This window comes from Mesorhizobium sp. AR02 (assembly GCF_024746835.1).
GTDB lineage: Bacteria > Pseudomonadota > Alphaproteobacteria > Rhizobiales > Rhizobiaceae > Mesorhizobium.
On sequence record NZ_CP080531.1, the window covers coordinates 6,309,576 to 6,755,443 of the forward strand.

At 62.2% G+C, this 445,868-nt stretch carries 427 protein-coding genes, 3 tRNA genes, 5 pseudogenes and 1 riboswitch (2 of these 436 cut by a window edge); of the genes and pseudogenes, 238 read left to right on the forward strand and 197 right to left on the reverse strand.

The genetic code is table 11. The features are described from left to right. On the reverse strand, positions 1 to 150 hold the beginning of the coding sequence (locus DBIPINDM_RS34770; protein WP_258583449.1) for an FUSC family protein. The gene continues 1,917 nt to the left of window position 1, outside the view; 150 of the gene's 2,067 nt are visible here — the first part of the coding sequence; it begins with the start codon at positions 148 to 150; its stop codon lies beyond the left edge, outside the window. 44 nt (positions 151 to 194) lie between these two features. Further along, on the reverse strand, positions 195 to 2,252 hold the full coding sequence (parE, locus tag DBIPINDM_RS34775; RefSeq protein ID WP_258583450.1) for a DNA topoisomerase IV subunit B: 2,058 nt from the start codon (positions 2,250 to 2,252) through the stop codon (positions 195 to 197). Between the two features lie 237 nt (positions 2,253 to 2,489). On the opposite strand from parE, the gene cpaB reads away from it, so the two are divergent. The 11 genes from cpaB (at position 2,490) to DBIPINDM_RS34830 (ending at position 13,046) form a co-directional block, all read left to right on the forward strand. Further along, positions 2,490 to 3,416, forward strand: coding sequence for a Flp pilus assembly protein CpaB (gene cpaB, locus DBIPINDM_RS34780; protein WP_258583451.1), 927 nt, complete (start codon positions 2,490 to 2,492; stop codon positions 3,414 to 3,416). A 30-nt stretch (positions 3,417 to 3,446) separates the two neighbouring features. After that, a complete protein-coding gene (locus DBIPINDM_RS34785) occupies positions 3,447 to 4,898 on the forward strand; it encodes a type II and III secretion system protein family protein (protein WP_258583452.1) in 1,452 nt (483 codons plus the stop codon). 4 nt (positions 4,899 to 4,902) lie between these two features. Further along, positions 4,903 to 5,172 (forward strand): hypothetical protein, encoded by a 270-nt coding sequence (locus DBIPINDM_RS34790; protein ID WP_258583453.1) that lies wholly within the window; start codon positions 4,903 to 4,905, stop codon positions 5,170 to 5,172. A gap of 49 nt (positions 5,173 to 5,221) precedes the next feature. Continuing rightward, positions 5,222 to 6,436: an AAA family ATPase gene (locus tag DBIPINDM_RS34795; RefSeq protein WP_258583454.1), complete on the forward strand. Its 1,215-nt coding sequence runs from the start codon at positions 5,222 to 5,224 to the stop codon at positions 6,434 to 6,436. Further along, positions 6,433 to 7,854: a CpaF family protein gene (locus tag DBIPINDM_RS34800; protein ID WP_258583455.1), complete on the forward strand. Its 1,422-nt coding sequence runs from the start codon at positions 6,433 to 6,435 to the stop codon at positions 7,852 to 7,854. The genes DBIPINDM_RS34795 and DBIPINDM_RS34800 overlap by 4 nt, the downstream gene beginning before the upstream one ends. 5 nt (positions 7,855 to 7,859) lie before the next feature. Beyond that, on the forward strand, positions 7,860 to 8,825 hold the full coding sequence (locus tag DBIPINDM_RS34805) for a type II secretion system F family protein (RefSeq protein WP_258583456.1): 966 nt from the start codon (positions 7,860 to 7,862) through the stop codon (positions 8,823 to 8,825). Position 8,826: 1 nt separating this feature from the next. Next, the gene (locus DBIPINDM_RS34810) at positions 8,827 to 9,792 is read left to right on the forward strand and encodes a type II secretion system F family protein (protein WP_258583457.1); all 966 of its coding nucleotides are present in this window, start codon (positions 8,827 to 8,829) and stop codon (positions 9,790 to 9,792) included. Positions 9,793 to 9,820: 28 nt separating this feature from the next. Then, positions 9,821 to 10,120 carry a hypothetical protein gene (locus DBIPINDM_RS34815; protein ID WP_258583459.1) on the forward strand — a complete coding sequence of 100 codons (300 nt, stop codon included), beginning with the start codon at positions 9,821 to 9,823 and terminating at the stop codon, positions 10,118 to 10,120. Between the two features lie 120 nt (positions 10,121 to 10,240). After that, complete coding sequence (locus DBIPINDM_RS34820) at positions 10,241 to 11,068, forward strand: hypothetical protein (protein WP_258583460.1); 828 nt, start codon at positions 10,241 to 10,243, stop codon at positions 11,066 to 11,068. A gap of 159 nt (positions 11,069 to 11,227) precedes the next feature. Beyond that, positions 11,228 to 11,701: a hypothetical protein gene (locus DBIPINDM_RS34825; RefSeq protein WP_258583461.1), complete on the forward strand. Its 474-nt coding sequence runs from the start codon at positions 11,228 to 11,230 to the stop codon at positions 11,699 to 11,701. A 169-nt stretch (positions 11,702 to 11,870) separates the two neighbouring features. After that, positions 11,871 to 13,046, forward strand: a complete 1,176-nt coding sequence (locus tag DBIPINDM_RS34830) for a GGDEF domain-containing protein (protein WP_258583462.1) — start codon at positions 11,871 to 11,873, stop codon at positions 13,044 to 13,046. On the opposite strand, the gene gcvP is transcribed toward DBIPINDM_RS34830, so the two are convergent. Genes gcvP through gcvT form a run of 3 tightly spaced genes read right to left on the reverse strand, consistent with a single transcriptional unit; the run spans position 13,047 to position 17,349 of the window. Then, positions 13,047 to 15,857, reverse strand: a complete 2,811-nt coding sequence (gcvP, locus tag DBIPINDM_RS34835) for an aminomethyl-transferring glycine dehydrogenase (RefSeq protein ID WP_258583463.1) — start codon at positions 15,855 to 15,857, stop codon at positions 13,047 to 13,049. 17 nt (positions 15,858 to 15,874) lie between these two features. Then, entirely contained in the window at positions 15,875 to 16,243 is a 369-nt protein-coding gene (gcvH, locus tag DBIPINDM_RS34840) for a glycine cleavage system protein GcvH (RefSeq protein ID WP_115139583.1), read from the reverse strand. Positions 16,244 to 16,248: 5 nt separating this feature from the next. After that, a complete protein-coding gene (gene gcvT, locus DBIPINDM_RS34845; RefSeq protein WP_258583465.1) occupies positions 16,249 to 17,349 on the reverse strand; it encodes a glycine cleavage system aminomethyltransferase GcvT in 1,101 nt (366 codons plus the stop codon). A 149-nt stretch (positions 17,350 to 17,498) separates the two neighbouring features. Continuing rightward, positions 17,499 to 17,585, reverse strand: a riboswitch (glycine riboswitch). A 254-nt stretch (positions 17,586 to 17,839) separates the two neighbouring features. Here gcvT and DBIPINDM_RS34850 point away from each other — a divergent pair. Together DBIPINDM_RS34850 and DBIPINDM_RS34855 are read left to right on the forward strand one after the other, a co-directional pair. Then, complete coding sequence (locus DBIPINDM_RS34850; protein ID WP_258583466.1) at positions 17,840 to 18,841, forward strand: hypothetical protein; 1,002 nt, start codon at positions 17,840 to 17,842, stop codon at positions 18,839 to 18,841. A gap of 160 nt (positions 18,842 to 19,001) precedes the next feature. After that, a complete protein-coding gene (locus DBIPINDM_RS34855; RefSeq protein WP_258583467.1) occupies positions 19,002 to 19,430 on the forward strand; it encodes a hypothetical protein in 429 nt (142 codons plus the stop codon). 208 nt (positions 19,431 to 19,638) lie between these two features. On the opposite strand, the gene DBIPINDM_RS34860 is transcribed toward DBIPINDM_RS34855, so the two are convergent. From DBIPINDM_RS34860 to DBIPINDM_RS34885, 6 genes are all read right to left on the reverse strand, one after another. Then, a complete protein-coding gene (locus tag DBIPINDM_RS34860; RefSeq protein WP_258583468.1) occupies positions 19,639 to 20,430 on the reverse strand; it encodes a molybdopterin-binding protein in 792 nt (263 codons plus the stop codon). 1 nt (position 20,431) lies between these two features. Then, positions 20,432 to 21,313: a cytochrome b/b6 domain-containing protein gene (locus DBIPINDM_RS34865; protein WP_258583469.1), complete on the reverse strand. Its 882-nt coding sequence runs from the start codon at positions 21,311 to 21,313 to the stop codon at positions 20,432 to 20,434. 97 nt (positions 21,314 to 21,410) lie between these two features. Continuing rightward, positions 21,411 to 22,088, reverse strand: a complete 678-nt coding sequence (locus DBIPINDM_RS34870; RefSeq protein ID WP_258583470.1) for a DUF1345 domain-containing protein — start codon at positions 22,086 to 22,088, stop codon at positions 21,411 to 21,413. Positions 22,089 to 22,118: 30 nt separating this feature from the next. Beyond that, positions 22,119 to 22,586 (reverse strand): YaiI/YqxD family protein, encoded by a 468-nt coding sequence (locus DBIPINDM_RS34875; protein WP_258583471.1) that lies wholly within the window; start codon positions 22,584 to 22,586, stop codon positions 22,119 to 22,121. Between the two features lie 63 nt (positions 22,587 to 22,649). Continuing rightward, positions 22,650 to 23,219 (reverse strand): S-(hydroxymethyl)glutathione synthase, encoded by a 570-nt coding sequence (gene gfa, locus DBIPINDM_RS34880; protein WP_258583473.1) that lies wholly within the window; start codon positions 23,217 to 23,219, stop codon positions 22,650 to 22,652. Between the two features lie 68 nt (positions 23,220 to 23,287). Next, positions 23,288 to 24,415 (reverse strand): S-(hydroxymethyl)glutathione dehydrogenase/class III alcohol dehydrogenase, encoded by a 1,128-nt coding sequence (locus DBIPINDM_RS34885; protein WP_258583475.1) that lies wholly within the window; start codon positions 24,413 to 24,415, stop codon positions 23,288 to 23,290. 199 nt (positions 24,416 to 24,614) lie between these two features. On the opposite strand from DBIPINDM_RS34885, the gene DBIPINDM_RS34890 reads away from it, so the two are divergent. The 5 genes from DBIPINDM_RS34890 to DBIPINDM_RS34910 all read left to right on the forward strand — a co-directional run bounded on the left by DBIPINDM_RS34890 (position 24,615) and on the right by DBIPINDM_RS34910 (position 32,185). Then, entirely contained in the window at positions 24,615 to 26,627 is a 2,013-nt protein-coding gene (locus DBIPINDM_RS34890; protein ID WP_258583477.1) for an acetyl-CoA carboxylase biotin carboxylase subunit, read from the forward strand. Positions 26,628 to 26,733: 106 nt separating this feature from the next. Continuing rightward, positions 26,734 to 30,261, forward strand: coding sequence for a DNA polymerase III subunit alpha (gene dnaE, locus DBIPINDM_RS34895; protein WP_258583479.1), 3,528 nt, complete (start codon positions 26,734 to 26,736; stop codon positions 30,259 to 30,261). 40 nt (positions 30,262 to 30,301) lie between these two features. Then, complete coding sequence (locus DBIPINDM_RS34900; protein ID WP_258583481.1) at positions 30,302 to 30,523, forward strand: hypothetical protein; 222 nt, start codon at positions 30,302 to 30,304, stop codon at positions 30,521 to 30,523. A 17-nt stretch (positions 30,524 to 30,540) separates the two neighbouring features. Further along, positions 30,541 to 31,296 (forward strand): methyltransferase, encoded by a 756-nt coding sequence (locus tag DBIPINDM_RS34905; RefSeq protein ID WP_258583483.1) that lies wholly within the window; start codon positions 30,541 to 30,543, stop codon positions 31,294 to 31,296. An 85-nt stretch (positions 31,297 to 31,381) separates the two neighbouring features. Further along, positions 31,382 to 32,185, forward strand: coding sequence for a potassium channel family protein (locus DBIPINDM_RS34910; RefSeq protein WP_258583485.1), 804 nt, complete (start codon positions 31,382 to 31,384; stop codon positions 32,183 to 32,185). Positions 32,186 to 32,188: 3 nt separating this feature from the next. On the opposite strand, the gene DBIPINDM_RS34915 is transcribed toward DBIPINDM_RS34910, so the two are convergent. Continuing rightward, complete coding sequence (locus DBIPINDM_RS34915; protein WP_258583487.1) at positions 32,189 to 33,070, reverse strand: DMT family transporter; 882 nt, start codon at positions 33,068 to 33,070, stop codon at positions 32,189 to 32,191. Positions 33,071 to 33,265: 195 nt separating this feature from the next. Here DBIPINDM_RS34915 and DBIPINDM_RS34920 point away from each other — a divergent pair, with 195 nt between their 5' ends. Further along, positions 33,266 to 33,769: a hypothetical protein gene (locus DBIPINDM_RS34920; RefSeq protein ID WP_258583489.1), complete on the forward strand. Its 504-nt coding sequence runs from the start codon at positions 33,266 to 33,268 to the stop codon at positions 33,767 to 33,769. A 3-nt stretch (positions 33,770 to 33,772) separates the two neighbouring features. Here DBIPINDM_RS34920 and DBIPINDM_RS34925 read toward each other — a convergent pair whose 3' ends face one another. Further along, positions 33,773 to 35,101, reverse strand: a complete 1,329-nt coding sequence (locus DBIPINDM_RS34925; RefSeq protein WP_258583491.1) for a DNA polymerase IV — start codon at positions 35,099 to 35,101, stop codon at positions 33,773 to 33,775. Between the two features lie 66 nt (positions 35,102 to 35,167). On the opposite strand from DBIPINDM_RS34925, the pseudogene DBIPINDM_RS34930 reads away from it, so the two are divergent. Together DBIPINDM_RS34930 and DBIPINDM_RS34935 are read left to right on the forward strand one after the other, a co-directional pair. Further along, positions 35,168 to 35,755 (forward strand): annotated as a pseudogene (locus tag DBIPINDM_RS34930) (GNAT family N-acetyltransferase). 93 nt (positions 35,756 to 35,848) lie between these two features. Beyond that, the gene (locus tag DBIPINDM_RS34935) at positions 35,849 to 37,411 is read left to right on the forward strand and encodes a hypothetical protein (protein WP_258589421.1); all 1,563 of its coding nucleotides are present in this window, start codon (positions 35,849 to 35,851) and stop codon (positions 37,409 to 37,411) included. A gap of 9 nt (positions 37,412 to 37,420) precedes the next feature. On the opposite strand, the gene DBIPINDM_RS34940 is transcribed toward DBIPINDM_RS34935, so the two are convergent. Together DBIPINDM_RS34940 and DBIPINDM_RS34945 are read right to left on the reverse strand one after the other, a co-directional pair. Further along, positions 37,421 to 38,074, reverse strand: a complete 654-nt coding sequence (locus DBIPINDM_RS34940; RefSeq protein WP_258583492.1) for a DUF2608 domain-containing protein — start codon at positions 38,072 to 38,074, stop codon at positions 37,421 to 37,423. Next, positions 38,071 to 38,370: a DUF3572 domain-containing protein gene (locus DBIPINDM_RS34945; protein ID WP_258583493.1), complete on the reverse strand. Its 300-nt coding sequence runs from the start codon at positions 38,368 to 38,370 to the stop codon at positions 38,071 to 38,073. Before DBIPINDM_RS34945 ends, DBIPINDM_RS34940 begins: the two co-directional genes overlap by 4 nt. A gap of 247 nt (positions 38,371 to 38,617) precedes the next feature. Between DBIPINDM_RS34945 and DBIPINDM_RS34950 the strand changes: the two genes are divergently transcribed. The 3 genes from DBIPINDM_RS34950 to DBIPINDM_RS34960 all read left to right on the forward strand — a co-directional run bounded on the left by DBIPINDM_RS34950 (position 38,618) and on the right by DBIPINDM_RS34960 (position 42,422). Next, a complete protein-coding gene (locus DBIPINDM_RS34950) occupies positions 38,618 to 38,989 on the forward strand; it encodes a response regulator (protein WP_006334976.1) in 372 nt (123 codons plus the stop codon). A gap of 33 nt (positions 38,990 to 39,022) precedes the next feature. Next, positions 39,023 to 40,396: a PleD family two-component system response regulator gene (locus DBIPINDM_RS34955; protein WP_258583494.1), complete on the forward strand. Its 1,374-nt coding sequence runs from the start codon at positions 39,023 to 39,025 to the stop codon at positions 40,394 to 40,396. Between the two features lie 535 nt (positions 40,397 to 40,931). After that, positions 40,932 to 42,422 carry an FAD-dependent monooxygenase gene (locus DBIPINDM_RS34960; RefSeq protein WP_258583495.1) on the forward strand — a complete coding sequence of 497 codons (1,491 nt, stop codon included), beginning with the start codon at positions 40,932 to 40,934 and terminating at the stop codon, positions 42,420 to 42,422. Positions 42,423 to 42,463: 41 nt separating this feature from the next. Here DBIPINDM_RS34960 and DBIPINDM_RS34965 read toward each other — a convergent pair whose 3' ends face one another. Continuing rightward, positions 42,464 to 43,411 (reverse strand): GlxA family transcriptional regulator, encoded by a 948-nt coding sequence (locus DBIPINDM_RS34965; protein ID WP_258583496.1) that lies wholly within the window; start codon positions 43,409 to 43,411, stop codon positions 42,464 to 42,466. 88 nt (positions 43,412 to 43,499) lie between these two features. Here DBIPINDM_RS34965 and DBIPINDM_RS34970 point away from each other — a divergent pair, with 88 nt between their 5' ends. The 7 genes from DBIPINDM_RS34970 (at position 43,500) to DBIPINDM_RS35000 (ending at position 50,585) form a co-directional block, all read left to right on the forward strand. After that, complete coding sequence (locus DBIPINDM_RS34970; protein WP_258583497.1) at positions 43,500 to 44,207, forward strand: DJ-1/PfpI family protein; 708 nt, start codon at positions 43,500 to 43,502, stop codon at positions 44,205 to 44,207. Between the two features lie 130 nt (positions 44,208 to 44,337). Then, positions 44,338 to 45,072, forward strand: a complete 735-nt coding sequence (locus DBIPINDM_RS34975) for a FadR/GntR family transcriptional regulator (RefSeq protein ID WP_258583498.1) — start codon at positions 44,338 to 44,340, stop codon at positions 45,070 to 45,072. Next, positions 45,069 to 46,256 (forward strand): PLP-dependent transferase, encoded by a 1,188-nt coding sequence (locus DBIPINDM_RS34980; protein ID WP_258583499.1) that lies wholly within the window; start codon positions 45,069 to 45,071, stop codon positions 46,254 to 46,256. The genes DBIPINDM_RS34975 and DBIPINDM_RS34980 overlap by 4 nt, the downstream gene beginning before the upstream one ends. Before the next feature lie 29 nt (positions 46,257 to 46,285). Further along, positions 46,286 to 47,563 carry an ABC transporter substrate-binding protein gene (locus DBIPINDM_RS34985; RefSeq protein ID WP_258583500.1) on the forward strand — a complete coding sequence of 426 codons (1,278 nt, stop codon included), beginning with the start codon at positions 46,286 to 46,288 and terminating at the stop codon, positions 47,561 to 47,563. A 178-nt stretch (positions 47,564 to 47,741) separates the two neighbouring features. Further along, complete coding sequence (locus DBIPINDM_RS34990) at positions 47,742 to 48,665, forward strand: carbohydrate ABC transporter permease (RefSeq protein ID WP_258583501.1); 924 nt, start codon at positions 47,742 to 47,744, stop codon at positions 48,663 to 48,665. Then, positions 48,665 to 49,513, forward strand: coding sequence for a carbohydrate ABC transporter permease (locus DBIPINDM_RS34995; RefSeq protein WP_258583502.1), 849 nt, complete (start codon positions 48,665 to 48,667; stop codon positions 49,511 to 49,513). Before DBIPINDM_RS34990 ends, DBIPINDM_RS34995 begins: the two co-directional genes overlap by 1 nt. A 4-nt stretch (positions 49,514 to 49,517) precedes the next feature. Further along, entirely contained in the window at positions 49,518 to 50,585 is a 1,068-nt protein-coding gene (locus DBIPINDM_RS35000) for an ABC transporter ATP-binding protein (protein ID WP_258583503.1), read from the forward strand. A gap of 104 nt (positions 50,586 to 50,689) precedes the next feature. On the opposite strand, the gene rpmG is transcribed toward DBIPINDM_RS35000, so the two are convergent. The 8 genes from rpmG to DBIPINDM_RS35040 all read right to left on the reverse strand — a co-directional run bounded on the left by rpmG (position 50,690) and on the right by DBIPINDM_RS35040 (position 59,769). Continuing rightward, a complete protein-coding gene (gene rpmG / locus DBIPINDM_RS35005; RefSeq protein WP_006201775.1) occupies positions 50,690 to 50,857 on the reverse strand; it encodes a 50S ribosomal protein L33 in 168 nt (55 codons plus the stop codon). Between the two features lie 154 nt (positions 50,858 to 51,011). Further along, a complete protein-coding gene (locus DBIPINDM_RS35010) occupies positions 51,012 to 51,470 on the reverse strand; it encodes a hypothetical protein (RefSeq protein WP_258583504.1) in 459 nt (152 codons plus the stop codon). Between the two features lie 91 nt (positions 51,471 to 51,561). Beyond that, entirely contained in the window at positions 51,562 to 52,740 is a 1,179-nt protein-coding gene (locus tag DBIPINDM_RS35015; protein WP_258583505.1) for an MFS transporter, read from the reverse strand. A gap of 78 nt (positions 52,741 to 52,818) precedes the next feature. After that, positions 52,819 to 53,559 (reverse strand): NUDIX hydrolase, encoded by a 741-nt coding sequence (locus DBIPINDM_RS35020; protein WP_258583507.1) that lies wholly within the window; start codon positions 53,557 to 53,559, stop codon positions 52,819 to 52,821. Positions 53,560 to 53,632: 73 nt separating this feature from the next. After that, the gene (locus tag DBIPINDM_RS35025; protein ID WP_258583508.1) at positions 53,633 to 54,085 is read right to left on the reverse strand and encodes a DUF983 domain-containing protein; all 453 of its coding nucleotides are present in this window, start codon (positions 54,083 to 54,085) and stop codon (positions 53,633 to 53,635) included. Further along, positions 54,085 to 56,391 (reverse strand): ribonuclease R, encoded by a 2,307-nt coding sequence (gene rnr / locus DBIPINDM_RS35030; RefSeq protein ID WP_258583509.1) that lies wholly within the window; start codon positions 56,389 to 56,391, stop codon positions 54,085 to 54,087. Before rnr ends, DBIPINDM_RS35025 begins: the two co-directional genes overlap by 1 nt. Before the next feature lie 6 nt (positions 56,392 to 56,397). Continuing rightward, positions 56,398 to 59,019 carry a type I DNA topoisomerase gene (gene topA, locus DBIPINDM_RS35035; protein WP_258583510.1) on the reverse strand — a complete coding sequence of 874 codons (2,622 nt, stop codon included), beginning with the start codon at positions 59,017 to 59,019 and terminating at the stop codon, positions 56,398 to 56,400. Between the two features lie 372 nt (positions 59,020 to 59,391). Further along, positions 59,392 to 59,769, reverse strand: coding sequence for a hypothetical protein (locus DBIPINDM_RS35040; protein WP_258583512.1), 378 nt, complete (start codon positions 59,767 to 59,769; stop codon positions 59,392 to 59,394). Between the two features lie 179 nt (positions 59,770 to 59,948). Here DBIPINDM_RS35040 and DBIPINDM_RS35045 point away from each other — a divergent pair, with 179 nt between their 5' ends. The 4 genes from DBIPINDM_RS35045 to DBIPINDM_RS35060 all read left to right on the forward strand — a co-directional run bounded on the left by DBIPINDM_RS35045 (position 59,949) and on the right by DBIPINDM_RS35060 (position 65,102). Further along, positions 59,949 to 60,695, forward strand: coding sequence for a cytochrome c biogenesis CcdA family protein (locus DBIPINDM_RS35045; protein WP_258583513.1), 747 nt, complete (start codon positions 59,949 to 59,951; stop codon positions 60,693 to 60,695). 159 nt (positions 60,696 to 60,854) lie between these two features. Further along, on the forward strand, positions 60,855 to 62,231 hold the full coding sequence (glmU, locus tag DBIPINDM_RS35050; RefSeq protein ID WP_258583514.1) for a bifunctional UDP-N-acetylglucosamine diphosphorylase/glucosamine-1-phosphate N-acetyltransferase GlmU: 1,377 nt from the start codon (positions 60,855 to 60,857) through the stop codon (positions 62,229 to 62,231). Positions 62,232 to 62,432: 201 nt separating this feature from the next. After that, positions 62,433 to 64,256 (forward strand): glutamine--fructose-6-phosphate transaminase (isomerizing), encoded by a 1,824-nt coding sequence (glmS, locus tag DBIPINDM_RS35055; protein WP_258583515.1) that lies wholly within the window; start codon positions 62,433 to 62,435, stop codon positions 64,254 to 64,256. A gap of 93 nt (positions 64,257 to 64,349) precedes the next feature. Continuing rightward, positions 64,350 to 65,102 (forward strand): DUF502 domain-containing protein, encoded by a 753-nt coding sequence (locus tag DBIPINDM_RS35060; protein WP_258583516.1) that lies wholly within the window; start codon positions 64,350 to 64,352, stop codon positions 65,100 to 65,102. On the opposite strand, the gene recG is transcribed toward DBIPINDM_RS35060, so the two are convergent. Further along, positions 65,054 to 67,162: an ATP-dependent DNA helicase RecG gene (recG, locus tag DBIPINDM_RS35065; protein WP_258583517.1), complete on the reverse strand. Its 2,109-nt coding sequence runs from the start codon at positions 67,160 to 67,162 to the stop codon at positions 65,054 to 65,056. The two genes, DBIPINDM_RS35060 and recG, sit on opposite strands and share 49 nt — an antisense overlap. 92 nt (positions 67,163 to 67,254) lie before the next feature. On the opposite strand from recG, the gene DBIPINDM_RS35070 reads away from it, so the two are divergent. The 4 genes from DBIPINDM_RS35070 to DBIPINDM_RS35085 all read left to right on the forward strand — a co-directional run bounded on the left by DBIPINDM_RS35070 (position 67,255) and on the right by DBIPINDM_RS35085 (position 73,531). After that, the gene (locus DBIPINDM_RS35070; protein WP_258583518.1) at positions 67,255 to 67,542 is read left to right on the forward strand and encodes a succinate dehydrogenase assembly factor 2; all 288 of its coding nucleotides are present in this window, start codon (positions 67,255 to 67,257) and stop codon (positions 67,540 to 67,542) included. A gap of 72 nt (positions 67,543 to 67,614) precedes the next feature. Beyond that, complete coding sequence (gene mfd / locus DBIPINDM_RS35075; protein ID WP_258583519.1) at positions 67,615 to 71,112, forward strand: transcription-repair coupling factor; 3,498 nt, start codon at positions 67,615 to 67,617, stop codon at positions 71,110 to 71,112. A gap of 280 nt (positions 71,113 to 71,392) precedes the next feature. Then, positions 71,393 to 72,766, forward strand: a complete 1,374-nt coding sequence (locus DBIPINDM_RS35080; protein WP_258583520.1) for a class II 3-deoxy-7-phosphoheptulonate synthase — start codon at positions 71,393 to 71,395, stop codon at positions 72,764 to 72,766. Between the two features lie 195 nt (positions 72,767 to 72,961). Further along, positions 72,962 to 73,531 carry a DUF4337 domain-containing protein gene (locus tag DBIPINDM_RS35085; protein ID WP_258583523.1) on the forward strand — a complete coding sequence of 190 codons (570 nt, stop codon included), beginning with the start codon at positions 72,962 to 72,964 and terminating at the stop codon, positions 73,529 to 73,531. Positions 73,532 to 73,628: 97 nt separating this feature from the next. Here the strand turns inward: DBIPINDM_RS35085 and DBIPINDM_RS35090 are convergent, their stop codons facing one another. Further along, complete coding sequence (locus DBIPINDM_RS35090; protein ID WP_258583524.1) at positions 73,629 to 74,699, reverse strand: sensor domain-containing diguanylate cyclase; 1,071 nt, start codon at positions 74,697 to 74,699, stop codon at positions 73,629 to 73,631. 413 nt (positions 74,700 to 75,112) lie between these two features. Here DBIPINDM_RS35090 and DBIPINDM_RS35095 point away from each other — a divergent pair, with 413 nt between their 5' ends. Continuing rightward, on the forward strand, positions 75,113 to 75,535 hold the full coding sequence (locus DBIPINDM_RS35095; RefSeq protein ID WP_258583525.1) for a GFA family protein: 423 nt from the start codon (positions 75,113 to 75,115) through the stop codon (positions 75,533 to 75,535). Between the two features lie 78 nt (positions 75,536 to 75,613). Further along, positions 75,614 to 75,973, forward strand: coding sequence for a diacylglycerol kinase (locus tag DBIPINDM_RS35100; RefSeq protein ID WP_258583526.1), 360 nt, complete (start codon positions 75,614 to 75,616; stop codon positions 75,971 to 75,973). A gap of 28 nt (positions 75,974 to 76,001) precedes the next feature. On the opposite strand, the gene DBIPINDM_RS35105 is transcribed toward DBIPINDM_RS35100, so the two are convergent. Further along, positions 76,002 to 76,589, reverse strand: a complete 588-nt coding sequence (locus DBIPINDM_RS35105; RefSeq protein WP_258583527.1) for a DedA family protein — start codon at positions 76,587 to 76,589, stop codon at positions 76,002 to 76,004. After that, positions 76,586 to 77,149 (reverse strand): DUF1003 domain-containing protein, encoded by a 564-nt coding sequence (locus DBIPINDM_RS35110; protein WP_258583528.1) that lies wholly within the window; start codon positions 77,147 to 77,149, stop codon positions 76,586 to 76,588. The genes DBIPINDM_RS35105 and DBIPINDM_RS35110 overlap by 4 nt, the downstream gene beginning before the upstream one ends. A gap of 86 nt (positions 77,150 to 77,235) precedes the next feature. Here DBIPINDM_RS35110 and DBIPINDM_RS35115 point away from each other — a divergent pair, with 86 nt between their 5' ends. The 5 genes from DBIPINDM_RS35115 to DBIPINDM_RS35135 all read left to right on the forward strand — a co-directional run bounded on the left by DBIPINDM_RS35115 (position 77,236) and on the right by DBIPINDM_RS35135 (position 84,950). Continuing rightward, a complete protein-coding gene (locus DBIPINDM_RS35115; protein ID WP_258583529.1) occupies positions 77,236 to 77,952 on the forward strand; it encodes a DNA-3-methyladenine glycosylase I in 717 nt (238 codons plus the stop codon). A gap of 90 nt (positions 77,953 to 78,042) precedes the next feature. Further along, entirely contained in the window at positions 78,043 to 79,719 is a 1,677-nt protein-coding gene (locus tag DBIPINDM_RS35120; RefSeq protein ID WP_258583530.1) for an NAD+ synthase, read from the forward strand. A gap of 372 nt (positions 79,720 to 80,091) precedes the next feature. Next, positions 80,092 to 81,897 carry an ABC transporter ATP-binding protein gene (locus DBIPINDM_RS35125; protein WP_258583531.1) on the forward strand — a complete coding sequence of 602 codons (1,806 nt, stop codon included), beginning with the start codon at positions 80,092 to 80,094 and terminating at the stop codon, positions 81,895 to 81,897. A 349-nt stretch (positions 81,898 to 82,246) separates the two neighbouring features. Continuing rightward, positions 82,247 to 83,428, forward strand: a complete 1,182-nt coding sequence (locus DBIPINDM_RS35130) for a hypothetical protein (protein ID WP_258583532.1) — start codon at positions 82,247 to 82,249, stop codon at positions 83,426 to 83,428. Between the two features lie 148 nt (positions 83,429 to 83,576). Next, the gene (locus DBIPINDM_RS35135; protein WP_258583533.1) at positions 83,577 to 84,950 is read left to right on the forward strand and encodes a glutamate--tRNA ligase; all 1,374 of its coding nucleotides are present in this window, start codon (positions 83,577 to 83,579) and stop codon (positions 84,948 to 84,950) included. Here DBIPINDM_RS35135 and DBIPINDM_RS35140 read toward each other — a convergent pair. From DBIPINDM_RS35140 to DBIPINDM_RS35155, 4 genes are all read right to left on the reverse strand, one after another. After that, positions 84,868 to 86,073, reverse strand: a complete 1,206-nt coding sequence (locus DBIPINDM_RS35140) for a DUF2865 domain-containing protein (protein ID WP_258583534.1) — start codon at positions 86,071 to 86,073, stop codon at positions 84,868 to 84,870. The two genes, DBIPINDM_RS35135 and DBIPINDM_RS35140, sit on opposite strands and share 83 nt — an antisense overlap. A 186-nt stretch (positions 86,074 to 86,259) precedes the next feature. After that, complete coding sequence (locus DBIPINDM_RS35145) at positions 86,260 to 86,940, reverse strand: outer membrane protein (protein ID WP_258583535.1); 681 nt, start codon at positions 86,938 to 86,940, stop codon at positions 86,260 to 86,262. 192 nt (positions 86,941 to 87,132) lie between these two features. Continuing rightward, complete coding sequence (locus DBIPINDM_RS35150; RefSeq protein WP_258583536.1) at positions 87,133 to 89,457, reverse strand: NADP-dependent malic enzyme; 2,325 nt, start codon at positions 89,455 to 89,457, stop codon at positions 87,133 to 87,135. A gap of 176 nt (positions 89,458 to 89,633) precedes the next feature. Beyond that, positions 89,634 to 90,413, reverse strand: a complete 780-nt coding sequence (locus tag DBIPINDM_RS35155) for an SDR family oxidoreductase (RefSeq protein ID WP_258583537.1) — start codon at positions 90,411 to 90,413, stop codon at positions 89,634 to 89,636. Between the two features lie 119 nt (positions 90,414 to 90,532). Here DBIPINDM_RS35155 and DBIPINDM_RS35160 point away from each other — a divergent pair, with 119 nt between their 5' ends. Together DBIPINDM_RS35160 and DBIPINDM_RS35165 are read left to right on the forward strand one after the other, a co-directional pair. Then, the gene (locus DBIPINDM_RS35160; protein WP_258583538.1) at positions 90,533 to 91,348 is read left to right on the forward strand and encodes a UDP-2,3-diacylglucosamine diphosphatase; all 816 of its coding nucleotides are present in this window, start codon (positions 90,533 to 90,535) and stop codon (positions 91,346 to 91,348) included. 125 nt (positions 91,349 to 91,473) lie between these two features. Continuing rightward, positions 91,474 to 92,739, forward strand: a complete 1,266-nt coding sequence (locus DBIPINDM_RS35165; protein ID WP_258583540.1) for an MFS transporter — start codon at positions 91,474 to 91,476, stop codon at positions 92,737 to 92,739. On the opposite strand, the gene dgcA is transcribed toward DBIPINDM_RS35165, so the two are convergent. Continuing rightward, positions 92,659 to 93,642, reverse strand: coding sequence for an N-acetyl-D-Glu racemase DgcA (gene dgcA, locus DBIPINDM_RS35170; protein ID WP_258583541.1), 984 nt, complete (start codon positions 93,640 to 93,642; stop codon positions 92,659 to 92,661). The genes DBIPINDM_RS35165 and dgcA overlap by 81 nt on opposite strands. Positions 93,643 to 93,718: 76 nt before the next feature. Here dgcA and DBIPINDM_RS35175 point away from each other — a divergent pair, with 76 nt between their 5' ends. From DBIPINDM_RS35175 to DBIPINDM_RS35190, 4 genes are read left to right on the forward strand one after another with little or no spacing between them, the layout of a single operon-like run. Then, positions 93,719 to 94,906, forward strand: a complete 1,188-nt coding sequence (locus DBIPINDM_RS35175; RefSeq protein WP_258583542.1) for an ABC transporter permease — start codon at positions 93,719 to 93,721, stop codon at positions 94,904 to 94,906. 3 nt (positions 94,907 to 94,909) lie between these two features. Then, positions 94,910 to 95,719: an ABC transporter ATP-binding protein gene (locus DBIPINDM_RS35180; RefSeq protein WP_258583543.1), complete on the forward strand. Its 810-nt coding sequence runs from the start codon at positions 94,910 to 94,912 to the stop codon at positions 95,717 to 95,719. Between the two features lie 14 nt (positions 95,720 to 95,733). After that, positions 95,734 to 97,107, forward strand: coding sequence for an MCE family protein (locus DBIPINDM_RS35185; protein WP_258583544.1), 1,374 nt, complete (start codon positions 95,734 to 95,736; stop codon positions 97,105 to 97,107). A gap of 37 nt (positions 97,108 to 97,144) precedes the next feature. Further along, on the forward strand, positions 97,145 to 97,795 hold the full coding sequence (locus DBIPINDM_RS35190; protein ID WP_258583545.1) for an ABC-type transport auxiliary lipoprotein family protein: 651 nt from the start codon (positions 97,145 to 97,147) through the stop codon (positions 97,793 to 97,795). Between the two features lie 73 nt (positions 97,796 to 97,868). On the opposite strand, the gene DBIPINDM_RS35195 is transcribed toward DBIPINDM_RS35190, so the two are convergent. Together DBIPINDM_RS35195 and DBIPINDM_RS35200 are read right to left on the reverse strand one after the other, a co-directional pair. Then, complete coding sequence (locus DBIPINDM_RS35195) at positions 97,869 to 98,483, reverse strand: 3'-5' exonuclease (RefSeq protein WP_258583546.1); 615 nt, start codon at positions 98,481 to 98,483, stop codon at positions 97,869 to 97,871. 135 nt (positions 98,484 to 98,618) lie between these two features. Then, the gene (locus DBIPINDM_RS35200) at positions 98,619 to 105,020 is read right to left on the reverse strand and encodes a kinesin (RefSeq protein WP_258583547.1); all 6,402 of its coding nucleotides are present in this window, start codon (positions 105,018 to 105,020) and stop codon (positions 98,619 to 98,621) included. Positions 105,021 to 105,292: 272 nt separating this feature from the next. Between DBIPINDM_RS35200 and DBIPINDM_RS35205 the strand changes: the two genes are divergently transcribed. The 3 genes from DBIPINDM_RS35205 to DBIPINDM_RS35215 all read left to right on the forward strand — a co-directional run bounded on the left by DBIPINDM_RS35205 (position 105,293) and on the right by DBIPINDM_RS35215 (position 107,402). After that, the gene (locus tag DBIPINDM_RS35205) at positions 105,293 to 105,661 is read left to right on the forward strand and encodes an Hpt domain-containing protein (protein ID WP_258583548.1); all 369 of its coding nucleotides are present in this window, start codon (positions 105,293 to 105,295) and stop codon (positions 105,659 to 105,661) included. 99 nt (positions 105,662 to 105,760) lie between these two features. Continuing rightward, positions 105,761 to 106,081 (forward strand): 2Fe-2S iron-sulfur cluster-binding protein, encoded by a 321-nt coding sequence (locus tag DBIPINDM_RS35210; RefSeq protein ID WP_027051994.1) that lies wholly within the window; start codon positions 105,761 to 105,763, stop codon positions 106,079 to 106,081. A gap of 289 nt (positions 106,082 to 106,370) precedes the next feature. Then, positions 106,371 to 107,402 (forward strand): NAD(P)/FAD-dependent oxidoreductase, encoded by a 1,032-nt coding sequence (locus DBIPINDM_RS35215; RefSeq protein WP_258583549.1) that lies wholly within the window; start codon positions 106,371 to 106,373, stop codon positions 107,400 to 107,402. A 9-nt stretch (positions 107,403 to 107,411) separates the two neighbouring features. On the opposite strand, the gene DBIPINDM_RS35220 is transcribed toward DBIPINDM_RS35215, so the two are convergent. Both DBIPINDM_RS35220 and DBIPINDM_RS35225 read right to left on the reverse strand, forming a co-directional pair. Next, complete coding sequence (locus DBIPINDM_RS35220; protein WP_258583551.1) at positions 107,412 to 108,893, reverse strand: MDR family MFS transporter; 1,482 nt, start codon at positions 108,891 to 108,893, stop codon at positions 107,412 to 107,414. Positions 108,894 to 109,124: 231 nt separating this feature from the next. Further along, the gene (locus DBIPINDM_RS35225) at positions 109,125 to 109,748 is read right to left on the reverse strand and encodes a DUF922 domain-containing Zn-dependent protease (protein ID WP_258583552.1); all 624 of its coding nucleotides are present in this window, start codon (positions 109,746 to 109,748) and stop codon (positions 109,125 to 109,127) included. A gap of 115 nt (positions 109,749 to 109,863) precedes the next feature. Between DBIPINDM_RS35225 and folP the strand changes: the two genes are divergently transcribed. From folP to folK, 3 genes are read left to right on the forward strand one after another with little or no spacing between them, the layout of a single operon-like run. Then, positions 109,864 to 110,715 (forward strand): dihydropteroate synthase, encoded by an 852-nt coding sequence (gene folP / locus DBIPINDM_RS35230; RefSeq protein ID WP_258583553.1) that lies wholly within the window; start codon positions 109,864 to 109,866, stop codon positions 110,713 to 110,715. Positions 110,716 to 110,718: 3 nt separating this feature from the next. Next, a complete protein-coding gene (gene folB, locus DBIPINDM_RS35235) occupies positions 110,719 to 111,078 on the forward strand; it encodes a dihydroneopterin aldolase (protein ID WP_172228641.1) in 360 nt (119 codons plus the stop codon). Next, entirely contained in the window at positions 111,062 to 111,574 is a 513-nt protein-coding gene (gene folK, locus DBIPINDM_RS35240; protein WP_258583555.1) for a 2-amino-4-hydroxy-6-hydroxymethyldihydropteridine diphosphokinase, read from the forward strand. The genes folB and folK overlap by 17 nt, the downstream gene beginning before the upstream one ends. A gap of 159 nt (positions 111,575 to 111,733) precedes the next feature. Here the strand turns inward: folK and DBIPINDM_RS35245 are convergent, their stop codons facing one another. Then, positions 111,734 to 112,279 (reverse strand): DUF924 family protein, encoded by a 546-nt coding sequence (locus DBIPINDM_RS35245; RefSeq protein ID WP_258583556.1) that lies wholly within the window; start codon positions 112,277 to 112,279, stop codon positions 111,734 to 111,736. A 15-nt stretch (positions 112,280 to 112,294) separates the two neighbouring features. Beyond that, complete coding sequence (locus DBIPINDM_RS35250) at positions 112,295 to 114,130, reverse strand: monovalent cation:proton antiporter-2 (CPA2) family protein (RefSeq protein ID WP_258583557.1); 1,836 nt, start codon at positions 114,128 to 114,130, stop codon at positions 112,295 to 112,297. A 160-nt stretch (positions 114,131 to 114,290) separates the two neighbouring features. On the opposite strand from DBIPINDM_RS35250, the gene DBIPINDM_RS35255 reads away from it, so the two are divergent. The 3 genes from DBIPINDM_RS35255 to DBIPINDM_RS35265 all read left to right on the forward strand — a co-directional run bounded on the left by DBIPINDM_RS35255 (position 114,291) and on the right by DBIPINDM_RS35265 (position 116,994). After that, positions 114,291 to 115,280 (forward strand): AraC family transcriptional regulator, encoded by a 990-nt coding sequence (locus DBIPINDM_RS35255; RefSeq protein WP_258589422.1) that lies wholly within the window; start codon positions 114,291 to 114,293, stop codon positions 115,278 to 115,280. Positions 115,281 to 115,339: 59 nt separating this feature from the next. Further along, the gene (locus DBIPINDM_RS35260) at positions 115,340 to 116,548 is read left to right on the forward strand and encodes an MFS transporter (RefSeq protein WP_258583558.1); all 1,209 of its coding nucleotides are present in this window, start codon (positions 115,340 to 115,342) and stop codon (positions 116,546 to 116,548) included. A 179-nt stretch (positions 116,549 to 116,727) separates the two neighbouring features. After that, positions 116,728 to 116,994 (forward strand): hypothetical protein, encoded by a 267-nt coding sequence (locus DBIPINDM_RS35265; RefSeq protein WP_095200069.1) that lies wholly within the window; start codon positions 116,728 to 116,730, stop codon positions 116,992 to 116,994. Positions 116,995 to 117,081: 87 nt separating this feature from the next. On the opposite strand, the gene DBIPINDM_RS35270 is transcribed toward DBIPINDM_RS35265, so the two are convergent. The 4 genes from DBIPINDM_RS35270 to DBIPINDM_RS35285 all read right to left on the reverse strand — a co-directional run bounded on the left by DBIPINDM_RS35270 (position 117,082) and on the right by DBIPINDM_RS35285 (position 120,894). Then, the gene (locus DBIPINDM_RS35270; RefSeq protein ID WP_258583559.1) at positions 117,082 to 117,633 is read right to left on the reverse strand and encodes a hypothetical protein; all 552 of its coding nucleotides are present in this window, start codon (positions 117,631 to 117,633) and stop codon (positions 117,082 to 117,084) included. A 123-nt stretch (positions 117,634 to 117,756) separates the two neighbouring features. Beyond that, positions 117,757 to 118,842, reverse strand: a complete 1,086-nt coding sequence (locus tag DBIPINDM_RS35275; RefSeq protein ID WP_258583560.1) for a YcjF family protein — start codon at positions 118,840 to 118,842, stop codon at positions 117,757 to 117,759. Then, on the reverse strand, positions 118,839 to 120,314 hold the full coding sequence (locus DBIPINDM_RS35280) for a YcjX family protein (RefSeq protein WP_258583561.1): 1,476 nt from the start codon (positions 120,312 to 120,314) through the stop codon (positions 118,839 to 118,841). The genes DBIPINDM_RS35275 and DBIPINDM_RS35280 overlap by 4 nt, the downstream gene beginning before the upstream one ends. A 76-nt stretch (positions 120,315 to 120,390) precedes the next feature. Next, a complete protein-coding gene (locus DBIPINDM_RS35285) occupies positions 120,391 to 120,894 on the reverse strand; it encodes a SixA phosphatase family protein (RefSeq protein WP_258583563.1) in 504 nt (167 codons plus the stop codon). Between the two features lie 276 nt (positions 120,895 to 121,170). Here DBIPINDM_RS35285 and dksA point away from each other — a divergent pair, with 276 nt between their 5' ends. Then, a complete protein-coding gene (gene dksA, locus DBIPINDM_RS35290) occupies positions 121,171 to 121,587 on the forward strand; it encodes an RNA polymerase-binding protein DksA (protein WP_006202025.1) in 417 nt (138 codons plus the stop codon). 162 nt (positions 121,588 to 121,749) lie between these two features. Here the strand turns inward: dksA and DBIPINDM_RS35295 are convergent, their stop codons facing one another. After that, entirely contained in the window at positions 121,750 to 122,508 is a 759-nt protein-coding gene (locus DBIPINDM_RS35295; RefSeq protein ID WP_258583564.1) for a flagellar biosynthetic protein FliO, read from the reverse strand. A gap of 318 nt (positions 122,509 to 122,826) precedes the next feature. Between DBIPINDM_RS35295 and cckA the strand changes: the two genes are divergently transcribed. After that, positions 122,827 to 125,403: a cell cycle histidine kinase CckA gene (cckA, locus tag DBIPINDM_RS35300; protein WP_258583565.1), complete on the forward strand. Its 2,577-nt coding sequence runs from the start codon at positions 122,827 to 122,829 to the stop codon at positions 125,401 to 125,403. Between the two features lie 9 nt (positions 125,404 to 125,412). Here cckA and DBIPINDM_RS35305 read toward each other — a convergent pair whose 3' ends face one another. Further along, a complete protein-coding gene (locus DBIPINDM_RS35305; protein ID WP_258583566.1) occupies positions 125,413 to 125,718 on the reverse strand; it encodes a ribbon-helix-helix domain-containing protein in 306 nt (101 codons plus the stop codon). Positions 125,719 to 125,946: 228 nt separating this feature from the next. Here DBIPINDM_RS35305 and DBIPINDM_RS35310 point away from each other — a divergent pair, with 228 nt between their 5' ends. The 3 genes from DBIPINDM_RS35310 to DBIPINDM_RS35320 all read left to right on the forward strand — a co-directional run bounded on the left by DBIPINDM_RS35310 (position 125,947) and on the right by DBIPINDM_RS35320 (position 128,576). Continuing rightward, complete coding sequence (locus tag DBIPINDM_RS35310; protein WP_258583567.1) at positions 125,947 to 126,342, forward strand: VOC family protein; 396 nt, start codon at positions 125,947 to 125,949, stop codon at positions 126,340 to 126,342. A gap of 83 nt (positions 126,343 to 126,425) precedes the next feature. Then, complete coding sequence (locus DBIPINDM_RS35315) at positions 126,426 to 126,956, forward strand: gluconate 2-dehydrogenase subunit 3 family protein (protein ID WP_258583568.1); 531 nt, start codon at positions 126,426 to 126,428, stop codon at positions 126,954 to 126,956. A 48-nt stretch (positions 126,957 to 127,004) separates the two neighbouring features. Next, positions 127,005 to 128,576 carry a GMC family oxidoreductase gene (locus DBIPINDM_RS35320; protein WP_258583569.1) on the forward strand — a complete coding sequence of 524 codons (1,572 nt, stop codon included), beginning with the start codon at positions 127,005 to 127,007 and terminating at the stop codon, positions 128,574 to 128,576. A 64-nt stretch (positions 128,577 to 128,640) separates the two neighbouring features. Here the strand turns inward: DBIPINDM_RS35320 and DBIPINDM_RS35325 are convergent, their stop codons facing one another. Together DBIPINDM_RS35325 and DBIPINDM_RS35330 are read right to left on the reverse strand one after the other, a co-directional pair. Next, positions 128,641 to 130,554 (reverse strand): PhoX family protein, encoded by a 1,914-nt coding sequence (locus DBIPINDM_RS35325; RefSeq protein WP_258583570.1) that lies wholly within the window; start codon positions 130,552 to 130,554, stop codon positions 128,641 to 128,643. A 132-nt stretch (positions 130,555 to 130,686) separates the two neighbouring features. Further along, positions 130,687 to 131,094, reverse strand: coding sequence for a hypothetical protein (locus tag DBIPINDM_RS35330; RefSeq protein ID WP_258583571.1), 408 nt, complete (start codon positions 131,092 to 131,094; stop codon positions 130,687 to 130,689). Between the two features lie 343 nt (positions 131,095 to 131,437). Between DBIPINDM_RS35330 and urtA the strand changes: the two genes are divergently transcribed. The 6 genes from urtA (at position 131,438) to DBIPINDM_RS35360 (ending at position 137,637) form a co-directional block, all read left to right on the forward strand. Further along, a complete protein-coding gene (urtA, locus tag DBIPINDM_RS35335; protein WP_258583572.1) occupies positions 131,438 to 132,718 on the forward strand; it encodes an urea ABC transporter substrate-binding protein in 1,281 nt (426 codons plus the stop codon). A 106-nt stretch (positions 132,719 to 132,824) separates the two neighbouring features. Next, on the forward strand, positions 132,825 to 134,441 hold the full coding sequence (urtB, locus tag DBIPINDM_RS35340; RefSeq protein ID WP_258583573.1) for an urea ABC transporter permease subunit UrtB: 1,617 nt from the start codon (positions 132,825 to 132,827) through the stop codon (positions 134,439 to 134,441). Further along, a complete protein-coding gene (gene urtC, locus DBIPINDM_RS35345; RefSeq protein ID WP_258583574.1) occupies positions 134,438 to 135,673 on the forward strand; it encodes an urea ABC transporter permease subunit UrtC in 1,236 nt (411 codons plus the stop codon). The genes urtB and urtC overlap by 4 nt, the downstream gene beginning before the upstream one ends. A 6-nt stretch (positions 135,674 to 135,679) precedes the next feature. Then, positions 135,680 to 136,426: an urea ABC transporter ATP-binding protein UrtD gene (gene urtD, locus DBIPINDM_RS35350; protein WP_095200084.1), complete on the forward strand. Its 747-nt coding sequence runs from the start codon at positions 135,680 to 135,682 to the stop codon at positions 136,424 to 136,426. 71 nt (positions 136,427 to 136,497) lie between these two features. Then, on the forward strand, positions 136,498 to 137,193 hold the full coding sequence (gene urtE / locus DBIPINDM_RS35355) for an urea ABC transporter ATP-binding subunit UrtE (RefSeq protein WP_258583575.1): 696 nt from the start codon (positions 136,498 to 136,500) through the stop codon (positions 137,191 to 137,193). Between the two features lie 267 nt (positions 137,194 to 137,460). Next, positions 137,461 to 137,637, forward strand: coding sequence for a hypothetical protein (locus tag DBIPINDM_RS35360; RefSeq protein ID WP_013531844.1), 177 nt, complete (start codon positions 137,461 to 137,463; stop codon positions 137,635 to 137,637). A gap of 153 nt (positions 137,638 to 137,790) precedes the next feature. Here DBIPINDM_RS35360 and DBIPINDM_RS35365 read toward each other — a convergent pair whose 3' ends face one another. The 10 genes from DBIPINDM_RS35365 to DBIPINDM_RS35410 form a co-directional block, all read right to left on the reverse strand. After that, complete coding sequence (locus DBIPINDM_RS35365) at positions 137,791 to 138,939, reverse strand: sensor domain-containing diguanylate cyclase (protein ID WP_258583576.1); 1,149 nt, start codon at positions 138,937 to 138,939, stop codon at positions 137,791 to 137,793. 182 nt (positions 138,940 to 139,121) lie between these two features. Next, positions 139,122 to 139,928 (reverse strand): DUF72 domain-containing protein, encoded by an 807-nt coding sequence (locus DBIPINDM_RS35370; protein ID WP_258583578.1) that lies wholly within the window; start codon positions 139,926 to 139,928, stop codon positions 139,122 to 139,124. A gap of 72 nt (positions 139,929 to 140,000) precedes the next feature. Continuing rightward, entirely contained in the window at positions 140,001 to 140,615 is a 615-nt protein-coding gene (locus DBIPINDM_RS35375; protein WP_258583579.1) for a hypothetical protein, read from the reverse strand. Beyond that, positions 140,616 to 141,062, reverse strand: coding sequence for a GNAT family N-acetyltransferase (locus tag DBIPINDM_RS35380; RefSeq protein ID WP_258583580.1), 447 nt, complete (start codon positions 141,060 to 141,062; stop codon positions 140,616 to 140,618). After that, on the reverse strand, positions 141,059 to 141,469 hold the full coding sequence (locus tag DBIPINDM_RS35385) for a DUF302 domain-containing protein (RefSeq protein WP_258583582.1): 411 nt from the start codon (positions 141,467 to 141,469) through the stop codon (positions 141,059 to 141,061). Before DBIPINDM_RS35385 ends, DBIPINDM_RS35380 begins: the two co-directional genes overlap by 4 nt. Then, a complete protein-coding gene (uvrA, locus tag DBIPINDM_RS35390) occupies positions 141,469 to 144,390 on the reverse strand; it encodes an excinuclease ABC subunit UvrA (RefSeq protein WP_258583583.1) in 2,922 nt (973 codons plus the stop codon). The genes DBIPINDM_RS35385 and uvrA overlap by 1 nt, the downstream gene beginning before the upstream one ends. A gap of 699 nt (positions 144,391 to 145,089) precedes the next feature. Beyond that, positions 145,090 to 145,389 carry a hypothetical protein gene (locus DBIPINDM_RS35395; protein ID WP_258583584.1) on the reverse strand — a complete coding sequence of 100 codons (300 nt, stop codon included), beginning with the start codon at positions 145,387 to 145,389 and terminating at the stop codon, positions 145,090 to 145,092. 88 nt (positions 145,390 to 145,477) lie between these two features. After that, a complete protein-coding gene (locus DBIPINDM_RS35400; RefSeq protein ID WP_258583585.1) occupies positions 145,478 to 146,083 on the reverse strand; it encodes an ATP-dependent Clp protease proteolytic subunit in 606 nt (201 codons plus the stop codon). Positions 146,084 to 146,105: 22 nt separating this feature from the next. Next, a complete protein-coding gene (locus DBIPINDM_RS35405) occupies positions 146,106 to 146,582 on the reverse strand; it encodes an SRPBCC family protein (RefSeq protein ID WP_258583586.1) in 477 nt (158 codons plus the stop codon). Between the two features lie 32 nt (positions 146,583 to 146,614). Continuing rightward, positions 146,615 to 146,929 (reverse strand): ArsR/SmtB family transcription factor, encoded by a 315-nt coding sequence (locus DBIPINDM_RS35410; RefSeq protein WP_258583587.1) that lies wholly within the window; start codon positions 146,927 to 146,929, stop codon positions 146,615 to 146,617. Between the two features lie 224 nt (positions 146,930 to 147,153). Between DBIPINDM_RS35410 and DBIPINDM_RS35415 the strand changes: the two genes are divergently transcribed. Beyond that, positions 147,154 to 147,675, forward strand: a complete 522-nt coding sequence (locus DBIPINDM_RS35415; RefSeq protein ID WP_258583588.1) for a single-stranded DNA-binding protein — start codon at positions 147,154 to 147,156, stop codon at positions 147,673 to 147,675. A 131-nt stretch (positions 147,676 to 147,806) separates the two neighbouring features. Then, entirely contained in the window at positions 147,807 to 148,232 is a 426-nt protein-coding gene (locus tag DBIPINDM_RS35420) for an OsmC family protein (RefSeq protein WP_258583589.1), read from the forward strand. Positions 148,233 to 148,338: 106 nt separating this feature from the next. Here the strand turns inward: DBIPINDM_RS35420 and DBIPINDM_RS35425 are convergent, their stop codons facing one another. The 3 genes from DBIPINDM_RS35425 to DBIPINDM_RS35435 all read right to left on the reverse strand — a co-directional run bounded on the left by DBIPINDM_RS35425 (position 148,339) and on the right by DBIPINDM_RS35435 (position 150,114). Beyond that, complete coding sequence (locus DBIPINDM_RS35425; protein ID WP_023670949.1) at positions 148,339 to 148,968, reverse strand: MarC family protein; 630 nt, start codon at positions 148,966 to 148,968, stop codon at positions 148,339 to 148,341. Positions 148,969 to 149,173: 205 nt separating this feature from the next. Next, entirely contained in the window at positions 149,174 to 149,551 is a 378-nt protein-coding gene (locus DBIPINDM_RS35430; RefSeq protein ID WP_258583590.1) for a VOC family protein, read from the reverse strand. Between the two features lie 32 nt (positions 149,552 to 149,583). After that, positions 149,584 to 150,114, reverse strand: a complete 531-nt coding sequence (locus tag DBIPINDM_RS35435) for a hypothetical protein (protein WP_258583591.1) — start codon at positions 150,112 to 150,114, stop codon at positions 149,584 to 149,586. Between the two features lie 85 nt (positions 150,115 to 150,199). Between DBIPINDM_RS35435 and DBIPINDM_RS35440 the strand changes: the two genes are divergently transcribed. Beyond that, positions 150,200 to 151,093 carry a helix-turn-helix transcriptional regulator gene (locus DBIPINDM_RS35440; RefSeq protein ID WP_258583592.1) on the forward strand — a complete coding sequence of 298 codons (894 nt, stop codon included), beginning with the start codon at positions 150,200 to 150,202 and terminating at the stop codon, positions 151,091 to 151,093. On the opposite strand, the gene DBIPINDM_RS35445 is transcribed toward DBIPINDM_RS35440, so the two are convergent. Both DBIPINDM_RS35445 and DBIPINDM_RS35450 read right to left on the reverse strand, forming a co-directional pair. Continuing rightward, positions 151,057 to 151,680: a ParB-like protein gene (locus tag DBIPINDM_RS35445; protein ID WP_258583593.1), complete on the reverse strand. Its 624-nt coding sequence runs from the start codon at positions 151,678 to 151,680 to the stop codon at positions 151,057 to 151,059. The two genes, DBIPINDM_RS35440 and DBIPINDM_RS35445, sit on opposite strands and share 37 nt — an antisense overlap. After that, positions 151,677 to 153,413, reverse strand: coding sequence for a SulP family inorganic anion transporter (locus DBIPINDM_RS35450; RefSeq protein WP_258583594.1), 1,737 nt, complete (start codon positions 153,411 to 153,413; stop codon positions 151,677 to 151,679). Before DBIPINDM_RS35450 ends, DBIPINDM_RS35445 begins: the two co-directional genes overlap by 4 nt. A 175-nt stretch (positions 153,414 to 153,588) precedes the next feature. Between DBIPINDM_RS35450 and gyrA the strand changes: the two genes are divergently transcribed. Then, a complete protein-coding gene (gyrA, locus tag DBIPINDM_RS35455) occupies positions 153,589 to 156,393 on the forward strand; it encodes a DNA gyrase subunit A (protein ID WP_258583595.1) in 2,805 nt (934 codons plus the stop codon). A 69-nt stretch (positions 156,394 to 156,462) separates the two neighbouring features. On the opposite strand, the gene DBIPINDM_RS35460 is transcribed toward gyrA, so the two are convergent. Further along, positions 156,463 to 156,615 (reverse strand): hypothetical protein, encoded by a 153-nt coding sequence (locus DBIPINDM_RS35460; RefSeq protein WP_013895297.1) that lies wholly within the window; start codon positions 156,613 to 156,615, stop codon positions 156,463 to 156,465. A 195-nt stretch (positions 156,616 to 156,810) separates the two neighbouring features. On the opposite strand from DBIPINDM_RS35460, the gene coaD reads away from it, so the two are divergent. The 7 genes from coaD (at position 156,811) to tgt (ending at position 161,391) form a co-directional block, all read left to right on the forward strand. After that, complete coding sequence (coaD, locus tag DBIPINDM_RS35465) at positions 156,811 to 157,311, forward strand: pantetheine-phosphate adenylyltransferase (RefSeq protein ID WP_258583597.1); 501 nt, start codon at positions 156,811 to 156,813, stop codon at positions 157,309 to 157,311. Between the two features lie 111 nt (positions 157,312 to 157,422). Then, positions 157,423 to 157,917 carry a peptidylprolyl isomerase gene (locus DBIPINDM_RS35470; protein ID WP_244277616.1) on the forward strand — a complete coding sequence of 165 codons (495 nt, stop codon included), beginning with the start codon at positions 157,423 to 157,425 and terminating at the stop codon, positions 157,915 to 157,917. A gap of 29 nt (positions 157,918 to 157,946) precedes the next feature. Then, positions 157,947 to 158,459, forward strand: a complete 513-nt coding sequence (locus DBIPINDM_RS35475) for a peptidylprolyl isomerase (RefSeq protein WP_027029099.1) — start codon at positions 157,947 to 157,949, stop codon at positions 158,457 to 158,459. A gap of 12 nt (positions 158,460 to 158,471) precedes the next feature. Next, positions 158,472 to 158,921: a DMT family transporter gene (locus DBIPINDM_RS35480; RefSeq protein WP_258583598.1), complete on the forward strand. Its 450-nt coding sequence runs from the start codon at positions 158,472 to 158,474 to the stop codon at positions 158,919 to 158,921. After that, entirely contained in the window at positions 158,921 to 160,009 is a 1,089-nt protein-coding gene (queA, locus tag DBIPINDM_RS35485; RefSeq protein WP_258583599.1) for a tRNA preQ1(34) S-adenosylmethionine ribosyltransferase-isomerase QueA, read from the forward strand. The genes DBIPINDM_RS35480 and queA overlap by 1 nt, the downstream gene beginning before the upstream one ends. Then, positions 159,999 to 160,268, forward strand: a complete 270-nt coding sequence (locus DBIPINDM_RS35490) for a hypothetical protein (RefSeq protein WP_258583600.1) — start codon at positions 159,999 to 160,001, stop codon at positions 160,266 to 160,268. The genes queA and DBIPINDM_RS35490 overlap by 11 nt, the downstream gene beginning before the upstream one ends. Then, the gene (gene tgt / locus DBIPINDM_RS35495) at positions 160,261 to 161,391 is read left to right on the forward strand and encodes a tRNA guanosine(34) transglycosylase Tgt (RefSeq protein ID WP_258583601.1); all 1,131 of its coding nucleotides are present in this window, start codon (positions 160,261 to 160,263) and stop codon (positions 161,389 to 161,391) included. The genes DBIPINDM_RS35490 and tgt overlap by 8 nt, the downstream gene beginning before the upstream one ends. Before the next feature lie 83 nt (positions 161,392 to 161,474). Here tgt and DBIPINDM_RS35500 read toward each other — a convergent pair whose 3' ends face one another. Beyond that, entirely contained in the window at positions 161,475 to 161,888 is a 414-nt protein-coding gene (locus tag DBIPINDM_RS35500) for a DUF4864 domain-containing protein (RefSeq protein WP_258583602.1), read from the reverse strand. A 205-nt stretch (positions 161,889 to 162,093) separates the two neighbouring features. On the opposite strand from DBIPINDM_RS35500, the gene DBIPINDM_RS35505 reads away from it, so the two are divergent. From DBIPINDM_RS35505 to DBIPINDM_RS35555, 11 genes are all read left to right on the forward strand, one after another. Then, positions 162,094 to 162,705, forward strand: a complete 612-nt coding sequence (locus DBIPINDM_RS35505) for a DsbA family protein (protein ID WP_258583603.1) — start codon at positions 162,094 to 162,096, stop codon at positions 162,703 to 162,705. Between the two features lie 81 nt (positions 162,706 to 162,786). Beyond that, positions 162,787 to 163,023 carry an Lrp/AsnC family transcriptional regulator gene (locus DBIPINDM_RS35510; RefSeq protein ID WP_010909609.1) on the forward strand — a complete coding sequence of 79 codons (237 nt, stop codon included), beginning with the start codon at positions 162,787 to 162,789 and terminating at the stop codon, positions 163,021 to 163,023. Positions 163,024 to 163,194: 171 nt separating this feature from the next. Then, positions 163,195 to 164,607: a circularly permuted type 2 ATP-grasp protein gene (locus tag DBIPINDM_RS35515; RefSeq protein ID WP_258583604.1), complete on the forward strand. Its 1,413-nt coding sequence runs from the start codon at positions 163,195 to 163,197 to the stop codon at positions 164,605 to 164,607. 134 nt (positions 164,608 to 164,741) lie between these two features. Next, positions 164,742 to 165,683: an alpha-E domain-containing protein gene (locus DBIPINDM_RS35520; RefSeq protein ID WP_258583605.1), complete on the forward strand. Its 942-nt coding sequence runs from the start codon at positions 164,742 to 164,744 to the stop codon at positions 165,681 to 165,683. 1 nt (position 165,684) lies between these two features. Next, a complete protein-coding gene (locus DBIPINDM_RS35525; RefSeq protein ID WP_258583607.1) occupies positions 165,685 to 166,479 on the forward strand; it encodes a transglutaminase family protein in 795 nt (264 codons plus the stop codon). A 30-nt stretch (positions 166,480 to 166,509) separates the two neighbouring features. Next, a complete protein-coding gene (locus tag DBIPINDM_RS35530) occupies positions 166,510 to 167,241 on the forward strand; it encodes a peptidase (protein ID WP_258583608.1) in 732 nt (243 codons plus the stop codon). Positions 167,242 to 167,355: 114 nt separating this feature from the next. Beyond that, positions 167,356 to 168,768 (forward strand): pyridoxal phosphate-dependent decarboxylase family protein, encoded by a 1,413-nt coding sequence (locus DBIPINDM_RS35535; protein WP_258583609.1) that lies wholly within the window; start codon positions 167,356 to 167,358, stop codon positions 168,766 to 168,768. Between the two features lie 127 nt (positions 168,769 to 168,895). Then, positions 168,896 to 169,663 carry a DeoR/GlpR family DNA-binding transcription regulator gene (locus DBIPINDM_RS35540; RefSeq protein ID WP_258583610.1) on the forward strand — a complete coding sequence of 256 codons (768 nt, stop codon included), beginning with the start codon at positions 168,896 to 168,898 and terminating at the stop codon, positions 169,661 to 169,663. A 126-nt stretch (positions 169,664 to 169,789) separates the two neighbouring features. Further along, positions 169,790 to 171,316, forward strand: a complete 1,527-nt coding sequence (gene glpD, locus DBIPINDM_RS35545; protein WP_258583611.1) for a glycerol-3-phosphate dehydrogenase — start codon at positions 169,790 to 169,792, stop codon at positions 171,314 to 171,316. A gap of 220 nt (positions 171,317 to 171,536) precedes the next feature. Then, a complete protein-coding gene (gene glpK / locus DBIPINDM_RS35550) occupies positions 171,537 to 173,030 on the forward strand; it encodes a glycerol kinase GlpK (RefSeq protein ID WP_258583612.1) in 1,494 nt (497 codons plus the stop codon). A gap of 27 nt (positions 173,031 to 173,057) precedes the next feature. Further along, positions 173,058 to 173,543, forward strand: coding sequence for a DUF6882 domain-containing protein (locus tag DBIPINDM_RS35555; RefSeq protein WP_258589423.1), 486 nt, complete (start codon positions 173,058 to 173,060; stop codon positions 173,541 to 173,543). Positions 173,544 to 173,639: 96 nt separating this feature from the next. Here the strand turns inward: DBIPINDM_RS35555 and DBIPINDM_RS35560 are convergent, their stop codons facing one another. Further along, entirely contained in the window at positions 173,640 to 174,146 is a 507-nt protein-coding gene (locus DBIPINDM_RS35560) for a BA14K family protein (RefSeq protein WP_258583613.1), read from the reverse strand. Here DBIPINDM_RS35560 and DBIPINDM_RS35565 point away from each other — a divergent pair. The 9 genes from DBIPINDM_RS35565 to DBIPINDM_RS35605 all read left to right on the forward strand — a co-directional run bounded on the left by DBIPINDM_RS35565 (position 174,139) and on the right by DBIPINDM_RS35605 (position 182,868). Beyond that, a complete protein-coding gene (locus DBIPINDM_RS35565) occupies positions 174,139 to 174,396 on the forward strand; it encodes a hypothetical protein (RefSeq protein ID WP_258583614.1) in 258 nt (85 codons plus the stop codon). The two genes, DBIPINDM_RS35560 and DBIPINDM_RS35565, sit on opposite strands and share 8 nt — an antisense overlap. Before the next feature lie 53 nt (positions 174,397 to 174,449). Beyond that, positions 174,450 to 174,525: transfer RNA gene (locus tag DBIPINDM_RS35570), tRNA-Lys, on the forward strand. Between the two features lie 115 nt (positions 174,526 to 174,640). Beyond that, positions 174,641 to 175,621, forward strand: coding sequence for a DUF4238 domain-containing protein (locus tag DBIPINDM_RS35575; RefSeq protein WP_258583615.1), 981 nt, complete (start codon positions 174,641 to 174,643; stop codon positions 175,619 to 175,621). Positions 175,622 to 175,653: 32 nt separating this feature from the next. Then, positions 175,654 to 176,235, forward strand: coding sequence for a hypothetical protein (locus DBIPINDM_RS35580; protein WP_258583616.1), 582 nt, complete (start codon positions 175,654 to 175,656; stop codon positions 176,233 to 176,235). A 452-nt stretch (positions 176,236 to 176,687) separates the two neighbouring features. Then, the gene (locus DBIPINDM_RS35585; protein ID WP_258589424.1) at positions 176,688 to 177,752 is read left to right on the forward strand and encodes a glycosyltransferase family 4 protein; all 1,065 of its coding nucleotides are present in this window, start codon (positions 176,688 to 176,690) and stop codon (positions 177,750 to 177,752) included. Between the two features lie 41 nt (positions 177,753 to 177,793). Next, positions 177,794 to 179,956 (forward strand): amylo-alpha-1,6-glucosidase, encoded by a 2,163-nt coding sequence (locus DBIPINDM_RS35590; RefSeq protein WP_258589425.1) that lies wholly within the window; start codon positions 177,794 to 177,796, stop codon positions 179,954 to 179,956. Positions 179,957 to 180,057: 101 nt separating this feature from the next. Next, on the forward strand, positions 180,058 to 181,827 hold the full coding sequence (locus DBIPINDM_RS35595; protein WP_258583617.1) for an alpha,alpha-trehalose-phosphate synthase (UDP-forming): 1,770 nt from the start codon (positions 180,058 to 180,060) through the stop codon (positions 181,825 to 181,827). Next, positions 181,827 to 182,609 (forward strand): trehalose-phosphatase, encoded by a 783-nt coding sequence (otsB, locus tag DBIPINDM_RS35600; protein WP_258583618.1) that lies wholly within the window; start codon positions 181,827 to 181,829, stop codon positions 182,607 to 182,609. The genes DBIPINDM_RS35595 and otsB overlap by 1 nt, the downstream gene beginning before the upstream one ends. A gap of 46 nt (positions 182,610 to 182,655) precedes the next feature. Continuing rightward, positions 182,656 to 182,868: a hypothetical protein gene (locus DBIPINDM_RS35605; RefSeq protein ID WP_258583619.1), complete on the forward strand. Its 213-nt coding sequence runs from the start codon at positions 182,656 to 182,658 to the stop codon at positions 182,866 to 182,868. 9 nt (positions 182,869 to 182,877) lie between these two features. On the opposite strand, the gene dprA is transcribed toward DBIPINDM_RS35605, so the two are convergent. The 5 genes from dprA to DBIPINDM_RS35630 all read right to left on the reverse strand — a co-directional run bounded on the left by dprA (position 182,878) and on the right by DBIPINDM_RS35630 (position 187,695). After that, positions 182,878 to 184,011, reverse strand: coding sequence for a DNA-processing protein DprA (gene dprA / locus DBIPINDM_RS35610; protein WP_258583620.1), 1,134 nt, complete (start codon positions 184,009 to 184,011; stop codon positions 182,878 to 182,880). Continuing rightward, the gene (gene plsY, locus DBIPINDM_RS35615) at positions 184,008 to 184,595 is read right to left on the reverse strand and encodes a glycerol-3-phosphate 1-O-acyltransferase PlsY (protein ID WP_258583622.1); all 588 of its coding nucleotides are present in this window, start codon (positions 184,593 to 184,595) and stop codon (positions 184,008 to 184,010) included. The genes dprA and plsY overlap by 4 nt, the downstream gene beginning before the upstream one ends. Positions 184,596 to 184,638: 43 nt before the next feature. Further along, positions 184,639 to 185,361, reverse strand: a complete 723-nt coding sequence (locus tag DBIPINDM_RS35620) for a class I SAM-dependent methyltransferase (RefSeq protein WP_258583623.1) — start codon at positions 185,359 to 185,361, stop codon at positions 184,639 to 184,641. A gap of 85 nt (positions 185,362 to 185,446) precedes the next feature. Next, the gene (locus DBIPINDM_RS35625; RefSeq protein ID WP_258583624.1) at positions 185,447 to 186,733 is read right to left on the reverse strand and encodes a dihydroorotase; all 1,287 of its coding nucleotides are present in this window, start codon (positions 186,731 to 186,733) and stop codon (positions 185,447 to 185,449) included. After that, on the reverse strand, positions 186,730 to 187,695 hold the full coding sequence (locus tag DBIPINDM_RS35630) for an aspartate carbamoyltransferase catalytic subunit (RefSeq protein WP_258583625.1): 966 nt from the start codon (positions 187,693 to 187,695) through the stop codon (positions 186,730 to 186,732). The genes DBIPINDM_RS35625 and DBIPINDM_RS35630 overlap by 4 nt, the downstream gene beginning before the upstream one ends. A gap of 178 nt (positions 187,696 to 187,873) precedes the next feature. On the opposite strand from DBIPINDM_RS35630, the gene DBIPINDM_RS35635 reads away from it, so the two are divergent. The 3 genes from DBIPINDM_RS35635 to DBIPINDM_RS35645 all read left to right on the forward strand — a co-directional run bounded on the left by DBIPINDM_RS35635 (position 187,874) and on the right by DBIPINDM_RS35645 (position 190,529). Next, positions 187,874 to 189,502, forward strand: a complete 1,629-nt coding sequence (locus DBIPINDM_RS35635; RefSeq protein ID WP_258583626.1) for a DNA alkylation response protein — start codon at positions 187,874 to 187,876, stop codon at positions 189,500 to 189,502. 137 nt (positions 189,503 to 189,639) lie between these two features. Next, positions 189,640 to 190,188, forward strand: coding sequence for a hypothetical protein (locus DBIPINDM_RS35640; protein WP_258583627.1), 549 nt, complete (start codon positions 189,640 to 189,642; stop codon positions 190,186 to 190,188). Then, the gene (locus tag DBIPINDM_RS35645) at positions 190,188 to 190,529 is read left to right on the forward strand and encodes a DUF6105 family protein (protein WP_258583628.1); all 342 of its coding nucleotides are present in this window, start codon (positions 190,188 to 190,190) and stop codon (positions 190,527 to 190,529) included. The genes DBIPINDM_RS35640 and DBIPINDM_RS35645 overlap by 1 nt, the downstream gene beginning before the upstream one ends. Here DBIPINDM_RS35645 and ruvX read toward each other — a convergent pair. Continuing rightward, positions 190,447 to 190,953 carry a Holliday junction resolvase RuvX gene (ruvX, locus tag DBIPINDM_RS35650; RefSeq protein ID WP_258583629.1) on the reverse strand — a complete coding sequence of 169 codons (507 nt, stop codon included), beginning with the start codon at positions 190,951 to 190,953 and terminating at the stop codon, positions 190,447 to 190,449. The two genes, DBIPINDM_RS35645 and ruvX, sit on opposite strands and share 83 nt — an antisense overlap. A gap of 123 nt (positions 190,954 to 191,076) precedes the next feature. Here ruvX and DBIPINDM_RS35655 point away from each other — a divergent pair, with 123 nt between their 5' ends. The 7 genes from DBIPINDM_RS35655 (at position 191,077) to DBIPINDM_RS35685 (ending at position 196,402) form a co-directional block, all read left to right on the forward strand. Continuing rightward, positions 191,077 to 191,784, forward strand: coding sequence for a metal-dependent hydrolase (locus tag DBIPINDM_RS35655; protein ID WP_258583631.1), 708 nt, complete (start codon positions 191,077 to 191,079; stop codon positions 191,782 to 191,784). A gap of 24 nt (positions 191,785 to 191,808) precedes the next feature. Next, a complete protein-coding gene (locus DBIPINDM_RS35660) occupies positions 191,809 to 192,225 on the forward strand; it encodes a hypothetical protein (RefSeq protein ID WP_258583633.1) in 417 nt (138 codons plus the stop codon). After that, complete coding sequence (locus tag DBIPINDM_RS35665; RefSeq protein WP_258583635.1) at positions 192,222 to 193,079, forward strand: radical SAM protein; 858 nt, start codon at positions 192,222 to 192,224, stop codon at positions 193,077 to 193,079. Before DBIPINDM_RS35660 ends, DBIPINDM_RS35665 begins: the two co-directional genes overlap by 4 nt. Before the next feature lie 80 nt (positions 193,080 to 193,159). Continuing rightward, on the forward strand, positions 193,160 to 193,447 hold the full coding sequence (gene gatC, locus DBIPINDM_RS35670) for an Asp-tRNA(Asn)/Glu-tRNA(Gln) amidotransferase subunit GatC (protein ID WP_027029060.1): 288 nt from the start codon (positions 193,160 to 193,162) through the stop codon (positions 193,445 to 193,447). A gap of 7 nt (positions 193,448 to 193,454) precedes the next feature. Beyond that, positions 193,455 to 193,910 (forward strand): GNAT family N-acetyltransferase, encoded by a 456-nt coding sequence (locus tag DBIPINDM_RS35675; protein ID WP_258583636.1) that lies wholly within the window; start codon positions 193,455 to 193,457, stop codon positions 193,908 to 193,910. Next, positions 193,910 to 195,475 carry an amidase gene (locus tag DBIPINDM_RS35680; RefSeq protein WP_258583637.1) on the forward strand — a complete coding sequence of 522 codons (1,566 nt, stop codon included), beginning with the start codon at positions 193,910 to 193,912 and terminating at the stop codon, positions 195,473 to 195,475. The genes DBIPINDM_RS35675 and DBIPINDM_RS35680 overlap by 1 nt, the downstream gene beginning before the upstream one ends. A 129-nt stretch (positions 195,476 to 195,604) precedes the next feature. Next, positions 195,605 to 196,402, forward strand: a complete 798-nt coding sequence (locus tag DBIPINDM_RS35685; protein WP_258583638.1) for a YdcF family protein — start codon at positions 195,605 to 195,607, stop codon at positions 196,400 to 196,402. Here the strand turns inward: DBIPINDM_RS35685 and DBIPINDM_RS35690 are convergent. Next, positions 196,375 to 197,094 (reverse strand): DUF599 domain-containing protein, encoded by a 720-nt coding sequence (locus DBIPINDM_RS35690; RefSeq protein WP_258583639.1) that lies wholly within the window; start codon positions 197,092 to 197,094, stop codon positions 196,375 to 196,377. The genes DBIPINDM_RS35685 and DBIPINDM_RS35690 overlap by 28 nt on opposite strands. A 171-nt stretch (positions 197,095 to 197,265) precedes the next feature. On the opposite strand from DBIPINDM_RS35690, the gene DBIPINDM_RS35695 reads away from it, so the two are divergent. The 3 genes from DBIPINDM_RS35695 to DBIPINDM_RS35705 all read left to right on the forward strand — a co-directional run bounded on the left by DBIPINDM_RS35695 (position 197,266) and on the right by DBIPINDM_RS35705 (position 200,156). Continuing rightward, the gene (locus tag DBIPINDM_RS35695; RefSeq protein WP_258583640.1) at positions 197,266 to 198,669 is read left to right on the forward strand and encodes an L-serine ammonia-lyase; all 1,404 of its coding nucleotides are present in this window, start codon (positions 197,266 to 197,268) and stop codon (positions 198,667 to 198,669) included. A 72-nt stretch (positions 198,670 to 198,741) separates the two neighbouring features. Beyond that, positions 198,742 to 199,179, forward strand: a complete 438-nt coding sequence (locus DBIPINDM_RS35700) for a DUF1489 family protein (protein WP_258583641.1) — start codon at positions 198,742 to 198,744, stop codon at positions 199,177 to 199,179. A 275-nt stretch (positions 199,180 to 199,454) separates the two neighbouring features. After that, a complete protein-coding gene (locus DBIPINDM_RS35705) occupies positions 199,455 to 200,156 on the forward strand; it encodes a DnaJ domain-containing protein (protein ID WP_258583642.1) in 702 nt (233 codons plus the stop codon). A gap of 46 nt (positions 200,157 to 200,202) precedes the next feature. On the opposite strand, the gene DBIPINDM_RS35710 is transcribed toward DBIPINDM_RS35705, so the two are convergent. Then, positions 200,203 to 201,630, reverse strand: coding sequence for a D-alanyl-D-alanine carboxypeptidase (locus tag DBIPINDM_RS35710; RefSeq protein WP_258583645.1), 1,428 nt, complete (start codon positions 201,628 to 201,630; stop codon positions 200,203 to 200,205). Positions 201,631 to 201,915: 285 nt separating this feature from the next. Between DBIPINDM_RS35710 and DBIPINDM_RS35715 the strand changes: the two genes are divergently transcribed. The 4 genes and pseudogenes from DBIPINDM_RS35715 to DBIPINDM_RS35730 all read left to right on the forward strand — a co-directional run bounded on the left by DBIPINDM_RS35715 (position 201,916) and on the right by DBIPINDM_RS35730 (position 206,011). Continuing rightward, positions 201,916 to 202,245, forward strand: coding sequence for a phasin family protein (locus DBIPINDM_RS35715; protein WP_095200145.1), 330 nt, complete (start codon positions 201,916 to 201,918; stop codon positions 202,243 to 202,245). A 276-nt stretch (positions 202,246 to 202,521) separates the two neighbouring features. Further along, the gene (gene clpS / locus DBIPINDM_RS35720) at positions 202,522 to 202,851 is read left to right on the forward strand and encodes an ATP-dependent Clp protease adapter ClpS (RefSeq protein ID WP_027051901.1); all 330 of its coding nucleotides are present in this window, start codon (positions 202,522 to 202,524) and stop codon (positions 202,849 to 202,851) included. A 6-nt stretch (positions 202,852 to 202,857) separates the two neighbouring features. Next, positions 202,858 to 205,326: an ATP-dependent Clp protease ATP-binding subunit ClpA gene (gene clpA, locus DBIPINDM_RS35725; RefSeq protein ID WP_258583646.1), complete on the forward strand. Its 2,469-nt coding sequence runs from the start codon at positions 202,858 to 202,860 to the stop codon at positions 205,324 to 205,326. Between the two features lie 62 nt (positions 205,327 to 205,388). Next, positions 205,389 to 206,011, forward strand: a pseudogene (locus tag DBIPINDM_RS35730) (chloramphenicol phosphotransferase CPT family protein). 29 nt (positions 206,012 to 206,040) lie between these two features. Here the strand turns inward: DBIPINDM_RS35730 and DBIPINDM_RS35735 are convergent. From DBIPINDM_RS35735 to DBIPINDM_RS35750, 4 genes are all read right to left on the reverse strand, one after another. Beyond that, positions 206,041 to 206,472, reverse strand: coding sequence for an HIT family protein (locus DBIPINDM_RS35735; RefSeq protein ID WP_258583647.1), 432 nt, complete (start codon positions 206,470 to 206,472; stop codon positions 206,041 to 206,043). A gap of 106 nt (positions 206,473 to 206,578) precedes the next feature. Beyond that, positions 206,579 to 207,793, reverse strand: coding sequence for a GNAT family N-acetyltransferase (locus DBIPINDM_RS35740; RefSeq protein ID WP_258583648.1), 1,215 nt, complete (start codon positions 207,791 to 207,793; stop codon positions 206,579 to 206,581). Positions 207,794 to 207,848: 55 nt separating this feature from the next. Further along, a complete protein-coding gene (locus DBIPINDM_RS35745) occupies positions 207,849 to 208,577 on the reverse strand; it encodes a glycerophosphodiester phosphodiesterase (RefSeq protein WP_258583649.1) in 729 nt (242 codons plus the stop codon). A gap of 13 nt (positions 208,578 to 208,590) precedes the next feature. After that, positions 208,591 to 209,055, reverse strand: coding sequence for a RidA family protein (locus DBIPINDM_RS35750; protein ID WP_258583650.1), 465 nt, complete (start codon positions 209,053 to 209,055; stop codon positions 208,591 to 208,593). Positions 209,056 to 209,193: 138 nt separating this feature from the next. On the opposite strand from DBIPINDM_RS35750, the gene DBIPINDM_RS35755 reads away from it, so the two are divergent. The 5 genes from DBIPINDM_RS35755 (at position 209,194) to tsf (ending at position 212,938) form a co-directional block, all read left to right on the forward strand. Beyond that, complete coding sequence (locus DBIPINDM_RS35755) at positions 209,194 to 210,024, forward strand: cell envelope integrity EipB family protein (RefSeq protein WP_258583651.1); 831 nt, start codon at positions 209,194 to 209,196, stop codon at positions 210,022 to 210,024. 36 nt (positions 210,025 to 210,060) lie between these two features. Then, entirely contained in the window at positions 210,061 to 210,339 is a 279-nt protein-coding gene (locus tag DBIPINDM_RS35760) for a DUF4031 domain-containing protein (RefSeq protein WP_027044556.1), read from the forward strand. Further along, complete coding sequence (locus DBIPINDM_RS35765) at positions 210,336 to 210,947, forward strand: LysE family translocator (RefSeq protein ID WP_258583652.1); 612 nt, start codon at positions 210,336 to 210,338, stop codon at positions 210,945 to 210,947. Before DBIPINDM_RS35760 ends, DBIPINDM_RS35765 begins: the two co-directional genes overlap by 4 nt. 177 nt (positions 210,948 to 211,124) lie before the next feature. Next, entirely contained in the window at positions 211,125 to 211,907 is a 783-nt protein-coding gene (gene rpsB, locus DBIPINDM_RS35770; RefSeq protein WP_258583653.1) for a 30S ribosomal protein S2, read from the forward strand. Between the two features lie 110 nt (positions 211,908 to 212,017). Beyond that, a complete protein-coding gene (gene tsf / locus DBIPINDM_RS35775; protein WP_258583654.1) occupies positions 212,018 to 212,938 on the forward strand; it encodes a translation elongation factor Ts in 921 nt (306 codons plus the stop codon). 13 nt (positions 212,939 to 212,951) lie between these two features. Here the strand turns inward: tsf and DBIPINDM_RS35780 are convergent, their stop codons facing one another. After that, entirely contained in the window at positions 212,952 to 213,887 is a 936-nt protein-coding gene (locus tag DBIPINDM_RS35780; protein WP_258583655.1) for a LysR substrate-binding domain-containing protein, read from the reverse strand. 116 nt (positions 213,888 to 214,003) lie between these two features. On the opposite strand from DBIPINDM_RS35780, the gene DBIPINDM_RS35785 reads away from it, so the two are divergent. From DBIPINDM_RS35785 to lpxB, 13 genes are all read left to right on the forward strand, one after another. Then, positions 214,004 to 214,531: a nuclear transport factor 2 family protein gene (locus tag DBIPINDM_RS35785; RefSeq protein WP_258583656.1), complete on the forward strand. Its 528-nt coding sequence runs from the start codon at positions 214,004 to 214,006 to the stop codon at positions 214,529 to 214,531. 37 nt (positions 214,532 to 214,568) lie between these two features. Further along, the gene (locus tag DBIPINDM_RS35790) at positions 214,569 to 215,678 is read left to right on the forward strand and encodes an aldo/keto reductase (RefSeq protein ID WP_258583657.1); all 1,110 of its coding nucleotides are present in this window, start codon (positions 214,569 to 214,571) and stop codon (positions 215,676 to 215,678) included. Between the two features lie 142 nt (positions 215,679 to 215,820). Then, positions 215,821 to 216,543 carry a UMP kinase gene (gene pyrH / locus DBIPINDM_RS35795; protein ID WP_214471165.1) on the forward strand — a complete coding sequence of 241 codons (723 nt, stop codon included), beginning with the start codon at positions 215,821 to 215,823 and terminating at the stop codon, positions 216,541 to 216,543. 109 nt (positions 216,544 to 216,652) lie between these two features. Continuing rightward, a complete protein-coding gene (frr, locus tag DBIPINDM_RS35800; protein ID WP_095200157.1) occupies positions 216,653 to 217,207 on the forward strand; it encodes a ribosome recycling factor in 555 nt (184 codons plus the stop codon). Between the two features lie 32 nt (positions 217,208 to 217,239). Continuing rightward, positions 217,240 to 217,974, forward strand: a complete 735-nt coding sequence (locus DBIPINDM_RS35805; protein WP_258583658.1) for an isoprenyl transferase — start codon at positions 217,240 to 217,242, stop codon at positions 217,972 to 217,974. Continuing rightward, positions 217,971 to 218,786 carry a phosphatidate cytidylyltransferase gene (locus tag DBIPINDM_RS35810; RefSeq protein WP_258583659.1) on the forward strand — a complete coding sequence of 272 codons (816 nt, stop codon included), beginning with the start codon at positions 217,971 to 217,973 and terminating at the stop codon, positions 218,784 to 218,786. Before DBIPINDM_RS35805 ends, DBIPINDM_RS35810 begins: the two co-directional genes overlap by 4 nt. 97 nt (positions 218,787 to 218,883) lie before the next feature. Then, positions 218,884 to 220,026, forward strand: a complete 1,143-nt coding sequence (gene rseP / locus DBIPINDM_RS35815; protein ID WP_258583660.1) for an RIP metalloprotease RseP — start codon at positions 218,884 to 218,886, stop codon at positions 220,024 to 220,026. A gap of 217 nt (positions 220,027 to 220,243) precedes the next feature. Then, entirely contained in the window at positions 220,244 to 222,610 is a 2,367-nt protein-coding gene (gene bamA / locus DBIPINDM_RS35820; protein ID WP_258583661.1) for an outer membrane protein assembly factor BamA, read from the forward strand. A gap of 73 nt (positions 222,611 to 222,683) precedes the next feature. After that, a complete protein-coding gene (lpxD, locus tag DBIPINDM_RS35825) occupies positions 222,684 to 223,739 on the forward strand; it encodes a UDP-3-O-(3-hydroxymyristoyl)glucosamine N-acyltransferase (RefSeq protein ID WP_258583662.1) in 1,056 nt (351 codons plus the stop codon). After that, entirely contained in the window at positions 223,732 to 224,199 is a 468-nt protein-coding gene (gene fabZ, locus DBIPINDM_RS35830) for a 3-hydroxyacyl-ACP dehydratase FabZ (protein WP_258583665.1), read from the forward strand. The genes lpxD and fabZ overlap by 8 nt, the downstream gene beginning before the upstream one ends. 13 nt (positions 224,200 to 224,212) lie before the next feature. Beyond that, complete coding sequence (lpxA, locus tag DBIPINDM_RS35835) at positions 224,213 to 225,046, forward strand: acyl-ACP--UDP-N-acetylglucosamine O-acyltransferase (RefSeq protein ID WP_258583666.1); 834 nt, start codon at positions 224,213 to 224,215, stop codon at positions 225,044 to 225,046. Then, a complete protein-coding gene (locus tag DBIPINDM_RS35840; RefSeq protein ID WP_258583668.1) occupies positions 225,018 to 225,929 on the forward strand; it encodes an LpxI family protein in 912 nt (303 codons plus the stop codon). Before lpxA ends, DBIPINDM_RS35840 begins: the two co-directional genes overlap by 29 nt. Beyond that, positions 225,922 to 227,100 carry a lipid-A-disaccharide synthase gene (gene lpxB, locus DBIPINDM_RS35845; protein WP_258583669.1) on the forward strand — a complete coding sequence of 393 codons (1,179 nt, stop codon included), beginning with the start codon at positions 225,922 to 225,924 and terminating at the stop codon, positions 227,098 to 227,100. Before DBIPINDM_RS35840 ends, lpxB begins: the two co-directional genes overlap by 8 nt. A 69-nt stretch (positions 227,101 to 227,169) precedes the next feature. Here the strand turns inward: lpxB and gltA are convergent, their stop codons facing one another. Together gltA and gltX are read right to left on the reverse strand one after the other, a co-directional pair. Further along, complete coding sequence (gltA, locus tag DBIPINDM_RS35850; RefSeq protein WP_258583670.1) at positions 227,170 to 228,498, reverse strand: citrate synthase; 1,329 nt, start codon at positions 228,496 to 228,498, stop codon at positions 227,170 to 227,172. Positions 228,499 to 228,681: 183 nt separating this feature from the next. Then, the gene (gltX, locus tag DBIPINDM_RS35855) at positions 228,682 to 230,106 is read right to left on the reverse strand and encodes a glutamate--tRNA ligase (protein WP_258583671.1); all 1,425 of its coding nucleotides are present in this window, start codon (positions 230,104 to 230,106) and stop codon (positions 228,682 to 228,684) included. A gap of 102 nt (positions 230,107 to 230,208) precedes the next feature. On the opposite strand from gltX, the gene DBIPINDM_RS35860 reads away from it, so the two are divergent. After that, the gene (locus DBIPINDM_RS35860; RefSeq protein WP_258583673.1) at positions 230,209 to 232,665 is read left to right on the forward strand and encodes a ComEC/Rec2 family competence protein; all 2,457 of its coding nucleotides are present in this window, start codon (positions 230,209 to 230,211) and stop codon (positions 232,663 to 232,665) included. On the opposite strand, the gene lexA is transcribed toward DBIPINDM_RS35860, so the two are convergent. Together lexA and DBIPINDM_RS35870 are read right to left on the reverse strand one after the other, a co-directional pair. Then, positions 232,659 to 233,396 carry a transcriptional repressor LexA gene (gene lexA, locus DBIPINDM_RS35865; RefSeq protein ID WP_258583675.1) on the reverse strand — a complete coding sequence of 246 codons (738 nt, stop codon included), beginning with the start codon at positions 233,394 to 233,396 and terminating at the stop codon, positions 232,659 to 232,661. The two genes, DBIPINDM_RS35860 and lexA, sit on opposite strands and share 7 nt — an antisense overlap. Before the next feature lie 378 nt (positions 233,397 to 233,774). Next, a complete protein-coding gene (locus tag DBIPINDM_RS35870; protein WP_258583677.1) occupies positions 233,775 to 234,542 on the reverse strand; it encodes a GntR family transcriptional regulator in 768 nt (255 codons plus the stop codon). 152 nt (positions 234,543 to 234,694) lie between these two features. On the opposite strand from DBIPINDM_RS35870, the gene DBIPINDM_RS35875 reads away from it, so the two are divergent. From DBIPINDM_RS35875 to kynU, 4 genes are read left to right on the forward strand one after another with little or no spacing between them, the layout of a single operon-like run. Beyond that, complete coding sequence (locus tag DBIPINDM_RS35875) at positions 234,695 to 235,681, forward strand: ABC transporter substrate-binding protein (protein WP_258583679.1); 987 nt, start codon at positions 234,695 to 234,697, stop codon at positions 235,679 to 235,681. A 58-nt stretch (positions 235,682 to 235,739) separates the two neighbouring features. Next, entirely contained in the window at positions 235,740 to 236,519 is a 780-nt protein-coding gene (locus DBIPINDM_RS35880) for an ABC transporter ATP-binding protein (protein WP_258583680.1), read from the forward strand. A gap of 5 nt (positions 236,520 to 236,524) precedes the next feature. Continuing rightward, positions 236,525 to 237,448, forward strand: a complete 924-nt coding sequence (locus DBIPINDM_RS35885; protein ID WP_258583681.1) for an ABC transporter permease — start codon at positions 236,525 to 236,527, stop codon at positions 237,446 to 237,448. Positions 237,449 to 237,482: 34 nt separating this feature from the next. Then, positions 237,483 to 238,730 (forward strand): kynureninase, encoded by a 1,248-nt coding sequence (kynU, locus tag DBIPINDM_RS35890; protein ID WP_258583682.1) that lies wholly within the window; start codon positions 237,483 to 237,485, stop codon positions 238,728 to 238,730. A 4-nt stretch (positions 238,731 to 238,734) separates the two neighbouring features. Here kynU and kynA read toward each other — a convergent pair whose 3' ends face one another. Next, positions 238,735 to 239,571, reverse strand: coding sequence for a tryptophan 2,3-dioxygenase (gene kynA / locus DBIPINDM_RS35895; RefSeq protein WP_258583683.1), 837 nt, complete (start codon positions 239,569 to 239,571; stop codon positions 238,735 to 238,737). Then, positions 239,568 to 241,193 (reverse strand): AMP-binding protein, encoded by a 1,626-nt coding sequence (locus DBIPINDM_RS35900; protein WP_258583684.1) that lies wholly within the window; start codon positions 241,191 to 241,193, stop codon positions 239,568 to 239,570. The genes kynA and DBIPINDM_RS35900 overlap by 4 nt, the downstream gene beginning before the upstream one ends. Positions 241,194 to 241,498: 305 nt before the next feature. On the opposite strand from DBIPINDM_RS35900, the gene DBIPINDM_RS35905 reads away from it, so the two are divergent. Beyond that, positions 241,499 to 242,329 (forward strand): alpha/beta hydrolase, encoded by an 831-nt coding sequence (locus DBIPINDM_RS35905; RefSeq protein WP_258583685.1) that lies wholly within the window; start codon positions 241,499 to 241,501, stop codon positions 242,327 to 242,329. 45 nt (positions 242,330 to 242,374) lie between these two features. Here the strand turns inward: DBIPINDM_RS35905 and glp are convergent, their stop codons facing one another. The 5 genes from glp to DBIPINDM_RS35930 are packed head-to-tail and all read right to left on the reverse strand — an operon-like array spanning position 242,375 to position 247,780. Next, positions 242,375 to 243,580, reverse strand: coding sequence for a gephyrin-like molybdotransferase Glp (glp, locus tag DBIPINDM_RS35910; protein ID WP_258583686.1), 1,206 nt, complete (start codon positions 243,578 to 243,580; stop codon positions 242,375 to 242,377). Next, entirely contained in the window at positions 243,580 to 244,062 is a 483-nt protein-coding gene (moaC, locus tag DBIPINDM_RS35915) for a cyclic pyranopterin monophosphate synthase MoaC (protein WP_258583687.1), read from the reverse strand. The genes glp and moaC overlap by 1 nt, the downstream gene beginning before the upstream one ends. Before the next feature lie 2 nt (positions 244,063 to 244,064). After that, the gene (gene trpC / locus DBIPINDM_RS35920) at positions 244,065 to 244,877 is read right to left on the reverse strand and encodes an indole-3-glycerol phosphate synthase TrpC (RefSeq protein ID WP_258583688.1); all 813 of its coding nucleotides are present in this window, start codon (positions 244,875 to 244,877) and stop codon (positions 244,065 to 244,067) included. A gap of 3 nt (positions 244,878 to 244,880) precedes the next feature. Next, positions 244,881 to 245,891: an anthranilate phosphoribosyltransferase gene (trpD, locus tag DBIPINDM_RS35925; protein ID WP_258583689.1), complete on the reverse strand. Its 1,011-nt coding sequence runs from the start codon at positions 245,889 to 245,891 to the stop codon at positions 244,881 to 244,883. After that, entirely contained in the window at positions 245,888 to 247,780 is a 1,893-nt protein-coding gene (locus DBIPINDM_RS35930) for a SurA N-terminal domain-containing protein (protein ID WP_258583690.1), read from the reverse strand. Before DBIPINDM_RS35930 ends, trpD begins: the two co-directional genes overlap by 4 nt. Before the next feature lie 143 nt (positions 247,781 to 247,923). Between DBIPINDM_RS35930 and tpiA the strand changes: the two genes are divergently transcribed. From tpiA to DBIPINDM_RS35960, 6 genes and pseudogenes are all read left to right on the forward strand, one after another. Then, positions 247,924 to 248,694 carry a triose-phosphate isomerase gene (gene tpiA, locus DBIPINDM_RS35935; protein ID WP_258583691.1) on the forward strand — a complete coding sequence of 257 codons (771 nt, stop codon included), beginning with the start codon at positions 247,924 to 247,926 and terminating at the stop codon, positions 248,692 to 248,694. Positions 248,695 to 248,861: 167 nt separating this feature from the next. Then, a complete protein-coding gene (gene secG / locus DBIPINDM_RS35940; RefSeq protein WP_019858168.1) occupies positions 248,862 to 249,338 on the forward strand; it encodes a preprotein translocase subunit SecG in 477 nt (158 codons plus the stop codon). Positions 249,339 to 249,549: 211 nt separating this feature from the next. After that, positions 249,550 to 250,677 carry a L,D-transpeptidase gene (locus DBIPINDM_RS35945; RefSeq protein WP_258583692.1) on the forward strand — a complete coding sequence of 376 codons (1,128 nt, stop codon included), beginning with the start codon at positions 249,550 to 249,552 and terminating at the stop codon, positions 250,675 to 250,677. Positions 250,678 to 250,894: 217 nt separating this feature from the next. Next, positions 250,895 to 252,532, forward strand: coding sequence for a CTP synthase (locus tag DBIPINDM_RS35950; RefSeq protein WP_081709448.1), 1,638 nt, complete (start codon positions 250,895 to 250,897; stop codon positions 252,530 to 252,532). A gap of 23 nt (positions 252,533 to 252,555) precedes the next feature. Next, positions 252,556 to 253,095, forward strand: a complete 540-nt coding sequence (locus DBIPINDM_RS35955; protein ID WP_258583694.1) for a DUF1697 domain-containing protein — start codon at positions 252,556 to 252,558, stop codon at positions 253,093 to 253,095. 115 nt (positions 253,096 to 253,210) lie between these two features. Further along, positions 253,211 to 254,409: pseudogene (locus DBIPINDM_RS35960) on the forward strand (IS256 family transposase). Positions 254,410 to 254,519: 110 nt separating this feature from the next. Here DBIPINDM_RS35960 and DBIPINDM_RS35965 read toward each other — a convergent pair. Both DBIPINDM_RS35965 and DBIPINDM_RS35970 read right to left on the reverse strand, forming a co-directional pair. After that, positions 254,520 to 255,977 carry an NCS1 family nucleobase:cation symporter-1 gene (locus tag DBIPINDM_RS35965; RefSeq protein WP_258583695.1) on the reverse strand — a complete coding sequence of 486 codons (1,458 nt, stop codon included), beginning with the start codon at positions 255,975 to 255,977 and terminating at the stop codon, positions 254,520 to 254,522. 208 nt (positions 255,978 to 256,185) lie between these two features. Then, positions 256,186 to 257,088: a LysR substrate-binding domain-containing protein gene (locus DBIPINDM_RS35970; RefSeq protein ID WP_258583697.1), complete on the reverse strand. Its 903-nt coding sequence runs from the start codon at positions 257,086 to 257,088 to the stop codon at positions 256,186 to 256,188. Positions 257,089 to 257,348: 260 nt separating this feature from the next. On the opposite strand from DBIPINDM_RS35970, the gene DBIPINDM_RS35975 reads away from it, so the two are divergent. The 8 genes from DBIPINDM_RS35975 (at position 257,349) to DBIPINDM_RS36010 (ending at position 265,877) form a co-directional block, all read left to right on the forward strand. Then, positions 257,349 to 258,863, forward strand: a complete 1,515-nt coding sequence (locus tag DBIPINDM_RS35975) for a leucyl aminopeptidase (RefSeq protein WP_258583700.1) — start codon at positions 257,349 to 257,351, stop codon at positions 258,861 to 258,863. Positions 258,864 to 258,917: 54 nt separating this feature from the next. Beyond that, positions 258,918 to 259,820, forward strand: coding sequence for a proline iminopeptidase-family hydrolase (locus DBIPINDM_RS35980; protein WP_258583702.1), 903 nt, complete (start codon positions 258,918 to 258,920; stop codon positions 259,818 to 259,820). Between the two features lie 18 nt (positions 259,821 to 259,838). Continuing rightward, the gene (locus tag DBIPINDM_RS35985; RefSeq protein ID WP_258583703.1) at positions 259,839 to 261,500 is read left to right on the forward strand and encodes an ABC transporter substrate-binding protein; all 1,662 of its coding nucleotides are present in this window, start codon (positions 259,839 to 259,841) and stop codon (positions 261,498 to 261,500) included. A 22-nt stretch (positions 261,501 to 261,522) separates the two neighbouring features. Next, on the forward strand, positions 261,523 to 262,539 hold the full coding sequence (locus tag DBIPINDM_RS35990; protein WP_258583704.1) for an ABC transporter permease: 1,017 nt from the start codon (positions 261,523 to 261,525) through the stop codon (positions 262,537 to 262,539). Beyond that, on the forward strand, positions 262,539 to 263,510 hold the full coding sequence (locus tag DBIPINDM_RS35995; RefSeq protein WP_064988653.1) for an ABC transporter permease: 972 nt from the start codon (positions 262,539 to 262,541) through the stop codon (positions 263,508 to 263,510). Before DBIPINDM_RS35990 ends, DBIPINDM_RS35995 begins: the two co-directional genes overlap by 1 nt. After that, the gene (locus DBIPINDM_RS36000; protein ID WP_258583705.1) at positions 263,507 to 264,466 is read left to right on the forward strand and encodes an ABC transporter ATP-binding protein; all 960 of its coding nucleotides are present in this window, start codon (positions 263,507 to 263,509) and stop codon (positions 264,464 to 264,466) included. Before DBIPINDM_RS35995 ends, DBIPINDM_RS36000 begins: the two co-directional genes overlap by 4 nt. An 8-nt stretch (positions 264,467 to 264,474) precedes the next feature. Beyond that, positions 264,475 to 265,455 carry an ABC transporter ATP-binding protein gene (locus tag DBIPINDM_RS36005; protein WP_258583706.1) on the forward strand — a complete coding sequence of 327 codons (981 nt, stop codon included), beginning with the start codon at positions 264,475 to 264,477 and terminating at the stop codon, positions 265,453 to 265,455. Positions 265,456 to 265,574: 119 nt separating this feature from the next. After that, complete coding sequence (locus DBIPINDM_RS36010; RefSeq protein WP_027051844.1) at positions 265,575 to 265,877, forward strand: DUF982 domain-containing protein; 303 nt, start codon at positions 265,575 to 265,577, stop codon at positions 265,875 to 265,877. Between the two features lie 125 nt (positions 265,878 to 266,002). Here the strand turns inward: DBIPINDM_RS36010 and DBIPINDM_RS36015 are convergent, their stop codons facing one another. Then, positions 266,003 to 266,368: a YybH family protein gene (locus DBIPINDM_RS36015; RefSeq protein ID WP_258583707.1), complete on the reverse strand. Its 366-nt coding sequence runs from the start codon at positions 266,366 to 266,368 to the stop codon at positions 266,003 to 266,005. A gap of 140 nt (positions 266,369 to 266,508) precedes the next feature. Between DBIPINDM_RS36015 and DBIPINDM_RS36020 the strand changes: the two genes are divergently transcribed. The 6 genes from DBIPINDM_RS36020 to DBIPINDM_RS36065 all read left to right on the forward strand — a co-directional run bounded on the left by DBIPINDM_RS36020 (position 266,509) and on the right by DBIPINDM_RS36065 (position 280,537). After that, complete coding sequence (locus tag DBIPINDM_RS36020) at positions 266,509 to 266,862, forward strand: hypothetical protein (protein WP_258583708.1); 354 nt, start codon at positions 266,509 to 266,511, stop codon at positions 266,860 to 266,862. Positions 266,863 to 267,260: 398 nt separating this feature from the next. After that, entirely contained in the window at positions 267,261 to 267,746 is a 486-nt protein-coding gene (locus tag DBIPINDM_RS36025) for a hypothetical protein (protein ID WP_258583709.1), read from the forward strand. A 475-nt stretch (positions 267,747 to 268,221) separates the two neighbouring features. Further along, positions 268,222 to 275,979, forward strand: a complete 7,758-nt coding sequence (locus DBIPINDM_RS43280; RefSeq protein ID WP_263013271.1) for a calcium-binding protein — start codon at positions 268,222 to 268,224, stop codon at positions 275,977 to 275,979. A 28-nt stretch (positions 275,980 to 276,007) separates the two neighbouring features. Further along, positions 276,008 to 277,753: a type I secretion system permease/ATPase gene (locus tag DBIPINDM_RS36055; protein ID WP_258589427.1), complete on the forward strand. Its 1,746-nt coding sequence runs from the start codon at positions 276,008 to 276,010 to the stop codon at positions 277,751 to 277,753. Further along, positions 277,753 to 279,057, forward strand: a complete 1,305-nt coding sequence (locus DBIPINDM_RS36060) for an HlyD family type I secretion periplasmic adaptor subunit (RefSeq protein ID WP_258583710.1) — start codon at positions 277,753 to 277,755, stop codon at positions 279,055 to 279,057. Before DBIPINDM_RS36055 ends, DBIPINDM_RS36060 begins: the two co-directional genes overlap by 1 nt. 1 nt (position 279,058) lies before the next feature. Then, positions 279,059 to 280,537, forward strand: coding sequence for a hypothetical protein (locus tag DBIPINDM_RS36065; RefSeq protein ID WP_258583711.1), 1,479 nt, complete (start codon positions 279,059 to 279,061; stop codon positions 280,535 to 280,537). Between the two features lie 77 nt (positions 280,538 to 280,614). Here the strand turns inward: DBIPINDM_RS36065 and DBIPINDM_RS36070 are convergent, their stop codons facing one another. The 3 genes from DBIPINDM_RS36070 to DBIPINDM_RS36080 all read right to left on the reverse strand — a co-directional run bounded on the left by DBIPINDM_RS36070 (position 280,615) and on the right by DBIPINDM_RS36080 (position 284,052). Then, positions 280,615 to 281,385, reverse strand: a complete 771-nt coding sequence (locus DBIPINDM_RS36070) for an SDR family NAD(P)-dependent oxidoreductase (protein WP_258583712.1) — start codon at positions 281,383 to 281,385, stop codon at positions 280,615 to 280,617. 57 nt (positions 281,386 to 281,442) lie between these two features. After that, a complete protein-coding gene (locus tag DBIPINDM_RS36075; RefSeq protein WP_258583713.1) occupies positions 281,443 to 282,645 on the reverse strand; it encodes an arabinose transporter in 1,203 nt (400 codons plus the stop codon). 69 nt (positions 282,646 to 282,714) lie between these two features. Beyond that, positions 282,715 to 284,052, reverse strand: a complete 1,338-nt coding sequence (locus DBIPINDM_RS36080) for an amidohydrolase family protein (RefSeq protein WP_258583714.1) — start codon at positions 284,050 to 284,052, stop codon at positions 282,715 to 282,717. A 122-nt stretch (positions 284,053 to 284,174) separates the two neighbouring features. Here DBIPINDM_RS36080 and DBIPINDM_RS36085 point away from each other — a divergent pair, with 122 nt between their 5' ends. Continuing rightward, entirely contained in the window at positions 284,175 to 285,080 is a 906-nt protein-coding gene (locus DBIPINDM_RS36085) for a LysR family transcriptional regulator (protein ID WP_258583715.1), read from the forward strand. Positions 285,081 to 285,384: 304 nt separating this feature from the next. Continuing rightward, positions 285,385 to 287,430: pseudogene (locus DBIPINDM_RS36090) on the forward strand (SPFH domain-containing protein). 314 nt (positions 287,431 to 287,744) lie between these two features. Here the strand turns inward: DBIPINDM_RS36090 and DBIPINDM_RS36095 are convergent. Both DBIPINDM_RS36095 and rocF read right to left on the reverse strand, forming a co-directional pair. Next, positions 287,745 to 288,800, reverse strand: coding sequence for an ornithine cyclodeaminase (locus DBIPINDM_RS36095; protein ID WP_258583716.1), 1,056 nt, complete (start codon positions 288,798 to 288,800; stop codon positions 287,745 to 287,747). Between the two features lie 2 nt (positions 288,801 to 288,802). Further along, a complete protein-coding gene (gene rocF / locus DBIPINDM_RS36100; protein WP_258583717.1) occupies positions 288,803 to 289,735 on the reverse strand; it encodes an arginase in 933 nt (310 codons plus the stop codon). A 137-nt stretch (positions 289,736 to 289,872) separates the two neighbouring features. On the opposite strand from rocF, the gene DBIPINDM_RS36105 reads away from it, so the two are divergent. Next, positions 289,873 to 290,313 (forward strand): Lrp/AsnC family transcriptional regulator, encoded by a 441-nt coding sequence (locus DBIPINDM_RS36105; protein ID WP_091582685.1) that lies wholly within the window; start codon positions 289,873 to 289,875, stop codon positions 290,311 to 290,313. Positions 290,314 to 291,010: 697 nt separating this feature from the next. Here the strand turns inward: DBIPINDM_RS36105 and DBIPINDM_RS36110 are convergent. Then, positions 291,011 to 292,333: a calcium-binding protein gene (locus DBIPINDM_RS36110; protein WP_258583719.1), complete on the reverse strand. Its 1,323-nt coding sequence runs from the start codon at positions 292,331 to 292,333 to the stop codon at positions 291,011 to 291,013. Positions 292,334 to 292,982: 649 nt separating this feature from the next. After that, on the reverse strand, positions 292,983 to 293,897 hold the full coding sequence (locus DBIPINDM_RS36115) for a LysR family transcriptional regulator (protein ID WP_258583720.1): 915 nt from the start codon (positions 293,895 to 293,897) through the stop codon (positions 292,983 to 292,985). A gap of 145 nt (positions 293,898 to 294,042) precedes the next feature. Between DBIPINDM_RS36115 and DBIPINDM_RS36120 the strand changes: the two genes are divergently transcribed. From DBIPINDM_RS36120 to DBIPINDM_RS36135, 4 genes are all read left to right on the forward strand, one after another. Further along, positions 294,043 to 294,681, forward strand: coding sequence for an FMN-dependent NADH-azoreductase (locus tag DBIPINDM_RS36120; protein WP_258583721.1), 639 nt, complete (start codon positions 294,043 to 294,045; stop codon positions 294,679 to 294,681). Positions 294,682 to 294,698: 17 nt separating this feature from the next. Next, positions 294,699 to 295,691, forward strand: a complete 993-nt coding sequence (locus DBIPINDM_RS36125; protein ID WP_258583723.1) for a haloalkane dehalogenase — start codon at positions 294,699 to 294,701, stop codon at positions 295,689 to 295,691. An 86-nt stretch (positions 295,692 to 295,777) separates the two neighbouring features. Beyond that, positions 295,778 to 296,377, forward strand: a complete 600-nt coding sequence (locus tag DBIPINDM_RS36130) for a cytochrome b (protein WP_258583724.1) — start codon at positions 295,778 to 295,780, stop codon at positions 296,375 to 296,377. Continuing rightward, positions 296,374 to 296,910: a hypothetical protein gene (locus DBIPINDM_RS36135; protein ID WP_258583725.1), complete on the forward strand. Its 537-nt coding sequence runs from the start codon at positions 296,374 to 296,376 to the stop codon at positions 296,908 to 296,910. The genes DBIPINDM_RS36130 and DBIPINDM_RS36135 overlap by 4 nt, the downstream gene beginning before the upstream one ends. A 147-nt stretch (positions 296,911 to 297,057) precedes the next feature. Here the strand turns inward: DBIPINDM_RS36135 and DBIPINDM_RS36140 are convergent, their stop codons facing one another. Next, positions 297,058 to 297,273: a helix-turn-helix transcriptional regulator gene (locus DBIPINDM_RS36140; RefSeq protein WP_258583726.1), complete on the reverse strand. Its 216-nt coding sequence runs from the start codon at positions 297,271 to 297,273 to the stop codon at positions 297,058 to 297,060. Between the two features lie 635 nt (positions 297,274 to 297,908). Between DBIPINDM_RS36140 and DBIPINDM_RS36145 the strand changes: the two genes are divergently transcribed. Both DBIPINDM_RS36145 and DBIPINDM_RS36150 read left to right on the forward strand, forming a co-directional pair. After that, positions 297,909 to 298,814 carry a tyrosine-type recombinase/integrase gene (locus DBIPINDM_RS36145; RefSeq protein WP_258582557.1) on the forward strand — a complete coding sequence of 302 codons (906 nt, stop codon included), beginning with the start codon at positions 297,909 to 297,911 and terminating at the stop codon, positions 298,812 to 298,814. Between the two features lie 3 nt (positions 298,815 to 298,817). Beyond that, a complete protein-coding gene (locus DBIPINDM_RS36150; RefSeq protein ID WP_258582558.1) occupies positions 298,818 to 300,011 on the forward strand; it encodes an IS91 family transposase in 1,194 nt (397 codons plus the stop codon). Positions 300,012 to 301,587: 1,576 nt separating this feature from the next. On the opposite strand, the gene DBIPINDM_RS36155 is transcribed toward DBIPINDM_RS36150, so the two are convergent. Both DBIPINDM_RS36155 and DBIPINDM_RS36160 read right to left on the reverse strand, forming a co-directional pair. After that, positions 301,588 to 301,965 (reverse strand): Rid family detoxifying hydrolase, encoded by a 378-nt coding sequence (locus DBIPINDM_RS36155; RefSeq protein ID WP_258583727.1) that lies wholly within the window; start codon positions 301,963 to 301,965, stop codon positions 301,588 to 301,590. A gap of 233 nt (positions 301,966 to 302,198) precedes the next feature. Then, positions 302,199 to 302,597, reverse strand: coding sequence for a tautomerase family protein (locus DBIPINDM_RS36160; RefSeq protein ID WP_258583729.1), 399 nt, complete (start codon positions 302,595 to 302,597; stop codon positions 302,199 to 302,201). Positions 302,598 to 302,775: 178 nt separating this feature from the next. On the opposite strand from DBIPINDM_RS36160, the gene DBIPINDM_RS36165 reads away from it, so the two are divergent. From DBIPINDM_RS36165 to dusA, 3 genes are all read left to right on the forward strand, one after another. Continuing rightward, positions 302,776 to 303,348 carry a TetR/AcrR family transcriptional regulator gene (locus DBIPINDM_RS36165; RefSeq protein ID WP_258583730.1) on the forward strand — a complete coding sequence of 191 codons (573 nt, stop codon included), beginning with the start codon at positions 302,776 to 302,778 and terminating at the stop codon, positions 303,346 to 303,348. A 452-nt stretch (positions 303,349 to 303,800) separates the two neighbouring features. After that, entirely contained in the window at positions 303,801 to 304,232 is a 432-nt protein-coding gene (locus DBIPINDM_RS36170; protein ID WP_258583731.1) for a hypothetical protein, read from the forward strand. A gap of 28 nt (positions 304,233 to 304,260) precedes the next feature. Further along, positions 304,261 to 305,259, forward strand: a complete 999-nt coding sequence (gene dusA / locus DBIPINDM_RS36175) for a tRNA dihydrouridine(20/20a) synthase DusA (protein WP_258583732.1) — start codon at positions 304,261 to 304,263, stop codon at positions 305,257 to 305,259. Between the two features lie 2 nt (positions 305,260 to 305,261). Here the strand turns inward: dusA and DBIPINDM_RS36180 are convergent, their stop codons facing one another. Then, complete coding sequence (locus DBIPINDM_RS36180; protein ID WP_258583733.1) at positions 305,262 to 305,969, reverse strand: TIGR02281 family clan AA aspartic protease; 708 nt, start codon at positions 305,967 to 305,969, stop codon at positions 305,262 to 305,264. Between the two features lie 111 nt (positions 305,970 to 306,080). Continuing rightward, entirely contained in the window at positions 306,081 to 306,311 is a 231-nt protein-coding gene (locus DBIPINDM_RS36185) for a DUF1289 domain-containing protein (protein ID WP_258583734.1), read from the reverse strand. 197 nt (positions 306,312 to 306,508) lie between these two features. On the opposite strand from DBIPINDM_RS36185, the gene DBIPINDM_RS36190 reads away from it, so the two are divergent. Beyond that, positions 306,509 to 307,507 carry a nicotinate-nucleotide--dimethylbenzimidazole phosphoribosyltransferase gene (locus tag DBIPINDM_RS36190; RefSeq protein WP_258583735.1) on the forward strand — a complete coding sequence of 333 codons (999 nt, stop codon included), beginning with the start codon at positions 306,509 to 306,511 and terminating at the stop codon, positions 307,505 to 307,507. A gap of 32 nt (positions 307,508 to 307,539) precedes the next feature. Here the strand turns inward: DBIPINDM_RS36190 and DBIPINDM_RS36195 are convergent, their stop codons facing one another. Continuing rightward, on the reverse strand, positions 307,540 to 309,060 hold the full coding sequence (locus tag DBIPINDM_RS36195; protein ID WP_258583736.1) for a sensor histidine kinase: 1,521 nt from the start codon (positions 309,058 to 309,060) through the stop codon (positions 307,540 to 307,542). Positions 309,061 to 309,136: 76 nt separating this feature from the next. Between DBIPINDM_RS36195 and DBIPINDM_RS36200 the strand changes: the two genes are divergently transcribed. The 4 genes from DBIPINDM_RS36200 to DBIPINDM_RS36215 all read left to right on the forward strand — a co-directional run bounded on the left by DBIPINDM_RS36200 (position 309,137) and on the right by DBIPINDM_RS36215 (position 311,616). Further along, the gene (locus DBIPINDM_RS36200) at positions 309,137 to 309,757 is read left to right on the forward strand and encodes a thermonuclease family protein (protein WP_258583737.1); all 621 of its coding nucleotides are present in this window, start codon (positions 309,137 to 309,139) and stop codon (positions 309,755 to 309,757) included. A gap of 33 nt (positions 309,758 to 309,790) precedes the next feature. Beyond that, positions 309,791 to 310,402, forward strand: a complete 612-nt coding sequence (locus DBIPINDM_RS36205) for a glutathione S-transferase (RefSeq protein WP_258583738.1) — start codon at positions 309,791 to 309,793, stop codon at positions 310,400 to 310,402. Continuing rightward, positions 310,342 to 311,016, forward strand: coding sequence for a uracil-DNA glycosylase family protein (locus tag DBIPINDM_RS36210; RefSeq protein WP_258583739.1), 675 nt, complete (start codon positions 310,342 to 310,344; stop codon positions 311,014 to 311,016). Before DBIPINDM_RS36205 ends, DBIPINDM_RS36210 begins: the two co-directional genes overlap by 61 nt. Positions 311,017 to 311,124: 108 nt before the next feature. Further along, entirely contained in the window at positions 311,125 to 311,616 is a 492-nt protein-coding gene (locus tag DBIPINDM_RS36215) for an Lrp/AsnC family transcriptional regulator (RefSeq protein ID WP_006205209.1), read from the forward strand. Positions 311,617 to 311,622: 6 nt separating this feature from the next. Here DBIPINDM_RS36215 and DBIPINDM_RS36220 read toward each other — a convergent pair whose 3' ends face one another. Continuing rightward, complete coding sequence (locus tag DBIPINDM_RS36220; RefSeq protein WP_258583740.1) at positions 311,623 to 312,192, reverse strand: DUF3299 domain-containing protein; 570 nt, start codon at positions 312,190 to 312,192, stop codon at positions 311,623 to 311,625. A 99-nt stretch (positions 312,193 to 312,291) separates the two neighbouring features. Beyond that, the gene (locus DBIPINDM_RS36225) at positions 312,292 to 312,471 is read right to left on the reverse strand and encodes a hypothetical protein (RefSeq protein ID WP_258583741.1); all 180 of its coding nucleotides are present in this window, start codon (positions 312,469 to 312,471) and stop codon (positions 312,292 to 312,294) included. A gap of 63 nt (positions 312,472 to 312,534) precedes the next feature. Here DBIPINDM_RS36225 and DBIPINDM_RS36230 point away from each other — a divergent pair, with 63 nt between their 5' ends. Next, positions 312,535 to 313,890 carry a hypothetical protein gene (locus DBIPINDM_RS36230; protein ID WP_258583742.1) on the forward strand — a complete coding sequence of 452 codons (1,356 nt, stop codon included), beginning with the start codon at positions 312,535 to 312,537 and terminating at the stop codon, positions 313,888 to 313,890. Positions 313,891 to 313,939: 49 nt separating this feature from the next. Here DBIPINDM_RS36230 and DBIPINDM_RS36235 read toward each other — a convergent pair whose 3' ends face one another. The 12 genes from DBIPINDM_RS36235 to moaA all read right to left on the reverse strand — a co-directional run bounded on the left by DBIPINDM_RS36235 (position 313,940) and on the right by moaA (position 323,003). Beyond that, the gene (locus DBIPINDM_RS36235) at positions 313,940 to 314,518 is read right to left on the reverse strand and encodes a GNAT family N-acetyltransferase (protein WP_258583743.1); all 579 of its coding nucleotides are present in this window, start codon (positions 314,516 to 314,518) and stop codon (positions 313,940 to 313,942) included. Further along, entirely contained in the window at positions 314,478 to 315,182 is a 705-nt protein-coding gene (locus DBIPINDM_RS36240) for a DNA alkylation repair protein (RefSeq protein ID WP_258589428.1), read from the reverse strand. The genes DBIPINDM_RS36235 and DBIPINDM_RS36240 overlap by 41 nt, the downstream gene beginning before the upstream one ends. Positions 315,183 to 315,188: 6 nt before the next feature. Then, the gene (locus tag DBIPINDM_RS36245; RefSeq protein ID WP_258583744.1) at positions 315,189 to 316,058 is read right to left on the reverse strand and encodes an NAD(P)-dependent oxidoreductase; all 870 of its coding nucleotides are present in this window, start codon (positions 316,056 to 316,058) and stop codon (positions 315,189 to 315,191) included. Between the two features lie 106 nt (positions 316,059 to 316,164). After that, the gene (locus tag DBIPINDM_RS36250; RefSeq protein ID WP_258583745.1) at positions 316,165 to 316,986 is read right to left on the reverse strand and encodes an ABC transporter permease; all 822 of its coding nucleotides are present in this window, start codon (positions 316,984 to 316,986) and stop codon (positions 316,165 to 316,167) included. Then, on the reverse strand, positions 316,983 to 317,702 hold the full coding sequence (locus DBIPINDM_RS36255) for an ABC transporter permease (protein ID WP_258583746.1): 720 nt from the start codon (positions 317,700 to 317,702) through the stop codon (positions 316,983 to 316,985). The genes DBIPINDM_RS36250 and DBIPINDM_RS36255 overlap by 4 nt, the downstream gene beginning before the upstream one ends. Positions 317,703 to 317,782: 80 nt before the next feature. Continuing rightward, positions 317,783 to 318,568, reverse strand: a complete 786-nt coding sequence (locus tag DBIPINDM_RS36260; protein ID WP_202354404.1) for an ABC transporter substrate-binding protein — start codon at positions 318,566 to 318,568, stop codon at positions 317,783 to 317,785. 159 nt (positions 318,569 to 318,727) lie between these two features. Further along, entirely contained in the window at positions 318,728 to 319,231 is a 504-nt protein-coding gene (mobB, locus tag DBIPINDM_RS36265) for a molybdopterin-guanine dinucleotide biosynthesis protein B (protein ID WP_258583747.1), read from the reverse strand. Beyond that, positions 319,228 to 319,854 carry a molybdenum cofactor guanylyltransferase MobA gene (gene mobA, locus DBIPINDM_RS36270; RefSeq protein WP_258583748.1) on the reverse strand — a complete coding sequence of 209 codons (627 nt, stop codon included), beginning with the start codon at positions 319,852 to 319,854 and terminating at the stop codon, positions 319,228 to 319,230. Before mobA ends, mobB begins: the two co-directional genes overlap by 4 nt. A 43-nt stretch (positions 319,855 to 319,897) precedes the next feature. Further along, a complete protein-coding gene (locus DBIPINDM_RS36275) occupies positions 319,898 to 320,818 on the reverse strand; it encodes a DMT family transporter (RefSeq protein ID WP_258583749.1) in 921 nt (306 codons plus the stop codon). Between the two features lie 182 nt (positions 320,819 to 321,000). Continuing rightward, positions 321,001 to 321,360 carry a hypothetical protein gene (locus DBIPINDM_RS36280; RefSeq protein ID WP_096445990.1) on the reverse strand — a complete coding sequence of 120 codons (360 nt, stop codon included), beginning with the start codon at positions 321,358 to 321,360 and terminating at the stop codon, positions 321,001 to 321,003. Positions 321,361 to 321,479: 119 nt separating this feature from the next. Next, positions 321,480 to 321,953, reverse strand: coding sequence for a hypothetical protein (locus DBIPINDM_RS36285; RefSeq protein WP_258583750.1), 474 nt, complete (start codon positions 321,951 to 321,953; stop codon positions 321,480 to 321,482). A 54-nt stretch (positions 321,954 to 322,007) separates the two neighbouring features. Beyond that, positions 322,008 to 323,003, reverse strand: coding sequence for a GTP 3',8-cyclase MoaA (moaA, locus tag DBIPINDM_RS36290; RefSeq protein ID WP_258583751.1), 996 nt, complete (start codon positions 323,001 to 323,003; stop codon positions 322,008 to 322,010). A 194-nt stretch (positions 323,004 to 323,197) separates the two neighbouring features. Here moaA and DBIPINDM_RS36295 point away from each other — a divergent pair, with 194 nt between their 5' ends. The 3 genes from DBIPINDM_RS36295 (at position 323,198) to DBIPINDM_RS36305 (ending at position 326,314) form a co-directional block, all read left to right on the forward strand. Then, positions 323,198 to 323,551 (forward strand): DUF971 domain-containing protein, encoded by a 354-nt coding sequence (locus DBIPINDM_RS36295; RefSeq protein ID WP_258583752.1) that lies wholly within the window; start codon positions 323,198 to 323,200, stop codon positions 323,549 to 323,551. A gap of 283 nt (positions 323,552 to 323,834) precedes the next feature. Continuing rightward, complete coding sequence (locus DBIPINDM_RS36300; RefSeq protein ID WP_258583753.1) at positions 323,835 to 325,460, forward strand: S53 family peptidase; 1,626 nt, start codon at positions 323,835 to 323,837, stop codon at positions 325,458 to 325,460. Positions 325,461 to 325,702: 242 nt separating this feature from the next. Further along, positions 325,703 to 326,314: a pyridoxamine 5'-phosphate oxidase family protein gene (locus DBIPINDM_RS36305; protein ID WP_258583754.1), complete on the forward strand. Its 612-nt coding sequence runs from the start codon at positions 325,703 to 325,705 to the stop codon at positions 326,312 to 326,314. A 24-nt stretch (positions 326,315 to 326,338) separates the two neighbouring features. On the opposite strand, the gene DBIPINDM_RS36310 is transcribed toward DBIPINDM_RS36305, so the two are convergent. After that, a complete protein-coding gene (locus DBIPINDM_RS36310) occupies positions 326,339 to 326,791 on the reverse strand; it encodes a MarR family winged helix-turn-helix transcriptional regulator (RefSeq protein ID WP_019858112.1) in 453 nt (150 codons plus the stop codon). A 47-nt stretch (positions 326,792 to 326,838) separates the two neighbouring features. Here DBIPINDM_RS36310 and DBIPINDM_RS36315 point away from each other — a divergent pair, with 47 nt between their 5' ends. After that, positions 326,839 to 327,750, forward strand: coding sequence for an alpha/beta hydrolase (locus DBIPINDM_RS36315; RefSeq protein ID WP_258583755.1), 912 nt, complete (start codon positions 326,839 to 326,841; stop codon positions 327,748 to 327,750). A gap of 12 nt (positions 327,751 to 327,762) precedes the next feature. On the opposite strand, the gene DBIPINDM_RS36320 is transcribed toward DBIPINDM_RS36315, so the two are convergent. Together DBIPINDM_RS36320 and DBIPINDM_RS36325 are read right to left on the reverse strand one after the other, a co-directional pair. Then, positions 327,763 to 328,158 (reverse strand): rhodanese-like domain-containing protein, encoded by a 396-nt coding sequence (locus tag DBIPINDM_RS36320; RefSeq protein ID WP_258583756.1) that lies wholly within the window; start codon positions 328,156 to 328,158, stop codon positions 327,763 to 327,765. A gap of 145 nt (positions 328,159 to 328,303) precedes the next feature. Continuing rightward, the gene (locus DBIPINDM_RS36325) at positions 328,304 to 328,918 is read right to left on the reverse strand and encodes a TetR/AcrR family transcriptional regulator (RefSeq protein WP_258583757.1); all 615 of its coding nucleotides are present in this window, start codon (positions 328,916 to 328,918) and stop codon (positions 328,304 to 328,306) included. A gap of 100 nt (positions 328,919 to 329,018) precedes the next feature. On the opposite strand from DBIPINDM_RS36325, the gene DBIPINDM_RS36330 reads away from it, so the two are divergent. Then, positions 329,019 to 329,765, forward strand: a complete 747-nt coding sequence (locus DBIPINDM_RS36330) for a 3-oxoacyl-ACP reductase family protein (RefSeq protein WP_258583758.1) — start codon at positions 329,019 to 329,021, stop codon at positions 329,763 to 329,765. Between the two features lie 210 nt (positions 329,766 to 329,975). Beyond that, positions 329,976 to 331,865, forward strand: coding sequence for a L,D-transpeptidase family protein (locus DBIPINDM_RS36335; protein ID WP_258583759.1), 1,890 nt, complete (start codon positions 329,976 to 329,978; stop codon positions 331,863 to 331,865). A gap of 3 nt (positions 331,866 to 331,868) precedes the next feature. On the opposite strand, the gene DBIPINDM_RS36340 is transcribed toward DBIPINDM_RS36335, so the two are convergent. From DBIPINDM_RS36340 to DBIPINDM_RS36350, 3 genes are all read right to left on the reverse strand, one after another. Beyond that, entirely contained in the window at positions 331,869 to 332,351 is a 483-nt protein-coding gene (locus DBIPINDM_RS36340) for a hypothetical protein (protein ID WP_258583760.1), read from the reverse strand. A gap of 113 nt (positions 332,352 to 332,464) precedes the next feature. Further along, on the reverse strand, positions 332,465 to 333,205 hold the full coding sequence (locus DBIPINDM_RS36345; RefSeq protein ID WP_258583761.1) for a lysozyme inhibitor LprI family protein: 741 nt from the start codon (positions 333,203 to 333,205) through the stop codon (positions 332,465 to 332,467). A gap of 151 nt (positions 333,206 to 333,356) precedes the next feature. Continuing rightward, positions 333,357 to 333,614, reverse strand: a complete 258-nt coding sequence (locus tag DBIPINDM_RS36350) for a PepSY domain-containing protein (RefSeq protein ID WP_258583763.1) — start codon at positions 333,612 to 333,614, stop codon at positions 333,357 to 333,359. 185 nt (positions 333,615 to 333,799) lie between these two features. Here DBIPINDM_RS36350 and DBIPINDM_RS36355 point away from each other — a divergent pair, with 185 nt between their 5' ends. After that, entirely contained in the window at positions 333,800 to 334,072 is a 273-nt protein-coding gene (locus DBIPINDM_RS36355) for a hypothetical protein (protein ID WP_258583764.1), read from the forward strand. Between the two features lie 37 nt (positions 334,073 to 334,109). On the opposite strand, the gene DBIPINDM_RS36360 is transcribed toward DBIPINDM_RS36355, so the two are convergent. Then, positions 334,110 to 334,184 (reverse strand) — tRNA-Val (locus tag DBIPINDM_RS36360). 138 nt (positions 334,185 to 334,322) lie between these two features. Further along, entirely contained in the window at positions 334,323 to 335,006 is a 684-nt protein-coding gene (locus DBIPINDM_RS36365; protein WP_258583765.1) for a phosphoglycolate phosphatase, read from the reverse strand. Positions 335,007 to 335,233: 227 nt separating this feature from the next. On the opposite strand from DBIPINDM_RS36365, the gene rpiA reads away from it, so the two are divergent. From rpiA to DBIPINDM_RS36385, 4 genes are all read left to right on the forward strand, one after another. After that, on the forward strand, positions 335,234 to 335,965 hold the full coding sequence (gene rpiA, locus DBIPINDM_RS36370; RefSeq protein ID WP_258583766.1) for a ribose-5-phosphate isomerase RpiA: 732 nt from the start codon (positions 335,234 to 335,236) through the stop codon (positions 335,963 to 335,965). Next, positions 335,952 to 336,578 (forward strand): DUF2059 domain-containing protein, encoded by a 627-nt coding sequence (locus DBIPINDM_RS36375; protein WP_258583767.1) that lies wholly within the window; start codon positions 335,952 to 335,954, stop codon positions 336,576 to 336,578. The genes rpiA and DBIPINDM_RS36375 overlap by 14 nt, the downstream gene beginning before the upstream one ends. Positions 336,579 to 336,700: 122 nt before the next feature. Then, positions 336,701 to 338,089, forward strand: a complete 1,389-nt coding sequence (gor, locus tag DBIPINDM_RS36380) for a glutathione-disulfide reductase (RefSeq protein WP_258583768.1) — start codon at positions 336,701 to 336,703, stop codon at positions 338,087 to 338,089. Between the two features lie 43 nt (positions 338,090 to 338,132). Continuing rightward, a complete protein-coding gene (locus DBIPINDM_RS36385; protein ID WP_258583769.1) occupies positions 338,133 to 339,296 on the forward strand; it encodes a serine hydrolase domain-containing protein in 1,164 nt (387 codons plus the stop codon). 136 nt (positions 339,297 to 339,432) lie between these two features. Here the strand turns inward: DBIPINDM_RS36385 and mgtE are convergent, their stop codons facing one another. The 3 genes from mgtE to DBIPINDM_RS36400 all read right to left on the reverse strand — a co-directional run bounded on the left by mgtE (position 339,433) and on the right by DBIPINDM_RS36400 (position 343,830). Beyond that, complete coding sequence (mgtE, locus tag DBIPINDM_RS36390; protein WP_258583770.1) at positions 339,433 to 340,797, reverse strand: magnesium transporter; 1,365 nt, start codon at positions 340,795 to 340,797, stop codon at positions 339,433 to 339,435. 271 nt (positions 340,798 to 341,068) lie between these two features. After that, positions 341,069 to 342,961 (reverse strand): ABC transporter ATP-binding protein/permease, encoded by a 1,893-nt coding sequence (locus DBIPINDM_RS36395; RefSeq protein ID WP_258583771.1) that lies wholly within the window; start codon positions 342,959 to 342,961, stop codon positions 341,069 to 341,071. Positions 342,962 to 343,335: 374 nt separating this feature from the next. Then, positions 343,336 to 343,830, reverse strand: a complete 495-nt coding sequence (locus DBIPINDM_RS36400; protein WP_258583772.1) for a DUF6252 family protein — start codon at positions 343,828 to 343,830, stop codon at positions 343,336 to 343,338. A gap of 197 nt (positions 343,831 to 344,027) precedes the next feature. On the opposite strand from DBIPINDM_RS36400, the gene DBIPINDM_RS36405 reads away from it, so the two are divergent. Beyond that, positions 344,028 to 344,462, forward strand: coding sequence for a hypothetical protein (locus DBIPINDM_RS36405; protein ID WP_258583773.1), 435 nt, complete (start codon positions 344,028 to 344,030; stop codon positions 344,460 to 344,462). Positions 344,463 to 344,498: 36 nt separating this feature from the next. Here DBIPINDM_RS36405 and DBIPINDM_RS36410 read toward each other — a convergent pair whose 3' ends face one another. Both DBIPINDM_RS36410 and DBIPINDM_RS36415 read right to left on the reverse strand, forming a co-directional pair. Then, positions 344,499 to 345,179: a DsbA family oxidoreductase gene (locus DBIPINDM_RS36410; protein WP_258583774.1), complete on the reverse strand. Its 681-nt coding sequence runs from the start codon at positions 345,177 to 345,179 to the stop codon at positions 344,499 to 344,501. A 16-nt stretch (positions 345,180 to 345,195) separates the two neighbouring features. Further along, positions 345,196 to 347,016 (reverse strand): extracellular solute-binding protein, encoded by a 1,821-nt coding sequence (locus DBIPINDM_RS36415; RefSeq protein ID WP_258583775.1) that lies wholly within the window; start codon positions 347,014 to 347,016, stop codon positions 345,196 to 345,198. A 232-nt stretch (positions 347,017 to 347,248) separates the two neighbouring features. Between DBIPINDM_RS36415 and DBIPINDM_RS36420 the strand changes: the two genes are divergently transcribed. Further along, positions 347,249 to 347,878, forward strand: a complete 630-nt coding sequence (locus tag DBIPINDM_RS36420; RefSeq protein ID WP_258583776.1) for an invasion associated locus B family protein — start codon at positions 347,249 to 347,251, stop codon at positions 347,876 to 347,878. A gap of 109 nt (positions 347,879 to 347,987) precedes the next feature. Here the strand turns inward: DBIPINDM_RS36420 and hspQ are convergent, their stop codons facing one another. Continuing rightward, positions 347,988 to 348,311, reverse strand: a complete 324-nt coding sequence (hspQ, locus tag DBIPINDM_RS36425; RefSeq protein WP_027027770.1) for a heat shock protein HspQ — start codon at positions 348,309 to 348,311, stop codon at positions 347,988 to 347,990. A 149-nt stretch (positions 348,312 to 348,460) separates the two neighbouring features. Next, the gene (locus DBIPINDM_RS36430; RefSeq protein ID WP_258583777.1) at positions 348,461 to 349,675 is read right to left on the reverse strand and encodes a UbiH/UbiF family hydroxylase; all 1,215 of its coding nucleotides are present in this window, start codon (positions 349,673 to 349,675) and stop codon (positions 348,461 to 348,463) included. A gap of 112 nt (positions 349,676 to 349,787) precedes the next feature. Here DBIPINDM_RS36430 and DBIPINDM_RS36435 point away from each other — a divergent pair, with 112 nt between their 5' ends. The 8 genes from DBIPINDM_RS36435 to DBIPINDM_RS36470 all read left to right on the forward strand — a co-directional run bounded on the left by DBIPINDM_RS36435 (position 349,788) and on the right by DBIPINDM_RS36470 (position 358,017). After that, on the forward strand, positions 349,788 to 350,675 hold the full coding sequence (locus DBIPINDM_RS36435) for a DUF2182 domain-containing protein (RefSeq protein ID WP_258583778.1): 888 nt from the start codon (positions 349,788 to 349,790) through the stop codon (positions 350,673 to 350,675). 14 nt (positions 350,676 to 350,689) lie between these two features. Beyond that, a complete protein-coding gene (locus DBIPINDM_RS36440) occupies positions 350,690 to 351,304 on the forward strand; it encodes a DUF1326 domain-containing protein (protein ID WP_258583780.1) in 615 nt (204 codons plus the stop codon). Further along, positions 351,301 to 352,134 (forward strand): phosphatidylcholine synthase, encoded by an 834-nt coding sequence (pcsA, locus tag DBIPINDM_RS36445; RefSeq protein WP_318036919.1) that lies wholly within the window; start codon positions 351,301 to 351,303, stop codon positions 352,132 to 352,134. The genes DBIPINDM_RS36440 and pcsA overlap by 4 nt, the downstream gene beginning before the upstream one ends. Before the next feature lie 27 nt (positions 352,135 to 352,161). Next, on the forward strand, positions 352,162 to 353,139 hold the full coding sequence (locus tag DBIPINDM_RS36450) for a quinone oxidoreductase family protein (RefSeq protein ID WP_258583781.1): 978 nt from the start codon (positions 352,162 to 352,164) through the stop codon (positions 353,137 to 353,139). Between the two features lie 146 nt (positions 353,140 to 353,285). Further along, a complete protein-coding gene (locus DBIPINDM_RS36455; protein ID WP_258583782.1) occupies positions 353,286 to 354,851 on the forward strand; it encodes an ABC transporter ATP-binding protein in 1,566 nt (521 codons plus the stop codon). Then, positions 354,848 to 355,978, forward strand: coding sequence for an ABC transporter permease (locus DBIPINDM_RS36460; protein ID WP_258583783.1), 1,131 nt, complete (start codon positions 354,848 to 354,850; stop codon positions 355,976 to 355,978). Before DBIPINDM_RS36455 ends, DBIPINDM_RS36460 begins: the two co-directional genes overlap by 4 nt. Further along, positions 355,978 to 356,898: an ABC transporter permease gene (locus DBIPINDM_RS36465; protein ID WP_258583784.1), complete on the forward strand. Its 921-nt coding sequence runs from the start codon at positions 355,978 to 355,980 to the stop codon at positions 356,896 to 356,898. Before DBIPINDM_RS36460 ends, DBIPINDM_RS36465 begins: the two co-directional genes overlap by 1 nt. 51 nt (positions 356,899 to 356,949) lie before the next feature. Beyond that, positions 356,950 to 358,017, forward strand: coding sequence for a BMP family ABC transporter substrate-binding protein (locus DBIPINDM_RS36470; protein ID WP_069092151.1), 1,068 nt, complete (start codon positions 356,950 to 356,952; stop codon positions 358,015 to 358,017). Positions 358,018 to 358,094: 77 nt separating this feature from the next. Here DBIPINDM_RS36470 and rimO read toward each other — a convergent pair whose 3' ends face one another. From rimO to DBIPINDM_RS36500, 6 genes are all read right to left on the reverse strand, one after another. Next, a complete protein-coding gene (gene rimO, locus DBIPINDM_RS36475; RefSeq protein ID WP_258583785.1) occupies positions 358,095 to 359,408 on the reverse strand; it encodes a 30S ribosomal protein S12 methylthiotransferase RimO in 1,314 nt (437 codons plus the stop codon). A gap of 166 nt (positions 359,409 to 359,574) precedes the next feature. Continuing rightward, entirely contained in the window at positions 359,575 to 360,261 is a 687-nt protein-coding gene (locus DBIPINDM_RS36480; protein ID WP_258583786.1) for a TerC family protein, read from the reverse strand. Positions 360,262 to 360,445: 184 nt separating this feature from the next. Beyond that, a complete protein-coding gene (locus tag DBIPINDM_RS36485; protein ID WP_258583787.1) occupies positions 360,446 to 360,853 on the reverse strand; it encodes a DUF930 domain-containing protein in 408 nt (135 codons plus the stop codon). Positions 360,854 to 360,909: 56 nt separating this feature from the next. Continuing rightward, complete coding sequence (locus DBIPINDM_RS36490) at positions 360,910 to 361,608, reverse strand: DUF2161 domain-containing phosphodiesterase (protein ID WP_258583788.1); 699 nt, start codon at positions 361,606 to 361,608, stop codon at positions 360,910 to 360,912. Between the two features lie 69 nt (positions 361,609 to 361,677). After that, a complete protein-coding gene (locus DBIPINDM_RS36495; RefSeq protein WP_258589430.1) occupies positions 361,678 to 362,484 on the reverse strand; it encodes an alpha/beta fold hydrolase in 807 nt (268 codons plus the stop codon). A 142-nt stretch (positions 362,485 to 362,626) separates the two neighbouring features. Next, positions 362,627 to 363,424, reverse strand: a complete 798-nt coding sequence (locus DBIPINDM_RS36500) for a sterol desaturase family protein (protein WP_258583789.1) — start codon at positions 363,422 to 363,424, stop codon at positions 362,627 to 362,629. A 338-nt stretch (positions 363,425 to 363,762) separates the two neighbouring features. On the opposite strand from DBIPINDM_RS36500, the gene DBIPINDM_RS36505 reads away from it, so the two are divergent. Then, the gene (locus DBIPINDM_RS36505) at positions 363,763 to 363,996 is read left to right on the forward strand and encodes a hypothetical protein (RefSeq protein ID WP_010909424.1); all 234 of its coding nucleotides are present in this window, start codon (positions 363,763 to 363,765) and stop codon (positions 363,994 to 363,996) included. A gap of 765 nt (positions 363,997 to 364,761) precedes the next feature. Here DBIPINDM_RS36505 and DBIPINDM_RS36510 read toward each other — a convergent pair. Continuing rightward, a tRNA-Ser gene (locus DBIPINDM_RS36510) sits at positions 364,762 to 364,851 on the reverse strand. 182 nt (positions 364,852 to 365,033) lie between these two features. Between DBIPINDM_RS36510 and DBIPINDM_RS36515 the strand changes: the two genes are divergently transcribed. The 3 genes and pseudogenes from DBIPINDM_RS36515 to DBIPINDM_RS36525 all read left to right on the forward strand — a co-directional run bounded on the left by DBIPINDM_RS36515 (position 365,034) and on the right by DBIPINDM_RS36525 (position 366,808). Then, positions 365,034 to 365,273 (forward strand): hypothetical protein, encoded by a 240-nt coding sequence (locus DBIPINDM_RS36515; RefSeq protein ID WP_258583790.1) that lies wholly within the window; start codon positions 365,034 to 365,036, stop codon positions 365,271 to 365,273. Positions 365,274 to 365,949: 676 nt separating this feature from the next. Then, on the forward strand, positions 365,950 to 366,171 hold the full coding sequence (locus DBIPINDM_RS36520) for a hypothetical protein (protein ID WP_258583791.1): 222 nt from the start codon (positions 365,950 to 365,952) through the stop codon (positions 366,169 to 366,171). 389 nt (positions 366,172 to 366,560) lie between these two features. Then, positions 366,561 to 366,808: pseudogene (locus DBIPINDM_RS36525) on the forward strand (hypothetical protein). A 6-nt stretch (positions 366,809 to 366,814) separates the two neighbouring features. On the opposite strand, the gene DBIPINDM_RS36530 reads toward DBIPINDM_RS36525, so the two are convergent. Beyond that, on the reverse strand, positions 366,815 to 366,997 hold the full coding sequence (locus tag DBIPINDM_RS36530) for a hypothetical protein (RefSeq protein WP_258583792.1): 183 nt from the start codon (positions 366,995 to 366,997) through the stop codon (positions 366,815 to 366,817). A 247-nt stretch (positions 366,998 to 367,244) separates the two neighbouring features. Further along, complete coding sequence (locus DBIPINDM_RS36535; RefSeq protein ID WP_258583793.1) at positions 367,245 to 367,433, reverse strand: hypothetical protein; 189 nt, start codon at positions 367,431 to 367,433, stop codon at positions 367,245 to 367,247. Positions 367,434 to 368,402: 969 nt separating this feature from the next. Between DBIPINDM_RS36535 and DBIPINDM_RS36540 the strand changes: the two genes are divergently transcribed. Further along, a complete protein-coding gene (locus DBIPINDM_RS36540; RefSeq protein WP_258583794.1) occupies positions 368,403 to 368,654 on the forward strand; it encodes a hypothetical protein in 252 nt (83 codons plus the stop codon). Between the two features lie 346 nt (positions 368,655 to 369,000). After that, the gene (locus DBIPINDM_RS36545; RefSeq protein ID WP_258583795.1) at positions 369,001 to 369,192 is read left to right on the forward strand and encodes a DUF1059 domain-containing protein; all 192 of its coding nucleotides are present in this window, start codon (positions 369,001 to 369,003) and stop codon (positions 369,190 to 369,192) included. Between the two features lie 891 nt (positions 369,193 to 370,083). Here the strand turns inward: DBIPINDM_RS36545 and DBIPINDM_RS36550 are convergent. Then, positions 370,084 to 370,287, reverse strand: a complete 204-nt coding sequence (locus tag DBIPINDM_RS36550) for a hypothetical protein (protein ID WP_095199884.1) — start codon at positions 370,285 to 370,287, stop codon at positions 370,084 to 370,086. Between the two features lie 318 nt (positions 370,288 to 370,605). Between DBIPINDM_RS36550 and DBIPINDM_RS36555 the strand changes: the two genes are divergently transcribed. Continuing rightward, entirely contained in the window at positions 370,606 to 370,863 is a 258-nt protein-coding gene (locus tag DBIPINDM_RS36555; RefSeq protein WP_258583796.1) for a hypothetical protein, read from the forward strand. A gap of 147 nt (positions 370,864 to 371,010) precedes the next feature. Then, a complete protein-coding gene (locus DBIPINDM_RS36560; protein WP_258583797.1) occupies positions 371,011 to 371,307 on the forward strand; it encodes a hypothetical protein in 297 nt (98 codons plus the stop codon). A 123-nt stretch (positions 371,308 to 371,430) separates the two neighbouring features. Here the strand turns inward: DBIPINDM_RS36560 and DBIPINDM_RS36565 are convergent, their stop codons facing one another. The 3 genes from DBIPINDM_RS36565 to DBIPINDM_RS36575 all read right to left on the reverse strand — a co-directional run bounded on the left by DBIPINDM_RS36565 (position 371,431) and on the right by DBIPINDM_RS36575 (position 372,690). After that, on the reverse strand, positions 371,431 to 371,721 hold the full coding sequence (locus DBIPINDM_RS36565) for a hypothetical protein (RefSeq protein WP_258583798.1): 291 nt from the start codon (positions 371,719 to 371,721) through the stop codon (positions 371,431 to 371,433). Between the two features lie 427 nt (positions 371,722 to 372,148). Next, complete coding sequence (locus DBIPINDM_RS36570; RefSeq protein WP_258583799.1) at positions 372,149 to 372,313, reverse strand: hypothetical protein; 165 nt, start codon at positions 372,311 to 372,313, stop codon at positions 372,149 to 372,151. Positions 372,314 to 372,408: 95 nt separating this feature from the next. Then, a complete protein-coding gene (locus DBIPINDM_RS36575; RefSeq protein ID WP_258583800.1) occupies positions 372,409 to 372,690 on the reverse strand; it encodes a hypothetical protein in 282 nt (93 codons plus the stop codon). A 276-nt stretch (positions 372,691 to 372,966) separates the two neighbouring features. Between DBIPINDM_RS36575 and DBIPINDM_RS36580 the strand changes: the two genes are divergently transcribed. The 7 genes from DBIPINDM_RS36580 to DBIPINDM_RS36610 all read left to right on the forward strand — a co-directional run bounded on the left by DBIPINDM_RS36580 (position 372,967) and on the right by DBIPINDM_RS36610 (position 380,558). Continuing rightward, positions 372,967 to 374,190, forward strand: a complete 1,224-nt coding sequence (locus tag DBIPINDM_RS36580; RefSeq protein ID WP_258583801.1) for a septal ring lytic transglycosylase RlpA family protein — start codon at positions 372,967 to 372,969, stop codon at positions 374,188 to 374,190. A gap of 83 nt (positions 374,191 to 374,273) precedes the next feature. After that, on the forward strand, positions 374,274 to 375,440 hold the full coding sequence (locus tag DBIPINDM_RS36585) for a D-alanyl-D-alanine carboxypeptidase family protein (RefSeq protein ID WP_258583802.1): 1,167 nt from the start codon (positions 374,274 to 374,276) through the stop codon (positions 375,438 to 375,440). A gap of 82 nt (positions 375,441 to 375,522) precedes the next feature. After that, complete coding sequence (gene tmk / locus DBIPINDM_RS36590; RefSeq protein WP_258583803.1) at positions 375,523 to 376,197, forward strand: dTMP kinase; 675 nt, start codon at positions 375,523 to 375,525, stop codon at positions 376,195 to 376,197. Continuing rightward, the gene (locus DBIPINDM_RS36595; protein WP_258583804.1) at positions 376,194 to 377,249 is read left to right on the forward strand and encodes a DNA polymerase III subunit delta'; all 1,056 of its coding nucleotides are present in this window, start codon (positions 376,194 to 376,196) and stop codon (positions 377,247 to 377,249) included. The genes tmk and DBIPINDM_RS36595 overlap by 4 nt, the downstream gene beginning before the upstream one ends. 139 nt (positions 377,250 to 377,388) lie before the next feature. Beyond that, positions 377,389 to 378,942: a methionine--tRNA ligase gene (metG, locus tag DBIPINDM_RS36600; protein WP_258583808.1), complete on the forward strand. Its 1,554-nt coding sequence runs from the start codon at positions 377,389 to 377,391 to the stop codon at positions 378,940 to 378,942. Continuing rightward, complete coding sequence (locus DBIPINDM_RS36605) at positions 378,942 to 379,736, forward strand: TatD family hydrolase (protein ID WP_258583809.1); 795 nt, start codon at positions 378,942 to 378,944, stop codon at positions 379,734 to 379,736. Before metG ends, DBIPINDM_RS36605 begins: the two co-directional genes overlap by 1 nt. Positions 379,737 to 379,739: 3 nt before the next feature. After that, positions 379,740 to 380,558, forward strand: coding sequence for an MBL fold metallo-hydrolase (locus DBIPINDM_RS36610; RefSeq protein ID WP_258583810.1), 819 nt, complete (start codon positions 379,740 to 379,742; stop codon positions 380,556 to 380,558). Positions 380,559 to 380,571: 13 nt separating this feature from the next. Here the strand turns inward: DBIPINDM_RS36610 and DBIPINDM_RS36615 are convergent, their stop codons facing one another. The 5 genes from DBIPINDM_RS36615 to DBIPINDM_RS36625 all read right to left on the reverse strand — a co-directional run bounded on the left by DBIPINDM_RS36615 (position 380,572) and on the right by DBIPINDM_RS36625 (position 382,840). After that, a complete protein-coding gene (locus DBIPINDM_RS36615) occupies positions 380,572 to 380,709 on the reverse strand; it encodes a hypothetical protein (protein WP_258583812.1) in 138 nt (45 codons plus the stop codon). Between the two features lie 15 nt (positions 380,710 to 380,724). After that, on the reverse strand, positions 380,725 to 381,306 hold the full coding sequence (locus DBIPINDM_RS36620; RefSeq protein ID WP_258583813.1) for a GNAT family N-acetyltransferase: 582 nt from the start codon (positions 381,304 to 381,306) through the stop codon (positions 380,725 to 380,727). A gap of 184 nt (positions 381,307 to 381,490) precedes the next feature. After that, positions 381,491 to 381,688, reverse strand: coding sequence for a DUF3658 domain-containing protein (locus DBIPINDM_RS43735; protein ID WP_416361733.1), 198 nt, complete (start codon positions 381,686 to 381,688; stop codon positions 381,491 to 381,493). Then, a complete protein-coding gene (locus tag DBIPINDM_RS43740; RefSeq protein WP_416361734.1) occupies positions 381,685 to 382,269 on the reverse strand; it encodes a DUF1835 domain-containing protein in 585 nt (194 codons plus the stop codon). The genes DBIPINDM_RS43735 and DBIPINDM_RS43740 overlap by 4 nt, the downstream gene beginning before the upstream one ends. A 10-nt stretch (positions 382,270 to 382,279) precedes the next feature. Beyond that, entirely contained in the window at positions 382,280 to 382,840 is a 561-nt protein-coding gene (locus tag DBIPINDM_RS36625; RefSeq protein ID WP_258583814.1) for a lysozyme inhibitor LprI family protein, read from the reverse strand. Between the two features lie 214 nt (positions 382,841 to 383,054). Between DBIPINDM_RS36625 and DBIPINDM_RS36630 the strand changes: the two genes are divergently transcribed. Then, positions 383,055 to 383,966 carry an agmatinase gene (locus DBIPINDM_RS36630; RefSeq protein WP_258583815.1) on the forward strand — a complete coding sequence of 304 codons (912 nt, stop codon included), beginning with the start codon at positions 383,055 to 383,057 and terminating at the stop codon, positions 383,964 to 383,966. A gap of 7 nt (positions 383,967 to 383,973) precedes the next feature. Here DBIPINDM_RS36630 and DBIPINDM_RS36635 read toward each other — a convergent pair whose 3' ends face one another. The 6 genes from DBIPINDM_RS36635 to DBIPINDM_RS36660 form a co-directional block, all read right to left on the reverse strand. After that, positions 383,974 to 384,798, reverse strand: coding sequence for a pyrroline-5-carboxylate reductase (locus DBIPINDM_RS36635; RefSeq protein WP_258583817.1), 825 nt, complete (start codon positions 384,796 to 384,798; stop codon positions 383,974 to 383,976). Continuing rightward, a complete protein-coding gene (locus DBIPINDM_RS36640; RefSeq protein ID WP_258583818.1) occupies positions 384,795 to 385,676 on the reverse strand; it encodes an aldose 1-epimerase family protein in 882 nt (293 codons plus the stop codon). The genes DBIPINDM_RS36635 and DBIPINDM_RS36640 overlap by 4 nt, the downstream gene beginning before the upstream one ends. A 170-nt stretch (positions 385,677 to 385,846) precedes the next feature. Beyond that, the gene (locus tag DBIPINDM_RS36645; RefSeq protein WP_258583819.1) at positions 385,847 to 386,563 is read right to left on the reverse strand and encodes a Bax inhibitor-1/YccA family protein; all 717 of its coding nucleotides are present in this window, start codon (positions 386,561 to 386,563) and stop codon (positions 385,847 to 385,849) included. A gap of 23 nt (positions 386,564 to 386,586) precedes the next feature. Beyond that, positions 386,587 to 387,360, reverse strand: a complete 774-nt coding sequence (locus DBIPINDM_RS36650) for an anti-sigma factor family protein (RefSeq protein ID WP_258583820.1) — start codon at positions 387,358 to 387,360, stop codon at positions 386,587 to 386,589. Then, positions 387,357 to 387,890: a sigma-70 family RNA polymerase sigma factor gene (locus DBIPINDM_RS36655; RefSeq protein WP_416361800.1), complete on the reverse strand. Its 534-nt coding sequence runs from the start codon at positions 387,888 to 387,890 to the stop codon at positions 387,357 to 387,359. Before DBIPINDM_RS36655 ends, DBIPINDM_RS36650 begins: the two co-directional genes overlap by 4 nt. Before the next feature lie 107 nt (positions 387,891 to 387,997). Continuing rightward, a complete protein-coding gene (locus DBIPINDM_RS36660; RefSeq protein ID WP_258583824.1) occupies positions 387,998 to 388,591 on the reverse strand; it encodes a histidine phosphatase family protein in 594 nt (197 codons plus the stop codon). Between the two features lie 180 nt (positions 388,592 to 388,771). Between DBIPINDM_RS36660 and DBIPINDM_RS36665 the strand changes: the two genes are divergently transcribed. Together DBIPINDM_RS36665 and mazG are read left to right on the forward strand one after the other, a co-directional pair. Beyond that, on the forward strand, positions 388,772 to 389,956 hold the full coding sequence (locus DBIPINDM_RS36665) for an aromatic amino acid transaminase (protein ID WP_258583825.1): 1,185 nt from the start codon (positions 388,772 to 388,774) through the stop codon (positions 389,954 to 389,956). Positions 389,957 to 390,036: 80 nt separating this feature from the next. Then, the gene (mazG, locus tag DBIPINDM_RS36670; RefSeq protein ID WP_258583829.1) at positions 390,037 to 390,861 is read left to right on the forward strand and encodes a nucleoside triphosphate pyrophosphohydrolase; all 825 of its coding nucleotides are present in this window, start codon (positions 390,037 to 390,039) and stop codon (positions 390,859 to 390,861) included. 55 nt (positions 390,862 to 390,916) lie between these two features. Here mazG and hflX read toward each other — a convergent pair whose 3' ends face one another. The 8 genes from hflX to dusB all read right to left on the reverse strand — a co-directional run bounded on the left by hflX (position 390,917) and on the right by dusB (position 401,050). Continuing rightward, positions 390,917 to 392,308, reverse strand: coding sequence for a GTPase HflX (hflX, locus tag DBIPINDM_RS36675; RefSeq protein ID WP_258583831.1), 1,392 nt, complete (start codon positions 392,306 to 392,308; stop codon positions 390,917 to 390,919). Further along, positions 392,309 to 392,554, reverse strand: coding sequence for an RNA chaperone Hfq (gene hfq / locus DBIPINDM_RS36680; protein WP_006202172.1), 246 nt, complete (start codon positions 392,552 to 392,554; stop codon positions 392,309 to 392,311). A gap of 145 nt (positions 392,555 to 392,699) precedes the next feature. Then, positions 392,700 to 393,563 carry a D-amino-acid transaminase gene (locus DBIPINDM_RS36685; protein ID WP_258583833.1) on the reverse strand — a complete coding sequence of 288 codons (864 nt, stop codon included), beginning with the start codon at positions 393,561 to 393,563 and terminating at the stop codon, positions 392,700 to 392,702. 97 nt (positions 393,564 to 393,660) lie between these two features. Next, the gene (locus tag DBIPINDM_RS36690; RefSeq protein ID WP_010909346.1) at positions 393,661 to 395,022 is read right to left on the reverse strand and encodes a sigma-54-dependent transcriptional regulator; all 1,362 of its coding nucleotides are present in this window, start codon (positions 395,020 to 395,022) and stop codon (positions 393,661 to 393,663) included. Beyond that, complete coding sequence (locus DBIPINDM_RS36695; RefSeq protein ID WP_258583834.1) at positions 395,012 to 397,297, reverse strand: sensor histidine kinase NtrY-like; 2,286 nt, start codon at positions 397,295 to 397,297, stop codon at positions 395,012 to 395,014. The genes DBIPINDM_RS36690 and DBIPINDM_RS36695 overlap by 11 nt, the downstream gene beginning before the upstream one ends. A gap of 128 nt (positions 397,298 to 397,425) precedes the next feature. After that, positions 397,426 to 398,886 carry a nitrogen regulation protein NR(I) gene (gene ntrC / locus DBIPINDM_RS36700; RefSeq protein WP_027045043.1) on the reverse strand — a complete coding sequence of 487 codons (1,461 nt, stop codon included), beginning with the start codon at positions 398,884 to 398,886 and terminating at the stop codon, positions 397,426 to 397,428. Beyond that, positions 398,883 to 400,025 carry a two-component system sensor histidine kinase NtrB gene (locus DBIPINDM_RS36705; RefSeq protein WP_258583835.1) on the reverse strand — a complete coding sequence of 381 codons (1,143 nt, stop codon included), beginning with the start codon at positions 400,023 to 400,025 and terminating at the stop codon, positions 398,883 to 398,885. The genes ntrC and DBIPINDM_RS36705 overlap by 4 nt, the downstream gene beginning before the upstream one ends. Continuing rightward, entirely contained in the window at positions 400,022 to 401,050 is a 1,029-nt protein-coding gene (dusB, locus tag DBIPINDM_RS36710; RefSeq protein ID WP_258583836.1) for a tRNA dihydrouridine synthase DusB, read from the reverse strand. The genes DBIPINDM_RS36705 and dusB overlap by 4 nt, the downstream gene beginning before the upstream one ends. Before the next feature lie 230 nt (positions 401,051 to 401,280). Between dusB and DBIPINDM_RS36715 the strand changes: the two genes are divergently transcribed. Continuing rightward, a complete protein-coding gene (locus DBIPINDM_RS36715) occupies positions 401,281 to 402,504 on the forward strand; it encodes a bifunctional 2-C-methyl-D-erythritol 4-phosphate cytidylyltransferase/2-C-methyl-D-erythritol 2,4-cyclodiphosphate synthase (RefSeq protein WP_258583838.1) in 1,224 nt (407 codons plus the stop codon). Continuing rightward, complete coding sequence (locus DBIPINDM_RS36720) at positions 402,501 to 402,983, forward strand: CinA family protein (RefSeq protein ID WP_258583840.1); 483 nt, start codon at positions 402,501 to 402,503, stop codon at positions 402,981 to 402,983. Before DBIPINDM_RS36715 ends, DBIPINDM_RS36720 begins: the two co-directional genes overlap by 4 nt. 23 nt (positions 402,984 to 403,006) lie before the next feature. Here the strand turns inward: DBIPINDM_RS36720 and DBIPINDM_RS36725 are convergent, their stop codons facing one another. The 11 genes from DBIPINDM_RS36725 to eno form a co-directional block, all read right to left on the reverse strand. Beyond that, the gene (locus DBIPINDM_RS36725; RefSeq protein ID WP_258583841.1) at positions 403,007 to 403,462 is read right to left on the reverse strand and encodes a type II toxin-antitoxin system RatA family toxin; all 456 of its coding nucleotides are present in this window, start codon (positions 403,460 to 403,462) and stop codon (positions 403,007 to 403,009) included. 7 nt (positions 403,463 to 403,469) lie between these two features. Beyond that, complete coding sequence (gene lipA, locus DBIPINDM_RS36730) at positions 403,470 to 404,435, reverse strand: lipoyl synthase (protein ID WP_258583842.1); 966 nt, start codon at positions 404,433 to 404,435, stop codon at positions 403,470 to 403,472. A 136-nt stretch (positions 404,436 to 404,571) separates the two neighbouring features. Next, positions 404,572 to 404,829 carry a GlsB/YeaQ/YmgE family stress response membrane protein gene (locus DBIPINDM_RS36735; protein ID WP_258583843.1) on the reverse strand — a complete coding sequence of 86 codons (258 nt, stop codon included), beginning with the start codon at positions 404,827 to 404,829 and terminating at the stop codon, positions 404,572 to 404,574. Between the two features lie 99 nt (positions 404,830 to 404,928). Beyond that, positions 404,929 to 406,374: a dihydrolipoyl dehydrogenase gene (lpdA, locus tag DBIPINDM_RS36740; RefSeq protein ID WP_258583844.1), complete on the reverse strand. Its 1,446-nt coding sequence runs from the start codon at positions 406,372 to 406,374 to the stop codon at positions 404,929 to 404,931. Positions 406,375 to 406,389: 15 nt separating this feature from the next. Then, entirely contained in the window at positions 406,390 to 407,028 is a 639-nt protein-coding gene (locus DBIPINDM_RS36745; protein WP_258583845.1) for an SGNH/GDSL hydrolase family protein, read from the reverse strand. Positions 407,029 to 407,032: 4 nt separating this feature from the next. Then, complete coding sequence (locus tag DBIPINDM_RS36750; RefSeq protein WP_258583846.1) at positions 407,033 to 407,446, reverse strand: hypothetical protein; 414 nt, start codon at positions 407,444 to 407,446, stop codon at positions 407,033 to 407,035. A 14-nt stretch (positions 407,447 to 407,460) separates the two neighbouring features. After that, positions 407,461 to 408,834: a pyruvate dehydrogenase complex dihydrolipoamide acetyltransferase gene (locus DBIPINDM_RS36755; RefSeq protein WP_258583847.1), complete on the reverse strand. Its 1,374-nt coding sequence runs from the start codon at positions 408,832 to 408,834 to the stop codon at positions 407,461 to 407,463. A gap of 18 nt (positions 408,835 to 408,852) precedes the next feature. Beyond that, positions 408,853 to 410,244, reverse strand: a complete 1,392-nt coding sequence (locus DBIPINDM_RS36760; RefSeq protein WP_258583848.1) for a pyruvate dehydrogenase complex E1 component subunit beta — start codon at positions 410,242 to 410,244, stop codon at positions 408,853 to 408,855. 15 nt (positions 410,245 to 410,259) lie between these two features. Next, positions 410,260 to 411,297, reverse strand: a complete 1,038-nt coding sequence (pdhA, locus tag DBIPINDM_RS36765; RefSeq protein WP_258583849.1) for a pyruvate dehydrogenase (acetyl-transferring) E1 component subunit alpha — start codon at positions 411,295 to 411,297, stop codon at positions 410,260 to 410,262. Positions 411,298 to 411,490: 193 nt separating this feature from the next. Beyond that, positions 411,491 to 411,814 (reverse strand): FtsB family cell division protein, encoded by a 324-nt coding sequence (locus tag DBIPINDM_RS36770; protein ID WP_044550389.1) that lies wholly within the window; start codon positions 411,812 to 411,814, stop codon positions 411,491 to 411,493. 158 nt (positions 411,815 to 411,972) lie between these two features. Next, positions 411,973 to 413,247, reverse strand: a complete 1,275-nt coding sequence (gene eno, locus DBIPINDM_RS36775; RefSeq protein ID WP_258583850.1) for a phosphopyruvate hydratase — start codon at positions 413,245 to 413,247, stop codon at positions 411,973 to 411,975. Positions 413,248 to 413,446: 199 nt separating this feature from the next. Between eno and DBIPINDM_RS36780 the strand changes: the two genes are divergently transcribed. Next, positions 413,447 to 413,572: a hypothetical protein gene (locus DBIPINDM_RS36780; protein ID WP_258583851.1), complete on the forward strand. Its 126-nt coding sequence runs from the start codon at positions 413,447 to 413,449 to the stop codon at positions 413,570 to 413,572. A gap of 149 nt (positions 413,573 to 413,721) precedes the next feature. Here DBIPINDM_RS36780 and DBIPINDM_RS36785 read toward each other — a convergent pair whose 3' ends face one another. The 7 genes from DBIPINDM_RS36785 to DBIPINDM_RS36815 form a co-directional block, all read right to left on the reverse strand. Next, positions 413,722 to 415,089 (reverse strand): IS1182 family transposase, encoded by a 1,368-nt coding sequence (locus DBIPINDM_RS36785; RefSeq protein WP_258581702.1) that lies wholly within the window; start codon positions 415,087 to 415,089, stop codon positions 413,722 to 413,724. Between the two features lie 98 nt (positions 415,090 to 415,187). Beyond that, positions 415,188 to 415,553: a PRC-barrel domain-containing protein gene (locus tag DBIPINDM_RS36790; protein ID WP_258583852.1), complete on the reverse strand. Its 366-nt coding sequence runs from the start codon at positions 415,551 to 415,553 to the stop codon at positions 415,188 to 415,190. Between the two features lie 83 nt (positions 415,554 to 415,636). Beyond that, complete coding sequence (locus DBIPINDM_RS36795) at positions 415,637 to 415,840, reverse strand: dodecin family protein (RefSeq protein ID WP_027045027.1); 204 nt, start codon at positions 415,838 to 415,840, stop codon at positions 415,637 to 415,639. 85 nt (positions 415,841 to 415,925) lie between these two features. After that, positions 415,926 to 416,786: a 3-deoxy-8-phosphooctulonate synthase gene (gene kdsA / locus DBIPINDM_RS36800; RefSeq protein ID WP_258583853.1), complete on the reverse strand. Its 861-nt coding sequence runs from the start codon at positions 416,784 to 416,786 to the stop codon at positions 415,926 to 415,928. Next, positions 416,783 to 417,673, reverse strand: coding sequence for a VOC family protein (locus DBIPINDM_RS36805; protein ID WP_258583854.1), 891 nt, complete (start codon positions 417,671 to 417,673; stop codon positions 416,783 to 416,785). Before DBIPINDM_RS36805 ends, kdsA begins: the two co-directional genes overlap by 4 nt. Before the next feature lie 94 nt (positions 417,674 to 417,767). Continuing rightward, the gene (locus DBIPINDM_RS36810) at positions 417,768 to 418,058 is read right to left on the reverse strand and encodes a Dabb family protein (RefSeq protein ID WP_258583855.1); all 291 of its coding nucleotides are present in this window, start codon (positions 418,056 to 418,058) and stop codon (positions 417,768 to 417,770) included. 169 nt (positions 418,059 to 418,227) lie between these two features. Then, positions 418,228 to 418,362 carry a hypothetical protein gene (locus DBIPINDM_RS36815; protein ID WP_258583856.1) on the reverse strand — a complete coding sequence of 45 codons (135 nt, stop codon included), beginning with the start codon at positions 418,360 to 418,362 and terminating at the stop codon, positions 418,228 to 418,230. A 132-nt stretch (positions 418,363 to 418,494) separates the two neighbouring features. On the opposite strand from DBIPINDM_RS36815, the gene DBIPINDM_RS43465 reads away from it, so the two are divergent. From DBIPINDM_RS43465 to DBIPINDM_RS36825, 3 genes are all read left to right on the forward strand, one after another. Then, the gene (locus DBIPINDM_RS43465; protein WP_323806058.1) at positions 418,495 to 418,593 is read left to right on the forward strand and encodes a hypothetical protein; all 99 of its coding nucleotides are present in this window, start codon (positions 418,495 to 418,497) and stop codon (positions 418,591 to 418,593) included. Between the two features lie 99 nt (positions 418,594 to 418,692). After that, positions 418,693 to 419,949, forward strand: coding sequence for an SAM-dependent methyltransferase (locus DBIPINDM_RS36820; protein WP_258583857.1), 1,257 nt, complete (start codon positions 418,693 to 418,695; stop codon positions 419,947 to 419,949). Between the two features lie 210 nt (positions 419,950 to 420,159). After that, the gene (locus tag DBIPINDM_RS36825; RefSeq protein WP_258583858.1) at positions 420,160 to 420,474 is read left to right on the forward strand and encodes a hypothetical protein; all 315 of its coding nucleotides are present in this window, start codon (positions 420,160 to 420,162) and stop codon (positions 420,472 to 420,474) included. A gap of 72 nt (positions 420,475 to 420,546) precedes the next feature. Here DBIPINDM_RS36825 and DBIPINDM_RS36830 read toward each other — a convergent pair whose 3' ends face one another. Together DBIPINDM_RS36830 and DBIPINDM_RS36835 are read right to left on the reverse strand one after the other, a co-directional pair. Continuing rightward, entirely contained in the window at positions 420,547 to 422,526 is a 1,980-nt protein-coding gene (locus tag DBIPINDM_RS36830; protein WP_258583859.1) for a bifunctional 2',3'-cyclic-nucleotide 2'-phosphodiesterase/3'-nucleotidase, read from the reverse strand. Between the two features lie 147 nt (positions 422,527 to 422,673). Further along, positions 422,674 to 423,939, reverse strand: a complete 1,266-nt coding sequence (locus tag DBIPINDM_RS36835) for an NAD(P)/FAD-dependent oxidoreductase (RefSeq protein WP_258583860.1) — start codon at positions 423,937 to 423,939, stop codon at positions 422,674 to 422,676. 164 nt (positions 423,940 to 424,103) lie between these two features. On the opposite strand from DBIPINDM_RS36835, the gene DBIPINDM_RS36840 reads away from it, so the two are divergent. Together DBIPINDM_RS36840 and DBIPINDM_RS36845 are read left to right on the forward strand one after the other, a co-directional pair. Beyond that, positions 424,104 to 424,754, forward strand: a complete 651-nt coding sequence (locus DBIPINDM_RS36840; protein ID WP_258583861.1) for a 5-formyltetrahydrofolate cyclo-ligase — start codon at positions 424,104 to 424,106, stop codon at positions 424,752 to 424,754. Between the two features lie 313 nt (positions 424,755 to 425,067). Further along, a complete protein-coding gene (locus DBIPINDM_RS36845) occupies positions 425,068 to 425,481 on the forward strand; it encodes a hypothetical protein (RefSeq protein ID WP_258583863.1) in 414 nt (137 codons plus the stop codon). On the opposite strand, the gene DBIPINDM_RS36850 is transcribed toward DBIPINDM_RS36845, so the two are convergent. Then, positions 425,478 to 425,951, reverse strand: coding sequence for an Lrp/AsnC family transcriptional regulator (locus DBIPINDM_RS36850; RefSeq protein WP_010909317.1), 474 nt, complete (start codon positions 425,949 to 425,951; stop codon positions 425,478 to 425,480). The two genes, DBIPINDM_RS36845 and DBIPINDM_RS36850, sit on opposite strands and share 4 nt — an antisense overlap. Before the next feature lie 157 nt (positions 425,952 to 426,108). Here DBIPINDM_RS36850 and ald point away from each other — a divergent pair, with 157 nt between their 5' ends. Then, entirely contained in the window at positions 426,109 to 427,224 is a 1,116-nt protein-coding gene (ald, locus tag DBIPINDM_RS36855) for an alanine dehydrogenase (RefSeq protein WP_010909316.1), read from the forward strand. Positions 427,225 to 427,440: 216 nt separating this feature from the next. Here the strand turns inward: ald and DBIPINDM_RS36860 are convergent, their stop codons facing one another. From DBIPINDM_RS36860 to sseA, 4 genes are all read right to left on the reverse strand, one after another. Then, entirely contained in the window at positions 427,441 to 427,908 is a 468-nt protein-coding gene (locus DBIPINDM_RS36860; RefSeq protein WP_258583864.1) for a DUF1203 domain-containing protein, read from the reverse strand. A gap of 170 nt (positions 427,909 to 428,078) precedes the next feature. After that, positions 428,079 to 428,636, reverse strand: coding sequence for an OmpA family protein (locus DBIPINDM_RS36865; RefSeq protein WP_258583865.1), 558 nt, complete (start codon positions 428,634 to 428,636; stop codon positions 428,079 to 428,081). Positions 428,637 to 428,754: 118 nt separating this feature from the next. Then, entirely contained in the window at positions 428,755 to 429,318 is a 564-nt protein-coding gene (locus DBIPINDM_RS36870) for a GNAT family N-acetyltransferase (RefSeq protein WP_258589431.1), read from the reverse strand. 5 nt (positions 429,319 to 429,323) lie between these two features. Beyond that, positions 429,324 to 430,184, reverse strand: a complete 861-nt coding sequence (sseA, locus tag DBIPINDM_RS36875) for a 3-mercaptopyruvate sulfurtransferase (RefSeq protein WP_258583866.1) — start codon at positions 430,182 to 430,184, stop codon at positions 429,324 to 429,326. A 196-nt stretch (positions 430,185 to 430,380) separates the two neighbouring features. Here sseA and DBIPINDM_RS36880 point away from each other — a divergent pair, with 196 nt between their 5' ends. The 3 genes from DBIPINDM_RS36880 to DBIPINDM_RS36890 are packed head-to-tail and all read left to right on the forward strand — an operon-like array spanning position 430,381 to position 432,500. Next, positions 430,381 to 430,812, forward strand: a complete 432-nt coding sequence (locus tag DBIPINDM_RS36880; protein ID WP_258583867.1) for a hypothetical protein — start codon at positions 430,381 to 430,383, stop codon at positions 430,810 to 430,812. Further along, complete coding sequence (locus tag DBIPINDM_RS36885; RefSeq protein ID WP_258583868.1) at positions 430,812 to 431,678, forward strand: alpha/beta hydrolase; 867 nt, start codon at positions 430,812 to 430,814, stop codon at positions 431,676 to 431,678. Before DBIPINDM_RS36880 ends, DBIPINDM_RS36885 begins: the two co-directional genes overlap by 1 nt. Before the next feature lie 33 nt (positions 431,679 to 431,711). Continuing rightward, entirely contained in the window at positions 431,712 to 432,500 is a 789-nt protein-coding gene (locus DBIPINDM_RS36890) for a Stf0 sulfotransferase family protein (protein ID WP_258583869.1), read from the forward strand. Positions 432,501 to 432,509: 9 nt separating this feature from the next. Here DBIPINDM_RS36890 and DBIPINDM_RS36895 read toward each other — a convergent pair whose 3' ends face one another. After that, positions 432,510 to 433,919: a cytochrome P450 gene (locus DBIPINDM_RS36895; RefSeq protein ID WP_258583870.1), complete on the reverse strand. Its 1,410-nt coding sequence runs from the start codon at positions 433,917 to 433,919 to the stop codon at positions 432,510 to 432,512. 11 nt (positions 433,920 to 433,930) lie between these two features. On the opposite strand from DBIPINDM_RS36895, the gene DBIPINDM_RS36900 reads away from it, so the two are divergent. Then, positions 433,931 to 434,830 carry an Lpg1974 family pore-forming outer membrane protein gene (locus DBIPINDM_RS36900; RefSeq protein ID WP_258583871.1) on the forward strand — a complete coding sequence of 300 codons (900 nt, stop codon included), beginning with the start codon at positions 433,931 to 433,933 and terminating at the stop codon, positions 434,828 to 434,830. A gap of 72 nt (positions 434,831 to 434,902) precedes the next feature. Beyond that, on the forward strand, positions 434,903 to 435,703 hold the full coding sequence (locus DBIPINDM_RS36905; RefSeq protein WP_258583872.1) for an alpha/beta fold hydrolase: 801 nt from the start codon (positions 434,903 to 434,905) through the stop codon (positions 435,701 to 435,703). 51 nt (positions 435,704 to 435,754) lie between these two features. Here the strand turns inward: DBIPINDM_RS36905 and DBIPINDM_RS36910 are convergent, their stop codons facing one another. Both DBIPINDM_RS36910 and DBIPINDM_RS36915 read right to left on the reverse strand, forming a co-directional pair. Next, positions 435,755 to 436,498: an alanyl-tRNA editing protein gene (locus DBIPINDM_RS36910; protein WP_258583873.1), complete on the reverse strand. Its 744-nt coding sequence runs from the start codon at positions 436,496 to 436,498 to the stop codon at positions 435,755 to 435,757. Further along, the gene (locus DBIPINDM_RS36915; protein WP_258583875.1) at positions 436,498 to 437,532 is read right to left on the reverse strand and encodes a cysteine synthase A; all 1,035 of its coding nucleotides are present in this window, start codon (positions 437,530 to 437,532) and stop codon (positions 436,498 to 436,500) included. Before DBIPINDM_RS36915 ends, DBIPINDM_RS36910 begins: the two co-directional genes overlap by 1 nt. Positions 437,533 to 437,759: 227 nt before the next feature. Here DBIPINDM_RS36915 and DBIPINDM_RS36920 point away from each other — a divergent pair, with 227 nt between their 5' ends. After that, positions 437,760 to 438,581: an SDR family oxidoreductase gene (locus DBIPINDM_RS36920; RefSeq protein WP_258583876.1), complete on the forward strand. Its 822-nt coding sequence runs from the start codon at positions 437,760 to 437,762 to the stop codon at positions 438,579 to 438,581. Positions 438,582 to 438,674: 93 nt separating this feature from the next. Continuing rightward, positions 438,675 to 439,649, forward strand: a complete 975-nt coding sequence (locus DBIPINDM_RS36925; protein ID WP_258583877.1) for an alpha/beta hydrolase — start codon at positions 438,675 to 438,677, stop codon at positions 439,647 to 439,649. 108 nt (positions 439,650 to 439,757) lie between these two features. Here the strand turns inward: DBIPINDM_RS36925 and DBIPINDM_RS36930 are convergent, their stop codons facing one another. Then, complete coding sequence (locus DBIPINDM_RS36930; protein ID WP_258583878.1) at positions 439,758 to 441,179, reverse strand: DEAD/DEAH box helicase; 1,422 nt, start codon at positions 441,177 to 441,179, stop codon at positions 439,758 to 439,760. A 411-nt stretch (positions 441,180 to 441,590) separates the two neighbouring features. Here DBIPINDM_RS36930 and DBIPINDM_RS36935 point away from each other — a divergent pair, with 411 nt between their 5' ends. Beyond that, complete coding sequence (locus DBIPINDM_RS36935) at positions 441,591 to 443,123, forward strand: acyl-CoA carboxylase subunit beta (protein ID WP_258583880.1); 1,533 nt, start codon at positions 441,591 to 441,593, stop codon at positions 443,121 to 443,123. Between the two features lie 35 nt (positions 443,124 to 443,158). Here DBIPINDM_RS36935 and DBIPINDM_RS36940 read toward each other — a convergent pair whose 3' ends face one another. Both DBIPINDM_RS36940 and DBIPINDM_RS36945 read right to left on the reverse strand, forming a co-directional pair. Next, positions 443,159 to 445,162 (reverse strand): hypothetical protein, encoded by a 2,004-nt coding sequence (locus DBIPINDM_RS36940; RefSeq protein ID WP_258583881.1) that lies wholly within the window; start codon positions 445,160 to 445,162, stop codon positions 443,159 to 443,161. Beyond that, a protein-coding gene (locus DBIPINDM_RS36945; RefSeq protein ID WP_258583882.1) for an NAD(P)H-hydrate dehydratase crosses the window boundary here: on the reverse strand, positions 445,163 to 445,868 show its 3' portion. It continues 824 nt past the right edge of the window; 706 of the gene's 1,530 nt are visible here — the last part of the coding sequence; its start codon lies beyond the right edge, outside the window; its stop codon occupies positions 445,163 to 445,165. It abuts the gene before it with no gap.

Consider the following 445,868-nt stretch of genomic DNA (forward strand, 5'->3'; position numbering starts at 1 on the left):
CGGATGGTCGAGCTTCAGCGCGTAGGCAGCCAGCAGCGCGATCAGACCGGCCGAAACGGTGCGCAGGGCGAAAATCCAGTCGGAGCGCGTCGGTTGCGTCAGTCCGGCCAAGCTCGTTTCGAAATAGGCTCTCAGCTGTGCGCCGGTCACATGCTCGTCTCCGCAAGTTGAGCCTGTTATGGACCGGCAGACGGCTAGATATCCAGCACTTCCGTTTCGGCGAATTCGGCGCGTTCCTGGATGAAGCGGAAGCGGGCTTCCGGCTTGGTGCCCATCAGCGCATCGACCGCATCCTTGGTCGCGGCCTCGGCATCGATCACATCGATGCGAAGCAGCGTGCGCTTCCTCGGATCCATGGTCGTCTCCTTGAGCTGCGCTGCCATCATCTCGCCCAGACCCTTGAAACGGCCAAGCTCGACCTTGCCGCGCCCGGTGAATTCGGTGCGCAGGAGCTCGTCCTTGTGCGCGTCGTCGCGGGCGTAGGCGACCTTGCCGCCTTGCCTGATCGAGTAAAGCGGCGGCACCGCCAGATAGAGATGGCCGCCGCGCACCAGCGCCGGCATTTCCTGGTAGAAGAAGGTGATCAGCAGCGAAGCGATGTGGGCACCGTCGACGTCGGCGTCAGTCATGATGATCACGCGGTCGTAGCGCAGATCCTCGTCGCGGTATTTAGACCGCGTGCCGCAGCCAAGCGCCTGGATCAGGTCCGATATCTGCTGGTTGGCGGCCAGCTTGTCATTGCCGGCGCTGGCGACGTTGAGGATTTTTCCGCGCAGCGGCAACACGGCCTGGCTGGCGCGGTCGCGCGCCTGCTTGGCCGAGCCGCCGGCCGAGTCACCTTCGACGATGAACAGTTCAGCACCGGCAGCGGCATTTTGCGTGCAGTCGGCGAGCTTGCCCGGCAGCCGCAGCTTGCGCACCGCACTCTTGCGCGACACTTCCTTTTCCTGGCGCCGGCGCACCCGCTCGTCGGCGCGCGCGATCACCCAGTCGAGCAGCTTCGAAGCCTCCTGCGGATTGTCGGCCAGCCAATGGTCGAACGGATCGCGGATCGCGGTCTCGACAATTCGGATAGCCTCGATCGTTGCCAGCCTGTCCTTGGTCTGGCCGACAAATTCCGGCTCGCGGATGAACACCGACAGCATGCCCGCCGCCGAGATCATGACGTCTTCCGAGGTAACGACCGAGGCGCGCTTGTTGCCAACCAGATCGGCATAGGCGCGCAAGCCCCGGGTCAGCACGTTGCGGAAGCCGGCCTCGTGGGTGCCGCCTTCACCCGTCGGGATGGTGTTGCAGTAGGAATTGATGAAGCCGTCGCCGCCGAACCAGGTCACCGCCCATTCGAGCGAGCCGTGGCCGCCCTGCTTCTCGCTCTTGCCGGCGAAGATTTCCCGCGTCACCTGGAAGTCGTCGCCGAGCGATGCCTTGAGATAGTCCTTGAGGCCGCCGGGAAAATGGAATTCCGCCTTGGCCGGCGTCGGATCCTTTTCCTTGAACAGCGAGGGATCGCAGGTCCAGCGGATTTCGACGCCGCCGAACAGATAGGCCTTCGAACGCGTCATGCGGTAGAGGCGCGCCGGCTCGAAGGCGCAGCCCTTGCCAAAAATCTGCTCGTCGGGATGGAAGCGGGTCTTGGTGCCGCGGCGGTTGTGCACCTCGCCGAGGTGCTCCAGGCCGCTTACCGGAATGCCGCGCGAGAATCTTTGGCGGTAAAGCTGGCGGCCTCGCGCCACTTCGACCTCGAGATGGTCCGACAGCGCATTGACGACGGAGACGCCGACGCCGTGCAGGCCGCCCGAGGTCTCATAAACCTTGGAGTCGAATTTGCCGCCCGAATGCAGCGTCGTCATGATGACTTCCAGCGCCGGCTTCTTGTATTTCGGATGCGGATCGACAGGGATGCCGCGACCATTGTCGGTAACGGTCAGAAACCCGTCGGCCGAAAGCTCGACATCGATGAAGGTGGCGTGGCCGGCGACAGCCTCGTCCATCGAATTGTCGATGACCTCGGCGAACAGATGGTGCATCGCCTTGTCGTCGGTGCCGCCAATATACATGCCCGGCCGGCGGCGCACCGGCTCCAGGCCTTCGAGCACCTCGATGTCGGCGGCACTGTAGCCCTCGCTGCCATCCTTGGTCGCGGCCGGGCGCTTGGCTGCTGCCTGCACCAGCGGATCCGCCGGGCGCGCGGGTGTGCGAACAGGCTGTGGCTGCTTGTCCATATTGCCGAAGAGATCGTTGTTGTCGTCCATGCCTGCCATCGGGTTCGATGCTGCGAATCACCCGTCGATACTGCCACGCTTTGCGGCGCCAAGCGACGGAGGTTCCTGTTACGTTCGGGGATTTGACCCGTCTTATCCTAAAACCATTCGATAACCAAGCGGGCGGAAATAGGTCCGATACCACCGTTCCGCATTCCTGATTCTTTAACAAAGCGGCCTAGCGTGAGCCCAACATAACAAGAAACGACGGGCATCAGGGGTTTCGGCGTGAGGGGCAAGGCCATAACGATGATCGGCATCGCTGCCGTTTTCGGCGCGATCTCGATTTTTGCCGCGGATTTCTGGGTCAAGAGCCAGGCCAGGCCCGATGCCGAGGAGAAGACGGCGTCGATCGCCGCTCCGGCCCCGCCCAGGATCGAGTTCAAGACCATCGTGGTGGCGAACGCGCCGTTGCGCTACGGCATGGAACTCGACCGCGCCAAGTTGACCGAAATCCCGTGGCCGCAGGATTCCCTGCCGCAGGGCGCCTTTGCCACCATCGATGGCTTGCTCGGCGAGGGCGGCCGCGTCGTTCTCTCGCCGATCGAGGTCAACGAACCGGTGCTGCTGACCAAGCTGTCGGGGCCGAACGGCCGCGCGACGCTCTCCAACATGATGACGCCAGGAATGCGGGCGGTCACCATCCGCACCGACGAGATCGCCGGTGTCGGCGGCTTCGTCACGCCGGGAGACCGCGTCGATGTCGTGCTGACGCGCGATGCCGGCGAAATCCAGGAAGTCGCCAAGAACGCGCAAGGCGCCGCCGGTTCGACCATCACCTCCGAGATCGTCGTCGCCGATGCCAAGGTGCTGAGCGTCGGGCAGGGCGCCGACGAGCGCCAGACGACGCCGCAGGTGACCAATTCCGTGACCATCGAGGTGACGACCGAAGGCGCGCAGAAAGTGGCGCTTGCCCGCACCGTCGGCACGCTGTCGCTGTCGCTGCGCTCCGCCAGTGAAGGCGGCGACGGCAAGAACGGCGTCACCACCATCTCTTCCTTCGGCGGATCGGTGGCGGCCAAGGCTCAGGCCGCGGCCGGCTCGCTGTTCGATGCGATGACCAAGGAGCCGGAGAAGCCGAAATTCAAGACGGTTATCGTGACCCGCGGCACGAAGGCCGAGGAATATCAGGTTCCTGCGCGGGACCAGAAGTAAAGACCGGTGGGGACCGGACGGGACAGGGCAATGTTGATGCGTACCCTATATGGAATGACGGGCCGGTCGCGCTTTGTGCGCACCCTGGCGATCGCGGTTGCTCTGGCTGCGAGCGGCATGCTCGCTATGCCCGGGGCGGCCAAGGCGGACAATGAAATCGTCTATGTCTCGGCGACCAAGAATGCGTCGATCAAGGTCGCCAAGGGCAAGCCCAAGACGATCGTTACGAGTGCTGCCTTCTACCAGATCGTCATCGGCGATCCGGAGATCGCCAACGTCAACCCGCTGACCGACAAATCCTTCTATGTGCTGGGCAACAATCTCGGCACCACCGGCATTGCGCTGTTCGACGAGAAAAAACAGCTTGTCGGCACCGTCGACATCGAGGTGACGCTCGACACGGATCAGCTGGCCAGCACCATCCGTGCCAGCGTGCCGGACGCCAAGATCAAGGTCGGCTCGGCCAATGGCCGTGTGGTGTTGTCGGGCGAGGCCGATGACGCGGTCGCCGCCGAAAAGGCAAACAAGATCGCCACCCGCTTTTCCGGCAACGAGGAGGTGATCAATTCGGTCAACATCTCATCGTCGCAGCAGGTCCAGCTCAATGTGCGCTTTGTCGAGATCAACCGCCAGGCGGGGCAGGATCTGGGTGCAAAATACAGCGCCAATTTCGCCTACGGCATTGGTGGGCGCAGTGTCGTGCTGAACCCGGATGGGGCGTCGGTGCCGACGGCGGGTACTGGCGAGATCATCGGCAGCTTGCTGTCGAACGGCGTGTCCGTCGATATCGCCGTCAAAGCGCTGGAGGAGCGCGGCCTTGCCCGCATGCTGGCCGAGCCCAACCTGATCGCGCGCTCCGGAGAGACGGCGAGCTTCCTCGCCGGCGGCGAATTCCCGATCCCGGTTTCGGAGGACAATGGCAAGATCTCCGTCACCTACAAGAAATACGGCGTCAGCCTGGACTTCACGCCGACCGTGCTCAAGGACGGGCTGGTCAGCCTCGACATCGCGCCGGAAGTCTCTTCGATCGATGCGTCGGCGTCCTACAACATCGGCAACATTTCGGTGCCGGGCTTCACTGTCCGCCGCGCCAAGACCTCGGTCGACCTGAAGAACGGCCAGAGCTTCATGATCGCAGGGCTGCTGCAGTCGCAAAACGACATCACCACGTCGCGCATTCCCGGCCTCGGCAAGATGCCGGTGCTCGGGTCGCTGTTCTCGTCGAAATCCTACCAGCGGCGCGAGACCGACCTGGTCATCCTCGTCACGCCCTATCTGGTCAAGCCGGTCGATCCGTCGAAGAAAATGGTCGAGCCGACCGATGGTTCGCAACCGGCCAGCAATGTCGACTATTTCCTCAACAACACCGAGGAAGTGAAGGCATCGGACACCGGCCGCGCGCTGGCACTAGCAGATGGCAGCGCCGCACGGGTTGCTCCCGCCACCACGGTCGGGCACTTCCTCGACCTGCCGAAGGACTGAAATCATGCGTCTGGTCCTGAGATCGAGCATCACCCTGCTTCTTGCCGGTCTGGCCGGCGGCTGCACCAGCGACGATTACACACGCAGCGAAGGGGTGACGACCGGCGCCGGCAACGCCCAGGCCGCCAACACCGTCATGCAGATGGTCGATCCGTGGAAGTACGGCGTCCAGAACACCAGGCTTCTCGTTCCTGCCAAGCGTGGCAATGCCGGACCGGTCACACCCGATCAGGCGGCGGGCGCGAAGGCATCGCAGACAAACACAAGCGACTGATTCAACAGGGCAACTGATCCACAAGCGATCGACCTCACAGGCGGCGAGCATGGCAAACGGCATCAAGACCAGGAAGATCCTGCTCGTATCGACGGACAGAACCTTCGTGCAGGACACGCGGACCGCATTCGCCGCCTCCGAGATCATCCAGCTCTCGACGGTGGAAAAGAATGTCACCGAATTGCGCGGCGAGGTCCAGGAGACCGACTTCGGCGCCATTATCGTCGACATGGACGCGGCGAGACTGGAGGAGGTCGAGTCGCTGCAGCGCATCATGCGCCGGCTGGAGGGCAAGGCGCCGGTGGTCGTGGTCACCCAGGAGTTCAACGCCGCCGCCGTGCGCATCCTGGTGCAGCTCAAGGTCGCGGACTTCCTGGTCAAGCCGATCACCACGGCCGATCTGGTGCGCTCGGTGGTGCGAGCGCTGCAAGGGCCGGGGCGTGAGGAAAACACCGAGTCGCAGATCTACACCTTCATGCCGGCCGCCGGCGGCGTCGGCACCACGACACTGGCGCTGCAGACCGCCTTCCAGCTGCATCACTCTGTGACGCGCGGCGCTTCGACCTGCGTGGTCGACCTCAATTTCCAGCAGGGCGCCTGTGCCGAATATCTCGACCTCGAGCCGCGCTTCGACATCACCGAGATCGAGAACCAGCCCGAACGCCTCGACCGGCAATTGCTCGACGTGATGCTGTCCAAGCATGCCAGCGGCCTTTGCGTGCTGGCGGCACCGACGCATCCGGCGGAGATGCGCTCGTTCAAGACCGATGTCGTGGTGCGCATGCTGGACCTCGTCTCGGCCTATTTCGACAATGTCGTCATCGACATGCCGCGCACCTGGTTTCCCTGGACGGAGACTGTGCTGCTTGGCTCAAACAAGCTCTATATCGTCGCCGAAATGACGGTGCCGTGCCTGCGCCACACGCAGAGGCTGATCCAGGCGGTCTACGAGACCGCCGGCAAGGAAGTGAAGCCGAACGTCATCGTCAACCGTTTCGAGCAGAAGATGTTCGACAACGGCATCAAGCAGGCGGACGTCCAGGAGATCCTCGGCGAGCATTTCGTCGGCGGCATTTCCAACAACTACCGGCTGGTGCGCGAGGCGGTCGATCGCGGCGTGCCGCTGCACGAGATCGACCCGAACGCCAATGTCATCAACGATTTGAAGAAGATCATCCTTCCGGAAGAGGCGGTCGCGACCGGGGTCAAATCGAAGTCCCTGTTCAGCTTCGGCAAGGGTCTGCTGAAGAGGAAGGCCGGATGACCAGTCGTTTTTCCACCCTGCAGAACCGCGATGCGCGCCCGATCCGTCCGGCTGATACAACGCCGGTGGCGCATCATGCGGTCGTTATCCCGACCAACCGAAAGGCTTTGGCGGCAAAGCCAGATGTCGCGCCGGCAAAGAGCGCCAACAAGGTGCTCGATGCGCGCGTGCGCATCCACCGGATGCTGCTTGAAGAAATCAATCTCGTTGCGCTGGAGCGTTTGCCTAAGGAGGAGATGCGCCGGCAAGTCCATGATTTCGTTTCGGAAAAAACCCGCCAGGAGCGGATGGCGATCAACACCGTCGAACTCGAAGCGCTGGTCGACGATATCGTCGACGAGATGGTCGGTCTCGGTCCGCTCGAGCCGCTGCTCAAGGATCCCGACATCAACGATATCCTGATCAACGGCCACCAGAACTGCTTCATCGAAAAGAAGGGCAAGCTGCAGAAGGTCCATATCCCGTTCAAGGATGAGGCCCATCTGCTCAGAATCGTCAACAAGATCGTCGCCGCGGTCGGCCGCCGGGTCGACGAATCGCAGCCGATGGTCGATGCGCGCATGCTGGACGGCTCGCGCTTCAACGCGGCCATCCGGCCGGTGGCCGTCGACGGGCCGCTGGTGTCGATCCGCAAATTCTCCAAGAACAAGCTTGGCCTGCACAAACTGGTCGAATTCGGCGCCATCACCCAGAATATGGCCGAAGTGCTGGCGGCCGCAGTCCACGCCCGCAAGACGACGATCATCTCGGGCGGCACCGGCACCGGCAAGACGACGATGCTCAACGCGCTGTCGGCCTTCATTCCCGAAGACGAGCGCTTGATCACCATCGAGGACGCGGCCGAACTTCAGCTGCAGCAGCCGCATGTCGCGCGCATGGAAACGCGCCCCGCCAACATCGAGGGCCATGGCGAACTGAAGCAGCGCGATCTCGTCAAGAACGCGCTGCGCATGCGTCCCGACCGCGTCATCCTCGGTGAGTGCCGCGGCGAGGAGGCTTTCGACATGCTGCAGGCGATGAACACCGGCCATGAAGGGTCGATGGCGACCATCCACGCCAACACGCCGCGCGACGCCATTTCGCGCCTCGAACAGATGCTGGGCATGACCGGCATGCCGATGACGGTGCAGTCGATCCGCAGCCAGATCGCCAGCGCCATCGACATCATCGTCCAGCTGACCCGGCTTTCCGACGGCAAGCGCAAAGTGACAAGCGTGGCCGAGGTGACCGGCATGGAAGGCGACGTCATCCAGATGCAGGAGATCTTCCGCTTCGTGCGCACCGGCATGGACGCCGACGGCGGCATACTCGGCTATTTCGAGGCGACCGGCATCCGGCCGCGCTTCCTCGAGGATCTGCGCGCCATGGGCATCGAGTTTCCCGGACGCTATTTCGAACCCGGCCGGCCGCAGGAGTAAGCCTGGTGTTCGACGGGTTGAGCGCAATCTATGTCGTCTATGCCGGAGCAGCACTCACCGGCATAATGATCGCCGAGGCCTGCTATCTCCTCTACGCCGGCCGCAGCGACAAGCGTACCGCCATCAACCGACGCATGAAGCTGCAGGAAAACAAGATCAGCCAGGAGCAGGTGCTGATCCAGCTGCGCAAGGAGCGCGGCCTCGACGCAGGCACCTCGCTGTTCTCGCCGGACCGGTTCCGCGCGCTGCGCACGCAATCGGGCATGATCATGCCGCTGTCGAAATTCCTGATGATCACCTCGGGCGTGGCGATGGCCATGACCCTGGTCGCCATCTGGTATGGCTTGCCGCTGCTGATGGGGCTTCTGTTGTTCGTCGTGCTGCTGCCGCTGGTGCCGGTGATGGTGATGCGCTTCAAGCGCAAGCGCCGGCTCAAGCGCTTCGGCATGCAACTGCCCGAGGCATTGGAGCTGATCACACGCGGCCTCAAAGCCGGTCACCCGGTGCCGGTGGCCATCGCCATGGTGTCGCGCGAAATGCCTGATCCGATCGGCACCGAATTCGGTGTCGTCGCCGATGAGGTGACCTATGGTTCCGATCTGGTCTCGGCGTTGAACTCGCTGTTTGACAGGGTCGGTCATGAGGATCTGCCGCTGTTCATCACCGCCGTCTCGATCCAATCCAGTTCGGGCGGCAATCTGCGTGAGATTCTCGACGGCCTGGCGCTGACGATCCGCGAGCGCGGCAAGCTGCGCCGCAAGGTGCGCGCCATCTCGACCGAAGGCCGCATGTCGGCCTACATCCTGACGGCGATCCCGGCGCTGCTGTTTGCCGCCATCATGGCGCTGATGCCGGGCTTCTACCGCGATGTCTGGGACGAGCCGAAAACCTGGTACCTGATCGGCGGGTCGGTGACCTGGCTGATGCTGGGCAATCTGATGATGTTCAAAATGTCGAATTTCAGGTTCTGACATGCAGGGCTTCATCGAATTCCTCGCCTCGCTTGCGCCGACCTCCCTGACGCCGGTGGCCATCCTGCTTCTGGCCCTGGGCTCCATCGCGGTCGCCTGGCCGATGGTGGCGGCGAAGGGCGACCGCAACGACGTGAAGCGCCGGCTCAAGGTCGACCATGGTGCAGTGGCCGCGAAAGCCGAGCCGCTGCAGAAGAAGAACGCCAACGTCGTGCGCGAGAAGGCGGTGAAGCGGGCGCAGGAATTCTACGCCAAGAGCGATCCGGAAAATGTCGCCCGGTTGCGCATGAAGCTGATCCAGGCCGGCTATATGGAGCCGCGTGCCGTCGGCACGTTCTTCATCATCCGCTTCTCGGCGCTGGTCGGCGCCGCGATCGGCGCCTTTGTCCTCAACCAGTGGCTGGCCAGTGCCGAAGCGACGATGACCAGCCGCTGGGCGTTCGTCATCCTGTCGGGCGTGGCCGGCTACTTCCTGCCCGGTCTGGTGCTGACCCAGAAGGTGCGGGAGAAGATGCGCGAATACCGCAACGGCTTTCCCGACTTCATGGATCTGATGATCGTCTGCTCGGACGCCGGCATGAGCATGGAGGCCGGCATCGAGCGCGTTTCGAAGGAACTCGCCAAGACCTATCCAGCGCTCAGCCAGAACCTGCAGCTGGTGTCGCTGGAACTGCGGGCCGGGCGCAGCCTCGACGATGCGCTGAAGGCGCTCGCCGACCGCCTCAGCCTGGACGAGGTCCGTTCCTTCGCCACGCTGCTGCAGCAGTCGAAGGAACTCGGCACGAGCCTGTCGGGCGCGCTGCGCGTCTTCTCCGACGAAATGCGCCACAAGCGCATGTCGCTGGCTGAGGAAAAGGCGCACGCCCTGCCGGCCAAGATGTCGATACCGGTGACGGTGTGCATCCTGCCGGTGGTGCTGATGATCGCGATCATCCCGATCATCGTCAAAATGACGGGTCACCACTAGCGGTGCCGATTGGCAACGCAGGTACTAGATGAACGTATTAATTCCCCTAGTGTCGTTGCTTGGCCCGATTTATTTTGGGGTTCAAGGCTCATCCATTGTCGCTGTTGTAGTTTGGGCGGTAATTTGGACGGCACTTCGCTTTCTAGCTACTTGGAAATCAGTCTACGCGACGCTACAGTATGGCGATGGTGATGGTTCTGTGACTTGGTTAAATCGCCATCCTTATTTTGCGATTCTTGCCGCTTTTGTTACAACACTTATTGGATTCATAGCTGTTCACGTAGCCGTTTACTGGATCGTGTGGTGGTCGATTCAATATTCGAACTGAATGTCATCTCCATGTGAGGAGTCTCACTGGCATTTGTCAGCAAATGCGATTCGACAAATCCAGAGCAGGGGCCGACAACCCATCCTCCTGCTCGAACGCGGCCCTGCGACGTGAGAACCCATGCGAATACTGTTTCTTGCCCTCGGCCTCGTCGCCGCCGCCCTGTGGCCCGCCTGGGCCATGGCCGACGATTGCGGCGATGCTGCCGCGCTGTTGCGGCAGGCCTATCCCAAGGTTCAGAAAAGCGCCGACGGCGGCTCCTTTACGCTCGAACCGCATACCAGCATTGCGCTCGCGGACCCGCAGGACGGTACGCCGGGGTTGGTCTGCAAGGTCTGGCCTGCCCATAACGATCTGCTGCTGGTCGCAGTGCCGCTGGTCGACAGCGCCAAGTCCAGCGACGGCGAGCATTTTGGCGATATCGAGCTTCTGGTCGTCGACAGAAAGACCCTGCAGGTACGCCAGCGCCTGCTCCAGCCCGGGTTGATGAATGACGATGCCATCGCCATCCGCGGCATCGAATTCGATACCGGCCGCTATGGGCTGGCGCCCGGTGTCACCGCCTTCGGCCTGCGCATCGACATGGCAAACCATTCGCAGCCCAATCCCTTCAATGAAACCGACCTGCGGCTCTACGCCATCGCCGGCAATGCACTGCACGCGGTGCTCGACGGCCTTGTCGTGGCCGGCTATGGCGGCGAAGGCGACGCCAATTGCGCGGGATCCTTTCATTCCAGCCGGGTCAGCCTGGCGATGAGCCCGACGATCCATCGCGGCTATCATGACATCATCGCGGTCGAGCGGAAGGATACCGACGAGCCAGCTCCCGACAAGGATGGCGAGTGTCAGTCGCATCCCGGCAAGTCGGCGAGCCGGACCTACCGGCTGCGCTATGACGGCAGCCGCTATCCGGTTCCGGCCGCGCTCAAGGTCCTGGACACGCCTTGAGAGCGCCGCTTGCGTCTGTTTGAGGCGTTGCGGCCCGGTGGTTAATGGCCGGTATTCCCGAAACCAAATCTTAGATGCATTTCGGCACCGAAGCTTAACCGCTGTGCTGTAGTGTCTTTCCTGAAGAACGACCCGACAAATCGGGCGACGGGGCAGGGCATGCGTCAGACAAAATTTGCGGCGGTCGCTACGGTGGCGGCCGTCTTGATGATCTCCGGGTGCACGACGAACAACAACGTCGACACGACCAAGACGACCGCGATCCAGCCGTCGGCGAAGGATGTCGGCACGTCCGACCTGGCGCAAGGCAAGGCGCAGTTTCGCGACGCCAATTATGGTCTCGCCGAACAGCATTTCCGCAAGGCCGTCGAGCTCAAGGCCGACAATGCGGAGGCCTGGATGGGGCTCGCCGCTTCCTATGACGAGCTCGGCCGCTTCGACTTTGCCGACCGCGCCTACGGCCAGTTGCTGAAGGTCGCCGGCCGCAAACCGCAGATCGTCAACAATATGGGCTATTCGCAACTGTTGCGCGGCAACAAGAAGAAGGCCAGGGCGCTGCTGCTCGAGGCGAAGGCCGGCATGGCCGACCCCACGGTCGTCAACGCCAATCTCGCCTTGCTGAACAAGGGTTGATGTGCGTCCTCGCACCGGTCTTGGGCGCGGTTGCGGGACAGGCAGTGTCGACCTTTTGTAAACCCTATCCGCAGCTTGGGTCGAAAGATCGGCTGAAAACCATGTCCGAGGGCTGCCGCTGACCTAGAATGCGGCGCAACCGCCGACGCTCGAGAGGCCCCCGCCCGATATGCTGGATTTCAGTTCGCTTCTACTCGCAGCCGCGCTGTCGGGTACCTGTCTTGCCGTCACCATGTTTGCGATCTGGTTCACCGCGCCGCGGGCGCGTTTCGTGCTGACGGTGGCGTGCGGCATTCTCGTGCTTGTCGCGCATGTGATCCTGTTCTGGCGCTACACCAAGGAGCCTGATCCGCTGCTTTGCCAGATCGCGCTGGCGCTGCTCAGCCTGGGCTTCCTGATCATCTGCATTTCGGCCATGCAGTATCTCGGCGTGCCGGACTACAGGCGTGCGGTTGTGCCGACATTTGCCGCCATGGCTGTCTGCGCGGCGGTGACCTTCGTCGGCCTTGACGGTATCGGCTTCGTCGTCACCTACACGACGGTCACCGTGCTGCTGTCGACGATCGGGGCCATGTTCTGGGTCAATGGCAGCCACGATCGCCGGATCCTGCTGGTGGTTTCGTTCCTGAGTGGTACCTGTGCGGTGTCGTTTGCCCTTTGCGGCGTGGTTCTGATGGCAAAGGGGCAATGGACGCTCGGCGCCGCGCCCGACAACTGGGCCGAACGTCTGAATTCCGTCGTTGCGGTGGCCTGCATGACCGGTCTCGGCGCCTTGACGCTGTCGCTGCACCATCTGCAGGCGCAGATCGAGCTGAAGGCCGAGACGATGACCGATCCATTGACCGGGCTGATGAATCGTCGCGGGTTGACGTCGCACTATGGCGAGCGGCCCTTCGGTCCTTTCATGGCGGTCGTCATGTTCGACCTCGATCACTTCAAGAGGACGAACGACGTCTACGGTCACCCGGTCGGAGACCAGGTTCTGTGCCGCTTCGCCGCCGTCATCAGGAAGTATGCCAGGACAGGCGTCGACGCCTTTCGCCTGGGTGGCGAGGAGTTCGCCATCGTCATGTCGCGGATGACGGAAGAGCGGGCCCATGATCTCGCCAGCAAGATCGGCGTTGCCTTCGGCACCGAAATCGTTGCCACCCCGCTCGGTCCGTTGCGCAGCACGGTCAGCGGCGGCATCGGCTTTGGCGGCGCCGACGGCAGCAGCCTCGACGAGATGCTGGCCGAGGCGGACGCAGCACTCTACGCGGCCAAGCGCGCCGGCCGAAATTGCGTCATCAGCCGTAAAAGGATGGGCAAGGCCGAACCGGTCAGGCCGGCCTTGCGCTCGGCGTAGTTACTCCGCCGCTCCCAGATAATCCGACAGCGGCGGGCAGGAGCAGACCAGGTTGCGGTCGCCGGCGACATTGTCGATGCGCGATACCGGCGGCCAGTATTTTGCTGCCGTGTCGGCGTCGCCGGCGGGATAGGCCGCTTCCAGGCGCGAGTAAGGATGGGTCCATTGGCCGGCCAGCGCCTCGGCGGCGGTGTGCGGTGCGTTGACCAGCGGATTGTCCGTCAAAGGCCACTCGCCCCTGGCGACTTTCGCCGCTTCACCCGCAATGGCGATCATCGCCTCGCAGAACCGGTCGAGCTCGCGCTTAGGCTCGGACTCGGTCGGCTCGACCATCAGCGTGCCGGCGACCGGAAACGACATGGTCGGCGCGTGGAAGCCGTAGTCGATCAGGCGCTTGGCGATATCATCGACGCTGATGCCGGCGCTCTCCTTGAGCACGCGGGTGTCGAGGATGCATTCATGCGCGATGCGATCGTGCCGGCCCTTGTAGAGCAGCGGGAAGTGCGGCGCGAGCCGTGTCGCCACGTAGTTGGCCGAGATGATGGCCGTCTCCGTCGCCTGTTTCAGGCCGGCGGCGCCCATCATCCGGATATACATCCAGGTGATCGGCAGGATGGAAGCGCTGCCGAACGGTGCGGCCGACACGGCATGCGCCGAGCCCTCGGTGACATGACCCGGCAGGTAAGGCTTCAGATGCGCCTTGACGCCGATTGGACCGACGCCTGGACCACCGCCGCCATGCGGGATGCAGAAGGTCTTGTGCAGGTTCATGTGGCAGACATCGGCACCGATGTCGGCGGGGCGGGCCAGCGCGACCAGCGCGTTGAGATTGGCGCCGTCGAAATAGACCTGGCCGCCATGCTCGTGGATGAGGGCGCAGAGGTGGCGGGCGCCTTCTTCGTAGACGCCGTGCGTCGAGGGATAGGTGAACATCAGCGCCGCGAGATTTTTGGAATGCTCGTTGGCCTTGGCCCGCATATCGTCCATGTCGATGTTGCCGTCCTCCAGGCAGCGCACGACGACAACGCTCATGCCAGCCATCGCCGCACTCGCCGGATTGGTGCCATGCGCGGAGGAGGGGATCAGGCAGACGGTGCGATGGCCCTCGCCGCGCGAGCGGTGATAGGCGCGGATGGCGAGCAGGCCGGCATATTCGCCCTGGCTGCCGGCATTGGGCTGCAGGCTGACCGCGTCGAAGCCGGTGATTTCCGACAGCCAGCCTTCCAGCTCGCCGATCATGGCACGATAGCCGGCCGAGTGCGCTGATGGCGCGAACGGATGCAGATTGGCGATGCTTGGCCAGCTCACCGGCATCATTTCGGCCGCGGCGTTGAGCTTCATCGTGCAGGATCCCAGCGGGATCATTGAGCGGTCGAGCGCCAGATCCTTGTCGGCCAGCCGGCGCAGCAAGCGCATCATGTCGGTTTCCGACTTGTTTTCGTTGAAGACCGGCTGCGTCAGAAACTCCTTTCCACGCGGCTTGCCGGGAACGGTGCTGTCGGCTGAAGCGGCAGCCTTGGCGCCGAACAGGGCCGCGATCGCATCGAGATCGGCATCGGTCGAGGTCTCGTCGAAGGCGATGCCGACATGGTCGGCGTCGATGACGCGCAGCAGCCGGCCGGTCTTTTCGGCGGCGGCGGCGATCTGCGCGGCGTTGCCTTTGGCCTCCACCGTCACCGTGTCGAAGCGGCTGGCGCCGAGCACCGAAACGCCTGCCGCCTTGAGACCGCTTGCCAGACGGTTGGCGAGCGCGTGGATGCGCCCGGCGATCGCTTGCAGACCGGCTGGGCCGTGCCAGATGGCATAGGCCGTCGCCATATTGGCGAGCAGCGCCTGCGCGGTGCAGATGTTGGAGGTCGCCTTGTCGCGGCGGATATGCTGTTCGCGCGTCTGCAAGGCCAGGCGGTATCCCGGCCGGCCCTTGCTGTCTGTGGACTGGCCGACCAGGCGGCCGGGCATCAGCCGGGTCAGCCTGTCGGCGACGGCGCAATAGGCAGCATGGGGGCCGCCAAAGCCCATCGGAACGCCAAAGCGCTGCATCGGTCCGACGGCAATGTCGGCGCCGAGTTTCGCCGGCGCATCGGTCAGCGTCAGGCCAAGCGGATCGGCGATGAAGACGACCAGCGCGCCTGCGGCGCGTGCCTTGTCGATCGCTGCCTTGTGGTCGCCATAGACGCCAAAAGTGTCAGGCCAGGAGACGAGCAAAGCGGCGGTGTTGTCATCGATCGTTTCGCCGTCGATCTCGATGCCGAGCGGTTCGGCGCGGGTGCGCACCACATCCAGCGTCTGCGGGTGCGGCGCGCCGGCGAACGCCACCTTGGTGCGCTTGTCGCGGTGGTGGCGAAGCGTAATGCCGACCGCTTCGGCGACAGCGGTTGCTTCATCGAGCAGCGAGGCCGATGCCACCGGCAGGCCGGTCAGTTCGGTGACCAAGGTCTGGAAATTGAACAGCATTTCGAGCCGGCCTTGGCTGATCTCGGCCTGATAGGGCGTATAGGCGGTGTACCAGGCCGGATTCTCGAACAGATTGCGCTGGATGACCGGCGGCACGTGGACGCCGTGATAGCCGGCGCCGATGAAGCTCTTCAGCACCGTGTTCTTCGCCATGGTCGCCGACAATTCGGCCAGTGCTTCGGCTTCGCTGGCCGGCGCGGGCAGAGTCAGCGGCGTGTCGAGGCGGATCGATCTCGGCACGGCCTGGCTGATCAGCGTCTCGACCGAGGGGACGCCGATCACGGCAAGCATGGCTCTGACATCGTTGACGCCAGGACCGATATGGCGGGCCGAGAAGGGGGTAAGTGCTGTGCTCATCGTTTTAAGTCCTGTTATCAGGCGATATGGGCTTTGTAGGCGGCCTCATCCATGAGGCCGGCGAGCTGGCTTTCGTCGGCAAGCTTCATCTTCCACAGCCAGCCGGCGCCGGTTGCCGCCGAGTTGACCAGCGATGGGTCGGATGACAGCGTGCCGTTGGCCTCGGTGATCTCGCCATCGACCGGCGCATACACATCCGAGGCCGCCTTGACGGATTCGACCACGACGGCGGTATCGCCCTTGGCCAGCTTCTTTCCCGTTTCCGGCAGTTCCACGAAGACGAGATCGCCGAGCTGCTCCTGCGCGTAGTCGGTGATGCCGACCGTGGCGATGCCGCCTTCGACGCGGAGCCATTCGTGATCTGAGGTGAAATAGGTCGTTGCCATGGAATTCATCCTTTGCGGTAGCGATGAGGGGTGAAGGGCAGGGAACTGATATCGACGGGGATTTTTGTACCGCGCACATCGGCGAAAACCCTTGTGCCGGGCTTTGCCAGCGCTGTTGCGACATAGCCCATGGCAACCGGATGACCGGCCGAGGGGCCAAAGCCGCCCGATGTGACATGGCCGGCGGGATTGCCGTCGGCATCGAACAAAGCAGCACCGGCGCGCACCGGCTGGCGGCCTTCCGGCTTCAGCCCGACGCGCTTTTGCGCCGGGCCGCGTTCGACGGCGGCGCGCAAGGCATCGGCGCCGATGAAGGCGCCGGAAGCGCGGATTTCCTTGGGGATTGCCCACATCAGCGCGGCGGCGGCCGGGTCCGTCTCCGGCGTGATGTCCTGGCCATGCAGGCAAAGCCCTGCCTCCAGCCGCAAGCTGTCGCGCGCGGCAAGGCCGATCCACAGCACGCGCTCATCCTCGAGTAGCTTTGTGACCAAATCCCGCGCGGCGGCCTCCGGCAGGCCGATCTCGAAACCGTCCTCGCCGGTATAGCCCGACCGGCTCATGAACCAGTTTTTCCGTGGCTCGACCCCGTGCATGAACAGCAGCGAGCCGGTCTCGATGCCCGCGCGGGAGAGAGCTGCCCAGGCTTCGGGTCCCTGGATGGCCAGGAAGACGCGGTCGAGCGGCTCAACCTTCACATCGAAATCGGCGGCCAGCGCGCGCAAATGCTTTTCGTCGGCGACGGCGTTGCCGGCATTGGCGACCACCATGAACCTGGTATCGCCGAGGCGGGTGACGATCAGGTCGTCCAAGATGCCGCCGGCTTCATTGAGGAAAAAGGACAGTTTCGACTGCGAGATTTCGAGCGCGCCGGCATCCAGCGGGCAGGCGCGGTTGAGCAAGGGAATCGCGCCTGGTCCGCTGACCTCGAACAGTTTCATGTGCGAGATGTCGAACAGGCCGGCATGTTCGCGGGTATGCAGATGTTCCTTCATGACGCCGGCCGGATAGGTCAGCGGCATCGACCAGCCGGCAAAGGCGCCGAAGCGCGCACCGGCGGCTGTGTGGATATCTTCGAGGGGAAGGTGTTTTGAGTCGTCGCCCGTCATGTCGTCTCCAGAGTCGCACGCAATCGGCCGCGAATGGCGACCAGTCCGTGCCCCTCTGTCTGAAGCCTGAGAGACTCGCGCAGCCGGAACTCTGTCAGCGGCGCTTACACCTTCGGCGCGGGGGCAAGCCCCGACTTTCCAGAGTGTCTTTCCCGTCTACGGTTCTTTTGCCTGAGAGATTTCGGGCGATTTCCCCTTCGGCGGCAGCTCTCGCTGCTCTCTCCCGCAAACAGGTAGGACTCAAAACCTCAAGTCCTCGACGCGCCATCCATAGCCCGTCGGCGACACCTTGTCACCTCCCAGCGACATCTAAAGCGCGTCGCGCTTTAGACCTTTGTTTTGATGCATGCCGTTCTCCCAAAACCGCTGCACACTTTTGGGCGACATGCATTGGCCGACAAGTCTTCGCTAACCACGCCGTTTGCCGGTTTTTCAAGACACTCCTGATATAGCGGGCCGATGTAACGCTTTGGGGCGGACGGGGACGACAATGGGCGAATTAATCATGAGCGCGCCGGTGGCGGGGCTGACCTCGAAGAATCGCATTGCCCCGGAAGATGTGGTGATGCTGCGCCGCGACGTGTTCGCCGACGGCGTGGTGACCCGAGGCGAGGCCGAGGCGCTGTTCGCGCTCGACCAGACGGCGCGGGACAAATGCGCGGAGTGGGCGCCGTTCTTCGTCGAGGCGGTGACCGACTACATCGTCCATCAGGAAAAGCCGTCGGGCTATATCTCGCAGGACAACGCCGACTGGCTGGTCCGCATCATCTCGCGCGACGGCATGGTCGACAGCCGAACCGAACTCGAATTGCTGGTCCACGTGCTGGAAGAAGCACGATCGTCGCCGGGCAAGCTTTGCGTCTATGCGCTGGAGCAGGTCGCTCATGCCGTCATCGACGGCAAGGGGCCGCTGATGCTGGGCGGCGCGCTGGTGCCCGGGCTGATCGCCAAGGCGGAAGTTGAGCTGCTGCGTCGCATCCTCCACGCCCATGGCGGCGACGGCAACATCGCCATCACCCGCGGCGAGGCCGAGGTGCTGTTCAAGATCAATGAACAGACCGCGCAGGCCAAGAACGATCCGTCCTGGAACGACCTGTTCGTCAAGGCGATCGCCAATTTCGTCATGTGCTCGGCCGGCTATGAAGCCCCGACCCGCGATGTGGCGCTGCGCCAGGAAAGCTTCCTCGAACATGCCGATCCGGACATCGGCGGCTTCTTCAGCCGCATGGTCTCCGGTGGCCTTGCCGGCATCATCGAGGCCTACCGGTCCCCGGATGACATCGAGGCCGAGTGGGAAGCCAAGAACAGGGCGGCCGAGGCCTTGGCCCGCCGCGCCGAAACGATCGATGCCGGCGAAGCCAAATGGCTGGTCGGACATATCGGCGTGGACAGGCCTCTCTACGAAAACGAGCGCGCGCTGCTGACCCTGATCAAGCATGCCTCGCCGGAGATCCATCCGGCGCTGAGGCCACTGCTCGACAAGGTGGCCTGAAAGAACAAGCGTCCGCAGCGTCGCTTCCTCCGTGACGTTGTAGTGTTGCCATACAAGGGACGGCAGGCCGGAAAGCACCCTATCTGTTTCGATAGGGTTCGTCGGCCATGAAACTCCTCTAGTGTTGGGTGGGGACGTCCACTCTCTGGGGAGTACAAACATGACCATGCTTCGTAAGATGCTTGCTCTTGCCTTTGCCGCCGGCCTTGGCTCGACAACGCTGGCCTTCGCCGGCGGGATGACGCCGCAACAACAGGCTGACGCGCGCACCAAGGTCGAAACAGCCGTGGCGCTGGCCAACATCGCCAAGGCCGACAAGGACGGCGAGGCGATGCTCGTCGCCGCCAGGATGCTGGCCGAGGCCGGTCCGGTGGCCGAGCAGGGCGCCAAGGTGAAGGACGGAAAGCCGACGCTCATGGACACCGGCAAGATGGCCAAGATGGCCAAGGAAATGGGCGCCGACGCCAAGAAGGCCGATGCCGTCGCCAGCATGGCGACGTCGAACGGCGAAACGGCGCGTAGCGACGGCTACTGGTACTACAGCTGTGATTCCTACAACAACTGTCAGTGGATCTACGCCGGCTATTGAGCGGGGCCGGGGGGCTCAAACATAGCACGGCATTGGCGATCGGCCCGTGGCTCCCACGGGCCGATCATCATTTTGTGGCGAGGCTAGAGCTGTTCACCGTTTCGCCGAAACGGCGACCCGCTCTAAGTCCTTGTTTTGACGCAATTCCCTAGGGAAAGCGCTACGCGCTTTTCCCGGGAAAACCGTTCACACTTTTCCTGGAATTGCTCTAGATGCCGCCATACCAGTCGTAGCCATTGTCTTCCCAATAGCCGCCGCGACCGCCGCCGACATTGGCGAAGCCGTCGACTAATTCGATCTTGTAGAGATATTTCGGCATCTTGTAGCCGAGCTGGCGCTCGACGCGGACGCGCAGCGGTGCGCCGTTTTCGACCGGTAGCGGCTTGCCGTTCAGGCCATAGGCCAGGATCGTCTGCGGATGGCGGGCGTCGATCAGGTCGATCGTGCCGTAATATTTGATGTCGCCGGACAGGCTGCGGTCGATCGTGTCGAGGCAATGGAACATGACATAGCGCGCCTGCGGCTTGACCACGGCCTGGTCGAGCACCAGCGACAGCGGCGTGCCGGTCCATTTGGCGATGCAGCTCCAGCCTTCGACGCAGTCGTGGCGGGTGATCTGGGTGCGGCTCGGCATGTTCATGATCTGCTCGCGGCTGAGCGACAAAGGCTTCTCGACGAGGCCGGAGACCTCCAGCCGCCAGTCGGCAAAATTGTTGGCGAGCAGGGCCTTGTAGTCGTCATCGTCGGGCGCGGTGACGCCATTCGGCCGCTGCGGCTGGCGGATATCGGCTTCGGTGAATTCCGGCGCCAGCGCGTCACGGCCAGCAAGCAGGCGTTGCGCGCGATATGTCAGGCCATTGGCGTTTTCGAGGAAACTGCGCAGGCCGCTGCCGATGCTCAACTGGCTGTCGAAGGCGTCGCAGCCCGACAGCATGATGCCGGAGGCGCCGAGGCTGGCGGCAGTCAGGAATTTCCGGCGGCTGATCTGGAACTTCGCCATGTCAGGCACTCCTCTCGCTCGTCTTGTCGTCATGCGCGGGAGGATCGGTGCGGTACCAGCCGGTGATGATCGAGCGCAATTCGTTGATCGGGCCGGCGGCCAGGATCATCAGGATGTGGATGATGAAGAAGCCAACCAGCAGCAGCATGACGGTGAAATGGATGGTTCGCGCCGTCTGCCGGCCGCCGAGCAGCTCGTTGAGGAAGGGCAGCACCGAATTCATGCTGGGGGACATGGCGAGGCCGGTGATGATCATCAGCGGCAACAGCACGAACAGCACGCCGCCATAAGCCATCTTCTGCAGCGTGTTGTATTCGCGTGTGTGGTGGAATTTCAGCCTGGCGTGGTCGATGATGTCCTGCGGCAGCCGCTTGAGGTCGTCGAGGCGCGGCGCGAGATCGCGCCTGATATGGCCGTTGATCAGGCTGGCGACCAGCCAGACGATCAAGGTCGTCGTCAGGATCCAGGCAAAGAAGAAATGCACGACGCGGGCGGTGCCGAGATCATAGTAGGACGGGATGGTCGCCCAGGACGGGAAACCGCGCGCCGTCTCGTTGCCGGGCGGACCTGACCAGCCAAGCACGCCGGTCGTGTCGAAGCGGTGCCCGAAGATTTCGGTGTAACCGCGTGGACCGGCACTCGTGTTTTCGGCACCGATTTCGAAAATGGTGTTGTTGTAGCCGAAGCCGGATTGCTTGCCGATGTAGAGTTGCGGTCGGGCGTTGAAGATCTGCAGGCCGGATAGCAGCATGAAGAACAGCGAGATGGCCCAGATCCAGTGCGTCAGCCGCGTCCAGCGCGACTGCCGGTAGATCAGCGTCTTGTCGTTCGAAGCGGGAACGCCCGGTCCAATTTCGGATTGGCTTCTGGCAACCGATTCCATCTTGTCTCGTCTCCCGGCCTCGCGGCGCGACCTGCGCGTTCATTGTCCTCCTGATACGTCGCGATCCAAACCGATGTTTCACCCGATCACGGATTTATTATGGACCGCCCAGGCTGACGGCGAGATTGACCGCCGCGGCGACGATGATCGTGTTGAAGAAGAACGACAGGATCGAATGGACGAGCACGACACAACGCATATGCGTGGTCGAGATGTTGGTGTCGGCGGTCTGCGCCGTCATGCCGATGACTGCCGAGAAGTAGAGGAAATCCCAGCCTTCCGGCCGTTTGTCGCCTGGGAACAACAATCCGCCAACCGGGATTTTCTTCTTGGTCTCAGTGTCGACTGCATCGCCGTCCATCCAGTAGACATGGGCATAATGGAGCGCCGCCATGGCATGGATGGTGAACCAGCCGAGCGGGATCGACAGCAGCGCGAAGCCAAGTTCAACCGGATGCCCTCTGCCTTTCTGATTGATCAGCAGGAACAAGGAGACAACGGTAACGCCGACGACAACAAGCGTCACCGCGAAGATGACCAGCACCGGCAGGTCGGTGGCGCGCGCATTCTTGCTGAGATACTTACCGGTGAACGTTGGCATCTGGCTGACGACAAGAATGACGTAGGCGGCGAAAAATGCATTGGCGCCGATCGAGTAGGCGAGCGGGGCGTGCAGCAGCAATGTCACAACAAACGCCACAGCGCCGAAGCAGGCCGACATTGCGAACAGCATGTGGCGCTGCATGGGGTTCTTGACCGGGGTTTCGGCGGCCATGGCGGTCTCCACCTGGATGGCGCTCGGTTTCTAGCTGGGTGTGGCGGATTTCAGGGCGCGCCGCAAGATGCGGTCGAGTTCGCCGAGGAACCGCGAGCGGTCCTGCGGTGCGAAGCTGGCATTGTAGCCCTTGCTTTCGCCGGTTTCGCGCAGATGCTGTTTGAGGTCGCGCATGGCGACGGCCATGCCGATGGTTTCCGGCGTGAACGGGCGCCCGGTGGGCCCGAGTACATGCGCGCCGAGCGCCACCGCGCGGGCGGCGAGCGGGATGTCCGCGGTGATCACGATGTCGTTGGCGCGTGCATTGTCGACGATCCAGTCGTCGGCGGCGTCGGCGCCCTTGGAGACCACGACATTGCGGATCATCGGGTCGCGCGATGGCCGCAAGCCGCCATTGGAGACGTAGGTGACGACGACACCGAGGCGCTCGGCGACTTTTTCGACCTCGGCCTTGACCGGGCAGGCGTCGGCGTCGACGTAGATGGCAGGTGCGGGCATTGTCTCTCCGAAACGGACAGGGGCCGGAAGCGTGTCCGGCCCCTGCCTGAAATCTTATGGCGTTCAGGCCGGCAGGGCGCCGGACTTCTTCGCCGTCCAGGTGGCGATATAATCCATCAGGCCAGGGTTGAGGCAGTCATAGGGCTCCAGCCCGATTGTCTTCAACTGCGCACGGATGCCGTCCATCCGCTTGGGGTCGACGCCGGATTCGATGATCGACGAGACAAAGGCAGTGAAGCCCGGCGGCGACCAGCCATCCTCGACGAAACGCTCGGGGTGGATGAAGGTCAGGCCCTTGAACGGATGGTCGCGCTCGACCGGACCGTGCATGTGGACGCCGCAGCCGGTGCAGGCGTGACGCTGGATCAATGCGCTGGCGTCGACCACCTTGAGCTTGTCGCCGTTCTCGGTGACGGTGACATCGCCGGTGCCGGCGACGGCAACCACCGAGAATACAGCACCTTCCGGCTTCCAGCATTTGGTGCAGCCGCAGGCGTGGTTGTGAGCGATCTGGCCCTTGACCTTCACCTTGACGGGCTTGCTGGTGCAGGCGCAGACCAGCGTGCCGCCGGCAAAGCTTGAGCTCTCCTTAGGCAGGCCATTGTCGATCTTCGGATGCAGTTTCTCCGCCATTCTTTTCTCCTCCCAGTTGTGAACCACAGAGGTCGCTGGCCGGTCGGTCGGCGGCGTGTGGCTTTGCTTCAGTAAACGACGACGCTTCGGATCGACTTGCCCTCATGCATGAGATCAAAGCCCTTGTTGATGTCGTCCAGCTTCAGTGTGTGGGTGATCATCGGGTCGATCTGGATCTTGCCGTCCATGTACCAGTCGACGATCTTCGGCACGTCGGTGCGGCCGCGTGCGCCGCCAAAGGCGGTGCCCATCCAGGTGCGACCGGTGACCAGCTGGAACGGCCGGGTCGAAATCTCCTGGCCGGCACCGGCGACGCCGATGACGACCGACTTGCCCCAGCCGCGATGCGAGGCTTCCAGCGCCTGGCGCATCACCTTGGTGCTGCCGGTGCAGTCGAACGTGTAGTCGGCGCCGCCGATCTGGTCGGCGCCGCGCTTGGTCATGTTGACGAGGTGAGGGACGATGTCGCCGTCGATCTCCTTCGGATTGACGAAATGCGTCATGCCGAATTTCTCGCCCCACGCCTTCTTGTCGTTGTTGAGGTCGACGCCGATGATCATGTCGGCGCCGGCAAGCTTCAGGCCCTGGATGACGTTGAGGCCAATGCCGCCGAGGCCGAAGACGACCGCCGTGGCACCTTGCTCGACCTTGGCGGTGTTGATGACAGCGCCAATGCCGGTGGTGACGCCACAGCCGATGTAGCAGATCTTGTCGAAGGGGGCGTCGGGATTGACCTTGGCCAGCGCGATCTCGGGCAGCACGGTGAAGTTGGAAAAGGTCGAGCAGCCCATATAGTGAAAGATCTTGTCCTTGCCGATCGAGAAGCGCGACGAGCCGTCGGGCATCAGGCCCTGTCCCTGCGTGGCGCGGATCGCCGTGCAAAGATTGGTTTTTCTGGACAGGCAGGACGAGCACTGCCGGCATTCCGGCGTGTAGAGCGGGATGACGTGGTCGCCCTTCTTGACCGAGGTGACGCCCTTGCCGACATCGACCACCACGCCGGCGCCCTCATGGCCGAGAATGGCCGGAAACAGGCCTTCGGGATCAGCGCCGGAGAGGGTGAACTCGTCGGTATGGCAGATGCCGGTCGCCTTGATCTCGACCAGCACCTCGCCATCGCGCGGACCGTCGAGGTCGACCTCCATGATCTCCAACGGCTTTCCGGCGGCGACAGCGACAGCGGCGCGGGTTTTCATCAGGCGTCCTCCAATGCGAATTTTTTTCCAAGGTTTCAGGTTTTATCGACACGATCAACTGGAAGCTGGTGCCGAGACTGGGCCACAGCGATGAATTGGAATCGCAAATCGATTGAAAGGCAGTGATTTGCATGGTCGGCTTGACCCCGCAAGCACAGGCCATAAAAGGAACGACCGACCGGAGGGGAATGACCTCAGCATGTTCACGAAAATCCTGATCGCCAATCGTGGCGAGATCGCCTGTCGCGTCATCAAGACGGCGCGCAAGATGGGGATTGCCACGGTCGCGGTCTATTCCGATGCCGATCGCGATGCCGTGCATGTCGAGATGGCCGACGAGGCGGTGCATATCGGGCCTTCGCCCGCCGCGCAGAGTTATTTGCTGCCCGAGAAGATCATCGCCGCCTGCAAGGAAACCGGGGCTCAGGCCGTGCATCCCGGTTATGGCTTCCTGTCCGAGCGCGCCGCCTTCTGCGAGGCCCTGGAAGCGGAAGGCATCGTCTTCATCGGCCCGAAGCCCAAGGCGATCAAAGCGATGGGCGACAAAATCGAATCGAAAAAATTCGCCAACGCCGCCAAGGTTTCCACCGTGCCCGGCTGGCTTGGCGTCATTGAGAATGCCGACCATGCCGAAAAGATCGCCGGCGAGATCGGCTATCCCGTCATGATCAAGGCCTCGGCCGGCGGCGGCGGCAAGGGCATGCGCATCGCCTGGAACCAGTCGGAAGTGCGCGACGGTTTCGACCGGGCGCGCTCGGAAGCCAAGAGTTCGTTCGGCGACGACCGCGTGTTCATAGAAAAGTTCGTGGTCGATCCACGACACATCGAAATCCAGGTGCTGGCCGACGCGCATGGCAATGCGCTCTATCTCGGCGAGCGCGAATGCTCGATCCAGCGCCGCAACCAGAAGGTGGCGGAAGAGGCGCCGTCGCCATTTCTCGATGCCAAGACGCGCAAGGCGATGGGCGAGCAGTCGGTGGCATTGGCCAAGGCCGTCGACTACCAGAGCGCCGGCACCGTCGAATTCATCGTCGATAGCGAAAAAAACTTCTATTTCCTTGAAATGAATACACGATTGCAGGTCGAGCATCCGGTGACCGAGCTCGTCACCGGCATCGATCTGGTCGAACAGATGATCCGCATCGCCGCCGGCGAAAGGCTCGCTTTGAAGCAAAGCGACATCAAGCTGAATGGCTGGGCGGTGGAAAGCCGGCTTTATGCCGAGGACCCGTACCGCAATTTCCTGCCGTCGATCGGCCGGCTGACGCGCTACCGGCCACCGGAGGAGGGGCAATTCGGCGATGTCGTCATCCGCAACGACACCGGCGTCACCGAAGGCTCCGAGATTTCGATGTTCTACGACCCGATGCTCGCCAAGCTATGCACCTGGGCTCCGACACGGCTCAAGGCAATCGATGCCATGTCGGAAGCGCTCGACAGTTTTGTCGTCGACGGCATCGAGCACAACATCCCGTTCCTGGCGGCGCTGATGCAGCATCCGCGCTGGCGGGAAGGGGCGATATCAACCGGATTCATCGCCGAGGAATATCCCGACGGCTTCGCGCCGATCGTACCCAACAGCGAGGAAAAGGCCGTGCTGGCCTCGATAACCACAGCGGTGGAGCTGCTGCGCCGCGACCGGCTTGACCGGCTGGGTGGTAGGCTGGCGCCGCATTCGGGAGCGCTCAAGCGCGACTGGGTGGTGAAGCTCGGCGACGACTATCTCCAGGCATCCATCCTCGAAGGCATGATTTCCATTCCGATGGAGATCGACCTGTCGATCGAGGGCGGCAAGGCACTGACCGTTTCTTCAGACTGGCGGCCGGGCGACCTGATCTGGCGCGGCACGGTGGGCAAGCGCTCCGTCGTCGCCCAGATCCGGCCTGTCGCCAACGGTCTTCGCATCGCCTGGAAAGGCATGTCGGTGACCGCGCGCGCCATGCTGCCGCGCATCGCCGATCTCGAAAAACTGATGCCGGAGAAGGTGGCGCCCGACACGTCGAAACTGCTGCTTTGCCCGATGCCTGGCCTTGTCGTGTCGATCGCCGTTGCCGAGGGCCAGGAGGTCAAGGCCGGCGAGACACTGGCCGTGGTCGAGGCGATGAAGATGGAAAATGTGCTGCGCGCCGAACGCGACCTCGTCGTGTCGAAACTCAACGCCAAGCCGGGCGATAGTCTCGCCGTTGATGCGGTGATCATGGAATTCGCCTGACCAGGCTGGAAGCCTGTGGTTGGCGATCGTTTGTGCTGGACTGGTATCGCCCGGTCCCGGACAATACATCTCCATCGACTCAAGACCTTCGGCAGCGCGAGAAACCATGGCGGATGACAGACTTCCACGCGATCCCCTGAAGCGCGAAGCCGCGATTGCGGCCGCGCGGCCGGAGGTGCCGGCGCGGCCCTTCGTTCATCTGCGCGTGCATTCGGCCTATTCGCTGCTCGAGGGCGCGCTGCAGCTTGGCAAGATCGTCGGCCACGCCGTGAAGGATGAAGCACCGGCCATCGCCGTCACCGACACCAACAATCTGTTCGGTGCGTTGGAGTTCGCACAGAAGGCGGTCAAGGACGGCATCCAGCCGATCATCGGCTGCCAGATCGCGCTCGCCTTTTCCGGCGAAAACAGCGACGGCCAGCGCGACCGCCGGCGGCAAGGCCCGGAGATGCGGCCGGTCGTGCTGCTCGCGGCGACCGAAGCCGGCTATTCCAACCTGGTCAGGCTGGTCAGCCGCGTTTACCTCGAAACCCCGCCCGGTGAAGCGGTCCACCTGACAACCGAGATGCTGGAGGGAAAGGCCGATGGGCTGATCTGCCTCAGCGGCGGGCCGCGCGGCCCGATCGGCAACGCTTTGAAGGAGGATCGCCGCGATCTGGCCGAGGTGCGGCTTTTGACGCTCAAGGCACTGTTCGGCGACCGGCTCTATGTCGAACTGGACCGGGTCGCGGGCTACGACCGGGTCATCGAACATCAGACGATCGATCTCGCCTACGCGCACGAACTTCCGCTGGTTGCCACCAACGAGGCATTTTTCTCATCGCGCGACGATTATGAAGCGCACGATGCGCTGATTGCCATCGCCGAGGGCTCCGTCGTCGCCGTCGACACCCGCCGCCGGCTGTCGCCGGACAATTTCCTGCGCAGCCAGGCCGATATGGCAAAGTTGTTCGCCGACCTGCCGGAAGCGATCGACAACACGGTCGAGATCGCACTGCGTTGCTCCTACTATCCAAAGACCCGCAGCCCGATCCTGCCGCGCTTCACCGGCGGCGATGCCTCCGACAAGGACGCGGCCGAAAAGGCCGAGGCCGCGGAACTGGCCCGCCAGGCGCGCGAGGGGCTCGACGCGCGGCTCGCCCTGCACGGACCGACCCCGGGCTACACGGTCGAGCAATATCGTGAGCGGCTCGAATTCGAGCTCGGCATCATCGAGAAGATGAAATTTCCGGGCTACTTCCTGATCGTTGCCGACTTCATCAAATGGGCCAAGGCGCAAGGCATTCCGGTCGGACCGGGCCGTGGTTCGGGCGCCGGATCGCTGGTCGCCTATTCGACGACCATCACCGATATCGATCCGCTGCGTTTCTCGCTTCTGTTCGAGCGCTTCCTCAACCCCGACCGCGTGTCGATGCCCGACTTCGACATCGACTTCTGCCAGGATCGCCGCGAAGAGGTGATCCGCTACGTCCAGCAGAAATACGGCCGCGACCAGGTCGGCCAGATCATCACCTTCGGTACGCTGCAGGCCCGCGCCGTGCTGCGCGACGTCGGCCGCGTGCTGCAGATGCCCTATGGCCAGGTCGACAAGCTGTCGAAGATGGTGCCGCAGAACCCGGCCAATCCGGTCAAGCTCGCCGACGCCATCGCCAACGAGCCGCGCTTTGCCGAAGAGGCCGAGAAGGAGCCGATCGTCCAGACACTGCTCGACATGGCGCAGAAGCTGGAAGGCCTCTATCGCCACGCCTCGACGCACGCCGCCGGTATCGTCATCGGCGACCGGCCTTTGTCGGAGCTGGTACCGATGTACCGCGATCCGCGCTCGGACATGCCGGTCACCCAGTTCAACATGAAATATGTCGAGCAGGCGGGGCTGGTGAAGTTCGACTTCCTCGGCCTGAAGACGTTGACCGTGCTGGAGACGGCGGTGAAGCTGATCCGCCGGCGCGGCATCGACATTGATCTGGCGACGATCCCGCTCGACGACCCCGAAACCTACGCCATGCTGTCGCGCGGCGAAGTGGTCGGCGTGTTCCAGGTGGAAAGTGCCGGCATGCGCAAGGCGCTGATCGGCATGCGGCCCGACTGCATCGAGGATATCATCGCGCTGGTCGCGCTTTACCGGCCGGGCCCGATGGAGAACATCCCGACCTACAACGCCAGAAAGCATGGCGAGGAGGAGATGGCCTCGATCCACCCCAAGATCGACCATCTGGTGAAGGAGACGCAAGGCGTCATCGTATACCAGGAACAGGTGATGCAGATCGCGCAGGAGCTGTCCGGCTATTCGCTCGGCGAGGCCGACCTTCTGCGCCGCGCGATGGGCAAGAAGATCCGCGCCGAGATGGACAAGCAGCGCGAGCGCTTCGTCTCGGGTGCTGTCGAGCGCGGCGTCAGCAAGCCGCAAGCCGACTTCATTTTCGACCTGCTGGCCAAGTTCGCCGACTATGGTTTCAACAAGTCGCATGCCGCGGCTTACGCCGTGGTCTCGTACCAGACCGCCTATCTCAAGGCGCATTATCCGGTCGAGTTCCTGGCGGCGTCGATGACGCTCGACATGGGCAACACCGACAAGCTGGCCGACTTCCGCCAGGATGCGTTGCGCCTCGGCATCGAGGTTCTGGCGCCGTCGGTGATGACGAGTTTTCGGCCTTTCGAGGTCGGCGAGAACCGCATCTATTACTCGATGGCCGCGCTCAAGGGCGTCGGCGACGCGGCGGTCGAGCATATCGTTGCCGTGCGTGGCGAAAAGCCGTTCAAGAATCTCGCCGATTTCTGCGAACGGGTCGATCCCAAGATCGTCGGCAAGCGTGTCTTCGAAAGCCTGATCATGGCCGGCGCGCTTGACTGTTTCGGCCACGACCGCGCCCAGATGCTTGCCGGCGTCGAACGGATGATGGGCCTGGCTTCACTCGCCCAGCAGAATGCCGTTTCCGGCCAGGCCGATATTTTCGGCGCCTCGCTGGGCGCCCAGTCGCAGGCGCTCAATCTGCCGGCGACGGATCCTTGGCTTGCCGCCGACCGGCTGCACCGCGAATTCCAGGTCGTCGGCTTCTATCTCTCGGCTCACCCGCTCGACGAATACAAGGCCGCGCTGCAGAAAATGCGGGTGCAGAACTGGGCGGAGTTCTCGGCCGCCGTCAAGCGCGGCGCTTCTGCCGGCCGCCTGGCCGGCACGGTGACCAGCAAGCAGGAGCGCAAGACGCGCACCGGCAACAAGATGGGTGTGGTGGCCTTTTCCGACACCTCCGGCCAGTACGAGGCGGTGCTGTTTTCAGAAGCATTGGCCCAGTACCGTGACCTCCTGGAAGCTGGCCGCTCCGTCGTCATCACTGTCGCGGCGGAGGACAGGCCCGAGGGCGTCAATTTGCGCATCAACTCCGTGCAATCGCTGGAAGACGAGGCAAGCCGCATCCAGAAGGCACTGCGCATTTTCGTCAGGAACGATGGGCCTGCCTCGATCATCCAATCCCAGCTCACCCAACGCGGTGAAAGTCAGGTGAGCATTATCGTTCTCAAGGAAGAGGCGCAGGGCGAGGTCGAGATCGCCTTGCAGGGTGGCTACCGCGTCTCGCCACAGATCGCCTCGGCGATGCGCGCGGTGCCCGGGGTGGTCGAAGTGGAATTGGTGTAGCAGAGGCGATCTAGTCTGACGCCTGTGCCTGGAGGGGGCCATGGATGCGCGGACAGCGGCTTTCGAACTGATACGGATGGTCAACGAGTACCGGGTGTCGCAGGCGATCTCGGTCGCGGCGATGCTCGGCATCGCCGACCATATCAAGGACGGCGATCGCTCAGCCGCCGAGCTCGCGGGCCTGACCGACACTACCGTCTGCTGCGCGCACTCGCAGCCGTCGGCATATTCCATGAGGGGAAGGACGGACGGTTTTCACTGACGCCGCTTGGCGGAGCCTTGCGTTCCGATGCCGAACATTCGGCGGCGTCCTGGGCGACCTTTGTCGGGCGGCCCTACTACCGGCAGGCATGGAGCGAATTGCTCCACAGCGTCCAGACTGGCGAGAACGCGTTCCGCAAGGCCCATGGCAAGGGCGTCTGGGACTATCGGATCGGCCATCCCGAGGAGTCCGCCATCTTCGATCGCGCGATGGGGGCGTTCTCGCGCGGTGTGGCGGCGGATATTCTGGCGGCATATGACTTTTCGCCGTTTACAGAGATTATGGATGTCGGCGGCGGACGGGGTTTCCTGCTTGCCGAAATCCTTGCCGCGACCCCCGGCAGCCGAGGCATGCTTTTCGACCAGCCGCATGTTGTGGCGACGGCTGGCGAACTCATGGATGCGGCTGATGTTGCCGACCGCTGCAAGATCGTCGGGGGCGATTTCCTCGCAGCCGTGCCCGAAGGGGCGGATGCAATACTGTTGAAATGGATCCTTCACGATTGGGACGACGACACCAATGTCGCGATCCTGAGGAACTGCCGCCGGGCGATCCGCGCGGACGGCAGATTGTTGGTGCTCGAGGCCGTGCTGTCACCGCCCAATGAGGGCGCCGATGCCAAATTCTTCGATCTCAACATGCTGGTGGTGCCGGACGGCCAGGAGCGGACGGCCGAAGAATACAGCTCGTTGCTGGCGAAGGCCGACTTCGAGGTAACGGACATCATCGCGGCCGGGCCGCACATCAGCATCGTCGAGGCGAGGCCACGGTGACCACAAGGGTGGTTGTCCGGAGGCGTGGGCTGCCGATCTGGCGCAGCACTGGACGGTCGTCACGGCGAAGGCTATCGCAGTTGCCATGACGGCAGCAGGCAAGGACGGCTCGCGGAACGGTTCAGCTCTGGCGCGGCTGCGCGACACGCTGCGCAGGCTCTATCATGGGCGCACGCCGGCCGCCTTCCGGTTTCAGGTGGTGGCGATCGTCATCGATCTGGCCATCATCGCCTTCTTCATCGCGACACCCGTCATCCAGCAATCGGCCTCGTTCCTGTGGCTGGACTATGCGGTGGCGGCCCTTGTCGGCGCCGATCTGATCGCCAGGCTGCTGGCCTCCAACGACATGCTGCGCCTGATGAAGCAGCCGACCTTCTGGGTGGATGTCTTCATCCTGTTGACGCTGCTGATGCCGACGGCGCTCGCCAATCTCGGTTTTCTGCGCATCCTGCGGCTGTGGTCGCTGTCGCGCAGCGGTTCGATCTGGCGGCATTTCGAGATGCGTGGCTTGCGGCCCTGGCGCGAGGCGAGCCACGCGGTCATCAACCTGTTGACGTTTCTTTTCGTCATCACCGGCTTCGTCTACACCTTCTTCTTTCGGACCGGTGCAGGGCTCGAAAACTATATCGACGCGCTTTACTTCACCGTCGCGACGGTAACGACAACCGGCTTCGGCGATATCGTGCTGCCGGGAATGGCCGGCAAGCTGACCGCGATCGTCACCATGATCATCGGCATATCGCTGTTCGTCAGGCTGGCGCAGGCGATCTTCCGGCCGGTCAAGATGTTCTTTCCCTGTCCGCAATGCGGGTTGCAGCGGCATGAACCGGACGCGGTGCATTGCAAGGCCTGCGGGCATGTTCTCAACATACCGGACGAAGGCATCTGACTGCTACGATGCCGCCACTTCAGCCGCTTGCACAGGCTTGCGCTGCAAATTGAGCAGATTGCCCATCAGGATCAGCAGCGCGCCACCGGCGGTGAAGGCGTCGATCTGCTCCTGATAGAGCAGCCAACCGACCAGCGCCGACAAGGGTACGCGCAGGAAATCCATTGGTGAGATGACGGTCGCGTCGGCATAGGTGAGCGCGCGGGCCATGCAGAAATGCGACGACATGCCGGTGAAGGCGATGAGCAGAATCCAGGGCCACAGCTCGAGCGACGGGGTGCGCCATACGTAGAGCGCGGGAATCAGGCCGACCGCGGACTGGATGATCAGCATCCAGAAGATGATGCGCACGACGCTGTCGGTGCGCGTCAGCGATTTGACCAGGACCAGCGACACGCCGAAACAGACCGCGGCGCCCAGCACGACGAGATGTCCCGGATCAATCGAGCCAACGCCCGGGCGCACGATGACCACGACGCCAATCAGGCCGAGCACGACTGCCGCCAGTTTTGGGCGGCTCAGCCTCTCGCCCAGAAAAGTCACCGCCAGGATCGCCGTCCAGATCGGCGTGGTGAATTCGATCGAGATCAGCACCGCCAGCGGGATCAGGGTCAAGGCGTAGAGCCATGCCGCCTGGCCGCTATAGTGGACGACGTTGCGGGCGATATGGGCGAGGGGACGCTGCGTGCGCATCGCCGCAAAGCCGCCGCTCGTCAGCACCAGCGGCAAGAGAATGAAGAAGCCGATCACCGAGCGCAGTTCCAGAACCTGGAAGACGTTGAGTTCCGCCGTGGTGGCGCGACCGGCGATCGACATCCCCAGGAACGAGGCGATCGAAAGCGCCATCCAGAAGGCCGCCTTGGGGATTGAAGGTGTGGCTGACATCCGCGTTATGTCGCAAGCCGGGGCCTTCATCGCAACCATTAAACGGCGCATTCGACTGGGCCAGCGAGGAATGACCAGAGGTTGCACAACCGTCATACTGCCGGTGGAACCTGTCGTGGCGGGAAGCGTTGAAACTCGGGATTTGCTGAGCATCATCGGAACATTGCGTTTTCGATGCCAACAAGGAGAGCTTCGATGAGATCATTCGCGCGATTTGCGCTTGCTGGCTGTCTGTTGGTCGCGGCCCGCGCGGCGCATGCCGACGAGAGCAAATTTCTCCAGTCACTTCAGGGGAATTTCGCCGGGAAGGGCACCGTCAAGGTCGACACGGATGCGCCGACTGTGAGCGTATCTTGCACCTTCAAATCGAACGCAACGTCGACTTCCTTGTCGCTGAACGGTACGTGCCGCGGACTTGTCCTGGTTACGCGCGACATCAGCGCGGATTTGAAGTCCAGCGGGGCGAAGTACACGGGTACCTATATCGGATCCCGCACCGGGCCCGCGCAACTCACCGGAAGCCGCTCGGGCAATGCGATCAATCTCATCATCCATTGGGCCAAAGTGATCAACGGTGAACGTAGCGCGAAGTTGACGGTCGAGAAGACAGGCGGCGGCATGCGGCTGACCGTTGTCGACCGCGATCCGAAAACCGGCAAGGGCGTGGTGACAAGCCTGATTGATCTTCTGCGCACCTGAACGTCAATCTTCAAGCGGTTCCGGCGGGTGGGCATCGCGACCCCGGCCGAACGTATAGCCGGTTTCCACCGCCTTGCGGCCGAACTTGTCGCGCAGCGCATCGATGGCGCCTTCGGCCATGGCGCGTTTGCGCGACTGCACGTCGACCAGATCCGGCGGGTCCGCCTTGTCGTCATCCGAGAGGTGGCTGACGCCGATGCCGAGCAATCGAAATTTCGTTCCGTCCGTTTCCTTGCGAAGAAGCTCCACCCCGGTCTGAAAGATGCGATCCGCGAGCCTGGTCGGGTCGCCGAGCTGGCGGTTGCGCGTGCGCAGCTTGAAATCCTGGGTCTTCAGCTTCAGCACCACGGTGCGTCCGGCAATGCCCGACTTTTTCAGCCGCGCCGAGACTTTTTCCGAAAGGCCTCTCAGCACCGCGACCAGCTCATCCAGCGATGCGATGTCGGTATCGAAGGTGGTTTCGGCCGATACGCTCTTGGCGTCCTGGTCGGGGTCGACGCGGCGGACGTCCTCACCGCGCGAAAGCCGGTAGAGCCGGTCGCCCATCGTGCCGTAACGTCGCATCAGGTCGCCACGCTCCATCTTCTGAAGCTGGCCGATGGTGCGGATGCCATCACGTTCCAGCGTGGCGTTGAACGCCTTGCCGACGCCCCAGATCATGGTCACCGGCTGCACCGCCAGGAAGCCGACCGCCTCGGTCTCGCCGATGACCGAAAAACCGCGCGGCTTGCGGAAGTCCGAAGCGATCTTGGCGAGGAATTTGCAATAGGAGAGGCCAGCTGAAACCGTGATGCCGATCTCCTTCTCGACGGCCAGCGCAAAGCGCGCCAGCACCACGGCCGGCGGCAGGCCGTGCAGCCGTTCGGTGCCGGCGAGGTCGAGAAACGCCTCGTCGATCGACAGCGGCTCGACCAGCGGCGTCAGCGCCTGCATCATGGCGCGCACCTCGCGGCCGACGCGCACATATTTTTCCATGTTGGGCGGGATCACGACCGCCTCGGGGCACGCCTCGAGCGCCTTGAACATCGGCATGGCCGAGCGCACGCCCCGGATGCGGGCGATGTAACATGCTGTGGAGACAACCCCGCGCTTGCCGCCGCCGATGATCAGCGGCTTGTCCTTGAGCGCCGGATTGTCGCGCTTTTCGATCGCGGCGTAGAAGGCGTCGCAGTCGATATGGGCCAGATGCAGCCGGTAAAGCTCGGGATGGCGCGCAAGGCGAGGGCTGCCGCAGCGCTCACAGCGGCGCGTTTCACTGCGCTGAAAGGTCAGGCAGTCACGGCAAAAACCGTGATCGGGATTGTTGACAGGGGCCGCCATCGCTGCGAACATAAAGAGAACAGAGGCAATGGTACGACAGCGCAAGGCCAGCGACAAGCTTGGCCTGGGGAGAACCGCATGAGCACGACCATAGTGCCGCTGGCGCCTGAGCTTTGGCCTGATTTCGAGGATCTTTTCGGCAAGCAGGGTGCCTGTTACGGCTGCTGGTGCACGCATTTCCGGCTGGCGCCGGCGGCGCGGCGTGAGAGCAGCCGCGAACGCAACAAGGACCACATCAAGGCGCGCATCGAAGCCGGCCCGCCGCCCGGCCTGCTGGCCTTTGAGGACGGCTAGGCGGTTGGCTGGATGCAGATCGGGCCGCGCGCCGACGTGCCCGAATGGAACAACAAGGGCAGGGGCTCGGCGCCGATCGATGCCTCCGACGCTTCCGATCCGGCCGTGTGGGCGATCTCCTGCTTTTTCATCCGCGCCAAAGCACGCGGCCGGGGCATCACACACCGCCTCGTCGAGGGGGGCATCGATTTCGCCCGCAGCAACGGTGCACGGCTTGTCGAGGCCTGCCCGATCGACCTGTCGCGCGATTCGCGCTCGATCGGTCTGTTCGTCGGCTCGTCGGGGGTGTTCGAGAAGGCCGGGTTCGAGAGGCTCGTCGAGCGCAAGGCGGGCCGGCCGCTGATGCGGCTGGTGCTCAAGCCGGCTGCCTGACTGTCATCATCTTGCAGTTGTGATGGTATTTCCCTACCAGAAGTACGAAACGTTTTTTGCCTTTCGACCAAACGGAGAATTGCCGTGAACCGTATGTTGCCAATTGCCTTTACCGCGCTGCTGTTCTGCGCGCCCGCTTTCGGCCAGACCGTCGACAGCCAGGGGGCGAAGCAATTGTCCGATGACCTGTCCCGCTATGTCGGCAAGCAGGCGCTCGACAAGGGCATTCTGAAGGTTTCGGTCGAAGGCGACGCCTACAAGATCGCGTTCGATCTCCAGGCGCTTGCGGCGACCTTTCCCGCGGAGGGAAAGGTGAAACTCGACTTCGCGCCCTACGCTTTGCTGGTCAAGCCGCGCAGCAATGGGACCTGGGATGTCTCGATGGATTTTTCGCAAAGCGGATCCTTCGAGTTCAACGGGCCCGAGGGGCTGCAAAGCACGCAGTTTTCGATCAAGGACGGCAAGGGTTCCGGCGTCTACGATCCCAATCTGGCGGCCTTCATCAGCGGCGCCAGTTCGTTGGCCGGCATGACGATGGCATCGAAGGATGCCAAGCAGCAGATGGAAGCCAGCACTGGTGCCGGCACCGCGACCATTGCCGCCACCAAGGCCGCCAATGGCGGCGTCGACTTCACGATGTCGCAAAAAATTTCGAATTTCGTCGAGGCGATCAAATTCAATGATCCCGAGAGCGGGCTGAATTTCCCGGTCACCATCAAGTCGCCGGAATTGTCGGTGGAAGCCAGCGGCAAGGGGGTGCAGACCAGGCCGCTGCTCGACCTCCTGGCATTTGCCGTGGCCAATGAGGACGAGAAGACGCTGAAGGCAAATCAGGCACAGCTGAAGTCGCTTCTGCTCGCCGCGCTTCCGGTGTGGGAGCGCATCGACGGCACCTATGGCTTCAAGGATTTCGCGGTCGACAGCCCGATCGGCACTTTCGGGGCGACGCAGCTCAGCACCGCGTTCGGCAGCGACGGCGTTTCCCAGAACGGCAAGATCACCTATGGCATCAAGGCGTCGGGGCTGACCGTGCCGCAGCAGCTTTTGCCGAGCTGGAGCGTGGCGCTGCTGCCCACCGATATCGACCTCAATTTCGGCGGCGCCAATATCGATCTCGACAGCATGGCGAAGAAGGCGATCGAAGCCTTTGATCTCAATAAGAAGCCGCCGCTGTCGCCCGAGTTCGGCGACCAGCTCAAAGCCGACTTCCTGGCCAAGGCGCCGAAGGTCGTGATCGGCCACAGCACCGTGAAGAACAAGGATATGGAGATCGCGCTGGAAGGCGAGATGACAAGCTTCGGTGAGAAGCCCGACGCCAATCTTACGGTCGATGTCGCCGGCTTCGACAAGATCATGGCGCATCTGCAGGACGCAGCGAAGGCGGAGCCGGAACTGGGACAGTACGTGCCCGTCGCTCTCATGGCCAAGGGTTTTGCCAAGACGCTGCCGGACGGCCGTCTGGAATGGGCTGTCAGCACCAAGGCCGACGGCTCGGTCACCGTCAACGGCGTCATGCTGAAGCCCGCCGATCCGGCGGTGGACGACAGCGTCCACGATGGTGACGGTGCGGACGATAGCAGTGGTGGCGATAATGGCGGTGGCGCCAATAGTGGCGGCAGCGATAATGGCGGGGCCGGTGCGAAACTGAATCCTTGAGGATTTAACCTACAGCCCCAGCGCGCCCGCGATCTTCGGCGCGGCTTCATGCCAGTCCTGGACGACGATGACGTCGTCCGGGACCGGTGGCAGGAATGCGCGTAGCGAATTGTCGGCCATCAGGTGGAAAAGACTGGCGTCGGCGACCGATTCCCGCACCGACGCCAGATTGTGCGGCTGATCGTCGACGAAGACCACCGGCCGGCCACCCTTGCCGCGCAGCCTGGCCACCGCCGGTCCCTTGGCCATCTCGGTGGTCAGCAGCGGATAGTTCAGACCCAGGGCATCGAGATGGGCGCGGCGTACGGCACGATGCCTGTGCGGCATGGCCGTCAGCAATATGATTTCCGCGCGGTCACCGAGCCCTACCAAGGCTTCCGCGGCGCCGTCGGCGATGCTCTGCCAATCGGCTTGCGCGTCGAAGAAATCGCCCAGGAGTGTCGTGACTTCGGGCTGTTCGATCAGCCGACCGCTGGCCGTTTCGGCAATGTTGCCGGTCAGCCGGAAGGACGCCAGTGTCAGACCGTAGCCGCGCGACTTGAGGAAATGCGGGAAGGGGCGGATGAATTCGAGCACGACGTCGTCGACGTCGAGCACCAGCAGCGGCCGATCGTCGTCGGCCAGTTCCTCTATCTGGCGTGCGGTCTCTGGATCGTCGCTCATATGGAATGCTCATGGTTGTCGTCGCCGAGCGGCAGGGCACGCAACGCCTTGCCGACGGCGGCCGGCGGTGTGCCAGTCTCCTCGGCAAAGCGCATCAGGGTCGGCTCGTGGGCGAGAATGAACTGCAGGACGCCGGCCAGAAAGCCAGGCTCGCCGGCGGCCCTGCGGATCGAATGCGCCTCTATTCCGGTGATCGCCAGAAAACGCGGCAACAGCTCCGGATCAGAGGCGACGAAGCCCAGCGCCTTCACGGCAAGGGTTTCCGCCTCTTCGCGCATTGACGCCGCGTTTGCCATCACTACCTTCGGTATGTGGAATGAGTCTCTTCCGCAGTAATGGCAAGAATTGCTTGCGGCAAGCCTTTACAGCGCGGCGCGCCGTTTGGACGCGCAGGCACGCGAGGTGGAATTCGCGCTGCTTTGCAGCCCGAAGGTTTCCGTTTCGTCAATCATATTGCCGTATAGTGAAGCAGGGTTTGGTGCGTTCAACCAGGGGCGCATGACGGCCACCTTCGAGCGGAGGGACGGCCGGGACGGGATGTCGATGCCTAAGAAGGTCATGATCGTCGAGGACAATGAGCTGAATATGAAGCTCTTTCGGGACCTCATCGAAGCAAGCGGCTACGAGACGGTGCGCACCCGCAATGGTCTGGAGGCGCTCGATCTGGCGCGTCAGCACCGGCCCGATCTCATCCTGATGGACATCCAGCTGCCCGAAGTGTCGGGGCTAGAAGTGACCAAATGGCTGAAGGAAGACGACGATCTGCACGTCATTCCGGTCATCGCCGTGACCGCCTTCGCCATGAAGGGCGACGAGGAACGCATCCGCCAGGGCGGCTGCGAAGCCTATATTTCGAAGCCGATCTCGGTGCCGCGTTTCATCGAAACCATCAAATCCTATCTGGGCGATGCCTGATGCACCCTTCCAGCCGAGCCGGAGCCTTGTGAAATGACCGCGCGGATTCTCGTCGTCGACGACATCCCTGCCAATGTGAGGTTGCTGGAGGTCCGGCTGCTGGCCGAATATTTCGAGGTGCTGACCGCCACCAATGGGCCCGACGCGATCGAGACCTGCGAGAACGGCAAGGTCGATGTCGTGCTGCTCGACGTGATGATGCCCGATATGGACGGGTTCGAGGTCTGCCGCAGGCTGAAGAGCGATCCGGCGACGTCGCATATCCCGGTGGTCATGATCACCGCGCTTGACCAGGTGTCCGACCGCGTGCGCGGGCTCGAGGCCGGCGCGGACGATTTCCTGACCAAGCCGGTCAACGACCTGCAACTGATGACGCGGGTCAAGAGCCTGGTCCGGTTGAAGTCTCTCACCGACGAGCTCAGGCTGCGTGCCTCGACGACACGCAACATCGGCATCGAAGAGCTGCTCAGCCGCAATTTCGCGTCCGAGGACACGATCCCGAAAGTGCTTTTGATCGACGAGCGCAAATCGTCGGTCGAGCGCATCCAGAAAATGTTGCGCGACCGCGCCGATCTTGACGTGAACAGCGATCCGCATGCCGGGTTCTTCCAGGCAGCCGAGACATCCTATGAATGCGTGATGATCTCGACGGCCTTCGCCGATTTCGATCCGCTGAGGCTTTGCTCGCAATTGCGCTCGCTCGACCGCACCCGTTTCGTGCCGATCATCCTTTTGGCGGAAGAGGGCGAGGAGGAGCGCATCATCCGCGGCCTCGAACTTGGCATCAACGACTATCTGATGCGGCCGATCGACCAGCAGGAGCTGACGGCGCGGCTGCGCACCCAGGTGCGGCGCAAGCGCTACAACGACCAATTGCGCGCAAGTGTGACCCAGACCATCGAGATGGCGGTTACCGACGGCCTGACCGGGCTGCACAACCGCCGCTATCTCGACAGCCATCTGCAGACACTGTTCGACCGCGCCGTGGCGCGGCGCCGGCCGCTGTCGGTGATGATCACCGATCTCGACCGCTTCAAGTCGATCAATGACGCACACGGGCATGATGGCGGCGACGAGGTACTGCGGGAATTCGCCCGGCGGCTGCGCAAGAATGTCAGGGGTATCGACCTTGCCTGCCGGTTCGGCGGCGAGGAGTTCGTCGTGGTCATGCCGGACACCGACGGCGCCGTGGCCGAGAAAGTGGCCGAACGCATCCGCGCCGAAATCGCGCAAAAGCCGTTCGCCATCGGCGCCGACGGCAAGACGATCGAGGTCACCGTCAGCGTCGGCGTGTCGTCGGTGCTGAAGGGCATGGATACGGTGGCGGCGCTTATGAAGCGCGCCGATCTCGCGCTCTATGAAGCCAAGAGCGGCGGCCGCAACCGCGTCGTTGCCAAGGCGGCGTGAGCGTCCGCGCCTGATTGTCCGGTCAATCCAACAAGGTTAGCTATTTACCTTAATCCAAGCGATTCGCGAGCCTTGGTTAAGAAACTGTTGATTTTCATAAGCTCTTGCGCAAATGTGCAGGCCAAGACGAAGCCGGCACGAGGGTAGATAGCCGGCTCGATCCCTAGAAATACCCCATGATGCTCAGGTCCGCCGCATCTCCTGGGTCCGTGGGGTCGGCCGGCCGGCGCTGGCACATAGTGGCCTCCTCGTACCGCTGCCAAACGCCGACCGGCCCCCTTTGTTTCAAGCCTCCGCAAAAGCCCCGAAAGGGGCTTTTTTCATGCGCGGAAAATTTGAGAAACGCTTCCTGAATCAAGGGTGACTTCAATGGCGGCGGCGCGACTGCGAACTGCCGTTTTTTGGCTGTCGTCCATCCGGGGCAAGGAGAGTACCTCTCTCCATTTCATACATATGGCGCACAAGGGCCTTGCGGCAAGACCCGCCTGTTCCCGTAAAACCGCGGCCCAAGCCAGCGGAAACGGGAGTGACGGGAATGGGTATTGTGTCGCCAGCAGACGGTCGGGATCATGCGGTGGTGATCGCAGGAGGCGGTCCGACCGGGCTGATGCTGGCAGGCGAACTCGCCTTGGCGGGCATCGACGTCGCCATCGTCGAGCGGCGCCCGGACCAGCAGCTGATCGGCTTGCGCGCGGGTGGCCTGCACGCGCGTACCATCGAGGTGCTCGATCAGCGCGGAATTGCCGACCGGTTTCTCTCGCAGGGGCAGCGCTTCCCGACCGTCGGCTTCCATATGATCCGTTTGGACATCAGCGACTTTCCCGGTCGGCACAACTGTCTGCTGGCGCTGCGGCAAAACCATATCGAGCGGATATTGGCCGACTGGATCAGCGAGTTGGAGGTACCGATCTATCGCGGACAGCAGGTCACGGGTTTCGCGCAGGATGCTGACGGTGTCGACCTGGATTTGTCCGGTGGCCAACGTTTGAGGGCGAAATACCTGGTCGGCTGCGACGGAGGACGCAGCACGATCCGCAAGGTGGCGGGCATCGAGTTCGCGGGACAGGATCCGACGATGAGCTGGATGATCGCCGAGGTCGAGATGTCTCGGGAACCGGCCTTGGGCTTTCGCAGCGACGCCTACGGAATTCATGCGATAGGCAAGATCGAGGAAAGCGACCGGGTGGGTGTCGTGCTGACCGAGAGGCAACTGACCATCGGCGGCGCACCGACGCTGCGCGATCTCCGTGAGGCGCTCGTCGCGGTCTACGGTACCGATTTCGGGGTCCACAGCCCAACCTGGCTCTCCCGGTTCACTGACATGACACGCCAGGCTGCCGCTTACCGCGACAGACGCGTCCTGCTGGCCGGCGACGCCGCGCATATCCATCCTCCGATGGGCGGGCAGGGGCTCAACATTGGCGTGCAGGACGCGGTCAATCTGGGATGGAAGCTGGCCCAGGTGATCAAGCGGATATCGCCGGACAGCCTGCTCGATAGCTACCACGCCGAGCGCCACCCGGTCGCCGCCCGCGTGTTGCGCAACGCAATGGCGCAGGTCGCGCTTCGGCGCATGGATGCCAGCACCAAGGCATTGAACGACATCTTTACCGAGTTGCTTGGCATGGAAGAGCCGCGAAAACGGATCGCCGCGGAGATGTCGGGTCTGGGTATCCATTACGATCTTGGCGTGGGACATCCACTGCTTGGGCGGCGAATGCCCGACCTCGACCTGGCCACGGCCAGCGGTCCGGTGCGGGTCTTCAGCTTGCTGCACGACGCCCGGCCGGTGCTTGTCAACCTCGGTGAACCAGGCAGGCTGGACGTTACGCCCTGGGCGGACCGGGTTCGGCAGATCGACGCTTTGTATGCCGGTGCCTGGGAGCTTCCGGCCCTCGGGACGGTCGCTGCGCCTGACGCCGTCTTGATCCGGCCGGATGGATATGTGGCTTGGGTTGGGCTTGGAATCCGACAGGGACTGGCTGACGCGCTGACCACCTGGTTCGGGCCGCCCGCCGCGCGTTAGCGACACGCTTCAGACTAGGAATGGTGCCGCAGGCCGCCGCGTCAGAAGCGTTCACGATAATCGCGCGGGTTTGTGCCGAGGACGCGTAGAAAGCCGCGCCGCATCGTCTCTTCCGATCCGAAGCCGCAGCGGCGGGCCGTCTGGTTGACGGCCTGGCCCCGTTCCAGCATCCGTCGCGCCGCCTCGATCCGGATCTCCTCGATCGCGCGCGCAGGTGTGCGGCCCGTTGCCTCCCGATAGTGCCTGGAGAAACTGCGCGGGCTCATATTGGCGCGCTCGGCCAGGTTCGGCAGCGAAAGGTCGCCGTCCAGATTGTCCTGGATCCAGCCATGCAGCCGGTCGAAGCGTTCGTCGCCTTGCTGCAGCTTGAGCGTCTGGCTGAACTGCGCCTGGCCACCGGGTCGTTTCAGGAAGACCACCAGCTCGCGCGCCACCGCAAGCGCCACGCGCCGACCAAGGTCGGCCTCGACGAAGGAAAGGGCGAGATCTATGCCCGCCGTCACACCTGCCGACGTCCAGACATTGCCGTCACGGATGAAGATCGGGTCGGGTTCGAGGCGGACCGCCGGAAAGCGTCGTGCGAACTCGGCGCAGCGTCCCCAGTGGGTAACCGCACGCCGGCCGTCGAGCAGGCCTGCTGTTGCCAGCAGCATGGCGCCGCTGCAGACGGAGGCCGTTCGCTTGGCGTCGCGCGAGCGGCCGGTCACCCAATCGATCAGCTCAGGATCCTCGCAGGCCGCGTTGACGCCCCATCCGCCAGGCACGATCAGCGTGTCGATCTCCAGCCCGTGCGCCGGCAGCGCCGCTGCCTCCAGCACGAGACCGGCCGATGTCCTGATCTGCGGCGAGGCGGCGACGACGGCGACCTCGTAGGGAGCCGGTTCGCCGGCCTGCGTCCTGAAATCGTTGGCGCTGGCGAAAACCTGAAGCGGCCCGCTAACGTCGAGGAGCTGGATATCGGGATAGGCAAGAATTTCGATACGGCGCATGGCGATTTGGCTTGAAACGAGGGGTGATTGGCAATCGTGCCAAAGCATGATGCCTTAGATTGGCTGAAGTCAACCTATGGAGAGTTCCATGACCCTTCGTTTCGGCATCCTCGTATTCCCCAATGTTCAGCAGCTCGATCTCACCGGCCCCTACGAAGTCCTGGCGTCGGCCAAGGACGCCGAGGTGGAATTGATCTGGAAGGATCGCAACCCGGTGATGTCGTCGACGCACCTCTCCCTCACGCCGACGGCGACCTTCGACGATTGCCGGCCTCTCGATGTGCTGTGCATTCCAGGTGGGGGCGGGGTCAACGCGCTGCTGGAGGACCAGACAGTCCTCGATTTCGTGTGGGAGCGCTCGGCGCAGGCACGCTACATAACCTCGGTGTGCAGCGGTGCCCTGGTGCTCGGCGCGGCCGGGCTGCTGAAGGGCAAGCGGGCGACGACGCACTGGTATGCGCATGATTTCCTTGAAGAGTTCGGAGCAATCCCTGTCGATGAGCGTATCGTGGAGGACGGTAGACTGATTACCGCCGGCGGCGTTACCTCAGGGATCGATTTCGGCCTGGCGCTGGTTGCAAGGCTGCTCGGACAGGCTGAAGCCGAGATCGTCCAGCTCTCGCTCGAATATGCTCCGGCTCCTCCTTTCCGGTCGGGTACGCCCGCCGAGGCTTCGCCTGCCGTGCTGGCGCAGGCAAAAGAGCGCCTCTCTGGTTCGAGACGGGTTCGCAAGGAGATGTTCGCGCGCTGGCGCGCCACTCGCGCAGCCGCCACGCCGGCGCGAAGCCACGCTTGAACTGACGGGCCGAACGGCGCCATGGCGCGCCGTTCGGCCCGTCCTCGTTTCGGCTGTTGACACATCTCTCCGTCCGTGCAGAATTGGTTGGACCATTGGACCACTTGCACATCGCTTTCGGGGAGGATTTGTGGACCAGAACAGCCTGCCACCCATTCAGACGACGGCGCGCGATGACGCCGTGCTGAAGGCGTTGGTGGGCTTTGTTCGTGCTGAAGCCCTGCAGCCGGGCGAGCGGCTGCCGACCGAGCGTATTCTGGCCGAACGGCTGAAGGTCAGCCGCAACACGGTGCGCGAGGCGCTGACGCGGTGGGAAGGGCTTGGTCTGGTCGAGCGCCGGCAAGGCAGCGGCACTTATCTCAAGGCGGCTGTGTCGCCTGATATGTTGCACATGCCGCTGACGCTGGCCGGCGGCAACGACTTCACCAGCCTGATGCATACACTTGAGATCCGTCGTGCACTGGAAGCTGAAGCGGCCGCCCTTTGCGCCGAACGCGCCAGCCCGGCCGACATTGCCGAGATCGAGCGCAAGCTCGACATCATGGAGCAGGCGTTCCGCACCCGCGACGGCATGTCGTCGGAAGAGGACTGGGAGTTCCACCAGGCGATCTACCGGGTCTCCGGCAATCCGCTGTTCGAGCAGATCATCGCCGCCATGCACGAGCTGTTCCACCGCTTCTGGGAACATCCGCTGGGCGTGCGCGATTTCGGCCACGCCAGTTTTCCCTACCACCGCACCATCTACCAATGCATCGCCGCACGCGACCCGCAAGGCGCCCGTGCCGAGGCGCTCAAGCTGATCGCCACCGTCGAGGACGATCTCAAGCGCGGTGCGGCCAAACTCAAACTTTCGAGCCAGACATGAACGAGCATCCGACCGGTTTCGATCACGATTATCTTGCCGAGGCAGCGACGCTGCTGGCGCATGACGAACCGTTTCCTGGCGGCGCGGTGGTGCCGCCGATCTACCAGACCTCGCTGTTCACCTTCGCCAACTATGCCGAAATGGCCGATACCTTTGCCGGCAAACGAAAGCAGCCGATCTATTCGCGCGGCGACAATCCAACGGTGATGGAGTTCGAGGCGCGCGTCGCCGCACTCGAGGGCGCCGAGGCCGCGCGCGGCTTTTCCAGTGGCATGGCGGCGATCAGCGCCACGGTGCTTGCCTTCGTCGGCGCCGGCGAGCGCATCGTGGCCGTGCGCAACTGCTACGGCGATGCCTACCGGCTGTTCGAGCGGCTTTTGCCGCGGCTCAACATCAAGGTCGACTATGTCGACGGTTCCGACCCGGATGCGGTGGCGGCGGCACTTCCCGGCGCCAAGCTGCTCTATCTGGAAAGCCCGACCTCGATGATGTTCGAGCTGCAGGATCTGCCGCATTTGACCCGGCTGGCCAAGGAGCAGGGCATTATCACCACGATCGACAATTCCTGGGCCTCACCGGTGTTCCAGAAGCCGATCTCGCATGGCGTCGATCTCGTGCTGCACTCGGCCTCGAAATATCTCGGCGGCCACAGCGATACTGTCGCCGGCGTGGTGGCGGGTTCGGCCGCGCACATCAAGCACATCAACGAGCAGACCTATTCCTATCTCGGCGGCAAGCTGTCACCGTTCGAAGCCTGGCTGCTGCTGCGCGGGCTGCGCACGCTGCCGTTGCGCCTGCCGCACCACATGAAGAGCGGGCTCGCCATTGCCGAGCGGCTGAAGGCACATGCCAATGTCGAGCGGGTCAACCATCCCGTCTATTCGAACCATCCGGGCAAGGCGACGCTGGCCGGCTATGCCGGGCTGTTCTCCTTCGAGGTGACGGACGATATCGACATCCCCGTCTTCGTCGACGCGCTGAAGTATTTCCGCATCGGCGTCAGCTGGGGCGGGCATGAAAGCCTGGTCGTGCCGGCCAAGGCGTCGCTGGAGCAGACGCCGGGACTGAATTCGATGGCGCGCTTCGGCGTCAGCCCCCGAACCATCCGCTTCAATGTCGGATTGGAAAATGTCGAAGACCTCTGGGCCGACGTCGCCCAGGCCTTCGAAAAAGCCAGAAAATAACAAGCGGGTTCAAAATGGGAGTCTTGAACATGAAAAAACTGACCGTCATGCTTGCCACCGTTGCGGGGCTGGCGATTTCCGCCGGAAGCGCGATGGCTGATTCGACCCTGAAAATGGTCGAAGTCATCACCAGCCCGCCGCGCACCGAGTTCCTGAAAAAACAGATCGCCGAGTTCGAGGCCGCCAATCCCGGCGTCAAGGTCGAGCTGGTCTCGCTGCCCTGGGGCCAGGCCTTCGAAAAGTTCCTGACCATGGTTCAGGCCGGCGACACGCCCGACGTGGTCGAGATGCCGGAACGCTGGATGGGCCTCTATGCCAACAATGCCCAGCTCGAGGACCTTGGCCCGTATATGGCCAAATGGGATGACGCCAAGACGCTCGGCGACCGCGCCAAGCAGTTCGGCTCGACGGTCAACAACACCCAGTTCATGATCCCTTACGGCTACTATGTGAACGCGCTGTTCTGGAACAAGAAGCTGTTCAAGCAAGCCGGCCTCGACGGCCCGCCGGCCACGCTCGACGAGTTCGTCGCCGACTCCAAGAAGATCTCCGCCATTCCGGGCAAATATGGCTACTGCCTGCGCGGCGGCCCGGGCGCCTTCAACGGCATGCACATGTTCATGAACATCGCCGCCGGAAAGGGTGGCTATTTCAACGAGGACGGCACCTCGACCATCAATGACGAGGGCTCGGTGAAAGGCCTGCAGATGCTGGCCGACATGTACAAGGACGGCCTTGCGCCGAAGGATGCGGTGAGCTGGGGCTTCAATGAGACCGTGACCGGTTTCTATTCCGGCACCTGCGCCATGCTCAACCAGGATCCGGACGCACTGCTCGGCATCGCCGACAAGATGAGCGCCGACGACTTCGCCGTGGCGCCGCTTCCCGTTGGTCCGAGCGGCAAGTCCTATCCGACGCTGGGCTATGCCGGTTGGGCGATGTTCGCCAACTCGCAGCACAAGGACGATGCCTGGAAGCTGATGGCAACGCTGCTGTCACCCAAGGACAATCTGGAATGGGCGAAGGAAGTCGGTGTCGTCCCGATCCACAACGGCGCCGACCAGGATCCCCATTTCAAGACCGAGCAGTTCAAGGGCTGGTTCACGGAGCTCAGCGACACCTCCAAATATGAAATGGTGACGCCACCGACGCATCTGGAAAACCTCGGCAATTTCGTCGACCAGGTGGCGATCAAGAACTTTCAGGAAGTGCTGCTTGGCCAGAAGACGGCCAAGGAGGCGGCCGACGCATGGGCTACGTTCCTGACCAAGGAACAGCAGGACTGGCTGGCGAAGAACAAGAAGTAGTTTTTCTTCCCTTCTCCCCGTTCACGGGGAGAAGGTGGCCCGAAAGGGCCGGATGAGGGGCGGCGCCAGCACCCCCAAGGCCCGCGCTGCCCCTCATCTGCCTGCCGGCATCTTCTCCCCGTAAAACGGGGAGAAGGACGCTGTCCCCGACGCCGCTCCAGGGAGCCGATCCTCAGCAATGACCTATGCCGTGTCCGAAATACGATCCGCCGGCAAGCCGCGCCGCAAGCGGCTGTCGCATGCCGCTATCGAGCCATGGCTCTATGTCAGCCCGGCGATCATCCTGCTGGTCGTGGTGCTTTTGGTGCCGCTGGTCATCGGCATCAGCTACTCCTTCCGCAAGTTCTCGGCCTTCAAGTCGGAATATGTCGGGCTCGGCCAGTACCAGGCGATGCTGTCGGATCAGGTGCTGGGGCAGGCGCTGGTCAACACGCTGTGGTGGACCGTCGCCAGCCTGTTCTTCCAGTTCTTCCTCGGCCTCGGCCTGGCACTGCTGCTCGACAAGCCGTTCTGGGGCCGCAAGGCGGTGCAGGCGCTGGTGTTCCTGCCCTGGGCGGTGCCGTCCTTCCTGTCCGGCCTGACCTGGGCCTGGCTGTTCAACCCGATCGTCGGGCCGCTGCCGCACTGGTTGTTCGCGCTGGGGCTGAAGGCGGAACCGACCAACGTGCTCTCCGATCCTGCCACGGCGATGTGGGGACCGATCATCGCCAATGTCTGGTTCGGCATTCCGTTCTTCGCCATCACGCTTCTGGCGGCGCTGAAGTCGATCCCATCGGAACTGCATGAGGCAGCGGCGATCGACGGCGCTTCGCCCTGGCAGCGCTTCACCAAGGTGACGCTGCCATTCCTGGCGCCGACCATCGCCATAACGGTGATGCTGCGCACCATCTGGATCGCCACTTTCGCCGACCTGATCTTCGTCATGACCGAGGGCGGACCGGCCGGCTCGACCAATACGGTGCCGGTCTATATCTATGTCAGCGCCTTCAAGTCGCTGGACAAGGGCTATGCCTCTGCGGTCGCCGTGTTGCTGCTCGTCCTGCTCATCGCCTACGCGATTGCGCTGATCGCCATCCGCCGCTCCCTGGTGAGGCACGTCTGATGATCGCAGGACGTTCAACCTCGCAACGGGTCTTCGGCGGCATCGGCCTCTACGCGGCCATCGCGGCCTATGTGATCTTCGCCCTGTTCCCGATCTACTGGACGCTGAAGATCTCGGTCACGCCGGAGCGGCTGCTCTATTCCGAAGGCATCACCTTCTGGCCGTCGCACATGACGCTGCAGAATTTCGTCACCGTGCTCGAGGCCACCGATTTCCCGCGCTATTTCCTCAACAGCGTCATCGTTTCGGTGTCGACCGCCGCATTGGTGACGGTCATCGCCACGCTCGCCGGCTACGCCATGTCGCGCTTCACCTTTCGCGGCAAGGCGGCGCTGGCGCTGATGTTGCTTCTGACCCAGACCTTCCCGCTGGTGATGGTCATTCCGCCGATCTACCGCGTCATGGGGCAGATCGGCCTGATCAACAGCCTGACCGGGCTGATCATCATCTACACCGCCTTCAACACTGCCTTCGCGACCTTCCTGATGCAGTCCTTCTTCGACGGCATCCCGAAGGACCTGGAAGAAGCGGCGATGATCGACGGCTGCACGCGTGCGCAGGCGATGCGCAAGGTGATCGTGCCGCTGACGCTGCCCGGTATGGGCGCGACCCTGGGTTTCGTCTTCACCGCGGCCTGGAGCGAGCTTCTGTTTGCCCTGATGCTGATTTCCAGCGACGACCAGAAGACTTTTGCTGTCGGCCTGCTGACCTTCATCGGCAAGTTCGCCGTCGACTGGGGACAGATGATGGCGGCGTCGATCCTGGCGCTGATCCCGGTCTGCATCTTCTTCGCCTTCCTGCAACGCTATCTCGTCACCGGCCTGACCGCCGGCGCCGTCAAAGGGTAGATCGATGGCTTCTGTAACGCTCGATAAGGTTCGCAAAGACTATGGCGCCGTCCGCGTCCTGCACGCGGTCGACCTTGAAATCGCCGATGGCGAGTTCGTCGTCCTGGTCGGGCCGTCAGGCTGCGGGAAATCAACACTGCTACGCATGATCGCGGGGCTGGAGGAAGCTTCAGGCGGCGAGATCCGCATCGGCGAGCGGCTGGTCAACGACGTGGCACCGAAGGACCGCGACATCGCCATGGTGTTCCAGTCCTATGCGCTCTATCCGCATATGGACGTGTCGAAGAACATGGGCTTCAGCCTGCTGTTGAAGAAGGCGGAGAAGACGACGATCGACGCCAGGGTGGACGGTGCGGCCAAGCGGCTGGGCTTGGACACGTTCCTGCAGCGCCTGCCGCGGCAACTGTCCGGCGGCCAGCGCCAGCGCGTCGCCATGGGCCGCGCCATCGTGCGCGATCCAAAAGTCTTCCTGTTCGACGAGCCGCTGTCGAACCTCGACGCCAAGCTGCGTGTGCATATGCGCGCCGAGATCAAGGCGTTGCACCAGCAACTGAAGACTACCTCGGTCTACGTCACCCACGACCAGATCGAGGCGATGACCATGGCCGACCGGATCGTCGTCATGCATGACGGGCTGATCCAGCAGGTCGGTGCGCCGCTCGATCTCTATGATCGCCCGGCCAACATGTTCGTCGCCGGCTTCATCGGCTCGCCGGGCATGAATTTCCTGCCGGCGACGGTTCGCAAGGGCGGCAAGGCGGACGCCGTGCTGGCCGACGGCCAGACGCTGCGGCTGCCGGATGGCCTGCCGCTCGGAGATGGCGACGCCATCACCGTCGGCCTGCGGCCCGAGCATATCAGGCTGGCCGATGACGGTGCACTGCAGGGCGAGGTGGGGGTGGTGGAGCCGCTTGGCCTGTCGACACAGTTCTATGTCAAGCTGGCCAATCAGCAGCTCTGCGTCTTTGCCATGGGCCGCGCCGGCGTGAAGCCCGGCGATACCGTGCGGCTGGCAGCCGATCCGGCGTCGCTGCATCTGTTCGATCCGAAGAGCGGCGATCGCGTCGGTTGAGGGAAATTCAGCCGGGGCTGAGGCACTAGGACCGCAGCCTCTGCCTTGCAAACAAAAACGCCGCCCGATGGGCGGCGTTTTTGTTTGCCGGGGGAAAACCCAGATTACTTGATCTTGGTTTCCTTGAATTCGACGTGCTTCTTGGCGACCGGATCGTACTTGCGGAACGACAGCTTGTCGGTCTTGGTACGGCTGTTCTTGCTGGTCACGTAGAAGAAACCGGTGTCGGCGGTCGACAGAAGCTTGATCTTAATGTTTGCGGCTTTGGCCATGATCTCAGTCCGTTATGTTCGTGGGGTTTTGGCCGCTGAAGCACGGGAAAACACCCGGACGCGGGAAACTTGGCGCGACACATAAAGAACGTGCCTGGAAAGTCAAGCCCGGCGAACCTGATGTGGCCCGCCCGGCTTGCCTATTGCGCGTAAATCAGGCGTTTTCCGCCTCTGATACCGCAATCTTCTTCCAGTCTCCGGTCGTGTTCCACCAGCGATTCGGATTGGCGCGGTCGTCCAGCCCCTTGGCGCGGCTGGCGAGGATCGGCTGGATGCGGATCACCGGCTCCTGATAGGAATGGGCCTGGAAAATCGCCTCGACGACACGGCTGGCCAATGCCTGGTCGTCAGGGAGTTCGAATGACACCTCGACTGTGCCCGGGCGGCGGCGCAATTCGGTTTCGGCACCGGCCGCGGCCCCTTCAAGCGGCCTGTAACGCTCGACGCCATGCGCTGACTGATAGGCGTTGCGGTCATATTTGCCCATGGCCAGCGGGGCGATCGCAACCACCGCGTCCATGATGCGGTCGACATCCGCCGCCGGGGCCTGGAAGGTCACAAGCAGCAGAAGCGTCATGCGCAGGGATGTGGTTTCAAAGCCGCTGTCGATCATGGGAGTGTCCTCAACTTCCGATGTTTTGGGACACTCTTTTAACCCAGCGCTCCTGACACGGTTCTGTCAGCAGTGGGCGCTTATCAAAGGGTCAAAGCAGAATCTTGCGGACGAGCCTGATGCCGACCAGCGCCATGTAGGCGCCGAAGAACAGGCCGAGCGACCAGCCGAAACCGGATGGCCCGAAAGCATCCATGCCGATGCCGATCGCCTGCGGCCCAAGCACCATGCCGACGCCGTAGCACAGCACGAAGGCGGCGTTGGCGGATGCCAGTTCATGGCCGGAGAGCTGCGAGCCGAGATGGGCAAGGCCAATCGTGTACATGGCAGCGACCACGCCGCCCCAGACGAACAGAAGGGCGGCCATCAGGTGCCAATTCTGGGCGAAGAAGGGCATGAACACGGTGCCGGCAAGGCCAACGGTGGCGCAGGCGAGCAGCAGATAGCGGCGATCCGAGACGCGGTCGCTGATCATGCCGATCGGGATCTGCAGCAGCACGTTGCCGAGACCGATCATGGTGAGCAGCAAAGCCGCGTCGGCTTCGGAATAGCCGATGCGATTGCCGTAGATAGGAAACAGTGCGAAGCCGCCGGTTTCGACAGCACCGAAGACCAGCACCGCGGCGGTGGCCGACGGCACCAGCCAGATGTAGCGCAGGAAATTGCTGGTTTCGCCGTCGGAGGCGATGCTGGGGCTTTCGTTGCGCGCGGCCAGCACCGGTATCGCGGCCAGCGTCACCAGTGCGATGATGACGCCGAACGGCCTGAAGCCGGAGCTGCCAAGATGGGCGAACAACCACGGTCCTGCGGCAAAACCGAGCGACAGGACGGTGGCGTAGATGCCAAGGACAAGGCCACGTCGATGCGGCGGCGCCGACGTGCTGATCCAGAATTCCGACAGGATGAACAGCACCGTCAACGCGATATGCAGCACGATGCGCAGCGGGAACCACATCCAGAAGTCGGGCGCGAAATGGAAGCCGACGAAGGCGAGCGCACCGGCGGCAATCATGCCGATCATCGTCCAGGCGACGCCAAAGCGCATGGCGAGCGGCGTCGCCAGCGGCGCGCCGGCGATCGAGGCCAGGCCGGCGACGGCCGTATTGAGGCCGATCATCGAGGCCGAATGGCCACGCGTTTCCAGGATGACGCTGAGCAGCGGCATGCCGAGGCCAATGGCGATGCCAACGACGCTGATCGACGAGATCGCCGCCACCATCGGCAGCCAGTGTACGCGTTCGTCGCCCTGTGGTTGGGTATCGACCGTCATGGGATGCTGAATACTCTGTCTCTTTGATCTTACGCAATTCCGGGCGGAAAACCGCGTCACACTTTTCCTGGAATTGCTCTACAGAAGTTCGCGGGTGAAGCGGTTGCGGACAAGCCGGTAGAAGGGGACGGGACCGCCTGGACGCAACAGCGGATCATGGGCAAGGCGCTTTTCCAGCTCGTCCAGGATCATTCGGGTGATGTCGGGTATGTCGGCTTCCCTGGCCTTGGCAAGCGGCAGCCAGACCAGTTCCTCGAGTTCGTTGGTCGGGCCGCCGCCCGGCAGCTCGACGGCGACATCGTTGCGCCAGGCGCCGAAGAAACGCGTGTCGAAGCGGCGCACCCGGTTGGGCGGGGTGATGGCGCGCGCGATGAAACGCAGCGTTTCGAGTGAAGGCCTTACGCCGTGCTCGACAAAGCCTTGCCAGTCACGCTTGTCGGTGGCAAAGGCGGCCTTCTGGCCGATCAGCAGCCCGGCTTCCTCATAGGTCTCGCGAATTGCGGACAAGGCGACAGCACGGGCTCGCGCAGCACTGGTGCGGCCGGGACCGGCAAGCAGCTTTGCTTCCTCGTCGCGATGCAATGCGGTGGCCGTCGGGATGCGGCTGTCCGCCGGATCGGTGCGGCCACCGGGAAACACGAATTTTCCAGGCATGAAGGCGTGGCCGGCGTGACGGCGGCCCATCAGCACCAGCACCTCATCGCCCTTGCGGTCGAGCAGGATCAGGGTCGCGGCGTCACGCGGGCGCAGGGGCCTGCCGCTATGCGCGGCAAGACCCTTGTCGAGCTTGTCGACATCCGCCTTGGTCATTGCTTCCATGCGCTGGACCTAGCGGAAACTTCTTGCAAACGAAAGTGGCCTTTCACGGTCGGTATGTTGCGCCAGTGGCGCTTCAGGCGCCGTGGCGGGACTCCGCCCCATCCTTTTCGCCACCGAATCCGTGCATATAGAACGCCCATTGCAGTCCGATGACGGCGCCTTTGACAGGCTGCAGCAGCGCAACCGACAAAATAATGGTCAAGGGCACCCAGATGGCGATGTGCTGCCAGGTGGAGAGCGTCGAGGTCGCCTCGACACCCATGAAGGCGCCGAGAACGATGTGGCCGACGATGACGATGACCAGATAGGCCGGCAGGTCGTCGGCGCGATGGTGATGAATTTCCTCGCCGCAGACACTGCAGGTTTCGACGGTTTTGGTGAAGCCGCGGAACAGCTTGCCTTCACCGCAATTCGGGCAGCGGCCCAAGAGGCCGCGCTTCATCGCCGTCCATAGCGGGCGGGCAACCCGGCCCGAGTGATGTTCGCCGCCAAAAACCTGTTCTTGTATCCCTAATTCTTTTGGCATCATCGTCTCCTGCCGCGCGAACCCGGTCGCGATTGCGACGCACGGGCGCGGCCCTTAGCCTTGTGAAACGACCTGGTAGAGCCTGGCAGGGGCTTCGGGTCGGTCAACATCTCGAAGCGCATCGCGCCGGCCATTGGTGCCACCTCGACGAGCCGGACCTCGACGCGGTCCGCGAGCTGGTAGCCTTTGCCCGACCGTTCTCCGAACAGGGAGCGGGCCGTTTCGTCGTATATATAGTAATCGCCGCCCAGAGTTGACACCGGGATGAAGCCATCTGCGCCAAACTGCGGCAATTGGACAAATAGTCCTGATTTGGTGACACCGGAAATGCGGGCGTCGAACCGGTCGTCGATGCGCTCGGCGAGATAGGCCGCGATCAGCCGGTCGACTGTGTCACGCTCGGCCGCCATGGCGCGCCGTTCGGTGCCGGAGATCAGCACCGCAACGTCTTCGAGCCGCGCTTCCTCATCTTGCGTCAACCCTCCCGGACCGAGGCCGAGTGTGGCAATAAGCCCGCGATGCACGATCAGGTCGGCATAGCGGCGGATCGGCGAGGTGAAATGGGCGTACCGCTTCAGGTTGAGGCCGAAATGGCCGATATTCCCAGGTGAATATTCAGCCTGGCTCTGCGAGCGCAGCACCACCTCGTTGACCAGTGCCTCATTGTCGGCGCCGCGCACGCGCTCGAGAATGCCGTTGAACTGGCTGGGCCGCATCTGCGCGCCGCGCGCCAGCGACAGGCCAAGCGTCTGCAGGAATTCGCGCAACGATTCCTGCTTGGCGAGCGACGGCGCGTCGTGGACGCGGTAGACCAGCGCCTGCTTCTTCGCCTCCAGCGTCTCGGCCGCGGCGACATTGGCCTGGATCATGAATTCTTCGATGAGCTTGTGGGCGTCGAGCCGGTCCGGCACGATGACGCGATCGACCGTGCCGTCCGGCTTGAGCAGGATCTTGCGCTCCGGCAGGTCGAGTTCGAGCGGCTGGCGGCCGTCGCGGCCGCGCTTGAGGATCGCATAGGCATCCCAGAGCGGCTTCAGCACCGTGTCGAGGATCGGGCCGGTCTTGTCGTCCGGCACACCGTCGATGGCCGCCTGCGCTTGCGGATAGGCGAGCTTCGCCGCGGATTTCATCATCACGCGGTGGAAGGAGTGCCTGATCTTGTGGCCATCGGCGGAGAAGGTCATGCGCACGGCCAGTGCCGGGCGATCCTGGCCTTCGCGCAGCGAACAGAGATCGTTGGAGATGCGCTCGGGCAGCATCGGCACGACGCGATCCGGGAAATAGACCGAATTGCCGCGCTTCAAGGCTTCGCGATCGAGGGCCGTGCCGTAGCGGACATAGGCGGCGACATCGGCGATCGCGACAGTGGCGATCACACCACCCGGGTTCTTTTCGTCGAGATCGGGCGTCGCGAAGACTGCGTCGTCATGGTCCTTGGCGTCGGCCGGATCGATCGTGACCAGCGGCAGGTCGCGCCAGTCCTCGCGGTGAGCAAGCGTCGCCGGCTTGACGGCTTCGGATTCGGCGATGACGTCGGCCGGGAAGATGTGCGGAATGTCGTGCGCGTGGATGGCGATCATCGAGACCGCCTTTTCGCTGGTCAGCGAACCCAGCACGTTGAGCACCTTGGCACGGGGCAGCCCGTAGCGGGAGGCTCGCGCCGGCTCGACCTCGACCAGGTCGCCGTTCTTGGCGCCGTTCTGGAATTCCTTGTCGACGATCAGCTCCGGCTGGCGCCGCTCGACAGGCTCGATGCGAAAGGTGCCGTCCTGAAGCACGCGGAAGACGCCGAGAACGGCATCGGTGCGCTTCTCGAAAATCTTCATCACCCGGCCGGTATAGGCAGGGCCGGACGGATCATCGGTCGGGAAGGTCTTGGCCAGAACGCGATCGCCGATCCCCGGCGCCGGTCCGTTGCCGCTGCGCGATACGCGGATCGAGACCACAGGCGGTTCGCCCGTACCGACCGACTCCGCCGGATGCGCCAGCAAGATGCCATCGCCGTCACGGCCAAAAATGTCGAGCACGGCGACATGGGGCAGGGCGCCGACACGAGCCAGCCGCTTGCGCTCCTTGGTGAGCACGCCTTCATCCTGCAGGTCGCGCAGAATGTCCTTCAGCCAGATGCGGTCGTCACCGCGCAGCGCGAACGCCTTTGCGATGTCGCGCTTTCCGGCACGATCGGGATTTTCGGCGATGTAGCGCAGGATTTCGTCGCGCGAGGGCTTATAGTCATCCTTGACCTTGGCCCTGGTGTCGGCGGTGCGCGGATCGCCGTGGCTTCGTCCGGTGATCCTGCGCGCCACGCCGTCTTACCCTTTTTTCTTCGCCGCCGGCTTCTTGGCGGCTGTTTTCTTCGCTGCAGGCGCCTTGGCTGCTGCTGCCTTGCGGAACGGCTTCTTGCCGCCGCCGCCCTTGGCTTCCTTCTCGGCGATCAGCGCCAACGCATCCTCGATGGTCACCGATTGCGGATCCTTGCCCTTGGGCAGGGTGGCGTTGACCTTGCCGAAATTGACGTAAGGTCCGTATTTGCCGTCGCGCACGACGATCTTGCCGCCGCCGTCGGGATGGTCGCCGAGTTCCTTGAGAGCAGCGGCAGTGCCGCCGTTGCGGCCGCCCTTGCCCTTCGACTGCTTCTCGGCAATCACCGTGACGGCGCGGTTGAGGCCGATCGAGAACACATCCTCGATGCTGTCGAGATTGGCGTAGGTGCCATCATGCAGCACGAACGGACCATAGCGGCCGAGCCCGGCCGAGATCATCTTGGCCGTTTCCGGATGCTTGCCGATATCGCGCGGCAGCGCCAGCAGCGCCAGCGCCTTCTCATGGTCGATCGAGTCGGGCGTCCAGCCCTTGGGCAGGCTCGAGCGTTTGGCTTCCTTGCCATCGCCGCGCTGGAGGTAGGGGCCGAAGCGGCCTGAGCGCAGGGTGATTTCCTCCGCCGTGTAAGGATCCTTGCCGAGCACCTTGGTGCCGTCATCGCCGCCGCCATTCTCGCCATTCGGATTGGCGGCGTCGCCGAGCTGGCGGGTGAAGGAGCACTCGGGATAGTTCGAGCAGCCGACGAAAGCACCGAACTTGCCGAGCTTCAGCGACAGATTGCCGGTGCCGCATTTCGGGCAGATGCGCGGGTTCGAACCGTCTTCGCGCGTGGGGAACACCAGCGGCGCCAATTCTTCGTTCAGCGCATCGAGCACGTCGGTGACGCGCAGTTCCTTGATGTCGGCGACGGCGCCGGAAAAATCCTTCCAGAAATCGCGCAGCACGTCCTTCCAGGCGAGCTTGCCGTCCGAAATCTCGTCGAGCTTTTCCTCGAGCGATGCGGTGAAGTCGTATTCGACATAGCGCTCGAAGAAGCTTTCCAGGAAGGCCGACAGCAGGCGGCCCTTGGCCTGCGGCACCAGCCGGCGCTTGTCGATCGTGACGTAATCACGGTCTTCGAGCGTCTTCAGGATCGCGGTGTAGGTCGAGGGGCGGCCGATGCCGAGCTCTTCCAGCTTCTTGATCAGCGTCGCCTCGGAGTAGCGCGGCGGCGGCTCGGTCGTGTGCTGGGTGGCGTTGATCGCCTGGCGGGCAAGCTGCTCGCCGGCGCGGATCTCCGGCAGGCGACGGTTTTCCTCGTCTTCCGCGTCGTCGTCCTTCTGGTCGGTGTAGGCGGCGATGAAACCGTCGAAGCGAACGACCGAACCCACAGCGCGAAGCTCGGCGGTGCGGGCGCCGTTCACCGCCTCGATCTCGACAGTGGTGCGCTCGATCTCGGCCGGCTGCATCTGGCTGGCAATGGCGCGCTTCCAGATCAGCTCATAGAGCCGCATCTGGTCGGAATCGAGATATTGCCGGACCGATGCCGGGGTGCGCATGAAATCCGTCGGGCGGATGGCTTCGTGCGCTTCCTGGGCGTTCTTGGCCTTGGCGGTGTATTGGCGCGGCTTTTCCGGCAGGTACTTTGGGCCGAATTCCTTGGCGATGGCGTCGCGGGCAGCGTCGATCGCCTCCGGCGCCATCTGCACGCCGTCGGTTCGCATATAGGTGATCAGGCCGGTGGTCTCGCCGCCGATCTCCATGCCTTCATAGAGCCGCTGCGCCACTTGCATGGTGCGGGTGGCCGAAAAACCGAGACCCGATGAGGCCGCCTGCTGCAGCGTCGAGGTGGTGAAGGGCGGGCCGGGGTTGCGCTTGGTCGGTTTGGCTTCGACGGATAGCGCCTTGAAGGTCGCGCCTTCAAGCATTCCCTTGATGTCGTCGGCTTGCGCCTTGTTGGCAATGTCGAGCTTTTGCAGCTTCTTGCGCTCGAAGGCGGTCAGCCGCGCTTCGAAAGTCTCGTTGCGCGGCGTGCCCAGCAGGGCGGCGATCTGCCAATATTCCTCGCGGATGAAGCGCTCGATCTCGGATTCGCGGTCGCAGACCAGGCGCAGCGCCACCGACTGGACGCGGCCGGCCGAGCGGGCGCCCGGCAGTTTGCGCCACAGCACCGGCGACAGCGTGAAGCCGACGAGATAGTCGAGCGCCCGGCGGGCGAGATAGGCATCGACCAGCGGCGCATCGATCTGGCGCGGATTGGCCATGGCTTCCAGCACCGACGATTTGGTGATGGCGTTGAAAACGACGCGGCTGACGGTCTTGTCCTTCAATGCGCGCTTCTGCTTCAGCACCTCCAGCACGTGCCAGGAGATGGCTTCGCCTTCGCGATCCGGGTCGGTGGCAAGGATCAGGCCATCGGCATCCTTGACCGCCTTGGCGATGTCGGCGAGCCGTTTGCCCGAAGCGGTGTCGACCGCCCAGGACATGGCAAAATCCTCATCCGGGCGCACCGATCCGTCCTTGGCCGGCAAATCGCGGACATGGCCGAACGAGGCCAGAACCTTATAGTTCCTGCCGAGATATTTGTTGATTGTCTTCGCCTTGGCCGGCGATTCGACGACGACGACGTCCATGAGGTCTCATATCAGCTGTGGTGCGGCAGAAGAATTCCGCTGCGCGCGACGAAATCTCGTTCTATTTGCCGCTCACATGGCCGCGCTTTTGCATCCGGTCAAGGGGAAGCGCCCAAATTGCCGGGCTGTCCGCAGCAATACACTCTTAGAGTGTATGGAGAAAATCACAGAATTTGGCTCGGAGAAGATGACGGTCCCGAGCCGGCTGAAATGGCTCGGTTTCATGTTTGCATCGAGTCGAGGAAGAATCCGCCGCAATGCCGCACCGAGGCGTGGGCGCTACGGTTCACAAACAAGCTGGCCGCCGGATCGAGGAAGGATGTCCGGCGACCAGTCCATATCCCGCCAGCGAGCGGATATGGCACTGAGGGTTCAGTCAGCTTTGGCGGTATGCCAGACGCCGGCGACGCCATCGCCGCTCACATCTCCGGCTTTCTTGTCCTTGATGAATGTGTAAAGCGGCTTTCCGTCATAGGCCCACATCTTGGTGCCGTCGGTACGGTCGACGATTGTCCATCCTTCGGAAGTCTTCGCGCCGGCCTCGGCCTTCAGCGGTGGCCAGTTGGCGGCGCATTTGTCGTAGCAGTTCGACTTGCCTTTCTCGTCCTTGTCGTAGGTATAAAGCGTCATGCCCTTGGCATCGGTGTAGATTTTGGTGCCTCCGACATCGGCTTCCTTCCACGCTTCGGCAGCGAAGGATGCCGCAGTGCTGAGCAGAAGCGCGGTCAGCCCTATGGTTATGGTTTTCATGGAAATCTCCCTGGCTGATAGTGGAGGCGCGCGGGAAATCGCGGCCTCTTTACATCAACGTCCAACGCAGCTGCTTTCGTCCCCGACGCTCACATGCGGCCATCACTTTCCACACAATGGTGATTGGCAGAGATACTTGACCGTCGCTATATCGTCGCCAAAACAGTCGGAGTTTTTGAATGGCACTGGACATCGGCTATGTCAGCGCGGTCGGGGCGGGGGCGATCTCGTTCCTGTCGCCTTGCGTGCTGCCGCTGGTGCCGCCCTATCTCTGCTATATGGCCGGCGTGTCGGTCGACGATTTTCGCGGCAATGCGGGTGTGACAGCCCGGGAAGGTACGCGCGGTGCGCTGCTTTATTCCTCGATCGCCTTCGTGCTCGGCTTCTCGACCGTGTTCGTCGCGCTCGGCGCCGGCGCCTCGACCATCGGTCGGCTGCTGCGCGTCTGGCAAGAGCCGCTGGCGATGGGCGCCGGCGTGCTGATCATCCTGATGGGGCTGAATTTCCTCGGCATCCTGCGCATTCCGCTGTTGTCGCGCGAGGCGCGCTTTCAGTCACAGGGCAAGCCGGCCAGTGCCGTCGCCGCCTATGTCATGGGGCTCGCCTTCGCCTTTGGCTGGACACCCTGCATCGGCCCGGTGCTGGGGCCGATCCTGACGCTGGCCGGCGGCCGCGAAACCGCGGGCGAGGGCGCGCTGCTGCTCGCCGCCTATTCGCTTGGGCTTGGTATTCCCTTCCTGATCGCCGCCCTGTTTTCCGGCGCCTTCATGCGCTTCCTCGGCAAATTCCGCGTCCATCTCGGCCGCGTCGAAAAGGCGATCGGCGCGCTGCTGGTCGTCGCCGGCGTGTTTTTCCTCACCGGCGGCGTGCAGACGGTATCCTATTGGCTGCTGGAGAATTTCCCGGTGCTGGGGCGGCTGGGGTAAGTCCCCCACTGCTTTTGCTGTAAAGGATCTGGCAGTGGATCTACTGATTAAAAGTCAGTTGCTCTCCACCACCTCACCGGAATTTAACCGCATTGGTGCAGCATGGCGCCACTGCTATCCTGTCTTGATTCCCAACCCTTTTCCTATGGTTGTTCGCCTATGAGCCAGAGATCCTGCCTGTCCGTCATCCTCGCCGCCGGTGAAGGTACGCGCATGAAGAGCGCGCTGCCGAAGGTGCTGCACCTGATCGCGGGGCTGCCGATGGTCGCCCATGTCGTGAAGGCGGCCGACGCCGCCGGTGCCAGCAGCGATGCGATCGTGATCGGCCACGGCGCGGAAGAGATGCGCAAGGCGGTGGCGAAGTTCGCACCCAAGGCCGAGGCTTTCGTGCAAGAAGAGCGCCTGGGTACGGCGCATGCGGTTCTTGCCGCACGTGAAGCGATATCAAGGGGTTATGACGACATCCTGGTGATGTTCGGCGACACGCCGCTGATCGATGCGGAAGCGCTGAACTTGGCTCGGCTGAAACTCGCCGAAGGTGCGGCCGTCGTGGTGATCGGCTTCCGTCCGCCCGTTGCAAACGGCTACGGCCGGCTGGTCGAAAAAGGCGGCAAGCTGATCGCCATCCGCGAGGAAAAGGACTGCTCCGAAGCGGAGAAGAAGATCAACTTCTGCAATGCCGGCATGATGGCGGTGGCCGGCGCCCACGCGCTGAAGTTGCTCGACGCGGTCGGTAACAAGAATGCCAAGGGTGAGTATTATCTCACCGACATCGTCGAGATCGCGGGCGCGCAAGGTCTCGATGTCGTCGCCACCGAAGCCAGTTTCGAGAATGCACTCGGCATCAACAACCGCGCCGAACTGGCGCAGGCCGAAGGCATCTGGCAGGCACGCCGCCGGCAGGAGGCGATGCTGTCGGGCGTGACGCTGATCGCGCCGGAGACCGTGTATTTCTCGCACGACACCGAGATCGGCGCCGACACGCTGGTCGAACCCAATGTCTGGTTCGGCCCGGGGGTAAAAATTGCTGGCGGCGCCAAGATCCATGCCTTCAGCCATATCGAAGGGGCAACCATTGCTGCGAACTGCGATGTGGGCCCGTTTGCGCGGCTGCGGCCAGGCGCCGATCTCCGGGACAAAGCAAAAGTCGGCAATTTCTGCGAGGTCAAGCAGGCTGTCATCGAGGAGGGCGCCAAGGTCAACCATCTGACCTATATCGGCGATGCCCGCGTCGGCGCGGGCGCCAATATCGGCGCCGGCACCATCACCTGCAACTATGACGGCTATTCGAAATTCTTTACCGACATCGGCGAGGGCGCCTTTGTCGGCTCGAATTCCTCGCTGGTGGCGCCTGTCACGATCGGCAAGGGCGGCTACATCGCTTCCGGCAGCGTCATCACCGAAAGCGTTCCCGACGATGCGCTGGCCTTCGGCCGCGCCCGCCAGAAGACCATCCCCGGCAAGGGCAAGGAATTGCGCGAGCGTTTTGCCTCGGCCGCGGCGGCGAAGAAGAAGGCTGCTGGCGCCGACCACTAACGGTCAGCTGGCAGGTTTGCTTCCTTCCCAAAGCAATCGAAAAACCGAACGATTGCAGTAACGGGATTGCAAGAGCGGTCTGGCATGGTGCATGCCTGCGCAACCGTCCGTTACACCGGACGAAATGCAATGTGACTTTCACGGCAGGCCGGCCATTCCTAAATAGCGCTGGTTTTGCATGGGGAATCGGGGACTGTCTGCATGTGCGGTATCGTTGGAATCATCGGCCATTCGCAGGTTGCGCCGCTCATCGTCGACGCCCTGAAACGGCTCGAATATCGCGGCTATGACTCGGCCGGCGTCGCCACCATCGAGCGTGGTCAGCTCGCCCGCCGGCGCGCCGAAGGCAAGCTGATCAACCTCGAGCGCCGTCTCAGGGACGAGCCGCTCGACGGCACGATCGGTATCGGCCACACGCGCTGGGCAACCCATGGCGTGCCCAACGAGATCAATGCGCATCCGCATTTTTCCGACGGTGTCGCCATCGTCCATAACGGCATCATCGAGAATTTTTCCGAGCTGCGCGACGAGTTGATCCGTGACGGTTATGCCTTCTCGTCGCAGACCGACACCGAGGTTGTCGCCCATCTGGTGGCGCACGAACTCGCCAAGGGGCTGAAGCCGGTCGAGGCCGCGCACCAGGCGCTGAAGCGGCTGGAAGGCGCCTTTGCGCTGGCGATCATGTTCAAGGGCGACGAGAACCTGATCGTCGGCGCCCGCAACGGTCCGCCGCTTGCCGTCGGCCATGGCGATGGCGAGATGTTCTTGGGCTCCGATGCCATCGCGCTCGCGCCGTTCACCAATTCGATCACCTATCTCGAAGACGGCGACTGGGCTGTGGTGCGCCGCGACAGCGTCGCCATCTTCGACATCGACGGCAAAAAGGTCGAGCGCAAGCGGCAGCAGTCGCTGTCGACCAGCTTCATGGTCGACAAGGGCAACCGGCGCCATTTCATGGAGAAGGAAATCCATGAGCAGCCCGAGGTGATCTCGCACACGCTGGCGCATTATGTGGATTTCGTCTCCGGCGTCTCGAAGCCGCTCGATCTGCCGTTCGATTTCGCCAAGATCGGCCGGCTGGCGATCTCGGCCTGCGGCACTGCCTATCTCGCCGGCCTGATCGGCAAATACTGGTTCGAGCGCTATGCGCGGCTGCCGGTCGACATCGATGTCGCCTCGGAGTTCCGCTATCGCGAAATGCCGCTGTCGGCCAACGATGCCGCTTTCTTCATCTCGCAGTCGGGTGAGACCGCCGACACGCTGGCCTCGCTGCGCTACTGCCGCAAGGCCGGCATGAAGATCGGCGCCGTCGTCAATGTGCGGGAATCGACCATGGCGCGCGAATCCGACGTCGTGCTGCCGACGCTGGCCGGGCCGGAGATCGGCGTCGCCTCGACCAAGGCTTTTACCTGCCAGCTATCCGTCCTGGCGTCTCTCGCCGTGCGCGCCGGCGTGGCGCGCGGCACGATTTCGAAGGAGCAGGAAAAGACCCTGGTGCGCGCGCTTTCGGAAGCGCCGCGCTATGCCAACCAGGTGCTCAAGCTCGAAGAGCAGATCGAGCGCATCGCGCGCGAACTGTCGCGCTACAAGGACGTGCTCTATCTCGGCCGCGACACCAATTTCCCGCTGGCCATGGAAGGCGCGCTGAAACTCAAGGAAATCTCCTATATCCACGCCGAAGGCTATGCGGCGGGCGAGTTGAAACATGGGCCGATCGCGCTGATCGACGAGAACATGCCGGTCATCGTGATCGCGCCGCATGACCGCATCTTCGAGAAAACCGTGTCGAACATGCAGGAAGTGGCGGCGCGTGGCGGCAAGATCATCCTGATCACCGACAGCAAGGGCGCAGCGCACTCAAGCGTGAAGACGATGGAGACGATCATCCTGCCGGATGTGCCGGAAATCATCTCGCCGATCATCTACGCGCTGCCGATCCAGATGCTGGCCTATTTCGCCGCCGTGTTCATGGGCACCGACGTCGACCAGCCGCGCAATCTGGCGAAGTCGGTGACGGTGGAGTAGGCGCTTTTTAAACAGGCGCCTTTAAAAACTTCGCAGTTCCAAACCGGGCTACGGTTCACTAATGTTGCGCTGCAACCCGCGCCCCGGTGAACCATGTCCGATGCTCCCAAGACCTCCGGCATGACCCGGCTGAGGAACTATTTCCTCACGGGCTTCATCGTCTGCGCGCCTTTGGCGATCACCGCCTATATCGCCTGGTCGTTCATCGGCTGGGTCGATTCCTGGGTAAAGCCCTATATTCCGGCGCGTTACAGCCCCGACACCTATCTGCCATTTCCGGTCCCGGGATTCGGGCTGATCGTTGCACTGATCCTGATCACGCTGATCGGTTTTCTCACCGCCAACATTGTCGGCCGCGCCATTGTCGGTTTCGGTGAGCGCCTGCTTGGCCGCATGCCGCTGGTGCGCGGCATCTATGGCTCGCTGAAGCAGATTTTCGAGACCGTGCTGTCGAACAAGGGCGACATGTTCCGCCAGGTCGGGCTGGTCGAATATCCGCGCAAGGGCGTGTGGTCGCTGGTCTTCGTCGCCGGCGGGAAGGAAACCGAGATCAATGAGAAGCTCGATCAGGAAGGCGATCCGCTGATCGCCGTGTTCATGCCTTGCACGCCGAACCCGACGACCGGCTTCCTGATGTATGTGCTGAAGTCGGACATTGTGCTGCTCGACATGACGATCGAGGATGGCGCCAAGCTGATCGTGTCGGCCGGGCTGGTGGCGCCCGAAGTGAAGAGCAAGATGGTGACGCTGAATGGCGAGCCGATCAACGGAACGGTGGCCAATCCGCCGCTAGGATCTCATCCGGCGCGCAAAAGCCGTACGGCCTCGTCGCGGCCGAACAAATAGAGCAGCAGGCGCAGCGCCTCGCCGCGGTCGGATTGCAGCTCCGGGTCGCGCGACAGGATCAGCCTGGCATCGTCGCGGGCGGCCTCCAGCAGGTCGGCATGCGCCTCGATGCGCGCCACCTGGAAACCCGGTGTACCCGACTGGCGGGTGCCCAGAAGTTCGCCTTCGCCGCGCAATTTCAGATCCTCCTCGGCGATCAGGAAACCGTCCTCGGTCTCTCGCATCACCGACAGCCGGCGTTTTGCCGTCTCGCCGAGCGGGTCCTTGTAGAGCAGCACGCAGGAGGATGGCTTGTCGCCGCGCCCGACCCGGCCGCGCAGCTGGTGCAGTTGCGCAAGGCCAAAGCGCTCGGCATGTTCGATGACCATGACGGTGGCGTCCGGCACATCGACGCCGACCTCGATGACCGTGGTGGCGATCAGGATGCGCGTCTCGCCCTCTTTGAAGGCGCGCATCGCCTCATCCTTCTCGGCGCCCTTCATGCGGCCGTGGACGAGGCCGATGCGGTCGCCGAACAGCGGCTTCAGCGAAGCGAAGCGATCCTCGGCCGACATCAGCTTGATCTCTTCGGATTCCTCGACCAGCGGACAGATCCAGTAGACTTTCTGGCCCCCGGCGACTGCGTCCTCCATGCGGCCAACCAGTTCGTCGAGCCTCTCTAGCGGCAAGGTGACGGTGCGGATCGGCTGGCGGCCGGCCGGCTTCTCCGTCAACTTGGAGACATCCATGTCGCCGAAGGCGGTTAGCACCAGCGTGCGCGGGATCGGTGTCGCGGTCATCACCAGCATGTCTGGCGCGTCGCCCTTGGCGGTGATGGCAAGCCGCTGGTGGACGCCAAAACGATGCTGCTCGTCGATGACGGCCAGGACCAGATCGTGGAAAGTGACCGTCTCCTGGAACAGCGCGTGGGTGCCGACGACGATGTCGATCTCGCCGCTTGCGAGGCCGGCGAGCGTTTCGGTGCGCTCGCGGCCCTTTTCGCGGCCGGTCAGAATGGCAATGCGCAGCCCGACCTTGGCGGCGAGCGGAGCAATCGTCGCCAGATGCTGGCGGGCCAGGATTTCGGTCGGCGCCATCAGCGCCGCCTGGCCGCCGGCCTCGACCGCGCGTGCCATGGCAAGCAACGCGACCACCGTCTTGCCGGAGCCGACATCGCCCTGCAGCAGCCGCAGCATGCGCTCGGGGTCGGCAAGGTCAGCATTGATTTCAGCCAGCGCGAATTCCTGGCTTGATGTCAGTGAATAGGGAAGGGCGGCACGCAGTTTCTCGACGATGCGGCCGTCGCCGACCAGCGGGCGGCCGGACAGGCGGCGGATCTTTGACCGGACCAGCGCCAGCGAGACCTGGCCCGCCAGCAATTCGTCATAGGCAAGACGCCGCCAGGCCGCGCCATCGATGGAAACATCGATAGGGTCGGCCGGATTGTGGATGCGGGCGAGCGCGTCGGCAAAGGCCGGGAAAGTGTGCCGGCGCATGAAGGCGCCATCCTGCCATTCCGGCAATTCGGGCAAGCGCGCCAGCGCCTGACCGATCGCCCGGCGCAGCACCTTGCCCGAAAGCCCGGCGGTGAGCGGATAGACCGGTTCGACCAGCGGCAGGTTTTCCGCCTCGCTGGCCAGCGCGATATGGTCGGGGTGGACCATGGTCGGGCGGCCGTTGAACCATTCCATGCGGCCCGAGACCACGACATGCTCGCCGACAGGCATTGCCTTTTCGAGATAGGCGGCATGCGCATGGAAAAAGGTCAGGCCGATTTCGCCGGTATCGTCATGAGCGTAGACCCGGTAGGGCACCGACCGGTTGCCACGCGGCGGCGGCTGGTGGCGGTCGATGCGCACGTCGAGCGTTACGATCTGGCCTTCCGCGGAACCTGCAATGCCCGGCCGGCTGCGGCGGTCGATGACGGTATGCGGCAGCACGAACAGAAGATCGCCGGCACGTGCGGCGCGATCGCCGAGATCGGCGGCAACAACCTTCTCGATCAGCGCGCCAACCTTCGGCCCGACGCCGGCAAGCGAAGTGATCGGAACAAACAGCGGATCGAGGATGGAAGGACGCATGATGTCAGCTTATGTCGCGACGGCCGCAGCGCAAGGCTGACAGCCCCTTCTATCCACGCTATATGCGCCGCAGCAAGTGAGGATGCGGCACAATGACTGGAACGAAACGATCAAGCGAGGGGCTGGACGCCCGCCGCCGCAAGCTCTTGTTCCGTTCCTGGCATCGCGGCATGCGCGAGATGGATTTGATCCTCGGCACCTTCGCCGATACCGAGATCGGTGCCTTGACGGCTAAGGAAATCGACCAATATGAAGGGCTTCTCGATATTCCCGACACCGAATTCCTGCCGCTGATCACTGGCGAACGCCCGGTGCCGGCGGATATCGATTGTGCCGTCCTGCAAAAGATCCTGGCGTCCCGCCGGACCATGACATTCTGAACACAAGCAATTCCAGGAAAAGTGCGAAGCGGTTTTCCGTCCGGAATTGCGACAAAACAAGACCGTGATTTGATGAGCCTCATTCCCACCATTGGCCTGCCGAAAGGCCGCGCCGGCCAGTTCATCGTCGACGGGGTCGCCGATGGCTACGAGGCGTTTGCGCTGGTGCAGGCCGCCCTCGAAATCGCACCCGACAAGCCGGTGCTGTTCGTGGCGCGCGACGGACAGCGCCTGCCGGCGATCATCGAGGCGCTGGCCTTCGCCGCACCCGGCCTGCCGGTGCTGGAACTGCCGGCCTGGGACTGTCTGCCCTACGATCGCGTTTCGCCCGGTTCGGACGCCGCAGCCAAGCGCCTCGACGCGCTGACCGCCATGATCGCGCTGGCGAAGAAACCGCATCGCGCCGTCATCCTCACCACCGCCAATGCGTTGCTGCAGCGCATTCCGCCGGCCGACCTGGTCGAGGCGCAGACTTTCCACGCCAGGCCCGGCAACCAGATCGACATGAACGCGCTGGTGTCGCGGCTGGAAACATCGGGGTTCGAACGCGTGCCGACCGTGCGCGGCGTCGGTGAATTCGCGGTGCGCGGCGGCATTCTGGACCTCTTCGCCCCCGGCTGGACCGAGGCGCTGAGGCTCGACTTCTTCGGCGATACACTGGAATCGATCCGGGTCTTCGATGCCGCCACCCAGCGCACCACCGGCCAGCGCAAGTCGATGGCGCTGCAGGCGATGAGCGAAGTAGCGCTGACGCCCGAAACCATCAGCCGCTTCCGCCGCTCCTATATCGAGGCCTTTGGCGCACCCCAGCGCGACGACGGGCTCTATGCAGCGGTCAGCGAAGGCCGGCGCTTCGCCGGCATGGAGCACTGGCTGCCGTTCTTCTATGAGCGGCTGGAGACCGTATTCGACTATCTCCCTGACACGCCGGTCATCTTCGATCACTTGGCGCATGAGGCGCTGGCCGAGCGCCACACGCTGATCCTCGACCACTATGAAGCGCGCAAAAAGCAGGCCGATGCCGCATTGAAGGATGCCGTGCCCTACAAGCCGGTGGCACCGGACCTGCTTTACCTCTCGCCGGAAAACCTGATCGCCTCGCTCGGGCCAAGGGAAGCGATCGACTTCACGCCCTTTGATGCGCCCGATGCCGGCGCGAAAAAGGTCTATCACGCCGGCTCGCGCCATGGCCGCAGCTTCGTCGAGGAGCGCGCCGACCCCAACGCCAACGTCTTCGACGTCGTCGTCAGGCACCTTGCCGACGAGCGCGCGGCGCGCCGGCGTGTCGTGGTCGCGGGCTGGACCGAAGGCTCGCTTGACAGGCTTGGGCAGATTCTGGCCGAGCATCATCTCGGCAATCTCAAGCAGGTGGAAACACTTGCGGAAGCCGAACAGCTCGAGCCGGGGCAGGCGGCATTGGCCGTATTGCCGCTCGAATCCGGCTTCGAGACCGAAAAACTGGTCGTCGTCGCCGAACAGGATATTCTGGGCGACCGGCTGATCCGGCGTTCGAAGCGCAAGAAGCGCGCTTCCGACTTCATTGCCGAAGCCTCGGCCTTGTCGGCCGGCGATATCGTCGTCCATGCCGACCATGGCATTGGTCGCTTCATCGGCCTGCGCACCATCGAAGCCGTTGGTGCGCCGCATGATTGCCTGGAAATCCACTATGCCGGCGATGACCGGCTGTTCCTGCCGGTGGAAAATATCGAGCTCCTGTCGCGCTACGGCTCCGATTCCGCCGAGGCGACGCTGGACAAGCTTGGCGGCGGCGCCTGGCAGTCGCGCAAGGCAAAGCTGAAGCGGCGCCTGCTCGACATGGCCGGTCAGCTGATCCGCATCGCCGCCGAGCGGCAGATGCGCGCCGCGCCGGCGCTGGTGCCGGCCGAAGGCCTCTATGACGAATTCTCAGCCCGTTTCCCCTATGAGGAGACCGACGACCAGCAGACGGCGATCGACTCGGTCAGGGATGACCTTGGCGCCGGCAAGCCGATGGACCGGCTGATCTGCGGCGATGTCGGCTTCGGCAAGACCGAAGTGGCGCTGCGCGCCGCCTTCATCGCGGCGATGGAAGGGTTCCAGGTCGCCGTGGTGGTGCCGACGACGCTGCTATCGCGTCAGCATTTCAAGACGTTTTCGCAGCGTTTTTCCGGCCTGCCGATCCGTGTCGCCCAGGCCTCGCGGCTGGTGGGCGCCAAGGAACTGACGGAAACCAAAAAGGGCATCGCCGAGGGCCAGGTCGACATCGTCATCGGCACCCATGCGCTGCTCGGCTCCGCCATCTCGTTCAAGAATCTCGGCCTGCTGATCATCGACGAGGAGCAGCATTTTGGCGTCAAGCACAAGGAACGGCTGAAGGATCTGAAGACCGACGTCCACGTGCTGACGCTGTCGGCAACGCCGATCCCGCGTACCTTGCAGCTGGCGCTGACGGGCGTGCGCGAACTGTCGCTGATCGCCACGCCGCCGGTCGACCGCATGGCGGTGCGCACCTTCATTTCGCCCTTCGATCCGCTGGTCATTCGCGAGACGCTGCTTCGCGAGCGCTATCGCGGCGGGCATTCCTTCTATGTCGTTCCACGCATCAGCGATCTCGCTGAAATCCATGATTTCCTGAAGGAAACTGTCCCCGAATTGAAGGTGGCGGTGGCTCATGGCCAGATGCCACCGGGCGAACTCGACGACATCATGAACGCCTTCTATGACGGCCAGTACGATGTGCTTCTGTCGACGACCATCGTCGAATCCGGCCTCGACATTCCGACCGCCAACACGCTGATCATCCATCGCGCCGACATGTTCGGCCTGTCGCAGCTCTACCAGCTGCGCGGCCGCGTCGGGCGTTCGAAGGTGCGCGCCTATGCGCTGTTCACGCTGCCGGCCAACCGCAAGCTCACCGACACCGCCGAGCGCCGGCTGAAAGTGCTGCAGTCGCTCGACACGCTGGGTGCCGGCTTCCAGCTCGCCAGCCACGATCTCGATATCCGTGGCGCCGGCAATCTTCTCGGCGAGGAGCAGTCGGGCCATATCAAGGAGGTCGGCTTCGAGCTCTACCAGCAGATGCTGGAGGAGGCGGTGGCCGAGGTGAAGGATTCCGGCGAGGTCCAGGATGGCGGCTGGTCGCCGCAGATCGCCGTCGGCACGGCGGTGATGATCCCGGAAAGCTATGTGCCGGACCTGCAGCTCAGACTGGCGCTCTACCGCCGTCTCGGCGACCTCGAAAACACCGAGGAGATCGATGCTTTCGGCGCGGAACTGATCGATCGGTTCGGGCCGCTGCCGGACGAGGTGAAGCATCTCCTGAAGATCGTCTTCATCAAGGCGCTTTGCCGCAAGGCCAATGTCGAGAAGCTCGACGCCGGGCCGAAGGGCGTCGTCATCCATTTCCGCAAGCGCGAATTCTCCAACCCGGTCGGGCTGGTCAAGTTCATCGGCGAGCAGGGCTCTCTGGCCAAGATCCGGCCGGACCACAGCGTTGTCTTCGTGCGCGATTGGCCGACGCCGGACAAGCGCCTGGCGGGTTCGGCGGTGGTGATGACACAGCTGGCAAGGCTGGTGGAGAAGGCGGCCTGAGGTGCATTGATATTCAGGTGATGCCGGCCTGCAAATGGCTGATACCTGCGCTTCCGGTGCTCACGGACCCAAATGTCCGCTGCGCTCCGGTTCTCGGTATCAGCCATTTTCGGCTCGCCCTGACCTGAATCTCAACGCACTCAGCACCGCTTGTGCATTCGCCAGCACTGAAATTCCGGTCTAGAATAGGAAATCGGCTTCGTGTATGGAGCCGCCACCCCATATAGGGGCGGGAAAAGGCGGGCGAGGGTGCTCGCCGGAAAGAACGTTGGGTGCAGCGATGACGAAATGGTCGCCGAATTCGTGGAGAACAAAGCCGATCAAGCAGGTTCCTGCCTATCCGGACCTTGCCGCGCTCAAGAACACGGAAGCCCAGCTCGCCACCTTCCCGCCGCTGGTTTTTGCCGGTGAAGCGCGCAAGCTGAAGAAGCAGCTCGCGGCTGTGGCAAATGGCGACGCCTTCCTGCTCCAGGGCGGCGATTGCGCCGAGAGCTTTGCCGAGCACGGCGCGGACAATATCCGCGACTTTTTCCGCGTCTTCCTGCAGATGTCGGTCGTGCTGACCTTTGCCGGCGCGCAGCCGGTGGTGAAGGTCGGCCGCGTCGCCGGCCAGTTCGCCAAGCCGCGCTCGTCCGACAACGAGACCAAGGGCGATGTGACTTTGCCGAGCTATCGCGGTGACATCATCAACGGCATCGAATTCGACCAGAAGTCGCGCATTCCCGATCCCGCGCGCCAGGAAATGGCCTATCGCCAGTCGGCGGCGACGCTCAACCTTCTGCGCGCGTTCGCGCAGGGCGGCTATGCCAGCCTGGAGAACGTGCATCGCTGGATGCTCGGCTTCGTCTCCGACAGCCCGCAAGGCGAAAAATACGAGTCACTCGCCAACCGCATCACCGAGACGATGGACTTCATGAAGGCCGTCGGCATCACCTCGGAAACCAATTACGCGCTGCGCGAGACCGATTTCTACACCAGCCATGAAGCGCTGCTGCTCGGCTATGAGGAGGCGCTGACCCGTGTCGATTCGACCTCGGGCGACTGGTACGCCACCTCGGGCCACATGATCTGGATCGGCGACCGCACCCGGCAGCCCGACCACGCCCATGTCGAATATTGCCGCGGCATCAAGAACCCGCTCGGCCTGAAATGCGGCCCGTCGCTGACGCCGGACGGCCTGCTGGAGCTTATCGACCTGCTCAACCCCGAGAACGAGCCCGGCCGGCTGACGCTGATCGCGCGCTTTGGTTCGGACAAGGTCGCCGATCACCTGCCGAAGCTGGTGCGCGCGGTGCAGAAGGAAGGCCGCAGCGTGGTCTGGTCGTCGGACCCGATGCATGGCAACACCATCGAGGCCGCCGGCTACAAGACGCGGCCGTTCGACCGCATCCTGAAGGAGGTGCAGACCTTCTTCGAGGTGCACCGCGCCGAAGGCACGCATCCCGGCGGCATCCATGTCGAGATGACCGGCAAGAACGTCACCGAGTGCACCGGAGGTGCGCGCGCCATCACGGCCGAGGAATTGCAGGACCGCTACCACACCCATTGCGACCCGCGCCTCAACGCCGACCAGGCGATCGAACTGGCCTTCCTGGTGTCGGATCTCTTGAAGAAAAGCCATCCGGTGCAGCAAAAGCAGGCCGTCAACGGCTGATCCTGCCGACCTCAATCGACCAACACGTGAAGGCGCCTGAGAAATCCGGCGCCTTTTTCTTGTTCCGGGACGATGTTGTCCAGGCGGTCGTCACGTCAAACCTTACGAAAATTTATACTGACGCGACCTCTGCAAAACCAAGATTGGGGTGAAGGTTCGCGGTCGACCCAATCAACGCTGGCCAGGATTCGACGAATGGCAATGGAAGACGCTACCCAGGAGCACCTTGAGAATGCCGAGCATGCCGAACATGCCGCGCGTGAGGGCAATGCCTTTCTGACCACGGTCTCCGTCACCATAGCGGTGCTGGCGGTTCTCGCCGCGACGGTCGGCAGCTTCGAGTCCCTCGAAACCGCGGAGGCGATCAACGACAAGAGCGAGGCGGCCTATCTCCAAAACAAGGCCAGCGATCAGTGGAGTTTCTTCCAGGCAAAGAGCATCAAGAAGAACAGCTATGAGATAGCGGCGGCGATGGGCGGCCCCGGAACCGACCAATTCCAGGCCGCTGCGAAGCGCAATGAAGCCGATGGCGCGGAGATCCAGGCCAAGGCGACCGAATTTGAAAAGCAGGTCGATGAAAAGCTGCGCGATAGCGACGTGCGCGAACATCGTCACCATGTCCTGACGTTTGCGGTGACGCTGCTGCACATCTCGATCGCCGTCGCGACACTCTCCATCATCACCCGTGGCAAACGCTGGCCGTGGATAGGCTCGCTGGCGCTGGGCGCCCTGGGCGTGATCGCCGCCGGCTTCGCCTATGTTTGATTGGGCCGACGTCTATGTCTGATGGACCCGACACCCCAGCCGGGCATCGCCATCCAATTGGAAAGACGCGTGCACTGCCGGTGGACGGCGACCGGCGTCAGTCCTTCTTGTAGAGCAGCCAGCTCTTGCCGGCGCGGCCGGCCATCGTCGAATGCTTGGTGACACGGTTGCGCCCGCTGACCTTCGACCGGTAGAGCGCCCGGTCGGCCTTGGTGTAGAGGTCCTCCGGGCCTTCGGCCTCGGATGCCATGCAGATGCCCATCGAGACCGTCACGGTGCCGTAGTTCATGCCTGTCTGGCTGCTGATGAACGGCGTCTGCTCGATCAGGGCGCGAATGCGCTCGGCGATCTCGTAGGTGGCGTCTTCGCTGGCGCCCTCGATGATCAGCGCGAATTCCTCGCCGCCGGTGCGGGCTACGAACATGTCACCGCGAATGCTGGTCTGGAAAATCTCGGCAACGATCTGGATGATCTTGTCGCCGACAGGATGGCCGTAGCGGTCGTTGATATCCTTGAACCGATCGATGTCGGCAAGGATCAAGGCATTGAACAGGATACCCTTGTTGCTGGTGTATATCCGGGTGATTTCCTTGTCGAAGGCGCGCCGGTTCCAGATCTGGGTCAACGGATCCGTGTTGGCCAGCCGCTTGTATTCCTCGAGCTTCGACTTGACGCTCTCGAGTTCGGCCGTCTTGTCGCTAAGCGTCGAGGCGACCTGCCGGCCGTGATCGATGGTCGAATTGGTGGCAACCGACATGGCGTTGGCGATCTTATGCAGAAGATCCTGGGAGAGAAGGCTGCGGCTGCTCAGGCCACTCGATGTCTCGTCGAGAATCCTGCCATATTTCTCAATGTGGCTGCGCTCGCTTCGCAACAGCGAAGCGACGTCCTCGAGCTCCCTGGCGATGACGTCTCGGGCATGCTCGACGATACTGGGACCGTGATTCTGGGCGAAGAAAGCGCGCCCGATCTTATCCAGCTCGTCCTGTGTCGGCCGACTGCTCAGAGCAAGGACGGCGAGACTGAGCTCGCGGTTGGTGCCGCTCAATGCCTCGTAGAAGATCTCGTAGTTGCGCGGCAGGCCAAGCACGCCAAGCTGGCGCATGGTCGCGACAACCGTGGCTGCGATATCGGTGCTTCGTTCGGTTGGGGCGGCTGCCGGCTGCATGTCTGATTCACTCTTCCCCTCGGATCCCGACTCGGAATTTGCGGATTCCATCGATCGCCGACCTGGCGAGCGCGACCCGATAGTCCAGAACATCTTGCGAAGAGACGCGTCCCCACCCGCGATCTCGCTTGGCGTGACCATAATTGCGGCAGCGCTAAAGTTTCCTTAATTCGCACGACTTCCACAGGTTTTTCTCTACCTGTGGCTGTAGAAGCATAAATTTTTGCACCATCGTCGCGGACAACACCCAGTTTGGCGGCTTTGAATTCGAAATCCGCGTGGCGCACTGCTGAAAATGAAACTGAGTTTCGAATTCACGACGCCAGTGGATGTCGTATTTGCTTGCGCGTAACCACCGCAAAGCTGGAATCCTGGCAGCGATGCTGGACGAGGTTTCTTCAAGGGGTGCCAAAATGAGCGACAGTCACCAGGGATCATGCCTGTGCGGAGCGGTTCGCTTCCGGACACGCGGAGCATTGCGCGGCGTCATCTATTGCCATTGTTCGCAGTGCAGGAAACAGAGCGGGCATTTCTATGCCGCGACCAATGTCGCAGACGCCGATATCGCCATCGAGGGCGGGGAAAACATCACCTGGTACGAGGCATCGTCGTTCGCCAAACGTGGGTTTTGCAAGACATGCGGATCGTTGCTGTTCTGGAAACCGCATGACGACGCCTATGTCTCGGTCCTGGCGGGATCGTTCGACGCCCCGACAAGCCTTCAGGGTCAATGTCATATCTTCGTTAGCGACAAGGGCGACTATTATTCGATCGACGACGCGCTGCCGCAATTCGAAAGGTCAACGCCATCGATCAAGGTGCTGCCAGGCGAATGAATTTTGGACGAGACGCCTTATTCCCTTGATCGGGCCGTTGCTTTATCTCGTGCCGGTAATTCGGAAAGAGGTCTGGGCATGCAGCGGCTGATCGACGCTTTTATCAATTCAGTGCGGGCGTTTCGCAAGCTGGCCGCCAGCGAGAAGGCATTCCAGCAGGAGCTGATGCTCCTTGCGCTTGCCTTGCCGGCCGGGTGGTTCGTTTCGGTGTCGTGGCGTGGCTATGCGCTGCTGATCGGGGCGGTGCTGCTCCTGATCATGGTCGAGGTGCTGAACACCGGCATCGAGGCGGCCTGCGATGCCTTTAGCCGCGAGTTCAATGTCGACATCCAGCTGGCCAAGGATTGCGGTTCGCTGGCGGTGCTGATTTCGGTGGTCATCGTCGCCGGGGTCTGGGGCATCGCGCTCATCGAGCGGATCACCGGCTTTCCTATCTGACCTTCCGCGCGACCATGGGGCGGCGGCATCACTGCTCCCGGTTGCGCTCCCGCTTGGCGATGTGGCGGGCGGCAAGCCAGGCAAGCACGGCCACGGTGAGGCCGATGCCAAGCCCGATCAGCAGCCGTTCGTGGCGCAGCAACGCCTGGCCGACGAAGTGCTCGGCACCCAACCCGAAAACGTAGCCGATTAAGCTGAACAGCACCGCCCAGATCACCGATGAGATGGCGTTGAGGATGACGAAGCGCGGCGCCGCTATGGTCGATAGGCCTGCGGCGACGCCGCCGACCAGGCGCATGCCATAGACATAGCGGTTCGACAGCACGAAGATATTGGGATGGGTGTTGAGCAGCCGGTAGGCGCGGCGGAAGCCGGGCCGCCGACGCAGCCTGACGACATGGCGGTTATCGGCGAAACTTCTTCCCAGGATGAAGAAGAAGGTGTCGCCGACGAAGGCGCCGAGCGATGCGGCGACAAAGGCATGCCACAGCACGAAAACATGCTGGTGGGCGAAGAAGCCGCCGAGGATGGCGGCACTTTCCCCCTCGGCGACACAGCCGAGAAAGACGGCAAGCAGCCCATACTGTTCGATGAAATGATGGATCGCTTCGGTCATGAAGCCGACTGCTGCTGCGCCAGCCTGTCGTCGATCCGCTTGACCACTTCCGCCAGCCGCACGATCTCCTCGCGCATGCCGATGATCTGGCTGTGGCGCAGTTCATCCAGCTTTTCGTGAAGCGCCATGATCTCGATCTCGGCCTTCAGATTGACCTCGTAGTCGTGGGCGGCATCGATGCGGTCGCGTTCGGTCTGGCGGTTCTGCGCCATCATGATCACCGGCGCCTGCAAGGCGGCGACCATCGACAGCACCAGATTGAGGAAGATGAACGGGTAGGGGTCGAAGGCATCGCGCGTCAAAAGCCAGACGTTGCCAACGGTCCACAGGACCAGGAAGGCGAGGAAGGCCAGGATGAACGACCATGAGCCGCCGATGCGGGCGATCGTATCGGCAAGGCGGTCGCCGAAGGTCTGGTGGAAAGCGACCGCCTTGTTGGTGTCCCTGGAGATCGTGGTGCGTTCGAGCGTCGATTGCAGCACCCGGCTTTCGAGCACACTCAGGCCATCCGGCCGTCGCTTGAGCCAGCGGTTCGCCAGCTCGTCGATTGTCTTGTTCATGGCCGTCTCCGTCGTCAGTGGAGATAGACGTAGAGGCTGCCGGGCTTCGCGGGAAGTGTTACATTCAAGCCAATAGCGAGGGACCCATGGCCGATTTCCAGAAAATTCGCCTGCGCGCGGCAAAACGCAAGGGCGGCGAAGCGGAGCTTTCAACGCTGCTGGGGCCGGTGCCCGACAATGCCGCCGTCGCTGACATCCCGGACGACCGCATTCTCTCGACCATGGCCGAGCGGATCTTCGCCGCCGGTTTTGTCTGGCGCGTCATCGAACAGAAATGGCCCGGTTTCGAGGAGGCGTTTCTGCGCTTCGAGCCGAAGCGGCTGTTGTTCCAGCCTGACGATTTCTGGCACGATCTGGCTTCCGACCAGCGCATTGTGCGCAACCCGCAGAAAATCAAATCCGTGCGCGACAACGCCGCTTTCGTCGAACGCGTCTCCAAGGAACATGGCGGCTTCGGCGAATTCCTCGCCAACTGGCCAGCCGACGACCAGGTCGGGCTGATGGCCTATCTCGGCAAGCATGGCAGCCGGCTGGGCGGCAACACCGGCCAGTATTTCCTGCGCTGGCTGGGCTGGGATGCCTTCGTCATTTCGGCCGACATGGCGGCAGCCCTTCGCGACGCCGGCCTCGACATCGCCGAAAGCCCGACCTCGAAGAAGGACCTCGACAAGATCCAGGCCCAGATCAATCAATGGGTGGCGGACACGGGCCTGCCGCGCCGGCACATTTCGCGCGTCCTGGCGATGTCGATCGGCGAGAACCATTCTCCGCAGTCGTTGCGCGAGTATATGGGCGACGACTGATCGTCGACCATATACACGGATAACATCCGTTCGAATTGGTCCAAACGAACGCCATTGCTCGGGCAATTCCGCCGCGCTAAGTCAGCAGGCATGACCAAGAAGCCCGACATACTGCGCATCGCAATCGCCCAGCTCAACCCGACCGTCGGCGATGTCGCCGGTAACCTCGCCAAGGCGCGCGAGGCGAGGGCGGATGCCGCGCGGCAGGGCGCCGATCTGGTGCTTTACACCGAGCTTTTCCTTGCCGGTTACCCGCCTGAAGATCTGGTGCTGAAGCCGGCCTTCCTGAAGGCCTGCGAAAAGGCGGCGCAAGAGTTTGCCGCTGATACTGCCGATGGCGGCCCCGGCGTCATCATCGGCACGCCGCTGAAGCGCAAGAGCGGCACGCACAATTCGATCATCGTCGCCGATGGCGGCAAGATCATCGCCGAACGCTACAAGCTCGACCTGCCGAACTATGGCGAGTTCGACGAAAAGCGTGTGTTCCAGGCTGGGCCGGAGATCCAGGGCCCTGTCAATTTCCGTGGCGTGCGCATCGGCATTCCGATTTGCGAGGACATCTGGGGCGATGTCGGTATCTGCGAATCGCTGGCCGAAAGCGGGGCGGAAATCCTGCTGGTGCCGAATGGCTCGCCTTACTATCGCGCCAAAATCGATGTCCGCCACCAGGTGGTAATCCGCCAGGTGATCGAGTGTGGGCTGCCGATCACCTATGCCAATCAGCTTGGCGGCCAGGATGAGTTGATCTTCGACGGCGCTTCGTTTGCCATCGGCGCTGACAAGACATTGGCTTTCCAGATGAGCCAGTTCGAGGAAGCGGTCGACGTCATCACATGGAAGCGCGGGGAGGACGGCTGGGTCTGTTCGGAAGGGCCGATGTCGAAGATCCCGGAGCGGGAAGAGGCCGATTATCGCGCTTGCATGCTGGGCCTGCGCGACTACGTCAACAAGAATGGCTTCAAGAACGTCGTGCTTGGCCTGTCCGGCGGTATTGATTCGGCGATCTGCGCTGCCCTTGCCGTCGATGCGCTCGGCGAGGAGCGGCTGCGGGCGGTGATGATGCCGTACCGCTATACGTCGAAGGATTCGCTCAAGGACGCCGAGGACTGCGCCCGCGCGCTCGGCTGCCGCTATGACATCGTGCCGATCTTCGAGCCGGTCGAAGGCTTTTTGCATACGCTGACGCAGCTTTTCGAAGGCACCAAGGAAGGCATCACCGAGGAAAATCTGCAGAGCCGCGCGCGCGGCACCATCCTGATGGCGATGTCCAACAAGTTCGGCTCGATGGTGGTTACGACAGGCAACAAGAGCGAGATGTCGGTCGGCTATGCCACGCTCTATGGCGACATGAATGGCGGCTTCAATCCGATCAAGGATCTCTACAAGATGCAGGTCTACGCGCTGTCGCGCTGGCGCAACAACCACGTGCCGCCGGGCGCGCTCGGTCCCTCGGGTGAGGTCATCCCGAAGAACATCATCGACAAGGCGCCGTCGGCGGAACTGCGCGAGAACCAGACGGATCAGGATTCGCTGCCGCCCTATCCGGTGCTGGACGACATCCTCGAATGCCTCGTCGAAAACGAGATGGGCGTCGACGACATCGTCGCGCGCGGCCATGACCGGGCGACGGTGACGCGCATCGAGCATCTGCTCTACATCGCCGAATACAAGCGCCGGCAGGCGGCGCCGGGCGTGAAGATCACCCGGAAGAACTTTGGCCGCGACCGCCGCTATCCCATCACCAACCGTTTCAGGGATCGTGGGTAAGCGCAGTTCGCCCTTTGTTGCAAAATAACATCAGTGCTTGGACCAGATAGGCTTTTTGGCGTGAGCTTGTCTTGGCGGTCAGTCAGGCCGTCACTATAAAGACCGTTCCGCGATTCATTTGCGGGAGGTCCGAATGGCAGTATTTGAAATGCGAGGCCGCGAAGCCTAGGTCTCTACCGGCGCTCCGCGAAGGTCGATCCTTCGCATCGGAGCCGGTTTGAGCACAGGCTTATGCCGATGCCGGTCGCCGCCCGATTACGGGCGTGACGCCAAAATATGCCACTCCGCTTCTGGGCAATCATCAGCCCCTTGCGCGGCTTCTTCAATTTTCGACCTTACTGGGATCGGGCTCGTTTGCGCCCGAATGACATCATGGCTCGTTTCAAGATCGATTTGCGCGCGAGCGCCTTTCGCAGCGTTCTTGGTTTCACGCTCACCCATTGGCGGCGCCAGCCCTGGCGGCTTTCGCTGATCATGGGTGGTTTCCTGCTGTCGACGCTGGCCGACGTCCTGACGCCGCTCTATTCCGGCCGGCTGGTCGACGCCGTCGCCAGCAGTGCCGGCGCGGACGCGATTGCCTGGAATGCCGCGATGACGGCGTTCTCCATCCTGATGGCGCTGGCGCTGACGGGCGTCGTGCTGCGCAACCTGGCGTTCATGGGTATCGTCGAACTGACGCTGAAGATGATGGCCGACATCGCCGCCGATGCCTTCCATCGCGTCCAGCGCTTTTCCACCGACTGGCATGCCAACTCGTTTGCCGGGTCGACCGTGCGCAAGGTGACGCGCGGCATGTGGGCGCTCGACCTGCTCAACGACACCATCCTGATCGCGCTGTTGCCGTCGGTGGTCATGCTCGTCGGCTCGACACTGCTGCTTGGCTGGTTCTGGCCGCTGATGGGTGCGGTCGTTGCCGTCGGCTCGGTGCTGTTCATCATGGTGACGGCGATGCTGTCGCTTGGCTATGTCGCGCCGGCGGCGAGGCTCGCCAACACCTGGGACACGCGCCTCGGCGGTTCGCTCGCCGACGCGGTGAGCTGCAACGCCGTGGTCAAGGGCTTTGGCGCCGAGGAGCGCGAGGAGGGCCGCCTCGCCAGGGTGGTCGCCAAATGGCGGGCGCGCACGCGACGCACCTGGGTGCGCGGCACCATCAACGGCACCACGCAAGGGGCGCTGCTGCTGGTCATGCGCGCCGCGGTCATCGGCCTGGCGCTGCTGCTGTGGTCGTGGGGGCAGGCGAGCGCCGGCGACGTCGCCTTCGTGCTGACTTCGTTCTTCGTGCTGCAGGGCTATCTCAGGGACATCGGCACGCATATCCGCAATTTGCAGCGTTCGATCAACGACATGGAGGAACTGGTCGATTTCCAGTCCGAACCGCTCGGCATCGAGGACCGGCCCGGCGCCAAGCCGATCCGGATCACGCAAGGGGACATCAGCTTTGACACCGTCACGTTTCACTATGGCAGTCACCGGTCGCCGCTCTATCGCGACTTTTCGGTCGATATCGCGCCGGGGGAGCGTGTCGGGCTCGTCGGCCACTCCGGGTCGGGCAAGACAACCTTCGTCAAGCTCATCCAGCGGCTCTATGACGTGAATGCGGGCAAGATCCTGATCGACGGCCAGGATATCTCAGAGGTGGCGCAGGCGTCGCTGCGCGGGCAGATCGCCATCGTCCAGCAAGAGCCGATCCTGTTCCATCGGTCGCTGGCCGAGAACATCGCCTATGCCAGGCCGAGCGCGACGCAGGAGGAGATCGAGCATGCGGCGAAGCTGGCAAGCGCACACGACTTCATCACCAGCCTGCCGAAGGGCTACGGCACGCTGGTCGGTGAACGCGGTGTCAAACTGTCGGGCGGTGAGCGGCAACGCGTGGCGATCGCGCGCGCTTTCCTGGCCGATGCGCGCATCCTGATCCTGGACGAGGCGACATCGAGCCTCGATTCGGAATCGGAGGTGCTGATCCAGCAGGCGATGGAACGGCTGATGGTCGGCCGCACCACGCTGGTCATCGCGCACCGGCTGTCGACGGTGCGGGCGCTCGACAGGCTGCTGGTCTTCGATCGCGGCAAGATCGTCGAGGAGGGCTCGCATGACGATCTGATCCGGCTGAAGGGCGGCATCTACCGCCGCCTGTTCGAGCGCCAGGCGCTCGAGCTGACCAAGGGGCTTGTCGTCTGACCTCAGGTGGCCTCCGGTTTCGGCCGGAGGCCACCTTTATCAGGCGCTATCAGGTCGGGCGGTGCGGAGACGAACCTCTCGTGAACGCATCGGCGAGGCATGTCCGAAATCCCTGTCACTCAGCGTTTGCCGGCCGAGCGAAGCCGTGACGCCAGGCGGTATCCAATTCTTTTCCATATGCTGAGTTTTGAGATGTTTTGTTTAAGATGTCGATCGAGATACGTTGTTTCAACCATTGATTGATAGACGTTTTCTTCAAGCAACCCAGAGACGGTCGACGCATATGCTGGGATCCGATTGATCAGCGCAGGATTTCGCCCTGCGGCAGACGACCTCCATAGGTTTCACGATGCGTCTTGTTTCCGAAAATACCGGTGTGGAAAAGGTGGCTGCGCCATCGGTGCAGGCAACTCACCACGGCTCGGTTCGGCCGCTCGCTGCCGAAGATCTCGAGCGCGTCGCCGCACTCTTCCTGACGAAGTTTCGCCGGCGGCGGCGTCACCTCCTCGATCGCGCGATCGAAGAGACGGCCGAGTATATGAGAAGGATCTATCTTGACCCTGTCGGCCAGCCCAGCGCGAGCAACGCTCTTGTCCAGATCAACCCGCAGGGCGATCTGGGTGGCTTCCTCGGTGTCCTGAAAGCCCGCTACGAGCTCAACGGAACGGTATTGAACGCGGCGATTATCGGTCCGCTCATGGCCGACACCGGCACCGATCACGGCTCGGCCGGACCGCAATTGCTGCGCGCCGTGCATCAAGGCGAATTCGATCTGCATCTGACCGATTCGGCCAACCGGGTATCGCTGGCTTTCGCGCGTCCGATGAAGTACCAGCTCCTGCCGGTGCATTGTCTGGGATGGACCCGTATTTTCCGCCCGGCCGCGGTGGCCTCCGCCGTGATGCGCGGTAAATGGCCGGGCCTGTCTCGCTTTGTATTCGATCCTTGCGCCAAGGCATTCGATCCTTTTACGAGAAAAAGGTTCGAGCCGCCTGTCCAGCATTCCTCGTCACACCGGGTTCATCGCCAGCCGATGGATGCCGCGCAATTTGCGGAGCGGTTGCCGACCCTCGTGTCCGATTACTCGCTTCGGCCGCGTTGGCAGGATGAAGAGCTGCCACGGCTGCTTGCGCTGGCGGGCGAGAAGCGGGCCGATGGCCCCCTTCATTTCGGCGGGACCTACGACGAAGCTGGTAAAATGCTCGGTTGCTACGCTTTCTACGGTCAGGCCGGCGGCATCGCGAACCTGTTGCAGATCCAGGCCTCCGGATCTCACTGGGGCGCAACGCTGGATAGCCTGATCGCGGACGCGTGGAATATGGGCTGCGCAGGCATCATCGGGCAGACGCAGAGCAGATTCATGCCCCAACTCTTCAGCTACAAGAATGTCTTCTTCCGCTATGCCGGGGGGACGATGGTGCGCTCGCGCATCCCCGAGGTAACGCAAGCGGTCCGCGCCGGCGACATCTTCATCGGTGGGTTGATGGGCGACCGCTGGACCCGCCTCAGCTCCGACGACTTCGGCCACTGATCGCCTTCAACGATCGGATCTGATCGGACAAGGGCCATGCGCCTCACTTGGCCCTTAGTCTTTTCATTGCCCGCGTCATGTTCTATGTGTGCCGACCGGCGCGGGGGCGCGTCTTGTCAATCACAAAAGCATCCGGTACGCCCCGCTCATGACAGTTACCGTTCGTTTCGCCCCGTCACCGACCGGCCGCATCCATATCGGCAATGCGCGCACCGCTCTGTTCAACTGGCTGTTTGCGCTCAACAACAAGGGCCGCTTCATCCAGCGCTTCGATGACACCGACATAGCCCGCTCGAAGCAGGAGTTCGCCGACGCCATCCTCTACGATCTGCACTGGCTGGGCATTTTTCCCGATGCCACCGAGTATCAGTCGCGACGCTTCGAGGCCCATGACACGGCGGTCGAGCGGCTGAAGGCGGCGGGCGTTCTCTACGCCTGCTACGAAACCCCGGAAGAACTCGATCTCAGGCGAAAAGTGCGCCGTACGCGCGGCCTGCCGCCGGTCTATGGCCGCGAGGCGCTGGCGCTGACGCCAGAGCAGGTGGCCGAATACCAGGCTGACGGGCGCCGGCCGCACTGGCGCTTCCTGTTGCCCAATTTCACCGGCGATGCGCAGCAGCCGGAGCGCACCGAGGTCCACTGGAACGATCTGGTGCGCGGCGAGGAAACGGTCGATCTGGCGTCGCTGTCCGACCCGGTCCTGGTGCGAGAGGACGGCACCTATCTCTACACGCTGCCGTCTGTCGTCGATGACATCGAGATGGGCGTCAGCCATGTCATCCGCGGTGACGACCATGTCACCAACACCGGCGTGCAGATTGCCTTGTTCAAGGCGCTGGGCGCCGAGCCGCCCGTCTTCGGCCACCACAATCTTTTGACCACCGTCTCGGGCGAGGGGCTGTCGAAGCGCACCGGCGCGCTCTCCATCGAAAGCCTGCGCGAGGATGGCATCGAGCCGATGGCCGTCGCTTCACTGGCCGTGCTGGTCGGCACCTCGGAGAATGTCGCGGCCGCGCATGATTTGACCGAACTCGCCGGCCATTTCGACCCCGCCGCGACCTCAAAATCATCGGCCAAGTTCGATCCGGACGAACTGTTCGTGCTCAACCGCGTGCTGCTGCACCATATGCCGTTCGACGAGGCACGGGACAGGCTGATGGTGCTGGGCATCTCCGGCGAACAGGCCGAGCCGTTCTGGCTGGCGGTGCGCGGCAATCTCGACCGGCTTGCCGATGCAGTGGGCTGGTGGCGCATCCTGCGCGAGGGGCCGCAGGACAGACCGGAGTTCTCCGATGATGATCGTGAGTTCCTCGGACATGCGTTCGATCTGCTGCCTGAAGAGCCTTGGACCGGCACGGTCTGGAAGGATTGGACCGGCAAGATCAGGGAAGCGACCGGGCGCAAGGGCAAGGCGCTGTTCATGCCGCTGAGGCTTGCGCTTACTGGACTGCCTTCGGGGCCGGAGCTTGCAGATTTATTGCCGCTGATGGGTCGGGAAGGAACGTTGGCCCGACGACCCTGACCTTTCGCTGCTCCGGCGGCAGTGCGGACACGGGCGACGTCACCGGCTTGGCGGAAAGCCGCTTGATGGCCTCGCGGTCGAGCCCGCCTTCCATATTGGCCAGCGTTTCCGGGTCGGCGCCCGGATCGGGCTTGGAGACCGGCACGGGAACGAACGGTGCCGCATTCGTTTCGGGCTGCGACTGCGATGGGGTCGGCGGGTTACCGCCAATGATCTGGAAGTTCTGTGCGGCGTTGCAGCCGCAAGCCGGCGGCCGCGACATGTTGGATTGCTTGTAGAGATAGGCGGTCGGCAATTCGCTGTAAGGCTTGCCGGTAACCGACGACGTCATCGAGGCCGAATCGTCGTCCATGCCGCGCGAATAGAAGACCTGCATCTCGGTGCCGGGGCAGCTCGATTCGCAATTCTTCTGGTCGCGCTCGAAGTCGCCGACCGAGGCTGCGTTCGACATCGGAAAGAAATAGCCGTCGCAAGTGCGCACGCAGGTGGTGTGGAACTCGCCGCCGGTGCTCGGAAAGTCCGGAATGCCGGGCAGGTTCAGGACGCGGCGGACATTGCGTTCCTCGCCGGGGTCCTCCGGCTGGTCAAGCGTGTCGCTCGGCTGGCTGTCGTTGCCGAAAAGCTGGTCGAACAGGTTTGCGTTGCCGTCTTCTTCGCCACGGTCTGCTTCCTGCAGTGGTGCGCGGCGTGGCGCAACCGTGTCGTCGCGGCAGCCATTGGCATCGAGCGCCGCCAGGATGCGGCCACGGTCGCGGCGTGAGCCGCTGCCGGCGAGCAGGGCACGCTTGGCCTGCAGACTGTCGAGATTGGCGTTCATGCGGTCGATCGTGGCGTTGAGCCCGGCGCATTGGTTGATGTTGCGGGAGAACAGCGAAAACCCGCAACCGGCACTGTTCGCCTGGCCGCGGGCCTTTGAGATCTGTTCGCGCTGCCGGTCGATCGCGGCATCGTATTTCCGGACCATTGCCGGGCCACCGCCACCGCCGCGCGAGGCTGCGGCAAGATCGGCCTCCAACTGACGGCAGACGCGCGAGGCGGCCTGTGGCTCGGTGATGGTGGTGCCGGCCAGCAGGAGGCCAAGCAGCATGGCAGCATGCGCCCGCTTGAACCCTCCGCTTGTCATCCGCCTCAATCCCGCTTGCCTGTGGTCGCCAAGCTACCCCGTTCGCGGTTAATCGTCTATTTCGGATGCGGTTCGGCGGTTGGCCGAAAGTCGCCACCATCGGATTGATGCCTTAAATCGTGGCAACGCTCAGGGTTTGATCATTCAAGCGACAGCGGATCAGGACCGGCCTGCCGCAGCCGATCGTCAGAACTTGTAGTTCATGCCGATCTTGACCGCGTTGAACGTGTTGTCGAACGTGGTGTTGGAGTTCGGGGCATAGTCGATGGTCTGGTCCCGCAAGTCGACATACTGATATTCGAACTTCGCCGACCAATGGTCCGAGATCGCTTGCTCGAGTCCGGCGCCAACGGTCCAGCCGACCTTGGTGTTCTTCTCGGAAAAGCTGTCCAGGGGACCGTCGAGATACCGGTTTTCGACGCTTCCGAATGCCAGCCCACCGGTGCCGTAGATCAGGGTGCGATCGAACGCATAGCCTGCCCTGGCGCGCAGCGTTCCAAACCAGTCGACCTTGGTGTCGTAAGTATCGCCTCCGCCGACATGAATCTCGTCGGAGTGGCCCTTGATGTCGGCTCCGGAAAAATCGGCCTCGACACCGAGAACAGTGGAGTTGATCTGGTAGTTGTAGCCGAGCTGAACGCCGCCCAGAAAACCATCGGTATCATAGTTCTGCGAACCCCGGATTGTCGGGGTGTTCGGCAAATTGTAAGCCGCATCGGTCCTGCCGAAACCGTAACCAATCTGCCCGCCGACATAGACGCCGGACCAGTCGTGAACGGTTGCGGGCTCGGCACTGATGGCGTCCGCGGCCAGAGCTTGTCCGCCGATCAGCGGCAGCAATGCGGATGCAAGCAACAGGCTTTTCACGACGTCCTCGCCGTCACATCAGATGCGCAACCATATCAGCTCGGCACTCCCTGCGAAATCCGCGTCCTGCCAACGCCGAATTTCCGCAATCGCAAGTTGCTGACGGGCAACACCTCGGTTTTGGAACGAGATGATTGCCTGGCAAATTAGGCAAGCTGCCCTGCAGGGCAAGCCGAACCCGCAGGAGCCGTCCTAGTCCAGATTGGCGATCGCCTGCGCCTTGTGCGCGGCCTCGACCACGGCCAGGGCCGTCATGTTGACGACACCGCGCGAGGTGACCGAGGGCGTCAGTATGTGCGCCGGCATGTCGGTGCCGAGCAGGATCGGTCCGACATGCAGCGCATCCATCATGGCGCGCAGCGCCGTCAGCGTGATGTTGGCCGAATCGAGGTTCGGGAACACCAGCAAATTGGCTTCGCCCTTCAGGCGCGAATGCGGATAGACGCGCTGGCGCAGATGCTCCGACAGCGCGGAATCGGCATGCATTTCGCCGTCGCACTGCAGTTCAGGTGCGATGCGCGCCAGGATCGCTGCCGCCTGCCGCATCTTGAGCGCGCTTGGCGAATCGCGCGAGCCGAAATCCGAATGCGACAGAAGGGCCGCCTTCGGCTCGATGCCGAAGCGCTGGATTTCCTCGGCCGCCAGCACGGTCATCTCGGCGATCTCCTCGGCTGTCGGGTCGACGGAGACGTGGGTGTCGGTGAGAAAGATGATGCCGCGCTGCGAGATCAGCATCGACAGCGTCGACAAATCATAATCCTTGATGCCAGCGCGCGGCCCGATGATCAGCGTGACGTTGCGCAGATGCCGCTCGAAGCGCCCTTCGAGGCCGCAGACCATGGCGTCGGCATCGCCGCGCTTCAAAGCAAGTGCCGCGATCACCGTGTTGTCGGTGCGCACCATGGTGCGCGCTGCCTCCGTCGTCACGCCGCGCCGGCCGGCGAGTTCGATCAGCAGGTCGACATAGTGGCGGTAGCGCGGATCGTCCTCCGGGTTGATCAGGCCGAAATCGACGCCCGGCTTGATGCGCAGCCCATAGCGTTTCAGCCTGACCTCGATGACATGCGGACGGCCGATCAGGATCGGCTCGGCAATGCCTTCCTCGAGCACCACCTGGGCGGCGCGCAGCACGCGCTCATCCTCGCCATCGGCGTAGATGACGCGCTTGGCGCTCGATGCCTTGGCGGACGAGAACACCGGCTTCATCACCAGGCCGGAGCGGAAGACGAAACGGTTGAGCTTGTCGATATAGGCGGCGAAGTCGGTGATCGGCCGCGTGGCCACACCGGTGTCGCAGGCTGCCTTGGCAACGGCCGGCGCGATGCGCAGGATGAGCCTGGGATCGAAGGGCGAGGGGATCAGGAATTCGGGTCCGAAGATCGGCGTCTCGCCCGAATAGGCGCGTGCGGCGACGTCCGAAGGCTCTTCGCGGGCAAGGGCGGCGATGGCCCGCACAGCCGCCATCTTCATCTCTTCGTTGATGGCGCTGGCGCCGCAATCGAGCGCGCCACGGAAGATGTAGGGAAAGCACAGGACATTGTTGACCTGATTGGGAAAATCGGACCGGCCGGTGCAGATCATGGCATCGGGGCGCGCCGCGCGCGCCTCTTCCGGCATGATCTCCGGATTGGGGTTGGCCAGTGCCAGGATCAGCGGTTTTGGCGCCATATACTGCAGCAGTTCCGGCTTCAGCACGCCTGCGGCGGAGAGGCCGAGGAACACGTCGGCGCCGGGGATGACATCGGCCAGCGTGCGCGCCTCGGTGTCCTTGACATAGGGGTCTTTCCAGCGATCCATCTCATCGACGCGGCCTTTGTAAGCAACGCCGAAGCGGTCGGTGACCCAGATGTTTTCGACGCGTACGCCAAGCGAGACCAGAAGGTTGAGGCAAGCCAAGGCGGCCGCACCCGCGCCGGACGTGACGACCTTGATATCCGATATGGTCTTGCCGGCGAATTCCAGACCGTTGAGCACGGCGGCGGCGACGATGATGGCGGTGCCATGCTGGTCGTCGTGGAAAACCGGTATCTTCATGCGCGCCTTGAGCTGTTCCTCGACCTCGAAACACTCCGGCGCCTTGATGTCCTCGAGGTTGATGCCGCCGAAGGTCGGCTCCAGCGCCGAGATCGTCTCGACCATGCGTTCGATCCCGGGGGCGTCGATCTCGATGTCGAAGACGTCGATGCCGGCGAACTTCTTGAACAGGACCGCCTTGCCTTCCATGACCGGCTTGGAGGCCAACGGGCCGATATTGCCGAGGCCGAGCACGGCCGAGCCATTGGAGACGACACCGACGAGGTTTGCGCGCGCCGTATAGTCGGCGGCGGTTGCCGGATTGTCGCGGATTTCGAGGCAAGGGGCGGCCACGCCGGGCGAATAGGCAAGCGCTAGGTCGCGCTGGTTGCCGAGCGGCTTTGTCGCCTGGATCTCGAGCTTTCCCGGCGTCGGGTGCTTGTGGAAGTAAAGGGCGGCTTCGTCGAGGTCCGAACGTGCCGTTTTCTTGTTCTCACCTTCCATGCGGCCGCTCCCTCGAAACCTGCTTCGAGAGTCCTTTTAGCATGCGGCCAAGGTTTTTCGCGACGCTAATTGACGCGCCGACAGCTTTAAGCCGCGGCGCGTCGAAAATCATTGGATGTCAGATGCTTACGGCTGTTTCATGCCAAATGAGTCCTGCCGTTTCGCCGGCCTTTCGGTCAGAAGGCGCTGACGTAGAGACCGCCGTCGACCGGTATGTTCTGCCCGGTCAGGTAGCCGGCATGAACCGAGCAGAGGAAGGCGCAGATCTGGCCGAATTCCTCTGGCGTACCGAGCCGCTTGGCCGGCACATCGGCACTGATGCGGGTCTTGCGTGCCGTGGCCGCGGCGGGGTCCTCGACGGTGCCGGCCTCGTGCGGGCCGCGCAGGCGATCGGTGTCGAGCTTGCCCGGCAAGAGACTGTTGATGGTGACGTTGCGGTCGATCACCGTTCGCGCCACGCCGGCGAGGAACGAGGTCAGGCCGGCGCGCGCGCCGGACGACAGATCGAGGCCGGGGATGGGGACATAAACCGACAGCGAGGTGATGTTGACGATGCGGCCGAAGCCGCGCTTGGCCATGCCGTCGAGAACGGCCTGCACCAGTTCGATCGGCGTCACCATGTTCTGGGTGACGCCTTCAAGGATTTTCGCGCGGTCGAGTTCGCGGAAATCGCGCAGCGGCGGGCCGCCATTGTTGTTGACCAGGATGTCGGGTTCCGGACAGGCGGCGAGCAGCGCCTTCTGCACCTCGGGCTTCGAAACGTCGCCGACGACTTCCGTCACCGTGACGCCATAGCGCCCGCGCAGCTCCGCGGCGGTTTTGGCCACCAGTTCGGCATTGCGGCCGTTGACGACGATATCGCAACCGGCCTCGGCCAGCGCCATGGCGCAGCCTTTTCCAAGGCCCTTGCTCGAAGCGCAGACGATGGCCTTCTTTCCGCTGATACCGAGATCCATGACGATTTCTCCTGTGATTTGGCCGGCAAGCTAGTCCTTAGGCTGGACCAATCGCAACCGTCATACGGTTGTTGCATGAATCGGGGCATAGGCTGCGCGAAAGCAAGGGTGAAATCGCGATGTCAGGCCAAGAGCCCCGCACTTTCCGCAGCATGTTCATTTCCGATGTCCATCTCGGCTCGAAGGCGGCGAAGGCCGAATTCCTGATCGATTTCCTGCGCTACCACGACGCCGACATCATCTATCTGGTCGGTGATATCGTCGATGGCTGGCGGCTGCGGCGGAGCTGGCACTGGCCGCAAAGCCATAATGACGTGGTGCAGAAATTGCTGCGCAAGGCGCGCAAGGGCGCCAACATCACCTATATCGCCGGCAATCACGACGAATTCGCCCGCCAGTTCCAGGGCGTGCATTTCGGCGGCATCGTCGTCGCCGACCGCGCCATCCATGAGACGGCCGACGGCAAACGCCTGCTTGTCATCCATGGCGACCAGTTCGACACCGTCGTCCACAACCAGCGCTGGCTCGCCTATCTCGGCGATCATGCCTATGACGCGGCGATGATCGTCAACCGCGTGGTGACTCGGCTGCGGCAATTGCTCGGCCTGCCTTACTGGTCGTTCTCGTCCTGGGCCAAGGTCAAGGTCAAGAAGGCGGTCAACTTCATCGGCTCATTCCAGACCGTGCTGACCGAGGAAGCCCGCCGCTCGCATGTCGACGGCGTCATCTGCGGCCATATCCACCACGCGGCGATCGAGAATTTCGATGACGTGCGCTACATCAACACCGGGGACTGGGTGGAAAGCTGTACGGCCGTGGTCGAGCACTTCGATGGCCGGATGGAAATCCTGACCTGGGCGCAGGTGCTGCCGGAATCGCTGGACGAACCGTTCATCCCCATGCTCATCGAAGACCGAGTAGGGCAGGCGGCCTGACACGAAGGTCGCGACGACTTTAAGCGTCAATCGATTAGTCCAGCCGGTTTCGTCTGGTTTTCCGCCATGTTAAGGGATCGATCTACGTCGCCAGCCGATAGAGCGCGGCGTAATTGGATCGATTCATGTCCCTGCCGCCGCTTTCGCCAGAACAGCTCGTCAAGCCGCGCCATTTCGAACTGCGCATGAGTCTGATTTTCGCGACATTGTTTGTGTCGCAAGGCACGCATCTGCCCTATTTTCCGCTCTGGCTGCAGGCGAAAGGTTTCGGCGCCGAACAGATCGCCGTGATCCTTGCCGCGCCGATGTTCCTGCGCGTTGTGACGACGCCCATGCTGACGGCGCTTGCCGACCGGGCGAAGGACCGCGCCAACGTCTATATCGCGCTGGTCGCGGCAACGATGGTCATTTCGGCCGGCTATTTCCTGCCGGCAACCTACGCGATCGTGCTGGCCGTATCGCTGCTTTTGACGATCGTCTGGACACCGCATTCGCCAATGGCCGATTCGCTGGCCTTGTCCGGGGTGCGCCGCTTCGGCTCGAACTACACCGCCATGCGCAAATGGGGCTCGATCTCCTATCTCTGCGCCAATGTCGTGGGTGGCTTTATCCTGGCGGGGGCCGGGGCCAAAGCCGTGCCGGTGATCATATTCGTGGCGCTCGCCGCAGCGCTTGCCGCTGCCCTGTTCGCACCGCGCATGGGGCGGCCACGCAAGGCCTCGCCGCTGTCGGCGGCGGAAATCCAGCATGCGGCGCCGAGCCTGTTCAATGCCTATTTCCTCTACTTCACCTTCGGCGTCGGCATCATTACCGCCAGCCACGCCTTTCTGTACGGTTTCGTTTCCATCTACTGGAAATCGATCGGCATCGGCGATTCCGTCGTCGGCCTTCTATGGGCATGGGGTGTCGTGTCCGAAGTCTGCATGTTTTTGTTTTTCAATCGCATTTTCGCCTCCGTGTCCGTCGTCAGGGTGATGGTGATCGCCGGCATCGGGTCGATCGTGCGCTGGATCATCTTTCCACTGGTGTGGCCGCTCGGCCTTGGCATCCCAGGATTCTTCGCCGTGCAGTCGCTGCATTCGGTGTCTGTCGCAATGGTGCTCATCGGCCTGCAGAAAATGATCGCTGAGACCGTGTCCGAAGAGCGCACGGGTGCCGCGCAAGGCATCGCCTATTTCTTCAACGGCTTCTTCATGGCCGCCGTTACGCTTGCTTCCGGCCCGCTCTATGACCGTCTCGGCGTCGATGGTTTCCTGGTGATGATCCCGATCGCGATCGTCGGCCTCGTGCTGATCGGGCTTGCCGCGCGCTCAGCCCCAAAGCGCCCGGTCCGGAGGGGAGACAAGCGAGCCCTGGTAGACGAGGCCGGGCACACGGTCGCGGGCAAGTAGCAGCGGACCGTCAAGGTCGACGAAATCTGCGTCCTGGGCGAGCAGGACCGCCGGGGCCATCGCCAGCGATGTGCCGACCATGCAACCGACCATGACGCCAAAACCCAGCTCGCGGGCGCGGTCACGCAGCACAAGCGCCGCCGTGAGGCCCCCCGACTTGTCGAGCTTGATGTTGACGGCATCGTAAAGGCCGACCAGCGCTTCCAGGTTCTTCGCCTCATGCACGCTTTCGTCGGCACAGATCGGCACCGGATGCGCGATGTGGCGCAGGATTTCGTCCTGGCCAGCGGGCAGCGGCTGTTCGATGAGCGCAATGCCTTGCTCCGCAGCGAAAGCGAGGTTTGCGACGATGTTGTCGTCGGTCCAGCCCTCATTGGCATCAAGAATGATTCGGCTCTGAGGCGCGGCCTGTCTCACCGCCTGGATTCGGGCGATGTCGTTGTCGCCGCCGATCTTGACCTTCAGCAGCGGACGGTCCGCATTGGCACGGGCCTGTGCCGCCATCGCCTCGGGTTCACCGAGCGACAGTGTGTAGGCGGTTTCGAGCCGACGCAGCGGGGCCGGCCAGATTGCGTTCGCCACCGGGTTGCCGCTGATCTTGGCGTCAAGGTCCCAGAGGGCACAATCGACGGCGTTACGTGCGGCTCCCGCCGGCATTGCGTCGAGCAGGGCGATCCGGTCGATGCCGCCGGCGAGCTGGTCGCGCATTGCCTCGATTGCGGCGTGCACGCCGTCCATGGTCTCGCCATAGCGCTTGTAGGGAACACACTCGCCGCGGCCGACATGCCCGTTTCCGCCGATCGTGCAGGTGATGACCTCGGCCTCAGTCTTGGAGCCGCGCGAAATGGTGAAGGTGCCGGCGATGGGAAAACGCTCGGCCTCAACCGAAATGACACGCGCCATATTTTTCTGCTCCGGCTATGCGACAAGCGTGGTCGGCAAATCGACAGGTCAGACCCGTCAGGCTAAACAGGACGCCATGTTGACCATCGGCAAGCGCGACGCAAGCGGTACGACCGCCTCGGAGGCTGACCACCAACCACACGTGGCGGTCGGCGAGGAGGGCGGCGTTCTCGGCTGCGCGTTCTCCGGAATCTGGACGACACGGACCGTGGCGCTGATCGACGCCGACATGCGCAAAATCGAGAAACGAAGCGGTTTCAAGACCTTGGCGCTTGATCTTTCGAAAATCGAGAAGATCGACACCGCCGGTGCCTGGTTGATCGACCGGCTGGTCAGCGCCTTCGAGAAGAAGAATGTCGAGGTCCGGCTGCAAGGCCAAAGCGAGATCGCTTCCATCCTGCTCGATGCGGTCAGCGAAGCCGTCCGGCGCGAGCCCGAATCCGCACCGGCACGACCACCCAACATCGTCATTCGCGCCCTGGAGGCGGTTGGCCGGCGCGTCTATGAGATGCGCGATGATTTCCTCGCGTCGATGAATATTTTGGGCGCTACCATCCGTGGCGCGCAGATGAAGCTCGGCCGTGGCCATGCCGTCAACCCGGCGGCGATCTTCAACCAGATCGATCGCATGGGCGTCGGCGCCATCCCGGTGGTGGTGCTGATGTCGGCGATCGTCGGCGCCATCGTTGCCCAGCAGGGCGCCTACCAGCTCAGCTATTTCGGTGCCGACCTCCTTGTCGTCGATCTGGTCGGCGTGCTGATCCTGCGCGAACTCGGCGTGCTGATGACGGCAATCATGATCGCCGGCCGCTCCGGCAGCGCGATCACCGCCGAGATCGGCTCGATGAAGATGCGCGAGGAGGTCGACGCGCTGAAGGTTATCGGCCTCAACCCGATCGGCGTTCTGGTGTTTCCGCGGCTGGTCGCGCTTGTCATCGCGCTGCCTTGCCTGACCATCATCGCCAATTTCGCGGCGCTTGGCGGCGGTATGGCCGCCGCCTGGCTCTATTCCGGCATTACACCAGCGGCGTTTATTGACCGGCTTCGTATCGCCATCGACCTCAGCACCATTTTTGCCGGCCTGATCAAGGCGCCTTTCATGGCCATGATCATCGGCACGATCGCCTCGGTCGAAGGCATGAAGGTCGGCGGCAGCGCCGAATCGCTCGGCCAGCACGTGACCGCCTCGGTGGTGAAGTCGATCTTCGTCGTCATCATCCTGGATGGGCTTTTCGCCATCTTCTACGCAGCGATCGCGTTCTGACAGATGGCGAAGGGCAATGGCATCAAAATGACGGAAGTGGACGAGAACGAAATCGTCCTTTCGGTGCGCGACGTCACCGTTGCTATCGACGGAAAGCTGATCCTCGACAAACTTTCGCTCGATATCAGACGCGGCGAGATCCTGGGCTTTGTCGGCGCCTCGGGCGCTGGCAAATCGGTGCTTTTACGTACCATCCTTGGCCTGCTGCGCAAGCAATCCGGAACGATCAAGTTGTTCGGCGTCGATGTCGATAAGGCGAGCGACATGGAACGCCTTCGCGTCGACATGCGGCTTGGCGTGCTGTTCCAGCATGGCGCGCTGTTTTCGGCCCTGACCGTGCAGGAAAACGTCCAGGTGCCGATGCGCGAATATCTCGACCTGCCGAAAAAGTTGATGGATGAGCTGGCGTTGCTCAAGATCGAACTGGTCGGCCTGCCGCCTGATGCGGCGCAGAAATTTCCCTCCGAGCTGTCGGGCGGCATGATCAAGCGCGCCGCACTAGCGCGCGCCCTGGCGCTCGATCCGGACATCGTCTTTCTCGACGAACCGACGTCCGGCCTCGATCCGATCAGCGCGGCGGAGTTCGACGAACTGGTGGTCAAGCTGCGCGATACGATGGACCTGACCGTCTATATGGTGACGCACGACCTCGATACGCTGTTTACCGCTTGCGACCACGTGGCAGTGCTGGGCAAGAAGAAAGTATTGGTCGAGGGCACTATCGACGACATGCTGAAGAGCGAGGAACCGTGGGTGAAATCCTATTTCCGCGGAAAACGCGCCCGGCAACTTGATCTTGCGGCGCGCGCATAGCCATAAGTGGGACGATGGAAACCAGAGCCAACTACGTCATTGTCGGCATTTTCACGCTGGTTGCGATCCTGGCGGCGTTCGCCTTCGTCTATTGGACTGCCGCGATCGGCGACAGGGGCGAGACCACGTTGCTGCGCGTGCGCATTCCGGGTTCGGCTTCCGGCCTCGGCCCAGGCAGTCTGGTGCTGTTCAACGGCGTCAAGGTCGGTGTGGTCAAACGCGTCTATCTCGACCTCGACAATCCGACGGTCGCCATCGCCGACACCCAAGTCGACCGGCTGACACCGATCACCAAGTCGACGCAGGCCGATCTCGGCCTTGCCAACCTCACCGGCCAGGCGAATATCGAACTCAAGGGTGCCGATCCTAAGGAAGTCAAACTTCTCGACCAGGCCGAGAAGGAAGGCAAGGTGGCCGAGATTGTCGCCAACCCCTCGGCCGTGACCAACCTGCTGCAGACGGCGCAGAACATCTTCACACGTGCCGACAAGGTGCTGACCGAACTCGAGGGCTTCACCAAGGATGTTCGCGGGCCGCTGACGCAGACTGTCCAGAACGTGCAGACATTCTCCGACGCGCTGGCCAAGAATTCCGACGGCATCGACAAGTTCCTGTCCAGCGTCAGCGCGCTGTCCGACGAACTGAAGGGCGTGTCCGGCAAGCTCGACGGCACGCTGAAGGCGGCGGAAGGCCTGCTCAATGCCGTCGACAGGGACAAGATCAAGAGCATCGTCGCCAATGTCGATACGGTGACCGCGAACCTCAAGCAAACATCGCAACAACTCGACGGCGTGATCAAGAATGTCGACACCGCGGTCGGATCCGTCAATGATTTCGCCAAGCAGACGCAAGGCACGCTGGCCAAGGTCGACGGCGTGCTGGACGGTGTCGACCCGGCGCAGGTGCGTGCGGCTCTGGCCAACATCCAGAAGGCCAGCGAAAACGCCAACAAGGCCGCCGCCGACATCGCCGTGGTGACCGAAAAGTTCGCCAACCGCGCCGACGATATCGATCAGACGATCAAGGACGCCAAGCAACTGGCGCAGCGGCTCAACGACGCCTCGGTGCGTGTCGACGGCATCCTCGCCAAGGTCGATACCTTGCTCGGGTCGGGGCAGGCCGATGGCGTGATGGCCGACGCCAGGGATACGCTGAAGTCGTTCAAGCAGGTCGCCGATACGTTGAATGCGCGGCTTGGCGTCATCACCGACAATCTGGCGCGCTTCTCGGGCCAGGGCCTGTCGAACGTCGAGGCGCTCGTACAGGACAGCCGCCGCTCGATCAGCCGCATCGAGGAGGCGGTCACGGATCTCAGCCGCAATCCGCAACGCATTCTTTCGGGTGGCGACGGCGAGGTTCGGCAATTCGATGGCAGGGCGCGGCGTTGACTTCGGCTTCGGCGCGCCCCAAGAACATGAGCTGCGGATGCGGGTTGATCTTACGATCCGGGGACAACGGGGATCGCGCGTGAAGTCGGTGTGGGTGAGGACGGGTGGATTGACACCGGCTGCGGCGCTGCTTGCGCTATCGCTTGCCGGCTGTGCGGTACTGGGCGGCAAGCCTGCGCCGCTCGACACATTCGAGCTTTCGGCGCCGTCGGTTGACGCCCATGGCCACAGCCGCAAACAAATCCTGATCGCCCAGCCTTCGGCGCTCAAGGCGCTGGACAGCCAGAACATCGTCATCAAGCCTTCCGACCGCTCGATCCAGTATCTGAAGGGCGCGCAATGGGCCGACCGCCTGCCGCTGATCGTGCAGGCGCGGCTGGCCGAGACCTTCCAGCGCTCGGGCAGCTTTGCCGGTGTCGGCAAGCCGGGCGAGGGCCTGGCGATCGATTACCAGGTGATCGTCGAGATCCGGTCCTTCGAGGTGCGCGTCGAAGGTGGCGAACACGCCGAGGTCGACCTGTTCGTGCGCATCCTCAACGACCGCAACGGCGAGGTGCGCGCATCCAAGAGCTTTACGGCTTCCGCGCCCGTTTCGGGCAGTGGCAACCCTGCCTATGTCAGCGCGCTCGACAGCGCGTTTGGGGATGCCGCCAAGCAGATCGTTCGCTGGACCGATTCGGTGATCTGAGCTTCAGCGCACTGGAATCCCGCCAGACTCTTTCAAGCTAGTGTTCTTTGACGTAATTCCGGACGGAATTGCCTTAAAGGCGATCGAAGACATCAGGCCGCAGCTTTCCGGTCTTCAACAGGTGCTGCAGGGTGTAGGTTACGGACAGCGCGTCGTCGAGTGCGTCATGTCCCTGCCACGGCGAGTGTTCGACGCCATAATAGTCCGCAAGCTTGTTGCTCGGCGTCCTCGCCAAATTCTCGATAGGCATCCCGGCCGCGATCAGCAGCTTTACGGCGTTGTCAAACCGGGTGGCCGGGATGGAAGGCTGAATGCCTGCGACATAGCAGCTGATGGCGATCATGTTCAGTTCGTCTTTGCCCCAGGACCAGAATCGCGCCCCGTCGGAAAAACGATTGATGTCGGCAAGGGCGTCTCCCAGCGCGACCCCCTCGGTCTCGATGTTGTCTTCGGTGATGCCGGTCAGTTTGGTGAAGAACGAGTCGAGTGCGTATCTCTGGCCAAACCGGTCGATCGGCCTGATATAGGCCTTGTGTGTGCCGAGCAGCGGAAAGCCGTCTTCAAGCCCAAGCCTGACCGCGCCAATCTGCGTGATGACCGGGTCTGGATCGTGGGCCGCGCACCAGAACCGACGTTGCGACCCCTCAAGGCAGAGAAACTCGCAGTCGAATATGATTGCCGTCTTCACGGTCGGCAGCCTTTGTTCCGAAGGTCAGGGCAGCGGCTCTCGAGCGCGTCCGGCTCGCACCGCCCGGTGTGGGATGGTTTCAATGTGCGGAGAGGTTTGGAGCAGGCGGGGCGACGGCCCCGCCTGCTTTCTGGCTTAGTGCAGACGGCCGCTGGCATGGGCCAGCATGGTGTAGACCTTGCCGGTGTCCGAGGTCAGGTAGGTCTGCGCCATGATGTTGTCGCGGTCGTTGCGCGAGACGTCCTTGAGCAGCTTCTCGAAGTCGTCGCAGTAACGGTCGACGGCGGCGCGGAACTCGGCCTCGCCCTGATACTTGCGGCGGATCTCGTCGAACGTCTGCTGACCCTTCAGCGTGTAGAGCCGGCGCGTGAACACGTCCCGCTCGCCGCGCCGATAGCGATTCCACAACTCGATCGAAGCGTCGTGGTCGATGGCCCGTGCGATGTCGACGGAGAGCGAGTTCAGCGATTCCACGACATGCAGCGGCGAGCGCTGGGCAGGGGCCGCGCGCGGTGCTTCAGCGGGCGCCGAAGGTGGTGCTGCCGGCCTGAGATCCGCATCGTTCGACGCCGCGGTCAGCAGATCGCGCACCCAGCCGCCTTGCGGGGTGCGGGTGTTGGCGTCAGGACGCTGTTGGCGCGGTGCCGCCTCGGCCGGGCGCTCGAGGTCGAGCGTGCCACGCAGAGCGGTACCACCCAGCGGCGCCTGAGGCGTGCGAAGCTCCGGCTGTGGTGCTGGCGCACGACGCGGTGGCTCGGCGGGACGTGCTGCCGGCGCTTGCGGTGCCGGGCGCAGATTGCGTGGCTCAGCGGTATCGCCGCCACCGCGACCGGACTTCGCAACGATGTCCGAAAGTTCCTTCAGGGCGTTGATCTGCTCGGAAACGGCGCGGCGGATGGCAGAGGTCGATTCCTTTGCCTCTTCTGGCATCTCGATGACGCCTTTCTTGAGTTCGGCGCGGGTGAGGTCGAGTTCGCTCTTGATCGAGCTCGCGGTGCGCCGCATCTCATCGGTGGCATCGGCGAAGCGCTTGGTCGCCGAATCGACGACGTCGGTGATGGCGTTGCGGATCTTGTCGGCCGACTCCATCGTCTTGCCTTCGGCGTTCTGCAGCGTCTGGCCGACGAGGTTTTCGAACGAGCGCATGACCCTTTCGAGATCTTCCGACTTCTTGACCAGGCCGACGGCGAGGTCTTCGAGCGACGACTGCCTTTCCAGCGTGTGCTCGAGGTTGCTCTGGGCCGAGCTCAACAGGTCCGAGGCGCTGGCCAGCAGACGGCTGTGTTCATCGAACTTGGTGGCGATCGAGGCCACTTCGCGCAAGGTCGACGATGACAGTTCCGTCAGCCTTGTGGTGTTCGAATCGACCAGACGCGCCGAGCTGGCGAAGGTCTGCGCCGCCTTTTCGGTGGTCGCCGCGAAGCTCTGCGTGCTGCCGCTCAGGCGTTCGTCGACCTGGCCGAGGTTGACCGCGGCCTGCTCGATCAGCTGACCGAGCTGCGAGCTGGACTTGGTCATGCGGCCGATGAGATCGGCAACGCTGTCGGACAGCGACGAGCGGGCGCCTTCGACCGCCGACAAGGTCTCGGCGGTGCGGCTGGCGAGCGCGTTGACCAGGGCAGCATTCTCGCTGCGCAGCTTCTCGGTGGCGCGTTCGGTGACTTCTTCCATGCTCTTTTGCAGTTCCGAGCCGCCCTGGGCGAAGCGCTCGACCAAAGGCCGCGCGGTTTCGTCGAGGATCTTCGACATTTCGGCCGACCGCGCCGCGAGCATGGTGTTGAGTTCGCGGGTGTTGGCGCCGATCGTCTTGGCGGCATCGTTGGTGCTCTGGCCGATATGCTGGCCAACCGCGGTGAAGGTCTCGGCGATCACATTGGCACGCGAAACGAGCTGCGCCTCGGCGGTCGACACCTGCTCGTTGAGCCTCTGGCCCATTGTTTCCGCGGTGTAGGCGAGCCGGTTCTCGACGCTGGCGATCTGCTCTTCGACACGGGCGGCAGCGGCCGCGGCGCTCGATGCAAGACGCTCGTCGGCGCCGGCGAGCGCCTGCTCGATTTCGCGGGCGTGCACGGCCATCTCCTGGCCGGTCTGGCGCGCACGGTCGGCGACCCTCTGCTCGGTGCTGGCGAAAGCACCGACGATGGTCTGCGCGTGTTCGCCGATCGTCGACGTGCTGTCGGCGATGCGCGAGACCAGGCGCTGGTCGGCATCGTCGAAGATGCGGCCGATTTCCGAAGCACGGTTGGACAGCGCGTCCGAGCCTTCCGCGATGCGCGAAACCAGTTGCTGGTCGGCGGCATCGAAGATGCGGCCGAGGTCCGACGCGCGGGCGGCCAGCGCCTCGGCCGATTCACCGATGCGCACGCCGAGCCGCTGGTCGGCACTTTCGAAGTTGCGCAGGATGTCGCCGGCGCGGGCGGCCAGCGACTGTGCCGTCTCGACGGCGCGGGCAACCAGTTTCTGGTCGGCCGCGTCAAAGGCACCTGCAATCTCGTTTGCACGGGCGGCCAGATGATCCGCGGTATCCTGAGCCCGGGAGGCCAACTGGTCGGTGGTTGCCTGGGCGCGGGCGGCGAGCTTCTGGTCCGCCAGGTCGAAGGTGCCGGCGATCTCGCCGGCGCGGGCGGCCAGCTGATCGGCGGCCTCATGGGCACGGGCCAGCAGCGAGCTGGAAGTGTCGTCGGCACGGGCAAGCAAGGCGTTCGATGTATCTTCCGCACGGGCGTGGAGGCGACGATCGGCCTCCTCGAAGGTGCGGGCGATGTCTTCGGCCCGCGCCAGCAGGGCAGCGGACGTCTGCTCGGCGCGCTCGGCGATCTTGCGATCGGCGTCACTGAAGGCCGCACCGGCCTGCTCATGCAGCGTGCTGGTGACCTCCAGGACCTTTTCGCGCAAGGCGCCGGCGACGAAGACCGCGCTCTTCTCGAGCACGCTGCGGACATTGTCGACGCCGGTCGAGAGCGCGCGCTCCATGGTGCCGGCGCGTTCCTCGATGATGCCGGTCTGGCGGCTGAACGCCTGCTCGATCTTGTTCACATCGGCGGCGATCGCGGCCGAAATGTCGGTGCTCCTGGCCGCGATCTGGTCGATGTGGCCGGACAGCGAGCGGTCGACGTCCTTGCGGGTCTCGGAGAGCTTGCCGAGATCGTCTTCCAGCGCGCGGGAGAGCATGTTGCGGCCTTCGGCCAGCTTGCCGACATGGCCGGCGATGATGTCGTCGATATCGCCGCGGCTTTCGGTCAGCTTCTGCAGATCGGCTTCGAGGGCGCGCTTGAGAATGTCGCGGCCTTCGGCCAGCTTCTCGACCTGACCGGCGACCAGGCCGTCAATGCTGGAGCGGCTTTCGGCCAGCTTGGCGAGATCGGCTTCGAGGGCGCGTTTGAGAACGTCGCGGCCTTCGGCCAGTTTTTCCACCTGGCCAGCGACCAGGCCATCGATGCTGGAGCGGCTTTCGGCCAGCTTGGCAAGATCGTCCTCCAGCGCTCTCGACAGGGTCGAGCGCTCCTGGACAAGTCTGTCGGCGTGGCTGTTGACCAGGCCGCTGACGCTTTCGAGATCGGTTTCCAGTGCTTTCGACAGCGTCGAACGGTCCTGGACGAGGCGCTCAGCATGGCTGTTGACCAGGCTGTTGACGCTTTCGAGGTCGACTTCCAGCGCCTTCGACAGGGTCGAGCGATCCTGGACGAGCCGCTCGGAATGGCTGTTGACGAGGCTGTTGACGCTGTCGAGATCGGCTTCGAGCGCCCGGGCGAACTGCGCGCGGTCGTCGACCAGCTTCTGCGACTGGTCGGCAACGGTGTTCTTGATCGTGTTGAGGTCGGCCTCCAGGGCGCGCCGCAGGATGTCGCGGCCTTCCGACAGCTTCTCGACCTGACCGGCGACCAGACCGTCAATGCTGGAGCGGCTGTCGGCCAGCTTGGCGAGGTCATCCTCAAGAGCCTTCGACAAGGTCGAACGATCCTGAACCAGCCTGTTCATGTGGTCGGCGATGACGCTGTTCACATTCTGCAAGTCGGCTTCCAGGACCCGCGAAAGCTGTCCGCGATCCTCCGCCAGCCTTTCCGACTGGCTCGATATGACGCCCTTGATGGTGTTGAGGTCTGATTCCAGCGCACGCTTGAGAATGTCGCGGCCCTCGGCCAGCTTCTCGACCTGGCCGGCGACGAGGCCGTCGATGCTCGAGCGGCTTTCGGCCAGCTTGGCAAGGTCGGCTTCGAGTGTCTGCGACAGCAGGCTGCGGTCATTGGCAAGCCGTCCCGAATGATCGTCGAGCAGGCCCCTGATGCCCGAGAGGTCGTTCTCGAGCGAACGGCCGAGCTGGCTGCGGTCTTCGGCCAGCTTTGTCGAATGCGCCTCGATCAGGCTCTTGATGCCGGCGATATCGTTTTCCAAGGCCCTGGCGAGCACCGCACGGCCCTCGGCGATCTTCTCGACCTGGCCGGCAACCAGGCCATCGATGCTGGCGCGGCTGTCGGACAGTTTGCCGAGATCTGCTTCCAGGGCGCGCGACAGTATGTTGCGGCCTTCGGCGAGTTTCCCAACGTGACCGGCGACCATTTCATCAATGATCGTGCGAGCTTGCACGAGTTTCCCGGAGTCTTCGTTGAGAGCCAGCGAGAGCCGGTTGCGGCCTTCTTCGAGCCTTTCGAGGTGGCTGCCGAGCGACGCGTCGATGGCCGCGCGCGATTCGTTGACCTTGCGCAGATCCTCTTCGAGGGCGCGCGCGATCAGGTTGCGGCCTTCGGCCAGCTTCTGCACCTGGTTGGTCACCGCGGCATCGATGCCGGCGCGGCCTTCGGCGAATTTCTCCAGATCCGCCTGCATGGCGGCGGCCATGCGCTCGCGGCTTTCGGACAGCTTGCGGCTGTGGTTCTCGACGGCTTCCTCGATGCCGACGCGGGCGTCGGCAAGCCGCTGGATGTCGCTGTCGAAGGAACGCGAGACGACATGACGCGCCGCTTCCATGCGCCCGGCAAAGTCGCTGGCGCGAGCCTCCAGCATGCTCGATGTCGAGGTGACGATGTCGGCCATGTCGGCGCCGATCTGGGTCTTGCCCTGATCGATCATCGCGGCCAGCGTATCCTTGCTCTCGGCGAAGGTGTGGGCGATTTCGCGGGCGCGCTCGACCAGCGTCTCGTTGATCTGCCGGGCGCGGGCCTCGAGCGCGGCGTTAAGCTTCTGCGTGCCGGTATCCAGCGCTTCCGCGCGGGTCTGGAACTCGCTGATCAGCGCTTGGCCGCGTTCGGCCAGCGTGCGCTCGATGCCGTTGAGGCTGGCTTCGAATTCCGAATTGAGGGTGCGCGCGGCGCCGCCAAGCAGCGACACCATGCCGGTGGTGCGATCGTCGAGCAGATCGGTCAGCGACCGGGTCAGGCCGTCCGTCGTGTCCGTCAGCTTGGCAATGCGTGTGTCGAGCAGGCTGGCGAAGGCCTCGCCAGAGGTCGACAGCCTGTCGGTGATGTTATCAAGCCGGCCTTCCACCGAATCGAAGATCGACATCGAGCTTTCATTGATGCGGTCGATCAGCGTGTCGCCGGAATTGGTGATCGTCATCGACAGCTTGGTCGAGGCGTTGAGGATCGAGTCGCGGATGATGTCGCTGGCAGCGCCGATTTCGTCCCGGAGCGTCTCATGCGCACCCGAAATCGAGGCGCGGACCCGTTCCGCATGGGTGACGACCGCCTCGCGCTCGCTGCCGAGCCCGTCGACGAGCGAACGGATGCGGGTTTCGTTTTCCGAATAGGAGCGCTCGATCTGGTTGACTTCGCTGTGGACCAGCGTTTCCAGTTCCACGGCGCGGGCAAGCGTGCGCTCGATGCCTTCGCCCATGGCCGCCACCTCGCGGCGAACGGCCTGGCCGATCATCATGACGCGATCCTGCGCCATGTTTTCCGGCTCGGTCAGGCGGAAGGCCACTTCCGTCATCGACTGGGCGGCAATGCGCATGTCCTGGGCGCGGCGAATCATCGCCGCGAAGGCCCAGAACAGGATGATCGGTACGATCGCCGCGACGGCGAGGCCAATCAGCTCGGGACGGGCCAGGAACTGGTCAAGGGTGCGGATCCGCCAGATGCTCGGCCCGAACAGCAGGTTGGCCAGCCCGCCGGCGCCCGCGATCCAGGCGAGCGAGACAAAGGCAATGATCCAATAGACGGTGTTGGAGGCACGCCTGTTGAGGCTGTGCAGGAGTGTCTTGTAATCCTTCTGACGATCGTCATTGGCCGGCGCAAAGCCCGTCGGCTGCGTGCCATTGCCGTTGCGTGTCTCAACGGGGCGCAGTTCGGCGGGCTTGGCCTTCGCGGCCTGATTGGCAACGGGAGCCTGATTGGCGGCGGGTGCCGGCTTCTGGTTGCGCCCCTCGCGTGCCAGTTCGTCTGCGGCCTGGGATATCTGCGCTTCCAGATCTTCCATCGAAGCCGCGATGTCGAGATCGCCGCTGCCGACATCACTGCTGAGGTCGAGATCGAGCGCCTTTTCCAGTTCCCTGGCCACGTCGCTGTCGAGAGTTCTCGTCGTCGTCGTTGGTTTCTTTGCCATGCCTTCGCTACCCTGTACTAGCTGCCGCGGGCTTATAATTGTCGTTGTCGTACCCCCGCGCAGGAGGCTGAAAATGGACCCTCGTATCGTAATGACACAGGGGGGTAAAGAAAACATGCATTCCGCGAGATACGTAAAACTTTAAATATAAGGTTAACGGAAGCGTGATTTGGGCGCCGCTTTCGCAACATTTTTCCCGGCCACTCATTAACCCGTTGTCCATTGGATTCGCCTAGTTTTTCAGGCGACCGAAGAAAACGGAGTTCGAGTTCATGCGTGGCGAAAGCGGCATTGCCTTCTCAATGCCCGGGGGCGACGTATCGGGAACCAGGCAGTCCCGACCGGTCGATTTGGCACACCTTGCCCGGCAGACGATGGGCGACCGCGCCCTTGAGCAGGAGGTGCTGGCGCTGTTTGTACAGCAGGCGCTGTCGGTGCGCGACAAAATAGTCGATGCCGATCTCAAGGACCGACTGCTCCTGGCGCATGGGTTGAAAGGGTCGGCTCGCGGCGTCGGCGCCTTCGCCATCGCCGATTGTGCCACCGAGATCGAGCGGCAGCCGGAAGACAACCAGACACTCAAGCGGCTTGGCAAGCTGATCGACGAAGTGCGCGATTTTATCGCCGCCATCAATCGCTGACCCGGTTTGTGGAAAAACGTCACGGAACGGCGCTTTCGCGCGGCAGTTGACTTGTCTGCCGGAGTGATTATCTCGGCGGAAACTCCCTTCAGGTGACAAATGACCAAGCTGACCTTCATCGCCCATGACGGCACACATTTCGACGTGGATGCCGAAAACGGCTCGACGGTCATGGAAAACGCCATCCGCAACGCCGTGCCGGGGATCGAGGCGGAGTGCGGCGGCGCCTGCGCCTGCGCCACCTGCCACGTCTATGTCGATGACGCCTGGACGGCGGAAGTCGGCGAGCCGGAAGCGATGGAAGAGGACATGCTGGACTTTGCCTACGACGTGCAGCCGAACTCGCGGCTGTCCTGCCAGATCAAGGTGCGCGACGCGCTCGATGGCCTGGTGGTGCGGGTGCCTGAGCGCCAGGGCTAAGGCGTGTTGATATTCAGGTGATGCCGGCCTGCAAACGACTGATACCTGCGCTTCCGGCCTTCGCCGAAGCACTCATGTGTGGTGTGGCTGTTAAGGCTACGCCCGGCGTAGGCCGGTGCTCACGCGAAAAGTACGCTCCGCTCCGGTTCTCGGTATCAGCCATTTTCGGCTCGGCCTGACCTGAATCTCAACACGCCTTCGGCCCACGTTCCAATTTCTTTGACACTGGCTGCTTGGCAGCAGGCCACGGCTCATGCAGTCTCGCCCCATTCCCAAGGGGACACATCGCATGACCGAAACAATCAAGACGGACGTTCTCATCGTCGGGGCAGGGCCGGTCGGCCTGTTCGCCGTGTTCGAACTCGGCCTGTTCGACATGAAGTGCCACCTGATCGATATCCTCGACCGGCCCGGCGGCCAATGCGCGGAACTCTATCCGGAAAAGCCGATCTACGACATTCCCGGCTGGCCTTCGATCTCGGCGCAGGGGCTGGTCGACAAGCTGCTCGAGCAGATCCATCCGTTCAAACCTGACTTCACCTATAACCGCATGGTCTCCAGCCTCGAAAAGCTGGAAGATGGCAGCTTTCGCGTTACCACCGACGAGAACGAGGTGTTCGAGGCCAAGGTGGTGGTCATCGCCGCCGGCGGCGGCTCGTTTCAGCCGAAACGTCCGCCGATCCCGGGCATCGAGCCCTATGAAGGCAAGAGCGTCTTCTATTCGGTGCGCCGGATGGAGGATTTTCGCGGCCACGACCTCGTCATCGTCGGTGGCGGTGACTCGGCGCTCGACTGGACGTTGAACCTGCAGCCGGTGGCAAAGAGCGTGACGCTGGTCCATCGGCGCCCTGAATTCCGCGCCGCGCCCGACAGCGTCAACAAGATGTATGCCATGCAGGAGATGAAGCAGCTGGAATTCAGGGTCGGCCAGGTGACCGGGCTGACCGGCGCCGACGGCCAGCTGTCATCGGCCACCATCAAGGGTGGTCCGGACGGTGATATCGAAGTGCCATGCACGCGCATGCTGCCCTTCTTCGGCCTGACCATGAAGCTCGGGCCGATCGCGGAATGGGGGCTCAATCTCCATGAGAACCTGATCCCGGTCGACACCGAGAAGTTCCAGTCGTCGGTGCCCGGCATTTTCGCGGTCGGTGACATCAACTCGTATCCGGGCAAGCTGAAACTGATCCTGTCGGGCTTCCATGAAGTGGCGCTGATGGCGCAGGCGGCCAAGCGCATCATCAGCCCCGGTGAACGCATCGTGTTCCAGTACACGACCTCGTCGACAAGCCTGCAGAAGAAGCTCGGCGTGGTGGGGTAAAAAGCGCTTCTATTCCGCGAGAACGGGCGCGACCGTCTCGTCGCGGCCACGCAGCGCCTTTTCCGGCATCAGCGTCATTGCGACAAGCCCCAGCACCAGGGTGATGCCGGCGGTGATGAAGATCATCACGAACGGCAACGCTGATGTCAGCTGAATGTGTGTCTGCGAGCCCTCGGCGGAGAGCGGCAGGCCATAGCCGAGCGCGACGGCGCCCAGCAAGGCGACGCCCAGCGCGCCACCCAGCGTCCGCAGGAAGGTCAGCACGCCGGTCGCAACCCCGAGATGGGCTCGGTCGACGGCGTTCTGGACAGAGACGGTCGCGACCGGGAATGTCGTTCCGCCGCCCAAGCCGATCAGGGTGGTCAGGATCTCGACCTCGAGCAGCGAGGCGTGGCCGGCAATGGCACTGAGCACGCCGATGCTGACAATGGCCAACGTGATGCCGATCATGGCGATACGCTTGTAGTGCACGAAGCGGGGGATCAGGCGGCCGCTGGAGGCGGCACCGGCGACCGTGCCGAGCAGAAGGCCGAGCATGGCCATTCCCGATTCGCTGACGGAAAGGCCGAGGACGGTTTGCAGATAGACCGGCAGGTAGACCGAAGCGCCGATATTCGCCGCCTGCAGCAGGAACATCGACATCGCACCGGCGAGCACGATCGGGTTGCTCAACACTTCAAGCGAGATCAACGGTTCAGCGGCCCTCAGCAGCCTCAGTGCGAACAGGACCCAGAACACGGCCGAACAGGCCACCAGCCCGAGGATTTCGCGCGAAAGCCACGGATAGGTGCTGCCGCCCCAGTTGAGCGCCAGAAGCAGAAGTGCCGTGGCGATAACCAGAAGCACGGCGCCCAATCCGTCGATGCGGTGATGTTTGGCTGCAATCGGCAGCTTCTTCAGCGGCTTGTTGATGATCGCCATGGCCAGGAGCCCAAGCGGAATGTTGATCCAGAAGATCAGCGACCAGTGCAGATGTTCGGCAAAGGTGCCGCCGAGCAGCGGTCCCGCAATGCTGGCGACGGCCCATGTGCCGGAGACCCAGGCCGCATAGCGTGCGCGTTCGCGCGGCGGCACGAGGTCACCGATGACGGTTTGCGCCAGCGCAAACAGACCGCCGCCGCCGGCACCCTGGATCGCGCGCCCTATCACCAGCACGAACATGTTGGGGGCCATGGCGCTGACCAGCGATCCGACGAGGAAGATGAGGATCGCCGCGTAAACGGTCGGGCGGCGGCCATAGACATCTGAAATCTTGCCGTAGAGCGGTGCCACGGCGGTCGCGGTCAGGAGATAGGCGGTGACCATCCAGGGCAGATACTCGGCGTGGCCGAGTGCGCGCGCGATGGTCGGCATCGCGGGCGCGATGATGGTCTGGTCGAGCGCTGCCAGCAGCATCGACAGGAGGACGCCGCCGATGATGGCGTTCTTCTCGCTTTCGGTCAGCGGTGTGGCGGCAGCCGCCATGGCCTGCTTGTCGGCAGCCTGGTCCATAGTCTTTGTCCATGTGCTTTGCGCGCTGTCCGGGTCACCGATTGGGCTTGCCTTGTGTGTCCGCCGCGCGATCGGTCGTGGTGCCCGTGCCTCGAGGGTTGTGCCCTGCCAACCCGTGATATGTCGTTTCGTATAGGCCGATTTCGGCTGCCGTTCGAAAATTTTTCAAAGCTGGCATTACGCTTCGGCCCGGTTGGCTTGCATCGGCGCCATTGCGTGCGCCGACGAAATTCAGGCCGGTGGCGGCAACTGGCCGTTCTCGATGCGCTGGATGCGATAGCGCATGAGCCGCAGGATACGGCTTTCGAAATTGACGCTTTCGACGCGATCGAATTGCACCTGGGCGCGGTCGTGCTTGGCGAGGATGGCGGCGGTGATCTCGGCCACCTTGGCCTTGGCCGTACCGCAATCCTTCTGCGGATAGGTCGCCTTCAGCGCGTCTTCCAGTTCGCGCGCATGGTTCTTGGCGATCTCGACATGGCGTTCTTCGTGGCGCTTGATGTCGGCGGCCAGCGTATCCCAGAACAGCTTCACATCGGGGTCCGCCTTGCGCGGGCGGCGCCATTCCGGAAGGATCACCTTGACCTTGACGGTCACGGCCGCGTCGGCGATCCGGCAGGAGCCAGCCTGCCTTGCGTAGCTGATACGGGTGGTGAAGGCCATCTGGGTGGCGCCGGGGTGGCGCGAGCCCGTGCTTTTGACCTGCGGTCCATGTGTGGAGAGCTGCTTCTCAATGTCTTCGAGCGTGCTGCCGCCAATGGAAAAATAGCTGTATGTTTTCACCAGATTGGCCGCGCCCGCCGGGACGGCGGTCACGGCAAGCAGCAGCGCGCAAAGCAGGGATCGTTTCATCATATTGCCTCTTTACCCACCTTGCTTTACGGCCGTTGCCGACGCAACGGAATTGATCCTTTGCGGATCACACATCGTTGATGAGCCCTTGGTTGATGAGCCCCATGGTTGATGAACAATGACGGCGAGGCGATGGCAGCTGGCGCATGGACGCCATCTCGACCTTGGCGGCAAGGCCGTCGTTGTCGGCATCCTCAACGTCACCCCCGACAGTTTTTCCGACGGCGGCCTGTTTGATGCGCCCGAAGCGGCGCTGAACCAGGCGCGCCGCATGATCGGGGAAGGGGCTGGCATCATCGACGTCGGCGGAGAATCGACCCGGCCGGGCGCCGCCACTATTTCGGCCAGCGAGGAACAGGCGCGTATCCTGCCCGTGATCGAGGCGCTGGCGAGCGCCAATGAGGTGCTGATTTCGGTCGACACCTATCGTGCCGAAACCGCGCGGCTGGCGGTGGCTGCCGGCGCGCATATCGTCAACGATGTCTGGGGCCTGCAGCGCGAGCCCGACATTGCGCGGGTTGCGGCCGAAACCGGCGCCGGTCTCATCATCATGCATACCGGGCGAGAGCGCGAGAAACTGCCCGACGTGATCGCCGACCAGTTTGCGTTCCTGGAAAAATCGTTGGAGATCGCGCGTCGCAACGGCATTGCGGACGGTCGCATCGTGCTGGATCCCGGTTTCGGTTTCGCCAAAGAGACGGCGCAGGAAAATCTCGATCTGATGGCGCGGTTTTCCGAGCTTCATGCGCTCGGCTTTCCGCTGATGGCAGGCACCTCGCGAAAACGCTTCATCGGCACCGTCACCGGCCGCGATGCGGCCGACCGCGCTGCCGGGACGGCGGCGACCAGCGTCATTCTCAGGCTCAAGGGCGCGCATCTGTTTCGCGTCCATGATGTCGCAATCAACGTGGACGCGCTGGCCGTGGCGGATGCTATGCTGGCTCTTGAAAACGACCGACTGGGACGCTGAGCCATGTATGTCATCCGCTTGAAGAACTGTGCCTTCTTTGCCCGGCATGGCGTGCTCGACGAGGAGGAGGCGCTCGGCCAGCGTTTCTATGTCGACGCGGTGCTGTCGGTCGAACCCGGGCGCGCGCTTGTCGACGACGCCATCGGGGAAACCGTCAATTACGGCATTGCCTTCACGGTGATCGAAAAGATCATCACCGGCGAGCGGCGCTTCCTGATCGAGGCCCTGGCAATGGAGGTGGCAAAGGCGCTGACGGAGCGGTTTCCCCAGATCAGGAGGGCTGAAATCACCGTGCGCAAGCCGAACGCGCCGGTGCCCGGCGTGCTCGATTATGTCGAGGTGACCGTTGTCTGGCCCGAATAACACCGTCTACCTCAGCCTTGGCGGCAATCTGGGCGATCCGGCAGCCTCGATGGCGGCGGCGCTGCGCATTCTCGACGCCGATGGGGATACGCGTGTCGCTGCCGTCTCCTCGCTCTACCGCACGCCGCCCTGGGGCAAACTCGACCAGCCGGATTTCCTCAACGCGGCCGCCGAATTGTCGACCCGGCTCTCGCCGCGGGCGCTGCTCGACCTCTGCCTCGATGCGGAGCGGAAGTTGAAGCGTGTGCGCGAGGAGCGCTGGGGGCCGCGCCTGATCGATATCGACATTCTGGTGTTCGGTGACCGCGTCATCCACGAGACCGGGCTGGAAGTGCCGCATCCGCGCATGCTGGAGCGCGCCTTCGTGCTGGCGCCGCTTGCCGAAATCGCGCCGGATCTTGCCGTCGGAGGACGAAGCGTGTCCGAGCGATTGGCTGCGGTCGATGCATCAGGCATCGAACGCCTGCCGTCCGGCCGGGATTGGTGGCTGACCTGAGCACTCCGTTAGAGCAGTTCACCGTTTCGCGGAAACGGCGACCCGCTCTAACTCGTTGTTTTGACGCAATTCCCAAGGGAAAGCGCTATGCGCTTTCCCGGGAAAACTGCTCACACTTTTCCTGAAATTGCTCTGGGTGGTCGCCGGGCGGCGTAGCGGTCAGCCGGAGAACCCGCCGCCATCCAGAAATGCCTGTTCCTGCGGTGTCGTCTCGCGGCCAAGCATCTTGTTCCGGTGCGGAAAGCGGCCGAAGCGCTGGATGATGTCGCGATGCTCCTCGGCGTATTTGACATAGTCCGGCGCATTGGCTGTGGTGAGCGCCACCGATCTTTCCTGATCGGCGAGCAGTTCCGAATGTTCGAACGGCAGGTAGAGGAAGACGCGGAGTTCCGGTTCGAGCATCAAGTCCTGGCCGGCCGTGATCGCTTTTTCAGCGAAATGCTTCGCCAGTGGGTCGGTCGCGCACATATGGCCGGTGCCGCGAAAGCAATTGCGCGGAAACTGGTCGAGCAGGATCATCAGCGCCAGCGAGCCTTCGGCATGGCCTGACCAGTCGTCGCATTCGCGTCCCGCGGCGGCATAGTGCAGGTCGAGAAAGCGGTCACGGAAATCGGCATCGAAAGCGTCGTTTTTCTCGAACCATGCATCCTCGCCGGCGTCACGCCAGAATTTGGTGACCGACAGGGCCCTGCTGTCCAATTCCATGCATGATTCCTTAGTTCAATCGGCAGTTTCGGATTTGTGTAGAACGCCGGCCGTCTCCTCATTGAGGGCCTTGCCAGGGCGGCGCGGCGTGGAGAGCGGTGTCGGAATAGGCGTACCGATATTGCCGCGCAAGAAGCGTTGGCCGGCGCGTATGCCTTCGGCGAGCTGGGTTTCGAAACGGTCGGTGTCGCGGCGCCTGACGTCCTCGATCGTTTCAGCGACGTCTTCAGGATCGACGCCAAGCGATTCCAGGGCCGAGCCACCGAAAACCAGCGCCGATTCGAAGGTCTCGCGCAGCTGATAGTCGACGCCGGTGCGGATGAGTTGCAGCGCCGTGCCGCGATCGAAGGCGCGCGCCAGCACAGTCAGCAAGGGAAACTCAGCCTTGACGAGTTCGGCGATGCGAACGGCGGCATCGGCCTTGTCGACGCAGATCAGCACGGCGCGCGCCTGGCCAGCGCCCGCGGCGCGCAGGATGTCGAGTCGTGTGCCATCGCCATAATAGACCTTGAAGCCGAAATCGGCCGCCGCCTGGATCATCTCGACATCGTTGTCGATGATCGACACGTCGATGCCGCGCAGCAGCAGCGGCTGGCTGGCGATCTGGCCGAAGCGGCCGAAACCGATGACCAACACACTGCCGGTCAGGCCGTCGGCGACATCGACCCCGTCGAGCGACTGCTCGTCGCGCGGGGTGACATACCGCAAGGCGATGATCGCCAGCGGCGTCAGCACCATCGAGATGATGACGATTGCCGTGAGCGTCGCATTGGCCTGGCTGTCGATGATGCCGACGGCAGCCGCGGCGGAGTAGAGGACGAAGGCGAATTCGCCGCCCTGCGCCATGAAGACAGCGCGTTCCAGCGCTTCGCGATGGCCGGTCTTTAGGATGCGGGCGACGATGTAGATGCCAAACGCCTTCATCACCATGTAGGCGACGACATAGATGGCGATCAACTTCCAGTTCGCGACCACCACATGCAGGTCGAGCGACATGCCGACCGCAAGGAAGAACAGGCCGAGCAGGATGCCGCGGAACGGCTCGATGTCGGCTTCGAGCTGGTGGCGGAAGGTCGATTCGGACAGAAGAACGCCGGCCAGGAACGCGCCCATCGCCATCGACAGGCCGCTGAGCTGCATGGCGAGTGCCGATCCCAGCACGACCAGAAGTGCCGCGGCCGTCATCACCTCACGGGCACGGGCATCCGCCAGGATGCGGAAGAAGGGGTTGAGCAGATAGCGGCCGGCCAGCACCAGTCCCACGATCGCGGCAAGGCCGATGCCGACCTCGGTCAGCCTTTCCGACAGGCTGGTGTCGGCGCCGCCTGGCGCCAGGAACGCGATCAGGGCCAGCAGCGGCACGATGGCCAGATCTTCCAGCAGCAGGATGGAGACGATGCGCTGGCCTTTCGGCGAGGCGATTTCGCCGCGTTCCTCGAGAAGCTGCATGACGATCGCCGTCGAGGTCAGCACGAAACCGGCGCCGGCGACGAAGGATTGCGAGACCGGGAAGCCTCCGGCCACACCGACACCGGTCAGCAGAACCGCACAGACGCCTACCTGCAGCGCGCCGAGCCCGAAGATTTCGCGGCGCAGGCCCCAAAGCCGCGATGGCTGCATTTCCAGTCCGATGATGAACAGGAACATGACGACGCCGAGTTCGGCGACATGGAGGATGGCCCCTGATTCGGAAAAGATACGAAGGCCAAATGGGCCGATCACCACGCCGGCGGCGAGATAGCCAAGGATCGAGCCGAGGCCCATGCGTTTGAAGATCGGGACGGCGACGACGCCCGCGGCAAGCAGCGCCACCACCTGAATGAGATCGCTGCCCGACGCTTCCGCTGCCATGCCTCTTGTCCCTATGTCCGACAGCACTCCTTGCATGCAGTTGGAGCGGGAGGCAAGGGCGGGGAGCCTGCCAGGACGGGTAGGTGCCGCTGAAGCGTTTCCCCTGGTGGAACAACCGTCTCCGCTTGCCTGCCGGACGATTGGTATCTATATTGGTCGGATGACTGTCCATTCGTCCCGGCCGTCTCCGCCGCCCCATATTCCGATGGACGCGCTCAGCGAAGTCCTACAAGACTTTCGCTTGAGTGGTGTCAATTATGGCCGCTGCGAGCTCCGACATCCTTGGAGCATAGAGTTTCCGCAACAATCGCTGCTTCGTTTTCACTTTGTCGGTCAGGGTCCTTGCTGGATCCACACCGAAGCGCAAGGCTGGCAGGAGTTGCGCGATGGCGATCTGGCGCTGCTGCCGCAAGGCATCGCCCATCGGCTGGCCAGCGCGCCGGACGTTGCAGGCGGCTCGCTCGATGATTGCCGGGTAACCAAGTTGGGGAGCAACGTCTGCGAAGTCGTACGGGAAGGCACGGGCGCGACAAGCACCCTTTTCTGCGGCTCAATGGCCTTAGGCGCCTGTGCGTTAAACCCATTGATCACGCTGATGCCGCCTATCATCAAGGGTTGCGACGTGGCCGGCAATGACCCGGTGGTTGGTCCGTTACTGGCGGCCATGACCGCGGAGGCCGCGCAACCGCAGATGGGCAGCGCCACTATCTTGTCGCGTATGGCGGACTTGCTGACAGCCCGGCTCATTCGCTGCTGGGTCAATTGTACGGGAGCTTCGACCACCGGTTGGCTCGCTGCCATCCGCGATCCCCATATTGGCCGCGCTCTGGCAGCCATGCACAGAGACCCCGGCCATAACTGGACGCTCGAAAGCCTCGCCAGCCTAGCAGGCCAATCGCGCTCGATTTTCGCCGAGCGCTTCAGCGCTGTATTGGGAGAGGGTGCTGCACGCTATCTCGCCCGTTTGCGCATGCAGCTTGCCCGCGAGTTGTTGGGGCAAAACGGCTTGTCGGTGGCCGAGGTTGCTACCCGCTTGGGCTATGATTCCGAGGCATCCTTCGCTCGCGCCTTCAAGCGCATCACCAATGTCTCGCCAGGCGTTGTGCGCCGCACAATTCCCGGACGAATAGACATGGATTTCGGATTTTGAGATACATTTCATCCGAAAAGACTCGTTTATGAAGATCTCCAAACTTTGGAGATCTTTCCGTGACTGACACAACATTACAGCTTGAAGACGCGGCGATAGACGTTGATGCCGCTGCGCCGGCCGCGTGGAGCGCAACCACTTGGTTCGCGGTCATTTCATTGGCGGCCACCAGCTTTGCCCTGGTCTCAGCCGAATTTCTGCCGGCAGGTCTGTTGACGCCAATGGCGCGCGATCTCGGCATCAGCGAGGGAACGGCCGAACAGGTCGTCACCGCCACCGCTTCTGTCGGCGCCGTGACGGCCATGTTGAGCAATGTTCTCATCGGCCGATTGAACCGCAAGACGGTGCTGGTTGGCCTCATGGCGCTAGCGGTCGCTTCCAATATTCTTGCGGCGCTGGCGCCCAATTTCTGGCTGCTGTTGCTAGGCCGGGCCGGGCTGGGAATCGCTCTCAGCGCTTTCTGGGCGCTTTCGGTCGCCGTCGTCGCGAGGCTGGTTGGCGCCAATGCGACAGGTCGGGGCATGGCTATCGTCACCCTCGGCGTCTCGCTCGCCACCATTGCCGCACCGTCGATGGGTGCGCTGATCAGCGACTGGCTGGGATGGCGCAGCGCCATGGCCATGACAGCGGGGCTGGCCGTGGTTGCCATGTTGCTGCAGTTGCTTAGCCTGCCGTCTTTGCCTGCAACGGCAAGCAACAGTCTTGCAGACGTCCTTCGGCTGACACGGCGGCGTGGCATTCAACTTGGTATGCTTGCTATTCTTTTACTGATGACGGGGCATTTTGCCGGCTCGGTCTATGTGCGTCCCTTTCTCGAACATGTGACGCTCCTTGCAACCGGGCCAATTGCCCTGGCGTTGCTCGGATTTGGCATCGCCGCAGTGATCGGCAATATTGCCGGTGGCCGCATGGCCGACGCCAATATCCACGTGGCTCTCGTGGTTACCGCCGCATTGATGGCGTTTGCGGCGCTGGCATTGGTGCTTTGGGGCGTGCACATTGGCGTTGCCTTTGGCTTCGCTACGCTGTGGGGTTTCGCCTTCGGCATGGCGCCAGTGGTGCTGCCGACAAATTTGTCTCGCGCAGCGCCGGACGCGCTGGAAGCAGCGGGCAGCCTGATGGTCGCCTCTTTTCAGGTCGCCATCACCATCGGCGCGGTTGTCGGCGGCTATGCTGTGGACACCTATGGTCCTACAGCGCCTTTGACCGTGACTGCTATCCTTGCCGCATCGACAGCCGTCTTGGCGCTGCTACAGCCGCGCAACTAAACTTTGCCGCCGCTGACACAGTAGCCCGAATCCGGTCCGGACAATATTGCAGGCGCGTTACACAAGTTTACGCCATGCGCGCGTTGCTTGTTGCCACAATCGAGGGCTAAGGACGCTCGGCTTCGGCCATTGGAGGGTGAGCGACGATCAAGTCGCGCCCTTTTGAGGAGATGACTGACATGAAGAAGTTTTTGCTTGTTGCCGTCGGCCTGGCGGTGCTTGCCGGTTCGGCCTGTTCGAAGGCGCCTGAATGCACGGCCGAGATCGCGACCAAGAAGGCGCAGGACATGGCTGCCGCGCTGCAGGAAGCGATCACCAAGGATCCGTCCAAGGCGGCTGACCTGACCGCCAAGGTCCAGGCAGTGACAACCAAGTACCAGGGCGCCACGACACTCGCCGACGCCTGCAAGGCGTATGACGAGGTGACGGCCGCCATCAAAGGCTAAACGCCTAATTCGACTGGTTCAAGGGGGCGGTGGCGATGGGCTGCCGCCTCTTTGTTTTTGAGGGATGTGTTAGGGCGCGATACGCGCTCAGTTCGGCGCGATGGAGCCGACTTCGACGGCATCGACGCGCTTCAGGCTCATGCCGATGACCGGTACCAGCTGATCCTGGACACGTACGGCAACCGTCACGGTCATCGAATTGTCGTCGGGAATGCGGGCTTGCATGACGCCGCGCAACTGGTTGCGGTTGATGGTGAAGACCACCTTGCGGGCATCGACAACGTTGCCGCCGATGATATCGAGGCCGGCCCCGGCAGCGCCGCCCATGAAGGAACCCTTGTAATCGCGGCCCTTGCGCTCGATCTTGGCCGACATCGGCTGGGTGAACATGCCGACCCGGCAGCCGCCGTCCAGCGTCATGCCCATCTTGCCGTCCGGCGTGGAGCCGGTGAAGCTGCAGTTGAATTTCGTGCCCTTGTACTTGCCGGCGACGATTTCGCCCGGGCCGACCCATTTGCCTTCGGCCGACTGGAAGAACTGCTTGTCCGGCTCTGTAGCGGAAGCCCCCGAGGCGACACCGACGACTGCGGTGATCGCGACGGCCAGGGGCAAGATGCTGGACAGAATTACGCTTTTCATCGACGACACCCGGCAACAAAGATGCTGTTTGGAACCGGTTTGACCATGAAGAAGATTGGTTAATGCTTCGTCACTGCGGGGCCTCGAAACCGCGATCCGTTCGCCGTCCCGAAGAGTAAAACGCTATTTGCCGGGGCCGGGCGTCTCGGTGTCCTTCTTGGTGGCAAACGATGTCAGTGCCGAGAGGAAATCGCCCAGTCCCGGGCGCTTTGCCGCACTGAAGGGCAGGGGGCGCGCCGTTTCCATCGCCGCGATGCCGATGCGCGCCGTCATCATGCCGTTGACGACGCCCTCGCCAAGCTTGGCCGAAAGCCGTGCCGCCAGCCCATGGCCGACGATCTGCTGGACGAAACTGTCGCCGACGGCGATGGAACCGGTGACCGCCAGATGCGCCAGCACGCTGCGCGCCAGGCGGAAGAAACCCAGCGTTCCCGGCCGTCCGCCATAGAGTTCGGAGAGGCGGCGAATGAGGCGTCCGGCCTCGAACACGACATAGGCGACATCGACGAGCGCGCGCGGGCTGACCGCCGTGACCAGCGAGACGCGTTTGGCGGCTTCGAGAATCATCACCTTTGCCCTGGCATCGAGGGGGCCAAGAATTTCCGCTTCGGCCAGACGCACCAGATTGCCGCCGTCGATGATTTCACCGCGCAGTTCGGCCAGTGCGCGCCGGCCGGCCGCGGTTTCGGGCTTGGCCGCGACGAAAGCCGAAAGCTCGTCGACCACCGATCGTGCCGCCTTGGGATCGTCGCGCGCGATGGCATCGAGCGCGCGTTTCTGCAGTTTTTCGACTTCGGCAAGACGGGCGATGGCCAGGAATTCGCGAATCAGGATCACCAGAAGCGCCAGCAGCGCGATAACGGCCATGCCGGCGGCCAGCCAGCCCAGCCATTCGGCGCGGGCGAAGAGGTCGCGGATCAGCTGGTCGGTCCACAGGCCGACTGCCAGCGAAACCAGGACGCCTATGGCGCCAAAGAAGATGCTGCCGAACAGCGAGCGTTTCCTGGGGGCGACCGCCGGCGGCGGTTCGGCGGCAATGATGTCCGGCTCGTCGAAGACGTCGACGTCAGCCGGTATGACCAACGCGACATCGGTCTTCATCACGCGGGGTTTGCGCGAGAGTTCGGCCTGGCGCGCCTTCGGCGCCTCTTGCGTTGGCGCGGCTTCCGGCTCGATGCGGAATGCCGCCGGCTTGCGGGGCGCGGTCATGCCAGATGGTCTCCGATCAGGAACTGCAGGGCACGGTCGAGCCGGATATGCGGCAAAGACAGCGTGACGCCTTCGGCCGTGCGTTCGAGTTTTGGCGGACGGAACCGGACGAAACGGATTGCCGGGTCCGTGGAGTCCTGCCTGTGGTCGGGACCCAAAGTATCGAATACAGCATCAATCTTCTCCGGTAAGTCACCGGGAAATATGGCTGTTTCCGTCTTTCCATCAAACGTTTCGCCGTTGATCCTCTCTCCGGCGATCGGCGTGCCGATGATGACAGGCAAGGTTTCGCGGCCCTGCTTGACCATGCCCTCGCGGGTCGCCCGCACCGCCGCCATGGCGACCACGTCGACATCGGCGCCGGTGAAATTCGCCCGCGCCACGGCGCGATCTGCCAGTCGCCGAACGATGGCCTGCAACCGGTCATGGCTTTCGTGGTGCAGGTGATCGGCCTTGGTCGCGGCGACCAGGATGCGATCGATGCGCCGGGAAAACAGATCGGTGAGGAAGCTGCCCCGACCGGGGCGGAAACAGCTGAGAATCTCGGTCACGGCGCGCTCCAGGTCAGCCATGGCGCCGGGGCCGGCGTTCAGCGCCTGCATGGCATCGATGAGCACGATCTGGCGGTCGAGACGGGTGATGTGTTCGCGGAAGAAAGGCTTCACGACATGCGTCTTGTAGGCCTCGTAGCGCCTCTCCATCATGGCGTGCAGCGATCCCGGGCGCGGACGCCTGTCGAGGCCGGCCAGCGGCGCGAAGGTCAGCGCAGGCGAACCTTCGAGGTCGCCAGGCATCAGGAAACGGCCGGGCGGCAGGGTCGAAAGCGCGCGCTCGTCGAGCTTGCAGGCCTTGAGATAGGCGGCGAAGCTTTCGGCCAGGCGGCGTGCCGTCATCTCGTCGGCGTCGGCATTCGGGTCGATCTCGGCCGAAATCGCTTGCCAGGCCCGCGAAAGATCCTCGCGCACCGGCAAAGTGGCCATCTCGATGGCCTCGCGTGAAAAATCGGCGAAGGATTTGCCGAGCAGTGGCAGGTCGAGCAGCCATTCGCCGGGATAGTCGACGATGTCGACCGACAGTTTGCCGGATGAGAACATGCGGCTCCAGCCGGAGGCCGATTCGTATTCGATGGTCAGCCGCAGTTCCGAAATGGCGCGCGTCGAATCGGGCCAGACGCGGTCGTTGACCAATGCGGCGATGTGATCCTCGTACTGGAAGCGCGGCACGGCGTCGTCAGGCTGCTCTTCGAGGAAGGCGCGCGCGATGCGTCCGGATTTCTGCGCCTCGAACAGCGGCAGCCGTCCGCCATGGATCAGATTGTGGACCAGCGCGGAGATGAACACCGTCTTGCCGGCGCGCGAAAGGCCTGTAACGCCCAATCGCAGCGACGGTGAAAAAAGCCCGGTGGCGCGTCCCGACAGCGTATCGAGAGCAATCCTTGCCTCGTCGGTGAAGGTGGTCAGCGATGATGCCAAAATGTGATCTCTCGGGCTTCGGTCCGTCCGATATAGGCGTTGGAACCCGGCTTTGAAATGGTGCCGGAAATCGATGCTAGAGATCGGCCGGTGTCAGGAACGCTTCGAGATAACCCGCGTCCTGGCCCGCCTTCGTCAGATCATCCAGGAAACGCACGACCGCCAGGCCCGAAGTCGGAAACCCATGATTGAGCATGGCCCGCGCCGCCTCGTCGCCGTCGCCTGAGACAGCCATGGCAAGATCCTCCGTCATCGGGTTGTGGCCGATGACCAGCAGTGAACCCGGCCCGCCATGCTCCCGGATAAGACGGAGATAGCCGGCCGCGTCTTCGCTGTAGAGCGTGTCGAAAAACAGCACCTTGCCAGTGTCGGTCTGGCCGGCCAGCCCTTCGAGCGTTTCCTTGGCGCGCCTGGCGTTGGAGCACAATGTCAGGTCGGGGACATAGCCACGTGATCGCATGGCAGCGCCAATGATCTCGGCATCGGCGCGGCCGGATGCATCGAGCGGACGATCGAAATCGCGCATGCCGGGCAGCGCCCAGCCGGCCTTGGCGTGCCGCAACAGATAGAGCCTGCTCACCCAACCTCCAATGATGCCGAAGCCGAAGCCGCATCGCGATTAGCCACGAGAAGGGTGTTGCGCACAATGGTCCGTGTTCTTGCGTGCAAGGAATTGCGCATAACACCACGTGGCAAAGGGTTGCGGCGCTTTCGCCATCGAATCAGCAGCATTTCGCTCAAGCAAGTGCCGCTGGGGCACTTTAACAATTGCGTGAGCCGGTGGCCGATTGCGCTTGTGCAGGCGTCGGGCGGCGAATATATAGGCGCCAAATTTGGGGCAGTTTGGGTGAGTCGAATGAACGACATCGTTACCGCCGATTACGTACCCTCCGAAGACGAGCCGTTCATGAACGAACGGCAGAAATCCTACTTCCGCCTAAAGCTCGTCACCTGGAAAAATGACATATTGCGCGAAGCGCGCGAAACTCTCGAAATCCTGCAGCAGGAAAACGCCAACCATCCCGACCTCGCCGACCGCGCCTCTTCGGAAACAGACCGCGCCATCGAGCTCAGGGCCCGCGACCGTCAGCGGAAACTAATTTCAAAGATCGATTCGGCGCTGCAGCGCATCGATGAAGGCACTTACGGCTATTGCGAGGAAACCGGCGAGCCGATCGCGCTGAAGCGGCTCGACGCGCGTCCGATCGCCACCTTGTCGATCGAAGCGCAGGAACGGCACGAGCGCCGCGAAAAGGTCTATCGCGACGACTGACGTAGTGATTCTGAGCTGCCTGTCAGGGCAGTTTCGATGGAGTTGCAATAAAAATGGCCGGTTTTTTCCGGCCATTTTTATTGGTGCGTGGCAAATCCATTGCAGCAAGCGGAAGCAAACCTCGGCCAGATCGCCGGCCGGGCGGGGCGCCTCAGGCGCCAATCATCGCTTCTGGCTTGAAAGTTCGCCCAGAAGCTTGGTCATTTCATCGTCGAGCGACTGCGGCGCCTTGGCTGCCGGTTTGCCCACCGGGCCGCCGGAGCGGGGCTGGTCGAGCGAAACCTCAAGGTCCTTCATGAGCGCGTCGTCGATGCTGTCCTGCCTAGGCGGCGGTGGTGGCGCGTGCCTGACGGCATTGGCGTTGGCGGAGCCGTAGGCAGGCAGCGGCGTAACATTGGTCGATTGATAGGTTTGCGCTACCGGTTTCGGTGCGGGCACCGGGGCCGGTGGTGGCGCTGCCGGGCGCGGGCGGGCAGGCGGCGCTGCCGCGGTCACCGGTTGGGGCAGCGGTGCCGGTCGTGCCGGTGCGGGAACCGGCTGAGGCGGCCGCGGCTTTGCCGCTGGGGCCGCGGTGGCCGGGACAGGCTGCAGGCCGCCATCTCCCGTCAGCGCCGGACGGCGCGGGGCGGCAAGACGGATGTCGCGCTCGACGACGACGTCGGTCGGGCCGCCGATCAGAAGCAGATGCTCGATGTCGTCGCGGCGCACGAGCACCAGCCGGCGATGGCTGTCGACGGCGGTGGCGTCCATGACGGCGAGCCGGGTCTTGCGGTTCCGGCCACCGGCGACAAACGTGCCAAAGGTCAGGTTGCGCACGAGCCTGATGATGACGAGCACGATGACCAGCAGGATCAGCGCCGCGAAGGTCCACAGGAGTGCCGCCGCATAACCAGGGCCCGCCACGCTATCCAGCCACTGCATTGGTTTCCCCTGATCGGTTTTGGAAAGTGACGCGACACTAGACCGTTGGGACTAGCTACCGCAAGTTGCCTTTCACGCATCGTGAACAGCTTGAAACACGGCCGGCATCATTTTTATCTGACATTTGCCGCCCGGGCCTTTTCCGGACTAGGAGAATATGATTCAACCGGCTAAAGCGCGTCGCGCTGAAGCGGATTCATGCGACGCGCTTTAGGTCCTTGTTTTCATGCATGCCGTTTTCCCAAAACCGAAGTCACTTTTGGGCGACATGCATTAGGGGCGGGTGTCGGAACATCGGACTTCACGAGCAGGGGGCATATGGCCAAGGAAGCGCGCGGCGATTTCTATCCGGTACCGATCGTCGACCAGAATACGCGACCGGGTGCGGTCACCCGGCTCATCATCTTCATCGTCGTTCTGACGGGCGCCGCGATCGTTTTCGGCCTGTTCCGCGAGCGCCTCGGCGACCCGTTCCTGCTCGGCATGCTGGGCGTGCTGGCGATGATCGGCGTCGGCTTCCTGTTCGCGACGGCGATCGGCTTCGTACAGGTGACGCCGCGTTCGACCGGCGATGAACTGTCCAAGGCGTTCGTCGATTCGATGGGGCAAGGCCTGCTGGTGACGGACACCAAGGGCCGCGTCGTCTACGCCAACCGGGCCTATGCCGACATGACCGGAGCCTCCTCGGCCGCCGACCTGAAGACGGTCGAAGGGCTGCTTTCGGATGTTCCCGAGGCCTCGGTGACCATTTACCGGCTGGCCTCCGGCCTGCGTGACGGCCAGCCGGGCGACGGCGAGTTTCGGCTGGCGCAGTCGATCCGGCCCGGCGCCGAACCGGGCGCCCGCTGGTACAGGGCGCGTGCCCGCACGTTCAGCGTTCCGGGCCAGCGATTGCCGATGCTGGCTTGGCAACTCGCCGACATTTCGCAGGAACGGGCCGAGCAGGAGCGTTTCTTCCTCGATTTGCAGAAGGCCATCGATCATCTCGACCACGCCCCGGCCGGCTTCTTTTCCGCCGATCAGGACGGCCGTGTCACCTACATCAACGCCACGCTGGCGGAGTGGCTGGGCATCGATCTCGCCAGTTTCACTCCTGGCGCCGTGACCTTGCCGGATATCGTTGCCGGCGACGGCATGGCGCTGGTGCGCTCGGTCAAGGCCGACCCCGGCACGACACGTAACGCGGTCATCGATCTCGACCTGACGACGATGACGGGAGAGGCGCTGCCGGTGCGCTTCATGCATCGCGTTTCGGCCAGCCGCGAAGGTGTCGGCGGCCCGACGCGCACGATCGTGCTCAACCGCACGCAGGGCGAGGATGCCTCGGCCGATCTGCGCGCTTCGGAAGTGCGCTTCACCCGCTTCTTCAATTCGACGCCAATGGCGATCGCGGGTGTCGATGCCAGCGGGCGCATCCTGCGCACCAACGCGCCGTTCCTGTCGCTGTTTTCCTCGGTCGTCGACCGGGACGCCGTGGATCGCCGCGTGCGGCTCGATACGGTGATCCATGAACGCGAGCGGCCGGCCTTTGCCGCCGCATTCGAGAAAGCTCGGCAGCGGCAGGCCGACATCGAGCCGATCGACACCGTGCTGCCCGGCAACGAAGAGCGGCACATCCGATTCTACGTCAATGCCGTCGCCGACGGCACCGGCGGCGAGGGTGCCGAGGAATCGGCCATCGTCTACGCCGTCGACACAACCGAGCAGAAGGCGCTCGAAGGGCAGATGGCGCAAAGCCAGAAGATGCAGGCGGTCGGGCAACTCGCCGGTGGCATCGCCCACGATTTCAACAATGTGCTGACCGCCATCATCATGGCGTCGGACCTGCTTTTGACCAATCACCGGCCGTCGGACCCATCCTTCCCTGACATCATGAACATCAAGCAGAATGCCAACCGGGCGGCCTCGCTGGTCAGGCAGTTGCTGGCCTTCTCGCGCAAGCAGACGCTGCGGCCGGAAGTGCTGAACCTGACCGATGTGCTCGCCGATCTCAGGATGCTGCTTGCCCGCCTGGTCGGCAACGACATCAAGCTGAAGATCGACCACGGCCGCGACCTGTGGCCGGTCAAGGTCGATATCGGCCAGTTCGAGCAGGTGGTGGTCAATCTGGCGGTCAACGCGCGCGACGCGATGCCCGCCGGCGGCGATCTTACCGTGCGCACCCGCAACGTCACCGCCGAGGAGTGCAAGACCTTCCCGTATCGCGAACTTACCGCGGCCGACTATGTCGTGGTCGAAGTCGAGGACACCGGCAGCGGCATAGCGCCTGACGTGCTGAAGAAGATCTTCGAGCCCTTCTTCACCACGAAGGAGGTCGGCAAGGGCACGGGCCTTGGCCTGTCCATGGTCTACGGCATCATCAAGCAGACCGGCGGCTTCATTTTCTGCGATTCCGAAGTCGGCAAGGGATCGACCTTCCGCATCTTCCTGCCACGTCACATCGCGGAAGCGAAGAAGGCGGACGAACCCGGGGAAGCGCCGAGCGCAGCGCCGGTCAAACCAATCGATAACACCAAGGACCTGTCCGGGTCAGCCACGGTGCTGCTGGTCGAGGACGAGGATGCCGTGCGCATGGGCGGCATGCGGGCCCTGATTTCGCGCGGCTATACGGTGCACGAGGCATCCTCCGGCGTCGAGGCGCTGGAAGTGTTCGAAGCCCTGGGTGGTAAGGTCGATATCGTCGTTTCCGACGTGGTGATGCCGGAAATGGACGGGCCGACCCTGCTTGGCGAATTGCGCAAGCGCCAGCCGGACATCAAGTTCGTCTTCGTGTCCGGCTATGCCGAGGACGCATTCGCCAGGAACCTGCCGGCCGACGCGCATTTCGGTTTCTTGCCGAAGCCGTTCTCGCTCAAGCAACTGGCGACGATCGTCAAGGATGTGCTTGAGTCTTAGAAATACTGGCTAGGCGGCTTCCCGCTTCAGCGTCACCTGCTCGTCGATGCTGGGCCTGTGGCCCCGCAGATAGAGCGCGCAGGTGGTGCGCAGCATGGAGGCGAAATTGGGGATCTCGCCGTTGATCTCGATGGCTTCGTCATAGAGTTTCGAGATGAATTTCGGCGTCGTCAGGTTCTGGCTTTCGGCGATTTCGTCGAGCAAGGCCCAGAACGTCGCCTCGAGCTGGATGCTGGTCGAATGTCCATCAATGCGGATCGACCGGTTGATCTGGCGATAGCCTTCCGGATCCTGTGCGGCAAACACTCTGCACATCGTTACCTCCCGTTTTTGTTGATCTTGGGCGTCGACGGAGCCATCGGCGCCTTTTGAACACTGCCTGCGATTTCATCTTCGACCGGACGGTCGACAACGGCAATCGGACTTTCGTCCTTAATGTATGTCCCCGGTTTCCGATCCTATGCGTGGTAATCGGCTGCCACCACCTTATCTCGACCGGCGCGCATAATCACCTTCGAAAGCACGAACGCTGCGGAGTCTGATTTGGCGAAGGCGATCCACACCATGATCCGGGTTCTCGACGAGGCCCAGTCCATCCATTTCTACACCAGGGCGTTCGGCCTGGAGTTTGCCCAACGGCTGGATTTCGAGACGTTCACGCTGATCTACCTCAGCAATGCCGATACGCCTTTCGAAGTCGAGTTGACCGTCAATAAGGGCCGGCAGGAGCCCTACGCGCTTGGCGATGGCTATGGCCACCTCGCTGTCTCGGTCGCCGATCTCGACAGCGAACATGATCGCCTCGGCGCGCTTGGCCTGAACCCGAAGAAGATCGTCGAGTTCAACCGCGACGGTTCGCTGATCGCCCGCTTTTTCTTCATCGAGGACCCCGACGGTTACAAGATCGAGGTCCTGCAGCGTGGAGGGCGCTTCCAATAGGGGGATTATTCGGTCGTGCCCATCGGCGCGGACGCCAGCAACGGCACTCCTAGGGGTGCAAATAGCAAGCAGGGAGGAACAAAATGGTCACGATCTATGACGGGAAGCCTGGACTTTCACGTCGTGAACTTCTCAAGCGCGGCAGCATCGGCGCGTTGCTCGTCATCTCCGGCAGCGCGGTCATCAGCCCGGAGCACGCCTGGGGGCTGGAAACCTCGGCGTTGAAGGCGGAGACGATGGCGACGCTGATCCAGGTGGCGCGCGACATCTATCCGCACGACCAGGTGCCGGACAAATATTACGCCATCGCCGTCAAGGGCCATGACGAGATGGCCGCCAAGGATCCTGCTCACAAGGAGCTGATCGAGAAGGGCATTGCCGAACTCGACAAGAAGGCCGGCAAGGGTGGTTATCGCGGGCTCGGCTGGGAAGAGCAGCGTGTGGCGCTGCTCACCGAGATCGAGAAGACGCCTTTCTTCCAGGCGGTTCGCGGCGGCCTCGTTGTCAGCCTCTACAACCAGAAGGAGGTGTGGCCGATCTTCGGCTACGAGGGCGAGTCCTACTCGAAGGGCGGCTACATCGCGCGCGGTTTCAACGACATCGAGTGGCTCTGAGCCCGATCGTTCCGATAATCCGCAAACAGGAATTCATGGGAGGAAACCATGGCAGCTTCATTTGATCTGAAAAACGACGACGTTGTCGTCATCATCGGCTCCGGTGCCGGCGGCGGCACGCTTGGCAACGAACTGGCACAGAAGGGCATCGATGTCGTCATCCTCGAGGCGGGCGCCCGCCACGAGTATGAGGACTTCATCAATGACGAGTGGGACTCGTTCACCCAGCTCGCCTGGAAGGACAAGCGCACCACCTCCGGCGACTGGCGGGTGGCCAAGGATTTCCCGAACCTGCCGGCCTGGATCGTCAAATCGGTCGGTGGTTCGACCACGCACTGGGACGGCGCCTCGCTGCGCTTCCAGGAGCATGAGTTCAAGACGGCGTCGACCTACGGCAAAGTGGAAGGCGCGAACCTGCTCGACTGGCCGATCACGCTGGCCGAGATGGAGCCTTACTACGCCAAGGCGGAAGCCAAGATGGGCGTCACCGGCACCAATGGCTGGCCGCGCCTGCCGGGCAACAACAATTTCAAGGTGTTGAAGGCCGGCGCCGACAAGCTCGGCTACAAGGAATGCCATACCGGCAACATGGCGATCAATTCGGTCGAGCGCGACGATCGCAACTCCTGTCAGCAGACCGGCTTCTGCTTCCAGGGCTGCAAATGGGGCGCCAAATGGTCGACGCTCTATACCGAAATCCCGAAGGGCGAGGCGACAGGGCACCTCGAAGTCCGGCCGAATGCCATGGTGATCAAGATCAACCACGACGCCAGCGGCAAGGTGACCGGCGTCGTCTACGCCGACAAGGACGGCAAGCTACAAGAGCAGAAGGCTCGCATCGTCGCCGTGGCCGGCAATTCGATCGAGAGTCCGCGCCTGCTGCTCAATTCGCAATCGAGCAAATTCCCGCACGGGCTTGCCAATTCGTCAGGGCAGGTGGGCAAGAACTACATGCGCCACACCACCGGCTCGGTCTATGCCATCTTCGACAAGCCGGTGCATATGTATCGCGGCACCACCATGGCCGGCATCATCCGCGACGAGGCGCACCATGATCCATCGCGCGGTTTCGTCGGCGGCTACGAGTTCGAGACGCTGTCGCTCGGCCTGCCATTCATGGCGGCCTTCCTCAATCCCGGCGGCTGGGGACGCTCCTTCACCACGGCGCTCGACCACTACGACCACATGGCCGGCCTGTGGATCGTCGGCGAGGATATGCCGCGCGAGGAGAACCGCATTACGCTGCATGCCGACGAGAAGGACGAGCACGGCATGCCCATCGCCGACGTGCATTTCGACGACCACCCGAACGACACGGCGATGCGCAACCATGCCTACAAGCAGGCGTCAGCACTTTACGATGCGGTCGGTGCCACACGCACCTTCCCGACGCCGCCCTATCCCTCGACCCACAATCTCGGCACCAACCGGATGAGCGAGAAGGCGGAAGACGGCGTCGTCAACAAGCATGGCCAGGCGCACGATATCAAGAACCTGTTCGTGTCGGACGGAAGCCAGTTCACGACAGGTGCCGCAGAAAACCCGACCCTGACCATCGTGTCGCTGGCGATCCGCCAGGCCGATTATATCGCCGCCCAGATGTCGGCGAAAACCATCTGACCTCCCCGACTGCCTGCTGGCGCGGAACCTGACATGGTTCCGTGCCTTTTTTGTCTGTTGGACGTTACGCCCCGACCGGCTGGCCGTCCTTGCGGCGGATGGCGACGACCGATGGCCGCGGCGGCTGGCCGTCCTTGAAATCGGGCCACAGCGACTGTGCCTTGTCGAGCGTTTCGGCATCCTCGGAGGGATGCTGGACGGAAAGGAACAGCGTCGTGCCATCCGGGGTGAAGCAAGGGCCGGTCGCTTCCGCGCCATGCGGGCAGGTGAACAGCAGCTTTGGCAGGCCGCGCGCGGGGCCTTCCGTGTCGACGCCATAGACGCCGTCCGGCAGGTCGAAATCATTGGCGCCATCGGTCGCCACCCAGAGCCGGCCGGCCAGGTCGAAGGTGATGTTGTCGGGGCAGACAAACCAGCCATTGTCCGACGTGTCGGGATGGAAGGTTGCGCCGACTTTCGCGTCCTTGGGATTGCCGCAGAGCACGAACAGGTCCCAGGCATATTTGTCGGCGGTGTGATCGGCCTCGGTGCCGCGTCCGCCAGGCGGAATCAGCTCGACGATGTGGCCCCAGAGGTTTTCCGGCCGCGTGTTGGCCGGATTGACCTTGGATTCGTCGCGCTTCTTGTTCTTGGTCATGACGGCGTAGACGCGGCCGGTGACCGGATTGGTCTCTATGTCCTCCGGCCGGTCCATCGGGGTCGCGCCGATGGCATCCGCCGTCAGCCGTGTCTTCAACAGCACCTCGGCCTGGTCGGCAAAGCCGTTCTCGGGTGTGAGCTTGCCCTGGCCGTGAACCAGCGGCAGCCAGGTCATCGAGCCATCGGCGTCGTAACGGGCGACCGAGAGCACGCCATCGTCCAGGAGGCCGTTGCTGGAGGCCGGGTTCGCCTTGTCGTAGGCCTTGTTCGAGACGTAGCGGTACATGTATTCGAAATAGTCGTCGTCGCCCATGTAGACGACGATGCGGCCGTCCTTGTTGAGGACAACGGTGGAGGCCTCGTGCGACATGCGGCCAAGGGCCGTGCGCTTCACCGGCTTCGATTGGGGATCATAAGGGTCGATCTCGACCACCCAGTCGAAGCGGTTCGGCTCGTTCGGCTCCTTGTCGATGTTGAAGCGGTCGTGGAAACGGCCACGGCCGTAGATGTCGGAACCATCGAAGCCGTAGCGGTCGAGAATGTCCGCGGTCGGCGCCTTCTTCGGGTCACCGCCGAACAGGTCGGAAACACCTTCCTCGCAAGTCAGCACGGTGCCCCATGGCGTAAAACCGCCGCTGCAATTGTAGCTGGTGCCGAGCACTTTTGTGCCGGTCGCATCCGCCGAGGTCTTCATCAAGGCATGGCCGGCCACCGGTCCGGAAACCGTCATTTCGGTGTTGGCCGTAATGCGGCGGTTGAGCGGGCTGTCCTCGACGGTTTGCCACTTGCCGTCCTTGAGCATGATCTCGACGATCGAATGGCCCATCGCCGCCAGGCCGAGATCGACCTGTTCCTTGTTCATCGCCTTGCCGGCATCGTCCTCGGTCATGCCTGGGAACATCACATTGGGCGAGATGTACTCGTTGTTGACGCAAAGCAGGCCATGGTCGGAGTTCACCGAACCCTTTGGCAGCGGCAGGAAGGCGATGTAATCGCAGTTATAGCCGAAGCGCTTTTCCTGTTCGGCGGCTGGAACCGTGTTGCCGTCGAAATCCGGCAGGCCGGCGACAAGCGGATCGCCCCAGCGTGCGACAACAGTTGTTTCATAACCTTCCGCGGCGGCGTGGGTCTTGTCATAGACGCGCTTCAGTTCGGGAAAGCCGAGTGTGGAAAGTGCTGCAGCCGCATGCGTCTCGCCGGCAAACAACGAGCCGACAAAGCTGCCGCCGGCGATCAGGGCGCCGGATGCAAGGCTGCCTTTCAGGAGCGTCCGGCGCGAGACGCGCTCGGCGATGATTTCGCGAATGACAGGGGAGGATGAAGACGGGAAGTTGGCCATGTGTCTGCCTCTCGATGTGGATGGGTGACGGCGCACCGCTGCCTATCCAGCTTCGGCAACATCCAGATGACATGAGAAGGCGGACACGGCTTGCCGGCCGCACGGAGGCGGCGCCATCGCCAGAGGGAAGGCCTACTGATTGCTGCCCTTGGTGCAGGTCGAGGCGGTGAAGGCGCCGTCGGGCTGCTTCATGATGATGTCGAAGGAGGGCGGGTTCTGGCCATCCAGTGTCGCCTGGGTCATCGACAGCGAGTTGCCGCCGGCGGTGTAGCCACCAAGCGGTCCCAGCCAGGAGATCACGCCGTTTGCATCCATCTGGTAGTTATAGCCCTGTTGGACGGTCCCGAAGGTGACAGGGCCGGTGTAGACATTTCCCTTGATGGTGATGTCGCCAAGGTTGAGGAACATGCCGAGCAGGTAGACTTCACAGTGATAGGTGCCGTCAGGCATCTTGCCGTCACTGAAGTCGGCCCGTGCGGCCCCGGTCGCTGTCGCCAGAAACACTATGCCGATAGAAATGCGTGAAATCAGGGATGTCATGACGTTGCTCGGTTGAGGCGCGAGCTTGCCCTATTTTTGCGCTGTGCCGCAACATTTGTCGTCCGCGACCCGCGCGCAAAGGCCAAAATCTAGGCACTTGGTGAAATTGGGCGAAAATTAGGCAGATGCCTTGTGCGCTGCGCAAATTTCCCTCAACCAATTTTTAACCGGCTCTCTTTTGTTTGTTCAATCTAATATAATAACAGGCTGATAATGTTTGGCTATTTGCCGCTTTTCAGCATTCCCGCAGCGGTTGGCATGCGGGTTGCATTGCATTGTTGCGGTGCAATCAACGAGCTTGGGAGTCTTCCGTATGAGGGGTAATTTCTCGACAATAACAAAAATGTTTTCGGCAAGCGTGGTCGCCGCCGGCTTGCTGATGTCCGCACCCGCCAGGGCGGCTGAGGACACGATCAAGGTCGGCATCCTGCATTCGCTGTCGGGGACCATGGCGATTTCGGAGACGACGCTGAAGGACGCCATGCTGATGCTTATCGAGCAACAGAACGCCAAGGGCGGCCTGCTCGGCAAGAAGCTGGAGGCCGTGGTTGTCGATCCGGCTTCCAACTGGCCGCTGTTCGCCGAAAAGGCACGCGAGCTGATTTCGAAGGACAAGGTCGCGGCGGTGTTCGGCTGCTGGACCTCGGTGTCGCGCAAATCGGTGCTGCCGGTGTTCTCCGAACTCGACAACATCCTGTTCTATCCCGTCCAGTATGAGGGCGAGGAAAGCGAGCGCAACGTGTTCTACACCGGTGCGGCTCCGAACCAGCAGGCGATCCCTGCCGTCGACTATCTGATGAGCAAGGACGGCGGCTCGGTGAAGCGTTGGGTGCTGGAAGGCACCGACTACGTCTATCCGCGCACCACCAACAAGATCCTGGAAGCCTACCTGAAGTCCAAGGGCGTCGCAGCCGAGGACATCATGACCAACTACACGCCGTTCGGCTTCTCCGACTGGCAGACCGAAGTCTCGGCGATCAAGAAGTTCGGTTCTGCCGGCAAGAAGACCGCCGTCGTCTCGACCGTCAACGGTGACGCCAATGTGCCGTTCTACAAGGAACTCGGCAACCAGGGCATCAAGGCCGAGGACATCCCGGTCATGGCATTCTCGGTCGGCGAGGAAGAGCTGGCCGGTCTCGACACCAAGCCGCTGGTCGGCCATCTCGCCGCCTGGAACTATTTCGAGAGCGTCAACACGCCTGAGAACAAGAAGTTCATCGCCGACTGGCACAAGTTCATCAAGAACAACAAGCGCACCACCAACGACCCGATGGAAGCACACTATATCGGCTTCAATATGTGGGTGAAGGCGGTCGAGAAGGCCGGCACCACCGATCCGGACAAGGTCATCGATGCCATGATCGGCGTTTCGGTGCCGAACCTGACCGGCGGCTATTCGACGATGATGCCGAACCACCACATCACCAAGCCGGTGCTGATCGGTGAAATCCAGGCCAATGGCCAGTTCGAAACGGTTTCGAAGACACCGGGCCTGGTGATGGGCGACGAATGGTCCGACTACCTGCCCGACTCCAAGGACCTGATTTCCGATTGGCGCGCGCCGCTCAGCTGCGGCAACTTCAACGTCAAAACCGGCAAGTGCGGCGGCAAGGGCACGAACTGATCCTCCCGGGCTAGACCGTCCGGTCCATGCCCAAGACCGCGCGCGTCCGGATGGTTTCCTCCACTGTCCGGACGCCCACTCAACCTTCAAGGGTCACCAAGAGCCGATGAAGATTTTGCATGCGATGGGCCTGGCGCTTTTGTTCCTGCTGACGACGCTGTCGTCTTCGGGCGCTGCGGAAGCCGATCTGCGTGCCATTATCGCCAAGTTCGCGACAGTAACGGACTTTTCCGAGACGGGAGCCGTCGTTCACGAATTGACAGCCACAGGGGATCCCGCTGTCGAACGGGCGCTTGCTGCATTGGCTGACGGCAATCTCTACATTCGCACGGCTGACTCGATGGTGTTTGTCGGCAAGGAGGGCGATGAAGGCGTCCAGCTTTTTGACCCGCTGAGCGGCGAGGCAGCGGGCGAGGCCTCCGAAGACGACATAACCAAAATCACTGTCAACAACACCTTGCGCCGCGCCATTCGCGATGCATTGGGCACGTTGACGCTTGGGTCCAAGGATCCGACGGTCCGCATCGCCGCCGCCGACACTATGTTCAAGACACCTGATGCCGCCAATATCGAGCCGCTCGACGCAGCGATCGCCAGTGAAACCGTGGCGAGCGTCAAGGCTCTGCTGGAGCAGGCGCGTGCCGCGTCCATACTGGTTTCAGACAAGCCCGATGCAGACAAGCTCGCGGCAATCGCCCTGATCGGTGCGCGTGGCGACCGCAACGCGGTTTCGCTGCTCACCTCCGTCGAGGCCAACGCCTCTGGAGCAGTCAAGGAAGCGGCGACGGCTGCGATCGCCAACATCAATTCGACGCTGGCCTTCTGGGATGCCGGCCAGAACATCTGGTACGGCATTTCGCTGGGCTCGGTGCTGCTGCTCGCCGCGATCGGGCTTGCCATCACCTTCGGCGTCATGGGCGTCATCAACATGGCGCATGGCGAGATGGTCATGCTTGGCGCCTACACGACCTTCGTCGTCCAGCAGGTGATCCGCACCTCCTTTCCCGGCCTGTTCGACTGGTCTCTGGTCATCGCGCTGCCGCTAGCCTTCCTGGTCGCAGCACTTGTCGGCCTGGTCATCGAGCGCGGCGTTATACGCTTCCTCTATGGCCGTCCGCTGGAGACGCTGCTGGCGACCTGGGGCGTTTCGCTGATCCTGCAGCAGGCGGTGCGTTCGATCTTCGGGCCGACCAACCAGGAGGTCGGCAACCCCTCCTGGATGTCGGGTTCGTTCGACGTCGGGCAGCTGGCCATCACCTGGAACCGTCTGTGGATCCTGGTTTTCGCGCTCACGGTCTTCGGTGTGTTGCTTTACGTGATGAAGCGCACGCCCTGGGGCTTGCAGATGCGTGCCGTCACCGCCAACCGGCGCATAGCCGCTTCGATGGGCATCAGGACACCGTGGGTCGACGCGCTGACATTCGCGCTCGGATCTGGCATTGCCGGTATCGCCGGCGTCGCGCTCAGCCAGATCGACAATGTCTCGCCCAATCTCGGCCGCGGCTACATCATCGACAGTTTCATGGTCGTCGTCTTCGGCGGCGTCGGCAATCTCTGGGGCACGCTGGTCGGCGCCTTTTCGCTCGGCATCGTCAACAAGGTCCTCGAACCCTATGCCGGCGCCGTGCTCGGCAAGATCGTCGTGCTGGTGCTGATCATCCTGTTCATCCAGAAGCGCCCGCGCGGCCTGTTCGCGCTCAAGGGCAGGGCGGTGGAAGCATGATCACGGGACGTTTCTTCGCCGCAGGCGCTGACCGCCGCATCGCCATCACCATCTTCATCCTGCTGGCTGCGGCCATTGTCGTGCCGCTGCTCAACCTGGCGGTGTCGCCGACCAGCGCCTTCTACGTCCCGGCCTATATCGTGGCGCTGACCGGCAAATATCTCTGCTATGCGCTGCTGGCGCTCGCGCTCGACCTGGTCTGGGGCTATTGCGGCATCCTCTCGCTCGGCCACGGCGCCTTCTTCGCGCTCGGCGGCTATGCGATGGGCATGTATCTGATGCGCCAGATCGGCTCACGCGGCGTCTATGGCAACCCGATCCTGCCGGATTTCATGGTCTTCCTGAACTACAAGGAATTGCCGTGGTTCTGGTATGGTTTCGACCATTTCTGGTTCGCCGCGCTCATGGTGCTGGCAGTGCCCGGCCTGCTCGCCTTCGTCTTCGGCTGGTTTGCCTTCCGCAGCCGCGTCACCGGCGTCTATCTCTCCATCATCACCCAGGCGATGACCTATGCGCTGCTGCTGGCCTTCTTCCGCAACGATATGGGTTTCGGCGGCAATAACGGCCTGACCGATTTCAAGGATATTCTGGGCTTCAACGTGCAGGCCGACGCGACGCGTTCGGCGCTGTTCGCGGCCAGCGCGGTGATGCTGGCGTTCGCCGTGTTCATCACCTGGGCGATCGTCGGCTCCAAATACGGCAAGCTGCTGATGGCCGTGCGCGACGCCGAGAGCCGCACGCGCTTCCTCGGCTGGCGGGCGGAGAACGTAAAGCTGTTCGCCTTCACCGTATCGGCCGTCATGGCCGGCATTGCCGGAGCGCTCTACGTGCCGCAGGTCGGCATCATCAATCCCGGCGAGTTCGAACCGTCCAATTCGATCGAGGTGGTGATCTGGGCGGCCGTCGGCGGGCGCGGCACCATTGTCGGTCCGATCATCGGCGCGCTGCTCGTCAATGCCGGAAAATCCTGGTTCACCGGCGTGCTGCCGGAACTCTGGCTGTTTGCGCTGGGCGGCCTGTTCGTTGCCGTCACGCTGCTCCTGCCGAAGGGCATTATCGGCATGTGGGATAGCTGGCGCGGCAATGCGAAGGCGTTGCGCGCAGCCTCCATTGCTGAAGAAGCCGGCACCGAGGTTGGAGGGGCGACCGCGACTTCGAAGCCCGCTCGCTCGCCAGCGAGAAATCCAGGCGAATGGTCCTGGTCCGACCCCGAGCCGCAGGCGGCGGAGTAGGCGACCATGAGCAAATCGAACACCATCCTCTATCTCGACGGCGTCTCGGTCTCCTTCGACGGCTTTCGCGCCATCAACAATCTGTCGCTGGTGCTCGACAAGGGTGAGATGCGCGCCATCATCGGCCCCAACGGCGCCGGCAAGACGACGATGATGGACATCGTCACCGGCAAGACGCGGCCCGACGAGGGCGAAGTGTTCTTCGACGGCCAGGTGGATCTCACCAGGCATGACGAGGCCGAGATCGCCATGATGGGCATCGGCCGCAAATTCCAGAAGCCGACGGTCTTCGAGAGCCACACGATCGAAGAAAACCTGATGCTGGCGCTGAAGGGCCCGCGTTCGATCTTCCCGGCGCTTTTTCATCGCCGCTCGGCGGCCGAGGCGCGGCAGATCGACGACATTCTCGGCATCATCCGGCTGGGTGACAAGCGCCATGAGCTGGCGGCCAATCTCAGCCACGGCCAGAAACAGTGGCTGGAGATCGGCATGCTGTTGGCACAGGATCCAAAGCTGCTTTTGGTGGACGAGCCGGTGGCCGGCATGACCGATGCCGAGACCGAGGAGACCGCGCGACTGCTCAAGGACATTGCGCGCGACCATTCGGTTATCGTCGTCGAGCACGACATGCATTTCGTGCGCGAACTCGGCGTCAAGGTAACCTGTCTGCATGAGGGCTCGGTGCTGTCGGAAGGCACACTCGATTTTGTCTCGGCCGACGAGCGCGTTGTCGAAGTCTATCTGGGGAGATGAGCATGGTCTGGCGAGTTCAATTCCATCGCTTCGATCTTTCGGTTCTCCGGTTCTGGAAAAGGCGCTGAGACATGCTCGAAGTTTCAAACGCCACGCTCCATTACGGCGCCGCCCAGGCGCTGCGCGGCGTTTCGCTGAAGGCGGGCGCCGGCAAGATTACTTGCGTGCTCGGCCGCAACGGCGTCGGCAAGACCAGTTTGATGAGATCGATCGTCGGCCACCACCGGCTGACGAGCGGAAGCGTTGCCTTCGAGGGGAAGGCGCTCGACCGGAGCGCGGCGTATGACCGCGCCCGGTCGGGCATCGCATTCGTACCGCAGGGCAGGGAGATCTTTCCCCTGCTCACTGTGCGCGAAAACCTGGAATCGGGTTTTGCACCTTTGAAGCGTGCCGACCGCAACGTGCCGGCGCATGTCTTCGAGCTGTTTCCGGTGCTGAAGCAGATGCTCGGCCGCCGTGGCGGCGATCTTTCCGGCGGTCAGCAGCAGCAACTTGCCATCGGCAGGGCGCTGGTGATGCGGCCGAAGCTGCTGGTGCTGGATGAGCCCACCGAAGGCATACAGCCGTCGATCATCAAGGATATCGGTCGCGCCATCCGTTACCTGCGCGACCAGGCCGGCATCGCGGTGCTGCTGGTCGAACAATATCTCGACTTCTGCCGCGAGCTTGCCGATGAGGTCAACATCATGGACCGCGGCCAGATCGTCCACACAGGCCCGGCGGAAGATTTAGACCGGGCTGAAGTACGCAAGTTCCTTACCGTCTAGAATCGAAGCTGGACTTCGGCAGACGATCCAAAGTCCCTGGCAAGTCCAATATTTCTTCCATCCAGCGATCTGCATCTCTGGCGCGCCAGAGACTGCATGCTAGTCTTTTGTTGGCTTTGTGAGTCGGCCGCTTCCGTATCAGTCTGGTTATCGCAGATCGAGGGCGCGCCGAAGGCCGGGCAAGTTCCACGCAAGCAAGGCTTCCTAGCTTCCCTCCTGCGATCTCTGTCGTTCAACGCGTTTGGGCACACAGGCTAAGGGACAGCCATGGAACGTTACGTCGAGGACTACCAGAAGCGGCGGCTTACCGAACGCGTCGACATCATCGCCGCCATAAACATCCTGCGATCACAGGGCTGCGACTACGACGATTTGATCGAGGAGATCACCAAGGTGTTCTACGTCGACCTCGATACCTTCAACGAAATCGTCATGGCGGCATAGAGCCGCTTTCGCCTAAAGCGCGTCGCGCTGAAACGGATTCAGGTGACGCGCTTTAGGTCTTTGATTTGATGCATGTCATACTTCCAAAACCGAGGTCACTTTTGGGCGACATGCATTGTCCAGCAATCACAGGCTCGGCATTGATACGCGCGGTCAACTCGCGCGCCGGAATGGCGAGGCGGTGACGCGGTTGCGGCCGCCGCGCTTGGCGTCATAGAGCGCCTTGTCGGCGGCGCTGAGCACCTTGTCGAAGCTGAGCCCCTCTTTGCTGCCAAACGCGAAACCGGCGCTGACCGTGCATCTCAAGGATCCCGTTTCGGTTTCTATCAGGCGCGTCGCGAAAGCGGTCCGGATGCGCTCTGCCGCTTGCTCAACCGTCTCCGGCAGAGTGCGTTTCAACACCAGTGCGAATTCCTCGCCGCCCATGCGCGCGGCGACGTCGGTCTGGCGAAGATTGCCGGCGAGTTCCCCGGCGAACACCTTCAGCACCTCGTCGCCCGCCGCGTGGCCGAACTCGTCGTTGATGGCTTTGAAATTGTCGAGGTCGAAGACGATCACAGCGGTAAAGGCGCCGACCGGGACATTGCCATGCAGGTCAAACAGCGCGCGCCGGTTGAGCAGGCCGGTCAAGGGATCGGTGAGAGCGTTGCGGCGGTGGTGCCTGGCCAGACGCCCCTGGTTGAGCGCAAGCGACAGGGCGCCAATACCCGTCATGCTGGCGATGACGACGATGAGGCTCAGTTCCTCCGCCCAGTTGCTGGGCGCATGTCCGAGAACCAGCTTGCCGTCCCATGCCAGGACCGCCGCGCACAGCATGAAGGAAACGGCGGTGGCCGAATAGAGCGTGGTGATGCCGATCGTCAAGGCAGGGGCTTCGTCGCGGCCCCTCCAGTATTCGAACGCCGTCGCGAACAGCAGCAGGGCGGCGAACAGGTTCTCGAACATGAAGCCGAGGCCGTCATAGCCCAGAGCCATGGCAGGCAGCGCCACCACCAGCGAGGCACAGCCCCACAGTGCCCGCGGCAGCGGCGAGCCGCCGGTTCTGAACTGGTAGGCCGCGCCCAACATGGTCGAGAAACCGAGCAGCAGGAGGGCAAGGGTGGCGATGCCGAGCAGGCGCCCGGGCATGTCGATATAGGCGTCATAGACAAAGATATCGCCGACCACGAACACCAGGCTGATCGCCCATGTCAGCAGGAATTTTTCCGTGCGGGCGGTCAGCCACATGCCGAACAATGTCAGGCTCAGGCAAGCTGCGGAGAAACCGACAGCCAGCAGAAGTGAAGTGTAGTCGAGCGACATGCCCCTCTTTCCCTGCCGGCGGCGGCTCCAGCTCTGCGGCTTGGCGTCGCCGCATTCATGCAGCAAGGAAGTGTCGATAAGGTTACGATCATGGCGAAGATGCCACGAATAGGCGCTTTGCTACGCGCAAAACGCATAGATGATGCGCTTACAGCATGTAGCCAAACAACAACGGATGGTTGTCAGTCAGCTACGCGCTTCATCAGCGCCATCGCCCCGAACGGTGCGCGCACCTTGCCCTCGGTGATGAAGTAGACGAAGACGTCGCGTGGCTGCACAGGCGCGTCTGTGGCGGGATCGGCACGCCGCAAATCGGTCGGCTGCTTGCCCTCAGCCCAGGTTTTTACTCGCGCCGCCCATTCGTCGAGACCCTTTGGCGTGTAGCAATCGGGATTGTCGTCCGAGCCGGTCTGCAGCCGTGCATAGACGAAGTCACCGGTGACATCGGCGATATCAGGATATTTGGCATGGTCGGCATAGACGATCGCCGCCTTGTATTTGCGGGCAAGTGCTGCGAATTCCGGCACGATGAAACTGTCGTTGCGGACTTCGAGCGCATGGCGCAGCGCGACGCCATCCTGTTTCTCCGGCAACAGTTTGAGGAAGGCTTCGAAATCGTCCGGGTCGAACTTTTTCGTCGGCGCGAACTGCCACAGGATCGGGCCGAGCTTCTCGCCAAGTGCTGCAACGCCGGAGCCCAGAAAGCGCATCATCGATTCACCGGCATCGCCCAGCACACGGCGGTTGGTGACGAAGCGGTTGCCTTTCAGCGCATAGACGAAACCGTCCGGCGCTTCGCTTGCCCATTTGACGAAGGTCGGCTCCTTGAAGCTGGAGTAGTAGGTGCCGTTGACCTCGATGCTCGGCACCTGCCGGCTGGCATATTGCAGCTGCTTGGCCTTGGAGAGTTTCTCGGGATAGAAGGACGTATCCCAGGGCTCGAACGTCCAGCCGCCCATGCCGGAGCGGATTGTTCCCGATTTGCTCATGGACTTCTCCTCCAATGTGTTTTGTCGCGAGGGACTTGGTTTGGTAAATCGATCGGCAACCGGCAATCTCGGTCAAGTGGGCGGTGACCAATCCGGGGAAAAGATTGTCGGAGTGCCAGAGGGGTAAAGGTCCTTCCGCGGCCGCATGACGCGAAACTGATTTCCGTCCTCGACGATGTCGTAGAGAGCCTTGATCGGCTGATAGCGTGCGCGGCGATAGTCGTGCAACATCACGATCGTCTCGGCATGACAAAGCAGCGTCGCCATGAACGCGCATTCCATGCGGCGCCGGCCGTCGATGAAGATGAAATCGAATTTGCGCTTCAGGCTCAGCGGCCAGGTCGAATAATTGAGTTCTGGATCGCGGTCGCCAAACTTGGAACCCTGGAGGTCCAGGCAGATCGGATGGAAACCACTCCACTGCGGCAGCTGCGGCAGCAGTTGATCGAGGAAAGGCTGGCTGTCGTCGATCGAAAAGAGATTGTCGATGGCCAGTCGGTCCCTCAGCTCAAGGATCGCCAGCGTCGTGTGGCCCATGCCCCATTCCAGATAGGCGCGCGTGCCAGGCTTCACATGCTGCAGCAGGATGCGCTGGAATTCGGACAAATAGTCGGCGCCGTAAGCATGAGACGAGCGGACCACGCCACCCAAGGTCAGTTTGTTTTCCCAGGAGCTTCCGGCCTGCATTCACATCGCCTTCGCCATGTCGATGAGCACCCATCCTGGCCGGTAGGGATTGGGCCGGCGACCCGTTTCGCGATAGCCGTAAGCGAGATAGAGCGCGATGTTCCGCTCCATTTTTGCATTGGTGTAGAGCCGTATCTCCGGCAGGCCCCACAAACGCGTCTGTTGATCCCCATGTTTGAGCAGCTTTATGCCAAAACCCTTGCCCTGGAAGGCGGGCGACACCGCGACGGAGAAGATCATCGCGTGATCCTCATGCCGCTCCAGTGTCAGCACTCCGGCAAGTTCTCCGCCGCTCTCCAGCAGCCACACTTCGCCGCCTGCGATGCGCGGCGCATAGTCCTCGGTCACCGGGATCGGCGGCGCGTCGAGTATGGCGTTGTAGGGAGCGTAGGCCGCTTCCGTCAGCGCGACGATCGCGGCAAGATCCTCGGAGCGGGCAAGCCTCATGATTGATCCATTCCAGCAGCAGCGGCGATCACCTTTTCCATGCTGGCGGCAATCGCCGCGACAGCCTCGCTGCTGGCCTCGCCCAGGCCATGGCGCTCAGCGATCCAGTGCGGATCGTCGTAGGACAGCCAAACTTGGCCTTGCTCATCTTCCCAGCCCAGCGCCTTGACCGGCAGGTCGATGCCGGCAAGCTGACTGTCCTGCATCAGCGGTGTGCCACCTCTGGGGTTGCCGAAGATCAGCAATTCGGTAGGCCGTAGCGACGCGCCGACGTCTCGCGCCCCGGCTGCGTGATCGATGCGTGCGAAGACAAGCAGGCCAGCGCGCTTAACCACCTCAGCCAGGCGGTCGATGGTTTCGGTCACGCCAAAGCGGCTTTCGACCGTGATGAGACCATCCCCAGCCATCACTCCGCCGCTTCGCGCTTGCCTCCAGGACGCCGTTCCAGCAATTCCTTGAGGAACTGTCCGGTGTAGCTGCGCTTTTCGCGCACGATGGCTTCCGGCGTGCCCTGGGCGACAAGTTCGCCGCCGCCGTCACCACCTTCGGGGCCGAGATCGAGCACCCAGTCGGCGGTCTTGATCACTTCGAGATTGTGCTCGATGACCACCACCGTGTTGCCCTGGTCGACCAGTTCGTGCAGCACTTCCAACAGCTTGGCGACGTCGTGGAAATGCAGGCCGGTGGTTGGCTCATCGAGGATGTAGAGCGTCTTGCCGGTCGCCTTGCGCGACAGTTCCTTGGCGAGTTTTATCCGCTGCGCTTCGCCGCCGGACAGTGTCGTTGCCTGCTGGCCGATATGGATATAGCCGAGGCCGACCTGCTTCAGCGTGTCGAGCTTGTCGCGCACGCCGGGCACGGCGGCGAAGAAATCGACGCCTTCCTCGACTGTCATGTCGAGCACGTCGGCGATCGACTTGCCCTTGAACTGCACGTCGAGCGTCTCTCTGTTGTAGCGCTTGCCGTGGCAGACGTCGCAGGTGACGTAGACGTCGGGCAGGAAGTGCATTTCGATCTTGATGACGCCGTCGCCTTGGCAGGCCTCGCAGCGGCCGCCCTTGACGTTGAACGAGAAGCGTCCCGGCTGATAGCCGCGCGCCTTGGCCTCGGGCAGGCCGGCGAACCAGTCGCGGATCGGCGTGAAGGCGCCGGTATAGGTGGCAGGGTTCGAACGCGGCGTGCGGCCGATCGGCGACTGGTCGATGTCGATGACCTTGTCGAGGAATTCGAGGCCCTCGATGCGGTCATGCTCGGCCGGATGTTCGCGCGACCCCATGATGCGGCGCGAGGCCGCCTTGAACAGCGTCTCGATCAGGAAGGTCGACTTGCCGCCGCCCGACACGCCGGTGACGGCGGTGAAGGTGCCGAGCGGGATTTCGGCGGTGACGTTCTTCAGATTGTTGCCGCGCGCGCCGACGATCTTCAGGCGCCGGTTCTTTTTCGCCTCACGCCGAACGCCAGGGGTGGCGACCTCAAGCGCGCCCGACAGATATTTGCCGGTGATCGAATTGGGATTGGCCATCACCTGCTGCGGCGTGCCCTGGGCAATGATCTCGCCGCCATGGATGCCGGCGGCGGGGCCCATGTCGACGACATAGTCGGCATGCAGGATGGCGTCCTCGTCATGCTCGACGACGATCACCGTGTTGCCGATGTCGCGCAGGTGCTTCAGCGTGTCGAGCAGGCGCGCATTGTCGCGCTGATGCAGGCCGATCGACGGCTCGTCCAGCACATAAAGCACGCCGGTCAGGCCCGAGCCGATCTGCGACGCCAGCCGGATGCGCTGGCTCTCGCCGCCCGAGAGCGTGCCGGAATTGCGCGACAGCGTCAGGTAGTCGAGACCGACATCGTTGAGGAAGCGGAGGCGCTCGCGGATTTCCTTCAGCACCCTGACCGCGATCTCGTTCTGCTTGTCGTTGAGCGAGGCGGGCAGGTCGGTGAACCAGCGGTCGGCGTTGCGGATCGACTGTTCGGTGACCTCGCCGATATGCTTGCCGGCGATCTTCACCGCCAGCGCTTCAGGCTTCAGCCGATAGCCCTTGCAGACCGGGCAAGGCGTGGCTGACATGAAGCGCTCGATTTCCTCGCGCATCCAGGCGGATTCGGTTTCCTTCCAGCGCCGCTCGAGATTGGGGATGACGCCTTCGAAGGTCTTGGTCGTCTTGTAGGAGCGCAGCCCGTCATCATACTGGAAGGTGACTTCGCGCTCGCCGGTGCCGCGTAGGATCGCGTCCTGGGCCTCGGTGCTCAAATCCTTGAACTTGTCGCCAAGCTTGAAATTGTAGGCCTTGCCCAATGCCTCGAGCGTCTGCACGTAATAGGGCGAGGTCGATTTCGCCCATGGGCTGACGGCGCCGTCGCGCAGCGACACGTTCTCGTCGGGCACGACGAGGTTGGGGTCGATGGCGCGCTGGCTGCCGAGACCGTCGCAGGTCGGGCAGGCGCCGAACGGGTTGTTGAACGAGAACAGCCGCGGCTCGATTTCGGGAATGGTGAAGCCGGAGACCGGGCAAGCAAACTTTTCCGAGAACAGGACGCGCTCATGCGTCTCGTTCTTCGACTTGTTGACCGAATCCTCGCCGGTCTGGCTGGAATCGAGCGGCTTGTCGGCGAACTCGGCCACCGCCAGCCCCTCGGCGAGCTTCAGCGCCGTTTCAATGGAGTCGGCAAGACGCGTGGCAAGATCGCCGCGCACGACGATGCGGTCGACGACGACATCGATGTCGTGCTTGTACTTCTTGTCCAGCGCCGGAACGTCTGCGATCTCATAGAAGACACCGTCGACCTTGACGCGCTGAAAACCCTTTTTCTGCAATTCCAGCAGTTCCTTGCGGTACTCGCCCTTGCGGCCGCGCACGATCGGCGCCAGCAGGAACAGGCGGGTGCCTTCCTCGAGTGCCAGCACGCGATCGACCATCTGGCTGACCGTCTGGCTCTCGATCGGCAGACCGGTGGCCGGCGAATAGGGGACACCGACACGCGCGAACAGCAGGCGCATATAGTCGTAGATCTCGGTGACGGTGCCGACCGTCGAGCGCGGGTTCTTCGAGGTGGTCTTCTGCTCGATGGAGATGGCAGGCGACAGGCCGTCGATCTGGTCGACATCAGGCTTCTGCATCATTTCGAGGAATTGCCGGGCATAGGCCGACAGGCTCTCGACATAGCGGCGCTGTCCCTCGGCGTAGATGGTGTCGAAGGCGAGCGACGATTTGCCGGAGCCGGACAGGCCGGTCATGACGATCAGGCTGTCACGCGGCAGGTCGAGATCGACGTTCTTCAGATTGTGTTCGCGCGCCCCGCGAATGGAAAGGAATTTATGGTCGGCCATCGCCGGTCGCCGCCTCAGATCTGGAATTCGTGGGATTGGCGGGATTTTCCCGGCCATCCCCTATGTAGGTGTTTTTGCCGCCACGTCGAGAGACGCCACAATTCTCGACCAAAGTCGTTTAACCGTCTTTCGCGCGAAGGGGCAAGCGGAAAGAACAAAGGCCGAACACGCTCCTGACAAAGCTGTGCAAAAAGCTGACCTGGACGTAACCTCCCGGCGATCACATTTTTCCGTAACCGGCTATTGAAGGTTGACGCGGCCGGTTCAGGGGAGCAGTCTCCGACAGTCCGCGAAGCCGGCCGTCTTTCGATGGCCTCGCCGCCCCAAGGCGGCCTGCGAGACGCCGCAGGCATTTGCGATTTGCGCTTCGCGACGACAATGTCGCAACGGACACAGGAGTGGAGCATGACGCCACCGGACAGTCCCCAAGGGCTCCACATCTCGTTGGAGCCGCGGCAGGCATAAGTGCCAGGGTTAGCGTTTGCGCCACCCGACAAACCGTGACTTGCCGTATCCCCCAAAAATCAGAGACTGCTAGTCGGATCGTCGGCTGACGCCGCGAAGCATCCGAAATCAAACGCCGGCAGTACACTCCCGGCAAAAAATGGATTTGAGATCCAGAAAAGCCCCGTCCGTTTGCCTAGGCACGGCGGGGCTGTTCTTTTGGGGAATGGCTGAGCTGTCCGCGGCGGAGGCAGCTTACCTCCGAGGCTTGAATCCGCCCGTGGCGACATCGACCGTGATGCTGCCGGAAATCCTGACATCGGTATCGCCGATCTTGAACGTGCCGTTGCCGTTGCTGGGAAATGCGTCGTCGGGCTCCGGCACAGGGGCGGGCTTGGCGATGCGATAATCGCCGCTTACGCCGGGCAGGGCGCTTTTCTGCGCCTGCGCTGAACTGTCGTCGGCAAGTGCCATGCCGCTCACAAGGCTGGCAAAAGCAAGCACCGCGGCGGCGATGACGCGATGCGACGTCCTGGGCGAATGAGTGTCGGTCATTCCAGGATTATAGTGACACGCCGCCGACGCGGCCAGACCGGCATCGTCAAATCTTCGACAGCGGGCAGGATTCCGATCCGGCCCTGGCTTATGCCGCCTTTTTGCGCGTGTCGAAGACGTGGTCGACAATGCCCCATGCCTGCGCCTCGCGGGCGGTCATGAAATGGTCGCGGTCGAGCGTGCGTTCGACTTCTTCATAGCTGCGGCCGCAATGCTGGGCATAGAGTTCGGCCATATGCCGTTTGGTCTTGCCGATCCGCTCGGCATGGCGCTGGATATCGGAAGCCTGGCCCTGGAAGCCGCCCAGCGGCTGATGCAGCAGGATGGTGGCGTTTGGCAGCGCGATGCGACGCCCCGGCGTGCCGGCCATCAGCAGGAACGACCCCATCGACGCGGCAAAGCCCATGCACACGGTCGACACCGGGCAGCTGATATATTGCATCGTGTCGTAGATGGCGAAACCGCTGGTCACCACGCCGCCCGGCGAGTTGATGTAAAGCGATATCTCCTTGTCGGGATTGTCTGACTCCAATGACAAAAGCTGTGCGCAGACGAGCGCCGAGACGTCGTCGTTGATCTCGCCATTGATGAAGATGATGCGCTCGCGCAGCAGCCGCGAGAAAATGTCGAAGGCGCGTTCGCCGCGGCTCGATTGCTCGATCACCATCGGCACCAGACTGGCAATACCGCTCATTTTTCGTCTCCGATTTCCGTATTTATGCCGCGCGCAGCAGAAGGTGCGGCGTGTTCGCGGCGATGGGCTTTCCGGCTCCGCGCAACCCGAGCGAGAGTCGGTAGCCGGCGCCGGCCAGGGCGACGGCGGGCATCGCTTTGCGGGCAAAACCGTCATGGACAATGCGCAGATGCGTGCCGCCGGAAACGGTGCGGGCGAGTGTGAAGGTGACGACACTGTCGAGCGGATCCTGCAGCGTGGCATCGCGTGGCTGTTCGCGCCAGGAATAGCGCAGCAGGTGTTCCGGCTCGGCTTCGAGGATTTCGCATTCGATCGCGGCCTCAGTCCCGGCGAAGGCAAAACGATTGCCGATTTCAGGCGTGATGTCGTTCGGCATCATCCAGGCTGCGAGCAGTTCCGGCACGGTCAGCGCCCGCCACACCTTTTCCGGCGGCTCGGCAAGGTCGTATTCGAACTCCAGCGCATCAGGGGTGGCTTGGCCTTGGGTTTTGGCGTTCATTGATCCCACGTCCTTCATTGATCCCACGCTCTTCACTGATCCATGTCCTTCAAAACCGTCTTCAGCCTTTCGATGCGCTCCGGCCAGAAGGTCCGGTAGCGTTCGATCCAGGAGAGCAGCGGGGCAAGCCCCTGCGGGTCGGCACGGTAGTAGGCGTTGCGGCCGGCCCGGCGCTCGACCACCAGGCCGGCGCCACGCAGCACCGCCAGATGCTGCGACACCGCCGGCTGCGATACTGTCAGGCCGCTGCGCAATTCCGACACGCTCATCTCGCTTGCGGCGAGACGCTCGAAGACGGCACGGCGCGTCGGGTCGGCCAAGGCGCGGAAAATCTCTGCTTCGATCATGACAAAAGCATAAGTTGATACTTATCGATTTGGCAAGCGCTGTTTTGAAACCCATATGATGGACTCGGGCATTGCTGCCATTCCTTGACAATCAGCAGCAGTGCATATAGGAACGAAAAGGGAACAAAAACCTTGTGGGAAAAGCCAGCCTTAGCAGGCGGCTGACGTCGGCAGCCTGTAAGGTGCTGCGACAAAAATTTGTTTCGGATGAGCGGAGAAATATCATGGCGGGTAGCGTCAACAAGGTCATTCTGGTCGGCAATCTCGGCGCGGACCCTGAAATCCGCCGCCTGAACTCGGGCGAGCCGGTCGTCAACATCCGCATCGCCACGTCGGAAAGCTGGCGCGACAAGAATTCGGGCGAGCGCAAGGAAAAGACCGAGTGGCACAACGTCGTCATCTTCAATGAGGGCATCGCCAAGGTGGCCGAGCAGTATCTGAAGAAGGGCATGAAGGTCTATGTCGAGGGTCAGTTGCAGACCCGCAAATGGCAGGACCAGACCGGCGCCGACAAGTACACGACGGAAGTCGTGCTGCAGAAATTCCGCGGCGAGCTGCAGATGCTCGACGCGCGCGGCCAGGGTGAGGGCGGCCAGGTCGGCGGCTATTCCGGTGGCGGCAGCAGCCGCGGTTCCGATTTCGGCCAGTCCAGCCCGACCGAAAGCTTCAACCGTGGCGGCGGTGCTCCCAGGGGCGGCGGTGGCGGCGGTTCGTCGCGCGAACTGGACGACGAAATCCCGTTCTGATCGAAAGCAACACCCAGCGGCTGATGTCGCGCGATCGATATACCCCGAGAGTCCTGCATGGGCTTTCGGGGTTTTGCATTGTCGAATTGGCCTGACGGCAGGCGCGATCAAAGGACTGAAAGGACAGGACGATGAAGGCACGGGTAAAATGGGTCGAAGAGCGCACCTTCGTCGGCGAGTCCGGCAGCGGTCATAAGGTGGTGTTGGGAACCGCGTTCGGCCCGGAAGGCAAGACCCCGGGCCCGAGCCCGATGGAACTGGTGCTGATCGGCACCGGCGGCTGTTCGGCCTATGATGTGGTGCATATCCTCGAAAAAGGACGCGAGGCGGTCGAGGACTGCGTGGTCGAACTCGACGCCGACCGGGCCGAGACCGAGCCAAAGGTGTTTACGCGCATCCATATGCATTTCATCGTCAAGGGCAGGGCGCTCTCGCCCGACAAGGTCAAGCGGGCGATCGACCTGTCGATCGAAAAATACTGCTCGGCCTCCGCCATGATGGCCAAGACGGCCACGATCACGCATGATTTTGAAGTGGTAGACACGGCGGCGAAGTAGGGCAGTAGGGCAGTAGGGCAGTAGGGCAGTAGGGCAGTAGGGCAGTAGGGCAGTAGGGCAGTAGGGCAGTAGGGCAGTAGGGCAGTAGGGCAGTAGGGACTGCCGTTCACCCGGCCATCAATGCCTTGATGCCATCCGCCACGAACTGCACAGCGAGTGCGGCCAGGATGACGCCGAGCAGGCGGGTCAGGATCGAGCGGCCGGTCTGACCGAGGATGCGGTCGATGCGCTCCGACAGCACGAACACCAGATAGGTGATGGCGAGGCAGACGAAGATGATGCCGACGAGTGCGGCCTGTGCCGCAAAACCCTGAAACGAGCCGGAAAGCAGCACTGTCGCCGAAATCGCGCCGGGACCTGCAATCAGCGGAATCGCCAGCGGGAAGGCGGCGATGTTGTGGATCATGTCCTTGGTGATGGCGACGTCGCCGATCTTCTCCTTGCGGTCCTGGCGGCGCTCGAAGACCATTTCGAAGGCGATGAAGAACAGCAAAAAGCCGCCGGCGACGCGGAAGGCCGGCAGCGTGATGCCGAACACCGACAGGATCGAGGCGCCAGCCACCGCGAACAGCGCCATCACCAGGAAGCCGATGATCGAGGCACGCACCGAGACCTGCTGGCGCTCCTCGCGGTTCATGCCGCGTGTCACGGCGAGGAACAATGGCGCCAGGCCGGGGGGATCGATGGTCACGAGAATGGTGACGAAGGCATTGAACAGGCTGTCGAAACTCGGCATCGCTGACCCCTCCCACCGGGCCGAGCCCGCATTAGAGCGGTCCGGCGTTTCACGGAAACGCCGGACCGCTCTATCTCCTTGTTTTGACGCAATTCCGGACGGAAAACCGTTTCACACTTTTCCTGGAATTGCTTTGGGACATTGGTAGAGCAAAGCCCGGTCGGTGGGAACTGTCAGGACAGGGAAACTGCAGAGCTCGACTGGGTTAGCCGGCAGCGCCGCAATAGGCCTCGAGACGATAGCCATCCGGGTCCACGACAAAGGCAGCGTAATAGTTTTCGCCATAGTCGGCGCGCAGGCCCGGCTTGCCATTGTCGCTGCCGCCTTCGCGCAAGGCTGCGGCATGGAAGGCATCGACACTGTCCCGCATCGAGGCGGCGAAGCAGAAATGCAGGCCGGATTTTTCGTCCGCCGGCACCGGCCGCACCGCCTCATTGACCCATAGCGCGACGCTTTGCGCGCCATAGCCGAGCGAACCCGGTGACTGGCTGAGGCAGGCATAACCGAGCGGCTGCAGCGCGGCGTCATAGAAGCGCTTCGAGGCGTCGGCGTCGCGGACGCCGATCGAGATATGATCGAACATGGTTTTCTCCATTGTTACAGAGGGTTGCTGCATCACGCTGTTGTCGCTCGCCGCGCCAGGAACTCGACTTCGAGCCGCCATGTCGCGCCATTGTCGTGCGAGCGCTCGCCGAGCCAGCGGAAAGAATTTTCGGTGATCCGCGAAAAACTCCAGCGCACCGAAGAGCCGGTGCCGTCTGCGCCGACCTGCACGATGGTGTCGCCCTCGGCGCGGCCGAGCTGGCGGCTGAAGTACTGGTTGCGCGGATCGCTCCAGAAAATGTGCCAGGCGTCCGCGCCGGGATCATAGACCCGCAGCGTCGTTCCGTAGAAAGTCCATTTGCCCAGGGAAGGCTGGTCACCTGCGTTCCGCGCGGGTAGGATCCACACGTCCTGGATGGCGCGGCCTTCCAGCACCCAGCCGAAATGCACCTCGCCACGCCCGGTCAGCACGGTGCCATCCTCAAGGTGGCGCGAGGCGTCGAAAGTCCAAGCGCCGACGAAGCGGCCGTAAAGGTTCAGTTTTTCAGCAAGCCCGCCGATCGGTCCGGGACTGTGCAAGGCTTCGGCAAAGGGGTCGAACATGGCGGCGATCTCTTTCTGTCAGGAGACCGGGAGGAGTAGGCGCTGACGGGGTTCTGGGCTTGGGAAAAATTGCTATATTTCGGCTATGACAGCGACGACCCGCACTCTCGCATCTGGATCCGGCTGGCACGTGGCGGATGTGATCTGCACGGCCGGTGCGGGCGACCGGCCGTTCGAGGAGGCCCACCAGGATTTCTGCATTGCTGCGGTGACCAGCGGCACGTTCCGTTACCGCGCGCAGCAAGGTACGGTGATGCTGGCGCCGGGCGCGCTCCTGCTCGGCAATTCCGGCACCTGCTACGAATGCGGGCACGAGCATGGCAGCGGCGACCGTTGCCTCTCGTTTCATTTTGGACCGGCCTACATGGAACGGATTGTCGCCGGCGTGCCGGGCGCCAGGACGCTCACCTTCGAGGCGCCGCGCCTGCCGCCCTTGCCGGCCCTGGCGTCGCTGCTGGCAGAAGCGGAAGCCGCGCGCGAAATGGCTGACAAGGATGCTTTCGAGGAACTTTCCCTGCGCATTGCGGGTGCGGCCATGGCCACGGTTTGCGGCGCTGCGCCTGCCAGGCGCGCGCCGAGCCGTCGCGATCAGAAGCGTGTGGCGGAAGCGGTGCGGCGGATCGAACTGGATGCCGACGGGCCGGTTTCGCTGTCGGCACTGGCGGATGAGACGGCGACCAGCCCCTATCATTTCCTGCGCATTTTCCGGCAGGTCGCCGGCATGACGCCCTACCAGTTCCTGCTCAAGACCCGGTTGCACCGGGCAGCGGTGCGGTTGCGCCTGTCGGACGATGCGATCTCGGCGATCGCGTTCGAGGCTGGCTTCAACGATCTGTCGACGTTCAACCGCCGGTTTCGACGCGTCATGGGCGAGACGCCAGGCGATTATCGCGCTCGCCGATCAAGTGGCCTCGGCATGCGTGTGCCTCGACAGAGACAGGCTCAATCCGAGGTCGGTCCGCACCAGCCCGGCAGATAGTCCGCGTTCTTGCCCTTGGCGAGCGTCAGTGCCTCTTTCATCGCCTTGTCGAAGTTCTTCGCAATCGCATTGCGGTCGATGCGCCGGCGCAGAAAATCCGCCCAGATGAATTCGCTGAACGGCGTCGTGTCCTTGGCAAAGCCGCCCATCCGGCGCAGTTCGCCCGCCATGCTCCGGTAAGGATCATCGATCAGCTCGCCGATTGTCTTCGGAATTGCCGAGTAATCGCGGCGCCGGCCGTTCTCATCGAACGGGTGCATCCAGCCTCTGTTATCGAGCACGAAAAGAAACGCGTCCTTGTCGAGCGCGGACAGGTCGCTGATCACGGTCACAAGCACGTCCTTGACACCTTCGTCGAGCAGGGCGCGAGCGAGGTGATGGTGATCGGTGACGTAGTTGCGATTTTTGGGACCCAATACGACCGGCACCATGTGTTTGCCGAGAAAAGCGCCGGTCTTCTTCCTGGCGTCCTGCTCCCGGATCATCTGGCGCTTCAACGCAACTTCTCTCATGCCGACCGTTATCTGCGTCGGCCTCAGTTGCTCGACGGGAACCGGCGTGACAATGGGTTCTCGGGGGTCAATCATGGCACTCCATCCTGTTCTTGCTGCTGCTGTTTCCCGGGACCAAGTGATTTAATCGCGGCATCGACACTGTGAAAGATCCGCTGCGGGCCGATGAGGTCGGCAATGCCGAACCGCGCCAGAGCCGCCTGTGCACGCAGCGATTCCAGCCGCGCTATGGCAAAGACTGCGCCTGCCTTGCGGCAATGAAGGATGGTGTCGATCAGGGCCTGCGCGGCGGTGTAATCGATTTCGACGATGTTGCTGGCCTCCAGCACGACCAGTTTCACGGTTTCGTTCCTGGCGTCGATGAGATCGCAAAGCCCGCGCTTGAAGCGGTCGGCATTGACGAAGGACAACGGCGCCTGAAAGGCCGCCACCAGCACGCCTGGGAGTTGTTCGCCGGCTGTTGGCTTGCCCGGCGGCCACCACACAGAAGTGCCTGGTACCTGTTCGAGCTCGATCGGCAGCGTGCGGGTCGCGCTCCAGATCCCGTGCAGCAGCGACAGGCCGATGCCCACCGCCACGCCGGTCTCGATCGGCAGCACGACGATTGCCGCCATGGTGACCAGGATCAACATGAATTCGACAGGCGCCTGCTGGTAGACACTGGCGAATACCTTCCAGCGCAGAATGTGCTGGGCAACGAACATCAGAACACCGGCAAGGGCGGCCTGCGGAACATTGGCGAGCAGACCGCCGCCAAAGGCGCCGAGCGCCAGCACGATGGCCGCGGCAATGAGACCGGACAGTTGCGAGCGGCCGCCCGACTGGGAGACGATTGCGGTGCGCGGCGGGCTGGCATTGACGGCAAAGGCGCCCAACAGTCCGGCCGCAATGCTGCCGGCGCCAACGCCGACGAAGTCGCGGTTGACATCGGGGTCGCCCTGTTGCGGCACGAAGGAGCGCGAGGTCGCCGCCGTCTGAACCATGACGACGATCGAAATCAGCAACGCCAGCGGAACCAGCGCCTGCACGTCATCGAGGCCGGCCTCCGGCAGGTAGGCTCGCGGCAGGCCGTTTGGCAAGGCGCCGAGCACTTCGACGCCGCGATCCCTGAGGCCGAAGACGACGACAGCAAGCGTGGCAAGCACCATGCCGATCAAGGCGCCGGGGATGCGGGCGCTGATCCATTCCGAACAGAACACGATCGCGAACACGCCGAGGCCGAGCCCGAGGCTCCAGGGGTTGGTCAGGTGGAGACTGCCGGCGATCTCACTGATACGTCGCAAGGTTTCGCCGCTTTCGGAAGGCAGGCCAAGCAGTCCGGGCATTTGCGAAACAATGATGTGGACGGCAATGCCGGCCAGGAAGCCTGTCGTAACCGGAACCGATAAGAGATCGGCGATCCAGCCGAGGCGAAAGACGCCGCTGAGCGTCACGATCAGCCCGACCATCAATGCCAGCATGGCCGCCAGCGCCAGATAATGCGGCGAGCCGGATGTGGCAAGCAGCGCCAAGCTGCCGGCGAACAGCGGCGTGATGGTCGAATCCGCACCGGCCGAGAGATGGCGATTGGCACCAAACAGGGCGAACGCCACCGAACCGGCAACAAAAGCGAAGAAGCCGACCTCCGGAGCAAAGCCGCCGAGTCGGGCCGTTGCCATCTGCTCGGGAATGGCGATCGCCGCCAGTGTCAGACCGGCGATCAGGTCACCATTGAGATCCCGGGGCTGCCAGCCGCTCAACGCCCGCAAGGGCAGCCACGAGCGCCAATTCACGATGCTCGCGGCTTTTGCCTGGGGAATTTGGTCCATTGCCGGCTTTTGCCTTGGTGGCGGCGAAAAGCGTGATGGCCATATCGTCGCAATCAGCGGTATCCTTTTGAAATTACCACCAAAAATGACACTGGAAAAGTGCCGCGAACATTGGAGTTTCGGCCGTGCTTCCTATATAAGCGGTCAGTGATTCCTGATTAGATTGTGATCCGATTTGACCGACCAAAAGACACCGCGCGGCGCCGACGGCGGCCCCACCGGCATCGAGCCGATCTCCATCATCGAGGAGATGCAGAGCTCCTATCTCTCTTACGCCATGAGCGTGATCGTCAGCCGTGCGCTGCCGGACGTGCGCGATGGCCTGAAGCCGGTGCATCGCCGCATTCTCTATGCGGCGCATGAGAGCGGCTACCACTGGAACCGCAAATATGTGAAGTCGGCGCGCCCGGTCGCCGACGTGATGGGTAAATACCATCCGCATGGCGACGCCTCGATCTATGACGCCTTGGTGCGCATGGCGCAGGACTGGTCGCTGCGCGTGCCGCTGATCGACGGGCAGGGCAATTTCGGCTCGATCGACGGCGATCCGCCGGCGGCGATGCGCTACACCGAGTCGCGGCTGACCAAGGTCGCGCATGAGCTTTTGGAGGATATCGACAAGGATACGGTCGATTTCCAGGACACTTATGATGCCTCGGACACCGAACCCAAGGTTCTGCCGGCGCGCTTCCCCAATCTGCTGGTCAATGGCTCCGGCGGCATCGCCGTCGGCATGGCCACCAACATCCCGCCGCACAATCTGGGCGAAGTCTGCAACGGCGCCATTGCCGTCATCGACAATCCGGCGATCGACCTGCCGGCGCTGATGGAGATCATTCCGGGTCCGGATTTCCCGACCGGCGGCATCGTGCTTGGCCGCTCCGGCATCTACAGCGCCTATTCGACCGGCCGTGGCTCGATCGTCATGCGCGGCAAGGTCAACATCGAACAGCGCGGCAATGACCGTGAATCGATCATCATCACCGAGGTTCCCTACCAGGTGAACAAGGCCTCGATGATCGAGAAGATGGCCGAACTGGTGCGCGACAAGCGCATCGAAGGCATTTCCGACATCCGCGACGAAAGCGATCGTCAGGGTTATCGCGTCGTCATCGAACTGAAGCGCGATGCCGTCGCCGACGTCATCCTCAACCAGCTTTACCGCTTCACGCCGCTGCAGACTTCTTTTGGCGCCAATATGGTGGCGCTGAATGGCGGCAAGCCGGAAGTGATGAACCTGACCGACATGCTGAAGGCGTTCGTCTCCTTCCGCGAAGAGGTGATCACAAGGCGGACGAAATTCCTGCTGCGCAAGGCGCGCGACCGCGCCCATGTGCTGGTGGGTCTCGCCATCGCCGTCGCCAATATCGATGAGGTGATCAAGCTGATCCGCACCGCGCCCGACCCGCAGACGGCGCGCGAGCAGTTGATGGAGCGGCGCTGGCCGTCCGGCGATGTCGAATCGCTGATCCTTTTGATCGACGATCCGCGCCACCGCATCAACGAGGACGGCACCTACAACCTGTCCGAGGAACAGGCGCGCGCCATCCTCGAACTGCGCCTGCAGCGCCTCACCGCGCTCGGCCGCGACGAAATCGCCGACGAGTTGAACACGATCGGCGACGAGATCAAGGACTACCTCGACATCCTGTCGTCGCGCGCGCGCGTCCAGCAGATCGTCAAGGACGAACTCGCCGCCGTGCGCGACGAATTCGGCACCCCACGCCGCACCGAACTCACCGACGGCGGCGCGGACATGGAAGACGAGGACCTGATCCAGCGCGAGGACATGGTCGTGACGGTGAGCCATTCCGGCTACATCAAGCGCGTGCCGCTGTCGCTCTACCGGGCGCAGCGCCGCGGTGGCAAGGGCCGCTCCGGCATGTCGACCAAGGAAGAGGATTTCGTCACCCGGCTGTTCGTGGCCAATACCCACACGCCGGTGCTGTTCTTCTCCTCGCGCGGCATCGTCTACAAGGAAAAGGTCTGGCGGCTGCCGATCGGCAATCCGCAGTCACGCGGCAAGGCGCTGATCAACATGCTGCCGCTGGAGCAGGGCGAGCGCATCACCACCATCATGCCGCTGCCCGAGGACGAGACCAGCTGGGGCGAGCTCGACGTGATGTTCGCCACCACGCGCGGCACGGTGCGCCGCAACAAGCTGTCCGACTTCGTCCAGGTCAACCGCAATGGCAAAATCGCCATGAAGCTGGAGGAGGAGGGCGACGAGATCCTCGGCGTCGAGACCTGCACCGACAATGACGACGTGCTTTTGACCGCCAGTTCCGGCCAGTGCATCCGCTTCTCCGTCGGCGACGTGCGCGTCTTCCAGAGTCGCAACTCGGTCGGCGTGCGCGGCATCACCATGGCCGAGACCGACCGCATCATCTCGATGTCGGTGATCGAGAATGTCGACGCGCCGCCGGCCGAACGCGCCGCCTATCTCAAGCGAGCCGCAGCCGAACGGCGGGCTGCCGCCGGCATCGCCGCCGGTGAAGAGGAAGAGATCGCGCTGACCAACGAAGAAGTCGGTGAGGAGACGGAGCTTTCCGACGAGCGCTACGAGTTCCTCAAGGCACATGAGCAGTACGTGCTGACGGTGACCGAATATGGCTACGGCAAGCGCTCTTCGTCCTATGATTTCCGCCTGACCGGACGCGGTGGCAAGGGTATTCGCGCCACCGATGTGTCGAAGACGGCCGAGATCGGTCAACTGGTGGCGACCTTCCCGGTCGGCAATGACGACCAGATCATGCTAGTGTCGGACGGTGGCACGGTTATCCGGGTTCCGGTCAACGGCATCCGTTTCGCCAGCCGCGCCACCAAGGGCGTGACCATCTTCAATACGGCTGAGGGTGAAAAGGTGGTTTCGGTCGAGCGGATTTCTGAGCCGCAAGCTGACGAGGAAAGCGAAGAGATCGTCGAGGGCGGTACCGAGTCTGCTCCCGAGACTGATTCTGGTCCGAATAGCGCTGAGTAAGTCCTGGACCAGGTTTTGACATAGCAACGCCGGCCCATTGGCCGGCGCGGCAGCAAGTCTGGACTGACTTTAGTAGTGACGATACGGCTTGCGAGGGCCGAAGCCTTCGAACCGCTTGGTGGTTGCCCTGACGCGGACGCGCTGTGCCTCCTGATGCAGCCCGAATACTGTGGCGATCAGCATGGCGACGGTCATTGCGGTGGCGAGCATGTAGATCAGCATGTGCGTGTTCTCCTGCGCCTTACAACGGATATATGGGATTTTGGTTTCATCTTATTAAGGTGCAACCTAGTGAACGCTGCGTGAAGGCTTCGTGATCAGCGTGTTCATCTGTCGTTCATGTGCTGGAAAAGGTTCACGGCCTTCGCGCCAATCGGATTTGCCTTTGCGAGAGAGGCTCGCTAGAAGCACCCTGCCATGACTGAACGCACCGCCCTTTATGCCGGCTCCTTCGACCCGCTGACCAACGGCCATCTCGATGTGCTGAAGGCATCGCTGGCGGTTGCCGATATCGTCTATGCCGCGATCGGCATTCATCCGGGCAAGAAGCCGCTGTTTTCGTTCGAGGAGCGGGTGAAGCTGATCGAGGTCGCGACCAAGGCCGAATTCGGCCGCGATGGCGCCCGCATAAAGGTCGTTGCCTTCGATGGACTGGTCATCGATGCCGCCAGGAGGCAAGGCGCCTCGATCGTGATCCGCGGCCTGCGCGATGGCACCGATCTCGATTACGAAATGCAGATGGCCGGCATGAACGAGACCATGGCGCCAGAGCTGCAGACGGTTTTTCTGCCCGCCAGCCCTTCGGTGCGCACCATTACCGCCACACTTGTGCGCCAGATAGCCTCGATGGGAGGCGACATCCGCCCCTTCGTGCCGGCCGCTGTTGCCGGTGCGCTCACCGCCAAATTCGCGAAATAGAAATTTCGGAGACCTTTTATGCAGCTGAAAAAGCTTGCCTCGTTCCTCGTCGTGCTTGCCGGTCTCGTGACCGCATCGGTCTCGGCCTATGCCGCTGATCCGGAAAACACCATGATCATCACGTTGAAGGACGGTGACGTCACCATCGCTCTGCGGCCCGATCTGGCGCCCAAGCATGTCGCTCAGATCAAGAAGCTCGTGCGTGACCATGCCTATGACAATGTCGCTTTCCACCGTGTCATCGACGGTTTCATGGCGCAGACCGGCGACGTCAAGTTCGGCAACATGAAGAAGGGTTTCAACGCCCAGGCCGTCGGCACCGGCGGTTCCGACCTGCCCGACCTGCCGGCCGAATTCTCGCAGACCGAGCACTACAAGCGCGGCGTGGTCGGCATGGCCCGCTCGCAGGATCCGAACTCCGCCAATTCGCAATTCTTCATCATGTTCGCGCCGGCGCCGCCGCTCGATGGCCAGTACACCATCGTCGGCAATGTCGTCAGCGGCATGGAGCTGGTTGACAAGATCAAGAAGGGTGACGAGGCGGACAACGGTACGGTCTCCGACCCTGACCGGATGATCAAAGTGCGCATCGCCGCCGACAAATAATTCTGTTTTTGAGAAAAAGGATATCTGACATGGCTGAGATCAAGGACCGCGAGAACGCGCTCATCCTGGAAACGACCAAGGGCAAGGTCGTCATCGAACTTTTCCCCGATTTGGCCCCCGGCCATGTCGCCCGCATCAAGGAACTGGCCAGGGAAGGCGCCTATGACGGCGTGGTCTTCCATCGCGTCATCGACGGCTTCATGGCGCAGACCGGCGACGTCAAGTTCGGCAATTCGAGCAAGCCCACATTTGCCCCGTCCCGCGCGGGCATGGGCGGCTCTGAAAAGCCGGACCTGAAGGCTGAATTCTCCAATGCCAACCATGGCCGCGGCACCTGCTCGATGGCCCGTTCGCAGAACCCGAACTCGGCCAATTCGCAGTTCTTCATCTGCTTCGACGATGCCGCCTTCCTCAACCGCCAGTACACGGTCTGGGGCCAGGTCATCGAAGGCATGGACAATGTCGACAAGATCAAGCGCGGCGAGCCGGTGGTCGACCCCGACAAGATCGTGTCGCTGAAGGTCGCGGCAGACGTCAAGTAAGGCGAAACGACAATGATGGGCGTCGTCTGGTCGCTTCTCGGCATCCTGTCCGGCGCCTTCATTGCCATTCAGGCCCCGATCAATTCGCAGCTGGCGCGCGGCCTGGGACTTCCGGTCGCGGCGGCTGCGTTTTCGTTCCTGTCGGGCGCGGTCGTGCTTGGTATCATCTCCGTTGCAGTGGTGAAGCTGCAAGGCATCACCCTCGACTGGAAGGCGCCGGCGCCCTGGCTGTTCGTTGCCGGCGGCATGCTCGGCGGCTTCTATGTCACGCTCTCCACAATCCTGACGCCACGCATCGGTGCTACCGCGCTGATGGCGTTCCTGGTGGCTGGCCAATTGCTGGCCGGCATGCTCATCGACCGCATCGGCTTCCTCGGCGTCGCGGTTCGTGAAATCTCGCTCGGCCGCGTTGCCGGTGCGGTGCTGCTCTTGGCCGGAGCGCTGCTCGTCCGGCTCGACTGATGCGCGTCGATCTCTTTGACTTCGACCTGCCGGAGGAGCGTATCGCGCTTCGCCCGGCAGAGCCGCGCGACAGTGCCAAGATGCTGGTGGTCAAACCGGGCGAGGCACTCGACGACCGCAGGGTTGACGACCTGCCGTCCCTGCTCCGAGCCGGCGACGTGCTGGTCTTCAACGACACCAAGGTCATTCCGGCGCAGCTGAAAGGCATCCGGCGGCGCGGCGAAGCACAGGCGCAGGTCGAAGCGACGCTGCACATGCGCGTGGCACCAGACCGTTGGTTGGCCTTCATGCGACCAGGCAAGCGCATCGCCGCCGGCGACCGCATCCATTTCGGCCATGACGGCAATTCCTGCTTCCTCGGCCAGCTCGACGCCACCGTGATCGAGAAGGGCGAGGGCGGCGAGGCGCTGCTTGGCTTCGACCTGTCGGGGCCTTTCCTCGACGAAGCACTGCACGCCGTCGGGCACATTCCGCTGCCCCCCTATATCGCCTCGAAGCGTGATGATGACGAGCGCGACCGGGCCGACTACCAGACCATCTATGCCAGAGAGGAAGGAGCGGTTGCCGCACCCACCGCTGGCCTGCATTTCACACCGGAGCTTTTTGCGGCTCTCGACGCCAGGGGTGTCGAACGCCACTTCGTCACCTTGCATGTCGGCGCCGGCACGTTCCTGCCGGTCAAGGCGGACGACACCGCCGACCACAAGATGCATGCCGAGATCGGCTCGGTCAGCGCGGCGACTGCCGATGCCTTGAATGCAGCGAAGGCGAGGGGCGGGCGCGTCATTGCTGTCGGCACGACGTCATTGCGCCTGCTGGAGAGTGCCGCGCGCGAGGACGGTACAGTGCCTGCGTGGTCCGGCCCGACCGATATCTTCATCACGCCCGGCTACCGCTTTCGCACCGCCGATATGCTGATGACCAATTTCCATCTGCCGCGCTCGACCCTGTTCATGCTGGTTTCGGCCTTCAGCGGCCTCGACACGATGCGTGCCGCCTATGCGCATGCCATTGCGAACCGGTACAGGTTCTACTCCTATGGAGACGCAAGCCTGCTGTATCGAGCGGAGATGAGCGATGGACGATGATCTGCAGACCCTTGACCGTGAAAGCCTGATTGCGGAAGTGAAAAAGCTGCGCGCCGGTATTCGCGCGCATCGCGACATGTCGGGCCATGATCTCTGCTGGCATCACCCCGATTTGTGGGACCTGCTGCCGGAAAAGATCGAGCCATCGATCGCCGTGCCGCCCTGGCCCAAATTCATGCGCGGCTGCGTGCAATACCGCCAGTCGCTCGACAGACAGGCGTCTGACGCGCCGATCCACGACAAGGAATTCAATGGCTAAGCCGTTCAGCTTCAAGGTCCTCGCCACCGACGGCAAGGCGCGGCGCGGTGTGATCGACATGCCGCGCGGTGAAATCCGCACGCCCGCCTTCATGCCGGTCGGCACCGGCGGCACCGTCAAGACGATGTATATGGACCAGGTGCGCGGTGTCGGTGCCGACATCATCTTGGGCAACACCTATCACCTGATGCTGCGTCCAGGCGCCGAGCGTGTGGCGCGGCTTGGCGGTTTGCACGAATTCGCCCGCTGGCCGCATCCGATCCTGACCGACAGCGGCGGGTTTCAGGTGATGTCGCTGTCGAAGCTCAGGAAATTGACCGAGAAGGGCGTCACCTTCCGCTCGCATATCGATGGCGCCGCCTACGAGATGTCACCAGAGCGTTCGATCGAGATCCAGGGTCTGCTCGATTCCGACATCCAGATGCAGCTCGACGAATGCACGGCGCTGCCGGCCGAGTTGAAGGAAATCGAGCGCGCGATGGAGCTGTCGCTGCGCTGGGCCGAGCGCTGCAAGACGGCGTTTGGCGACCAGCCGGGCAAGGCGATGTTCGGCATCGTGCAGGGCGGCGACAACGCGGCTCTGAGGGTGCGTTCGGCGCAGGCGTTGAGCGCGATGGAGCTGAAGGGCTATGCGGTCGGCGGGCTGGCCGTCGGCGAGCCGCAAGCGGTCATGCTCGAAATGCTCGACATCACCTGTCCCGTACTGCCTGACAACAAGCCGCGCTATCTCATGGGTGTCGGCACGCCCGACGATATCCTGAAATCGGTGGCGCGCGGCATCGACATGTTCGACTGCGTGATGCCGACGCGGGCCGGCCGGCATGGCCTTGCCTACACCAGGCGCGGCAAGGTCAATCTGCGCAACGCCCGCCACGCCGACGATCCGCGCCCGCTCGACGAGGAAAGCGACTGCCCGGCAGCACGGGATTATTCGCGCGCCTATCTGCACCATCTCGTGCGCTCGCAGGAGGCGCTGGGCGCCATGCTCCTGACCTGGAACAATCTTTCTTACTACCAGAAGCTGATGCAGGACATTCGCGCTGCTATCGAGACCGGCAGCTTCGACGCGCGTGGGGGTGAAATCACCGAAGGCTGGGCGAGGGGCGATATCCCCTTCCTGTAGAGCATGATCCCGAAAAGTGGAAACCGGTTTTCTCGGACAAACGGTTTCCGTTTGTCCAGAGATCATGCTCAAACAAAAAGTACTCAGGTGCTGAGCGAGTTCGACGCCCGCAGGCTGCATCCGGTGATCTGGAATGTGCCGTCGGGCTGCTGCTGCAGCGTATAGACAGCCTCATAATCCTTGCCGTCGGGGCCGACGATCAGCACCTGCTGGACAATCGAGCCCGGGCCAATCTGCTCGACCTTGCCGAAGGCATAGGACTGTGGCTTGCGCACCGGCGGGTAGCCATTGGTCACCATGTTCATGAAGGCATCGACGGTTGGGAACACCTGCTTCACATTCGGGGCGGCGAAGCTGTAGGCCTTGGCGCCGTCATCGGCGAGGAGGGCCTTCAACTGGCCGTCAATGACAGCCTGGCCGGCCTTGACCTCGGCATCGCCGGCAAACGCCGACGACGCCAGCATGACGAACGCGAATGCGAAAAAGGCGCGGCGCATGGCCTGTCTCCACTGTCCCTCGAAAGGTGCCGCCGGAAAAGCTGTTCCAGGACACATTCTAACATACGCGTGACGGCGCTCCACGGTTTCAGCGGCCGAGAATATTCGTCTCGCCGAGGCGGATTCCTATGCTTAAGCTTCCTTTAAGGCGGGGCGCTCATCGTGAATCCTGGGGGAGAGAGCGAGCAAACCCATGGGACGAATGATGTTCGCGCAGCCTGTCAACCGGCGCCTTTTGTTGAAAGGTGCTGCCAGCCTTGCCGCTCTGGCACCGCTGCCGGCCTGGGCGACGATCGCGCCGACGGTCACGGAAGTGGCCTTCGATCCAGCGATACCGGCACTTGGCAATCCCCAAGGCGATGTGACCATTGCCGAATTCGTCGATTACCAGTGTCCGGTCTGCAAGCTGGTCTTTGTCGAATTGAAGAAGCTGATGGCCGAGGACCATGGCATCCGGCTGGTGATGAAGGACTGGCCGATCTTCGGTGATGTCTCGCGCGACGCGGCGCGGATGGCGTTGTCGGCCGGCCCATATTATTCCGCCGCCGTCGATGCGCTGATGGCCAATGAACGTGGGCTTTCCGAGCATCGCACCGACGATATTCTCGGCGCGATCGGGGTCGATGTTGCCGGTGCGCGCGCCGGTCTCGCTGCCCGCCAGCCGGAGATCGATGCTTTGCTGTCGCGCAACGATGCCCAGGCAACGGCCTTCAGGCTGCAGGGAACGCCGGCGCTGGTGATTGGCGGCAGGCTGTTCAAGCGCGGCATGCCGGTTGCGGAGCTGCGCGAGGCCGTGGCCAGGGCCCGCGCCGGCTAAGTGCAGATTCCAGCGCTTGAAAGGCCGCCTCCAGTCTGCCAGAAGGGCCGCTTGGACTTGGACGTTTAGCGGGACGAAGCCATGAAGGCGTTTTTCGTGCAGATCAAATGCGAGCTCGGCAAATCCTATGAGGTTGCCAGTGCGCTTGCCGACGCCGAGATTGCATCGGAAATCTACTCCACCGCCGGCAATTACGACCTGCTCGCCAAATTCTATGTCGATGACGAGGAAGACGTCGGCCATTTCGTCAACGAGAAGGTGCAGATTCTCCCCGGAATCAAAGACACCTTCACGGTCGTCACCTTCCGCGCCTTCTAGCCGCTGAACCCACTTGCCCGGGCACGAGGCAAAGCCTGATCAAGGTCATATTTCGGCTGCCTCAATTTTAGGCAGGCGCAACATACTGATCGTCCGGATCTCCCAAATCACCGATTGCGCTTGATTTTCTCCGGCGACGTCAGTGAAATGGCGTCACAGGGGAGTATGCGATTGGCAGCGTTCGATGAAATGCTTCCGGAAGTCTCCGGATTGAGAAGACCGTATTCGGCTTATGATCGCTGGCTGAAGGAGCAGGATCCGGCCAGGCTTACCGAGAAGATGCAGGACGCCGAACGCGTCTTCCGCAAGACCGGCATCACCTTCGCCGTCTATGGCGAGCAGGAGGCGTCCGAACGGCTGATCCCATTCGACATCGTTCCACGCATCATTTCAGGCAATGAGTGGCGGCGCCTGACGCAAGGCATCGAGCAGCGCGTGCAGGCGCTGAATGCCTTCCTCGACGATATCTACCACCGCCAGGAAATCCTGCGTGCCGGCCGCGTTCCGAGGGACCTGATCGCCAAGAACGAGGCTTTCCTGCCGGAGATGATCGGGGTGCGGCCGCCGGCCGGCGTCTATACCCACATCATCGGCGTCGATATCGTGCGCATCAGCGAGGACGAGTTCTACGTGCTGGAGGACAATGCGCGCACGCCGTCCGGTGTCTCCTACATGCTGGAGAACCGCGAGACGATGATGCAACTGTTCCCCGAGCTGTTCCAGAAGATCAAGGTGCGGCCGGTCGAGAACTACCCGCAATTGCTGCGCCAGTCGCTGGCGGCGGTTCGGCCGCAGAGCACCAAGGGCGCGCCGACCATCGCCGTGCTGACGCCCGGCAGTTTCAATTCCGCCTATTTCGAGCACGCCTTCCTTGCCGACCAGATGGGCGTGCAACTGGTCGAGGGGCAGGATCTGCGGGTCGTCGACGGCCATGTCGCGATGCGCACGACCGAAGGCTACAAGCAGATCGACGTGCTCTACCGCCGGGTGGATGATTCCTTCCTCGACCCGCTGACCTTCCGGCCGGATTCAGCCCTTGGCATACCCGGCATCATGGATGTCTACCGGGCCGGCAACATCACCATCGCCAATGCGCCGGGCACCGGCATCGCCGACGACAAGGCGATCTATTCCTATATGCCCGAGATCGTCGAATTCTACACCGGCCGCAAGGCAATCCTCGGCAACATCCCGACCTGGCGCTGTTCGGAGCCGGACAGCCTGAAATACGTGCTCGAGCACATCCACGAACTGGTGATCAAGGAAGTGCATGGCTCCGGCGGCTACGGCATGCTGGTCGGCCCGGCGGCGACCAAGAAGGAATGCGAGGCCTTCGCCAAGAAGCTGGCGGCGAAGCCTTCGAACTACATCGCCCAGCCGACACTTGCGCTGTCGACCTGTCCGATCCTGACCGAAAAGGGACTGGCGCCGCGCCATGTCGATCTCAGGCCTTATGTGCTGGTCTCCGACCGCATCCAGATCGTGCCTGGTGGCCTGACGCGCGTCGCGCTGAAGGAAGGTTCTCTGGTTGTGAACTCGTCGCAGGGCGGCGGGACGAAGGATACGTGGGTGTTGGATGATTGAGAATGAGTGAGTAGGGAGTAGTGAGTAGTGAGTAGTAGCTGCAGAGGGGAGGCGCATGCCATATTCCATTGAAATTCAACTATTTACTGCTGACTACTCACTATTCCCTACTCACTAGCCCAAAGGGCCTTCCCATGCTTCTCGGCCGCACCGCCAACGGGCTCTACTGGATGAACCGCTATATCGAGCGGGCCGAAAACATGGCGCGGCTGGTCGATGCCGGGCTTCGCATGGCGCTGACCCGCACCCAGAGTGCATCGGAAGAGTGGAATTCGGTGCTGCTCAGCGCCGGCTCCGATGTCGCCTTCAAGCAGAAGTATTCGGACTATACGGCGGCTGATGTCGCCGATTTCCTGCTGCGTGACACCTCGAACCCGTCGAGCACGATGTCGTCGATCGAGACGGCCCGCAACAATGCCCGCATGGTGCGCACCGCGCTGACGCGCGAGACCTGGGAAAGCATCAACGAAGCCTGGATGTCACTCAAGCGGATGCTGGCGAGGCCGATCGACGAGCGCGACCTGCCAAGCGTGCTTGATGCGATCAAGCGCGAGACGGCGCTGATCCGCGGCTCGTTCTACGGCACCATGCTGCGCAACGAGATCTTCGACTTCTCGCAGCTCGGCACCTATGTCGAGCGCGCCGACAACACGGCGCGCATCCTCGACGTGAAGTACTATGTGCTGTTGCCGTCGATCTCGTGGGTCGGCTCGACGCTCGACAACTATCAGTGGGAATCGATCCTGCGCTCGGTGTCGGCGCATCGCTCCTATCGCTGGGTCTATGATGCCGACTACAAGCCGACCAACATTGCAGACTACCTGATCCTCAATGTCCGCATGCCGCGTTCGCTGACCTTCTGCTACCGCTTCCTGTCCGAACACCTGAAATTCCTGAGCGACGATTACGGTGAGCGTCATGCCTGCCACGCAACGGCGGAAAAAACGCAGGCGATGCTGAGGGCCGGTTCGATCAAGGATATATTCGACGCGGGCCTGCACGAATTCCTGGCCAACTTCATTCGCGACAACACCAAGCTCGGCGACGAGATCGCGCAAGATTACCGGTTCAATTGATATGCGGCTCAAGATCACCCACCGGACCGAATACCGATACGATGCGCCGGTGCAGTATCTGCTGCAGCGGCTGCGGCTGCTTCCGGTCAGTGGATCGACGCAGACCGTCTTGTCCTGGGCGCTGACGATCGAAGGCGCGCGCGAAGAGGTTCGATTTGTCGACCATTTCGGCAACGATACAAGGCTTTTGAGCGTCGAGGGCGAACGCGATTTCATCACGGTGGAAGCGGCTGGTGAAGTGGTGACACGCGACACCGCGGGCGTTTCCGGACCGCACCAGGGCTTTACGCCGTTGTGGCTTTACAGCCATGAAACGCCGCTGACGACGATTGGCGGCGGGATTCGGGAACTCGCCGGTTCAGTCGGTAACGGAACCGATATCGAACGGCTTCACAGGCTGATGGCTGTGATAGGCGAGCGTGTCATCTACACACCCGGCACCACCAATGCGACGACGCCGGCCGAGGAGGCCTTGGCGCTGAAAACCGGTGTCTGCCAGGATCACACCCACATCTTTGCCGCTGCGGCGCGCTGCATGGGCTTTCCAGCCCGTTACGTCAGCGGCTATCTGATGCTGGATGCGACGGTGGAGCAGGCGGCAAGCCATGCCTGGGCGGAAGCACATGTTTCTGGTCTGGGCTGGGTTGCCTTCGATGCGGCAAACGGCATTTCGCCTGACGAGCGCTATGTGAAGGTGGCAACTGGCCGGGACTATCGCGATGCTACGCCGGTGTCGGGAATTCGACTGGGACAGGCGGAAGAACAGCTTGCGGTCACCGTCACGGTAGAGCAGTAATCCGTCAAGATTGCCGCTAGAAGAGATTCCATGACCTATTGCGTCGGCCTCAAGATCGATCGCGGGCTCGTGTTCATGTCGGACACGCGCACCAATGCCGGCATGGATTCGATCTCGACCTTCAAGAAGATGCATGTCTGGGAACAGCCGGGCGAGCGCGTCATCGTCCTGATGTCGGCCGGCAACCTGGCGACGACGCAGGCCGTAGTCAGCCTGCTCGACGAGCGCACCAAGACAGTGACAGACCGCCACGAGAAGCTGCTCGAAACGCCATCCATGTATCAGACGGTGCGGCTGGTCGGCGATACGGTGAAAGAGGTGATCGCGCAGGCGTCACCCGCCGGCGAGAAGGCCGATTCCTATTTCAACGCCTCCTTCATCCTCGGCGGCCAGATCAAGGGCAGTCCGCCGCGGCTTTTCATGATCTATCCCGAGGGCAATTTCATCGAATCGACCGACGACACGCCGTTCTTTCAGATCGGCGAGACCAAATACGGTAAGCCGATCATCATCCGTGCCTATGAGCGGACCATGAGCCTGGCCGAGACGGTGAAGCTGCTGCTAGTGTCGTTCGATTCGACGCTGAAGTCGAACCTGTCGGTCGGCCTGCCGCTCGACCTGTTGTTCATGGAAAAAGACACTTTCAAGGTCGGCCTGAAGAAGCGGATCGGCCAGGACGACCAGTACTACCGCACGATCTCCGATGGCTGGTCGAATGCGCTGAAGGCGGCTTTTGCCAGTCTGCCGGATTTCCCGGGGTAGTCTGCGGCTCGCCGCCAGCTGGCAGTTGCAAATATTTCACATGTTAATTAATGTCTGATCTTGAAGAGCCGGCGGCAACGACTGGCGGCGAAAGGTCATGTCGGGAGGGGCAGGATGAACAACAACGATTTCCGGCAATGGTCGCAGCGTGCCGCCGACTGGGGCGCCGACTATCGCGAGACGTTGCGCGAGCGGCCAGTTCGGCCGCTGGTCGCGCCGGGCGACATATTCAGGAGCATAGAAGCGTCGCCGCCCGAAGACGCGGAACCGATGGACAGGATCTTCGCCGACTTCGAGGAGAAGATCGTTCCGGGGATGACGCATTGGCAGCATCCGCGCTTCTTCGCCTACTTCCCGGCCAATGCGGCGCCGGTTTCGGTGGTGGCCGAGTATCTCGTCTCCGCAATGGCCGCGCAATGCATGCTTTGGCAGACGTCGCCGGCGGCGACCGAACTCGAAACGCGCACGGTCGACTGGATGCGGCAGGCACTCGGCCTGCCGGAGGGATTTTCCGGCGTCATCCAGGATTCGGCGTCGTCTGCGACGCTGGCCGCTGTGCTGACGATGCGCGAACGGGCGCTGGACTGGCAAGGCAACAGACAAGGCCTGGCCGGGCAGGGGCAGTTGCGCATCTATTCCTCGGACCAGGTGCACACTTCGATCGACCGGGCGATCTGGGTGTCGGGCATCGGCGAGGACAATCTGGTGCGCATTCCCGTCAGCGGCCGCTTTCGCGCCATGGACACCGCTGCCTTGGAAGCAGCCATCGTGGCCGACCGGCAAGCCGGCCTGCTGCCGGCGGGCATCATCGCTTGCGTCGGTGGCACCAGCACGGGCGGCACGGACGACATTGCGGCGGTCGCCGCGGTCGCCAAGCGGCATGGGCTCTACCTCCATGTCGACGCGGCCTGGGCCGGGTCGGCGATGATCTGCCCGGAGTACCGGCATTTCTGGACCGGTGTCGAAGGCGCCGATTCGATCGTCTTCAATCCGCACAAATGGCTCGGCGCACAGTTCGACTGCTCGATCCAGTTCCTGCGCGACCCTGAAAGCCACGTCAGGACGCTGGCGATCAAGCCGGACTATCTGAAAACCCACGGTCATGATGGCATCATCAATTATTCCGAATGGTCGGTGCCGCTCGGCCGCCGGTTCCGCGCTCTAAAACTATGGTTCCTGCTGCGCGCCCACGGACTGGAAAACCTGCGGGCGATGATCCGCAACCATGTGGCGTGGAGCGAGGGCCTTGCCGTGCGGCTGGCGAAGGAGCCCGATTTCGAGATCGTCAGCGAACCGATGCTGTCGCTGTTTTCGTTCCGGCACAAGGCGGCCTCAAGCGCCGATGCTGACGAGCACAATCTGCGGCTGGTCAATGCGATCAACGACGACGGCCGCATCTACCTGACGCAGACGAGGGTCGACGGGCAGGTGGCAATAAGATTCCAGGTCGGCCAGTTCGAAGCGACCGCAAGCGATGTCGATGCGGCTTTTGCCGTCATCACCGAAATCGCGCGCGGCATGGTCTGATTCAGCCTTGATGGTGTTGCGTTCCGGCTTTGCCTTTGCAATCAGGTAATTTCTGTTAGCCGGCTTATGCCTTTTCATTGCTTTCGTTTTCGACTATAGACAAGAAAAACGAAAACGGGAGCTTACAATGTATCTGTCGCCGCGCCATGCCGAGATCATCCAGATGGCCAAGGATCATGGCCGCGTGCTGGTCGACGATCTGGCCACGCATTTCAACGTGACGCCGCAGACCATTCGCAAGGATCTCAACGATCTCTGCGACCAGCGGCTGCTTTCGCGCATCCATGGCGGGGCCCTGTTCCCTTCTGGGATCGAGAACATGGAGTATGAGGCCAGGCGCAAGATCGCGGCGGACGAGAAGGAAGCGATCGGCCGTGCCGCGGCCAGACTGATCCCCGACAACGCCTCGCTGTTCATCAACATCGGCACCACGACGGAAGCGGTCAGCAAGGCGTTGCTCGATCACAACGGCCTAATGGTCATCACCAATAATATCAATGTTGCCAACAGGATGCGCATATATCCCTCGATCGAGGTGGTGATCGCCGGCGGGGTCGTGCGCGGTTCGGATGGCGGTGTCGTCGGCGAGGCGGCGGTCGATTTCATCAGGCAATTCAAGGTCGACTACGCCGTCATCGGCGCCTCTGCCATCGACCATGACGGCGCCTTGCTCGATTTCGATTTTCGTGAGGTGAAGGTGGCGCAGGCGATCATCGCCAATGCCAGGCACGTCATCCTGGTTTCCGACCAGACCAAATTCGAACGCACCGCGCCGGTGCGCATCGGCCATCTGTCGCAGGTCAACACCTTCATCACCGACCGTTGCGACATCGCGTCGGTGCGCAAGATCTGCCTTGAGGCCGAAGTTCAGCTGATCGAAACGTCGCTTGGATGAGGCTCCTTCACGGTCATCTCACGGACTTGTGATATTTCGTTTGACATTCGTTATCAGTTCGAAATAATTCCGCCACGGTTTCGCAAAAGACCAAAATGGTGCAATGCGAAATCGTGGAGGAGTTAAGTGGACACATCTTCAGTCCGGGACATTTTCGTCATAGGGGGCGGTATCAATGGCTGCGGCATTGCCCGCGATGCCGTTGGGCGCGGGTTTTCGGTTTTTCTGGCCGAGATGAACGATCTCGCCAGCGGAACCTCCTCCGGTTCGACCAAGCTGATTCATGGCGGCCTGCGCTACCTTGAATTCTACGAGTTTCGCCTGGTGCGCGAGGCGCTGATGGAGCGCGAGGTTCTGTGGAAGAACGCGCCGCACATCATCTGGCCGATGCGCTTCGTGCTGCCCTATGCCAAGGGCCTGCGTCCGGCCTGGCTGATCAGGCTTGGCTTGTTCCTCTACGACCATATTGGCGGGCGCAAATTGCTGCCTGCGACCAGGACGCTCGACATGGCAAGCGATCCGGCGGGCAAGCCTTTGAAGCCCTTGTTCAAAAAGGCGTTCGAATATTCCGACGGCTGGGTCAACGATGCGCGGCTGGTGGCGCTCAACGCTCGCGATGCCGCCGACCGCGGTGCAACGATCCGGACCCGCACCAAGGTGGTCGGCGCGCGCCGTGAAAACGGCCTTTGGACAATCAAGATCGAGAACCTGCAGAGCGGTGAGACCGAAGAGGTCAAGGCCCGGCTGCTGGTCAATGCCGCCGGACCATGGGTCGATCACGTGCTTTCCGGCGTCGTCGGGCTCAACGATGTTCACAATGTCCGTCTGGTGCAGGGCAGCCACATCGTCATCGCCAAGAAGTTCGACGATCCGCGCGCCTATTTCTTCCAGAACAGGGACGGCCGCATCATCTTCGCCATTCCCTACGAGGAAGAGTTCACGCTGATCGGCACCACCGACCAGGATTATCCCGGCGATCCGCACGATGTGAAGATCAGCGACACCGAGATCGACTATCTCTGTGCCGCCGCCAGCGAATATTTCGCGCAACCGGTCAAGCGTTCCGACATCGTCTGGACCTATTCAGCCGTGCGCCCGCTCTATGATGACGGCGCCTCCAAGGCGCAGGAAGCGACGCGCGACTACGTGCTGAAGGCCGATGGCGGCGAGGGCGCCGCCCCGATCGTCAACGCCTTCGGCGGCAAGATCACCACCTATCGCCGGCTGTCGGAATCGATGCTGGAGAAGATCGAGGGTTTTCTCGGCAAGCGTGGCAAGCCGTGGACGTCGGACGCGCCGCTGCCGGGCGGCGATTTTCCGGCGACCGGTTTCGACGCGCAGGTGGCAAAGCTGAAGGCTGCCTATCCATTCCTCGATGCGCGTCTCGCCCGCCGACTGACCCGGCTTTACGGGACGCGGGCACAGGTGCTCTTGGGCCTCGCCAAATCGAAGGCCGATCTCGGCCGCGATTTCGGCGGCGATCTCTACGAAGCCGAAGTGCGCTATCTCGTTGAAAATGAATGGGCTGTCACATCAGAAGACGTGCTGTGGCGGCGGACCAAGCGCGGCCTGCATCTCAGCCGCGAGCAGGTCGCAGCACTCGATGAATTCATGCACGGCATAAGCCGGCGGCATGTCGCGGCCGCCGAATGAAGAGGGTTTTGAGCTGATGCAGAAAGCCTGGGAGGAGGCGTCATGCTTGAACTGAGGAACGTCACCAAGAACGAGAAGGAAAAGCCGCAGACCGTCAACTACGACGAACTGGCCAAGAGCTGGCGGAAGTAACTGTCTATGCGGGCGTTCGCGCCCGTGTGAAATTGGGGGAGGCGGCGCGTTGCCGTCTCCCTCTTTGTATCAAGATGGAGGATGCTGAATGAGCGGTTTTGTGCTGGCAATCGACCAGGGAACGACGTCGACCCGGGCGATCCTGTTCGACGGCCAGATGAGAGTCGCCGGCAGCGGACAGAAGGAGTTCACCCAGCACTATCCGGCCTCCGGCTGGGTAGAGCACGACCCGGAAGAGATCTGGGCAAGCGTCGTGACGACTGTGAAGGCCGCGCTGAAGACTGCCGGCCGCGAAGCGTCCGACGTTGCGGCCATTGGCATCACCAACCAGCGTGAGACCGTCGTCATCTGGGACAAGGCGACGGGCAAGCCGATCCACAACGCTATCGTCTGGCAAGACCGCCGCACCGCGCCGCTCTGCCAGAAACTGAAGGAGCAGGGGCTGGAGAAGAAGTTCACGCGCAAGACAGGGCTGCTGCTTGATCCCTATTTCTCCGGCACCAAGATCGCCTGGATGCTCGACAAGGTGAAGGGCGCGAGGAAACGCGCCGAGAAAAGCGAGTTGCTGGCCGGCACCGTCGACAGTTTTCTGATCTGGCGGCTGACCGGCGGCAAAGTCCACGCCACCGATGCCACCAATGCGTCGCGCACGCTGGTCTACAACATCGCGGAAAACGCCTGGGACGACGAGCTTTTGGCCATTCTCAACATCCCGGCAAAAATGCTGCCGGAGGTCAAAGACTGCGCCGATGATTATGGAGTGACCGAGAAAAATCTGTTTGGCGCCGAGATAAAAATCCTCGGTGTCGCGGGCGACCAGCATGCCGCGACCATCGGCCAGGCCTGCTTTGAACCCGGCATGATGAAATCTACCTACGGCACCGGCTGCTTCGCGCTGCTCAACACCGGCAGCGATCTGGTGCGTTCGAAGAACCGGCTCTTGACCACCATCGCCTATCGGCTGAACGGCAAGACCACCTATGCGTTGGAAGGTTCGATCTTCATCGCAGGGGCTGCCGTGCAATGGCTGCGCGACGGCATCAAGGTGATCGGCAAGGCCGAGCAGAGCGGCAAACTGGCTGCCGAGGCCGACCCGACGCAAAACGTCTATCTGGTACCGGCCTTTGTCGGATTGGGCGCACCGCATTGGGACGCCGAAGCGCGCGGCGCCATCTTCGGACTGACCCGCAATTCCGGTCCGGCGGAGTTCGCGCGTGCCGCACTCGAAGCCGTCGCTTACCAGACCCGCGACCTGCTCGACGCCATGCGCAAGGACTGGAAGGGCACTTCGGCCAAAACGGTTCTCCGGGTCGATGGCGGCATGGTGGCGTCGGACTGGACCATGCAGCGCCTGGCCGACATTCTCGATGCGCCGGTCGACCGTCCGACCATCCTCGAGACGACCGCGCTGGGTGCGGCCTGGCTCGCCGGCTCGAAAGCCGGCGTGTGGCCGAAGGCGAAGGAGTTCGCCAAGAGCTGGGCGCTCGAGCGGCGGTTCAAGCCGGAGATGGATATGTCCACACGATCCGCCAAGTTGGCAGGCTGGCGCGATGCTGTGCGCAGGACCTTGAGCGTGCCATAACGGTCGCCACAGGAGGAAGATTTGACGGTGGGGGACATGCAGCCGGACTGGTATCCTGCTTGGCGCGACCAGGCTTTTGAACAGCTAACAGCCAAGAATGCTCGTTTGGAGAAGGAGTTCCGCCTCGGCCATTGGCCGCGCTATGACTACGACCTGACGACCGGCAGGCTTCTGTTCTCAGACCAAGGTGCCGTCAAAGTCGTTACCGAGATTCAGATTGCAGGCTCGACAAGCGCCAAAGCTGGTAACTGGCTTTGGGCCTGGTCAAATTCAAACTTACCCAGCGAACTTCTCGCCGACGCAAAACGGGTTCGTTCCTTCGGTGAGGAGAACGATATCGCCGAACTTCAACAGGCCTATGTGACCGACACGAAAGATGATCTGGAAACGCTGGGCTGGGAACTGACGGCAGCGATGGTGCGGATTTGCGACTCACTCGGGGCTTACCGCTCTCCGCGCGGGGAAGGGGGCGGTCTTTATCTGATCCTCAAAAGCGCAAACTGGGCCAACTGACACCGCTGATCGGGATGCTGAAAGTCCCACGCAAAAGACCCGCGCCGTTTCCGACGCGGGTCTTGTACCTACCAACTACTGATACTTATCCCTGGATCAGTAAGGCGAACGGCATTCCTGACGCGGGCCGTAGTTCGGCTGGAACGTGTTGTCCGAAGAGCGGTAACTGCGATAGTGGTCATAGCACCACTGCACGTGCGAGTTGCCTTCGTAGACGCGGTTGTTCTCGTTGTTGATGATCGCACCGGTGATCAAGGCACCAGTCGCGAATGCCGCGAGCGGGAACCAATAGTCGCCGTGACGGCGATAACCACGATGGTATTCGCTATAGCCGCGATGGCCGTTCCAATAGCCGCCGCCGTCATTGTTTCGCGCAAAGTTGCGATTGCCGTTGAAATTGCGGTTGCTGAAATTGCGATTGCCATTCAAATGGCGGTTGCGATGCCCCCACCACTCAGGGCGAGTCTCTCCGACATTCAGGATATCTGACGAACTCGCCGATGCCTGGGGCACAAGGATCTGGGCAGCATTGGCCGGCATGGCCGCTGCAGCGAATGAAACTGACAAGGTGGTCGCCAGTATACCCGATACGATCTTGTTCATTGTCTTCTCCTTCGAAAGGGTGATTGACGTCCCTTGTGGCGAGACAACGGGCAGTGCACATGATGGTTCCTCGCAAAACACCAAGTTGCTGATTCGTAATGTTTCTCCGGCCTGTCACCCGCACTACAAAGTGCTCAGCCAATGGCTCTGCCAAGCTTATATCTCCCTTCATCGAAGTGGCCGCTTGGGCAAGTGGACGACGCTGGAAAAGCTTGGCTCTCTGATCCGTTTTTTCCGGTTGACCGGTTGAGCCACTCTCCCTATGTTCCGCGCAATTTCGAGGGCCGCCTTTCGCGCCCGCGGGAGCGCGTAGCTCAGCCGGTAGAGCAACTGACTTTTAATCAGTAGGTCATGGGTTCGAATCCCATCGCGCTCACCAAAAACAAAATAAAATCAACTGTTTGCAAGAGGTCGGACGGCAGGCGTAATAGGCCCATTTCCATGTCCGCGTAGTGTCCGCAAAATAGAGGTGCCTCGAAAGCTAGGGGATCAGTTTGCCGCGGTTCGCAAATAAGAGCCACCACTTCATCCCGAAAGCGTATCTGTCGGCATGGACTGACCCCGCTACGCCGGCGGACCAAATGCCCTATGTGTGGCTATTCCCGCGCACGGGAGGAGACGGCCGCCGAAAATCGCCTAAAAACATGTTCCAGGAAACGGATATGTATACGGTGGCCATGCCGGACGGCAGCCGAGATTTGTCATTCGAACATGGGTTGAGCCAACTTGAGAGTGGCATGGCACGGCTGCGCGAAGACTTTGTCGAGCAGCGGAAACTCCTTCCGAACATTTTACGGATGAAGCTCTCTGTGTTTATCGCCGCGATGCATTCTCGGACTCCGCGATTTCGGGATCATCAGCGTCAGCAGTGGCAGAAGATCCTGTCTACCGGCGACGAAATCACGAAACAGATGGCAACCAAAACGCCGGCCGAAAGAGCACGGATCGCTCGACTAAGCCTTCCCCCTAGCGGCCCTACGATGTCGATGGAAGACGTGCAGCGCATCGTCGACTATCCGATCCAATCAATCGCGCCGGCAGTGATCGAATCGGAATTTCCATTCTTAATGCAGATGAGACTTACCGTTTTCTGCAGCGACCCATCAGGCCAAGGCTTTATCACCTCGGACGCGCCTGTGGTTTGGTATGACCCCGAGGCCTACAAACGGCCTCCGATGTATCGAGGCGCCGCGCTGATGTACGAAAGCTTGGAGATCACGATGCCGCTCTCGCCGCGCAGAATGCTTTTTATTGCCCATGACAAGCCAATGTCGAAGGGCGTTAAGCCGATTATTGCCCATGACAAGCCAATGTCGAAGGGCGTTAAGCCGATCTCCTACACCGATGTCTCAGAAGATGTTGTCGTCGCGTTGAACCGACGCACCGCGCGATTTGCCGATCAGGAGATAGTCGTCAGCAAAGATTTTTTTGATGGCCGCTGGACGCCCGGAAAGCCAAGGGTCGACATATCCTGACCAATGAAAGCCCGATCAAAGGATTCAGACCCATGGCCCAGGTGAGAGTGAAACTGAAGGCTCGTCGCCAAATCAATATCCATAATGATCTCGGCGGTGCGGCGTTCTATTTCAAGAAAAAGGTCGACCATCGAATCGAGACGGATGATCGCGAGGGCATTTCCTTCGAGATTATGGCGGGGCTGACATTCCTCGCTTTTGAGGCTGAGGCTAAGTTTAATTTCCTCGGATACAAACTGATCAAGGGATGGAATGAACGGGAGCAAGCTTCGAAGAAAGTTGAAGCTGTTTGTGGCGCTCTCGGGGTAAAGCCGGACCACGCAGCGAGGCCATATTCGAGCCTATCGAGGCTTCGAACTTTCCGAAACACCTTGGCGCATGGGAAGCCTGACGAACACACCTTCGATCAAGAGGTCGTAGCTACCGTCGAGGAGCTAGAGGCCATGGGCATCCTGCATGCCGAATGGGAAAGTCACATTGATCAGACATTTTTGAGCGAAGCGTACGACGACCTGGATCAAATCTGGAAAGACCTTTTGGAGAAATCCGGGTTGACCATATTCGATACACTCACGCACGGTAGCAGCCATATGAGTTTTATAGAGCACGTTTGAGGCTTTTCAGGCAGCGGCGCGACAGAACAATATTCCGCAACGATGTCATATCTGATCAATTGTCAGTTGAGGCGAAGCTTGAGTGGCGTAAAAAAGCGTGGTCTTTCAATTGCTTAAAGAGATCGTGCGGTCCGCCCCGCTAGACGTGTCCGCGTTGCGTCCGGATTTCGCGGCGGATTCAGAATATTTGCCGCCCAGCCTCTGATCAGACCAGTCACCCGAAGCTCGCCGGTTCCGGCGGGCATCCTTGGGTTCCTGCACATCCTTGGGTTCGTGCACTTGGGGCCTCCTTGGCTGCCGTGAGTGCAATTCGGCGGCCCAAAGGAAATAGGGCGGCTCGATCGAACATCAAACGCTCTTCGACCATTCGACGCATCTGCCAATGAGGCAGGAACGATCCTGCGGCTGAAGCATTTCGCTCCATGACCAGTTCATCGAGGGAAGGCCGGGCCATGAAGATTGCCCATGTCGCACCATTGTACGAATCCGTGCCGCCAAGGCTCTATGGCGGCACCGAGCGCATTATTTCTTACCTTACCGAGGCCCTCGTCGACCTCGGCCACGACGTGACGCTGTTCGCCAGTGGCGACACCAAGACCTCCGCCAGGCTCGTGCCATGCCGCGAGCGGGCGCTTCGTCTCGATCCGCGTCCGCTCAAGTCCGAGATCGCGGCGCATCTGTCGATGTTAGATGAGGTGAGGAAGCAGGCCGACGATTTTGACGTCATTCACTTCCATCTCAGCCATTTCCTGCATTTCCCGTTTTTCCGCGATATGCCGCAGCGCACGGTGACGACGCCACATGGCAGACTGGACTACGCGGACCTCGCACAAGCCTATGACCGGTTCCCGCGGTTCCCGATGATTTCGATATCGCGCAGCCAGCGAGCGCGATTCGGATCCGCGAACTGGCTGGCGACGATCCATCACGGGCTGCCGGTCGATCTCTACGAACCCGACTTCGAGGCAGGCTCGGATGGTGGCTATCTTGCCTTTCTCGGCAGGATGTCGCGCGACAAGCGGCCGGACCGGGCGATCGAGATTGCTCGCCGCACCGGCCTGAAGCTCAAGCTCGCGGCCAAGATCGGCGACGACGATCGCGCCTATTTCGAGGAAATCGTCCAACCCATGATCGATGGCCACCAGATCGAATATGTCGGCGAGATCAATGAGCAGCAGAAAGCGGCGTTTCTCGGAAACGCCGTCGCCCTGCTTTTCCCGATCGATTGGCCGGAGCCGTTCGGCCTTGCCGTGATCGAGGCGATGGCGTGCGGGACGCCGGTCATGGCCTGGAGTTGCGGCGCCATGCCGGAGATCGTCGACCACGGCGTGACCGGTTTCGTCGTCGAGACCATAGAGGATGCCGTTGCCTCCATGCCGGCTCTCCTGCAACTCGACAGACGGCGTGTCAGGGCGGTGTTCGAGCGGCGCTTTTCAGCCCGCAGGATGGGTCAGGATTACGCCGCCGCCTATGCAGAGTTGGTCGACGACGCCGGCAATCACATAAAGGCCTCGTAGCGGTGTGCCCACTGGAATGAACAGGGACAGGCCTATTGACCATCAGCCCACTTGACGAGCGCACGCTCGATCCGGCCATAGCACTGGCGTCTCTCGATGAGACGGCGCCGCGGGAACCGCACAGGCTGTTCGCCCTCAAGCATGGCGACTGCTTTGTCGTTGCCGACGCTTATGGCGATATACGCGGCGTCGGTGACGGGTTCTTTCGCGACGACACGCGCGTGCTTTCTGAATTTCGCCTCACTGTCGGCGGGCGGTCGACGTCGTTGCTTGGCGCGTCGCTGAGCCAGGACAACGTCCTCTTCACCGCCAATTTGACCAATCTGCCGATTGAAAGCGCTGCTGGCCGCCAGATTCCGCAAGGCGCCATCCATATCGAGCGCGTCAGGCTGCTGTGGGAGGAAAGGCTGTATGAGCGCATAACACTCTCCAATTACAGTCGGGAACATTCGACGATCCTGCTGTCGCTGCGCTTTGGCGCCGATTTCCGCGACATGTTCGAAGTCCGGGGCTCGACCCGCTCGAAGCGTGGAACCGCCCATACGGCCGAGATCACAGGGAACGCGGTCGTGCTCCGCTACGAAGGCCTGGACAAGGTGGTGCGCACATCGGCGATATCGTTTTCGCAGACGCCCGACCAGCTGACCTCCGAGCGGGCGGATTTCGTCATCGCCGTCACCAAGCGCAGCAGCCAGACGCTTTACGTGGAGGTGGGCAACGAGACAGACGATCGCCCCGAAAGCCATCGGTTTCGCGCTGCCGCCGCCCGTGCTCGTTTCGGCATGCGCGCCAAACGCCGGCATGGCGCGACGCTGCACAGTTCGGGCCGCGTTTTCAACGACTGGATGGCGCGGGCTCGCGCCGATGTCGCGCTGCTCACGACGGAATTGCCAACCGGGCCGTATCCCTATGCCGGCATTCCGTGGTTTTCCACGGCCTTTGGCCGGGATGGCGTGATTTCAGCCTTGCAGATGCTCTGGCTCAATCCTGGGCTGGCGCGGGGCGTCCTGGCGTTTCTCGCCCAGCACCAGGCGACCGAGACCTCGCCTTTCAGCGATTCCGAACCCGGCAAGATCATGCACGAAACCCGCAAGGGCGAGATGGTGGCGCTCAGCGAGTTGCCGTTCGGCCGCTACTATGGCGGTGTCGACACGACGCCGCTCTATATTCATCTTGCCTGCGCCTATGCGGACCGCACGGGGGACATAGCCTTCATCGATACGCTGTGGCCATCGCTGTGCGCCGCGGCCGAGTGGATCGAAACGGCGAGCCGTTCGACGGGTTTCCTCACCTACCAGCGCGCGGCAGAATCCGGCCTTGCCAACCAGGGATGGAAGGACAGTTTCGATTCCGTCTTTCACGCCGATGGCCGCATTCCGAAGGGGCCGATCGCGCTGGTCGAGGTGCAGGGCTACGCCTTCGCGGCGTTCCAGGGGTTGGCGAAACTGGCACGGCTGCGCGGCGAAACGGAGCGGGCGGAGAGTTGGGAAGTACGCGCGGACACACTTCGCCAAAAAGTCGAGCGCCATTTCTGGATCGAGGACCTCAGCTACTATGCGCTGGCACTGGACGGCGATGGTCAGCCCTGCAAGGTGCGCACATCCAATGCCGGTCACCTGCTTTACGTCGGCCTTCCCAGCCCGGATCGCGCGCGCATGGTCGCCGACCAGCTGCTGTCGGCCTCGTTCCATTCCGGCTGGGGACTGCGGACGCTGGCGGACGACGCGATCTTCTTCAATCCGATGTCCTATCACAACGGGTCCATCTGGCCGCACGACACAGCGATCTGCGCGGCCGGGCTGGCGCGATACGGCAGCCGCGACAGCGTGGTGCGGCTGATGAGCGGAACTTTCGAATCCGCCGTTCATTTCAACATGCGTCTGCCAGAACTCTTTTGCGGCTTCACGCGCGCAGCCGGCGAAGCGCCGATTGCCTATCCGGTGGCCTGCCTGCCACAAGCCTGGTCCGCCGGCTCGGCCTTCATGCTCATGCAATCGTGTCTCGGCCTTCAGATCGATGGCTGGACAGGCGAGATCCATGTGACCCGGCCGCGCCTGCCGATCGGCATCGACAGCCTCGTCGTCCGCCATCTTTCGGTAGGGCAGGCGGCGGTGGATCTGACATTCCAGCGCGTGGGAGATCGTGTCGGCGCCTTCCTTGCGGAACCGCATGAAGGGCTGGTGCCTCTGGTGGTCAGAAGCTGAAAAATCGGAACCATCACGCCACCGTGAGCGTTGGGCCATAAGACTATGGGTGCCGGAGCTCCAGCCCCTGCTGTATCCCATTGAAAGGTAAATCGATTTCAATGCCCGACAACAGTTCGTACCTGGTCGTTCCCCCATTCGCACTATGGCTCTTCACCCTTGCAGCTGTCGGCGTCTTGATCATCGCGCTGGTGACGATGATGTTGCGGGCGCGCAAGGGCGGCAGGCTGGCCGCTGCAGAGGTCGAATCCGTTCGCGGCCCGTTGCCGGAATTCGAGAAGAATGGGCAGTCGGCCGTTGCCGCGCTGGTGCAGTGGTCGTCCGAAACGCTGCGTCATATCCTGGCAACGGAACTCCCCGATGCCCAGGTGATCGTCGTCTCAAATCGTGAGCCGTACATCCACAACCGCGAGGGCGACGACATCCAGCTGGTCGTACCCGCCAGCGGGCTCGTCTCCGCCCTGGAGCCGATCACGCGCGCCTGTGCGGGCACGTGGATCGCCTATGGCGGCGGCTCGGCCGACGCGCTTGTCGTCGACAAGAACGACCGGATCGAGGTGCCGCCGGACAATCCTTCCTACACGCTGCGCCGCGTCTGGCTGAGTGAGGAGGAACAGCAAGGTTATTATCTCGGCTTTGCCAATGAAGGCCTCTGGCCGCTGTGCCATATCGCTTTCACCCGGCCGATATTCCGCGCCTCCGACTGGGAGGCCTACGAAGCGGTCAACCGCAAATTCGCCGACACCGTTGTTGCTGAAGCCCGCAACGAGCGGCCGATCGTGCTGGTCCAGGATTACCATTTCGCGCTGTTGCCGCGCATGATCCGGGAGCGCCTGCCAGAGGCGATCATCATCACCTTCTGGCACATTCCGTGGCCGAATTCGGAAGTGTTCAGCATCTGCCCGTGGCGTGAGAAGATTCTCGAGGGCCTGCTCGGCAGTTCGATCGTCGGCTTTCACACCCAGTTCCATTGCAACAACTTCATCGACAGTGTCGACCGTTTCCTGGAAAGCAGGATCGAGCGCGAGGATTCGGCCATTTCCCATGGCGGCGAGATCAGCCTGGTTCACGCCTATCCGATTTCAATCGAATGGTCGCCACCGCATCTGGACAAGCTGCCGGACGCAGCGCAATGCCGCCGGCAGGTTCGCGAGAAATTCGGCCTGGCCGAGGATGTCAGGCTGTGCGTAGGTGTTGAACGTCTCGACTACACCAAGGGCATCCTCGATCGCTTCAATGCGCTCGATGAACTGCTGACGCTTCATCCGGAATGGATCGGCAAGGTGGCGTTACTGCAGATCGCGGCGCCCAGCCGCGGCACTCTGCCTGCCTATCAACAACTGTACGAGGAGTGCCTGCGCCATGCCGAGGATCTCAACCAGCGTTATGGCCGCGAAGGCTACACGCCTGTCCTGATGGTGACGGAACATCACTCGCAGCTGCAGGTCTACGAAATCTACCGCGCCGCCGACGTCTGCATGGTCACCAGCCTGCATGACGGCATGAACCTGGTTGCCAAGGAGTTTGTCGCGGCGCGCGAGGATGAACAGGGTGTGCTGCTGCTCAGCATGTTCGCCGGCGCCTCGAAGGAGCTGCTGGAAGCACTGATCGTCAATCCCTATGACGCGGCGATGATGGGCGACGCCTTGCTGCAGGCCTTGACCATGTCGCAGGAGGAGCAACGCCAGCGCATGCGACGCATGCGCGAGATCGTGCGCGAAAACAATGTCTATCGGTGGGCGGGCAGCATGCTTCTCGATGCTGCGCGTTTGCGCAAGCGTGATGCAGTCGATCGTGCCGTGGGTGCTGCTCCAGCGGCCCCAGCCAATGTGATATCGCTGCTTGATCGCAGACGCGTGGCGGCGCTGTGATGTCGATATTGCCAAACCTGCCGGAACCCCTCGTCCCGCAAGGGCCATGGAGCCTGTTCCTCGATATCGATGGCACGCTTCTCGAACATGCCGCGCACCCCGATGCGGTGGTTGTCAGTGAGGAGTTGCGCATGCTGTTGACACGGCTTGAATCGCAATTGGACGGAGCATTGGCGTTCATCACGGGACGGTCGATCGCCGCTGTCGACCATCTCTTCCAGCCTCTCAGATTGCGCGCCGCGGGGCTCTATGGCCTCGAGCACAGGCTGGCACGCGATGGTCCGGTCGAAGCCGCCGTCGAACCGGCTGACATTGCAGCGCTTGCCAACGAAATCGCGACGGAACTGGACAATGCGGATGTCTATATCGAACGCAAGGGACCAATCCTGGCCATTCATACACGCGCGGCACCGCATTTGCTGCAGCGGGCGACGCAGCTGGTCGAACAGGCACTGGACAAATTACCCGCGGGATATCGGGTCTTGGCCGGGAATGCCGGTGTGGAATTGATGCCGCTGGAGGCGGCGAAGGGAGCAGCTATCCGACGCTTCATGCAGATTCCGGATTTCGGGGGACGCCGACCGGTGTTCCTCGGTGACGATACTTCAGACGAGAACGGGTTCGAGGTCGTCAACGAATTGGACGGCGTCTCGGTTCGCATAAAGCCGTACGGATCGACAGCGGCACCTTTTGCGCTGGCCGGCGTGGATGCGGCCTTGGCCTGGCTGGACGGGATGAACAAACGCGAGACCGCGGCCACGCTGGCCGCAATGGCCAAATGAACCGGATTGCACCCAAGCCACTTCTCGCGCATGGAAGGAGTTTGCAATGACCCAACTGACCAGCTTCATCCGGGAAATCATGCCTGCCTGGCTGCGGCGGCACTCTGAGCCGCAAAGCGTTGATGACAAGACGGCAGCTGAGCCGTTGCGTCCCGAAGACGCCGATGCAATCTGGCGCAAGGCTGTCGAGAACGATTTGTTTGGAGCCAACACAACGGATTATGCCGAGACCGGGGGGAAGGGCTGCAATCGCCATTGACGATTGCTCTCAGCCGTCCCCGAAAACCAGCGAGACATTACCGCCGGCATGGCGTTCGAGCCGGCCGGCGAGGTCGAGTTCCAAAAGCACCATGAAGACCTGGGCCGGGTGCAGGCCGGTGTGGCGGATGATTTCGTCGACCGACACCGGCGTCGGTCCGAGCGCCTCGACGACCTTGGCGCGGTCGCTCTCGCCGGGTGGCGGGGTGGCTGAAAAATCCGGTGGGTCGTCGAATGGCGGCACGTCAGGCGCCCGCATGCCGGTCAGCGGCGCGATCGCCCTGGAAACATCCGATGCCTCGGTAACCAGCGTGGCGCCGTCCTTGAGCAGGCCGTTGGTGCCGGCCGCGCGTGGGTCGAGCGGGGATCCCGGCACGGCGAACACCAGCCGCCCCATTTCACCGGCAAGCCTGGCGCTGATCAGCGAGCCCGAACGTTGTGCCGCCTCGACCACCACCAGCCCAAGGGCAGCACCCGCGACAAGGCGGTTGCGGCGTGGAAAATCCTGGGCGCGCGGCTGCCAGCCGAACGGCATTTCCGAAATGATGGCGCCGCGCTCGGCAATTTCCGCGCACAGGCCGGCATTCTCGGGCGGGTAGGGCAGGTCGAGGCCTCCAGCCAGCACGCCGATCGTGCCGGTCGAAAGACTGCCCTGATGCGCTGCCGTGTCGATGCCGCGCGCCAGGCCGGAGACGATGCCATAGCCGTCGCCGCCAAGATCGGCCGCCAGCATGCGCGCCATCTTGATGCCGGCCAGCGATGCGTTGCGGGCGCCGACGATGGCAACACCCGGCAGCCGAAAGACAGCGGCATTGCCCTTCACCGCCAGCAGCGGCGGCGGATTGTCCATGCTTCTCAGCAGCGGCGGATAGTCGGGCTCGCCGATACCAACGAAACGCGCGCCAGCCCGGCGGGCCGCCTCGAGTTCGGCCTCGGCTTCGGCGATTGAGGGAATGCGGGCGATCCGGCTGGCGCCACCCGAAATCATCAGTTCCGGCAGGATTTCCAGCGCCACCTCGGCGGAGCCGAAGCGGTTGATCAGGTCGCGAAAGGAAGCGGGGCCGACATTCTGGGTGCGGATCAGTCGCAGCCAGCTCAGCCGCTGCCGGTCGCTGAGGCGCGGCCCGGCGGCCGGCTCGCTCACCCCTTGGCTCCGATCTTGCCCTCGGTGCCGGCAAGCAGCCGCGAAATATTCGCCCTATGCTTGATGAAGACGATGATGCTCATCACCACGAACAGGGCGGCAATCTGCGGTGTGCTCATGAAATAGAGAGCAATCGGCACAACAACGGCCGCGGTCAGCGCTGCCAGCGAGGAGAAGCGAAACAGGAACGCCATCACCAGCCAGACAATGGCGAAGATCAGCGCCACCTGCCAGGCAAGGCCGATCAGCACGCCGAGATAAGTCGCGACGCCCTTGCCGCCCTTGAAGCCAAGCCAAACCGGGAAGAGGTGGCCGAGAAAGGCTCCGAGGCCGGCCCAGATAGCCGTTTCTGGTGCGAAATGGCCAGCAATCAGAACGGCGGCGGTGCCCTTCAGCGCGTCGAGCAGCAGCGTCGCCGCGGCAAGTCCCTTGTTGCCGGTGCGCAGCACGTTGGTGGCGCCGATATTGCCCGAGCCGATCTTGCGCACGTCACCAAGGCCGGCGGCTCGGGTCAGCAGCAGCCCGAAGGGAATCGAGCCGAGCAGATAGCCGAAGACAAGTGCTGGGATGATGCCGTAATTCATTGTTTCCCCCCATATTTTCTTATGTCATCGCCTTGGCTTGCGTTCAAGCCAAGGCGCAGACGAACGAGTCACCGATCGGGGGTCCTTCGCCTGGCGCTCTTTGGACGATTCGCCAGCCGCAGCCTTCCACCAGACAGGTAAGGAAATCGGGGTTGTAAAAGCACATGCCGCCGTTCTTGTCCGGGCTCCTGTCTTCGAACTCGGCGATCCCGGTATCCAGGAAGCAAGTGAAAAGGAGGCGGCCCTGGGTTGCGGTGTGGCGGCGCAGGAGGCTGAAGATGAATGCTGCATCATCGGGGTTCTGGTGGGTGATCACAGAAAATAGCGAGACGACGTCAAAGGCGTGCAAGGGCAGCGGGAGTTCCGTCTCATTGGAGAGTGGGCGCCCTTTCGGGTTATAGAGCGGGTGGTGCGCGTCCAGAAGGACATAGGAGAAACGGGGATCGCGTACGGTGGAGCGCAGGAAGTCGATCATCTCCGCGAAGCAGTCGACACCGGTGTAGGATCGGATCGGAATCCTGCGATTTAGGATAGCCTGGGTGAACCGGACGCCGCAGCCGAAGTCGAGCAGCCGGCTGGCTGCGAGGGTCTTCAATCCGATCTGTTGCCGCATCCTCTCCAGCAGCCAGGCACCGCTATCCTCCGGCGGCATCAGGGAACTCACCTTCTGGGAATTCCGGTTGAACTTCTGTGTGACGATGATCTTCGGCGCGGGACGAAGGCTATGCCAGATCGACTGCAGCCAGGAAGGATGATGCGATCTCATGGCAAAGGCTCTTGGAGGAGTCGGTGGATGACAGTTCACTGTACCGCGAAACCAGAGTACTGCGAAGATTGGCTGGTCGGCAGGGTTAAGCTGAAAATACTGTGCGGCCGGCCACCAGCGTTTGCAAGACCTTGCCTTGCAGGCGTGCGCCTTCGAAGCAGGTGTTCTTCGAGCGCGAGCGAATGCCGCTTTCACTGACGATCCAGGGTTCATCGAGATCGACAAGCGCAAGGTCGGCGACGGCACCCGGCTTCAATGTTCCGCCGGGCAGGCCGAACAGTTTTGCCGGCGCGGTGGACAAGGTCTCGACCAGCCGCAGCAACGGCACGTCGCCATTGTGGTAAAGCCGCAAGGCAGCACCAAGCAACGTCTCCAGCCCAATGGCACCGGCGGCCGCGTCAGCGAAGGGCAGGCGCTTGGTGTCGACATCCTGCGGATCGTGCGAGGAGACGATGATGTCGACCGTGCCGTCCCTGACCGCCTCGATCATCGCCAGCCGGTCTTCCTCAGCGCGCAGCGGCGGCGTCAGACGGAAGAAGGTGCGGTATTCGCCGACATCGTTTTCATTGAGCGACAGATTGTGGATCGACACGCCAGAAGTGACGGCAGCACCATCGGCTTTCGCGCGCGTCATGGCGTTTGCCGCCATCGCCGTCGAGATTTTTGCCGCATGGTAGGAGCCGCGCGTCAGCCGCGCCAAGGCAAGGTCGCGCTCCAGCGGGATCGATTCGGCTTCACGCGGAATGCCGGAGAGGCCGAGCCAGCTGGCGTACAGGCCTTCGTTCATGACGCCTGACGAACCGAGGTCGGCATCCTGCGTCTCATGCACGATGGTGGCGCCGAAATCGCGGGCATAAGTCAGGGCACGGCGCATCACCAGCGCGCTTGATATGGTGTGGCGGCCATCGGTGAAGGCGACAGCACCTGCCTCGCGCAACAGGCCGAACTCGGTCATCTCGCGGCCGTCGAGGCCCTTGGTGATCGCCGCCGCCGGGAAGATATTGACGATCGCGGTGTCCTTGGCGGTGCGCAGCACGAACTCGACCAGTGCCACATTGTCGATCACCGGGTCGGTATCGGGCATCATGACGACAGAGCTGACGCCGCCGGCCGCTGCCGCGACACTCGCGGAAGCGATGGTTTCGCGATGCTCGCCGCCCGGCTCGCCGATGAAGACACGGCCGTCGATCAGACCGGGAATGATCGCCTTGCCGGCGCAATCAATTGTTATGGCGCCCTCGGGGGTGCCCTGGTTCAACGCCGCCTTGCCCGCGGCAACGATCTTGCGGCCCTCGACAATGACGGAGCCGACTTCGTCGATGCCGCGCGAGGGGTCGACAATGCGGGCGCGTTCAAAGACCGTAGTGCTCATGCGCCGCGGCCCTCTTGATTACGACGGGGATCGAGCAGCGCTTCCATCACCGCCATGCGCACGGCGACACCCATCTCCACCTGTTCCTGGATGACGCTTTGCGGACCGTCGGCGATTTCCGAGGCGATCTCGACGCCGCGGTTCATCGGGCCGGGATGCATGACCATTGCGTCGTCCTTGGCCGCCTTCAGCTTCTCGGCGTCGAGGCCGAAATAGCGGAAATATTCGCGCACCGAAGGCACGAAGGCGCCTTCCATCCGCTCGCGCTGCAGGCGCAGCATCATCACCACGTCGGCGTCCTTGAGGCCCTCGGCCATCGACCGTGTGACGATGACGCCCATCTTCTCGATACCGGAGGGCAGAAGCGTCGAAGGCGCGACGACCCGAACCTGCGCGCCAAGTGCGTTGAGCAGCATGATGTTGGAGCGGGCCACGCGCGAATGCAGGATGTCGCCGCAGATCGCGACGATCAGCTTCGACAGCGGACCCTTGGCGCGGCGGATGGTCAGCGCATCGAGCAGTGCCTGTGTCGGATGCTCATGCGCGCCGTCGCCGGCATTGACCACCGAGCAGCCGACCTTTTGGGCCAGAAGGGCGGCGGCACCCGCCGACTGATGGCGGATGATCAATATATCGGGCCGCATGGCGTTCAGCGTCATCGCGGTGTCGATGAGCGTCTCGCCCTTCTTCACCGAGGAACTCGCCACCGACATGTTCATTACGTCGGCGCCGAGCCGCTTTCCGGCCAGCTCGAACGAGGACTGCGTCCGGGTCGAGGCCTCATAGAAGAGGTTGATCTGGGTACGGCCGCGCAGCGTCGAGGTCTTCTTCTCGGACTGCCGCGAAATCGCGACGGCCCGATCCGCCCTGTCGAGCAAAAGCTCGATGTCGGCGGGCGAAAGGTCGCTGATGCCCAGAAGATGGCGGTGAGGGTAGAGTGGCAGGGACGAAGCGTCGGTCATCTCAAGGGGCTGCTATAGGGTGCGGATTTTGCGCCTGCAAGCACCAGCTTTGGATTGGCGCCGTTCTCCCCGGTATTTTCGTCGCGCGCGCGGCAACGCTTGGCTATATCTAGCCGATGGCTTCGGATTCGTGGCTTTCGCACGATAGGGACCTTTTCTACCGATTGAAGGATTGGGCGTGACCGACGACGTAACGAACCAGCCGCCGCCGCTGACGGGTGGCAACGCCTGGCGGGGGGATCCGTTGCTGATCCAGCTTGCCGAGCGCTTTTCCGACCCGGTGCGCAAGGATCTCGACGGTCTCGGCCGTTTCGTCCTGACGCAGGAAGCGCAGGAACTGGCGCGTCTCGCCAATGTCGAGACGCCGAAACTCAGGACGCATGATCGCCAGGGACGGCGCATCGACCTGGTCGAATTCCATCCCGCCTACCACGCCTTGATGCGTCGCTCGGTGGCCAACGGGCTGCATTCTTCGGTCTGGGAAAATGGCGACGCCGAGATCGGCCGCCGGCATCAGGTGCGCGCCGCGCGTTTCTACCTGACCGCCGAGCTCGAGACCGGGCATCTCTGCCCGATCACCATGACCAGTGCCTCGCTGGCGGCACTGATGGCCAGTCCAAAACTGTTCCGCGAATGGGCGCCGCGCGTGACGACCCGCAAATACGACCAGAGCCAGAAGCCGCCGGTCGAGAAGACCGGGCTGACGCTCGGCATGGGCATGACCGAGAAGCAGGGCGGCACGGATGTGCGCGCCAATGTGACCAGGGCCGAACGCGCCGGCAGCGGCTTCTATCGCCTGACCGGGCACAAATGGTTCATGTCGGCGCCGATGTCGGACGCCTTCCTGGTGTTGGCGCAAGCGCCGGAGGGACTGTCCTGCTTCCTCGTGCCACGCGTTCTCGGTGACGGGTCGGGCAATGGCTTTCGCTTCCAGCGCCTGAAGGACAAGCTCGGCAACCGCTCCAACGCGTCTTCCGAGGTCGAATTCGTCAACGCCATCGGCGAGATGGTTGGCGAACCTGGCGCCGGCGTGAAGACGATCATGGACATGGTGACCTTGACCCGGCTCGACTGCGCGGTGGCGTCGTCGGCGATCATGCGGGCAGGGCTGGCGGAAGCGGTTCATCATGCCCGCCATCGCCAGGTGTTTGGCTCGACCTTGATCGAGCAGCCGCTGATGCAGCGCGTGCTGGCCGATATGGCGTTGGATGTTGCCGCCGCCACCGCTCTGTCGTTCCGGCTGGCGCGGTCCTTCGACGAAGCGGCGAGCGATCGCGGCGAGGCGGCGTTTGCACGTGCCATGACGCCGGTCGTCAAATATTGGGTGTGCAAGATCGCACCGCCGCTGCTCTACGAAGCGATGGAATGCCTCGGCGGCAATGGCTATGTCGAGGAGGCGCCGCTCGCCCGTTATTACCGCGAAGCTCCTGTCAACGCGATCTGGGAAGGGTCGGGCAATGTCATGGCGCTCGACGTGCTGCGTGTGCTCGGCCGCGCGCCTGGCCTGTTCGAAGAGGTGCTGGCCGGTATCGACCGTGACCTCGGCGCCGGCGGGCGCGGAACGATCGGTGTGCTGAAGGCGGCGATGCAGGTGGCTTCGACCGATGAGGGCTCGGCACGCCTGCTGACCGAACAGCTGGCGTTGTCAGCCGCCGCAGCGGAACTGCGCCGGCTGGGGGCAGGGCGGATTGCCGATGCCTTCGTCGAAACCCGCCTGGCCGGCCAGTGGCGCAACACCTATGGCATGCTCGATGCGCGCCACGACGCGCGCATGATCATCGACACGCTCTATCCGCCGGTGAACTGAGCCGAGAACGGGTGTATCGAACGTATCCAAGAGGACCGTGGTGCGCCCTGTGGATCGCCGTTAACCTTAACAAATGGTTTCCGTTGCGGCCGCGAGCGGCAAAGCCCACTGTCATTCCTGCCGAAGCAGGAACCACGATGCGACACGTACTGACCTCCTTTCTGTCTGTGCACTGGGCAATTGTCTTCGCCCTGCTGGCGCTGATCTGCATCGATGGAGACCGCGGTGTGGCGGCAGCCCTTGGCGTGCTCGGTGTGACCATCGAGAGCGCCCGGCTCGTCAATCTGGAGAACATCGTCGTGGTCGCGCCGCTGGCCACCGCCCTGCTGGTCGTGTCGGTGCTGTTCTTCTGGGCCTTTGTCGATTGCTTGATCAACGATGGTACCAGCCCGGGCGCCGACAGCGTCGTTCGCATCGCCTTCATTTCCGCTTCCGGTGTCCTGTCGATGATCCTGATCGGTGGCGCCGCGCAGGGCATCAACGGGCTCTTCATGGTCGTCGCGGTGCAGTTGGCCGCACTTCTGGCCTCCTATGTCGCGATGCTTGCCGAGCGGCGCTCGGCGGCTGCCTCGGATGACGCCGATTTTCGCGCCACGGCGCACAGCATGGCGAAGGCAGCGGCCCATAATTCGCTGCTCTCCCTGATATCGGGCCGGACCGGCCCGAACGGGAAGGGAGGTCGCTGATGCGCTACATCTTCGCATTTTGGGCGGCTCCGATGGCGCTGTTCTGGGGCTGGTTCTACCTGTCGCTCAACGACATGAATTTCGGCTATGTGATGCTGACCCGGCAGCTGCACGATTTCGTGTTTCAGCTTTATGGCCAGATGCTCGGCATCGATCCGGCCATCATCCCGGGCATGGTGGCCAAGGCCTGCATCTTCGACGGGTTTCTGCTGATGGCGATATGGGCATTTCGCCGCCGCCGCGAAATCTGGGACTGGGTCAGACGGCGTCAGTCGGGTCCGATTCCGTTCGATCGGCTGAATCGAGTGACTGAAGCCGGTCCAAAACTCCCTGCAGAATAAAGGCCGCGGCCGCCGAATCGATCTTGCCGGCGCGTTTGGCGCGCGAGAAATCCATTTCGATCAGCGTCCTTTCGGCCGCCACCGTCGACAGCCGCTCATCCCAGAACACGAAGGGCAGGTCGCTCAACTGTGCCATGTTGCGCACGAAGGCACGCGATTTCTGCGCGCGCGGACCTTCCGACCCATCCATGTTGATCGGCAGTCCGATCACCACGGCGCCGACATTCTCCTTCTCCAGCAAGGCCAGAAGCACGGCGGCATCGAGTGAGAATTTCCGCCGCATGATGACCGGGCGTGGGTGAGCAAAGGAGAATCCCCGATCGGAAACCGCGACGCCGATCGTCTTGTCGCCGAGATCGAGCCCGGCCAGTGTCTTGCCGCCGGCAAGCCGAGCCGGCAATTCCTCGATCGTGATAATACTCAACGGCCGTCCTTCGCCTTTCACCACCACGTGTTTTGTCAAACGCGCAACGGACACGGTAACCCTTTGATCTCGGGACCATCGGCGTTCTATCCTCTGGCCCGACAAAAATCGAGGAATGCATTCATGAAACTGACCTGGTACGGCCATTCGGCCTTCCGTATCGAAACCGGCGACTCCAAGATCCTCATCGACCCGTATCTGATCGGCAATCCGTCCTGGACGGGTGGCTGGGAAGGGCCGGCCGAAGGGATCACGCATGTTCTGCTGACGCACGGACACAACGACCACATCAGCGGCGCGCTGGAAGTGCTCGGCAAGAGCGGCGCCCAGCTGGTCGCCAATTTCGAGATCTGCATGTATCTGGTCGGCAAGGGCGCCGACGGCAACAAGATCAATCCCAGCAACATCGGCGGCACGGTCGATTGCGGCGGCTTCACCACCACTTTCGTCCAGGCGCTGCACTCCTCCTCGTTTGGCAAAGAGGGCGGCAAAAACGTCTATCTCGGCAATCCGGGCGGGCTGGTCCTGCATTTCCCGGAAGACCGGACGCTCTACCATATGGGCGATACCGACATCTTTTCCGACATGGCGCTGATCAACGAATTGCATGAGCCGAAGATCGGCATCGTGCCGATCGGCGACCGTTTCACCATGGGTGGCGCGGTGGCGGCACTTGCCTGCCGCCGCTTCTTCAAGTTCGACACGGTCGTCCCTTGCCACTTCGGCACGTTTCCGATGATCGATCCGACGCCTGAGAAATTCGAGGCCGGTCTGGAAGGGTCCGGTGTTAAGGTCGCATTGCCTAGGATCGGCGAGACGATTACGATCTAGAGGCAGATAAAGCGGAACAAATCCATGGCGTTGGGGCGATCTCTTTGCGTGTCCATGTTTGTCGCGGCATCGCCCGCGCTCGCCGCGGATGATTTCATCGAAGGCGTCTACCTTCAGTCCGAGGAGCTTTGTGCACAGGCCAAAAAGGATACGCTGCAGACGCTGATCGACGCCGGCAACATCGTGTTGTCGGCGCACGGCCTGCAAGGCGTCGAATATAGCTGTGAGTTCGTTCAGGTCAGCAAGGCGACACGCTCGCCGAGCTGGGCGGTGACGGCCATCTGCCAGGAGCCAGGCTATGTCTTTCCCGATGTGCTCTCGGTGACGCAAATGAACCCGACGCAGGTTGATCTCGTATCGGTCCGGCCGATTGATGACGAAAGCGAGGCGAGCGGCAACAGCGGCAGCTACCATCTATGCGAGGGCGTTGCCTTGCCATGACGATGCTGAACCGTGTCAGGTCGCTTTTTCGCCGTGAGCGGCTGGTGTTCCCGAAACTGGAACTGCATGTCGCGCATGGCTGCAATCTGTCTTGCGACAGCTGTTCGCACTACTCCAATCACGGCCATTCCGGCACCGTCTCGCTCGAGGAGGCGGACCGCTGGATGGGGCTGTGGAGCCGGCGCATAGACGTTGTCTGGTTCTCCATCCTGGGCGGAGAACCCACCATCCATCCGGAGCTGCCGTCCTTCGTCGGACTGGTCCGTCGGCACTGGCCGAGTGCCCGCATAGAGATCGTCAGCAACGGCTTTTTCCTGCACCGTCACCCGACATTGCCGGCGATTCTCGCCGCCGATGGCAACACCCAATTGAGTGTCTCGGTTCATCACGCCTCCGAGGAGTACCAGGAAAGGTTGAAACCGGTCTTCGCTCTCCTGGAGGCGTGGCGCCGCGAACACGGGATATATGTTCAGATCCGCCCATCAGACAAGAATTGGACCCGTCGCTACGAAGGCTTCGGCGACGCCATGTTGCCTTTCGAGGATGGCGACCCCCGCGCCAGTTGGGAAATCTGTCCGGCTCGCGAATGCAAGCAACTCCACGCCGGACAGATCTGGAAGTGCGCGCCTCTCGCCTATCTGCCGATGCAGAAGGCAAAATACCGCCTCTCCGACAAGTGGGATCCCTATCTGGCATATCGACCGCTTGAACCGGGCTGTTCCAATGCGGAATTGCGAGCCTTCGCCGCGCTGGAAGACGAGGACGCATGCGGCATGTGTTCGTCAAAGAGGCGATTGTTCGAGTTGCCCAACCCGCTGCGCCGCCCCAAGGACCGGGTCAGCACGGCAGCCTAGTGCGATGCCTGGCATGATGCATGTTGCGCAGTGCGCGCCGCGCCGCTATAGCCCGAACTGGTTTTCCCGAGGCAAAATGTATGTCCGTTGATGTCAAGACAGTGAAGCGCGTCGCGCGTCTCGCCCGCATTGCGGTGAGCGAAGAAGATGCCGAACGCATGACCGGCGAGCTGAACGCCATACTGGGCTTTGTCGAGCAGCTGAACGAGGTCGATGTGTCCGGCGTCGAGCCGATGACCTCGGTGACGCCGATGGAGATGAAGAAGCGCAGGGATGTCGTCACCGACGGCAACAAGGCGGCCGACATCGTCGCCAATGCGCCGGCGACCGAAGAGAATTTCTTCCTCGTGCCGAAGGTCGTGGAGTAAGGCGCCGATGGCAATCGAGATCGCCATCGAGACGCCGTTGCAGGACGACGTGCGCGGCCTGGTCAAGGAACTCAACGAGACCTTGCTCGAATTGACGCCGCCGGAGCACTGCTATCACCTGACGGTCGAGCAGATGGCCGGCCAGGACACGGCGGTTTTCATCGCCCGCGACAACGGCATCGCCATCGGTTGTGGCGCGCTGAAGCGCCATGACGATGCCATTGGCGAGGTCAAGCGCATGTATACGCGGCCTTCGCATCGCGGCCAGAAAATCGGCGCGAGGATCGTTGAGCGCGTCGAAGCGCTGGCCAGGCAGGAAGGACTGAAGCGGTTGGTGCTGGAGACGGGTGATCGTCATCCCGCCGCCTGGACCGTCTACGAACGTGCCGGGTTCTCGCGCTGCGGCCCGGTGCTGGATTATCCCGATTCCGAGTGGTCGGTGTTTTACGAAAAGAGCCTTTGATGAGCGACCTGACCCGACTGACGATTTCGCAGGCCCGTGCCAAGCTGCGCGGCAAGGAAATCACCGCGACCGAGATCACCGAGGCCTATCTCACGGCGATTGATCGCGCCAATCCGGCGCTGAATGCCTATGTCGCGGTGACCGGCGACAAGGCGCTGGATATGGCCAAGGCCTCCGACGCCAGGCTGGTCAAGGGCGAGGGCGGTGCGCTCGAAGGCATTCCGCTGGGGATCAAGGACCTGTTCGGCACCGAAGGCGTCCACACCCAGGCCTGCAGCCATGTGCTCGACGGCTTCAAGCCGCGCTACGAATCGACCGTCACCGCCAATCTGTGGGCCGACGGCGCGGTCATGCTCGGCAAGCTCAACATGGATGAGTTCGCCATGGGCTCGTCCAACGAAACGTCCTACTACGGCCCGGTCATCAATCCATGGCGGCGTTCGCGCCTCGACACGGTGGTGATGCCGACGACGCATCAGGGCGACGGCGGCTTCGTCTCGGCCGGTGGCACGAAAACCCAGCGCAGCCTGGACAATGCACAGCTGGTGCCGGGCGGTTCGTCCGGCGGATCGGCGACCGCCGTCTCGGCCTTTTTGTGCGCCGGCGCAACAGCGACGGATACTGGCGGCTCGATCCGCCAGCCGGCCGCCTTTACCGGCACGGTCGGCATCAAGCCGACCTATGGCCGCTGTTCGCGTTGGGGCATCGTCGCCTTCGCCTCGTCGCTCGACCAGGCCGGACCGATTGCCCGCGACGTGCGCGACGCGGCGATCCTGCTCAAATCCATGGCCTCGGTCGATCCGAAGGATACGACCTCGGTCGACCGGCCGGTGCCGGACTATGAGGCGGCGATCGGCAAGCCGATCAAGGGCATGAAGGTCGGCATTCCCAAGGAATACCGTGTCGACGGCATGCCCGAGGAGATCGAGGCGCTGTGGCAGAAGGGCATTGCCTGGCTCAGGGATGCCGGCGCCGAGATCGTCGATATCTCCTTGCCGCATACGAAATACGCGCTGCCGGCCTATTACATCGTGGCGCCCGCCGAAGCCTCGTCCAACCTGGCGCGCTATGACGGCGTCCGCTACGGCTTGCGCGTGCCCGGCAAGGACATTGTCGAGATGTATGAGAAGACCCGCGCCGCCGGTTTCGGCCGCGAGGTCAAGCGCCGCATCATGATCGGCACCTATGTGCTGTCGGCCGGCTATTACGACGCCTACTATCTGCAGGCGCAGAAGGTTCGCAATTTGATCAAGCGCGACTTCGAGAACGTCTTCGCTGCCGGCGTCGACGTTATCCTGACCCCGGCAACGCCGTCCGCCGCCTTCGGCATCGCAGACGAGGACATGGCCGCCGATCCGGTCAAGATGTACCTCAACGACATTTTCACGGTCACCGTGAACATGGCCGGCCTGCCGGGCATCGCCGTGCCCGCCGGCCTCGACCCGAAAGGGCTGCCGCTCGGCCTGCAGCTCATCGGCCGGCCGTTCGAGGAAGAGACGCTGTTCCAGACCGCCGCCGTCATCGAGCAGGCGGCCGGCACATTTCAGCCGGAGAAGTGGTGGTAAGGGTATCGCTCGTCTAGCGCATGACCCCGAAAATCGGAATCGATTTTCGGAAGGGGTCATACGCAAAATCAATGGGTTACAGCGCCCTTTGCGCGCCCAGGCATGCGCGGCACTGTAATGGGGTGAGCGATGTTCTTCTATCTGTCCAAGGTCTTCTGGTTCTTCATCCAGCCGCTCAACCTGATGATCTTCCTGCTTCTGGCGGGGCTGATTGCCGGGCTGATCGGCCGGCGGCGGCTGGCCGTCACCGGCAGCGTGCTGGCGTTTGTGATCCTGGCGCTCTCGGCCTGGACGTCGCTTGGCGCGATGATGCTCAACCCGCTCGAGGAGCGTTTTCCACGGCCGCCGCTGCCGCAAAAGGTCGACGGCATCGTCGTGCTCGGCGGCGGGTTCGAGGGCGCCATCAACTTCGCGCGTGGCGGATATGAATTGAGCAGCAGCGGCGACCGCATGGTCGAGACCGCAATTCTCGCCCGGCGCTTCCCGCAGGCCAAGGTGGTTGTGTCAGGCGGAGACGGCTCGTTTATCCTTGATCGCGAGGGCGACGCCGACACCGCGTCCCGCCTGCTCGTTCCGCTCGGTGTATCGGCCGATCGTCTTGTCCTTGAGGACAAGTCACGCAACACGTACGAAAATGCAGTCTTCAGCCGCAAACTTGTCGAACCGAAGCCAGGCGAGACCTGGCTGCTGGTGACCTCCGCCTTCCACATGCCACGAGCCAAGGCGCTGTTCGACAAGGCTGGTTTTCCGACCGTGCCATGGCCAGTCGACTATCACACTTCGGGCAAGGAAGGTGTCGGTTTGTTTCGCGACAATGCGATCGATTCTGTGCAAAACACCACCATAGCGCTCCGCGAATGGATCGGGCTTTTCGCCTACTGGCTTTCCGGCCGCATCGATCAGCCGTTTCCGTCGCCTGGCGGCTGACCGATGACGGCGCGCCGCGCCGCCGAGAAGAACTGGCGTCGAACCAGCACGGCCAGCAGCAGCAGCGTCGACAGCACGAACACCAGGGGATCGACGAACCAGCCGAGATAGCCGATCGAGAAGAACACGCCGCGCAGGCCGGAGTTGAAATGCTTGCCGGCCAGCATGTTCATTTGCGTCGCACGCCATACAGCCGTTTTCGTGACCGGATTGCGCGAGGCTTCGCCATGCGGGATCGGCACGGCGCCGATCAGGATCGAGCAATAGTTGAACAGCCGGTAGGCCCAGCCGAATTTGAAGAAGGAGAAGGCGAGGATCAGCACCAGTCCCAGCACCTTGATCTGAAAGGCCGGGCGCGACGGCGCGCCGCCGAGCGGCAGGTTGCTTAGCACTTCAAGCACCCGGTCGGACGCCCCGAGCAAGGCAAAACAGCCGCCGAGCGCGATCAGCGAACTGGAGGCGAAGAAGGCGGTGCCCTGCTGCAGCCCGCTCATGATGGCAGTGTCGACGATGCGGATCTCGCGCTCGGCCATGGTGCGCATCCAGGCTTCGCGCTGCGCATTCATGGCCGTCGTCAGCGACATGCGGCTGACCAGCCTGCCGTCGGAAGCGAGCGTGTGCAGCAGCCACGCGATCAGGAAGAGCGCCAACGCCCCGAGATCGGCCGTAGACAGATAGGAGGAATCACCCATGGGCTGAATTTACCACATCCAGCGCGGTCGCTTCGATGCCGGCCCCCCGAGCGACAGCAATGTCGCTGCCGGAGCAAACAAGGTCGGCAGGTGCTGCGCCGCGATTGCCAAAAGAGCGGAAACATCCGGAGAATTCCTATATGTAGTTCTCGACCTGACCCAGGAGACAGCGTGTTCCTTTCGGTTTTCGACCTGTTCAAGATCGGCATCGGCCCCTCGAGCTCACACACGATGGGGCCGATGACGGCGGCTGCCCGTTTCCTCGACGAAATCCTCAATGGTGACTGGCCGCGCCCGGCCGGCGTCAAGGTCGACGGGCTGGGCGCTAGCTTGCACGGTTCGCTCGCTTATACCGGAATCGGCCACGGCAGTGATCGCGCCGTCGTGCTCGGCCTTGCCGGCCTGACGCCGCAGACCGTCGACCCCGACGAGGCTGATGGGATTGCCGGCCGCATCGCTGCCGAAAAGCGCATTTCGCCTCCCGGCCATCCATCCTATCGCTTCGACCCGGCCACCGATCTGGTGCTCGACCGCAAGACGCCGCTCACGGGTCACGCCAACGGCATGGCGTTCTATGCCTACGACGCCGGCGGCCGTCTGCTGCTCAAGCGCATCTACTATTCGATCGGCGGCGGCTTCGTGGTTTCGGAAGAAGAACTGCAGCGGATGAAGGCCAAGGGGTCGGTGACGACCGAAGGCAAGAAAGTGCCGTATCCATTCAAGAACGCCGTCGAGATGCTGAAGATGGCGGGCAAGAGCGGTCTTTCCATTGCCGAGATGAAGCGCGTCAACGAGGAAACGCAGATGTCGCGCGAGGAGCTCGACGCCGGCCTCGACGCCATCTGGGTTGCGATGAAGGGCTGCATCGACCGCGGCCTATCGCAGGACGGCATCATGCCGGGCGGGCTGAAGGTGCGGCGCCGTGCCCGGCAACTCCACGACAAGCTGCAAGAGCAGTGGCAGCAGAACCGGCCGAATCCGCTGCTCGCCAATGACTGGCTGTCGATCTATGCCATGGCGGTCAACGAGGAGAATGCCGCCGGCGGCCGCGTCGTCACCGCGCCGACCAATGGCGCTGCCGGCACCCTGCCGGCGGTGCTGCGCTACTGGCTGCATTTCCATCCCGAGGCCGACCAGCCGAGCATCCGCGACTTCCTGCTGACGGCGGCTGCCGTCGGCGGTATCATCAAGACCAATGCCTCGATCTCGGGCGCCGAGGTCGGCTGCCAGGGTGAGGTCGGCTCCGCCTCGGCAATGGCCGCGGCCGGCCTGTGCGCCGTCATGGGCGGTACGCCCGAGCAGGTCGAGAATGCCGCCGAGATCGCGCTCGAACACCATCTCGGCATGACCTGCGATCCGGTCGGCGGGCTGGTCCAGGTGCCGTGCATCGAGCGCAATGCACTCGGCGCGGTCAAGGCGGTGACGGCCGCGTCTCTGGCGATCAAGGGCGACGGCGTCCACTTCGTGCCGCTCGACGCGGCGATCGAGACCATGCGCCAGACCGGTCTCGACATGAACGAGAAGTACAAGGAGACCAGCCTTGGCGGGCTCGCCGTCAATGTCGTGGAGTGCTGAGGGTCTAAACCAGCACTGTGGAGAAGTCCGTCAGGCCGTTGACGTCTCGGCGCTCCGGACTAACCTTAGCGAATGGCTCTCAATCTCCTAAAACTGTGCGTCGGCTGCGACAGCGTCGAGGATCTCGAGGAATGGATCGAGTTCCGTCTCGACGAACGGCGCCGCGCCGGTGAACCGGCCGAACACTGGCACACCACCCGCATGGTGCCGACGCGCGGCGCCGAGATCACCGATGGCGGTTCGCTCTACTGGGTGATCAAGGGCAACGTGCAATGCCGGCAGTTGATCACCGAAATCCGGCCCTTCACCGACGACGAGGGCATCGGCCGCTGCCATCTGATGCTCGATCCGCAAGTCGTGCGCACCGACTGGCAGCCGCGCCGGGCCTTTCAGGGCTGGCGCTACCTGAAACCGTCGGACGCGCCGGTCGATCTCGGCAAGGGCAAGGCGGGACTGGTCGAGATGCCGCCCAAACTCAGGCGCGAGCTTGCCGATCTCGGCTTGCTGTAGGCCATCGCGCGGAAGCGTTGCCTGTTCCGGCGCGGGCTTTCTGGCCCTCCATCTTGCTTCTCACTGGACTTGCAAGCGGCTCGACAACGCCACATCTTGAAATTCATGCGCAATGAAAAGCTGTCGACGTCGACAAGGACAGCGGGGTTGGAGAGCCATCCCGCTTGGCGATTCTCTTCCTGTCCGGGCGAAGGCCATCATTCCGGCGCAGAAAAAGTGTTTGATGACATCACGCGGCTGTCCAAGTGCACAGGGTATCTGCGGGGCGGTGGGAAATGTTAGGCGCAATTATCGTTCTGGTCGCATTGCTGCTGGTGCTCCTGGGCGTGGCCTCGGCCTTCCTTCGGGCCGATCCAGCCCGGCTGGCAAGCGGGACGAGAACGCTGGGACCGATCCTGCTGGCGCTGGTGGGTGGCGCCGTGCTTCTGGTTGGTCGAAGCGGAATCGGCGGCGTCATCCTGTTCGTGGCAATCGGCTGGTATGCCGCCACGCGCAAGAACCGGCCTGATGTCGGGCAGGCGCCGGGAAAACGCTCAACGGTGCGGACGGCAGCGCTCGAGATGGAACTCGATCACAATACGGGCGGCCTCGAAGGGCTGGTTCTGGCCGGCCGCCATGACGGCAAGATGCTTGGCGCGATGGGCCTTGCGGAGTTGCAGCATCTCTACCGCGAACTCTCCGGCGATGCGGAGAGCCGCCAGCTGCTAGAGACGTATCTTGACGGCAGATTTCCCGTCTGGCGCAAAAACACTGAGACGAACGGTGGCGAAGGGCTGGGTGTTGCGCCAGGTCCGGGCGCCATGACTAAGGAGGAGGCCTACAAGGTCCTTGGTCTTGAAGCGGGGGCCGCCGCGGCGGATGTCCGCAAGGCGCACCGCCGCCTGATGCAGCGCCTGCACCCCGATATCGGCGGTACGTCTTTCCTGGCGGCGCGAATCAACGAAGCCAAGGACGTCTTGCTCTCCAATCACAACTAGTCTCCTTCGACGCAGAAAATTTCCGGGAGATTGCTTCCACGCCGTCCTACTGCTGGACGGCGTAGCACTCGATTTTCTTCTTCTTCAAAGCGGTACAGGCCTTCCAGGCGGCGTCCTTCGAACCAAAGCCGCCGAAGCGGGCGCGGTAATAGGTGACGCCATCCTTGTCGAAGGCGACGGTGAAGCCGGAAGCATCCGCCAGCACCTTCGGCGCCTGCTTGGTGGTCTTGTCGAGGAATGCCTGGGCTTCCGATTGCGTCGGCGACGAGGCGACCTGGATGGCCCAGCCCGACGGCACCGACGCGGTGTTGACCGGATCGACGGCCGGCGGCGTCGGCTCGGCATAGGCAGCCACGACCTGTGCGGTGGCGACCTTCGGCGCAGCGACGATGACGGTCTTCACCTTCTTTGCCGGGACAACCAGCTTGGGTGCTTCGGCCTCGGCACTCTCTTCATCATCACCCTGCGCAACAGTCGCGTCTTCGGCAACGGCCGTGTCGTCTGCGCTGGCCACCGCCACCGGCTTGTCGTCGGGGGTCGGCGCGTCGTGCTTGGGCAGGAGAACCTTGGCAAGCGCCTTGATCGGATTGCTGCTGCTGTCAGCCCTGGCAACCAGATCGCCACCGCCGCGGGTCGAGGCCCTCGGCATGTAGGTGTTGATCAGGTTCGCCATCTGGTTGTCGCGGCTGCCGCCCGAGGTGCCGCCCATGACAACGGCGACGAGCCGGCGGTTGCCGTCATTAACCGACGAGACGAGATTGAAGCCGGAGGCGCGGGTGTAACCGGTCTTGATGCCGTCGACGCCCTTGATGCGTCCGAGCAGACGGTTATGGCCGTTGATGCGCTGGCGGCCGTAGAGAAAGGAGCGCTGCGAGAAGTAGCCGTAGTACTGGGGAAAATGCTCCCGCAGCGCGATGCCGAGCGTGGCCATGTCTCGCGCCGTGGTGAACTGGCCGGGGTCGGGCAGGCCGTTGGCGTTGCGGAAGACGGTGCCGTTCATGCCGAGCGCCCGCGCCTTGGCGGTCATCATGCGGGCAAAAGTGGGTTCATCGCCGCCAAGCATTTCACCGAGCGCGGTGGCCGAGTCGTTGGCCGACTTGGTGACGATCGACAGGATCGCGGTCTCGACCGAAACCGAACCGCCCGGCTTCACGCCGAGTTTCGTTGGCGCCTCGGCGGAGGCATGGGCCGAAAACACGACCTGCGAATTCCTGCTGATCTTGCCCTTCGCCATCGCTTCGAAGGTCAGATAAAGCGTCATCATCTTGGTCAGCGACGCCGGATAGCGCCTGCCGTTGGCATCCGCGGAGTACAGCACCTTGCCGGTCTTGGCGTCCACGACAATGGCCGCCGGCCGCGCTGCCAGCGACGAGGCAACGTCAGCGCAAACGAAGGTCAACGCCAAGGTGAAGACCATGATCGCTTTGAGGGGGGAGGTGGATTTGGAAACGATGCCCAACAACGCCTGACGCACTGATATTTCCCTTGAATTCTTCGTTGCGTTGGAGGCGGCAAAGGGTCCTGCCTCACTTCCAGCCAAGCTAGCGGGGCAGCGTTACCAATCCGTTTATGGTAACCGCCGCGTTCACCATTTTCTTCGGGCTTGAAACGCACTTTATTTGATTTTTAGCCATTGCCTGCGCAGGCGGGCTCCGCACGCCGGCGAAATATTGACTTTTGTGCAGCGCACAATATATTCTAGTGCATTGCACAAGGGCGCCCCGAAGAAGGACGCCTCAACCGTCAAGGGAATCGTGAAATGACCCAGACCTATGAGGACTTCAGCAAATACGGCAAGGAATTCGCCGACACCGGATTGAAGAGCTTCGCCTCGCTGTCCAAGGGCGCTCAGGCGATCGCCACCGAGGCCGGTGAGTACACCAAGAAGAGCTTTGAAGCCGGCAGCGCCGCCGTCGAGAAGCTGTTTTCGGCCAAGTCGCTGGACAAGGCGATCGAGATCCAGTCCGACTACGCCAAGCAGTCCTACGAGGCGTTCGTCGCCGAGGCCACCAAGATCGGCGACCTCTATGCCGAACTCGCCAAGGAAGCCTACAAGCCGTTCGAATCGATCGTTGCCAAGGCGAAGTAATTTCCCCCGACAGATCCAGATCCGGCCCCTTGGGTCCGGGACAAAACCCGGTTGCGGAAGCGCGGCCGGGTTTTTTCATGTCAATTTCCCATCTGGAACCGCGTAGCGCTTCACGATTGCGAAAATCAGCCAAGTTTGGGCACCTAGCCATATTGTCAGCTAACCAGAAGGGCTTAAAATCGTCCATCGAACACCTACATGTCGAACTCGCATGAGGATTCGAAGAGGCAGGATTACGTGACGATCGGTTTGACTGCCACGAGACAAGTGGCGCGGATGCAAAACGGCAGCGGCGACGGCAATGAGGCCGGCCGCGGGACGGCCGTGATCACGCGCACCAAAACCAAGACCAAGAAGCCCAGCCTTTACCGGGTCCTCATCCTCAACGACGACTACACTCCGATGGAGTTCGTGGTTCACGTGCTGGAGCGTTTTTTCCAGAAGGACCGCGAAGCCGCCACACGCATCATGCTTCATGTTCACAATCATGGAGTGGGCGAGTGCGGGGTCTATACATTCGAGGTGGCCGAGACCAAAGTGTCTCAGGTCATGGATTTCGCCCGACAGAATCAGCATCCGCTGCAATGCGTGATGGAGAAGAAGTGAGGTAACATGCCGGCTTTCTCCCAAGGCCTGGAAAAGGCGCTTCACCAGGCGCTGACGCTCGCCAATGAGCGGCACCATGAATACGCAACCCTTGAACATTTGTTGCTCGCGTTGATCGACGACACCGAGGCGGCCGCCGTCATGCGCGCCTGCAACGTCGATCTCGATGAGCTCAAGCACACTGTTCTCACCTATATCGACACCGAGCTCGACAACCTGGTCACCGGCTACGATGAGGATTCCAAGCCGACTGCCGGCTTCCAGCGCGTCATCCAGCGCGCGGTGATCCATGTGCAGTCGTCTGGCCGTGAAGAAGTTTCGGGCGCCAACGTCCTCGTCGCCATCTTCGCCGAGCGCGAAAGCCACGCCGCCTATTTCCTGCAGGAACAGCAGATGACCCGCTACGACGCGGTCAACTACATCTCGCACGGCATTGCCAAGCGTCCCGGCGCATCGGAGACGCGCTCGCCGCGCGGCGCCGATGACGAGCAGGGCGGCCAGAACGGCGCCGAGCCGCAGGAGGAAGGCGGCAAGAAGAAGCAGCAGCAGGACGCGCTGACCGCTTACTGCGTCAACCTCAACAACAAGGCCAAGGCCGGCAAGATCGATCCGCTGATCGGCCGTGAGTCGGAGATCAACCGCACCATCCAGGTGCTGTGCCGCCGCTCCAAGAACAACCCGCTCTATGTCGGTGACCCCGGCGTCGGCAAGACGGCGATCGCCGAAGGGCTGGCCAAGCGCATCGTCGAAGGCGACGTTCCCGAAGTGCTGCACAACGCCACCGTCTTCGCGCTCGACATGGGCACGTTGCTGGCCGGCACGCGCTACCGCGGCGATTTCGAGGAACGGCTGAAGCAGGTCGTCAAGGAACTCGAGGATTATCCGGGTGCGGTGCTGTTCATCGACGAGATCCACACCGTGATTGGTGCGGGTGCCACGTCAGGCGGCGCCATGGATGCGTCGAACCTGTTGAAGCCGGCTTTGTCGTCGGGTGCGATCCGCTGCATCGGCTCGACCACCTACAAGGAATTCCGCCAGTTCTTCGAGAAGGACCGCGCTCTGGTGCGGCGCTTCCAGAAGATCGACGTCAACGAGCCGACCATCGAGGACGCCATCGAGATCATGAAGGGCCTCAAGCCCTACTATGAGGAATTCCACAAGGTGAAGTTCACCAACGAGGCGATCAAGGCTTCGGTGGAATTGTCGGCGCGCTATATCAACGACCGCAAGCTGCCGGACAAGGCGATCGACGTGATCGACGAGACCGGCGCCTCGCAGATGCTGGTGCCGGAAGCCAAGCGCAAGAAGACCATTGGTATCAAGGAGATCGAAGCAACGATCGCCACCATGGCGCGCATTCCGCCGAAGACTGTTTCGGCCGATGACGAGAAGGTGCTGCAAGGCCTCGACATCGAGCTGAAGCGCGTCGTCTATGGCCAGGACACCGCCATCACCGCGCTGACCTCGGCGATCAAGCTGGCACGTGCCGGCCTGCGCGAACCGGAAAAGCCGATTGGCTCGTATTTGTTCTCGGGTCCGACCGGCGTCGGCAAGACCGAAGTCGCCAAGCAACTCGCCGCCTCACTCGGTGTCGAGCTGATCCGCTTCGACATGTCGGAATATATGGAACGCCACACCGTTTCGCGGCTTATCGGCGCACCTCCCGGCTATGTCGGCTTCGACCAGGGCGGCCTGTTGACCGACGGTGTCGACCAGCATCCGCACTGCGTGCTGTTGCTGGACGAGGTCGAGAAGGCGCATCCGGACCTGTTCAACATCCTGTTGCAGGTGATGGATCACGGCAAGCTGACCGATCACAACGGCAAGCAGATCGACTTCCGCAATGTCATCCTGATCATGACCACCAATGCGGGCGCATCCGATGCGCAGCGCGCGGCGATCGGTTTCGGTTCGACCAAGCGCGAAGGCGACGATGTCGAGGCGATCAACCGGCTGTTCACGCCGGAATTCCGCAACCGTCTCGATGCGATCATCCCGTTCGGCTCGCTGCCGGTGCCGGTCATCCATCAGGTGGTGCAGAAGTTCGTCATGCAGCTCGAGGCGCAGCTCTCCGAGCGTGGCGTCACCTTCGACCTGTCGCCGGATGCGATCGCCTGGCTCGCCGACAAGGGCTATGACGAGCGCATGGGCGCGCGGCCGCTCGGTCGTGTGATCCAGGAGCACATCAAGAAGCCGCTGGCGGATGAGGTGCTGTTCGGCAAGCTCAAGAAGGGCGGCACGGTGCGCGTCACCGTCGAGAAGAAGGAAACCGGCGAGACCGGTCTGAAGCTCGAATCGCTGGCCGACGAGGCACCGGTGAAGCCGAAGAAGGAAGAGCCGGAAGACGCGCCGAAGCCGCCCAAGGCCGTGGCCAAGAAGCCTGTCGCAAAGAAGCTCGTGGCGCAGAAGCCGGAGCCCAAGGGCAAGGATGGCGGCAAGCGCAGCCTGGTCCCGCAACTGCCCCGCAAGGGCTGATCGGCACTCACTCGAAAAAGCCCCGGCAACGGGGCTTTTTCATTTTGAGCAATAGGGTGGCTATGCCAGGCCAGATCATCATCCTCAACGGCGCACCGCGGTCAGGAAAATCGAGCATCGCCCGAGCCATCCAGGAAAGCTTCGATGGCGCGTGGATGAATCTGGGCGTCGACAGTTATGAGAAAATCACACCGCCGCGACTTCGCCCGGGAACAGGGTTGCGTCCTGGCGGCGAACGCCCTGACCTCGAAGGTTTCGTGCCGCATTTGTACGCCGCCCTTACGAATCGATCGCGGCGCATAGCCGGCTGGGGCTGAATGTGGTGACGGATGTCGGCCATCACGATGCCTATTCGAAGCCGCTCAACTGTCTGGTCGATTGCGCACGCCGTCTTGCCGGCCTGCCGGTGCTGTTTGTCGGCGTTCGCTGTCCGATTGAAATCATCATGGAAAGGCGAGCCGCCGGCGAGGCGGGCAGGGATTATGTCACCGGCTCTTCGGACGATCCCGTGCCTCTGCCGGTGCGTCTGTGGCAGGAAGCGGTGCACCGGCCGGGCGTTTACGATCTCGAGGTCGACACCTCGGTCCTCAGCCCTGAACAGTGCGCGGATGCGATACGCCAGCGGCTGATGCGAAGTGGCGCCCAGCCGAGCGCGATCGAACGGCTGGCGCAAGCCGCCAACTAGAATATTCCTCCTGCGCAACGAGGTGCGGGTCAGCTTCCGAGCGCTGCGCGTATTTTTTCGGCGTTCCCGGCCAACACTTCGGGCTTCTCCATTCCGCCCGTATGCGGTTTCAGCGGGATGCCTTCGAAGCGGGGGATGACATGGACGTGCAGGTGATAGACGGTCTGCCCGGAGGCTGGCTCGTTGAACTGCAGGATGGTGACGCCGTCGGCATTGAGCGCCTTCTTGACTGCGAGCGCCACTTTCTGGACGACCGTGAAAAGCGGGCCGAAAGTCGACGGGTTGGCGTCGAGCAGATTGCGCGACGGGGCCTTTGGCGCCACCAGCGTATGGCCCGGTCCCTGCGGCATCACATCCATGAAGGCCACGACGGCGTCGTCTTCGTAAACGCGGTGCGAAGGGATTTCTCCACGCAGGATCTTGGCGAAGATGTTGTCGGTGTCATAGGCGGTTTCAGCCATGGCGAACACTCCGGATTGTGCCTCGCCGTCTCGTGTAGCGAAGCTCTCCCGGAGCGGCAAGACGATGTGGCGGGCGATCAGGCGAGATCGACCATGCCAAAACCTGCTATTCCTCGAGATCCTTGCGGAACGGGGTATGCTCTTCCAGATATTCGCCCATCCGCTCGACCTCGCGCCGCTCGCGCTTGAGATAGTCGGCCACCGCATTGCGCAGGCCGGGGTGCGAAATGTAGTGGGCGGAATGCATGATCACTGGCCGGTAGCCGCGCGCCAGCTTGTGCTCTCCCTGCGCACCGGCCTCGACCACCTTCAGCTTGCGTTCGATGGCGAAGTCGATGGCCTGGTGATAGCAGACCTCGAAATGCAGGAAGGGGTGATCCTCGATGCAGCCCCAGTTGCGGCCATAGAGCGCGTCGGAGCCGATGAAATTGATGGCGCCGGCCACGTAGCGTCCGTTGCGCCTGGCCATCACCAGCAGGATATCGTCCGCCATGCGTTCGCCGATCAGCGAGAAGAACTGGCGGTTCAGGTAGGGGCGGCCCCATTTGCGGCTGCCGGTGTCCATGTAGAAGGCGTAGAAATCATCCCAGGCCTTCTCGGTCAGGTCCTTGCCGGTCAGCCAGTCGATGGTGATGCCTGGGGCAAGCGCTTCGCGCCGCTCCTTCTTCATCGCCTTGCGCTTGCGCGAGGCAAGCGTGGCGAGGAAGTCGTCATAGGTCGAAAAGCCTTCGTTGAAGAAGTGGAATTGCTGGTCGGTGCGATGCAGGAAGCCAGCGGCCTCCAGCGTCGCGACGTCGCTTTCCTGCGCGAAGGTGACATGCGCCGAGGATACGCCGAGCTTGTCCGTCACCATTTTGAGGCCGGCGGCAAGCCCGGCCTTCACCGCATCCGGATCCTCGCCTTTGGTGACCAGGAGGCGAGGGCCGGTGACCGGCGTGAACGGCACAGCACTTTGCAGTTTCGGGTAATAGCGGCCGCCGGCGCGCTCGAAGGCATCCGACCAGCCGTGATCGAACACATATTCGCCCTGGCTGTGCGATTTGAGATAGCAGGGGACGGCGCCTAGAAGCCTGCCGTCGGCGGTCTCCAGCCGCAGGTGATGTCCCTGCCAGCCGGTGCGCCGCACGGCGCAGCCGGAATCTTCCAGTGCGCTCAAAAAAGCGAATGAAACGAGTGGGTTATAGCCATTTTCCGCGTCGCCGCGCGTGGTGCCGGCAAAGCCGTTCCATTCATCGCAGGTGAATGCGCCGATGCCCGCGGCGATGCGGATCGAATAGTCCGCATTTGCAGTTTGCCCGTCGCCATCGTCGCCCTGATCCATGAGGCTTATTTAAGCTCCATCCGGGCCGCTACAAGTCACGTTTCAGACACCCCGCTCAGGCGACTTTGACCAGATCGGGTTCGAACCCTTCGAATGTCATCTGATCGGCATATTTGAAGGTCAGGTCAATCGCGGGTTGGTCATGCACAGTCCAGGTGATGACAGGCATTTTGAGCTTTTCACGCACGAAACTGACGAACGGGTTCGGCAGGTCGCCGGCGGCGTAGGAGGTGAAGGAGAGTTCGTGCGCCAGCATGGAAAAATGCGCTTCGATCAGCTTGAGGTCCTTGCCGTAGGCGGTCAAGCCAGCGGGAATGCCGGGCGCATGTTTCGGGAAGTCGCGGATCAGCCAGTGATCGAACGACATGATCGCCGCCTTGCCCTTGTAGCGCTTGAGCATCTTGCCGACGCGCGCCACCAGGCCTTCGTCACGGCCGGGAATCCCTTTCAGTTCGACGACCATGGGCACGCGGCCATCGACGAGGTCGAGAGCCTCCTGCAGCGTCGGCAAGTGATCCGATGTGCCGCCAACCTTGAGTGCGGTCAGTTCGGCCGCGCTGCGCTGCCAGACGAAGCCGTCCTGTCCGGTCAGCCTTTTCAGGTCGTCATCATGGATGATGATGGGAACGCCGTCCGACGACAGATGCACGTCGCATTCGATGGCGTAGCCCCGTTCGGCCGCCGCCGTGAAGGCGGACAGCGTGTTTTCCCAGCGCGTCTTGTTCATGTCGTGGAAGCCGCGATGGGCAACGGGCCGGGCAGTCAGCCAGGAGAGGTCGGTCATGTCAGGCCTTCGCTCATTCGACTTCGAAGATCGCTTCGATTTCAACTGCGGCATTAAGCGGCAGGGAGGCGGTGCCGACGGCGGAGCGGGCATGCTTGCCACGCTCGCCAAGGGCTGCGACCAGGAAATCGGAGGCGCCGTTGGCAACCAGATGCTGTTCGACAAAGTCCGTAGCCGAGGCGACGAAGACGGTGATCTTCACCAGGCGGCGGATTTTCTCGAGGTCGCCGAGTGCTGCCTTGGCCTGCGCCAGAATGTTGATCGCGCAGTATTTTGCCGCGTCCTTGCCGCTGGCTGTGTCGACGTCGCGGCCGAGCAGGCCGCTCGCCTGCAGCTTGCCGTCCTTGAGCGGCAATTGCCCGGCGGTGAACAGCAGATTGCCTGACCTGCAATAGGGCACGTAGTTGGCGGCAGGTGCGGCGGCGGCAGGAAGCGTCACGCCGAGATCACTTAGCCGCTTTTCGATTGTTTCACTCATTGCTTTTCCCTATTGCTGGAAGGCGCCGCGCTGGCGGGGCCGAAATTGCTATTTTTGCCTCGCTTCCGCCACGACTTTTTTTAAGCTGGACCATCTTTCCCTGCGGCCTGCCATCAGCCGCGACGATCGGAGTACCTCATGCGCGCAGCGCGCCTTGCATTCCACGCCGTCCTGTTGTCGGCGGTGTTGCCGATAGTCCCCGCTTTCGCCGTGCCGGCGCTGCAGGCGCATCGCGCCGTCTATGACCTCACCCTCAACAAAGCCTCCGACCGCTCCGGCATAACAGGCATATCCGGTCGTATGGTCTATGAATTCAACGGTTCGGCCTGCGAAGGCTATACGGTGAAATTCCGTTTCGTGACCCAGATCGTCACCAACGACAATACGAGACTGACCGACCAGCAGACGACGACTTTCGAGGACGCCGAAGGCAAGACCTTTTCCTTCGTGACCAAATCCTTTGTCGACCAGAACCTCGACAAGGAGGTCAAGGGCATCGCCACCAAAGACACGAAAGGGCTGAAGGTCGATATCGACAAGCCCGAGAAGAACAGCCTGGAGCTTGCCGCCACCCAGTTTCCGACCCAGCATCTGGTCGAGCTGATCGGCAAGGCCGAGAAGGGCGAGAATTTCTACCAGACAAACCTGTTCGACGGCTCGGAGGACGCCAACAAGGTGATGACGACCACCGTCGTCGTCGGCAAGAAGACCGAAGCCGACAAGGCCGATCCCGAGGCTCCGGCGCTGGCGAAGCTCGCCACCGACAAATACTGGCCGGTCGACATCGCCTATTTCGACGACAGCGCCCAGAATGGCGAAGAAGTGCCGGAATACCGGATCAGCTTCAAGCTGCATGAGAACGGCATCACCCGCGATCTCGTCATGGACTATGGCGACTTCTCGATGACCGGCAAGCTGGTCAATCTGTCGCTGTTCGACCAGACAAAGCCTTGCCCGGTATCGAAATAGCCGGGTTGCGCAATTGAGCTGGCCGCGGCGGGCTTGATGGCAGTCTACGTCGATGCGGCGATCTGGAAGTGGGCCGGCCATCGCTGGTGCCACCTGATGGCCGACGACACCGACGAGTTGCATCGCTTCGCCGCCGCGCTTGGCGTCAAGCGTTCATCCTACCAGGGACCGCCCAAGACATCCGCTCCGCATTATGACATAACCGGCTTCGAGCGCGACCGCGCGGTGCGGCTCGGCGCCATCGAATGCAGCCGCGAGGAGATCGTCGCGATCTTCCGGCGCGTGCGGGTGCCCAATGGAAAGGCCAAGCGATGACACCAACGGCATTTCTGGCCTATTGCGCCGCCGTCACACTCGCTGCCGCCACGCCGGGGCCCGCGATGTTCGCGGTCATCACCAATGGCGTGTCGCGCGGTTTCCTTCGCGCCTTCATGGCCGGCCTTGGGGTTGCCGCCGGCGACGCGGTGCTGGTCACTCTGGCGCTGCTCGGGCTGGTGGCGCTGGCCCAGACGTTCGAATGGATCTTTCTGCTGCTGAAATATGCCGGCGCCCCCTATCTGATCTTTCTCGGCATCAGGATGTGGCGCGCCTCGGCCACGCAATCGAATGAGCTGCGGACGGCTGAGGCGAGATTGTCCCGGTCCTTCTTCCTTGGCGCGTCCATTGCTTTGGGAAACCCGAAGGCGATCCTGTTCCATGCCTCGATCATGCCGCTGATCCTCAACCTCGATACGCTGACCTTTGTCGATGGCCTGCTGGTGGTGGCCGCCGTCATCAGCGTCAATATCCTCACAATGGGTGTCTATGCCGCCCTTGCGGGCCGGGCTTCGGGCTGGTTCCGGACGCCGAAGCGCATGCGGCTGATGAACAGGTTTGCCGGCAGCGCCATGATCGGCACCGGAGCGCTGATTGCCGCACGCTGAGCGGTAAAACGCTGCCGCGCTTGCGTTTGTCGCACTTCCCCTCTATATGCGCGCTCATTCCACACACGGACTTTGGTGTCTGCCCGGGAGAAATCCGGCTGAAACCTCCGGTGGCGTTCGAGGACTTCGTCCAAAAATGCCTGTGTCCGTGGAGGCTAACCGGAAAGGAAAATAAGAATGGCTCTGCCTGATTTCAGCATGCGCCAGCTTTTGGAAGCTGGCATTCACTTCGGCCACCAGACCCACCGCTGGAACCCGAAGATGGCGCCCTACATCTATGGCGCCCGCAACAACATCCACATCATCGACCTCTCGCAGACGGTGCCTTTGCTGCACCAGGCGCTGAAGCAGGTGTCCGACACCGTTGCCAAGGGCGGCCGCGTGCTGTTCGTCGGCACCAAGCGCCAGGCGTCCGACATCGTCGCCGATGCGGCACAGCGTTCGGCTCAGTACTATGTCAATTCGCGTTGGCTCGGCGGCATGCTGACCAACTGGAAGACGATCTCGAATTCGATCCAGCGCCTGCGCAAGCTCGACGAGATGCTGGCCGGTGAGGCCCAGGGCCTCACCAAGAAGGAGCGCCTGAACCTCGATCGCGAGCGCGAGAAACTGGACAAGGCGCTGGGCGGCATCAAGGACATGGGCTCGACGCCCGACCTGATGTTCGTGATCGACACCAACAAGGAAGCGATCGCCATCCTCGAGGCCAAGCGCCTCGGCATCCCGGTCGTCGCCATCATCGATTCGAACTGCGACCCGGACAAGATCGACTTCCCGATCCCCGGCAATGACGACGCGGCCCGCGCCATCCAGCTCTATTGCGACCTGGTCGCCAAGGCTGCGATCGACGGCATCGCCCGTCAGCAGGGCGCGCTCGGCGTCGATATCGGCGCTTCGGTCGAAGCTCCGGTCGAGCCTGCGCTCGATCCGGCTCCGGCTTCGGAAGCCCCCGAGGCTTGATAATCGAAGGCCGGTTTGCGGCCTTCATCTTTCTCATATTTTGGCCCGCTAAACAGACGCACTGTCGAGATTCGATGGTGCGTCGGTGCATTTAAAACAAAGAGGCGACAATGAGCATTTCGGCTGCACAGGTCAAAGAACTCCGCGACTTGACCGGCGCGGGCATGATGGACTGCAAGGCGGCGTTGAACGAGACCAACGGCAACATGGAAGAGGCCGTCGACTGGCTGCGCAAGAAGGGCATCTCCAAGGCTGACAAGAAGGCCGGCCGCACTGCCGCCGAAGGCCTGATTGGCGTCGATGCCGGCGTCCGCGAGGCTGCCATTGTCGAGGTTAACTCCGAGACTGACTTTGTCGCCCGCAACGAGCAGTTTCAGGAGCTCGTCCGCAACATTGCCAAGGTGGCGCTCGCCTATGGCACGACCGAAGCGGTGGCTGCCGCCAAATATCCCGGTTCGGACAAGTCTGTTACCGAGGTGATCAAGGACGCTGTCGGCACCATCGGCGAGAACATCAGCTTCCGCCGCTCGGCGAAGCTCACGGTGCCGCATGGCGCCGTGGCGACCTATGTCCATAATTCGGTCGCCGACAACCTCGGCAAGCTCGGCGTGCTGGTCGCGATCGAGACCACGGGCAATGAACATGCCGCCAACGCCTTTGCCCGCCAGGTCGCCATGCATGTCGCCGCCACCAACCCGCTGGCGCTGACGGCGGAGCAGATCGATCCGGCAGCGGTCGAGCGCGAGAAGGCGATCTTCTCCGATCAGGCGCGCCAGTCAGGCAAGCCGGAAGCGATCATCGAAAAGATGGTCGAGGGCCGCCTGCGCAAGTTCTATGAAGAAGTCGTGCTGCTCAAGCAGGCCTTCGTGCTCAATCCCGACATCACCGTCGAGAAGGCGCTAAAGGATGCCGAAAAGGAGATCGGCGCGCCGGCCAAGATCACCGTCTATCTGCGCTTCGCGCTCGGCGAAGGCATCGAAAAGGAGGCGACCGATTTCGCGGCGGAAGTCGCGGCGGCGGTCAAGAAGTAAGCTTCCTACTGCCTTATTCCGACAATTTTTTTCGGCCGGATGTTCGCAGGGATGTCCGGCCGATTTCTTGTGCGGTGTCGATAAAGGCCCGCAGTTTCGGCGCCATCGCCGCCCGGCGTGGAAAGTAGAGGAACAGGCCAGGTTCCTCGATTGCCGATTGCGGCAGGACCTGCACGAGCCGGCCGGCTGCAAGGTCCGCACGTGCCAGCGGCTCGAACATGTGGGCGAGGCCTACTCCGGCAAGCGCCAGGTCAATCGCGGCGAGTGAATCCGTGACGATGACCGTGCCCTTCGTCTCCACAACGACATCCTTGCCGTCTTCGGTCAGATCCCAGCGATGGAGCGCACCGGAGCGGACCAACCGGTAACCGATGCAATTGTGGTTGGCGAGATCGGCCACGCTGCGCGGACGGCCATGCCGGCCGATATAGGTGGGAGAGGCGACGATGACCGCCTTGAACGGCAGCGTCAGCCGGACAGTGACCATGTCTTGCGCAATCATTTCGCCCAGCCGGATGCCGGCATCGAAACCCTCGCCGACAATGTCGATCAGCCCCTGGTCCGTAAGCAATTCAATTGTCACATCCGGATAGCGTTCCGCCATCGCGGCGACCATGGGCGTCACGGCCAGAGGAATGGCGATGTTGGGAACGTTGAGCCTGAGCAGGCCCGAAGGCCGGCCCTTGATGGCGCGGATGCGGTCCATCCGCTTGGCAATGTCCTGAAGGGCAGGGGTCGCCGTCTCCACCAGCGCCTTGCCGGCTTCCGTCAGCGAAACGCTGCGCGTCGTGCGCGCAAACAGCGGCTGACCAATGCGCTCTTCGACAAGGCGCACCGCATGGCTGACGGCGGACGGACTCATACCGAGTTCGGCTGCGGCAAGCGCAAAGCCGCCGCGCCGGGCAACGGCAATGACGACAGGCAGATGGGTGAGCAGATCCCGGTCCATTCATGCATGATATCGCATAGTCTTTGCGAACAATGCAATCTTATCGATGCCAAGGCAGCGGTCCACATTGTCGCCAACACATCGGCAATCGGCTGATGGCATCAAGGAGAAGAGACATGAACGCGTTGAAACACGTGACATTCGCGGCAGGCATGGCGCTGGCGCCGATCGATGCCGGCGGGGCGGAGCCATCCGGCTGGCAAGCGCTCGCGGACGAACGCGCGGTCATCCGTATTGCCGATGCCATCGACCGCGCCGTCGACGCCCAGGACTGGAAACTGGCGCGCAGCTATTTCGCGGATCGGGTTACCGCCGATTTCAGCAGCCTGTCCGGGCAGCCCGCGGCCAACATCGCCTCCGACGATCTGATCGGCGCCTGGGCCGGTAACCTCAAGGACAGTAAGACAAGCTTGCATCTGCGCACAAATCACCAGGTCGTCATCGAGGCGGACGCGGCGACTGTCTTGTCGAACGGCTATGCCTGGAACCGGATGGAAGGCAATGGCGACCCGCTTTGGGAAGTCTGGGGCACCTATGAGCATCACCTGACACGCTCCGCCGCCGGCTGGAAGGTCGACGGCTTCGCGTTCCGCATGACGCACGAGCGCGGCAACCTTTGGGTCAAGGCAACCCCTGGCCAATGATGCGGCAGCATTCATTATCAAGCATTGGAAGACGATCATGACCATGACCTATTACACTCTCGGCAACAGCGGCCTCAGGGTCAGCCGGCTGGCGCTGGGCACGATGACTTTCGGCAAGGAATGGGGCTGGGGAGCCGACAGGGATACAGCCCGCGCGATGTTCGACGCCTATGTCGAGGCAGGCGGCAATTTCTTCGACACGGCGGACCTCTACACCGGGGGCACCGCCGAAGCCTGGCTTGGCGAATTCATCGCCGAGCGGGGCTTACGCGACACCGCGGTGATCGCCAGCAAATTCACCATGAACATGCAGCCCGGCAATCCGAATGCCGGCGGCAATGGCCGCAAGAACATCATGCGGGCGATAGACGCGTCACTGAAGCGGTTAGGCACCGACTATATCGATCTCTATCTCATGCATGTGTGGGATGGGCTGACGCCGGCCGAAGAGGTCATGCGCACGCTGGATGACCTGGTGCGGATGGGCAAGGTGCGCCATGTCGGCCTGTCCGATGTGCCGGCCTGGTATGCGGGGCGGGCACAGGCGATCGCCGAGCTGCGCGGATATGAGCCGGTTTCGGCCTTGCAACTCGAATACTCGCTGGCCGAACGCGCGATCGAGAACGAGTTCGTGCCGTTCGGCACGCGCCACGGCGCCGGCATCATGGTGTGGAGCCCGCTCGCCAGCGGGCTGCTCAGTGGCAAGTATCGGCCGGCCGAGGCCGGAAATGCGGGTCGGCTCGACGGTTTTCGCAATTCGACGCATCCGGGCTTCCAGAAATTCACGGACCGCAACTGGGCCATCGTGGCCGAACTCGAGAAGGTCGCATCCGAGCTCGGCCGCAGCATGCCGCAGGTCGCGCTCAACTGGGTGGCGACGCAGCCGGGGATCGCCACCGTCATCCTCGGTGCAACGACGCTCAGCCAGATCAAGGATAATCTTGGCGCGCTGGACTTCGAGATTCCGGCGGGGCTCCACGAGCGGCTGGATTCGGTCAGCAGAACGCCGGTGCCGTTCCCCTATTCCTATTTCGGGCAGCAGATACAGGCGCGCGTCACCGGCGGTGCTGCAACCGGCGACAAGCCCTCCGGCTATGCGTTGCCGGTGCTTATAGAGGGCTTGCCGGCCAGCGTGTCCACCAACTGATCCATCGGGCAGGATTGCCACAATTTGCCGGTCGGGCGCCGCGTGACATCGCGGCGCCCTTCGTGTATCGGAACCCAGTGTTTTGGGATGGCGCCTGCGCGAATGCCTGCCCGGATACCACATGCAAAATGACGAGGACCAGATGACGGTGAAGCCCCTCTACCGACGTGTCTTGTTGAAAGCGTCGGGCGAAGCGTTGATGGGCGAACAGCATTTCGGCATCGATGTCTCGGTCGTGGATCGCATCGCCGCCGACATCGCCGAGGCCCGCGCGCTGGGCATCGAGGTCGGCGTCGTCATCGGCGGCGGCAATATCTTCCGCGGCGTGGCTGTGGCCTCCAAGGGCGGGGACCGCGTCACCGGCGACCACATGGGCATGCTTGCGACGGTCATCAACTCGCTGGCGCTGCGCACCTCGCTGAACAAGATCGGCGTCGACGCCGTGGTGCTGTCCGCGATCGCCATGCCAGAGCTGTGCGAAAGCTTTTCGCAGCGCCAGGCCACCGCCTACATGAACCAGGGCAAGGTGGTGATCTTTGCCGGCGGCACTGGCAATCCGTTCTTCACCACTGATTCGGCCGCGGCACTGCGCGCGGCCGAAATCGGTGCCGATGCGCTGTTCAAGGGCACGCAGGTCGATGGCGTCTATTCGGCCGATCCGAAAAAGGACCCGAATGCGACGCGTTTCGAGCGCATAAGCCATGCCGAAGTCATAAATCGCGGCCTTTCCATCATGGATACGGCAGCGATTGCACTTGCGCGCGAAAACAACATTCCGATAATCGTTTATTCGATCCACGAAAAAGGTGGTTTCGGCGATATTCTGAGGGGCGGCGGCCGCTGCACGGTCGTCGCGGACGAATGATCCGGGGCCTGATCCCTACAAGAGGGAAACCGGCTTTTCGAAAATCAGGCTCGAACGGGGCGTTGCCCCGAAGCAGTGAACCCGCGGCAGACGGGTCGAGGAGACTAAGATGAGTGGTGAGTACGACGATCTCAAGCGGCGCATGGATGGGGCAATCGCCGCGTTCAAGCATGACCTGGCTTCGCTGCGGACCGGTCGCGCCTCCAGCAATCTGCTCGATGCCATCCAGGTGCAGGCCTATGGCACCACCATGCCGATCAATCAGGTTGCCAACGTCACGGTGCCGGAGCCGCGCATGATCTCGGTGTCGATCTGGGACAAGTCGATGGTCGGCGCCGTCGACCGCGCCATCCGCGAGTCCAATCTGGGCTTCAACCCGATCGTCGATGGCACCAATCTCAGGATTCCGCTGCCGGAGCTCAACGAGCAGCGCCGCAAGGAACTGGTCAAGATTTCGCATGGCTACGCCGAGAACGCCCGCGTCGCCGCGCGCCATGTGCGCCGTGACGGCATGGACTTCCTGAAGAAGGCTGAGAAGGACGGCGCGATCAGCGAGGACGATCAGCGCAAGCGTTCGGACCAGGTCCAGAAGCTTACCGACGAAACGATCAGCACCATCGATCATCTGCTTTCCGACAAGGAAGCTGAAATCATGCAGGTTTAGGGTTGGCCGCCGGCTGACCCGAAAGCGAGATCATGACAACGCCCGCGCATGTCGCGATCATCATGGATGGAAATGGACGCTGGGCCAAAGCGCGCGGCATGCCGAGGCTTGCCGGTCATCGCGCCGGCGTCGAGGCACTGCGCAAGACGGTGCGCGCGGCACCGGATCTCGGCATCTCCTTCCTGACCGTCTACGCATTCTCGTCGGAGAACTGGTCGCGGCCGAAGTCCGAAGTCAGCGACCTGATGGGGCTGTTGAAGCTGTTCATCCGCCGTGACCTGGCCGACCTGCACCAGAGCGGCGTGCGGGTCAGGATCATCGGCGACAGGGCAGGGCTGCAGGCGGACATCAGAGGGCTGCTCGACGAGGCCGAATCGCTCACATCAGGCAACGAAGCGCTGACGCTGGTGATTGCATTCAACTATGGCGGGCGCGACGAGATCGTTCGCACGGCGCGCAAACTCGCTTCGGCCGTGGCGCGCGGCGAAATCAATGCCGAAGCGATATCAGCCGAAAGCTTTGCCAGCTGTCTCGACACGCAAGGCATTCCCGATCCGGAGCTGGTCATACGCACCAGCGGCGAGCTTCGCCTGTCCAACTTCCTGTTGTGGCAGGCCGCCTACGCCGAACTCGTCTTCCTGCCTTGCTATTGGCCAGACTTCAGCCGCGAGCACCTTGCCGAGGCGTTGCGCGAATTTGCCGGCCGTGAGCGCCGTTTCGGCGGATTAGGCCCGCAAGACGTCGCCTCGCGGCCGGCCGCGGGATGAGCAACCTTCAGCTCCGCGTCATTTCAGCGGTCGTGCTTGCCGTCATCGCTCTTGGCCTGACCTGGCTTGGCGGCCTGCCTTTCCGACTGCTGTGTGCAGCCATGTCGGCGATGATCTTTTATGAGTGGACACGCATGTCGCGGCCAGTCGCGGCCAATGGGCTGGGCTTCCTGCCCGAGGCGCTGGTCGTCGTTTTCATCGGTGCCTTGATTGCCGGGCTTCCTGCCTTCTGGCTGCTGCTGCTTGTCGTGATTCTGATTGCCGCAACGGCGCTGGCCGCCCGGGTTCGCAAGACCGGGCAATGGGAGGCGAGCGGTCTTGCCTACGCCAGCGTATCCGGCCTGTCGCTTGCCCTGCTGCGCGATGGCGACCATTCGGGCCTCGTCGCCATCCTGTTCCTGTTCGCGGTCGTCTGGGCGACCGACATTTTTGCCTATTTCGTCGGGCGCGCCGTCGGCGGCCCCAAACTGGCGCCATCGATTTCGCCGGGCAAGACGCGCAGTGGCGCCCTCGGCGGCGCTGTCGGTGGCGTTGTCGCCGGGGTTATGCTGGCAGCTGCTGCCGGTGCCGGCAATCTGGCCTTGCTTGGCCTTGTGGCGCTTGTGCTTTCAATCGTCGCCCAGGTTGGCGACTTGTTCGAATCCTGGGTCAAACGGCGGCATGGCCGCAAGGATTCGGGCGTGCTCATTCCAGGCCATGGTGGCGTCATGGACCGTGTCGACGGGCTTGTCGCGGCAGCGCTCGCCCTATACGTCATTGGCTGGATTTCGGCGGGCGCCGATCATCCGGCACAGGGGCTGTTTCCGATTTGAATGATGTCGTTCCACGATCTGATGTGGGCGCGCCTTGGATTCGCCTGGATTGCTGTCACAGTCACGGCGCGGCAGCGGAAGAATTTGAGGGCATGAGTTGAACGGGATTCTTCACGCGATTTTCAGCACGGACGGCTTGCTGCTCGGCACACTCGTGCCGTTCCTCTTCGTGCTGACCGTGGTGGTGTTCGTCCACGAAATGGGCCACTACCTCGTCGGCCGCTGGTGCGGCATCGGGGTCAGGGCCTTCTCGATCGGTTTCGGTCCCGAACTCATCGGCTTCAACGACAGCCATGGCACGCGTTGGAAGCTCTGCGCCATACCTCTTGGCGGTTATGTCAAATTTGTCGGCGATATGAACGCCACCTCCAGCCAGCCCACGTCGGATGATCTGGAAACGCTGACCGACGATGAGCGCAAGGTTGCCTTCCACACCCAGGCGATCTGGAAGCGCGCGGCGACGGTGGCGGCCGGGCCTTTGTTCAATTTCCTGCTGACGATCGTTGTCTTCTCTGTCCTGTTTGCCTCCTATGGGCGTTATGTCGCGGAGCCCATGGTGGCGGAAGTTACGGCAGACAGCCCCGCGGCGAAGGCGGGCATCCTGCCTGGCGACCGATTCGCCAGCGTCGACGGCAGCAAGGTTGAAACCTTTGGCGATGTGCAGCGGCTGGTCTCGGGCCGCGCCGGCGATACGATCACCTTTGTCATGCTGCGCGATGGCAAGGAAGTCACGGTGACCGCGACCCCGCAGCTGATGGAGCAGCAAGACGCGCTCGGCAACAAGGTCAAGGTGGCCGTGATCGGCGTCGTCAACAACAAGGAACTCGGCCAGCCCCGTCTCATCAGCTACACCCCGGTCGGGGCCGTTGCGGCGGCAGTCGAGGAAACCGGCCACGTCATCGAGCGCACCGGCCAGTTCTTGCAGCGTTTCGCCGTCGGGCGCGAGGACAAATGCCAGTTGGGCGGTCCGGTCAAGATCGCCGACATGGCCGGCAAGGCGGCCAAACTGGGTTTCGAATGGCTGGTACAGCTCGTCGCGCTGTTGTCCGTCGGCATCGGTATTCTAAACCTTTTGCCGATTCCCCCCCTCGACGGCGGCCATCTCTTGTTCTACGGGGTGGAGGCCGTCATCCGCCGGCCGGCGTCGGAACGGATGATGGAAATGGCCTATCGGGCCGGTCTGCTTCTGGTCTTGTGCTTCATGGGTTTCGTGTTCTGGAACGATCTGTTTGGATGCTGAAATCATGAAGAAATTTGGCCTGCGCATGGTCGATGTTGAGACGCCGTTTACCATGCACGGGGATATGAGTGACGCGAAAGCCACGCACCAGGGTTAAGTAAATACAAATTAACCAGAAGCCTTGCGTGTAGGGAAAATCCGGTTAATACGGTAGGGGAAATTACCGCACGTCCGGTTTTCTCGCCGTGGGGACTACGAGAAAAGGTTATTAAGCCCGATGAAGGCAGCATCCAAGTTTCTGAGCGCCGCGTCCGCGGCGGCACTGTCCGCCGCTCTGGTCGTACCAGGTGCGCTCGCAGTACAATTCGTTGCCACATCGGCGGCTGAAGCCGCTGTCGTCAGCAGGGTGGAGGTGAGCGGCAACCAGCGTGTCGACGCCGATACCATCCGCAATTACATCACCATCAAGCCGGGCAAGGCCTTCTCCAGTTCCGATATCGACGCGGCCATCAAGGCGCTGTTCGGCACCGGCCTGTTCTCGGATGTCCAGATCAACCAGGTCGGCTCGACGCTGGTGGTCAAGGTTGCCGAATACAAGGTCGTCAACCAGGTGCTGTTCCAGGGCAACAAGAAGATCAAGGACAATGCCCTTCAGATGGCTATCCAGCTGAAGCCGCGCGGTACGTTCTCGCAGGCGACGCTCGATGCCGACGTCGAACAGATCAAGGGCGCCTACAGGCACATCGGCCGCGACGATGCCGGCGTGACCGCGCAGGTCATGGACCTCGGCGACAACCGCGTGAATGTGGTTTTCAAAATCACCGAAGGCGACCGCACGCAGATCGCGGCGATCAATTTTGTCGGCAACAGCGCCTATTCGAGCCGCCGCCTGTCGGATGTGATCAACACCAAGCGCTCGTCCTGGGTTTCGTTCATCCTGCGCGATGACGTCTATGACGAGGACAAGCTGCGCGCCGACCAGGAGCTGCTGCGCCGCTTCTACTACAATCACGGCTACGCCGATTTCCAGGTCGTGTCCGCCGTCGGCGAACTCGACAATGCGACGAACAAATACACGGTCACCATCACCGTCCAGGAGGGCGAGCGTTATAATTTCGGCGATATCAGCGTCGAAAGCACAATCCCGGAAGTCGATTCGAAGTCGCTGGAATCGGTGGTCGAGACCCGCAAGGGCGATGTATACAACGCCAAGAATGTTGAAGACTCCATTATTGCCCTGACCGAGAAGGTGGCCGGTTCCGGTTACGCCTTCGCGCAGGTGACGCCGCGCGGCGACCGCAACTTCGAGAATCATACGATTTCGGTGGTCTATACGGTTGACCAGGGCACCAAGGCCTATGTCGAACGCATCGAGATCCGCGGCAACGATCGTACGCGCGACTATGTCATCCGCCGCGAATTCGATGTCAGCGAAGGCGACGCGTTCAACCAAGTGCTCATCCAGCGCGCCAAGAAACGCTTGGAGAACCTTGATTACTTCACGTCAGTCGACATCTCGACAGTGCCAGGCTCGCAGCCCGACCAGGTCGTTCTGGTGGTCACTGTGGTCGAGAAGTCGACGGGTGAATTCTCCGTTGGCGCCGGCTATTCGACCGGTGGCGACACGGCGGGTCCGTCCGTCGAAGGATCGATCACCGAGCGCAACTTCCTCGGCCGTGGCCAGTACATCAAGCTGTCGGCCGGCGGCGGCAAGAATTCGCGCGATTACAGCCTGTCCTTCACCGAGCCCTATTTCCTCGGACGGCGCATCGCGGCCGGATTCGACATCTACAAGTCGACGAGACAGTACAACAGCAACTATGACAGCGATACCGTCGGTGCGACTGTGCGCTTTGGCCTGCCGATCACCAACAGCATTACGACCCAGCTGGCGTATAATATCTCTCAGGAAAAGTATTCCGTTGACAATAGTTGCTTGACCAACGGGCTCTACGTTCCTGGCAGCCCTTGCACTATCTCAACCGCGATTCTGGATGGCATCGCCCAGAGCCCATGGATAAAGTCGTCGATCAGCTTAGGGCTGGTCTACAACACGATCGACGACATGAAGAACCCGCATGAGGGCATCTACGCCAATACAACGGTGGAAGTTGCCGGCCTTGGCGGTAACGCCAAGTTCGTCAAGGTTACTGGGCGCGGCAGTGTCTATCAGACGCTGTCCGAGCAACTCGACCTTGTCGGCCTCATTTCGGGCGGCGCGGGTCACGTCGAGGGTTACGGCGGTAACGGTCTGCGTATCTTCGATCAATTCCAGAGCAACGATCGTATGATCCGTGGCTTTGCCTATGGCGGCATTGGCCCTGCGGACGCGGCGACGGGTGACCATCTCGGTGGTACGACCTACTTCAATGCTTCGGCGGAAGCCCAGTTCCCGTTGCCAGTCGTTCCGGAAAGCTTTGGGTTGCGCGGTGCTGTGTTCGCCGACGCTGCCACGCTTTATGGCAGTAAGATCACGTCTGTTACCCAGACCTCGACCGACATGAAGCTGCGCGCCTCGGTCGGTCTCGGCCTGATGTGGGCCTCGCCGTTCGGCCCGATCCGTATCGACTATGCGATCCCGGTCAGGAAGGAAGCGAGCGACAAGGTACAGGAATTCAACTTCGGCATTTCGACCCGCTTCTGATCGGCGGCCAACGATGCTCCCGGATTTTTGGATCCGGGAGAAATGTTCGACCTAGCTGGATATAGCTTCTGGAATGACCGATCCGGTGTTCTTCGCGCCATCACGCCGGTATACGGCGGCCGAAGTCGCGAATCTGACCGGCTCGGTGCTTGTCGATTCCGGCCAATCCAATATTTTTATCGAGGCACTCGCACCGGCTAACGAGGGCGGCGCCAATGCGCTCGTGTTCGTCGACGGCAGGCGTAATTCCGCGCTGATGCCCTCACTGCGGGCGGCCGCGGTCCTGTGCCCGGCGGAATTCGCCAACAAGGCACCGGCCGACATCGCCGTGTTGATCCATCCGCGTCCGCAACAGGCATTCGCGCTGGTCGGCCGGCTGCTGTTCCCCACAGCCGCCACGCCGGGGCCAATGACCGGTGAAACCGGTGTTTCGCCGCATGCCCATGTCGATCCGACCGCGCATATCGAAGCCGGCGCTATCATCGAGGCCGGCGTGGTCATCGGGCCAGGCGTCTCGATCGGCAGCGGCACCGTCATCGCGCCCAACGCGGTCATTGGACAGTCCTGCCAGATCGGCCGTGACGGCTATGTCGGCCCGGGTGCCAGTATCCAGTATGCGCTGATCGGCAATCGGGTCATCATCCATGGCGGCGCCAGGATCGGCCAGGACGGCTTCGGCTTTGTGGGCGGCGCCAAGGGGCCGGAACGCGTTCCCCAGATCGGACGGGTTGTCATCCAGGACGATGTCGAGATCGGCTCCAATTCCACCGTCGATCGCGGCGCCATGTCGGATACGATCATCGGCCAGGGCACCAAGATCGACAATCTCGTGCAGATCGCCCATAACGTCCGCATCGGTCGCAATTGCATAGTTGCCGGGCTTTCAGGTATTTCCGGTTCCGTGGTCGTGGGTGACAATGTCACGATGGGCGGCGGTGTCGGGCTTGCGGATCACTTGACCATCGGCTCAGGAGCCAAGCTTGCCGCCAGAAGTGGATTTATGAGCAACGTTCCTGCTGGCGAGATATGGGGCGGATATCCGGCACAGCCGATGGCGGAAGCCATGCGAGAGATAGCCATGTTGCGCACGATGGCCAGGGCACGCAAGCAGGGCAAGGACAATGGCTGATATGGTGGCGGCGACGACGCTGGAAGCGGTCGACATAATGGGGCTGATGAAGCTTCTGCCGCACCGCTATCCCTTCCTGATGATCGACCGCATCGTCGACATCGACGGTGACGATTCTGCCGTCGGCATCAAGAACGTCACCATCAATGAGCCGCATTTTCAGGGGCATTTCCCGGAGCAGCCGGTGATGCCGGGCGTGCTGATCGTCGAGGCCATGGCGCAGACGGCCGGCGCCATCTGCATCCGCAGCCTTGGAGCGTCGAAGCCGTCGCTAGTCTATTTCCTGACCATCGACAACGCCAAATTCCGCAAACCGGTCGTTCCCGGCGACCAGTTGAAGATCCATGTCAAGAAAATCAAGAAGCGCGGCAACCTGCTCAAATTCGCCTGCGAAGCCCTGGTCGATGGCACCAAGGCGGCCGAGGCCGAGATTTCAGCCATGATGGTCACCGGCGACTGACGATCGAGTGCTTATGAAAATCAAGACTTCAATTCATCCTTCCTCCGTCGTGGAAGAGGGCGCTCAAATTGGGCAGGGTGTCCGCATAGGGCCATTTTGCCATATCAGCGCCGATGCCGTGATCGGCGACGGTGTCGAACTGGTCAGCCATGTCGCGGTGATGGGCGTAACCACCATCGGCGCGTCGACCAAGGTCTACCCGATGGCGACACTGGGCGCGCCGCCGCAGAATACCAAGCACAAAGGCGGTCGCACCACGCTGGTCATCGGCGCCAACTGCACCATCCGCGAAGGCGTGACCATGCATGTCGGCACCGACACCAGCCGCGGCGAGACGATGATCGGCGACAATGGCAATTTCCTTGCCTATGCCCACATCGCCCATGATTGCGTTGTCGGCAAGAACGCCACCTTCGCCAATGGCGCGACGCTGGGCGGACACTGCGAGATTGGCGACAACGTCTATATCGGCGGCCTCAGTGCCGTTCATCAATTCGTGCGTGTCGGCGACAACGCCTTTCTTGGCGGGTGCTCGGCTTTTGTTGGTGACGTCATTCCCTATGCCATCGCCGTCGGCAACCGCGCCTCCTTGCGCGGCTTGAACATCATCGGCCTCAAGCGCGCCGGTCTGCCGCGTTCCGAAATCTATCTGTTGCGCAAAGCCTACAGGACGATTTTCGACCGCTCCCGCACCGTCGGCGAGAACATCGAATTCGCCAAGGCCGAGTTCGCCTCTTCGCCGACCGCCATGAAGATCATCGATTTCATCAGCAGTCGCGGCAAGCGGCACTATGCGGTGCCATCGCTCAAAGGCGGCGATGGCGACGATAACGATGATGAAGACTGAGGCAGCGGCTGGTCTTGATCTCCCGCCAGATGCCAGGGTCGGCATCATCGCCGGCGGCGGCAGCCTTCCGGTCGAAGTCGCGGCTGGCTCGGCCGGGCAGGGTTATGCGCCCTTCATCGTCCTCATGGAAGGCGAAGCCGACCGTCTGCCGGAATTGTGCCGGTATGAGCATGAGACCCTAGCCCTAGAGGCGATCGGCTCGCTTGTTCCATTGCTCAAACGCCACCGGATTACCCATCTGGTGCTTGCCGGCGAGATCAAGCGCCGGCCAAGGCTGACGCATCTGCGTCCAAGCCTGAGCTTGCTCGCCGTGATACCTCTTGTCGTCATGGCGCTGGCGCGCGGCGACGATGGCCTGTTGAAGGTGGTGGCGCGCGGTCTCGAGGCCCGAGGGATAAAGGTCATGGGTGCCCACGAAATCGTGCCGAACCTTGTCGTCGCCGAAGGGATCCTGACCAAGGCCGAGCCACAGAAATCCGACCGGCGCGACATCGAGGCAGGCTTTGCGGCGGCGAAGGCGATCGGGGCGCTGGACATCGGCCAGGCGGCTATAGCGGTGGGCGGCCGCGTCATCGCGCTGGAAGGCATCGAGGGGACGGCAGGATTGCTCGACCGCGCAAAACTGTTGCGAGGCCACGGCCGTATCGCGGGCAAGATCCGCGGCGTGCTGGTCAAATGCGCCAAGCCCGGCCAGGAACTGCGCGCGGACCTTCCGTCCATCGGGCCGCAGACGGTCGAAGCCGCACACGCGGCCGGGCTCGCCGGCATTGCCGTCGAGGCGGGGCGCTCCCTGATCCTCGAAGGTCCCGCAACCCTGGCGCGCGCCAATGAACTTGGTCTGTTCATCGTCGGCCTGGCCGCAGCGGAGCCGGCGCATGGCTGACAAGGCGCTGAAGATCGCGATCGTCGCCGGTGAGGAATCAGGCGATCTGCTTGGCGCCGACATCGTGCGTTCGCTCCGCCAGGCAACAGGCCGCGAGGTACAGCTCGTCGGCCTCGGCGGCCGACATCTCGGGGAATTGGGCCTGGTGTCGCCCTTCGATGCCGGCGAGATCGCGCTGATGGGTTTCAGTGCCGTGCTCCGCGATCTGCCGCGTCTTTTCAGGCGGATCGGCCAGCTGGCCAAAACCGTCGCTGAGGAAAAGCCGGATTGCCTGATCACCATCGACAGCCCTGACTTCTCCTTGCGCGTCGCCAGGAAGGTGCGTGCGGCCAATCCGTCGATACCGATCATCCATTATGTCTGCCCGAGCGTCTGGGCCTGGCGGCCGGGCAGGGCGGTGGCGATGAAGCCCTATGTCGACCATATCCTCTGCATCCTGCCGTTCGAGGTGAAGGAGCTCGAGCGGCTGGGCGGCCCGCCCGGCACCTATGTCGGGCATCGCCTGACGCATGATCCGGGTGTGCTTGCCGCAGGGAAGGCGCAGGCGTTGCCTCGCGATCTTGCCCAGGACCGGATCAAGACATTGCTCGTCCTGCCCGGCTCGCGGCGCAGCGAGGTGCGGCGGCTGGTCGACACGTTCGGCGAGACCGTGTCGATGCTGCGCGCGCGCGGACATCGTCTGCGGCTATTGCTGCCGACGGTTCCGCATGTCGCCGACCTCGTTAAATCCTCGGTCAACCGTTGGGATGAAAAGCCCGAAATCCTCGTCGATCCCCAGCGCAAATGGCAGGCTTTCGGCAAGGCCGATGCCGCGCTGATCGCGTCGGGGACTGTATCGCTGGAACTGGCGTTGGCCGGTGTGCCGATGGTCTCGTGCTACAGGCTCGATCCCATCGCCCGTGCCGTTGCGCCCTATTTCGTTTCCGTCTGGTCGGCGCTGCTGCCCAACCTGATCTCGGATCGCGCTTTGATCCCGGAGTTCTACAACGAGTACGTCAAGCCGAACAACCTGGTCCGGCAGTTGGAAGCGCTGTTCGCCGACAGCGGCATGCGCGCCTGGCAGAAAGACGGGTTTGCCGAGATCGCCAGGCGTATGGCGACGGACAAGCCGTCGGGCGAGATCGCCGCGCAGGTGGTGATGCGGTACATCAATCGAGCGAGAGGAGAATGAGTGAGTAGTGAGTAGTGAGTAGTGAAATTGGCCATCACTACTGACTACTCACTACTCACTACTTTCTCATCACCGCTTGGCGATCGGCACGTAGTCACGCTCCGGCGCGCCGGTGTAGAGCTGACGCGGGCGGCCGATCTTCTGGCGCGGATCCTCGATCATCTCCTTCCACTGCGCGATCCAGCCGACAGTGCGGGCGACCGCGAACAGCACGGTGAACATGGTGGTGGGGAAGCCCAGCGCCTTCAGCGTGATGCCGGAATAGAAGTCGACATTCGGGTAGAGCTTCTTCTCGATGAAATAGGGATCGGTCAGCGCGATCTTTTCCAGCTCCATCGCGATGTCGAGCAACGGATCGTCCTTGATGCCGAGCTCGCCCAGAACCTCGTGCGCCGTCTTCTGCATGATTTTCGCACGAGGATCGTAGTTCTTGTAGACGCGGTGGCCAAAGCCCATCAGCCGGAACGGATCGTTCTTGTCCTTGGCGCGGGCGATGAACTCCGGGATGTGATCGACATGGCCGATCTCGCCCAGCATGTTGAGCGCCGCTTCATTGGCGCCGCCATGGGCCGGGCCCCACAGGCAAGCGATGCCGGCGGCGATGCAGGCGAACGGGTTGGCGCCCGACGAGCCGGCGAGACGAACCGTCGAGGTCGAGGCATTCTGCTCGTGGTCGGCGTGCAGGATGAAGATGCGCTCCATGGCGCGCGCCAGCACCGGATTGATCTTGTACTCCTCGCACGGCACGGCAAAGCACATATGCAGGAAATTTGCCGCGAAACCGAGATCGTTCTTCGGATAAATGAAGGGCTGGCCGATGTGGTACTTGTAGGCCATGGCCGCGATCGTCGGCATCTTGGCGATCAGCCGCATGGAGGCGACCATGCGCTGGTACGGGTCGGAGATGTCGGTGGAGTCGTGATAGAAGGCCGACAGTGCGCCGACCACGCCGCACATCACCGCCATCGGGTGCGCGTCGCGGCGGAAGCCGGTGAAGAAGCGCGACATCTGCTCGTGCACCATGGTGTGGCGCGTCACGCGGTAATCGAAATCGTCCTTCTGCGCCTTGGTCGGCAGTTCGCCGTAGAGCAGGAGATAGCAGACTTCGAGGAAGTCGCCGTGTTCGGCCAACTGGTCGATCGGATAGCCGCGGTGGAGAAGAATGCCCGCGTCGCCGTCGATGAAGGTGATCTCGGACTCGCAGCTTGCGGTCGAGGTGAAGCCGGGGTCGTAGGTGAAGGCGCCGGTCGTGCTGTAGAGCGAGGCGATGTCGATGACATCAGGCCCGACAGAGCCGCTTCGCACCTTGAATTCATGGGTCTTGCCGGCGAATTCAAGCGTTGCGGTAGCCTCTTGGTTCGTGCCGCCCACATCCAGTTTTTTCGCAGCTTCGGTCATTGCAAACTCCTTCTTGTTTCCTCATGCCGGCAAAGGCAAATTCTGCAGAGCGACACGTCGAAATCACCGCAATGCGCGTATTCGCCACCGCATTTTAGGAGGTGCGTGCCAGATTGGGCCAGGGCCTAATGTTGCACTGCGAAACGCGCCTTTCAATGCCAATCTTCTTGGGCCAGTTTGCTCCTAATCGATTTGATCCGCTATGCGCGCCAGGCTTTCCTCGCGCCCAAGCACGGCAAGCACGTCGAACACGCCCGGCGATGTGCTTTTGCCGGTCAGCGCGGCCCGCAAAGGTTGGGCCACGGCGCCGAGCTTGTGGCCGCCAGCCAATGCAACCTCGCGGATCGCGGCTTCTGCCGCGGCAGCCGTCCAGTCGCTCGACAGCGCGTTCAAAGCTTCGTGAGCGCCACGCAGGATCTTGCGGGCATCGTCGTTGAGCAGGAGTGCAGCCTTGTCGTCGATCGGCAGCGGGCGGTTGGCAAACAGGAAGGCGGCGCCATCGACGAGCTCGACCAGCGTCTTGGCGCGCTCCTTCAGGCCGGGAAGGGCTGCCAGCAACTGCGCCTTGTTCCTGTCGTCGAGGCGCGCGGCCATTGCCGGGCCGCCCTCGAGATAGGGCAAGGTGGCGATGAGGATGTCGAACAGTTCGGCATCGCCCATGCGGCGCATATGCGCGCCGTTGATCGCTTCCAGCTTGGCGAAATCGAAACGGGCCGCGCCCTTGTTGACGTCGCCGATATCGAACCACGAGACCATGTCCTTGATCGACATGATCTCGTCATCGCCGTGGCTCCAGCCGAGACGCGCCAGATAGTTGAGCAGCGCCTCCGGCAGGTAGCCCATGGCGCGATAGGCCTCGACGCCGAGCGCGCCATGCCGCTTCGACAGCTTGGCACCGTCGGCGCCATGGATCAGCGGGATGTGCGACATCGACGGCACATCCCAACCCATGGCGTTGTAGATCACGGTCTGGCGGGCGGCGTTGGTCAGATGGTCGTCACCGCGGATGATATGCGTGACGCCCATGTCATGATCGTCGACGACGACGGCATGCATGTAGGTCGGGTTGCCGTCCGAACGCAGGATGATGAAGTCGTCGAGATCCTTGTTGGGGAAGCGCACCTCGCCCTGGACGCGGTCGTGCACGACCGTTTCGCCCTCGGTCGGCGCCTTGACGCGAATGGCGCCCTTGACGCCGGGCGGTGCCTCGGATGGATCGCGATCGCGCCACTGGCCGTTGTAGCGCGGCGGCAGGCCCTTGGCGCGTGCCGCCTCGCGCATCGCCTCGAGCTCGGCCGGCGTCTCGTAGCTGTAATAGGCCTTGCCCATGCGCACGAGTTCCTCTGCGACCTCGCGGTGGCGTGGCGCACGCTCGAACTGCGAGACGGCGTCGCCGTCCCAGCCAAGACCGAGCCAGGAGAGGCCGTCCAGGATGGCGGCCGTCGCGGCGTCGGTCGAACGCTCGCGATCAGTGTCCTCGATGCGCAGCAGCATCGTGCCGCCGGTGTGCTTTGCGTACAGCCAGTTGAACAGCGCCGTGCGCGCGCCGCCGATATGCAGATAGCCGGTGGGCGAGGGGGCAAAACGGGTGACGACCTTGTCGGACATGAAACTCTCGGAAACCATCTGAAGCGGGGTGCGGCTGCGCGGACTTTCGCGCGCCCGGCGTTCATGTAGCATAGGGCGTCAGGGGTGCAAGGGGCAGACCCGATGGCTGGACGAGGCCGGGGCTTGGATCAGGGCGAGGACGCTGGTGTTGGCGTCAGCGAACGGTCCCTGTTTGCGATTCCACCGCCAACCTCACTGCCGCCATCGCCTCTTGTGCCTGCGCCCGGTAGCCAGCCGCTGCAGGCGGATATCCCAGCGCCACTTCCGTCCCCTGTCTCGGGCCGGATTGTGCGCGTCCGACGGCAGCTCGGCCAGGTTTCCTTACCTCGCCTGCGCCGCGGTGTGGCGACGGCAGCGGAGCTCGAGCTTGACCGAGGCATCGCCTTCCTGCTGGTGCCGGTCTGCCTGGCTGCTGGAGCGATCGGCTATTATTCGCTGGCGGCGGAGCCCGACTTTGCAAGACCTGTCGCGGTCGTCGTGCTGATGGCGATCTGCACGCTTGTCTCGCGCTCCTGGCCGAAAACCCATCTGGGCTTCATGGCGGCATTGTTGTGCGCGCTTGGCCTGCTTGCCGCCAAGGTCGAGACATGGCGAGTGGGCACCCAGATGCTGGGCTCGGAAATCTCGACTGAAGTGACCGGCCGCGTCGTCTCGCTCGACCGGATGGAGACTGGCCGCATCCGGCTGACCATAGACGTGACGTCGACCGCCCGGCCGAAATTGCGCTATGCGCCGGAAAGGGTCCGGCTTTCGGCGCGAAATATCCCGGCGGACATGACTGCCGGCTCCCTGGTCACCGGCTATGCCAAACTGTTGCCGCCGACCGGCCCGGTGCGGCCGGACAGCTACGATTTCTCCTTCGACAGCTATTTCGCCGGCATTGGCGGCAGCGGCTTCTTTCTCGGCAATCCAAAGCTTGTCTCCGCCGAGGACGGTGAGATGCCTCTGTCAGCCCGCCTTTTCTCCGGGATAGAAAATGCCCGTGAAGCCATCGCCGACCATATCAGGGGCAGCATTGGAGGGGCCGAGGGCGAGATCGCCGCGGCGCTGATCGTTGGCGTCCGCGCGGGCATTCCCGACGAAATCAACGAGGCGATGCGGCGCACCGGCATCTATCACATCATCTCGATTTCCGGACTGCATATGGCGCTGGTTGCCGGCACCATCATGGGTCTGCTGCGCGGCGCCTTCGCGCTGTTTCCGGATTTTTCCGCGCGTCGGCCGGTGAAGAAATACGCGGCCGCCGCGGCCCTGTTCTCGATCGCCGCCTATCTCGTGATTTCGGGCGTCGTCGTCGCCGCCGAACGCAGCTTCATCATGCTTGCGGTGATGCTGACTGCCGTCCTGTTCGATCGCGCGGCGCTGACCATGCGCAATCTGGCGATCTCGGCGATTGCCGTCATCGTGGTGTCGCCACACGAAGTGGTCGGCCCGAGTTTCCAGATGTCGTTCGCGGCAACGGCTGCGCTGGTTGGCGCCTATGCCGGTTGGGCGGATCACCATTCGGGAAAGACAAGACCGCCACCGCCAAAGCGATCCCTGCCAAGCTTTCTCACGCGAAAATTCCTGCTGGCGACAGGCGGATTGGCCATGACCTCCATCATCGCCGGCTGCGCCACGGCGCTGTTTGCCATCTGGCATTTCCAGCGTGTGTCGCCGCTCAGCCTGTTCGCCAATCTGGCCGTCATGCCGATCGTCTCGCTGATTGTCATGCCTTTCGCTGTTCTCAGTTCGCTGGCGATGCCTTTCGGTGCCGATGGTCCCTTTCTTTACGTGATGGGCAAGGGCCTGACCGCAATGATCGCCATATCGGCCTGGATATCGGAACGCTCGCCGGTCGACGCGGTCGGGCTGATTTCGCAGCAATCCGTCCTGCTGGTGACCATCGCCCTGGTCATCGCGACGATGGCGACGACCTGGCTGCGGCTCGCAGCGCTGCCATTCGCGCTTGCCGGCCTGTTGACGGTGTCGGATACGCGCACGCCGGATGTCTTGATCTCGGAAGATGCACGGCTGGTCGCGTTGCCGATCGGCGGTGGCGAACTCGCGGTCAGCCGGGCTCGTCCGAACGAATTCACCGTCGACAATTGGAAACGCGCGCTGGTGTCCGAAACCATCGTCGTGCCGGAAATGTTCAGCAAGGCGGAGGGGCAATTCGGCATTGCCGATGCCGTCAACCTGCCGCCGGGAGCGCCATTCTATTGCACGGATGGCGTCTGTCTTGCCCGGCACCCGTCCGGCGCGATCATTGCGCATGTCGAAGACCGCAAGGACACCTGGAAAGCCTGCGGTTTCGCCGATTTGATCGTCGTCAATGACGCGACCGGCTATGACGCCTGCCACAATCCGCTGGTTCTCGTCGTCACCAAACGGCAACTGGCCCGTAAGGGCAGTGCCGCCGTCTTCTTTGACCGCCAATCGGCGACCGGTCCGCCAATCGTCAGCTTCGCGGTGGACAGCCCGTATCGGCCTTGGCACGAGCAGCGAAAATTTTCGCGTGAGGCGAGGGGGCTGCCGCCCTATCAAAAACCCGAAGCGCCGACCGCTCCTGCTCAGTAGCGCCGGATCAGCCCGACGAGCTTGCCTTGCACCTTGACCCTGTCCGGTCCGAAAATGCGCGTCTCGTAGGCAGGGTTGGCGGCTTCAAGCGCGATCGAGGCACCCTTGCGGCGGAACCGCTTCAATGTCGCTTCCTCCTCGTCGACCAGCGCCACGACGATCTCGCCCGGGCTCGCCGTGTCGGCGTTGCGGATAATGACGGTGTCGCCATCGAAGATGCCGGCCTCGATCATCGAGTCGCCCTTGACCTCGAGCGCATAGTGCTCACCACCCATGATCATGTCCGGCGGCACCGAGATCGAATGCGTCTGATGCTGGATGGCATCGATCGGCACACCGGCGGCGATGCGGCCCATCACCGGGATCGACACCGCGGAAACCGCGTCGTCGTCGTTGCCGGCCGCCGGCAAGCGCGACGACGCCGGCTTGATCTGGCGGCCAAGGCCGCCCTGACCGAGACTGCCCTGGATGACGCTCGGCGAGAATTTCTTTGCAGCATTGAGGCCGGGCGCGATCGAATCCGGCAGCCGCAGCACTTCCAGCGCCCGCGCCCGGTTGGGCAGCCGGCGAATGAAGCCGCGTTCCTCCAGCGCCGTGATCAGGCGATGGATGCCTGACTTGGAGGCGAGATCGAGCGCTTCCTTCATCTCGTCGAAGGACGGTGGAATGCCGCTTTCCTTCAGCCGTTCATGAATGAACATCAAGAGTTCATGTTGCTTGCGCGTCAGCATGGCGGCCCCCAAGGCTTGAACAAAGGGTCTGAACCAGAATCGAAAAACAAACCCAGAACAAACACTATCTGTTCCAGTTGTGTTCTGCAACCGTTTAAAGTTTAGTGAATTTGTTAAGACGCCTGAAATTTTTTGCCCCTGGCAGCGGGCGGCAGTCGACCACCTCCGCCTCCGCCGCGCGCATTGAAATTGTTTTGGTTAATGGCCTGTGGCCTACCCCAGGATGCGGTTTGGCATCAGGCCTTCGAAAGGCGTTCACGGGGTGGATTTGTATGGTTTATCGATCCATTTCCAGCGGAACGAAACGAAACCAAAATGCCAACAATCGCGGGCTTCGGGGCGGGTACGGGCCGCGGGGATCTGGACGCCACGCAAGCGTCATCCGGAAACCGCTTTCAGGCTGCCGGCGCGGGCGGCGTAGGTGCCACTGTCTTCGCTGTGAACATAGACGTGCAGCGTGTAGCCGATATGCGCGGTCATGAGTGCCTTTGCCCGCTCGACGTCGCGATCGAGTGCCGCTTCCATGATTGCGGTGTGATGCTCGATCGCGATCGCCTCGCGCAGAGCGTCCATGGCCTCGCCATAGCCGTGCTTGAGGCCGGCCGCCGCCCGCAATGTCGGCGCCAGGCCGAGAAAACGATGATGCCGCCGCAGCTGATCGGCGATGGTCGAGCGGAACCGTAACAGCCAGTTGGACGTCGCCGCGCTCAACAGCGCCGCGTGAAAGGCCTCGTGGCTCTCGTCCCACTTGTCGACGGCCGCATCCGAGGGGTCGTCGACCGCAGTCTTGCAGCGGGAGAGCCGGTAATGAGCGGTGACAACCGCGTCCTCCCATTCCCTACCGCCGTTCGCGATCGATTCCAGGAACAGCGGCATTTCGACAACCAGCCTTGCGCGCGCCAGGTCCTCGAGCTCGGCCCGCGACACGGGAGCGACGGCAAAGCCGCGATTGCTGATGGCGGTGACCAGGCGCTCGGCTTCAAGTCGGGACAAAGCCTCACGCAGTGGCGTCCAGCCGACGCCATATATGCCGCGCAGTGCGCTCAGCTTGAGCGGCGCTCCTGGCATGAGGCGGGTGGTCAGGATATCGCGCCGCAGCAGCTGATAGGCCGCCTCCGTCTTGGTGGAGTTATTCTGATCCTGCATCACTTTCCGTCCATCATCAGGCTTGCGAAAATTATATATCATGTGAAGGCATGGCAAGAATTATATATAATGTTTGACAGGCGCTGAGGGACTGACCATGATCGCCGCAGTTGCCGCCCGGGAGCGGCGCCGATCAAATCTGGGAGGAAATGATGTTGAAGTCGAAATCCGCTTGGCTGTCGGGCTTGGCCCTGGCAGGCGCGTTGATGGTCAGTGCAGGCAGTGCCGCGGCCGATCAGATACGCATCGGCATCGCCAATTTCGGCGAGCATCCACAGCTCAACGCCGCCATAGCCGGCTTCAAGAAGGCGTTGACGGACAATGGCTTCGTCGAGGGCAAGGACGTCGTCTACACGGAGAGCCATACCAATTTCGATGCATCGCTGGTGCCGCAGATGATCGCCAAGCTGCAGGCGGAGCAGCCCAAGCTGATCTACACCATCACCACGCCGGTCTCGCAGATCGCCAAGAAGGCGCTCGCCGGTTCCGGCATTCCGATCGTCTTTGCCGCGGTCACCGATCCGGTGGCGGCCAAGCTGGTGCCGTCGTGGGACGCCGGCGACGAAGGCATGACCGGCGCCAGCGATCTGCAGGATGTCGCCGCGGTGATGGCCTTCACCAAGAAGCTGCTGCCGAACGCCAAGCGCTTTGGCGTGCCTTACAATCCAGGCGAGGCCAACGACGTTGCCTTGGTCGAAAAGATCAAGGCGGCGGCGCCCGCAGCCGGCTTCGAGGTCGTGGAAGTCGGCATCGACAACGTCAATGACATCCAGCAGCGCATCGCTTCGCTCGCCGGCAAGGCAGACGTGATCTACGGCCCGGCCTCGAACCTGATCCAGCCGGCGATCGCCGCCGTCTCCGCGGCCGCTCGCCAGGCCGGTATCCCGATCGTCAACTCCGATGACAGCGCGGTCCGCAACGGCACCGTACCGGCAAGCTTCGCGGTCAATTACACGCAGGTCGGCATCAACGCCGGCAACATCGCCGCCGAGATCCTCAAGGGCAAGGATACCAAGACGATCGCACCGTCGCGCCCCGCCTATAAGGATCACATGGCAACGATTTCCCGCAAGGCGATGGCTGCGTTCGGCATCGAGATACCGGCATCGATGGCCGATTGCGGCTGCATCGTCGACTGACATCGGGCTGCAAGGGTGACGGCGTTGGCGCCGTCGCCCTTCAAGTCAGGGAGGAACGATGCTCGAGATCCGATCCGCGCGCAAAGTATTCTACAGGGGCCAGGCCGACGAGAAGGTCGCGCTGGACGGTCTCAGCCTGTCATTGGCCACAGGCGAGTTCGGCATCGTCATCGGCTCCAACGGAGCCGGCAAGAGCAGCATGCTCAACGCCATTTCCGGAGCACTTGTCCTGGATTCCGGCAAGATCCTGATCAACGACGCCGACGTGACAGCTATGCCGGTGTACAAGCGCGCGACAAGATTGGCGCGCGTCTTCCAGGATCCGATGCGCGGCACCGCCGCCAGCATGACCGTGGCGGAGAACATGTTGCTCGCCGATCTGCGCAGCCACAAACGCACGCTGCGGCAAGGGCTGAACGCCGCGCGGCTTGCGTCCTACAAGGAGCGCCTGTCGATATTGGGCCTCGGTCTGGAAAATCGTCTCGATACCCGCGTCGATCTGCTCTCGGGCGGGCAGAGGCAGTCGCTGTCGCTGATCATGGCAGTCGGCGGATCGCCGGACCTGCTGCTGCTCGACGAGCATACCGCGGCACTCGATCCGCGCACGGCCGAGATCGTCATGCAGGCGACGGTGCGCGCGGTCAATGCGCTGAAGCTGACCACCCTGATGGTGACCCACAACATGCAGCACGCCGTCGACTATGGCAGCCGGGTGATCATGCTCGACGCGGGCCGGGTCCTCCTGGAGGTCACCGGCGAGGAGAAGGCGAGGGTCACGGTTCTCGACCTGATCGGCCATTTTTCCATCAAGACCGACCGCATGTTGCTGGCGAGCTGATCATCATGGGTTTTGTTCAGGACGTTCTCACCAGCTTCGTCGCGATCATGCCGGTGACCCTGGCGCAAAGCCTGATCCTGGCCTTTGTCGTGCTCGGCATCATGATCCCGTTTCGCATGCTCAATTTTCCCGATCTCACCAGCGAAGGCGCCTTTCCGCTGGGCGGCTGCGTCTGCGGCGTCCTGCTGGCTGCCGGTGCATCGCCGCTGCTCTGCATCATGGTCGCATTCGTGGCGGGCTTCGCGGCGGGCTGCTGCACGGCCTTCATCCATCTGCGCTTCCGCATCCACACGCTTCTTGCGGGTATCCTGATGATGACGATGCTTTACAGCATCAACCTGCGCATCATGGGCAAGTCCAATCTTTCCGTCTTCGGCTCGCCCGCCGTGTTCGACTGGGTACCGTTCGCGCGGCCAGGTTTCCCGGCCAGCAAGATCGTTGTCGCGGGTCTTCTCGCGCTCGTCGTCTTCGCATCGCTCTACATGTTCTTCAGGACCGAGAAGGGCACTGCCGTGCGCGCCGTCGGCGCCAATCCTGACATGGCCGAGGCTCAAGGCATCAATGTCTGGGCGGCGACCATAGGCGGTGTCGGGCTGGCGAGCGCGTTTTCGGCATCGAGCGGCGCGCTGATGGTGCAGTCGCAGGGATTTGCCGACGTTAATATGGGGCTGGGCATCCTCATCAACGGCCTTGCCGCGCTGATGATCGGCGAAGCGGTCGTCGGCAAGCAGACGGTCTGGCGTCAGCTGCTGGCGCCTTTCGCCGGCGCGATCATCTATTACCAGCTGGTGTCGTTCTGCCTTGCCGCCGGCATGCCGCCTCCCGACCTGAAGCTTGCCACGGGCCTGTTCGTGCTTGCCATGCTTGCTCTGCCCAGCCTCAAGCGGGGCCGGGGACCCGCACCGGCTCGCGAAGCCATCCGTGAATAATTACGGCGTAAATAACCAGGGAATGTCACAAATCATGCGTGCAACGCTCGATCTCGCAGCAGTCGAAGCCATGGATGCGGCGGATCCGCTGCGCGCCATGCGCGACCGGTTCATTTTGCCGGAAGGTGTAATCTATCTCGACGGCAATTCGCTGGGCGCCGCGGCACCCGCTGTCTTCAACGAGCTGCAAAAGGCCGCGACGCAGGAGTGGGCGCAGGACCTCATCCGTGCCTGGAACACGGCCGGCTGGTTCGATATGCCGGTCGCGCTTGGCGATCAGCTGGGGCGCCTGATCGGAGCGGCGGCCAGCCAGACTGTGGTCTGCGATACGACCTCGATCAACATCTATAAGGTACTGCATGCCGCGCTCGGCATGCGGCCGGACCGCTCGGTCATCGTCGCCGAGGGCGACAGCTTTCCAACTGATCTCTACATGGCCGAAGGCGTGGCCTCGACGCGGCCGGGCACGGTGCTGCGGCTCGAGGGCGTCGATGCTCCGACCATTGAAGAGCTGATCGACGAGCGCGTCGCCGTCATCTTGGTCAACCACGTCAATTACAAATCCGGCCAGCTGCGCGACATGGCCGCGCTGACGCGCAAGGCCCACCAGGCCGGCGCGCTGATCGTCTGGGATCTCTGCCACACGGCCGGTGCGCTGCCGGTCGAGCTCGACAGCGCCAATGCCGATTTCGCCATTGGCTGCACCTACAAATATCTCAATGGCGGCCCGGGCGCGCCCGCCTTCATCTATGCCGCAACACGCCACCACGAGGATGTTCGCCAGCCACTCAGCGGCTGGTGGGGCCATGCACGGCCGTTCGCCTTTGAACAGGGCTATGCGGCCGGCAGCGGCATCCGCCGGTTCCTGTGCGGCACGCAGCCGGTGCTGTCGATGCGGGCGCTGAAAGGAGCGCTGGATATCTGGGACGATGTGGACATGGCGGCGGTACGCAAGAAGAGCATTGCCTTGACCGAGCTGTTCATACATCTCGTCGAAGCCAGATGCGGCGCCTACGGCCTCGAACTGGAAAGCCCGCGCGACGGCAACGCGCGCGGCAGCCAGGTGTCGTTCCTCCACCCGCATGGCTATCAGGTGATGCGGGCCCTGATCGAGCGCGGCGTGATCGGCGATTTCCGCGCGCCGTCAACCATCCGCTTCGGCTTCACGCCGCTTTATGTCGGCTACAGGGACGTCTGGCAGGCGGTCGAGGTGCTGGCGGACATCCTGCGCACCGGCGCGTGGCAGGACGCCCGCTTCGCGGTCAAGACGGCAGTGACTTAAGACGTCAGAGCCGGGTGCGAACCGTCCACAGCTCGGGAAACAGGACGACCTCGAGCATCTTCTTCAGATAGGACGCGCCTGAGGTGCCGCCGGTGCCGCGCTTCAGGCCGATGATGCGCTCGACCGTGGTGACGTGGTTGAAGCGCCAGCGGCGGAAATAGTCCTCGAAATCGACCAGCTTCTCGGCCAGTTCATAAAACATCCAGTAGCGCTGAGGATCGCGGTAGACGGTCTGCCAGGCGACCAGGACCTCTTCGTTCTCGGTGCGGGTTTCGCGCCAGTCGGTACGCTTGGCGTCGGCGCCGATGTCGAATCCATTGCGCGCCAAAAGCAGCAGCGCTTCGTCATAGAGTGATGGTTCGGCCAGGATCGCTTCCAGCTTGCCGCTGAGGTCCGGCCGGTGCTTGTGGGGGCCGAGCATTGCGAGGTTGCGGTTGCCGGCCATGAATTCGATGGCGCGGTATTGCCAGGACTGGAAGCCGGAGGACTGACCGAGCGCGTCGCGGAATTCGGTGTACTCGCTTGGCGTCATCGTGCGCAGCACGTCCCAAGCGTTGTTGAGCTGTTCGAAGATGCGGGCGACGCGCGATAGCATCTTGAAGCTCGGCTCGAGCCGGTCGGCGCGGATGGAGCGGATCGCCGCTCCGATCTCGTGCAAAGCGAGCTTCATCCAGAGTTCCGAGGTCTGGTGCTGGATGATGAACAGCATCTCGTCATGTGCCGACGACAGCGGCGTCTGTGCCTCCAGCACTTTCTCGAGATGGAGATAGTCGCTGTAGGACATACGCTCCTTGAACGACATCTGTGCGCCTTCGGACGCCGGATCGTAGGGTTCGCTCAATTGATTTTCTCCGTGCGCAGCCGGAAGCGCTGGATCTTGCCGGTCTGCGTCTTGGGCAGCGCGGCGATGAATTTTACCGAGCGCGGATATTTGTAGGGCGCGATCGTTGCCTTGACGTGATCCTGCAGGCGCTTGACGGTCAACGCGTCCGCCGCCACGCCCTGCACAAGCACGACATGCGCCTCGACGATCTGGCCGCGTTCGCCATCCTCGGCGCCGATCACAGCGCATTCGGCGACATCGGGATGCGAGAGGAGTGCTGCCTCGACCTCTGGCCCGGCAATGTTGTAGCCGGCGCTGACGATCATGTCGTCGGAGCGCGCGGCGAAATGGAAGAAGCCGTCCTCGTCCTGGGTAAACGTGTCGCCGGTCAGGTTCCAGCCGTCGCGCACATACTCCTTCTGCCTGTCATCGGCCATGTAGCGGCAGCCGGTCGGGCCACGCACCGCCAGCCGTCCGGTCTCGCCACGCGGCACCTCGCGCATCTCATCATCGACGATGCGCGCCTCGTAGCCGCCGACTGGCTTGCCGGTTGACGCGGGCTTCATGTCGTCAAAGCGGTTGGAGATGAAGATGTGCAGCATTTCCGTGGCGCCGATGCCGTCGAGGATCGGCTTGCCGGTCTTCCCAGTCCATTCTTCGAAGACCGGAGCCGGCAATGTCTCGCCGGCCGAAACGGCAACGCGCAGCGATGACAGGTCCGCCCCTTCATCCATCGCCTTCAGCATGGCGCGGTAAGCGGTCGGCGCGGTGAAGGAAATGGTCGCTTTGTAGGTCTCGATGATGTGGATCATGTTGGGTGGCGTCGCCTGTTCCAGCAGCGTCGCCGCCGCGCCGAAGCGCAGGGGAAAGATGGCGAGGCCGCCAAGGCCGAAGGTGAAGGCGAGCGGCGGCGAGCCGACAAAGATGTCGTCGGGCGTGACCTGGAGGATTTCGCGGGCATAGGCGTCGGCGATGATCAGCAGGTCGCGGTGGAAATGCATTGTCGCCTTCGGCACGCCCGTCGTGCCCGAAGTGAAGCCAAGCAGCGCGACGTCGTCGCGGCCGGTGTTGACGGCGGCGAAGGTGACCGGCTTGTCGAGGGCGACGCGATCGAGCTCGGCGTCATGGTTGGCGGTACCGTCGAAGCCGATGACCTGCCTCAGGAATGCGCTGTCCTTGGCGCAGGCGGTCATCTCGTCCATCAGCCTGGTGTCGCAGAGTGCGGTCGTTATTTCCGCCTTCTCGACGATCTTGGTGAGTTCGCCGGCGCGCAGCATCGGCATGGTGTTGACGACGACGGCTCCGACCTTGGTGGCTGCCAGCCAGCAGGCGACCATTGCGGGGTTGTTGGCGGAGCGGATCAGTACCCGGTTGCCTGGTTTGACGCCGTAATTCTCGACCAGCGCATGGGCGAGCCTGTTCGTCCAGTCGGACAGTTCCTTGTAGGTGCGGCGGCGGCCATTGCCGATCAGGGCGGTGTGGTCGCCGAGGCCCTTCTCGACCAGCCTGTCGGTCAGTTCGACGCCGGCGTTGAGATGTTCGGGGTAGTCGAAACCGTCGAGCAGGAAGTCAGGCCATTGATCCGGCGGCGGCAGGTGATCGCGCGTGAACGTGTCGATATGCGCTGAAGGCCCAAGCATCTCGCCGCCATCCCATTTGCTGCCTGGCCAGTGCGCGAAGCATCTGTCCAGGGTGGTGGATCTGAAGTTCCTGTCTTTCGCGAGAGGCTTCGTGCAGCCAGCTGTTCGACGACGCCACCGGGAAGGGTGAACATCCGCAGGTTTGGACAGCACAGCAGACCTCCCATTGTCAGCTGTTCGTACGCAGGATCGCACCAGTCGAAATTTGTTTCAAGCCTAAAATGTTTTTGCCTGGAGCATTGACGCATGGCATGGTGGCGGCCATTGCTAGCGCTGAAATGATGCCGCTTCGGGGGAGGGTGCCGATGCCTAGACATCGCATTGCCGATTGGGACAACGCCTACGCCAACGGCGCGAACATCGCCGGCAGCGATCGCTGGCCGGCTGCCTGGACGGAACCGGCGCAAGCCTTTCGTGACGCGCTGTCGGCCGAGGGTCGGGCACACATCGACATTGCCTATGGCGACAGACCGCGCAATCGGTTCGATCTTTTCTTGCCCGATGCCGCTCCCAAGGGGCTCGTCGTGTTCATCCATGGCGGCTACTGGCTGGAGTCCAACAAGAGCGGCTGGTCGCATCTCGCCAGGGGCGCGGTCGGCAACGGCTTTGCCGTGGCGATGCCGTCCTACACGCTGTGCCCGGACATCCGCATCGCCGGCATCGTCCGCGAAATTGGCGCGGCGATCGACAAGGCGGCGGCAATGGTCGGGGGACCGCTGATGCTGACCGGACATTCGGCCGGCGGACATCTCGCCAGCCGCATGGTGACCACATCAACGCCTCTGGCCACCGATGTGGCAAAGCGCATACGCCACGTCGTTTCGATTTCAGGCCTGCATGACCTGCGTCCGCTTATGTTCACCGGGCACAATGCGGCATTGGCAATCGATGAAGCCGAAGCTTTGGCCGAAAGCCCGGCGCTGCTGCGCCCCATGGATGGTGTTCGCATCACCTGCTGGGTCGGCGGTGGTGAGCGCTCGGAGTTCCTGCGCCAGAACGCGCTGCTGGCCAACATCTGGACCGGCCTTGGCGCCACCACCAGCGCCGTGGTCGAGCCCGACCGGCATCACTACGACATTGTCGATGGGCTTGCCGATCCGGCGCATGCACTGACGCGAACCTTAATCTCGGAATAACCGAGATCATTTTTCCACATTATCAGCGCTTTATGTGGCGGTTCTTCAGCGCAGCATCAGCACGCTGCAAGAGTCTCCGGTAGCCGATGCGGGCGCAAATGGGGTCCGCACGACCAGCCCGTTGGCGTCGGCCAGCATCCTCAGCATGGAGGAATCCTGGATGCTGAACGGTGTCGCCACCAGCCCGCCATCGTCTTCCCTGACCACCGCCCGCACATAATCCTGGCGCAGATCATTGGCCGGCATTGCAGTGCCCAGCCGCGCCTGACGTATGTCCTGGCGATGATTGCGGCCGCCGAGCCTTGCCAGAAGCGGCTTCAGGAACAATTGCGAGCAGACCAGGCTTGCCACCGGGTTGCCGGGCAGGCCGATACACCTGATGTCGCCGAGGCGGCCGAACATCAGCGGCTTGCCGGGGCGCATGGCGATCTTCCAGAAGCCGAGCGTCATGCCTTCGCCGGTCAGCACATCATGGATCAGGTCGTGATCGCCGACCGAGGCGCCGCCAAGCGTGACAATGACATCCGCACCGGCCGCGACCGCCTTCTTCACCAAGGCAGCGATGGCCTCCTTGCGGTCGGCGGCAATGCCGAGATCAAGCGCGCGGGCGCCGACCGACTGCGCGGCAGCGGCGACGCCATAAGCGTTGGACGAGATGATCTGGTCCGGCCCGAGTTCGCTGCCCGGCGGCAACAACTCGTCGCCGGTGGCGATGATGGCGACCAGCGGCCGCCTGACCACTGTGACCGCGGGATGGTTGGCCGATGCCGCCAGTGAAAGCGCCGCCGGGTCGAGCAAGCGGCCTTTCTCCAGCAAGACGTCGCCCTTGGAAAAGTCGAGTCCGATGCGGCGGATGTTGCGCCACTCCGCGGTCGGTTCGGTCACTTCGATATGGCCGCCGCCGAGATCCCGGACGTTTTCCTGGATGACGATGGTGTCGGCGCCGTCGGGCAGCGGCGCGCCGGTGAAGATGCGCACCGCCTGGCGCTCGCCGACGGAACCGTCAAAGCCACGCCCGGCCGGCGCCATGCCGATCACCGAAAGTCGCGACGGCGCCGACGCAACATCGGCTGCGCGGGTGGCATAGCCGTCCATGGCCGAAGCATTGAAGGGCGGCTGGGTGCGCAGCGCCACGACAGGCTCCGCCAACACACGATCGACCGCCTCGAACAGGGAAACGCTTTCGCCGGCCAGCGGCGCGGCACCATCAAGCAGGCGGTCGAGCGCCTCTGCGACCGGAACCAGTGCCATCAGGCGTCAGCCTTGTAGTCGCCGGACTTGCCGCCGGTCTTTTCGACCAGCCGGATGCCGGAGATGACCATGGCGCGGTCGACAGCCTTGGCCATGTCGTAAATGGTCAGGCAGGCGACCGACGCAGCGGTCAGCGCTTCCATCTCGACGCCGGTCTTGCCGGTGACACGCGCCAGCGCGGTGACTTTCAGGCCGGGCAGCGCATGATCGGGCTCGATGTCGACGGAAACCTTGGTCAGGAGTAGCGGATGGCAGAGCGGGATCAGCTCATGCGTTTTCTTCGCCGCCATGATGCCGGCAATGCGCGCGGTGCCGAGCACATCGCCCTTCTTGGCGTTGCCGGCGAGGATGGTCTTCAGTGTCTCGGGTTGCATCGAGACGAAGCCTTCGGCGATCGCGGTGCGCGTCGTCTCTTCCTTGTCGCCGACATCGACCATGTTGGCCTCGCCCTGCTTGCCGAGATGGGTGAGGGCTGATGTCATCGTCAGGCCACCTCGGCTGCTGCCTTGCCCGTCAAAAGCAGGCGCGTGGCCGCGGTGACATCCTCTTGCCGCATCAGGCTCTCGCCGACAAGGAAGGTGTCGATGCCGGTCTTCTGCATCCTGAGGCAGTCGTCATGGGTGAAAATACCGCTCTCGCTGACCAGCAGGCGGCCGCCCGGCACCATTGGCGCCAGCCGCTCTGAGGTTTTAAGGCTGGTTTCAAACGTTCTCAGATTGCGGTTGTTGATGCCGATCAGCTGCGACGACAGCTTTACCGCGCGCAGCGTCTCGGCCTCGTCATGCACCTCGATCAGCGCGTCCATGCCGAGTTCGAATGCTGTCGCCTCCAATTCGCTGGCCAGGGCGTCATCGACGCTGGCCATGATGATCAGGATGGCGTCCGCGCCCCAGGCGCGCGCCTCGTAGACCTGGTAGGTATCGAACAGAAAGTCCTTGCGCAGCGCGGGCAGGGCGACGGCTGCCCGTGCCTTGGTGAGAAATTCCGGCGCGCCCTGGAAGGACGGCGCATCGGTCAAGACCGAAAGACAGGCGGCGCCGCCTTTCTCATAGGCTTGCGCCAATGCCGGTGGATCGAAATCGGCACGAATCAGTCCTTTGGACGGGCTTGCCTTCTTGATTTCGGCGATCAGGGCGAAACCGCCCGATCTCTGCTTCGCCTCGAGTGCGGCGAGAAAGCCGCGCGGTGCGTCGGCATCCTTCGCCCGCGCCTTGATCTCGGCCAGCGGCACGCGTGCCTTGGCGGCGGCGATCTCGTCGCGCTTGTAGGCCTCGATCTTGCGCAGAATGTCAGACACGGTTCACCCGTTTGAAATTTCGACCAGATGATCGAGCACCTGCAGCGCCCGGCCGCTGTCGATGGCTTGCGCGGCAAGCGCGATACCGTCGCCAAGCGTCGTCGCCTTGCCCGCGATCACCAGTCCGGCGCCGGCATTCATCAGCACAGTGTCGCGATAGGCGCCGGCAGCGCCGCCCAGCATATCGCGCAATGCCTTGGCATTGTAGGCGGCGTCGCCGCCACGTAGCTCGTCCTTGGTATGGCGCTTCAGTCCAACCTCTTGCGGGGTCAGCGTGAAGCTGCGGATCTCGCCGCCGATCAGTTCCGCCACCTGCGTCTCGCCGGTGGTGGTGATTTCGTCATAGCCGTCGCCATGAACGACCCATGCGTGCTCCGTGCCCAGCGCCTTCAATGTCTCGGCCACCGGCATGATCCATTCCGGCAGGAACACACCGACCATCTGCCTGACGACGCCAGCCGGATTGGAGAGGGGGCCGAGCAGGTTGAAGATGGTGCGGGTGCCGAGTTCGACGCGGGTCGGGCCGACATGTTTCATCGCCGGATGGTGCGCGGGCGCGAACATGAAGCCGACGCCGGCTTCGTGGATGCAGCGACCGATCGTTTCCGGCGGAATGTCGATCTTGACCCCGAGCGCGATCAGCACATCGGCGGCACCGGTCAGCGAGGACAGGCCGCGATTGCCGTGCTTGGCGACTGGTACGCCGCTGGCGGCGATGACGAAGGCCGACCCGGTCGAAATGTTGACGCTGTGGGAATTGTCGCCGCCCGTGCCGACGATATCGATCGCGCCGGCCGGTGCTTCGACGCGGAGCATCTTGGCCCGCATCGTGGCGACAGCGCCGGAAATCTCGCTCACCGTCTCGCCGCGCACGCGCAGCGCCATCAGGAAGCCGCCGATCTGCCCGGGGGTCGCGTCGCCCGACATGATGATGTCGAAGGCCTCGCGCGCTTCCTCGAAGGAAAGCGCCGCGCCGGCCGCGACCTTGGCGATATGGGTTTTCAGCGCGCTCATCTTGTCGAAGCTTGGGAAACGGCGGCCTGGTCGACGCGGACGTCATACTGCGTCTGCAACTGCGCCACCAATTGGTCGAGCAGATCGTCCGACATGCCGGAGGTGAAGGATTTCTGCGCGTCCTCCGGCACCGAGCTGGCATCGGCCCCGGCGGGTTCGAACACCTCGGCGACCTTGAACAGGATCTGTCCGTCGCCGGTGGGCGAGGGGATCAGGCCGGTGCCGCCTTCGCCGACGCCGAACATCACGGCAGCACCTTCCTTGCCGAAATCGGCATCGTCGGCTTCGCGCTTCAGGCCGCGCTTGGTCTGCTTCTCCAGCTTGAGCTCGCTGGCGATGACGTCGAGCGTGGCGCCGGCCTTGAGCCGCTTTTCGAGTTCGCCTGCCTTGGCGGCGAGCCGCTTGGTGGTCTCTGCCGCCGTCCAGTCGGCGACAACTTTCTGGCGGACCTCATCCAGTGTCCGGTCGCGCGCCGGCGTGATCGAAGCAACCTCATAGAAGATGAAGCCGTTGTCGGCCGTGGTCAGCGCTTCGTTTTCGGTCTTGGGTTCGGCGTCAAAGACCGCCTTGATCAGTTCGGGCGATTCCGGCAGGTCCTTGACGACGGAGCCGTCCGGCCTGAGGCCACTGCGATCGATGGCGTCGAGGGTGATGTCCTTCAGCTTCAGCTTGGCCGCCGCGTCGGCCAGCGAACTGCCGGAGGCACGGGTGTCTTCGTAATTGTCGTGCACATCCAAAAGGATGCGGCTTGCCTCGCCCAGCGCCAGGTCCTTGCGGATCTGGTCGGACACTTCGGCGAGCGGCTTCACCACTTCGGGCTTGATCTCGGTGACGCGCAGCAGCACCGGACCGAAGGCGCCCTGAACGACCTGGCTGACTTCATTGGCGTTGAGCGCGAAAGCGGCATCGGCAACCGCCTTGTCGGCGATCTTGTCCTTGGCAAATGTGCCAAGCAGCGTGTCGGCCGGGGTCTTGCCTTCGGCGGTCACCAGCTTTTCGAAAGTGGCGCCGGCCTTGAGCGAATCAAGCGCCGCCTTGGCCGCATCCGGCGTCTTGAACACAAGCTGCTCGATGGTGCGCATTTCGGGCGTGGTGTAGCGGCCCTTGTTCTTGTTGTAGTCGTCGCTGACCTGTTGGTCGGTGACGGCGGTCGGATCCATGATGTCCACCGGATCGAGGCGGACATAGGAGAATTTGCGGTATTCAGGTGCTGCGTAGGTTTTCTTGTTGGCCTCGAAATAAGCCTGAAGCACGCTGTCGCTCGGTGCCTCGATCGGCTGGACGAGCGTCTTTGGCAATTGCAGATAGTCGACGGTGCGATCCTCGCCACGATAGAGCGCGACCGCCTTGAAGAAAGTGTCCGGAGCCTTGAGGCCGTCCGAGACCGCCTCGACGATCTGCTGGCGCACCGCCACCTGGGCGCGGTTCTTCAGGTAATCCTCGGGCCGCATGCCGACCTGGCGCAGCATGTACTCGAATGTTCTTCTGTCGAACTGGCCGCCTGGGCCCTTGAACGCCGGATCCTCACGCGTCAGCTCGGCCAGCCGATCCTTGGACAGGCCGAGGCCAAGCTTGCGGGCTTGTTCGTCGAGAACGGCACCGGAAACAAGCTGCGCCAGAACTTGATTGTCGATGCCGAGCGCCTTTGCCTGTTCATGGGTGAGGCGCTGACCGAACTGCTGCGACATGACAGCCAACTGGCGATCATAGGCGAGGCGATATTCGTTGATCGATACCTTGGTGCCACCCGCTATTATCACCGAATCGTGGCCGGCAAAGCCGCCCATCAGCCGTCCGGAGATGCCCCAGGCGGCGAAACTGACCACCAGCAGTGAAAGCAATGTCTTCGCGACCCAGGTACCCGCCGCGCTTCTCAATATACCAAGCATCGTTACTTCCGATTTATGCGCATTTTCGGATGCGCCGAGTTTGAAACAAGCGCAATAGCGCCCTTCCGGCCCACTGTCGATTGCTTTGTGGCCTGATTTTGGTAGTGAGGGCCAGAGCTTGATATTGCCCGGAGAAGCAGACCATGACGCCAGGAATTCGCCCGCTTGTCGCCGGCAACTGGAAAATGAACGGCACCAGCGCCTCGCTGAACGAGCTCAGGATGATCGGCAACGGGTTCATGAGCGGGCTCGACGCGGAGACCGAGGCACTGGTCTGCGTTCCCGCGACGCTGCTTTCCCATGCCGCGGAGATTCTGTCGCGCACGCCGGTCCATGCCGGTGGCGAGGACTGCCATACCAAGGAGAGCGGTGCCTACACCGGCTGCATCTCGGCCGAGATGCTGAAGGACGCCGGCGCGAGCCATGTCATTGTCGGCCATTCCGAATGCCGCGAACAACGTGGCGAGGACGATGCGACGGTCCAGGCCAAAGCCGCTGCCGCATGGCGTGCCGGGCTCGTGGCCATCGTTTGCATCGGCGAGACGCAGCAACAGCGTGAGGCGGGCGCCACGCTCGACGTGCTGTCGCGCCAGGTCGCCGGCTCGGTGCCGCCGAGTGCCACGCCATCCAACACCATCATTGCCTATGAGCCGGTATGGGCGATCGGCACCGGCCTGACGCCGACCGCCGCCGATGTGGCCGAAGCGCATGCGCATATCCGCGAAAAGCTGGCGGAAAAGCTCGGTGCCATCGCTGCCAAAGTGCGCATTCTCTATGGTGGCTCGGTCAAGCCGTCCAACGCGGTGGAACTGCTGGGCGTCAGGAATGTCGATGGCGCGCTGGTCGGCGGCGCCAGCCTGAAAGCAGCCGATTTCCTCGGTATCGCCGAAGCCTATCGCAGCATTTCAGGCTGATATCCGCGACGATGGACGGGGCTCATCCCGTCCAAATTCGTTGCAAAGGGCGCGTTGCTTCCCATATTCCGGCCACGGGCTTGGAAATGCCGTGAAAGCATTGTATTGAGCCGCCTCCAATTCACCGGTCGTGTCCGCGGCCGGGCAAGGCCTTGCCAGGATAAACTATGCAAACCGTACTGATCGTCATCCATCTCATGGTCGTGCTCGCCCTCGTCGGCGTGGTGCTGCTGCAACGCTCCGAAGGCGGCGGCCTTGGCATTGGTGGCGGATCGGGCTTCATGACGGCACGTGGCGCCGCCAACGCGTTGACGCGGGCGACGGCGATCCTGGCGGCCGCTTTCTTCGTCACGTCGCTGACCCTGTCGATCATTGCCCGCTACGGCGAGAAGCCGATCGACATTCTCGACCGCGTTCCCGCAACATCGGACGGCGCCGGCAAGGGCGTGCTCAACCAGTTGCCGGGCACCACCACTCCGGCGCCCGCCGGCAGCACCACGCCGACGCCGCCGTCGGGCAATGGCGCAGCAACGACGCCTGCGCCAGCCGCTCCGGCCACCGCGCCGGCCTCTGGCGCGACGCCGCCGGCAAGCAACGGCACCACCAATACCGCGCCGGCCGCACCGCAGGTCCCGAACCAGTAACCTCTACTTTTCCAAACCGCGATCTGTGATCGTTTGAACACAGTCGCGGCAAATGCTGCGCGATCACGAAGATTCGACGCTCAGTAGCGCGGTCCCACGCTTGAGGCATCCGCGCTTATTCGACTATAGATTGCACGCGGCATTTTCGGTGTCCTTGGGGGACGCCGGGCGACGCCGTGGGCAACAAGCATTGAACGATCGGATCTTCGCCATGCAGCTTCGCAGCTTCATTTTCCTGGGACTTTGCGCCGCACTCGGCCTCAGTTCCCCGGCTTTCGCCGGCGTGCCAGTCAATATGGGCACCAATCAGTCGGTCGACAGAACCGATGCAATCCCTGTCGCAGCCACCAAAAGTGATGCGGCGCAGTTGAGGCTTCTCAAGAAGAAGAAAAACCCGACACCGGACGATCTCGCCCAGATCAAGAAGATCGAAGCCAAGATCGTTGCCGACAAGGAAGACGCCAAGGCCAAGGCGCTGGAAGCCAGGAAGCTAGCGATGCGCGAGGCGGCGAAGGCCAAGGCCGACGCGGAACGCCAGGCCTTCCTCGCCAGCAAGGGCCAGAAAGCGCAAGCAACCGAAGTGGCCGAGGCAAAGCCGGCCAAGAAGACCACCAAGATCATCGAACCGGTTGAACCGATCACGCCGATCCAGTCGGCCGAGCCGCTTCCGGCCGAGGCGATGAACGTTGCCTTGACCGGCAACAATGGCGAACTGCGCAGCGAGGTCATCGGCGGCCAGAAGCAGTCGAGTGGCGGCCTGTTTGCCGGCCTGTTTGGTGGGACCTCATCCGGCTCATCGATCAGCTATCTGCCGGAGACACGCGCGCTCGATCAGGCACTCGCCCAGAAAAACGCCAAGAAGCCGTTCAAGGTGAAGCCGGAATTCGTCCCTCAGGACGTGGAATTCACCGGCTACGATGCCGGCACCATCGTCATCGACACCAGTGCGCGCCGCCTCTACCTGGTCGAATCATCGACCACCGCGCGTCGCTACGCCATCGCGGTCGGCCGTGAAGGCCTGCAGTTCAAGGGCACTGTTGCCGTCGGCGACAAGCAGGAATGGCCGCGCTGGATCCCGACGCTCGACATGCAGAAGCGTGAGCCCAAGCACTACGCCCAGTACAAGGACGGCATGCCCGGCGGTGGCCAGAACCCGCTCGGCGCGCGCGCCATCTATCTCTATGACGGCAAGAAGGACACGCATCTGCGCATCCACGGCACCATCGCGCCGCAGTCGATCGGCACCAGTGCCTCCAATGGCTGCTTCCGCATGATGAACGAGCACGTCATGGACCTCTACAGCCGCGTCAGGGTTGGCACCAAAGTCGTCATCATCTGACGTTTTCATCATCATGCCGAAAGGGCCGGCTCAGCCGGCCCTTTTGTTTTGCCCGTTCACGATCAAGCCTGTTCGGTCGTGATCCCTGGACAAACGGAAACCGTTTGTCCGAGAAAACCGGATTCCACTTTTCGGGATCGTGGTCCAAGCGCCTTCTTGGGAAAAAGCCTTCGCGGTGGTTTTTTCTCTGGCGGAATCAATCCGGCCGCGTTAAGCGATGACTCCCATGGCGCGATATGTATTCATCACAGGCGGCGTGGTTTCCTCACTTGGAAAAGGCATAGCCGCAGCGGCCCTTGGGGCTCTCCTGCAGGCGCGAGGCTATCGCGCACGCATCAAAAAACTCGACCCTTACCTCAATGTCGATCCCGGCACGATGTCGCCGTACCAGCATGGCGAGGTATTCGTCACCGATGACGGTGCCGAGACCGATCTCGATCTTGGCCATTACGAGCGCTTCACCGGCCGCTCGGCCAACCAGCAGGACAACATCACCACCGGCCGCATCTACAAGAACATCATCGAACGCGAGCGGCGCGGCGACTATCTCGGCGCCACCGTGCAGGTCATCCCGCACGTCACCGACGAGATCAAGAATTTCGTCCTCAACGGCAATGACGACTATGATTTCGTGCTGTGCGAGATCGGCGGCACGGTGGGCGACATCGAGGCGATGCCGTTCCTCGAGGCGATCCGCCAGCTCGGCAACGATCTGCCGCGTAACAACGCCGTCTACGTCCATCTGACGCTGATGCCTTACATCCCGACGGCGGGTGAGTTGAAAACCAAGCCGACCCAGCATTCGGTCAAGGAATTGCGCGGCATCGGCATCGCGCCCGACATCCTGCTGGTTCGTGCTGATCGCGCCATTCCCAAGGAAGAGCGCAGAAAGCTGTCGCTGTTCTGCAATGTCAGGGAAAGCGCCGTCATCCAGGCGCTCGACGTGCCGCATATCTATGACGTGCCGATGGCCTATCACAAGGAAGGGCTTGATTCGGAAGTTCTGGCCGCCTTCGGCATCGATCCGGCGCCGAAGCCGCGCATGGAGCCCTGGCAGAAGGTGTCGGACCGCATCCACAATCCGGAAGGCGAGGTGACCATCGCCATCGTCGGCAAATATACCGGCCTCAAGGATGCCTACAAATCGCTGATCGAGGCGCTTTCACATGGCGGGCTGGCCAACCACGTCAAGGTCAAGCTCGACTGGATCGAATCGGAGATCTTCGAAAAGGAAGATCCGACGCCGTGGCTGGAGAAGGTGCATGGCATCCTGGTTCCCGGCGGCTTTGGCGAGCGCGGTTCGGAAGGCAAGATCCTGGCGGCGAAGTTCGCGCGTGAGCGCAAGGTGCCGTATTTCGGCATCTGTTTCGGCATGCAGATGGCTTGCATCGAGGCGGCGCGTTCGCTGGCCGGCGTCGAGCACGCGTCTTCGACCGAGTTCGGCCCGACCCAGGAGCCGGTCGTCGGGCTGATGACGGAATGGCTGAAGGGCAACATGCTGGAGAAACGCCGCGAGACCGGCGATCTCGGCGGCACGATGCGTTTGGGCGCCTATCAGGCCGAGCTCGCCAAGGGCTCGAAGATCGCCGACATCTATGGCGACACCCAGATTTCCGAGCGCCACCGCCACCGCTACGAGGTCAATATCGACTACAAGGAGCGGCTCGAGGATTGCGGCCTGGTGTTTGCCGGCATGTCACCCGACGGCGTGCTGCCGGAGACGGTCGAATATCCCGACCATCCCTGGTTTATCGGTGTGCAGTATCATCCCGAGCTGAAGAGCCGGCCGCTCGATCCGCATCCGCTGTTCGCCAGCTTCATCGAGGCGGCGGTCGAGCAGTCGCGCCTGGTCTAGGCACCGACCAGGCGGAGCCTCTCATGCAGACCTATGTCGCGCTCCTCTACAGCATCATCCTGGGCGAGGGGCGCCGGGTCGTCATGTCGGACCTCAAGGCGATGGCGGAAGGCCTTGGCCTCAGGAATGTCCGCACGCTGGTGGCGACCGGCAATCTGGTTTTCGAGGCGCGGGCGACCGATATCGCGAAACTAGAACAGCGGCTGGAAACAGCCTTCGAAAAAACCTTCGGCCGCCATGTCGACATCATCGTGCGCACTGCCGAGGAGTGGCTGAAACTTGCCGCCGGCAATCCGTTTCCGGCCGATTCAGCCGAAGCAGGCGACCAGGTGGCGGTGCGGGTGATGCGCAAACCTGCGCCCGTGGAGGGCGTCGCGGCGCTGCAAGCCTATGCCGCCGAGGACGAGAAGGTATTGCCTTCCGCTGGCGACATCTGGGTCGTCTTTTCGCGCGAAAGGCCGAGTTCACGGCTACTCGCGGCGATGAACCACAAGCGTCTCGGCATCGGTACCGCGCGCAACTGGAACACGGTTCGCAAGCTGGCCGAGATGGTAGGGCAGTAGGGCAGTAGGGCAGTAGGGGTAGTGTGCTGAGAGTTCTGCAAATTCGCTGAGAGAGGGGCGGTCATGGCAGGCTGGTGATTGTTCACGTCACCGATTCCCGCGAAGGAACGCCACCATGACCAAGATTGAAAGTAAGACCGCCAGCGCCTCCGTCAAAGACATTCTGCTTTCGAACCCGGACGGACTTCACGAAGTGATCCGTGCGGTGATGCAGGAGGTGCTCGAGGCCGAGATGGATGAGGCGCTGAGTGCTTCGAAGGGCGAACGCACGCCCGAGCGGCTTGGCTATCGCTCGGGTTACTATGGCCGCACCCTTGTGACGCGCGTCGGCAAGCTTGAGCTGCGGGTTCCGCAGGACCGCTCGGGGCGCTTCTCGACCGAGTTGTTTGAGCGCTATCAGCGTTCGGAACGGGCTTTGGTGGCGACGCTGGCCGAGATGTATGTGCAGGGCGTGTCGACCCGCAAGGTGAAGGCGATCACCGAAGAGCTGTGCGGCCATGCTTTCTCGGCCTCGTCGATCTCGGCCATCAACAAGCGGCTGGACGAGAGCCTCGCTGCCTTTGCCAGGGGCGTCCCCTTCAAGAGCCGTTTGCTTACCTCATCCTCGATGCGCGCTACGAGAAAGTGCGTGAAGCCGGCGTCGTCATGAGCCAGGCGGTGCTGATCGCGGTCGGCATCGACTGGGACGGCCGGCGCCAGATCCTGGCTGTGGAGATGGCCAATCGCGAGAGCCGTTCGGCCTGGAAAGACTTTCTCGTCTCACTGAAGGCGCGCGGCCTCAAGGGCGTCGAATTGGTCGTGTCCGACGATCACGCCGGCCTGGTGGCGGCGATCGGCGAGGTGATCCCGGAAGCCGCCTGGCAACGCTGCTACGTGCACTTCCTCAGGAACGCGCTCGATCATCTGCCGCGCAAGCACGGCGATGACTGCCTGCAGGAGCTGCGCTGGCTCTACGACCGACGCGATCTCGCCGAGGCCAGGGCCGATCTCGCCGCATGGCTTGCCAAATGGTCACCTCGCTATCCGCGCCTGACAGGCTGGGCCGAAGATGCCATCGAACAAACTCTGACCTTCTTCAGGCTGCCGAGACAGCACCACAAGCATCTCAAGTCCACCAACATGCTCGAGCGCCTCAACGAGGAAATCCGCCGGCGCACCTATGTCGTACGCATCTTCCCCAACGCCGAAAGCTGCCTGCGCCTTGTCAGGGCCTTGGCTGTCGAGACCAACGAAAACTGGATGGAGGCCAACCGCTACATCAACATGGACGACCTGCGCGAGCACAAAAAGCTCGCTCTACGCCAAGCCGCATGACCAGCACTATGGCCGCCCCTTTTTGCAGAACTTGACGCACACAACCGCAGTAGGGCAGTAGGGCGCCTATTTCCCTACTCACTTACTGCCCTACTGCCTTATTCCCTTGTTTAGGCCTTCGCCGTCCTGGCGCCCGCACCCACGGCGGCGGTGCGCAGCACGTAGTAGATGATGCCGGCAATGGCGACGCCGAAGAACCAGCCATAGACGCCCCACCAGGACGGCAGCCAGTTGGTGAAGTTCGGCAGGATCGACGAGAAGACCGCGCCGATGCCGGCGGCAATGAAGGCATTGACGTGCCAGCCGCCCTGGAAGCGGAACTCGCCGTCCTCGCGATACAGCGCCTCGACGTCGACCTCGCCTTTGCGGATGAGATAGTAGTCGACCATCATCACACCGAAGATCGGTCCCATCGTCGCGCCGATGATGCCGACGAAATGCGCGGCACTGCCTTCCCACGGCGCGAAGGGGTAGAGCACAAGCGCGATCACGGCCGCTATGTAGCCGCCCTTCTTGAAGTCGATCTGGCGCGGGAACACATTGGAGAAATCGAAGGCCGGCGAGACGAAGTTGGCGACGACGTTGATGCCGAGCGTGGCAACCGCGAAGGTCAGGGCGGCCAGCGCCGCCAGGAACCAGCTGTCGAACTTGGCCGAGATCTGGTCGGGATGCAGCAACACCTCGTGGTAGACGTCATAAGCGGCGATGGTGGTGACGCCGGCGACCAGCGAGAACAGGATGAGGTTGACCGGCAGGCCCCAGATGTTGCCCTTGCGCAGCGCCGCCTTGTCCGGCGCGTAGCGGGCGAAGTCACAAAAATTGAGATAGAGCGCCGAAAAATAGGTCACCCAGATCGCCGCGACCCCGAACAGTGCCGTCCACGACCCGGGATCGCCCGGAATGCCGGCGTCGGCGGTCTTTGCGCGCAGCACATCCATCGGAATATCGCTGGTAAAGGCGAAGGTCCCCGATTTGACGCAGAGATAGATGGCCAGGAGCAGCATCATCACCCATACCGCCGGGCCGGCCCAGTCCTGGAAGCGGCGCACCGTTTCCATGCCCTTCTGGATGATCAGCAGCTGCAGCGCCCAGATGACGACGAAGCAGATTACTTCCAGCCCGGAATGGCCGAGGAAATGCGTGTTGGCGTTGAAATCGGCGAACCATTGCGAGCGGATCAGCAGCGCGACGATGGCGCCGGAGGCTGCGGCCGTTTGTGCGCCATACCAGAAGCAGGCGACGATGGCGCGCACCAGTGCCGGTATGTTGGCGCCCCAGATGCCGAAGGAGGCGCGGGCAAGCACGGGGTAGGGCACGCCGGTCTTCACGCCGGCATAACCAACCATGTTCATCAGCGCGTAGATGATCAGCGAGCCAATGCCGATGGCGATGATGAAATTGACGAAGCCGCCGCAGAACAGGAACAGGCTGGCGGCGAGATAATAGCCCCACAGGCTGTGGACGTCCGACGTCCAGACGTTGAAGATCGAAAACGGCCCCCAGTTTCGAACCTTGGCCGGAGCGAGATCCTCGTTGTACAGATCAGGCGATGCGCCTTCTATGGTCACTGCAATATCCTCCCCTTGATTGGCCACGCGCCTCCACGCGATGGCCGTGCAGGTTAAGCCTGACGCAGGGGAACCGGCAACCGATCCATTTGCCGGCTTTGGCCTTAAAGATATTCAATGCGAACCGCGATTATCGAGGGAGCGCAACGGTGGGCCACTGTTGAACCGACCTGTCGGGTGATTCGAATTTCGGTAACAGCGGCCACGCCTAAGCAATGGCCATCGCCCGCTTGTGGTCCTCGACTTCGGACAACAGCCAATCCTGAAACAGGCCGGTGCCCGGCTTGTTGCCGATGCTGCGGCGCTGGTGCAGGTAGATGCCGGCCGGATAGGTGTGGCGGGCAGGAAACGGGGCGACAAGTTTGCCTTGCTGCAGAAAATCCTGTGCCATCATCGTGTCGGCGAGCGCAATTCCGGCGCCATTGATCGCCTCGCGCATGATCAGCGTGCAGTCATCCAGCGTTGTGCTGGATTTCGGCGTCGTGTCCAAGACGCCCTCCTGCTCCAGCCAACGCTTCCATCTCATGCTTTCGCATTCATGGATCAGATGATGGTTGACCAGATCGGCCGGCGACCGCAGCGGCACCGGCCCTTCGAGCAATGCGGGCGCACAGACCGGCGTCAGAACCAGCGGGATCAGCAGCGTCAAGGCCGGCCCGGCCTTGTAGACGAACTCGTCGACGATGGCCAAATCGAAATTGGCGCGCTTGCCCGATGTCGAGATTTCCAGTTCCACCGCCGGATGTAGTTTGCGAAAGTTCGGCAACCGGTCCGCCAGCCAAAGGTTCAGAACGGCCGGCACGCACAAGACCCGGACACGTTGGGTCCTGCTATGGCTCGGGCCGTCTGCGAGGCTGACATCATCGGTGGCGCGCCAGATCGCCTCGAACGCTTCGGAGAGGCTGCGCGCATAGTAAGAGCCCCGGATGGTCGGCGTTATCTGGCGAAAGCCGCGCTCGAACAGATCCTGGCCGAGATTTCTTTCAAGCGCACGGATGTGGCGGCTGATGGCAGAGGGTGTCAGGTGCAGTTCCTCGGCCGCATCCTTGACGCTGCCGAGACGTGCGGCGGCCTCGAATGCGCGCATGCCGTTGAGTGAGGGTAGGGCCATTGGCCGATCATGAATTGTCGATTGAGTTTTTGTCAATCGACTTGGGCAAAATTGGCGTTTGATCGCTCGCCCTGTTCGGGGATACCCAAGAGGCAAGAGCAACTAAGTCGCCTCAAGAAAACGACTATCCGGGAACTTCTGCACCATTCCACCAACGGCGCGACCGGCTTCACCGGTCCTACCGGTAGCAGGCGAAGCTTTGCGCATGATCCACGCTGCGCCGAGGCCGGGGTCATCAGCAAATGGGAGAATGCCAGTCTATGCCTCAATCGCCAGTGCCGGTCTTTGAAGCGGCGGACGAGATTTCCGCGGAAACTTCTGTCGTCGTGATCTTGCAAACTGCCCAGGCAGGCTTTGGCCCCCGGGCAGCGGCACTGGACGCGGAAATGAGCGGAATTCTGTCCCGTGCCTGCTCCGATCCGGCCACCCTGGCCGAATCCGGCACCTGCATCGATCTCATAGCCCCCCAGGGCGTATCGGCTCGGCGCGTGATCGTCCTGGCCCTGGGCAAAGCCGAAGCCGTAAGCGCCCTGTCACTGGCACGCGCCGGCGGCTTGCTTGCCGCGCATCTGGAAGGCAAGTGCGAATGCGCGGCCACGCTTGTCCTCGACCCTATTACCGGCGTCGACCTGCCGGGTGCGGAAATCCTGGCCCGCGTCGCGCTGGGCATGCGGCTGCGGCGCTATCGTTTCGACATGCGCAACCGGCGCCAGGGCGCGGGCTCGGATCGGACCTTGCGGGTGCAACTGATCGGGGCAGCAGGCGCGGAGCTGACCTCGGCGCTGGCGCGGGTCAATGCCATTGCGGACGGCGTCGAATATGCGCGCACGCTGGTCAATTTGCCGCCGAACCATCTCCATCCCGACAATTTCCACGATCATCTGGAGCCGCTGCGCGAAGCCGGCATCGACATCGAAATGCTCGATGCCACGCAACTGAAAGAGCTCGGTATGAATGCGCTGCTGGCCGTTGGTGCTGGGTCGGTGCGGCCGCCACGGGTCGCTGTCCTGCGCTATCGCGGCAAAGGTGCTCCGTCCCAACCGCTCGCCTTCGTCGGCAAGGGCGTCTGTTTCGATTCGGGCGGCCTCTGCATCAAGCGCGGCGAGCAGATGTTCGACATGAAGGCCGACATGGGCGGCGCGGCAGCTGTCGTCGGCCTGCTGATCGCGCTCGCCCGGCAAGGCAGCCCGGTGCATGCGATCGGCGTGCTTGGCATTGCCGAGAACATGCCGTCCGGCACCGCGCTCAAGCCGCGCGATATCATCACGACCGCCTCGGGCCAGACCGTGGAGGTGTTCGACACCGATGCGGAAGGACGCCTGCTTCTGGCCGACTGCCTGCATTATGCGGCCACGCGCTTCAACCCGTCGGTGATCGTCGACTTGGCGACGCTGACCTACTCGGTGACGCGTGGGCTGGGATCGATATTCGCCGGCCTGTTCAGCACCGACGATGCCATCGCCGCGCAGATGATTGCGGCCGGAGAGACGGTCGGCGAGCGGTTCTGGCGATTGCCGCTCGACCGGGCCTACGATGAGGGGCTGCAATCGCCATTCGCCGATTTGCGCCATCACGCCAAGGATATGGAAGATGGCGACGCTCCCTATGCGGCGGCCTTCCTGCGCCATTTCACCGAAGACCGCCCCTGGGTGCATCTCGACATCGCCAGCAAGGAGCTGGCCGACGCCGATCGGCCTCTAGGCAGGCAAGGCGCCACGGCCTTCGGCGTGCAGATGCTGGAAGAGTGGGTGCAGGCCAGCCGCAGGGTGAACTAAGCGGCTGCTGTTACGGACAACACGAGATGCGGTCAAACGGAATGGGAAATCGGGATGTCGTCTGAGATCATTGGCAGGGAAGGGCGGGCCACCTTTGGCGGCTACGAGACCTGGTATCGGGTCAGCGGCGAACTCGGTAGCGACAAGGCCCCTGTGGTGATCCTGCATGGCGGGCCGGGCGCCGCCCACAACTACGTCGATGCCTACAAGCTACTCGCCCGACGAGGCCGCGCCGTCATCCATTACGACCAGTTGGGCTGCGGCAATTCCACCTTGCTGCCCGAGATGGGTGCCGACTTCTGGACACCCCGGCTTTTCATCGACGAGCTTGAAAACCTCGTCGACCATCTCGGCATCCGCGCGGGTTTCCACGTGCTGGGCCAAAGCTGGGGCGGCATGCTGGGCGCCGAATATGGGGTGACGCGACCGAAGGGCCTGAAGTCGCTGACCATCGCCAACTCGCCGGCCTCCATGAAACTGTGGGTCGAAGAAGCCAACCGGTTGCGCGCCGACCTGCCTGGGGATGTGCAGGAGACACTGACCCGGCACGAACAGGCCGGCACGACGGACGATCCGGCCTACCAGGAAGCCACGATGCGGTTCTACGAACGACATGTCTGCCGCGTGCCGTTCCCGCCCGAAGTGACGGAGACCTTCGCCCAGATCGCACGCAATCCGACCGTCTATCATCTGATGAACGGGCCTAACGAGTTCCATGTCATCGGAACCCTGAAGAATTGGAGCATCGTCGAGCGCCTGCCGGCCATCGATGTTCCCACGCTGATCATCTCCGGACGCTACGACGAGGCCACGCCCGCGACCGTGCAGCCCTTCAAGGACGGCATCAAGGGATCGCGCTGGGAGATATTCGAGCATTCCAGCCACATGCCGCATGTCGAAGAGCAAGATGCGTGCATGCGGGTGGTGGGCGACTTCCTGGACGACAACGACAACTGAGAAAAGGGGAACTAAGACATGAAGAAACTGCTTCTGGCCGCATCAGCCGCGGCACTGCTGGCCGGCACGTGGCTCGCTCCGGCGCAGGCCGAATACCTCAAGGAGCACCGAGGCGGCACCATCCGTCTTCTGGCCCGCTCGGCGGCGGGAACGCTCGATCCGCACATCAACTACACCGACCAAGGCTGGCAGATGTACCAGCCGATCTATGATGGCCTGGTGGCCTTCCGCAAGGCCGAAGGCATGGACGGCTTCACCATCGTCCCCGATCTGGCCGAGGCGCTGCCGCAGGTTAGCAATGACGGCAAGACCTTCACCTTCAAGCTGCGCAAGGGCATCAAGTTCTCCAGCGGCCAGGATATGGGCGTCAAGGACGTCGTTGCCTCCTTCCAGCGCATCTTCAAGGTTTCCGGACCGACCTCCGGCACCTTCTATGCCGGCATCGTCGGCGCCGACAAATGCCTGGCTGACACCAAGAGCTGCACGCTGGACGGTGGCGTTGTCGGTGACGAAGCCGCCGGCACCATCACCATCAATCTCACCAAGCCGGACGCAGAGATCCTCTACAAGCTTGCCTTGCCACACGCCGTGGTCCTGCCTGCGGACACGCCTGCCGAAGACATGGGCTCCAAGCCCATCCCCAGCACCGGTGCGTACATGATCTCCGCCTTCGATCCCAACAAGGGCATGACGGTGTCGCGCAACCCCAATTTCAAGCAGTGGAGCGAGGAAGCGCAGCCGGACGGTTACCCGGATGTCGTACAATATGATTTCGGCCTGTCCGAGGAAGCCGCCGTCACGGCGATCCAGAACGGCGAAGCCGACTGGATGTTCGACGCACTGCCGAGCGATCGCCTGGGCGAACTCGGCAGCAAGTCCATGGACCAGTTGCACATCTCGCCGCTTTCGGCATGGTGGTACGCGCCGCTGAACAACCGTCTCGCGCCGTTCGACAACGAAAAGGCCCGCCAGGCCGTTGCCTATGCGATCGACCGCAACACGCTGGTCAAGCTGTTCGGTGGCAAGGTGCTGGCTTCGCCGGTCTGCCAGGTCCTGCCACCGGATTTCCCCGGCCATGAAGACTATTGCCCCTTCACCAAGAACCCCGGTGAAAAATGGTCGGCGCCGGATCTCGACAAGGCCAAGCAGCTCGTTGAGGAATCCGGCACCAAGGGCCAGAAGGTGACGATCATCGTCGAGGATACCGCCATTTCGCGGTCGATCGGCGTCTATCTGCAGAGCGTGCTGACCACCATCGGCTATGTCGCCGACGTCAAGCCGATCTCGTCCAACATCCAGTTCACCTACATCCAGAACACCAACAACAAGGTGCAGATGTCGGTTACCCAATGGTACAAGGACTATCCTGCGGCTTCCGACTTCCTGAACATCCTGTTCAGCTGCGCCTCCTTCCGTGAAGGTTCGGATGCTTCGATCAACATCGCCGGTTTCTGCGACAAGGATATCGACGCCAAGATGCAGAAGGCGCTGGACCTCGGCGTGACCGATCAGAAAGCCGCCGACAAGATGTGGGCCGAAATCGACAGGCAGATCACGGACAAGGCACCGGCCGTCGGCCTCTTCACGCCGAAGCGGCTTGACTTCGTCAGCAAACGGGTTGGCAATTTCAAGTTCAACCGGCAGTTCAACTGGATGATCACCCAGTCCTGGGTGCAGTAACGACCTGCGGAGGGACACGTCCGTGTCGAACCAAGCTGTCGCCATGCCGCGCAAGACGCGAGGGCCCTGGGCCGTCGCCTTTGCGAAGCTGGCAACGGACAGGGCTGCCATGGCATCCCTGGCCGTGTTCCTCCTCATCGTCCTTGCCTGCCTCAGTGCGCCTCTCTACGCGAAATGGGCCGGCGTGGACCCGTTCGCCTCGACGCTCGACGCCGTCATCCAGATCGACGGCGCCGACGTCCCGGTGATGGAACAGTCGACCGAGGGGCTCGGGCTTGGCTACACGCCGCTCGGTCCGACCTGGCGGCTCGGCAATTATTTCCTTGGCGCCGACAGCCAGGGGCGCGATGTCATGGCCAGGATGCTCTATGGCGGGCTGAGCTCGCTGCTGATCTCCGGGGCGGCCACCATCTTCACGCTGATCATCGGCACGGCGGCGGGATTGATCGCCGGCTATTTCGGCGGCATCACCGATACGGTGCTGTCGCGCTTGCTGGATGTCCTGTGGGCGTTCCCGATCTACCTGCTGGCGATCTCGCTTTCCATCGTCACCATCGCGCAAGGCATTTCGATCGGGCCGATCGAGATCGAGTCCGGCAGTCTGTGGCTGCCGGTCATCATCATCGGCATCGTCTACGTGCCCTATGTGGCGCGTCCGATACGCGGGCAGGTGCTGTCGCTGCGACACAGCGAGTTCGTGTTCGCCGCGATCAATCTGGGTGTACCCGGGTGGCGCATCCTGTGGCGCGATATCCTCCCCAACATCACCACCACGCTCATCGTCTTCGTGCCACTGATGATGGCGCTGAACATGCTGACGGAGTCGGCGCTTTCCTTCCTGTCGATCGGCGTGCAGCCGCCCGCTGCAAGCTGGGGCACCATCATCCAGGATGGACAGGCGCTGCTCTACACCAGGCCACTGGTGGCGCTGGTGCCTGGCCTGGCGATCGCAGTTTCGGTCATGGCACTCAATGTCTTCGGCGACGGCCTGCGCGACGCGCTCGACCCGCGCTCCAAGGTTCGGCTGGGGCGCGACTGATGTTTTACGCCATCCTGCGCCGTTTCGGTCAGATGCTGTTCGTTATGTTCGGCATCTCGGTCATCGTCTTCCTGATCTTCTTCGCGACGCCGGGCGCCGACCCGGCGGCGCGCATCGCCGGCCGCAATGCATCGCCCGAAGTGCTGGAAGCGGTGCGCCACAGTTTTGGCTTCGATCGGCCGCTCTACGTGCAATATGTGAAGATGATGGAGAAGATCTTCGTCACAGGCGATCTGACCTCCTTCGTCAACCGGGGCTGGAAGGTGGTGCCGGCAGTCATGGATTCAATTCCGGTCACGCTCTCGCTGGTGTTCGGAGCGGCGATCCTGTGGGTGGTTGTCTCCATCGTCATCGGCATCGTCGCCGCCGCCACCCGCGACAGCTGGCTGGACAAGCTGCTGATGGCGCTGGGCCTGCTCGGCATTTCCATGCCGGTCTACTGGCTGGGCGAGGTGATGAACCTGATCACCCAGAGCCGCTACCACGACAGCTGGGCGTTCTCCTGGGTGCCGCCACTCGGCTACAAGAATTTCTCCGACGATCCAAAAGGCTGGTTCCTGACGCTGGTCATTCCGTGGATCACGCTGGCCATTCTCTATATCGGCATCTATGGGCGCGTGTTGCGCGCGGCGATCATCGAATCCCTGCAGGAAGACTTTATCCGCACGGCCCGGGCCAAAGGCCTGTCGGAGACGCGCATCCTGCTGCGCCATGCCTTGCGCACATCGCTCATCGCCTTCGTTACCTTGTTCGGCCTCGACTTCGGCGCGTTGGTGGGAGGCTCAGCCCTTTTGACCGAGGTGGTGTTCGGACTGCACGGCATCGGCAAGCTCACCTATGACGCGCTGCAGAACCTCGATCTGCCGATGATCATGGCGACGGTGATGTACGCGTCCATGTTCGTGGTCATCGCCAATGCGGTCGTCGATTTCGTCTACATCCTGCTCGATCCGCGCTTGAGGACATCATGATACTGTCGGTGCGCGACCTCAAAGTATCCTTCCGCACCAATGACGGCCTGGTGCGGGCCATCGATGGCGTTTCCTTCGACCTCGAGGAAAGCGAGATCCTCGGTGTCGTCGGCGAATCCGGTTCCGGCAAGACCGTATCGCTGCTGGCCGTCATGGGCCTCATCACCGATCCCAACGCCAGCATCGAAGGTTCGATCCGCTACAAGGGCCGCCAGCTCGTCGGCCTGCCACCGCGTGAACTGAGACGCCTGCGCGGCAACGAGATCGCCATGATCTTCCAGGATCCGATGACGGCGCTGACGCCGGTCTACACGATCGGCTGGCAGATCGCCGAACAGATCCGCGCGCACCAAAAAATCAGCAAGGCCAAGGCGATGGAGCGCGTCGAAGAACTGATGGCCGAGGTGAATTTTCCCAACCCGCACGAGGCGATGTCGCGCTACCCGCACCAGCTTTCGGGCGGCATGCGCCAGCGCGCGGTGATCGCAATGGCGCTGTCCTGCAATCCGGCGCTGCTGGTGGCCGACGAGCCGACCACGGCGCTGGATGTCACGGTGCAGGCCGGCATTCTCGACCTCGTGCGCAAGCTGCGCGCGACGCACAAATCGGCTGTGGTCTTCATCACGCATGATATGGGCGTGGTTTCCGAACTCGCCGACCGGGTCATGGTCATGTATGCGGGCCGCGTGGTGGAGCGTGGCAGCCGCATGGAGCTTTTCTCCGATCCTAGACACCCCTACACGCGCGCGCTGCTCGGGTCGATCCCGCCGCTGACCGGCGAAAAACCGCGCCGCCTGCCGGCCATCCCGGGCTCGCCGCCGTCGCTGCTGCGCTTGCCGCAGGGCTGCGCCTTCGGTCCGCGCTGCCCGGTTCACTACGAGCCCTGCGTGACCGGCAAGCCCGACCTTGGCGGTGGGACCCACGCCGCGGCGTGCTTTCGGGTGGCACAGGCATGAGCGGACCGATGACCGACAGCCCAATCCTCGAGACGCGTTCGCTGGGAAAGCGTTTTTCGATCGGCACCCGCTTTTCCGCCGAAGGCAAGCGAACCGTCCATGCGGTCGACAATGTTTCGCTGACCGTGCGGCGCGGCGAGACCGTCGGGCTGGTCGGCGAATCCGGATGTGGCAAGTCCACTCTGGCGCGCTGCCTGGTGAGGCTCTACGACATATCGGACGGTGAGCTGCTGTTCGAAGGCGAGGACATCACCTCGAAATCGCTGTCCGAACTCAGGCCACTGCGGCGGCGCCTGCAAATGGTGTTCCAGGACCCGTCGGCCTCGCTCAATCCGCGCCGGCGCGTCGGCGATCTGGTGGCCGAGCCGCTGCGTATCCATGGCAAGCTTTCGTCCCGCGAGATCACCGCGCGTGTCGCCGAGCTCTTCGATCTCGTCGGACTGCTGCCCGACCATGTCATGCGCTATCCGCACGAATTCTCCGGCGGCCAGCGCCAGCGCGTCGGCATTGCGCGGGCGATCGCGCTGAATCCCGATCTTGTCGTGCTGGATGAACCGGTCTCGGCTCTCGACGTGTCGGTGCAGGCGCAGATCGTCAACCTGCTGGCCGACCTGCAGGAGAAGCTGAACCTCACCTATATCTTCATTGCCCACGACCTCTCGGTGGTGCGTCAGGTGTCGACCCGCATCGCGGTCATGTATCTCGGCTCGATCGTCGAGGAAGGGCCAGCTGAAGAGGTGTTTGCGGCCCCGGCCCATCCCTACAGCCAGGCGCTGATCTCGGCGGTTCCCGTGGTGGAGACGACGCCCAGCGGGACGCGCAAGCGCATCATCCTGACCGGTGACGTGCCGAGCCCGCTGAAACCGCCATCCGGCTGCCGTTTCCACCCCCGATGCCCGATCGCGGTTGAGCAATGCCGCACGGAGCGACCGGAGCTGAGGGAATATCGACCCGGCCGCAAAGTGGCCTGCCATTTCCCAACGGTTTAGCCGACATCCATCGACCAAAAGATTTTTTCAAAGATTCTTTTTTCGCAGGGAACCAACCGCCTGACCGCGCGTTTCATTGGGTTCGATCGAGCGGTATCGCGATCGACCGGGAGGAAACGATGGACTACCTGCATTTCTTTTCGCCCGTGCGAATCTCGCGCGGGCAGGGACACCCTGTAGAAGAAGTGGATAGTGTCGCCGAGGCGATGGTTTTCTTGCGTAAATGGCCGACGGGACGACGTGGGCCAGTGTATCAGTGCGCGCTGAATTGCTGCTCGGCCGCTTTGTCGGGGCAGATGTCGGCGGAGGAGGCCAGGAAGGCATTCACCGGCTTTGCCCGGATTACGCGGCTTCTGGACGACGACATGGCGCTGCCCGTCGCCGGCGAAACCATGGCGGGCGTATACGCGTTACGGCGCTAGCCACACCGAATTGCTGAACGCCAGGACTGCGTCCGTAGCGGCCGCAGTGGATTTTCGATGCGTCTGCGGTGAAGGGCCGGCCGGGCTTTCCGGACGGCGCAAGCGCTTGGCCCGGGGCCAAAGTCTTAATCCCAAGCGACGGAATAGCGGTCGATCACCCAAAGCCACGAACCGTCGCTTTGCCGCCGGGCAACCTCGCTGGTGATGTCGCCGTCGGGAAGCCGGGTTGAGGTGAGCGCGAGGTCACCACAAATAAGCGCCGGGCACTGCTCGCCGATCGCAAACTTCCGTCCGGACGCGACAATCCCGGCATAGTAGTCACGAATGGCTTCGCGGCCGCGCAGAAAACGTCCGTCGCCGCAGTCGATCACGGCATCCGCCTCGAACAGGGCGACCATACCGTCGACATCGCCCGCATGCTGTCTCGCTATCAGCATGGGTTCCAGCTGCTGCGGGTCGGAGGTGGGCTTTCCTGCGCTGGGATCATTCATGGTGGCTGCTCCCTTGCCGGGGCCGACCCTATCGCAACCGGCTCCAGTATGTCCGTATCAGTCGAGGCATCGCTTGGTTTAGCGGGCTATCGGCGAAAAAAGTGCACTGTCACCGTAATTCCAGGATCAGTCGCCGCGCCTTGCTCTTCCATTCCGGCTGCGCAGTCGCCGCCTCGACCGTTGCAGCAAACGCTCTCGGCACAAAGCCGCTGAGCCGAGATCGGCAGCCATCCAACGACCTGCAAGGGCTGATTGAGGCGCACAAGACAGCGTACATATCATTCGGCAAGGCCGTCCACGAAAAGGGTAGCCGCAGCCGCGACCACATCAAGGCTGGCCGAAAGGAGGAGAGGGCACTACTGGCCATCTGCACCTTTCCTGCGGTCTGGGAAGTCGATCGCCTGGGGAAGGCCCGATATCTTTTGGAGATCGAGGCGCGCTGCGAACTCGACCTGCCAGAACACATGCAGGCTCTTCTTCGCTCTACGATGTGAAAGGCTTGATAGGGATCGGGCGCGTAGACGGTCAGACCCAGGAATGTCTACAATGCGCCTCATTGCAGCCGTTCAGGTCAGCCCAAGCATTTCCTGAAAATTGCAATTCTATTCGGCTTGAGAAGCATTCAGCACCGAAAATTAGACAACGCTTATGTAAGGCGAAAGAATTTTCAAGTTGTTCAGCGCGAGGTCTTAACAGCCGATCACGAGTATGTTACCGAATCCGGCGTCGGGTCAGTGCAATTCCCGCAGACCCTTAACGCGACAAGGAATTTCATGGTCCCGCAATCGGCAATCTTGCCGCGCATGTTGTTTGGTGACGTGAAACGGCGAGCCAAACGCAAAAATTATGCCCATTCCACGTTGCTGACTGAAACAGTCAGGGGTTGACCTGAATGTATCCAGAAATTTCGCTAAAAGATTTGAGATGCTCACTGCTCGGGATTTTGGTTGTTTTTATTGCTATATTAGCAGTTTTTGCCTTAATTCCAAATAGTTACGTTCAAAATATTGTCAGAGATTACTACTTTGTAAATGTTAATTGCGGAATTATTTCTAAGCGTATACAGGTATCATTTGCCGTTCACATTTTTTTTACGTTTTTTTTATCTATTTGTTTTCTGTTGATTGCCTTAACCGGAAAACCAAAAAAGCAGCGTATTCAGATAAGCTTTATAAACGGCTCCATTTCTATCGTAATTTTTCTTATTTCTTATACTACGCTGAGTTTCATCGCTTTGCCGCCCAGTTTATTTCCAGGACAGCATCTGTGTTTTGATCTTATCAATATTGATAAATCGCTTACGTACATTGCTGCTTCTGCATTGGTTACATACTTAGCGGCCGTCTCGGCATCAATTGCCATTGGATCATGGAGATAAGTTAGGTATGCCCCTGTCCAACGATCCGAATCCGTTTGATGCGACGGAAAAATACTCGATTTCAGCGAACCTGGCTAACGGTGTTTCCGCAATTGCTTTGGCTCTTAGCGTTAGGCTCCCTCTCTCACCCGGCTGGAATCAGGTCGCGATAACCGTCGGTTATATGGCCGACACGTTCGGCGCCCTCGCTCAAGCGACCCACGACGGCAGCAATCTGCCGCCGGGCTCCGAGCCATTCATAAATATAGCGGAAAATATAGGAGCATTGGTTGGTTCCTGGGGTGGCTCTTATACTGGCCAATATGTGTCATCCTTATGGGCGCCATTGATAACAGATTTGATAGTTTCTTTTGCGGCAACGTCGTTAGGAGTGGCATTGGCGCCGGAAATTGTCGGTATAGCAGTTACTGCGGCTATTATTTACTTTGCTTCTGATGCTTTCGGGGCGCTAGGCAATGATTTTATTTCTACGATATTGAAAATCACGTCACCGCTTTTCAACGACAAGCACGATCCCCTCATTCTCGACCTCAACGGCGACGGCATCCACCTCTCGCCACTCGCCGGCTCAACAGTCCATTTCGATTACGATGGTGACGGCTTCGCCGAGCGTACCGGCTGGGTATCGGCTGATGATGGGATCCTGGTCCGAGACGCCAACGGCAATGGTTCGGTAGACGGCGCCTCGGAACTCTTTGGCTCGTCCACGCAGGACGGCTTTGCCGTCCTGGAGACTTTCGACACGAATGGCGACGGCAAGATCGACGCGTCCGACGAAGTGTTCAGCACGCTCCGGGTCTGGCGAGACCTCGACCAGGATGGTGTTGCCGACGCTGGCGAGATGATGACGCTGGCCGAGGCTGGCATCGTCTCGATTTCGTTGACACGAACCGATGTTGCCGGCACGAACGCCGGCCATGATGTCGGCTACGAGGGCCTGTTCACTCGGGCGGACGGCACGACCGGATCCGCGCAGACCATCTACTTCCAGACCGACCGGCAGGATACGCGCGCCGACAACACGCCCAATTTCACGCCGGCCGAAGGCGTCGACAAGCTGCCGCAGTTGTCGGGTTCTGGCCAGATCAATTCGATCGCCTGGAAGGCGACGCAGGATGCCGCGTTCAAGGCTGACTGGAACGCATTGACCGACGCAGCGGCGACACTGTCGCCGGAGCAGTTGCGTGCTGCTTTCGAGGATCTGCTGCTGCGCTGGGCGTCCGTGGATGGGGTGGCTGAGGGCGGGCGCGGGCAATATGTGGACGCTCAGCATCTGGCTTTCGTCGAGGAATTCTTCGGCGTCCAGTACAGGGAAACCTGGAATGGCACGCAGCTCACGACCTCACCGACGACGCAGCAGTTCGGCGCCAACATCGAGGCGAGCTTCAACCAGATTGTCGACGTGATGCTGACGGCGTTCCTGGCTCAAACGGCCGGAAGCACGATCGCGCGTGGTGGCGATTTGCTGTCGGCGCTGGAAAGCCCCTATTTCTTCTATGCCTTGCTCGATTTCCGGCACGAATGGCCGGCAGGCACGCAGCCGCCGGAAACGCCCGGCAATGTCGGTATGGTGCTCGACCTCATCAAGGGGATGATTCCTGAAGCGGCCGGCGCGGCGGCAAGCTATCTGGTCAAGACGATCGCCGGGCTGGACGGGGTCGTTTCAGCTGTATTTGAAGGCGACCGCGCCGCCTATCTGACGACGGCCAACACCGTGCTGTCGACGATTGCCGATCACGATTTGCGGCTGATCGCCACCGAAATCGCCGGCGGAACAGCAGCTCTTGGTACCGAGGGCGCGGACGGCATGGTCCGTGGCGACGGCGACAATGTGTTCATTGGCGGAAAGGGCGACGATTTGCTGGTCTCTGGAGCCGGCAGCGACCTGTTCGTCTATACGCGCGGCGACGGCACCGACTACATCCGCGACAGCTCGGCGTCGTTGGTTGAAAAAGACACTCTGTTCCTCACCAATCTGGCGGCAACGGACCTGACTTTCGAGCGGATCGGCGACACGCTGATCCTGAAGATTTCCGGCTCGAACGAGAAGATCATATCGGAGAATTTCTTCGCCAACTGGGGTGAGAAGAATTTCGGCATCGATCAGATCCGTTTCGCCGATGGTTCGCTGATGGACCGCGAGGCGATCCGCAGCCACACCACCACTGTCGGCGACGGTCGCGACAATCTCGTCCAGGATTCGCCGCTCAACGACGTCCTGCAGGGCGGCAAGGGCGATGACGAAATCAGGATCGGCGCCGGCAACGACACGATCCTGTATGCCGCCGGCGACGGGTTCGACTTCATCACCGACACCAGCGGCGTCAAGACGGAGATCGACAAGCTCGTGCTTGCCAATCTCATGCCGTCCGATGTCGAGTTGTCGCGTGTCGGCAACGCGCTGACCATCAAGATTCTCGCGACCGGCGAAATCATCACCGACCAGATGTTCTTCTACCAGAGCGGCGCTCCGAACCAGTTGAACGACTGGAACGATCATGGCTGGGGTATCGACAGGATTCAGTTCGCGAGCGGTGCCGTGTGGGACCGCCAGACGATCGTCAAGGAGGCCTGGATCCGTGGCGACGACAAGGCGAACGGCCTTTCCGGTTCGGCCCTCAATGACACCTTCACCAGCAGCCGCGGCAACGACACCATGGATGGCGGCACCGGCGCCGATACCTATATCTGGAAGAAAGGGGATGGCAGCGATTACATCGTCGATAACGTCAACAACCCGACCGATGTCGACAGGCTTATTCTCAAAGACGTCTATGTCAGCGACGTAAAATTCTCGTACGCCGGAGATAGTCTGCAGATAGGTGTTGAATCGACCGGAGAAGTCATATCGGTCGACAAATTTTTCACGGGCGCGGACAATCTTGTCGATGATTGGGGATTGACCGCATACGGCGTCGATCAGATCACTTTCGCTGGCGGGACGACGCTGAACAGAGAGCAGATCTTCCACAAGACAGGGGAAGATTACCTCGGCCGCCATTTTGAGACGTCGTCTCTATACGTCAATGGAAACATCCAATGGGCTTATTTTACGGATGAGTTTGGGAATACCGGGGCAATCGTCGGCAATCCTAACGCGGGTCCACATGATTCCATCACTGGATATCGCGACAATAACCTCAATGACCATTACGATGATGTCATATCGGCAGACCGCGCCATGTATGCCGGGGTTATCGACGGCAACAATTCAATTGATAGTCTTGCTGGCAACGACATAATCGTTGGCGGCAGGGGCAATGACTCCATTCTTGGAGGCGACGGCAACGACCAGCTCTTCGGTGACGAACCGTTCGAGACATCGGCGTTCATATTCTCTCTCTCCGGCGCCCACGGCAATGACTACCTCAATGGCGGCAATGGCAACGATCTGCTCTATGGCGGTGCGGGAAACGACACGCTGATAGGCGGAGCCGGAACCGACCAACTGATTGGCGGAGACGGCTCGGATACGCTGATGGATTCGAGCGTCGACAGCGACACATTCGATGGCGGCAAGGGCGACGATTTCATCCAGGCTGGAGTCTATCGTGGAATAGTGTTCGGCGGCGGTGATACGGGAAGCGATACCTTCCGCTATCGCCTGGGGGATGGAAACGATGTCATCTCCGACTCCTCCGCATCGTTGACAGAAATAGACCGGCTGGTTCTGTCCGACATAAATTCGGACGGGGTAGAGCTCTCCTTCAGCGGTACAAGCCTGGTCGTCAGGATGCTGGAGACGAACGAAACGATCACCAGCGAGGATTTTCTGTATCTCAATGGGACGACAGGCTCAGGCATCGACCAGATCGAGTTCGCCGACGGTGTCATCTGGAACCGGTCGCAAATGCGGTCGCATGCCGAGGCAGCCTGGCTGCGCGGCACGAGCGCGCGCGACTGGTTGCAGGACAATTCGGCGTGGGGCCAGACTTTCTATGGTGGCCTTGGCGACGATATCATCGTTTCCGCGAACGTCCGTGGCGGCGGCAACAGCGGTATTGCAAACGGCAGCGACACGTTTGTCTATGGCCGTGGCGACGGTAACGACCTGATCTTCGACGGGTCTCAATCGACCGCCGAAATCGACCGGCTCGTGCTCACCGACATCAACGACGATGAAGTCGAAATCTCGAAATCCGGCAACGACCTGCTCATCAAGGACATCATGACCGGGCAGACGATCACCAATGAGGGTTTCTTCTGGGGCTCCGGCGGGCAGGGCGTCGATGTCGTGCAATTCGCCAACGGCGTCGTCTGGGACAGACAGGCCCTTCGAAACAACGTCTGGTACCGGGGCACCAACACCAACGACACACTTCTGAGCACAGACGTCGCCGACGATACCTTTTTCGGTGGTCTAGGAGACGATCAGATCATCTCCGCGTTTTATCAAGGAAATACTGGAAGCGACAGGTTCATCTACAATCTCGGTGACGGTAACGACCTCATCAACGACGCTTCTCGCTCGCTCGCGGAGATCGATACTTTGGTCCTCGGAGGGATCAATCCGGACGATGTCAGGCTCTCGACGGACGGATATAGTCTTTACATCGATATCCTGCCCTCCGGGCAGCGAATTACCGATCAAGCCGCTTTCTGGTCGCGATCGACGGGCATGGGTCTCGATCGGTTTGAGTTTGCCGATGGCACCGTCTGGAATCGTGAAGACATCCGCTTCTGGGCCCAGGAGGGCTCCGTTTTCTTCGCAGGAAGCACCGGCAACGAGACACTGATCGGCTCATATCTGGATCAGCGGCTCGAAGGCGGTGGCGGCAACGATTTCATCGACGGCAAGGGCGGGGCCGACCTGATCTTCGGCGATACCGGCAATGACACGCTTTCGCTGAGCATTGCCGAGCCGGGCGATGTCGATGCTCTCGACGGTGGAGCCGGCACCGACACGGCGACGTTCGAAAACTTTGGCGCGGCCATCCGCGTCGATCTCGTCGAGAACCAGGGCGAGGCGAAGACGAGCGACGGTCCTTCGCTGCAGGTTGGAACCTTACGGCTTGTCGCTACCTTGCGAGCCCTTGAAAACGTCGTCGGTACTGCCTTCGACGACGAGATTCACGGCGATGCGTCCGGCAATTGGCTCGCCGGCGGCGCAGGCAACGATTTCCTCGACGGACGGTCCGGCAATGACACATTGCTGGGTGGATTGGGCAACGACACGCTCGACGGCTATCTCGGCAATGACACGCTGGTTGGAGGCGCGGGCAACGACACACTGACCGGTGGTCTCGGCAATGACATTTATGACTATACGCGCGGCGACGGCAACGATGCGATCTTCGAGACGCAGGTCGAAACAGGTTCGAACGACCGGATTCGGTTGCACAACGTCGATCCGGCGAAAGTCAGCTTCTCACGCCTGAATGGCAGCCTTGTCATCCAGATCGCCGAGAGTGCTCCTGGTGCCGGCGACGCGGGTAGCCTGACCGTCGCTGCACCCCAAAACGGCAACCTTCACTACGACCAGTATGGCATCGAAGCCATCGACTTCGACAACGGCACCTCTTGGAATGGAGACATTCTTCGGCAAATGTCGGTGTCCGATTCCGCAACGGATGGTGACGACGTTCTGGTCGGTAGCGTCGCTTCGGGGATAATGCATGGAGGCAAGGGCAACGATGCGTTGAACGGCGCCGGCGGCGATGACACGTATGTCTATGCCCGTGGCGATGGTAACGACACCATCATTGAGGATACCTGGAACGGCACCAACGACAGGCTGATGTTCACCGATCTCAATGCGTCCGACGTGACGCTGGTGCGCAACGGCAACGACGTGACGGTGGTGATCGCCGAAAGTACGCCCGGCGCTGGCGATGGCGGTTCGGTGCTGCTGAAGAATAGTCTCGACGACAACAATGGCCAGGGCGTCGACAAGATCGTCTTCGCCGATGGCACTGCATGGACCAGAGGCCAAGTGCGTCAGTTCCTGCTGGATCAGGCTGCGACTTCCGGTAGCGACATACTCACCGGCTTCAACACTGCCGATACAATCCGGGGCAGAGCCGGCAATGACATGCTGAATGGGGCCGGCGGCGATGACACTTACGTCTATGCGCGTGGTGACGGCAACGACACCATCACCGAGAACACCTGGAGCGGCTCCAACGATCGGCTCGTGTTCACCGACATCAACCCAGCCAATATTAACTTGGTACGCAACGGCAATGATGTCACCGTGGTGATCGCAGAGAGCGCGCCGGGTGCCGGCGACAGCGGCTCGGTGCTGCTCAAGAACAGCCTCGAGGATTCTTCCCAGCAGGGCGTCGACGTGATCACCTTCGCCGACGGAACGTCGTGGAACAGGGCCCAACTGCGCGACATGCTGCTGACCAGTACAACAGGCAATGACGCTCTTGTCGGGTTCGCGGGTGACGATGCGTTCCGCTATGCCCGCGGCGGCGGCTATGACACCATCACCGAGAATACCTGGAGCGGCTCGAACGACCAGCTGATCTTCACCGACATCAATCCGGCTGCCGTCTCCTTGGCGCGCAACGGCAATGATGTGACGGTGGTGATCGCTGAGAGCGCGCCGGGTGCGGGCGACGGCGGCTCGGTGCTGCTCAAGAACAGCCTTGACGACTCTTCCCAGCAGGGCGTGGAGAAGATCGTCTTCGCCAATAGCACCATCTGGACCCGGGCCGATATCCGGATCGCGCTGCTCGACCAGGCGGCCACAGCCGGCAACGACACCATCTCCGGTTTCAACACTGCCGACACGATCCGGGGCAAGGCCGGGAACGACACGCTGAACGGGGCTGGTGGCGACGACACTTATGTTTACGCCCGTGGCGATGGCAACGACACCATCACCGAGGATACATGGAACGGCTCTAACGACCGGCTGGTGTTCAGCGATCTCAATCCGGCTGCCGTCTCCTTGGTGCGCAACGGCAATGACGTGACGGTGGTGATCGCCGGGAGTGCGCCGGGTGCGGGTGACGGCGGTTCGGTGCTGCTCAAGAACAGCCTCAATGACTCATCCTATCAGGGTGTGGAAAAGATCGTCTTCGCCGACGGAACAACTTGGACCAGGTCCGATATCGTGACTCGGGCTCATGACAATCAGTCTCCGATTTTGGCCAATGGATTGCCGGACTACGAGACCTCGGAAGGTGCGCCTTTCAGCGCTGTCCTGCCGGCGAACACCTTCTCCGATCCGGACGGCCAGTCGCTCGTGCTTTCGGCAAAGTTGGCCAACGGGTCAGCTCTGCCGTCCTGGCTGACGTTCGACGCCGCAACACGCGCTCTGTCGGGCGAGCCACCGTCGGGTTCCGAAGGCGTGATCGACATCACGGTCACCGCTTCCGATGGCACACTGCATGTGTCGGATACGCTCTCTTTGACGATTGGGCCAGCTCAGCCGGCCGAATGGATTGGCACCGACGATGCGCTATCCACGACGGAAGGCACGGCGCTTGTGCTTAACCTCATGGCCAATGACCTGATCCCGGTCGGCGCGAACGCCGAGCATTTCATCTGGGTGCAGCCCGAACACGGCACTGTCTACTGGAGCAGCGCCGACAATTCCTATGTCTATGAGCCGGATGCCGGGTTTGTCGGCACCGACACGTTGACCTACGGGCTGCACGACGCCGATCATCTCGATCAGACCATGACGCCCAACGGCGTGCATGTGACCATCGATGTCACGCAAGGCGAGGTCGACCCTGAAGAATGGGTTGGCAATGACGATGCGTTGTCGACAAGGGAAGACACGCCGATCGTCCTGAACCTGATGGCCAACGACGTCATTCCGACTGGGGCTAATGCCGAGCACTACATCTGGGTGCAGCCGGAACATGGGACCGTCTCCTGGAGCAGCGCTGCGGACTCCTATGTCTACCAGCCGGACGAAGGCTTCACCGGCACCGATACCTTGACTTACGGCCTGCACGATGCCGACCATACCGATCAGACCATGACGCCCAATGGCGTCCACGTGACGATCGAGGTCACGGAAGGGGGCGACACATTCGTCTTTGGTCCGAATTTCGGTGCCCAGGAGATCAATGACTTTGTTGCCGGGCCCGGAACGGAGGACATCATTGAATTTGAGAACGACGTCTTCGCCGACTTCGCCTCGGTCCTCGCCGCTGCCTCTCAGGTCGGCACCGACACGGTGATCACCCATGACGCCAGCAATGTGCTGACCCTGAAGAATGTTGCGTTGGCAAATCTTCATCAGGACGATTTCCAGTTCATCGCCGCCTGATGCCTGAACTGGAATTGACTTGAAGGCGATGCCGCAGTCCCATCCGTCAGAGCCGCCGCGAACGACCCTCGCGACGGTTCTGGCGTCCTTCCGCCGTGCGTTTGCCGGCATCGCGCTGATGAGCGGTGTCGTCAACATATTGGCGCTGACCGGCTCGTTCTTCATGCTGCAGGTCTATGACCGCGTCATTCCCGGCCGCAGCGTGCCGACGCTGGTCGGACTTGCGGTGTTTGCCGGCACGCTGTTTGTCTTCCAGGGCGTGCTCGAGCTCATCCGGTCGCGCCTGCTGGTGCGCATCGGCATGGGTCTGGATTCCCAGCTGAGCGGCCAGGTCTATACCGCACTGATGCGGCTGCCTTTGCGGACTAAACTCGCGGGCGATGGCATGCAGTCACTGCGCGATCTCGACCAGGTGCGGTCGTTCCTGTCGAGCGCGGGGCCGACGGCGCTTTTCGACCTGCCGTGGATGCCGCTCTATCTCGGCATCTGTTTCCTCTTCCATTTCTGGATCGGCATGACGGCTCTCGCCGGCGCCATCATCCTGTTCAGCCTGACGCTGCTTGCCGAGGCTCGCACGCGCGAGCCCGCCAAGGAAGCCAACCGCCAGGCCGCCGCGCGCAACACGCTGGCCGAGGCGACGCGGCGCAACGTCGAGGTGCTGCAGGCGATGGGCTTTGGTTCGCGCATCGCCGAGCGTTGGTCTGATATCAACGCCGGCTATCTCAGCACCAATGCGAAAGCCAGCGATCTGGCCGGTACCCTCGGAACCATCTCCAAGATCCTGCGCATGATGCTGCAGTCCGGCATCCTGGCGATCGGCGCCTGGCTCGTCATTCACCAGGAAGCGACAGGCGGCATCATGATTGCGAGTTCCATCATGATGGGCCGGGCGCTGGCGCCGATCGAACTGGCCATCGCGCACTGGAAGGGCTTCGTCACCGCCCGCCAGGCCTGGGCGCGGCTGACCCAGCTTCTGGCACTGCTTCCCGAGGCGGCGACGACCGTTTCTTTGCCGGCGCCGGTTTCAGCCCTTGTCGTCGAAGGCATAAGCGTCACGCCGCCGGGCGAGCGGCGGGTGGTCGTGCAGGATGCCGGCTTTGCGCTGGAAAAAGGCGCCGGCCTCGGCATCATAGGCCCAAGTGCTTCCGGTAAATCCTCGCTGGTGCGGGCAATTGCCGGTATCTGGCTGCCGGGCCGCGGCGCCGTCAGGCTGGACGGTGCAACGCTTGACCAATGGTCGCCGAATGAGCTCGGCAAGCATGTCGGCTATCTGCCGCAGGATGTGCAGCTGTTCGACGGCACCATTGCCGACAACATCGCGCGTTTCGAGCCCGCGGCGCCCTCGGACAAGATCTTGTCGGCCGCCCGGGCGGCGGGTGTGCACGACCTGATCGTTCATCTGCCGGAAGGCTACGAGACACGTATCGGCGAGGCCGGATCGGCCCTGTCGGCCGGCCAGCGGCAAAGAGTGGCACTGGCGCGGGCGCTTTATGGCGATCCGTTCCTGGTCATCCTCGACGAGCCCAATTCGAACCTCGATGCCGAAGGCGAGGCCGCCTTGACCGAGGCGATCCAGGGTGTTCGCGCCCGCGGCGGCATCGCCGTCGTGGTGGCGCATCGCCCAAGCGCGCTGGCGAGCCTCGACCAGGTCCTGGTCATGGCGAATGGCCGGGTCCAGGCGTTCGGGCCGAAGAACGAAGTCTTGAACAAGGTTACCCGTCCGGGTGGTGTGCCGTTGAAGGTCGTGTCCGCGCCCGAGGAGAACGCATCCTGATGGCTGTGGCTCCGACCATCGACCGGACCATCCGGCGCTATTTGCTTGGCGGTGTGGCGGCTTGCATCCTTCTCGTCGGTGGTGCGGGCAGCCTGGCGGCGGTCACCGAGCTCTCCGGCGCCGTGATCGCACCGGGAAAGCTGGTCGTCGATTCCAGCGTCAAGAAGGTGCAGCACCCCACAGGTGGCGTGGTTGGCACCATTCTGGCGCGCGAAGGTGATGCTGTGAAGTCCGGCCAGGTTCTGATCCGTCTCGATGAGACCGTCACCCGCGCCAACCTGGCAATCGTTACCAAGGGCCTCGACGAATTCGAGGCTCGGCTGGCCCGTCTCGAAGCCGAACGTGATGATCAAGATGCCATTGCCTTCCCAACTTCGCTGACTTCAAGGCGAGATGACTCCAACGTTGCGCGTGCCATGGCCGGCGAACAGTCGCTGTTCGAGTTTCGCCGTCAGGCCCGCGCCGGACAGAAGGCGCAGCTGGAAGAACGCATCGCGCAACTTTCGCAAGAAGCCTCCGGGCTTACCGAACAACGGACCGCCAAGAGCCGGGAAACAGAACTGATCGGTACCGAGCTCGACAGCATCCGCACGCTCTGGCTTAAGAAACTCGTCTCGATTGACCGCCTGACGGCGCTGGAGCGCGACGCGGTTCGGCTCGATGGCGAACATGGGCAACTGACGGCATCGATTGCCCAATCGAAAGGCCGCATCGCAGAAACCCGGTTGCAGATCATCCAGGTCGACCAGGATCTGCGTAGCGAGGTTGCGACCGAGCTCCGCGACGTTCAGGGAAAAATATCCGAATTCGTCGAACGCAAGGTTTCGGCCGAGGACCAGCTCAAGCGCATCGACATCCGCAGTCCGCAGGATGGCGTGGTCCACCAGCTTGCCGTCCACACGGTCGGCGGCGTCATCTCGCCGGGCGAGGTGATCATGCTCGTGGTGCCGGTGGCGGATGATCTGACCGTCGAGGCCCGCATTGCCCCACAGGATATCGACCAGCTCTCGCTGGGCCAGGACGTGGCCCTAAAACTCTCGGCATTCAATCAGCGCGTGACGCCGGAACTGAACGGCGTGGTCAACGAGATCTCCGCCGATCTCAGTGTCGACGAGCGCAGCGGCGCGGGCTTCTACACGGTTCGCGTCAGCCTGCCGCGCACGGAGCTGAAGAAACTGAAAGGCCTTACCCTGGCGCCGGGCATGCCCGTCGAGGCGTTCTTCTCCACCGGCAGTCGCACCATGTTGTCCTACCTGGTGAAACCTCTGGCCGATCAGATAGCGCGCGCGTTCCGGGAAGAGTGACATGAACGCCTTGGGACAAGCTTCAATTCCAGGCAATGCCGGGGCTGCTCGCGGCCTTGGCACCACCCCCTCCGGCGCCGCCCAGCGATGGTCGGCCGGGTCATTGCTGGCAATGTTGGTGATCGCAGCAGCGGGTTTGGTCCTGCGTCTGTTGGGTGCGCGCGGCGATCTCTGGCTCGATGAGATCTGGACTTTTGCGCTGCTTGAGCCGCTGACCTCGATCGATCAGATATTTTGGCGCATAAATCACGACAACAATCATTTCCTCAACTCAGCCTATCTATATCTGATCGGCCCCGACGCCTCGTCATTGCTTCAACGTGGCCTGTCGGTGGCATTGGGCGTTGGCACTGTCGTTGCTGCGGGCCTGGTGGCGGCTTCACGCGGGCGGCGCACGGCCATCGCTACCAGCGTGCTGTTTGCGACGAGCTACCCGATGGTTCACTACGGTTCCGAGGCGAGAGGCTATGCTGGCCTCGTACTGTTCACGTTGCTTTCCGTGCTGTTTTTGGAACGCCGACTCGACAATCGCGGGTCAGCCATCGCTTTTGCTGCGATTGTCCTGCTCGGCTTCCTGTCTCATCTCACCATGGCCGAAACGGTGGTGATCCTTGTCGCCTGGGCTTCATGGCTTGTGTGGTCGCGCACGGGCAGCCTTGCCTCCACCAATCTCGAGGTTGGTCTGATTTTCGCACCAGCCTTTTTGGCCGTGCTTCCGCTCGCAGCCTGCGTGCTCCTTGGCAGCCAGTTGTTCGGGTTCCAGTTCGGCGGCGTTTCACCGTTTTCGCTGCAGACTTTCGCGCAGGGATATGGCGGAATGATCCGCTATTTGTTCGGCCTGCCGTCGTGGCTGGGTGACTGGGTCTGTATAGGCGCGGCTTGTGGCCTGGTGCTTGCTTCTGCCCGCCTTTGGCGCGATCGCCGGACCAGCCTTTATGTCATAGGGATCGTCGGGCTGCCTTTGCTGATGGCACTAGCGCATCTGCCGAATGTCGAGTTTCCGCGCTACTTTCTCGTCAGTGGGACGCTGCTGTTGCTTATCGCTGGCGAGTTTCTGGGGCGTGGCTTCCAGGCGGGGGGCAGGGGCTTTTTGCTTTCCGCAGCCGCCCTGGCGGCAATGCTGGTCGGCAACATAGGGTCGCTGCTTCAGTTCTATGAGCACGGTCGCGGCTCCTATTCCGGGATGGTGGACCAGATGACGCGCAGCGGCGACACCACCTACGCCAGCAGTCATGATCTGCGAACCGGAATGGTCGTCAATTATTTCGCCGATCGTATTGGGGGCCAGGCATCATTGGTGCCCGCAGACAAAATGTGCTCCCAACCTCCAGACTGGCTCATCCTCGAGGGTGGCGTTCATGAGCAGTTCCAATCCGTCCAGCCTTCGTCGAGTTGTGTCCTCGACTTTGAACGGACCGACGCCGCCACAGCTTGGGGGCTTTCGGGCATTGGTTGGACATTATATCGGCGGCGGGAATGAGCACGTTCCTTTGCCTGGATGGATTGGCGCATAGTTAACAAAATCAAATGTTTATGGCACGTAGCGTGCATTCTGGCTCAGGCCGGCAGCGTGATGCCGGAAAGTTCGCCGCAGATTTCAAGCAGACGATCCTGAAGCGCCTTGTCGCCGGCCTGACGGTTGGCGGCCAGTGGACGCAAGTGATAGAAATAGCGGCCGGTCGCTTCGGCTTGCGGCTCGTTGCTGGCAGCGAGCCAGGCCTGCGTCAGGTGTGCCTGCTTCATATCATCGGGCGCCCCGGGGCCGCCCATTTTTGTGGGCACCCAACCCGGTTCGAGCGCGTTCGACAATACGCCGGGCCAGCGACGGGCCACCGCGAATGCCAGCATCGCATCGTGCAGCTTGCTCTCGGCATAGGCGGTCGAACCGTTCCAGCGGCGCTTGCGCCAAAGGATGTCGTCGAGATTGGCATCCGCGTGATGGTGCATGCCTGAACTGAGATAGACGAGCCGGCGTGGTCGCTCGATCAAGGCGGTCAGGACATAGGCCGAGAAAGTGTTGATGGCGAAGACGTGTGGCAAGCCGTCGGCCGTCAGGCGATGGGCTTCGCGATAGCCGACGGCGGCATTGTGGATCACCGCATCGAAGCGGCCAAGTTCATTGACGCGCGCGGCGACTTGCCTGGCTCCGGCAACTGTATCGAGGTCGCCTTCCACGATCGCCTCGGCTTGAGGTAGAGCCTTATGGGCGTCGCCGGCGCGGGCTGCGTTGCGGGCGTGAAGGACGACCTGATGGCCCTGGCTTACGAGCAGTTCGCCTGCCATCAGGCCGAGGCCGGCGGACGAGCCGGAAATGAAGATACGAGACATGGCAATTCTCCTTGAAACTGGCGGCGATGGTGAGCGGCGATCGTGCCTGGTCGGCGATCAGTTTTCGCGGCTGCGTGCGGCCGTGGAGACCAATGCCACGCCGAGCAACGCGCTGGCTGCACCAAGCAGGTAGACGGCAGCGTAACCGAACTGGCCGGCCACGAACCCGGCGACAGGTCCGGCGAGCCCGTAGGCGATATCGAGAAAGGCGACAAAGGCACCCATGGCACTGCCCCTGTTTGCCGGCAGGACGCGCTTCAGGGCTTCGACACCAAGGGCAGGAAAGATCAGCGCGCAGCCCAGTCCAGTGACGAGGGCGCCGGCCAGCGCGAGGCTCTCATGCGGCGTACTCCAGATCATGACCTGTCCTACCGCCTCTATGACCATGGACCACAGAGCGACGCGATAGCCGCCGATCCTGTCGGGCAGATGTCCAAACAAGACCCGCATGAGAATGAAGCCGACGCCGAAAGCGGTCATCACCAAGCCGGCATGGCCCCAGCCATGCGCGGCGAAATAGAGCGATGCAAAGGCGGTGAGGCCGGAAAGGCCGACGCCTTGCAGCATGAGGCCAAGACCTTCGCGCCAGATCTGGCCGACGACGCGGTAGAAGGGCAGTCGTTGGCCGCCGGGCGTCATGTAGGAGGTCGAGCCAAAGGCGATTGCGGCGGCGATGAGCGGCGCCACGACGCAGGCAACCATGGCGGCATCGAGCCCATAGGCCTGATAGAGCGCCATGCCGACCGGCGCGCCAACGGCAAGGGCTGCGAACATCGCAATGCCGGTCCAGGACATCGACATGCCGGCGCGCTGCGGGCCGACCGAGGCGATCGACCACGAGACGCAGCCCGTGACGAATTGGCTCTCGCCAAACCCGGCCGTCAGGCGACCGACAACCACAATGGCGAGGCTGATTGACGGCGACAGGCCGGGCAGCGCGGAGATGAAATAGAGGAGCCCGGCACACGCACAGACGACCGCACCCTGAATCGCCGCGCGCTTGCCGCCTTGCTGATCCGTGACGCGCCCGGCATAGCCGCGCGTCAGCACCGTAGCCAGGAACTGGATGCCGATGACCAGCCCGACGATCAGGCTGCTGAATCCGAGTTTGTCATGGACAAACAGCGGCAGCACCGGCAGCGGCAGACCGACGCAGAGATAGCCACAGAACAGTGCCGCGATGATGCCAGGCGCGGGACGGGAAAGATGAGTCGGCGCGGCATTCGACCGGTTCAGCGCAGGGGTAGCGAGTGCTGACATGACAGCCTCCATGGAATGGGGTGGGGGCGACAGGCCGCCACTTGTGGGGCGACCCGCCGATCAGACGGATTATTTCGCCGCGGCTCCGAAGGGGCTGGTGCGATAACCGCTGGTTTCGAGCAGATAATCGCGGGAGGCGGTTGCCTCGGATGCCAGCCTGGCGAGATCGATGTCGACCAGTCTGCCGGCGCGTTTGCGGATCTTGCCGGCGACCATCACGGTGTCGACGTCGGAGCGTTCGACCGCCTGGACGATCGTGCCGATGGCGTTGGTGACCGGGAACACGGCGACACCATCGGTGCGCACCATGATGATGTCGGCCTGCTTGCCGGGCGTCAGCGTGCCGATGGCGGCTTCAAGGCCGGCGACACGGGCGCCATTGATGGTGGCGGCTTGCAGCACCGCTTCGACGGAGATCGGCGCCGGCACGTTGGTTTCACCGCGGAAGCGGCGGTAGCGCATCGCCGAACGCTGCTGTCCGAACAACGCATGCATCTCGCCGAACAGATCGCTGCCGAAGGCGGTGTCGAGGTCGATGCCAAGCGCCGGCGCCAGACCGTGGTCGATGGCCTGCTGATAGGCGAAGCTTTCGTCATCGAAGCCAAACAGCGCATCGGAACGCGGATTGACGGTCACGCTGACCCTGGCATCGGCAAAGCGCTGCCAGGTATCCTCGGGCAGGCGCGTGCAATGGTTGAAGATGTTGTGCGGGCCCAACAAGCCCTTCTCGGTCACCTCCGCAGGCAGTTTCGCGAGATCGCCGATGAACTCGGTCAGGATCCGCATGTCGAGGTCGCGCGCGGCCTTCCACCAGTCGAGATTGAACTGGCCGAACAGTCCAACCTGTACGAGACCACCAGTGGAATTCCAGTTGCGGGCGAGGCGTTCGAGATCGCCGGCCAGGTGCGCGGCGGACGCCTTCTTGTCCATGGCAGCGCCGACCATGTGCAGGGCGCGGATGCCGGACCCCTTGAGTGCGTCGAGCGCCGCATCGGTGTGTTCGGGGCTGCGCGAACTGTGGCAGGCGTCGATGATTGTCGTTATGCCGGCATCGAGCGAGGCGGCGGCCGTCAGGCTGGTGCTGACAGACATGTCGTGCGGGCGGTAATGCGCGCCGAGCGTTTCGGCGACGACGCCGATATAGGCGAAGAGGTCGTCGACGTCAGGCATCAGACGCCGCATCACGCCAAGCCACATGTGATGATGCGCATCGACCAGCCCCGGCATGACGATGCTTGCCGAGGCGTCGATGATTTCGGCGCCATCCGCCTGGATGTTTGCACTGACCGAGACGATACGGTCGTTGTCGACAAGAACGTCGCCGGTCGCGAGATTGGGGACGGCGGCATCCATCGTTATGACGGTGCCGCCCTTGAATAGCGTGCGGGGATTCTTCGGCGTGCTCATGGTCTGTTCCTTTCCAGATGCGTGCTGGCTGATTGCGTATGGCCAGCCTTATCGCTCCTGGACGAACTTGAATGAAGTGCGCTTATGTCAGATACTTCCTGACTGAAAATCAGGAATGACCAATGGCGTTCGATGGTCGGATCTTGTCCGGGGTCAGCGTGCTGGCGGCGGTGGTCGAAGGCGGCACTTTCGTCAAAGCCGCCGAGCTCATCGGCATTACCGATTCAGGCGTCAGCCGGGCCATTGGACGGCTTGAAGCGCGTCTGGGCGTGCGGCTTCTCGACCGCACCACGCGATCCCTGTCGCTGACCGATGAGGGCCGGCGCTTCTACGAAGAAGTAAAACCCCACCTGAATGCGATCGAGGATGCGGCGGTTGTCGCCTCTGGTACGGCCTCGGCTGTACGAGGCCGCCTCAAGGTGGACATCGACCCCTTCTTTCTGCCGCTGGTTCTGGCCGGCCGGCTCGGCGCTTTTTGCGATCGCTATCCCGAGCTGACGATCGAGTTCGTGTCGAAAGAGCAGTTCGGGGACCTGGTGTCGGATGGCATCGACCTCGCGATTCGGTTCGGACAGCCACGTTTCTCGACCCTGGTCGCGCGCAAGTTGATCGAGGCGCCGATCCTGACCGTCGCTTCCCCGCGCTATATCGAGCGCCATGGACGACCGGGCCAGCCCACCGACCTCCCAGCGCACCGATGCCTGCAATTCCTGGACCCACACAGCGGCACGCCATTCGACTGGGCGTTCGTGCGCGGCGAGGAAACGATCGAGGTTGCGACCAGCGGACCTCTGACCTTCACCGACCCTAAATCGATGCTGGAGGAATGCATCGCTGGAACGGGCGTCACCCAAGTCATCAGTTGGGGCGTCGGGGAATTGTTGGCGGATGGGGTTTTGATCGATCTCTTTCCGGACTGGCATGGCGAGCTCTTCCCGCTATTTGCCTTTCACCCTTCGCGCAAGCATCCGCCGGCCAAGGTGCGCGCCTTCGTCGATTTCTGCGTTGAGGTGTGTCGAGAGCTGTAACGAAAGCGTTGGAAATATTTATACTATTTCCGCGCGGAATATCTTTAAACCTGTTGGCGCGATCCCTACGTCATCTTCCGTTATGTCTATCAAGGCAAAACCGATGTGACATCGCTCACGGCCACGCCACCCCTCACTGGGGACTCGGGACGCGCGGTCATTTTCCCATCCAATGAGCAGCCCAAACGTTCGACACGCCCTTAGCGCGTCGAGCGTGTCGGTGCGCGATCTCCCCACTTCATCAATCAACACCAACCGGGTGGCCGTCGGGTGAACGAACCCGCGCGCCCATAGGAGAGAAGAAATGGAAGCCCTACAATATCTCGGCCCGATGGAATGGACGGCGATCGAGGTAGCCGTGTTAGTCGTCGTGCTGGCAATCCTGTTCTGGTGGAGCGGCGTGGTCCGCTACATCTCAAACGACAGGCTCGGCATCTTGGAAAAACTATGGAGTTTTCGCGGCTCCGTTAGTGGTGGCTTCATTGCACTCAACCGTGAGGCAGGCTACCAGCCGGAAGTCGTGCGCGGTGGCCTGCATTTCTTCATGCCGTTCCAATATTCGATGCATCGCGCCAATCTTGTCACCATCCCGCAGGGTCAGATCGGCTATGTCTTTGCCCGTGATGGCAAGCCGCTGCCTCCGACGCAGACACTTGCTTCCAACACCGACGCCGATGATTTCCAGGATGTGCGTGGCTTTCTCGAAAAAGGCGGACAGAAAGGACCGCAACGCAAGATCTTGCGTGAAGGTACCTATGCTATCAATCTCGCACAATTCATCGTGCTGACCGCCCAGTCGATCTATGCCGTTAATCTGAGCTCGTCGGAACAAAACCTTTTTACCAATATGTCCAGCATGATCTCGGAGCGAGGCGGCTTTGAGCCAGTCGTCATCCACAATGCCGAGGACATGATCGGTATCGTCACCATCCATGACGGTCCGGCCCTACCGGACGGCGAGATCATCGCACCGACCGTCGCCAACGATCCGAACGACCCGAACTTCCACAACAATTTTCAGGACCCGGAGAAGTTTCTCAATGCCGGTGGCTACCGTGGCCGGCAGCTGCAGGTGCTGGCCGACGGTAGCTACTTCCTCAATCGCATTTTCGCGACCGTCGAACTGGTCGAGAAGACGATCATTGACGTTGGCACGGTGGGTGTCGTCGTTTCCTATAACGGCCGCCACGGCACGGATATATCCGGGCAGGCATACCGTCACGGCGAGCTGGTCGAAATCGGGGCAGGTGGTGTCTGGTCAACGCCGCTACTGCCAGGCAAGTACGCGTTCAATACCTATGCCGGCAAAATCATCACCGTGCCGACCACCAACTTCGTGCTCAAATGGACGAAGGAGCAGTTTGGCGAACACAGGCTGGACGAAAACCTGTCTGAAGTGTCGTAGATCACCAAGGATGCGTTCGAGCCTGTGCTGCCGCTCTCCGTCGTCGTGCATATCGACTATATGAAGGCGCCACTCGTGGTGCAGCGTTTCGGTGACATCAAGCGGCTGGTCGAACAGACGCTCGATCCGATGGTCTCTGCTTACTTCAAGAATATCGCCCAGACAAAGACGCTGATCCAGCTTTTGCAGGAGCGTAGCGATATCCAGCGCAAATCGGGCGAGGAGATGCGCGAAAAATTCAATACCTACAGCCTCGAGCTGCAGGAAGTGCTGATTGGTACGCCCCGAGCTGCCAATGGCCAGAACAGCATAGAGCAGATCCTGATCCAGCTGCGCGAACGCCAGATCGCAGTCGAAAAGGTCGAGACCTATAAATTGCAGGAGAAGGCGGCCATTCAGGAACGCACGTTGCGTGAGAAGGAGGCGCTCGCCGAACAGCAAGCCAAGATCACGACGTCGGCACTTACCATCGAGATCAGCGAGAACGAGGGCAAGGCGCAACTCGCCCGCACCCGCCAGCAGGCGGAAACCATTCAGGTCACTGCCAAGGCAGAGGCCGAGAAGGTGCGCCTCGGCGGCCAGGGCGAGGCCGACATGATCAAGGCTATCGCGCATGCCGATGCCGAACGCATCAAGGCGACCGGTTTTGCGGATGCCGAGAGGGTGCGCGCCATCGGTCTGGCGGAGGCCGAGGCCACCGAGAAGAAGGTCGCGGCCTTCGGCGGCCCGGACTATCAGCTCAACTCGCAGGTTCTCATGCGCTTCGCCGAGGCGATCGAGAATGGCAGGCTACCGCTCGTACCGCAGATCCAGATCGGCGCTACCGGTGGCGAGAAGGGGGCCGCCAATGGCCTTGTCGAGATGATGCTTTCGATGCTCGTTGCCGACCGGGTTGGACGGCAAAACCTACCGGATGCGATTCCGGAACCCGTTGAGGAGGATTGATTGAGGATGGGCCGGTTGTACCGGCCCATTTTGCGCTCTGCCGAAACATACCGCGAGGCGCAGGCCGTGGCGCCCATGATGGATGCGGCATATAGATGTGATGGATGGGGCGGATAGGTTAGCAAAATCAGGCAGTTGCGGAAGACCGTGTGCAGAAATCGCACAGGAAAATCCTCCTTCTCTTCTATTTTCGTTCCTGCGGTCAGCGCCGCTGTTCAACGGGTCCCAAGACACCCGTCGGCTACCCAATCCTATCCTGCGAGGATCCGCGATCTGCCGTTTGCCAGACAGGTGCCGTCCTACAGATAGTTCCCTCAGGCGGCCGGTTGCATGGCTGCCCTCAGCAACATGCCGAACAGGTCGCGTGGCTCATCCGGATCGGCCAGAAGGTCGAGTTCTTCATAAAGGCCGGTCACCTGCAACTGGTCGCGCACATAGCGCAACGCCGAAAAATCCTCGATGGCGAAGCCGACTGAATCGAACAGCGTGATCTGCTTGGCGTCTCGGCGCCCTTGGGTCTTGGCGGCAATCACTTGCCAGAGCTCCGTCACCGGATGATCGGGATCCAGCTGCTGTATCTCGCCCTCGATGCGTGTCTGTGGCGGGAACTCGACGAAAATGTCGGAGCGCAGCAGGATGTCCCTGTGCAGTTCGGTCTTGCCGGGGCAGTCGCCGCCGACGGCGTTGATGTGCACGCCGGAGCCAACCATGTTGTCGGTGAGAATGGTGGCGCACTGCTTGTCGGCGGTAACGGTCGTGATGATGCCTGCACCTTCAACCGCTTCCTGCCCGGTTGCGCAGATGGTGATGTCGAATCCCATGCCAGCCAGGTTCTTCGCGCATTTCATCGAGGCTGAGCGGTCGATGTCGTAGAGCCTGAGCCGATCGACGCCGGTCAGCGCCTTGAAGGCGATCGCCTGGAATTCCGACTGGGCGCCATTGCCGATGATGGCCATTGTGTGCGCGCCGCCCGGTGCCAGATACTTGGCCGCGACAGCGGACGTAGCAGCGGTGCGCAGCGCAGTCAGGATGGTCATCTCGGTGAGCAGCATCGGGTAGCCGCTGCCGACATCGGCGAGCACGCCGAAGGCGGTGACCGTCTGCAAACCCTGGCGCATATTCTTCGGGTGGCCGTTGACGTATTTGAAGCCATAGAGGCGCCCATCGCTTGTCGGCATCAGTTCGATGACGCCGTCATGGCTGTGCGAGGCGATGCGTGGCGTCTTGTCGAAAAGCTCCCAGCGCCGAAAATCTTCCTCGATGTAGCCCGCGAGCTCGGTCAGGAAGCGCTCGACGCCAATGGCAATCACCAGCTTCATCATGCGGTCGACGCTGACGAAGGGGACAATGTTCAGCTTCGCTGCGGTCATGATCAAAAGCTCCCGGAATGGCTGCGGGTCGGGCGGTCCATGATGCGGCGCCCCATCAGGCTCGCCGTCAGGTCGACCATCAGCGTCGCGGTGCGCCCGCGCTCGTCCAGAAAGGGGTTCAACTCGACCAGGTCCAGGCTGGAGACGAGGCCGCTGTCGGACAGCATCTCCATCACCAGATGCGCCTCGCGGAACGTCGCGCCGCCGGGAACCGTGGTGCCGACTGCCGGTGCGATCGAAGGGTCGAGGAAGTCGACGTCGAGACTGACATGCAGCAGCCCGTCTTCCGCCGACACCCGCGCCAGGAAGGCGCGCAGCAGCGGCGCGATGCCATGCTCGTCGATGGCGCGCATGTCGTGCACAGTCACGCCCGCCTGGTTGAGTGCGATGCGCTCGGCCGGGTCGACACTGCGCAGGCCCAGGGTGCAGATACGCTTGGGATCGACCGCTGCCGGCAGATCCGGAAAATAGCCGCTGAAACCCGGCTGGCCGCTGGCGTAAGCGAGCGGGACACCGTGCAGATTGCCGCTTGCGGTGGTGTCGAGCGTGTGGAAGTCCGGGTGCGCGTCGAGCCACAGCACGAACAGCGGGCGACCGGCCTCTGTGGCGCGGCGCGCGAGGCCAGACATGGTCCCAGCAGATATCGAATGGTCCCCGCCGAGGAAGATCGGCATGGCGTCCGCACTCGCCGCGTAGGCGGCCTGGGCAATCGCGGATGTCCAGGCTGATATCTCGGGCAGGGCCTTCAGTGCCAGATTGCCATGTACAATGCGCCTTGCCGGAGTTGCCTGGATGGCGCCCATATCTTCGACAGCGTGACCGAGGCCGGACAGCACTTCAGCAAGTCCGGCAGTCCGCAGTGCACTCGGACCCATTTCGCATCCCATTCTGCCGGCGCCGTCCTGCACAGGCGCCCCGACGATTTTACAACGCATTTGTTTTTCCCGCTGGCCAAGTTCGAATGACCGCGAGGAGATCATGGTGAGCCGGCGATATGAACAGGCAGAATTGGCAATCCGAAAAGCATTGTTTATCGTAATGGCAGCGAAATTGATCAAAATGGTAACCCATCATGGATGCACTGGACGAACGGCTCGTGACCTTGCTGCGGCATGACGCGCGTCGCAGCGTATCGGACCTCGCCGTCGATCTCGGCGTCTCGCGTGCCACGGTCAGGGCGCGCATGGAGCGGCTGGAACGATCCGGCGAGATCATCGGCTACACTGTGGTGCTGCGCGCCGACGCGGTCGATCAGCGCATCCGCGGTATCATGCTCATCGAGATTGAGGGCCATGCCGCCGACCGCGTGGTCCGGGCGCTGGGTGGTTTCCCCGAAGTCTCGACCATCCATACCACCAATGGTCGATGGGATCTGGTGGTTGAACTCGGCACGGCCTCGCTGACTGATTTCGATGCCGTGCTACGGCGCATCCGCCTCATAGCCGGCATAACGGGCAGCGAAACCAGTCTACTGCTGGCGACGCCACGCACGACGCGAGCACGACTGACCTAGCTCTTGCGATTAGCAGAAGGATCGACGGCCTAGTCGCCTTAATGCGGCTCTCCCATCAGCTAAAACAACCCCGCTGCACCAAAGACGGTTCAACCCGGCGCCATTTTGACAGAGCGTGAAAGAAATTCTGGCACGGAACAACGTGAAAATTGGGCGCCCGCTTGATCCAGCAGCCGCGGAGACCGACGGCTTGGCTCAGTGAAGCCAACCATGGGCAGCATCCGATAAGGCCCGACAGTTGAAAGAAGCAACAGATAAGTTAAATAGGGCCGCAATGGTCTCGCCTTGGCCGATCTCAATTCGACGATTTTGCCTGGGAAGGCAGCCGGAACGACATGTTGGAAGCAAAGCTTGCCATTGCACCCATGATGGATGGGGCAGATACTTAAAGAGAATCAGCTAGTTACGATCTATTGTGTGCAAAAATCGCACACGAAAGTTCTGCTTCCCTTCTTTTTTCGTTCGACTGAGTCGCCGGCAGCCCTTTTCGGACGCTCTTCTGCTGGTCGCGAAAAGGCCCCGATGCCCGGTCGTGCGGCAAACCTGAGCTTGCGTCCGGTTCCCCCGCGCCTTCGCCAGCGGACGGCTCCATGCAGAGGCGCCCAATCATCTTCTCGAACGCTCTTCAAGGGCCACAGACTTGGTCAAAGAGTAATATGCGAGGCTTCGGTCAATGTTGGCCGTTCTAAAGGCCCTTTCAAGTCATAAAGGCACCAGGAAAATGGGCGAATTCTATGTGATGCGCACCTCCGGTGCCGTGGTTGTCGAAAGAGAGCGCACCGGTCGAACTGTTATAGATGATATGGTCGCTACCATCATGCGTGCCCATGCCGGCGAAGAAAGCGGCATTTGGCGGAGCGCCCGCGTGCAGCCCCAAAGCGTGGTCGAGGTGAATCTTTTGTTGGGAGACGCCGAAGTCCGTAGGCCGGTCGGCACTCCCGGCCGCAAGAGCAGTATTGAATGCGAAGACATCGCTGCCGACATCGGCCAGTGAGGCGAGTCCTAAGCCCCCGCCGCCACCGGCCGACTCTGTCACCCAGTGGCTGGCATTGGCGACATGATGGACGTCGTCGGTTCTGTGGATCAAATCGGCACCGTTGGTGTGATGATGTGTACCATCGCTGGGATAGGCGACAACTGGAGTGGTCGGTGTACTAGCGGTGCCAGGTCTCCCCTGGGTACTGGGGGTATTGGGAGTGCTGGGAGTGCTAGGAGTACTTGGAGTACTGGCGGCACCAGAGGTGCTCGGGGGAGGGGTGGCGGGGGCGCTTGCGGCGCTGCTGAGATTATGTTGCTGGAACAAGGCTTGTAATGCCGGTGAGTTGCCAAGCGCGGTGTCACCCTGTTGAGAACCCCAGGCATAGGCATAGTCGAAGGCGGGCGATGGCGCCACCTTGGCCCAGTGGTCCAACATGGTCTGTTCCTGGGCGACGCTGGGAAGGACATATTGGCCGCCCGTATCGGTTGTGAAACTGCCGCCCCCAAACGTCTGGTAAACCGGAACGATCTGGCTGACCGGGATGCCGGAGGCGACAGCCGCGGCCACGCTCCTGTCGATCATGTTGTAGTCAACCGTGCTTGTGCCGGTCCGTACCGGGTAGGGATCCACGCCGTAATAGTCGATATGCGTGTTGGCGGGATTGTAGGTGTTTGAAAAATCGGGATTTGCGGAAGACCCCATGTTCATCATGGTGATGAAGGTCTTGGCGCCGGGCAGGTTTGTGTGGATCCAGTCGGATTCCGCCTTCAGATTCGCGGCAGTGGCATAGGTCCCCCATTTGCCCGTCGGATCCGGCTCATCGACGAGGAAGAAGCCAAACGCCTTCGGATTGCCGATGAAGGGCGTGACTTTCTGGATAAAGGACGAGGTTGCGCCATTGGCTTCATTCAGCCAGACCAGACCTTTCGTGCCGGCCGGCAAGGCGTTGAGTTCGTCCACGGATGAAACATCGACAAGATTGAATCCGGCGGTTGCGACGTCCGTCGCTGATCCGCCTGATGCATAATGGAGAGTGGCCATCCAATTTCCTTCGTCGGATTCGATAGCCCCGTGCCTGCCTAGCTGAAAACGTACAATAGCGTACAATCAAATACAGGCACTCTTTGACAGAATCATTGATCGTAGACGGGAATTGCCACAGGATAGGTGCTGTGTGCGAGAGCGAAGGATCGCGGACGCGTGTACCTCTACCTTCGCATCAATGGCGGCACGGAACTTTCGACAGCTGCACGCGCATCAGGACTCGACGCCTCAAGCCGGGCGGCGTTCACTTGAGGATGCGGCTCAAACGACAGCTTCAGGTGGGTGAAGCCTTCCCGCTCACGCTCAACTTCGAAAAGGCCGGCGCGGTCGAGATCACCATCAACATTGGAAGGGCCGGGGCCATGGATGATACGAGCGGGAAGTGAATCGAAATGTCGGAGGAAAGCAAACCAGCTCTGGCTCCAGGCAGTGTGCCGCTGTATGGGGTCCCGTTATGGCGATCACGCTGTTTGTTGCGGCCATAGGGTCAATCGCCTGACTGCACCGGCTAGCATGACCTGGTCGGAGAAACCGATCTGTGCCGTTCGTTCGGTCGCGCCGTGGAGGACCCGATCTCGGGCCCCTGGAACACAAGCAGGATTGCGTGATTATCTTCATTTCGGGTGGCGGTCGGTCTCATGCCCGTTCATCCAGACTTCGGGTCGCTGCCGTCCAACGCATGCGCCCGTAAGAAGTCGACGAGAACCTGGAGGGCCGCGGGCGTTTGGCGCCGACTGGGGTAGTACAAATAGAACCCCACCGAGCGCGGCGCCCAATCTTCCAGCAAGGGAACCAGCCGCCCTTGCTCAATGAGAGTGTCGACCAAACAACTTGGCAGGCGAGCAATCCCGACGCCGTCAAGGGCGGCGGGGATTGCAAGATCGTCGCTGACGGTGAGCGATCCTTTGACAATGACCTCCAGGCTCTTCCCTCGCTTCTCGAACATCCAGCGATGCATGGCGCCGCTGGCGAAGCGCTGGCGGATGCAGTTGTGTCCTTGGAGATCTGCCGGAATCTTTGGACGGGGGTGCCGGAGCAAGTAATCGGGTGAGGCGACGATCGTGGGACGCGCGTCGGCGCCTACGCGAACAGCGATCATGTCCTGCTCAAGGCGATGACCGGGCCGGATGCCGGCGTCGAAGCGATCGCGGACGATGTCGGTCAGCGCGCTGTCTGTGATTATCTCCAGGCTGATGGCAGGATACGCCGCGAGAAATTTTGCGAGGATTGGCTCGATCACCATTTTTGCTGCTGGGCGTGGAACGGTGAGCCGAAGATTTCCTGCCGGTTTGTCGCGGAACACATTGATGGACTCCACAGCCGCTTCAAAGCTGTCAAGCGCCGGCCGCAGCTCCGCCAGCAGACGTTCGCCGACCTCCGTCAAGGCGACGCTGCGGGTCGTCCGATTGAGCAGCCGGACGCCGAGCTTTTCTTCGAGGCCGCGGATAGTCTCACTGAGTGTCGAGCGCGAAATGCCCAGGTGACTTGCCGCCTTGGCAAAGCTGGAGCGCTCGGCGATTGCCACGAAAGAGTTCATTTCAGCGAAGCCAAGTTTTCGCATTGATCGGTTCCTCCGACTAGGGCATCCGGATAATACCGGATTGTCGAAACAAACATATAGCACCATCTCCCGCCATACGAGATCGCTTTCGCACCCATCGTTCTTCCGCGATGGCTTTAGCGGTGATCTCCCAGGAGAATTGGTCATGCTTCAATCCAGCCGTCCGAAAACGCTGCTGCACATCGACTCCAGCGTGCTCGCCGATCATTCGGTTTCCCGGGAGCTGTCCGCGGCGCTCGTCGAGCAATGGTGCGGCGCTGACGCGACCGTCACCGTCGTTTATCGCGATCTTGGCGCTCAGCCGCCTGCCCACCTCTCCGGCGAAATCCTGGCGGCAGGAGGGCTCGATCCGAGCCGGCTCACGGATCATCAGCGTCATGAGATCGGTGTGACCGAGGTGCTTATCGAGGAGTTTCTTGCCGCTGACGCGGTCGTTATCGGCGCGCCGATGTACAATTTCGCGATCTCGACCCAGCTCAGAGCTTGGATCGACCGCATCGTCCAGGTGGGGCGCACCTTTCGCTATACCGAGGCGGGCCCCATCGGCCTCGCCGGCGGCAAGCGGGTTGTGATCGTGTCATCGCGGGGCGGGGTCTACGCGACGCCTGAGCGACAGGCGATGGACTTCCAGGAAGCCTACCTGCGACTGGTCTTCAATTTTCTTGGCATTACCGACTTCTCGATCATCCGCGCGGAAGGCCTCGCGATGGGGCCGGAGCCGCGCCAGCGCGCCATCACGGCCGCGCACGCCCAACTCGCGGACATGTTCCAACGCGCTGCTTGACGCGTGGAGATCGTTCAATGGCGACCACCCTTTCACAGCGAACCGCCAACAAACCCTCGCAGGCACTGCTAGGCGCGGTTCTCGGGCAAGTCTTTCCAACAGGAGCGTTTTCAATGACAGACCCACAGATTGCGGATCCCCAGATCAGCGCGACCGATCCTCACCCAAGGCGACGTGTCGGCGTGCTCGACACCGAGATGAGCTTCGTCGAGGTCGGCCAGGGCGATCCGATCGTGTTCCTCCATGGCAATCCGACCTCTTCCTATCTCTGGCGGAATATCATCCCCTACGTCAGCGAACACGGTCGCTGCTTGGCGCCCGACCTGGTCGGAATGGGTCAGTCCGGAAAATCACCGACGCAGGCCTACCGCTTCCTCGACCATACGCGCTATCTGGATGCGTGGTTCGACACCTTGGGCCTCACGAAGAACGTCACCCTGGTCGTTCATGATTGGGGCTCGGCCCTCGGTTTTCATCGCGCGGCCCGCTTCCCTGACCAGATCAAGGCGATCGCCTACATGGAGGCCATCGCCTTGCCACGGCGCTGGGAAGATTTCGGCGAGGCCGGCGACATTTTCCGAGCATTGCGCTCGGAAAAGGGCGAGCACATGATCCTTGATGAGAACTTCTTCGTGGAGGCGATACTGCCGCGAAGTGTTCTTCGGAAGCTGAGCGACGAAGAAATGGCCGCCTATCGTGCCCCGTTTCTCGAGCGGGAAGCTCGGCTCCCGACGCTCGTATGGCCGCGACAAATCCCGATCGGCGGCGAACCCGCCGATGTTACGGGGATCGTCGAGAGTTCGGGGGCATTTCTGTCTCGCAGCGCAATTCCGAAGCTTCTTATCGTGGGCGAACCCGGCGCAATCATGACGGGTCGCACCCGCGAATTCTGCCGAACTTGGCCGAACCAGCGAGAGGTCACCGTTAGGGGCAGGCATTTTCTTCAAGAGGATTCACCCCATCAAATCGGGACAGCGCTGGCCGAATTCGTGACGAGCCTGCGGCCGTAGCAGGAGCAATTGCCCCTGCATTGAATCGGCGACGCGCCGACACGGCGTAGCGAGCCTGATGCGGCTCATCTCTAGGAGAACCGAACATGACCCAAGTCTCTCGTTATCACCCGCTCCTGGTTGGGTTGCATTGGCTGCTGGCTTTGATGGTCATTGCCGCCTTGGCGCTCGGCGCCTTAGTGCTGGTCAATATCCCGAACAGCGATCCGATGAAGATCGACGCGCTGCGGCAGCACATGACCGCTGGCGTCCTGATCCTGACGCTAATGCTAGTGCGATTGCTGGTTCGTACGCGCACCACACACCCTGCGCCGGCGTCGTCCGGCAATGCGCTGCTGAACAAGCTTGCCTGGGCCTCGCACAGGCTCTTCTACCCGCTGGTGTTCGGCATGGCTGGCAGCGGCATCATCATGGCCTTGGAGGCCAATCTGCCGGCCGTCGTGTTCGGCGGCCATGGCTCCTTGCCGCCAGACTTCTGGGCCTTCACGCCGCGCGTCTTTCACTACGTATTTTCACGAATGCTGATGGCGCTGATCGCGCTGCATGTCGCCGGCGCGCTCTATCACACCTTCTTTCTAAAGGACCAATTGCTGAGGCGAATGTTCTTCGGCAAACGCGTCATCGCGGCGGCGACCATTCCAACGTCACCAGCTCCCAATCAGCCATCCTCAAAGGTGCAATCATGAACTTCTTGCAACCCGCGCAGGCCGGCGCGCAGCTGCTGAGCCTGATCGTCTTCGGGACCATAGCGATATGGTACGTGGCGCCCTGGCTCAGGACCCTCGGGCGCGCCGAGGCGCTCACTGTGCTGCTGTGGATTCACGTCTTCCGGTATGTCGCCCTGCAGGCGGTTTCGGCTCAAAAAGCCGGCTTTCCGATCTCCGATGGCGGGCTCATGGAGATCGTCGTCGGCGATGTCGCCGGCGCGGTCATTGCGTTCGCCACGATAGCTGCGCTTCGCTATTGGGTGCGTCTGGCAATTCCGCTGGCTTGGCTGCTCGCTGCCGAGACGATCGTCGACACCTTCCTCAACATTCGCGGCGGGATTCATGAAAGTCTGATGGGCGCGGCGAGCGGCGTCACCTGGCTGATCCTCGGCTTCTACGTCCCGCTGCTGGTCGTGAGCCTAACGCTGATCGTCTGGCAGCTCTTCGCGAGACGGGGCCAAGCCATCGATAGCGTAGCGCGGACATCAATCGCTCGACGGCTTTCGATATGAGAAATTCCTGAAAACTAACAGCGCACTACCCGGTGAAACATGTATCATATTGAATATGTTCAGTAAGTTTTGACGCTGCCTGCACACTTGTGCCGCTAACTGGGGCAGGTGGTGGATGTGCCAACGAGACCGTCACCGTCGATCATCCTAGGGCTCAATGAGTCGCTTTGACGCACGACAAGCAACACGGTTCTGTTCGTCCCAAGCGTCCAACTCTGCAATGGGGTAGAGAACAGCTTTGCCGATCCTAACGAAACTCGGCCCGACGCGCATTGAGCGCCAGTTTCTTAATGTGCCCGGAGAAATCTCCCCACGATAGCGTTCCGCGACCTCATCCGGGGTTAGAAACCTGACTCGATCCATCAGCTACACCTTCCTTCGATCGTTGGTAGCGGCAACGAACCACCAAGCGCTTTGCGCCACACTTAGAAGTTAGGCGCACTGCTCCTCACGTTCGTTCATGGCATCAGGTGCATTGCTATGGGACGGATGGAAGTGTCGCACGGATACATGTCCAGGCCTAACATGGCCAAAAGCGGCTCTGATGTTGTGGAACTGCGACTGGAAACTAGGTGACGCGTGCGATGCCCTCAGGCAGATGCTTGATTTACTTATATAAGCAATAACTGCGGTGGCAATAGAAGGAAGTTCGCGGAAGCAAGCTATTCGCTGAGCATCCAGTTTGGCTGGGGTTCCTGGAAGCTTTTCGAACTTTCTGGGTCGCACCTCAGCCCGAATTGCGGGTGCTCATGGACAAAGTGGGACATTAGATTTGGTTTTTGGATAGCTTGAAGGCATCGACTTCTGGCATGTGCGCCTGATAGCGCGTCAGCACGAACCCTCATGTGCGCTACGTTTTGAACGGCAGCTTTGCGCCTCATGCACGAACCCGCTTCGCGGGAGGGTCGCCTCGACCTGAGATGGCGCGACAGGCATTTGACTTGAGCGGGTAGAGGCGTCGATCTGACCATGGAGTTCCCTTCAACGAGGAACTCGCCATGGCTACCCTGTCGACCGATGCACCAATCTCTCCGCTTCGCCAGCGCATGCAGCACGACATGCTCATGCGTGGCCTGGGCTCCCATACCCAGCAGGACTACGTTCGTCACGTCCGGCGCTTCGCTGTGTTCCTTGGCCGCTCGCCGGACACTGCGACGGCTGAGGACATCCGCCGATTCCAGCTGCATCAGCATGAGAGCGGCGTCGGCCCTGCGACGATCAATGGCGCGGTCTCGGCATTGCGGTTCCTGTTCCTCGTGACGCTGAAGCGGCGGGATCTGGCGCGCGCGCTGGTGATTATGAGGTATCAGCGCAAGCTGCCCGACGTGCTGAGCGTGGAGGAAGCGGCGCGGCTGCTCGAAGCGGCGCCAGGCATCAAGTACAAGGCCGCGCTCGGTGTCGCCTATGGCGCTGGTCTGCGCGTGTCCGAGGTCGCGCACCTCAAGGTCGACGACATCGATAGCACACGCATGCTGATCCGCGTTGAACAGGGCAAGGGACGCAGGGACCGCAACGCCATGCTCTCGCCGCAACTTCTGGAACTGCTGCGGCTGTGGTGGCGCGAAGGCAGGCGGCGCGGGGTGATGCTCCCGCATGGCTGGCTGTTCCCAGGGCGCAGCTGCACGGCGCCGATCTCGTCGCGGCAACTGCATCGCGCGGTCCAGGAAGCAGCCGAAGTCGCCGGCATCCGCAAGCGCGTCAGCCCGCACACGCTGCGCCACAGCTTCGCCACTCATCTGCTCGAACAGGATGTCGACATCCGCGTCATCCAGGTGCTGCTTGGCCACAGCAAGCTCGATACCACCGCGCTCTACACCAAGGTCTCGACGCGGACGATCCATGCGGTCGCAGGGCCGCTCGACCGGCTGATGGCGCTGATGGAACACAAGACGCCGCCCGGCTGAGCCGTGCGCACCTCTGTCGAGGTCGCCGACATCTTCCGTGCTGCCGGCCCCGCCTATCGGGCCGCCCATGCAGGTCACCTGAGCCTCATCCAGCTCAAGGTGATGTCGGCGATCGAGCATTGCCGCACCGCGGCGCTCGGCGGTCACGTCGAGGCCTGCGAGGACTGCGGCCAATGGCGGATCGCCTATAACTCCTGCCGCAACCGGCACTGTCCCAGGTGCCAGGGCGCGGCCGCGCGTACATGGCTCGCCGAGCGCGAAGCCGACCTGCTGCCAGTCGGCTACTTCCACGTCGTGTTCACGCTGCCCGCCGAGGTCGCCGTCATCGCGTTCCACAACAAGGCGCTGGTCTATGACCTGCTGTTCAAGGCGGCATCGGAGACGATGCTGGCGATCGCGGCGGATCCCAAGCACCTCGGCGCGCGCATCGGCATCACCGCCGTGCTCCACACATGGGGCTCGGCAATGACGCACCATCCTCATGTCCACATGATCGTGCCGGGCGGCGGCATCACGCCGGACGCGTCACGCTGGATATCGTCGCGGCCGGCCTTCCTTCTCCCAGTCAGAGTGCTGGGCAAGCTGTTCCGCCGTCTGTTCCTGACCCGACTGGTCGCGCTGCACGACGCCGGTCGGCTCGCCTTCTTCGGATCGGCGGCGCACCTCGCCGATCGTCGGGCCTTCCTACGCCACCTGGCTCCCGTCAAGAAGAAGCGCTGGGTGGTCTACGCCAAGCCGCCCTTCGCCGGTCCCGGGGCGGTGCTCGCCTATCTGTCGCGCTATACCCACCGGGTTGCGATCTCGAACCGCCGCCTGATCGCCTTCGAAGAGGCTGGGGTCACCTTCCGCTACAAGGATTATCGCCGCGACGGCACCGACCGGCAGCAGGTCATGACGCTCGCCACAGATGAGTTCATCCGCCGCTTCCTGCTCCACGTCCTGCCGCGCGGCTTCCATCGCATCCGACATTATGGCCTGCTCGCCGGCTCCGCCCACAAGGCCAGCCTCGCACGCGCCCGCGAACTGCTGGGCGTCGCTGCCCCGTCCGATGACCACACACCCGAACCAGAGGACTTCCGGCCGCCATGCTCCTGCTGTGGCGGACGCATGATCGTCATCGAGGTGTTCGAACGGTGGAGGAGGCAGCCGCGCGGACCTCCGAACGCATCGGCACCGATCCGGGAGACCGCTCCATGACCCGGCATGGTCTGATTCAGCCTCCAGCCACAGGCGCTCAACCTGCGGCGACGGACCCACGCGCGCCCATGGTGCTCAGCGAGGCCCGCAGGGCCCCGTCCGCCTGCGCGCAGAGGCTACAAGGCTGTGCGGAGGCTTCACTGAGCGGTCCGTCCGTGTCCACCGCGTCGCCTAACGGGGGCGGTCACGCCGTCGCCGACATCAGCCGCAAACTAAAATCCCCATAGCCATCAACTGTGGCCCGCGGGTTCCTGCATGAGAGGCTTTCGTACGCCTCTCGGCACCCGAAACCCTTCAGCATGCCGGCTGTTGAAGTCAGTTTGCGCATAACTCGAAAGCAGACTTTTCTTATTCGGCCTGGAGTGCCCGGTGGCGAGGGAGCAGCGCATAGCGTTCTCAACGCCCTTGATGCCCTCGCATCCTCTACAGGTTGCAAACCTCAATGCCAACGGTGCCAAGTGCGCGCAGGTCAGGACTTCCATCTTGAGAGAAGCCGGTTTTTGCCGCCAAAGCGGCGCCGGATGACTTTGACAAGGGTTTATCTATGCCAACTTCTTCAGCGTTGATAGTCTATTGTCGGTCTTTGCCAGGACGCCCAACCCCAGCATTCGTATCCCGGCAGACGGCTATCGCAGGAGGCTCGTCAGAAGGGTGGGAAACCGACACCAAGGTGCTATGGACAAGGCAGCCATCTCAGCGCGATCAAGCGCCCCGGACGTCCGGAAACGCACATGGAGTTCGACCTCGGCCCTCTCATCGACGCGTTGCCAGGACTTGTCTGGACGGCTCATCCAGACGGCCGCGCCGAGTACTTAGGGAAGGGTTGGCTCGACTATACCGGTATGACTTTTGAAGAGGCGGCCGGCCTTGGTTGGATAGTGGCGCTCCACCCGGACGATGCGGCAGGAATACTCCAAGCCTGGAGCAATATGATAGCGTCAGGACGGGGGGTGAGTACGAAGCGCGGTTGCGACGCCACGATGGCGTGTACCGCTGGTTTCTGTTCCGTCCCTCACCAATGCCTGCCGCACCGGGCTGCCCACCGCGCTGGTGCGGCATGAACATCGACATCGACGACCGGGTCCGCGTGACCAAGTATCTGACCGAGGCTCAGCGCATAAGCCGGACGGGCAGCTTCACCTGGGACGTCGAGGCCGATGAGCACAATTGGTCCGATGAGACCTATCGGATGTGGGAGGTCGATCCTGGAACGAAGCTCACGGCGCGCACGCTTCTGAGCGCCGTCCATCCGGACGACCTGGCGCGTGCCGAGGCCCTCATCGGAGGAGCCGTTCCGGGTGAGGATTTCGATCTCGTCTTCCGCATGATAACGTCCAGCGGAGACACCGCGATGCGATCGCGGCTCGCACCCAAAACACCGTCATGCGTGTTCCGCGCTCTCGGGAGGAGAGGGGCGAGGTTCCGCTTTCGGCCGGTGAGCGGTCGCTCTGCGAGGCCAACGAACAGGTCCGGAAAGTCCCATGAGGCGCCATGTACGTCGCGCTTTGGACTGCCGAAGGTGGTCTTCGAACCGAGTCTGTTCTCGCAGGTTTCGCCCGTTCCGCATCACTTGCGCCTATCTCGCCACGACCTCGATCTCGACGGCGGCGCCGAGCGGCAGGCCGGCAGCCTGAATCGTTGTCCGGGCCGGATATGGTGTCTGGAAATAGCGCGCGTAAACCGTGTTCATCGCGCCGAATTCCTTCATATCCGCGAGGTAGACGGTGGTCTTCATCACGTCGTCGAAGGACTTCCCCGCGGCTTCCAGCACGGCTGAGATGTTGGCGAATATTTGCTCGGTCTGAGCGCCGATGTCGCCGGCGACGAGCTTGCGGGTCGCTGGATCAAGCGCGACCTGGCCGCTGAGAAAAAGTAGATCTCCAGCACGCACAGCGGCGGAAAAGGGTCCTACCGACGGAGCGATCCGGTCGGTCGTGATTATCTCTCGACGCATGTCATTGATCTCCTGCCAAGGTTAAAATCGTCGGTATTGCGATCATCGATGCGGCCGCTTTCCGGCGATCTTTCCGAAAGAAGCTCCCGGATCCGCGCTCCGCCCGTTCTCGTTCGAAAAGCAAGCATTCTGCTGTCAATCGCCATCACCACCGTCTTTCTTGTCCGAACGTATGTGAGGCTGCTTCGAAGGTAATGAGCTGTCGTCCCGGGACGCCGCCGCACCTCTTGGCGTCATTTGTTCTTATCCGCCCGAATTTGGGCGATCGTGTTGCCGTCATAGCCCCAGGATTCGGGGGCGATTTCCTCCATGACGACAAAAAGCGGCAGGATCGGAGTCCCCAAAACCTCCCGCAGCACGGTCGTCGTTTCGCCGATCATCCGTGCTCTGTTTTCGACTGAACTCCCGGCGACCGTGCGGATTACCGCCTCGACACCGACAAGACCCGCGTCTTCGGCTTCGTCCCCGCCGACGGACCAGTTCTCGGCAGGTTCGGTTCGCACCGACACGAGGGTCAATTTACGGGCTGGCCCGAGAACGGTGACCAAGAGGTTGCTGATCTTCGAGAACAGGGCGGATTTCTGCTCTTGCGTCGGTGCATTCCCGATCACGGTGACAAAAACATGCGGCATCTCACGCACTCCGTTTCGTTCCCTAGGCCAAAGGCGGCTGATCAACAATCTACGCCGATGTCGTGGAACATAAATTCACTGGTGAGTGTAGTTTCAGATTGCGGTTCGGGCGCATTCGGATACAATCACGAACGAGGGTCCGCGCCCGCGGATTCAACCCGCTCTTGAGGTGCCGAATATGCCGAGGGATGGCCTACTCACGAAAAATCAAATCGTTGCTGCCGCTGACGAGCTCTTCTATAGCCGGGGCCTGCACGCCGTGAGTGTGGATGCGATCGCCGAGAAGGCCGGTGTCACGAAGAAGACCTTCTATTACCACTTCAAATCGAAGGACGATCTGATCGGTTGTTATCTCGATGCCCGCGATCGGCCGACCGTTGATCGTTTCAAGGCGTGGGCAGGCAGCGAGGGAAGTGTCGCCGACCGGATGACGCGGTTTTTTTCAAAGTTGGCCAGATCAAGCCAAGGGCCGCGATGGAATGGCTGTGGCTTTTTGCGCGCGGCCGCCGAGTTGGCCAACATGCATGGCCATCCGGCGCTCACGGCCGCGCGAACCCACAAGGCGCGCTGCGAACAATGGCTATCGGAAATGGTGAATGAAGAGGGCCATTCCGATGCCGAGACAATCGCTCGCGCGCTTATGGTCTTGATCGACGGCGCGGTCAGTCAGATCTTGATCCATCGTGACGCCAAGTATGCGACCTCGGCTGGGTTTGCGGCTCGATCCCTGTTGAACAGAGGTCAGCTATGACCGGCGCCATATCGGGGTGACGCCATAGTACGGGCAGGAATTCACGGCAAGGCGACCAACCGATCATCGCCGATGGAAGGCGGCTCATGGGACCGAGCGGTCCCAGAGGGGCTCCGGTACGGAGTTCCGCTCTTGGGTAGTTCGCGGACCACCCCCGTCCAGCGGTATCCCAACGTCCGCTCTTCCGAGCTGTCGCACCCAAAGCGGACGGACAGTATTCGTGAAGAGTTTCGGGCGCCGGCAGGCGTACGAAAGTCCCCGAGGAAGGAACCCGCGGGCCACAGGCGATGGCTATGGGGATTTCGATTTTCGGCAGATGTCGGCGATGGCGCGACCGCCGTCGGCAAGCTCTGGGGTGAATGCGGACAGACCGCTTCGTTGCGCTTCCGCGCGGTGTTGTCGGGACGGTGGGCGGCTGGGCGCGGCTCTGTCGGAGTCGATAATCACCATAGATGTGCGTCGATCCGTTGCCGGAGGCTGAGTGCCTGCAGCTGAAGGCTGAACCATTCCATGCCGGGTCATGGCATGCTGCTCCCCGTCGAGGTGCAGAAAATGGGTACACTTCTAACCAGCAGGAAGCTGTTGAAGCGCAAGCTTATGACATCGAGAACCACATTCGTGGGTCGCTGAGGGCTTATGGATTGTTGATGGGAGCCATCAGCCGCGGCAGTTACGAAGCACGCGTGTGCGAGCTGCTCGACCATTGCGATCCGGTGTTCGCCGTGACAATCGAGACCATGCTGGACGTGCGGCGAGCGATCTTCGAGGGCGGACGAGAGTTTTGTGTAGGTGGCCATTTTTTTGTGTGCGCTCCGTGTGCACTGAGAGATCGAAACGTGGCGAAAAGGGTCGTATTCTGGCGTAAATTCGTGTGCACTCGGTAGGGTTTAACGGTTTGATGTTAAAGAAAAAATGCTGAAAAATCAAGAGCATAGACTGGCCATTGCACCCATGATGGACTGGACGGATCGGCATTGCCGGTTCTTCCATCGCCAGCTGACGAGCCGTGCGCTGCTCTATACCGAGATGGTGGTGGCCGACGCGGTCATCCACGGCGCGCGCGAGAGGCTGCTCGGCTTCGATGACGCGGAACATCCGGTCGCCCTCCAGCTCGGCGGCTCCGATCCGGCAAAACTCGCCGAAGCAGCGCGTATTGGCGAAGCTTTCGGCTATGACGAGATCAACCTCAATGTCGGCTGCCCGTCCGACCGCGTCCAGTCGGGCACGTTCGGCGCCTGCCTGATGAAGGTGCCCGATCTCGTCGCCGACTGTGTCACGGCGATGAAAGCTGCGATCGCAGTACCCGTCACCGTCAAATGCCGCATCGGCGTCGACGAACAGGATCCCGAGCCGGCGCTCGATGCGCTGGCGGACGGCGTTTTCGAGGCCGGCGTCGACGCCCTATGGGTGCATGCGCGCAAGGCGTGGCTGGAAGGGCTGAGCCCCAAGGAAAACCGCGATATCCCGCCGCTCGACTATAACAGGGTCTATCGGCTGAAGGACAGAAAACCAAACGAATTCATTGGCATCAACGGCGGAATTCAGTCGCTTGAGGAGGCACGGTCGCACCTCGATCGCGTCGATGGCGCCATGCTTGGCCGTGCCGCCTACCACACACCAGGCATTCTGGCTGGCGTTGACGCCGGCTTCTATGGCGCGAAGCCCGAGGCGTTCGATTTCACCGCGCTGATCGATGCCATGGCAGGCTATGCGGCACGCCATATCGAGCAGGGCGGGCGGCTCGGCCATGTCACCCGCCATATGGTCGGGCTGTTCCATGGCTTGCCCGGTGCGCGTCGCTATCGCCAGATCCTGTCGACCGACGCAAACCGGCCCGGTGCCGGGCCCGACGTACTGAAGACGGCTTTCGCGGCTGTCGAATTCGGTGGAAGGGCCGCCGAAGCGGCCTGATCTCAGTCCCTGAGGATCATACGGTCGCCGCGCACGTCGAAGCCTGACAGCGAGCCGATGAAGTTCATGCCGAGCAGGCTTTGGCTCAGCATGCCAGGGGCTGCGACCATCACCGACATGTCCTTGCGCACGATGCCGCCGATCGCCACCGCATCGGTCTTGACCACCGCGGCGCGCGCGATGCCGTTGGCGGTCGAAACCGGTATTGTGTAGTTGAGCGCTGCCGGGTTGAAGCCGGCGGCTTGCGCGTCTTCCGATGTCAGCACCGTGCTGGTCGCGCCGGTGTCGACAACGGCCCGCACCGGATTGCCGTTGACCAGGATGCGCGCTTCGAAATGGCCATTGTCGGCCTTGTCGAGTGTCACCGTGGCGTGGCCGTCTTCGATACCAAGCGCCAGCGGACTGCCGGGAACGAGGCCCGCTGTCACCCGGCTGGCGACGTCCTGCAGTTCGTAGCGATACTGGTAGCCGGCGATCAGCGCGAGCACGATTGCCGCCCAGGCACCGAGGTTGCGGGCCATGGCGCCCAGCGGGCGGCCCGAGCGCAGCAGGCCGGCGCCGATGAGGGCGCCGAAGGCGCCAAGCCAGATCAGCCGGCCGAAATCGTAATTCTCGACGCCAAGCGTGCTGCCGGCGGAATCGTTGAGCATGAGCAGGACTGCTCCCACACCGATCACCGCCATCAAAATCCAGAACAGCCGACTGCTCATCCGTGCCTCGCTAGAGCAATTCCAGGAAAGTGTAGAACGGTTCTTCGTCCGGAATTGCGTTAAAACAATGAGTTGGAGCGGTCCGCCGTTTCCGTGAAACGGTGAACGGCTCTAGAGTGCGTCGCGTTCGCGCGCCATGCGGGTGCGGCGCGTTTCCCGGCGTGGTCGGCGCTCGACCGTTTCCAGCCGGGCGGGCAGTTCGGCCATCACATTGCGGCGCGTTTCCGGCGTCATCCCCATCCAGGCACCGATTTCCTCGCGCGTGCGGCCGCAACCGAAGCAGAAGCCGGTTTTCATGTCGATCGAACAGACAAGGATGCAGGGGGATTCGATGACCGTCATGACTTTCTCTCGAGGGATCCGTGCGGACTCCGCTCTTCCATCTCCACATGGTGCAACGGCAAAGCCAATGCAAGCCCTCGCGATCGCGCCTTCCCAGGCCGTCTTTGCGGCAATCAAGGCGGATGTTTGGGAGAGGTTGTGCCGATCACGCAACGCGGCTATGCCGCTCACCAAATCCAGGAATGATTGCTCACGACATGACCAGCGCACTGCCTTTCGACGATTTTCGCAACCTGCTCGACAATCTGCCGGCAGCCGACCTCAAAGCCGAAGCGCGCGTGCGCACGCTGTTTGCCAAAACCGACAAGCCAGCGCATTCACTCGGCCGCATCGAGGACATCGCCGCGTGGCTTGCCGCCTGGAGCGGCCGGGCTCCGCCTGCCGTGACAAGGCCGCTAATGGCTGTCTTTGCCGGCAACCATGGTGTTGTCAGACACGGCATTTCGCCGCGACCGGTGGCGGCAACCGCTAACGCGGTCGAGCTTTGCGCAGCCGGCGGTGCGGCGATCAACCAGATCTGCATCGCCAACGATCTCGGGCTGAAAGTGTTCGATCTTGCCCTGCACATCCCGACCGGCGACATCGTCGATGACGCCGCGCTTGATGAACGCGGTTGCGCGGCGACCATGGCCTTCGGCATGGAAGCGATCGCCGGCGGCACCGATTTGCTTTGCCTCGGCGATCTCGGCGTCGGCAATTCCACCGTCGCCGCCGCGCTGTTTGCGGCGCTGTTCGGGGGCAGGGGTGCCGACTGGGTCGGTCGGGGATCGGGCGCCGATGCGGCGATGCAGGCGCGTAAGGCTGAGGTGGTCGATGCGGCGCTGGCCTTTCACCACGGCCATCTCGACAACCCGCTGGAGGTACTGCGCCGGGTCGGCGGCCGCGAGTTCGCAGCGATCGCCGGCGCCATCCTCGCCGCACGGATGCAGAAGATTCCCGTGCTGCTCGACGGCTTTGCGGCAACAGCAGCCGCGGCGGTGCTTTATGCCGCGAACCCTGCAGCGCTCGACCATTGTCTTCTCGCCAGCCTGTCGCCGGAGCCCGCGCACGCCAGGGCTGCCGAGATGCTTGCTCTGCGCCCGTTGTTTGACCTCGGCATAAGCCACGGCGAAGGGGCAGGGGCAGCACTTGGCGCAGGCCTGGTCAGGGCGGCGGCGCTGACCAGTTCGGGCATGGCGGCGGCTGTTCGGGGCTAGGCACGAAGCATACCGGGCGCTGACGAGGTCCGCTAGCGCCGTCGCGCCGCCACCGCCGCGGTCGGCAGCGCCGGCAGCTCTTCCATCACCCGGCTCAGCGGGAAGATGGCAATCGCTTCGGTGCCTTCGCGCAGCTTGGAATGAAGCTCGAATTCGCCGCCATGCATGGCAAGCAGCCCTTGCACGATCGGCAGGCCGAGGCCGGTGCCCTGTTCGGCGCTCTTGATGGCGATCGACCCCTGGCCGAAGGCCGAGAGCACGATCGGTATCTCGTCCTCGGGAATGCCGGGGCCATTGTCCTTGATCGAAATGTATTGCCCGCCGCCCGCCGTCCAGCCGACGCGGACGCGGATTTCGCCGCCGGTGGCGGTGAATTTTATGGCGTTGGACAAAAGGTTGAGCGTGATCTGGCGCAGGGCGCGCTCGTCGGCGAACAACCGCGGCAATGTCTGTTCGAAATCCTGGACGAGACGGATATCCTTGTTGCGCGCCTTCAGCTCCATCATGTGGCAGCAATCCTCGACGATGTTCAGCAACATCACCGGCTCTTCGTTGAGCTGGTAGCGGCCGGCCTCGATGCGCGACAGGTCGAGGATCTCGTTGATCAGGTCGAGCAGATGCTGGCCGGAATCATGCACGTCATGGGCGTAGTCGCGATAAGTGGGATTGCTCATCGGCCCCAGCACTTCGTTCGCCATCACCTCGGAAAAGCCGAGAATGGCGTTGAGCGGCGTGCGCAATTCATGGCTCATCGAAGCGAGGAACCGCGACTTTGCCAGATTGGCGTCCTCGGCTCGCCGCCGCGCCTCGTCCGACATCGATTTCGCCGTCTCGAGTTCGGCGATCAGCGCGTCCTTTTCGGAGCGGAACGACAACAGCATCAGCGAGGAGCGGTTGAGGTGGCGGGCAACATAGGCGAAGAAAGGCAGTGACAAGACAAGCAGCGCGGCCATGATCGCCTCGACCGGCATCCACAGCTTGGTGCCGACATAGGCATAGAGCGCCACCGGTACGGCAAAGGTCGCCAGCAGCGCGCCGCTGAGCGATGAGGCCATGAGAGCTGTCCCGGCCATGGCAAACAGCAGCACCACTGCCTTGACCACCTGGAACTGGTCGACCTCGCAGGCGCCACAGCCCAGCAAGACGAACCAGGCCCAGCCGAGGCCGCAAAGGAAATGGCCGACCAGGAATTCGCGTCGCGTTTGCAAGGGGTTGAGCTCAGAAGCTTCCGTACGCTCGATGCGCCGCGCCATGAAGGCGACGATCGTATAGCAGGTGAGCGTGAACAGCGCCCACAGCCCGATCTCGTTGCTGACGCCGGCGAGCCGACCGACTGCTGCGATCGCCAGGACAAGCAGCGGGATGACCACGGCGCCGCTTGTCATGGCGCGAGCGTGGAGTTTCAACAATTCGCGGTCGAAATCGGGATTGCCGGCCTGCTGCGAAAGACGGTCGCGCGTCTTGCGCACCGCGCGCGCGACATCGCTGTTGCGATGCCGTTTCCTGCGGTCCACAATGAACTTGTCCGCTGTGTTCGAGCGTTGCAAGGGCATCAAAAGCTTCAATTTATACGTGCAGCGGTTTCAAGGTGTTAAGCTACGTTCGAATGATTAACCAACCGTTTGCCATATGAGCCGTTCCTGGTCGCCGAGATCGCGCCGACGGTACGTACCGGTGCCCAGGAGCCCGTGGCGGCGGCTTCTGGATTATGGGCTTACGACAATCATTCTGGGGCTGTTGATCCTGCTGGCGGCGCGCCTCGATCGGGTGGAGACGCGCCAGACGCAAGGTGTCGCCATCATCAATGACGGCGATTCGATCACACTCGGCACCGAGCGCATCCGCATGCGCGGCATCGACGCCCCGGAATACACCCAGACCTGCCGCAAAAACGGCGCCGACTATGCCTGTGGCACGCTTGCGCGCCAATCGCTGGTGCGCCTGATCGCCGGCAGGCCGGTCACCTGCAGCGGCTGGCAACGGGATCGCTATGGCCGGTTGCTCGGCGACTGCAAGGCCGGCGGCACCGACCTCAACCGCGCCCAGGTCGAAGCAGGCTGGGCCGTTTCGTATGGCGACTTCGAAAGTGAGGAGGCGACTGCCCGCGCGGCAAAGGTCGGTATCTGGGCGGGTACATTCGATCAGCCGCAGGACTGGCGCGACAGTCATCACGGCGAGGTGGTGGAGCGAAAGCACGGCACGCTGGCGTCGATCGGCGACGCCGTGCGGGAGATTTTTCGCTTCTGGTGAAGTGCATTGGCTGGGAAGGAAAAGGAGGATCGAATGAAGCTCTTCGATGGCGGCCGGGCGCCCAACCCGCGGCGGGTTCGCGTTTTCCTCGCCGAGAAGGGGATCACGGTTCCGCTGGTGTCCGTCGACATGGGGGCACTGGAGCACAAGGGCCAGACGGTGAGTTCGCGCAATCCTTTGCAACGCCTGCCGGTGCTGGAGCTTGACGATGGCACCGTCATCACCGAATCCGTTGCCATCTGCCGCTACTTCGAGGAATTGCATCCAGAGCCGGCCCTGTTCGGGCGTGGCGCGCTCGGCAAGGCGCAGGTCGAGATGTGGCAGCGACGGATGGAGTTCAACCTGCTCAGTTGCGTTGCTCAGGCCTTTCGCCATATCCATCCAGCCATGAAGGAATGGGAAATCCCGCAGATCCCCGAATGGGGCGAGGCCAACAAGCCGAAGGCGGTCGCATTCCTGAAAATCCTCGACGACGAGTTGGCGAGCCGGGAATTCGTCGCCGGCGACAGCTATTCGATTGCCGATATCACCGGCCTGATCGCGGTCGACTTCATGAAACCGGCCCGCATCAAGGTGCCGGAGGAATGCACCAATGTTCTTCGTTGGCATCAGGCGATCTCCAGCCGGCCGAGTGCCGCCGCTTGAGCGTGGAACTCGACAGTTTTGCCGCAGAGGTAAGGGCCTGCCGCATCTGCGTCGAAAATCCCGTCGGCAAACCGCTGCCGCACGAGCCTCGGCCGGTGCTGCGGCCATCGTCCAGCGCCCGCATCCTGATTGCCAGCCAGGCGCCGGGAACCAAGGTGCACCTGTCGGGCATGCCGTTCACCGATGCCTCCGGCGACCGCTTGCGCAGGTGGCTTGGTGTGACCAGCGACGAATTCTACGACATCGAGAAATTCGCCATCGTGCCGATGGGTTTCTGCTTTCCCGGCCAGGATGCCAAGGGCGGAGATCTGCCGCCAAGGCGCGAATGCGCGCCGGCATGGCGCACGCCCTTGATGGCGCTGATGCCGCGGATCGACCTGGTGCTGACGATCGGCATCTATGCGCAGTCCTGGCATTTGGGCGCCGCGCGCCGCCCTTCGCTGACGGAAACGGTGATGGGCTGGCGCATGATCTGGGAGAGTTCCGTGGGTGCGAAAGTGCTGCCGCTGCCGCATCCGTCCTGGCGCAACAGCGGTTGGTTGAAGCAGAATCCGTGGTTTGAAATGGATTTGCTGCCTTTCCTGCGCTCGGAAATCCGCTATCGCATCGGCTAGGCATTCAGCAAGAAATCACTCGCTTTCACAGTGATTGGCAGAATTTCTTTCTTGTGAAAGCCCTGAATAAAGGGGAATATAGACAAACTATTCCCCTAGGAGCCTCTAATGGACCGCCTTGACCGAAAAATTCTACGCCTCCTGCAGGAGGACGCGACACTCGCGGTGGCCGATGTCGCCAAGAAAGTCGGCCTGTCGACCACGCCCTGCTGGCGCCGCATCCAGAAGCTCGAGGAGGAGGGCGTCATCAAGCGGCGCGTCGCCATTCTCGACCATGAGAAGGTCAATGTGCGGGTCACCGTCTTCGTGTCTATCCGCACCAATTCGCACAGTCATGAATGGCTTCGGCGGTTTTCCGAGGTCATCCAGGAGTTTCCCGAGGTGGTCGAGTTCTACCGCATGAGCGGCGACGTCGACTATCTGCTGCGCGTCGTGGTTCCCGATATTGCCGCCTATGATGCCTTCTACAAGCGGCTGATCGCCAAGATCGAGATCCGTGACGTGTCGTCGTCCTTCGCCATGGAGCAGATCAAATACACGACCGAAATCCCGCTCGACTACATGGTACTGGACAAGGAATCGGGTGCCAACGCGGCCTAAACGCGATTAGTTCTTTTTCTTGTTGAGGAAACTCCAGGGCGAGTTCACCGGCAGGGTGATGGTGTCCGGCACGGTGTCGACCCCAACCACCTCAGCCTTGCGCACGCTGTAGCCGGACTGGATGACGCTGACGCCGTCGAGAATGAACAGCTGGCTTTTCTCCTTGTCCGGCTTCAGGGCGCCGGTGACGGCGACCGGCTGGTAGGCCTGCGACATTTTGTAGGGATGGGCTGGCGTGACCAGCACGATCTGATTGGGCGGCGGCGTCGGCATGTGGCTGCACGCGCCGGTCCACGGCACCAGCAGGAACTGATAGACAAGATCGCCGTCGCGATCGACCGGCAATGCATAGCCGGCTAATTGTATGGTTCTATCCTGCAGGCTGAGGGACAGCGTCTCGCCATGATCGGGCAATTTTGCCGCGATCATCGGCAGGCCAGCGTCTTCGGCAACCGCCTGGGTCGCCGGGCGCAAATCCTTCCAGAAGATGTGCGCGGTGTCGGCAGAGGCATTGGCGGCGGCGGAAACGCTCAATACTGCAGCCAGGACTACACTTGGTTTGAAGCGATCGTTCATGGGTTCCATTCTTGGCCAGTCTGCCGTCTGGAGCGAGTCAAACCGTCGTGATTCGAAAACATCCTTGGCAGATGCCAGACCATGCCATGCCGTGGATGCTCACTTTTGCTCTGCACGCAATTCGCGCCGCTCGATCCGGACATGCACCGCGCTTGGATCCTGCTCCGACACATTAAGGCGATCAACTGCCTCTGTAGGAAGCTTGACGAACAATCGTGGAAAATCGCCGAAAATATCTTGCCTGACCATGATGGCGGAGCAGAAATAGGAACCGTCCATAAGATGTCTCCGCAACGACCCCGTCCGCCGTAGCTGACCATCGCCGGAATCTGGAGAACCACCATGCCAGCCAGCCACGATCTCAAAGGGCTGATGAAATTCCTTGACCGTGACGAATGGCGCGGATGCTTCGAGGAGGTGCTGGACGAACACTTCGGCCCAGCCCTTGATGCCTGCGAGATCGAATTCGAAGACCTCGCCGATGTCCTCGGTGAGGTCTGGGCAATGACCCTTTGGGGCTGTGCCTTCGAGGATTTCCTGACCCAGGATTTCGAGGGCCAACCCAGCAACATCGTCGATGATTATGTCAAACGCCGGGGCTGGAAGGAAAGTGCGCAATCCAAAGCTTATATGATGGCGCTACGCACCTCCACCATGAGCTTGTATGAGATAAGCAACGTGGTTCCGGGGCAATCTCTCACGGCGCGCGATCTCATTCGCGGAGGTGAGCCGATTAGTGTTAGCGAGGGCACGGCCACTAAGACGTTGAAACAGTGGGACAAGATCGCCGCGCGGATCGTACCTGTCATGGGAAAGAACATTCTCGCGGGCGGCGTTTTGCCGTTCACGCCGCAGGCTACCGAGACATTGTTTGAAGGGTTGCGGGGCACGTTCGGCAAAAGAAACGCAAAGAAGCTGCCTGCATTGGAGGATGAAGAGTTGCAGGCGGTAGCATCCATGTTCACTCTGGCGTGGTTGTTCGATACCCTCGGCAGGATGATGACGAGGCCATCGCTGCAAAACAACGATGGCGACGAAATCGTATTCCACGACGTCCGCTTTCCCCTGGCATCTGGCGCGAAAGAGGGGGACGTCGTCACCCGGTTGAACACCATTCCAGCCCTGTCGCAATCAGATGCGAAATTCTGGAACTGGTTGGAAGGGGCGCAGCAAGGCAAGGGCAAGCCAAAAACGACGGAGACAACTGCACGCTTCACGACGATGGACAACGGCTTGCTCGTGCTGGGCAATGTCGAGATGAAGGGCCGTTTCCTGCATTTGTCCGCCAATTCAGCCGCGCGGGCGGCAGAAGGGACGGCCCTGATCCAACAGGCTCTCGGCGATCTTGTCCGGACGCCCTTGACCGAAATCAGGACTGTCGACCAGATGATGGCCGAACGGCCACGCAATGGTGTCGAAACGTCGTCATCGGGCATCCCGCCGGAAGTCGCCGAACAGAGCATTCACGAATTCCTGGATCGGCATTATCTGGAAACTCTTGATCAACCGGTGAGATTGCTGGGGAACAAAACACCGCGTGAGGCCGCCAAGACTCCGGCCGGTCGCCGAAAGGTCGTCGATTGGCTTAAATATCTGGAGAACCAGAGTGCCAAGCAACCCGATCCGATCCATCCCATCACCACCTACAGTTTTGAATGGATATGGAAGGAACTCGGCGTGCACGGCTTACGCCAATAGAGCGGCATGTCCAATTCCTTCCCAAACGCGAATGTCGATGGATCGGACGTCAGCGCTCGAGCCGCATCATATGTCGGCGAGAACCGGCCATGCCGGCCTCTTTGAAACCCCGCGCCGCAAACATCTCGCGAAAGCCCATGAAACGATAACTCGGCGACGCCTCGGCCACCGGATAGGCCTCAATGAGGCGCGCTCCCTCGGCGAAGGCATGGTCAATGGCCGCATCGAGCAAGGCCGAAGCAAGGCCGCCGCCGCGCAAAACCCTCGGCACATAGAAGCAGACGACCGACCATACGCCCGTCTCGCTGTCATCCTGCTGCTTTGAAAGCCTGCGATAGGTCTCGCGTGGCGCGACCGAGCACCAGCCGACGGTCTTGCCGTCGATCTCGGCGAGGATGCCGACCGGCGTGCCGGCATCGACGAGCGCCGTCATTTGACGCTTCTTCTCATCGTTCTGGATGTGCTCGCGGCCCGAGTGCCGCCAGGCCATGCACCAGCAATATTTTGGCGCACCCGGCTGCTCGAACAAAGTCTCGAAATTGCCGCGTGTTGCCCGCGTCACCTCGGTGAAACGAATATTGGCAACATCAAACTTTTCTGGCGGCGAGGCGTTCGAGCGTTTTGGCATCCGACAGTTCCTTCACGGCGTCCTTGCCGATCCAGCGTACGGTCTTGTCCGGGGAGCCGGCGAATTTCTGCGCCAGGGCCAGGGCAGGGGCGTGCAGGTTCATCGAGCGCTTGCCGATCTGCCGCAGCGCCCAATTGACCGCTTTCCTGACGAAGTTGCGCTCATCGCCGGCATGGGCTTCGATCAAAGGCAGATAGGACAGGAACGTTGAATCCGGCTCCTTTTTCAAATGCACGGCTGCCCAAGCCAGCATGGCAAAGGCCGTGCGGCGGACGAATTCGCGCTCGTCGGCCGCGAAGTCCTCGATCAGCTGGCGCCAGAACAGCGTATCGACGAACAGGTCGGAGACAGTATCGACGATCTCCCAGGAATCGAAATCGCCGGCCCAGCGGCGGCATTCCTCGATGGTGATCTTCTTCGGTTCGCCGGTGAAAGCCGCCATCAGCCGCGCTTCGCGAATGCCACTGGCCCACAGCGCCAGGGACCGCTCATGGTTGCGCTTCAGCTTGCGCGCCAATGGCCGCAAATCCGCATTGCCGACGCCGAGCGCGGTCGCGATGTTGATGCCGAACCGCGCCATGCCGGCGCGGTTTTCCTCGGTGCCGATCGAACGCAGATGCGCGACGATGTCCTGCGCCGTCCAGCCTGGAGCGGGCAGGGCCATGGTCATCTACTTCTCCAGCCGCGCCAGCAGCGAGGACGTGTCCCAGCGCTTGCCGCCCATTGCCTGCACATCCTTGTAGAACTGGTCGACAAGCGCCGTCACTGGCAGCCTGGCACCGTTGCGGTCGGCCTCCGCCAGGCAGATGCCGAGGTCCTTGCGCATCCAGTCGACGGCGAAGCCGAAATCATACTTGCCGGCATTCATCGTCTTGTGCCGGTTTTCCATCTGCCAGGAACCGGCGGCACCCTTGGAAATCACCTCGATCACCTTCTCGATGTCGAGCCCGGCCCTCTTGCCGAAATGGATGCCTTCCGACAGTCCCTGCACCAGTCCGGCGATGCAGATCTGGTTGATCATCTTGGTCAGCTGGCCAGCGCCCGCCGACCCCATCAGCCCGACCATGCGGGCATAGGCATCGATGACGGGCCTCGCCTTGTCGAAGGCAGCCTGGTCGCCACCGACCATGACGGTCAGCACGCCGTTCTCGGCGCCGGCCTGACCACCGGAAACCGGCGCATCGAGAAATGAAAACCCGCCCGCTTGCGCGGCTTGCGCCAATTCGCGCGCGACCTCGGCCGAGGCCGTGGTGTTGTCGATGAAGACCGAGCCTTTCTTCATCGATTTGAAGGCGCCTTCCGGACCTGTCGTTACCGAGCGCAGATCGTCGTCATTGCCGACGCAGGAAAAGACAAAGTCCTTGTCCTTGGCTGCCTCTGCCGGCGTCACAGCAAGGCTGCCGCCATGCTGGCCAACCCATTGCTCGGCCTTGGCCTTGGTGCGGTTGTAGACGGTGACCTCGTGGCCGCCCTTGTTCGCGAGATGTGCGGCCATGGGGTAGCCCATAACGCCAAGACCGAGAAATGCCACAGATGCCATGAACTTGCCCTTCAGACGGAAACGAAAATGCTGCGCAAGCTCTAGGCCCTGCGCTCATTTCGTCAAGACGCCTGTGGTCCGATCGACTGGTACAGCCGAGAACGGGTCAGCGTTTCAGGTGGATGGTGATCCGGCGCTCGATCCATTCGATCGCATGGCGCAACAACTCGACCATCACAAGGTACACCAGGGCGACCCAGATATAGGCCTGGATGTCGAAGGAATTGGCGAAGGCGAGTTTTGCATTGCCCATCAGGTCATAGACGGTGATGATGGCGACGATTGCCGAAGCTTTGACCATCAGGATCAGCTCATTGCCGTAAGGCCGCAAGGCGACGATCAGGGCTTGCGGCAGGATGATCTTGCGCAGCGTCTGCAGTTTGTGCAGGCCGAGCGAGGCAGCCCCTTCCCATTGGCCCCTCGGCACGCTTTCGATGGCGCCGCGCAGGATCTCGGCCTGGTAGGCGGCGGTGTTGAGCGCAAAGGCGAAGACGCCGCAGTTGAAGGCGTCCTTGAAAAAATCCCAGAGCCCGATCATCTGGAGTTCCGGTCTGAACGACCCCAACCCGTAATAGACCAGAAACGTCTGAACCAGCAGCGGCGTGCCCCGGAAGAAATAGACGTAACAATAGGCAAGACCGGACAGGATCCGGTTCCTGGACATACGCCCATAAGCAACAGGCACCGACAGGACGGCGCCAAGCACCATCGAGATGGCGACAAGCGACAGGGTGACGCCAAGTCCGCGCAGATAGGCCGGCGCATATTTGCCGAAGAAGGGTGCGTTCCAGGCAAAGAAGAGGTAGGCGACGATGCCGAGGCCAAAGCCTATCCACAGGCAGACCAGCGCATAGCCGACGATTCGCCTTCGCGGCCAACCGCGGGCTCGCGGTGGTGGCCGTTCGACCATGGTGGCTGTGGCGCTCATCGTTGTGCCTCCCGTTTGCCAAGCGAGCGCAAAATGGCGCTGGTGGCGAAGGATGACACGACGGCCAGACCGAGAAAGACGAGCGCCGCCACGCCGTAAAACAGGAAGGAATGCTTGGTCACGCGAGCGGCGACGCCAGCATTGCGCAACGTCTCCGCGAGACCGACGACCGACACCAGAGAGGTGTCCTTCAACAGGCTGAGCCAGCAATTCTCGAGGCCGGGAAACGCAATGCGCAACAGCTGCGGCACGATCACCTTGCGCATGGTGAGCCCGTAGGAAAGACCGATGGCATAGCCACCCTCATACTGGCCTTTCGGAATGGCGCGGAAGGCCGACAGGAAAACCTCGCTGGCGTAGGATGAGAAGATCAGCGCGAGCACGATCATGCCGGCGACGAAGCTGTTGACATCGATGGTCGCTTCGGGGCGGAAATATCGGATGAGGTGCTGCAGCAGGATCGGCATGCCGAAGAAGAACAGGAAAAGCGTCACCAGCTCCGGCAGGCCGCGAAACACCGTGGTGTAGATATTGGCGGCGAGGCGCAGCGAGGGCTCTTCGGATTGCTTGCCGAGCGCAATGAAAAAGCCAATCGTCAGACCAATCGGAAGCGTCGCCAGCGCGAGCAGAACCGTTACAATGACGCCATAGGCAATATCGTCACTCCAGCCATCAGGTCCCCAACTGAGAAGTGTCCATATGCTTTGGGCTGGCATTGACGGATCTTATCTCCACGGCATTTCCGAGACGAATAGAAAGACGGCGGGGAATTTCCCCGCCGTCTTGATCTTGTCTATCAGGACTCGGCGCCGTAGACGTCGAACTTGAAGTACTTGTCGTTGATTTCCTTGTATTTTCCATTGGCGCGGATGGCGTCGATGGCCTCATTGAGCTTGTTGACCAGGTCGGTCTCGCCCTTGCGAACGGCAATGCCGGCGCCCGGCCCGAAGATCTCGACCGGTTGCGGCGACGGCTGGCCGAGAATCTTGCAGCAGGCGCCATCAGGCGAATCCAGCCACTGCTGCAGCACGACAATATCGTCCTCGATGGCGTCGAGACGACCATTGGCAAGATCAGCCTGCTCCTCGGGGCTGCTCGGATAGCCCTTCACGGTGCTGTCGGTGTAGGTCTTCGAGGCATAGTTGAAATGGGTGGTCGTCGTGGCGACACCGATGGTCTTGCCGGCGAGATCTGCCTTGGTCACGCCCTTCAGCGTCGAATCTTTCGGCACGGCGAGCGCCGACGGCGTGTTGTAGTATTTATGCGAGAAGTCGACCTTCTCCTTGCGTTCCGGCGTGATCGACATCGAAGCGACGATGGCGTCGAACTTGCCGGCCTGAAGCGCCGGGATGATGCCGTCCCAATCCTGGGCGACGAAGGTGCACTTGACCTTCATCTGATCGCAAAGCGCCTGGGCGATGTCGATGTCGAAGCCGACGAGCTTGCCGTCGGAGGTCAGGTTGTTGAAAGGGGGATAGGCGCCTTCGGTGCCGATCCGCAGGGTCTTCTCCTGGGCCTGGGCGACGCCGAGCGTCAGCAGCGCAGCCGATGCGGCGAGCGCGATACGCAGTGCAATACGCATGATAGTCCTCTCTTTATGGTCCCGGCCGTCGTTCCGAAACGGCTCTGTGGGGCGGTGCTTTTTGACCGCCCGCTGAGGCGATACTCCCACTCTTTCCAAGAAAAAAGCAACTGCAAAACCACCGAAATCGGTAATGGGGTTCTGCCGTTAGGTTAGTTCTCAAGCAACGAGGCCGGTGGTGCGCTCGATGAAGTCGACTATCGATTTTACGTCGTCGAGGTCGAATACCGGCAGGCTCTCGTCGGTGACGGCGAAGTCCGCGGCGATGGCGACAATATTGGGATCGCCCGCTGAAAGCGGCGTCCGCTCCTTCGCCTCCAGGCGCCGGGTTTCGATCTTGCGGTGGGATTCGCGCTTGTAGCCTTCCACCAGCACGATGTCGCATAGGGCGAGCCGCGAGAGGATCCCCTCCAGCGGCGGCTCATCCTCGCCACGCAATTCGTGCATCAGCGCCCAGCGATTGCCGGACACGATCGCCACCTCGGTGGCGCCGGCCTGCCGATGGCGGAAGCTGTCGGCGCCCGGCTTGTCGATGTCGAAATCATGATGGGCATGCTTGACGGTCGAGACCTTCCAGCCGCGCCGCACAAGCTCGGCGACCAGCTTTTCGGTCAGTGTGGTCTTGCCGGAGTTTTTCCAGCCGGTGATGCCGAAGATGTTCATGGTGTCATGCTCTGCAACAGGCGCCCGGCTTGGGCAAGGTCGTCCGGCACATTGATGTTGAAGAAAGGATCGAGCCCCGCCGATTGCAGGACCGGGAATTCCACCTCGACATGGCCGTGGCGCTCGATGAAGGTCGAAACCCGCCTGTTGTCCTCATCGACCAGGAAATGCCACAAGGCGTCGCGGCAATCGGTCGGCCACAGCGCGAAGGTCGGGTGCCGCCGGCCGGCCGAGGAAGCGACGGCTATCGAACCGGGATGTTGGCCGGCCGCAGCCGCCAGGCGGTCGACGAGATCAAGCGGCAGGAAGGGCGTGTCGCCGGCAGCGGTAACGATTGCCTTGCAAGGCGTGCCGGCAGCGGCCCATTCGAGGCCTGTCAGAATGCCGGCGAGCGGCCCGGCAAAGCCTTCGACGCTGTCGGCAAGCACGGGCAACCCGAAACGGGCAAAGCGCTCGGGATCGCCATTGGCGCTCAGCGCCAGGGTTTCGATCTGCGGGGCAAAGCGCGACAGGACCTGGTCAAGCACGCTGCCGCCGCCAAGCGGCAACAAGCTCTTGTCGCCGCCTCCCATCCGCCTTGACTGGCCACCGGCCAGAATGATCCCTGCTATATGTCGCCTCATGCATCGAGCCTGTACGCCAGCCGCTGGAAATCACAAGGCCCGGCTACATTCCATCCGGCGCCATGGCCGGCCCGGTGGTTTCGGCGACGATCCTTCGCCGGCCGACCACCCGCTCGCGATAGAGCGCATAGAGACCCGAGCCGACGACGATTGTTGCGCCGACGATCATCGGCATGTCCGGTATGTCGCCGAAGACGATCAAGCCAAGCAGGATGGACCAGAGGAGCGCCGTGTAGCGGAACGGCGCGATGAAGGAGATTTCGCCCGAGCGCATCGCCATGATGATGAACTGATAGCCGATGAGCACGAGCACCGCCGCCAGCGCCAGCAGCATCGTGCTCTTGCCGGTCATCGGCGTCCAGCCACCCATCGGCGACAACAGCACCGCGCCGACAACGGTCATTGCCAGTGCGGTGGCGGTCGAGACCAGCATCGTCGGTATGGTCTGGGGGATGCGCTTGGTGGCGAGATCACGCACGGTGCAGCATGCGACGCTGGCCAGCGCCCAAAGGGAATATAGGCTGAAGCCGTCGAAGCCCGGCCGGACGATGACCATCACGCCGGCAAAACCGATGGCGATCGCCAGCCAGCGCCGCCAGCCGACCGCTTCGCCGAAAAACAGCGCGGCACCCATCGTCACCGCCAGCGGCAGCGCCTGAAGAACGGCTGACACACTGCCGATCGGCAAATGGGCAAGCGCCACCAGGAAGGACACGGTGCCGCCTGCTTCGCCCAGGACGCGGATTGCCACCAGCGGCTGCAGCATCAGGCGCGGCCGCAAAAGCGCGCCACGCTGCCAGGCCAGCAGGCCGACGAAGAGCGAGGCAAATGCCCCTCTGATCAGCATGACCTGCGCCATGTTCATCGATTGCGAAGAGTATTTGGTGATGGCGTCGTTGAGCGTGAAGCCAACCATCGCCACCATCATGAACAACGCGCCGCGAAGATTTGGTGAAAGGGGCAAGACATCTACCGGTTGCTTGGGCAAGCAAGCCTGTAACAGCCCGCCGCGAAACAGCAATGGCAAAGGGCTGGGCCAGGACCGGGCCATCCGGCATCGCCGGCGTGAAATCACGTCCTGAATTCGGCACGAATCTGTCCGGGAGGCGGCTCCGCCTCCCGGAAGCTGTACAGCCTCGGCGATGTCTATTTCTTCGGCGTCAGTATCTCGGTGCCGTTGCCTTCCTTGCCGGCGATGGTCCACAGACCATGCAGCGACCCGTCATCCTCGACCTTGTAGACGACGAGGCCGATATCCTTGCCCATCACATAGCCCGCGGAGAATGCGTCGTCGTTGCGCATGCAGATGCCGTCCGAGGATGAACCACCCGTCTCCCAGTGGATCGTGCAGGTCGTCCCGCTGGTCAGCGTGATGGTGGCTTCGCCGCCATAGGCCGAGCCATCGAAGTTGGTGCCGGCGACGGTATAGGTGCCGCCGATCGACTGGGCCGCCGCGGGCAGGGCCGTGAAGCCAAGCAATGCAAGAGAAAGAATGAGTTTGCGCATGACGTGTCCCCCTATCAGCGAAGAGCCGCTTCGGACGAAAGGCTAGGCCGGAACAAGCTGGCCGTAAATCCGGCGGCGGTAGGCGAACAAGACTTTTTCTGGGGTGTGATCCGAAATACTCACTGTCCCTTGAGACTGTCGGCAATGGCGCCGACGAGCGGGTCGTATTTTGCCTTCAGGGCCGGCGGATACTCGATCCAGACCGTGCGGATGACGCCATCCCTGCCGAACAGGCGCCGCTCGTAAAAGATCTTTCCATCCTTCATGCCCGACAGCACCGCCCAGTTCTTGCCGACCTTGCTGTAGGTGACGGTGTAGCCAGGTTCCTTGCTTGCCCTTTCATCGGCGACAAAGCCTTTCGGCGTGTCGTCGTCGACGTTGAGGATGCCGGAGCAGGTCAGGCTGGCGCCATCCGCGCTCAGCCAAACCTGTCCGTCGCCATTGTCGGGTTCAGGCTGACGATCGGTGAAAATCTCGTCGGGAAAGGTGCAGACCGTGCCGAAGCGCTCGTTCACATAGGTGGAAGGTGCGGCGGCGGCACTGGTCGCCGCAATGATAACGACAGTTGCCAGGAACGAAGAATGTCGCCGCATGCTCGCCTCGAAGCCAATAGAGCCAGAGCGATGTTGCATGAATTTTCGAAAAAATCAGCCGCCAGTGACGCTCATATGCCGTGACACCGATGGACGGCTGGTACGGCGGTCGATGATGAAGTCATGGCCTTTCGGCTTGCGGCCGATGGCCTCGTCGATCGCGTCGGCGACCAGCTCATTGCCTTCGGACGCGCGCAAGGGCGCGCGCAGGTCGGCCGCATCTTCCTGGCCGAGGCACATATAGAGCGTGCCGGTGCAGGTCAGCCGGACGCGGTTGCAGCTTTCGCAGAAATTATGCGTCATCGGCGTGATGAAGCCGAGCTTGCCGCCGGTCTCGGCGACGTGGACATAGCGGGCAGGGCCGCCGGTCTTGAGGGGAATGTCGGTCAGCGTGAACTGGCGCTCCAGCGAAGCGCGCAGCAGCGACAGCGGCAGATACTGGTCGGTGCGGTCGGCGTCGATCTCACCCATCGGCATGGTTTCGATGACGGTGAGGTCCATGCCGCGGCCATGCGCCCAGCGCATCATGTCGGGCAGTTCGGCGTCGTTGAAATCCTTCAGTGCCACCGCGTTGAGCTTGACCTTTAGCCCGGCCGCCTGAGCGGCATCGATGCCATCCATGACCTTGCCGAGGTGACCCCAGCGGGTGATCTGGTGGAACTTGTCGGCGTCGAGCGTGTCGAGCGAGACGTTGATGCGCTTGACGCCGCAATCGGCGAGTTCGGCGGCGAAGCGCGACAGCTGCGACCCGTTGGTGGTCAGCGTCAGTTCCTCCAGCGCGCCGCTCTCGAGGTGGCGCGACAGCTGGCGCACCAGATGCATGATGTTCTTGCGCACCAGCGGCTCACCGCCAGTGAGGCGCAGCCTTTTGACACCTTTTTCTATGAAGACGGTGCAGAGCCGGTCCAGCTCTTCCAGCGACAGCAGGTCCTTCTTCGGCAGGAAGGTCATGTCCTCGGCCATGCAATAGGTGCAACGAAAATCGCAGCGGTCGGTGACCGACACGCGCAGGTAATTGATCGTGCGACCGAAGGGGTCGATCATGTCCATGCTTCAAGCGCTTCCCGTGAGGCGGCTTCGTTATATACTGCTATGTGATACGAAGCGGCCGGCCATTCAAGATACCGCGTCTCGATCTTTGGTAACATCCCGGAGCCGACACCGTGTGTCGGTCGGCATCATCAGGACTTTTCCCCTTTCGCGAAGCGGCGTAGGGAAGGGCAATCGATACGGGATCAAACAGCATGACCGCACCAAAAGAACTCAGGGTCTCCAAGGACCGCAAACTGCTGTCGGTCACCTTTCCCAATCACCAGCCATTCGAACTGCCGGCGGAGTTGTTGCGCGTTGCCTCGCCATCGGCCGAGGTGCAGGGTCATTCACCCGACCAGCGGGTGACGGTTCCTGGCAAGCGCAATGTGGCCATCCTGAAGATCGAGCCGGTCGGCAACTATGCGGTGCGCATCACCTTCGATGATTTCCATGACACCGGCATTTTCACCTGGAAGTACCTGCACACGCTCGGCCACGAGAAGGATGAGCGCTGGAATGCCTATCTGGCGGAGCTTGCGGAAAAAGGCTTGAGCCGGGAGCGTTAGAGCGATTCACGAAGTCGACGAGATTCCCGATTTGTCGATATCGGGATTTCAAGGCGATGGCTGGAAGGCAGGCCGACGCGTCGGACGGAACGCTGCATAGTTGAAGGCGCTCGCTCCCGTCGTGCTGCTGCGCGTATGCGCAACGAGGTTTCGAGACCGGGCGCCGATTAACCCAGACATTCAAAGAGACTAGGGTGCGTGCAGGTAAATTCTTCGTTACCCTGTGTTTTGTTTTACGGCAATGTAATACTTTCTTAAAGACGCTAGCCTTGGGAGGGGTACTATGGCTGTCAAAACGCACATCGTTCTTCGTGGAAGTAAACGAGCAAAGGACCCGGATGCAAGACGGGTCGGCGAAATCGATCCCAAGCAAAGGATCTCGGTCACCATCGGCCTTTCCGGCCCCAAGCTTCCAGATTCGAGCGACTATATTGACCAAACTTTGACGCCTGCGGAGTTGGCGGAGAAATTTGGAGCCCGAAAGCAGGATGCCGAGAAGGTCGCGACATCGCTCAGGAAATATGGCCTTGCAGTGGACTCAGTTTCGCTGGCGACACGCAGCATGACCGTTAGCGGAACGGCAGCTGCCATGGAGGCGGCCTTCAAGCCTGGCTTGGCCATAATGCGGTCGCCGGACCAGGGCGAGTATCGTGGCAGGCAAGGCACGCTGCAGATCCCAGCCGAACTCAAGGGCATTGTAACGGGCATTTTTGGACTCGATCAGAGGCAGATGGCGCGTCGCAAATCACCGGCCGCCGCAGCGATCCCCGATGCAACCCTTCTTCCGTTGAAGCCGACAGATATCGAACGGCGCTACAACTTTCCCCCGGGCGATGGTGCGGGCCAGAGCATCGCAATCGCCGAGTTCGGTGGTGGCTATTTCGCTGACGATTTGATCGCCTACTGTGGCAAGTTCAAACGGCCAGTGGCCAACGTTCAAACCGTACCTGTCGATGCTCCCGCCTATACCCTGCAGCAGATTCTTGCGCTACCTCCGAAGAAGCGAAAGGAGCAGTTGGACACCAGTATCGAGGTGATGATGGATGTCGAGATCATCGCCGGTTTGTGCCCCAAAGCGAATATTTCTGTTTATTTTTCGACCTTTGATCAGGGTGGGTGGGTGGACCTCCTCAACGCAGTAATTACCGCGAATCCGGCCGTGCTGTCGATTAGTTGGGGACTCGCCGAAGACGACAGTGGTTGGTCGGCAAATGCAATCAACGCCATTGCCGATAGGTTGAACGCGGCTCGGCTGCTGGGCATCACCGTATGCGTCTCGTCGGGAGACGACGGTTCGGGTGACCAGATCGACGACGGCAATGCACATGTCGACTTTCCTGCCTGCAGCCCGTTCGTGTTGGGGGTAGGTGGGACTATGTTGAAGGCTGCGGGCGCCGACGTGAAAGAGGTAACTTGGTGGGAAACGCCAGGTCGCAGGACCAACAGTGGCGGTGGCGCGACGGGAGGCGGCGTGAGTACGCTTTTCCCTCGCCCAGCTTGGCAAGATGTTCACGTCGTTTCTCTGAACCATGGCAGCATCGATGGCCGAGTGGTGCCCGATGTGTCGGCGCTGGCGGGAGAGCCATTCTATGACCTGATATTCCTTGGAAAACCGCAGCCGAGTGGCGGCACCAGTGCGTCTGCGCCACTGTGGGCAGCGCTGATCGCGCGAATCTATACCCAGTTGCCGCAAAGCAAACGGCATCGTTTCCTGACCCCAATGCTTTACAAGAACGGCGAAACGGGCAAGCCTATCGGCAAGATTTCCTCGCGCGATGTTGCCTCAGGCAACAATACGTCCAATCCCCAACCGGGCAAGGGTTACAAGGCCGGGCCTGGGTTCGACGCCGTCACAGGTTGGGGAGTCCCTGATGGCGTCAGTCTTCTAAATTCGTTGCAGGCAATCTGACCAGCGGCTTTCCTTGCGTGACAGTCGGTTGTTCTCAGGATGGCGTTTCGGTGAATGCGCAATGTCGCTTGCGGCAGATGGCTCGCTTTGGGTAAGCCGTGATGGCAAGGAAGGCGTTGCGTGCGGGATGCCGTCAATCGCAAAATTCTCCGCCTAACTCGTCGCCGTCGCCAAACGTCATGGATGTCGTCAAAACGTCATCGATGTGGAGTAGCGCCGACAAAGGTTCGGAGACGAAAAAGATGTCGCTCATCACCACGGTCGAACAGCTCGAAGCACTCTATGGCGTTCCAGGCGAAGCCTCGCTGGTCAAGGAACTTGACCACGTTATTCCCGAATATGCCGCCTTCATCGAGGCTTCGCCCTTTGTCGCGCTGGCCACCAGCGGCCCAGAGGGGCTGGACTGTTCGCCGCGCGGCGATCTCGCCGGCTTTGTGCGTATCGTCGATCCGAGGACGCTGATGATGCCGGACCGGCGCGGCAACAATCGCGCCGATTCGCTGCGAAACATCATCCGGGATCCGCGTGTCGGCCTCTTGTTCCTGGTGCCGGGCTCCGGCACGACGCTGCGTATCAACGGCCGGGCCCATATCACCACGGACGCCACACTTTGCGCGTCCTTCATGGTGGACGGCAAGGCGGCGCGGTCGGTGACCGTCATCGATTTCGATTCGGTCTATTTCCAGTGCGCCCGTGCCATTGTCCGCTCCGAGCTTTGGAACCCGGCCAAACATGTCGACCCGAAATCGCTGCCGACACCCGGACAGATCCTGGAAATCACCAGCCGCAAGAACATCGACGGCGAAACCTATGACAAGGAATGGCCGGAGCGGGCGAAGAAGACGATGTGGTGAGCGGACGCCTAGCCGAAACGGCGCTCAGGCTTCCTTGAGAACCTCATAGATCTTGCGCATCTGCTCGCCGATCATGTCGCACTGTTCCGGTGTCGACTGGCTCATCGCCTTCTCGATCAGCGCCATATGCACTTTCAGCGCCTGCATCAGCAGCGCTTCGCCGGCTTCGGTCAAGGCGAGCCGCAAGATGCGCTTGTCCTTCTCGTCGCCTTCGCGGCGCAGCAGGCCGCGCGTCTCCAGCTGCGGCAGCAGCATGGTGATGTTGGAGCGGCCGACGAGCAGCTTGCGGGCAAGGTCGTGCTGCGACATGCCGGGATGGCGGTAGAGGTTCATCAGCACGTCGAGCTGCGCCGGCTTCAGGTCCAGCGGCGCAAGTTTCACCGCCAACGTGCGCTCCAGCACATGGCAGGCGCGCGCCACCGCGACCCAGTTGCGAAAACGCGGGTTGTCCCAGGGTAGCTCTTGTTTATTGTTCATCTTTGAACTATTATGTTCATGCTTGAACGTATGGATGGATTCTCACTATGGCATCAATCGGGCTGAAGGTCATCCGCAGCGTATTTGGTGCTGCCGAACATATTGCGCCGCGCATCACCGGGCGCGCGGCGTTCGAACTGTTCTGCCGTACGCCGAGCACCAAGACGCTGACCGACGGTGAGCGCCGCGCCATCGGCCGAGCCGCGGAGTTCATGACCGAGGCGCGCCATCATCGGCTGAAGACCAAGACCGGCTGCGTCATGGTGCACGAATTCCGGCCGGAGCCGGGCAGGGCCGCTCTTGGCACTGTGCTTGTCGTTCATGGCTGGCGTTCGCGCACCGAATACATGCGCGCCTTGATCGAGGGCTATCGCGCGGCCGGCTACAGGGTCGTTTCGCTTGACCTGCCGGGCCATGGCCATTCGCAGGGCCGACACCTGAACATGGTCAACGCGGTTGACGCGGTGCGAGTTGCCGGCGAATGGTTCGGCCCGTTTGTTGCGGCGGTGGGCCATTCTTTCGGCGGCGCCGTTGCCGCCAATGCCATTGCCGGTTCGGTCAAGAACATTCCGCCGCTGGCGGCTGGACGGCTTGTGCTGATCGCAGCGCCAAGCTCCTTGCCGGCGATCTTCGCCGACTTCAGCCGCATGCTCAATGTCGGGCCGCGCTCGCAGGTCGCGATGGCGGACCGTGTCCAACATTTGTCCGGCCGGCCGCTGCATGAATTCACCGGCGACCGCCAGCTCGCCCAGGCGCCGGTGCCGACGCTGGTGATCCACGCGCCGGACGATCGCGAAGTGCCGGCCGAGCACGCGAAACGCTACGCTGGGGCCGGCGGCCATGTGCGGCTGCACTGGGCCGATGGGCTCGGCCACCGCCGCATTCTTGCGGACAAGGGCGTGGTCGAACGCGCCGTTGCCTTCGTCGCGGAGCACCGTGAGCCGTCGCTGCTGCATTGAGACGCAGTCCGGTTACTTCTTCTTCTCGCCGGGCTCGACAGGCAGTCCGGCCGCCTTCCAGGCGGTGTAGCCGCCAAGGATGTGCTTGACCGGGGACAGGCCCATATCCTGCGCCGTCTTGGTGGCCAGCGCCGAGCGCCAGCCGCCGGCGCAGAAGAAAACAAAACTCTTGCCCGAGGCAAAGAACGGCTTGTGATAGGGGCTTTCGGGATCGATCCAGAATTCCAGCATGCCGCGTGTGACATGTTTGGCGCCGGGTATTTTTCCGTCGCGCTCCACCTCGCGCGGATCGCGCAGGTCGACGAAGATCGTGCCTTCGTCATCGAGCAGCCCTGCGGCTTCCTCCGGTGAAACCACTTCGATCTCGGCGTTGGCCTCGTCCAGCAGTTCGCGATACCCCTTTTTCACAGACTTATCCTCCCGAACGCGCTTTTGGCTGGCTGTCTGAAGCGCGTCGCGCTTCAGGTCTTTGTTTTATGCATGTCGTTCTCCCAAAACCGAGATCACTTTTGGGCGACATGCATTGAATCTCCACCACAATGGCCGGCGTTTGTCACGCTCTGTCGGTGCCCCCCAGCGTCTGCCAAGCAGCCATCGCGCCAGTGACCGTCGCCATCAGCGCGGTGCACGAAGCGCCGTCGCGCGCCTGGATCGACATGCCGTGCTGCACCGTGGCGTAGAAGGTCGCTACGGCACCGCAATCGAAGTCGGCAGGCAATTCGCCTTCGGCAACAGCCCGCTCAAGGCGCTTCTGCAAAGCAGAATGGTTCTCGGCGCGGCGGCGGCGCAGGTCAGCGCAGATCGGGCCACTCGTTGAATCCTGATGCAGCGCGCCAAGCGTGATCAGGCAGCCTTGCGGACGATCGGTCTGCGAATAGGCCTTCGCGGTGCGGCTCAAGAAGAGCTCGATCGCCAGGCGCGCGGTCGGCGCCTCGTCCAGCGCCTGCCAGATGTCCGGGCCCTCGACGCGCGAATAGAAATCCGTAGCCTCGAGGAACAGCGCCTCCTTGCTACCGTAGGCGGCGTAAAGGCTGGGCGAATTGATGCCCATCGCGGCGGCAAGGTCGCTTATCGACGCGCCTTCGTAACCCTTGGCCCAAAACACGTCCATCGCGCGCCGCAAGGCTGCGGTTCGATCGAAGGTGCGGGGACGGCCTCTTTCCGACATGACTCTCTTTTCTGTGTTGATCGATACATAAATCAGTTGACGTCGCCGGACAAGCCTGACAGGTATTTATGTATCAATCACTACATAAATGGAGAAACAGATGTCCACCAGCAATTTGAACGGCAAGGCGGCGCTCGTTACCGGCGGCAGCCGCGGCATCGGGGCGGCGATCGCGCGAAGGCTCGCAGCCGATGGCGCCGATGTTGCCTTGACCTATGTGCATGGCGAGGAACAGGCCCGCTCGGTCGTCGCCGAGATAGAAGCCAAGGGCGGCCGCGCCATCGCGATCAAGGCCGACAACCGCGATGCCGAAGCAATAGACAAGGCCGTTGATGACGCCGTGGCTGCATTCGGCCGGCTCGACATCCTGGTCAACAGCGCCGGCATCTGGCGCGCGGCACCCATCGATACATTGTCGTTAGCCGACTTCGACGAGACCATGGCGGTCAATCTGAGGGCTCCGTTCATCGCCTCCAAAGCGGCAGCCGCGCATATGGGCGAGGGCGGCAGGATCATCTCGATCGGCAGCAATCTCGCCGAACGCGTCACCGACACCAGCCTCGGCGCCTATTCCGCCAGCAAGGCGGCGCTGGTCGGTTTGACCAAGGCTCTGGCGCGCGACCTCGGTCCGCGCGGCATCACCGCCAACGTCGTCCATCCCGGCTCGACCGATACTGACATGAACCCGGCGGATGGGCCGCATGCCGAACACCAGCGCCAGAAGATGGCGACGCCGCGATTCGGCAAGGCCGATGACATCGCCGGCATGGTTGCCTGGCTTGCCGGTCCGGAGGGACGTTTCGTGACCGGTGCCGCATTGACCATCAACGGCGGCGCCAACGCCTGATTTTTGAGGAGTTCTTCGGGCTGGAGCGAAACACCCGCGCTCCAGCCGTCACGATGTTGTGAAACCGTTCTGCAACAGGCTTTCCGAAATTTATGAAAGCTTAACGAAATCGGTATGAATCGGTATAGTCGCGCCTTACATCCGCCATGCGGTGAGCGAGACGGTCTAGCGTGCGGAACGGGAACCGGTTGCGGCCGGAGCGGGTGATCCATGAAATTCCTCGGTAAAAAAGCAACCGCGATGCCGCTTGTGGCGATCGCGGCAACGCTCGCCCTCGGCGCGCCTCAGGCAGGCGCGCAAGGGCTCTTCGACATGCTGTTCGGCGGCGGCATCAGGCATCAGCCGCAAGGCGAGTTTCCGCCTCCACCACCAAAGCACAGACCCAAAGCGCCGGCCGGTGGCGGCGGCGGTGGCGGCGTAAAGATCAGCAGCCCGTCCTACTACACCTACAAGGCCGACAAGCTGGTGCGCGTCGACTTCTCGACGCTGTCCGCGGCGCCGCAGCCCGCGACGGCGCAGGACGCCGCGTTTGTTCCGTCGGCAACGGGGGCTGCTTTCCACGAAGCCATTGCCGGTCTCAGCGACTATGAGCTCTATGCAGAGCCCGACATCGCCAAGGCATTGATCGCCTACTACTCAGCCAATCCGGATTTCATCTGGGTGAACGGAACCAGCCCCAACAACCGCGCCCAGGATGCGGTGCGGGTGCTCGGCGAGGCCGCGAGCTATGGCCTGACGCCCGCCGACTACACGGTCGATGTGCCGGCCGCGACTTCGGGCTCAGCGGATGACGCGGCCAAGCTCAGGGAAATCGTGCGCTTCGAGATGGCGCTGTCGGCGCGCGTCTTGCGCTACGCCCACGACGCCCAGAACGGCCGTGTCGAGCCCAACCGGATGACCGGCTACTATGATTTTCCGGCCAAGCCGCTCGACATGGTCGGCGTGCTGAAGACGCTGGCGCATACACAGGAAGTGCGCACCTATCTCGAATCGCGGCATCCGCAGAATGCCGAATATCAGGCGCTGCGCGTCGAGCTGGAATCGCTGCAGGCCAGTGCCGAGAACGAGATCGTCGTCGATCCCAAGCTGCTGCTGAAGCCAGGCCAGACCAGCCCCGAATTGCCGAAGCTGCTGTCGCTGATCGCGCGCAATCTCGATGACGAGATGGGCGGCACCTATGGTGAGGTCCTGTCGCGGCTGGCGACCAGCGAGGTCTACGTCCCCGAGCTCATTCCGCTGATCAAGGCAGTGCAGGTGAAAGAAGGCATGAAGGGCGACGGCGTCATCGGTCCGCGCACCGTCGCCTTGCTGGCCGGCACGTCGAAGGCCGACAGGCTGCTCAAGGTGCAGGTGGCGCTGGAGGAACTGCGCTGGCTGCCTTCCGATCTTGGCAGCCCGCGTGTCTTCATCAACCAGCCTGCGTTCACCGCGAGCTACATCGACAATGGCGAGGAAAAGCTGAAGACGCGCGTCGTTGTCGGCCGGGTCACCAACCAGACGGCCTTCTTCTACGACCAGATCAAGCAGGTCGACTTCCATCCCTATTGGGGCGTGCCGCAGTCGATCATCGTCAATGAGATGCTGCCCCGGTTGCGCAGCGATCCCGGTTATCTCGATCGGGCCGGCTACGAGGTGACGGATTCGCGCGGCAAGCGCATTCCGTCGTCGGCAGTCAATTGGGGCGCCTATGGCGCGAACATTCCCTACAGCGTGCGCCAGCAGCCGAGCGAGGCCAATGCGCTGGGCGAACTGAAGATCCTGTTCCCCAACAAGCACGCCATCTACATGCACGACACGCCGCAGAAATCGTTCTTCAAGCAGGACATGCGTGCGCTCAGCCATGGCTGCGTGCGCCTGGAGGATCCGCGCGGCATGGCGGCGGCGGTGCTCGGTACCTCGGTCGACTATGTCGCCGAGAAGCTGAAGCACGGACATGCGACCGAGGATGTGACGCGCAAGATCCCGGTCTATGTCGCCTATTTCACCGCATGGCCCGACATGTCCGGCAAGGTCGAGTATTTCAGCGATGTCTACGACCGCGACTCGCGGCTGAAGCAGGCGCTGGACGCCACCGAGGCGGTACGTTCGCCGTCAAGCTGATAGTCAACCTTGCGAAAACGGGCGGCGGAAACCCGCCTCCCGCCCAGCAATCAGCCAATAGATCAATCCGGCGAAGAGGCCGGCGGCGGCGATGATGCCGATGTCGGCCCATCGCTCCGGATCCATGTCCTCAGCCGAACCCGGCCAGATCAGGAAGAAGCCGCCTGCAGCGGCGGCGGCGCCGAAAAACATGTGCATCAGAAAGTTGCGCAACGAGAAGAACTCGGCGATCAGCGCGAAGATCAGCGTCTGCAGCCCGGTCACGACAATCGTCAGGAAATAAACGAACATGCCGAGCGGCGGCACCACCAGGACCGCGATCGGGCTGACGCCCATGACGTCGAAATACGCCGGCGCGTTGGGCAGGGAACTAAGCGCGGCGTAGATCGCCACGACAGCGACCAGGCCGACGAGGACGGCGACCAGATAGCCGGCAAGCATCATCAGGATGCGCTTCATCACGTGCTTCGCCGTCGCCATGCCCATCCCCCCATGCGGCGCAGTCAACCATTGCAGTCAGCCATCAAAGACAGTCCGGCGCAAGGGCAGCACAGAGCGGGCCCTTTGGCAGGCATTCGTGGATCGCGACGCAGGGCTGATCAGGCGCCGCCGCACAGATGCTCGGAGTCCGGCAGGGCCCAGCTGCCCTTGGCGACGAGGTCGAGGGAATAATAGACCCGGCCGCGGTCGTCGTCTTTGGGGCAATCCCTGGGAATCGCGATCAGGCACATCACGACGGGTTCGCCGACCTTCGAGGCGGCCAGGCCAGGCTCGCGATCATAGGAGACGGCTCCGCCGCCATTGGTAAACGTGGCGGCGCTGCCTCCCTCAGGCGGGGCCGTTTCCAGCGGGTCGTCGCCAAGCCGCGTGGTCAGCGTCTTGATATGCGTGGTCGCGCATTGCCCGACGGCCGAGGGGAGGGGCTGATCGCGGTTACCAGGGTTGCGCGCAGCGGCATCCAGCGCCTTCTTGCCGATCAGCGCGACGTTATAATCCTGCACCCATGACGGCGCATTGCCATAGGTCTGCAAAGCGTTGTTCAGCACGCTGGCGATGCAGGCGATATCGTTCTTGCAGGCATTGCGGTCGGCAATCAGCCCGCGGGCGATCTTGCGCTTGTCGCCGCCGAAGGCCGGCTCGAACCCCTTGTAGGCCTTGGCAACCAGCAGATCGATGGCCGACAGCTGCGGATCGGCGCAGATCGCCTTTTCCGTCGGCAGGCTTGCCTTGGCGCAGTCGAAGGACGGCCCGTCGGCCCGCGCCGGAGCGACGCCAAGGAAGTCCGTGACCAGGATGCTGGCGAAGACGAGCATGACATCGGTTCGAACGGAAAATCGCATGACTGTCCCCAAGCCAACTGGATTGCCCAAGGCGCTGCGCGCCTGACGTGCATATCACACGCCAAGGATGGACAATTTGCGGCAGTCCGATTGGCCATCGAGGCGCTCGGGGAGAAAACAGGTGGACCTGTCGAATGGAGAACCGACGGCCCTATTTGGGTTCGGCCGTCACCGGATCATAGGTGATTTCGACCTTTGCCTTGTCGGACGTGTAGTAGGTAACGACGTAGGCATCTTTGTCCCAGTCGACCTCCTTCACGTAGCGAAAGCCGTCGCGCTGCTCGACCTTGGCGAGAATCTCCGACAGCTTCTTGGCATTTTGCGGCGGCAACGGAGCTTCATCCGCGGCAAAGGCCGGCCCGGCGGCGAGAAGAACGGCGACGCTCGTCGTCAGCAGAAATCTGGACATGGCTTTCCCTCAATTTTCCTGGGACAGAAACTCGCTGGTGCTCCGGTTTGTTCCGTAGCGGGAATGTGGGACCATTCAGTCCATCGACTTGCAGCCGCCCAGAAGAAAAGCCGTCCGCCAAAAAAACACGATGCGCCGCTTCACTATTCGTTGCCATATTGCTGGCGGTTCACTTGGGGGTCCATATGCGCACGCGTCATGTCGTCATGCTTGCACTGTCAGTGCTTTCCATCCCGACCGTTTCCATGCCCGTGCAGAAAGCCAGGGTGCTGGAACCGGAACGCTACACAGTCTACTGCGCTGACGACCGCATCGAGGTATCATTCTGGGATCTTGAGCAGATGAAGGTCCAGAACGGTTCCAACGTCTGCCAGTTCCAGAGCTACACGAGCTACAGCAGCGCCCTGAATTTCGCCCAGAAGAATTTTGGCGGGGAAGGGGCGAGTTGTAGTTGTTAGTTGTGCCGGCCAGGGGGCGAAATTTCAGGAAAGGAAATGGTGGGCGATGCAGGGATTGAACCTGCGACCCCACCCGTGTGAAGGGTGTGCTCTCCCGCTGAGCTAATCGCCCGCTCGTTGCCCGAAGGCCAAGCGAGCCGCGATATAAGGGAGGCCGGCCGGTTAAGTCAAGGCGGTGTCTGGCGTTCTCACGGCGATCAGATTCTTGGCTCTTCGGGCCTGTCGCGAGCAGATGCCGGTCGCTGGCCGTTCAGTGTCCTGCGGCGTTGATCAGCTTCTCCGCCAGTTCCACCGTCAGCGCGTCGAAATGCGAAATCACTGCCGAGGGCTCGAATTCCCGCACATGGCGGTCGGTGTAGCCGAAATCGACCGCCACCACCGGAATGCCGGCGGCCTTGGCGGTGTCGATGTCTGTCTGCGAATCACCAACCATCAGAGCGCGGTGCGGATCGCCGCCGGCCAGCTTGATGGTCTCTATCAGGTGGCGCGGATCGGGTTTGCGGAACGCGAATGTGTCCTGGCCGGCGATCGCCGCGAAATGCCTGGTCAGGCCGAGCGCATCGATCAGCGCCAGCGAGTTGGCCTCGTATTTGTTGGTGCAGATGGCGAGGAGATAGCCCGCCTTCTCGAAGCGCGCGATCGCCTCGATGACACCGGGGTAGGGGCGGGATTTGCCGGGAATGTTGTCGGTGTAGTGATCGAGGAACAGCTTTAGCAGCCGGTCGTGCTCGGCGACGTCGAGCGAGCGCTGCTGGGCGGCGTGCGCCCGCTCTATCATCACGCGGCCGCCATGGCCGACGAAGCGCCTGAAGCCGGCCTCGTCGACGGCAGTGAGTTCGCTGGCGGCCAGACTGTGATTGAGGCTGTCGAGCAAGTCCGGCGCCGTGTCAATCAGCGTTCCGTCGAGGTCGAACACGATGATCGGGCGACTCATGATCCATCCTGCGCAATTTTGTGCATAGGCAGGCGATAGCGGCTGCGGCGCGTCAAGGCAAGCAGAGCGGTGGACCATGTGCCCAAAGGCTTTGACCACGGTCAAAAGCTTTGACCCGGCCGGCAAAAATGCTAGGAGCCCGCAACACTCAGTTTCATGCATGTCGTTTCCCCAAAGCCGAGGTCACTTTTGGGCGACATGTATCAGGTTCCGGGGCAGCAAGCGGGATGGATGCAAGACAGTTGAAAGTCGAGGCCGCGCGGGCCGCCCTTGCCCATGTCACCGACGGCATGCGGCTCGGCATCGGCACCGGCACCACCGCGGAAGAGTTCGTGCGACTGCTCGCCGACAAGGTCGCCACCGGCATGACTGTCATCGGTGTGCCGACGTCGGAGCGCACCGCAGCACTTTGCCGCGAGCTTGGCGTGCCATTGTCGACATTGGAGCAAACGCCCGAGCTCGATCTCACCGTCGACGGCGCCGACGAGGTCGACCCGGAACTGACCCTGATCAAGGGCGGCGGCGGCGCGCTGCTGCGCGAAAAGATCGTGGCCGCGGCCTCGCAACGCATGATCGTCATTGCCGACCGGTCGAAGATGGTCGAGACGCTTGGCCGTTTTCCGCTGCCGATCGAGGTCAACCAGTTCGGCCTGCGCGCCACCGAGATCGCGGTGGCCGCAGCGGCTGCAAATCTCGGCCTTTCCGGTCCGATTACATTGAGGATGACGGGAGGCCAGGCTTTTGTTACAGACGGCGGCCATTTTATCCTCGATGCATCTTTTGGCCGCATTCCGGATACAAGAGCGCTTTCGAATGCTCTCCATGCCATTCCGGGCGTGGTCGAGCATGGTCTTTTCATCGGGCTGGCGTCAGCGGCCATCATCGCCGGCGGCGACGGTATCCAAACCGTCCATGCCGCCCGAAAACCAGGGAGTTCTACCGATCATGATGTTGCATAACCGGGTTCGCGGCCTTTGCGTCGTTCTGGCGGCTTCGGCCGTTTTCGCCTTCTCGTCGCCGGCGTTTTCGCAGGACGTCACAGAATCGCACCTGAAGGCGGCCCGGGCGGCGGTCGCGGCGATCCATGCGACCGACCCGTTCGACAACATTCTGCCGCAGGCGGCGGCCGCGCTCGAATCGCAGCTCATCCAGAAGAACCCGGACATGCAGGAGCTGATCGGCAAGACGATCAACGAAAAGGCGATGGCGCTGGCCGCGCGCCGCGCCGATCTCGAGAAGGAAGCGGCCCTTGCCTATGCGAAGGTGTTTTCCGAAAAGGACCTCAACGACATCGCGGCCTTCTACAGCTCCGACGCCGGCAAGAAGCTGCTCGACAGCGGTCCGACCGTGACGCGTGATCTGGTCAAGGCAGCCGACATCTGGCAAAACGGCGTCGCCCGCGATCTCGCCCAGCAGGTCGGCGAAACGCTGGCCGCGGCTGCCAAGGCAAATGCGCCGGCTGCCCCTGTTACCGCGCCGGCGGACGGCGCTGCCCCTGCTGACGATGCGGCGCCGGCGGATGGCGCCGCCCCCGCGGACGGTTCGGCTCCTGCCGACGGCACGCAGAACTGATTTCATTTTTTCGAGGCGGCGTAGCTGCCTCTGGACCAGAAAGCCCGGCTTTGTCCGGGCTTTTCTTTTGGCGTTTTGCATCCTACCTCTGGCTTGAACTTTCCCTCTCCAGGAGTCCCATCATGGCCGGTTACGACTACGATCTTTTTGTCATCGGCGGCGGCTCGGGCGGGGTGAGGGCGGCGCGCGTTGCCGCGGCACTCGGCAAGCGCGTCGGCATCGCCGAAGAGTACCGTTTTGGCGGCACCTGCGTCATCCGCGGCTGCGTGCCGAAGAAGCTCTATGTCTACGCCTCGCAGTTTCCGGAGCATTTCGCCGACGCGGCCGGCTATGGCTGGACGGTGCCGGAAGCAAGTTTCAACTGGCGCACACTGGTCGCCAACAAGGATCGCGAGATCAGCCGGCTGGAGGCGATCTACAAGAAGAATGTCGAGGGCGCCGGCGGCGAGACCTTCCATTCCCGGGCGATGATCGTCGATCCGCATGTGATCCATCTTCTGGGCGAGGACCGCACCGTCACCGCCGACCAGATCCTCATCGCCACCGGCGGCCGCCCGGCGGCGCACCCGGCACTGCCCGGCCACGAACACTGCATCTTCTCCAACGAGGCTTTCGACCTCAAGGAGCTGCCCAAGGCGATCATGATCGAGGGCGGCGGCTATATCGCGGTCGAGTTCGCCAACATCTTCCACGGCCTCGGCGTCGACACCACGCTGGTCTATCGCGGCAAGGAGATCCTCAGCCGATTCGACATGGATTTGCGCCGCACGCTGCACGAGACCATGGAAAAGAAGGGGATCAAGATACTTTGCCATTCGGTGAGCGAGCGGGTGAGCAAGCGGCCGGACGGCCGGCTCGACGCCCTTCTCACCAGCGGCCAGACGCTGACGGTGGACCAGGTCATGCTGGCCATCGGGCGCATCCCCAACACCGAGAATATGGGCCTGGAAGGCATCGGCATCAAGATGACCGCGGCCGGCGCGATCAAGGTCGACGACTATTCCCGCACCAACATCGACAATATCTGGGCGATCGGCGACGTCACCAACCGCGTGCAGCTGACACCGGTGGCGATCCACGAAGCGATGTGCTTCGTCGAGACGGCATTCAAGGGCAACCCGACCGCGCCCGACCACGATACGATCGCGACGGCGGTCTTCTCACAACCGGAAATCGGTACGGTGGGCCTGTCGGAAGACGAAGCCGTCAAGCGCTTTTCCGATATCGAGATCTACCGCACCAGCTTCCGGCCGATGCGGCATACGCTGTCGGGTCGCGACGAGAAGATGCTGATCAAGCTGGTGGTCGATGGCGCTTCCCGCAAAGTGCTCGGCGCCCACATATTGGGGCCGGATGCCGGCGAGATGGCGCAGCTGCTCGGCATTCCGCTGAAGGCTGGCCTGACCAAGGGTGATTTCGACCGCACAATGGCCGTGCACCCGACCGCGGCGGAAGAACTCGTCACCATGTACAAGCCGACCTACCGCGTGAAGGACGGCCAGCGCATCTGACCTTTCCGTCTGCTGCCAGCGCCTGCCGTAGAGGGAGCATTCAATGTCCGTCACCAACAACTCCGCACCGCTTGATCATGAGTTTGGCCGGCGTGTCGATCAGGTCATCGACACGGCCGTCGAGGAGGGGCGCATCGTCGGCGCCGTGATCCTTGTCGCGAAGCGCGGTGAAATCCTTTACAGTCGCGCCGCCGGCCTTGCCGACCGCGAAGCGAAGAAACCGATGACGCCGGACGCGATCTTCCGGCTTGCGTCGGTCACCAAACCGGTCGTCGCGACCGCAGCACTTGCCCTTCTCGATGCAGGCGTCATCGGCTTTGACGATGCCGTGGCGAAATTCATCCCGGAATTCCGGCCGAAGCTTGCGGATGGCAGCGAACCCGTCATCACCATCCGACAGTTGCTGACGCACACCGCCGGCCTGAGCTACGGCTTCGGCCAGGCGGCCGACGGACCCTACATTCGCGCTGATGTCTCCGACGGTCTCGACCAGCCCGGCCTCTCGATGGCCGAGAATCTCAGCCGCATCGCTTCAGTGCCCCTGTCCTATGCGCCGGGAACGCGCTGGGGCTATTCGGTGGCGATAGATGTGCTGGGCGAGGCCATGGCGAGAGCCTCCGGCGCCTCCTTGCCGGAACTGGTGGATCGCCTGGTCGTTCAGCCGCTCGGCATGCAAGACGCGGCCTTTGCCGTGCGCGATCGATCCCGGCTGGTGACGCCCTACGCCGATGGGCCTGGCAAAGCTGTGGTGATGGGAGAACATCACCGCGTGCCCTTCGGCGACGGTTTCATCTCATACTCGCCCGGCCGTGTCTTCGACCCTGCTTCCTTCGCCTCGGGCGGTACCGGCATGAACGGCACGGCCGGTGATGTCCTCAAGCTGCTCGAGGCGCTGCGTTCGGGCGGCGGGCCAGTCATCCGCCCCGAAACGGCCGCGGCGATGACCACGGACGCGATACCGGGCCTGGAAACCGGCATGCCTGGTTGGAGTTGGGGTCTCGGTTTCAGCATCCTGCGCGACCCACTCGCCGCATCGACGCCGCAGACGGCCGGCGCCTGGCGCTGGGGCGGCGTCTACGGCCATTCCTGGTTCGTCGATCCGGCGTTGGGCCTGACGGTGGTGGCGCTGACGAATACCGCCATCGCCGGCATGACCGGCGCCTTCCCCGAAGCGCTCTGCGACGCCATCTATGGCAGGCAAGCCTAAGCAGGGTAGATCGCCGCCGGCCACAGCCGGCGACGCTGCTGGATCGGTTCTTCGTTTCACGGAAACGACGAACCGATCTATCTTTTGTTGACGCAATTCCGGACGGAAAACCGTTTCACACTTTTCCTGGAATTGCTTAAAGCAGCGTGCCGCGCAAAATGACCAGCGCCACCGAGAAATAGATCACCAGCCCCGTGACATCGACCAGCGTGGCGACGAACGGCGCCGATGCGCTGGCGGGATCGAAACCGATCCGCTTCAAGGCAAACGGCAACATCGAGCCCGACAAAGAGCCGAAGGTGACGATGCCGACCAGTGCGGCGCCCACCGTCGTGGCGATCAGCGGCCAATGCGGCCCATAGTTGTAAAAACCCATATATTGCCAGAGCGCGATGCGGCAGATACCGACCACGCCGAGCATGGCGCCCAGCACGAGACCGGTGGGCAGTTCGCGCAACGCCACCCGCCACCAGTCGCGCAGGCCGATCTCGCGCAGCGCCAGCGCCCGGATGACAAGCGAGGTCGCCTGCGAGCCGGAATTGCCACCGGAGCTCATGATCAACGGGATGAACAGCGTCAGCACGATCGCCTTCTCCAGCTCACCCTCGTAGCTCTGCATGGCGTTGGCGGTCAGCATTTCGCTGATGAACAGCGCGCACAGCCAGCCGCCACGTTTCTTGATCATGGAGAGGAAGCTTATCTTCATGTAAGGCTCGTCGAGCGCCTCCATGCCGCCGAAGCGGTGCACATCCTCCGTCGTCTCCTCGATCATCGTATCGATGATGTCGTCGATGGTGACGATGCCGAGGATCTTGCCGTGGTCGACGACGGGGACGGCGAGCAGGTCGTATTTGGAGATCGTCTGCGCCAGGGTTTCACGATCGGTCAGCGGCGTGACCGTGACCGGCACGCGGTCCGGCGCTACTGACAGGATCGGATCGCCCGGTTCACCGGTGATGAGCCGACGCAGGCCGGTCGAGCGCACCAGCAGGTGCGTTTCGGGATCGACGATGTAGATCGCGTAGACGGTTTCGCGCGTCCGCTCGACCTTGCGGATGTAGTCGAGCGTGCGCCCGACGGTCCAGTCCGAGGGAACGCTGACGAACTCGGTCGTCATGATCGATGCGGCGCTGCCCTCGGGATAGCCCAGGATGGAAAGCAAGGTCGCGCGTAACGGCGGCGCCAGTGCACCGAGCAGTTCGGAACGTGCCGGCTCATCGAGTTCGCGCAGGATGTCGGCCGCACGGTCGACCGACATGGCGGTGAGCAGCTTGCTTGCCTTGGGGCGGGGCAGGGCCTCCACGAGTTCGGGTGCCCCTTCGAGTTCAGGCTGATCGAAAATCTCGACCAGCCGCTCGAAGGGAACGGCGCAAAGCAGATCCGTCGCGGTTTCGCGCGATTCATGATTGAGCGCCTCGACCACGTCGGCAACGTGGTCGTTTGCAAGGATGCGGGCGATGGCGACCGCCTCGTCGTCCGCTACAGGGGAAAAATCGTTCATGGTTCACTCCTTGCCGTCCGGCAGGACATGAACCATTCAGGTCACGTCTAGGCGGACGGCGGTTGCGTTCGACTAATACTGTCGCCAGGCATGGCGCGGTGACCTTTCCGCTTGCGGGTTCGCGTTGGACTATCAGCAAGCCGGCGCAACATAGGAGCGCGCCTTGCCGAGTCAATCGTTGTGAGGTAGGAAATCGGCGCCTGATCGCTCCGATCGCGAGACTGTGATCGCCGGCTGCCGCGCTGCCCGGCAAGTCGCGGTGAAATCACCGTTATTTCTGCTTCAGCCGACGCGAGAAACGCAGCCATTTGTCCTCGACCGGCCGTGGCTGCGCCAGGATCGTGGTGAGTTCGACAGGCAGGGTCGGAGCCAGCGGCTTCTTGGTGGCGACACCGTCGGCGATCAGGACGATCGAGTGGTAGAACTCGGTGCCGGCAGCCGATCTCGGCGCCACCGCTTCATGCATGACGCTGATCACCGTGACATCGGGGCAGTTGTCCTTGATCGCCTGATGGAAGGCAATCTTGCCCTCCGGGTCGAGCGCACCGGTCGCCTCGTCGAGGAACAGCAGTCCCGGCTGCTGCAGGATGATGCGGGCCACCACCAGCTTCTGCTTCTGGCCACCCGACAGGACCTGATCCCAGCTTTTGCCCTCGCGGCTTTCATTGGCCATTTGTTCGATGAAGTCGCCGAGGCCGGCCTTGTGCAGCGCGGACGCAACCTGGGCATCGCCATGGTCGAGTTCGGAGCCCGGCAGGCAGACCAGCTGTTTCAGCGACACCTGCGGGAGCTTGACCTCCTGGGCGGCATAAAAACTCTTCACCCCGTCAGGGAAGACGATGGTGCCGTGGCCGTACGGCCACAAGCCGTTGATCGCCTTGATCAGCGAAGTTTTACCGCAACCGGATTCGCCCTTCAGGAAGGTCCACTCGCCGCGCCGGAAGCGCAGGTTGGCGGCACTGAGGAAGGGCGTCGCATCCTCGCCCTGATGCGCCAGTTCGAGCTTCTGGATGGTCAGGCCGAAGACCGGGTTCTGGCTGGCATAGTGGAAGTCGGAACGGCCGGTCTTGCTGTAGAACGCCTGCGGATGCTGAACATCCTCGATCGCATTCGCCAGTTCGGTGACACGCTGGCTGTTGGCGCGCAGCGTCGCGATGGCCGGCATGACATGGATGAACCACGAACACTGGCTGATCAGCTGGGCGACCATTTCAGAGCCGGTTATATAGCCTTTGTAGTCCAGGCGATTGTGGATGAACGACACGAGACCGGGACCATAAGCGACGATCCGGGCGCCGATGAAGTTGTAGATCAGCTCGAACGACGTGTAGCTGTTGTTGACGACATTGAGCCTGCCCCACGTGCGATCTATGTCGACATAGAGCCGGTCGTGCATCATTTTCTGCACGTCTTCACCATGTGAGGCGGCGACATGGAAGCTGCGGCGCAGGAATGTCGTCAGTTCACTGCGGTAGCTGCCCTCGGCCTGCTGCATGCGGATATTGAGCCGCTCGAGCAGGCGCCCAAGCTTGACCGCGATCCAGGTGTTCAGCGGCACGTAAATGGCGACGGCGAGGAAGGCCAGCACTGCGCTGCCGTAACTGCCGAGGAACTCCAGCCCTTTAACCTCGACCGAGGATCCGATCAGATTTTCGCCGATAAAATAGAGCGAGGTCGCGACACCCAGAACGCCCATGGCGAGACCGATCGCGCCGCCGGTCATGTCCTTGATCGATTCCTGGATGCGCTGGTCGATGTTGTCGGGCGCCACGACACCGCCGGCCGCCGAACCATGCTGGGCATGGAAATGGGTATGATTGCCGTCGAGCAGAGCCTGGTTGAACTGGCTGTTCAGCCAGCCACGCCATTTTCGGTGCAAGGTTGCAGAGACAAGACCGCGCACGCCGGTGAAGCCGGCATCCTTGAGCACGACCAGCACCACCAATATGCCGGCATTGGTCAGAATTGCCCGTAGCGGGCTGGTGTTGGCGGCATCGTGGAAGAAGGCGATCGAATTGCCCAACTCGCCCAATGCCAAGGCGAACCAGACGCCGGCCTTGCTGGAAAGCGCCGTCAGCAGCGCGATGACGAGGGTGAGCGTCCAGGCTTCCTTCCAACGGTCGGAGAACCAGTAGGCCCGCATCAGGCCCCAGAAACTGCGCATCGAGGATACCGGCGTCAAATGCGACGGCCCTGCGGCGCCGCCGTGTAGTTTATCCGGTACTGACTCCTGCGATCGCTTGCCGATCCGAATCACGATCCCGCCCAAACCTTTTTTGTTTTGTTACGGATAGTAACACCAATTGATCATTTTCCATTAATTTTTGTAGGGGCTCAGGAGGATTGAAGTTTCTGGCCGTGGCCGCAAGGCAACAGCACCGCGTTTCCAAGCGTCGCGCGGAAGTCGGCGAAACAGCGATTTAACGCAACGATGTCAGATGGTTATCGCTCAGCGCGTAGAGCTTCATATACCTTCCCTTAGGGAAGGCGTTCACACGATTTTGTGACTCGTTTTGGCTTGTCGGGTCGGCCGACTTTTCATTGCGGGCTAACTAAAATTCTCGAAAACGTGCCGTCCTTGATGTCCGTTTCCTTACCGTCATCGTCCTTGCCGGAGGCCGAGAAATGACCTGAAACGGCCTTTGCTGCAGGGTCGTACCTGTTGATCACCACTTCACCGCTCTTGAACCTGACATTGCTGACCATGGCGCCGGACTCGAGGATGTTGAAGTTGCCGCCATTGGCCGGAAAGCCGCCGCCGAACTTGTAGGTGCCGACGTAGTCGCCTGATGTTTTCAGCACCAGCATCGAGTTGAATGTCATGGTCGGCGACCCCTGTTGGGTTCCCGACAGGTTCAGTACCGGTTTGCCCGCCATTTCCAGCGTCGTGCCCTGGGCGAAGGATGCCGTCCACGGCTTGCTGTCGAAACTGGCGGTCATGACCGCGTCCTCGGCCTTTGCGGCCAGCTGCGGGCTTGCCAATGCCGTGAGGCAAAGCAGCAGGCATGAAGCACTACGAAGTCCTGTGAGCATGAACGTCCCCCATCGACCACCATGCCGAGGACACTAGCGCAGACCTTGTCTGCCGGCGATTCACCAGATCGTCTGCACCGGGCTGACTTCTTGCTCCTTTTTCGGTCGACTGGAGCGACGTTGACAATTCCTGCGTTCGGGATTGAACCTTCCGGGGCGTCGTCGACACCCATGGTTGTCCAACAGGGAAGCTCCTCATGCTCACGCGCGCAACCGCAGCTTTCGTCCTCTTCGCCTGGCTACCCCTCCCTTCAGCGCACGCAGCCGAACAGAGCATTCCGGCCAGCGCTGAGGGCCAGATCGAATTCAACACGCCGTCCGACAATATTGGCTGCATCTACACGCCGAAAGGCGGCACCAGCACCTATGAGCCCCAGGATGGTGGCCCTGAACTGAGCTGCTCGCGCGTCGAGCCGAGCTACATCACCATCATCCTCGGCCCCAAGGGGCCAGCGACGCTGATCAAGAACCCCGGCGAACAGCCTTGCTGCAGCGATGTCACAAGGCTCGCCTACGGCAACAGCTGGAGCGCGGGGCCGTTTTCCTGCCAATCATCGACGAAGGGCCTGACCTGCACGGCAAGCAATGGCCACGGATTTTTCATCAGCAAGGCCAAGGTGACAGTCAAGTAGCGCCTGCTGTTGTTGCCGACGAAAGCGGAGCCTGCCTCAGCCGACCTTGTCCAACTCGCCCCGTGCCTTGGCCGCCGCCACCTGGCGGATGGCATCAGCCAGTGTGTCGGCGTCCTGAGCGCCCATCACGGCATATTTGCCTTCAAGCAGAAAGCACGGCACGCCCGATATTCCCATGCGCGATGCCGTGGCGATCTCGGTGCGCACCGCTTCGACATCGGCGTCGGTCGGCAGGAGAGTGGCAACCACGGACGCGTCCATGCCGGCCTCGCGGGCGGCTTCGACCAACACGGCATGGTCGCCGATGTTGACGCCCTCCTCGAAATTCAACTGGAACAGGCGACGGACCAGCCTGTTCTGCACGGCTTCACCGGCGGCACCCGCCCAGCGGATCAGCCGATGCGCATCCAGCGTGTTCGGCGCAACCTTGATGGCATCGAAGGCAAAGGAAATGCCCTCGGCTTCGCCAAGCGGTTCGATGCGGGCATGGATCTCGCGGATGCGCTCGTCGCTGCCGAACTTGGCCAGCATGTACTCGCGGCGGTCCTTGCCTTGCGGCGGAATGGTCGGATCGAGCTGGAACGGTCGCCAGCGTATATGCACATCGACATCGCCGACCTTGGCAACCGCCTTGTCCAGCCGCTTCTGGCCAATGAAACACCACGGGCAGACGACGTCCGACACCACATCGACGGTTATGGCGTTCGCTTCGCTCATCTCGATCTCCGGATTGTCAGTTCGGTTTGCGCCACCATGTCGGCAGCTGATAACCGAATATGGGCGTCTTCTGCGGATGTTCCAGATAATTCCAGTAAGCAAGCCATTGCTGCGTGTTGTACTGCATCGGCACCATGTAGTAGCCCGAGATCAGCAGCCGGTCGAGAACGCGAACGGCGGCGACATAATCCTCCTTCGATCGGGCGCGCAGCATCGCTTCGATCGCCGCATCGACCGCCGGATCGGCAACGCCGGCGAGATTGAACGAGCCTTCGGCCTTGGCCGCCTCGGAGCCCCAGCGTCCGAGCTGCTCGAAGCCTGGCGACAGTGAATTGATGAAGCCGCTCGATCCGATCAGAGCCTCGAAATCGAAGCGCTGCTTGCGTGACTGGATCTGGTCGCCGTCAAGGCTACGGATGCTGACGTTAATGCCGATCTTCTCCAGTGTGCGCTGATAGATGCCGGCCAGGCGCTCCTCGTCCTGCGAAGCAGTCAGGATCTCGAATCCGAACGGTTTGCCGTCGGGGTCGAGCATCGTACCGTCCTGCACATGGTAACCGATGCTTTTCAGGAGATCGAAAGCTGTCTTCAACACCTTGCGGTCCTGGCCCGAACCGTCGGTCGCCGGCGGTTTCCAGGTGCCGTCCATGACGTCAGGCGGCACACGGTCGGGGTAGGGGGCGAGCAACGCCTTTTCCCTGTCGTCGGCCGGATGGCCGAGTGCGGAAAGCTCGGAGTTCTGCCAATAACTCATCGTGCGCGTGTACTTGCCGCCGAACAGGTTCTTGTTCGCCCATTCGAAATCGTAAAGCATGCCGAGCGCGCGCCGAACCACCGGATTGGAGAACTTCGGCAGCCTCGTGTTGAACAGGAAACCGGTCACGACAGGTGGAATGCCGGTGTCGAAGGTTTCGGCGACCACATCACCCCTGTGGAAGGCCGGGAAATCCAGATCGCGCTCACGCTTGACCGGATCGCCGTCGTCGTCGATGGCGCAGAGGCCTTTCTTGAAAGCCTCGAGCTTGGCGTTGGCGTTGAGGAAATATTCGATGGTGATCTGGTCGTAATTGTCGAAGCCGCGCTTGGCCGGGACATCCTTGCCCCAATAATCGGGGTTGCGCTTGAACACGATGCGCTGGCCGGGCGCCACCTGGGCAATGGTGTAGGGTCCACTGCCAATCAGCGGCTTTAGCGTTGTCTTGTCGAAAGTCTCCTTGTTGAAGGCATGTTTCGGCAGGATCGGCGTCAGCGCGATGATCAGGGGCGTTTCACGATTGGCCTTGTCATTAAAGGTGAAGCGCACGCTGTGATCACCGGTCTTTTCAAGCTTGGCGATCAGGCTCATGCGTGCGTTGTAGGGCGGGCGGCCCTTGTCGGTAAAAACATCGTAGGTGAACAGCACATCCTCCGGCGTCACCGGCTCGCCGTCTGACCACTTTGCGTTGGGGTTGAGGTGGAATTCGATCGACTTGCGCTCGGAATCCATGTCCGCGCTGTCAGCGAGCAAGCCATAGAGACTGAAGGCTTCGTCGTAGTTGCGCTGCATCAACGGCTCGAAAACGAGGTTGCCGTAGTTCAGATCCATCATGCCGCGCGCCGTCGTGCGCAGGCTTTTCAGGATGAACGGGTTGAGGTTGTCGAAGCTGCCGACGACGCAATAGGTAATGTTGCCGCCCTTCGGCGCATCAGGATTGACGTAGTCGAAGTGGGTATAGTCGGGCGGCAGTGCCGGCTCGCCCTGCATGGCGATGGCATGCTTCGGTTCCGACATGGCCGGCCGCGGCGAAAGGGGGAAAAGCGATGTCGCGGTGATCAGCCAAACAAGAACGCGGCCCATGACCGTCTCCTTAACAGGTCGGCTTGATGATTCGGTGTGCACCCTAGCATGAGGCGGCTGCGCGCCGGCCAATGGCGTCATCAAGAATTAGAGGTGGCGGGCTGGATTCGGCGCCGCTTGCAGTGTAACACGCCGTCCGAAGTCATTCTGTTGCCTCATTTCGGCAACAGGTAGCGGGACCACACGGCGCAGAGAAGCCGGTTCCGGGATCATTTGAGAGGAAGTGCACGACATGACGAGCCTGAACAGCAATGCGTACCGCCTTTCGGTCATGGCCGCGGGCGTGGTCGGCTTTCTGGGCGCAGGACTTCCCGCCGCTTCCGCACAGCAGCAGCCGCAGATCCCACAGGGCTGGTTCAAGGCCTGCACCAAGCAGGAAGACGTCGACATCTGCAATGTCCAGAACATCGTCACTGCCGGCAACGGCCAGCTCGTCACGGGTGTGAGCCTGATCGAACTCAAGGGCAAGGTGAACCGCAAGGTATTCCAGGTGACGGTCCCGACCGGCCGCCTCGTGCCTCCCGGCATCGGCCTGCAGATCGATACCGGCAAGGCCGTAAAGCTGGACTATGTGATCTGCTTCCCGGATCGTTGCGTGGCCGAAGTGCCGCTGACCGACCAGCTCGTCGCCGCGTTCAAGAAAGGCCAGGGGATCACCCTGACCTCGATCAATTTCCAGAACCAGGCCAACCCGATCAAGATCGCCTTGCAGGGCTTCAGCGGCGCCTATGACGGCCCGCCGCTGCAGCAGTCGGACATCGAGGACCGGCAGAAGAAGCTCCAGGACTTCGTTGCCAAGAACAACCAGGACTTCGCCAAGAAGCTCAAGGACGAGCAGGACAAGGCCAAGACCGCCAACTGATCATCGGCTCGGGCATTCTCGAGTCAAAGAAAAAGCGGGGTCATGCCCCGCTTTTTTCGTTCCTGGCCATGGCCTGGATATCCTGACGGATGGCCGGAATGCCGGGACGTCAGTGCCTCGACTGCCGTTTCGGCTCGTAGCGTCCGTCCGGCTTCTTGTCGAACATCTCCTTGATCTGCGGGTGGCGGACTGGCTCGCCCGACTGATCCTCAAGCAGATTCTGCTCCGACACATAGGCGATGTATTCGGTTTCCGAATTCTCGGCGAGCAGATGGTAGAATGGCTGATCCTTGCGCGGCCGCACGTCGGCGGGGATGGCTTCGTACCATTCGTCGGTGTTGGCGAATTGCGGGTCGACGTCGAAAATGATGCCTCGAAACGGAAACAGCCGGTGGCGAACCACCTGTCCGATCGCGAATTTGGCCGTTTTCATCGTACTCACCACTGAATTCCTTGACTTTATTTGGCGCAGACTCCGAGTCAATTCAATCCCGAAGCGTTTGAGCGTCTTCAAGCTACGCAGAATGCGGCGCAAAGGTTTTTGATTGACGTCGCGATGTCGCGATAAAGTCCGCAAGATCGCTACTGCTGCCGCATTGGTTTTCGCAGGCCGCCGGCAAGTGCTGCAAAACCACTGCCGGGACGAAGCCCTTCGCGCATGAAGAAGGCGCGGAGCGGTGCAAAGCCACCGAGCACGCCGAGACCAGCGACGCGTGCCATTTGCGCCGGCAGCATATCGGAGAGCAGCGACATGTTGAGCAGATTGACTGCGCTGCTGCGCGCCAGGATATCGGGGCGGCGCTTGAAATCGTAGGCGGCAAGGGCCTTGGCCACGCCGGGATCGCCACGATTTTCACTAGCAATTCCAACCAGATCGTCAATATCCCTGATACCAAGGTTGAGGCCTTGCGCACCGATCGGCGGGAATACATGCGCGGCTTCGCCGACAAGCGCCACCCGCCGATGTGCAAAGCGCAAGGGCGTCACGGTCGAAAGCGGATAGATTTGGCGGCCCGGCTCAACTGTCACCCGGCCCAGCATCGACTGCATCTGCTGCTCGACCCGCAGCGAGAGCGCTGCATCATCCAGTGCGGCAAGCGCCTTGGCGGTCTCCGGCTTGACCACCCAGACAAGACTTGAGCGATTGCCTGGCAACGGAACCTGTGTGAAGGGACCCGTCTCGGTGTGGAACTCGGTCGAGGTGAAGGCATGCTCGCTTCTATGGCCAAAATTGAGCACGAGCGCGGCCTGCGGATAGGGACGCGCGACAGTCGACATGCCCGCCGCCTCGCGCGCAGGCGACTGGCGTCCATCGGCGGCGACCGCCAGCGATGCGCTAACCTCGCTGCCGTCGGCGAGGACGGCATGAGCCCTATCGGCATCGAGACGCCAGGTCTTGACCGTCGACCTACGCCATTCGATCCCGGAATGCGCGGCCACCTTGCCGGCAAGCGCCGGGCCAAAGACGCTGTTGGGCAGGTTCAGCCCGAACTGGTCCTCGTCGATCTCGCTGGCGCGGAAGGTGACGACGGGGCTGCGGATCAGCCGGCTGGTCGCATCGACGATGCGCATGACTTTCAAGGGTGCGGCCTTGGGCTTGATGTCTTCGAGGACATCAAGCCGCTCAAGCACTTTCAGGGCAGGGTTCATCAACGCTGTGGTGCGGCCATCGGGGGCCGACGCCTCAGGCCCGACAAGCGTCACCGGGAAGCCGGCATCGGCGAAAGCGAGCGCCGCGATCAGCCCTGCTGGTCCGGAGCCGGCAATCAGTATCGGCGCTGTTTCCTGATGCTCCAAGGATCGGCTTCCGGCTTGCGATGCGAGGCGGGCCACCAGACCTGCCAGTCAAGGAGCATATAGGTCAGATCATGCGGCTTGATCAACGCGGCGATTCGGCCCATTCGGGGGCATGACTGGCCACCAGGACGATTTCAGCCATCTCGACCGCGCCGGCCGCGCCACGGCAAATGTCGCGCGCAACCCGCGCTTGACGGTCAATATCGTTGTCGGCGCCGGCATCGCGCTCGCCTGGTTGTCGCTCGCCGCGATGGCGATTCGCGGTGCCGAGGCCCGGGGCAGTGCGCCCGGCGATACTTTCCTGCGCGGCCTGCCACAGCTGCCGCTGCCCGATTTCCTGGAGCGGTTCTTCGTGCTCTGCCTGTCGCCGGCGCCGCTGGATGCCAGCATCCGTCTGCGTGCCCTGGCGCTCATCCTGATGTGGTTCCTGATGGCGATCGCCGCGATGCTGCCGTCCGCGGCACCAATGATCCGTACCTATTGCGAGATCGCCGATACGGCGCGGATCAAGGGCGAGCCGGTCGTCCATCCGCTGGTGCTGGTTGCCGGCTATCTCGGCGTCTGGCTCGCCGCCTCGATGCTGTTTTCAGCGCTGACGCTGGGCGTGCACATAATCGCGGCGTCCGGCGACATCTACGATCCGGTGCTTGGCATTGCCGGCGCGCTCGCATTGCTGGTTGCCGGCCTCTACCAGTTCAGCGGCCTCAAGGAGGCCTGCCTGAAGAAGTGCCGCAACCCGTTCTCGATCCTGTTTTCGAACTGGAGCGCCAAACCGATCCGCGTCTTCCGGCTCGGCGTTGCGCAAGGCATATGGTGCCTCGGCTGCTGTTGGGCACTGATGCTGGTGATGTTCGCCGTCGGCGTGATGAACATCTTCTGGATGGCGCTGATTGGCGTGTTCACCCTGATTGAAAAACAGACGACGGGCAGTCTTCCAACCCGGCTGGCCGGTGCGATACTGCTTGTCTGGGCAGCCGCGCTGCTAGTAGTCTCGCTGTGAGTGGGGGAAATTCAATGACAGATCAGGGCTGGGCAATGAAAGGAGAGCTTGTACTCTCCTGCAATTGCACGGTTTTTTGCCCTTGCGTGCTGTCGCTTGGCAGTCACCCACCGACCGAGGGCTATTGCCAGACCTGGGCGGGTTTCCGTATCGATGCCGGTCATTTCGGCGAGGTCGACCTGTCCGGCCTCAACCTTGGGCTGATCATGGAAATCCCCGGTTACATGAGCCGCGGCAACTGGACCGCGGGCCTGTTCATCGACAGACGCGCCTCGGTCTACGCGGTCAAGGCATTGACGAAGATCTTCACCGGCAAGGCGGGCGGGACCACATCGCTGCTGTCGATCCTGGTCGGAAAATTCCTGGGTGTCGAACAGGTGCCGATCACCTATGAGACGCGGGACAAGACGCGTATCTTCCAGATACCGAAGATCATCGATGGCGCGGTTACGCCGATCGCGGGCAAGGATCGCGAGAAGGATACGGTGATCACGAATTCGGAATACTGGATCGCACCGGAGATCATCGTGGCGAGGTCAGACAAGAGCAAGATGCGGGCCTTTGGGCGCAACTGGAATTTTGCCGGCCGCTCGGCCGAAATCTGCAAGCTGGATTGGCGGGGCCCGTGAGCAAGAACACATCGGCCAGGAACACACCGGCAAGGAAAGCCGCCAAGAAGATCACGGACCGGATTCCGCGACCGAAGAAGAAAGTCACATGGCCGCAGGCGAGGGCATTCTCGGTCCATCTGCTGACAGCGTCAGGCTCCTTTCTTGCCTTCCTGTCGTTGGTGGCGGCGAGCGAGGAACGCTGGACGGCGATGTTCTGGTGGCTTGGACTGGCACTGTTCGTCGACGGCATCGACGGGCCGATCGCCAGGAAGCTCGAGGTCAAGGAAATCCTGCCGACCTGGTCGGGAGAACTCCTCGACAACATCATCGACTACGTGACCTATGTGCTGATCCCGGCCTTCGCGCTCTACCAGCGCGGCTTCATGGGCGAAGGCCTGTCGTTCCTGTCGGCGGCGATCATCGTCGTCTCCAGCGCGATCTACTATGCCGACACCGGCATGAAGACGAAGGAGAATTTCTTCAAGGGATTCCCGGTCGTCTGGAACATGGTGGTGTTCACGCTGTTCGTCATAGAGCCGGGACAATGGGTCTCGTTCGCGGTGGTGGTGGTGGCCGGCATTCTGACGTTCGTCCCGATCAATTTCATTCATCCGGTGCGGGTGGTGCGCCTGCGGCGCATCAATCTCACAATGACCCTTTTGTGGTGCGCCTTCGGCGCGCTTGCGCTTGCGCAGGCGGCTCTGGCAGCCTTCTATGATCAGATCGGCGTGCTGGGCGAACAGGTCAGCACTTTCATCAAGATCGGCATTACCATCACCGGGCTTTACCTCGCCTCTATCGGTGGCATCATGCAGTTCTTTCCAAATCTCGGCGCCAAAAAGGCCTGATCAGACGCTCCCAGAGGAAGCCAATCCATGTCCAAAGCGATCCGCATCCACGCCCATGGCGGCCCGGAAGTTCTGACCTATGAGGACACCGATCCTGGCCAGTCGGGTTCTGGGCAGATTCTGGTCAGGCATACGGCGATCGGCCTCAACTTCATCGATGTCTATCATCGCTCCGGGCTCTATCCGCCGCCCGGAGGCTTTCCGCTCATTGCGGGCAGCGAAGCCGCCGGCGTGGTGCTGGAGGTCGGTGAGGGTGTCGACTGGCTGAAGCCCGGCGACCGCGTCGCCTATTCGACGAATGTCGGTGCCTATGCCGAGCAACGCGTCATCGCCGCCGACCGCGTGGTGAAGATTCCCGAAGGCATCAGCGACGAACAGGCCGCCGCGATGATGCTGAAAGGCATGACCGCCGAATATCTCTTGCGCCGGACCTTCAAGGTGAAGGCGGGCGACACGATCCTGTTTCATGCCGCGGCCGGCGGCGTTGGGCTGATTCTGGGCCAATGGGCGAAACATCTCGGCGCAACCGTCATCGGCACGGCAAGCTCGGCCGACAAGATCGAGCTCGCCAAGGCGCACGGCTTCGACCATGTCATCAACTACAAGGAGCAGGATTTCGTCGCCGGCGTCGCCGCCATCACCGGCGGCAAAAAATGCGACGTCGTCTACGATTCGGTCGGCAATGACACATTTCCGGCTTCGCTCGACTGTCTGAAGCCGCTCGGCATGTTCGTCAGCTTCGGCCAGTCCTCGGGACCGATCCCGCAATTCTCGATGTCGCTGCTGGCGCAGAAGGGCTCACTGTTCGCCACCAGGCCGACGCTGTTCGTCTACAACGCGAAACGCGAGGACCTTGATGCCTCCGCGGCTGCGCTGTTCGAGGTGGTGCTCAGCGGCGCCGTCAAGATCAAGATCAACCAGCGCTACGCGTTGAAGGAAGCGGGCAAGGCACATGCCGACCTCGAGGGCCGCAGGACCACGGGGACGACCATTCTCATCCCTTAGTCCCGCCAGGCTTGCTATCCCTTGAATTTCCGCTGAAATTCTTGAAGCTCTTTCAAGACGCGTGCCGCTTTCCGTTGAGAGCCGGCGGCGCCTACCATGCTTGCGGGAACACAGAACATATCTGGCGAACCAGATTGGGAGGCACTGTGAGTGCAGATCATGACGGGGCGAACCTGCTTGAGGTTCGTGGCCTGACCAAGATATTCGGCACGCTGACGGCGTGCGATCATATCGACCTCAACATCGCCAAGGGCGAAATCCACGCACTGCTCGGCGAGAACGGCGCCGGCAAGTCGACGCTGGTCAAGATGCTGTTCGGCTCGCTGGAGCCCAATTCCGGCGAGATTTTCTGGAACGGCCAGGCGGTGCGGATCCCCAGCCCGGGTGCTGCCAAGAAGCTCGGCATCGGCATGGTGTTCCAGCATTTTTCGCTGTTCGAGGCGCTGACCGCGGCCGAGAACATCGCGCTGTCGCTCGATGACGGCTCGCCGATCAGCAGCATCGCCGCCAAGGCGAGGGCGCTTTCCTACAGCTACGGCCTGCCGCTCGATCCGGACTCGCTGGTCGGCGACCTGTCGGTCGGCGAGCGCCAGCGCATCGAGATCATCCGCTGCCTGCTGCAGACGCCGCAGCTCATCATCCTTGACGAGCCGACCTCGGTGCTGACGCCGCAGGAAGCCGACAAGCTGTTCGAGACACTGGAGCGGCTGCGCGCCGAAGGCAAATCGATCCTCTACATTTCGCACCGGCTCGAAGAGGTCAAACGCATCTGCGACCGCGCCACCGTGTTGCGGCATGGCAAGGTGGTCGGTCACTGCAACCCGCGCGAGGAGACAGCCGCCTCGCTCGCCCGCATGATGGTCGGCAACGAGGTACAGGCCGTGGTGCGTGCTCCGGTCGAGGGGATCGAAACCGCACAGCCGCTGCTCGAAATCCGCGGCCTCAGCCGCAAGCCGGCAACGCCGTTCTCCATTCCGCTCAAGAACATCAATCTCAATGTCCGCGCCGGGGAGGTGATCGGCATTGCCGGTGTCGCCGGCAACGGCCAGGGCGAGTTCTTCGAATCCGTCTCCGGCGAGGTGTTGCAGCAGGATGCCGCCTCCGTGCGCATCCGTGGCAAGGATGCGGGTGGCCTCACCATCACCGGACGGCGCCTGCTGGGTGCCGCCTTCGTGCCGGAGGAGCGCCTCGGCCATGGTGCGGCGCCGCGCATGAAACTTTCGGAAAACCTGCTGCTGTCGCGCCATGCCACCGACGGCAAGGCCTTTGTCGGCACAGGCGGGATGGTCAAGAGCGGCGCTATCTACGCCGCCTCGCAACGCATCATCGAGGCGATGGACGTGCGCAAGAGCGCGCCGGATCCGGAAGCGGCAGCACTTTCGGGCGGCAATCTGCAGAAATTCATCGTCGGCCGTGAACTCGACCGCCGCCCAAGCGTCATGGTGGTCAACCAGCCGACGTGGGGCGTCGATGCCGGTGCCGCCGCCCATATCCGGCAGGCGCTGATCGAACTGTCGCGCAGCGGATCGGCGGTGCTGGTGATCAGCCAGGATCTCGACGAGCTGTTCGAAATATCGGACGCGATCGCGGTCATGCACAATGGCGAGCTTTCCAAGCCGATGCCGATCGCCGAGGCAACCTTCGAGAAGGTCGGTCTGCTGATGGGCGGCGCCGAGCCCGGCCACGCCGAACACACGCTGGAGACGGCATGATGCGCCTCGAACTCGTCAAACGCCCGCAGCGCTCTGTGCTGTTTTCGGCCCTGTCGCCGTTCATCGCCTTCGCACTGACGATCATCGCCGGCGCGGTTCTGTTCGCGCTGCTCGGCGTCAATCCGTTGACCGCGTTCCGGATCTACTTCATCGAGCCGATCAGCCAGGTCTGGCAGCTGCATGAGCTGGCGATCAAGGCGGCACCGCTGATCCTGATCGCGGTCGGCCTGTCGGTTTGTTACAAGGCCAACATCTGGAACATCGGCGCCGAGGGCCAGTTCATTTTCGGCGCCATCTTCGGCTCCGCCATTCCGGTGCTATTTCCGCAATTCGAAGGCCCGCTGGTGCTGCCGCTGATGCTTCTGCTCGGCATGGTCGGCGGTGCGGCCTACGCGGCGATCCCGGCCTTGCTCAAGACCCGGTTCAACACCAACGAAATCCTGACCAGCCTGATGCTGGTCTATGTCGCCCAGCTCTTCCTCGACTGGCTGGTGCGCGGTCCCTGGCGCGACCCGCAGGGCCATGGTTTCCCGCAGACGATCCAGTTCGGCGACTCGGCCGTGCTGCCGGAACTGATGCCGGACGCCGGACGCGCCAACTGGGGCTTTGTCTTTGCGCTGGTTGCCGCGGTGCTGGTCTGGATCCTGATGAGCCGCATGCTCAAGGGCTTCGAGGTCCGCGTGCTGGGCTCCAGCCCACGGGCAGGGCGCTTCGCCGGCTTTGGCCTCAGCCGCATGGTGTTCTTCGCCTTCCTGCTGTCTGGCGCACTGGCCGGCCTTGCCGGCATCTCGGAAGTCTCCGGCGCCATCGGGCAGTTGCAGCCGGTGATCTCGCCCGGCTACGGCTTCACCGCCATCATCGTGGCGTTCCTTGGCCGCCTCAATCCGCTTGGCATCATCGCGGCGGGTCTGGTGCTGGCGCTGACCTATCTCGGCGGCGAGGCGGTGCAAAGCGCACTCGGCATTTCCGACAAGGTGGCGAGGGTGTTCCAGGGCATGCTTTTGTTCTTCGTGCTCGGCTGCGACACGCTCATCCACTACCGCATCCGCCTGATCGGCCTGGCGCTGACGAAACAGGACGGCGTGGCGAAGCTCGAAGCCGCGCCAAAGTTGAAGGAAGCCCGCTGATGGACATCACCGTCAACATCCTCCTGACCATCGCCACGGCAGCGACGCCGCTGTTGATCGCGGCGATCGGCGAACTGGTGGTCGAACGCTCCGGCGTGCTCAATCTCGGCGTCGAGGGCATGATGATCATGGGCGCGGTCGGCGGCTTCGGCGCCGGCTACCTGACCGGCTCGCCCTGGATCGGCCTTTTGGTGGCAATCGTCATGGGGGCGCTGTTTTCGCTGCTGTTTGCCGTCATGACGCTGTCGCTGGCCACCAACCAGGTGGCGACCGGCCTGTCGCTGACGCTGCTCGGCCTCGGCCTCTCCGGCATGATCGGCACGAGCTTTGTCGGCCAGCCCGGTGTCAGGCTGCCCAATCTCGACATTCCCGGCCTCAGCTCAATCCCGGTCGTGGGCAAGCTGCTGTTCGGCCAGGATCCGATCTTCTACATCTCGATCGCGCTGACCGCCGCGGTCATGTGGTTCCTGTTCAAGACGCGCACTGGCCTCACGCTGCGTTCGATCGGCGACAGTCACACGTCGGCGCATGCGCTCGGCATCAAGGTCATCCGCTACCGCTATCTGTCGGTCATCTTCGGCGGCGCCTGTGCCGGCCTTGCCGGCGGCCATCTGTCGCTGGTCTACACGCCGCAATGGGTCGAGAACATGACCGCGGGCCGCGGCTGGATCGCGCTGGCGCTGGTGGTCTTCGCGTCGTGGCGGCCGTGGCGGGTGCTGGCCGGCGCCTACATCTTCGGCGCGGTGTGGATCGGCCAGCTTCATGCACAGGCTTTTGGCATTCCGGTGCCCTCGCAGATGCTTTCTTCTCTGCCCTATCTGGCAACCGTCGTGGTTCTCGTTCTAATCTCGCGCAACAAGCGTCTGACGATGATGAACACGCCGGCTTCGCTGGGGCAGCCATTCGTTCCGGATCGTTGACAACAACAAAAAGACGGGAAGCTCCAAGGCTTAACACAGAGAGGTAACACGATGAAAAAACTGCTTATTGCCCTGATGACGACGACAGCGGCATTGTCGCTGGCGGCGTCCGCAGAGGCTGCCGACAAACTGAAGGCTTGCTGGGTCTACACCGGCCCGATCGGCGATTTCGGCTACTCCTACCAGCACGACCAGGGCCGCCTTGAGGTCGAAAAAGCGCTCGGCGACAAGGTCGAGACCGCCTATCTGGAGAACGTCTCCGAAGGTCCCGATGCCGACCGCGCTTTCGAGCGCCTGGCGCGCGAAGGCTGCAAGCTGATCTTCGGTACATCGTTCGGCTTCATGGACGCCGAAGTGAAGGTCGCCAAGAAGTTTCCGAAAGTGATGTTCGAGCACGCCACCGGCTACAAGACCGGTGACAATCTCGGCATCTACAATGCGCGCTTCTATGAAGGCCGCTACGTGCTCGGCCAGATCGCCGCCAAGGAATCGAAGTCCGGCGTCGCCGGCTACATCGTCTCCTTCCCGATCCCGGAAGTGGTGATGGGCATCAACTCCTTCATGCTGGGCGCGCAGTCGATCAACCCGAACTTCAAGGCCAAGATCGTCTGGGTCAATTCGTGGTTCGATCCGGGCAAGGAAGCCGACGCCGCCAAGGCGCTGTTCGACCAGGGCGCCGACATCATCGTCCAGCACACCGATTCGACCGCTGCCCTGCAGGTGGCCGAGGAGCGCAAGCTGCACGGCTTCGGCCAGTCGTCCGACATGATCAAGTTCGCGCCGAACGCGCAGCTGACTTCGCTCACCGACGAATGGGGTCCGTACTATATCAGCCGGGTGCAGGCGGCCATCGATGGCACCTGGAAGCCGGACAATGTCTGGCTCGGCATCAAGGACGGGGCGGTCAAGCTCGCGCCCTACACCAACATGCCCGACGATGTGAAGGCGATGGCCGAGGCGACCGAGAAGAAGATCGCCGGCGGCTGGAACCCCTTCACCGGACCGATCGCCAAGCAGGACGGCTCGGCATGGCTGAAGGACGGTGAAGTCGCCGATGACGGCACGCTGCTCGGCATGAACTTTTACGTCAAGGGCGTCGACGACAAGCTGCCGCAGTAAGCGGCGCACCACATCTCGAATAGAAAAGGGCGCCGCGAGGCGCCCTTTTTCAGTTGCCTGAGAAGCTGACTGAAGGCTCAGACAGCCGAACCGTAGAGGTCATAGGCGTCGGCGCGCTCGATCTTGACGGTGACGATATCGCCGGCACGCATCGGGCGGCGCGACTGGATATGGACCGAGCCGTCGATCTCCGGCGCGTCGTATTTGGTGCGGCCCTTTGCGGACGTGCCATGGGCTTCGTCGATCAGCACCGGCAGGCGCTTGCCGACCTTCCTGGCCAGCTGCGTCGCCGAGATCTTCTGCTGGCGCTGCATGAAGCGGTGCCAGCGTGCTTCCTTGATCTCCTGCGGAACCTGCTCGAGGCCGAGGTCGTTGGAGCGGGCGCCCCGGACCGGCTCGTATTTGAAGCAGCCGGCACGGTCGATCTTCGCCTCGTCGAGCCAGTCGAGTAGCATCTCGAAATCCTCGTCCGTCTCACCGGGAAAGCCGACGATGAAAGTCGAGCGGATGGCGAGATCCGGGCACACATCGCGCCAGCCGCGGATGCGCTCGAGCGTCTTTTCGCCATGCGCTGGCCGGCGCATGTTCTTCAGCACCTGTGGCGACGCATGCTGGAACGGGATGTCCAGGTAGGGAAGGATCTTGCCGTCGGCCATCAGCGGGATGACGTCGGCGACATGCGGGTAGGGGTAGACATAGTGCATGCGCACCCAGATGCCGAGCTTGCCCAATTCCTCCGAAAGATCGAGGAACTTCGCCCGCACCTCACGGTCGCCGAACATGGACGTCCGGTACTTGATGTCGATGCCGTAGGCGCTGGTGTCCTGCGAGATGACGAGCAGCTCCTTGACGCCGGCCTTGGCCAGTTTCTCGGCTTCGCGCAGCACATCGGCCGCTGGGCGCGACACCAGATCGCCACGCAGCGCGGGGATGATGCAGAAGGTGCAGCGGTTGTTGCAGCCTTCCGAGATCTTCAGATAGGCATAGTGGCGCGGCGTCAGTTTGACGCCCTGCGGCGGCAGGAGATCGATGTAGGGATCGTGCGAAGGAGGGGCGGCCTCATGCACGGCGGCCATCACGCTCTCATAGGCCTGCGGCCCGGTGATCGCCAGCACGTTGGGATGCTTCTCGCGGATCACGTCCGGCTCTGCGCCCAGGCAGCCGGTGACGATAACCCTGCCGTTTTCCGAAAGTGCGGAGCCGATGGCGTTGAGCGACTCGTCGCGGGCCGAATCCAGGAAACCGCAGGTGTTGACCACGACAAGGTCGGCGCCGTCATGCTTGCGGGCGATCTCATAGCCTTCGGCGCGCAGGCGCGTGATGATGCGCTCGGAATCCACGAGCGCCTTCGGGCATCCAAGGCTGACGAAACTGACGCGAGGGGCGGACATAGGCAAGTTTCCAATGGGGGGACGGGGCCGAAACGCTGGTCCGGCCTCAAGTCGCTGTAAATGTCGGTCTGTAACGCATGGCAAGAGCCAATACGCGCGGCGCAATAGCATGGGTTGCGCAATCAAGCAAACCGGCCGGCAGGCTGGTCCGTGCCATCGGGGTGGATCAGTGACCTCCGGAACCGAACCAAGGCGCCAGGAAAGCGAAGTGCTCGGGGAATTGCTGCACGGCTCCGTCAAGCAGCATCTTGACCGCGACGTAGAGGATGATCGCCAGGCCGATATAGGCAATCCAGCGGTATTTGTGCAGCAGGCGCGCGACAAACGACGCGGCAAAGCCCATCAAGGCGATCGACAGAGCCAATCCGATGATCAGCACTGTCGGATGGTTCATGGCCGCACCAGCGACGGCCAGAACATTGTCGAGCGACATCGACACGTCGGCGATGACGATCTGCCAGGCGGCCTGGGAGAGGGTCTTGCCCGATCCCTTGCCGCCGATGACGCCATCCTTGTCGAAATCGCCATTCGACAGCGCTTCGGTGGCGTTTCGCTCATCATCGTGGCTGACGCGCAATTCGCGCCACATCTTCCAGCACACCCACAGCAGCAGCAGGCCGCCGGCCAGAAGCAGCATCGGTCCAATGGTGAGCAGCCATTGCGTGATCAGGGCGAAGAAGATGCGCAGCACGGTGGCCGCCGCGATGCCGACGAGAATGGCGCGCTTGCGCTGGGCGGCCGGCAGGCCGGCCGCTGCGAGGCCGATGACGATGGCATTGTCGCCCGCAAGCGCAAGATCGATGGCGATGACTTGAAAAAGAGCCGATATGCCCTCGGCGGTAAATATTTCCATCGACCTGGAAGCCCTTCGCCGAGTGTTCGTTGTCGATTGTCCAGACGGGCCTAAAGGCATGGTCCGCTGGCGTCAAGACGCTGTGACAGACAACACTGGAAAACCACTTTCGTGGCAGGGGTATTACAGGGGATTTTCAGCCGCCGCCGGCCCGTGAGCCGAAGGCGACGCTAGCCCGCGAAAACTAATCGTAGAGATTGTACTTCGCCCAGTCGGCTTCCGGAATCTCATCGCCGATCCGGTAGCGCAGCTGCAGGACTTCCATATGGTCCGGCCCGGTCTGGCATTTGAACTTCAGCCGGTACCATTGTCCCTTGCTGCGGAACGCCGCACCGGGGCTCCTGATCGCATCGGCGCTCATCTCGGGCGTCGCGAAGGCGTAGGCGACGACACGGTCGGCCTTGAACTTGCGGTCATCGTGGGTGATCCGGTCCAGGACTTCGGCATCGCAGCGCTGCTCGAGGCGTGTTTGCGGATCAAGTTTCATCAGCCCGGCACGCAAAGCATTGTCCATTGCGCTGGCCGGGAAAGCCAGCGTCAGGGACGCAATGGCTGTCATGCAGAGTGTCTTCATGGGCGGGACAAGCAGCATGTTTTGTCTGAAAAATCAACCAAGAGGGGCGCTTCATGCCCGGCAAGCCATCGCATTCAGGGGGTCGACGCAATCAAAATCTCGTGTCGGACATCATCGTGCGAGGTTTGCGGCCAACGGACCAGCGAGGCGCGGCCGGCATCGGTGAGATCGTAAAGGCCGCGATCGACGCGCGCGAACCAGCCATAGACATTGTGCTGCAGAATCTTAGGTGCGATTGCTGTCAAGGCCTTCAGATCACGCGGCCTTTTGGGACCATCCACAAGGGCGGCGGCGCAGGTGAGGGCGCTTTGGCGGTAGGCGGTCATGATCGGATTGCGCGATCCTCCGCCGGCGACGGGGTCGCCACGGCGGCGCTGGTGTTCGTCGACAAGGCGGGAGCGCCGTCGTGCGTTCTTGCGCGGCTCCGGAGCGGCGGGACTGACAAGCACTTCGACCTTGTCACTGGCTGTCACGCCAAGCACGCCGAAACCAAGCCGACGACACAGATTGCGGAACCGGGCGTCGCTTTCGCGGCCCTTGCCCCGTGCCGACATGCGCGCCGCCAGCCACACTTCGTCGCAAGCGGCCGCGCGGTCGACGCCTTGCAGCACCAGTTCCAGATTGAACTGCAGCTTCAATTCGCAGATGACGACCACTGGCGGCTCGCCCTCGCGCAGCGCGACGATGTCGCAGCCGCCAATCTCCCCCTTCACGACGAAGTCGAGATTTTCCAGGAACCGCTTCACCGGCGCATAGAGTGAGGTCTCGTTCATGCCTCAAGGCTTAGCCGATTCGACGCAAAAAAGCCTTCCGGCTTCAAGGGGGAGCGGCGCACCCTATGCTCAGGAATAAATGTTTTCGAGGAAGGCCAGCAGCACGCCGTTGAACTGCTCAGGTCGTTGCAGCGGCGCGAAATGGCTGACGCCGGGCAGGATGATCAATTTCGACGCCGGGACGCTGCGGGCCAGATAGGTCGCGTGCTCGTCTCTAATGAACTCGTCATGCTCGCTTTGAACGATCGCCACGGGCACGCGCGTCCGCGCCAGGTCGGCGGCTGAATAATTGGGTTCGGTCTTCATCATCAGGCCGACGGCTTTGACGAATGCATCGAACTGGTCCGGTGTCGCTGATAGTTCGGCATAGTCCTTGGCATGCCGGCCGAAACAGCGCTCGATAATTGGACTAGGCTCGAACTCCTTGGTGCCGCTCGGATCCATGTTGCAGCCGAAGAAGAACACGCCCGTGACGCGGTCGGCGGCTTTCATGCCAAGGATCAGGGCGATGCAGGCGCCATCGCTCCAACCCACCACAGCCGCCTTTTTCAGGTGCAACGTGTCCATTACGGCCAGGACGTCGGAAGCCATCAGTTCGTATTTGTACGGCCGTTCGTCGCGGGTGCTGCGCCCGTGGCCGCGGCTGTCGATCACCACGACCTGGTAGCCATGCTCGACCAGCGCGGGAACCTGAAATCCCCAGTTGCCGCTATGGCCAAGGCCGCCATGCAACAGGATCACGGGAGGCCCGGCTCCAAACGCGGCGTACCAGATTTTTGCCCCCTCATGTTCCACCTGACCTTCGTCTCTGGTGGCTGGCAAAGGCGTGGCGCCATGCGCTTCGAATTTCCTGAGGTCGTCGTCGTGATAGTCCATGCCGGGAAAGCCTCGAGGCGAATGCGCAGGACCTACAATTATTGCTGGTATCCACCAAAACCAACTCGCGACTGAAAGTCTGCTGCCATCAGGCGACACCGCCAATTTCCGGGAAGAGGTCGTGCGCCGCCGATGTCAGCCGTCAGGCTTCGGTGCTCGGCAAAGGATGGTTCGATGGCTTCTCGCGCGGCAGGAGCGGATAGCTGACCTGTCCGAAGTAGCTGGAGGGGATCGGATCATCGACGCCGTATTTTTCCGGCACCTTGTTGCCAGTGGCATTGTAGGTGCCGAACACCATGTCGAGGACAGGCAGCTGCCCGGCGAAGTTCTTGTCATAGGCTTCGCGCTGGTTGGCATGGTGCCAATGATGGAACTGCGGGCTGGCAATCAGCCACTTCAAGGGGCCAAACGGAATCCGCAGGTTTGAATGAACAAGCAGCGTGTGTCCAAAATAGATGGATGAAAAGACGGCGATCGAGACTTCGGAGAAGCCGAGGAAAAAGATCGGCGTCAGCGATATTGCCTTTGTGGCGATGGCGTCGACCGGGTGGGAGTGGAAGGCGCCGAGCCAGTCCAGCTCCTCAATGCCGTGGTGAACGGCGTGGAATTTCCAAAGCGCGGGGATTTTGTGGAAGGCCCGGTGTGCCCAGTAGACGCCGATATCGGTGATCAGGATGATTTCCGCGACCTGCAGCCAGACAGGCTGGCCGCCGACGGCGTGCGTCATGGATTGCGGGACCAGGATCGCGGCAGCGTCGAGGGTGTTGGCCGCAATCAGAACGATGGCCACTTTTATGATGAGGCCGTTGAACAGCACATAGATCAGATCGACACCCAGGCCCTTGCGGAGGGTCTTCTGGGGCCGTTCGTGGAACAGATGTTCGAACGGAATGAAGATCAACGCGGAGATCAACAGCGCCTTGATGCCAAATATATCCATTCACCCGCCTCTATTGCCTTGCCTTTGGCAAGCACCCGCCCGCGCTCCAGCTTCCGGACAGAACCACATTTCTCCTTTCCAAAGGCTTGATGCCGTTGTCCCGGTTACGCTCACGGCCGAGGATGTGATCGAGACGCTCACCTGTCTGTCACATCGGTGTCGCAAGCGGGCGGTATCTGGGCAAGGCGCGGTCGACGAACGCAGCGCGTGCCGCGCGTCCTCCCAAGACCAACCCCTCCGGTTCCCTGCCGGTGGGGTTTTCTATTTCAGGAACCATCTTGGCAGTCGCGAACCGTCCTTGCTATGGTGGCTCTACGGTCAGCACAGGACACCCCGTCATGGACGCAAGTGAAATGAGTGCGATCGGCGACACCCTCATGAGGATCGTCACGCCCGACATGTCTCCCAAGCAGCTTGTCAAGGCAGCCCAGAAAGCGCACCCCAAGGCCTCGAAGAAGGACATAGCGAGAGCGGCCTTCTTTTCGATCATCGCAAATGCGGATCAGGACATCGGCAAGGCCAAGAACCTGCAGGCATTTGCCATCGCGGAGCGTACCCAGCCATCCGACTGAGCCATCTCCCGGCGCTACGCGGGCTTGTCATCGCCGCGGATACGCCGCCCGACAAACCGACATCACGGTATCGCGAAGCCAATCATGTGCCGTCGCAGTTGGCTTCATCGCCTACAGGCCACAACCGACGGAGCCATTTTCCCCCGCGTGAAGAATGCTTTGATCGCCGGATTATCGAGCAGTAAGACCGGATGCATCCGTGGGCTTACATGCTCCGTCAGTAGGTTCAAATTTAGCGTGCTTCCAATCATCGGTAGTGGCCACGCAAGTCAATCTGACGTTCTCATAGGGGCAAATTATCGCTCCTATAGAGAAAAGCTTGTTGTTATATATACAGCTCAAGTCGGAAAATATCGCGGCGGTTTTTAATCCATCCGCGTCAGGAATCTTATCTTCCGCCATGGCCTGAATCGAGAATGCCGACACCGTAGCAAGGGTCGCGAACAACAGGGCTTTCATGGGTCCGCTCCGGACTATAGCGGTATCTATATTATAGAAAGCTAATATTTGGTCAAGAGAGGTTCAGAGTGAGCTGGGCGGCTATAACAAGGCTTGGTGCCCCATAGCAGGCACCGACCAATGCGAATCGATTTGCTGGAAGCGCCGGCCCATTATGAGCCCGAAGAGCACGAAAAAAGATCCCGACATGGCGATGCTTAGAGGGGTATTCGCGCCGGCAACCAACGGTTCATAGCGCAAAAAAGTTAGGCACCAACTAAGGCAGACGCAAATTATCCAAGCCTATCAAGACATTGCGTAAATTTATGGCGGAGGGAGTGGGATTCGAACCCACGGTGAACTTGCGCCCACGCCGGTTTTCAAGACCGGTGCCTTAAACCGCTCGGCCATCCCTCCAAGCAGTTGCAATCATTGCGTTTTTGTCTATCTGCAACGTGCCTTAAAAAGCCCTTTGCAACGCACTTTGCAACTATTTGCCTTTTCGCTCGCTGCTTATAGCCGCCTGCAACGCCACGTCAACTTGCTCGGCCGCATCCGCCTGCATCCCAGGCATGACGTGTAAATAGAGGTCAAGCGTGATGCCGATGTTCGAATGGCCCCAGGCGCTCGCTAGCTATCTTCGGGTGAACGCCGGCCCTGCGTGGCTCTCAATGGAATCTGGCTTTGAAGACGCGAAAGACGTCGCACCAGAGGCGGAAATCGGCCGGTCGCCCGGCGAAGTGTGCTTCCATGGCACAGTAGGCCGCTGCGGTCTGCGCTTCCGGCCCATAGAGCTCGATTGCGGCAATTACGGCATCGTTAGGATCGGCAAAATCTGAAAGCCTCAACGCCGCGCCATTGTCTGTCCGGAGCATCAAGCAACACCTTCTGTTCGGCGCCTTCATGCCACATACTTGGCGCAAATCGCGCCACTGCGGCCCAGTAGCTTGGTTGCTAGAGGGAACTGGCAGCGGAAGGCCACTGGGCCTGACCGGCAGGGCCTTGAGGATGGCAGCGCCGACTGGCGAAGATGTATGCACCCCTGCTCATATCAGCGAAACATGCGAACGAAGGAAGCGTAAGGCTCGCTGACTCCGGCCGGCGGGCTTTTTTTTTTCGTCGTGGGAAGTTTGCCGACTTCAAGCGGATCTAGGGAACGAAAAGGCCCCGGCGCAGGGTCAGTCGCCGGGGCCTTTAGTCATGTACGAGCTACTTGGCATGTCCGCTTATTATGGTGCGCTAATATGCTCAACAAATGGTAAATTCAGCACGCAACCTGAAGCTGGTGGCAGGCGAGGCTGAGACAGGATTATATTCCTTCGTTGCAGCGACCCCTTCACCGGAGTTCGCCATGCCTCAAAAAAGACTCTTGCCGACACCCTGGCCGCTGGCGCTGGCGTGGCTTTGTTGAAGACAATGGAACATTGAAGCGCGGGCTTCCTCCTTATTGATGATGCTGCGTTTCGGCTGGCAGTTGTATGCTCGCAAGGTTCGGGTGCCGCGCGGGAGGGTGCCATGCGAGAATTACCATTCGACATCGATGCGGATGCCGTGATTGAAGTCGGCCGTTATCTGGATGATCACGCGAAGACCACCGCAGTTTCGATATATGAAGCACTCCGTGTAATCAGGCGTAGCGTCAACAATGCGCGCGTCGGCGACATCGGTTTGGAGGAACTGATTGTAGAAAGCGCGGCAACCAGAAAGCTTGCTCTCTTGTTGGATAACCACAATTAAGGGCGCGGGCCTGTCCGGCCAAACCAACGGCTTTTTGACTCCCGTCAAAGCCGGCGCACTTTCCTGGCTATAGAACAGCCACAGGCGGGCGCCAGGACGCGCGGGGCGCTTCGACGGTGTAGGACAGCGGCCGGCCGGGATGCGCGCTGGCGGGGCGCCTCTGCACAGACACATGCCCCCCAATCGTCGTCGACAGGCAATCGCTTAACGACAAGCACGCCTTCCCGACCTAATATTACGGTGGGCTTAATTGCCCTCCATAACACTCCAGCCCGTTGCCACTCCTCTGAGGATAGGCAGCGGGTTTTTTCATAGGACCACCATTGCCAGCTTCATCGAGACAAGCAATATCATCCTCCGTTGCGGCGACCCTTCAACGGAGATCGCCTATGGCCAGGACCAAACCTTCTAAACAACTTTCACAGGCTGAATCGAACGCTTTCTGACGGCAGCGGGAGCGCTCCACAGAAGCATCGTCAAGCCGCTGATATCGCCTAGCTGCGATCACTACCGCTCAACGCGGACCCTGCATGAGGCGCTGTTAAAGGCAGTACGGGAAGTGACAGGGAAGGAAGTCGAATTCGTCCAGTGGAACACCACGAGGCCGGTGCGGCCCCTACGGCTGGGCAGGGCCTAGCGGCCCTTACCCCTTGCCGACCAGATGGATCACCGGCTTTGACGGGCTGGCCTCTTTGAGAAGCTTCAGAGCTTCCTCTCGGGTAAGACCGCATCTGCGAGCATAGAAGTGAGCCTCGGCCACTCTTTCGCGGTCGATTGGCTCTTCGCGGCTCTGCTTTGTTGCTTTCTTGCCCACGGCACGAATCATAGCACATTCCGTTAGATAGCTCCAATGAAGCCCTACGGTTGGGTAGCCTACGCAGGCAGCCGGATATATCTTTCAGCCGGCGGAACGTTTGTAGCCGCCCCGGTGTTATCACCATGATCCCCGCATAGGGATCATAAAGGGCCTTGCCCCTCTTGGCCCTAGTTTGAGTCCGCTGTCTCCCCGGCAGCGGACCCGACGCATTCAGGTGATTGCCGGGCATCCCTCTAAAACGCAAATGCCAACGACTTTAACTGCCTCCGGCTCGACTGAATACAACCGTGCCGTCGTCTTTGCGAATTTCCACCGCTACGATATCGTCATCCCGCTTTCGAGCGGGAAAGGTGGCAAAGACATGGTCCCTCGCAGCTTTCTCGGCATCAAATGGCGTCTTCTCCACGATGCCCTTTTTCCCGTACCAGATCACCGTGTAGGCCACAGCTGCGACGCTCCCTCTACAGGCGCTTTGATCTTGCTGGCCAGCAGTTCAACGGGAGCATCCAGCCCTTTTAAGGCAGCGTGAAGGGCAGCAATAGCCGCCGCCAGATGGTCTTCACGTTTGCCATTGTCGTTCGCTAGATCGGTGCGTTGAGGCAGCGACATGGGCGAACTATGCGCCTTGTCGCGGTGTCAGTCTACGGGGTCGGCGAGGGCGCCAAGATCGAGGAGATCAAGCCCAAGAATCGCTAGATCCTGCAGAGCCAACGGCCTTCCTATATCGACGGTAAGGTCGTAGGGGGCTTTTGGGTGGAACCGCTGGGTATCTTCACCGTTCTCTCCAAATGGCCGTCACCATCATTGGAGCGTTGCTTACTGTCGCTGGCGTTGTGTACATGGCCGGCGCGGTTCTAAGGCGCGGGCGACTGAGCGATCCGACGCCTTCTCCTGCTAGGCCTGATCGCCCAACGCCAAATCTCGCAACCCCAGGTCCGACACTTGAGCCGCGTCGGCGCGGCCTCGGCTTCCTTGGCCTGTCGCAGAACTGGCCAGGCCTTCTGATGATGGGGATCGGCCTTATCCTGCTGTTGTCAGCAGCGGTCCTCTAAGCAGCGCAACCGCGACTGGAAGCCGACGTTCGATCGAGGTGAAGGCACTATCAATTGCCCTTCGGACACTTGATCGGGCGGCCCGACAGTCGGAGGGGGCGGCGGCCGAAACTCGCGCTGGCGGGGTCGTTCCGTCCCTTCCGACCCCTGGGTGTCATATTAGCCACAGATAATGTTAATCGGCAATCCGGTCTTGCGTCATTGGCATAGGTGTTCCGTAATGGGCCATCGTGTCTGGCACCGCTATTGCACTGTCAGCAATGCCGGGGACATCTCTCACCCAGCAATCGGGGGGCAAATGGGGGGCCCCGCCGCTTCGCAAATGGAGCGGCGGGCTATCGTTAACGGGGGGCGGGGCAACCATGTATTTTCCGCAATTTTTGGTGGGGATGTTCACCACGTCGGCCGTAGTGGCGATCTGGGCCAACATAGAAGCCGGATCTGTCGGCAAGGCGCTCGCTTGGACCGTCCTCACGCTGACGATTCTGCAAGTCGGATATTTCCTGATGGCATTCGGGCTTTGCTATAAGCGCTCGACGAAAAGCACCGACGCAAAACCGGATCCTGCTCATCAGCCCATTCGTCGAGACGGTAGTGTCTCATCCGGCCGATAATGACCGACAGGCCGGCCACAACCTACGTCGTCAGCGTGTTCGAGAAACCGCATTGGCGATGAGGTGAAGGACGACGATCTGTTCGACCTGTGAGGCCGCTTCGCCGCACGCTCAAGACATCGAGCCAGGTGGCTGATGTTGCCGTCTTGTGCGGCAAAGCGCTACCGCCTCGCGGCCGAACAGCGGATGTTGGCCGCCCTTGTGCGCAGCGGGACGCGCCAGAGCGCGCCAGACGCCTCCGCGCTGTAGGACAGCGGCCGGCGGAAACGCGCGCTGGCGGGGCTCAGCGTGCAGGAGTATGCTGTTTGGCCGCTGAAAAGCGGCAAGATTTCCCAGGGAGGAACCGATGGCACGCAAATACATAGACTGCCGAGAATTCCCGAGTGAAATGAAATGCACCATTGTGATCTCCGCAGATCGAGAGGACGAACTGATCGAGGCTGCGGTACAGCACGCTGTGTCTGTACATAGGGAACACGATACGCCCGAACTCCGCTCCCAGGTCAGGAAAGCGATCCATGAAGGCGTCCCAGCCTGAAGCCAGGGCTCTAGCGCAGGAAAATGGCCGGCGCCCCTTGGGCGGGGGGCGTTGGGGAATAGGCGCCGGCCACAGGCGGAAATAGGTCCGCCGCGCTGGACAGATGGCCGATTTATCGGGGCAGCGTTATGGCGTGATCGCGGAAGCTACGGCATCAGCGTTTCATTGCCACTTCGCAAGGGACGGGCCGCCGCTGCAGTGAATGGAGAGGCGGTCATTTTGCCTCCTGTCCCACTTCAGGACTAGGGTGCTGGCATCGCTCTTGCTTCGGAGAAGGTGCCGGCTAATCCCGGCCCTGATCGCGTACCTGATCAGGTAGTAGGCTCGCCGGGTTTGAGGTGGTTGGGGTCTTCGCCCGGCGGGTTTCCCTCTTAGGCCTTTTGTTTTGTGGCCCTGTATTCGGCTTCCCACGGCAATGAGTCAAAGTCCGGCTTGTGGTCGCCGGAACGGTAGGCGTCCTGGCCGATATAGCTGCATTTGCCGCTCTCCAGGATGCAGGCAAAGGGTGGACTTCCTGGGCATCGGTAAAGGCCTACTGCTCTTTCCATGCGAGAAGGTGTCCCACGGAGGCTCACGCGTGTCGCCGTTCATTGTGATGAAGGCAACAGGACGGGCGATTGCAGCGGCCCGGCGCGTACTTGTTGGGGCAGTAGCGCACCGGGCCTAACCGGCGAGGCTTCGAGGGGCGGGCGCCGGCTGGCGAATATATGTGCCAATGCTAATATATAAGAAGCATGCGAATGAAGGAACCAAAGGCAAAGGCCAGCAGATGACCGACAAGCCGGCCACAACCTACGTCGTAAGCGTGTTCGAGAAACCGCATTGGCGCACCATCCTCACCACCAAGGACAGGGCCAGCAGTCATCGGGCCTTGCGCACGTTGCGGAAAGGCTAGCGCGCCGACTGTTTCTTGGCCTGTGCGGCGATAGCGCAGAGGAAGGCCAATGCAGCGGCATCGCATGCCTCCCGTGATGGCCCCTTGGCGAAAAGGACTGCGTCCGCGGCTGGTATTGTCAAGCCATGCTTTCTGGCGAATGAGGCGACTTCGTAAGGCTGATTTTCTGGTTGATTGCCGGCGTCGAAATCGTAATCCATAGATTGAATTCCTCCCAGTTCGCGACCTTTTCCCTCTCCGCCTGAGGTAAAATTAACTGCCGGGGTGTCGCGCGAGTCTAGCAACTCAGGATTGCGTAAATCGATATAACTCCGAAACCCGTCTACGTCTTGTTGTTTCCAAGCATCTAAGGATGCGGGATCCTGCTACGCGGCCAACGCGCTCCTTCGCTATCCGGCGGCGACGCTTGACGACCTCGCCGCCAAGGTGCGGGTGCATCGCGTCTGGGAATACGACGGGCAGGACTTCAACTTCATTATGGACGACATAGCGCGTGTCGCCGGAAAAGGGGGTGTCGTATGAACGCCGCCGTGTCTGTCGAGCCGGATCGGGGCCTAATCACCGAGGCTGATATCGATCGCGGCTATGATGCATGCGCGATAGTCCGCGTTTGCGAACTGGCGATGGAGCAAATTCCCGAGCTGGGCCAGGACGCTCTTGTCAACGAAGCCGTTGGCGACATCGTGAGGTTGTTGCGGATGGTGGGACAGATGACCGGGGCATCACTTAACGTCTTGGAGCTGGCAAAAACGAGACAGGCAGACACCAAAGCCTGATCAATTGCCCTTCGGACACTTGAAGCCCGCTGCCTCACGGTGGCGGGCTTTTGCACGCGACTGCGGAAACTGATCCAGAGCCCGGTCGCGGGAGGAACGAGTCGGCCAGCCTTCGCGTTATTCTCGATCGAACCGATGGAGGTAACCGTGAGGAAGCTGATACTCGCATCCGTGCTCGCGATTGCTGGCACGGCCGCTGTAGTTGAACCGACGCAAGCGCAATTTCTTTTCTCGCCCTTCGGGGGCTATAACGGTGACTTTTTTGGTGGCTTCGGAGGATTTCCGCCCCCCTATCGCCACTATTACAACCGAGATTACTATGGTGACCAGTACTATGAGGAGCAATATCGCCCGTACTACCGATACCACCACCACCACCGGCACTACTACCGGCACTACTACCACCACAGGCATCACCACCATAGGCACTACTACCGCTACTGAAATACGACACGCTGTCGCATTCGGCCCGCTGCCTCACGGTGGCGGGTTTTCCATTTTTGAGCTTTCCGTCGTTTTCTGGGTCAATGAAGCGGGGCTAGCAGATTGCTTCGCCCCGTGTAGTCGTCATTTCAGATGCAAGATGACTGAGCCCTCGCTCAGGGTTGGCGGAGCGACACCGATTCCTGACGCATTTTTCTTCACCCAGTCACGGGCCACAACGACACTCTCATCGGTGCCCGCCTTGTCCTTGCAGACGGTCACGGAAAGTCCGCCATCGCCCGTTCTCATCAATGTATAACCGGTGAACCCTTTTACCTTCCGCAAAAGGGTTTCGATATCTCCCTTTTTGGCTTCGAGCAGATCAAACAGTTCCTTCGCACCCGTACCACTAAATTTTCTGACCACGGCATGCATGTCACGGTCCTCCCTTGTCATCATCATCTGTGACCGGGATTGGTTCGTCCGGCATCTCGGCACAGACGGTTAATAGCAAACAACTTAATGTCGATGGTTGCAAGGAAATGGCTGACTGCCCCTTGGGGGTTGGAGGGCAAGCCTGCGGTAGTCGCAGGAACTCCATCGAAAGCAACAGGTGAACAGGAAGCGAACAGACTGCTACGTTTTTTGCAACTCAACGCTACGGTATAGGCCAGGACATCACAGGACGGAGAGGGGAGTAAGCCGCTCCAATCTTTTGACAAATAAGGCTTTTCCGGCACACGAAGGGATACCTAAGGATGTTGGCGAGCGAATTTCAAGACCGGCCATCCCTCCAAGGCTTGAATTCATTAGCTTTTCTGGCTTTGAAGCTGCGTCTAAAGTGACCGCTGCTGCCGAATTGCTACCGAATGGCCTTTTGTGCCTTGGCCTTTACCGCGCGCTGGATCACAGCGTCAACCTGTTCTGCTGCGTCGGCCTGCATTCCCGGCATGACGTGATTGTATAGGTCAAGTGTGATGCCGATGCTCGAATGACCCAGGCGTTCGTTGGCGATCTTGGGATGCACGCCGGCAGCCGAAAGCTGTGAAGCGTGGGGGTGCCGGAGAATCATGGAAGCGAATGCAGGGGTAGGGCGGCGCTGCCGATGATCGTGACCCACTCCTACGGGCTGACGAGGTCGCCATAGACGACGACGTGATGCTCGACGAATTCCGGCTTGTTGATCAGGTACTGATCGTCCTGGGGATAGTAGTGGGCCCGCTCAGGTTGTTCACCCGCATAGGCCTTTACCGCTACCATGTCGGTCCACCAACTCAGGGCGCATATCTCCGTAACGCCGTCGCCAAGGTCGCGCAGTGTGATCTGGTGACCAAGATTGCCCTTGGTGGCGCCAAGCTCGTCGCCACCAGTCCCTGCCACGTAGCGCGCGTATTCGGCAGCCATCTGTGTGCGCACCGTCCCGCACCATCTTCGAAGAATTACCTGCCGGGCCATTAACCTTAGCCTCCGCTATCTATCCCGTCACCTTAAGCCCGCATGCACATTCGCGCCACAATCTTGCCAGGTTCCGAACATAGTCGATTAATACCGTGATAAACAATTCCTGCGCACAAAGGATCGGGGTTCAAGGCGTCGTTGGTGTTGTCGAGTGAGTGCTTTGGCTCCTCTGCTGTTCGAACGACGGCGTCTTGATTGAGACTGTAGGGGATTTCAGGAAAAATGCAGGCTACGACGCGCCCGCGTTTTCGTCGCGCTTCCACGCTTACGCTGCTTGCCGCGTCGGCTGCCTTGCTGGCGGCTTGCGCGTCGCAGCCAGAGCCGAAGGCGATGGTGAACCCCAAGCATCGCTCCAAGGAATATTTCGCCGAAACCGAATATGGCGTGAAGGCGAGCCCGCGCGCCAACTTCATGCGGCGTGGAGGCGGTCGCGACCAGCTCGGCAAACCCTATCAGGTTCGCGGCAAGTGGTATTATCCCAAGGAAGATCGGCACTACGCCAAGGTCGGCCTGGCCTCGTGGTATGGCGACGCCTTCCATGGCCGGCTGACCGCCAATGGCGAAGTCTATGACATGACGCATCTGACTGCGGCGCATCCGACCATGCCGCTGCCGAGCTATGCCCGTGTCACCAACCTTGAAACCGGCAGTTCGGTCATCGTTCGCGTCAACGACCGGGGGCCATATCATGAAGGCCGCATCATCGACGTCTCGGAGCGCGCGGCGCAGATGCTCGACTACGACAAGGTCGGCACCGCGAAGGTCAAGGTCGAATATGTCGGTCGCGCACCGCTCGATGGCGACGACGACCAGTATCTGATGGCATCCTACCATCCAGGCAACAGGATCCCAGATCCGTCGGATGGTCTGCCAACCGGCGTCATGGTGGCCATGAACGGGCCGTCACCAAGCGTGCCGGTGGGCGCCGCGGCCGTACCGTTCCCCGGTCAGCTGACGAATTCCGGTCAGGCCGTGCAACCGTCTCTTTCGGCGCAGGCACCGGCCTTCGGCGACCTGGTGCTGCCCGATTTCGGACCGATCGTTCCGGAACGCCCGGAGATCGGCTTGCCACCGCAGTCGCCGTTTGCCATGGCGTCGCTGTCCTATGCGAATGAACGCGTTCAGCGCGCCGATGTCTTTGCCGCACTGGACGACAGCGGCATGTCGCCCGCCGACATCCTGCGGTCGTGGAAAAAGTCCAATCCGCAAGCGTCGCCGTCCAGTTCCGACTATGTCGCCGCCGGCACGTTCGACGACGCCGCCGAAGCCAAGCGCGTGGCCGCGGCACTTCAGCCCTTCGGCAGAACAGAGATCCAGCGTTCCGATCTCGACGGCAATGACTGGTATGCGGTCAATCTCTATCCGAATGGCCATGGCGGGCTGGACGAGTTGCTGCAGGCGGCATGGTCGCACGGTGCGCCGGACGCTCTGGCTGTGCGCAACTGATCTATTTTGCCCGCGCGGTTGATCCGGCGGAAAAAACCCTGATAGCTTGGCTGTGCCAAAACCGGCAAACGGGTCGAGATTTCATGCAGTTGCGCGCCTTTCCGCCATTTGCCGGCTTTCTGGGACTGGCTTTGCTGCTGCTTTCCCTCGCGCCAGCCCACGCGCAGCTTTTCGAGACCAAGGCCACACAGGCGTTCATGATCGATGCCGACACCGGCACGGTGCTGTTCTCGAAAGACGCCGACAAGCCGATCCCGCCGGCCTCGATGGCCAAGCTGATGACCATCGAAGTGGTTTTCAACGCCATCAAATCCGGGCGCCTCAAACTCGACGACACGTTCGTGGTCAGCGAAAACGCCTGGCGCAAGGGCGGCGCGCCGTCGGGAACATCGACGATGTTTGCCAAGCTCAAATCGGCGATCCGCCTCGAGGACCTGATCCAGGGTGTGACCGTGCAGGCGGCCAATGACGGCTGCATCGTCATCGCCGAAGGCATGGCTGGATCCGAGGACAATTTTGCCGCGCAAATGACAGAACGGGCCCGCCAGATCGGCCTGAAAACATCGACTTTCGTCAATTCGACCGGCCTGCCGGCCGACGGCCAGCAGACGACGGTGCGCGAACTGGCGCAGCTGGCGCTGCATCTGTGGCGCGATTATCCGGATTTCTATCGCTACTACGGCCTGAAGGATTTCACCTGGAACAAGATCTCGCAGAAGAACCGCAACCCGCTGCTGGCCACGGACATCGGCGTCGACGGTCTGGCTGTTGGCGCGAGCGAGGTGTCCGGTTTCGGCATTGTCGCTTCGGTCAGCCACGACGGCACGCGGGTGATCGCGGCGATGAGCGGGCTGGCCAATGATAAGGAACGTGCCGAAGAGGCTCGGAAACTGCTCGACTGGGGCGTCCGCTCCTTCGAGAAGACCGAGATCTTCGCCAAGGACGAGGTGGTCGGCGAGGCCCAGGTTTTTGGCGGTGCGAAATCCGGCGTGACTCTGAAGGCAAAGGGACCGATCGACATCTTCCTGCCGATCACCAACCGCGACAAGCTGACGGCCAGGATCGTCTATACCGGCCCGGTTGCGGCACCCGTGGAGGAGGGCCAGCCGGTGGGTGCGCTGCGCGTCTGGATCGGCGACACGCTGAGCCAGGAGACGCCGCTTTTCGCTGCTGAATCGATCGGTGTCGGCACGTTGCCGCAGCGCGCGCTCGATGCGGTCAAGGAACTGGCGATCGGCTGGCTGCGATAACACCGACGGCATGGACGTTTTCGCGAACGCGGACTATCTAGAGCGCAACAATCCACTCCAACCTGGACAAAGGCCCTTTCGATTGGCGCGCGGATTTTTCATCACCTTCGAAGGCGGCGAAGGCGCAGGCAAGTCGACGCAGATCGAGCGGCTGGCGAGGAAGATGCGCGCCAAGAAGTATGATGTCCTGCTCACACGCGAACCAGGCGGCTCGCCGGGCGCCGAAGCGGTCAGGCATGTGCTGCTTTCAGGGGCGGCCGAGCCATTCGGGCCGAAGATGGAAGCGCTGCTCTTCGCCGCCGCCCGTTCCGACCATGTCGAACAGGTCATCCGGCCGGCGGTCGAACGCGGCTCCATCGTGCTTTGCGACCGTTTCCTGGATTCCTCGCGCGTCTACCAAGGCGTCACCGGCGGGATCGACCCGGCGTTCATGGATGCGCTGGAACAGGTCGCCATCAACGGCATGATGCCCGACATGACGCTGATCTTCGATATCGATCCGGCCGAGGGTCTGAGGCGCGCGACGCTGCGGCGCGGCAGCGATGCCGACGCGGATCGCTTCGAGAAGGAAACGCTTGCCATCCATCAGGCCCGTCGCGAGGCCTTCCTGGCGATCGCCGCGGCCGAGCCGGAACGCTGCATCGTCGTCGACGCGTCCGCCGATCCCGACGCGGTGGAGCACGTCGTCACCGCGGCCGTGTTCGCGGCGCTGGAGGCGAGGGCACCCGCGCGCAACAGGCAGGCCGCACCGGTATGATCTTCGAACGCATCGCCCCGGAACAGCATGACACGCTGGACGGCGTGCCCGAACCATCCGAAACGCCTCGCCTGGTCGGGCACGGGCAGGCGGCCGAGATGCTCGCCGCCGCCTATCGGTCGGGAAAGCTGCCGCATGCGCTGATCTTTGCCGGACCGGTCGGCATCGGCAAGGCGACGCTCGCCTTCCATCTCGCGCATCACCTGCTGAAGCACCCAGCCTTCGCGCAGGCGCCGGAAAGCCTTGCCATTCCCGATCCGGCCTCGCCGCTGTTTCGCCAGATCGCAACCGGAGCCCATCCGGGCGTGCTGCATCTGACGCGGCCGCTGAACGACAAGACCAAGAGCTTCAAGACCGTCGTCACTGTCGACGAGATCCGCAGGGTTAGCCGCTTCCTGTCGATGACCTCGCATGACGGCAGCTACCGGGTCGTCATCGTCGATCCCGCCGACGACATGAATGCCAATGCCGCCAATGCCTTGCTGAAGAACCTTGAGGAGCCGCCGGCGCGAACGCTGTTCATTCTCATCGTCCATGCGCCGGGCAGTCTGCTGCCGACGATCCGTTCGCGCTGCCAGGTGATACGCCTGACGCCGCTCGACGCCGACGATTTGCTGGCGGTGCTGCAGACCGCCGAGCCGCCGCCGCCGGACGATCCGGCCGCGCGGGCGGCACTTGTCGAACGGGCAGGGGGCAGCGCGCGCAACGCGATCCTTTTGACGCAATATGGCGGGCTGGAGATCGCCGAGACGCTCGATGCGCTGGTGGCGAAGGGAAGGAGCGACATCGGCGAAGCCTATCGGCTCGCGGAAGCCGTCGCCGGCCGCGACCAGGCGATCCAGTTCGATATCTTCAACCGCCGGGCGCTCGACTTGTTGTCGGACGCCGCGAGCCAGGCGGCGCTGTCGGGTGATCTCGCGCGGGCCAAAATCCTGTCGGACACTTGGCATGAGGCGCTGGACGCTATATCTGAGACCGACACCTACAATCTCGACAAGAAGCAGCACGCCTTGACCATGATCGACCGCCTGAATTCTGCGATGCGGATGTGACGGACTTCCTGGTGCATGCCGCTGCCCCAAAACCGGGGCTACTTTTGGCCGGCATGCATTGGCCTCGGGATGGCAATCGCCATTCCGATGCGATATCCACCGCCACGGCTTCCATTCAGACATTCATGATGGTTCATTCATGTCACGCGACACATTCTACATCACGACCGCGATTTCCTATCCGAACGGCAAGCCGCATATCGGCCATGCCTACGAACTGATCGCCACCGACGCGCTTGCGCGCTTCCAGCGGCTCGACGGCAAGCAGGTGTTCTTCCTCACCGGCACCGATGAGCACGGCATCAAGATGCTGCAGACGGCGAAGCGCGACGGCATTTCGGCGCGAGAACTGGCCGATCGCAACTCGGCCGATTTCAAGCGCATGGCGACCGCACTCAACGCCTCCAATGACGATTTCATCCGCACCACCGAAGAGCGGCATTACGCGTCCTCGCAGGCGATCTGGAAGGCGATGGACGCCAATGGTGACATCTACAAGGGCGGCTATGCCGGCTGGTATTCGGTGCGCGACGAAGCCTATTACGGCGAGGAGGAGACGGAGGTCCGTCCCGACAATATCCGCTACGGGCCACAGGGAACGCCGGTCGAATGGGTTGAGGAAGAGAGTTATTTCTTCCGGCTGTCGGCCTACCAGGACAAGCTCATTGCGCTCTACGAAAACCAGCCCGACTTCATCGGTCCGGCCGAGCGCCGCAATGAGGTGATGAGTTTCGTCAAATCCGGATTGAAGGACCTGTCGATCTCGCGCACCACCTTCGACTGGGGCGTACCGGTGCCTGGCGACGACAAGCACGTGATGTATGTCTGGGTCGATGCGCTGACCAATTACATCACCGGCGTCGGCTATCCCGATGAAAGTGATGAGAAATGGCGCTTCTGGCCGGCCGATGCACATATCATCGGCAAGGACATCGTTCGCTTCCACGCGGTCTACTGGCCGGCCTTCTTGATGTCGGCCGGCATCCCGCTGCCGAAGCGCGTTTTCGGCCACGGCTTCCTGTTCAACCGCGGCGAGAAGATGTCGAAATCGGTCGGCAACGTCATCGACCCGTTCACCATGGTCGAGCACTACGGTCTCGACCAGGTGCGCTACTTCTTCCTGCGCGAGGTGCCGTTCGGCCAGGACGGCAGCTACAGCCATGAAGCGATCGTCAACCGCACCAACGCCGATCTCGCCAACGGCCTCGGCAATCTGGCGCAGCGCTCGCTGTCGATGATCGCCAAGAACTGCGGCGGCGTGGTGCCGAAGCGCGGCGAGCTGACCGATGCCGACAGCGCGATCCTGGATCAGGCGGCGGCGGCTCTGGCCACCGCGCGCAAAGCAATGGCCGGGCAAGGCATTCATCTGGCACTGGCGGCGATCTTCGATGTAGTGGCGGAAGCCGATCGATACTTCGCTGGACAGGCACCATGGGCGCTTAAGAAAACCGATCCGGAACGCATGGAAACGGTGCTGTGGACGACCGCCGAGGTGGTTCGACGCGTCACTGTGCTGTGCCAGCCCTTTGTTCCGGGGTCGGCCACGAAGCTGCTCGACCTGCTGGCGGCGCCGGCGGACAAGCGCAACTTCGTGCATGTCCACGCGGACTATGCGCTTGTGCCCGGCACGGCATTGCCCGTGCCGGAGGGCGTATTTCCGCGTTATGTCGAACAGACGAGCGCGAACGCCTGATGCTTGTCGACAGCCATTGCCATCTGGACTTTCCAGATTTCGCCGAGGAGCGGGCGGCCATTGTCGCCCGCGCCAAAGCGGCCGGAATCGGCCGCATGGTGACGATATCGACCCGTGTGAAGCGTTTTCAGCAAATACTTGAAATCGCAGAGACTTTCGACGAGGTTTACTGCTCGGTCGGCACCCATCCGCACAATGCCGCCGAGGAACTCGACGTCACCGCTGCGGAGCTTGTCCGTCTGTCGGCTCATCCGAAGGTGGTGGCGATCGGTGAGGCTGGGCTTGATTATTTCTACGACAAGGCGCCGCGCGATGCGCAGGCGCAGGGTTTTCGCAATCACATTGCCGCCGCTCGCGAGACCGGCCTGCCGCTCGTCATCCATTCTCGCGATGCCGATGACGACATGGCAGGGATTCTCGAGGACGAAACAGGGAGGGGCGCCTTCCCTTTCATCCTGCATTGTTTCTCCTCCGGACGCCGGCTGGCCGAAATCGGTGTCTCGCTCGGGGGCTATGTCTCGTTCTCGGGCATCCTGACCTTCAAGAATTCGGCCGAATTGCGCGCCATCGCCGCCGATGTGCCGCATGACCGGCTGCTCGTCGAAACGGACGCACCCTATCTGGCGCCGATACCGTTTCGCGGCAAGCGCAATGAGCCGGCCTATGTCGCGCACACCGCCAAGGTGCTGGCGGAAACGATTGGCGTCAGCGAGGTTGAAGTCGCTAATCTGACGACGAACAATTTCTTCCGGCTGTTCGGCAAGATGCCGCGGCCTGCCGAGCAGAGCGCCTGAACGATGACCGACCGGCTGCGCCTCACCATTCTCGGCTGCGGCTCGTCGCCAGGTACGCCGCGCATCACCGGCGACTGGGGCAATTGCGACCCGGCCAATCCGAGGAACCGGCGCATGCGCACGGCAGCGCTGGTCGAACGGATTGCCGCCGATGGCGGCCGCACCACGGTGGTCATCGACACAGGGCCGGATTTCCGCGAGCAGATGCTGCTCGCTTCGGTCAAACGCATCGATGCGGTCGTCTACACGCATCCGCATGCCGACCATATCCACGGCATCGACGATCTGCGCGGCTATGTGCTCGAGCAGCGCCACCTGATCGACATTCATGCCGACCAGCCGACGATGCTGCGCCTTCGGCAGGCGTTCGGCTATTGCTTCGAGACACCGCCGGGCAGCTCCTATCCGCCGATCGTGCGGGCCCATATCATCGACCACGCAAAGCCCGTGGTGATCGAAGGCGAGGGGAGTGCCCTCACCCTCGAGCCACTGCCGCAGTTCCATGGCGACATCATCTCGCTCGGTTTCCGCATCGGCGGCCTGGCCTATTGCCCTGATATCAGCGGCTTTCCCGACGCCACTGCCGAGCGGCTGCGCGGCCTGGAGATGCTGGTCATCGATGCGCTGCAGTACAACACCCATCCCAGCCATTTGTCGCTCGGCCAGGCGCTGGAATGGATCGAACGGCTGGCGCCCAAACAATCTGTCCTGACGCATATGCACGTGCCGCTGGACTATGCCACCGTGATGGCTGAGACGCCTGATAAGGTGGTCCCAGCCTATGATGGGATGGTGATCGAAATTCCTTATGATTCAGCGTGATAGACACGACTGTTCATTTGTCCCTCTTCGGTTGGAATATCAGCAGCATGCCGATGCGCTCGTAGCCCATGCGGGGATACAGCAGCGCCCCGGCGTGGGTCGCCGCCAGCACCGAGCACCGTGCCCCAAGGGCGCGATCGTCGTGCAGCATCCTGGACATCAACGCCTAGCCGATGCCGCGACGCCGGTGCGAAGGCTCAACATACATGTCCGCGCACCACGTGGAGCCGACAGCGTCCACGCTGCGCACGCGCCCGATGATATCGTCGCCATCGACCGCGATGTATTGGCGGAACGGCGCACCGTCACCGAGTAGATCGTCGGCGATCGGGCGCCTGCGCATGATCTTTCCCAATTGCGCCGCCCGTTCGGCCGTGCGCACACGTTCGATCGAGACGACCGCCGGCGGGCTCGGTATCCGGCGCAGTGGCTGGACGAAAAAGCCTTCCGTCCGCAGCAGCCGGTAACCGAGAACTTTGTAGGCGGTTCGCGTCGGTCCATCCGGTTCGTCGTTCGCGATCACGACGGAAACAGCAAAACCTGGCCGCGCATGCTGCCGCACGACCGCATCAGCTTCCTCGGCGGCGACGTCATGGACGACCCATTCTTCGCTACGGTAGTCGCGAGGATTCTTGCGCTCGGCATCGCGCATCAGCCACAATGGCCCGACGCGGCTGACCTCGTAAGGAAAGGTGCGGCTTTTGTCGGTGCTGTAGCCATGCACGAACACCTCAATCGCCGATTCCATCTCACGCTTTGCTGCAGTCATCCATGCAGCGTAGCGTTGGCAATCCACTCAAGGCAACAGACATCGAGCGTCTCAAGCCTATGAAAATCAGCAGTAATTTCCAACTGCTGGTCGATGCGTAAGTTCCATAATCTATCTTATGCGACTTTCTGCCATGCGTCACGGAGATGGCGAAATGCGATTGTCACGCGGCCTCGCGCCGCAACCGCACAGAGCTTTCACGCATCAGCCTGCCGTCACCTTTCATCTCAAACACGCCCTCATCGGCAAGCGTCCGGACCCGTGACCAGAGAACGAGATCACCAACTCGGAAGCCATCGTCCCACAACGCGACAAGGCTTTCGGCGACCACACGACTGCATTTCTGCCAATCGTCTGTCACGTGTGACGCGACGGCTTTCTACGAAGTCGTCTCCATAAATCGCGGTATGTTCGCAGTTCCTGTCCGGTCAGAACCGTCTGACTGTCCAAGAGACGCGCTTTCGCAATGCTGTCTGACGGAACAGAGCCGAACGATCCTGCTCGCCACGTCTCGGACTCAGAACGATCGGGTCTGGGAGCGAATTCAACCTGCGTTATGTCGACCACTCGAAATGGGTGATCCCCGATCCGCGAAACAAACTCCAGGAAGCCGGCAAATTCCTCAGCGCTTCGCCGACATACCCATGCGACAGGAGTGACGTCCCTGCCCGTGGCACGGCTCCAGAAGAGATCGACAGATTGTGGAAGGTCTTGCCACCTGTCGTAACCCAATGTGTCTTCTACCCATTGGCCACGGAGATCGGCCGTTGGCGGGTCTATAGGCCCGAAGCTGAGGTCATCTGGCAATCCGATGACGGTTTGATGGAGTTTCAACGACCTGAGAGCCTGACGAAGGCTGCCGGCCGCCGACATATTGAAGACGACGTGGACAACAGGTTTTTGAGGCTCGATCATGGACACATCGGAGCTCGTCGGAGGCATCAGGGCATGTTCACTTCAGATCCGACAGCTCATTATCAAGAATCAGCGCCTGCTGGGCCGTCGCATCAAGCATGCAGCTGACGATGATGTTGCTCTGACGATCGATGTTGACGGTTTCGGCGGCACCCTCGGCAGCACAGCGCGCATCGCGGTAAGCGATCCACGCGCGCTGCATCTTGCGATAGCCTTGCCGCAACTTGGGTGTGGCCTTGGCCATAAGCGCTTCGTAGGTCGTGTTGAGGCGATCCTCCCACGCGCGGACCTCGCGGTCGGCACAATCGATCAATCCCAACTGTGACTGGCCATCGTCGCTCTCAAAAGAACACAGCTCGGTCACATAGTTGATGCACGAGGCTGGCTCGTGTCCGGCGAGCTTGATGACGTTATCGATATGGGAAGCCGGCTTGGGCGATTCGTTCACGCCGGGAACATTCCCTGGAAAATCACTGACATATTTCAAGCACTCGGCAAGCGCCGCCTTGTCCGAGATACGTGTTTGATCCTTGGCCATGGCAGGCGGCAAGGCGGCAAGCAGCAAACCACAACCCGCCAACATCAGAGGGCCTTTCATCGCTGTAACTCCCCACTATGCTTCCAGAGTTGCAGAATGCCGCCTCTGCAACAAGGTCCAAGGTTTGCAATGGGGTCGCTCCCTCCCCGTTCGAACTTGGCTGCAACCATCCGGCTGTCGCGCTGGCCCCGCTGGCGATTTCGGTGATGGCATCGAACCGATGAAGCAACTAGCCTGCTGTCGCGCTGGAACTCACATTCAGGACTATCAAAGAATGACCGTCTCACCTTCCTTTCTCGGCCTTCCCGATCGCCTCGCCGATGGCCGCATGCCCCGCGCGGTGATCTTCGGAGCTGGCCATGGCAGTACCTATCCCGGCAAGGACAGCAGCGGCTATGCGTCGGCGGCAGACGCCATCCGCGCAGCCAGCCAGGATGATGCCCCGCTGGTCGAGCACTGGGACTTCGATCTCGGCGGCCCGTTGTTCGATGGCAAGCCGGTCTGCTGTGTCGACGCCGGCGACATCTCGACCTCCCTGCATGACAATACCGGCAACCGGACCCGGATCGAGGCGAAGACGCGTGAGGTTCTGTCCTTGCCAGCCGTGCCGATCCTGCTCGGCGGTGACGATTCCGTCGTCATTCCATTCCTTGCCGGCTTTGCCGACCACGGACCGATCTGGATCCTGCAGATCGATGCCCATATCGACTGGCGCGACGAGGTGCATGGCGAACACTACGGCTATTCGAGCCCGATGCGGCGGGCGAGCGAGATGCCGCATGTCGCCGGCATGGTGCAGGTCGGCCTGCGCAGCGTCGGCAGCGCGCGCCTCGCTGAAATCGAAGCGGCGCAGCACTATGGCAGCCGTTTCGTGACCGCGCGCGAGGTTCATGCTCAAGGCGTGGAAGCGGCGCTCAGGCATATTCCGGAAGGCGCACGGGTTGTCGTCACTTTCGACTGCGACAGCCTTGATCCCGGCATCATGCCGGGCGTGGCGGCACGCACGCCAGGCGGCCTCACCTACACGCAGGCGATCGACCTGATCGCCGGTCTCGGCAAGCGGGCCAGGATTGCGGGATTCGACCTTGTCGAACTCTATCCGCCCGCCGACATAGACGGCCTGTCGGCCCTGACCGCCGCGCGCCTTCTCGTCAATGTGATCGGCACGATCATCCGGCAGGTTTGAAACCCGGCTATGTGGCGCCAGCCGCTGAAATGCGCCGATGCACGCCATCCAGGCTTTCTGCCAGCGCGTCGAAGACGTGACGGGCCGTGAGTTCGCTCAGAACCTGCTCATTGATGCCGCCACGGGTCGCATAATCCTGCGCCAGATGCGTGAAATCCGCATCGGGCGCTGTCTCCGGAGCATGTCCAAGAGCCGTGAAGAGCGCTGCGATATAGTCGCGCCCCTTGGTATCCGGCACGTCATGCGCTTTGAGCCAGCGGTGGATCGTATCGAGATATTTGAAGTAAGTGGCATAGGTCGCGGTCACGACGCTCAAGGCGTCGAATTCGCTCGAACTCTCGACCTCGATCACCTTTCCCAGTCCGCTAAGCAATGCGGTCACGTCCGGATCGGGCGGGTAGATGATCGTCGCCCCCAGCCGCTGGGCGATCATCGGCATGGGCAACGCTTTCGTTACGCGGCTCGCGGGTGCGGTCAGGCCGACTATTTCCTCGCGCGACAACGTGGCGATCAGGCTGATGAGGTGGTGGTCGCGCCGAAACCGCAATTCGGGCAACAGCTGAGGGGCAATTTGCGGCCGCACTGCCAGCATGACGGTGTCGCAGGCATCGAGGACCGCCTGATTGTCGGCGGCGACATCCACATTCGGAAAGCGGGACGCGAGGTTCGCGGCGATCTCTTCGTTGCGCGGCGACAACACCACCGATACCGGATCGCCCTCGAGGGATTTGAGCCCGGTGACGATGGCTGAAGCAAGTGCGCCCGTGCCGATGAAGCCAAGTTTCATTTGATGCCCCAAGGTCGCTTCTTCGGCTGACTGTCCGCCGATCACTGCCCATGCTCCAGGCGGATCCGATAGTTCAGCGAACGCTTCGACCCCGGTTCGATCAGCATCACCCCAGGCTTGTCAGTGAATTCGCCGTCGAAATCGGCCGAGCTTGCCAGGCCGTGCCAGGGCTCGATGCACAGGAACGGCGCGCCTCCCGGCTTGGACCAGATGCCCAACTCCTCTGCTCCCTGCCATGACATCTCGATCGCCGGACCGCGGTCGGCGGTGTAGCGCACGCTGGTGCTCGCGGGCCGATCCAGGATGACGGCGTCGTCATCGAACAGCTGCTCGGACAGGGCAAGCGTTCTGCCTTCGATCGGCGTCGGCCGCGTCTCTGCGAGCAGGAGGCCGTCCTTGAGGCGACGGATCGGCGCCCGCTCATCATCGGCAAAGGTCAGCCGATAGGCCTCCTTGGGCAATTCCGGCAGCAACGGCCAGTTGAATGCCGGATGCGCGCCGACCGAGGCCGGCAACAGCTCCTCGCCGGTGTTGGTGACCTCCAAAGCCACACCAAGCTGCTGGCGGTCCAGCGTGTAAGTCACAACCAAGCGAAAGGCGAAGGGGTAATGCGCACGGGTATCGGCATCGTCGGTGAGGACCAGCGTGCAGGAGCGAGCCCCCCTCTCCGCCCAGGTGAACGCCTTGTCGCGGGCGAAGCCGTGCTGCGTCATCGGATAGGTCCGGCCGCGATGGCGCAATTGATCGCCCTTCAGCCGGCCGACGATCGGAAACAGCACCGGCGAATGGCGCCGCCACTCTGGCCCGGCTTGCCACAGGAACTCAAATCCGTGCGCATCCTGCAGCGAGACCAGTTCGGCGCCCTGCCCTGTTATGACAGCCGATATGCCGTCGCCATGAAGCGTCTGGCTGTCCTGTGCCACATGTCCTCGCAGTGTTGGATGCTGGTTCGGTGGGCAGACTAGCAAAAGCTCTTGGGGACTCAAGGTGTGGACGGGCGTTGCCGGAATGAATTGTGGCCGGAGGATCTCTCCTCCGGCCACCTCTCCGCATCAAGGGCGATATGCTCGCCCTTGCCCACAGCGGACAGTCGCTATTCGCGCTCGCCGGTGAAATTCAGCAACAGCTGGAAGATGTTGATGAAGTTCAGATAGAGCGAGAAGGCGCCGAAGACGGCCAGCTTCTGGCGCGATTCCGCGTCGAAATTCTCGGCATACTGTTCCTTGATCGTCTGCGTATCCCAGGCGGTCAGGCCGATGAAGACGGCGATGCCGATCACCGAAATAGCGAACTGCAGCGCGGTCGAGCCGAGGAAGATGTTGACGATGCTGGCGATCACCACGCCGATCAGGCCCATGATCAGGAACGACGAAAACTGCGTCAGGTCACGCCTGGTCGTGTAGCCGTAGAGGCTGGTGGCGCCGAACATGGTGGCGGCGATGAAGAAGGTGCGCGCGATGCTGGTTCCGGTGAAGACCAGGAACACCGAGGCGAGCGACAGGCCCATCACCGCACAGAAGGCCCAGAACATCGCCTGGGCGCTCGCCGCCGACATGGTCTGCATCTTGAACGAAAACAGCAGGACAAAGGCGAGCGGCGCCAGCATCACCACATATTTCAGCGGGCTGGAGAAGATCGGCACATAGAGCGCCGGCGTCGACGACACCATGAATGCGACCAGGCCGGTGACCACGAGGCCAAGGCCCATATAGTTGTAGACGCGCAGCATGTGCTGGCGCAGGCCCTCGTCGAAGACGGCTCCGGCCTGGGCGCCGGTGCCAACGCGATATCCCAGATTGGGTGTGTTCATTTGCAGTCTCCTTTGTGGATCGGTCAGTAAAGCGTTCTAGCGAGCGCTTCGGCGGCGCGGTCGAGGTCATGGACCCCGCTCTTCGCGACCACCGCATAGGCGACCTCGCCGATCTGGAAATAGGCCGAGGAAATATCGCCCGACGGCGCGACGGTCGGCTTGACCACGTCGAAGGTTCCCGGCCGGATCGCAAACAGCGACACCAGGCCCATATCCTTGGTGTCGACAGCCATCTCGACGCTCGGGCCGAAGCGCGACGGATAGATCTGCACGTCGCGCACCTTCCAGTCCTTGGGCAGCGACGGCATGACGATCGCGGTTGCCGCACGGATCTCGCCGGCATTGTAGTTGGGCGCTTCCGGCTGCGAGGGCATGGTTTCACGCACCAGCGTCGTTCTGTGTGCCCGCACCGCTTCATCGACATAGGCGGGCGGCTGCGGCGAAGCGACGACCTTGGTCACCGACATAGGCCCGATGATGCCGTTCGCCAGCCAGCCGGCGGCAATGAAGGCGGCAACGGCCGCGGCGCGCTGCAAAACACCGAAGATACGGCCGCGGACAAGCCCCCTCTCCAGCCGCCGCGCCGCGTCAGCGGTCACCGGCCGCGCCATGCCCTTGGAACCGGCAAGCGCCACGCGCAGTTCGTCACGGGTCCGCAGATCCGACATCACGCGCGCGGCAGCCTCCGGCCGGGTCGACAGGAACGCCTCGACCTCGATGCGGCGCGTGACATCCATCTGGTCGTCGACATAGGCGTCGAGGTCGGTGTCGGTCACGGGGTCGACAAGAGCGGTCATTGCTCACCTCCCACGATTCTCAAATGATTCCTGCCGCGTGCCGGGGCGGCGTCCTCCATCTGGCGCAAGGCGGCCCGCGCCCTGCCGATACGCGACATCAGCGTGCCCAGCGGCACGCCGGTGGCATCGGCTGCTTGGCTGTAGGAAAGCCCTTCGATGGCGACCAGATGCAGTGCCGAGCGCTGTTCTTCCGGCAGGTTGAAAAAGGCGTCCCGCACCTGCGCCAGGCGCAGCGAATGCTCCTGCGGCGCCGGTGTGCTGGCATCGGCGAGGTATCCGGCCTGTTCGATGCGCGCCGCTTCCGAGCGGCGCGAGCGCATGCGGTCGACAAACGCGTTGTGGACGATCGACAGCAGCCAGGCCCGCAGGTTTCCGCCGGAGCGGAAGGTGCCGCGCCGCTCATAGGCGCGCACCAGCGCGTCGTGCACGAGATCCTCGGCGTCCGCACTGTCGCGCGTCAGCGACTGCGCGTAGCGCCGCAGCGACCCGAGCTGGCCTATGATGTCAAAGCGTGGCATCGACCGTTTCATGTCCTGTTTACGGAGCATGTGGGGATTTTAATCCCGAGCCGTGCCATTTTTCTTTGGCGGGTTCGCCGGAGCGTCGCGTTTGCCAGTACCCTCGCCCAGCCTGGCTCTCAGGGCCGAAGTGGTTTTGCCGCTTTGGGCGTCGTTACACCGCAGGCGCGCAAAACCCACCTGCGGCCGTCGCTGCGAAAATCGGTGATGCTGAGTGGCTCGACATCGATCTTCCAGCAAGCGGCAAGTGGCGCGCCGAGAACATGCAGGATCGCGGCGCGGATGACGCTGGCATGGGTCAGCGCGATCGTGTGGCCACGCTCGGCCATCAACCGGTCCATCAAGCCGGAGGCCCGGCGAGCAACATCGGCCAGCGACTCGCCGCCGTGCGGCGCTGCATTGGGGTCTGTGAGCCAGGCAGCTATGCCCTCGGGCTGCTCCGCCTGGACTTCCTCAAAGCTCTTGCCGGCCCAGCTTCCATGAGCCTGATCCGCCAGAAGCGGCTCGACCCATGCGTCCAGCGCCAGTGCCTCGGCGGTCTGCCGGGCGCGAAGCGAAGGCGCCGTCCACAAACGGTCGGCACGGCGCAGCGTCCCGCGCATCGCCTTCGCCTGCGTCAGCGATCGCGGCTCCAACGGCTCATCCGACGGGAACGCACCCTTCCGGGTCGCGGCCGTGGCGCCGTTGCAGATCATCGTCAGCCGTATCAGCATGAAGCATTCATCCCTCGAGCCGCTTTCGAAGCGGCGCATACGCTGCGATTAGAATAGCGGCTATCGTTTCGATCGAAAGGCTACACCCTTGGGCGCCGCCTTCTGTTTCGCACAACTAAAAGCGCTGGTGCAGCGCCTTCTATTTGCGTATCACTCCGCCGCGCCAACGGAACCATAACGATGTTCGAAGACCTGCAGCCAGCTCCCGCCGACAAGATCCTGGCCCTGATCGGCCTCTATCGCGCCGATCCGCGCCCCAACAAAGTCGATCTCGGCGTTGGCGTCTACAAGGATCGCGACGGCAAGACGCCGGTCATGCGCGCCGTGCGTGAGGCTGAAAAGCGGCTGCTGAACAGCCAGGACACCAAGACCTATCTTGGACTTGCCGGCGATACCGGCTTCAACGCGGTGATGGCCAAGCTCGCCTTCGGCCCGGGCGCCGACATGACGCGCATCCGGGCGGCACAGGCGCCTGGCGGCTCCGGTGCGTTGCGCCTGGTAGCGGAACTCCTCAAGCGGACGCGTTCGGACGCAACCGTCTGGCTGTCGGACCCGACCTGGCCGAACCATATGCCGGTGATGCGCGCCGCCGGCCTGCAGATCCGCGAATACCCCTATTTCGATGCGGCCTCGGGCGCGGTTCGTTTCGACGACATGCTCGCGGCGTTGCGGACAGCAGAGAGTGGCGACGTGGTGCTGCTGCATGGCTGCTGCCACAACCCGACCGGCGCCAACCTGGACGCGGCGCAGTGGGAGGCCGTCACCGATCTGGTCGTCGAACGCGGCCTGCTGCCGTTTGTCGACATCGCCTATCAGGGCTTTGGCGATGGCCTCGAGGCCGACGCCCTCGGTTTGCGTCTGCTGGCGGCGAAAGTGCCGGAAATGGTTGTTGCATCGAGCTGCTCGAAGAATTTTGCCGTCTATCGCGATCGTGTCGGCGCGGCGATGATCCTGGCCAAGGACGGCGCGCAGGCGGATGTGGCGATGAGCCAGATGCTGTCGGCGGCGCGCGCCATGTATTCGATGCCGCCGGATCATGGCGCTGCCGCGGTGCGCATGGTGCTGGAAGACGCTAGCCTACGTGCCGACTGGGAAGCCGAGCTGGAAGAGATGCGCCTGCGCATGCTCCGGCTGCGTGTCCAGTTCGCCGAGGCGCTGCGCCGGCAGTCCAACTCCGACCGCTTCGACTTCGTCGCCAGCCATCGCGGCATGTTCTCGCGGCTTGGCCTCACGGAAGCGCAGGTCGAGCGGCTGCGTGCGGAGCATGGCGTCTACATGGTCGGCGACAGCCGCATCAACGTCGCCGGACTGCCGGAGGATGGGATTGATGACTTGGCCAAGGCGATCGTCTCCGTACTCGACTGAAGCGGCTCAGCTGTGGACAAGGCGCCCTCGCCGGCTGACGGCATTGGCCGAGCGGCGGGCGGCGGGCTAGCATCCGCCGCATGACGCCATCGAAAGACATTTCGCGCCTGATCGAGATCATGGCGGCGCTGCGCGCCCCCAAGACCGGCTGCCCGTGGGACATCGAGCAGGATTTCTCGACCATCGCGCCCTATACGATCGAGGAAGCCTATGAGGTGGCGGACGCCATTGCGCGCGGCGACCTCGACGATCTCCGTGACGAGTTGGGCGACCTCCTGCTGCAGGTCGTCTATCACGCGCAGATGGCTGAGGAAGCCGGCGAATTTGCCTTCCCGGATGTGGTCCAGGCCATCACCACGAAAATGATCCGCCGTCATCCACATGTCTTCGGCGACGAAAAAGCCCGCAGCGCCGGCATGGCCAAGGGCATGTGGGAAAAGATCAAGGCGCAGGAGAAGGCCGAGAAGCGAGGCGCCCGGCTCGCGCGCGGCCTCGACCCCGAAGACAATGGCAAGGGCTTTCTGGACAGCGTTCCGGTTGCCCTGCCCGCTTTGACGCGGGCGCTCAAACTTCAGGAGAAAGCGGCTCGTGTCGGCTTCGACTGGAGCGAGGCGGCCCCCATCCTCGACAAGATCGAGGAAGAGATCGGTGAATTGCGCGAGGCCCTGGCCAAGGGCGAGACGGCGTCGATCAAGGACGAGTTCGGCGACATGCTGTTCGCCGTCGTCAATCTCGGCCGTCACCTCAAGCTCGATTCGGAAGCCGCGTTGAGCGGCACCAACGAAAAATTCCGCTCACGCTTCCACTATGTCGAGCAGACCCTGGAGAAGTCCGGCAACACGCTGGAGAATGCCACCTTGGCCGAAATGGAAGCGCTGTGGCAGGAAGCGAAAACTGCGAAGTAACCTCGGCAATTCCGGATGGAAAACCGATATACAGTTTTGCTGGAATTGCCTTGGGTTAACCGTTGTTTTTCCTGCGCAATCGGCTTTCGATCTCTTCGCGGGCGCTTTGCGTGGCCTTGAGCGAGATAGTGGCGCTGCCGTCGTCATTGTCGGTTCGCGAAACGATATCGCCATTGCGGTAGAGCCAGTCGACAAGGCCGAACTGCGCCGGTTCGATCGTCACCGTCAGGTCTTCGAGCTCGCCCGCCATGCGCGTCTCGATGATCGACTTCAGCGCATCGATGCCCTCGCCGGTCACCGCCGATATGGCGATCGGCGGACCCTTGCTGCCGTCGGCGGCATCGGCGAGCAGCCGGCTCCTGTTGCCTTCGTCGAGCAGATCGATCTTGTTCCAGACTTCGATCACACGCTTGGTATCACCGGCGTCGACACCGAGGTCGGCCAGGATGCGCTCGACATCCTCGGCCTGTGCTGCCGTGTCGGGATCGGAAATGTCGCGCAGATGGAGGACGAGATCGGCCTCGACCACCTCTTCCAGGGTGGCGCGGAAGGCCGCGATCAGATGCGTCGGCAGATCCGAAATGAAACCGACCGTATCCGACAGGATGATCGGCGTGCCATGCGGCAGGCGCACGCGGCGCAGCGTCGGGTCGAGCGTGGCAAACAGCATGTCTTGCGCCAGCACGTCTGCCCCGGTCAACCTGTTGAACAGAGTCGACTTGCCGGCATTGGTGTAGCCGACGATCGCCACCACCGGGAACGGCACCTTCTTGCGCTTGGCGCGGTGCAGGTCGCGGGTGCGACGCACCGTTTCCAGCTCGTGCTTCAGCTTGATGATCTTTTCCTGCAACTGCCGCCGGTCGGATTCGATCTGGGTTTCGCCGGGGCCGCCGAGGAAGCCGGCGCCGCCGCGCTGACGCTCTAGGTGGGTCCAGCTGCGGACGAGACGGCCCTTCTGGTAGTTGAGATGGGCGAGTTCGACCTGCAGCGTGCCTTCCTTGGTACGGGCGCGCTCGCCGAAGATCTCGAGGATCAGCCCGGTGCGGTCGAGCACCTTGGCGTTCAATTCCCTTTCGAGATTGCGCTGCTGCACCGGGGTCAGCGGATGGTCGACGATGACCAGTTCCGCGTGCCCTTCCTTGACGATCTCGGCGAACTCCTCGACCTTGCCGCTGCCGAGCAAGGTCGCCGGGCGCGGGTCGTTGACGGTCACCACCGCCGTATGGATCGGATCAAGGTTGATGGCGCGGGCAAGGCCGACGGCCTCGTCGCGGCGCGCGTCAGCCGATCGCGTCAGCCGCGGGCGGTTGGTGTCGTCGTCGCCGCGCGGCTGGCGGGTAAGCACAGGCACAATGACGACAGCCCGGGTCGGACCCTTGGCTTCCGTCCCGGGATGATGTTCTGGTTTTCCGCGAACGGTCGCGTCCGCGTCCTTCTCGCGTGCCAATCAGGCGCCCTGGCTTTCCTCGCCATCGAACATCTGAACCGGCTGGCTCGGCATGATCGTGGAAATGGCGTGCTTGTAGACGAGCTGGGAGTGACCGTCGCGGCGCAGCAAGACACAGAAATTGTCGAACGAAGTGACCACGCCGGTCAGCTTCACGCCGTTGATGAGGAAGATGGTGAGCGGGTTCTTGCTCTTGCGAACTGAATTCAGGAACAGGTCCTGAAGGTTTTGCGATCGTTCCGCCATTGTTCTTGTCTTTCGCCGATCCCCTTCGGTTTGCAAGCCAATGCGCCAAATTGTCGGGCACATGTCAAGCGCGCAAACACCGTCTTGTCGTCAGTAACGACAAGCAGAACGAGATATATTGATGTTCATTCCACCTGTGCGGTTATCAGGCTGGACTTTTTTCCGCAATGTCAAAAAAGGCCTGCCGCAACGAAAGTGTCACAGAGCCGGGGTGGCCGTTGGCGACCGGATCGCCGTCAATGGCCACGACAGGCATGGCAATCGTCGTCGCGGAGCTGATGAACGCCTCGCGCGCCGCCTTGGCCTCGGCGACGGAAAAACCGCGCTCTTCGATCTTCAGGCCGAGCTTTGCCGCAACCTCAAACATGGTCGTGCGGGTGATGCCGCGCAGGATGCCATGGTCGGCCGGCCTGGTGACCAGAACGCCGTCCCTGGTGACGATCCAGGCGTTCGACGAGCCACCTTCCTTCACGTTGCCGTCGGTATCGACGAACCACGCCTCCTGCGCGCCGGCCTCCTTGGCCTTCTGCTTGGCCAATACATTGGGCAGCAGCCCGACGCTCTTGATGTCGACCCGGTCCCAGCGGTTCTCCGGCACGGTGAGCACCGCGATGCCGGTTTCGGCCCGCTTTGCGCCAGCGGCGGGATCGGCCTTCCTGGCGGTCACCACCAAAGACGGCTTGGTGTCCGCCGACGGGAAAACAAACTCGCGGCTGGCGACACCGCGCGTCACCTGGACATAGACAAGGCCATTGACAACATGGTTGCGGTTGACCACCTCGCGCAGGATGAGCGGCAGCACGTTGCGCGCGACTGGCCAGGCGATCGACAGTTCGGTCAGCGAGCGGTTCAGCCGGGCAAGATGGCGCGGCATGTCGACGATGAAGCCTCGCGCCACCTCGCAGACCTCATAGACACCGTCGGCGAACTGATAGCCACGATCCTCGATATGCACGGAAGCGTCCGCGTGAGCGACGTAGCGCCCGTTCACATAGGCAATGCGCGGCATAGGTGATCCCTCAGAAAAGTCCCGGCTTTCTTATGTGATTCCGCCGCTACCGTAACCGACAATTGCGTAGGCCACGGCCAGGCTGACTTTGTGTGCGTCAGACGCCCAGCGACTTCAGCTTGCGGTGCAAGGCGGAACGCTCCATGCCGATGAACTCGGCGGTTTTCGAGATGTTGCCGCCAAAGCGGTTGATCTGGGCGATCAGATAGTCCTTCTCGAACTGTTCACGCGCCTCGCGCAACGGCAGCGCCATGATGTGCTGGTCGGACTGATTCGGCGTGCGCGGCATGACATCGCCGATCTCGGACGGCAGCAGGTCCGCGGTGATCGGCGCATCGACGTCGTCGCCGCGCGCCAGGATCATCAGGCGCTCGACATTGTTGCGCAGCTGGCGGACGTTGCCCGGCCAGTTGTGCGCCTGAAGCACGGCCAGCGCGTCGTCGCCGATGCGGCGCGGCTTGATGCCGGCCTGGCGGGCGATCTGCTTCATGAAATTGTCGACGAGATAGGGAATATCTTCGCGCCGCTCGGCCAGTCCCGGCACCATCACCGGAACCACCGCCAGGCGATGATAGAGATCCTCGCGGAAACGCCCGTCGGCGATCATGGCTTCCAGGTTCTGCGAGGTCGAGGAGATGATGCGGACATCGACCTTGACCCGCTTGGTGCCCCCTACCCGTTCGAACTGCTGCTCGACCAGCACGCGCAGGATCTTGTTCTGCGTCTCGCGCGGCATGTCAGCCACTTCGTCGATATAGAGAATGCCGCGATGAGCTTCCTCCAGCGCTCCGACCTTGCGCTCGACACCGTTCGATTCGGTGCCGAACAGCTCGATCTCCATGCGCTCGGGCGTGATGTTGGCGGCGCTCAGCGTCACGAACGGCGCGCCTTTGCGCGCCGACAGCGTGTGGATGGCGCGCGCCGCCAGTTCCTTGCCGGATCCGGATGGGCCGATGATCATGACGCGGCTGTTGGTCGGCGCGACGCGCTCGATGGTCTGGCGCAGCTGGCTCATCGCCGACGACATGCCGATCAGGTCGAAGGTCTCGCCGCTGCGCTGTTTGAGGTCGGAAACTTCGCGCCGCAATTTCGAGGTTTCCAGCGCACGCTCGGCAATGAGGATCAGTCTGTCGGCCTTGAACGGCTTCTCGATGAAATCATAGGCGCCACGACGGATGGCCGAGACCGCCGTTTCGATGTTGCCATGGCCGGAGATCATTACCACCGGCAAGGTGGGATGCATGGTCTTGATCTCGTCGAGCAGCGCCAGGCCGTCCAGGCGCGAGCCCTGCAGCCAGATATCGAGGAAAATCAACCTCGGCGCTCGATCAGCTATAGCAGCGAGCGCGCTGTCGGCATCGAATGCCGTACGGGTTTCGTGACCTTCGTCGCTCAGGATGCCCGCGACGAGCTCACGGATGTCTTCCTCGTCATCGACGATGAGAATATCAGACGCCATTACCGACCTTTTCAGTTTCTCTTTCGTTTTCCATCCTGCTTTCGCCGCGCGGAGACGCGGCGGCGGCAGGCGGCAGGATGATGCTGATCATCGCGCCACGCCCGTTGTGGAAATCCGCAGGGGCATCATGAAGTTCCAGCCTGCCACCATGGTCCTCCACGATCTTCTTGACGATAGCGAGGCCAAGTCCGGTGCCCTTCTCGCGTGTGGTCATATAGGGCTCGAGCAGCCGTTGGCGATTCTCGCGCGGCAGGCCTTTGCCATTGTCGATGACGTCGATTCGAATCGCGCCATTCTGGCGGCCGGCTTGAATCCGGATTATGCCGTGCGAACCGTCCTTCTGTTCCAGTCCGTCGATCGCTTCGGCGGCGTTCTTGATCACGTTGCCAAATGCCTGCGCCATCAGGCGGCTGTCGAACGTGCCCTTGAGCGGCTCGTTGCCGAACACGCGTTCGAAAGCAATGTCGGCGCGGCTGACTTCGACCAGGAATGAGGCCTCGCGCAGCGATTCGCGCAGATCGATGACCTTCATCTCGGGCTTCGGCATCCGCGCGAACGCCGAGAATTCGTCGACCATGCGGCCGATGTCCTCGACCTGCCGGATGATGGTGTCGGTACACTGATCGAAAATCTCGCGGTCCTCGGTGATGACCTTGCCGAAGCGTCGCTTGATGCGTTCGGCCGAAAGCTGGATCGGCGTCAGCGGATTCTTGATCTCGTGGGCGATGCGGCGCGCCACATCGGCCCACGCGGAAGAACGCTGCGCCTGAACCAGATCGGTGATGTCGTCGACCGTCACGACGTAGGATTTCTCCTCCGAACCGTCGTCGCCCGCCTCGATGGTGATCTGCACGTTGAAGGTGCGCTCGGTGCCGGCGCGGAAGAATGTCACCTGCTCGCGGTAGACGGGCTTGCCCGACTGGCGGCCGATCTCGAAGACGCGGCCGACATGCGGCAGAAGGGCGGAAAGGTTCTGCCCGAGCGCGGCACTGGCGGAAATGGCCAGCATCGATTCGGCCGAACGGTTGACGATGGTGACGATACCGTAGGGATCGACGCCGATGACGCCGGCAGTGACGCCGGCGAGCACGGCTTCGGAAAAGCGCCGCCGCTCGTCGATCAGGTCCTTTGCCGACAGGATCTCGTTGCGCTGCGATTTGAGCTCCAGCAGCATCTTGTTGAAGGTGTCGCCAAGCGAGGCGACATCGCCGTCGGAAGGCCTGACCGGAACCGCGACGTCGAGATTGCCGGTCGCCACCTCGTCGGCGGCACCGATGAGCTGGCGAATCGGCCGCACGAGACGGTCGGCGACGGCAATGCCGGTCCAGATCGCCGACAGGATGATGATCAGGGTCAGCGACAGATAGGGCAGCGCGAAGGCGACTTGCGAGGTGCGCCTGTTGTCTTCGAGATTGCGGTATTCGTCGGTGTTGGACCTGACGATCTGCCGCGCCTTGATCACCTCGGGATCGACAAGGCGGATGGTGTAGAGGTAGAGGCCCTCGATCTCGCGCAGCTTGACGATGGCGCCCATGATGTTACGGGTGCGCGGCTCGATCAGCACCGGTTTGCCGTCGGTGGCACTGCTGACTGAGCCTTCCGGCGGTTCCGGCATGGCGAAATCGGCATCGGTCTGGGCGCTCATGACGAACGAGCCGTCGGGCTTGATCAGCGCCGCATGGGCCAGCGACCGGCCCACCGCCTCCTTGTTGAGGAGGTCGAGAAAGCCTGTGCGATCAAGGCCGTAGAGCGTGCGCGACGCATCGAGATCATAGGCCATCGACAGCGTCGTGCCCTGCAGATTGCGGGCGTTTTCCTGGACATAGGCATCGGCGATCGACAGCGAGGAATTGACGATCGTCTTGGTGCGGATCTCGAACCAGCGATCGAGGCCGATATCGAGCGTGATCGAGGCGATGATCGCCACCATGATGGCGGGAATGGCGGCAACCAGCGCGAACATGGCGACGATGCGCACATGCAGCCGCGAGGCCGCCTTGCCATGCCGGCGCGCCATGACGATGCGATGCACCTCGCGCCCGACCAGCGCCATGAGGAAGAGCACGAAAGCAGCGTTGAGTGCGATCAGCGCCCAGGTCGTCCTGGCGTCAGGCGCGATCGGCGTCGCGCCAACCAGGATGGTGAACGAAATCGCCGCCATGACCAGCGCGCCGACGACCGCCACCACGCCGGGCAGCGCCAGCAGGCGGCGCCCGTCGCGGGCGCCGGGTTCGCTGAAAAGCGGTTGGTTGAGTACAGGTGCCTGCGGAGCCATGTCGCCGTCTGGGAGCCAATGATTGCATCCGATCTATGCAACGCATTGTGGCGATTATGCAACAAGTGTGACAATGGCAGCAATCTTTCGCCGCTCAGTCCCCTGAAAAGAGTGCGTCGGATCAGCGCTCAGCCCGGCCGCGATGATTTATAGACGTTGACGCCCAGTTCGCGAATCTTCTTGCGCAGCGTGTTGCGGTTCAGCCCCAGCAGCTCCGCGGCCTTGATCTGGTTGCCGCGGGTTGCCGTCATCGAGGCCAGCACCAGCGGATATTCGACTTCGGACAGGATGCGCTGGTAGAGCCCGGCCGGCGGCAATTCGCCGGCAAAAGAGGCGAAATAACGCTGCAGGAAATGCTCGACCGCCTGGCCGATGGAAAGGTCGTCGGGAATGAGGTTGCCGCCGCCGGGAACTACGGGGCGCTCTCCGGTCTTAAGCTCGGCCTCGATGATCTCGGCGGAAATCTCATCCTGCGAATAGAGCGCGGCGAGCCGGCGAACGAGGTTTTCCAGTTCGCGCACGTTGCCCGGCCATGGGTAGCGCTTCATCAGTTCGATGCCGCCGGACGAGATGCGCTTGGTCTGCAGCCCTTCCATCTCGCCGAGCTTGAAGAAGTGGCGCACGAGGTCAGGCACGTCCTCGGAACGCTCGCGCAATGCCGGCAGTCTCAGCGGCACGACGTTGAGGCGATAGAACAGATCCTCGCGGAACAGTCCCTGGTTGATCAGCGTGCGCAGATCCTTGTTGGTGGCGGCGACGATGCGCACATCGGTCTTGATCGGCGTGCGGCCGCCGACCGTCGTGTATTCGCCCTGCTGCAGGACACGCAGCAGGCGCGTCTGCGCCTCCATCGGCATGTCGCCGATCTCGTCAAGGAACAGCGTGCCGCCCTCGGCCTGCTCGAAACGGCCGGTGGAGCGGTTCTGGGCACCGGTGAAAGCGCCCTTCTCATGCCCGAACAGCTCCGATTCGATGAGGTCGCGCGGGATTGCCGCCATGTTGATGGCGACGAACGGTCCCCCACGACGGCGGCCATACTCATGCAGCGCACGCGCCACCAGTTCCTTGCCGGTGCCGGACTCACCCGAGATCATCACCGTCAGGTCGGTCTGCATCATGCGCGCCAGCATGCGGTAGATGTCCTGCATGGCTGCCGAGCGGCCGACCAGCGGCATGGCGTCGGGCTGTTCTTCCGGCCGCGCATCGATCTTCGGCCGGCGCGGCTCCGACAGTGCCCGGTTGACGATGTTGAGGAGCTCGGTCAGGTCGAACGGTTTTGGCAGATATTCGTAGGCGCCGGTCTCGGATGCGCGGATCGCCGTCATGAACGTGTTCTGGGCGCTCATGACGATGACCGGCAGTTCCGGCCGCGCCTTCTTGATGCGGGGCAGCATGTCGAAGGCGTTCTCGTCCGGCATGACCACGTCGGTGATGACCAGGTCGCCCTCGCCCGCCGCCACCCAGCGCCACAAGGTCGAGGCGTTGGAAGTGACGCGCACTTCATGGCCGACGCGAGAGAGAGCCTGATTGAGCACTGTGCGGATCGCCGCATCGTCATCGGCGACGAGAATATTGCCGCGAACCGTCATTTGCGGTCTCCTTCACCGTCTTCTTCAGCGCCGAACGGCGTTTCCTTCCAGGCCGGCATCAGGATGCGGAAGGTGGTGCCGCGCGGGGTCGATTCGCATTCAATGATGCCGCCGTGTTCGCCGACGATCTTGGCGACGAGTGCCAGCCCCAGCCCCGAGCCGTTTGGCTTGGTGGTGATGAAGGGATCGAACAGGATCGGCAGGATATCCTCCGAGACGCCGGAGCCGTTGTCACGCACGCAGAACTCCAGCGGCAGCGACACGCGGTCCTGCGTTCCTGGCACCGAAACGCGAATGCCCGGCCGGAAAGCGGTCGACAGCACGATCTCGCCCTGCGGATCGCTGCCGATCGCCTCGGCGGCGTTCTTGACCAGGTTGAGGAACACCTGGATCAGCTGGTCGCGATTGGCGAAGACCGGAGGCAATGAAGGATCATAGTCCTCCAATATCCTGATTTTCTTTGCAAAACCGTTTTTGGCGATCGCCTTCACATGGTCGAGAACAACATGGATGTTGACGGGATAGCGATCGATCGGCCGCTCGTCGGAAAACACCTCCATGCGATCGACCAGCGAGACGATGCGATCCGTCTCGTCGGTGATCAGCCGGGTCAGCGCACGGTCTTCATCGGAGGCGGACAGTTCGAGCAGCTGCGCGGCGCCGCGGATGCCGGAGAGCGGATTCTTGATTTCATGGGCGAGCATGGCCGCCAGGCCGGTCACCGAACGCGCCGCACCGCGATGCGTCATCTGCCGGTCGATCTTGTCGGCCATCGACCGCTCCTGGAACATGACCACGACGGAGCCCGGGAATTCCGGCACCGGCGCGACATAGAGATCGACGACCTTCTCGATGCCGAGGCGTGGCGACGACACGTCGACGCGATACTCGTTGACCGGAGCCCGGCGCTCGCGCACCTGATCGACCAGCGTCAGCAGCGGGCTGCCGAAGGGGATCAGCTTGGACAAGGTGTTGCGCGCCAGCATGGTCGCGCTGGAGCGAAAGAAATCCTCGGCATCGGCATTGGCAAAGGTGATGAAGCCTTCCTCGCTGATCATGATCACCGGACGGCGGATGGTGTTGAGGACGATCTGGGCGGCATCCGCCATTTCGGTGCCCTGGCTAACGGAGGCGTTCATGCGGCGCTCCGCAGGCTCAAGGGTTGCGGATCGCGCGAGAACACATTTTTCAGCAAGGCAATGACGCGGGCCGGCTCGAACGCGGTCAGGATGGCTTTTCGGTCGTCATCGGCAACGCCAACGGCATGGCGATCGAGATACCAGCCGAGATGCTTGCGCGCCTGGCGCAAGCCGCTCTCGACGCCATAAAGCGCCAGCATGTCCTCGTAGTGGGCGACGACATAATCGGCCAATGCCGCGGGATTCTGCGGCACGTTGGCCGCCGTTTCGCCCACTGCCGCGGCTGCGATGCCGCCGGCGATCCAGGGCGCGCCATAATGCGCGCGGCCGACCATCACGGCATCGGCGCCGGATTGGTCAAGAATGGCGGCTGCCTCGGCCGGGGAACAGACATCGCCATTGGCAACGACCGGGATGGAGACGGCGTCCTTGACGCGGGCGATCGCGCGCCAGTCGGCTTTGCCCTGATAGAACTGGCAGCGGGTGCGGCCGTGCACCGTCACCATCCTGACGCCCGCTTGCTCTGCGCGGCGCGCGAGGATGGGCGCATTGAGTGCGCCTTCGTCCCAGCCGAGCCGCATCTTGACCGTCACCGGCACCTTGACCGCGCCGACCACGGCCTCGATCAGCGACAGCGCATGGTCGAGGTCCAGCATCAATGCCGAGCCGGCATACCCACCGGTGACCTTCTTGGCCGGGCAGCCCATGTTGATGTCGATGATGTCCGCACCCTCGCCGGCGGCTATACGCGCGCCTTCGGCCATGTGTGCCGCCTCGCGGCCGGCAAGCTGCACCATATGGACGGGCAGGCCGGAATGACGTATGCGCAGGTCGAAGCCGGCCCTTCCCTTGGCGAGTTCACCGCTTGCCACCATTTCGGACACGACCAGGCCGGCGCCATGCGCATGGGCGCGCCGCCGGAACGGCTCGTCGGTAATACCCGACATCGGCGCGAGGAACACGCGATTGCGGATTTCCACGCCGCCGACGTCTAGAGGCGCGGCCAATTTGGCTGAGTTAACCATGCACAAAAACCAAGCATGCCCATTCGTTGCACATTCTCTAGCCATATCGGCCGCAATGTGCAACGCGGAATGACGCCACATTAAGGCGCAATTGGGAAAATGCCGGCCTTCGGCTTTCACCGCGACCAGGGCGCCAGTGTCCTTCAAGACGCTTTGGAATTCATATTTGACGCACGATCTTTTCGGAAAACCAATTACACTTTTGGGGATCGTGCGCTAAGCCAATCGCCATGACTGACGCAAGCGAAAACTCGGGCGCGCGAGGTGGGGTTGCCGTGGTGATCGTCGCCGCCGGCCGCGGCGCTCGCGCCGGGCAGGCCAACGGGCCCAAGCAGTACCAGAACATCGGTGGGCGCGCTGTCATTGCGCATACGCTGGAGATGTTTCTTGCCCATCCGCGAACCGGCCAGATCGTCGTCGCCATCCACGCCGACGACCACGAATTGTTCCGGCAAGCAGCGGGCACGCAGGCCCAGCGTGTCACCGCCGTCATTGGCGGGCCGACCAGGCAGGAGTCCGTCCGGCTCGGGCTGCTGGCGCTGAAAGACCACGCGCCGCGCCAGGTTCTGATTCACGATGCTGTCCGGCCGTTCGTCGACGCGGAGTTGATCGACCGCACCATCGCCGCCATCGGCGAGAACGAGGGAGCGTTGCCCGCCCTGCCCGTCGCCGACACGCTGAAGCGCGAGTCGGCCGCCGGTGTGGTCGCGGAAACCGTTTCCCGCAGCGGGCTCCACGCGGCGCAAACGCCGCAAGGTTTTCCCTACGGGCCGATCCTTGCCGCACACGACAAGGCCTATCAGCTGGGCAGACTGGACTTCACCGACGACGCGGCCATCGCCGAATGGGCGCATATTCCAGTCAAGCTCGTTCCCGGCTCGCCGGACAATGTCAAACTCACCTGGGCACGGGACATCGCCATGGCGCACCAGCGGCTTTCCAGCGAACGCACACACTTCCCCGACATCCGCACCGGCAACGGCTATGACGTCCACGCCTTCGAGCCTGGCGATCATGTCACCCTGTGTGGCGTCGCCATTCCGCATGACAAGAAACTGTCCGGCCATTCCGACGCCGATGTCGGCCTGCACGCTTTGACCGACGCCCTGCTCGCGACCTGTGGCGCCGGTGACATCGGCACGCATTTTCCGCCGTCCGATCCGCAGTGGAAGGGCGCGGCGTCCCGGATCTTCGTCGAACACGCGGCGAAAGTGGTGCGCGAGCGCGGCGGGCGCATCGCCAATGCCGACATCACGCTGATCTGCGAGGCGCCGCGCGTTGGCCCACACCGCGAGGCAATGACGGCAGCCCTTTCACAAATGCTGGGCATTTCCGCCGACCGCATCTCGATCAAAGCGACCACCAACGAGAAGCTCGGCTTCGTCGGCCGCGAGGAAGGTATTGCGGCGATCGCCACCGCCAGCGTGGTGTTTCCCGGCGAGGTGCCGGAATGAGCAACGCCGAGCTGGCAAACTCCCTGCTACTGGCCTGCCAGCAACATGGCATCATGCTGGCGACGGCCGAAAGCTGCACCGGCGGCCTGATCATCGCCGCGCTCACCGACATTGTCGGCTCCTCCGCCGTGGTCGACCGCGGTTTCATCACCTATTCCAACGAAGCCAAGATGGAGATGCTCGGCGTTTCCGCCGAAACGCTCGACGCGCATGGAGCTGTGTCGCGCGAAACCGTGCTGGAGATGGCGGCGGGCGCGCTAGCGCATTCGCGCGCGAGCCTTTCTCTTGCCGTTACCGGCATTGCCGGTCCAGGCGGAGGTTCGGCTGACAAGCCGGTTGGTCTCGTCTGGTTCGGCCTTGCCCTGGCCGGCCAGCCGGTTGTCGCCGAGCGCCAGCTGTTTGGCCACAAGGGCCGCGAATTCATCCGCCACGAGACGGTGAGACACGCGCTGCAACTCGGCCTGCGCGCGCTTGGATAAAGCACGGATTCACCACGATCGCGTCATGCCGGCTTAACGCCGTAGATGATGTCGGCACGCTTCTCGAAGGCTTCGGAAAACATGCGGAAGCCGCGGTCGAACATCGTTCCCATCAGCACGCCGAGAATGCGGCTCTTGAATTCGTAGTCGATGAAGAAGTGGACCTCGCAACCGCTATCGGCCGGGTCGAAGCGCCAGATATTGCTGAGGTATTTGAACGGCCCGTCGATGTATTTGACGTCGATGGTCTTCTCGTCGGGCTTCAGCAGCACCTGCGTGGTGAAGGTCTCCCGGATCGCCTTGTAGCCGATGCTCATGTCAGCCAAGAGAACGGTGCGTCCGTCACGCTCCTTGCGCGAGCGCACCGTCAGCGCTTCGCAAAGCGGCAGGAATTGCGGGTAGGCCTCGACATCGGCAACCAATGCGAACATCTGCTGCGGCGTGTGGGCAACGCGTCGGGTGGCTTCGAATTTCGGCATGTACCGGCTAGAGCGACTTCTGGAGCTGCGCTTCCCGCGCCGCGCGCAGCCGCGCGAAATCGTCGCCGGCATGGTGCGACGAGCGCGTCAACGGGCTCGATGCCACCAGCAGGAAACCCTTGGTCCGGCCGATCGTCTCGAAGGACTTGAACTCTTCGGGGGTGACGAAGCGGATCACCGGATGGTGCTTCTTCGACGGCTGCAGATATTGGCCGATGGTCATGAAGTCGACATTGGCCGAACGCAGATCGTCCATCAGTTGCAGGATTTCATTCCGCTCCTCGCCCAGCCCGACCATGATGCCGGACTTGGTGAAGATCGACGGATCGAGTTCCTTGACCCGCTGCAACAGCCGGATCGAGTGGAAATAGCGCGCGCCCGGCCGGACCTTCAGATAGTTCGACGGCACGGTTTCGAGATTGTGGTTGAAGACGTCGGGCTTGGCCGCCACGACGATCTCGAGCGCGCCATCCTTGCGCAGGAAATCGGGCGTCAGGATTTCGATCGTCGTCGAGGGCGTTGCCGCCCTGATGGCGCGGATGACCTCGGCGAAGTGCTGCGCGCCGCCATCGGCGAGATCATCGCGGTCGACCGAGGTGATGACGACGTGGCTGAGGCCCATCTGCTTGACGGCATGCGCGACGCGGGCCGGCTCATCGGCATCGAGCGCGGTCGGGATGCCGGTGGCGACGTTGCAGAAGGCGCAGGCGCGCGTGCATATCTCGCCCATGATCATGAAGGTGGCGTGCTTCTTTTCCCAGCACTCGCCGATATTGGGGCAGCCGGCCTCTTCGCAAACCGTCACCAGCTTGTGCGATTTCACGATTTCGCGTGTCTCGGCATAGCCCTTCGAGACCGGCGCCTTGACGCGGATCCAGTCGGGCTTGCGCAACACCTCCTGGTCGGGCTTGTGCGCCTTCTCCGGATGCCGCAGCCGCGGTGCGTTGGCGATCGTGTCGAGGACAGTGACCATCTGAACCCTGGCTTTTCTTGCGACCGCCCGTCGGCGATCGTCACGTTTACGTCATCTAGGACTTTTCAGCCCAAAGAAAAAGGCTGCAGCGGCGCATGCCGCTACAACCGTTTTCGCATAGCCGGAACGATATCGACTAGCGGCGCACCAGGCGACTGACCCAGATCAGCAGGCAGGCACCGATGAAGCCAGTGATCAGATAGGCGGTCCAGCCGACGCCGAATGGGCCGAAATTGAGCGCCTGGAGGATGGCGTTCAACACGACCGCACCAACGATACCCATGATAATGTTCATGAAAATGCCGGTGTTGCTCTTCATGACCATTTCGGCGAACCAGCCTGCCAGGCCGCCGATGATGATGGCTGCGATCCAGCCCACGCCGTTCAAGTGCATATGCCTTCTCCTTGCGCACGTAAAAATGCATCCGGAAACGAACACCGCTGCCGTCGAGCTCCCAGGGCTTTCGCGGCTGAGTCTCTTGCGGCGAATCTATCATGCGTTCAACGCGCGGCCATAGGCGTCGAGCACGCTTTCCTTCATCATCTCCGACAGCGTCGGATGCGGGAAGATGGTGTGCATCAGCTCTTCTTCCGTCGTCTCCAGGTTCATCGCCACGACAAAGCCCTGGATCAGCTCGGTCACCTCGGCACCGACCATATGGGCGCCGAGCAACTGACCGGTCTTCTTGTCGAAGATGGTCTTGATGAAACCCTGGTCCTCGCCAAGCGCGATCGCCTTGCCGTTGGCGGCGAACTGGAAGCGGCCAACGCGGATATCCTTGCCCTCGGCCTTGGCCTTGGCTTCCGTCAGGCCGACGGAGGCGACCTGCGGGTTGCAATAGGTGCAACCGGGGATCTTGAGCTTGTCGATGGCATGTACGCCAGGGAAATTGGCGATCTTCTCGACACACACCACGCCCTCATGCTCGGCCTTGTGGGCAAGCATTGGTGGGCCGGCGACATCGCCGATGGCGTAGATGCCCGGTACGTTGGTCTTGCCGTAGCCGTCGACGACGACACAGCCACGGTCCGTCTTAACGCCAAGCGCTTCAAGGCCGAGGCCCTCGATGTTGCCTTGCACGCCGACGGCGGAGATCATGCGGTCGGCGGTGATCTTCTCGACCTTGCCATCCTTCATCTCGACATGCGCGGTGACCGAGTTCGCACCCTTCTCGACCTTGGTTACCTTGGCTTCGAGAATGATCTTCATGCCTTGCTTCTCGAACTGCTTTTGCGCGAATTTCGAGACTTCGGCATCCTCGACCGGCATCACCGCCGGCAGCAATTCGACCACCGTCACATCGGCGCCCATGGTGCGGTAGAAGGAGGCGAATTCGATGCCGATGGCGCCGGAACCCATCACCAGCAGCGACTTCGGCATTTCCGGCGGAACCATCGCCTCGAAATAGGTCCAGATCAGTCTGCCGTCCGGTTCGATGCCAGGCAGCGCGCGCGGCCGGGCACCGGTCGCCAGGATGATGTGTTTGGCGGTGTAGGTGCCTTCGCCCTTGACGCCCTTCGGCACCGGCGGCTGCGGTTCCATGGGCTTCTTGGCCGTCTTGGAGACGACAATCTCACCCGGCTTCGACAGCTTGGCTTCGCCCCAGATGATGTCGACCTTGTTCTTCTTCATCAGGAAGGCGACGCCGCCATTCAACCGCAGCGAAACTTTTCGCGAACGGTCGACCACGGCCGCCGTGTCGACGCTGACCTTGCCGTCGAGCTTCAGGCCATAGTCCTTCAAATGATCCGAATAATGCATGATCTCGGCCGAGCGCAGCAGCGCCTTGGTCGGTATGCAGCCCCAGTTGAGGCAGATGCCGCCGAGATGCTCGCGCTCCACGATCGCCGTCTTGAAGCCGAGCTGGGCGGAACGCACCGCCGTGACATAGCCGCCGGGGCCGGAGCCGATGATGATGACGTCGTAGTTCTCAGCCACGGATTTTCTCCTTATTCACAGTTCCAGCATGCCGCGCACGACAGGCGCCAACGCCTTGCCGATGTTGCGCGTATTTTCGGCGTCGAGATGGACACCGTCGAGCGGTGTACATCTGGCGACGCTCGCGGCATCAAAAAAGCCGCAGCCCATCTCGTCGGCGGCGGTTTGATAAAAGCCGGCGAGCTTGGGCGACTCTATTGCGCCTGTTCCCAACATTTCGGCGTAATCCGCCTTGCGGGTCTCCACGATATGCGGCGGCGAAACCAGAATAATCCGGGGGGCGACACCGCCGAATGGATAGGCGTGCCCCCGCACGATCTCAACGAGGCGCCGCATGCCATAGGACGCGATGACCGCGCTGCCGTGTATAGACGGCTTCATGTCGTTCGAGCCAAGCATGATGACGATCAGATCGATCGGCGAGTGCGTGCTCAGGATCGTCGGCAATATCCGCGCGCCATTTCGGTCCGCGGCCGACAGGAAGTCGTCATAGGCCGTGGTGCGACCGCCCAGTCCCTCAGCAATGACGTGGAAGCTTGGTCCGAGCGCTGTCGCCAGTGTGGTTGGCCACCGGTCTTCATATTCATGTCGACCCAAGGTCTCCGGGTCGTGTCCCCAGGTCAGCGAATCGCCGTAGCAAAGCACCGTCTTCATGCGCTCAACCTGCCTTTATGTCGGCTACGCCGCGCTTCACCCGCCAGCGCACGAACAGCCAATGTACAATGATCGTCACCAAGCCCGGCAGACCAAGCCCGGCAACCATCGGCATGTCTTTCCTGACCACGGCGGCACTGCTGTCGCTGTAGAGGATCAGCGCGACAAACAGCACAAGCAGCACCACAAACACAATCAGCGTCCACTTGCCCGTCCTGGCCACGGCCGCGAGCGGATCGTTCATCAACTGCGCCACGAAGAAGACGAAGGTGACGACAAAGGTCACCAGCACCGAGAACATGAAGACGATGATGTATTCTTCCTCGGCGCCTGTCGCGACGGCCAGTTGCTGCGCGACCAGGCCGCCGGCAAGGCCGGAAAGGATGAAAGCGAAAAGGCTGGTGAAGAATGTCCGCACAGCCTTTCCCTTTCCTAGACCAGCATGCCCATCGGGTTCTCGATCAGGCGCTTGAAGGCGACCAGCAGTTCGGCACCGAGTGCTCCATCAACGGCGCGATGATCGGTCGACAGGGTCACCGACATCACGGTCGCGATCTTGATCTCGCCATTCTTGACCACCGCCCGCTCTTCGCCGGCACCGACCGCCAGGATCGTCGCATGCGGCGGGTTGATCACCGCGGCAAAGTCCTTGATGCCGAACATGCCGAGGTTGGACACCGCCGTGGTGCCGCCCTGGTACTCTTCCGGCTTCAGCTTGCGGCTGCGGGCGCGGCTGGCCAGATCCTTCATCTCATTGGAGATGGTGGACAGCGTCTTTTCATCGGCATGCCGAATGATCGGCGTGATCAGGCCGCCGGGGATCGACACGGCGACACCGACATCGGCATGCTTGTGCTTGACCATGGCGCTTTCGGTCCATGAGGCATTGGCATCCGGCACCGCCTTCAGCGCCATCGCCATCGCCTTGATCACCATGTCATTGACCGACAGCTTGTAGGCCGGGGCGTCGCCCTTGTCGGTCTTCTTGACGGGAGCTGCCGCATTGATCTGCGTGCGCAATGCCAGAAGCGCGTCGAGTTCGCAGTCAAGCGTCAGGTAGAAATGCGGAATGGTGGTCTTGGCCTCGACGAGACGGCGCGCAATGGTCTTGCGCATATTGTCGTGCGGGACCAGCTCGTAGGAGCCCTGCTCGAACAGCTTCAGCACCTGATCGTCCGACATCGGCTTCACCGCCGGCGCAGAAGCAGCAGCCGGCGCACCAGCCGGAGCCTTGGCCGCGCGTGCTGCCTTGGCACCGCCGCCGGCAATCGCGGCATCGACATCCGCCTTGACCACACGGCCATGCGGGCCGGTGCCGGTCACCGCCGACACATCGACGCCGGCCTCCTTGGCGATACGGCGGGCGAGCGGCGATGCGAAAGTGCGCTCGCCAGCCGCATGACCATTGGCGGCCGGTGCCGCCTCGGTCTTGGGTGCGGGGGCGGCAGGTTCGGCCTTTGACGCCTCGGCCTTTGGTGCTTCAGCCTTGGCATCCGCCTTCGGTGCCTCGGCTTTCGCCGGTGCAGCACCACCACCGCTTTTCGCGACGGCACCCGCATCCTCGCCCTCGGCTGCAAGCACGGCGATCAGCGCATTGACCTTGACGCCTTCGGTGCCGGCAGGAACGACGAGCTTTGCGACCGTGCCCTCGTCGACGGCTTCAACCTCCATCGTCGCCTTGTCGGTCTCGATCTCGGCAATGACATCGCCGGGCGAAACCTTATCGCCCTCCTTGACCAGCCATTTTGACAGATTGCCCTCTTCCATCGTGGGCGAGAGCGCCGGCATGGTGATGTTGATTGGCATTTTGTCCTCCCGCCCGGTTCAGCGATATGCGACGGCTTTGACCGCCTCGATGACCTCGCCGACATTCGGCAATGCCAGCTTTTCGAGGTTTGCCGCATAGGGCATCGGCACGTCCTTGCCGGCAATGGTGATGACCGGCGCGTCGAGGAAATCGAAAGCGCGCTGCGAGACCTGGTTGGCGATATGGTCGCCGACCGAGCTCTGCGGATAGCCTTCTTCGACCACGACCAGGCGGTTGGTCTTCTTGACCGAGGCGATGATGGTGTCGAGATCGAGCGGGCGGATGGTCCTGAGGTCGATGATCTCGGCGTCGATGCCCATGCCGCGCAGTTCCGCTTCCGCCTTGACCGCGTAGGTCATGCCGATACCGAACGAGACGATGGTGACGTCCTTGCCCGCCTTGTGGATGCGCGCCTTGCCGATCGGCAGCACGAAGTCATCCAGCTTCGGCACGTCGAAGGACTGGCCGTAGAGGATTTCGTTCTCGAGGAAGATGACCGGGTTCGGATCGCGGATCGCCGCCTTGAGCAAACCCTTGGCGTCGGCGGCCGTATACGGCATCACCACTTTCAGGCCGGGAATGTGGCTGTACCAGGCGGCATAGCACTGCGAGTGCTGGGCGGCGACGCGGGCCGCAGCACCGTTGGGCCCACGGAACACGATCGGCGCGCCCATCTGGCCGCCCGACATATAGAGCGTCTTGGCGGCCGAGTTGATGATCTGGTCAATCGCCTGCATGGCGAAATTGAAGGTCATGAATTCGACGATCGGCTTCAGGCCGGCCATCGCCGCACCGACGCCGACGCCGGCAAAGCCGTGCTCGGTGATGGGCGTGTCGACGACACGCCGTGGTCCGAATTCCTGGAGCAGGCCTTGCGTGATCTTGTAGGCGCCCTGGTATTCGGCGACCTCCTCGCCCATGACGAAGACATCGCCGTCGCGACGCATTTCCTCGGCCATGGCATCGCGCAGCGCTTCACGCACCGTGGTCGAGACCATTTCGGTGCCGGCCGGGATGTCCGGATCGGCGGCGATTTCCGTCCTTGGAGCCGCAGCGACCGGTGCCACGACCTCGCTCTTGGCCACAGCGGGCGCTGGCGTAGGCGCCGCTGCTTGAGCCTTGGCAGGCTCTTCGCCAATGCCTTCGCCAGCCTTGTCAGTGTCTTCGCCCTCAACCGCAAGCACGGCGATCACCGCGTTGACCTTGACACCTTCGGTGCCGGCAGGAACCACGATCTTGGCAATCGTGCCTTCATCGACTGCTTCGACTTCCATCGTCGCCTTGTCGGTTTCGATTTCGGCGATGACGTCGCCGGCGACGACCTTGTCGCCCTCGTTCTTCAACCACTTGGAAAGATTGCCCTCTTCCATGGTTGGCGAGAGAGCGGGCATGAGAATTTCGATCGGCATGTCCTGGCCCTCCCCTTACAGTACGATATCGGTCCAGAGCTCGGACGGATCCGGCTCTGCATCGTTCTGGGCAAACTCGGCGGCGTCGGCGACGATGTCGCGAACCTCCTTGTCGATGGTCTTCAGCTCGTCCTCGGTTGCCCACTTCTTCTGCGTCAACCGCGCCTTGACCTGTTCGATCGGGTCATGGTCGGAGCGCATCTTCTGCACTTCTTCCTTGGAGCGGTATTTCGCCGGGTCGGACATCGAGTGACCGCGATAGCGGTAGGTCTGCATTTCGAGAATGATCGGCCCGTTGCCAGCCCGGCACCACTCGGTAGCCAGATCGCCGGCGGCCTTGACCGCACGCACATCCATGCCGTCGACCTGGATGCCCGGAATCTTGAACGAGGCGCCGCGATGCGAAAAATTGGTTTCCGCCGACGAGCGCGAGACCGAGGTGCCCATGGCATAGCGGTTGTTCTCGATGATGTAGATCACCGGCAGCTTCCACAGCGAGGCCATGTTGAAGCTTTCATAGACCTGGCCCTGGTTGGCGGCGCCATCGCCGAAATAGGTCAGCGAGACATTGTTGTTGTCGCGGTAGCGGTTGGCGAAGGCCAAGCCCGTGCCGAGCGACACCTGCGCGCCGACAATGCCGTGACCGCCGTAAAAATGCTTCTCCTTGGAGAACATGTGCATGGAGCCGCCCTTGCCTCTGGACAGGCCGCCACGGCGTCCGGTCAGTTCGGCCATGACGCCACGTGGCGAAAGCTCCATCGCCAGCATGTGGCCGTGGTCGCGATAGGCTGTGATCATCTGGTCGCCGTCGATCAGCGCCATCTTCATGCCGGTGACCACCGCTTCCTGGCCTATATAGAGATGGCAGAAGCCGCCGATGAAGCCCATGCCGTAGAGCTGGCCGGCCTTTTCCTCGAAGCGGCGGATGAGCAGCATGTGCCGGTAGGCGGCGAGCTCTTCGTCCTTGGTGAATTCGGCAGGCTTGGGCGCGGAAAGCCCTGATTTGCCGTCGGATTTCGATTTGGCAGGCGCTTTTCTGGCTGCGGTGGCCATGCATCACTCCCTGTTGGCGTCTCTTTGCGGACATTAGGGCAAGATGAAATCTGCCCTGGGAAGATCAGCTCTCCCCACCGATTTATGCAAGGCTAACACGCGTCAGAGCGTTGCGCCATGACGAATTTGCATAGCTGGCATGCGCCTAAGCGATTAAAATCATTGAAAATATTGTTGATTAACTGAAATTCAGTTATTTCGACGACGCCGGCAGCATGATGGTGATTTCATCAGCCTGGGACAGGTTGAGCGCCCTGCGCGCCTGCTCGTCGAGCATGTCCTTCTCCAGCGTGCCGTCATGCATGAGCCGAACGCGCCGTTCGAGTTCCATCCGGCGTGCCTTGATCGCATCGAGCTGGGCCTGCAGCGCAACTGTCTGGGCTTCCAGCTGATATTTCGAATTGATGCCGAACTCGCCGTGATAGGCATGGAAGCCGAAATAGGCCAGGAATACGACGCAAAGCGAAGGGATGATCAGCCGGCCGGTGTTTCTCTGCTTGTGCTGACGCGTCCACATAACCGATTCCCCATGGTCGCAAACTCCAACGACCCGGAACCTTTTTCGCCTGATTGTGCTTAACGGACGGTTACGGAGACCGGCCCGGCGATCAGCGAAATGAAAAAGGGCGGGAATGCTCCCGCCCTTCGCGCACTATCCGAGTTTGGTATTTCGGATCAGCCCTTGATCACCGACTTGCCGGCGTAACGCGCCTGCTTGCCGAGCTCTTCCTCGATGCGGATCAGCTGGTTGTACTTCGCCATGCGGTCCGAGCGCGACAGCGAGCCGGTCTTGATCTGTCCGCAATTGGTGGCGACGGCGAGATCGGCGATGGTCGAATCCTCGGTTTCGCCGGACCGGTGCGACATGACGGCAGTGTAGCCGGCCTTGTGCGCGGTCTCGACGGCGTCGAGCGTTTCCGTCAGCGAGCCGATCTGGTTGACCTTGACCAGGATCGAATTGGCGACGCCCATGCGGATGCCGTCGCGCAGGCGCGCCGTGTTGGTGACGAACAGGTCGTCGCCGACCAGCTGGGTCTTCTTGCCGATCAGGTCGGTCAGGTACTTCCAGCCTTCCCAGTCGTCCTCGGCAAGGCCGTCCTCGATCGAGATGATCGGATAGTCGGCGGCGAGCTTGGCGAGGTACTTGGCCTGGGCCTTGGGATCGCGCGTCTTCTTCTCGCCCTCATAGACGTAGTTGCCGTCCTTGAAGAACTCGGTCGCGGCGCAATCGAGGCCGAGCGCGATCTCCTCGCCCGGCTTGAAGCCGGCCTTCTCGATCGATTCCATGATGAAATCGAGCGCCACCGGTGCGCTCTTCAGGTTCGGAGCAAAGCCGCCCTCATCGCCGACATTGGTGTTGTGGCCGGCATCCTTCAGCTTCTTGCGCAGCGTGTGGAAGATTTCCGAGCCCCAGCGCACGGCTTCGCGCAGCGTCGGCGCGCCGACCGGCAGGATCATGAATTCCTGGAAGTCGATCGGGTTGTCGGCATGGGCGCCGCCATTGATGATGTTCATCATCGGCACAGGCAGGATGTGCGCCTTGGTGCCGCCGACATAACGATAGAGCGGCAGGCCGGCGGCGTCGGCCGCGGCCTTGGCCACCGCCAGCGAAACGCCGAGAATGGCGTTGGCGCCGAGCCGGCTCTTGTTGGGCGTACCGTCGAGCTCGATCATGGTCTGGTCGATATGGATCTGGTTTTCGGCTTCCATGCCGCCGATCGCCTCGAACAGCTCGCCATTGACCGCCTCTACGGCCTTGAGCACGCCCTTGCCGAGATAGCGGGCGCCACCGTCGCGAAGCTCGACGGCTTCGTGGGCGCCGGTCGAGGCGCCCGACGGCACCGCGGCGCGGCCCATCGAACCGTCTTCGAGTACAACATCGACCTCGACGGTCGGGTTTCCACGGCTGTCCAGGATTTCACGTCCGACAATGTCGATGATGGCGGTCATTGCGATGTCCCCGATTGATCTGACGAAAGGTCGCGCCCGTCTTAGCCAAAGCGACGCAAAAGGCAATCCGGCCATGGCCGAATAGTGCCGCCAGCCCGATTCACGAAGCGCAAATTTCTGTCATCATAAGTCATGCGCCCGGACATCAATTCCGGGTTATGGCTGTTGTCGCGCGGGGCGAAACAGGAGGAGTTTCGCCATGTCTGAGTTGAGCGGTATCGTTAGTCTGTTCCTGATCGCGGCGGCGTTCCTGACGTCGTGCGATACCAGGCAATCACCACCGAAGGCTTTCGCGCCTTTGCCGGCGTTGAGCACCAGCGAATAGGCGTTGGCGTTGACGCGAAAAAAGGGCCCCGTCGAAACGGGGCCCTTCAGACCGCTGACAAACCCCGTCGATTTTCGGCGGGGTTTTTCTTATGGGGTTGGTGGGTCAGGATTTTCGGCCGTCAGCAGCGTTTGTCAGGGTTGCCTGCCTCATGCGAGGCGGGGTTTTGGCCTTGGGCTGAGGGCCAGGGCGATCTTCTTCATGTTCTGGGCTGCGGCGGCGATCAGACACTGGCAGGCTACCCTGGTGAGACTTCGGAACCGGGCATAGCGGTGGCCGTGCAGTTGCTTGGCGTCGGCGAAGGAGCGCTCGACAGTTTCCTTGCGGCGGCGGTAGACGGCCTTGCCCCACGCCGTCAGCCGGTTGGCGTCGGTGCGTTCCTTGGCATCGGCCCAGACGTGGCGGATGATGGTGCGCTGGGCCTTGGCATTGGTGGTGCAGGAAGCGAGCAGTGGACAGTCGCGGCAGATAGCGGGGGCGCTCTTGTAATGGCGGTAGCCATTGCGGTCGGTGGTCGCGTAGGCCAACAACTGGCCCTGTGGGCAGCGATAGCCATCGGTCTCGGGCTCATGGGTGAAGGATGACGGTCCCATCATGCCAGGCTTGGGCGGTGTTGGGCGGCGATAGCCGGTGACGCCGCGTATTGCGCGATCCTCCAGCCCTTTGGCGATGCCGGCCGTGGCATAGCCGGCGTCCAGCCCGACAGCGCCGACATCAAAGCCGAAGCGCTCCACCTGGCGGTCGAGCCGCGACAGGTAGACCGTAGAATCGTGGACGATCGCTGTCGTGTGCGTGTCGGTGATGATGGCGTGGGCCGCATCCACCGTGCGGTGGTCGAGATAGAAGAAGCCCTTCGGTTTGCCCTCGCGCACCATGTAGCCGCTGTCGGGATCGGTGCGCGATACCTTCGTCTCCTTCACCGCGGGCTGGCGTTGCTTCTCCTTCAGCGGCTTCTGGCCGTGCAGCCCTCGTTCGGCGTCGATCGCACGATCGAGGTCGGCCCAATAGTCGGCCCGCGACTTGGCGATCATGGCAAGATCGTATTTGCCCTTGTTGGCGTTGGCCTTCAGATGGGTGGAGTCGGTGTAAAGCACCGTGCCATCGACAAGGCCCGCTCGGATCGCCTGCTCGACGATACGGTCGAAGATCGCCTGCGACACGCTGGTGTCGTCGTAGCGTCGACGCCGGTTCTGCGACAGCGTCGAGGCGTCGAACACCTTGTCCGTCAGTTTCAGCCGCAAAAACCAACGATAGGCGACATTGACCTCGATCTCGCGCACCAACTGCCGTTCCGAGCGAACTCCAAACAGGTAGCCGATGAACAGCGCCTTGAACATCAAGGTCGGATCGAGCGGCGGCCGGCCATTGTCCGGGCAATAGAGTGGCGCCGTCAGATCGTGGATGAAGGAGAAATCGATCACACGGTCGATCTTGCGCAACAGGTGATCAGCCGGAACCAGCTGATCCAGCGTTACCATCTCAAGCGCGGTCTGTTCAGGGGCGGGTCGCTTCAACATGACCCAGTGAATCAAAAACCCCCGGCAAATGCCAGGGGTTTGTCAGCAGTCTGAAGAACCTCGGCGAAAGCCGGGGTTCTTTTTTGATTGTGGTTGCGTCAATGCCAGTAGGGCGTGACCTTGTAGTAATCATACGAAGCGTCACGCGCGGTCTCGCCATCCGCGCCGGCCAGTTCGTTGATCGAATAGGCAGGTGCGGCCTTCAGCTGCTCTTTGGAGAACGGCACGACATAGCCGCCCTTGTCCTCATCATAGTCGAGACTTGCCCAGGGAACGGCGTGGTACTTCTCGCCGATGCCGAGAAAGCCGCCAAAGCCGATCACCGCGAACATGATGCCGTTCGACGTCTTGTCGAGCATGATGTCCTCGATGCTGCCGATGCTCTTGCCTTCGGTGTTGTAGACCGACGTGCCGATAACGCGCGAAGCGGCAATGGCTTCGGTGTGACCTGTCTGGGTTGTCATGATCTGCTCCTCGTTGTCGTTGAACTCTGCTTTGACAATGAGGGGCGCGGGCGAAAGTTCCCGACCTTTTCGGCGGGGGCCAATCACTCCGCGAGGATGAAAGTGACCTTCATGTTGACGCGATAGGCCGCGATCTTGCCGTCCTCGACGACGATCTTCTGATCCTGGATCCAGGCGCCTTCAACGTTCTTCAGGGTTTTCGAAGCGCGGGCGATTCCCTTTTCGATGGCGTCCTGAAAACTCTTCTTCGACGACGAGGTGATTTCGGTGACGCGGGCGACGGACATGGCTTCCTCCTGCCAAAACGCTCATTTGCCGGCCAAGCGTACAACCGGCCCCTCTCAACCACAAGCACGGGCAGGAAGCGCTGGCTCAGCGCCCCTTGGCGATCCGGTCGAAGGCCATCAGCCTTTCGAGCAGAGCCGGCATATCCTTCAGCGGCAGCATGTTCGGGCCATCGGAAGAGGTCGAATTGTCGGGATCCTGGTGGGTCTCGATGAAGACGCCGGCGACGCCGACGGCGACGGCCGCACGCGCCAGCGTCTCGACAAAGCGCCGCTCGCCACCCGAGGAACCGCCCTGCCCGCCGGGCTGCTGCACCGAATGCGTGGCGTCGAAAATCACCGGCGCGCCGATTTCCGCCATGATCGGCAGCGCGCGCATATCCGACACCAGCGTGTTGTAGCCGAAGGACGCGCCACGCTCCGTGGTCAAGACATTGGCGTTGCCGGAACCGGTGATCTTGGCGACCACGTTCTTCATGTCCCAGGGCGCGAGGAACTGCCCCTTCTTCACGTTGATCACCTTGCCCGTTTTCGCGGCGGCAACCAGCATATCGGTCTGGCGCGACAGGAAGGCCGGAATCTGCAGCACATCGACATGCGGCGCGACGATCGCGCACTGCTCCTCGGTGTGGACATCGGTCAGCACGGGAAGCGAAAATTCCTTGCGCAGCTCATCGAAGACCGGAAGTGCGGCGTCCATGCCGGCGCCACGCGTTGCCGACAGCGAGGTGCGATTGGCCTTGTCGTAGCTCGTCTTGTAGACGAGGCCGATGCCAAGCTTGCCTGTCAGTTCCTTCAGCGCGCCGGCCATGTCGAAGGCATGCTGGCGCGATTCGAACTGGCACGGACCAGCGATCAGCGCCAAAGCCGCATTGTTGTCGAAGACGACGTTGCCGACCGTTACGGCCGAATTGGGCGCCATCGAATTGGACGCTTGGGACTTGCTCATGGGATCTCCCGGAAGATGAAAGCCGCGCCCTGTCCGGACACCGGCGGCACGACAATATCAGTGCCCGCTATATCGTGCTGGATGGAATTGGCTGCAAGCAGCCGCGATGTGACATCGATGCTTCGGACGGCAAAGACGATCGCTACGAAGCGAAGTTTCGTCGATGACCCGGCCGGAACGCCAAAGCGGGCGGTGAAGGATTTGGGGTCAAGCACGCTCAAGGTTGCATTCGGCAGGAGAAACACCCCGTCCTCGCCGTTGGCGGCAGGATTGTTCACCGCCACGGAGATCAGCCTGATCTGTTCGTCAGGCTGGTCGCTGACCGCCACCACCTCCACAATGCCCGTGGCGCCATTGGCATGGGTCTGCAAAGCCGTGCGGTCCACTTTCGGCGCGTTGATCCGATGGCAGGCGAACAGGAACGCGTCGGTTGCGCCGCTGGCCGAGGCAAAGGCGAGCTTGAATGACGCCACATCGCTCTTGCCCGATGTATCCGTGAAAGCGCGCGAAAAGCTCAGCGTGTCTCCCGCCGACAGGCCGGCCTCGACATAGCGCGCATGATCGGCGTCGGCATTGTCCGTGCCGAGAACGACCGCGGAAAATCCCTCATCGCCGCGGCTGTCGCGATAGAGGCGGTCGCGCGCGACGAAGACATTGCCCCCGGTGGCCGCCTTGATCGCTGCCTGTTCACTGCCGATCGCGAGCGGCTCCAGATAGGTGCCGTCGGCGAGGAAAACGCAGCAGTTTTCCGTTCCGAAGGGATGGATTCCGGTCGGGGCGACGACGAAGCCCAGCGAAGCGAGCCGGGCTCGCGCCGTGTCGAGGCTGCCGGTCGGCAGAACGAGATGGTCAAGCGGATGCGTGCCGGTGGTTGGTCTGTCGGTCATCAGGCGCGGTGTGCATCATTCCGAAGAGCGGTTCAAGGCCATTTCCCGTTGGTGGCCGCCGGGGACTTGTCGAGATCCGGAACCGCGCGCTGGATCAGCTGCCCGCCACGACATCGGCGGAATAGCGCAATTCGCGCAATGGTTTGACCTTGGCTGTGGTCTGCGCATAGAGCGGATGCGCCTTGTAAGCGGCCAGCGCCGCGTCGTCGGCGAACTCGGCATAGACGACGACATCAACTTCATCCGACAGCGGGTCGACCTTGGTGTTCAAAGTAACCTCGAAGAGACTGGAATGAGGAATGTTGCCAAGTGCCAACAGCCCGGTGCGCACTGCCTCCACATCCTCCTTGCGCCGCGCGCTGAAGAAAACGATATGCCGGATCAATCCCGCCTCCTCGATCTGAATGTCGGGGTCTTTAGTGACGGCGGTCCCCTCGCGTCAACCGTTCATGGCGCCACGCGTCCTTGCGACGCGCCCCAAACGGGACCGGACCTCATCTCGCGGCGACGAACACCTCGCAGAAGCGCCGGGCTGCTATTTTTGGAAGGGGATATTATGCCTTGCCGGTGACGTAGCGCACAGCATGGGAGAGCTCCCTGACCGAGATGTCGAGATACCGGCCCTGATTGTAGAGGCCGTCCCAGATCAGGAAGAACGCGATGGCGGCAATGACGACTACATAACGCATGGCTAAAGCTATCGCACAAGCGCGACTGCGGCCATAGACGTTTTTTGATTTTGGGCAGCAGCGGCTCGACGAAAATGCCGAACGCCACGTGGCACAGCCCAGCCAACGGCCTGCCTCTTGAAGTTCCCCCTCATGACGTGGAAGATTGTGATCGGCATTCGCTGGGAAGCGCAGAAGCTCCGGTTAACGGGCGCGCGCTTTCGTTCGACCCGCCTGTCGCCGAACCCGTGAGCTACGGGACGAGGCAAGGGCGTTCGAACCTGGCGGATGATCCAAGAGAACCGTGGTTCGGCAATTTGCGCCGGTACCACGGAAATCCAGGGGCATGAAATGGCACACGGGGAACATCATAGCGTAGCGCCGGGCGAAGCGGTCAGGCTCGACGAGTTCAATTTCGCCGAGATTGTCAAAGGCCTGCCGGCCAAGGCGCGCATGGTGCTGTCGGCAGCGATGAACCTGCCGCGTGGTTCGCTCAAGGTCAGGATGCCGGATGGTCGCGCCGTTCTCGTTGGCGGCAAGGGACCTGGCCCGGACGCCGAACTGGTGCTCAAGAACTGGCGCTTGCCAGGCCGCGCCTTTTCCGGCGGCACGATCGGTGTTGCCGAATCCTATATGGACGGCGATTGGGAAAGCCCTGACGTCACCAGCTTCCTGGAATTGTTCGTGGTCAATTCGGCAATCGGTGAACGCGTCGCCGGCGGCGCCAGCTGGCTCATCAACACCGTCCAGCGCATCCGCCACTGGTTCAACGAGAACACGCGCACCGGCTCGAAGCGCAATATCTCGGCACATTACGATCTCGGCAACGCCTTCTACAAGGAGTGGCTCGACCCGAGCATGACCTATTCCTCGGCGCTTTACGCGAATGGCGCCAATGACCTGGAAAGCGCCCAGGCCGCCAAATATCGGGCGCTGGCCAGGGACACGGGTATCGGCAGGAAGGACCATGTGCTGGAGATCGGCTGCGGCTGGGGCGGCTTCGCCGAATTCGCGGCACGCGAAATCGGCTGCCGCGTTACGGGACTGACGATCAGCCGCGAACAGCACGATTTCGCCAAGGCACGCATCGCCAAGGCCGGGCTTGCCGACAAGGTCGATATCAAGCTGCAGGATTACCGCGACGAAACAGGGACTTACGACCGCATTGCGTCGATCGAGATGTTCGAAGCGGTCGGCGAGAAATACTGGCCGGTGTTCTTCGGCAAGATGAAGGCCTGCCTGCGGCCCGGCGGTACCGCGGGCCTGCAGATCATTACCATCAACGAGGCCGCCTACGATACCTATCGTGCCAGGCCGGATTTCATCCAGCGCTACGTATTTCCGGGCGGCATGCTGCCGACACCGTCAATCCTGAAGGCGCTCGGCAAGGACCATGGCCTTGCGCATCTGCGTGAGCGCGTGTTTCCGGACGATTATGCGCGCACGCTCGCCGAATGGCGGCATCGCTTCTGGGCGTCGTGGGAGAAGATCGTGCCGCTCGGCTTCGACGATCGCTTCAAGAAACTCTGGGAGTTTTACCTCCATTATTGCGAAGCTGGCTTTCGCGCCAGCTACATCGATGTGCGCCAGGTGGTCTACAAGGCGTAGGTCCATACGCTCCTCGATTTCGTTGCCAGAGCATGCAGCACTGCTGGACATGACGACCGGGTCGATTGCCCGTTGGCGTGCTTCGCCCTTTTCGATCGCGATTTCCTGATGTCAACGTGATGAAACCGCGATCGCGCGTCGACCGTTCTCAAGCATCCGACGCCCCGCGCCAAAACCAACGCCGAGCGCCTCAGACCATAGGAGGCTTCCTTGAAGCGAACTGTTGCCGCCATTGCCATCCTGCTTGCCGCCGTATCCGCTGCCGACGCACGCCGCGTTGTTCCACCCACCGTCATGAACGATCCGCTGGGTCTTAGCATCAGCCCAACCTTGACGCCGGGTGCGAGCGATCTCATCGACAACACACCGACCTCGACCATCCACGGGGTGCATGCTCCGGCCGGGATGTCGCCCTTGATCGTACCCAGCGACCCGACCGGCACGTCCCTCGAGCCAACGCAGCCAGTCAGCCCGCAAGCCCCCGCGACAGCCTTGCCGCTGACGCCGACGCCTGCAACCAACTGAAAGCCGCGCGACGCAAGATAAGCCCACGCCTAGCTGGCGTGAGCTCGCTTCCCGCGGGTTGCGCAGCAATCTTCAAAGAGTGATGCGATACTTCGCAAAACCGGCCTCGCCCTCGCCCGCCGGTTCGATCTTCAGCGACTTCACGTCGGCGATGAAGTCCTTTGCCTTGACGCCCGTCTCGAACACGACGCTGGTGCCTGGCAGCGGCGCGAACGACCAGTTGTCGTCGGCGGACGGGTTGATCGTACCCTGGCTTACGATGTAGCGAACGATGACGTCGCGGTTGGTGTCTGGCGCCTCATAAATGATCTTGGAGGCATTGATGTCAGGGAAATTGCCGCCGCCGCCGGCCCGGTAATTGTTGGTCGCAACGACGAATTTCTGATTGGGATCAATTGGTTTTCCGCCGAACATCAAGTCGACGATGCGGTTGGCGCTGGCATTCGCCACGCCGCCCTTGGCATCATATTTCGGCGGCTGCGACAGGTCTATCTTGTAGGTAACGCCGTCGATGACGTCGAAATTGTAGGATGGGAAATCGGTGTTGATGAGCGCCTGGTCGGCCTTCCCCACCTCGATCCTGTTGAAAATGCCGGCCGACATTTCCAGCCATTCCTTCACCTGCGCACCCGTGATTTCCACGGCCCGTACGGTGTTGGGATAGAGATAGAGATCAGCGACGTTCTTGATGGCGATGTCGCCGGCCGGCACGTCGGTGTAGTAGTCGGCGCCGTTGCGCCCGCCGGCCTTGAAGGGAGCAGCAGCCGACAGCAGCGGCACGTCCTTCCACTGCGTGCTCTTGAGAATGTCCTTCAAGTACCAGGTCTGCGCCTGGCTGACGACCTGCACCGACGGATCGTCTGCGACCAGTGAGAAATAGGAATAGAGCGGCGCCGAAGTCTTGCCGACAGGACGGCGGACATAGGCCAGGGTCGCCTGGTGGTCCTGCTCGAGGGCGGCGATGATGCGCTTGTCGTCCTGAACAGTCGGCTTGTTCTTGTTGTCGACGCGCTCGAAGATCGGCCGCGCCTCGGAGGTGGCGGCAACGACCTTCCATTTCGATCCGTCGCGCTCCAGCATCAGGTCGATCAGACCCATATGCGAGCCCCAGAAGCCACCCATGACGGCGGGCTTGCCCTGCAGCGTGCCTTTTTGCGTATCGACGCCCTCGAGCGACTGGAAATCCTTCTTGCCGGGGAACACCAGATGCTGGTGGCCGGTGAACACCGCATCGATGCCGTCGACGCCGGCGACGAAGAACGAGGCGTTCTCCATCATGTCGCCCTGCTTCACATCGATGCCGGAATGGGAGAGCGCGATAACGATGTCGGCGCCCTCTTCCTTCATCTGCGGCACCCAGGCCTTGGCCGCCTCGACGATGTCGCGCGTTTTGACGTTGCCTTCGAGATTCTTGAGGTCCCAGACCATGATCTGCGGCGGGACGAAACCGATGATGCCGATCCTGATCGGCTGCTCGGCGCCCGAACCGTCCTTGATCTTCCTGTCGAGGATCACATAGGGCTTGAGATAGAGCTTGTCGTCGCGCGGGTTGGCGGCGAGCGCGGTGCCGCGGATCAGATTGGCGCAGACGAACGGAAAATTGGCACCGGCCAGCACCTTGTCCAGGAACGACAGGCCGTAGTTGAACTCATGGTTGCCGAGCGTCGAACACTCGTAGCCGAGCAGGTTCATCCCTTTCATGATCGGATGCAGATCGCCGTCCTTCAGGCCCTTCTCATAGGCGATGTAGTCGCCCATCGGGTTGCCCTGCAGCAGGTCGCCATTGTCGATCAGCATCGAATTGACGGCTTCCTTGCGCACCGCGTCGATCAGGGACGCCGTGCGCGACAGGCCCATCGTGTCGTTGGCTTTGTCGGCGTAGTAATCATAAGGCAGCACGTTCACATGGATGTCGGTGGTTTCCATGATCCGAAGATGCGCCTGGTTGGCTTGCGCGCGGGCGGAGAAGGGATGAAGCACGATCAGCGCCCCTGTGGCTGCGGCACCCGCGAGAAAACCGCGGCGGGAGACTGGGTGGAGCAGTTGCGACATGTTTTCTCCTCTACGACTACCTGACGCCCTGCCCCGAAGCGAACTTGGCGCTGAAATCGGCTCAAGTCCACTCAAGAAGTCGCGCGCATCCGGACATCAGTCCATCAGCACCAGATGACGCGCGGATGAATGCGACAGTGAAGAAAGTCAGGTCTTGTCGTCGTCGCCCTGGGTGATCAGCCGGGCGCTGCGCTGGCCCGTGACGTAGATCCATAGCCAACTCAGGGAAACCGCAAGCCGGTTGCGGAAACCGATCAGAAAATAGATGTGCGCAATGCCCCACAGCCACCAGGCGAGCCAGCCCGTCAGCTTGATCCAGCCGAAATCGATCGCGGCGGCGCGTTTGCCGATCGTCGCCAGATCGCCGGCATGTTTGTAGTGAAATGGCCGCGTGGTGTTGTCACCGCCAAGCCTGGCCTTGATGGTCGCCGCCACATGGCGGCCCTCCTGCTTGGCGGAAGGCGCCACGCCAGGGACCGGCCGTCCATCGGGCCGCAGCACAAGGGCGGCGTCGCCGATGACAAAAATCTCCAGGCTGCCGGGCACGCTGAGGTCAGGCTCGACGAGCACCCTGCCCGCGCGGTCTGCCTTCGCTCCCAGCCATTCGGCGGCGGGCGAAGCGGCAACGCCTGCTGCCCACAGGATCGTTCGGGCTGCCAGCTGCCTGTCGCCAAACACAACACCTTCGGCGTCGCAGCGCGTCACAGCCCGGCCGAGCTCGACCGTCACGCCGAGCCGCTTGAGTGCGTTGCTGGCGTAGTCGGAGAGTTTTGGCGCGAAATTGGCTAGGATGCGGTCACCGGCCTCGATCAGCACCACGCGCGTTTGCCGCGTGTCGATGTTGCGGAACTCGCCGCGCAGCGTGTCGTGGGCCAGCTCGACGATGGTGCCGGCCAGTTCCACGCCGGTCGGCCCACCGCCGACGATCGCAATGGTCAGCAGCGCCTGGCGCTTGGCGGGATCGGTTTCCCTCTCGGCCTGCTCGAAGGCCAGCAGAATGCGGCGCCGAATGGTGGTGGCGTCCTCCAGCGTCTTCAGGCCCGGCGCGAAAGGCTCCCATTCATCATGGCCGAAATAGGCATGGCGGGCACCCGTTGCCAGCACCAGCGTGTCGTAGGAGACGGCGCTGCCGTCATCGAGCAGCACGCGTTTGCCGGCGCGGTCGACGCCGGTGACGTTGGCCAGCAGCGTCGTCACATCCTTGCGCTTGCGCAGGAGGTGGCGGATCGGCCAGGCAACCTCGGAGGTCGCCAGCGCGGTTGTCGCCACCTGGTAGAGCAGCGGCTGGAAAAGATGATGGTTGCGCTTGTCGATCATGGTGATGCGTACCGGTGCGCCTGACAGCGCATGGGTGAGTTCGAGGCCGCCGAACCCAGCGCCGACGACGACGACGTGATGGCTGGCTTCGTTCATTTCATTCACCCTGACGGCAAGATTGCCTGTCCTAGATGTAGGTATTTTTGTGCAATGCAGCAACAGAAGGACAGTGCCCGGGACTCGTCGCCCCATGTCGTGAATGCACAAGATGTATCGTGTCGCGAGGTATAGCGTCATCGAACACGCTTACGAGGTAAAGCATGGCCAACGATCATGACGACCAAGGTCCGGCGCAGTATGCCTCGCCTCCCTGCTTCATGCATGAACTCGAACCCGCGTTTCGGACACCACTATCCGACTGGACCGATGTGAGGCGCTGGCGCAAGGCCGAGCGCGAACGCCTGATCGCGGCGCGGCTGGCGGTTTCCGCCGATGCGCGGACGGCGATGTCTCAGCGTATTGCCGAAGGGCTCGACGCGATCATCGGCGAGATCAGCGGCCGCATGGTCAGTCTTTACTGGCCGTTTCGCGGCGAGCCGGATCTGCGGCCATGGATGGCGTCCGTCAATGAGCACGGCGGCCGCACGGCATTGCCCATCGTCGTCGAGAAAGGGCACCCCTTGATCTTCCGTGCCTACAAATCCGGAGACCGGCTGGAAAAAGGCATCTGGAACATCCCGATCCCGGCCGAGGGCGATCCGGTGCTGCCCGACATCGTCATCTCGCCGATCGTCGGCATTGATCCTGCAAACTATCGCCTGGGCTACGGTGGTGGCTTCTTCGACCGGACACTGGCCGCCATGCCGTTCAAGCCGCTGGTCATCGGCGTCGGCTACGAACTGCAGCGCATCGCCACCATCTATCCACAGCCGCATGACATCCCGATGGATCGGGTCGTCACCGAAGCCTGAGAGCCTGTTTGGAAAATGAGACCGGTCGGATTTCTGTTTCGCTGCGAATATGATTCACCCTTGAGATGTGGACACGACAGCAGCGAGGCCAGGTGGCCGGGATCACCCGAAGTAAAAACACCTCAGGTACGGACCAACGCGTTTCAATCGAGCCACACTCCCGTGTAGCAGCGTGACAAAAATCCGACTTGGTCGATAAATAGTATGATTTTTAAGGGACCATGCCGCGGCGGACCGTTTCGACGAGCGCTCTGGGCGGATCCAACAGTGTCCGGTCGCTCTTTAGATTGGCTGCTTCACAACGGATAACAAGATGATCGGACGAACCATAGCGGCTGCCCTTGCAATTGCGTTTTCCTTGTCGCCTTCGCACGCGCAACCACAGCATCGTTTACCGAGCGGCTATAAATGGGGCCGCTGCCTGCTTGTTGTTGATGGTCAGACTCGCATATCCGGAAGATGCTCCTATCAAATCGAGACGGGCGGCGATTTTAATATCCAGGGGCCTCGGCAAGTTTTTGCAGGTATCGACTATCCTGATACGCATAGTGGGGCTGATGAAATGTCCCGGGATTACTGGGCAGTTGTCTACAAGGACGGTGAGGTTTGGGACGGCTATGCGAACTCGGACATTAGCGAAACTCACGGTGATGAACGTTGGGCAGAACTTCGCCGCGAAGGCGCATGCTATGTAGGGAAGGACGTCCGGGTGTGCCTTTGGCGTTAAGCCATTTCCGGCTTCATGCCCATGGCTGTGCGATCAACGATTTCGCGCAAGGCGAATGACGAGTTGATCTTTGTCACATGCGGCATCGCCGACAGCCACTCCTTGTGGATCCGCTCATAGTCGACCAGGTCTTTTGCCGCGATGCGCAGGATGTAGTCGTATTCGCCCGACATCAGGTGGCAGGACAGCACGTTGGGGCAACGCTTGATTGCCGCCTCGAAATCCGACAGCGTCTTCTCGAACTGGCCCGACAGCGATATATGCACGATCGCCGTCATCTGGTGACCGAGCGCTGCATTCGACAGCCGGGCGTGGTAGCCGCGAATGGTTCCGGATTTCTCGAGATTGTCGAGCCGGCGCGAACAGGCCGACTGCGACAGGCCAACCTTCTCGGCGAGTGCCGCATTGGGTATCCTGCCATCCTTCTGCAAAGTCTCGAGAATGGCGATATCAATCCTGTCGAGCGGCATTTTTCGTGAATCCTGCGAATATCCTGCTATTTCGCGCAACGATTATCGAAACCTGCCTGTCCGCGCAAGCGCATTCGCAAACACTTGCGCACCGATTCGTGGTTCACTCAGACAATACATGGAGTGAGCCCAAAAGGGCCTGGATCAGGAGAAGACAATGCGCGTCGGTTGCCCCAAGGAAATCAAGAACCACGAATATCGCGTCGGCCTCACGCCAGGCTCGGTCCGCGAATATGTGGCGCATGGCCACGAAGTGCTGGTCGAGGCCGGTGCCGGCGCCGGCATCGGCGCCGATGACAACGCCTATCGCGCCGCCGGCGCCACCATCGCCAAGACCGCCGCCGACGTGTTCGCCAAGTCGGACATGATCGTCAAGGTCAAGGAGCCGCAGCCCAATGAGTGGGTTCAGCTGCGTGACGGCCAGATCCTGTACACCTATCTTCACCTGGCTCCGGATCCGGAACAGACCAAGGGCCTGCTCGCTTCGGGCGTCACGGCGATCGCCTACGAGACCGTGACCGACGATCGCGGCGGCCTGCCGCTGCTCGCGCCGATGTCGGAAGTCGCCGGCCGCCTGTCGATCCAGGCCGGCGCCACGGCGCTGCAGAAGGCCAATGGCGGCCGTGGCGTGCTGCTCGGCGGCGTGCCCGGCGTGCTGCCCGGTAAGGTCACCGTGCTCGGCGGCGGCGTCGTTGGTCTCCACGCGGCCCGCATGGCCGCCGGCCTTGGCGCCGACGTCACCATTATCGACCGCTCGATCCCGCGCCTGCGCCAGCTCGACGACCTTTTCGCCGGCCGTGTCCACACCCGCTACTCGACCGTCGAGGCGCTCGAGGAAGAATGCTTCTCGGCCGACATCGTCGTCGGCGCCGTGCTGATCCCGGGCGCTGCCGCGCCGAAGCTTGTCACCCGCGAAATGCTATCCGGCATGAAGAAGGGCTCGGTGCTGGTCGACGTCGCCATCGACCAGGGCGGCTGCTTCGAGACCTCGCATGCGACGACTCACGCCGAGCCGACCTACGAGGTCGATGGCGTCATCCATTATTGCGTCGCCAACATGCCAGGTGCCGTGCCGGTCACCTCGGCTCACGCCCTCAACAATGCGACGCTGCACTACGGCCTGCAGCTCGCCGACAAGGGCCTGAAGGCGCTGGTCGACGACCATCATTTGCGCAATGGCCTCAATGTCCACAAGGGCAAGATAACCAACCGGGCGGTCGCCGAAGCACTCGGTTATGAGCTGGTCGAGCCGAAAGCTGTTCTGGCCGCCTGATTTCGTCTGGGTATTCCTCCCGTCAACCCGCCGGCCATGCCGGCGGGTTTTTTCTTGCCTAAACACAGGCAACAAAAAAGCGGAGCCAAAGCCCCGCTTCCTCGATATCGAGATTGCCGCCGGTTCATCCGCGGTCGGCCAATCGATCGACACTCGCTTTCTATCGCATCTATGCGACGGGAGTACGACAGGCTCCTTGACCGCGATCCTCGCGGTTCAGGCCCGTTCAATCCGGCACTGGTAGCAGTTGTTGCGCGCCGAACGGACATGCACATAGGCGATGTCGTCACGTTCGAACAGCGTCTCGGCTCGCGCCGCAATTGCCTCGGTCGCGATGACCCCGCCGCTGCCATAGACGATGCGATCATCCCTGCCATAACCGCGCACGATGTAGTCTGGGCTTTCGAGGACCTCGGGAAGCACTTCGGTCTCAGTGGCGCGCTCGCATTCTTCAGCATGCAGGAAGATCGGCCCGGTTTCCGCATAGGGCTGAAGGTTCGGGAACGGCCGATAGGCGAGAGTAAGGTAGGCGTCGCCGGCTGCGATGTTCTTCAGACAGTGCCGGCAAGGCATGCCGTCGCCGTCAGAGATTTTCCGCTCTGGCGTGCGGCCGTAGGCATCGGGGCCACCGCGCTGCAGGGCTCTGACATGTTCGGTGGGTAGTGCCTTGAACTGAATGGTCATCGTGAAAATCTCCGGTGTTGTCGACCGGAAGTTATGTGCACGGGCCAATGCTTCCCACCCGATTCCTGCCAAGAGATCGAGGGACCGATCCGATATCGGTGATCAGTCCCTTCGTGATGGCGCCAAAATCGATGAAATACGCCGGCTAAATAAATGCCGGCCGCCCCAAATCACCGGATAAAATCGTCAAAGCGCCGCAGCGTCACCCTGCGGTTCTGCCAGTTTTCGTTCTGCGTCGGCACGAGCAGGAACTCCTCGCCGTAACCCACGGTTTCCAAGGCATAGCTGGGCACACCGAATTCGCGCACCAGCGTGCGTTTCAACGAAGCGGCGCGTTGTTCAGACAGGATCTGGTTCGACTGGAAGGAGCCGACGGCATCGGTATGCCCCTCGATCAGCACACGGGCACCGCGATCGCGACGCAAGATGCGTTGCAGTGCATCGGCGATGGTCTCGATCTTGTCGTATTGCGAACTGGAAATGGCGGCCGAGCCGAAGGCGAAATTGATCGACTGGATGTCGATCGAGCGCGCCATGCGGCGCAAATCGGGCCGGCGCTTGAATTCGCGGATGGTGACGCGCTCGTTTGGCCGCAACTTCACCCGCGGTGCGGCTTCGAGCTTGCGCTCGATCGTCGCGGCCGAAGGCGTCGTCGCCTGGGCGGCGGCAAGGCTCGGCATGGCAATCGCTGCAATCAGCGCGGCGGCCAGTGTACGGCGTGTCAGCATCTCTCTTTTCTCCTTCGGCCTCTGCCGCATTGATGATGCGGGCAACATGCCAAAGGCAGGCTGAAGCGCCGATGAACGGACGGTTAAGGTTCCCGCTGGCGTCGGATTCCGGCTGAAATCAGGGCCGCATGACGCTGGCCGAGCGCTCGGCGAAAGGCAGCGGATGCACGACCTCTTTCTTCTGCGCGACCGGCTTGAAACCGAGCTTCTGGTAAAGCGGCAGAGCTGCCGGATGGTCAAGCGTGCAGGTTTGCACCGTCACCCGTTTCGGCCCATGCGACCAGGCGGCTGAAATCGCCGAGCCCAGGAACCAGCGGCCAATGCCTTGCCCGGTGGCATGTTCCATCATGCCGAAATAGGCGAGCTCGACTTCATCAGGCAGGTGCGGCTTGAGATCGAAGAAGCCCGCCGGCGCGCCGTCGAGATAAAGCACCCTGATGTCGCGGTCCTCGCGGTGGATGCCGGCCGAAAGCTCGTCATCGTCCAGCCTCAGAACATTCACCCAATGCCATTTGCGGCCGACCCGATCCATCAAATAGCGGTAGAAATGCAAGGGAATGTCCTTGGTCTTCAGCAGCGCGACCTGGCGGTTGTAGGGCACTGGCGGCGAGACGGCAGGAGGGGCATGCATTTCAAGAAAAGTCACCGTGACTTCAATATCCTGCAGCACGCCGTTTTCCATCGTCTTCATTCCTTGCCGGCGGGGCCAGTCACGACAGGCGTGTCGGAGAGCCCGCCCCATTCGGTCCATGAGCCGTCATAAAGCCTGTTGTCGGTGTGGCCAAGCGTCTCTAGCGCCAAGGTGATCACCGCGGCGGTGACACCCGAGCCGCAAGATGTGACGACGGGCTTCGACAGGTCAATGCCGGCCTCCTCGATCACCTTGCGCAAACGGTCCGTCGACAGCAGCATGCCGTTTTCCGACAGTGCGGAGTAAGGCACATTGCGGGCACCTGGCATATGGCCGGAACGGATGCCCGCGCGGGGTTCGGGCTCGGCACCGGTGAAGCGGCCGGGTCCGCGGGCATCGGCAATCTGGCTGGCGCTGGTCTCGACGATCCGGCGCATGTCGGCGAGGCTGGCGACGCGGCCAGTGTCGAAATCGGCATGGAACACACTCGGCGCGATCTTCGTCGGCTCGGCCGTTACCGGCCGGCCGGCCGCTTTCCAGCCGTCGAAGCCGCCATCCAGAATATAGGTCTGGAAGACGCCCATGATGCGGAACATCCACCATGCCCGGGGCGCCGAGAAGAACCCCGGACCGTCATAAACAACGATGGTGTCGTCGGCCGAAACACCCATCGCGCCGACATATTGGGCAAAATGCTGAGGTGATGGCAGCGTGTGCGGCAAAGCGGCGTCGGGGTCCGAAACCGCATCCTGATCCAGGAAACGGGCGCCGGGAATATGCGCGGCCTCATATTCCGCACGTGCGTCGCGTTTTTGCGCCGGGAGGTACCAGGACGCATCGACGATCGTCAGGCCCGGCTGGCCGAGGCGTGTCTGCAGCCAATCCGCGTCGACTGTGAAAGGGCTGTCCTGGGCCATTCTTGTTCTCCTGCTTCGTCTTCGGCAAAACTTTGTTTAGCTTGGCAATTTGGATGCGTTTATAGCGCGTGACATTCGCTTGGGAGACGCGACGTGGCCAGCCGCAGCGGTCCGCTGATTCCGATTGTCTTCATGTTTCGTGGCGAGTACGGATTGATCGTTATGATCTGGGGTAGGCGGGGTCAACAATCTAGGCATGAGCAATCTTCTATTTACCCGTATTCCCAGCAATCCGGTTTCGCTCGGACTTGTTTGCTACTTCATCGCGCACTATCCGCCTTTTGACGGCTACGAATTCGGCCAGATGGTGAAGACGCTGCGCTATCAGCTGGATCAGCAGACACATATGATCGGCTCGATCGACGACGCTATCGTCGCTTATGTCGGGTGGATCCAGACCAGCCGCGAGATAGCCGAGGCCTGGGCAACGAATAGCGGGCCGCTCAATCCCTTTCCCGGCGGCGACGCCACCGCGGTGACGGTGCTGGCGACGCGGTCCTCGTCTCACATCCTGCCGATGATCAAGGAAGCCAAGCACCTCAACCTGGACAAATCGGTATTCTGGAAACGCGACTTCATCGACAACCGCGGCTCGGTCAAGCGCGCCGTCCGTAAGCGCGACGTCTGATGGACCCGGCCGGCTCCGCCGAGGCGCTGACGCAAGAGATTCTCATCCGGCTGGATGACCGATATGCCGCAATGTTCGTGCGCATCTGGCGGCCGGCCGGCACGCCGCGCGCAACGGTCTTCTGCCTGCACGGCTTCACCGGCAATGGTGCCGACTTTGATTACCTCGCCACCTTCCTTTGCCGCAATGGCTTCCTGGTTATCTGTCCCGACTTGTTGGGGCGCGGGCGCAGCGCCTATCTGGGGTCAGGATACGACATCAACGTCTACTCCAAATGCCTGCGCGCGCTCGGCGAGTTCGCCGGTACGGAGAACCACTTCATCGGCACGTCGTGGGGCGGTACGATTTTGCTGCTGTTTCTGCAGATGACCCGCTCCAAGGCCGCGAGAATCATTCTCAACGACGTCCCCATGGTCGGCGGGCCGAAGGTTGACGCGATGAGAAACGAAGTCCTCAGAGAAAGTACACTTGCGTTCGAAACCCGCGCGGCGGCCAGGGACTATCTAAGCGCCACAAGAGCCGTCATAGGCCCGGTCGAGGACACGGTGTTCAACCGCTACGTCGAGAACAGGATCGCCGCCGGTCCCGATGGCTTCCGGCTCGCCTATGACCCGGCCACAACGGGATATTTCGGCGCCCTGACCGGCCGCGAATACGACCTTTTCCCAATCGCCGCCAAGATCGACGCCCGCATCCTGCTGATGTACGGTCGCGGCAGCCAGGTCATTGACCGGCGGGCCATCGAGCGCACGCGGCTGGCACGGCCTGATCTGTGGCTTGTCGACAACATCGATGCAGGCGATCCGCCGTCGCTGATGACATTGGGCCAGGCTCTGCTCATCCTGGGGTTCCTGTCTGTTGCCTGAAACCTGGCGTGTCGTGGTGGGGTTGGTTCGGAAATGCATTTCGACGATCTGTACAGTGAATATGTCGCCGCGACCTATGATCGCCAGAGCTCCACCGAAAACCCTGCCAAAATCCTGATTTGCACGACTCCGCGAACGGCGGGGCATTCCTATTGTCAGGTCTTGCAGCAGTTCGGTTTGGGAATACCCACGGAGTATTTTCAGTGGCAATATGCCTTGCCGCTGATGAGACGGTGGTCGGCGGACGACACCATGGACCTTGAAAAACTCAATCAGCGGGCGCCGGCCTATGGTCGCCATCTCCTGGCGAAAAGGACTGAGAACGGCGTATTCGCCGCCAAGATCTTCTTTGAAAACCTGCCCTTCGCGCGCAATTCAATCGGCGATGACGACGGCAACTCGTTCTATGTCTTCCTCTCGAGGAGAAACAAGGTAGATCAGACCATCAGCCTGCTCTCGATGCTGCATACGGGCCAGCCGTTCGACGGTCAGGAGAAGCTGCCTGGGATTCCCACGGTGACAATTTTGAGCGAGAAAGTTGTCCGAGACACCGCGCAGTATATTTTCGATAGCGAAATCAGGTGGAAAAATTATCTGAACACTGTTGATCGCCGCAGGGTGGCTCATGTCTTCTACGAGGACTTTATCGCGGACCAGCAGGAAAACGCATCCGCCACAATGAGCACCTGGTTCCCGGACTTCGCGCTGAGGTCAAAAGCCATATCTACAAGCAAGCGCTATGCGCATGATGTCGAGTTCAAGACCATGATCGGAAGGCAATTCGGGGGGTATATCCGGCGGTTCTGGCAGGAACCTGCCTGACGTTGCGCGTCATCGACGCGAAACACTGACCGAAGCCCCCTCCGCCGGCCGTAGTGCCAACCCATAGTCGAACCGGATCACATCGTCGGCACGGCTGAAGGCGAATTGGCGGATTACCGCGAGAACAGCCTCTTTGACTTCCAGCCGGCCGAGACGCGCGCCACCACACATGCGCGGTCCGGTTAGGAACGGAATAAAAGCCCGTCGGTCGAAGCTGTTCTCGATGAATTCTTTCCTGCTGGCATCGAAGGTGCGTGGGTTTTCCCAGAAGGCTGGGTGCTGGTGCACGCCGATGATCGACACCATGATCAGCTGCCCGGCGCGTAAATCGCGACCGTCGAGCGTCGTGTCGGCGCCGACTTCGCGGGTCAGAAACGGTATCGGAGGGAAATAGCGCATCGTCTCGTTGATCAAGCAATCGGTGTAAGGCGTGTGCGCCTCGCCTGAGAGGACCTCGGCATGGATGCGCTCCTGCACCTGCTGGTTGGCGCCCAGCCGGTCGATCACCCAAAGTGCAGTCGTTACCGTCGTCTCGACGCCGGCGAAGAAATTCATGACGAACTCTTCCACCGGCGAAAAGCCTTCGACATCAGTGGCTTCGCTTTTAAAGCGGTCCATCTCCGCAGCGGCCCGGGGATCCGCCATAAGCAGCGATGCGAAATCGGCAATCACCGCGCGGGCGTCCTGGATGGCGTTCGCGCGTTCGGCGGTCGTCGGCGTCACCCAGGAATAATATTGGAGACGCCTCAACACGTCGCGAACCCTGTCGAGCAGCAACAGCGTCGCCGCCACATCGGGAACAAGGCCGAAAGCCCGAAAAAATATCGTCATCGATGCGGCGAACAAAGCTTGCTGAATTGCCGGTAGTGTGGCGTCGCTGCCGGAAAGACCGGCAGCATAGAGTTCCGCCACGGGACGCTGCTGCGCCGGCCTGGCGGCCGCCAGGTAGATGTCCTGGGTGATGGCGCGCCGGACAGACCAGTCCTCGTCATTGGTGTTGAAGCGGCTAAACCCGAGGGCCGAGATCAGGGAGAAGTTCTTTCGGAAGAGCTCCGGCGCCTTGACGATGATGTCGACGGCCTCGGGATTGTCGAAGACAGTCAGATTGCCAAGGTCACGCGCCTTCCCATTTGCTCCCACCTGCCCGCTTTGGGCGAAAAGCGCATAGACAAGGTTGTTGAGCACGCTTTCGATTTGCGCTGGATTGTCCACCAAACCCCCTGTCAGCCGAGGCTCGGTCAGCCCCAGCGCGACGCTTACCACATCCGTCCGACGCGCTACCGAGGCATCGTGGCAAAGCAGCAACACTACTCCGCAAAGTTGCTGGCCGGACTTGCTGCAATGTGCCGTTAGGTTATGTGTGTAATGTTGGTTTTGGGGCAAGATTCTAAACGGGGTTAAGTATGCGGGCTCGGGCACCTGGTAAATTGTTGGCGACTGTAGCGGCGTCCGCTGCTTCGGTGACTTCCGCAGGCGTGGTTGCCGCGCATGCGGAGGATGCGAAGGTCACAGACCAGTCGGTGATCGATTCACGCGTCAAGATAGCCTTCGAGGGCGCGTTCTTTCAAAACAACATCCACAATGGCGACAAGCTCGGCGGCTCTGACAAGCTTGGGAACAGTAACGGCGACTTCTCTGGATCGATCGCGTTGACCAAGCAGATTTCACCTGACATGGACTGGCGCCTCGCTGGCGCGTTCCACGTCGGGAAGAACCGGTCGTTCGATATCAGCGGCGCGACAACCGGGTTCGGTAATCCGGGGACATTGACTTTAGGCTACGGCGACGACTACGTCTTCCAGACGTTCGATTTCGATGTCGGCAAGCATGTCAAGGTTCAGGCCGCCGATATCCGCTTCTTTGGCGGTCTGCGCCTGGTGCATTCGGATGAAACAGGTGATGTCTTCGAAAGCTTCACCCCGGACAATCCGGCCGACAAGGGGGTCTCCGCCGACAAGATTGGATCGTCGGAATATTGGGGCGTCGGCCCGCGTGTCGGCGCCGAGGCCTATTACCCGCTCGGCGAAACCTGGGGTCTGACAGGCGCGGTTTCCGGCTCCGTCATGTGGGGGCGCCGCAATGACCGTGTCGGTGTGAATGTCACGGGTACCAATCCGGATGGGCACCTGTCCGCTACAGTGGCGAGCCAGTCCTACAGCCAGACAGTCACCAACGTTGACGCCTCGGCCGGCTTGAGCTGGACGCCGCTCGCGGGTACCACCTTTACCGCCGGCTACAAGATCGAGCAGTGGCACAATCTGCTTATCAATGCGGACCACACCAACCAGACTTTCCACGGCCCCTTCCTTCGGCTCGAAGTGAAGATGTGACGGCGGCGACCGACATCCGGTGAGATTTGGGCAGTGTTCGAATCCAGGACCGCGGTCAACGGCAGCGTCAAATTGCACTACACGGCGGCGGGCTCTGGCCCGCCGATCGTCTTTCTGCACGGCTTTCCGGATCACGGAATGGGCTGGCGCCGGCAGATGCAGGCGCTTTGCGGCCGCTATCGCGTGATCGCGCCGGACCTGCGGGGCTTCGGACAAAGCGATGCGCCGCAAGGCTACGGCAACTATGTGCTGACCAATCTGGTCAACGACGTGCTGGCCGTTCTCGCCGCTGAAAAGCTGACCCAGGCCGCCATAGTAGGCCACGACTGGGGCGGTATCATCGCATGGTGGCTGGCCATACGAGTGCCGCAGGTCGTGCGCCATCTCGTCCTGTTGTCGACGCCGCACCCGCGCAATCATCTGCGTGCGATTGCCGACCCGGCCAATGCCGAGATCACCGGCTACATACGCCGCTTCCAGGTGCCGGGCGCAGCTCAGATGCTGGACATCAACGAACTCTGCGCCTGGGTCACCGATCCGGAGGACAGGCAAGCCCTGGTGGACTCCCTCACGCGATCCGATCCGGAGGCGATGCTGGGCTACTACAGAGCCAACATACCGCTTGGCAGAGTGCCTGACTTAGGTCAGTTACCTCTCGTCAAAGCGCCAACCCTGGTGCTGTTCGGCACCGACGATCCCTATGTTCCGGTCAGCGCTTTCGATGGCACGTTTCGCGAGGTCGATAACGTGACCGCATTGGTGGCGCTGCCCGGCGCCGGTCACTTTATCCACCACCAAGCAGGCAAGTTCGTCACCGAGCAGATCGAAGCGTGGGTGGAGCGATCGCCTTCCAGCTTCCGCCACCTTGCGTAAGGCGTCTCAGGATCGCCTGAGCAACTATAGAAAGCCGAATTCTGTCTGACCTCAAGCCGGCGGCATCGGGCCAAATCGGATACGGAAGCGCCTGTTTTCACGGCCCTTCTTTTCGATCTTGCCGATGTGGATTTCGCCGATTTCGCCGGTGCTTTTGACATGCGTGCCGCCACAAGGCTGGCTATCGACTGCGCCATTCTCACCGATGCAGACAAGGCGGATCTTGCCTGTACCGACTGGCGGGCGGACGTTCTTGGGCTTCACCAGGCCGGGATTCGCGGCGAGTTCCTCGTCGCTGATAAGCCTGGTGAAAATCGGATGATCGGCCCGCACCAGGTCCATCAGGCTGGCCGTCACCTCTTCCTTCGAGAAGCTGGCGTCCGGAATGTCGAAATCGACACGGCTATCGTCCTCGGAAACCGCCGCACCCGTGATTGGAAACGGGCAAACGACTGTCAGCAGGTGACAGGCCGCATGCATGCGCATCAACAGGTGCCGGCGTTCCCAGTCGATGCTGAGTTTGACCTTCTCGCCAACCGCCAAGGCCGCCTGCTCCGGCGCCGGCACATGGATGATCTCGTCCTTGGTTTCACCCGTGATGGTGGCGGCAATGGCGATGCGGCTGCCATCGGCGCGTTCGAGATAGCCGGTGTCTCCCGGTTGGCCGCCCGATGTGGCGTAGAAGATGGTGCGGTCGAGAATGATGCCGCCACGATCATTGACGGCAACGACCGTCGCATCCGCCGTGCTGAGATAAGCGTCGTCGCGAAACAGCGCTTCCGTCTTGTGCGCCATCACGCGACCTTTTCGAACGGCACCGAAATCTTGCTCTGCAACTCCATCCAGCCCGGCACCGGGAGATTCTTCTCGCGCAGGAATTCCGGGTTGAACAGCTTCGACTGATAGCGCGTGCCGTAGTCGCAAAGAATGGTCACGATGGTGTGGCCGGGGCCAAGCTCCCTGGCCAGCCGGATGGCGCCGGCAATGTTGATGCCGGTCGAGCCGCCGACGCACAGGCCTTCTTCCTGGATGAGGTCGAAGACGATCGGCAGCGCGTCCTCGTCCTTGATCTGGAAGGAGAAGTCCGGCGTGAACCCTTCGAGATTGGCGGTGATGCGCCCCTGCCCGATGCCTTCGGTGATCGAACTGCCCTCGGACTTCAATTCGCCGCTGGTGTAAAAACTGTAGAGCGCGGCCCCCAGCGGATCAGCGAGCGCGATCTTGACGTCCTTGCTCCTGGCCTTCAGCCCGAAAGCAACGCCAGCCAGCGTGCCGCCGGAACCGACCGCCGAGACGAAACCGTCAACCTTGCCGCCGGTCTGGTTCCAGATTTCCTCGGCCGTGGTGCGGATATGTCCGTCGCGGTTGGCGACATTGTCGAACTGGTTGGCCCAGATGGCGCCGTTCGGCTCGCTCCTGGCCATCTGCTCGGCCAGCCGTCCCGACAATTTCACGTAATTGTTGGGGTTCTTGTAGGGCACCGCCGGCACCTCGATCAGCTCGGCGCCGAGCAACCGGATCGTGTCCTTCTTTTCCTGGCTCTGCGTGTCCGGGATGACGATGACGGTGCGGTAGCCCAGAGCCTTGGCGACCAGCGTCAGCCCGATGCCCGTATTGCCGGCCGTCCCCTCGACGATGACACCGCCCGGCTGCAACAGGCCGCGCTGTTCGGCGTCACGGATGATGAACAGGCCGGCGCGATCCTTGACCGATTGCCCCGGATTCATGAATTCGGCCTTGCCCAGGATCTCGCAGCCGGTTTCTTCGGAAGCTTTGTTGAGGCGGATCAGAGGCGTGTTGCCGATCGCGTCGATCACAGAACGGGGCATTCAGGATTCCTTGTGTGCGTACGCCGAAACCCTAGAAACCCGAAGCTTCGGTTTCAAGGCAAGAATTTGTCTGGTCCAGTCGCATTACGGGCACTGCGTTGCATCGGCACCCTCCAGACTGGGCTCGATATCGCACAGTTCATTTGCACCCAACGTCGAAAAGCACTCTTTTCATTCGATTTCCTGACCGCTAGAGCAAGGCACCAACAAACTCGACAGGGCGCAGCATGACACTCTATCGGGCCGATCCGAAACACGGCGTCGCCTGGGTCACCGGCGGCAGCAGCGGTATTGGCCGCTCGCTGGCCAGGGACCTGGCGTCTCAAGGCTATGCGGTGGCGGTGACGGCGCTGGACGACGATCCGATCGACACGCTCATCGTCGAGACCGCGCAGATGCCGGGCAGCGTCACGGCTTTTCCCTGCGACGTCACCGACGAGCCGCGCATGGAAAGGACGGTCGCCGCGATCGAGAAGGAACTCGGCCCGATCGTGCTCGCCGTCTTCAATGCCGGAAACTACATTTCCACGCCTGGAGAGGCTCTCGTCGTCAAGGACTTTCGCCGCTCCTTCGAGGTCAACTATTTCGGCATCATCAACGGGCTGGTGCCGGTCGTGGACTATATGCGCGTGCGGGCGCGCGGCCATGTCGTTCTGGTCGGATCGGTCACTGCCTATTTCGGCTGGCCGACCACAGCTGCCTATGGCGGCACCAAGGCGGCGATCAACATCCTGGCCGAGTCGCTGAAGTACGATTTCGACAAGATGAACATCCGCGTCCAGGTGATAAACCCCGGTTTTGTCGACACGCCGCTAACCGAAAAGAACATGCTGCCAATGCCGGGCCTGATGCCGGTCAGCCGAGCGACACGCCGTATGGTGAAGGCAATCAAATCCGGCGGCTTCGAAGTCACCTTTCCGTACCGCACGAGCTGGCCGCTAAAGTTTCTCAGCCTGTTGCCCAGACCGATCACCCGGTGGGTGATCAGCTTGACGACCAGCTGGAAGGCGCGGCCGCTGCATTACGAGCGTAAACCGCCCAACAAATAGGATGCCCACAGGATTGGTGGCTTGGCTGCCTGAGCGGCCGTTGCCTGTTCATGGTCGCCACCATAGGTTTGTTGTTGTTGCGTGGAGTCTGCAATGGGGCGACGGATCGTGCTTGCTGTGCTGGGCCTGATCGTCGTCCTTGCTCTGGCTCTCGTCTTTGGCCCACGCGTTCCCATCGACACCACGATCCGTTTCGATCCTTCCGTCATCGGTGACGATCCGCAGGCCTATGTGGCCAAGGTGGAAGCCGCCGTGCCCGGCATCCGTGATGGGCTGGAGAAGGAGATCGTCTGGGCCAACTCGATGGTGCATGCCAAGACGCGGCTGTCGATCGTCTATATCCATGGCTTCTCGGCTTCGAAGGGCGAGGTCCGCCCCCTGCCCGACGACGTGGCCGACCAGCTCGACGCCAACCTCTTCTACACCCGCCTCACCGGTCACGGGCAAGACGGCGCGGCGATGACGCAAGGCAGCGTCAATGCCTGGATCAACGACTATGAGGAGGCGCTCGCCATCGGCCGGGCGATCGGCGACAAGGTGATCGTCATCTCGACCTCGACCGGCGGCTCGGTGGCGGTTTGGGCGGCAACGCAGCCGGGCGCATCGGATGGCGTGGCGGCCATTGCGTTCATCTCGCCCAATTTCGGCGTGAAGGCGTCCGGCGCCGAGATCCTGACCATGCCATGGGGCAAGCAGATCGCCGAACTCGTCATCGGCAAGGAGCGCAGTTTCGTGCCGCGCAACGCACTGCACGAAAAATTCTGGACCACCAAATATCCGGTTGCCGCGACGCTGCCGATGCAGGCGCTGACGGAACTTGCCTATGGTGCGCCGGTTGAGAAGGCGACCATCCCGGCTTTGTTCATCTTCTCGGATATGGACAGAGTGGTCCGGCCCGACCGCACGCGTGAGATCGCCGGGCGTTGGGGTGGCGCACATGAGCTGGTGCCCATCGAAAGCACGGGCGACTCGGACAACCATGTCATCGCCGGCGATGTGCTGTCGCCATCGACCACGGCTTTCCTGGCGCAACGGATTGCCGTCTGGGTCGAGGCGGTGGCGAAATAAGATGCAGAGACGAAAAGGGCGGCCGAAGCATCGCTTCAGCCGCCCTCTTCTCCATCAGTCAGGCAACCAGCCAACCGCTAAGGCTTGGCCGACCGCCACCAGGCGTTGTTAAGCAGCCCGCGCCGCCGGGCGCTTGCCGCCGAAGCGGCGCTTGTTGTTGCCCTTGAAGGGTTTTGCGCCTTCCGGCTTGCGTTCGCCAGCAAAGGCCGGCTTGTCGCCGAAGCGCTTCTTGCCGAAGCCGTTGCCCTTGTTCTCGCCGCCCGGCCGCCTGCCGTCGCGACGGCCGTTACGGTCGTTGCGATCATTGGCGGGTTCGAAGCGCTCGTTCTTTTCAGCCGGATTGCGCTGCGGATCGGGGCTGCCGAGATGGTCGGCAACGATTGGCAGCTTGGTGCGGATGATGCGCTCGACCTGACGCAGCTTGCTGTTCTCCGAAGGATCGCAAAGCGTGATCGCAATGCCGTCCATGCCGTTACGACCGGTGCGGCCGATGCGGTGGACGTAGCTTTCAGCCTCGTCCGGCAGATCGAAGTTCACGACATGGCTGATACCGGGGACGTCGATGCCACGCGCCGCGATATCGGTCGCGACCAGAATGCGCACCGACCCCTCACGGAAATCGTTCAGCGCCTTCTGACGAGCGTTCTGCGACTTGTTGCCGTGAATGACGGCGGCCTTGAAGCCATCGCGCTCGAGGTCCTTGGTCACCCGGTCGGCGCCGTGCTTGGTGCGCGAAAAGATGATGACGGACTTCATCGCCTCGTCGGCGAGCATCGTCGACAGAACCTGGCGCTTCTGCTTGGTGCGGGCGAAGACGACGCCTTGCACGATTTCGGCAGCCGCGGTGCTTTGCGGCGAGACTTCAATGCGGACCGGGTTCTTCAACAGGCCCTTGGCCAGTTCGGCGATCTCGTCCGGCATGGTGGCCGAAAACAGCGCCGTCTGGCGATCAGGCGCGGTCGCCTTGGCGATGCGCTTGACGTCATTGATGAAGCCCATGTCGAGCATGCGGTCGCCCTCGTCCAGCACCAGCCATTTGGTGTCGGAGAGGATGAGGTCGCCCTCGCGCACCAGGTCGGTCAACCGGCCGGGCGTGGCAATGAGGATGTCGACGCCGGGCGCAACCTTCTTCACCTGGCTGAAGCGCGAGACGCCGCCCAGCACCAGTGCGGTCGAGACATGCTGGCCTTTTGCGAGGATCTTGATGGTGTCTTCGATCTGCACGGCAAGTTCACGCGTCGGCGCCAGGATGAGTGCGCGGGCCGTCTTGGCGCGCCGCTTGGTGCCGAGCGCGATGATCTTCGACAGGATCGGCAGCGCGAAGGCCGCGGTCTTGCCGGAGCCGGTCTGTGCGATGCCGAAAATGTCACGGCCTTCCAGCTGCGGCGGGATCGCCTGCATCTGGATCGGCTTCGGTTCGGTGAAGCCGGCGTTGTGGGTGGCCTTGAGCAGCGCACCCGTAATTCCCAGCGCTGCGAAACCGGAGAGTTCCGCGGTGTCGTTGCCGGGCAAAGTGTTTTCGTTGGTCAAAATAATCTTCTTTCACGCGGCTCTGTGGCCGCAAACATCAATGGCGGCAGGGCGCAACCTGCCGTCGAAAAATTTGATATGAAACGACAAGGCGGGCGGACGTAAACGTCCACTCGGCTGCGCTGTCGTGCCCGCAGGCATCATGCCACGGGGCTTTTTCGCCACTTTGTGATGTACCGGAAAGAGGGGCCGATATACCGGAAAGAGGGAAAACAGACGCAACCAGTCTCATTTGTCGAGAAGGCCGGAATCTCCCGGCCCAAGCGCCTATGGGCTGCATATGGCTGAGTTCGCCCCGGAATGCAAGGGGCGTCATGTTGCGGTGCAGCAAAAACCAGCCAAAAGCCGACGCTTGCACTCCCCGGCGGGCATCATTACCACAAATGCAGCTTCTATTTTGGGGACCGAGCGATGAAGGAAGTGCTGAAGGAACTCGAGCGCCGGCGCGACATCGCCCGCATGGGTGGTGGCCAGGCGCGCATCGATGCCCAGCACAAGAAGGGCAAGCTTACCGCGCGCGAACGCGTCGAGGTGTTTCTCGACGAGGGCTCGTTCGAAGAGTTCGACATGTATGTCGAGCATCGCTCGACCGATTTCGGCATGGAGAAGACAAAGATCGCCGGCGATGGCGTCGTCACCGGCTGGGGCACGGTCAATGGCCGGCCGGTCTATCTCTTTGCCAAGGATTTCACCGTGTTCGGCGGCTCGCTGTCGGAAGCCCATGCCGAGAAGGTCATCAAGGTGCAGGAAATGGCGCTGCGCAACCGCGCGCCGATCATCGGGCTTTACGACGCCGGTGGCGCGCGCATCCAGGAAGGTGTGGCGGCGCTCGGCGGCTATGCCGAGATCTTCCAGCGCAACGTGCTGGCGTCGGGCGTCATTCCGCAGATTTCCGTGATCATGGGGCCGTGCGCCGGCGGCGACGTCTATTCGCCCGCCATGACCGACTTCATCTTCATGGTGCGCGACACCTCCTACATGTTCGTCACCGGGCCGGATGTGGTGAAGACCGTCACCAACGAGACGGTCACCGCCGAGAGCCTCGGCGGTGCCTCGGTGCACACGACCAAATCCTCCATCGCCGACGGCGCCTATGACAATGACGTCGAGGCGCTGTTGCAGATGCGCCGGCTGGTCGATCTGCTGCCCGCTTCGAACACATCGGAGCTTCCCGAAATCGAATGCTACCAGTCGGTCACCGACCACGATTTGTCGCTCGACCGGCTGATCCCAGACAATGCCAACAAGCCCTACGACATCAAGGAACTGATCCTGAAAGTCGCCGATGAAAGCGACTTCTTCGAGATCCAGCAGAACTTTGCCAAAAACATCGTCACCGGCTTCGGGCGCGTCGAAGGCCGCACGGTCGGCTTCGTCGCCAACCAGCCGATGGTGCTGGCCGGCGTGCTCGATTCCGACGCCAGCCGCAAGGCGGCGCGCTTCGTGCGCTTCTGCGATTGTTTTTCGATCCCGATCGTCACCTTCGTCGATGTCCCAGGCTTCCTGCCCGGCACGGCGCAGGAATATGGCGGGCTGATCAAGCATGGCGCCAAGCTGCTCTTTGCCTATGCCGAAGCGACCGTGCCGAAGATCACCGTCATCACCAGAAAAGCCTATGGCGGCGCCTATGACGTCATGGCCTCAAAACACCTGCGCGGCGACATGAATTATGCCTGGCCGACGGCGCAGATCGCGGTGATGGGGGCGAGAGGCGCGGTCGAAATCATCTACCGCAAGGACATCGGCGATGCGGAAAAGATCGCAGCCCATACAAAGACTTACGAGGATCGCTTCCTGTCGCCCTTCGTCGCCGCCGAGCGCGGCTATGTCGACGAGGTGATCATGCCGCACTCGACGCGCCGGCGTATTGCGCGGGCATTGCGGATGCTGCGCAACAAGGACATGCAGAACCCCTGGAAGAAGCACGACAACATCCCGCTTTAAGGCGCCGAAGAGCGTCTGCCAGCGGCAGCGAGCCCTCACTCCTCCTCCGCCGCGCCGAACCCCGCGTCCATGGTGGCGCTGGTAGGGCTCGCCCAGGGTGTAGCGTGATTGTCGATGCGCATCTGGAAGATGAAATAGGTCGGCGAGCAGAAGCCGATGCCTTTGACCTTGGCGACACCTGGCGTGTCCGGCGGCAGCGACTGGCACATATAATCCTCGCGGCAGAAATGATCGGCCGAGCAGGCCGGCCGGTTGCCGCGATTGACCGCGCCGCCGAGGCACTGGTCGAAATTGTTGGTCGCCACGCAAGTGTCGAATTTCTTGCCGCCGACCAGCCCGCAGATTTCGGACGGCATCGGCCTGCCCTTCTTGAAGGCGGCAAAGCTGCGGTCCTTGTCGTCGCAGGCGCGATAGGCGATGCCAGCCGGCACACCAATCTTCGGTGGCCGGCAGGTATAGGCGGTCCGAGAAATTCCCGGCGCGAAGGCGGCGAACTGGCCTGATATCGTGTAGCGGTCGTTGAAAGGCTGCGACTGATTGCTGGCAATCGACCCGGTCAGGCAGGGATGGCCGGAGAACATTCTTGGGCTGTCCTTGGGCAGCAGACACTGCGCCAGCGTGGTGCGCACATCAGATGCGGTCGCCAGCGGCGTGCAGACCGTGCCGCCGCCGCACTGCCAGGTCGCACCAAAGCGCTTGGCATCGTCCGGCATCAGGCACGGCATCGCCATTTCGGCTGGCGCGTAATCGACATCGCCGGCATCGGTCCAGATGGCAGGCGGCGCGAAGGACAGCGGCCGGTAGTGGTTCGGCTCCTTGCCTTCTTGCGTTGCGCGCAGCCAGGCCTGGCGCCGGGGAATCTCGGCATGGAGATGCGGTGAGATGCCGACCTCGATGCGGTTGAGCGGCGACGTCGTCTTGTCGTCGAGGCCGATGAGGTGGAAGCCGGCCGTGGATCCCGCCTGGTGACAGCCCTGGCAGGCGCCATTGTCCAGTCGCTCGACCAGCGCTTCCGGCGTGCGCACCAGTTTCAGCGAGGAATAATCGAGCGATGCGAATTCCTTGGATTGGAATAATTGCGTAAACGGATGATTGGCTTGCCGCGCACTGCCGAAGGTCGACCACGAGATGACCTTTCTAGCGAGGAATTCGTCGGGGATTTCATAGACGCCGAGATCGACCGCCGCGACGTTGGCGCTGACATAATCGGCCAGCCGTTTCTTCAGCTCCGCGTCTTGTGAGAGACGTTCGGTGTCCGGCGTATTCTCCAGCGGCTTCTCGCCGACCGTGGCGCCATCGATGGCGAAGATCCGCATGAGGTAGGCTGCCTGCCCGCCGAATTCGGTCTCCTGGCCGGAGGGAAAGCGCACGATCTGCGCATTGAGTTCGAGCTGCTTGAAGGTCAGCCCGGCTCGCTCCAGCGGCCCGCCGCTCAGCCAGCCGGCATCGACGCTCTCATCGAGTTGCGGCGTCCAGCGCCCGGCCACGCCGACGCAGCCGCCATCAGGGTCGGGTGCCGCACTGTAGACGGCGTTGAAGTTGAACGGCAGCCGCGAGGCCAGGACCTTGCCGTCCTTCCTGAAACTGTAGGCCAGGCGATAGATGAAACGCACCTCGCCGCAGCTCTTGTCGCCTTCCAAGGCGGCGAAATCACGCCGGTCCAGCCGATTGACGACGCCGACCAGCCGGAAGCGTGCCGCCTCGGTCTTCAGCCAGCGCATGTCCATGATGCGGCCGACATTGCCGTCGGTGACCTCGTAGAGCGTGCGCCCGCCGGCCTTCATCTCGGCCCGCAGCGTGGCGGTGTCTGATGCCACCGTATCGACGACCGCATGATAGGCCGGCGCCTTGTCATAGAGCGTCTTCAGATCGTCCGCGTCATCGACGCCGAAAATGCCGGCGAAGCCAAAACCCTTGGCATCGAGTGCGGCGAGAACCGCCGGATCATCGACGATGGTCACCGGATTTCCGGCGCTCGCTGCCGAAGCCGCGAAGACGGCAACGAGAGTGGCAAGCCACAGAGCCAGAGCACGACGCATTCAGGTCGCCTTGCTCGCTTCGACCAGTTCGCGCAGCACTGGCACCAGCGCCAGCGGCAGATCCTCGGCGATCAGCCCCGGCCCGAACCGGCGGCCGGCCTCGGCATGGATCCACACCGCCGCGCAGGCTGCTTCGAACGCCGGCATGGCTTGCGCCAGCAACCCGGCGGCAATGCCGGATAGAACGTCGCCAGAGCCAGCGGTAGCGAGCCACGGCGCGCCATTGGCATTGATCGCCGCCCTGCCATCGGGAGCAGCGATCACCGTGTCAGCGCCCTTATAGACAATGACGGCATTGGCACGTTCGGACGCGGCGCGCGCCTTGTCCAGTTTGGACGAGGCGTCATCACTGGCGATGTCTGGAAACAGCCTGGCGAACTCGCCGTCGTGAGGCGTCATCACCAGAGCCGGTGCATTCGAACTGTGCGCCGCTTCGAACAAGGCGTCCGGCGCCTCGCGAAACGCGGTGATCGCATCGGCATCGAACACAAGCCCATCGACCTGTGACGAAGCATTCTGCGGCTGGCCGGAGGCGAGGAGTGCCAGCCCAAAGGTCCGTGTTTTTTCACCAACGCCAAAGCCGGGCCCGAGGACGAAGGCGGAAGGCCGGCGCTCGCCGACAAATTCCCTGATGTCCGCGACGCCATCGGTCTTGCGCAGCATGATCGAGGTCAGATGGGCGGCATTGACCTGCATAGCGTTGCCC

What these genes read in the sequence shown, in the direction of transcription:
- DBIPINDM_RS36440 (WP_258583780.1), top strand. Translation starts at nt 350,690, where the DNA reads ATGACAGATCAGGGCTGGGCAATGAAAGGAGAGCTTGTACTCTCCTGC.
- pyrH (WP_214471165.1), top strand. Translation starts at nt 215,821, where the DNA reads ATGACGGTGAAGCCCCTCTACCGACGTGTCTTGTTGAAAGCGTCGGGC.
- urtE (WP_258583575.1), top strand. Translation starts at nt 136,498, where the DNA reads ATGCTCGAAGTTTCAAACGCCACGCTCCATTACGGCGCCGCCCAGGCG.
- DBIPINDM_RS35980 (WP_258583702.1), top strand. Translation starts at nt 258,918, where the DNA reads ATGTCGTCTGAGATCATTGGCAGGGAAGGGCGGGCCACCTTTGGCGGC.
- gfa (WP_258583473.1), bottom strand. Translation starts at nt 23,219, where the DNA reads ATGGCGGAGAAACTGCATCCGAAGATCGACAATGGCCTGCCTAAGGAG.
- DBIPINDM_RS36355 (WP_258583764.1), top strand. Translation starts at nt 333,800, where the DNA reads ATGCGCACGCGTCATGTCGTCATGCTTGCACTGTCAGTGCTTTCCATC.
- DBIPINDM_RS36465 (WP_258583784.1), top strand. Translation starts at nt 355,978, where the DNA reads ATGGACATCACCGTCAACATCCTCCTGACCATCGCCACGGCAGCGACG.
- DBIPINDM_RS36780 (WP_258583851.1), top strand. Translation starts at nt 413,447, where the DNA reads ATGTCTGAGTTGAGCGGTATCGTTAGTCTGTTCCTGATCGCGGCGGCG.
- DBIPINDM_RS36140 (WP_258583726.1), bottom strand. Translation starts at nt 297,273, where the DNA reads ATGGATCGAGTCAGGTTTCTAACCCCGGATGAGGTCGCGGAACGCTAT.
- DBIPINDM_RS35510 (WP_010909609.1), top strand. Translation starts at nt 162,787, where the DNA reads ATGAAGGCGTTTTTCGTGCAGATCAAATGCGAGCTCGGCAAATCCTAT.
- gcvT (WP_258583465.1), bottom strand. Translation starts at nt 17,349, where the DNA reads ATGACGGGCGACGACTCAAAACACCTTCCCCTCGAAGATATCCACACA.
- DBIPINDM_RS34785 (WP_258583452.1), top strand. Translation starts at nt 3,447, where the DNA reads ATGTTGATGCGTACCCTATATGGAATGACGGGCCGGTCGCGCTTTGTG.
- DBIPINDM_RS36225 (WP_258583741.1), bottom strand. Translation starts at nt 312,471, where the DNA reads ATGGACGGTTCCTATTTCTGCTCCGCCATCATGGTCAGGCAAGATATT.
- DBIPINDM_RS36795 (WP_027045027.1), bottom strand. Translation starts at nt 415,840, where the DNA reads ATGTCCGTCGCCCGCGTCACCGAAATCACCTCGTCGTCGAAGAAGAGT.
- DBIPINDM_RS36540 (WP_258583794.1), top strand. Translation starts at nt 368,403, where the DNA reads ATGTATTTTCCGCAATTTTTGGTGGGGATGTTCACCACGTCGGCCGTA.
- DBIPINDM_RS35475 (WP_027029099.1), top strand. Translation starts at nt 157,947, where the DNA reads ATGGCTGAGATCAAGGACCGCGAGAACGCGCTCATCCTGGAAACGACC.
- DBIPINDM_RS36910 (WP_258583873.1), bottom strand. Translation starts at nt 436,498, where the DNA reads ATGGCGCACAAGACGGAAGCGCTGTTTCGCGACGACGCTTATCTCAGC.
- DBIPINDM_RS36500 (WP_258583789.1), bottom strand. Translation starts at nt 363,424, where the DNA reads ATGGATATATTTGGCATCAAGGCGCTGTTGATCTCCGCGTTGATCTTC.
- DBIPINDM_RS36395 (WP_258583771.1), bottom strand. Translation starts at nt 342,961, where the DNA reads ATGCGCAGTTTCTGGGGCCTGATGCGGGCCTACTGGTTCTCCGACCGT.
- DBIPINDM_RS35435 (WP_258583591.1), bottom strand. Translation starts at nt 150,114, where the DNA reads ATGTTCGACCCCTTTGCCGAAGCCTTGCACAGTCCCGGACCGATCGGC.
- DBIPINDM_RS36505 (WP_010909424.1), top strand. Translation starts at nt 363,763, where the DNA reads ATGGACGCAAGTGAAATGAGTGCGATCGGCGACACCCTCATGAGGATC.
- DBIPINDM_RS34915 (WP_258583487.1), bottom strand. Translation starts at nt 33,070, where the DNA reads ATGTCAGCCACACCTTCAATCCCCAAGGCGGCCTTCTGGATGGCGCTT.
- DBIPINDM_RS35255 (WP_258589422.1), top strand. Translation starts at nt 114,291, where the DNA reads ATGACTGTCCATTCGTCCCGGCCGTCTCCGCCGCCCCATATTCCGATG.
- gltA (WP_258583670.1), bottom strand. Translation starts at nt 228,498, where the DNA reads ATGACCGAAGCTGCGAAAAAACTGGATGTGGGCGGCACGAACCAAGAG.
- DBIPINDM_RS36545 (WP_258583795.1), top strand. Translation starts at nt 369,001, where the DNA reads ATGGCACGCAAATACATAGACTGCCGAGAATTCCCGAGTGAAATGAAA.
- DBIPINDM_RS35020 (WP_258583507.1), bottom strand. Translation starts at nt 53,559, where the DNA reads ATGGAAGCAATGACCAAGGCGGATGTCGACAAGCTCGACAAGGGTCTT.
- DBIPINDM_RS36645 (WP_258583819.1), bottom strand. Translation starts at nt 386,563, where the DNA reads ATGAACACACCCAATCTGGGATATCGCGTTGGCACCGGCGCCCAGGCC.
- DBIPINDM_RS36120 (WP_258583721.1), top strand. Translation starts at nt 294,043, where the DNA reads ATGCTTCAATCCAGCCGTCCGAAAACGCTGCTGCACATCGACTCCAGC.
- DBIPINDM_RS35125 (WP_258583531.1), top strand. Translation starts at nt 80,092, where the DNA reads ATGGCTCGTTTCAAGATCGATTTGCGCGCGAGCGCCTTTCGCAGCGTT.
- metG (WP_258583808.1), top strand. Translation starts at nt 377,389, where the DNA reads ATGTCACGCGACACATTCTACATCACGACCGCGATTTCCTATCCGAAC.
- DBIPINDM_RS36925 (WP_258583877.1), top strand. Translation starts at nt 438,675, where the DNA reads ATGGGGCGACGGATCGTGCTTGCTGTGCTGGGCCTGATCGTCGTCCTT.
- glmS (WP_258583515.1), top strand. Translation starts at nt 62,433, where the DNA reads ATGTGCGGTATCGTTGGAATCATCGGCCATTCGCAGGTTGCGCCGCTC.
- DBIPINDM_RS34990 (WP_258583501.1), top strand. Translation starts at nt 47,742, where the DNA reads ATGACCTATGCCGTGTCCGAAATACGATCCGCCGGCAAGCCGCGCCGC.
- DBIPINDM_RS35480 (WP_258583598.1), top strand. Translation starts at nt 158,472, where the DNA reads ATGATGGGCGTCGTCTGGTCGCTTCTCGGCATCCTGTCCGGCGCCTTC.
- DBIPINDM_RS35705 (WP_258583642.1), top strand. Translation starts at nt 199,455, where the DNA reads ATGTTAGGCGCAATTATCGTTCTGGTCGCATTGCTGCTGGTGCTCCTG.
- urtA (WP_258583572.1), top strand. Translation starts at nt 131,438, where the DNA reads ATGTTTTCGGCAAGCGTGGTCGCCGCCGGCTTGCTGATGTCCGCACCC.
- gatC (WP_027029060.1), top strand. Translation starts at nt 193,160, where the DNA reads ATGTCCGTTGATGTCAAGACAGTGAAGCGCGTCGCGCGTCTCGCCCGC.
- DBIPINDM_RS35620 (WP_258583623.1), bottom strand. Translation starts at nt 185,361, where the DNA reads ATGAGATCGCATCATCCTTCCTGGCTGCAGTCGATCTGGCATAGCCTT.
- clpS (WP_027051901.1), top strand. Translation starts at nt 202,522, where the DNA reads ATGCAAAACGGCAGCGGCGACGGCAATGAGGCCGGCCGCGGGACGGCC.
- DBIPINDM_RS36715 (WP_258583838.1), top strand. Translation starts at nt 401,281, where the DNA reads ATGACTGACGCAAGCGAAAACTCGGGCGCGCGAGGTGGGGTTGCCGTG.
- DBIPINDM_RS34910 (WP_258583485.1), top strand. Translation starts at nt 31,382, where the DNA reads ATGACGGCAGCAGGCAAGGACGGCTCGCGGAACGGTTCAGCTCTGGCG.
- DBIPINDM_RS35140 (WP_258583534.1), bottom strand. Translation starts at nt 86,073, where the DNA reads ATGACAAGCGGAGGGTTCAAGCGGGCGCATGCTGCCATGCTGCTTGGC.
- DBIPINDM_RS35015 (WP_258583505.1), bottom strand. Translation starts at nt 52,740, where the DNA reads ATGACGGTCGATACCCAACCACAGGGCGACGAACGCGTACACTGGCTG.
- DBIPINDM_RS36705 (WP_258583835.1), bottom strand. Translation starts at nt 400,025, where the DNA reads ATGAACGCCTCCGTTAGCCAGGGCACCGAAATGGCGGATGCCGCCCAG.
- DBIPINDM_RS36000 (WP_258583705.1), top strand. Translation starts at nt 263,507, where the DNA reads ATGATACTGTCGGTGCGCGACCTCAAAGTATCCTTCCGCACCAATGAC.
- DBIPINDM_RS36215 (WP_006205209.1), top strand. Translation starts at nt 311,125, where the DNA reads ATGGACCGCCTTGACCGAAAAATTCTACGCCTCCTGCAGGAGGACGCG.
- DBIPINDM_RS35265 (WP_095200069.1), top strand. Translation starts at nt 116,728, where the DNA reads ATGAAGAAGTTTTTGCTTGTTGCCGTCGGCCTGGCGGTGCTTGCCGGT.
- urtC (WP_258583574.1), top strand. Translation starts at nt 134,438, where the DNA reads ATGATCACGGGACGTTTCTTCGCCGCAGGCGCTGACCGCCGCATCGCC.
- DBIPINDM_RS35440 (WP_258583592.1), top strand. Translation starts at nt 150,200, where the DNA reads ATGACAGCGACGACCCGCACTCTCGCATCTGGATCCGGCTGGCACGTG.
- DBIPINDM_RS35470 (WP_244277616.1), top strand. Translation starts at nt 157,423, where the DNA reads ATGATCATCACGTTGAAGGACGGTGACGTCACCATCGCTCTGCGGCCC.
- DBIPINDM_RS35655 (WP_258583631.1), top strand. Translation starts at nt 191,077, where the DNA reads ATGAAACTGACCTGGTACGGCCATTCGGCCTTCCGTATCGAAACCGGC.
- DBIPINDM_RS36365 (WP_258583765.1), bottom strand. Translation starts at nt 335,006, where the DNA reads ATGAGTCGCCCGATCATCGTGTTCGACCTCGACGGAACGCTGATTGAC.
- DBIPINDM_RS35750 (WP_258583650.1), bottom strand. Translation starts at nt 209,055, where the DNA reads ATGAGTGAAACAATCGAAAAGCGGCTAAGTGATCTCGGCGTGACGCTT.
- DBIPINDM_RS35970 (WP_258583697.1), bottom strand. Translation starts at nt 257,088, where the DNA reads ATGGCCCTACCCTCACTCAACGGCATGCGCGCATTCGAGGCCGCCGCA.
- DBIPINDM_RS36890 (WP_258583869.1), top strand. Translation starts at nt 431,712, where the DNA reads ATGCATTTCGACGATCTGTACAGTGAATATGTCGCCGCGACCTATGAT.
- DBIPINDM_RS35860 (WP_258583673.1), top strand. Translation starts at nt 230,209, where the DNA reads ATGGCTGGACGAGGCCGGGGCTTGGATCAGGGCGAGGACGCTGGTGTT.
- DBIPINDM_RS34900 (WP_258583481.1), top strand. Translation starts at nt 30,302, where the DNA reads ATGGATGCGCGGACAGCGGCTTTCGAACTGATACGGATGGTCAACGAG.
- tsf (WP_258583654.1), top strand. Translation starts at nt 212,018, where the DNA reads ATGAGCATTTCGGCTGCACAGGTCAAAGAACTCCGCGACTTGACCGGC.
- DBIPINDM_RS36335 (WP_258583759.1), top strand. Translation starts at nt 329,976, where the DNA reads ATGAAATTCCTCGGTAAAAAAGCAACCGCGATGCCGCTTGTGGCGATC.
- DBIPINDM_RS36200 (WP_258583737.1), top strand. Translation starts at nt 309,137, where the DNA reads ATGAGCCGTTCCTGGTCGCCGAGATCGCGCCGACGGTACGTACCGGTG.
- eno (WP_258583850.1), bottom strand. Translation starts at nt 413,247, where the DNA reads ATGACCGCCATCATCGACATTGTCGGACGTGAAATCCTGGACAGCCGT.
- DBIPINDM_RS35360 (WP_013531844.1), top strand. Translation starts at nt 137,461, where the DNA reads ATGGAACGTTACGTCGAGGACTACCAGAAGCGGCGGCTTACCGAACGC.
- DBIPINDM_RS36785 (WP_258581702.1), bottom strand. Translation starts at nt 415,089, where the DNA reads ATGTTGAAGCGACCCGCCCCTGAACAGACCGCGCTTGAGATGGTAACG.
- DBIPINDM_RS36285 (WP_258583750.1), bottom strand. Translation starts at nt 321,953, where the DNA reads ATGCGGCGACATTCTTCGTTCCTGGCAACTGTCGTTATCATTGCGGCG.
- DBIPINDM_RS36325 (WP_258583757.1), bottom strand. Translation starts at nt 328,918, where the DNA reads ATGTCGGAAAGAGGCCGTCCCCGCACCTTCGATCGAACCGCAGCCTTG.
- DBIPINDM_RS36075 (WP_258583713.1), bottom strand. Translation starts at nt 282,645, where the DNA reads ATGTCAGCACTCGCTACCCCTGCGCTGAACCGGTCGAATGCCGCGCCG.
- dusB (WP_258583836.1), bottom strand. Translation starts at nt 401,050, where the DNA reads ATGGTTAACTCAGCCAAATTGGCCGCGCCTCTAGACGTCGGCGGCGTG.
- dksA (WP_006202025.1), top strand. Translation starts at nt 121,171, where the DNA reads ATGAACGACATCGTTACCGCCGATTACGTACCCTCCGAAGACGAGCCG.
- DBIPINDM_RS35080 (WP_258583520.1), top strand. Translation starts at nt 71,393, where the DNA reads ATGACGAAATGGTCGCCGAATTCGTGGAGAACAAAGCCGATCAAGCAG.
- DBIPINDM_RS36130 (WP_258583724.1), top strand. Translation starts at nt 295,778, where the DNA reads ATGACCCAAGTCTCTCGTTATCACCCGCTCCTGGTTGGGTTGCATTGG.
- cckA (WP_258583565.1), top strand. Translation starts at nt 122,827, where the DNA reads ATGGCCAAGGAAGCGCGCGGCGATTTCTATCCGGTACCGATCGTCGAC.
- DBIPINDM_RS35150 (WP_258583536.1), bottom strand. Translation starts at nt 89,457, where the DNA reads ATGGAAGGTGAGAACAAGAAAACGGCACGTTCGGACCTCGACGAAGCC.
- DBIPINDM_RS34950 (WP_006334976.1), top strand. Translation starts at nt 38,618, where the DNA reads ATGCCTAAGAAGGTCATGATCGTCGAGGACAATGAGCTGAATATGAAG.
- DBIPINDM_RS36220 (WP_258583740.1), bottom strand. Translation starts at nt 312,192, where the DNA reads ATGAACGATCGCTTCAAACCAAGTGTAGTCCTGGCTGCAGTATTGAGC.
- DBIPINDM_RS36605 (WP_258583809.1), top strand. Translation starts at nt 378,942, where the DNA reads ATGCTTGTCGACAGCCATTGCCATCTGGACTTTCCAGATTTCGCCGAG.
- DBIPINDM_RS36650 (WP_258583820.1), bottom strand. Translation starts at nt 387,360, where the DNA reads ATGACCGCTCTTGTCGACCCCGTGACCGACACCGACCTCGACGCCTAT.
- DBIPINDM_RS34810 (WP_258583457.1), top strand. Translation starts at nt 8,827, where the DNA reads ATGCAGGGCTTCATCGAATTCCTCGCCTCGCTTGCGCCGACCTCCCTG.
- DBIPINDM_RS35660 (WP_258583633.1), top strand. Translation starts at nt 191,809, where the DNA reads ATGGCGTTGGGGCGATCTCTTTGCGTGTCCATGTTTGTCGCGGCATCG.
- DBIPINDM_RS36115 (WP_258583720.1), bottom strand. Translation starts at nt 293,897, where the DNA reads ATGCGAAAACTTGGCTTCGCTGAAATGAACTCTTTCGTGGCAATCGCC.
- DBIPINDM_RS35085 (WP_258583523.1), top strand. Translation starts at nt 72,962, where the DNA reads ATGGCAATGGAAGACGCTACCCAGGAGCACCTTGAGAATGCCGAGCAT.
- DBIPINDM_RS35430 (WP_258583590.1), bottom strand. Translation starts at nt 149,551, where the DNA reads ATGTTCGATCATATCTCGATCGGCGTCCGCGACGCCGACGCCTCGAAG.
- DBIPINDM_RS35010 (WP_258583504.1), bottom strand. Translation starts at nt 51,470, where the DNA reads ATGATCGACAGCGGCTTTGAAACCACATCCCTGCGCATGACGCTTCTG.
- DBIPINDM_RS35165 (WP_258583540.1), top strand. Translation starts at nt 91,474, where the DNA reads ATGTCCCTGCCGCCGCTTTCGCCAGAACAGCTCGTCAAGCCGCGCCAT.
- DBIPINDM_RS36520 (WP_258583791.1), top strand. Translation starts at nt 365,950, where the DNA reads ATGCGAGAATTACCATTCGACATCGATGCGGATGCCGTGATTGAAGTC.
- DBIPINDM_RS36305 (WP_258583754.1), top strand. Translation starts at nt 325,703, where the DNA reads ATGTCGCTCATCACCACGGTCGAACAGCTCGAAGCACTCTATGGCGTT.
- DBIPINDM_RS36830 (WP_258583859.1), bottom strand. Translation starts at nt 422,526, where the DNA reads ATGTCGCAACTGCTCCACCCAGTCTCCCGCCGCGGTTTTCTCGCGGGT.
- DBIPINDM_RS35090 (WP_258583524.1), bottom strand. Translation starts at nt 74,699, where the DNA reads ATGCAGCCGGCAGCCGCCCCAACCGAACGAAGCACCGATATCGCAGCC.
- DBIPINDM_RS34955 (WP_258583494.1), top strand. Translation starts at nt 39,023, where the DNA reads ATGACCGCGCGGATTCTCGTCGTCGACGACATCCCTGCCAATGTGAGG.
- DBIPINDM_RS34985 (WP_258583500.1), top strand. Translation starts at nt 46,286, where the DNA reads ATGAAAAAACTGACCGTCATGCTTGCCACCGTTGCGGGGCTGGCGATT.
- DBIPINDM_RS35955 (WP_258583694.1), top strand. Translation starts at nt 252,556, where the DNA reads ATGCAGACCTATGTCGCGCTCCTCTACAGCATCATCCTGGGCGAGGGG.
- DBIPINDM_RS35415 (WP_258583588.1), top strand. Translation starts at nt 147,154, where the DNA reads ATGGCGGGTAGCGTCAACAAGGTCATTCTGGTCGGCAATCTCGGCGCG.
- dusA (WP_258583732.1), top strand. Translation starts at nt 304,261, where the DNA reads ATGCTGAAAAATCAAGAGCATAGACTGGCCATTGCACCCATGATGGAC.
- DBIPINDM_RS36400 (WP_258583772.1), bottom strand. Translation starts at nt 343,830, where the DNA reads ATGCTCACAGGACTTCGTAGTGCTTCATGCCTGCTGCTTTGCCTCACG.
- kynU (WP_258583682.1), top strand. Translation starts at nt 237,483, where the DNA reads ATGCGTGCAACGCTCGATCTCGCAGCAGTCGAAGCCATGGATGCGGCG.
- DBIPINDM_RS35135 (WP_258583533.1), top strand. Translation starts at nt 83,577, where the DNA reads ATGACAGTTACCGTTCGTTTCGCCCCGTCACCGACCGGCCGCATCCAT.
- DBIPINDM_RS35875 (WP_258583679.1), top strand. Translation starts at nt 234,695, where the DNA reads ATGTTGAAGTCGAAATCCGCTTGGCTGTCGGGCTTGGCCCTGGCAGGC.
- plsY (WP_258583622.1), bottom strand. Translation starts at nt 184,595, where the DNA reads ATGAATTACGGCATCATCCCAGCACTTGTCTTCGGCTATCTGCTCGGC.
- DBIPINDM_RS34860 (WP_258583468.1), bottom strand. Translation starts at nt 20,430, where the DNA reads ATGGCGAAGTTCCAGATCAGCCGCCGGAAATTCCTGACTGCCGCCAGC.
- DBIPINDM_RS36885 (WP_258583868.1), top strand. Translation starts at nt 430,812, where the DNA reads ATGGACCCGGCCGGCTCCGCCGAGGCGCTGACGCAAGAGATTCTCATC.
- DBIPINDM_RS36835 (WP_258583860.1), bottom strand. Translation starts at nt 423,939, where the DNA reads ATGAACGAAGCCAGCCATCACGTCGTCGTCGTCGGCGCTGGGTTCGGC.
- uvrA (WP_258583583.1), bottom strand. Translation starts at nt 144,390, where the DNA reads ATGGCCGACCATAAATTCCTTTCCATTCGCGGGGCGCGCGAACACAAT.
- DBIPINDM_RS36190 (WP_258583735.1), top strand. Translation starts at nt 306,509, where the DNA reads ATGACCAGCGCACTGCCTTTCGACGATTTTCGCAACCTGCTCGACAAT.
- DBIPINDM_RS36060 (WP_258583710.1), top strand. Translation starts at nt 277,753, where the DNA reads ATGGCTGTGGCTCCGACCATCGACCGGACCATCCGGCGCTATTTGCTT.
- DBIPINDM_RS36920 (WP_258583876.1), top strand. Translation starts at nt 437,760, where the DNA reads ATGACACTCTATCGGGCCGATCCGAAACACGGCGTCGCCTGGGTCACC.
- DBIPINDM_RS35945 (WP_258583692.1), top strand. Translation starts at nt 249,550, where the DNA reads ATGCAGCTTCGCAGCTTCATTTTCCTGGGACTTTGCGCCGCACTCGGC.
- lpxD (WP_258583662.1), top strand. Translation starts at nt 222,684, where the DNA reads ATGACCGATCCGGTGTTCTTCGCGCCATCACGCCGGTATACGGCGGCC.
- kdsA (WP_258583853.1), bottom strand. Translation starts at nt 416,786, where the DNA reads ATGAGCAAGTCCCAAGCGTCCAATTCGATGGCGCCCAATTCGGCCGTA.
- DBIPINDM_RS35780 (WP_258583655.1), bottom strand. Translation starts at nt 213,887, where the DNA reads ATGGACCGGGATCTGCTCACCCATCTGCCTGTCGTCATTGCCGTTGCC.
- DBIPINDM_RS35675 (WP_258583636.1), top strand. Translation starts at nt 193,455, where the DNA reads ATGGCAATCGAGATCGCCATCGAGACGCCGTTGCAGGACGACGTGCGC.
- DBIPINDM_RS34920 (WP_258583489.1), top strand. Translation starts at nt 33,266, where the DNA reads ATGAGATCATTCGCGCGATTTGCGCTTGCTGGCTGTCTGTTGGTCGCG.
- DBIPINDM_RS35410 (WP_258583587.1), bottom strand. Translation starts at nt 146,929, where the DNA reads ATGATCGAAGCAGAGATTTTCCGCGCCTTGGCCGACCCGACGCGCCGT.
- DBIPINDM_RS36915 (WP_258583875.1), bottom strand. Translation starts at nt 437,532, where the DNA reads ATGCCCCGTTCTGTGATCGACGCGATCGGCAACACGCCTCTGATCCGC.
- folB (WP_172228641.1), top strand. Translation starts at nt 110,719, where the DNA reads ATGTATGTCATCCGCTTGAAGAACTGTGCCTTCTTTGCCCGGCATGGC.
- DBIPINDM_RS35210 (WP_027051994.1), top strand. Translation starts at nt 105,761, where the DNA reads ATGACCAAGCTGACCTTCATCGCCCATGACGGCACACATTTCGACGTG.
- DBIPINDM_RS35520 (WP_258583605.1), top strand. Translation starts at nt 164,742, where the DNA reads ATGCTTCTCGGCCGCACCGCCAACGGGCTCTACTGGATGAACCGCTAT.
- DBIPINDM_RS35685 (WP_258583638.1), top strand. Translation starts at nt 195,605, where the DNA reads ATGTTCTTCTATCTGTCCAAGGTCTTCTGGTTCTTCATCCAGCCGCTC.
- DBIPINDM_RS36695 (WP_258583834.1), bottom strand. Translation starts at nt 397,297, where the DNA reads ATGGCTCCGCAGGCACCTGTACTCAACCAACCGCTTTTCAGCGAACCC.
- DBIPINDM_RS36085 (WP_258583715.1), top strand. Translation starts at nt 284,175, where the DNA reads ATGGCGTTCGATGGTCGGATCTTGTCCGGGGTCAGCGTGCTGGCGGCG.
- DBIPINDM_RS36195 (WP_258583736.1), bottom strand. Translation starts at nt 309,060, where the DNA reads ATGCCCTTGCAACGCTCGAACACAGCGGACAAGTTCATTGTGGACCGC.
- dnaE (WP_258583479.1), top strand. Translation starts at nt 26,734, where the DNA reads ATGGCGGATGACAGACTTCCACGCGATCCCCTGAAGCGCGAAGCCGCG.
- parE (WP_258583450.1), bottom strand. Translation starts at nt 2,252, where the DNA reads ATGGACGACAACAACGATCTCTTCGGCAATATGGACAAGCAGCCACAG.
- gor (WP_258583768.1), top strand. Translation starts at nt 336,701, where the DNA reads ATGGCCGGTTACGACTACGATCTTTTTGTCATCGGCGGCGGCTCGGGC.
- DBIPINDM_RS36575 (WP_258583800.1), bottom strand. Translation starts at nt 372,690, where the DNA reads ATGGCTGCCGAATACGCGCGCTACGTGGCAGGGACTGGTGGCGACGAG.
- DBIPINDM_RS34875 (WP_258583471.1), bottom strand. Translation starts at nt 22,586, where the DNA reads ATGCCCGCACCTGCCATCTACGTCGACGCCGACGCCTGCCCGGTCAAG.
- DBIPINDM_RS36870 (WP_258589431.1), bottom strand. Translation starts at nt 429,318, where the DNA reads ATGGAAAACGGCGTGCTGCAGGATATTGAAGTCACGGTGACTTTTCTT.
- DBIPINDM_RS35605 (WP_258583619.1), top strand. Translation starts at nt 182,656, where the DNA reads ATGACCCAACTGACCAGCTTCATCCGGGAAATCATGCCTGCCTGGCTG.
- DBIPINDM_RS36255 (WP_258583746.1), bottom strand. Translation starts at nt 317,702, where the DNA reads ATGCCAGCCCAAAGCATATGGACACTTCTCAGTTGGGGACCTGATGGC.
- DBIPINDM_RS36165 (WP_258583730.1), top strand. Translation starts at nt 302,776, where the DNA reads ATGCCGAGGGATGGCCTACTCACGAAAAATCAAATCGTTGCTGCCGCT.
- DBIPINDM_RS34960 (WP_258583495.1), top strand. Translation starts at nt 40,932, where the DNA reads ATGGGTATTGTGTCGCCAGCAGACGGTCGGGATCATGCGGTGGTGATC.
- lpxB (WP_258583669.1), top strand. Translation starts at nt 225,922, where the DNA reads ATGGCTGACAAGGCGCTGAAGATCGCGATCGTCGCCGGTGAGGAATCA.
- DBIPINDM_RS36245 (WP_258583744.1), bottom strand. Translation starts at nt 316,058, where the DNA reads ATGGCATCTGTGGCATTTCTCGGTCTTGGCGTTATGGGCTACCCCATG.
- DBIPINDM_RS35535 (WP_258583609.1), top strand. Translation starts at nt 167,356, where the DNA reads ATGAACAACAACGATTTCCGGCAATGGTCGCAGCGTGCCGCCGACTGG.
- DBIPINDM_RS36340 (WP_258583760.1), bottom strand. Translation starts at nt 332,351, where the DNA reads ATGGGCATGGCGACGGCGAAGCACGTGATGAAGCGCATCCTGATGATG.
- DBIPINDM_RS36805 (WP_258583854.1), bottom strand. Translation starts at nt 417,673, where the DNA reads ATGACCGACAGACCAACCACCGGCACGCATCCGCTTGACCATCTCGTT.
- DBIPINDM_RS36515 (WP_258583790.1), top strand. Translation starts at nt 365,034, where the DNA reads ATGCCGATGTTCGAATGGCCCCAGGCGCTCGCTAGCTATCTTCGGGTG.
- DBIPINDM_RS34795 (WP_258583454.1), top strand. Translation starts at nt 5,222, where the DNA reads ATGGCAAACGGCATCAAGACCAGGAAGATCCTGCTCGTATCGACGGAC.
- DBIPINDM_RS35525 (WP_258583607.1), top strand. Translation starts at nt 165,685, where the DNA reads ATGCGGCTCAAGATCACCCACCGGACCGAATACCGATACGATGCGCCG.
- DBIPINDM_RS34850 (WP_258583466.1), top strand. Translation starts at nt 17,840, where the DNA reads ATGGGCGAATTAATCATGAGCGCGCCGGTGGCGGGGCTGACCTCGAAG.
- DBIPINDM_RS35045 (WP_258583513.1), top strand. Translation starts at nt 59,949, where the DNA reads ATGGCACTGGACATCGGCTATGTCAGCGCGGTCGGGGCGGGGGCGATC.
- DBIPINDM_RS35765 (WP_258583652.1), top strand. Translation starts at nt 210,336, where the DNA reads ATGACACCAACGGCATTTCTGGCCTATTGCGCCGCCGTCACACTCGCT.
- DBIPINDM_RS36170 (WP_258583731.1), top strand. Translation starts at nt 303,801, where the DNA reads ATGTGCGTCGATCCGTTGCCGGAGGCTGAGTGCCTGCAGCTGAAGGCT.
- DBIPINDM_RS36405 (WP_258583773.1), top strand. Translation starts at nt 344,028, where the DNA reads ATGCTCACGCGCGCAACCGCAGCTTTCGTCCTCTTCGCCTGGCTACCC.
- DBIPINDM_RS35460 (WP_013895297.1), bottom strand. Translation starts at nt 156,615, where the DNA reads ATGCTGATCTACATGCTCGCCACCGCAATGACCGTCGCCATGCTGATC.
- DBIPINDM_RS36230 (WP_258583742.1), top strand. Translation starts at nt 312,535, where the DNA reads ATGCCAGCCAGCCACGATCTCAAAGGGCTGATGAAATTCCTTGACCGT.
- DBIPINDM_RS35785 (WP_258583656.1), top strand. Translation starts at nt 214,004, where the DNA reads ATGAACGCGTTGAAACACGTGACATTCGCGGCAGGCATGGCGCTGGCG.
- clpA (WP_258583646.1), top strand. Translation starts at nt 202,858, where the DNA reads ATGCCGGCTTTCTCCCAAGGCCTGGAAAAGGCGCTTCACCAGGCGCTG.
- DBIPINDM_RS35810 (WP_258583659.1), top strand. Translation starts at nt 217,971, where the DNA reads ATGAGCAACCTTCAGCTCCGCGTCATTTCAGCGGTCGTGCTTGCCGTC.
- DBIPINDM_RS36250 (WP_258583745.1), bottom strand. Translation starts at nt 316,986, where the DNA reads ATGAGCGCCACAGCCACCATGGTCGAACGGCCACCACCGCGAGCCCGC.
- DBIPINDM_RS36935 (WP_258583880.1), top strand. Translation starts at nt 441,591, where the DNA reads ATGAAGGAAGTGCTGAAGGAACTCGAGCGCCGGCGCGACATCGCCCGC.
- DBIPINDM_RS36565 (WP_258583798.1), bottom strand. Translation starts at nt 371,721, where the DNA reads ATGCATGCCGTGGTCAGAAAATTTAGTGGTACGGGTGCGAAGGAACTG.
- DBIPINDM_RS36095 (WP_258583716.1), bottom strand. Translation starts at nt 288,800, where the DNA reads ATGACCGCAGCGAAGCTGAACATTGTCCCCTTCGTCAGCGTCGACCGC.
- secG (WP_019858168.1), top strand. Translation starts at nt 248,862, where the DNA reads ATGCAAACCGTACTGATCGTCATCCATCTCATGGTCGTGCTCGCCCTC.
- DBIPINDM_RS36660 (WP_258583824.1), bottom strand. Translation starts at nt 388,591, where the DNA reads ATGCTGATACGGCTGACGATGATCTGCAACGGCGCCACGGCCGCGACC.
- DBIPINDM_RS35365 (WP_258583576.1), bottom strand. Translation starts at nt 138,939, where the DNA reads ATGTCGCTCGACTACACTTCACTTCTGCTGGCTGTCGGTTTCTCCGCA.
- DBIPINDM_RS35585 (WP_258589424.1), top strand. Translation starts at nt 176,688, where the DNA reads ATGAAGATTGCCCATGTCGCACCATTGTACGAATCCGTGCCGCCAAGG.
- hspQ (WP_027027770.1), bottom strand. Translation starts at nt 348,311, where the DNA reads ATGAAAACGGCCAAATTCGCGATCGGACAGGTGGTTCGCCACCGGCTG.
- gltX (WP_258583671.1), bottom strand. Translation starts at nt 230,106, where the DNA reads ATGTCCGACAAGGTCGTCACCCGTTTTGCCCCCTCGCCCACCGGCTAT.
- DBIPINDM_RS35715 (WP_095200145.1), top strand. Translation starts at nt 201,916, where the DNA reads ATGACCCAGACCTATGAGGACTTCAGCAAATACGGCAAGGAATTCGCC.
- DBIPINDM_RS36845 (WP_258583863.1), top strand. Translation starts at nt 425,068, where the DNA reads ATGATCGGACGAACCATAGCGGCTGCCCTTGCAATTGCGTTTTCCTTG.
- DBIPINDM_RS36840 (WP_258583861.1), top strand. Translation starts at nt 424,104, where the DNA reads ATGGCCAACGATCATGACGACCAAGGTCCGGCGCAGTATGCCTCGCCT.
- DBIPINDM_RS36820 (WP_258583857.1), top strand. Translation starts at nt 418,693, where the DNA reads ATGGCACACGGGGAACATCATAGCGTAGCGCCGGGCGAAGCGGTCAGG.
- DBIPINDM_RS36350 (WP_258583763.1), bottom strand. Translation starts at nt 333,614, where the DNA reads ATGTCCAGATTTCTGCTGACGACGAGCGTCGCCGTTCTTCTCGCCGCC.
- DBIPINDM_RS35205 (WP_258583548.1), top strand. Translation starts at nt 105,293, where the DNA reads ATGCGTGGCGAAAGCGGCATTGCCTTCTCAATGCCCGGGGGCGACGTA.
- DBIPINDM_RS35220 (WP_258583551.1), bottom strand. Translation starts at nt 108,893, where the DNA reads ATGGACCAGGCTGCCGACAAGCAGGCCATGGCGGCTGCCGCCACACCG.
- gcvH (WP_115139583.1), bottom strand. Translation starts at nt 16,243, where the DNA reads ATGGCAACGACCTATTTCACCTCAGATCACGAATGGCTCCGCGTCGAA.
- DBIPINDM_RS35700 (WP_258583641.1), top strand. Translation starts at nt 198,742, where the DNA reads ATGGCTCTCAATCTCCTAAAACTGTGCGTCGGCTGCGACAGCGTCGAG.
- DBIPINDM_RS34940 (WP_258583492.1), bottom strand. Translation starts at nt 38,074, where the DNA reads ATGAGCGACGATCCAGAGACCGCACGCCAGATAGAGGAACTGGCCGAC.
- DBIPINDM_RS36865 (WP_258583865.1), bottom strand. Translation starts at nt 428,636, where the DNA reads ATGCTGACACGCCGTACACTGGCCGCCGCGCTGATTGCAGCGATTGCC.
- DBIPINDM_RS36080 (WP_258583714.1), bottom strand. Translation starts at nt 284,052, where the DNA reads ATGAGCACGCCGAAGAATCCCCGCACGCTATTCAAGGGCGGCACCGTC.
- DBIPINDM_RS34945 (WP_258583493.1), bottom strand. Translation starts at nt 38,370, where the DNA reads ATGGCAAACGCGGCGTCAATGCGCGAAGAGGCGGAAACCCTTGCCGTG.
- DBIPINDM_RS35175 (WP_258583542.1), top strand. Translation starts at nt 93,719, where the DNA reads ATGTTGACCATCGGCAAGCGCGACGCAAGCGGTACGACCGCCTCGGAG.
- lipA (WP_258583842.1), bottom strand. Translation starts at nt 404,435, where the DNA reads ATGGTCACTGTCCTCGACACGATCGCCAACGCACCGCGGCTGCGGCAT.
- mobA (WP_258583748.1), bottom strand. Translation starts at nt 319,854, where the DNA reads ATGAGGCGACATATAGCAGGGATCATTCTGGCCGGTGGCCAGTCAAGG.
- DBIPINDM_RS35745 (WP_258583649.1), bottom strand. Translation starts at nt 208,577, where the DNA reads ATGACCGACCTCTCCTGGCTGACTGCCCGGCCCGTTGCCCATCGCGGC.
- DBIPINDM_RS36155 (WP_258583727.1), bottom strand. Translation starts at nt 301,965, where the DNA reads ATGCGTCGAGAGATAATCACGACCGACCGGATCGCTCCGTCGGTAGGA.
- DBIPINDM_RS36385 (WP_258583769.1), top strand. Translation starts at nt 338,133, where the DNA reads ATGTCCGTCACCAACAACTCCGCACCGCTTGATCATGAGTTTGGCCGG.
- DBIPINDM_RS35100 (WP_258583526.1), top strand. Translation starts at nt 75,614, where the DNA reads ATGCAGCGGCTGATCGACGCTTTTATCAATTCAGTGCGGGCGTTTCGC.
- glp (WP_258583686.1), bottom strand. Translation starts at nt 243,580, where the DNA reads ATGGCACTGGTTCCGGTCGCAGAGGCGCTCGACCGCCTGCTTGATGGT.
- lpxA (WP_258583666.1), top strand. Translation starts at nt 224,213, where the DNA reads ATGAAAATCAAGACTTCAATTCATCCTTCCTCCGTCGTGGAAGAGGGC.
- DBIPINDM_RS36210 (WP_258583739.1), top strand. Translation starts at nt 310,342, where the DNA reads ATGCACCAATGTTCTTCGTTGGCATCAGGCGATCTCCAGCCGGCCGAG.
- DBIPINDM_RS35070 (WP_258583518.1), top strand. Translation starts at nt 67,255, where the DNA reads ATGACTGGAACGAAACGATCAAGCGAGGGGCTGGACGCCCGCCGCCGC.
- DBIPINDM_RS36495 (WP_258589430.1), bottom strand. Translation starts at nt 362,484, where the DNA reads ATGGACTATCACGACGACGACCTCAGGAAATTCGAAGCGCATGGCGCC.
- DBIPINDM_RS36940 (WP_258583881.1), bottom strand. Translation starts at nt 445,162, where the DNA reads ATGCGTCGTGCTCTGGCTCTGTGGCTTGCCACTCTCGTTGCCGTCTTC.
- DBIPINDM_RS35040 (WP_258583512.1), bottom strand. Translation starts at nt 59,769, where the DNA reads ATGAAAACCATAACCATAGGGCTGACCGCGCTTCTGCTCAGCACTGCG.
- DBIPINDM_RS36205 (WP_258583738.1), top strand. Translation starts at nt 309,791, where the DNA reads ATGAAGCTCTTCGATGGCGGCCGGGCGCCCAACCCGCGGCGGGTTCGC.
- DBIPINDM_RS34885 (WP_258583475.1), bottom strand. Translation starts at nt 24,415, where the DNA reads ATGAAAACCCGCGCCGCTGTCGCTGTCGCCGCCGGAAAGCCGTTGGAG.
- DBIPINDM_RS34980 (WP_258583499.1), top strand. Translation starts at nt 45,069, where the DNA reads ATGAACGAGCATCCGACCGGTTTCGATCACGATTATCTTGCCGAGGCA.
- DBIPINDM_RS43465 (WP_323806058.1), top strand. Translation starts at nt 418,495, where the DNA reads ATGACGTGGAAGATTGTGATCGGCATTCGCTGGGAAGCGCAGAAGCTC.
- DBIPINDM_RS36685 (WP_258583833.1), bottom strand. Translation starts at nt 393,563, where the DNA reads ATGCCGCGCATTGCCTATGTGAACGGGCGCTACGTCGCTCACGCGGAC.
- DBIPINDM_RS36470 (WP_069092151.1), top strand. Translation starts at nt 356,950, where the DNA reads ATGAAAAAACTGCTTATTGCCCTGATGACGACGACAGCGGCATTGTCG.
- DBIPINDM_RS35975 (WP_258583700.1), top strand. Translation starts at nt 257,349, where the DNA reads ATGCCTCAATCGCCAGTGCCGGTCTTTGAAGCGGCGGACGAGATTTCC.
- DBIPINDM_RS35645 (WP_258583628.1), top strand. Translation starts at nt 190,188, where the DNA reads ATGCGCTACATCTTCGCATTTTGGGCGGCTCCGATGGCGCTGTTCTGG.
- DBIPINDM_RS36630 (WP_258583815.1), top strand. Translation starts at nt 383,055, where the DNA reads ATGACCGTCTCACCTTCCTTTCTCGGCCTTCCCGATCGCCTCGCCGAT.
- DBIPINDM_RS35790 (WP_258583657.1), top strand. Translation starts at nt 214,569, where the DNA reads ATGACCATGACCTATTACACTCTCGGCAACAGCGGCCTCAGGGTCAGC.
- DBIPINDM_RS34865 (WP_258583469.1), bottom strand. Translation starts at nt 21,313, where the DNA reads ATGGAATCGGTTGCCAGAAGCCAATCCGAAATTGGACCGGGCGTTCCC.
- DBIPINDM_RS36180 (WP_258583733.1), bottom strand. Translation starts at nt 305,969, where the DNA reads ATGAGCAGTCGGCTGTTCTGGATTTTGATGGCGGTGATCGGTGTGGGA.
- DBIPINDM_RS36620 (WP_258583813.1), bottom strand. Translation starts at nt 381,306, where the DNA reads ATGGAATCGGCGATTGAGGTGTTCGTGCATGGCTACAGCACCGACAAA.
- DBIPINDM_RS36260 (WP_202354404.1), bottom strand. Translation starts at nt 318,568, where the DNA reads ATGCGTATTGCACTGCGTATCGCGCTCGCCGCATCGGCTGCGCTGCTG.
- DBIPINDM_RS35375 (WP_258583579.1), bottom strand. Translation starts at nt 140,615, where the DNA reads ATGCAGGCCGGAAGCTCCTGGGAAAACAAACTGACCTTGGGTGGCGTG.
- DBIPINDM_RS34995 (WP_258583502.1), top strand. Translation starts at nt 48,665, where the DNA reads ATGATCGCAGGACGTTCAACCTCGCAACGGGTCTTCGGCGGCATCGGC.
- DBIPINDM_RS35325 (WP_258583570.1), bottom strand. Translation starts at nt 130,554, where the DNA reads ATGGCCAACTTCCCGTCTTCATCCTCCCCTGTCATTCGCGAAATCATC.
- DBIPINDM_RS36610 (WP_258583810.1), top strand. Translation starts at nt 379,740, where the DNA reads ATGACCGACCGGCTGCGCCTCACCATTCTCGGCTGCGGCTCGTCGCCA.
- DBIPINDM_RS36110 (WP_258583719.1), bottom strand. Translation starts at nt 292,333, where the DNA reads ATGGCCACTCTCCATTATGCATCAGGCGGATCAGCGACGGACGTCGCA.
- moaA (WP_258583751.1), bottom strand. Translation starts at nt 323,003, where the DNA reads ATGGACATGATCGACCCCTTCGGTCGCACGATCAATTACCTGCGCGTG.
- fabZ (WP_258583665.1), top strand. Translation starts at nt 223,732, where the DNA reads ATGGCTGATATGGTGGCGGCGACGACGCTGGAAGCGGTCGACATAATG.
- DBIPINDM_RS35160 (WP_258583538.1), top strand. Translation starts at nt 90,533, where the DNA reads ATGTCAGGCCAAGAGCCCCGCACTTTCCGCAGCATGTTCATTTCCGAT.
- DBIPINDM_RS35215 (WP_258583549.1), top strand. Translation starts at nt 106,371, where the DNA reads ATGACCGAAACAATCAAGACGGACGTTCTCATCGTCGGGGCAGGGCCG.
- mazG (WP_258583829.1), top strand. Translation starts at nt 390,037, where the DNA reads ATGACGCCATCGAAAGACATTTCGCGCCTGATCGAGATCATGGCGGCG.
- DBIPINDM_RS35950 (WP_081709448.1), top strand. Translation starts at nt 250,895, where the DNA reads ATGACTCCCATGGCGCGATATGTATTCATCACAGGCGGCGTGGTTTCC.
- queA (WP_258583599.1), top strand. Translation starts at nt 158,921, where the DNA reads ATGCGCGTCGATCTCTTTGACTTCGACCTGCCGGAGGAGCGTATCGCG.
- DBIPINDM_RS36345 (WP_258583761.1), bottom strand. Translation starts at nt 333,205, where the DNA reads ATGCGATTTTCCGTTCGAACCGATGTCATGCTCGTCTTCGCCAGCATC.
- DBIPINDM_RS36280 (WP_096445990.1), bottom strand. Translation starts at nt 321,360, where the DNA reads ATGCGCAAACTCATTCTTTCTCTTGCATTGCTTGGCTTCACGGCCCTG.
- DBIPINDM_RS36025 (WP_258583709.1), top strand. Translation starts at nt 267,261, where the DNA reads ATGTATCCAGAAATTTCGCTAAAAGATTTGAGATGCTCACTGCTCGGG.
- DBIPINDM_RS36625 (WP_258583814.1), bottom strand. Translation starts at nt 382,840, where the DNA reads ATGAAAGGCCCTCTGATGTTGGCGGGTTGTGGTTTGCTGCTTGCCGCC.
- recG (WP_258583517.1), bottom strand. Translation starts at nt 67,162, where the DNA reads ATGCGTCCTTCCATCCTCGATCCGCTGTTTGTTCCGATCACTTCGCTT.
- DBIPINDM_RS36880 (WP_258583867.1), top strand. Translation starts at nt 430,381, where the DNA reads ATGAGCAATCTTCTATTTACCCGTATTCCCAGCAATCCGGTTTCGCTC.
- DBIPINDM_RS35395 (WP_258583584.1), bottom strand. Translation starts at nt 145,389, where the DNA reads ATGACCGACACTCATTCGCCCAGGACGTCGCATCGCGTCATCGCCGCC.
- DBIPINDM_RS36735 (WP_258583843.1), bottom strand. Translation starts at nt 404,829, where the DNA reads ATGCACTTGAACGGCGTGGGCTGGATCGCAGCCATCATCATCGGCGGC.
- DBIPINDM_RS35560 (WP_258583613.1), bottom strand. Translation starts at nt 174,146, where the DNA reads ATGAACAAGATCGTATCGGGTATACTGGCGACCACCTTGTCAGTTTCA.
- DBIPINDM_RS35450 (WP_258583594.1), bottom strand. Translation starts at nt 153,413, where the DNA reads ATGGACCAAATTCCCCAGGCAAAAGCCGCGAGCATCGTGAATTGGCGC.
- DBIPINDM_RS36585 (WP_258583802.1), top strand. Translation starts at nt 374,274, where the DNA reads ATGCAGTTGCGCGCCTTTCCGCCATTTGCCGGCTTTCTGGGACTGGCT.
- DBIPINDM_RS36555 (WP_258583796.1), top strand. Translation starts at nt 370,606, where the DNA reads ATGAACGCCGCCGTGTCTGTCGAGCCGGATCGGGGCCTAATCACCGAG.
- DBIPINDM_RS36725 (WP_258583841.1), bottom strand. Translation starts at nt 403,462, where the DNA reads ATGCCGAAATTCGAAGCCACCCGACGCGTTGCCCACACGCCGCAGCAG.
- DBIPINDM_RS36815 (WP_258583856.1), bottom strand. Translation starts at nt 418,362, where the DNA reads ATGCGTTATGTAGTCGTCATTGCCGCCATCGCGTTCTTCCTGATCTGG.
- DBIPINDM_RS35595 (WP_258583617.1), top strand. Translation starts at nt 180,058, where the DNA reads ATGCCCGACAACAGTTCGTACCTGGTCGTTCCCCCATTCGCACTATGG.
- DBIPINDM_RS34870 (WP_258583470.1), bottom strand. Translation starts at nt 22,088, where the DNA reads ATGGCCGCCGAAACCCCGGTCAAGAACCCCATGCAGCGCCACATGCTG.
- DBIPINDM_RS36065 (WP_258583711.1), top strand. Translation starts at nt 279,059, where the DNA reads ATGAACGCCTTGGGACAAGCTTCAATTCCAGGCAATGCCGGGGCTGCT.
- DBIPINDM_RS36435 (WP_258583778.1), top strand. Translation starts at nt 349,788, where the DNA reads ATGACTGGCCACCAGGACGATTTCAGCCATCTCGACCGCGCCGGCCGC.
- DBIPINDM_RS36745 (WP_258583845.1), bottom strand. Translation starts at nt 407,028, where the DNA reads ATGAAGACGGTGCTTTGCTACGGCGATTCGCTGACCTGGGGACACGAC.
- DBIPINDM_RS36160 (WP_258583729.1), bottom strand. Translation starts at nt 302,597, where the DNA reads ATGCCGCATGTTTTTGTCACCGTGATCGGGAATGCACCGACGCAAGAG.
- DBIPINDM_RS34790 (WP_258583453.1), top strand. Translation starts at nt 4,903, where the DNA reads ATGCGTCTGGTCCTGAGATCGAGCATCACCCTGCTTCTTGCCGGTCTG.
- DBIPINDM_RS35275 (WP_258583560.1), bottom strand. Translation starts at nt 118,842, where the DNA reads ATGACCGCGCCCCGCAAGCCGGCGGCATTCCGCATCGAGCCGGAAGCC.
- DBIPINDM_RS34925 (WP_258583491.1), bottom strand. Translation starts at nt 35,101, where the DNA reads ATGTTCGCAGCGATGGCGGCCCCTGTCAACAATCCCGATCACGGTTTT.
- DBIPINDM_RS35540 (WP_258583610.1), top strand. Translation starts at nt 168,896, where the DNA reads ATGTATCTGTCGCCGCGCCATGCCGAGATCATCCAGATGGCCAAGGAT.
- DBIPINDM_RS35095 (WP_258583525.1), top strand. Translation starts at nt 75,113, where the DNA reads ATGAGCGACAGTCACCAGGGATCATGCCTGTGCGGAGCGGTTCGCTTC.
- DBIPINDM_RS34815 (WP_258583459.1), top strand. Translation starts at nt 9,821, where the DNA reads ATGAACGTATTAATTCCCCTAGTGTCGTTGCTTGGCCCGATTTATTTT.
- glpK (WP_258583612.1), top strand. Translation starts at nt 171,537, where the DNA reads ATGAGCGGTTTTGTGCTGGCAATCGACCAGGGAACGACGTCGACCCGG.
- DBIPINDM_RS35760 (WP_027044556.1), top strand. Translation starts at nt 210,061, where the DNA reads ATGGCAGTCTACGTCGATGCGGCGATCTGGAAGTGGGCCGGCCATCGC.
- DBIPINDM_RS35130 (WP_258583532.1), top strand. Translation starts at nt 82,247, where the DNA reads ATGCGTCTTGTTTCCGAAAATACCGGTGTGGAAAAGGTGGCTGCGCCA.
- DBIPINDM_RS35305 (WP_258583566.1), bottom strand. Translation starts at nt 125,718, where the DNA reads ATGTGCAGAGTGTTTGCCGCACAGGATCCGGAAGGCTATCGCCAGATC.
- DBIPINDM_RS35420 (WP_258583589.1), top strand. Translation starts at nt 147,807, where the DNA reads ATGAAGGCACGGGTAAAATGGGTCGAAGAGCGCACCTTCGTCGGCGAG.
- DBIPINDM_RS36135 (WP_258583725.1), top strand. Translation starts at nt 296,374, where the DNA reads ATGAACTTCTTGCAACCCGCGCAGGCCGGCGCGCAGCTGCTGAGCCTG.
- DBIPINDM_RS36295 (WP_258583752.1), top strand. Translation starts at nt 323,198, where the DNA reads ATGACCGCACCAAAAGAACTCAGGGTCTCCAAGGACCGCAAACTGCTG.
- DBIPINDM_RS35740 (WP_258583648.1), bottom strand. Translation starts at nt 207,793, where the DNA reads ATGGATCAGGGCGACGATGGCGACGGGCAAACTGCAAATGCGGACTAT.
- DBIPINDM_RS36300 (WP_258583753.1), top strand. Translation starts at nt 323,835, where the DNA reads ATGGCTGTCAAAACGCACATCGTTCTTCGTGGAAGTAAACGAGCAAAG.
- rimO (WP_258583785.1), bottom strand. Translation starts at nt 359,408, where the DNA reads ATGTCCGCCCCTCGCGTCAGTTTCGTCAGCCTTGGATGCCCGAAGGCG.
- DBIPINDM_RS36580 (WP_258583801.1), top strand. Translation starts at nt 372,967, where the DNA reads ATGCAGGCTACGACGCGCCCGCGTTTTCGTCGCGCTTCCACGCTTACG.
- sseA (WP_258583866.1), bottom strand. Translation starts at nt 430,184, where the DNA reads ATGGCCCAGGACAGCCCTTTCACAGTCGACGCGGATTGGCTGCAGACA.
- DBIPINDM_RS35805 (WP_258583658.1), top strand. Translation starts at nt 217,240, where the DNA reads ATGACAACGCCCGCGCATGTCGCGATCATCATGGATGGAAATGGACGC.
- DBIPINDM_RS35245 (WP_258583556.1), bottom strand. Translation starts at nt 112,279, where the DNA reads ATGGAATTGGACAGCAGGGCCCTGTCGGTCACCAAATTCTGGCGTGAC.
- DBIPINDM_RS36480 (WP_258583786.1), bottom strand. Translation starts at nt 360,261, where the DNA reads ATGGAAATATTTACCGCCGAGGGCATATCGGCTCTTTTTCAAGTCATC.
- DBIPINDM_RS36185 (WP_258583734.1), bottom strand. Translation starts at nt 306,311, where the DNA reads ATGACGGTCATCGAATCCCCCTGCATCCTTGTCTGTTCGATCGACATG.
- DBIPINDM_RS35505 (WP_258583603.1), top strand. Translation starts at nt 162,094, where the DNA reads ATGTTCGCGCAGCCTGTCAACCGGCGCCTTTTGTTGAAAGGTGCTGCC.
- DBIPINDM_RS35190 (WP_258583545.1), top strand. Translation starts at nt 97,145, where the DNA reads ATGCGGGTTGATCTTACGATCCGGGGACAACGGGGATCGCGCGTGAAG.
- frr (WP_095200157.1), top strand. Translation starts at nt 216,653, where the DNA reads ATGAGTGGTGAGTACGACGATCTCAAGCGGCGCATGGATGGGGCAATC.
- DBIPINDM_RS36460 (WP_258583783.1), top strand. Translation starts at nt 354,848, where the DNA reads ATGATGCGCCTCGAACTCGTCAAACGCCCGCAGCGCTCTGTGCTGTTT.
- DBIPINDM_RS35870 (WP_258583677.1), bottom strand. Translation starts at nt 234,542, where the DNA reads ATGCAGGATCAGAATAACTCCACCAAGACGGAGGCGGCCTATCAGCTG.
- coaD (WP_258583597.1), top strand. Translation starts at nt 156,811, where the DNA reads ATGACTGAACGCACCGCCCTTTATGCCGGCTCCTTCGACCCGCTGACC.
- DBIPINDM_RS35640 (WP_258583627.1), top strand. Translation starts at nt 189,640, where the DNA reads ATGCGACACGTACTGACCTCCTTTCTGTCTGTGCACTGGGCAATTGTC.
- DBIPINDM_RS36330 (WP_258583758.1), top strand. Translation starts at nt 329,019, where the DNA reads ATGTCCACCAGCAATTTGAACGGCAAGGCGGCGCTCGTTACCGGCGGC.
- ntrC (WP_027045043.1), bottom strand. Translation starts at nt 398,886, where the DNA reads ATGACGGTTCGCGGCAATATTCTCGTCGCCGATGACGATGCGGCGATC.
- DBIPINDM_RS34820 (WP_258583460.1), top strand. Translation starts at nt 10,241, where the DNA reads ATGCGAATACTGTTTCTTGCCCTCGGCCTCGTCGCCGCCGCCCTGTGG.
- urtB (WP_258583573.1), top strand. Translation starts at nt 132,825, where the DNA reads ATGAAGATTTTGCATGCGATGGGCCTGGCGCTTTTGTTCCTGCTGACG.
- DBIPINDM_RS36665 (WP_258583825.1), top strand. Translation starts at nt 388,772, where the DNA reads ATGTTCGAAGACCTGCAGCCAGCTCCCGCCGACAAGATCCTGGCCCTG.
- DBIPINDM_RS35000 (WP_258583503.1), top strand. Translation starts at nt 49,518, where the DNA reads ATGGCTTCTGTAACGCTCGATAAGGTTCGCAAAGACTATGGCGCCGTC.
- DBIPINDM_RS35025 (WP_258583508.1), bottom strand. Translation starts at nt 54,085, where the DNA reads ATGCCAAAAGAATTAGGGATACAAGAACAGGTTTTTGGCGGCGAACAT.
- DBIPINDM_RS35385 (WP_258583582.1), bottom strand. Translation starts at nt 141,469, where the DNA reads ATGGCTGGGGATGGTCTCATCACGGTCGAAAGCCGCTTTGGCGTGACC.
- DBIPINDM_RS35880 (WP_258583680.1), top strand. Translation starts at nt 235,740, where the DNA reads ATGCTCGAGATCCGATCCGCGCGCAAAGTATTCTACAGGGGCCAGGCC.
- urtD (WP_095200084.1), top strand. Translation starts at nt 135,680, where the DNA reads ATGAGCAAATCGAACACCATCCTCTATCTCGACGGCGTCTCGGTCTCC.
- DBIPINDM_RS35110 (WP_258583528.1), bottom strand. Translation starts at nt 77,149, where the DNA reads ATGAACAAGACAATCGACGAGCTGGCGAACCGCTGGCTCAAGCGACGG.
- DBIPINDM_RS35905 (WP_258583685.1), top strand. Translation starts at nt 241,499, where the DNA reads ATGCCTAGACATCGCATTGCCGATTGGGACAACGCCTACGCCAACGGC.
- DBIPINDM_RS36070 (WP_258583712.1), bottom strand. Translation starts at nt 281,385, where the DNA reads ATGTCTCGTATCTTCATTTCCGGCTCGTCCGCCGGCCTCGGCCTGATG.
- DBIPINDM_RS35250 (WP_258583557.1), bottom strand. Translation starts at nt 114,130, where the DNA reads ATGGCAGCGGAAGCGTCGGGCAGCGATCTCATTCAGGTGGTGGCGCTG.
- mgtE (WP_258583770.1), bottom strand. Translation starts at nt 340,797, where the DNA reads ATGAACGATTTTTCCCCTGTAGCGGACGACGAGGCGGTCGCCATCGCC.
- DBIPINDM_RS36410 (WP_258583774.1), bottom strand. Translation starts at nt 345,179, where the DNA reads ATGAGCGAAGCGAACGCCATAACCGTCGATGTGGTGTCGGACGTCGTC.
- DBIPINDM_RS35755 (WP_258583651.1), top strand. Translation starts at nt 209,194, where the DNA reads ATGCGCGCAGCGCGCCTTGCATTCCACGCCGTCCTGTTGTCGGCGGTG.
- DBIPINDM_RS35985 (WP_258583703.1), top strand. Translation starts at nt 259,839, where the DNA reads ATGAAGAAACTGCTTCTGGCCGCATCAGCCGCGGCACTGCTGGCCGGC.
- DBIPINDM_RS35105 (WP_258583527.1), bottom strand. Translation starts at nt 76,589, where the DNA reads ATGACCGAAGCGATCCATCATTTCATCGAACAGTATGGGCTGCTTGCC.
- mobB (WP_258583747.1), bottom strand. Translation starts at nt 319,231, where the DNA reads ATGAACATCTTCGGCATCACCGGCTGGAAAAACTCCGGCAAGACCACA.
- DBIPINDM_RS35295 (WP_258583564.1), bottom strand. Translation starts at nt 122,508, where the DNA reads ATGCAGTGGCTGGATAGCGTGGCGGGCCCTGGTTATGCGGCGGCACTC.
- DBIPINDM_RS35180 (WP_258583543.1), top strand. Translation starts at nt 94,910, where the DNA reads ATGGCGAAGGGCAATGGCATCAAAATGACGGAAGTGGACGAGAACGAA.
- DBIPINDM_RS36310 (WP_019858112.1), bottom strand. Translation starts at nt 326,791, where the DNA reads ATGAACAATAAACAAGAGCTACCCTGGGACAACCCGCGTTTTCGCAAC.
- tgt (WP_258583601.1), top strand. Translation starts at nt 160,261, where the DNA reads ATGGCTAAGCCGTTCAGCTTCAAGGTCCTCGCCACCGACGGCAAGGCG.
- rpmG (WP_006201775.1), bottom strand. Translation starts at nt 50,857, where the DNA reads ATGGCCAAAGCCGCAAACATTAAGATCAAGCTTCTGTCGACCGCCGAC.
- mfd (WP_258583519.1), top strand. Translation starts at nt 67,615, where the DNA reads ATGAGCCTCATTCCCACCATTGGCCTGCCGAAAGGCCGCGCCGGCCAG.
- DBIPINDM_RS35405 (WP_258583586.1), bottom strand. Translation starts at nt 146,582, where the DNA reads ATGAACGCCAAAACCCAAGGCCAAGCCACCCCTGATGCGCTGGAGTTC.
- DBIPINDM_RS36125 (WP_258583723.1), top strand. Translation starts at nt 294,699, where the DNA reads ATGGCGACCACCCTTTCACAGCGAACCGCCAACAAACCCTCGCAGGCA.
- moaC (WP_258583687.1), bottom strand. Translation starts at nt 244,062, where the DNA reads ATGACATCAGCCCTCACCCATCTCGGCAAGCAGGGCGAGGCCAACATG.
- bamA (WP_258583661.1), top strand. Translation starts at nt 220,244, where the DNA reads ATGAAGGCAGCATCCAAGTTTCTGAGCGCCGCGTCCGCGGCGGCACTG.
- DBIPINDM_RS36770 (WP_044550389.1), bottom strand. Translation starts at nt 411,814, where the DNA reads ATGTGGACGCGTCAGCACAAGCAGAGAAACACCGGCCGGCTGATCATC.
- ald (WP_010909316.1), top strand. Translation starts at nt 426,109, where the DNA reads ATGCGCGTCGGTTGCCCCAAGGAAATCAAGAACCACGAATATCGCGTC.
- DBIPINDM_RS36315 (WP_258583755.1), top strand. Translation starts at nt 326,839, where the DNA reads ATGGCATCAATCGGGCTGAAGGTCATCCGCAGCGTATTTGGTGCTGCC.
- DBIPINDM_RS35680 (WP_258583637.1), top strand. Translation starts at nt 193,910, where the DNA reads ATGAGCGACCTGACCCGACTGACGATTTCGCAGGCCCGTGCCAAGCTG.
- DBIPINDM_RS36550 (WP_095199884.1), bottom strand. Translation starts at nt 370,287, where the DNA reads ATGGATTACGATTTCGACGCCGGCAATCAACCAGAAAATCAGCCTTAC.
- otsB (WP_258583618.1), top strand. Translation starts at nt 181,827, where the DNA reads ATGTCGATATTGCCAAACCTGCCGGAACCCCTCGTCCCGCAAGGGCCA.
- DBIPINDM_RS36755 (WP_258583847.1), bottom strand. Translation starts at nt 408,834, where the DNA reads ATGCCAATCAACATCACCATGCCGGCGCTCTCGCCCACGATGGAAGAG.
- DBIPINDM_RS35270 (WP_258583559.1), bottom strand. Translation starts at nt 117,633, where the DNA reads ATGAAAAGCGTAATTCTGTCCAGCATCTTGCCCCTGGCCGTCGCGATC.
- DBIPINDM_RS36850 (WP_010909317.1), bottom strand. Translation starts at nt 425,951, where the DNA reads ATGCCGCTCGACAGGATTGATATCGCCATTCTCGAGACTTTGCAGAAG.
- DBIPINDM_RS34830 (WP_258583462.1), top strand. Translation starts at nt 11,871, where the DNA reads ATGCTGGATTTCAGTTCGCTTCTACTCGCAGCCGCGCTGTCGGGTACC.
- DBIPINDM_RS35930 (WP_258583690.1), bottom strand. Translation starts at nt 247,780, where the DNA reads ATGCTTGGTATATTGAGAAGCGCGGCGGGTACCTGGGTCGCGAAGACA.
- DBIPINDM_RS35625 (WP_258583624.1), bottom strand. Translation starts at nt 186,733, where the DNA reads ATGAGCACTACGGTCTTTGAACGCGCCCGCATTGTCGACCCCTCGCGC.
- DBIPINDM_RS34800 (WP_258583455.1), top strand. Translation starts at nt 6,433, where the DNA reads ATGACCAGTCGTTTTTCCACCCTGCAGAACCGCGATGCGCGCCCGATC.
- DBIPINDM_RS35400 (WP_258583585.1), bottom strand. Translation starts at nt 146,083, where the DNA reads ATGAGCGGTATTGCCAGTCTGGTGCCGATGGTGATCGAGCAATCGAGC.
- DBIPINDM_RS35500 (WP_258583602.1), bottom strand. Translation starts at nt 161,888, where the DNA reads ATGCGCCGCGCCTTTTTCGCATTCGCGTTCGTCATGCTGGCGTCGTCG.
- DBIPINDM_RS36145 (WP_258582557.1), top strand. Translation starts at nt 297,909, where the DNA reads ATGGCTACCCTGTCGACCGATGCACCAATCTCTCCGCTTCGCCAGCGC.
- DBIPINDM_RS35225 (WP_258583552.1), bottom strand. Translation starts at nt 109,748, where the DNA reads ATGATGAAACGATCCCTGCTTTGCGCGCTGCTGCTTGCCGTGACCGCC.
- DBIPINDM_RS36615 (WP_258583812.1), bottom strand. Translation starts at nt 380,709, where the DNA reads ATGCTGCACGACGATCGCGCCCTTGGGGCACGGTGCTCGGTGCTGGCG.
- DBIPINDM_RS36690 (WP_010909346.1), bottom strand. Translation starts at nt 395,022, where the DNA reads ATGGCGTCTGATATTCTCATCGTCGATGACGAGGAAGACATCCGTGAG.
- DBIPINDM_RS36015 (WP_258583707.1), bottom strand. Translation starts at nt 266,368, where the DNA reads ATGAATGATCCCAGCGCAGGAAAGCCCACCTCCGACCCGCAGCAGCTG.
- DBIPINDM_RS35900 (WP_258583684.1), bottom strand. Translation starts at nt 241,193, where the DNA reads ATGCTTGGGCCTTCAGCGCATATCGACACGTTCACGCGCGATCACCTG.
- DBIPINDM_RS36005 (WP_258583706.1), top strand. Translation starts at nt 264,475, where the DNA reads ATGACCGACAGCCCAATCCTCGAGACGCGTTCGCTGGGAAAGCGTTTT.
- DBIPINDM_RS36105 (WP_091582685.1), top strand. Translation starts at nt 289,873, where the DNA reads ATGGATGCACTGGACGAACGGCTCGTGACCTTGCTGCGGCATGACGCG.
- DBIPINDM_RS34965 (WP_258583496.1), bottom strand. Translation starts at nt 43,411, where the DNA reads ATGCGCCGTATCGAAATTCTTGCCTATCCCGATATCCAGCTCCTCGAC.
- DBIPINDM_RS35315 (WP_258583568.1), top strand. Translation starts at nt 126,426, where the DNA reads ATGGTCACGATCTATGACGGGAAGCCTGGACTTTCACGTCGTGAACTT.
- DBIPINDM_RS35490 (WP_258583600.1), top strand. Translation starts at nt 159,999, where the DNA reads ATGGACGATGATCTGCAGACCCTTGACCGTGAAAGCCTGATTGCGGAA.
- DBIPINDM_RS34935 (WP_258589421.1), top strand. Translation starts at nt 35,849, where the DNA reads ATGTTGCCAATTGCCTTTACCGCGCTGCTGTTCTGCGCGCCCGCTTTC.
- DBIPINDM_RS36860 (WP_258583864.1), bottom strand. Translation starts at nt 427,908, where the DNA reads ATGACCATTCAGTTCAAGGCACTACCCACCGAACATGTCAGAGCCCTG.
- DBIPINDM_RS36720 (WP_258583840.1), top strand. Translation starts at nt 402,501, where the DNA reads ATGAGCAACGCCGAGCTGGCAAACTCCCTGCTACTGGCCTGCCAGCAA.
- DBIPINDM_RS35995 (WP_064988653.1), top strand. Translation starts at nt 262,539, where the DNA reads ATGTTTTACGCCATCCTGCGCCGTTTCGGTCAGATGCTGTTCGTTATG.
- DBIPINDM_RS35530 (WP_258583608.1), top strand. Translation starts at nt 166,510, where the DNA reads ATGACCTATTGCGTCGGCCTCAAGATCGATCGCGGGCTCGTGTTCATG.
- DBIPINDM_RS36235 (WP_258583743.1), bottom strand. Translation starts at nt 314,518, where the DNA reads ATGCCAAAACGCTCGAACGCCTCGCCGCCAGAAAAGTTTGATGTTGCC.
- DBIPINDM_RS36375 (WP_258583767.1), top strand. Translation starts at nt 335,952, where the DNA reads ATGATGTTGCATAACCGGGTTCGCGGCCTTTGCGTCGTTCTGGCGGCT.
- DBIPINDM_RS35885 (WP_258583681.1), top strand. Translation starts at nt 236,525, where the DNA reads ATGGGTTTTGTTCAGGACGTTCTCACCAGCTTCGTCGCGATCATGCCG.
- DBIPINDM_RS43740 (WP_416361734.1), bottom strand. Translation starts at nt 382,269, where the DNA reads ATGCCTCCGACGAGCTCCGATGTGTCCATGATCGAGCCTCAAAAACCT.
- DBIPINDM_RS35735 (WP_258583647.1), bottom strand. Translation starts at nt 206,472, where the DNA reads ATGGCTGAAACCGCCTATGACACCGACAACATCTTCGCCAAGATCCTG.
- DBIPINDM_RS36240 (WP_258589428.1), bottom strand. Translation starts at nt 315,182, where the DNA reads ATGGCCCTGCCCGCTCCAGGCTGGACGGCGCAGGACATCGTCGCGCAT.
- glmU (WP_258583514.1), top strand. Translation starts at nt 60,855, where the DNA reads ATGAGCCAGAGATCCTGCCTGTCCGTCATCCTCGCCGCCGGTGAAGGT.
- DBIPINDM_RS36655 (WP_416361800.1), bottom strand. Translation starts at nt 387,890, where the DNA reads ATGAAACGGTCGATGCCACGCTTTGACATCATAGGCCAGCTCGGGTCG.
- DBIPINDM_RS36490 (WP_258583788.1), bottom strand. Translation starts at nt 361,608, where the DNA reads ATGAACGAGACCTCACTCTATGCGCCGGTGAAGCGGTTCCTGGAAAAT.
- DBIPINDM_RS35330 (WP_258583571.1), bottom strand. Translation starts at nt 131,094, where the DNA reads ATGACATCCCTGATTTCACGCATTTCTATCGGCATAGTGTTTCTGGCG.
- gcvP (WP_258583463.1), bottom strand. Translation starts at nt 15,857, where the DNA reads ATGAGCACAGCACTTACCCCCTTCTCGGCCCGCCATATCGGTCCTGGC.
- DBIPINDM_RS35060 (WP_258583516.1), top strand. Translation starts at nt 64,350, where the DNA reads ATGTCCGATGCTCCCAAGACCTCCGGCATGACCCGGCTGAGGAACTAT.
- DBIPINDM_RS35580 (WP_258583616.1), top strand. Translation starts at nt 175,654, where the DNA reads ATGGCCCAGGTGAGAGTGAAACTGAAGGCTCGTCGCCAAATCAATATC.
- DBIPINDM_RS35380 (WP_258583580.1), bottom strand. Translation starts at nt 141,062, where the DNA reads ATGAGGCTTGCCCGCTCCGAGGATCTTGCCGCGATCGTCGCGCTGACG.
- DBIPINDM_RS36420 (WP_258583776.1), top strand. Translation starts at nt 347,249, where the DNA reads ATGACGAGCCTGAACAGCAATGCGTACCGCCTTTCGGTCATGGCCGCG.
- DBIPINDM_RS35320 (WP_258583569.1), top strand. Translation starts at nt 127,005, where the DNA reads ATGGCAGCTTCATTTGATCTGAAAAACGACGACGTTGTCGTCATCATC.
- DBIPINDM_RS36055 (WP_258589427.1), top strand. Translation starts at nt 276,008, where the DNA reads ATGCCGCAGTCCCATCCGTCAGAGCCGCCGCGAACGACCCTCGCGACG.
- rpiA (WP_258583766.1), top strand. Translation starts at nt 335,234, where the DNA reads ATGGATGCAAGACAGTTGAAAGTCGAGGCCGCGCGGGCCGCCCTTGCC.
- DBIPINDM_RS36790 (WP_258583852.1), bottom strand. Translation starts at nt 415,553, where the DNA reads ATGACAACCCAGACAGGTCACACCGAAGCCATTGCCGCTTCGCGCGTT.
- trpD (WP_258583689.1), bottom strand. Translation starts at nt 245,891, where the DNA reads ATGAGCGCGCTGAAAACCCATATCGCCAAGGTCGCGGCCGGCGCGGCG.
- DBIPINDM_RS35690 (WP_258583639.1), bottom strand. Translation starts at nt 197,094, where the DNA reads ATGGGTGATTCCTCCTATCTGTCTACGGCCGATCTCGGGGCGTTGGCG.
- DBIPINDM_RS35370 (WP_258583578.1), bottom strand. Translation starts at nt 139,928, where the DNA reads ATGAGCAAATCGGGAACAATCCGCTCCGGCATGGGCGGCTGGACGTTC.
- DBIPINDM_RS36010 (WP_027051844.1), top strand. Translation starts at nt 265,575, where the DNA reads ATGGACTACCTGCATTTCTTTTCGCCCGTGCGAATCTCGCGCGGGCAG.
- DBIPINDM_RS35840 (WP_258583668.1), top strand. Translation starts at nt 225,018, where the DNA reads ATGGCGACGATAACGATGATGAAGACTGAGGCAGCGGCTGGTCTTGAT.
- rocF (WP_258583717.1), bottom strand. Translation starts at nt 289,735, where the DNA reads ATGCGTTGTAAAATCGTCGGGGCGCCTGTGCAGGACGGCGCCGGCAGA.
- DBIPINDM_RS36450 (WP_258583781.1), top strand. Translation starts at nt 352,162, where the DNA reads ATGTCCAAAGCGATCCGCATCCACGCCCATGGCGGCCCGGAAGTTCTG.
- DBIPINDM_RS34890 (WP_258583477.1), top strand. Translation starts at nt 24,615, where the DNA reads ATGTTCACGAAAATCCTGATCGCCAATCGTGGCGAGATCGCCTGTCGC.
- DBIPINDM_RS36415 (WP_258583775.1), bottom strand. Translation starts at nt 347,016, where the DNA reads ATGGGCCGCGTTCTTGTTTGGCTGATCACCGCGACATCGCTTTTCCCC.
- topA (WP_258583510.1), bottom strand. Translation starts at nt 59,019, where the DNA reads ATGGACGTCGTCGTCGTCGAATCGCCGGCCAAGGCGAAGACAATCAAC.
- DBIPINDM_RS36530 (WP_258583792.1), bottom strand. Translation starts at nt 366,997, where the DNA reads ATGATTCGTGCCGTGGGCAAGAAAGCAACAAAGCAGAGCCGCGAAGAG.
- DBIPINDM_RS35200 (WP_258583547.1), bottom strand. Translation starts at nt 105,020, where the DNA reads ATGGCAAAGAAACCAACGACGACGACGAGAACTCTCGACAGCGACGTG.
- DBIPINDM_RS35120 (WP_258583530.1), top strand. Translation starts at nt 78,043, where the DNA reads ATGACCAAGAAGCCCGACATACTGCGCATCGCAATCGCCCAGCTCAAC.
- lexA (WP_258583675.1), bottom strand. Translation starts at nt 233,396, where the DNA reads ATGCTGACGCGCAAGCAACATGAACTCTTGATGTTCATTCATGAACGG.
- DBIPINDM_RS34855 (WP_258583467.1), top strand. Translation starts at nt 19,002, where the DNA reads ATGACCATGCTTCGTAAGATGCTTGCTCTTGCCTTTGCCGCCGGCCTT.
- DBIPINDM_RS35115 (WP_258583529.1), top strand. Translation starts at nt 77,236, where the DNA reads ATGGCCGATTTCCAGAAAATTCGCCTGCGCGCGGCAAAACGCAAGGGC.
- DBIPINDM_RS35445 (WP_258583593.1), bottom strand. Translation starts at nt 151,680, where the DNA reads ATGATTGACCCCCGAGAACCCATTGTCACGCCGGTTCCCGTCGAGCAA.
- pdhA (WP_258583849.1), bottom strand. Translation starts at nt 411,297, where the DNA reads ATGGCCACCGCAGCCAGAAAAGCGCCTGCCAAATCGAAATCCGACGGC.
- DBIPINDM_RS35665 (WP_258583635.1), top strand. Translation starts at nt 192,222, where the DNA reads ATGACGATGCTGAACCGTGTCAGGTCGCTTTTTCGCCGTGAGCGGCTG.
- hfq (WP_006202172.1), bottom strand. Translation starts at nt 392,554, where the DNA reads ATGGCGGAACGATCGCAAAACCTTCAGGACCTGTTCCTGAATTCAGTT.
- tpiA (WP_258583691.1), top strand. Translation starts at nt 247,924, where the DNA reads ATGACGCCAGGAATTCGCCCGCTTGTCGCCGGCAACTGGAAAATGAAC.
- DBIPINDM_RS35185 (WP_258583544.1), top strand. Translation starts at nt 95,734, where the DNA reads ATGGAAACCAGAGCCAACTACGTCATTGTCGGCATTTTCACGCTGGTT.
- DBIPINDM_RS35155 (WP_258583537.1), bottom strand. Translation starts at nt 90,413, where the DNA reads ATGGATCTCGGTATCAGCGGAAAGAAGGCCATCGTCTGCGCTTCGAGC.
- DBIPINDM_RS34825 (WP_258583461.1), top strand. Translation starts at nt 11,228, where the DNA reads ATGCGTCAGACAAAATTTGCGGCGGTCGCTACGGTGGCGGCCGTCTTG.
- DBIPINDM_RS35630 (WP_258583625.1), bottom strand. Translation starts at nt 187,695, where the DNA reads ATGACCGACGCTTCGTCCCTGCCACTCTACCCTCACCGCCATCTTCTG.
- DBIPINDM_RS36595 (WP_258583804.1), top strand. Translation starts at nt 376,194, where the DNA reads ATGATCTTCGAACGCATCGCCCCGGAACAGCATGACACGCTGGACGGC.
- DBIPINDM_RS36760 (WP_258583848.1), bottom strand. Translation starts at nt 410,244, where the DNA reads ATGCCGATCGAAATTCTCATGCCCGCTCTCTCGCCAACCATGGAAGAG.
- dgcA (WP_258583541.1), bottom strand. Translation starts at nt 93,642, where the DNA reads ATGGCGCGTGTCATTTCGGTTGAGGCCGAGCGTTTTCCCATCGCCGGC.
- DBIPINDM_RS35425 (WP_023670949.1), bottom strand. Translation starts at nt 148,968, where the DNA reads ATGCCGAGTTTCGACAGCCTGTTCAATGCCTTCGTCACCATTCTCGTG.
- folP (WP_258583553.1), top strand. Translation starts at nt 109,864, where the DNA reads ATGACGGCGAGGCGATGGCAGCTGGCGCATGGACGCCATCTCGACCTT.
- DBIPINDM_RS34970 (WP_258583497.1), top strand. Translation starts at nt 43,500, where the DNA reads ATGACCCTTCGTTTCGGCATCCTCGTATTCCCCAATGTTCAGCAGCTC.
- rpsB (WP_258583653.1), top strand. Translation starts at nt 211,125, where the DNA reads ATGGCTCTGCCTGATTTCAGCATGCGCCAGCTTTTGGAAGCTGGCATT.
- DBIPINDM_RS36485 (WP_258583787.1), bottom strand. Translation starts at nt 360,853, where the DNA reads ATGCTGCTTGTCCCGCCCATGAAGACACTCTGCATGACAGCCATTGCG.